Source organism: Haloarcula pelagica (genome assembly GCF_030127105.1).
Classification (GTDB): domain Archaea; phylum Halobacteriota; class Halobacteria; order Halobacteriales; family Haloarculaceae; genus Haloarcula; species Haloarcula pelagica.
This window is the reverse complement of sequence record NZ_CP126161.1, coordinates 2938504-3385510: the sequence shown is the minus strand read 5'-3', so window position 1 is coordinate 3385510 and position 447007 is coordinate 2938504. Positions and strand designations below refer to the sequence as shown.

Annotated in this window: 448 protein-coding genes, 5 tRNA genes, 3 rRNA genes, 1 other RNA gene and 4 pseudogenes (2 of these 461 running past the window's edge); 233 read left to right on the top strand and 228 right to left on the bottom strand. The window is 66.8% G+C overall.

The genetic code is table 11. From position 1 onward, the window contains the following. On the bottom strand, positions 1-212 hold the beginning of the coding sequence (locus tag P1L40_RS17885) for an eIF2B alpha/beta/delta subunit family protein (protein ID WP_284009032.1). 640 nt of this gene lie to the left of the window's left edge; 212 of the gene's 852 nt are visible here — the first part of the coding sequence; it begins with the start codon at positions 210-212; the stop codon falls past the left edge of the window. 89 nt (positions 213-301) lie between these two features. Between P1L40_RS17885 and P1L40_RS17880 the strand changes: the two genes are divergently transcribed. Next, a complete protein-coding gene (locus P1L40_RS17880) occupies positions 302-733 on the top strand; it encodes a type IV pilin domain-containing protein (protein WP_284009031.1) in 432 nt (143 codons plus the stop codon). Position 734: 1 nt separating this feature from the next. Here the strand turns inward: P1L40_RS17880 and P1L40_RS17875 are convergent, their stop codons facing one another. Continuing rightward, a complete protein-coding gene (locus tag P1L40_RS17875) occupies positions 735-1832 on the bottom strand; it encodes a DoxX family protein (protein WP_284009030.1) in 1098 nt (365 codons plus the stop codon). Positions 1833-1964: 132 nt separating this feature from the next. Here P1L40_RS17875 and P1L40_RS17870 point away from each other — a divergent pair, with 132 nt between their 5' ends. The 5 genes from P1L40_RS17870 to P1L40_RS17850 are packed head-to-tail and all read left to right on the top strand — an operon-like array spanning position 1965 to position 5958. Beyond that, the gene (locus P1L40_RS17870; protein WP_284009029.1) at positions 1965-2444 is read left to right on the top strand and encodes a GNAT family N-acetyltransferase; all 480 of its coding nucleotides are present in this window, start codon (positions 1965-1967) and stop codon (positions 2442-2444) included. Between the two features lie 39 nt (positions 2445-2483). Then, positions 2484-3662, top strand: coding sequence for a DNA primase small subunit PriS (gene priS / locus P1L40_RS17865; protein ID WP_284009028.1), 1179 nt, complete (start codon positions 2484-2486; stop codon positions 3660-3662). After that, positions 3659-4597, top strand: a complete 939-nt coding sequence (locus P1L40_RS17860; protein ID WP_284009026.1) for a DNA replication complex subunit Gins51 — start codon at positions 3659-3661, stop codon at positions 4595-4597. Before priS ends, P1L40_RS17860 begins: the two co-directional genes overlap by 4 nt. Positions 4598-4634: 37 nt before the next feature. Beyond that, positions 4635-5405 (top strand): SDR family NAD(P)-dependent oxidoreductase, encoded by a 771-nt coding sequence (locus P1L40_RS17855; RefSeq protein WP_284009025.1) that lies wholly within the window; start codon positions 4635-4637, stop codon positions 5403-5405. A gap of 40 nt (positions 5406-5445) precedes the next feature. Beyond that, the gene (locus tag P1L40_RS17850) at positions 5446-5958 is read left to right on the top strand and encodes a TspO/MBR family protein (RefSeq protein ID WP_284009024.1); all 513 of its coding nucleotides are present in this window, start codon (positions 5446-5448) and stop codon (positions 5956-5958) included. Positions 5959-6011: 53 nt separating this feature from the next. Here P1L40_RS17850 and P1L40_RS17845 read toward each other — a convergent pair whose 3' ends face one another. The 5 genes from P1L40_RS17845 to P1L40_RS17825 are packed head-to-tail and all read right to left on the bottom strand — an operon-like array spanning position 6012 to position 11255. Further along, positions 6012-7394, bottom strand: coding sequence for an aldehyde dehydrogenase family protein (locus P1L40_RS17845; RefSeq protein ID WP_284009023.1), 1383 nt, complete (start codon positions 7392-7394; stop codon positions 6012-6014). After that, positions 7394-8449 (bottom strand): hypothetical protein, encoded by a 1056-nt coding sequence (locus P1L40_RS17840; protein ID WP_284009022.1) that lies wholly within the window; start codon positions 8447-8449, stop codon positions 7394-7396. Before P1L40_RS17840 ends, P1L40_RS17845 begins: the two co-directional genes overlap by 1 nt. Further along, entirely contained in the window at positions 8446-9909 is a 1464-nt protein-coding gene (locus P1L40_RS17835) for a sodium:solute symporter family protein (RefSeq protein WP_284009021.1), read from the bottom strand. Before P1L40_RS17835 ends, P1L40_RS17840 begins: the two co-directional genes overlap by 4 nt. Next, positions 9906-10121, bottom strand: a complete 216-nt coding sequence (locus tag P1L40_RS17830; protein ID WP_284009020.1) for a hypothetical protein — start codon at positions 10119-10121, stop codon at positions 9906-9908. Before P1L40_RS17830 ends, P1L40_RS17835 begins: the two co-directional genes overlap by 4 nt. A gap of 48 nt (positions 10122-10169) precedes the next feature. Next, the gene (locus P1L40_RS17825) at positions 10170-11255 is read right to left on the bottom strand and encodes a S1C family serine protease (RefSeq protein ID WP_284009019.1); all 1086 of its coding nucleotides are present in this window, start codon (positions 11253-11255) and stop codon (positions 10170-10172) included. A gap of 104 nt (positions 11256-11359) precedes the next feature. Between P1L40_RS17825 and P1L40_RS17820 the strand changes: the two genes are divergently transcribed. From P1L40_RS17820 to P1L40_RS17800, 5 genes are all read left to right on the top strand, one after another. Continuing rightward, positions 11360-12079 carry a metal-dependent hydrolase gene (locus P1L40_RS17820; protein ID WP_284009018.1) on the top strand — a complete coding sequence of 240 codons (720 nt, stop codon included), beginning with the start codon at positions 11360-11362 and terminating at the stop codon, positions 12077-12079. Between the two features lie 42 nt (positions 12080-12121). Beyond that, positions 12122-13204, top strand: coding sequence for a M24 family metallopeptidase (locus tag P1L40_RS17815; protein WP_284009017.1), 1083 nt, complete (start codon positions 12122-12124; stop codon positions 13202-13204). A 196-nt stretch (positions 13205-13400) separates the two neighbouring features. Next, entirely contained in the window at positions 13401-15116 is a 1716-nt protein-coding gene (locus P1L40_RS17810; protein ID WP_284009016.1) for a glycoside hydrolase family 13 protein, read from the top strand. Positions 15117-15223: 107 nt separating this feature from the next. Continuing rightward, the gene (locus P1L40_RS17805) at positions 15224-15631 is read left to right on the top strand and encodes a DUF7999 family protein (protein WP_284009015.1); all 408 of its coding nucleotides are present in this window, start codon (positions 15224-15226) and stop codon (positions 15629-15631) included. Positions 15632-15821: 190 nt separating this feature from the next. Beyond that, complete coding sequence (locus P1L40_RS17800; protein WP_284009013.1) at positions 15822-17555, top strand: glycoside hydrolase family 13 protein; 1734 nt, start codon at positions 15822-15824, stop codon at positions 17553-17555. Here the strand turns inward: P1L40_RS17800 and gfcR are convergent, their stop codons facing one another. Together gfcR and P1L40_RS17790 are read right to left on the bottom strand one after the other, a co-directional pair. Beyond that, on the bottom strand, positions 17556-18197 hold the full coding sequence (gene gfcR, locus P1L40_RS17795) for a transcriptional regulator GfcR (RefSeq protein WP_284009012.1): 642 nt from the start codon (positions 18195-18197) through the stop codon (positions 17556-17558). 345 nt (positions 18198-18542) lie between these two features. Beyond that, positions 18543-19412 (bottom strand): DUF8054 domain-containing protein, encoded by an 870-nt coding sequence (locus P1L40_RS17790; protein ID WP_284009010.1) that lies wholly within the window; start codon positions 19410-19412, stop codon positions 18543-18545. A gap of 100 nt (positions 19413-19512) precedes the next feature. Between P1L40_RS17790 and P1L40_RS17785 the strand changes: the two genes are divergently transcribed. The 14 genes from P1L40_RS17785 to P1L40_RS17720 all read left to right on the top strand — a co-directional run bounded on the left by P1L40_RS17785 (position 19513) and on the right by P1L40_RS17720 (position 34961). Further along, positions 19513-20502: an aldo/keto reductase gene (locus P1L40_RS17785; RefSeq protein WP_284009008.1), complete on the top strand. Its 990-nt coding sequence runs from the start codon at positions 19513-19515 to the stop codon at positions 20500-20502. 42 nt (positions 20503-20544) lie between these two features. Beyond that, a complete protein-coding gene (locus P1L40_RS17780; RefSeq protein WP_284009006.1) occupies positions 20545-21621 on the top strand; it encodes a TrmB family transcriptional regulator in 1077 nt (358 codons plus the stop codon). Positions 21622-21838: 217 nt separating this feature from the next. Next, the gene (locus P1L40_RS17775) at positions 21839-23407 is read left to right on the top strand and encodes an extracellular solute-binding protein (protein ID WP_284009004.1); all 1569 of its coding nucleotides are present in this window, start codon (positions 21839-21841) and stop codon (positions 23405-23407) included. A gap of 73 nt (positions 23408-23480) precedes the next feature. After that, on the top strand, positions 23481-24470 hold the full coding sequence (locus P1L40_RS17770) for a carbohydrate ABC transporter permease (RefSeq protein ID WP_284009003.1): 990 nt from the start codon (positions 23481-23483) through the stop codon (positions 24468-24470). Position 24471: 1 nt separating this feature from the next. Further along, positions 24472-25458, top strand: coding sequence for a carbohydrate ABC transporter permease (locus tag P1L40_RS17765; RefSeq protein ID WP_284009002.1), 987 nt, complete (start codon positions 24472-24474; stop codon positions 25456-25458). 2 nt (positions 25459-25460) lie between these two features. Then, positions 25461-26657 carry an ABC transporter ATP-binding protein gene (locus tag P1L40_RS17760; RefSeq protein ID WP_284009001.1) on the top strand — a complete coding sequence of 399 codons (1197 nt, stop codon included), beginning with the start codon at positions 25461-25463 and terminating at the stop codon, positions 26655-26657. A 6-nt stretch (positions 26658-26663) separates the two neighbouring features. Next, positions 26664-26858: a DUF8005 family protein gene (locus P1L40_RS17755; protein ID WP_284009000.1), complete on the top strand. Its 195-nt coding sequence runs from the start codon at positions 26664-26666 to the stop codon at positions 26856-26858. A gap of 49 nt (positions 26859-26907) precedes the next feature. Continuing rightward, positions 26908-27978 (top strand): Gfo/Idh/MocA family protein, encoded by a 1071-nt coding sequence (locus tag P1L40_RS17750; protein WP_284008998.1) that lies wholly within the window; start codon positions 26908-26910, stop codon positions 27976-27978. A gap of 51 nt (positions 27979-28029) precedes the next feature. Further along, complete coding sequence (locus P1L40_RS17745) at positions 28030-29094, top strand: glucose 1-dehydrogenase (protein ID WP_284008996.1); 1065 nt, start codon at positions 28030-28032, stop codon at positions 29092-29094. Positions 29095-29336: 242 nt separating this feature from the next. Beyond that, positions 29337-30749: an ABC transporter substrate-binding protein gene (locus tag P1L40_RS17740; RefSeq protein ID WP_284008995.1), complete on the top strand. Its 1413-nt coding sequence runs from the start codon at positions 29337-29339 to the stop codon at positions 30747-30749. A gap of 151 nt (positions 30750-30900) precedes the next feature. Then, entirely contained in the window at positions 30901-32043 is a 1143-nt protein-coding gene (locus P1L40_RS17735) for an ABC transporter ATP-binding protein (protein ID WP_284008994.1), read from the top strand. A 42-nt stretch (positions 32044-32085) separates the two neighbouring features. After that, positions 32086-33138 carry an HTH-type sugar sensing transcriptional regulator TrmB gene (gene trmB, locus P1L40_RS17730; RefSeq protein ID WP_284008993.1) on the top strand — a complete coding sequence of 351 codons (1053 nt, stop codon included), beginning with the start codon at positions 32086-32088 and terminating at the stop codon, positions 33136-33138. 287 nt (positions 33139-33425) lie between these two features. Then, positions 33426-34199, top strand: coding sequence for a helix-turn-helix transcriptional regulator (locus P1L40_RS17725; RefSeq protein WP_284008991.1), 774 nt, complete (start codon positions 33426-33428; stop codon positions 34197-34199). A gap of 51 nt (positions 34200-34250) precedes the next feature. Beyond that, entirely contained in the window at positions 34251-34961 is a 711-nt protein-coding gene (locus P1L40_RS17720) for a dolichyl-phosphate hexose transferase (RefSeq protein ID WP_284008990.1), read from the top strand. A 51-nt stretch (positions 34962-35012) separates the two neighbouring features. On the opposite strand, the gene P1L40_RS17715 is transcribed toward P1L40_RS17720, so the two are convergent. From P1L40_RS17715 to P1L40_RS17685, 7 genes are all read right to left on the bottom strand, one after another. Next, positions 35013-37028 (bottom strand): ArnT family glycosyltransferase, encoded by a 2016-nt coding sequence (locus tag P1L40_RS17715; RefSeq protein ID WP_284008989.1) that lies wholly within the window; start codon positions 37026-37028, stop codon positions 35013-35015. After that, positions 37025-38155, bottom strand: coding sequence for an ABC transporter ATP-binding protein (locus P1L40_RS17710; protein WP_284008988.1), 1131 nt, complete (start codon positions 38153-38155; stop codon positions 37025-37027). Before P1L40_RS17710 ends, P1L40_RS17715 begins: the two co-directional genes overlap by 4 nt. A 129-nt stretch (positions 38156-38284) precedes the next feature. Continuing rightward, the gene (locus P1L40_RS17705; protein ID WP_284008986.1) at positions 38285-38857 is read right to left on the bottom strand and encodes a gluconate 2-dehydrogenase subunit 3 family protein; all 573 of its coding nucleotides are present in this window, start codon (positions 38855-38857) and stop codon (positions 38285-38287) included. 26 nt (positions 38858-38883) lie between these two features. After that, positions 38884-40905, bottom strand: a complete 2022-nt coding sequence (locus P1L40_RS17700) for an ArnT family glycosyltransferase (RefSeq protein ID WP_284008985.1) — start codon at positions 40903-40905, stop codon at positions 38884-38886. Positions 40906-40912: 7 nt separating this feature from the next. Next, positions 40913-42532, bottom strand: coding sequence for an ABC transporter permease (locus P1L40_RS17695; RefSeq protein WP_284008984.1), 1620 nt, complete (start codon positions 42530-42532; stop codon positions 40913-40915). Continuing rightward, positions 42529-43761: an extracellular solute-binding protein gene (locus P1L40_RS17690; RefSeq protein WP_284008983.1), complete on the bottom strand. Its 1233-nt coding sequence runs from the start codon at positions 43759-43761 to the stop codon at positions 42529-42531. The genes P1L40_RS17695 and P1L40_RS17690 overlap by 4 nt, the downstream gene beginning before the upstream one ends. A 42-nt stretch (positions 43762-43803) precedes the next feature. Beyond that, a complete protein-coding gene (locus tag P1L40_RS17685) occupies positions 43804-44967 on the bottom strand; it encodes an alpha-1 4-glucan-protein synthase (RefSeq protein WP_284008982.1) in 1164 nt (387 codons plus the stop codon). Between the two features lie 218 nt (positions 44968-45185). On the opposite strand from P1L40_RS17685, the gene P1L40_RS17680 reads away from it, so the two are divergent. After that, on the top strand, positions 45186-45929 hold the full coding sequence (locus P1L40_RS17680; RefSeq protein WP_284008980.1) for a beta-ketoacyl-ACP reductase: 744 nt from the start codon (positions 45186-45188) through the stop codon (positions 45927-45929). 1 nt (position 45930) lies between these two features. Continuing rightward, positions 45931-47508, top strand: a complete 1578-nt coding sequence (locus tag P1L40_RS17675; RefSeq protein WP_284008978.1) for an acyl-CoA carboxylase subunit beta — start codon at positions 45931-45933, stop codon at positions 47506-47508. Positions 47509-47608: 100 nt separating this feature from the next. Here the strand turns inward: P1L40_RS17675 and P1L40_RS17670 are convergent, their stop codons facing one another. Continuing rightward, complete coding sequence (locus tag P1L40_RS17670; protein ID WP_284008976.1) at positions 47609-47788, bottom strand: DUF7836 family putative zinc-binding protein; 180 nt, start codon at positions 47786-47788, stop codon at positions 47609-47611. A 129-nt stretch (positions 47789-47917) separates the two neighbouring features. On the opposite strand from P1L40_RS17670, the gene P1L40_RS17665 reads away from it, so the two are divergent. The 5 genes from P1L40_RS17665 to P1L40_RS17645 all read left to right on the top strand — a co-directional run bounded on the left by P1L40_RS17665 (position 47918) and on the right by P1L40_RS17645 (position 52702). Beyond that, entirely contained in the window at positions 47918-49108 is a 1191-nt protein-coding gene (locus P1L40_RS17665; RefSeq protein WP_284008974.1) for an ABC transporter substrate-binding protein, read from the top strand. Positions 49109-49114: 6 nt separating this feature from the next. Next, entirely contained in the window at positions 49115-50248 is a 1134-nt protein-coding gene (locus tag P1L40_RS17660; RefSeq protein ID WP_284008973.1) for a FecCD family ABC transporter permease, read from the top strand. Between the two features lie 46 nt (positions 50249-50294). Then, positions 50295-51107 (top strand): DUF7551 domain-containing protein, encoded by an 813-nt coding sequence (locus tag P1L40_RS17655; RefSeq protein ID WP_284008971.1) that lies wholly within the window; start codon positions 50295-50297, stop codon positions 51105-51107. Positions 51108-51170: 63 nt separating this feature from the next. Next, positions 51171-52322: a thiolase family protein gene (locus P1L40_RS17650; protein ID WP_284008970.1), complete on the top strand. Its 1152-nt coding sequence runs from the start codon at positions 51171-51173 to the stop codon at positions 52320-52322. Then, the gene (locus tag P1L40_RS17645) at positions 52319-52702 is read left to right on the top strand and encodes a Zn-ribbon domain-containing OB-fold protein (protein ID WP_284008968.1); all 384 of its coding nucleotides are present in this window, start codon (positions 52319-52321) and stop codon (positions 52700-52702) included. The genes P1L40_RS17650 and P1L40_RS17645 overlap by 4 nt, the downstream gene beginning before the upstream one ends. 61 nt (positions 52703-52763) lie before the next feature. On the opposite strand, the gene P1L40_RS17640 is transcribed toward P1L40_RS17645, so the two are convergent. From P1L40_RS17640 to P1L40_RS17630, 3 genes are all read right to left on the bottom strand, one after another. Further along, complete coding sequence (locus tag P1L40_RS17640; RefSeq protein WP_284008966.1) at positions 52764-53195, bottom strand: HTH domain-containing protein; 432 nt, start codon at positions 53193-53195, stop codon at positions 52764-52766. 75 nt (positions 53196-53270) lie between these two features. Next, positions 53271-53753, bottom strand: coding sequence for an HTH domain-containing protein (locus tag P1L40_RS17635; RefSeq protein ID WP_284008965.1), 483 nt, complete (start codon positions 53751-53753; stop codon positions 53271-53273). An 80-nt stretch (positions 53754-53833) separates the two neighbouring features. Beyond that, positions 53834-54445, bottom strand: coding sequence for a DUF7547 family protein (locus P1L40_RS17630; protein WP_284008964.1), 612 nt, complete (start codon positions 54443-54445; stop codon positions 53834-53836). 104 nt (positions 54446-54549) lie between these two features. On the opposite strand from P1L40_RS17630, the gene P1L40_RS17625 reads away from it, so the two are divergent. After that, positions 54550-54705 (top strand): hypothetical protein, encoded by a 156-nt coding sequence (locus tag P1L40_RS17625; protein ID WP_284008963.1) that lies wholly within the window; start codon positions 54550-54552, stop codon positions 54703-54705. Between the two features lie 51 nt (positions 54706-54756). Here P1L40_RS17625 and dpsA read toward each other — a convergent pair whose 3' ends face one another. The 3 genes from dpsA to P1L40_RS17610 all read right to left on the bottom strand — a co-directional run bounded on the left by dpsA (position 54757) and on the right by P1L40_RS17610 (position 56765). Then, on the bottom strand, positions 54757-55287 hold the full coding sequence (gene dpsA / locus P1L40_RS17620; protein WP_284008962.1) for a DNA starvation/stationary phase protection protein DpsA: 531 nt from the start codon (positions 55285-55287) through the stop codon (positions 54757-54759). Positions 55288-55434: 147 nt separating this feature from the next. Then, positions 55435-56187 (bottom strand): spondin domain-containing protein, encoded by a 753-nt coding sequence (locus tag P1L40_RS17615; RefSeq protein ID WP_284008961.1) that lies wholly within the window; start codon positions 56185-56187, stop codon positions 55435-55437. 200 nt (positions 56188-56387) lie between these two features. After that, positions 56388-56765 carry a DUF8048 family protein gene (locus P1L40_RS17610; protein ID WP_284008959.1) on the bottom strand — a complete coding sequence of 126 codons (378 nt, stop codon included), beginning with the start codon at positions 56763-56765 and terminating at the stop codon, positions 56388-56390. A 153-nt stretch (positions 56766-56918) separates the two neighbouring features. On the opposite strand from P1L40_RS17610, the gene acs reads away from it, so the two are divergent. Together acs and P1L40_RS17600 are read left to right on the top strand one after the other, a co-directional pair. Beyond that, on the top strand, positions 56919-59024 hold the full coding sequence (gene acs / locus P1L40_RS17605) for an acetate--CoA ligase alpha subunit (protein WP_284008958.1): 2106 nt from the start codon (positions 56919-56921) through the stop codon (positions 59022-59024). Further along, positions 59021-60094, top strand: coding sequence for a phosphotransacetylase family protein (locus P1L40_RS17600; RefSeq protein ID WP_284008957.1), 1074 nt, complete (start codon positions 59021-59023; stop codon positions 60092-60094). Before acs ends, P1L40_RS17600 begins: the two co-directional genes overlap by 4 nt. A gap of 187 nt (positions 60095-60281) precedes the next feature. On the opposite strand, the gene bioD is transcribed toward P1L40_RS17600, so the two are convergent. The 6 genes from bioD to panB all read right to left on the bottom strand — a co-directional run bounded on the left by bioD (position 60282) and on the right by panB (position 65936). Further along, complete coding sequence (gene bioD / locus P1L40_RS17595; RefSeq protein ID WP_284008955.1) at positions 60282-60962, bottom strand: dethiobiotin synthase; 681 nt, start codon at positions 60960-60962, stop codon at positions 60282-60284. Beyond that, positions 60959-62152, bottom strand: a complete 1194-nt coding sequence (locus P1L40_RS17590; protein WP_284008953.1) for an aminotransferase class I/II-fold pyridoxal phosphate-dependent enzyme — start codon at positions 62150-62152, stop codon at positions 60959-60961. The genes bioD and P1L40_RS17590 overlap by 4 nt, the downstream gene beginning before the upstream one ends. 42 nt (positions 62153-62194) lie before the next feature. Further along, positions 62195-62794, bottom strand: a complete 600-nt coding sequence (locus P1L40_RS17585; RefSeq protein ID WP_284008952.1) for a hypothetical protein — start codon at positions 62792-62794, stop codon at positions 62195-62197. A 56-nt stretch (positions 62795-62850) separates the two neighbouring features. Beyond that, on the bottom strand, positions 62851-63927 hold the full coding sequence (gene bioU, locus P1L40_RS17580) for a (S)-8-amino-7-oxononanoate synthase BioU (protein WP_284008951.1): 1077 nt from the start codon (positions 63925-63927) through the stop codon (positions 62851-62853). 2 nt (positions 63928-63929) lie between these two features. After that, a complete protein-coding gene (gene bioB, locus P1L40_RS17575; RefSeq protein WP_284008950.1) occupies positions 63930-65045 on the bottom strand; it encodes a biotin synthase BioB in 1116 nt (371 codons plus the stop codon). Positions 65046-65126: 81 nt separating this feature from the next. After that, on the bottom strand, positions 65127-65936 hold the full coding sequence (panB, locus tag P1L40_RS17570) for a 3-methyl-2-oxobutanoate hydroxymethyltransferase (RefSeq protein WP_284008949.1): 810 nt from the start codon (positions 65934-65936) through the stop codon (positions 65127-65129). A 93-nt stretch (positions 65937-66029) separates the two neighbouring features. On the opposite strand from panB, the gene P1L40_RS17565 reads away from it, so the two are divergent. Beyond that, positions 66030-66257: a DUF5822 domain-containing protein gene (locus P1L40_RS17565; protein ID WP_284008947.1), complete on the top strand. Its 228-nt coding sequence runs from the start codon at positions 66030-66032 to the stop codon at positions 66255-66257. Here P1L40_RS17565 and P1L40_RS17560 read toward each other — a convergent pair. Beyond that, positions 66236-66778, bottom strand: coding sequence for an HAD family hydrolase (locus P1L40_RS17560; RefSeq protein ID WP_284008946.1), 543 nt, complete (start codon positions 66776-66778; stop codon positions 66236-66238). The genes P1L40_RS17565 and P1L40_RS17560 overlap by 22 nt on opposite strands. 51 nt (positions 66779-66829) lie before the next feature. Beyond that, positions 66830-67333, bottom strand: coding sequence for a helix-turn-helix domain-containing protein (locus P1L40_RS17555; protein ID WP_284008945.1), 504 nt, complete (start codon positions 67331-67333; stop codon positions 66830-66832). A 131-nt stretch (positions 67334-67464) separates the two neighbouring features. On the opposite strand from P1L40_RS17555, the gene P1L40_RS17550 reads away from it, so the two are divergent. Continuing rightward, positions 67465-67549, top strand: a tRNA-Leu gene (locus tag P1L40_RS17550). Positions 67550-67880: 331 nt separating this feature from the next. Here the strand turns inward: P1L40_RS17550 and P1L40_RS17545 are convergent. The 7 genes from P1L40_RS17545 to P1L40_RS17515 all read right to left on the bottom strand — a co-directional run bounded on the left by P1L40_RS17545 (position 67881) and on the right by P1L40_RS17515 (position 73368). Continuing rightward, positions 67881-69176 carry a 5'-deoxyadenosine deaminase gene (locus P1L40_RS17545; RefSeq protein ID WP_284008944.1) on the bottom strand — a complete coding sequence of 432 codons (1296 nt, stop codon included), beginning with the start codon at positions 69174-69176 and terminating at the stop codon, positions 67881-67883. Positions 69177-69305: 129 nt separating this feature from the next. Then, positions 69306-71135 carry an FAD-binding protein gene (locus P1L40_RS17540; RefSeq protein WP_284008942.1) on the bottom strand — a complete coding sequence of 610 codons (1830 nt, stop codon included), beginning with the start codon at positions 71133-71135 and terminating at the stop codon, positions 69306-69308. 34 nt (positions 71136-71169) lie between these two features. Continuing rightward, on the bottom strand, positions 71170-72054 hold the full coding sequence (locus P1L40_RS17535) for a succinate dehydrogenase/fumarate reductase iron-sulfur subunit (RefSeq protein WP_284008940.1): 885 nt from the start codon (positions 72052-72054) through the stop codon (positions 71170-71172). A gap of 3 nt (positions 72055-72057) precedes the next feature. After that, positions 72058-72423, bottom strand: a complete 366-nt coding sequence (locus P1L40_RS17530) for a succinate dehydrogenase hydrophobic membrane anchor subunit (protein WP_284008938.1) — start codon at positions 72421-72423, stop codon at positions 72058-72060. Beyond that, positions 72423-72818 (bottom strand): succinate dehydrogenase, cytochrome b556 subunit, encoded by a 396-nt coding sequence (sdhC, locus tag P1L40_RS17525; RefSeq protein WP_284008937.1) that lies wholly within the window; start codon positions 72816-72818, stop codon positions 72423-72425. Before sdhC ends, P1L40_RS17530 begins: the two co-directional genes overlap by 1 nt. 116 nt (positions 72819-72934) lie before the next feature. Continuing rightward, on the bottom strand, positions 72935-73174 hold the full coding sequence (locus P1L40_RS17520; protein WP_284008931.1) for a HalOD1 output domain-containing protein: 240 nt from the start codon (positions 73172-73174) through the stop codon (positions 72935-72937). Between the two features lie 5 nt (positions 73175-73179). Next, positions 73180-73368 carry a hypothetical protein gene (locus P1L40_RS17515; RefSeq protein WP_284008930.1) on the bottom strand — a complete coding sequence of 63 codons (189 nt, stop codon included), beginning with the start codon at positions 73366-73368 and terminating at the stop codon, positions 73180-73182. A 208-nt stretch (positions 73369-73576) separates the two neighbouring features. On the opposite strand from P1L40_RS17515, the gene P1L40_RS17510 reads away from it, so the two are divergent. Beyond that, positions 73577-74257 carry a helix-turn-helix domain-containing protein gene (locus tag P1L40_RS17510; protein ID WP_284008929.1) on the top strand — a complete coding sequence of 227 codons (681 nt, stop codon included), beginning with the start codon at positions 73577-73579 and terminating at the stop codon, positions 74255-74257. A 16-nt stretch (positions 74258-74273) separates the two neighbouring features. Here P1L40_RS17510 and P1L40_RS17505 read toward each other — a convergent pair whose 3' ends face one another. Beyond that, on the bottom strand, positions 74274-75296 hold the full coding sequence (locus tag P1L40_RS17505; RefSeq protein WP_284008928.1) for a succinylglutamate desuccinylase/aspartoacylase family protein: 1023 nt from the start codon (positions 75294-75296) through the stop codon (positions 74274-74276). Between the two features lie 118 nt (positions 75297-75414). Between P1L40_RS17505 and P1L40_RS17500 the strand changes: the two genes are divergently transcribed. Then, the gene (locus P1L40_RS17500) at positions 75415-76770 is read left to right on the top strand and encodes a RimK family alpha-L-glutamate ligase (protein WP_284008926.1); all 1356 of its coding nucleotides are present in this window, start codon (positions 75415-75417) and stop codon (positions 76768-76770) included. On the opposite strand, the gene P1L40_RS17495 is transcribed toward P1L40_RS17500, so the two are convergent. After that, positions 76771-77382: a DNA-3-methyladenine glycosylase family protein gene (locus P1L40_RS17495; RefSeq protein ID WP_284011086.1), complete on the bottom strand. Its 612-nt coding sequence runs from the start codon at positions 77380-77382 to the stop codon at positions 76771-76773. Between the two features lie 81 nt (positions 77383-77463). Further along, positions 77464-77976 (bottom strand): annotated as a pseudogene (gene cysE / locus P1L40_RS17490) (serine O-acetyltransferase); the annotation flags it as partial. Between the two features lie 276 nt (positions 77977-78252). Here cysE and P1L40_RS17485 point away from each other — a divergent pair. From P1L40_RS17485 to glmU, 4 genes are all read left to right on the top strand, one after another. Then, a complete protein-coding gene (locus tag P1L40_RS17485; RefSeq protein WP_284008925.1) occupies positions 78253-80232 on the top strand; it encodes a 3-hydroxyacyl-CoA dehydrogenase/enoyl-CoA hydratase family protein in 1980 nt (659 codons plus the stop codon). Positions 80233-80308: 76 nt separating this feature from the next. Beyond that, positions 80309-81670 (top strand): sensor histidine kinase, encoded by a 1362-nt coding sequence (locus P1L40_RS17480; RefSeq protein ID WP_284008923.1) that lies wholly within the window; start codon positions 80309-80311, stop codon positions 81668-81670. 97 nt (positions 81671-81767) lie between these two features. After that, positions 81768-81872 (top strand) — tRNA-Glu (locus P1L40_RS17475). A 115-nt stretch (positions 81873-81987) separates the two neighbouring features. Then, the gene (glmU, locus tag P1L40_RS17470) at positions 81988-83169 is read left to right on the top strand and encodes a bifunctional sugar-1-phosphate nucleotidylyltransferase/acetyltransferase (protein WP_284008922.1); all 1182 of its coding nucleotides are present in this window, start codon (positions 81988-81990) and stop codon (positions 83167-83169) included. A 27-nt stretch (positions 83170-83196) separates the two neighbouring features. Here the strand turns inward: glmU and P1L40_RS17465 are convergent, their stop codons facing one another. Further along, a complete protein-coding gene (locus P1L40_RS17465) occupies positions 83197-84240 on the bottom strand; it encodes a type II CAAX endopeptidase family protein (RefSeq protein WP_284008921.1) in 1044 nt (347 codons plus the stop codon). A 135-nt stretch (positions 84241-84375) separates the two neighbouring features. Here P1L40_RS17465 and P1L40_RS17460 point away from each other — a divergent pair, with 135 nt between their 5' ends. Both P1L40_RS17460 and P1L40_RS17455 read left to right on the top strand, forming a co-directional pair. Continuing rightward, positions 84376-84561, top strand: a complete 186-nt coding sequence (locus tag P1L40_RS17460; RefSeq protein WP_284008919.1) for a DUF7576 family protein — start codon at positions 84376-84378, stop codon at positions 84559-84561. A 63-nt stretch (positions 84562-84624) separates the two neighbouring features. Next, a complete protein-coding gene (locus tag P1L40_RS17455; protein WP_284008918.1) occupies positions 84625-86181 on the top strand; it encodes an aryl-sulfate sulfotransferase in 1557 nt (518 codons plus the stop codon). Positions 86182-86184: 3 nt separating this feature from the next. Here P1L40_RS17455 and P1L40_RS17450 read toward each other — a convergent pair whose 3' ends face one another. Further along, entirely contained in the window at positions 86185-86697 is a 513-nt protein-coding gene (locus tag P1L40_RS17450) for a DUF21 domain-containing protein (protein ID WP_284008917.1), read from the bottom strand. Between the two features lie 71 nt (positions 86698-86768). Here P1L40_RS17450 and thyX point away from each other — a divergent pair, with 71 nt between their 5' ends. Both thyX and P1L40_RS17440 read left to right on the top strand, forming a co-directional pair. Next, the gene (gene thyX / locus P1L40_RS17445) at positions 86769-87512 is read left to right on the top strand and encodes an FAD-dependent thymidylate synthase (RefSeq protein WP_284008916.1); all 744 of its coding nucleotides are present in this window, start codon (positions 86769-86771) and stop codon (positions 87510-87512) included. A 98-nt stretch (positions 87513-87610) separates the two neighbouring features. After that, the gene (locus tag P1L40_RS17440) at positions 87611-89026 is read left to right on the top strand and encodes an ABC transporter substrate-binding protein (RefSeq protein WP_284008915.1); all 1416 of its coding nucleotides are present in this window, start codon (positions 87611-87613) and stop codon (positions 89024-89026) included. A 33-nt stretch (positions 89027-89059) separates the two neighbouring features. Here the strand turns inward: P1L40_RS17440 and P1L40_RS17435 are convergent, their stop codons facing one another. From P1L40_RS17435 to P1L40_RS17420, 4 genes are read right to left on the bottom strand one after another with little or no spacing between them, the layout of a single operon-like run. Beyond that, positions 89060-89815, bottom strand: a complete 756-nt coding sequence (locus tag P1L40_RS17435) for an ABC transporter ATP-binding protein (RefSeq protein ID WP_284008902.1) — start codon at positions 89813-89815, stop codon at positions 89060-89062. Next, the gene (locus P1L40_RS17430; protein ID WP_284008901.1) at positions 89812-90675 is read right to left on the bottom strand and encodes an ABC transporter ATP-binding protein; all 864 of its coding nucleotides are present in this window, start codon (positions 90673-90675) and stop codon (positions 89812-89814) included. Before P1L40_RS17430 ends, P1L40_RS17435 begins: the two co-directional genes overlap by 4 nt. Then, positions 90668-91939 (bottom strand): branched-chain amino acid ABC transporter permease, encoded by a 1272-nt coding sequence (locus tag P1L40_RS17425; RefSeq protein WP_284008899.1) that lies wholly within the window; start codon positions 91937-91939, stop codon positions 90668-90670. Before P1L40_RS17425 ends, P1L40_RS17430 begins: the two co-directional genes overlap by 8 nt. Continuing rightward, a complete protein-coding gene (locus P1L40_RS17420; protein WP_284008898.1) occupies positions 91936-93063 on the bottom strand; it encodes a branched-chain amino acid ABC transporter permease in 1128 nt (375 codons plus the stop codon). The genes P1L40_RS17425 and P1L40_RS17420 overlap by 4 nt, the downstream gene beginning before the upstream one ends. Positions 93064-93251: 188 nt before the next feature. Between P1L40_RS17420 and P1L40_RS17415 the strand changes: the two genes are divergently transcribed. The 4 genes from P1L40_RS17415 (at position 93252) to P1L40_RS17400 (ending at position 95762) form a co-directional block, all read left to right on the top strand. After that, positions 93252-94166, top strand: a complete 915-nt coding sequence (locus P1L40_RS17415; protein ID WP_284008896.1) for a metal-dependent hydrolase — start codon at positions 93252-93254, stop codon at positions 94164-94166. Between the two features lie 40 nt (positions 94167-94206). Next, the gene (locus P1L40_RS17410; RefSeq protein ID WP_284008895.1) at positions 94207-94827 is read left to right on the top strand and encodes a hypothetical protein; all 621 of its coding nucleotides are present in this window, start codon (positions 94207-94209) and stop codon (positions 94825-94827) included. Beyond that, positions 94824-95495: a DUF2238 domain-containing protein gene (locus tag P1L40_RS17405; protein WP_284008894.1), complete on the top strand. Its 672-nt coding sequence runs from the start codon at positions 94824-94826 to the stop codon at positions 95493-95495. The genes P1L40_RS17410 and P1L40_RS17405 overlap by 4 nt, the downstream gene beginning before the upstream one ends. Before the next feature lie 66 nt (positions 95496-95561). Further along, the gene (locus tag P1L40_RS17400) at positions 95562-95762 is read left to right on the top strand and encodes a dodecin (protein ID WP_284008893.1); all 201 of its coding nucleotides are present in this window, start codon (positions 95562-95564) and stop codon (positions 95760-95762) included. Positions 95763-95906: 144 nt separating this feature from the next. Here P1L40_RS17400 and P1L40_RS17395 read toward each other — a convergent pair whose 3' ends face one another. Genes P1L40_RS17395 through P1L40_RS17385 form a run of 3 tightly spaced genes read right to left on the bottom strand, consistent with a single transcriptional unit; the run spans position 95907 to position 98314 of the window. After that, positions 95907-96287 carry a HesB/IscA family protein gene (locus tag P1L40_RS17395; RefSeq protein ID WP_284008892.1) on the bottom strand — a complete coding sequence of 127 codons (381 nt, stop codon included), beginning with the start codon at positions 96285-96287 and terminating at the stop codon, positions 95907-95909. Between the two features lie 49 nt (positions 96288-96336). Next, the gene (gene hisD, locus P1L40_RS17390) at positions 96337-97608 is read right to left on the bottom strand and encodes a histidinol dehydrogenase (protein ID WP_284008891.1); all 1272 of its coding nucleotides are present in this window, start codon (positions 97606-97608) and stop codon (positions 96337-96339) included. A 49-nt stretch (positions 97609-97657) separates the two neighbouring features. Next, complete coding sequence (locus P1L40_RS17385) at positions 97658-98314, bottom strand: J domain-containing protein (protein WP_284008890.1); 657 nt, start codon at positions 98312-98314, stop codon at positions 97658-97660. A 182-nt stretch (positions 98315-98496) separates the two neighbouring features. On the opposite strand from P1L40_RS17385, the gene P1L40_RS17380 reads away from it, so the two are divergent. Next, positions 98497-99045 carry a DUF1684 domain-containing protein gene (locus P1L40_RS17380; RefSeq protein WP_284008889.1) on the top strand — a complete coding sequence of 183 codons (549 nt, stop codon included), beginning with the start codon at positions 98497-98499 and terminating at the stop codon, positions 99043-99045. A gap of 51 nt (positions 99046-99096) precedes the next feature. Further along, complete coding sequence (locus tag P1L40_RS17375) at positions 99097-99930, top strand: CPBP family intramembrane glutamic endopeptidase (RefSeq protein WP_284008887.1); 834 nt, start codon at positions 99097-99099, stop codon at positions 99928-99930. Between the two features lies 1 nt (position 99931). Here the strand turns inward: P1L40_RS17375 and P1L40_RS17370 are convergent, their stop codons facing one another. Beyond that, complete coding sequence (locus tag P1L40_RS17370) at positions 99932-101248, bottom strand: glycerate kinase type-2 family protein (RefSeq protein WP_284008886.1); 1317 nt, start codon at positions 101246-101248, stop codon at positions 99932-99934. A gap of 93 nt (positions 101249-101341) precedes the next feature. Then, the gene (locus tag P1L40_RS17365; RefSeq protein WP_284008884.1) at positions 101342-103984 is read right to left on the bottom strand and encodes a PKD domain-containing protein; all 2643 of its coding nucleotides are present in this window, start codon (positions 103982-103984) and stop codon (positions 101342-101344) included. Between the two features lie 130 nt (positions 103985-104114). Here P1L40_RS17365 and P1L40_RS17360 point away from each other — a divergent pair, with 130 nt between their 5' ends. From P1L40_RS17360 to P1L40_RS17345, 4 genes are all read left to right on the top strand, one after another. Further along, on the top strand, positions 104115-105380 hold the full coding sequence (locus P1L40_RS17360; RefSeq protein ID WP_284008883.1) for an MgtC/SapB family protein: 1266 nt from the start codon (positions 104115-104117) through the stop codon (positions 105378-105380). Between the two features lie 111 nt (positions 105381-105491). Further along, complete coding sequence (locus P1L40_RS17355; protein ID WP_284008882.1) at positions 105492-105770, top strand: DUF8106 domain-containing protein; 279 nt, start codon at positions 105492-105494, stop codon at positions 105768-105770. Between the two features lie 131 nt (positions 105771-105901). Then, positions 105902-106849, top strand: coding sequence for a VOC family protein (locus P1L40_RS17350; RefSeq protein WP_284008880.1), 948 nt, complete (start codon positions 105902-105904; stop codon positions 106847-106849). Then, on the top strand, positions 106846-107523 hold the full coding sequence (locus P1L40_RS17345) for an alpha/beta hydrolase (RefSeq protein ID WP_284008878.1): 678 nt from the start codon (positions 106846-106848) through the stop codon (positions 107521-107523). Before P1L40_RS17350 ends, P1L40_RS17345 begins: the two co-directional genes overlap by 4 nt. A 295-nt stretch (positions 107524-107818) precedes the next feature. On the opposite strand, the gene P1L40_RS17340 is transcribed toward P1L40_RS17345, so the two are convergent. Together P1L40_RS17340 and P1L40_RS17335 are read right to left on the bottom strand one after the other, a co-directional pair. Next, on the bottom strand, positions 107819-109177 hold the full coding sequence (locus P1L40_RS17340) for an NAD(P)/FAD-dependent oxidoreductase (RefSeq protein ID WP_284008877.1): 1359 nt from the start codon (positions 109175-109177) through the stop codon (positions 107819-107821). Positions 109178-109209: 32 nt separating this feature from the next. Next, positions 109210-109824 carry a response regulator gene (locus P1L40_RS17335; protein ID WP_284008875.1) on the bottom strand — a complete coding sequence of 205 codons (615 nt, stop codon included), beginning with the start codon at positions 109822-109824 and terminating at the stop codon, positions 109210-109212. Positions 109825-110015: 191 nt separating this feature from the next. Here P1L40_RS17335 and P1L40_RS17330 point away from each other — a divergent pair, with 191 nt between their 5' ends. After that, positions 110016-110972, top strand: coding sequence for a D-2-hydroxyacid dehydrogenase (locus P1L40_RS17330; protein ID WP_284008874.1), 957 nt, complete (start codon positions 110016-110018; stop codon positions 110970-110972). A gap of 1 nt (position 110973) precedes the next feature. Here P1L40_RS17330 and pyrI read toward each other — a convergent pair whose 3' ends face one another. Next, entirely contained in the window at positions 110974-111438 is a 465-nt protein-coding gene (gene pyrI / locus P1L40_RS17325) for an aspartate carbamoyltransferase regulatory subunit (RefSeq protein ID WP_284008873.1), read from the bottom strand. Next, positions 111435-112352, bottom strand: coding sequence for an aspartate carbamoyltransferase (gene pyrB, locus P1L40_RS17320; RefSeq protein WP_284008871.1), 918 nt, complete (start codon positions 112350-112352; stop codon positions 111435-111437). Before pyrB ends, pyrI begins: the two co-directional genes overlap by 4 nt. An 82-nt stretch (positions 112353-112434) precedes the next feature. On the opposite strand from pyrB, the gene P1L40_RS17315 reads away from it, so the two are divergent. Both P1L40_RS17315 and P1L40_RS17310 read left to right on the top strand, forming a co-directional pair. Then, positions 112435-113061, top strand: coding sequence for a MinD/ParA family ATP-binding protein (locus P1L40_RS17315; protein WP_284008869.1), 627 nt, complete (start codon positions 112435-112437; stop codon positions 113059-113061). Between the two features lie 28 nt (positions 113062-113089). Continuing rightward, on the top strand, positions 113090-113719 hold the full coding sequence (locus P1L40_RS17310; RefSeq protein WP_276221686.1) for an RAD55 family ATPase: 630 nt from the start codon (positions 113090-113092) through the stop codon (positions 113717-113719). A 239-nt stretch (positions 113720-113958) separates the two neighbouring features. Here the strand turns inward: P1L40_RS17310 and P1L40_RS17305 are convergent, their stop codons facing one another. Together P1L40_RS17305 and P1L40_RS17300 are read right to left on the bottom strand one after the other, a co-directional pair. Continuing rightward, the gene (locus P1L40_RS17305; protein WP_284008866.1) at positions 113959-114906 is read right to left on the bottom strand and encodes an FKBP-type peptidyl-prolyl cis-trans isomerase; all 948 of its coding nucleotides are present in this window, start codon (positions 114904-114906) and stop codon (positions 113959-113961) included. A gap of 48 nt (positions 114907-114954) precedes the next feature. Next, on the bottom strand, positions 114955-115989 hold the full coding sequence (locus P1L40_RS17300) for a threonine ammonia-lyase (RefSeq protein ID WP_284008864.1): 1035 nt from the start codon (positions 115987-115989) through the stop codon (positions 114955-114957). 81 nt (positions 115990-116070) lie between these two features. On the opposite strand from P1L40_RS17300, the gene cyaB reads away from it, so the two are divergent. The 5 genes from cyaB (at position 116071) to P1L40_RS17275 (ending at position 120402) form a co-directional block, all read left to right on the top strand. Next, positions 116071-116613, top strand: a complete 543-nt coding sequence (cyaB, locus tag P1L40_RS17295) for a class IV adenylate cyclase (RefSeq protein WP_284008863.1) — start codon at positions 116071-116073, stop codon at positions 116611-116613. A 66-nt stretch (positions 116614-116679) separates the two neighbouring features. Then, complete coding sequence (locus P1L40_RS17290) at positions 116680-117882, top strand: methionine adenosyltransferase (protein ID WP_284008862.1); 1203 nt, start codon at positions 116680-116682, stop codon at positions 117880-117882. Between the two features lie 54 nt (positions 117883-117936). After that, positions 117937-118875: a glycosyltransferase family 2 protein gene (locus tag P1L40_RS17285; protein ID WP_284008861.1), complete on the top strand. Its 939-nt coding sequence runs from the start codon at positions 117937-117939 to the stop codon at positions 118873-118875. A gap of 27 nt (positions 118876-118902) precedes the next feature. Further along, positions 118903-119400: a DUF5804 family protein gene (locus P1L40_RS17280; protein WP_284008860.1), complete on the top strand. Its 498-nt coding sequence runs from the start codon at positions 118903-118905 to the stop codon at positions 119398-119400. A 240-nt stretch (positions 119401-119640) separates the two neighbouring features. Then, positions 119641-120402 carry a helix-turn-helix transcriptional regulator gene (locus P1L40_RS17275; RefSeq protein ID WP_284008858.1) on the top strand — a complete coding sequence of 254 codons (762 nt, stop codon included), beginning with the start codon at positions 119641-119643 and terminating at the stop codon, positions 120400-120402. Here P1L40_RS17275 and P1L40_RS17270 read toward each other — a convergent pair. Next, positions 120399-121310 carry a PLP-dependent cysteine synthase family protein gene (locus tag P1L40_RS17270; RefSeq protein ID WP_284008857.1) on the bottom strand — a complete coding sequence of 304 codons (912 nt, stop codon included), beginning with the start codon at positions 121308-121310 and terminating at the stop codon, positions 120399-120401. The genes P1L40_RS17275 and P1L40_RS17270 overlap by 4 nt on opposite strands. A gap of 107 nt (positions 121311-121417) precedes the next feature. Between P1L40_RS17270 and P1L40_RS17265 the strand changes: the two genes are divergently transcribed. Both P1L40_RS17265 and P1L40_RS17260 read left to right on the top strand, forming a co-directional pair. Further along, a complete protein-coding gene (locus P1L40_RS17265) occupies positions 121418-121849 on the top strand; it encodes a DUF488 domain-containing protein (protein ID WP_284008856.1) in 432 nt (143 codons plus the stop codon). A gap of 39 nt (positions 121850-121888) precedes the next feature. After that, the gene (locus P1L40_RS17260; protein WP_284008855.1) at positions 121889-122284 is read left to right on the top strand and encodes a thioredoxin family protein; all 396 of its coding nucleotides are present in this window, start codon (positions 121889-121891) and stop codon (positions 122282-122284) included. 15 nt (positions 122285-122299) lie between these two features. Here the strand turns inward: P1L40_RS17260 and P1L40_RS17255 are convergent, their stop codons facing one another. Then, positions 122300-124489: a thioredoxin domain-containing protein gene (locus tag P1L40_RS17255; protein ID WP_284008854.1), complete on the bottom strand. Its 2190-nt coding sequence runs from the start codon at positions 124487-124489 to the stop codon at positions 122300-122302. A gap of 102 nt (positions 124490-124591) precedes the next feature. On the opposite strand from P1L40_RS17255, the gene purD reads away from it, so the two are divergent. The 3 genes from purD to P1L40_RS17240 all read left to right on the top strand — a co-directional run bounded on the left by purD (position 124592) and on the right by P1L40_RS17240 (position 128100). After that, positions 124592-125887, top strand: a complete 1296-nt coding sequence (purD, locus tag P1L40_RS17250) for a phosphoribosylamine--glycine ligase (protein WP_284008853.1) — start codon at positions 124592-124594, stop codon at positions 125885-125887. A gap of 112 nt (positions 125888-125999) precedes the next feature. Next, positions 126000-127496 (top strand): TrkH family potassium uptake protein, encoded by a 1497-nt coding sequence (locus tag P1L40_RS17245; RefSeq protein WP_284008852.1) that lies wholly within the window; start codon positions 126000-126002, stop codon positions 127494-127496. Positions 127497-127614: 118 nt separating this feature from the next. After that, positions 127615-128100 carry an acyltransferase gene (locus P1L40_RS17240; protein WP_284011085.1) on the top strand — a complete coding sequence of 162 codons (486 nt, stop codon included), beginning with the start codon at positions 127615-127617 and terminating at the stop codon, positions 128098-128100. On the opposite strand, the gene P1L40_RS17235 is transcribed toward P1L40_RS17240, so the two are convergent. From P1L40_RS17235 to P1L40_RS17220, 4 genes and pseudogenes are all read right to left on the bottom strand, one after another. Continuing rightward, positions 128097-128891, bottom strand: a complete 795-nt coding sequence (locus P1L40_RS17235) for a mechanosensitive ion channel domain-containing protein (RefSeq protein WP_284008851.1) — start codon at positions 128889-128891, stop codon at positions 128097-128099. The genes P1L40_RS17240 and P1L40_RS17235 overlap by 4 nt on opposite strands. Positions 128892-128893: 2 nt before the next feature. Continuing rightward, positions 128894-129706 carry a diadenylate cyclase DacZ gene (gene dacZ / locus P1L40_RS17230; RefSeq protein WP_284008849.1) on the bottom strand — a complete coding sequence of 271 codons (813 nt, stop codon included), beginning with the start codon at positions 129704-129706 and terminating at the stop codon, positions 128894-128896. Between the two features lie 63 nt (positions 129707-129769). Continuing rightward, a pseudogene (locus tag P1L40_RS17225) lies at positions 129770-131106 on the bottom strand (cobyrinic acid a,c-diamide synthase). Next, on the bottom strand, positions 131103-132101 hold the full coding sequence (locus P1L40_RS17220; protein ID WP_284008848.1) for a nicotinate-nucleotide--dimethylbenzimidazole phosphoribosyltransferase: 999 nt from the start codon (positions 132099-132101) through the stop codon (positions 131103-131105). Before P1L40_RS17220 ends, P1L40_RS17225 begins: the two are co-directional and overlap by 4 nt. An 82-nt stretch (positions 132102-132183) precedes the next feature. On the opposite strand from P1L40_RS17220, the gene P1L40_RS17215 reads away from it, so the two are divergent. Further along, on the top strand, positions 132184-132408 hold the full coding sequence (locus P1L40_RS17215; protein ID WP_284008847.1) for a DUF7385 family protein: 225 nt from the start codon (positions 132184-132186) through the stop codon (positions 132406-132408). A gap of 81 nt (positions 132409-132489) precedes the next feature. Continuing rightward, entirely contained in the window at positions 132490-133134 is a 645-nt protein-coding gene (locus P1L40_RS17210; protein ID WP_284008844.1) for a ribonuclease H family protein, read from the top strand. A gap of 185 nt (positions 133135-133319) precedes the next feature. On the opposite strand, the gene P1L40_RS17205 is transcribed toward P1L40_RS17210, so the two are convergent. Further along, a complete protein-coding gene (locus tag P1L40_RS17205) occupies positions 133320-135572 on the bottom strand; it encodes an NADP-dependent malic enzyme (protein ID WP_284008843.1) in 2253 nt (750 codons plus the stop codon). A gap of 105 nt (positions 135573-135677) precedes the next feature. Continuing rightward, positions 135678-137645 (bottom strand): methyl-accepting chemotaxis protein, encoded by a 1968-nt coding sequence (locus P1L40_RS17200; protein WP_284008842.1) that lies wholly within the window; start codon positions 137643-137645, stop codon positions 135678-135680. A gap of 148 nt (positions 137646-137793) precedes the next feature. Between P1L40_RS17200 and P1L40_RS17195 the strand changes: the two genes are divergently transcribed. From P1L40_RS17195 to P1L40_RS17175, 5 genes are all read left to right on the top strand, one after another. Then, a complete protein-coding gene (locus tag P1L40_RS17195) occupies positions 137794-138027 on the top strand; it encodes an Rdx family protein (protein ID WP_284008841.1) in 234 nt (77 codons plus the stop codon). Between the two features lie 40 nt (positions 138028-138067). Further along, positions 138068-139015, top strand: coding sequence for an ABC transporter ATP-binding protein (locus P1L40_RS17190; RefSeq protein WP_284008840.1), 948 nt, complete (start codon positions 138068-138070; stop codon positions 139013-139015). Then, positions 139012-139752 (top strand): ABC transporter permease, encoded by a 741-nt coding sequence (locus tag P1L40_RS17185; protein WP_284008838.1) that lies wholly within the window; start codon positions 139012-139014, stop codon positions 139750-139752. The genes P1L40_RS17190 and P1L40_RS17185 overlap by 4 nt, the downstream gene beginning before the upstream one ends. A 131-nt stretch (positions 139753-139883) precedes the next feature. Then, positions 139884-144776 carry a glycoside hydrolase family 97 N-terminal domain-containing protein gene (locus tag P1L40_RS17180; RefSeq protein WP_284008836.1) on the top strand — a complete coding sequence of 1631 codons (4893 nt, stop codon included), beginning with the start codon at positions 139884-139886 and terminating at the stop codon, positions 144774-144776. Next, positions 144776-147388, top strand: coding sequence for an outer membrane protein assembly factor BamB family protein (locus P1L40_RS17175; RefSeq protein ID WP_284008834.1), 2613 nt, complete (start codon positions 144776-144778; stop codon positions 147386-147388). Before P1L40_RS17180 ends, P1L40_RS17175 begins: the two co-directional genes overlap by 1 nt. A 65-nt stretch (positions 147389-147453) precedes the next feature. Here the strand turns inward: P1L40_RS17175 and P1L40_RS17170 are convergent, their stop codons facing one another. Further along, positions 147454-148086, bottom strand: a complete 633-nt coding sequence (locus P1L40_RS17170; RefSeq protein WP_284008832.1) for a DUF420 domain-containing protein — start codon at positions 148084-148086, stop codon at positions 147454-147456. Between the two features lie 75 nt (positions 148087-148161). Next, complete coding sequence (gene pan1 / locus P1L40_RS17165) at positions 148162-149376, bottom strand: proteasome-activating nucleotidase Pan1 (RefSeq protein ID WP_284008830.1); 1215 nt, start codon at positions 149374-149376, stop codon at positions 148162-148164. A 115-nt stretch (positions 149377-149491) separates the two neighbouring features. On the opposite strand from pan1, the gene P1L40_RS17160 reads away from it, so the two are divergent. After that, positions 149492-150229, top strand: a complete 738-nt coding sequence (locus tag P1L40_RS17160; protein WP_284008828.1) for an FAD-dependent oxidoreductase — start codon at positions 149492-149494, stop codon at positions 150227-150229. A gap of 1 nt (position 150230) precedes the next feature. Here P1L40_RS17160 and P1L40_RS17155 read toward each other — a convergent pair whose 3' ends face one another. Genes P1L40_RS17155 through P1L40_RS17145 form a run of 3 tightly spaced genes read right to left on the bottom strand, consistent with a single transcriptional unit; the run spans position 150231 to position 153146 of the window. After that, positions 150231-151946 (bottom strand): ABC1 kinase family protein, encoded by a 1716-nt coding sequence (locus P1L40_RS17155; protein ID WP_284008822.1) that lies wholly within the window; start codon positions 151944-151946, stop codon positions 150231-150233. An 18-nt stretch (positions 151947-151964) separates the two neighbouring features. Continuing rightward, positions 151965-152321, bottom strand: coding sequence for an Hsp20/alpha crystallin family protein (locus tag P1L40_RS17150; protein ID WP_284008821.1), 357 nt, complete (start codon positions 152319-152321; stop codon positions 151965-151967). 48 nt (positions 152322-152369) lie between these two features. Beyond that, positions 152370-153146 (bottom strand): GIDE domain-containing protein, encoded by a 777-nt coding sequence (locus P1L40_RS17145; protein WP_284008819.1) that lies wholly within the window; start codon positions 153144-153146, stop codon positions 152370-152372. 92 nt (positions 153147-153238) lie between these two features. Between P1L40_RS17145 and P1L40_RS17140 the strand changes: the two genes are divergently transcribed. Further along, on the top strand, positions 153239-154168 hold the full coding sequence (locus P1L40_RS17140; protein WP_284008818.1) for a molybdopterin-binding protein: 930 nt from the start codon (positions 153239-153241) through the stop codon (positions 154166-154168). Here P1L40_RS17140 and P1L40_RS17135 read toward each other — a convergent pair whose 3' ends face one another. The 7 genes from P1L40_RS17135 to ahbB form a co-directional block, all read right to left on the bottom strand. Continuing rightward, on the bottom strand, positions 154169-154834 hold the full coding sequence (locus P1L40_RS17135) for an HAD family hydrolase (protein ID WP_284008817.1): 666 nt from the start codon (positions 154832-154834) through the stop codon (positions 154169-154171). It abuts the gene before it with no gap. A gap of 120 nt (positions 154835-154954) precedes the next feature. After that, on the bottom strand, positions 154955-155344 hold the full coding sequence (lwrS, locus tag P1L40_RS17130; protein WP_284008815.1) for an LWR-salt protein: 390 nt from the start codon (positions 155342-155344) through the stop codon (positions 154955-154957). Positions 155345-155347: 3 nt separating this feature from the next. Next, the gene (locus P1L40_RS17125) at positions 155348-155626 is read right to left on the bottom strand and encodes a 4a-hydroxytetrahydrobiopterin dehydratase (RefSeq protein WP_284008813.1); all 279 of its coding nucleotides are present in this window, start codon (positions 155624-155626) and stop codon (positions 155348-155350) included. A gap of 41 nt (positions 155627-155667) precedes the next feature. Further along, positions 155668-155958: a hypothetical protein gene (locus P1L40_RS17120; protein ID WP_284008811.1), complete on the bottom strand. Its 291-nt coding sequence runs from the start codon at positions 155956-155958 to the stop codon at positions 155668-155670. 4 nt (positions 155959-155962) lie between these two features. After that, positions 155963-157309, bottom strand: a complete 1347-nt coding sequence (gene hemA, locus P1L40_RS17115) for a glutamyl-tRNA reductase (protein WP_284008810.1) — start codon at positions 157307-157309, stop codon at positions 155963-155965. Then, positions 157306-157953, bottom strand: a complete 648-nt coding sequence (locus P1L40_RS17110; protein ID WP_284008808.1) for a precorrin-2 dehydrogenase/sirohydrochlorin ferrochelatase family protein — start codon at positions 157951-157953, stop codon at positions 157306-157308. The genes hemA and P1L40_RS17110 overlap by 4 nt, the downstream gene beginning before the upstream one ends. Next, the gene (gene ahbB, locus P1L40_RS17105; protein ID WP_284008806.1) at positions 157950-159038 is read right to left on the bottom strand and encodes a siroheme decarboxylase subunit beta; all 1089 of its coding nucleotides are present in this window, start codon (positions 159036-159038) and stop codon (positions 157950-157952) included. The genes P1L40_RS17110 and ahbB overlap by 4 nt, the downstream gene beginning before the upstream one ends. A 97-nt stretch (positions 159039-159135) precedes the next feature. On the opposite strand from ahbB, the gene P1L40_RS17100 reads away from it, so the two are divergent. Beyond that, on the top strand, positions 159136-159417 hold the full coding sequence (locus P1L40_RS17100; RefSeq protein ID WP_284008805.1) for a DUF7577 domain-containing protein: 282 nt from the start codon (positions 159136-159138) through the stop codon (positions 159415-159417). A 6-nt stretch (positions 159418-159423) separates the two neighbouring features. On the opposite strand, the gene P1L40_RS17095 is transcribed toward P1L40_RS17100, so the two are convergent. Continuing rightward, positions 159424-159834 (bottom strand): DUF5778 family protein, encoded by a 411-nt coding sequence (locus P1L40_RS17095; RefSeq protein WP_284008804.1) that lies wholly within the window; start codon positions 159832-159834, stop codon positions 159424-159426. 136 nt (positions 159835-159970) lie between these two features. After that, positions 159971-160165: a cold-shock protein gene (locus P1L40_RS17090; protein WP_162319255.1), complete on the bottom strand. Its 195-nt coding sequence runs from the start codon at positions 160163-160165 to the stop codon at positions 159971-159973. 137 nt (positions 160166-160302) lie between these two features. Here P1L40_RS17090 and uppS point away from each other — a divergent pair, with 137 nt between their 5' ends. Further along, positions 160303-161217 carry a polyprenyl diphosphate synthase gene (gene uppS, locus P1L40_RS17085; RefSeq protein ID WP_284008801.1) on the top strand — a complete coding sequence of 305 codons (915 nt, stop codon included), beginning with the start codon at positions 160303-160305 and terminating at the stop codon, positions 161215-161217. Here the strand turns inward: uppS and P1L40_RS17080 are convergent. Then, a complete protein-coding gene (locus P1L40_RS17080) occupies positions 161214-162086 on the bottom strand; it encodes an Ig-like domain-containing protein (protein ID WP_284008799.1) in 873 nt (290 codons plus the stop codon). The two genes, uppS and P1L40_RS17080, sit on opposite strands and share 4 nt — an antisense overlap. Before the next feature lie 87 nt (positions 162087-162173). Beyond that, complete coding sequence (locus P1L40_RS17075) at positions 162174-162782, bottom strand: undecaprenyl diphosphate synthase family protein (RefSeq protein ID WP_284008797.1); 609 nt, start codon at positions 162780-162782, stop codon at positions 162174-162176. A 121-nt stretch (positions 162783-162903) separates the two neighbouring features. Between P1L40_RS17075 and P1L40_RS17070 the strand changes: the two genes are divergently transcribed. Both P1L40_RS17070 and P1L40_RS17065 read left to right on the top strand, forming a co-directional pair. Continuing rightward, entirely contained in the window at positions 162904-164247 is a 1344-nt protein-coding gene (locus tag P1L40_RS17070) for a DUF92 domain-containing protein (protein ID WP_284008796.1), read from the top strand. Further along, a complete protein-coding gene (locus P1L40_RS17065; protein WP_284008794.1) occupies positions 164244-164666 on the top strand; it encodes a GNAT family N-acetyltransferase in 423 nt (140 codons plus the stop codon). The genes P1L40_RS17070 and P1L40_RS17065 overlap by 4 nt, the downstream gene beginning before the upstream one ends. Here the strand turns inward: P1L40_RS17065 and dnaG are convergent. Both dnaG and P1L40_RS17055 read right to left on the bottom strand, forming a co-directional pair. Beyond that, positions 164657-165949: a DNA primase DnaG gene (gene dnaG / locus P1L40_RS17060; protein ID WP_284008793.1), complete on the bottom strand. Its 1293-nt coding sequence runs from the start codon at positions 165947-165949 to the stop codon at positions 164657-164659. The genes P1L40_RS17065 and dnaG overlap by 10 nt on opposite strands. A gap of 101 nt (positions 165950-166050) precedes the next feature. Beyond that, the gene (locus P1L40_RS17055; RefSeq protein ID WP_284008791.1) at positions 166051-166764 is read right to left on the bottom strand and encodes a sugar phosphate isomerase/epimerase family protein; all 714 of its coding nucleotides are present in this window, start codon (positions 166762-166764) and stop codon (positions 166051-166053) included. A 53-nt stretch (positions 166765-166817) separates the two neighbouring features. Between P1L40_RS17055 and P1L40_RS17050 the strand changes: the two genes are divergently transcribed. The 4 genes from P1L40_RS17050 to P1L40_RS17035 all read left to right on the top strand — a co-directional run bounded on the left by P1L40_RS17050 (position 166818) and on the right by P1L40_RS17035 (position 169439). Next, entirely contained in the window at positions 166818-167162 is a 345-nt protein-coding gene (locus P1L40_RS17050) for a tRNA-binding protein (RefSeq protein WP_284008789.1), read from the top strand. 79 nt (positions 167163-167241) lie between these two features. Continuing rightward, positions 167242-167460, top strand: a complete 219-nt coding sequence (locus P1L40_RS17045) for a DUF3311 domain-containing protein (protein WP_284008787.1) — start codon at positions 167242-167244, stop codon at positions 167458-167460. Continuing rightward, a complete protein-coding gene (locus P1L40_RS17040) occupies positions 167453-168961 on the top strand; it encodes a sodium:solute symporter family protein (protein WP_284008785.1) in 1509 nt (502 codons plus the stop codon). The genes P1L40_RS17045 and P1L40_RS17040 overlap by 8 nt, the downstream gene beginning before the upstream one ends. Before the next feature lie 70 nt (positions 168962-169031). Beyond that, positions 169032-169439 carry a DUF2892 domain-containing protein gene (locus P1L40_RS17035; RefSeq protein ID WP_284008783.1) on the top strand — a complete coding sequence of 136 codons (408 nt, stop codon included), beginning with the start codon at positions 169032-169034 and terminating at the stop codon, positions 169437-169439. A gap of 132 nt (positions 169440-169571) precedes the next feature. Here the strand turns inward: P1L40_RS17035 and P1L40_RS17030 are convergent, their stop codons facing one another. Together P1L40_RS17030 and P1L40_RS17025 are read right to left on the bottom strand one after the other, a co-directional pair. Next, positions 169572-169934 carry a HalOD1 output domain-containing protein gene (locus P1L40_RS17030; protein WP_284008782.1) on the bottom strand — a complete coding sequence of 121 codons (363 nt, stop codon included), beginning with the start codon at positions 169932-169934 and terminating at the stop codon, positions 169572-169574. Beyond that, a complete protein-coding gene (locus P1L40_RS17025; RefSeq protein ID WP_284008780.1) occupies positions 169918-170364 on the bottom strand; it encodes a DUF7344 domain-containing protein in 447 nt (148 codons plus the stop codon). Before P1L40_RS17025 ends, P1L40_RS17030 begins: the two co-directional genes overlap by 17 nt. 257 nt (positions 170365-170621) lie before the next feature. Here P1L40_RS17025 and P1L40_RS17020 point away from each other — a divergent pair, with 257 nt between their 5' ends. The 4 genes from P1L40_RS17020 (at position 170622) to P1L40_RS17005 (ending at position 177327) form a co-directional block, all read left to right on the top strand. Then, a complete protein-coding gene (locus P1L40_RS17020; RefSeq protein WP_284008778.1) occupies positions 170622-171530 on the top strand; it encodes an HFX_2341 family transcriptional regulator in 909 nt (302 codons plus the stop codon). A gap of 170 nt (positions 171531-171700) precedes the next feature. Next, a complete protein-coding gene (locus P1L40_RS17015) occupies positions 171701-174430 on the top strand; it encodes a valine--tRNA ligase (protein ID WP_284008776.1) in 2730 nt (909 codons plus the stop codon). 101 nt (positions 174431-174531) lie between these two features. After that, complete coding sequence (locus P1L40_RS17010) at positions 174532-175956, top strand: citrate/2-methylcitrate synthase (protein ID WP_284008775.1); 1425 nt, start codon at positions 174532-174534, stop codon at positions 175954-175956. 237 nt (positions 175957-176193) lie between these two features. After that, complete coding sequence (locus P1L40_RS17005) at positions 176194-177327, top strand: citrate synthase (RefSeq protein ID WP_284008773.1); 1134 nt, start codon at positions 176194-176196, stop codon at positions 177325-177327. A 1-nt stretch (position 177328) separates the two neighbouring features. On the opposite strand, the gene P1L40_RS17000 is transcribed toward P1L40_RS17005, so the two are convergent. Beyond that, the gene (locus P1L40_RS17000) at positions 177329-178084 is read right to left on the bottom strand and encodes a DUF1405 domain-containing protein (RefSeq protein ID WP_284008772.1); all 756 of its coding nucleotides are present in this window, start codon (positions 178082-178084) and stop codon (positions 177329-177331) included. Between the two features lie 37 nt (positions 178085-178121). After that, positions 178122-179612 carry a hybrid sensor histidine kinase/response regulator gene (locus P1L40_RS16995; protein ID WP_284008770.1) on the bottom strand — a complete coding sequence of 497 codons (1491 nt, stop codon included), beginning with the start codon at positions 179610-179612 and terminating at the stop codon, positions 178122-178124. A gap of 156 nt (positions 179613-179768) precedes the next feature. Between P1L40_RS16995 and pdxS the strand changes: the two genes are divergently transcribed. Further along, entirely contained in the window at positions 179769-180677 is a 909-nt protein-coding gene (gene pdxS / locus P1L40_RS16990; RefSeq protein WP_284008769.1) for a pyridoxal 5'-phosphate synthase lyase subunit PdxS, read from the top strand. A 44-nt stretch (positions 180678-180721) separates the two neighbouring features. Then, positions 180722-181906 carry a mechanosensitive ion channel family protein gene (locus tag P1L40_RS16985; protein WP_284008767.1) on the top strand — a complete coding sequence of 395 codons (1185 nt, stop codon included), beginning with the start codon at positions 180722-180724 and terminating at the stop codon, positions 181904-181906. On the opposite strand, the gene P1L40_RS16980 is transcribed toward P1L40_RS16985, so the two are convergent. Then, on the bottom strand, positions 181903-182193 hold the full coding sequence (locus P1L40_RS16980) for a hypothetical protein (RefSeq protein ID WP_284008765.1): 291 nt from the start codon (positions 182191-182193) through the stop codon (positions 181903-181905). The two genes, P1L40_RS16985 and P1L40_RS16980, sit on opposite strands and share 4 nt — an antisense overlap. 164 nt (positions 182194-182357) lie before the next feature. On the opposite strand from P1L40_RS16980, the gene P1L40_RS16975 reads away from it, so the two are divergent. From P1L40_RS16975 to P1L40_RS16955, 5 genes are all read left to right on the top strand, one after another. Further along, positions 182358-182945 carry a DUF2150 family protein gene (locus P1L40_RS16975; protein ID WP_284008763.1) on the top strand — a complete coding sequence of 196 codons (588 nt, stop codon included), beginning with the start codon at positions 182358-182360 and terminating at the stop codon, positions 182943-182945. A 45-nt stretch (positions 182946-182990) separates the two neighbouring features. Beyond that, positions 182991-186098, top strand: coding sequence for a PKD domain-containing protein (locus P1L40_RS16970; RefSeq protein WP_284008761.1), 3108 nt, complete (start codon positions 182991-182993; stop codon positions 186096-186098). 344 nt (positions 186099-186442) lie between these two features. Next, on the top strand, positions 186443-188842 hold the full coding sequence (locus P1L40_RS16965; protein ID WP_284008760.1) for a PKD domain-containing protein: 2400 nt from the start codon (positions 186443-186445) through the stop codon (positions 188840-188842). 68 nt (positions 188843-188910) lie between these two features. Further along, positions 188911-190260 carry a hydroxymethylglutaryl-CoA synthase gene (hmgB, locus tag P1L40_RS16960; protein WP_284008759.1) on the top strand — a complete coding sequence of 450 codons (1350 nt, stop codon included), beginning with the start codon at positions 188911-188913 and terminating at the stop codon, positions 190258-190260. A gap of 104 nt (positions 190261-190364) precedes the next feature. Continuing rightward, positions 190365-191507, top strand: a complete 1143-nt coding sequence (locus tag P1L40_RS16955; protein ID WP_284008757.1) for a hypothetical protein — start codon at positions 190365-190367, stop codon at positions 191505-191507. Here the strand turns inward: P1L40_RS16955 and P1L40_RS16950 are convergent. Continuing rightward, complete coding sequence (locus P1L40_RS16950; RefSeq protein WP_284008755.1) at positions 191504-192211, bottom strand: helix-turn-helix domain-containing protein; 708 nt, start codon at positions 192209-192211, stop codon at positions 191504-191506. The two genes, P1L40_RS16955 and P1L40_RS16950, sit on opposite strands and share 4 nt — an antisense overlap. 88 nt (positions 192212-192299) lie before the next feature. Here P1L40_RS16950 and P1L40_RS16945 point away from each other — a divergent pair, with 88 nt between their 5' ends. Next, positions 192300-193817 carry a replication factor C large subunit gene (locus P1L40_RS16945; protein ID WP_284008753.1) on the top strand — a complete coding sequence of 506 codons (1518 nt, stop codon included), beginning with the start codon at positions 192300-192302 and terminating at the stop codon, positions 193815-193817. Here P1L40_RS16945 and P1L40_RS16940 read toward each other — a convergent pair whose 3' ends face one another. From P1L40_RS16940 to P1L40_RS16910, 7 genes are all read right to left on the bottom strand, one after another. After that, complete coding sequence (locus P1L40_RS16940) at positions 193818-194789, bottom strand: amino acid ABC transporter permease (protein ID WP_284008751.1); 972 nt, start codon at positions 194787-194789, stop codon at positions 193818-193820. 2 nt (positions 194790-194791) lie between these two features. Next, on the bottom strand, positions 194792-195532 hold the full coding sequence (locus P1L40_RS16935) for an amino acid ABC transporter ATP-binding protein (protein WP_284008749.1): 741 nt from the start codon (positions 195530-195532) through the stop codon (positions 194792-194794). Beyond that, positions 195529-196203 (bottom strand): amino acid ABC transporter permease, encoded by a 675-nt coding sequence (locus tag P1L40_RS16930; RefSeq protein ID WP_284008748.1) that lies wholly within the window; start codon positions 196201-196203, stop codon positions 195529-195531. The genes P1L40_RS16935 and P1L40_RS16930 overlap by 4 nt, the downstream gene beginning before the upstream one ends. 4 nt (positions 196204-196207) lie before the next feature. Beyond that, on the bottom strand, positions 196208-196993 hold the full coding sequence (locus P1L40_RS16925) for a basic amino acid ABC transporter substrate-binding protein (RefSeq protein WP_284008747.1): 786 nt from the start codon (positions 196991-196993) through the stop codon (positions 196208-196210). A 104-nt stretch (positions 196994-197097) separates the two neighbouring features. Beyond that, complete coding sequence (locus P1L40_RS16920; protein WP_284008745.1) at positions 197098-197589, bottom strand: COX15/CtaA family protein; 492 nt, start codon at positions 197587-197589, stop codon at positions 197098-197100. A gap of 51 nt (positions 197590-197640) precedes the next feature. Next, positions 197641-198327, bottom strand: coding sequence for a DUF7546 family protein (locus P1L40_RS16915; protein WP_284008743.1), 687 nt, complete (start codon positions 198325-198327; stop codon positions 197641-197643). Beyond that, positions 198324-199718, bottom strand: coding sequence for a heme o synthase (locus P1L40_RS16910; RefSeq protein ID WP_284008741.1), 1395 nt, complete (start codon positions 199716-199718; stop codon positions 198324-198326). The genes P1L40_RS16915 and P1L40_RS16910 overlap by 4 nt, the downstream gene beginning before the upstream one ends. Positions 199719-199824: 106 nt before the next feature. On the opposite strand from P1L40_RS16910, the gene coxB reads away from it, so the two are divergent. Then, positions 199825-200568: a cytochrome c oxidase subunit II gene (gene coxB / locus P1L40_RS16905; protein WP_284008739.1), complete on the top strand. Its 744-nt coding sequence runs from the start codon at positions 199825-199827 to the stop codon at positions 200566-200568. Positions 200569-200610: 42 nt separating this feature from the next. Next, on the top strand, positions 200611-201045 hold the full coding sequence (locus P1L40_RS16900) for a MaoC/PaaZ C-terminal domain-containing protein (RefSeq protein ID WP_284008737.1): 435 nt from the start codon (positions 200611-200613) through the stop codon (positions 201043-201045). An 18-nt stretch (positions 201046-201063) separates the two neighbouring features. On the opposite strand, the gene P1L40_RS16895 is transcribed toward P1L40_RS16900, so the two are convergent. Continuing rightward, the gene (locus P1L40_RS16895; RefSeq protein WP_284008735.1) at positions 201064-201807 is read right to left on the bottom strand and encodes a CAP domain-containing protein; all 744 of its coding nucleotides are present in this window, start codon (positions 201805-201807) and stop codon (positions 201064-201066) included. A 124-nt stretch (positions 201808-201931) separates the two neighbouring features. On the opposite strand from P1L40_RS16895, the gene srp19 reads away from it, so the two are divergent. Genes srp19 through P1L40_RS16880 form a run of 3 tightly spaced genes read left to right on the top strand, consistent with a single transcriptional unit; the run spans position 201932 to position 203512 of the window. Further along, a complete protein-coding gene (gene srp19 / locus P1L40_RS16890) occupies positions 201932-202210 on the top strand; it encodes a signal recognition particle subunit SRP19 (RefSeq protein WP_284008733.1) in 279 nt (92 codons plus the stop codon). Next, complete coding sequence (locus P1L40_RS16885) at positions 202207-202434, top strand: H/ACA ribonucleoprotein complex subunit GAR1 (RefSeq protein WP_284008731.1); 228 nt, start codon at positions 202207-202209, stop codon at positions 202432-202434. The genes srp19 and P1L40_RS16885 overlap by 4 nt, the downstream gene beginning before the upstream one ends. Positions 202435-202480: 46 nt before the next feature. Next, positions 202481-203512: a presenilin family intramembrane aspartyl protease PSH gene (locus tag P1L40_RS16880; RefSeq protein WP_284008729.1), complete on the top strand. Its 1032-nt coding sequence runs from the start codon at positions 202481-202483 to the stop codon at positions 203510-203512. Here the strand turns inward: P1L40_RS16880 and P1L40_RS16875 are convergent, their stop codons facing one another. Both P1L40_RS16875 and P1L40_RS16870 read right to left on the bottom strand, forming a co-directional pair. After that, positions 203513-204517 carry an ornithine cyclodeaminase family protein gene (locus P1L40_RS16875; RefSeq protein WP_284008727.1) on the bottom strand — a complete coding sequence of 335 codons (1005 nt, stop codon included), beginning with the start codon at positions 204515-204517 and terminating at the stop codon, positions 203513-203515. It lies immediately after the preceding gene. 69 nt (positions 204518-204586) lie between these two features. Beyond that, positions 204587-204811: a DUF8015 family protein gene (locus tag P1L40_RS16870; protein WP_284008726.1), complete on the bottom strand. Its 225-nt coding sequence runs from the start codon at positions 204809-204811 to the stop codon at positions 204587-204589. A 404-nt stretch (positions 204812-205215) separates the two neighbouring features. Here P1L40_RS16870 and P1L40_RS16865 point away from each other — a divergent pair, with 404 nt between their 5' ends. After that, complete coding sequence (locus P1L40_RS16865; RefSeq protein WP_284008724.1) at positions 205216-205383, top strand: DUF7331 family protein; 168 nt, start codon at positions 205216-205218, stop codon at positions 205381-205383. Positions 205384-205458: 75 nt separating this feature from the next. On the opposite strand, the gene P1L40_RS16860 is transcribed toward P1L40_RS16865, so the two are convergent. After that, the gene (locus P1L40_RS16860; protein WP_284008722.1) at positions 205459-205878 is read right to left on the bottom strand and encodes a DUF3054 domain-containing protein; all 420 of its coding nucleotides are present in this window, start codon (positions 205876-205878) and stop codon (positions 205459-205461) included. A 77-nt stretch (positions 205879-205955) separates the two neighbouring features. Here P1L40_RS16860 and P1L40_RS16855 point away from each other — a divergent pair, with 77 nt between their 5' ends. Both P1L40_RS16855 and fen read left to right on the top strand, forming a co-directional pair. Beyond that, positions 205956-206471: a GNAT family N-acetyltransferase gene (locus P1L40_RS16855; protein WP_284008720.1), complete on the top strand. Its 516-nt coding sequence runs from the start codon at positions 205956-205958 to the stop codon at positions 206469-206471. Positions 206472-206533: 62 nt separating this feature from the next. After that, positions 206534-207514, top strand: coding sequence for a flap endonuclease-1 (gene fen / locus P1L40_RS16850; protein WP_284008718.1), 981 nt, complete (start codon positions 206534-206536; stop codon positions 207512-207514). 65 nt (positions 207515-207579) lie between these two features. On the opposite strand, the gene P1L40_RS16845 is transcribed toward fen, so the two are convergent. From P1L40_RS16845 to P1L40_RS16830, 4 genes are read right to left on the bottom strand one after another with little or no spacing between them, the layout of a single operon-like run. After that, the gene (locus P1L40_RS16845) at positions 207580-208722 is read right to left on the bottom strand and encodes an ABC transporter ATP-binding protein (RefSeq protein WP_284008716.1); all 1143 of its coding nucleotides are present in this window, start codon (positions 208720-208722) and stop codon (positions 207580-207582) included. Positions 208723-208735: 13 nt separating this feature from the next. Further along, positions 208736-209644: a carbohydrate ABC transporter permease gene (locus tag P1L40_RS16840; protein WP_284008714.1), complete on the bottom strand. Its 909-nt coding sequence runs from the start codon at positions 209642-209644 to the stop codon at positions 208736-208738. Then, complete coding sequence (locus P1L40_RS16835) at positions 209641-210708, bottom strand: carbohydrate ABC transporter permease (protein WP_284008713.1); 1068 nt, start codon at positions 210706-210708, stop codon at positions 209641-209643. Before P1L40_RS16835 ends, P1L40_RS16840 begins: the two co-directional genes overlap by 4 nt. A gap of 10 nt (positions 210709-210718) precedes the next feature. Continuing rightward, entirely contained in the window at positions 210719-211021 is a 303-nt protein-coding gene (locus P1L40_RS16830; RefSeq protein ID WP_284008712.1) for a hypothetical protein, read from the bottom strand. A 469-nt stretch (positions 211022-211490) separates the two neighbouring features. Here P1L40_RS16830 and P1L40_RS16825 point away from each other — a divergent pair, with 469 nt between their 5' ends. Beyond that, positions 211491-212897: a class II fumarate hydratase gene (locus P1L40_RS16825; protein ID WP_284008710.1), complete on the top strand. Its 1407-nt coding sequence runs from the start codon at positions 211491-211493 to the stop codon at positions 212895-212897. A gap of 103 nt (positions 212898-213000) precedes the next feature. Here the strand turns inward: P1L40_RS16825 and P1L40_RS16820 are convergent, their stop codons facing one another. Beyond that, a complete protein-coding gene (locus P1L40_RS16820; RefSeq protein ID WP_284008708.1) occupies positions 213001-213828 on the bottom strand; it encodes a DUF7537 family lipoprotein in 828 nt (275 codons plus the stop codon). A gap of 87 nt (positions 213829-213915) precedes the next feature. On the opposite strand from P1L40_RS16820, the gene gatE reads away from it, so the two are divergent. Together gatE and P1L40_RS16810 are read left to right on the top strand one after the other, a co-directional pair. After that, positions 213916-215787 carry a Glu-tRNA(Gln) amidotransferase subunit GatE gene (gene gatE / locus P1L40_RS16815; RefSeq protein ID WP_284008706.1) on the top strand — a complete coding sequence of 624 codons (1872 nt, stop codon included), beginning with the start codon at positions 213916-213918 and terminating at the stop codon, positions 215785-215787. 63 nt (positions 215788-215850) lie between these two features. Next, positions 215851-217326, top strand: a complete 1476-nt coding sequence (locus P1L40_RS16810; protein WP_284008704.1) for a DUF7504 family protein — start codon at positions 215851-215853, stop codon at positions 217324-217326. A gap of 1 nt (position 217327) precedes the next feature. On the opposite strand, the gene P1L40_RS16805 is transcribed toward P1L40_RS16810, so the two are convergent. Further along, positions 217328-218050 (bottom strand): RNA methyltransferase, encoded by a 723-nt coding sequence (locus tag P1L40_RS16805; RefSeq protein ID WP_284008702.1) that lies wholly within the window; start codon positions 218048-218050, stop codon positions 217328-217330. Next, the gene (locus P1L40_RS16800) at positions 218047-218565 is read right to left on the bottom strand and encodes a DUF8114 family protein (protein ID WP_284008701.1); all 519 of its coding nucleotides are present in this window, start codon (positions 218563-218565) and stop codon (positions 218047-218049) included. Before P1L40_RS16800 ends, P1L40_RS16805 begins: the two co-directional genes overlap by 4 nt. Before the next feature lie 305 nt (positions 218566-218870). On the opposite strand from P1L40_RS16800, the gene P1L40_RS16795 reads away from it, so the two are divergent. Continuing rightward, the gene (locus tag P1L40_RS16795) at positions 218871-219560 is read left to right on the top strand and encodes a 6-hydroxymethylpterin diphosphokinase MptE-like protein (RefSeq protein WP_284008700.1); all 690 of its coding nucleotides are present in this window, start codon (positions 218871-218873) and stop codon (positions 219558-219560) included. A gap of 13 nt (positions 219561-219573) precedes the next feature. Here P1L40_RS16795 and P1L40_RS16790 read toward each other — a convergent pair whose 3' ends face one another. Genes P1L40_RS16790 through P1L40_RS16780 form a run of 3 tightly spaced genes read right to left on the bottom strand, consistent with a single transcriptional unit; the run spans position 219574 to position 222417 of the window. After that, positions 219574-220683 (bottom strand): glycosyltransferase family protein, encoded by a 1110-nt coding sequence (locus P1L40_RS16790; protein WP_284008698.1) that lies wholly within the window; start codon positions 220681-220683, stop codon positions 219574-219576. A 1-nt stretch (position 220684) separates the two neighbouring features. Beyond that, the gene (gene folP, locus P1L40_RS16785) at positions 220685-221863 is read right to left on the bottom strand and encodes a dihydropteroate synthase (protein WP_284008697.1); all 1179 of its coding nucleotides are present in this window, start codon (positions 221861-221863) and stop codon (positions 220685-220687) included. 56 nt (positions 221864-221919) lie between these two features. Further along, complete coding sequence (locus P1L40_RS16780) at positions 221920-222417, bottom strand: dihydrofolate reductase (RefSeq protein ID WP_284008696.1); 498 nt, start codon at positions 222415-222417, stop codon at positions 221920-221922. A 111-nt stretch (positions 222418-222528) separates the two neighbouring features. On the opposite strand from P1L40_RS16780, the gene P1L40_RS16775 reads away from it, so the two are divergent. The 4 genes from P1L40_RS16775 to P1L40_RS16760 all read left to right on the top strand — a co-directional run bounded on the left by P1L40_RS16775 (position 222529) and on the right by P1L40_RS16760 (position 226981). Beyond that, positions 222529-223542: a phosphotransferase family protein gene (locus P1L40_RS16775; RefSeq protein WP_284008694.1), complete on the top strand. Its 1014-nt coding sequence runs from the start codon at positions 222529-222531 to the stop codon at positions 223540-223542. 130 nt (positions 223543-223672) lie between these two features. Beyond that, a complete protein-coding gene (locus P1L40_RS16770; protein WP_284008693.1) occupies positions 223673-225166 on the top strand; it encodes a COG1361 family protein in 1494 nt (497 codons plus the stop codon). After that, complete coding sequence (locus P1L40_RS16765) at positions 225163-225843, top strand: ABC transporter ATP-binding protein (RefSeq protein ID WP_284008692.1); 681 nt, start codon at positions 225163-225165, stop codon at positions 225841-225843. Before P1L40_RS16770 ends, P1L40_RS16765 begins: the two co-directional genes overlap by 4 nt. Further along, complete coding sequence (locus P1L40_RS16760) at positions 225836-226981, top strand: ABC transporter permease (protein WP_284008691.1); 1146 nt, start codon at positions 225836-225838, stop codon at positions 226979-226981. The genes P1L40_RS16765 and P1L40_RS16760 overlap by 8 nt, the downstream gene beginning before the upstream one ends. Here P1L40_RS16760 and P1L40_RS16755 read toward each other — a convergent pair. The 11 genes from P1L40_RS16755 to P1L40_RS16705 all read right to left on the bottom strand — a co-directional run bounded on the left by P1L40_RS16755 (position 226978) and on the right by P1L40_RS16705 (position 234626). Beyond that, positions 226978-227490 (bottom strand): HTH domain-containing protein, encoded by a 513-nt coding sequence (locus P1L40_RS16755; protein ID WP_284008689.1) that lies wholly within the window; start codon positions 227488-227490, stop codon positions 226978-226980. The genes P1L40_RS16760 and P1L40_RS16755 overlap by 4 nt on opposite strands. 638 nt (positions 227491-228128) lie before the next feature. Next, positions 228129-229202 carry a methionine synthase gene (locus P1L40_RS16750; protein WP_284008687.1) on the bottom strand — a complete coding sequence of 358 codons (1074 nt, stop codon included), beginning with the start codon at positions 229200-229202 and terminating at the stop codon, positions 228129-228131. Next, on the bottom strand, positions 229199-230197 hold the full coding sequence (locus P1L40_RS16745) for a 5-methyltetrahydropteroyltriglutamate--homocysteine methyltransferase (RefSeq protein ID WP_284008686.1): 999 nt from the start codon (positions 230195-230197) through the stop codon (positions 229199-229201). Before P1L40_RS16745 ends, P1L40_RS16750 begins: the two co-directional genes overlap by 4 nt. Before the next feature lie 62 nt (positions 230198-230259). After that, positions 230260-230853, bottom strand: a complete 594-nt coding sequence (locus P1L40_RS16740; RefSeq protein WP_284008685.1) for a HemK2/MTQ2 family protein methyltransferase — start codon at positions 230851-230853, stop codon at positions 230260-230262. 1 nt (position 230854) lies between these two features. Further along, positions 230855-231712 (bottom strand): 16S ribosomal RNA methyltransferase A, encoded by an 858-nt coding sequence (locus tag P1L40_RS16735; protein ID WP_284008684.1) that lies wholly within the window; start codon positions 231710-231712, stop codon positions 230855-230857. 320 nt (positions 231713-232032) lie between these two features. Further along, entirely contained in the window at positions 232033-232611 is a 579-nt protein-coding gene (locus P1L40_RS16730; protein ID WP_284008683.1) for a DUF655 domain-containing protein, read from the bottom strand. Positions 232612-232740: 129 nt separating this feature from the next. Continuing rightward, positions 232741-233097, bottom strand: coding sequence for an RNA polymerase Rpb4 family protein (locus P1L40_RS16725; RefSeq protein ID WP_284008681.1), 357 nt, complete (start codon positions 233095-233097; stop codon positions 232741-232743). Positions 233098-233101: 4 nt separating this feature from the next. After that, complete coding sequence (locus P1L40_RS16720) at positions 233102-233392, bottom strand: 50S ribosomal protein L21e (protein WP_284008680.1); 291 nt, start codon at positions 233390-233392, stop codon at positions 233102-233104. A 116-nt stretch (positions 233393-233508) separates the two neighbouring features. Next, positions 233509-233775 carry an elongation factor 1-beta gene (locus tag P1L40_RS16715; RefSeq protein ID WP_284008678.1) on the bottom strand — a complete coding sequence of 89 codons (267 nt, stop codon included), beginning with the start codon at positions 233773-233775 and terminating at the stop codon, positions 233509-233511. Between the two features lie 2 nt (positions 233776-233777). Next, positions 233778-233957, bottom strand: a complete 180-nt coding sequence (locus P1L40_RS16710) for an HVO_2753 family zinc finger protein (RefSeq protein ID WP_284008677.1) — start codon at positions 233955-233957, stop codon at positions 233778-233780. Positions 233958-234041: 84 nt separating this feature from the next. Beyond that, positions 234042-234626 (bottom strand): DUF2391 domain-containing protein, encoded by a 585-nt coding sequence (locus P1L40_RS16705; protein WP_284008676.1) that lies wholly within the window; start codon positions 234624-234626, stop codon positions 234042-234044. 192 nt (positions 234627-234818) lie between these two features. On the opposite strand from P1L40_RS16705, the gene P1L40_RS16700 reads away from it, so the two are divergent. Then, positions 234819-235778, top strand: a complete 960-nt coding sequence (locus P1L40_RS16700; protein WP_284008675.1) for a transcription initiation factor IIB — start codon at positions 234819-234821, stop codon at positions 235776-235778. Between the two features lie 62 nt (positions 235779-235840). Here P1L40_RS16700 and P1L40_RS16695 read toward each other — a convergent pair whose 3' ends face one another. Both P1L40_RS16695 and P1L40_RS16690 read right to left on the bottom strand, forming a co-directional pair. Continuing rightward, positions 235841-236548, bottom strand: a complete 708-nt coding sequence (locus tag P1L40_RS16695) for a bacteriorhodopsin (RefSeq protein WP_284008674.1) — start codon at positions 236546-236548, stop codon at positions 235841-235843. 2 nt (positions 236549-236550) lie between these two features. Beyond that, positions 236551-238872: a methyl-accepting chemotaxis protein gene (locus tag P1L40_RS16690; protein WP_284008673.1), complete on the bottom strand. Its 2322-nt coding sequence runs from the start codon at positions 238870-238872 to the stop codon at positions 236551-236553. 178 nt (positions 238873-239050) lie between these two features. Between P1L40_RS16690 and P1L40_RS16685 the strand changes: the two genes are divergently transcribed. The 6 genes from P1L40_RS16685 to P1L40_RS16660 all read left to right on the top strand — a co-directional run bounded on the left by P1L40_RS16685 (position 239051) and on the right by P1L40_RS16660 (position 245850). Further along, positions 239051-240448, top strand: a complete 1398-nt coding sequence (locus P1L40_RS16685) for a serine/threonine-protein kinase (RefSeq protein WP_284008672.1) — start codon at positions 239051-239053, stop codon at positions 240446-240448. A gap of 3 nt (positions 240449-240451) precedes the next feature. Continuing rightward, positions 240452-241183, top strand: a complete 732-nt coding sequence (locus P1L40_RS16680; protein ID WP_284008671.1) for a hypothetical protein — start codon at positions 240452-240454, stop codon at positions 241181-241183. Between the two features lie 40 nt (positions 241184-241223). Beyond that, on the top strand, positions 241224-242177 hold the full coding sequence (locus P1L40_RS16675) for an NADPH:quinone reductase (protein ID WP_284008669.1): 954 nt from the start codon (positions 241224-241226) through the stop codon (positions 242175-242177). A gap of 30 nt (positions 242178-242207) precedes the next feature. Then, positions 242208-242918 carry an SDR family oxidoreductase gene (locus tag P1L40_RS16670; RefSeq protein ID WP_284008667.1) on the top strand — a complete coding sequence of 237 codons (711 nt, stop codon included), beginning with the start codon at positions 242208-242210 and terminating at the stop codon, positions 242916-242918. Between the two features lie 144 nt (positions 242919-243062). Next, complete coding sequence (locus P1L40_RS16665) at positions 243063-244406, top strand: sodium-dependent transporter (protein WP_284008665.1); 1344 nt, start codon at positions 243063-243065, stop codon at positions 244404-244406. A 49-nt stretch (positions 244407-244455) separates the two neighbouring features. Further along, a complete protein-coding gene (locus tag P1L40_RS16660; RefSeq protein ID WP_284008664.1) occupies positions 244456-245850 on the top strand; it encodes a sodium-dependent transporter in 1395 nt (464 codons plus the stop codon). A gap of 3 nt (positions 245851-245853) precedes the next feature. Here P1L40_RS16660 and P1L40_RS16655 read toward each other — a convergent pair whose 3' ends face one another. Further along, positions 245854-246822 (bottom strand): DMT family transporter, encoded by a 969-nt coding sequence (locus P1L40_RS16655; RefSeq protein WP_284008663.1) that lies wholly within the window; start codon positions 246820-246822, stop codon positions 245854-245856. Between the two features lie 206 nt (positions 246823-247028). Between P1L40_RS16655 and P1L40_RS16650 the strand changes: the two genes are divergently transcribed. Beyond that, positions 247029-247823 (top strand): helix-turn-helix transcriptional regulator, encoded by a 795-nt coding sequence (locus tag P1L40_RS16650; protein WP_284008662.1) that lies wholly within the window; start codon positions 247029-247031, stop codon positions 247821-247823. Between the two features lie 24 nt (positions 247824-247847). Here the strand turns inward: P1L40_RS16650 and P1L40_RS16645 are convergent, their stop codons facing one another. Continuing rightward, complete coding sequence (locus P1L40_RS16645) at positions 247848-248471, bottom strand: uracil-DNA glycosylase family protein (RefSeq protein WP_284008661.1); 624 nt, start codon at positions 248469-248471, stop codon at positions 247848-247850. 209 nt (positions 248472-248680) lie between these two features. Here P1L40_RS16645 and P1L40_RS16640 point away from each other — a divergent pair, with 209 nt between their 5' ends. Together P1L40_RS16640 and P1L40_RS16635 are read left to right on the top strand one after the other, a co-directional pair. Next, on the top strand, positions 248681-250231 hold the full coding sequence (locus P1L40_RS16640; protein ID WP_284008660.1) for an acyl-CoA carboxylase subunit beta: 1551 nt from the start codon (positions 248681-248683) through the stop codon (positions 250229-250231). 2 nt (positions 250232-250233) lie between these two features. After that, positions 250234-250575, top strand: coding sequence for a DUF8022 family protein (locus P1L40_RS16635; protein WP_284008659.1), 342 nt, complete (start codon positions 250234-250236; stop codon positions 250573-250575). Here P1L40_RS16635 and P1L40_RS16630 read toward each other — a convergent pair whose 3' ends face one another. After that, complete coding sequence (locus P1L40_RS16630) at positions 250576-251337, bottom strand: sensor domain-containing protein (protein WP_284008658.1); 762 nt, start codon at positions 251335-251337, stop codon at positions 250576-250578. A 63-nt stretch (positions 251338-251400) separates the two neighbouring features. Further along, complete coding sequence (locus P1L40_RS16625; RefSeq protein ID WP_284008657.1) at positions 251401-252243, bottom strand: DUF4097 family beta strand repeat-containing protein; 843 nt, start codon at positions 252241-252243, stop codon at positions 251401-251403. A gap of 161 nt (positions 252244-252404) precedes the next feature. On the opposite strand from P1L40_RS16625, the gene P1L40_RS16620 reads away from it, so the two are divergent. Beyond that, positions 252405-254249: an acetyl-CoA carboxylase biotin carboxylase subunit gene (locus P1L40_RS16620; RefSeq protein WP_284008655.1), complete on the top strand. Its 1845-nt coding sequence runs from the start codon at positions 252405-252407 to the stop codon at positions 254247-254249. Between the two features lie 45 nt (positions 254250-254294). Beyond that, positions 254295-255224 (top strand): biotin--[acetyl-CoA-carboxylase] ligase, encoded by a 930-nt coding sequence (locus P1L40_RS16615; RefSeq protein WP_284008654.1) that lies wholly within the window; start codon positions 254295-254297, stop codon positions 255222-255224. 1 nt (position 255225) lies between these two features. On the opposite strand, the gene P1L40_RS16610 is transcribed toward P1L40_RS16615, so the two are convergent. From P1L40_RS16610 to P1L40_RS16565, 10 genes are all read right to left on the bottom strand, one after another. Then, a complete protein-coding gene (locus P1L40_RS16610; protein ID WP_284008653.1) occupies positions 255226-255699 on the bottom strand; it encodes a universal stress protein in 474 nt (157 codons plus the stop codon). Positions 255700-255758: 59 nt separating this feature from the next. Next, positions 255759-256154 (bottom strand): SHOCT domain-containing protein, encoded by a 396-nt coding sequence (locus P1L40_RS16605; RefSeq protein WP_284008651.1) that lies wholly within the window; start codon positions 256152-256154, stop codon positions 255759-255761. 38 nt (positions 256155-256192) lie between these two features. Beyond that, positions 256193-257215 carry an amidohydrolase family protein gene (locus tag P1L40_RS16600; protein ID WP_284008650.1) on the bottom strand — a complete coding sequence of 341 codons (1023 nt, stop codon included), beginning with the start codon at positions 257213-257215 and terminating at the stop codon, positions 256193-256195. A gap of 21 nt (positions 257216-257236) precedes the next feature. After that, on the bottom strand, positions 257237-258460 hold the full coding sequence (locus P1L40_RS16595) for an HD domain-containing protein (protein ID WP_284008648.1): 1224 nt from the start codon (positions 258458-258460) through the stop codon (positions 257237-257239). Between the two features lie 100 nt (positions 258461-258560). Next, the gene (locus P1L40_RS16590) at positions 258561-259346 is read right to left on the bottom strand and encodes an inositol monophosphatase family protein (protein ID WP_284008646.1); all 786 of its coding nucleotides are present in this window, start codon (positions 259344-259346) and stop codon (positions 258561-258563) included. A 23-nt stretch (positions 259347-259369) separates the two neighbouring features. Then, on the bottom strand, positions 259370-260506 hold the full coding sequence (locus P1L40_RS16585) for an ABC transporter ATP-binding protein (RefSeq protein ID WP_284008644.1): 1137 nt from the start codon (positions 260504-260506) through the stop codon (positions 259370-259372). A 3-nt stretch (positions 260507-260509) separates the two neighbouring features. Then, on the bottom strand, positions 260510-261376 hold the full coding sequence (locus P1L40_RS16580; RefSeq protein ID WP_284008643.1) for a carbohydrate ABC transporter permease: 867 nt from the start codon (positions 261374-261376) through the stop codon (positions 260510-260512). A gap of 5 nt (positions 261377-261381) precedes the next feature. Then, a complete protein-coding gene (locus tag P1L40_RS16575) occupies positions 261382-262275 on the bottom strand; it encodes a carbohydrate ABC transporter permease (RefSeq protein ID WP_284008641.1) in 894 nt (297 codons plus the stop codon). A 14-nt stretch (positions 262276-262289) separates the two neighbouring features. Further along, positions 262290-263714 carry an ABC transporter substrate-binding protein gene (locus P1L40_RS16570; protein ID WP_284008639.1) on the bottom strand — a complete coding sequence of 475 codons (1425 nt, stop codon included), beginning with the start codon at positions 263712-263714 and terminating at the stop codon, positions 262290-262292. A 158-nt stretch (positions 263715-263872) separates the two neighbouring features. Further along, positions 263873-264535 carry a glycerophosphodiester phosphodiesterase gene (locus P1L40_RS16565; protein ID WP_284008638.1) on the bottom strand — a complete coding sequence of 221 codons (663 nt, stop codon included), beginning with the start codon at positions 264533-264535 and terminating at the stop codon, positions 263873-263875. Positions 264536-264693: 158 nt separating this feature from the next. Between P1L40_RS16565 and P1L40_RS16560 the strand changes: the two genes are divergently transcribed. After that, complete coding sequence (locus P1L40_RS16560) at positions 264694-265470, top strand: inositol monophosphatase family protein (protein ID WP_419181202.1); 777 nt, start codon at positions 264694-264696, stop codon at positions 265468-265470. A gap of 447 nt (positions 265471-265917) precedes the next feature. Here the strand turns inward: P1L40_RS16560 and P1L40_RS16555 are convergent, their stop codons facing one another. Continuing rightward, positions 265918-266466, bottom strand: a complete 549-nt coding sequence (locus P1L40_RS16555; protein ID WP_284008636.1) for a protein-tyrosine phosphatase family protein — start codon at positions 266464-266466, stop codon at positions 265918-265920. 133 nt (positions 266467-266599) lie between these two features. Here P1L40_RS16555 and cofD point away from each other — a divergent pair, with 133 nt between their 5' ends. From cofD to P1L40_RS16530, 5 genes are all read left to right on the top strand, one after another. After that, entirely contained in the window at positions 266600-267589 is a 990-nt protein-coding gene (cofD, locus tag P1L40_RS16550) for a 2-phospho-L-lactate transferase (RefSeq protein WP_284008635.1), read from the top strand. Next, positions 267589-268332: a tRNA-dihydrouridine synthase gene (locus P1L40_RS16545; RefSeq protein ID WP_284008634.1), complete on the top strand. Its 744-nt coding sequence runs from the start codon at positions 267589-267591 to the stop codon at positions 268330-268332. Before cofD ends, P1L40_RS16545 begins: the two co-directional genes overlap by 1 nt. Continuing rightward, on the top strand, positions 268329-269168 hold the full coding sequence (locus P1L40_RS16540; RefSeq protein WP_284008633.1) for a triphosphoribosyl-dephospho-CoA synthase: 840 nt from the start codon (positions 268329-268331) through the stop codon (positions 269166-269168). The genes P1L40_RS16545 and P1L40_RS16540 overlap by 4 nt, the downstream gene beginning before the upstream one ends. After that, entirely contained in the window at positions 269165-269758 is a 594-nt protein-coding gene (locus P1L40_RS16535) for a DUF447 domain-containing protein (RefSeq protein ID WP_284008631.1), read from the top strand. Before P1L40_RS16540 ends, P1L40_RS16535 begins: the two co-directional genes overlap by 4 nt. Positions 269759-269926: 168 nt before the next feature. Further along, positions 269927-270118: a 30S ribosomal protein S17e gene (locus P1L40_RS16530; RefSeq protein ID WP_284008629.1), complete on the top strand. Its 192-nt coding sequence runs from the start codon at positions 269927-269929 to the stop codon at positions 270116-270118. A gap of 20 nt (positions 270119-270138) precedes the next feature. Here P1L40_RS16530 and P1L40_RS16525 read toward each other — a convergent pair whose 3' ends face one another. Further along, positions 270139-271200: an Mrp/NBP35 family ATP-binding protein gene (locus tag P1L40_RS16525; protein ID WP_284008628.1), complete on the bottom strand. Its 1062-nt coding sequence runs from the start codon at positions 271198-271200 to the stop codon at positions 270139-270141. 109 nt (positions 271201-271309) lie between these two features. On the opposite strand from P1L40_RS16525, the gene moaA reads away from it, so the two are divergent. Next, positions 271310-272320: a GTP 3',8-cyclase MoaA gene (moaA, locus tag P1L40_RS16520; protein WP_284011084.1), complete on the top strand. Its 1011-nt coding sequence runs from the start codon at positions 271310-271312 to the stop codon at positions 272318-272320. A 1-nt stretch (position 272321) separates the two neighbouring features. On the opposite strand, the gene P1L40_RS16515 is transcribed toward moaA, so the two are convergent. Then, positions 272322-272621 carry a hypothetical protein gene (locus P1L40_RS16515; protein WP_284008626.1) on the bottom strand — a complete coding sequence of 100 codons (300 nt, stop codon included), beginning with the start codon at positions 272619-272621 and terminating at the stop codon, positions 272322-272324. Between the two features lie 185 nt (positions 272622-272806). Here P1L40_RS16515 and P1L40_RS16510 point away from each other — a divergent pair. The 23 genes from P1L40_RS16510 (at position 272807) to P1L40_RS16400 (ending at position 289738) form a co-directional block, all read left to right on the top strand. Beyond that, positions 272807-272891 (top strand) — tRNA-Ser (locus P1L40_RS16510). A gap of 25 nt (positions 272892-272916) precedes the next feature. After that, positions 272917-273441: a 30S ribosomal protein S13 gene (locus tag P1L40_RS16505; RefSeq protein ID WP_284008625.1), complete on the top strand. Its 525-nt coding sequence runs from the start codon at positions 272917-272919 to the stop codon at positions 273439-273441. Continuing rightward, on the top strand, positions 273441-273956 hold the full coding sequence (locus P1L40_RS16500; protein WP_284008623.1) for a 30S ribosomal protein S4: 516 nt from the start codon (positions 273441-273443) through the stop codon (positions 273954-273956). The genes P1L40_RS16505 and P1L40_RS16500 overlap by 1 nt, the downstream gene beginning before the upstream one ends. Next, positions 273953-274342, top strand: a complete 390-nt coding sequence (locus tag P1L40_RS16495) for a 30S ribosomal protein S11 (protein ID WP_284008621.1) — start codon at positions 273953-273955, stop codon at positions 274340-274342. Before P1L40_RS16500 ends, P1L40_RS16495 begins: the two co-directional genes overlap by 4 nt. A 3-nt stretch (positions 274343-274345) precedes the next feature. Then, complete coding sequence (locus P1L40_RS16490) at positions 274346-275125, top strand: DNA-directed RNA polymerase subunit D (RefSeq protein WP_284008619.1); 780 nt, start codon at positions 274346-274348, stop codon at positions 275123-275125. 103 nt (positions 275126-275228) lie between these two features. Then, positions 275229-275313: transfer RNA gene (locus P1L40_RS16485), tRNA-Leu, on the top strand. A gap of 24 nt (positions 275314-275337) precedes the next feature. Further along, positions 275338-275688 (top strand): 50S ribosomal protein L18e, encoded by a 351-nt coding sequence (locus P1L40_RS16480; RefSeq protein WP_284008617.1) that lies wholly within the window; start codon positions 275338-275340, stop codon positions 275686-275688. Beyond that, positions 275685-276122 carry a 50S ribosomal protein L13 gene (locus tag P1L40_RS16475; RefSeq protein WP_284008615.1) on the top strand — a complete coding sequence of 146 codons (438 nt, stop codon included), beginning with the start codon at positions 275685-275687 and terminating at the stop codon, positions 276120-276122. The genes P1L40_RS16480 and P1L40_RS16475 overlap by 4 nt, the downstream gene beginning before the upstream one ends. After that, positions 276116-276514, top strand: a complete 399-nt coding sequence (locus P1L40_RS16470; RefSeq protein WP_284008613.1) for a 30S ribosomal protein S9 — start codon at positions 276116-276118, stop codon at positions 276512-276514. The genes P1L40_RS16475 and P1L40_RS16470 overlap by 7 nt, the downstream gene beginning before the upstream one ends. A gap of 12 nt (positions 276515-276526) precedes the next feature. Beyond that, positions 276527-276727 carry a DNA-directed RNA polymerase subunit N gene (locus P1L40_RS16465; RefSeq protein WP_159901306.1) on the top strand — a complete coding sequence of 67 codons (201 nt, stop codon included), beginning with the start codon at positions 276527-276529 and terminating at the stop codon, positions 276725-276727. Further along, the gene (locus P1L40_RS16460; RefSeq protein WP_276221962.1) at positions 276724-276903 is read left to right on the top strand and encodes a DNA-directed RNA polymerase subunit K; all 180 of its coding nucleotides are present in this window, start codon (positions 276724-276726) and stop codon (positions 276901-276903) included. The genes P1L40_RS16465 and P1L40_RS16460 overlap by 4 nt, the downstream gene beginning before the upstream one ends. Beyond that, a complete protein-coding gene (gene eno / locus P1L40_RS16455) occupies positions 276900-278105 on the top strand; it encodes a phosphopyruvate hydratase (protein ID WP_284008608.1) in 1206 nt (401 codons plus the stop codon). Before P1L40_RS16460 ends, eno begins: the two co-directional genes overlap by 4 nt. Then, entirely contained in the window at positions 278102-278893 is a 792-nt protein-coding gene (rpsB, locus tag P1L40_RS16450) for a 30S ribosomal protein S2 (RefSeq protein WP_284008606.1), read from the top strand. The genes eno and rpsB overlap by 4 nt, the downstream gene beginning before the upstream one ends. Before the next feature lie 81 nt (positions 278894-278974). After that, positions 278975-279349 (top strand): DUF5518 domain-containing protein, encoded by a 375-nt coding sequence (locus P1L40_RS16445; RefSeq protein ID WP_284008605.1) that lies wholly within the window; start codon positions 278975-278977, stop codon positions 279347-279349. 102 nt (positions 279350-279451) lie between these two features. Beyond that, positions 279452-279832: a DUF5518 domain-containing protein gene (locus tag P1L40_RS16440; protein ID WP_284008604.1), complete on the top strand. Its 381-nt coding sequence runs from the start codon at positions 279452-279454 to the stop codon at positions 279830-279832. A 46-nt stretch (positions 279833-279878) separates the two neighbouring features. After that, the gene (locus P1L40_RS16435; RefSeq protein ID WP_284008602.1) at positions 279879-281219 is read left to right on the top strand and encodes a cytochrome P450; all 1341 of its coding nucleotides are present in this window, start codon (positions 279879-279881) and stop codon (positions 281217-281219) included. 48 nt (positions 281220-281267) lie between these two features. After that, positions 281268-282251, top strand: coding sequence for a mevalonate kinase (gene mvk, locus P1L40_RS16430; protein ID WP_284008600.1), 984 nt, complete (start codon positions 281268-281270; stop codon positions 282249-282251). Then, the gene (locus P1L40_RS16425; protein WP_284008598.1) at positions 282248-282988 is read left to right on the top strand and encodes an isopentenyl phosphate kinase; all 741 of its coding nucleotides are present in this window, start codon (positions 282248-282250) and stop codon (positions 282986-282988) included. Before mvk ends, P1L40_RS16425 begins: the two co-directional genes overlap by 4 nt. 42 nt (positions 282989-283030) lie before the next feature. Beyond that, entirely contained in the window at positions 283031-284221 is a 1191-nt protein-coding gene (locus P1L40_RS16420) for a hypothetical protein (RefSeq protein WP_284008596.1), read from the top strand. Between the two features lie 259 nt (positions 284222-284480). Further along, positions 284481-285827: an RNase J family beta-CASP ribonuclease gene (locus P1L40_RS16415; RefSeq protein ID WP_284008594.1), complete on the top strand. Its 1347-nt coding sequence runs from the start codon at positions 284481-284483 to the stop codon at positions 285825-285827. 4 nt (positions 285828-285831) lie between these two features. Then, positions 285832-286872 carry a geranylfarnesyl diphosphate synthase gene (gene idsA3 / locus P1L40_RS16410; protein WP_284008592.1) on the top strand — a complete coding sequence of 347 codons (1041 nt, stop codon included), beginning with the start codon at positions 285832-285834 and terminating at the stop codon, positions 286870-286872. Positions 286873-286933: 61 nt separating this feature from the next. Further along, on the top strand, positions 286934-287872 hold the full coding sequence (locus P1L40_RS16405; protein WP_284008590.1) for an ArsA family ATPase: 939 nt from the start codon (positions 286934-286936) through the stop codon (positions 287870-287872). A gap of 126 nt (positions 287873-287998) precedes the next feature. Further along, on the top strand, positions 287999-289738 hold the full coding sequence (locus P1L40_RS16400) for a glutamate--tRNA ligase (RefSeq protein ID WP_284008588.1): 1740 nt from the start codon (positions 287999-288001) through the stop codon (positions 289736-289738). On the opposite strand, the gene P1L40_RS16395 is transcribed toward P1L40_RS16400, so the two are convergent. From P1L40_RS16395 to P1L40_RS16335, 13 genes and pseudogenes are all read right to left on the bottom strand, one after another. Further along, the gene (locus P1L40_RS16395) at positions 289739-292186 is read right to left on the bottom strand and encodes a PAS domain S-box protein (protein WP_284008586.1); all 2448 of its coding nucleotides are present in this window, start codon (positions 292184-292186) and stop codon (positions 289739-289741) included. 27 nt (positions 292187-292213) lie between these two features. Further along, positions 292214-292840, bottom strand: coding sequence for a molybdenum cofactor guanylyltransferase (gene mobA / locus P1L40_RS16390; protein ID WP_284008584.1), 627 nt, complete (start codon positions 292838-292840; stop codon positions 292214-292216). Continuing rightward, positions 292837-294090, bottom strand: a complete 1254-nt coding sequence (locus tag P1L40_RS16385) for a P-loop NTPase (protein ID WP_284008583.1) — start codon at positions 294088-294090, stop codon at positions 292837-292839. Before P1L40_RS16385 ends, mobA begins: the two co-directional genes overlap by 4 nt. Continuing rightward, complete coding sequence (locus P1L40_RS16380) at positions 294087-294935, bottom strand: HEAT repeat domain-containing protein (protein WP_284008581.1); 849 nt, start codon at positions 294933-294935, stop codon at positions 294087-294089. Before P1L40_RS16380 ends, P1L40_RS16385 begins: the two co-directional genes overlap by 4 nt. Beyond that, a pseudogene (locus P1L40_RS23735) lies at positions 294932-295761 on the bottom strand (DUF8068 family protein). Before P1L40_RS23735 ends, P1L40_RS16380 begins: the two are co-directional and overlap by 4 nt. Beyond that, entirely contained in the window at positions 295758-296438 is a 681-nt protein-coding gene (locus P1L40_RS16370; RefSeq protein WP_284008580.1) for a molecular chaperone TorD family protein, read from the bottom strand. The pseudogene P1L40_RS23735 and the gene P1L40_RS16370 overlap by 4 nt, the downstream one beginning before the upstream one ends. Beyond that, positions 296438-297256, bottom strand: a complete 819-nt coding sequence (locus tag P1L40_RS16365) for an ethylbenzene dehydrogenase-related protein (RefSeq protein ID WP_284008578.1) — start codon at positions 297254-297256, stop codon at positions 296438-296440. The genes P1L40_RS16370 and P1L40_RS16365 overlap by 1 nt, the downstream gene beginning before the upstream one ends. Beyond that, positions 297249-298313, bottom strand: a complete 1065-nt coding sequence (gene narH / locus P1L40_RS16360) for a nitrate reductase subunit beta (RefSeq protein ID WP_284008576.1) — start codon at positions 298311-298313, stop codon at positions 297249-297251. Before narH ends, P1L40_RS16365 begins: the two co-directional genes overlap by 8 nt. Further along, positions 298306-301224, bottom strand: a complete 2919-nt coding sequence (narG, locus tag P1L40_RS16355) for a nitrate reductase subunit alpha (protein WP_284008574.1) — start codon at positions 301222-301224, stop codon at positions 298306-298308. The genes narH and narG overlap by 8 nt, the downstream gene beginning before the upstream one ends. Then, the gene (locus tag P1L40_RS16350; protein WP_284008572.1) at positions 301217-301396 is read right to left on the bottom strand and encodes a DUF8120 family protein; all 180 of its coding nucleotides are present in this window, start codon (positions 301394-301396) and stop codon (positions 301217-301219) included. Before P1L40_RS16350 ends, narG begins: the two co-directional genes overlap by 8 nt. Then, positions 301389-302825, bottom strand: a complete 1437-nt coding sequence (locus tag P1L40_RS16345) for a cytochrome b (protein WP_284008570.1) — start codon at positions 302823-302825, stop codon at positions 301389-301391. The genes P1L40_RS16350 and P1L40_RS16345 overlap by 8 nt, the downstream gene beginning before the upstream one ends. Continuing rightward, entirely contained in the window at positions 302825-303469 is a 645-nt protein-coding gene (locus tag P1L40_RS16340; protein ID WP_284011083.1) for a QcrA and Rieske domain-containing protein, read from the bottom strand. Before P1L40_RS16340 ends, P1L40_RS16345 begins: the two co-directional genes overlap by 1 nt. Then, positions 303466-304044 carry a hypothetical protein gene (locus tag P1L40_RS16335; protein ID WP_284008568.1) on the bottom strand — a complete coding sequence of 193 codons (579 nt, stop codon included), beginning with the start codon at positions 304042-304044 and terminating at the stop codon, positions 303466-303468. The genes P1L40_RS16340 and P1L40_RS16335 overlap by 4 nt, the downstream gene beginning before the upstream one ends. A 182-nt stretch (positions 304045-304226) precedes the next feature. Here P1L40_RS16335 and P1L40_RS16330 point away from each other — a divergent pair, with 182 nt between their 5' ends. The 5 genes from P1L40_RS16330 to P1L40_RS16310 all read left to right on the top strand — a co-directional run bounded on the left by P1L40_RS16330 (position 304227) and on the right by P1L40_RS16310 (position 307876). Continuing rightward, on the top strand, positions 304227-304883 hold the full coding sequence (locus P1L40_RS16330; RefSeq protein WP_284008567.1) for a helix-turn-helix domain-containing protein: 657 nt from the start codon (positions 304227-304229) through the stop codon (positions 304881-304883). A gap of 39 nt (positions 304884-304922) precedes the next feature. Beyond that, on the top strand, positions 304923-305465 hold the full coding sequence (locus P1L40_RS16325) for a MogA/MoaB family molybdenum cofactor biosynthesis protein (protein ID WP_284008564.1): 543 nt from the start codon (positions 304923-304925) through the stop codon (positions 305463-305465). 45 nt (positions 305466-305510) lie between these two features. Next, positions 305511-305987 (top strand): cyclic pyranopterin monophosphate synthase MoaC, encoded by a 477-nt coding sequence (gene moaC, locus P1L40_RS16320; protein WP_284008562.1) that lies wholly within the window; start codon positions 305511-305513, stop codon positions 305985-305987. A gap of 45 nt (positions 305988-306032) precedes the next feature. Then, positions 306033-306860: a molybdopterin synthase gene (locus P1L40_RS16315; protein WP_284008561.1), complete on the top strand. Its 828-nt coding sequence runs from the start codon at positions 306033-306035 to the stop codon at positions 306858-306860. A gap of 191 nt (positions 306861-307051) precedes the next feature. Continuing rightward, positions 307052-307876: a hypothetical protein gene (locus P1L40_RS16310; protein ID WP_284008559.1), complete on the top strand. Its 825-nt coding sequence runs from the start codon at positions 307052-307054 to the stop codon at positions 307874-307876. Positions 307877-307912: 36 nt separating this feature from the next. Here P1L40_RS16310 and P1L40_RS16305 read toward each other — a convergent pair whose 3' ends face one another. Next, positions 307913-308473, bottom strand: a complete 561-nt coding sequence (locus P1L40_RS16305) for an NUDIX hydrolase (RefSeq protein ID WP_284011082.1) — start codon at positions 308471-308473, stop codon at positions 307913-307915. Between the two features lie 161 nt (positions 308474-308634). Between P1L40_RS16305 and P1L40_RS16300 the strand changes: the two genes are divergently transcribed. The 7 genes from P1L40_RS16300 to P1L40_RS16270 all read left to right on the top strand — a co-directional run bounded on the left by P1L40_RS16300 (position 308635) and on the right by P1L40_RS16270 (position 312230). Continuing rightward, on the top strand, positions 308635-308814 hold the full coding sequence (locus tag P1L40_RS16300) for a DUF1918 domain-containing protein (protein ID WP_284008558.1): 180 nt from the start codon (positions 308635-308637) through the stop codon (positions 308812-308814). 6 nt (positions 308815-308820) lie between these two features. Next, entirely contained in the window at positions 308821-309246 is a 426-nt protein-coding gene (locus P1L40_RS16295) for an RNA-binding protein (protein WP_284008557.1), read from the top strand. Continuing rightward, positions 309246-309938, top strand: coding sequence for an RNase P subunit p30 family protein (locus P1L40_RS16290; RefSeq protein WP_284008555.1), 693 nt, complete (start codon positions 309246-309248; stop codon positions 309936-309938). The genes P1L40_RS16295 and P1L40_RS16290 overlap by 1 nt, the downstream gene beginning before the upstream one ends. A gap of 172 nt (positions 309939-310110) precedes the next feature. Next, complete coding sequence (locus P1L40_RS16285) at positions 310111-310461, top strand: hypothetical protein (RefSeq protein WP_284008553.1); 351 nt, start codon at positions 310111-310113, stop codon at positions 310459-310461. A gap of 84 nt (positions 310462-310545) precedes the next feature. After that, positions 310546-311025 carry an Rpp14/Pop5 family protein gene (locus P1L40_RS16280; RefSeq protein WP_284008551.1) on the top strand — a complete coding sequence of 160 codons (480 nt, stop codon included), beginning with the start codon at positions 310546-310548 and terminating at the stop codon, positions 311023-311025. A gap of 2 nt (positions 311026-311027) precedes the next feature. Next, entirely contained in the window at positions 311028-311789 is a 762-nt protein-coding gene (gene psmA, locus P1L40_RS16275; RefSeq protein ID WP_284008550.1) for an archaeal proteasome endopeptidase complex subunit alpha, read from the top strand. A 60-nt stretch (positions 311790-311849) separates the two neighbouring features. Continuing rightward, positions 311850-312230, top strand: a complete 381-nt coding sequence (locus P1L40_RS16270) for a TFIIB-type zinc ribbon-containing protein (protein WP_284008548.1) — start codon at positions 311850-311852, stop codon at positions 312228-312230. 85 nt (positions 312231-312315) lie between these two features. Here the strand turns inward: P1L40_RS16270 and P1L40_RS16265 are convergent, their stop codons facing one another. The 4 genes from P1L40_RS16265 to P1L40_RS16250 all read right to left on the bottom strand — a co-directional run bounded on the left by P1L40_RS16265 (position 312316) and on the right by P1L40_RS16250 (position 315724). Beyond that, on the bottom strand, positions 312316-313359 hold the full coding sequence (locus P1L40_RS16265) for a disk-shape morphogenesis protein volactin (RefSeq protein ID WP_284008546.1): 1044 nt from the start codon (positions 313357-313359) through the stop codon (positions 312316-312318). 177 nt (positions 313360-313536) lie between these two features. Further along, positions 313537-314442, bottom strand: coding sequence for a cell division protein CdpA domain-containing protein (locus tag P1L40_RS16260; protein ID WP_284008544.1), 906 nt, complete (start codon positions 314440-314442; stop codon positions 313537-313539). A 77-nt stretch (positions 314443-314519) separates the two neighbouring features. Next, the gene (locus tag P1L40_RS16255; protein WP_284008542.1) at positions 314520-315278 is read right to left on the bottom strand and encodes a hypothetical protein; all 759 of its coding nucleotides are present in this window, start codon (positions 315276-315278) and stop codon (positions 314520-314522) included. Positions 315279-315370: 92 nt separating this feature from the next. Continuing rightward, positions 315371-315724 carry a TFIIB-type zinc ribbon-containing protein gene (locus P1L40_RS16250; protein ID WP_284008540.1) on the bottom strand — a complete coding sequence of 118 codons (354 nt, stop codon included), beginning with the start codon at positions 315722-315724 and terminating at the stop codon, positions 315371-315373. 85 nt (positions 315725-315809) lie between these two features. On the opposite strand from P1L40_RS16250, the gene P1L40_RS16245 reads away from it, so the two are divergent. Then, the gene (locus P1L40_RS16245; RefSeq protein ID WP_284008538.1) at positions 315810-316535 is read left to right on the top strand and encodes a ribosome assembly factor SBDS; all 726 of its coding nucleotides are present in this window, start codon (positions 315810-315812) and stop codon (positions 316533-316535) included. Between the two features lie 4 nt (positions 316536-316539). Here the strand turns inward: P1L40_RS16245 and P1L40_RS16240 are convergent, their stop codons facing one another. Continuing rightward, the gene (locus P1L40_RS16240) at positions 316540-316863 is read right to left on the bottom strand and encodes an FUN14 domain-containing protein (protein ID WP_284008536.1); all 324 of its coding nucleotides are present in this window, start codon (positions 316861-316863) and stop codon (positions 316540-316542) included. Positions 316864-316960: 97 nt separating this feature from the next. On the opposite strand from P1L40_RS16240, the gene hflX reads away from it, so the two are divergent. Further along, positions 316961-318271 (top strand): GTPase HflX, encoded by a 1311-nt coding sequence (gene hflX / locus P1L40_RS16235; protein WP_284008534.1) that lies wholly within the window; start codon positions 316961-316963, stop codon positions 318269-318271. A 12-nt stretch (positions 318272-318283) separates the two neighbouring features. Here the strand turns inward: hflX and P1L40_RS16230 are convergent, their stop codons facing one another. The 3 genes from P1L40_RS16230 to P1L40_RS16220 form a co-directional block, all read right to left on the bottom strand. Further along, the gene (locus tag P1L40_RS16230; protein ID WP_284008533.1) at positions 318284-319723 is read right to left on the bottom strand and encodes an NAD(P)H-hydrate dehydratase; all 1440 of its coding nucleotides are present in this window, start codon (positions 319721-319723) and stop codon (positions 318284-318286) included. Between the two features lie 39 nt (positions 319724-319762). After that, positions 319763-320038, bottom strand: coding sequence for an acylphosphatase (locus tag P1L40_RS16225; protein WP_284008532.1), 276 nt, complete (start codon positions 320036-320038; stop codon positions 319763-319765). 65 nt (positions 320039-320103) lie between these two features. Further along, positions 320104-321012, bottom strand: a complete 909-nt coding sequence (locus tag P1L40_RS16220) for a DNA-3-methyladenine glycosylase family protein (RefSeq protein WP_284008530.1) — start codon at positions 321010-321012, stop codon at positions 320104-320106. A 103-nt stretch (positions 321013-321115) separates the two neighbouring features. Here P1L40_RS16220 and P1L40_RS16215 point away from each other — a divergent pair, with 103 nt between their 5' ends. Then, entirely contained in the window at positions 321116-321595 is a 480-nt protein-coding gene (locus P1L40_RS16215) for a DUF555 domain-containing protein (RefSeq protein WP_284008529.1), read from the top strand. A gap of 43 nt (positions 321596-321638) precedes the next feature. Here P1L40_RS16215 and P1L40_RS16210 read toward each other — a convergent pair whose 3' ends face one another. Beyond that, positions 321639-321875 (bottom strand): UPF0058 family protein, encoded by a 237-nt coding sequence (locus P1L40_RS16210; protein WP_284008527.1) that lies wholly within the window; start codon positions 321873-321875, stop codon positions 321639-321641. Positions 321876-322172: 297 nt separating this feature from the next. On the opposite strand from P1L40_RS16210, the gene P1L40_RS16205 reads away from it, so the two are divergent. Continuing rightward, positions 322173-322577 carry a translation initiation factor IF-2 subunit beta gene (locus tag P1L40_RS16205; protein WP_284008524.1) on the top strand — a complete coding sequence of 135 codons (405 nt, stop codon included), beginning with the start codon at positions 322173-322175 and terminating at the stop codon, positions 322575-322577. Here P1L40_RS16205 and P1L40_RS16200 read toward each other — a convergent pair whose 3' ends face one another. From P1L40_RS16200 to P1L40_RS16180, 5 genes are all read right to left on the bottom strand, one after another. Then, positions 322578-322757, bottom strand: a complete 180-nt coding sequence (locus P1L40_RS16200) for a DUF7836 family putative zinc-binding protein (RefSeq protein ID WP_284008523.1) — start codon at positions 322755-322757, stop codon at positions 322578-322580. 54 nt (positions 322758-322811) lie between these two features. Continuing rightward, complete coding sequence (locus P1L40_RS16195) at positions 322812-323780, bottom strand: transcription initiation factor IIB (protein WP_284008522.1); 969 nt, start codon at positions 323778-323780, stop codon at positions 322812-322814. Positions 323781-324117: 337 nt separating this feature from the next. Further along, a complete protein-coding gene (locus P1L40_RS16190; protein WP_284008520.1) occupies positions 324118-324423 on the bottom strand; it encodes a DUF8036 family membrane protein in 306 nt (101 codons plus the stop codon). A gap of 54 nt (positions 324424-324477) precedes the next feature. Further along, a complete protein-coding gene (locus P1L40_RS16185) occupies positions 324478-324753 on the bottom strand; it encodes an ArsR/SmtB family transcription factor (protein WP_284008518.1) in 276 nt (91 codons plus the stop codon). A gap of 59 nt (positions 324754-324812) precedes the next feature. Continuing rightward, positions 324813-325097: a DUF357 domain-containing protein gene (locus tag P1L40_RS16180; RefSeq protein ID WP_284008516.1), complete on the bottom strand. Its 285-nt coding sequence runs from the start codon at positions 325095-325097 to the stop codon at positions 324813-324815. A gap of 171 nt (positions 325098-325268) precedes the next feature. Here P1L40_RS16180 and P1L40_RS16175 point away from each other — a divergent pair, with 171 nt between their 5' ends. Next, positions 325269-326306, top strand: a complete 1038-nt coding sequence (locus P1L40_RS16175) for an NAD(P)/FAD-dependent oxidoreductase (RefSeq protein ID WP_284008514.1) — start codon at positions 325269-325271, stop codon at positions 326304-326306. A 64-nt stretch (positions 326307-326370) separates the two neighbouring features. Next, on the top strand, positions 326371-326658 hold the full coding sequence (locus P1L40_RS16170) for a DUF7545 family protein (protein WP_284008512.1): 288 nt from the start codon (positions 326371-326373) through the stop codon (positions 326656-326658). Positions 326659-326692: 34 nt separating this feature from the next. Here P1L40_RS16170 and P1L40_RS16165 read toward each other — a convergent pair whose 3' ends face one another. Beyond that, entirely contained in the window at positions 326693-327352 is a 660-nt protein-coding gene (locus P1L40_RS16165) for a 2,5-diamino-6-(ribosylamino)-4(3H)-pyrimidinone 5'-phosphate reductase (RefSeq protein ID WP_284008511.1), read from the bottom strand. A gap of 38 nt (positions 327353-327390) precedes the next feature. Then, positions 327391-327843 carry a hypothetical protein gene (locus tag P1L40_RS16160; protein WP_284008510.1) on the bottom strand — a complete coding sequence of 151 codons (453 nt, stop codon included), beginning with the start codon at positions 327841-327843 and terminating at the stop codon, positions 327391-327393. A gap of 242 nt (positions 327844-328085) precedes the next feature. Between P1L40_RS16160 and P1L40_RS16155 the strand changes: the two genes are divergently transcribed. Genes P1L40_RS16155 through P1L40_RS16145 form a run of 3 tightly spaced genes read left to right on the top strand, consistent with a single transcriptional unit; the run spans position 328086 to position 331894 of the window. Beyond that, positions 328086-329363 (top strand): Single-stranded DNA binding protein, encoded by a 1278-nt coding sequence (locus P1L40_RS16155; RefSeq protein ID WP_284008508.1) that lies wholly within the window; start codon positions 328086-328088, stop codon positions 329361-329363. Beyond that, a complete protein-coding gene (locus tag P1L40_RS16150) occupies positions 329360-331090 on the top strand; it encodes a hypothetical protein (RefSeq protein ID WP_284008506.1) in 1731 nt (576 codons plus the stop codon). The genes P1L40_RS16155 and P1L40_RS16150 overlap by 4 nt, the downstream gene beginning before the upstream one ends. A gap of 54 nt (positions 331091-331144) precedes the next feature. After that, on the top strand, positions 331145-331894 hold the full coding sequence (locus tag P1L40_RS16145) for a metallophosphoesterase (protein ID WP_284008505.1): 750 nt from the start codon (positions 331145-331147) through the stop codon (positions 331892-331894). Here P1L40_RS16145 and P1L40_RS16140 read toward each other — a convergent pair. Continuing rightward, positions 331891-332157, bottom strand: a complete 267-nt coding sequence (locus tag P1L40_RS16140; RefSeq protein WP_284008503.1) for a hypothetical protein — start codon at positions 332155-332157, stop codon at positions 331891-331893. The genes P1L40_RS16145 and P1L40_RS16140 overlap by 4 nt on opposite strands. A 1-nt stretch (position 332158) precedes the next feature. Further along, positions 332159-332929, bottom strand: a complete 771-nt coding sequence (locus P1L40_RS16135; protein WP_284008501.1) for a creatininase family protein — start codon at positions 332927-332929, stop codon at positions 332159-332161. Between the two features lie 96 nt (positions 332930-333025). Between P1L40_RS16135 and P1L40_RS16130 the strand changes: the two genes are divergently transcribed. The 3 genes from P1L40_RS16130 (at position 333026) to P1L40_RS16120 (ending at position 337144) form a co-directional block, all read left to right on the top strand. Then, a complete protein-coding gene (locus P1L40_RS16130; RefSeq protein WP_284008500.1) occupies positions 333026-333511 on the top strand; it encodes a DUF7979 domain-containing protein in 486 nt (161 codons plus the stop codon). A gap of 50 nt (positions 333512-333561) precedes the next feature. Beyond that, a complete protein-coding gene (locus tag P1L40_RS16125) occupies positions 333562-336387 on the top strand; it encodes a DEAD/DEAH box helicase (RefSeq protein WP_284008498.1) in 2826 nt (941 codons plus the stop codon). A gap of 133 nt (positions 336388-336520) precedes the next feature. Beyond that, on the top strand, positions 336521-337144 hold the full coding sequence (locus tag P1L40_RS16120) for a zinc ribbon domain-containing protein (RefSeq protein WP_284008496.1): 624 nt from the start codon (positions 336521-336523) through the stop codon (positions 337142-337144). On the opposite strand, the gene P1L40_RS16115 is transcribed toward P1L40_RS16120, so the two are convergent. Next, positions 337145-337741: a zinc ribbon domain-containing protein gene (locus tag P1L40_RS16115; protein WP_284008494.1), complete on the bottom strand. Its 597-nt coding sequence runs from the start codon at positions 337739-337741 to the stop codon at positions 337145-337147. A 128-nt stretch (positions 337742-337869) separates the two neighbouring features. On the opposite strand from P1L40_RS16115, the gene P1L40_RS16110 reads away from it, so the two are divergent. Then, a complete protein-coding gene (locus P1L40_RS16110; protein WP_284008493.1) occupies positions 337870-339633 on the top strand; it encodes a MutS-related protein in 1764 nt (587 codons plus the stop codon). 9 nt (positions 339634-339642) lie between these two features. Here the strand turns inward: P1L40_RS16110 and P1L40_RS16105 are convergent, their stop codons facing one another. Next, a complete protein-coding gene (locus P1L40_RS16105) occupies positions 339643-340080 on the bottom strand; it encodes an SRPBCC family protein (protein ID WP_284008491.1) in 438 nt (145 codons plus the stop codon). Between the two features lie 100 nt (positions 340081-340180). Here P1L40_RS16105 and P1L40_RS16100 point away from each other — a divergent pair, with 100 nt between their 5' ends. Further along, positions 340181-340501 carry a DUF6199 family natural product biosynthesis protein gene (locus P1L40_RS16100; RefSeq protein ID WP_284008490.1) on the top strand — a complete coding sequence of 107 codons (321 nt, stop codon included), beginning with the start codon at positions 340181-340183 and terminating at the stop codon, positions 340499-340501. Here P1L40_RS16100 and P1L40_RS16095 read toward each other — a convergent pair. The 7 genes from P1L40_RS16095 to P1L40_RS16065 all read right to left on the bottom strand — a co-directional run bounded on the left by P1L40_RS16095 (position 340468) and on the right by P1L40_RS16065 (position 348749). Further along, the gene (locus tag P1L40_RS16095; protein WP_284008488.1) at positions 340468-341013 is read right to left on the bottom strand and encodes a hypothetical protein; all 546 of its coding nucleotides are present in this window, start codon (positions 341011-341013) and stop codon (positions 340468-340470) included. The two genes, P1L40_RS16100 and P1L40_RS16095, sit on opposite strands and share 34 nt — an antisense overlap. Continuing rightward, entirely contained in the window at positions 341010-341900 is an 891-nt protein-coding gene (locus P1L40_RS16090) for a HEAT repeat domain-containing protein (protein WP_284008487.1), read from the bottom strand. Before P1L40_RS16090 ends, P1L40_RS16095 begins: the two co-directional genes overlap by 4 nt. Next, complete coding sequence (locus P1L40_RS16085; RefSeq protein ID WP_284008486.1) at positions 341897-342964, bottom strand: ethylbenzene dehydrogenase-related protein; 1068 nt, start codon at positions 342962-342964, stop codon at positions 341897-341899. Before P1L40_RS16085 ends, P1L40_RS16090 begins: the two co-directional genes overlap by 4 nt. Further along, positions 342961-343668, bottom strand: coding sequence for a TorD/DmsD family molecular chaperone (locus P1L40_RS16080; RefSeq protein ID WP_284008485.1), 708 nt, complete (start codon positions 343666-343668; stop codon positions 342961-342963). Before P1L40_RS16080 ends, P1L40_RS16085 begins: the two co-directional genes overlap by 4 nt. A 14-nt stretch (positions 343669-343682) precedes the next feature. After that, positions 343683-344864 (bottom strand): 4Fe-4S dicluster domain-containing protein, encoded by a 1182-nt coding sequence (locus tag P1L40_RS16075; RefSeq protein WP_284008483.1) that lies wholly within the window; start codon positions 344862-344864, stop codon positions 343683-343685. Beyond that, on the bottom strand, positions 344864-348001 hold the full coding sequence (locus tag P1L40_RS16070) for a molybdopterin-containing oxidoreductase family protein (protein WP_284008482.1): 3138 nt from the start codon (positions 347999-348001) through the stop codon (positions 344864-344866). Before P1L40_RS16070 ends, P1L40_RS16075 begins: the two co-directional genes overlap by 1 nt. Positions 348002-348440: 439 nt before the next feature. Beyond that, positions 348441-348749, bottom strand: coding sequence for a hypothetical protein (locus P1L40_RS16065; RefSeq protein WP_284008481.1), 309 nt, complete (start codon positions 348747-348749; stop codon positions 348441-348443). Between the two features lie 737 nt (positions 348750-349486). Here P1L40_RS16065 and P1L40_RS16060 point away from each other — a divergent pair. Then, entirely contained in the window at positions 349487-350155 is a 669-nt protein-coding gene (locus P1L40_RS16060) for a halocyanin domain-containing protein (RefSeq protein ID WP_284008480.1), read from the top strand. 6 nt (positions 350156-350161) lie between these two features. Here the strand turns inward: P1L40_RS16060 and P1L40_RS16055 are convergent, their stop codons facing one another. Beyond that, positions 350162-351520, bottom strand: coding sequence for a hypothetical protein (locus tag P1L40_RS16055; protein WP_284008478.1), 1359 nt, complete (start codon positions 351518-351520; stop codon positions 350162-350164). 277 nt (positions 351521-351797) lie between these two features. On the opposite strand from P1L40_RS16055, the gene P1L40_RS16050 reads away from it, so the two are divergent. Next, complete coding sequence (locus tag P1L40_RS16050; RefSeq protein WP_284008476.1) at positions 351798-352226, top strand: CopG family ribbon-helix-helix protein; 429 nt, start codon at positions 351798-351800, stop codon at positions 352224-352226. Between the two features lie 10 nt (positions 352227-352236). On the opposite strand, the gene P1L40_RS16045 is transcribed toward P1L40_RS16050, so the two are convergent. The 4 genes from P1L40_RS16045 to P1L40_RS16030 form a co-directional block, all read right to left on the bottom strand. Next, positions 352237-352404, bottom strand: coding sequence for a hypothetical protein (locus P1L40_RS16045; RefSeq protein WP_284008474.1), 168 nt, complete (start codon positions 352402-352404; stop codon positions 352237-352239). 432 nt (positions 352405-352836) lie between these two features. Beyond that, positions 352837-353937: a DUF3179 domain-containing (seleno)protein gene (locus P1L40_RS16040; RefSeq protein WP_284008473.1), complete on the bottom strand. Its 1101-nt coding sequence runs from the start codon at positions 353935-353937 to the stop codon at positions 352837-352839. A 51-nt stretch (positions 353938-353988) separates the two neighbouring features. Further along, the gene (locus tag P1L40_RS16035) at positions 353989-354630 is read right to left on the bottom strand and encodes an alpha/beta hydrolase (RefSeq protein ID WP_284008472.1); all 642 of its coding nucleotides are present in this window, start codon (positions 354628-354630) and stop codon (positions 353989-353991) included. A gap of 104 nt (positions 354631-354734) precedes the next feature. Further along, on the bottom strand, positions 354735-355574 hold the full coding sequence (locus tag P1L40_RS16030; protein WP_284008471.1) for a VOC family protein: 840 nt from the start codon (positions 355572-355574) through the stop codon (positions 354735-354737). A 78-nt stretch (positions 355575-355652) separates the two neighbouring features. On the opposite strand from P1L40_RS16030, the gene P1L40_RS16025 reads away from it, so the two are divergent. Continuing rightward, positions 355653-357764 carry a beta-glucosidase family protein gene (locus tag P1L40_RS16025; RefSeq protein ID WP_284008470.1) on the top strand — a complete coding sequence of 704 codons (2112 nt, stop codon included), beginning with the start codon at positions 355653-355655 and terminating at the stop codon, positions 357762-357764. Positions 357765-357901: 137 nt separating this feature from the next. Here P1L40_RS16025 and rrf read toward each other — a convergent pair. From rrf to P1L40_RS16000, 5 genes are all read right to left on the bottom strand, one after another. Then, positions 357902-358024 (bottom strand): 5S ribosomal RNA (gene rrf / locus P1L40_RS16020). A 132-nt stretch (positions 358025-358156) separates the two neighbouring features. Beyond that, positions 358157-361075, bottom strand: a 23S ribosomal RNA gene (locus P1L40_RS16015). 365 nt (positions 361076-361440) lie between these two features. Continuing rightward, positions 361441-362912 (bottom strand): 16S ribosomal RNA (locus P1L40_RS16010). Together the 16S, 23S and 5S rRNA genes form the textbook arrangement of a ribosomal RNA operon. 603 nt (positions 362913-363515) lie before the next feature. Then, positions 363516-363812 carry a translation initiation factor eIF-1A gene (locus tag P1L40_RS16005; protein ID WP_379775303.1) on the bottom strand — a complete coding sequence of 99 codons (297 nt, stop codon included), beginning with the start codon at positions 363810-363812 and terminating at the stop codon, positions 363516-363518. Between the two features lie 116 nt (positions 363813-363928). Further along, positions 363929-364165 carry a UPF0058 family protein gene (locus P1L40_RS16000; protein ID WP_284008469.1) on the bottom strand — a complete coding sequence of 79 codons (237 nt, stop codon included), beginning with the start codon at positions 364163-364165 and terminating at the stop codon, positions 363929-363931. Positions 364166-364253: 88 nt separating this feature from the next. On the opposite strand from P1L40_RS16000, the gene P1L40_RS15995 reads away from it, so the two are divergent. From P1L40_RS15995 to P1L40_RS15965, 6 genes and pseudogenes are all read left to right on the top strand, one after another. After that, positions 364254-365216 (top strand): prenyltransferase, encoded by a 963-nt coding sequence (locus tag P1L40_RS15995; RefSeq protein WP_284008468.1) that lies wholly within the window; start codon positions 364254-364256, stop codon positions 365214-365216. A 118-nt stretch (positions 365217-365334) separates the two neighbouring features. After that, positions 365335-366552 (top strand): molybdopterin molybdotransferase MoeA, encoded by a 1218-nt coding sequence (locus P1L40_RS15990; RefSeq protein ID WP_284008467.1) that lies wholly within the window; start codon positions 365335-365337, stop codon positions 366550-366552. After that, positions 366549-368396 carry a molybdopterin biosynthesis protein gene (locus P1L40_RS15985; protein ID WP_284008466.1) on the top strand — a complete coding sequence of 616 codons (1848 nt, stop codon included), beginning with the start codon at positions 366549-366551 and terminating at the stop codon, positions 368394-368396. Before P1L40_RS15990 ends, P1L40_RS15985 begins: the two co-directional genes overlap by 4 nt. A 67-nt stretch (positions 368397-368463) precedes the next feature. After that, a complete protein-coding gene (locus P1L40_RS15980; protein ID WP_284008464.1) occupies positions 368464-369417 on the top strand; it encodes a ring-cleaving dioxygenase in 954 nt (317 codons plus the stop codon). Positions 369418-369423: 6 nt separating this feature from the next. Beyond that, positions 369424-370651 (top strand): annotated as a pseudogene (locus P1L40_RS15970) (iron-containing alcohol dehydrogenase family protein). Between the two features lie 57 nt (positions 370652-370708). Further along, positions 370709-372118, top strand: a complete 1410-nt coding sequence (locus P1L40_RS15965; protein ID WP_284008461.1) for a dihydrolipoyl dehydrogenase — start codon at positions 370709-370711, stop codon at positions 372116-372118. Positions 372119-372151: 33 nt separating this feature from the next. Here P1L40_RS15965 and P1L40_RS15960 read toward each other — a convergent pair whose 3' ends face one another. Beyond that, on the bottom strand, positions 372152-373570 hold the full coding sequence (locus tag P1L40_RS15960) for an FAD-dependent oxidoreductase (protein ID WP_284008460.1): 1419 nt from the start codon (positions 373568-373570) through the stop codon (positions 372152-372154). A gap of 206 nt (positions 373571-373776) precedes the next feature. On the opposite strand from P1L40_RS15960, the gene P1L40_RS15955 reads away from it, so the two are divergent. The 5 genes from P1L40_RS15955 (at position 373777) to P1L40_RS15935 (ending at position 377209) form a co-directional block, all read left to right on the top strand. After that, positions 373777-374151, top strand: a complete 375-nt coding sequence (locus P1L40_RS15955) for a winged helix-turn-helix transcriptional regulator (RefSeq protein ID WP_284008458.1) — start codon at positions 373777-373779, stop codon at positions 374149-374151. 141 nt (positions 374152-374292) lie between these two features. Next, the gene (locus tag P1L40_RS15950; protein ID WP_284008457.1) at positions 374293-374820 is read left to right on the top strand and encodes a hypothetical protein; all 528 of its coding nucleotides are present in this window, start codon (positions 374293-374295) and stop codon (positions 374818-374820) included. A gap of 73 nt (positions 374821-374893) precedes the next feature. Beyond that, positions 374894-375757 (top strand): SDR family oxidoreductase, encoded by an 864-nt coding sequence (locus P1L40_RS15945; protein WP_284008455.1) that lies wholly within the window; start codon positions 374894-374896, stop codon positions 375755-375757. Then, on the top strand, positions 375750-376751 hold the full coding sequence (locus P1L40_RS15940) for a patatin-like phospholipase family protein (RefSeq protein ID WP_284008454.1): 1002 nt from the start codon (positions 375750-375752) through the stop codon (positions 376749-376751). The genes P1L40_RS15945 and P1L40_RS15940 overlap by 8 nt, the downstream gene beginning before the upstream one ends. A 47-nt stretch (positions 376752-376798) precedes the next feature. Next, positions 376799-377209, top strand: a complete 411-nt coding sequence (locus tag P1L40_RS15935; protein WP_284008452.1) for a CoA-binding protein — start codon at positions 376799-376801, stop codon at positions 377207-377209. Here P1L40_RS15935 and P1L40_RS15930 read toward each other — a convergent pair. Further along, entirely contained in the window at positions 377206-378741 is a 1536-nt protein-coding gene (locus tag P1L40_RS15930; protein WP_284008451.1) for a hypothetical protein, read from the bottom strand. The genes P1L40_RS15935 and P1L40_RS15930 overlap by 4 nt on opposite strands. Before the next feature lie 97 nt (positions 378742-378838). Further along, positions 378839-381409: a beta-glucosidase gene (locus P1L40_RS15925; RefSeq protein WP_284008449.1), complete on the bottom strand. Its 2571-nt coding sequence runs from the start codon at positions 381407-381409 to the stop codon at positions 378839-378841. A 171-nt stretch (positions 381410-381580) separates the two neighbouring features. Between P1L40_RS15925 and P1L40_RS15920 the strand changes: the two genes are divergently transcribed. Continuing rightward, positions 381581-382639 (top strand): TrmB family transcriptional regulator sugar-binding domain-containing protein, encoded by a 1059-nt coding sequence (locus tag P1L40_RS15920; RefSeq protein ID WP_284008447.1) that lies wholly within the window; start codon positions 381581-381583, stop codon positions 382637-382639. A gap of 210 nt (positions 382640-382849) precedes the next feature. Here P1L40_RS15920 and P1L40_RS15915 read toward each other — a convergent pair whose 3' ends face one another. Beyond that, positions 382850-385423 carry a beta-glucosidase gene (locus P1L40_RS15915; protein WP_284008445.1) on the bottom strand — a complete coding sequence of 858 codons (2574 nt, stop codon included), beginning with the start codon at positions 385421-385423 and terminating at the stop codon, positions 382850-382852. Between the two features lie 165 nt (positions 385424-385588). Here P1L40_RS15915 and P1L40_RS15910 point away from each other — a divergent pair, with 165 nt between their 5' ends. The 3 genes from P1L40_RS15910 to P1L40_RS15900 are packed head-to-tail and all read left to right on the top strand — an operon-like array spanning position 385589 to position 387317. Next, on the top strand, positions 385589-386647 hold the full coding sequence (locus tag P1L40_RS15910; RefSeq protein ID WP_284008443.1) for a TrmB family transcriptional regulator: 1059 nt from the start codon (positions 385589-385591) through the stop codon (positions 386645-386647). 49 nt (positions 386648-386696) lie between these two features. Beyond that, on the top strand, positions 386697-386939 hold the full coding sequence (locus tag P1L40_RS15905) for a BolA/IbaG family iron-sulfur metabolism protein (protein WP_284008442.1): 243 nt from the start codon (positions 386697-386699) through the stop codon (positions 386937-386939). A gap of 39 nt (positions 386940-386978) precedes the next feature. Further along, complete coding sequence (locus P1L40_RS15900; RefSeq protein WP_284008441.1) at positions 386979-387317, top strand: glutaredoxin family protein; 339 nt, start codon at positions 386979-386981, stop codon at positions 387315-387317. Positions 387318-387398: 81 nt separating this feature from the next. On the opposite strand, the gene P1L40_RS15895 is transcribed toward P1L40_RS15900, so the two are convergent. Next, the gene (locus tag P1L40_RS15895; RefSeq protein WP_284008440.1) at positions 387399-387575 is read right to left on the bottom strand and encodes a DUF5786 family protein; all 177 of its coding nucleotides are present in this window, start codon (positions 387573-387575) and stop codon (positions 387399-387401) included. Between the two features lie 246 nt (positions 387576-387821). Here P1L40_RS15895 and P1L40_RS15890 point away from each other — a divergent pair, with 246 nt between their 5' ends. Beyond that, entirely contained in the window at positions 387822-389744 is a 1923-nt protein-coding gene (locus P1L40_RS15890; RefSeq protein ID WP_284008439.1) for a beta-CASP ribonuclease aCPSF1, read from the top strand. Between the two features lies 1 nt (position 389745). Here the strand turns inward: P1L40_RS15890 and P1L40_RS15885 are convergent, their stop codons facing one another. The 3 genes from P1L40_RS15885 to P1L40_RS15875 form a co-directional block, all read right to left on the bottom strand. Beyond that, entirely contained in the window at positions 389746-390768 is a 1023-nt protein-coding gene (locus P1L40_RS15885; protein ID WP_284008437.1) for a DHH family phosphoesterase, read from the bottom strand. Between the two features lie 217 nt (positions 390769-390985). Continuing rightward, complete coding sequence (locus P1L40_RS15880; RefSeq protein ID WP_284008435.1) at positions 390986-392095, bottom strand: agmatinase family protein; 1110 nt, start codon at positions 392093-392095, stop codon at positions 390986-390988. Between the two features lie 229 nt (positions 392096-392324). After that, positions 392325-393347, bottom strand: coding sequence for an AbrB/MazE/SpoVT family DNA-binding domain-containing protein (locus P1L40_RS15875; RefSeq protein WP_336402189.1), 1023 nt, complete (start codon positions 393345-393347; stop codon positions 392325-392327). Positions 393348-393768: 421 nt separating this feature from the next. On the opposite strand from P1L40_RS15875, the gene P1L40_RS15870 reads away from it, so the two are divergent. Then, on the top strand, positions 393769-395331 hold the full coding sequence (locus P1L40_RS15870) for a high affinity choline transporter 1 (RefSeq protein WP_284008433.1): 1563 nt from the start codon (positions 393769-393771) through the stop codon (positions 395329-395331). Positions 395332-395440: 109 nt separating this feature from the next. On the opposite strand, the gene P1L40_RS15865 is transcribed toward P1L40_RS15870, so the two are convergent. The 7 genes from P1L40_RS15865 to nikR form a co-directional block, all read right to left on the bottom strand. Beyond that, on the bottom strand, positions 395441-395893 hold the full coding sequence (locus P1L40_RS15865; protein ID WP_284008431.1) for a M67 family metallopeptidase: 453 nt from the start codon (positions 395891-395893) through the stop codon (positions 395441-395443). A 70-nt stretch (positions 395894-395963) separates the two neighbouring features. After that, positions 395964-396674 carry an ABC transporter ATP-binding protein gene (locus P1L40_RS15860; RefSeq protein WP_284008429.1) on the bottom strand — a complete coding sequence of 237 codons (711 nt, stop codon included), beginning with the start codon at positions 396672-396674 and terminating at the stop codon, positions 395964-395966. Further along, a complete protein-coding gene (locus P1L40_RS15855) occupies positions 396671-397465 on the bottom strand; it encodes an ABC transporter ATP-binding protein (protein ID WP_284008428.1) in 795 nt (264 codons plus the stop codon). The genes P1L40_RS15860 and P1L40_RS15855 overlap by 4 nt, the downstream gene beginning before the upstream one ends. Beyond that, a complete protein-coding gene (locus P1L40_RS15850; RefSeq protein WP_284008427.1) occupies positions 397462-398580 on the bottom strand; it encodes an ABC transporter permease subunit in 1119 nt (372 codons plus the stop codon). Before P1L40_RS15850 ends, P1L40_RS15855 begins: the two co-directional genes overlap by 4 nt. Continuing rightward, complete coding sequence (urtB, locus tag P1L40_RS15845; RefSeq protein ID WP_284008425.1) at positions 398581-399519, bottom strand: urea ABC transporter, permease protein UrtB; 939 nt, start codon at positions 399517-399519, stop codon at positions 398581-398583. A gap of 2 nt (positions 399520-399521) precedes the next feature. Next, positions 399522-400799, bottom strand: a complete 1278-nt coding sequence (locus tag P1L40_RS15840; RefSeq protein ID WP_284008423.1) for an urea ABC transporter substrate-binding protein — start codon at positions 400797-400799, stop codon at positions 399522-399524. Between the two features lie 394 nt (positions 400800-401193). Next, positions 401194-401604, bottom strand: a complete 411-nt coding sequence (nikR, locus tag P1L40_RS15835; RefSeq protein ID WP_284008422.1) for a nickel-responsive transcriptional regulator NikR — start codon at positions 401602-401604, stop codon at positions 401194-401196. Between the two features lie 102 nt (positions 401605-401706). Here nikR and P1L40_RS15830 point away from each other — a divergent pair, with 102 nt between their 5' ends. From P1L40_RS15830 to P1L40_RS15780, 11 genes are all read left to right on the top strand, one after another. Then, positions 401707-402351: an energy-coupling factor ABC transporter permease gene (locus tag P1L40_RS15830; RefSeq protein WP_284008420.1), complete on the top strand. Its 645-nt coding sequence runs from the start codon at positions 401707-401709 to the stop codon at positions 402349-402351. After that, positions 402344-402643: a PDGLE domain-containing protein gene (locus P1L40_RS15825; RefSeq protein ID WP_284008418.1), complete on the top strand. Its 300-nt coding sequence runs from the start codon at positions 402344-402346 to the stop codon at positions 402641-402643. Before P1L40_RS15830 ends, P1L40_RS15825 begins: the two co-directional genes overlap by 8 nt. Beyond that, positions 402633-403430: a cobalt ECF transporter T component CbiQ gene (gene cbiQ, locus P1L40_RS15820; protein ID WP_284008417.1), complete on the top strand. Its 798-nt coding sequence runs from the start codon at positions 402633-402635 to the stop codon at positions 403428-403430. The genes P1L40_RS15825 and cbiQ overlap by 11 nt, the downstream gene beginning before the upstream one ends. Continuing rightward, positions 403427-404224: an energy-coupling factor ABC transporter ATP-binding protein gene (locus P1L40_RS15815; RefSeq protein WP_284008415.1), complete on the top strand. Its 798-nt coding sequence runs from the start codon at positions 403427-403429 to the stop codon at positions 404222-404224. The genes cbiQ and P1L40_RS15815 overlap by 4 nt, the downstream gene beginning before the upstream one ends. Positions 404225-404396: 172 nt before the next feature. Further along, positions 404397-404816, top strand: coding sequence for an urease subunit beta (locus tag P1L40_RS15810; protein WP_284008414.1), 420 nt, complete (start codon positions 404397-404399; stop codon positions 404814-404816). Further along, on the top strand, positions 404813-406519 hold the full coding sequence (gene ureC / locus P1L40_RS15805; RefSeq protein WP_284008412.1) for an urease subunit alpha: 1707 nt from the start codon (positions 404813-404815) through the stop codon (positions 406517-406519). The genes P1L40_RS15810 and ureC overlap by 4 nt, the downstream gene beginning before the upstream one ends. Further along, positions 406516-406869, top strand: a complete 354-nt coding sequence (locus tag P1L40_RS15800; protein ID WP_284008411.1) for an urease subunit gamma — start codon at positions 406516-406518, stop codon at positions 406867-406869. The genes ureC and P1L40_RS15800 overlap by 4 nt, the downstream gene beginning before the upstream one ends. Further along, positions 406866-407489, top strand: a complete 624-nt coding sequence (gene ureG / locus P1L40_RS15795) for an urease accessory protein UreG (protein WP_284008410.1) — start codon at positions 406866-406868, stop codon at positions 407487-407489. The genes P1L40_RS15800 and ureG overlap by 4 nt, the downstream gene beginning before the upstream one ends. Then, positions 407489-408412, top strand: coding sequence for an urease accessory protein UreD (gene ureD, locus P1L40_RS15790; RefSeq protein ID WP_284008408.1), 924 nt, complete (start codon positions 407489-407491; stop codon positions 408410-408412). Before ureG ends, ureD begins: the two co-directional genes overlap by 1 nt. Then, a complete protein-coding gene (locus tag P1L40_RS15785) occupies positions 408412-409014 on the top strand; it encodes an urease accessory protein UreE (protein ID WP_284008407.1) in 603 nt (200 codons plus the stop codon). Before ureD ends, P1L40_RS15785 begins: the two co-directional genes overlap by 1 nt. Further along, the gene (locus P1L40_RS15780) at positions 409011-409706 is read left to right on the top strand and encodes an urease accessory protein UreF (RefSeq protein ID WP_284008405.1); all 696 of its coding nucleotides are present in this window, start codon (positions 409011-409013) and stop codon (positions 409704-409706) included. Before P1L40_RS15785 ends, P1L40_RS15780 begins: the two co-directional genes overlap by 4 nt. Positions 409707-409762: 56 nt before the next feature. Here the strand turns inward: P1L40_RS15780 and P1L40_RS15775 are convergent, their stop codons facing one another. Next, entirely contained in the window at positions 409763-410365 is a 603-nt protein-coding gene (locus P1L40_RS15775) for a class I SAM-dependent methyltransferase (protein WP_284008404.1), read from the bottom strand. Positions 410366-410607: 242 nt separating this feature from the next. Between P1L40_RS15775 and P1L40_RS15770 the strand changes: the two genes are divergently transcribed. Next, a complete protein-coding gene (locus P1L40_RS15770; protein WP_284008403.1) occupies positions 410608-410802 on the top strand; it encodes a cold-shock protein in 195 nt (64 codons plus the stop codon). Positions 410803-410895: 93 nt separating this feature from the next. Here P1L40_RS15770 and P1L40_RS15765 read toward each other — a convergent pair whose 3' ends face one another. From P1L40_RS15765 to P1L40_RS15750, 4 genes are all read right to left on the bottom strand, one after another. Next, positions 410896-411618 (bottom strand): profilin-fold protein, encoded by a 723-nt coding sequence (locus P1L40_RS15765; RefSeq protein WP_284008402.1) that lies wholly within the window; start codon positions 411616-411618, stop codon positions 410896-410898. A gap of 49 nt (positions 411619-411667) precedes the next feature. After that, on the bottom strand, positions 411668-412333 hold the full coding sequence (locus tag P1L40_RS15760) for a helix-turn-helix domain-containing protein (RefSeq protein ID WP_284008401.1): 666 nt from the start codon (positions 412331-412333) through the stop codon (positions 411668-411670). A gap of 58 nt (positions 412334-412391) precedes the next feature. Next, complete coding sequence (locus tag P1L40_RS15755; RefSeq protein WP_284008399.1) at positions 412392-412862, bottom strand: hypothetical protein; 471 nt, start codon at positions 412860-412862, stop codon at positions 412392-412394. Between the two features lie 153 nt (positions 412863-413015). Beyond that, the gene (locus tag P1L40_RS15750) at positions 413016-413915 is read right to left on the bottom strand and encodes an ROK family protein (protein ID WP_284008398.1); all 900 of its coding nucleotides are present in this window, start codon (positions 413913-413915) and stop codon (positions 413016-413018) included. 362 nt (positions 413916-414277) lie between these two features. Between P1L40_RS15750 and P1L40_RS15745 the strand changes: the two genes are divergently transcribed. Beyond that, positions 414278-414967 carry a DUF1028 domain-containing protein gene (locus tag P1L40_RS15745; protein ID WP_284008396.1) on the top strand — a complete coding sequence of 230 codons (690 nt, stop codon included), beginning with the start codon at positions 414278-414280 and terminating at the stop codon, positions 414965-414967. Positions 414968-415006: 39 nt separating this feature from the next. Here P1L40_RS15745 and P1L40_RS15740 read toward each other — a convergent pair whose 3' ends face one another. From P1L40_RS15740 to P1L40_RS15725, 4 genes are read right to left on the bottom strand one after another with little or no spacing between them, the layout of a single operon-like run. Beyond that, positions 415007-417124 carry an ABC transporter ATP-binding protein gene (locus tag P1L40_RS15740; protein WP_284008394.1) on the bottom strand — a complete coding sequence of 706 codons (2118 nt, stop codon included), beginning with the start codon at positions 417122-417124 and terminating at the stop codon, positions 415007-415009. Beyond that, positions 417121-418029, bottom strand: coding sequence for an ABC transporter permease (locus P1L40_RS15735; protein WP_284008392.1), 909 nt, complete (start codon positions 418027-418029; stop codon positions 417121-417123). The genes P1L40_RS15740 and P1L40_RS15735 overlap by 4 nt, the downstream gene beginning before the upstream one ends. Then, on the bottom strand, positions 418029-418982 hold the full coding sequence (locus tag P1L40_RS15730; protein ID WP_284008389.1) for an ABC transporter permease: 954 nt from the start codon (positions 418980-418982) through the stop codon (positions 418029-418031). Before P1L40_RS15730 ends, P1L40_RS15735 begins: the two co-directional genes overlap by 1 nt. A gap of 16 nt (positions 418983-418998) precedes the next feature. Continuing rightward, complete coding sequence (locus P1L40_RS15725) at positions 418999-420678, bottom strand: ABC transporter substrate-binding protein (RefSeq protein ID WP_284008388.1); 1680 nt, start codon at positions 420676-420678, stop codon at positions 418999-419001. Between the two features lie 125 nt (positions 420679-420803). On the opposite strand from P1L40_RS15725, the gene P1L40_RS15720 reads away from it, so the two are divergent. Both P1L40_RS15720 and P1L40_RS15715 read left to right on the top strand, forming a co-directional pair. Further along, positions 420804-422051, top strand: coding sequence for a Zn-dependent hydrolase (locus P1L40_RS15720; RefSeq protein ID WP_284011080.1), 1248 nt, complete (start codon positions 420804-420806; stop codon positions 422049-422051). Positions 422052-422246: 195 nt separating this feature from the next. Further along, the gene (locus P1L40_RS15715; protein ID WP_284008386.1) at positions 422247-423062 is read left to right on the top strand and encodes an IclR family transcriptional regulator; all 816 of its coding nucleotides are present in this window, start codon (positions 422247-422249) and stop codon (positions 423060-423062) included. A gap of 963 nt (positions 423063-424025) precedes the next feature. Here the strand turns inward: P1L40_RS15715 and P1L40_RS15710 are convergent. After that, the gene (locus P1L40_RS15710; RefSeq protein WP_284008384.1) at positions 424026-424877 is read right to left on the bottom strand and encodes a hypothetical protein; all 852 of its coding nucleotides are present in this window, start codon (positions 424875-424877) and stop codon (positions 424026-424028) included. A 99-nt stretch (positions 424878-424976) separates the two neighbouring features. On the opposite strand from P1L40_RS15710, the gene P1L40_RS15705 reads away from it, so the two are divergent. Further along, positions 424977-425105 carry a hypothetical protein gene (locus P1L40_RS15705; RefSeq protein ID WP_284008383.1) on the top strand — a complete coding sequence of 43 codons (129 nt, stop codon included), beginning with the start codon at positions 424977-424979 and terminating at the stop codon, positions 425103-425105. Positions 425106-425172: 67 nt separating this feature from the next. Here P1L40_RS15705 and P1L40_RS15700 read toward each other — a convergent pair whose 3' ends face one another. Beyond that, entirely contained in the window at positions 425173-427392 is a 2220-nt protein-coding gene (locus P1L40_RS15700; RefSeq protein WP_284008382.1) for a TrmB family transcriptional regulator, read from the bottom strand. Between the two features lie 122 nt (positions 427393-427514). On the opposite strand from P1L40_RS15700, the gene P1L40_RS15695 reads away from it, so the two are divergent. The 8 genes from P1L40_RS15695 (at position 427515) to P1L40_RS15660 (ending at position 435642) form a co-directional block, all read left to right on the top strand. Then, positions 427515-429626, top strand: coding sequence for a GH32 C-terminal domain-containing protein (locus P1L40_RS15695; protein ID WP_284008380.1), 2112 nt, complete (start codon positions 427515-427517; stop codon positions 429624-429626). 61 nt (positions 429627-429687) lie between these two features. Next, the gene (locus tag P1L40_RS15690; protein WP_284008378.1) at positions 429688-430827 is read left to right on the top strand and encodes an ABC transporter ATP-binding protein; all 1140 of its coding nucleotides are present in this window, start codon (positions 429688-429690) and stop codon (positions 430825-430827) included. A gap of 42 nt (positions 430828-430869) precedes the next feature. Then, complete coding sequence (locus tag P1L40_RS15685; RefSeq protein ID WP_284008376.1) at positions 430870-432243, top strand: extracellular solute-binding protein; 1374 nt, start codon at positions 430870-430872, stop codon at positions 432241-432243. A 2-nt stretch (positions 432244-432245) separates the two neighbouring features. Continuing rightward, positions 432246-433166, top strand: coding sequence for a carbohydrate ABC transporter permease (locus P1L40_RS15680; RefSeq protein ID WP_284008374.1), 921 nt, complete (start codon positions 432246-432248; stop codon positions 433164-433166). Beyond that, positions 433159-434028, top strand: a complete 870-nt coding sequence (locus tag P1L40_RS15675) for a carbohydrate ABC transporter permease (RefSeq protein ID WP_284008373.1) — start codon at positions 433159-433161, stop codon at positions 434026-434028. Before P1L40_RS15680 ends, P1L40_RS15675 begins: the two co-directional genes overlap by 8 nt. A 4-nt stretch (positions 434029-434032) precedes the next feature. After that, positions 434033-434683, top strand: a complete 651-nt coding sequence (locus P1L40_RS15670; protein WP_284008372.1) for a hypothetical protein — start codon at positions 434033-434035, stop codon at positions 434681-434683. Between the two features lie 359 nt (positions 434684-435042). After that, positions 435043-435315 carry a DUF433 domain-containing protein gene (locus tag P1L40_RS15665; RefSeq protein ID WP_284008370.1) on the top strand — a complete coding sequence of 91 codons (273 nt, stop codon included), beginning with the start codon at positions 435043-435045 and terminating at the stop codon, positions 435313-435315. Then, positions 435316-435642 (top strand): DUF5615 family PIN-like protein, encoded by a 327-nt coding sequence (locus tag P1L40_RS15660; RefSeq protein WP_284008369.1) that lies wholly within the window; start codon positions 435316-435318, stop codon positions 435640-435642. 340 nt (positions 435643-435982) lie between these two features. On the opposite strand, the gene P1L40_RS15655 is transcribed toward P1L40_RS15660, so the two are convergent. Continuing rightward, positions 435983-436057 (bottom strand) — tRNA-Arg (locus tag P1L40_RS15655). A 187-nt stretch (positions 436058-436244) separates the two neighbouring features. Here P1L40_RS15655 and P1L40_RS15650 point away from each other — a divergent pair. Continuing rightward, positions 436245-436859 (top strand): DUF7504 family protein, encoded by a 615-nt coding sequence (locus P1L40_RS15650; RefSeq protein ID WP_284008368.1) that lies wholly within the window; start codon positions 436245-436247, stop codon positions 436857-436859. On the opposite strand, the gene P1L40_RS15645 is transcribed toward P1L40_RS15650, so the two are convergent. Next, positions 436856-437140 (bottom strand): DUF5798 family protein, encoded by a 285-nt coding sequence (locus P1L40_RS15645; RefSeq protein WP_284008366.1) that lies wholly within the window; start codon positions 437138-437140, stop codon positions 436856-436858. The two genes, P1L40_RS15650 and P1L40_RS15645, sit on opposite strands and share 4 nt — an antisense overlap. A gap of 79 nt (positions 437141-437219) precedes the next feature. Here P1L40_RS15645 and P1L40_RS15640 point away from each other — a divergent pair, with 79 nt between their 5' ends. Both P1L40_RS15640 and ffs read left to right on the top strand, forming a co-directional pair. Next, positions 437220-437633: a DUF7548 family protein gene (locus P1L40_RS15640; RefSeq protein ID WP_284008364.1), complete on the top strand. Its 414-nt coding sequence runs from the start codon at positions 437220-437222 to the stop codon at positions 437631-437633. 60 nt (positions 437634-437693) lie between these two features. Then, positions 437694-438005: signal recognition particle sRNA (gene ffs, locus P1L40_RS15635), an RNA gene on the top strand. Between the two features lie 145 nt (positions 438006-438150). Here the strand turns inward: ffs and P1L40_RS15630 are convergent. The 4 genes from P1L40_RS15630 to P1L40_RS15615 form a co-directional block, all read right to left on the bottom strand. Continuing rightward, positions 438151-438465 (bottom strand): nucleoside triphosphate pyrophosphohydrolase, encoded by a 315-nt coding sequence (locus tag P1L40_RS15630; protein WP_284008363.1) that lies wholly within the window; start codon positions 438463-438465, stop codon positions 438151-438153. Positions 438466-438645: 180 nt separating this feature from the next. After that, positions 438646-439554, bottom strand: a complete 909-nt coding sequence (locus tag P1L40_RS15625) for a mechanosensitive ion channel family protein (protein WP_284008362.1) — start codon at positions 439552-439554, stop codon at positions 438646-438648. After that, positions 439551-439799 carry a YhbY family RNA-binding protein gene (locus tag P1L40_RS15620; RefSeq protein ID WP_284008361.1) on the bottom strand — a complete coding sequence of 83 codons (249 nt, stop codon included), beginning with the start codon at positions 439797-439799 and terminating at the stop codon, positions 439551-439553. The genes P1L40_RS15625 and P1L40_RS15620 overlap by 4 nt, the downstream gene beginning before the upstream one ends. A 52-nt stretch (positions 439800-439851) precedes the next feature. After that, positions 439852-440139 (bottom strand): ribonuclease P protein component 4, encoded by a 288-nt coding sequence (locus P1L40_RS15615; protein ID WP_284008360.1) that lies wholly within the window; start codon positions 440137-440139, stop codon positions 439852-439854. 80 nt (positions 440140-440219) lie between these two features. Between P1L40_RS15615 and P1L40_RS15610 the strand changes: the two genes are divergently transcribed. Both P1L40_RS15610 and P1L40_RS15605 read left to right on the top strand, forming a co-directional pair. Continuing rightward, positions 440220-441275, top strand: coding sequence for a glycosyltransferase family 4 protein (locus P1L40_RS15610; protein ID WP_284008358.1), 1056 nt, complete (start codon positions 440220-440222; stop codon positions 441273-441275). A gap of 68 nt (positions 441276-441343) precedes the next feature. Next, on the top strand, positions 441344-442297 hold the full coding sequence (locus P1L40_RS15605; RefSeq protein WP_284008356.1) for a hypothetical protein: 954 nt from the start codon (positions 441344-441346) through the stop codon (positions 442295-442297). A 1-nt stretch (position 442298) separates the two neighbouring features. Here the strand turns inward: P1L40_RS15605 and P1L40_RS15600 are convergent, their stop codons facing one another. Then, positions 442299-443621 carry an MFS transporter gene (locus tag P1L40_RS15600; RefSeq protein ID WP_284008355.1) on the bottom strand — a complete coding sequence of 441 codons (1323 nt, stop codon included), beginning with the start codon at positions 443619-443621 and terminating at the stop codon, positions 442299-442301. A gap of 91 nt (positions 443622-443712) precedes the next feature. Between P1L40_RS15600 and P1L40_RS15595 the strand changes: the two genes are divergently transcribed. Continuing rightward, a complete protein-coding gene (locus tag P1L40_RS15595) occupies positions 443713-444840 on the top strand; it encodes a glycosyltransferase family 4 protein (RefSeq protein ID WP_284008354.1) in 1128 nt (375 codons plus the stop codon). Here P1L40_RS15595 and P1L40_RS15590 read toward each other — a convergent pair. The 3 genes in view from P1L40_RS15590 to P1L40_RS15580 are tightly spaced (at most 60 nt apart) and all read right to left on the bottom strand, a layout consistent with a single transcriptional unit that may run on beyond the window. Beyond that, entirely contained in the window at positions 444827-446347 is a 1521-nt protein-coding gene (locus P1L40_RS15590) for an FAD-binding domain-containing protein (protein WP_284008353.1), read from the bottom strand. The two genes, P1L40_RS15595 and P1L40_RS15590, sit on opposite strands and share 14 nt — an antisense overlap. A gap of 60 nt (positions 446348-446407) precedes the next feature. Continuing rightward, positions 446408-446590 (bottom strand): hypothetical protein, encoded by a 183-nt coding sequence (locus tag P1L40_RS15585; RefSeq protein WP_284008352.1) that lies wholly within the window; start codon positions 446588-446590, stop codon positions 446408-446410. Between the two features lie 42 nt (positions 446591-446632). After that, positions 446633-447007 carry the final stretch of a M48 family metallopeptidase gene (locus tag P1L40_RS15580; RefSeq protein ID WP_284008350.1) on the bottom strand. 783 nt of this gene lie beyond the right edge of the window, so 375 of the gene's 1158 nt are visible here — the last part of the coding sequence; its start codon lies beyond the right edge, outside the window; its stop codon occupies positions 446633-446635.

Here is a 447007-nt window from a genome sequence, read left to right as displayed (position 1 = left end):
ACGATCCGTCGCTGGGTCGTGTACAGCGACGCGTGGGAGGGGTTGGCACGACGGAGTGCGCTACTGTTCCGTTCGAGCGCCCGGAGATACTCGTCGACGGTGGGATAGTCCCGCTCGGTGAGCGTCTGCAGCGCCTCGGCGGCCTTGACGGCGACGACCGATGAGCTGTGGGTCTGCATCTCCTCGATCTGCTCGACGGTCTCGTCTATCATGTTGAGGGCTGTGTCCCGGACCGATATGTGTCTTCCCCCTGGGCCGAAGGGTCTTTAGGCGGGCTCGCGTACGTGGCCGACAACCACCAATGGGAGGCCAGTTCTGGCGCGACTCGGTCGGGATGTCCGAATCGATCGGCGTCGCAGTGCTCGTCGGGATGACCATCGTGATGACGGCGACGGTCGGGCTGAGCGTGCTGGTGTTCGACACCCAGGCCGACGCCGGCCCGCAGGCGAACTTCACGTTCGACTACGTCGGCGACAGCAGCCTCCTGTTGATCACCCACAGCCAGGGCGACGAGTTCGAGGCCGGCACGCTCGAACTCGAAGGGCCACAGAACACGGTCACCTGGGCGGAAGTAGCGAACACGAACGAGTCGGCGCTGGTCGGTCCGGGTGACATCGCGCAGTTGAGTTCGGGCAACGCCTACGGCGCCGGCGTGGCCCAGCAGGACACAGTCACGATCTACTACAACACGAGCGGGAACCGGACGCAACTCGACGAGTGGTCGGGCGGCTGACTCAGTCGGCCGCGAGGCCCGCGCTCTCGTCGGGTTCCTCGGCGGGGCGTCCGATCGCGTAGTCCAGCGAGAGCGGTCCGGCCCCCATCGTGAAGATCGCCGAAGCGAGGCCGAACAACGCGACGTGTGCCAGTACCGGGTCGTCCGGAAGCCCGAACAGCGTGGTCGTAAAGAGGACGAACGACGCGGCGGCGGCCCCGCGCGTGAACAGCCCGACGATCAGCGCCACGCCGACCGCGATCTCGGTCAGTCCGGCACCGAGCACCCACAGCCCCGGGTCGACCGGGACGACCGCGGTCAGATCGTACTTCTCGACCACGAGCAGGCCGCTGCCCGGCTGGGCGAGCTTCTGGATCAACCCGAGATAGATGAACGACAGGCCCATGCCGACCCGGACGATCGTCGGGACGAACCGGCGGTACGGTTGGGTGCGCCGGTCGAGGAACCCCTTGAGGAGATGGACCGGGTCGACGCGCCCGTAGTAGGTTCCCTCGGTACTGGCGACGGCCTGGAGCATGTCGTCGGCACTGGGCCGTCCGCCCCCCAGGATCAGTAGCGCGACGAAGGCGGGCACGTACTCTAGCGCGAGGACGACCCCAGGATCGAGAAACAGCGCAGAGACGTACGTTCCGAGCCCGATAGCGGAGACGATGCGGGTCGCCAGCCCGAACAGGATGAAAAAGCCGAGCCCGATAAACAGGAGCCTGACCAGAGGGTTCGCGGCCGTGTCGAAAGTGATCGTGGGCGCGAACAGATACCCCTGAAAGCCCGCCCCGACGAGCGGAAGCCCGACGCTCAGGCGGATCATCCACGGGACGAGGTCGGTGTAGCCCGCGAGTTTCTCCCGGAGGATGACGATGTCGGTGATCGTCGGTCGCACCCAGAGGTACGCCGCCGCCCCGCCGGCCACAGCGAGGGCCGACACCGCGAGTACGGCTGCGTTGAACGGGTTCGAGAGTACTTCGAGGGCGAACTGGACGGCGTCGATCGCGGCCCCGGGACCGTCGGTGACGTAGTCGACGTGGGCCAGCGGTCGCCGGGCGAGCGCCGCCCACAGCCCCGGCAGGCCGAGACCACCGGTAGACAGCACAACGGACATACCCAACCCACGGGCCGAAGACACCTAACCCTGTCTGACCGCGAAAACTGCGTGACCGTGTACGCGACTGAGATCCCCGGTATTCGGCGCCGTCGGTGGAATTATATTCGCCCCACTGCTATAGACGTGGCAGTGAGCGTCAACGTCGAAACACAGGTCGTCGACAGAGGGGACGACGACTACGTCGGTGCAGCCTGGCGCCTCAAGGAGTCGATCCGCGAGTCCGAGGGGGTCCTCAGACAGCGGCGGGGCTTCTTCCAGAACGCCTACCGGCGGTCCCGGGTCTACCTCTACATCGACCGCTCTGAGGACCGACTGGTCGGGTTCGCGTCGGTCCGACGCGACGGTTACATCCTCTTTCTGGCCGTCGACAGCGACTACCGTGGCCACGGGTTCGGGAAGCGCCTGGTCGCCCGCGTGGCCGAGGACTACGGGAGTGTGACCTGTCACGCCCGAACGACCAACCGGGAGGCCATCGAGTTCTACACGCACATCGGCTTCGAGGTCCGACGCCGGATCGACGACTACTACGAGGACGGCGGCGACGCCTACTACCTGAAACTCGGCGAGGACTCCATTACGGAGAAACTGACGAACCTACTGCGCAGGTAAGGGAACCCTTTTGAGTCGACCACCCCAACCCGGTAGCCGATGGAAGGGCGGACCCGTACCTATCTCAGAGGCCGCTTTGGCGACCACTACCGACAGGCGTCGGTGACGCCGCCGCCGGCCGCGAACGAGCGCGAGTGGGGGTACATCCCGTGGACGGAGGGTCCGGGGGAGACGATGATCCGCCACGAGTCGCTGCTTGACCTGGGTGACATCGAGGGGTTCCTCGGACGCGACCGCCCCCGACACGTCTACTTCTCGGCCGGTCGGTACGACGACCCAAGCGCCTCCCAGATGAGCGCGAAAGGGTGGCGCTCGTCCGACCTCGTCTTCGACCTGGACGCCGACCACCTGCCGTCGGTCACGCTCGGCGAGGACAGCTACGCCGAGATGCTCGCGAAGTGTAAGGACGCCTTACTCAGGTTGCTCGACTTCCTCGAAGACGACTTCGGTTTCGAGGATCTGACAGTCGTCTTCTCGGGCGGGCGGGGCTACCACGTCCACGTCCGCGACGAGGGTGTCAAGCCACTGGAACGGAACGCTCGCCGCGAGATCGTCGACTACGTCCGCGGGATCGGACTGGAGTTCGACGAACTCGTCTCGGCCGAGGCCGTCGCGGGGACCGCCGGGCGGTCCAGTCCGGCACAGAAACGGCTGCTCGACACCAGCGGCGGGTGGAGCGCCCGCGCCCACCGACACCTCCTCTCGCTGTTCGACGAGGTGCTCGCGATGGAGGAAAGCGAGGCCGTCGCACGGCTCCGGGAGTACGACCGGATCGGCGAGGGGAAAGCCGAGGCCGCCCTCACCGCGGCCCGGAACAACTACGAGGAACTCGAAGCCGGCAACATCGATGTCCACCCGGCGGTGTTCCAACTGGCGAAACTCGTCGTCCACGAGGCCGTCGCGGCCGACAACGCGCCGATCGACGAACCGGTGACGACGGACACCAACCGGCTGATCAGACTCCCGGGATCGCTCCACGGCGGGAGCGGACTGGCGGTCAGACGGATCGACCGCGACGAGATCGACGCCTTCGATCCGCTGGTCGATGCGGTGCCCGAGACGTTCCGCGGCCACGAGATCACCGTCGAAGTGACAGACGGCGGCCGGGTCGAGCTCGACGGCGATACTTTTACACTGGAGGAAAGAGAGGTAACGGTACCAGAGGCCGTGGGCGTCTTCCTGATGGCCCGCGGCAGAGCCGAGAAAAGCCAGGAATGAACCTCGACGAACTCCAGTCGGTGCAGTCCCGGGAGCGCCAGACGGACCAGCTCCAGCAGCTGCGCCCCACGTTCTACGAGGAGGCTGGCCAGTTCGTCAACCAGCTCCGGGAGGAGCGCGAGCGCGCGGCCGAACGCGCCGAGGACCCATTCGACGCCCCGGAGGTCAACCGCCTCACCGACGACATCAAGACCGCCGAACAGACCGTCGAGGCGATCTACGAGCGCCGTGTCGGGAAGATCGTCAAGATGGCCTCGCTGGCGGCGGCGGACATGCCTACCGAGGACGGCGGACTGACACAGGAGGAACGGGGCCTGTTCGAGACGCTCGTGACGGCGATCGAGGACAACCGCCAGCACGTGCTGGATGTCATCGCCGGCGAGGCCCCCACCGGGGCCGTCGACGGGCAACAGTCCAGCCCGGACACCGGGAGCGCCGACGCGAGTGCGGAATCGACGGGCGGGACCGAACAGCGGTCGCCGACGGCGGATCGGGAGACGGGGACCGCGGAGCCGGACGAGCCCAGTTCCGAACAGACACCAGAGCCGAGCGTCGACGCGGCGGACCTGATGGGCGGTGATTCGGGCCGGTCCGACGACGGTCCCGACGCCGCCTCGGGGACCGACGACGGCACCGACCGGCCGGCACACGAGGCCGCAGTCGTCGCGGACGACGAGCCACCCGAGCAGTCCCCGCCGTCGGAGTCGGACCCGCGGGGCGAATCGGCCGCCCACTCCACGGCCGACCCGCGGCCGGAACCGGACGGCGGCGAGACGACCGTCGACCGCCGGACGGTCCGGATCACGGCCGACGTGGGCGAGATACTCGGCGTCGACCAGCGCGAGTACGACCTCTCGGCCGACGACGTGGTGACGCTGCCGGCCGACAACGCCGACCCCCTCGTCGAGCAGGACGCGGCCGAACCGCTGGAGTGAACGCAACCGCTTTGTCCGGCCGTTCCCGACGACCGCTATGGACCTGACAGACAGCGCCGCGGTCGTCTCCGGGGGGTCGGGACCGATCGGGCGGGCGGTCGTCGCGGCCCTCGCCCGCGCCGGCGCGGACGTGGCGGTCGGCTATCACACGGACGAGGAGAGCGCGACGACCGCCGTCGAGCGTGCCGAATCCCACGGCGTGATCGCTCGCGCCGTCGAGGCCGACGTGACCGACGAGTCCGCAGCCGCCGACCTCGTCGGTGCCGGGGCCGAACTCGGGCCGCTGGGCGCGGTCGTCACCTGTGCCGGCTACACCGACTCCAGTGCGGTCGACCAGCAGACGGCGACCGACCTGGACCGACACCTGGCGGTCAACGTCGCCGGCGCCGCGAACGTCCTCAGACCGGCCGTCGAGCGGCTGCAGACGGGGACCGACACCGGGGCCGGCGAGGGCGGGGCAGTCGTCGCCGTCTCCAGCGTCGCGGCGACCCTGGGAACGGTCGACACGGCCTACGCCGCGTCCAAGAGCGGGCTGGAGGGGTACGTCAGAGGGCTGGCTCGCGAACTCGGTCCCGAGGGCGTGCGGGCGAACGTCGTCGCGCCGGGACCGGTCGAGACACCGATGAACGACGCCATCGTCGAGTCCCTGGAGGAGCGGCGGTTCCGTGGCCACGAGACGGTCGACACGCTGTTGGACCGCTACGCCGCCCAGCCGGCGGAGGTGGCGAGCGCCGTCCGGTTCCTGCTCACCCACGAGTTCGTCACCGGCGAAGTGCTCCGCGTCGACGGCGGCATGGCGCTGGACTGACGAACGGGACATCTATCCGGACCCGTCACCTACCACGGGCATGAGCGACCACGACGAAACCGGTCGGCGGCGGCCGACACTCGACAGAGGCGACCTCCCGGGCGCCGTCGTGGCCGTCGTCCTCGTCAACGTCGTCGGCGCGCTGCCGGCAGTACTCGGCGGGCCGAACACGGCGTGGTTTCAGTCGCTCGCCAAGCCCGCGATCTACCCGCCGCCGTGGGTGTTCGGCGTGGTCTGGCCGCTGTTGTTCACGCTCATGGGAGTCGCGCTGTACGTCGTCTGGCGGGACGCCCGGACGACGACTCGGGGGGTCGTCGCGCTCCGGCTGTTCGTCGCCCAGATGGCCGTCAACGTCGCGTGGACGCCGACGTTCTTCTCGGCCCAGGACCTCACCGTCGCCCTCGCCGTCGTCGCGGGCCTGTGGCTCGTGCTGGTGCCGACACTCTGGACGTTCTGGCGGATCGATCGCCGGGCCGGCGGGCTGCTCGTCCCGTACTTCCTGTGGGTGAGCTTCGCGGTCCTGTTGAACTACCGGTTCGTCGTGCTGAACTGAGCGGTGTCGCTCGCTAGCCGACTGCATCGCCCCACCGACCACGGCCGGCAGCGTCAGGATGGGTCGTACGTGGTGGTCTCGTAGCAGAACTCGGCCAGGAACGTCTCGTGAGTCTCTCGGAGGTCGACAGTCGCCGGGTAGCCGCCCCCGTAGACCTTCCGGACGCGTGGCGAGCGGGCCATCGCCGCCTCGTAGTCGTCGCCGACGGCGACACCCAGATACGCACTGTCGAGCGCCCGGAGTAGTTCCGTCGGCGACGACTGCGACCGTTCCGTGACGCCGGCGAACTGGAAGGGGAGTTCCTCGACGAACTCGTCGCTCCGGACGACGGTCGGGCCGAGGCGCGTGTGGTCGCCGTGCTCACGGAGGCGGGGACCCGATCGAAGCACTGCGGTCACGTCCTGGCCCGCCCCCTCAGCTAGCTCGTCGATCCGTCGCGCCCGGTCGGGGTCGGGGAACGACGGGACATCGGTCGCGGGGTCGGTGGCCGGGCCGTCCGTCGCGGCGACGACACGCTCGGCGAGGGCAGCCGCGAGTGTGTCGGCGTCACAGTCCTCGACTGCGACGATCCGGGTGAGGTTGAAACAGGTCCGGCCACCGGCCCGCGTGATCCCGCGGGCGAGGGTGTCCAGTTCCCGGTCGGTGGGCTGGCGAGCGAGGACGGCGACCGACCGGCCCGGACCGTACGTCTCGACGGTCGGGTCGTCGCGGTACCGTGCCGTCACGTCGCTGCCGCCGAACACGAGCGCGTGGTCGGACCGCGCGGTGACCGTCTCGCCGACCGAGCGGTCGCCCGGCAGGACGTGGACGGCCGACTCGGGGACGCCTGCGGCCAGCAGCGCCCGGGCGAGGCGAACGGCGGTGAACGGGTCCCGCCGGGACGGCCGGAGGACGACCGGGAGCTTCATCGCCACGGCGAGGGCCGGCCAGGCGTACACCGCCGGGTCGTTGGCCGGCATGACGCCGCCAAGTACGCGAATCCGGGGCGCGAACGCCAGCCCCACGTCCCGCTCGCGGACGTATGCAGGATCGTCGTACACCCCGAGGTCCCCGGTCGGCGACTGCGCTCGGAGGCCCTCGGCGGCGTGGCGCAGGCCGCGAGCGAGCCAGTGGACGCTCGTCCGCACCCAGCCGACCGGGAGGCCGCTCGCCCGGGCGACCCGCTCCGCGTAGTCCGCGACCGGGGCCAGATCGTCGGGCGGCCCGTGGCCGGCGAACCGGCGACCGGCGTCGGCCAGCCGGTCGAGCAGTTCCCGGACCGGCGTCGTCCCGAGCGCGTCGAAGCCCGACTCCCGGGCGGTCTCGACCGCGTCGTGGACCCGGACTCGCGGGGCCTGTGCGACCGTCCTCAGGTCGCCGCCGATACCGGTCAGCGTCCGCGTCCGCCGCGTCTCGCGCTCGCCACCGGAGACGAGCGGGAGCGTCGGGTCGGTCATCAGTAGACGCCGTCGGTCGTCCGGTCGGTCGCCGCCTCGGCGGTCCCCGGGTCCCGGAGCCAGTCCCACTCCAGCGGGGCCTCGCCGCGGACGCGCACCGCACTGTCGCGCTCGGTGAGGCCCGGGACGAACAACTCCTCGCTGAGGACGGTCAGCCGGACACGGCCGCGCTCGCCGTAGGAGACGGTGTCCCCGTCGTCGACGACTTCCGGGACGAAGTACGGCTCGCAGGGGACGTAATCGAGGCTGTACGCCCGGGCCGCCGGCTCGCGGAGCTGCGGCGGGGCCTCCTGTGCGACGCCCATCAGCGTGTTACCGTACTCGCCGGCGACGGCCACGTCGGCGTACCACTCCTCGCGGAACACCCGGTGTGTGTCGGAGTCCAGTGCCGTCCCGCCGTGATACACCGCGTCGATGCCCGAATCGGCGACGAGCTCCCGCACGGCGGGTCGTTCGAGCAGCTGCGCGGTCGTGAACAGCACCGTCACGTCCTGTGTCGAGACGACGCGCTGTGCCTGCTCGACGAGGTGGGCGACGTACTCGTCGAACCGACGGGGCTCGTCCGCGAGCCGTTTCGCCCAGCGGGGGTCCATGTTGACGAAGAAGGGCAGCGCGTCCCAGCGGTCGGCCAGGTGTTCGACGAACGCGCCGGCGTTGTTCGCGCCGCCGGGCGGGCCGAGCATCAGGAGGTTCCCCCGCGGGAACGCGTCGGGCAGGACCCGGTCGGCCCACGCGGCCTGCTTTCGCCAGTAGTCGGCCATCACGACCCGTTTTGGCTCGCCGGTCGTCCCGCCGGTCTCGTAGACGCGACGGGGACCCGACAGCGACTGCGGGTGGAACCGCTCGACGGGGAGCGATCGGAGCACGTCCTCGTCGAACGAGCCGAAGACGCGCTCGATGTCGTCGAAGCCGTCGACGGCCGCCCGTACGTCGAGGCCCCGTTCGGCCGCCCACTCCAGCCAGTAGGGCGTCCCGGTGTCGGGGTCGAAGTGCGTCTCGACGACGCGGCGGGTCCACGCGTCTCGGTCTATCTCGATGGGAGCGTACGGGTTCATGCGTCCGGCTCCGAGCGGACAGTCGGCGTTCGGTCGGTCAGTAGCGATCCGACACCCAGCGCCAGCACCGTCACGGCCAGCGCGGGGACGAAGGGGAGGAAACGAAAGGTCGGCAGGCCGGCGAAGGTCGCCCCCAGGAAGTACCCCTGGCCGGCGACGACGGCGGCGACGGCGCCCGCTGCCGTCGCTCCCCGCCAGTACAGCGCCGCCAGGAACACCGGCAACAGCAGGGCGTTACCCTGGATGAAGTACACCGAGAGATCGACGATTGTCCCGACGGCGGCGACTCCGGGAACGCGCCCGGTCGCGGCGTGAGCCAGGCCGAACCCGCCGGCCAGCAACGCGACGGCGACGCCACGGCTCACCCACACCTCTGTCCGGTCGTCGGATGCGGGGCCGGCCACGTGGTCGTGATAGATGTCGCGGGTCACGAGCGAGGACAGCGTCAACACGAGCGAGTCGGCCGTGCTCATCATCGCCGCGAGCGCCCCGCCCATGACGACGCCGACGACGACCGACGGCGTGTACGCCTGCAGGAGCGCCGGGACGACCTGATCCGGCGTCTCCAGCCCGGGGAGGACTGTCCCGCCCCAGACGCCGAGCAGCGTCGGGACGACTGCCGCGAGCAACACCATCACGGGCCACCACGCCAGCAGCGCGCGGAAGGATCGCTCGTCGGTGGCCGCGAAGAAGCGCTGGAACAACTGCGGGTAGGCGACGACCGCCATCGTGTTCATCAGCAGGAAGGAGAGCCACACCCGCGGGGTGAAGAGACCGGCCTGTCCGACCTGTGTGAAGCGGTCGGTCTCGGCGGCGACCCGTCGAGTGAGCGCGAGGGGTTCGACTGCGGGGACGACGAAGACGAGCGCCGCCACGAGCAAGACGACGACGGTCAGGCCCTGGAGGGCGTCCGACCAGGCGACACTCCGGAGACCGCCCAGGCCGAGGTAGACGGCGGTGACGACGGTAACGACCGCCGCGCCGGCAGTAAAGGAGACGCTGCCGCCGGAGATCGTCCGGAAGATGATCCCCCCGCCCATCGCCTGGATCGCCACGTAGGGGATCGCCCAGGCGAACTGGACGGCGACGACGAGCAGTTTCACCGCGTCGCTGCCGAGGAGATCACCGAGCATCTCGGTCGGCGTGACGTACCCCTCCCGACGCGAGAGCCGGAACGCCCGCAGGCCGACCACCGCCAGCGGGACGACCGCCAGTGCCTCGACACCGAGCAGCGCCAGCCACCCCAGCCCGTGCCGGTAGCCGAAGCCAGCGCTGCCGAGGAACACGAAGGCGCTCATCAGGGTCGCGAACATCGTCAACGGGAAGACGAGCCGCCCGAGCGAGCCGCCGGCGAGGAAGTACTCGTGTGGCGAGGTGCCCGTCCGCCGGTAGCCGTAGACGCCGATACCCAGCGTCACGAGGAGGTAAGCGCCCATCAGCGCGAGCGCGACGGCACTCATCGGGGTGACTCACCCGGTCGTGCCGGCCACCCCGCCCGCGCGACGGCCGCCGCGACCGCTGCCATCGTCACGATCGCGCTTCCGATGACGACAGCCCACGCCGGCAGGACGCCCACGAGCGGGCGAACCGGGAGCGCCACTGCGCCGGCGAAGACGGCGAACAGACCGCAAAACGCGGCCCACAGAACGGTGTGTAGTCGGTTGTCTCGCATGTATTCACTAGTGATACAACCGAGTTGTAGTAAGCGTTGCGACCGCCGTCAGGGGTCGGGCCGGGTACCGAGCGGCAACTGGACCGTCCGCCGCTGGCCGTCCCGGTCGAGCGTGACATCGATCGTGTCGCCGGGACTCGTCTCCAGAGCCAGAAAGGTCGACAGCGCCTGCCGGGTCGGTGTTCGGGTCCCGTTCAGCCGCCTGATCACGTCGCCGCCGACGCCGACCTCGACGCCGGACTCCACGACACGCCGGTCGCTCCCCTGTAACACGCCGTCGGAGGGACCGCCCTGGACGACCCGGTCGATGTAGACCCCCGCCGCGGGGTCGATGGAACCGGCCGCGGCGAGCCTGGGTGTCACGTCCTGGAGGACGACGCCCATGTACGAATGGTCGTACTCGCCGCCGTCGACGAGCGCCGGGACGACCCGCTGTGTCAGCGCGGCCGAGACGGCGAAGGCGACGTTGTCGCCGCCGCCGGCGCTGATGACGCCGACCACGTCACCGTCGAGCGTGACCAGCGGCCCGCCGCTGTTGCCGGGGTTGACCGCGGCGTCGGTCTGGACTGTGTCGGCGATCGAGAAGTTGTTCGCGCTCTCTAAGGTCCGGTCGACGCCGCTGACGATCCCGGCCGAGACCGACCCGGCGAGCCCGAACGGGTTGCCGATGGCGACCACCTGGGTCCCGACCGGTGGGTCGCCGTCGACGAACGACAGCGGGGCGGTCCCGGCCGGTGGCTCGTCGATCCGGAGGACCGCGAGGTCGCTGTAGACATCTGCCCCGATCAGCGAGACTTCCCGCCAGCCGGTGTCCTGGAACCGGGCGTGGTAGGCTGTCCCGCCGGCGACGACGTGCTCGTTGGTGACCAGGTGCCGGTCGTCGATGAGGAACCCGCTGCCCTGTGATCCTCGGCCGTCGGCGGACACCCTGATCGAGGCGACCGCGTCGGCGGCCGCCCGGTAAGCCTCGGTGACGGCGTTCCCGCCGGCCGGGGTCGACTGAGCGTTCGTTCCCCCGGAACCGAGCTCCGGGTCGGGGTCCGTGCTTCCCGGGGACTGACAGCCGGCGACACCGGCCGCCACAGCCCCCAGCGCCCCGAGAAACTTCCTACGAGACGGCGAATCGAACTCCATGTCGGAACGTCTCTCGCCTGGGCGAAGAACCCACCGGTGCCGGCTGCTCCCCACGTGGTTGCGGTACATCCTTAAGTGCCAGCCAGGAGTACGGACGCCCGTCTATGGAACTGACCTGGTACGGCCACTCGACCTGGCACGTGACGGTAGACGAGACGGACCTGCTCATCGATCCGTTCTTCGACAACCCCAAGACGGACACGGACCCCGAGGAACTGGACCCCGACTACGTCCTGTTGACACACGGGCACGCCGACCACATCGGCGACGTGGACCGTTACGAGGGGACCACGCTCGTCGCCACCCCGGAGGTCGTCGGCTACTGTCAGGACACCTACGGCGAGTTCGACGCCGTCGGCGGCATGGGGATGAACCTCGGCGGAACCGTCGAGATCGGTGACGCCTTCGTGACGATGCACCGGGCCGACCACACCAACGGCCTCGAAACCGGCTACGGGGCCAGTGGCGGGATGCCAGCCGGCTTCGTCATCTCGGACACGAAGCCCACACAGGTCAGCGACGAGGAGTCGACGACGTTCTACCACGCCGGTGACACCGGGCTGATGACCGAGATGCGCGAGGTCATCGGGCCGTACCTCGAACCCGACGCCGCCGCGCTCCCGGTCGGCGACCACTTCACCATGGGGCCGATGCAGGCCGCCATCGCCGTCGACTGGCTGGACCTCGACTACGCGTTCCCGATGCACTACGACACGTTCCCGCCCATCGAGATCGAGACGGAGGACTTCGTCAAGGAGGTCAAGGCGGCCGGCAGCAACACCGAAGTCGTCGTCCTGGAGGGCGACGAGAGCTTCGAGCTGTAACCGACGCGGGTCTTTATTAGCGCCCTTTCTGATAGCGGTGGTATGTCACTCACCGACCGACTGGACGCGTATCTCGACGACGAGGGGCTGGAAGCGGTCTGGTTCGCGCGGCCGAACTCCTTCGCGTGGCTGACCGGGGGCGGGGACAACGTGGTCGACCGGGGCGGCGACGTTGGCGTCGCCGCGGCCGGCTACGACGGCGACGAGATCCAGGTCGTCACGGACAACATCGAGGCGCCCCGCCTGCGCGACGAGGAACTGGCCGACGGGACCCCCATCGAGACCTTCGACTGGCACGCCCGCGGGCTGGCGGAGGTCGTCGAATCGGTCAGCCCGACACCGGCGGCAGCCGACTTCGCGGTCGAGGGGTTCGACAGTGTCGACGCGGCGGCGCTCCGGCAGCCACTGACCGACGACCAGATCGACACCTACCGTGCGCTGGGCGCCGACGTGGCCGGCGCGGTCGAGTCCGTCGGCCGCAGTATCGAGCCCGACGACACCGAACTGGACGTGACCGCCGCCCTCCGGCGGGAACTCGAAGCGGGGGGGATCGCCACGCCGGTCGTCCTCGTCGGCGGCGGCGAGCGCGCCCAGTCGTACCGCCACTACACGCCGAAAGACGAACCGCTGGGCGGGTACGCCCTGCTGTCGGTGACCGCCTCGCGGGCGGGACTGCACACGAGCTGTACCCGGACGGTCGCGTTCGACGCGCCGGACTGGCTCGGCGAGCGAACCGAGGCCGCGATGCGCGTCGAGGCGACGGCGCTGGCCGCCACGCGCGAGGTGGGCCGCGAGGGCGGTACGGCGGCCGATGTCTTCGACGCGATCCGGGACGCCTACGACGCCGTCGGCTGGGACGGCGAGTGGCGCAACCACCACCAGGGCGGCGCCGCCGGCTTCGCTGGCCGGGAGTGGATCGCCACGCCGTCGAGCGACGCCCCGGTCGTCCTCCCGCAGGGGTACGCCTGGAACCCGACCGTCCAGGGGGCAAAGAGCGAGGACACGCACCTGGTCACCGACGACGGTGTGGAGACGCTGTCGACGACCGGCGAGTGGCCGACGCGGACCGTCGACGCGGTGGGGAACGGTCTCGAACTGCCGCGCCACGACGTGCTCGACCGCTGATAGATCCTGTGAGGGACCACCGCTGGCAGTTATTTTACATGAACAATTAGCAACGACTTACCCGTCGACAGATAGACCCGCTCCCCGTCGGCTAATCACCGGACAGCAGCGGCCCCGAATGAATCGTTTGTTCGAATAGTCCAAAACATATCATCTGCGATACCCTTTTACGTTTCACCGTTCAACGATCAGTACTATGAACACAAGCGCACAGCTCCTCGATCGAACGGGCGAAGACCGGACCTGGTGGAAGGAAGCGGTCGTCTACCAGATCTATCCCAAGAGTTTCAACGACAGCGACGGCGACGGCGTCGGTGACCTCCAGGGGATCATCGAGCGGGTCGACCATCTAGACGCGCTGGGCGTCGACGTGGTGTGGCTCTCGCCGGTCTACGAGTCGCCACACGCCGACAACGGCTACGACATCAGCGACTACCGGTCGATCGACGACCGCTTTGGCGACATGAGCGACTGGGAGGAACTGCGCGACGAACTCCACGATCGGGACATCAAACTCGTGATGGACCTGGTCGTCAACCACACCAGCGACGAACACGACTGGTTCGAGCAGTCCCGGCGCCGCGAGGACGGCTACGAGGACTACTACCACTGGCACGACCCCGCCGACGACGGCGGCCCGCCGAACAACTGGGAGTCCTTCTTCGGCGGCGACACGTGGTCCTGGGACGACGAGCGCGAGCAGTACTACCTGCACCTCTTCGACGAGAAACAGCCCGACCTCAACTGGGAGAACCCACAGGTCCGCGAGGATGTCTACGAGATGATGCGGTGGTGGCTCGACCGTGGCGTCGACGGCTTCCGCATGGACGTGGTCAACCTCATCTCGAAGACCCAGGGTCTCCCGAACGGCGAGGAGGGTGACTGGCAGACAGGGGTCGAACACTTCATGAACGGCCCGCGGGTCCACGAGTTCCTCCAGGAGATGGACGACGAGGTGCTGTCCGACTACGACGTGATGACCGTCGGCGAGATGCCCGGCGTCGATGTCGAACAGGCCAAACAGTACACCGGCGAGGACGGCGACGGCCTCGGGATGGTGTTCACCTTCGAGCACATGAACCTCGACTACGACGGCGGCCGGTGGGACCCACACGACGGCTACGAGGCGTGGGGGCTGCGCGACCTGAAAGCGTACGTCGAGCGGTGGCAGACCGGCCTCGCCGAAGACGGCTGGAACAGCAACTATCTGGGCAACCACGACCAGCCCCGCATCGTCTCCCGCTTCGGGAACGACGGCGAGTACCGCGAGGAGTCGGCGAAACTGCTCGCGACCTTCCTGCTGACGCTCCGTGGCACCCCCTACATCTACCAGGGCGACGAGATCGGGATGACAAACGTCGACTGGGAGAGCTTAGAGGAGGTCGTCGACGTGGACACGATCAACCACGTCGAACTGCTGCTTGCGGAACACGACTTCGAGGACTACCAGGAACTGCGCGGGTTCGTCAACGCCCGGTCACGGGACAACGCGCGGACGCCGGTCCAGTGGGACGACAGCGACCACGCCGGCTTCACCGACGGCGACCCCTGGCTCAAGGTCAACGACAACCACACCGAGATCAACGTCGCCGACGACCGGGCCGCCGAGGACTCCGTCTTCGAGCACTACCAGCGGCTCATCGACCTCCGCCACGAGCGGGACGTGTTCGTCTACGGGGAGTTCGAGATGTGCCTGCCGGACCACGAACACGTCTTCGCGTTCACGCAGTCGCTGGAGGGCGAGCGCGTCCTCGTCGTGCTGAACTTCAGTGACGAGGCCCGGACGGTCGAGTTGGGCGAGACGGACGGACGACTGCTCGTCTCGAACTACGACGACCCCGCCACGGCCCTGCCGTCGCTCACGCTGGCGCCGTTCGAGGCCAGCGTCTTCGACGTGTCGGCCGATCGATAGCGTTCCAGCGGTCACGCTTTTTCCATCGTTGCCGAGAGTAGGACGGTCCTACCACGGCTGCAGGGATTGTATAACGAAGTGGCTCCGGACGAGTCGGGTTACGAACGATGGCACGATCAGCCGGACCGACAGCACGGTCAGAGGGGAACCAGACACGCTCGGCAGAGGGCGACACCGAGGGCGATACCGGGCGGCTGGCGGGTGGGGCCGGCTCACAGTCGTCGGCAGAGTCGCGTTCCTCGCCGGACCGCGAGGTAGACGAGAGTGAACGACGCTCTGTGCGGGTCACGATCACCAACCAGCCCGACGGCAGCGACTCGACCGTCGCCGTCGCCGACGACACCGATTCGACGTGCCAGATCGTCGAGTATGCGTCCCCCGTCCTGCGGGAACTGATCAACTCGCTCCCGGAAGGGGCCGTCGTCACCGTCGAGGTGGAACGGGTCGTCGCCCGGGGGAACTGCTGGCGCGTACTGGGAGTCCACGCCGTCTCCGGAGAGCACCGGACCTCCTGAAGGGACCTGAACGAACACACGGGTTGGTGCGCCACAGAGCGTTCTACGAGCCGACCGATGCCGGTCCGGACCCACGGTCGGGTGACCGCAGGACGACGGCCATCCGCTACCGAACTGACACAATCTTTTTGAGAGTTATCCGGGATAGTTGTTCACAACACCTGTTGTAACTCATCAGGCGTGACGACGCATGACAACACAGACCGAGACCGACCGGACGTGGTGGAAAGAGGCAGTCGTCTACCAGATCTATCCCCGCAGCTTTCTGGATACGACAGGCGACGGCGTGGGCGACCTCCAGGGGGTCGCCGAACGCGTCGACTACCTGGACGAACTGGGCGTCGACGTGGTGTGGCTCTGTCCCGTCTACGAGTCGCCACAGGCGGACATGGGCTACGATGTCAGCGACTACCGGGCGATCGACAGCCTGTTCGGCACGATGGCCGACTGGGAGGACCTGCGTGACACACTCCACGACCGGGACATCAGACTCGTCATGGACCAGGTCGTCAACCACACCAGCGACGAACACGACTGGTTCCAGGCCTCGCGCTCCTCGGCCGACGATTCCAAGCGGGACTGGTATCACTGGCACCCCGGCCAGGCGGTGAGCGAAGCCGAGAGTCCCACCGACGGGACAGACAGTCCTGGGCCGCCCGACCGCGTCCCGCCGAACAACTGGGAGTCGTTCATGGGTGGCTCGGCCTGGGAGTGGGACGACCGGACCGAGGCGTACTACCTCCACACGTATCACACGAAACAGCCGGACCTGAACTGGGCGAACCCCGATGTCAGGGAGGCGATCTACGAGATGTTGCGCTGGTGGCTGGAGAAGGGGATCGACGGTTTCCGGCTGGACGTGGTCAACCATCTCTCGAAGCCCGAAGGGTACCCCGACGGCAGCACCGACTACGACTGGGTCGGCACCGATCAGTTCCTCAACGGGCCACGGATCCACGAGTACTGCCGGGAACTGTCCGCGGAAGTCCTCTCGGAGTACGACGCCATGACCATCGGGGAGATGCCGGGGATCGATCCCGACCAGGCGGCGAGCTACTCCGCGGACGGCCTGGACATGACCTTCCAGTTCGAACACATGTCACTGGACTACGGCGCCGACGGCCGCTGGGACCGCAGCGAGTGGGCGCTCACGGACCTGAAGGCCGTCGTCTCGAAGTGGCAGCGGGAGCTCCAGGGCGAGGCCTGGAACGCCCTGTACCTGGGGAATCACGATCAGGCGCGGATCGTCTCCCGCTTCGGGGACGACGGCGAGTACCGCGAGGAGTCGGCGAAACTGCTCGCCACCTTCCTGTTGACGCTCCGTGGTACCCCACACGTCTACCAGGGCGACGAGATCGGGATGACCAACGCGGACTTCGCGTCCCTGGCCGAGACCCGCGACCCGGACACGATCAATCACGTCTCGGCGCTGATGGCCGAACGGGACGAACCCTACGAGGCGTTTCGCGAGCTGGTCAACGCCCGGTCGCGGGACAACGCGCGGACACCGGTCCAGTGGGACGACAGCGATCACGCCGGCTTCACCGACGGCGACCCCTGGATCGGCGTCACCGACAACTACACCGAGATCAACGTCGACAGCGCCCGCCGGGACCCGGGATCGGTCTGGGCGCACTACCGGGAGCTGCTGGAACTCAGAGCCGACACCGACGCGCTCGTCTACGGCGAGTACGAACTGTTGCTTCCCGACGACCCGAACCTATACGTCTATCGGCGGACGCTCGGCGAGAAGCGGCTCCTCGTCGTCCTGAACTGGTCGAGCGAGCGCGTCCCCTTCACGGTGCCCGACGTGGTGTCGGTCGACGACGCGTCGCTGTTGATCTCGAACTACGGGGAGACGCCACCGACCCCTGCCGACCTGACACTCAGTCCCTACGAAGCCTGTGTGTACGACCTGGGCTGATTACTCGTCCCCGTCCTCGCTGCCGACGCGGATGACCTGCAACAGGGAGTAGACCGGGACACCCTGGATGTCCTCGACCCCACGCTTGTCGGCCAGGACGACACAGGCGACCGGGTTGCCGCCCTGCTGGCGGATGGCGTTGATCGTCTCGGACATCGTCTTCCCGCTCGTGATCGTGTCGTCGACGATGTAGCAGTCCCGGTTGCGGATCTCGGCGAAGTTCCGCGAGAACGAGCCGTCCGCCGTCTCGCTGTCGTCGTCGTCCCACTGGTGTTTGGTCGGCGCGTACGTTCCCAGGTCCGTGTCGAGTTCGTGGGCGACGGTTGTCGCGAGGGGTGCGCCGGCCTTCTCGATGCCGATGGTCAGGTCGACATCCTGGCCCTGTTTGGACGCGAGGTCCGCCATGGCGGCACCGGCGTGGTAGAGCCGCGAGGAGTCCCGTCCCAGCGCGGACCAGTCGACGTGGATGTCGTGTGGGCCGCCCGAGGGCGCTTCCGACGGCTGTGCCCCCGTTCCACTGCGCTCGACCAGCCAGCTCGCTGTCTCGCGCGAGACGTTGAGTTCGTCTGCGATCTCCCCCTTCGAGAGGCCCCGCTCCGCGAGGTCGGCCGCGCTCGCGATCAGGTCGTCCGTGTTCTTCATACGCCCACCTCCGTGTGGGAGGGTTTAATAGCATGTGCTATCGGCTAACCCATCGCCACAAACTATTTACAACACCCGTTGTTAGAATTGAGTGGCTGGGTCGTGTCCCGTCGCCCGTGACCCGGGCGGCACTGCTGACCCCGACGAGTCCGGCGACGTGCCATCGTCATCCCCACATGCCAGGACTCTCCCCCCACCAACTGTCGCACACCCGGCCAGCCATCGACCGACGTATCGTGACGGATCTGCCAGGCCGTCGCGCATGGTTGTCACCAATACGGCCGATTTCGGCCGGCGGGACCTCTCCCGCACTCCGTTCGGTTCGTTCCCGAGTGCCGACCGCGGTCACTCGGTCGGGAACCGGTACACCCGCTGTTTACAGGACGGACAGACGAGCGTCTCGTCGGGTGACTCGCGGGGGTTCGTGTAGCCGCCACAGCAGCCGACCTCCGTCGACTCTGCGAGCGCGGTCCCACATGCCGGACAGTCTTCGAGGAACATCCGGAACGTCTCGGCAGCGGCGGTCCGCACCTGTTGGTCGTCGACGCTGGCCGACAGCGCGCGGTAGGCGGCGAGTTCGGCGACGACGACCGGTTTCGCGACGAGACTTCCGTTCTCTTCGCCGACGACGACCCAGTCCCGACCGTCCGTGTGGAGCCCCTCGGCGTGCTCGACGTGGGGGAACGTCTCGCCGACTTCGGCTGCGAGTGAATCCAGCGGGAGCGTCGACAGATCGTCCATGCGTTCGTGCCACTCGCTCTCGATGTCGTCGGCGAGGAACAGCATCTCCCCGTCCGCGTCCAGCACGCCCGCTTCGGCGAGTTCCCGCATCACCGTCTCACCGTCGAGGTCGACGCCGTCCGCGAGCGAGGTGTCGTCCTCGGGATCGACGGACTGTTCGTCGGCCGAGTCGTCCGTCGTGTCCTCGGACTCCGCGTACTCCGGCGTCCCGTAGTCGTCGTGGAACCACTCGTCGGGAAGCGGCGAGGCAGCGACGAGTCGCGGGGCGAACGCGGGCGTGTACGGGACGAGATATCCCCGGAGATAGATCACACCCACGCCGAGCGTTGCCACGCCGGCCGCCACCAGCCGCCGTTTCCGAACCGCCAGAAAGAGTGTTAGCACTCCGAGGAGTGCGAGGTTGACGATCGTACAGGGCCAACATCTGTTCTCACCGGTGTGTGTCTCTGCGCGTAACGAATCGGGATCGGCCATCGTCCCTCCCTTACAACACGGGCCTTATCAATCTCCCCACGCAACCATCTAGTAGTACACTCACCAAACTTTTTAACAACAGGTGTTGTTACATACTGGCATGCCGGATTCGGAGATGCAGTACACGACGCTCGGCTCGACAGGGCTGGAGGTGTCGGAACTCTGTCTGGGGACGATGAACTTCGGCAGTAGCGAGCCCTGGATGATGGCCGACGCCGAGGAGAGCCGGGCCTTGCTCCGGCGGGCGCTGGATCTGGGTATCAACTTTATCGATACGGCCAACGCGTACTCGGCCGGCGAGAGCGAGGAGATCGTCGGCTCGGTGCTCGACTCGTACCGCCGTGACGAGATGGTCGTCGCGACGAAGGTCTTTTTCGACATGCACGACGGGCCGAACGGCGGTGGCCTGTCGAAGAAACACGTCATCGATCAGTGTCACGCCAGCCTGGACCGACTCGGCGTCGACTATATCGATCTCTATCAGATCCACCGCTGGGACGAGGACACCCCCATCGAAGAGACCCTGACGGCGCTCACACATCTCGTCGACGAGGGGTACGTCCGCTACATCGGCGCCAGTACGATGGCTAACTGGCAGTTCCAGAAGGCCCTGTACACCGCGGACATCGAGGACTACGAGCGGTTCGTCTGTATGCAGCCCGAGTACAACGCCGTCGACCGACACGAGGAGGCGAACCTGTTGCCGGTCTGTGAGAGCGAGGACATCGGCGTGATCCCCTGGTCGCCACTCGGCGGCGGGTTCCTGGCCGGCAAGTACGAACGCGGCGACGAGCCGACAGCGGGGCGTGCGACCGACGACGAGTACACCGCCGACCGGTTCACAGAGGAGAACTGGGCGGTGCTCGACGCGATACGGGCGATCGCGGCGGACCACGACGTGACGCCCGCACAGGTGAGTCTCGCCTGGCTGCTCGAACAGCCGGTCGTCGACGCGCCGATCATCGGACCGCGGACGGTCGAGCATTTAGAAGAGAACGTCGCTGCGGTCGACCTGTCGCTGAGCGAGGTGGAGTGTGCCCGGATCGAGGAACCGAAACACCCACAGTGGCCCGCGAAAGGTAAAGATTGAAACCGACCCACGGTTCGAACGCCCTATGCACATGAGACACCGATGAACGACGACGAACTAACCGACGTGTTGGAGGACGCCGGACTCTCCCCGTATCAGGCAGAAGCGTACGTCGCCTTACTGGAGTTGGGGACGGCGTCCGCGACAGATGTGGCGGAATCGTGTGATGTCCCGGACCCGCGGATCTACGACGTGCTCCGGGATCTGGAATCGAAAGGGTACATAGAGACGTTCCAGCAGGACAGCCTGACAGCCCGTGCCAGAGACCCGAAAGGCGTGCTCGAAGACCTGCGGTCGCGCTCGAACAAGTATCTCGACGCGGCCGAGACGATCGAGGAACGGTGGGACCAACCGGAGATCAGCGACCACGAGGTCAGCATCGTCAAACGGTTCGAGACCGTCATCAACCGGGCGCGTGAGCTCATCGAGGGGGCGGAGAACCAGATCCAGATGGGGGTCAACACCGAACAGTTCTACGAGCTGCAACCGACGCTCAGGGAGGCGAGAGCCCGCGGCATCGACATCAAGCTCAGCATCTGCACCAAACCGGACGCGGAGATCCCGACACACGACGAACTGGAGGGCGTCTGCACCGAGGCGCGCCACCGGTCGATCCCCGCGCCGTTTCTGGTGTTGGTCGATCGGACCTGGACGTGTTTCGCCCCGCACCGACACTCGATCAGCAACTACGGCGTCCTGGTCAACGATCGCACACACACGTACGTGTTCCACTGGTTTTTCCTGACCTGTCTCTGGGAGATCTGGGACACCCTGTACACGAGTCGGACACCCGAGACGCCGACGACGTACGTCGATCTCCGCCACGCGGTCCGGGATATCGAACCGCTGCTGGACGAGGGCGCCCGGATCGAAGTCGTCGTCTCGGGCTATCGGACCCAGACCAACGAATCCGTCGAGATCACCGGCGTCATGACCGAAGTCGACTACACCGGCAAGAACATGGGTCGGGTCGAACCGGTGCCCCTGGCGCAACTGGCCGGCCGTGTCGCCGCGACCGTCGTCGCGGGCGATCGAACGTACGAAGTCGGTGGCTGGGGCGCCGTGCTCGAAGAGATCGAGGCGACGAACATCACAGTCACCGACATCCAGTACGAGTAACGGCGCGAAAAAACAGTCCCACAGTTTACGCGTTTGAAGAATCGGCTATCACAAACGAGCGTTTTGCATATCCGAGTGCTTATATAGCGATAGTTTGGAACGAGCCGAATTTATCAGAAATATTCATGTTTGACGGCCAGCTCACAGTCTATTAACAACACCCGTGGTTAATTATGGATAACCTTTAAGTGCTAACCCAGTAAGAATCACGATAGACATGTCGGACAACGGCACGACAGGTGACAGTGGAAAGCACGGTGTTTCGCGGCGGCGGTTCGTCCAGGCGGCTGGGGCAACCGGTGTCGTCGCAGGATTGGCGGGCTGTGCGAGCGATGGCGGTTCCGGTGGTTCGGGCGGCGACGGCGGCTCTGGCGGTGACGGTGGCTCCGGTGGCGACGGCGGCAGTTCCGGAAGCGGCGGCGGAAACGGCGGCGGCTCGACGACGGTCGAGATCGGGTTCGATCCGGTCATCCTCCAGAACGCCGAAGAGGAAGTCCGGCAGGCCTTCCGCGACGCCGGCGTCCCGGACAACATCGAGATCAGTTTCGTCCCGCGGGACCAGGACACTGGCGCGGCACGCGCCAACTACAACCGACTGCTGAGCGCCGGTGAGACCTCCCCGGACCTGTTCCTGATGGACAACGGCTGGACGAACATCTTCATCCAGCGTGGCCTCATCAAGAACCTGAGCGCCGACTTCTTCAGCGACGACATGCTGTCGACGGTCGAGTCGGACTACTTCAGCGCGTTCACCGCGACGGCACGCGACCCGTCCAGCGGCGACCTGTTCGGCGTCCCGATGTTCCCGGACTTCCCGACGATGCTCTACCGCAAAGACCTCGTCGAGGAGGCCGGCTACAGCCCCGAGTCGAACAACTGGGCGACCGAGCCGATGACCTGGCAGGAGTGGTCCAACATCGCGGCCGACGTGCAGGAGAACTCCGGCGTCGACTACGGCTTCACGACCCAGTGGGACATCTACGTCGGGACCGCCTGCTGTACGTTCAACGAGGTCATGTCCTCGTGGGGCGGCGCCTACTTCGGCGGCCGGGACAACCTCTTTGGCCCCGTCGGCGACCGGCCGATCACGGTCAACGAGCCCGAGACGGTCCAGTCGCTCAACATGATGCGGAAGTTCGTCCACGACGAGGAGTTCGGCGGCGAGTTCTCCGACTACGGTGGCGGCTTCACGCCACAGGAGATCCTCGGCTGGACAGAGGAGACCTCGCGTGCACCGTTCGCGTCGGGGAACGCGGTCTTCCACCGCAACTGGCCGTACGCGATCTCGATCAGCGGCGCCGACCCTGCCGAGAGCGACTCCGATCCGGAGCCGTTCGGCGAGGACCTGGGCACGATGCCGATTCCCTACGCGGTCCCCGAGTCCGAGGCCGCACAGCCCGGCACCGGTGGGACGACCTCGGCGCTCGGTGGCTGGCACCTGACCGCAAACCCCAACAGCGACAAGGAGGAAGCCCAGCTGGCGATCTACGACGCGATCATGCAGGACTCGTTCAACCTGGACATGCTGGACATCTGGGGCTGGCTGCCGCCGAAGCCCGAGCTGTTCGCCTCCGACGCGGCTCGCGAGCAGGAGCCGGTCGGCCGCTACATGGACACGCTGCGCGTCGCCGGGAACAACACGATGGCTCGCCCGGTCACGGCCGTCTGGAGCAACCAGCAGAGCAACATCGCACAGCAGGCCAACCGCGCGGTCGGGCAGGAGACGGACTCGCAGTCGGCGATGGACACGCTACAGCAGAGCCTCGCCGAGACCGAGTCGAACTAACGACCCTCGCCTAGCTTTAAACCAATACTACCTTATTATTGATTATGGTGACCCATAGGAGGGATACACGGAGATGAGCACTGATACTGCCGACGCGGGGCGTGAGTCTCGACGGTCCGGTGCGCTAGTGCAGGTGATGCGCTGGATGGAGAACCTGAGCGACACGCAGTACGCGTACCTGTTGCTGCTTCCGGTGTTCGTCCTGTTGGGGGTCGTCGCGCTGTACCCACTGCTCAGGACGTTCGAACTGTCGCTGTTCCGTCTCTCGGCGGACTTCTCTACGACGAACTTCGTCGGAGTCGGGAACTACGTCGACCTGTTCGCCGGAGGACTGAACCGCTACCTCCCGGGCGGGACGACGTTCATCCCGACCGAGTTCACGCTGGCGGGCCTGCTCAATAGCGCACTCATCGTCACGGTGATCTTCGCAGTCGTGAGCGTCCTCTTCGAGACGCTCATCGGATTGGGGCAGGCACTCATCCTCGACCAGGACTTCTACGGACGCCGATGGGTCCGTGCGGCCATCATCATCCCGTGGGCCGTCCCGGTCGTCATCCAGGGGATGATCTTCTTCCTGATGTTCAACTCGAACATCGGGTTCGTGACACCGGTCCTCGCGGATCTCGGAATCCTGGCGGGGACGAACACGCTCAACGACACCGCGAGTTCGGTGTTCATCATCATCGTCGCCGACATCTGGAAGACATCGGCGTTCATGGCCCTGCTGATACTGGCGGGGCTCCAGAGCATCGACCGCGGCCTCTACGACGTGGCGAAGGTCTCGGGCGCGACGAAGTGGCAGCAGTTCAAGTACATCACGTTCCCGCTGATCCTGCCCACGATCGGGATCGCCGTGCTGTTCCGCTCGGTGCAGGCGATGCGGGTGTACGGGATCATCGACACAGTGTCGAGTTGTACGGTCGTCCCGTCGCTGTCGTGTATGGTCGTCGCGACCTTCACGACGCGCGAGGGGGTCTCGGCCGCGATCGCCTTCGTCACTGCGGCGATCATCGGCGCAGTGGTGATGGTTATCATCCTGTGGCAAGGGGAGGACGCGATCTAACATGGCAACGGCAACTGGCGACAGCGAGGAAGCGAAAGGCGGGATCAGTGGGTGGGCCCAGCGGACGATGGCCAACCCCGAAGGCCTCTACAAGGCCCTGTTCTACGTCGCGATGGTGTTTTTCCTCGTGACGACGCTGTTCCCCTTCTACTGGCTCGCCGTCCTGGCGGTCACGCCGGAGGGTCGCCTGCTCCAGGGGAGCTTCCTGCCACAGCTTGGCGGGTTCACAGTCCCGCTCCCTACGCCGAAAGGGTTCAACCCAGAAGCGTTCATCACGGTCTTCGAGCAGGTGCCGTTCCACCTGTACATGCTGAACAGTTTCGCGCTGGCAGTCACGACGACGATCATCGTGCTGGTCGTCGCGAGCCTCGCGGGGTACGTCTTCGGTCGACTCCGGTTCCCGGGTCGTGCGCTCCTGATGCTCGGCATCCTGGCGATCAGTTACTTCCCGCCGGCAGCGTTCGTCATCCCGCTGTTCAAGGCGTTCGCGGGTAACGAACCGCTGCTGGTGCCGTTTACCCAGATTCCGCTGTTCACACCCCCGAGGTTGCTGAACACGCCGGGATCGATGATCCTGCCCTTCAGCGCGCTGTTCATGCCGCTGTCGATCTTCATCCTCACGACCTTCTACGGGCAGATCCCCGACGGGTTGGAGGACGCGGCACGCGTGGAAGGGACGACGCGGCTGGGTGCGCTGTTCCGGGTCATCATGCCGCTGTCGGCGCCCGGTGTGGCGACGGCGTCCGTGCTGACCTTCATCGCCGTGTACAACGAGTACTTCTTCAGTTCGATCATGGCCACCTCTCCGGAGGCGGCGAAGTGGTCACCGATCGTCGGCGGGATCCTCAGCTACCAGACCCAGTACACCACGCAGTATAACCTCATGGCGGCCGCAAGTATCGTCGGGGTCCTCCCCGTCGTGATCCTCGTGGTCGTCGCACAGGAACGAATCGTCAGCGGACTGACCTCGGGAGCACTCAAGGAGTAACAATGGCACGAGTACAACTCGAACACGTGACGAAACGCTACGACGACCAGGGTGAAGTGGTCACCGCGGTCGACGACATGAATCTGGACATCGACCACGGCGAGTTCATCTGCTTCGTCGGTCCCTCCGGTTGTGGGAAGTCGACGACGATGGAGACCATCGCCGGGCTGACGATTCCCAGCGAGGGGAAGGTGTTCATCGGCGACCGTGAGGTGACGAACCTCCCGCCGAAGGATCGGGGCATCGCGATGGTGTTCCAGAACATCGCACTGTTCCCCCACATGGATGTCTACGACAACATCAGCTTCGGGCTGCGACTGCGGGACTACCCGCAGGAAGAGATCGACCGCCGCGTCGAGCGCGCGGCCGACATCGTCCAGCTAGAGGGGATGCTCGGGCGGATGCCCGAGGAGATGTCCGGCGGGCAGCGCCAGCGCGTCGCGATCGCACGCGCGATCGTCCGCGAACCGGACGTGTTCCTGATGGACGAGCCACTGGCGAACCTCGACGCGAAGCTGAAAGTCCACATGCGGACGGAACTCCAGCGCCTGCACAAGGAACTGGACACCACGATCATCTACGTCACCCACGACCAGGAGGAGGCGATGACCCTCTCGGACCGTATCGCGGTCCTCAACAGCGGGAGTCTCCAGCAGATCGACCCGCCGCTGACCTGTTACAACGAACCGGATAACCTGTTCGTGGCCGGGTTCATCGGCTCGCCGTCGATGAACTTCATCTCGGCGACGGTCTCGGAGAACGCACTGGAGACGCCGAACTTCTCGCTGGAGTTCGACCCCAAGACGGTCTCTGGCGTCGGTGTCGGCGACGAACTGACACTCGGGATTCGCCCGGAAGACATCTACCCGGCCCACGAGAAAAGCGAGGTCCCGGATCCCTCGGGGACGATCCGAACACAGACGGACATCCTGGAGCCGATGGGCGACGAGATATTCGCCTACCTCCTGCTCGGTGAGGGCGAGACCTCGATGGACCAGGAGCAGACCACCGACGACCAGTTGCTCATGAGCATCGAACCGGATTCGGACATCGAGGAGGACGAAGAAGTCCAGGTCGTCATCGACCGACGGAACATCCACCTGTTCGACTCCGCGTCGGGCGAAGCGATCGTCCACAAACTCGAACCGATCGGCGCCGGTGGACCGACCGCCGGCAGCGAAGCGGAATCCGACGACTGAGAAACCATGCCTGGAACGCTTTGGTGGAGCCTGATGGTGGTCCTGTTTTTCTTCTGGGCGTACGGCATCGTGTCGTTCGGCCTGGACCTGAAGAACACGATCATCCCGGGCATCATCAAGTACAGGCGTGGCCGTCGCCGGCAGAAAGCGAAACAGCAACGCGAAGAAGAGCGAGAGGAGCGGGAACAGCAGCTGTACTGACCCGAAGCCTTTCCTCGTCTCTCGGTCCACACAAACCACATTTAGACCTATGAGTGACCCGTCTTCAGTTCGACTTGGAATCGTCGGTCTCGGAAACATCGCGCGGATTCACTGTGAGGCGCTCGACGCGAGCGGTCTCGAAGAGACGCTCGTCGCCGGCGTCGATGTCGACCCGGACGCCCGGGCGGCATTCGCCGAGACGTACGACGTGACAGTCTACGAGGACCACGAGGAGATACTCGACGAGGTCGACGCGGTTCTCGTGACGACACCGAACCGGTTCCACGAGGAGTACGTCGTCGACGCCCTCGAAGCCGGGCTGGACGTACTCGTGGAGAAACCGCTGGCTCACACCCTAGAGAGCGCGACCCGAATCGCCGAGACCGCCCACGACGCCGAAGGGTTCTGTATGGTCGGATTCCACAACCGGTTCGCCAAGCCAGTGGAGGTGCTCGACGAGTACCGCGAGCAGGGCGAACTCGGCGCGGTGACACACGTCGAAGCAGACTACATCCGCCGGCGGGGGATCCCCGCTCGTGGCTCGTGGTTCACGCGAAAATCGGTGTCGGGCGGTGGTTCGCTCATCGACATCGGCGTCCACGCGCTCGACCTGGCGCTGTATCTGGCGGGCTACCCCGAAGTCGTCGAGGTCTCCGGGGTCACGCGGGCGAACTTCGGCACCGACGACGGCTACTCCTACGTCCAGATGTGGGGCGAGGACCAGGGTGCAAGCGACTTCGATGTCGACGACTCCGTCAGCGCGCTCATCCGCTGTGCGGACGGGACGACGATCTCCCTGGAGGTCGCCTGGGCGAGCAACCGACCCAGCAGTCAGCAGTACTACGTCCGCGGCGACGAGGCCGGCGCCGGCCTCGATCTGGCTTCGGGCGAGTTGACGCTGTACGAGACCAGCGACCGTGGGGGCAACCACCATCGAACGACCGATGTCGAGACACAGGCGTCAGAGGCCCACGTCGACGAGACGGTACGGTTCGTCGAGGCCGTCGCAGCGGGGGAGGCACCCGAGCGAAACACCGTCGACGAGGCCCTGGCCGTCCAGAAAGTCATCGACGGCATCTACCGCTCCAGCGAGGCTGGCGAAGCCGTCAGGATCGAGTAGACAGCGCTGAAGAAAGACTTAATCCCCCTTGCTGTCACAATTCGGTGTATTATGAAGGCAATCGGTGTGAGACGGGACGGGGACGGCCCCGAACTGCTCGAAAAGGATCGACCGACACCCGGGCCGGGCGAGGCACTCGTCCGGACGCTGCGGGTCGGTGTCGACGGTACGGATCACGAAGTCATCGGCGGCGCCCACGGCGGCTATCCGGAAGGCGAAGACCACATGGTACTGGGTCACGAAGCGGTCGGCGTCGTCGAAGAGCCAAACGGAACGGGACTTGACGAAGGACAGGTCGTCGTCCCGACCGTGCGGCGCAAGCCCGACGGCGAGACCAACGAGTACTTCCGGCGTGGGGAACCGGATATGGCACCCGAAGGCGAGTACTTCGAGCGCGGAATCGTCGGTGAACACGGCTTCATGGCCGAATACTTCACCTCACCGGCGGACTTTCTGGTCCCGGTTCCCGAGGAACTGGCCGAATACGGCCTGTTCATCGAACCGATCTCGATTACCGAGAAGGCCAACGAACACGCCTTCGCGACGCGGGAACCGTTCGAGTGGCGCCCCGAATCGGCCTGTGTGCTCGGAAACGGGTCGCTGGGGCTGCTCACACTGTGGATGCTCCAACAGAAGTTCGATCGGACCTACTGTGTCGGGCGACGCGACCGGCCGGACCCGACAGTCGACATCATCGACGAACTCGGCTCGACCTACATCGACTCCCGGGAGACGCCCGTCGACGAGATCCCGGCGGACCACGAGTCGGTCGACTACGTCTACGAAGCGACCGGGTTCGCCCCCCACTCCGTCCAGACCGTCCAGGCGCTCGCGCCCAACGGCGTCGGTGCGCTGCTTGGCATCCCCGAACCGTGGGACTTCGAGATCGACGGCGGGGCACTCCACAACGAGATCGTCCTGCACAACAAGTGTCTCATCGGAACGGTCAACTCCCACATCAAGCACTTCGAGTACGCGGTCGAGACGCTGTCCGAGGCCCCGAAGTGGCTCCTCGACGACCTCATCACGACGGTCGCGGACCCGACGGACGTGGCACCGGCCTTCGAGAACGGCGACGACCAGATCAAAGCGGTCGTCGAGTTCGATACGCTGTAAGCGCGCGCCAGCGTACCGACAGTTCGAGCGGATTCATTTCGGGTTTTTGAACTCGATATTAGCAATTCAGCCCCGATTCCCCGACGGGTAAAAAACGATTATTTCAACAACGAATAAGAGTTGTAACCGACAGACGGCGTCGGTTTTTGGCAGTGATTTCCGTAGGTAAAAGAGGTGCTGTTGTCATACAGAAGTATTAAGTGCGGTACCTCAATATGAAATCGTGAGGTATTGGTGCAACCATGACTGACGACAACTCTGACAAGCGGATTTCGAGACGGAACGCTCTTCGCATCGCGGGTGCTGCTGGCGCCGCATCACTGGCTGGCTGTGGCGGCGACGGTGGCTCCGGTGGCGACGGCGGTTCCGGGAGCGACGGTGGCTCTGGGGACGGTGGCTCCGGAAGCGACGGCGGTTCCGGGAGCGACGGTGGCTCCGGGGACGGTGGCTCCGGCGAGGACGAGCAAACACAGACGAACGCGCTGGAAGTCGCCCACTGGTGGGGCGAGGGTGACGGTCTGGAGGCCATCCAGTCGGTAATGGACGCCTTCACTGAGGAGTACCCGTACGTCGACTTCGACGACAACCTCATCGCCGGCGGTGCCGGGCAGAACCTCCAGTCGAACATCCGGACACGGATCCAGAACGGGAACCACCCGAGTACCTGGCAGAACTGGCCCGGTGCGGCGCTGACGCCGTTTACCGACGCCAACCTGCTCAAGGACATCGAGGAGTCCGTCTGGAACCAGAACAACATGAAAGACGGGTACCTCTCGGGTCCCCAGGCCGCGGCACAGCCGGCCGGGAACTACGTGACGGTGCCGCTCAACATCCACCGGATCAACAACCTGTTCTACAACGTCAGCGTCATCGAGGACGCGGGCGTCGACCCCTCCAGCCTGAGTTCGCCGTCGGATGTCACCGACGCGCTCCAGGCCGTCTCGGAGGCCGGCTACACGGGAATGGCTCACCAGACCAACGCGCCGTGGTCGACCATTCAGCTGTTCGCGACGGTGTACCTCGGTGTCACCGACGCCGACACCTACGCCCAGACCTTCGAAGAGGGCCAGATCGAGGCCAACCGCGACTCGCTCGCACAGGCGCTCGACATCGTCCGCGACTACAGTGAGTTCTACCCGAGCGATGCCGGATCCATCTCCTGGACCGAGGGTAACTCCGAGATCATCAACGGCAACGCCGGCTTCATCCACCAGGGTGACTGGGCAGCAGGGACCTACGTCGGCACTGACGGGTTCAACTACGGCGAGGACTGGGACTACATCCCGTACCCCGGTACGTCGGGCAACTACTCGCTGAACATGGACTCGTTCCCGTACCCGATCGACAACCCGTCGCCCCAGGCGACGACGCTGTGGTGCCGCTTCGTCGGGACGACCGAGGCACAAGAGATCTTCTGCCCCGGCAAGGGTGCCATCCCGCCGCGTGGTGACGCCTCGACCGAGCCGTTCAACGACTTCTCGGCGGACCAGATCGAGGACTTCCAGAACAGCGACGCCCAGCCGCGCTCGCTGGCACACGGCCTGGCCGCACCGCCCGAAGTCGCCTCGGGCGCCAGTTCGGCCATCTCCTCGTTCATCAGCGGGGCCTCGAACGAAGAGGTCATCAACCAGATGGTCAACGCCTGGAGCCAGTAACGGCTCTACGTTCACCGGATTTTTTATCGCTCGATCGGAGAGCGGTAGCATTATACGGTGTCCAGGGAGCCTTGTAGACGACTACGCTCGGGAGAGCCCGAGACACAGCAGAACTATCAAATACGCGGTACGATAAATGGGGAGGTAACCGATGGCACGTTTGACACTCGACAAGGTAACGAAGATATTCGACGACGACGGCGAGCAGATCATCGCTGTCGACGATGTCTCGATCGACATCGGCGACGGCGAGTTTCTGGTACTGGTCGGCCCCTCGGGCTGTGGGAAATCGACGACGCTCCGGATGATCGCCGGGCTGGAAGACATCACGGACGGGGAGATCCGCCTGGGCGATCTGGTACTGAACGACATCCCGGCGACGGACCGGGACATCGCGATGGTGTTCCAGTCCTACGCGCTGTATCCACACATGAGCGTCAAGCAAAACATGGCGTTCGGACTGGAGGAGTCGACCGACATGGCCGACGACGAGATCAGTCGGCGCGTCAAGGAGACCGCCGAACTGCTGGGGATCGACGATCTCATCAACCGGGCGCCCTCGGAGCTGTCCGGCGGGCAACAACAGCGTGTCGCCCTGGGCCGGGCGATCGTCCGTGAACCCGAAGTGTTCCTGATGGACGAGCCCCTGGCGAACTTAGACGCGAAGCTCCGTGCGGAGATGCGCACCGAACTCCAGCACATCCAGGACAACCTCGACACGACCACGGTGTACGTCACCCACGACCAGGTCGAGGCGATGACGATGTCGGATCGGATCGCGATACTCGACGAGGGTGTCCTCCAGCAGTGTGGGACTCCACTGGAGTGTTACCACCAGCCGAACAACCTGTTCGTCGCGGGGTTCATCGGCGAACCCTCGATGAACTTCTTCGATGTCGAGCGCCGCGGCTCGGTCCTGGTCGCCGACGACTTCGAGTATCCGCTCTCGGATTCGACGGCGGCGGAACTGGGGGACGCTACGGACCTGCAACTGGGTATCCGGCCCGAGGATGTCGTCGTCAAATCCGCTGTCGAAGCGGACACCGACTATCACGCGGAGGTCGACGTTGTCGAGCCGAAAGGCGACGAGAACGTCGTCCACCTCGTCTTCGACGGGAACGAGCCGGAAGACGGGACGTTCAAAGCGGTCATCGACGGGATGAAAAGCGTCGACGCCGGCCAGCGAGTCGCTGTCGGGTTCCCGGAAAACGCGATCCACGTCTTCGACCGGTCCAGCGGGGAGGCACTCCGGAACCGCACCCTCGACGAGGCAGAGTCTCCCCGGATTCAGTAGCAGGGGAGAACTTCTTTGTAGCCCTCCGGCGAACGCCCGAATATGCCCGACGATAGTCTCGAAGCCGCGCTCGAACGTGTTATCACACGGTTCGATCTGGGCGAGTACGAGATGGCTGCCTACGTCTGCGTGCTCGAACACGGCGAGCTGACGGCTTCGGAGATCGCCGAACACACCGATATTCCGCAGCCACGGGTGTACGACACCGCGCGGAGTCTGAGCGATGTCGGCCTCGTCGAGCTCGAGGAGTCCCGGCCGATGAAAGTCCGGGCGATCGATCCCCGGGAGGCCTTCGGTGATATTCAGGAGTCCCTCGACACGCTCGTCGCCGATCTGGCCGATCGGTACACCGCACCGGCACGGGAGCCGGAAGCCGTCTCGCTCGTGAAGTCCCGGCCGACGATCCTGCGATATCTAGAGGACATCATCGAGGCGGCCGAGTACGAGCTCCTCCTGTCGCTGACGCCGTCGCTGCTCGGTCGCTTCGAGGACCAGCTGGCAGCCAAACGCGAGGCGGGCGTCGCGACGGAGGTCCTCATCTCGCCGGCAGACCAGGCACCGGACCCCCAGGAGTTCGACTACGCGTCGGTCGCGACGACGGCCATGGGTCGGCGTGGGGTCACGACGCCGGTCGTCGCAGTCGCCGACGGGAACTACTCGATGTACGCGACTCGGGAGAGTATCAGCGGGAACACGGACCGCTACGGAGTGGTCTTCAACCGCTCGGAGCTGGGTTTTCTCGTCTCCGGGTTCCTCAACACGGTGTTGTGGACGACCGGCGAACTCATCGCGACCGACGACAGCGACATCCCGTTCCCGCGGCGGTACGGCACGATCCGGCGGGCGATCTCGGACCTGACATCGATGAAGGGGGAGTTCTACGCCACGATCGAGGGGCGGGATGTCGAGACGGGCGACAACTGGGTCATCAGTGGGCGCGTGGCCGAAGCGTCGTTCGGCCCGAACAGGGAGATCGCGACGCTCGTGGTCGAGACGGCCGACGGGCCGGTCGACGTGGGCGGACAGGTGGCGGCCTACGAGGACATCGAAGCCTACGAGATCCGGATCGGGCGCGACGAACCACCCGCAAAGTAGCGGAGTGGCTATCGGTCGTCGAAAGATATCGTGGGGGGTGGGGAGCCCACGACGGGGGCCTGGGAGAGCCCCAGTCAGCGGCGGCGTGTGGGATGTCACGCTGTCGGAGCCCACGCCGCAACTGCGCTAACAGCAGGGACCAGGGGTGGGTCCGGACAGCAACTGTCACTGTGTCCCGATGGGTAAAAAATCCCACACTATCTCAGCGAGGAACGATCGGCCGGTCGTGAACGATTCCGAACTGAGTGGAAAGTGATATGTAGCCAGAAAGTGACCTAAGAGACACTGTGACTGCGTCCGAGCGGCGGCCGGTACGGTACGTCTGTACGTCGTCGGTCCGCGAGGACCTCGTCCGCGCGCTCGACGGGACGCCGAAGACGACAGACGAGTTACTCGATTCGCTGGAGGCCAGTGAGTCCGCGGTGTACGACGCCCTGTCGAACCTGGAGACCCGGGGCCTCGTCGAAGCCCGTCAGGAGGGATGGAGCCTGACCGGTGGCGGGCAGCTCGTCGCGGACGCGGTCGGCCGGGTGCGCGATACGGAGCGGTTGCTGGCCGACGATGACACCTACTGGAACACTCACGACACGAGAGTCCTCCCGCACGCGTACCGCTGTCGGCTCCCGGAACTCGGTGACTACGAGATCCTGCGGGCCCGCGAGTCGGACCTCAACAGGCAGGTCAGACAGGTTGCCAGCCGGATCGACGCCGTCGAGGCCTGTGACATCGTCTCGCCGGTCTACCACGAGGCCTACGGCGAAGCCATGCCCGACCACGAGGACGCACGGCTCGTCGTGAGTAGCGATCTGGCCGAGGGGCCGAGCCCCGAACAACACCCGCGGTCCTCGTGGGAGGCGACCACCGTCCGGATCGCCGACGCGCCGTTCGCACTGGGCGTCTCGACCGACTGGACCATCCTGACGTTGCCCGAGCGGGACGGGCAGTGGGCGCGGGCGACGCTCGTCTCCGAAGCCGACACCGCGATCCGATGGGGACAGGGCCTCTTCGAGCGGGTGTGGGCCGACGCGACTCCCCCGAGTTCCAGTCGTTTCGTTGACTAGATTTTCGGCGAACCTAAACACTCAAGTCGACATAGCACCCACGCCGAGGTAATGAGTCAACAGCACTACCGAACGGAGTCGGGGGAGTACACGTTCGACGACCTGGCTGTCGTGATGGGGACGTACAACGAGGCAGAGGCGATCGGAACGGTCCTTTCGGATATCGAGGACGTGACCGACGGCGCCGCCGAGGTCGTCTGCGTCGACGGCTCCAGCGACCGGACGCCGGAGATCGCACGCGACCACGGCGCGACGGTCGTCGAACAGGAGCCACAGGGGTACGGCGTCGCCGTCCGGGAGGCGATCCTGACGCCCGACCGGCCGGTCGTGGTCACGACCGACTGTGACGACACGTACCCGATGGAACGGCTCCCGGACTTCCTCGACGAGATCAACGACGGAGCCGACGTGGTCAGTGGCGATCGGCTCTACTACGGCGCCGAGGAGATGCCGGGGATGAACAAGGTCGGGAACGAGCTGTTCGCCCTGCTGGCGAGTGTCCTGATGGGCGAGCGGGCACACGACACGACGACGGGGATGCGAGCCTACCGCCGCGAGGTCGTCCAGAAGATCCGCTGGACGGAGAACACGGGGCTCTCGGCCGAGCTGTTGATTCGGCCGCTGATGCGTGACTACGACGTGCGAGAACGGCCCATCGAGTACGACGAGCGGAAGGGCGAGACGAAGCTCGACCCCTTCTCCGGCGGCGCCGAGATCGCGAAATCCATCGTGAAGGTCGCCCTCGAAGAGCGGTTCCGGTAGGACCCCGAAAGCCGTTCCTCCCCGCGACGGTGTCGGCGTGGGGCCGAGCCGTCAGGCCCGGCTCTCTCCGGTCGCGTTCACCGTCACGTCCAGGTCGATGTCGTACTGGTAGCTGCCCGGAACGTGTGCGGCCGGCACCTCGCACTCTCCGTCAGTCCAGCAGACCTCCACCCGGGGCGTGAGGGTTCGTACCACCTCCCCGCGCTGGTCGACGGGAAGTTCTACCCGATAGTTGTACCCCGAGCCCGCGCCGTAATCCACGAACGCGACGAGCGTGACAGTGCCGGCGTCCGGCGTCGGTACCGAGAGAGTCTCGTTCGATTCGACTCCTCGGAGCCGCGTCGTCTCGGCGTCGGTCACCAACCGTAGCAAGAGCGGGTCCGTCCCGTTGACCGTGGCCGTGGCTTCCCGGTCCCCGTTGGTGAGTCGGACGGACGTGAGACGTGCCGGCGCCGGGGCCACGGCCTCGAGACCGGTGGTTACCGCTTTGCCCTCGGCGAGGCGGACCCGCTGTATCCGCGGGTCGACGGACTGGCCGCGGTAGGGGGCCCACTCGTCCCGGTAGTCGTAGCGGTAGTACCGCCGGTCGGGGTAGTTGTCGACCACCGCGAACTGCCTGTCGCCCATCGCGTACACCGTGTCACCGTCGAAGCCGGGGTCGTTGCGGAGGTACTGGAACGGGTGGTGCAGCCAATCGCCGTACGGCGTCGGGAGGAAGACGACAGCGTCCGAGAGATCCCGTTCCTCGAAGGGTTCGTACGCCCGGTCGTACTGCTCGGTGACGACGTAGTTGTCCCGAACCGGCTCGGCGGCGGCCGTCACGGCGACACCACCCCCGACCGTCGCACAGACGAGCGCGACTACGAGGAGGACGGGCCGGACCCGCCGGGGCCGAACCCGGTCCTCGACCGCCGTCCGGAGCCCACGGGCGACCCACAGGCTCCCGACGGCACCGAACGCGGCGGCGGGGACGAGCACGTCGACGTGGTAGAACGGGCCCAGGAAGCGCACGAGCCCGTCGGTCGGGTCCGAGATGGTGCCGAGCATGTTGACCGTCCCCCAGAAGTAGAGGTTCCCCAGCGGGACGGTCAGGAACACCCCCGCGAGCGCCGCCTGCCGACTGTCGAACCCACGGCGGCGCGTGACGGCCACCCCCACCGCCGCGGCGACGGTCCCGAGCGGCCCGGCGACCAGCCACTGCGTGGCGAGTTTCCGGAGGAGTTCCCCGTTGGCCCGCACGGAGAGTGCGGGGGTGAACTCCCGCGAGTACGCTAAGATCGACCGTCGCCCGAAGCCGAGCCCGTCGTTGGGGGCGAACGCCTGGTACGGAAAGACCAGCGGGTCGCCCGTGGTGAGGGTGTTGTACCCCAGCGCCAGCAGGACGCCGGCGGTGCCGAAGACGGCGGTGAGACCGACCCGTTCGAGGGGCGCCCGGCGGAGCCGCCGGCACGACCAGAGGGCGTGACAGATAAACGGCGTCGCGAACAGCACCGCGGTGTACGGTCGGGTGAAGAAGGCGATCCCGGCACAGGCACCCGCCAGCGCGGCGAGCGGGCGGCTCCCCGTCCGGTCGGCACGGAGGTAGCTCGCGGCGAACGCGAGGTTCCAGAACGTCGCCGGGACGTAGGAGAGAAACACCGCAGCGTTGACCAGGAACAGCGGCGACGCGAGCAACAGGACGCTCGCGACGACGCCGGTCCGCGCGTCGAACGCCTCACGAGTGGTGTGGTACAGCCCCGCGAGGGTACCCGTGGCCACGAGCCCGAGCGCCACGCGATACCCCCCGAGCAGTTTCCCGACGGCGAACATCGCGGCCGGGACCGGCGTGTACTTCGCGTACAGGCCCCGTGGGCTCTCGACGAAGAACCACGGGCGGAACACGTCTTCGACGGGCGGACGGAGGAACAGTCGCCCCTCCAGCAACATCGCGGCCTGCTGGAGGTAGACTCCCTCGTCGTGGTTGCTCGTGTGATACGGGAAAACGACGTGTGCGAGCGCGAAGACGACCAGCCCGCCCAGCAACGCGACGACGGCGGCCTGGACCCCCGGTCGTCGCAGTCGTCTCATTCGACCGGATACCACGCCAGTTCGTGGTCGGCGACGAGATCCACCTCGACCGGCTCCCCCGCCTCGAACGTCTCGACGTGGTTGTGCATACAGTGGACCACGTCGCCGCTGTGGAGTTCGACCCGGTAGACGAACGACGGACCGTTGTACTGGCGATGGACGACTGCGCCGTCGGCGGTGCCCTCGTTGGTCGGCGTCGCGCGGAGGTCGTCGGGCCGGACGAGCACGTCTACCGTCGCCCCCGTGTAGGCCCCGACGGAGCCGTTCAGTCGCTCGGTCGGGAACGTCCCCAGGCTCGTCTCGACGCCGCTGGTCGTGACCTGCGCCGAGAGGAAACTCGCCTGGCCGAGGAAACTCGCGACGAACCGGCTCTCGGGGTTCTCGAACACCGTCGTCGGGTCGCCGATCTGTTCGACGGTCCCGTCGTTCATGATCGCCACCCGGTCGCTGATCGACAGGGCCTCCTCCTGATCGTGGGTGACCGAGATGGCGGTGACTCCGGCCCGCTTGAGGATCTTGCGGACCTCCTCGCGCATCTCCACCCGCAGGCGAACGTCGAGGTTCGAGAACGGTTCGTCGAGCAAGAGCACATCCGGTTCGGGCGCCAGCGACCGGGCCAGCGCGACCCGCTGTTGTTGCCCCCCAGAGAGGTTGCTCGGCATCTTGTCGTGGTGGTCGGTGAGGTCGACCAGATCGAGCAGCGTGTCCACCCGCTGTTCGATCTCGGCCTCCTCCGTGAGCCCGAAGGCGACGTTCTCGGCCACCGTGAGGTGGGGAAACAGCGCGAAATCCTGGAAGACGATCCCCACGTCGCGCTGATCGGGCTGTCGGAACCCCCCGTCCTCGCCGCCGGTGACCGTCTCGCCGGCGATCGAGATCGACCCCTCGGTGGGCCGTTCCAGCCCCGCAAGCAGGCGGAGTGTCGTCGTCTTCCCACAGCCGGACGGCCCCAACAGCGTGAGCAGTTCACCGTCCTTGACCGACAGCGAGAGGTCGTCGACGGCCAGTTCCTGGCCGTAGTCTTTCGTGACGCCGTTCACGTCGAGGACGATCCGTTCGGGATCGTCGACGGCCGCTTCGACTGTGTCGAAATCCGAGGCGTACTGTTCCTGATATCTGTGAGACATATTATCGGCACTCCTGTGTTCCGTCGCCGGTCGGTGCCGGCAGACGGCGTCGCTCGTCTCTGCCTGGGGACACCAGTCGCATGTACGTGACGGAATCGCGGCAGTACCCGCCCGCGGGGCGACTGGGAGTCACGCGTCCGGCCCCCGCCGGTAGCTCTGTATCCCGCCGGGGTGGCCCTGCGGGTTCTCGATCCCGACGAGTTTCCCGCCGGTCGGGGAGGCGTACAGCGCGAACAGGAGTTCGTTGACGACGAAGTACCGGACCCGCTGGCCGTCCGACCCGTCGGGGTCCGGTTCGATCGTGTCGACGTTCATCCGTCTGAGCGCTTGGTCCCGGGTCTCCGGGGAGAGCGCCGCGAACTCGTCGTCGAACCACGCTCGGGCGTACTCGTCGAGGTACGCGGCCGCGTCGGCGATCCCGTCCGCGTGGTCCGGCTGGTCGCGTGCCCGCCCTCGGACGAACCGGCGGACGAACTCGTCGGCACCGGACACCTCCGTCGGGTAGAGCACTTCGGCCGCCGCCGTGAGCGTCCGGAATACGTCTTCTCCGAGCGGCTCCGACTGGGTCGTAGCGGTCCCGTCGTCGGTCCCCACAGTCGCGTCGCTCCTGTCGTCAGTCGCGAGGAGAACAGCGCCGCCGCCACCGACCGCGACGCCGGCCGCTGAGAGGGCCGCGATAGCGTCCCGACGACTCAGTTCCATACGACATCTGTTAGGCAAACCTAAACTTATGGATTGCGTTCGCCCGCGGTCAGGTTCGTCTCGACTGAGGTCCCGTTCGGACCCGTCCCGGGGACGTACGCGGCCGCGCCGCCGCAGGCGCGTGCGTTACGACACCGCTCGATCCGCGGGGTGAGCGCTCGGACCCGGTCGTCCGCGGCGTCGACCGGAAGATCGAACCGATAAGCGAAGCCACTCCCACCGCCGTAGTCGACGAAGACCGTCGTCCGAACCGTCTCCCTGCCGTCGACCGCCAGTGTCTTGTTCTGGAGGGGACGAGCGTCGCCGCGAAGCCTGGCACGCTCGTCCACGAGGACGGCCAGCGACAGTTCCTCGCCGGGGTCGGGCACCACGTAGTAGGCGCTCCGGCCGTCGACGCCGAGCCGTACCGTGACGCCAGTGGCGCCGTCCGGGATCCCCACGGTCGTCCCCAGGCGGACCTGCTCGCCGTCGACATCACGGACCGCCTGGAGGTACGCCGCGCTCGGCGACCCGGCGTAGGGAGCCCACGCGCCGCGGTAGACGTACCGGTAGAACCGGCGGTCGGGGAACGCGTCGTGGACCGCGAAGGGCTCGTCGTCGATGGCGTAGACGGTGTCGCCGTCGTACCCCGGATCGTTGCGGATGTACTGGAACGGATGGTTGAGCCAGTCGCCGTACGGGTCCGGCAGGAGGACCACGGCGTTTTCGGGCGAACCGCCCTCGAAGGGCTCGTAGGCGTCCTCGTAAGTTCGGGTCACCTCCAAGTTCTCCGAGAGCGGGGCGTCCATGTTCCCCGCGGTGATCCCGCCCAGCGACGCGGTGCTCACGAGGACGAGCGCTGCCACGGCGACACGCGCGGACCGTCCATCGGCGCGATCGGCGAGCGCGTCCTTGATCGCTCGGACGACACCGAGCGCCCCCCGGGCGGCGAAGGCCGCGGTCGGGACCAGCAGATCGAAGTGATAGTACGGGCCAAGCGCCGAGACCAGCCCGTCGCCTGCGACTTCGAGGTCCCCGAGGATGTTGTAGTTCCCCCAGAAGTAGACGTTGCCCGCCGCGACGCTGAGAGCGATCCCCCCGACGACCGCCTGGCGGGCGGTGAGTCCGGCCCGCACGGCGAGGGCGACGCCGACGGCCGCGAGGCCGGCCCCCGCCAGCCCGCCGGCGATCCACTCGGTGAAAAACAGATCGAGTACCACCCGGTTCGCCCGGACGGCGAGTTCGGGCGTGTAGACGATCTCGTGGCCGAGGATCTCGCGCTGACCGAAGCCGAGGCCGTCCGCCGGCGCGAACACCTGGTAGGGGAACCGGAAGGGCGCGCCGGTCACGACGGCGTTGTACCCGAGCGTGAGGACGACGCCCGCCGAGCCCAGCGTTGCGGTCGCCGCCTGCCGCGGGAGCGCCTCGCGGGGGTTCTGCCAGAGCGTCCAGCAGGCGTGGACGATGAACGGCGTCGCGAACAGCACCGCGGTGTAGGGCCGCGAGAAGAACGCCAGCCCGATCGCCGCCCCGGCCCCGGCCGCGACCCGCCGGTCACCGGTCCGGTCCGCGCGGAGGTACGCGTAGCCGAAGGCGAGGTTCAGCAGGGTCGTCGGCGCGTACGGGAGAAACACCGAGGAGTCGATCAGAAAGAGCGGCGAGGCCAGGACGAACGCGCCGGCGAGCAGCCCCGTCCGGTAGTCGAACGCTTCCCGAACGAGCCCGACGACGCCGAGGACGTTCCCCGCGGCGATGGCGACCAGCGCCACGCGATACCCTCCGAGCAGTTTCCCGACGGCGAACATCGCCCCCGGGACGGGCGCGTACTTCGGGTACATCCCGCGCTCGCTCTCGATGAAGAACCACGGCCGGACGGCCCCCTCGACCGGTGACTGGAGGAACAGTCGTCCCTCGAGCAACATCGCGGCCTGCTGGAGGTAGACCCCCTCGTCGTGGTTCAGCGAGTGGTACGGGAACACCTCCGTCGAGACGAACGCGACGGCGGCGGCGGCCAGGACCGCGAGAGCGGCCGTCGCCAGGCGGTTCCAGCGGAACTCTGATCGGGTCATCTTCTCGTCAGTCGCCTCGCCCTTCCTGTGCCAGGATGACCGCCATCGAGAGCCCGGAGACGACCACCAGTACCAGCGCCGGCACGGCGGCGGCGCCGTACAGCCCCGCCTCCTGGACCCGCCAGATGTAGGTCACGAGGGTGTCGAACCGAAGCGGTCGCAGGAGCAATGTCGCCGGCAACTCCTTCATCGTCGTCAGGAACACCAGCGCCGCACCGGTCGCGATCCCCGGTACCACGAGCGGGAGCGTCACCGACCGGAACGTCCCCATCCGGGACCGGCCCAGGACGCGGGCCGCCTCGACGAGCCCCTGATCGACCTGGAGCCGTGAGGTACGGATCGAGCCGATGGCTTGGGGCATGAACCGGACCACGTAGGCAAACACCAACAGCGGGATCGTCTTGTACAATGCCGGGAGGACATCGAGGCTGAAACTCACGAGCGCGATCGCGAGCACGATCCCCGGGGCAGCATACCCGACGTAGGGCGCACGGTCCGCGAGCGACGCGAGCCGGGACTCGGAAGTCGCCGACCGGAGCCCGATGGGGACCGCCACGAGGACCGCACCGCCGGCAGCCAGTAGCGCGACGTAGACGGAGTTGAGCCCGTAGGACCACGAGAAAGCCATCGAGCCGCTGGCGTAGCCCGGCCCGCTCCGGAGGAACCACATCCCGAAGATTGCGATGGGCAGCAAGATTGCCACCGCGCCGACGAGCGCGGGCAACAGCGTCGCCGGGAAGCGCCACAGCCCCAGATCGAGGTCGAAGGCGCCGCGGTTGCCGCTGCTGCCGTACGCGCCGGAGTCGTCGGCCCCCGTGCGGGATTCGAGCGCGAGGACGACGGCGGTCACGGCGAACAACTCCAGGGACAGGAGGGCAGCGTACTCGCGCATGAACGCGTTGTAGCGGGCGTAGATGAACTGCGTGAACACCTCGACGCGCATGATGTTTGGCGTCCCGAAGTCCGAGAGGGTGTACAGCGCGACCAGCAGCGCGCCGGCGGTGATTCCCGGCAGGATCTGTGGCAGCGTGACTCGGCGGAACGCCTCCCACCGGCTCGCGTTGAGTGTCCGTGCGGCCTCGACGAGTGAAGCGTCTAGCGACAGCAGCGACGCCCGCGTCGTCAGGAAGACGTACGGGTAGGTGTACAGCGTGAGGACGATAGCGGCGCCGGTAAAGCCGTAGATCGTCGGTACCTGGTCGATCCCCAGCGGCGCGAGCGTGTCGGCCAGTGCCCCGCGGGGGCCAAACGCCGAGACGGCCGCGAAGGCGCCGAGGTAGCTGGGGATCGCCAGCGGCAGGGCCGCGACGACGGTCCAGAACCTGCGGAACGGCAGTCCGCCCTGGACCGTCAGGACAGCCAGGGGGACGCCGACGACGACGCTCCCGGCGGTGACGGCGCCGACGAGGGCGACGCTCCGGACGAGTACCTGCAGCGTCTGTGGGGCGACGGTCAGCGAGAGCGCCCGCGAGCCGAGCCCGAACACGTCGACGATAAGCCAGCCTAACGGCGCGACGAGGGCCGCCGCGACGGCCGCCGACAGGAGTGTCAGCCCGCGGCCGACGGCGGAGTCCTCATCGTCGGTGGCACGCGTTCGAACAGCCGCGACGCGCTCCCGGACCTTCATCCGAGGACGTTCGCCTCGCGCATCAGCTGGAGGGTCGGTTCGAGGTCAGAGAGCTCCGATAGATCGATGTCCGGCGGGTTCAGCTGGTCGACGGTCGGGAGCCCACCCGCCGGCTCGACCCCGGAGATCATCGGGTACGCGAAACTGACGGTCGTGAAGAACTCCTGGGCCTCCGCCGAGAGCAGGTGCCTGACGAAGTTGTTGACGAGGTCGGCCTTCTGGGTCCCCTGGATACGGAGCGCGCCGGCGACGTTGACCAGCGCCCCCGCGTCACCCTCCGTGAACGCGAGGTCGATCGGGGCGTTGGGCCGCTGGTTCTGGACCCGCAGCGCGTAGTAGTGGTTGGCGAAGCCGGCGTTCAACGCGCCGTCCGCGACCTGATTGGAGACGACGAACTCGTTGGGGTACTGCTCGGTCCCGGCCTCCCGCATCGAGACCAGCCACTGCCTGGCGGCCTCGCGGCCCCGCAGCAGACGCATCGCCGTCACGAAAGACTTGAACGCGCCGTAGGTCGGCGCCCAGCCCATCGTGCCCCGGAGCGCGTCGGTGTCGGGGAAGTCGGCGACCTTGTCCGGGATGTCGCTCTCGCTGAGTTGGTTCGTGTTGTAGGGGACACTGCGGGCCCGGCCGGCCACGCCGACCCAGGCGTTGTCCGACCCACGGAAGCCCTCGGGGACCGGGCTGACCACGTCGTCGGGGAACGGCTCGTAAGCGTCGTTGTCGGCGACGAAGCCGAGCGAACTGGCGTCGATCGACCAGAACACGTCGGCCTGTGGCGATCCGGCGTTGACCTCCTCGACGACGGTCTGGGCCAGCGAGGAGGAGGCGGCGCTGCTTGCGAACACCTCGAAGTCGGGGTAGATCTCCTGGAGCATCTCGACGAACTGGAAGTAGATGCCTCCTTCGCCGCCCCCGATGTAGAGGTTCAGCGAACCCGAGAGGTCCGGTAGATCCTGGATAGAGGTGCCCCCCGGTGCCGGGCGCCCCTCGACGAGGGTCCCCGAGCCGCGGAACGCGGACAGGGACGGGATCTCGACGTTCGTCCCCTGCTGGCCGGTGGCACCGTCCCCACCGTCGCTGCCGGAGCCGCCGTCGCTGCCCGAGGCGTTGTCGCCGCCGAACAGCGAGCCACAACCGGCGAGTGCGGTCGCGGCTGTGGTCCCCCCGAGCGCGAGGAACCGGCGGCGCGACGATCCGGTACGAGCGGAACTGTCGTTGGTATCAGTCATCGTTTGTGATGTTGATTTAGGTTTACCTAAATGGTTTGTGTTTTAGTCGTCCGCGGCGGCAGGTACCCGCTCGCCATCCCCGGCTTCGACCGCATCGAGACAGTCCAGCCAGTCGAGCATGAACTCCCCGCAGTAGTTGAGGAAGGCACCGTTTTCCCAGTCGCCGAAGTCGCCGGTCGCCAGGGCTGTGCCCATCTCCTCGAAGACCTCCGCGTAGGAGTCGGCGTCCTCGCCGACCGCGTCGACGATCTCCCAGACGTGCTCGTTGAGTTCGAGCCCGTGGACCTCGTTGGTCAGGTCCGAGAACGTCGAGCGCGGGGCCTTGTTGTGCTCACAGAGCGGGTCGCCGTTGTAGATCTGCTTGCCGAGCACGTCACAGGCGCGCTTGAGGAAGAGGCCGGACCAGATGTCGTCGAACCGGCCCACGTCCCACTCGTTGTCGTCCATCGGGAGCTGGTAGAACGCCGGGACGACCTCCCGGCGGAAGGCGAGGTTCATCGAGCAGACGGTGAGGTAGTTCCCCTCCGCGGCGACGAAGTCTTCGCCGAAGTCGCTCGCCTCGGTGCGGGTCTGGGCCTGTCCCTGGAGGTCGCCGTCCATGAGGATGCGAACGGCGTCGAGGTCGGGAACGTTGGTCCACAGCCCCTGGGAGGCTACCACGTCGTCGACGTGAGTGGGTTCGGTCTCGACAGTCTCGTCCATCGCGGCGTAGGGGTACCCGCGGGGGTAGAGCCCGTGGTCGTCCTCGTTCTGGTAGAGGACGTTGACCCAGGACTCGTCGGAACTGACCGTCTCGATCTCGCCCGAGAAGGCCAGGTTCTCCATGTGGGTGCCGAAGAAGTCCACGTCCTCGTGGGGCGCGGTGTCGTCGTCGATGAACACGCCGTACTCGAAGTCGTTGGCCCACAGGTACAGCAGGCCGAAGGAGGTCTGTGCGTGGCTGGCCGCCGGGATCAGGTCGGCGTACTCCGCGGCGCCGTGATCGGCGAACCACGCCTCGCGTGCGGGGCCGTCGAAGACCTTCCCATCGACGCCTTCCTCGTCGAGCATCTGTTCCATCCCCTCGCTGTCACAGAACTCCTCCGTGACGAGGACGAAGTGGAGCCGATCAGTGTCGAACCCGTGATCCCGGGCGTTCTGTACGTACTCTCGCGTGCAGTCTGGGTTTCGTATCGTCGGGATGACGACACAGATGTCCGAATCCATCGCTACCGGGTACTCTTTAGGCCACCCTAAAATGTCTGTCGCAATCGGATCGGTTCCCACGTGTGTATAAATCAGTGCTTTCCGGCCGAGTAGGCACCGCGATCCGCTCTGACGTGTCAGGTTTTCAGGTTGTGCAAGGAGAACTATTATTTGGTTGTGCTCTGCCTGTAGAGGTAAGAGATGAGTACAGGAACCGAGCGAAGACGGACGAGTCAGCCATGAACCTGGACAACCAGACCTGTGTTGTCACGGGGTCCTCACGGGGGATCGGCCGGGGCATCGCGAAGGACCTCGGCGCCCACGGCGCGAACGTCGTGGTGAACTACCGCTCCTCCGAGCGGGAAGCACAGGCGGTCGTCGACGAGATCCGCGAGGACGGCGGCAACGCCGTCGCCGCCCAGGCCGACGTATCGAAGCTAGAGGAGGTCCAGGCGATGCAGGAGGCCGTCGAAGCGGAGTTCGACGGGGCCGATGTCCTCGTCAACAACGCGGGCATCACCATCGATAAGAAGTTCGAGAACATGACCCGCGAGGACTGGCAGACGGTCATCGATGTGAACCTCGGCGGCGTGTTCAACTGCACGAAGGCGTTCTACGACGACATCCAGGCCGCAGAGCACGGTCGGCTCATCAACATCTCCAGTGTCGTCGGCCAGCAGGGCAACATCGGCCAGGCGAACTACGCGACCACGAAGTCCGGGCTCTTTGGCTTCACCCGGACGCTCGCGCTGGAGTTGGCACACACGGGGTCGACCGCCAACTGCGTCGCACCGGGGTTCGTCAAGACCGACATGCTCGAAGAGGTTCCCCAGCGCGTCCAGGAGAAGATCCTCCGGGAGATCCCCCTCGACCGGTTCGCTCGCGTCGAAGACATCTGTGGGATCGTCCGGTTCGTCGCCAGCGAGGAGTCCAGCTACATGACGGGACAGGTACTCGGAGTCAACGGCGGGATGGAGTGGTAACATGAGTCAACAGGAAGAACCAGACGACGAGGAAACGGCCGATCCGGTCGAGGAACTACTAGAGAAACGCGAACAGGCCCGCCTGGGCGGCGGGGAGGCCCGCATCGAGTCCCAACACGAGAAAGGGAAGATGACCGCCCGCGAGCGGATCGACTTCCTCGTCGACGAGGGGACGTTCAACGAGGTCGACCCCTTCGTCGAACACCGCTCGACGAACTTCGGGATGGAGGACAAGCGCTACCCGGGCGACGCCGTCGTCACCGGCTACGGCGAGGTCGACGGCCGGAAGGTGTTCCTCTTCGCTCACGATTTCACCGTGCTCGGCGGCTCGGTCGGCGAAGTGGTCGCCGACAAGATCTGCAAGGTGATGGACAAGGCGATCCAGAACGGCGTCCCCGTCATCGGGCTCAACGACTCCGGCGGCGCTCGCATCCAGGAGGGCGTCGACTCCCTCGTGGGCTTTGCCAAGATCTTCGAGCGAAACACCAAAGCGAGCGGACTCATCCCGCAGATCTCGGCGATCATGGGGCCGTGTGCCGGCGGCGCGACCTACAGCCCCGCGCTGACCGACTTCACGTTCATGGTCCAGGACACCAGCCACATGTTCATCACGGGGCCGGACGTGATCGAGACCGTCACCGGTGAACAGGTCTCGAAGGAGGAACTGGGCGGAGCCAGCTCCCACTCGACGAAGTCCGGCGTGGCCCACTTCTCGTACCCCTCCGAGGAGGAGGCCTTAGAGAACATCCGCCGACTGCTCTCGTATCTCCCCCAGAACAACATGGAGGACCCGCCGTCGGTCTCCCCCTGGGACGACCCCGACCGAGAGGTGCCGGAGGTCACCGACATCGTCCCCTCGGCGCCCCGGAAGCCGTACGACATGACCCAGGTCGTCGACAGCATCGTCGACGAGGGCTCGTTCTTCGAGGTCCACGGCAACTGGGCGCGCAACGTCATCACCGGCTTCTCCCGGATGGACGGCAACTCCGTCGGCGTCGTCGCCAACCAGCCCCGCGTGAGCGCGGGCACGCTCGACATCGACGCCGCCGAGAAGGCCGCTCGCTTCGTCCGCTTCTGTGACTCGTTCAACATCCCGATCCTCACGTTCGTCGACGTGCCCGGGTTCATGCCCGGGACCGACCAGGAGCACAACGGGATCATCCGCCGGGGCGCGAAGCTCATCTACGCCTACGCCGAGGCGACGGTGCCGCTCCTCTCCGTGGTCGTCCGCAAAGCCTACGGCGGTGCTTACATCGTGATGTCCTCGAAGTTCCTGGGCAGCGATGTCAACTACGCCTGGCCCGGCTCGGAGATGGCGGTGCTCGGTCCGCGGGGCGCGGTCAACATCCTCTACCGGAAAGAGATCGCAAACGCCGACGACCCCGACGCCAAGCGCCAGGAGCTGATGGACGAGTTCCGCGAGGAGTTCGCCCACCCCTACGGCCCGGCCAAGCGGGGCTACCTCGACGACGTGATCGAGCCCAAAGACACCCGCAAACGGCTCATCGAGGACCTGGACCTGCTCCAGCGCAAGCGCGAGGAGACGCCGCCCAAGGACCACGGCAACATCCCGCTGTGACCGACTGAAACGGCAGCCACTCCGCTGGCTCGCAGCCGACACCACGCTGTGGACGGACGCTGGACGGCAAAACCGGATCGGTTACCCGTATCGCGGCCGGTCAGTGAAACTCCTGTAGGACTTCGAGGTCCCGGCTCGTCTGCATGAACTCCGCGAGCGGCGCCGTAGCCCCACAGCTGTGACAGTCGAAGTCGGTGTCGGGCGCCCGGAGGTCGCCGACCTGTGCTTCCCAGTGCTCCTCGCAATCGGGACACTGCAGCGTGACCCATGCTTCCTGCATGAGTGAGACTGACAGACAGTCAGTAAAGAATCTTGTGTGGGTTCCCGGACACCGACAGCACCCCCGGATCGTTTTCGGCCTGCCTAAAGTTAGGAAGGTTTAAGATAGTTAGGCCAGCCTAAATCGAATATGGATCGACGGGACTTCGTTCGAGCGAGCGGGATCGCACTCACAGGAGCTATCGCCGGCTGTTCCGAGGGCAGCGGGAGCGACGACGGGAGTACCACGACGAATGTGGCGACCGACTCCGGGACACCGACGGACGAACCGACGGAGACGGACACAGCGTCCGGTGCGGACTCGTACTCGGTTTCGATGGCGCCGGTCGGGGAGGTCACCTTCGACAGCGTCCCTGAGCGCTGGATCGCCTACGACGGCGGCTTCGCCGATATGGCCGTCGCGCTGGGCCAGGCGGACGGGATCACCGGCATCGGCTACGCCGACCGGTACTACACCTACGTCTACGACGAACTGGACGGCGTGGGCGTCGATCGGTCGACGCTCACCGAGAACGAACTACTGGGGGACACCATCCCCAAGGAGCCGTTCTACGCGCTGGAGAACGACGTTCATCTGATGGACCCCAAAATGCTCGTCAACTGGTTCGGCTGGACCCAGTCGGATGTCGACGAGATCACCGACAACGTCGCACCGTTCGTCGGGAACCTCATCTTCCGCCGGGAAGACAGTTGGCACGACTACCGCTACTACACGCTGTACGAGGCCTTCGAGAAGGTCGCCGCGGTGTTCGACGAGCGCGAGCGCTACGAGGCGCTGAAAGCCTACCACGACGAGTTCATCACCGGACTCCAGACCGACCTCCCCTCGGCCGGTGACCGACCGAACGTCCTGCTCACCTACGCCGGCAGCGACCAGCCCAAGCAGTTCTCGCCGTACCGGCTGAACGACAAGGGGACGAGCAAGAAACAGTGGCACGACCTCGGCGTCGCCGACGCGCTCGCCGGAACGGAGATCGACGGACTCAGCACCTCCGACCGCGGGAGGATCGACTACGAAGCGATGCTGACGATCGACCCCGATGTCCTACTGGTCCGGGGACACGAACGCAAATCGCCCGAGCAGTTCCGCGATAGCGTCCTCGCGTTCATGGAGGAGCACGACGTGGCCAGCGAACTCACCGCCGTCCAGAACGGGCGGGTGTACCGCGGCGGCTTCCTCCACCAGGGACCGATCCAGAACTTCTTCCAGACCGAGCGGGCGGCCCAACAGCTGTTCCCCGACACCTTCGGCGCCGTCACGAGCGACCGGCAGCTGTTCGACCGGGACCGCATCGCCGGCATCGTCACCGGAGACGACTGAGGTCCGATGAGCGACGACACACAGGTCGGGACGGGACAGCGAGGGCCGACGGGCAGTGGTCACACCGTCGGGCTGTGGGCGTCGCTCCGGGACAGGCAGCTCGGGCTGGTCGTCGTCGGGAGCCTCGTGGTCTTGGCCGTGAGCGCGTTCGTCCAGATCCGCTACGGCTCCTACGCGATGACCGACCGGATGGTGTTCGAGGCCGTCTTCGACCCCGCAGTCGTCGCGAACCCGTCTGTGCTCGCGAACCTCCTGTTGGGCGGTCCGTTCCCCGAGGTCGACAACACGACACTGATCGTCTGGAAGCTGCGGATCCCGCGGATCTTCGTGGGCGTGATGGTCGGTGCGAACCTCGCCGCCGCCGGCGCCATCTTCCAGGCAGTCACGCGCAACGAACTCGCCAGCCCGTACATCCTGGGGGTCAGCTCCGGTGCCGGACTGGCCGTCCTGGCGGTGTTGATCCTCCTGCCGGTCCTCTCGGGCTACCTCCCGTTCGTGGCCGCAGCCGGCGGGACAGCCGCCTTCCTGCTGGTGTACGCCATCGCCTGGCAGAACGGGACCAGTCCCGTCCGGCTCATCCTCGCCGGCGTCGTCGTCACGACGATCTGTCACTCGCTCCAGACCGGGCTGTTCTTCTTCGCCGGCAACACGGGCGTCGTCCAGACCGCCCTCTCCTGGCTGACGGGGTCGCTGACGAGCACCGACTGGGGCGATGTCCGGCTGGCGCTCCCCTGGACCCTACTAGTGCTTGGCCTCGCTGTCGCCGGTTCGCGGCAGTTGAACGTCCTCCTGCTCGGCGAGCGGACGGCGGGATCGCTCGGGATGCGCGTCGAACGGGTTCGCTTTGGCCTCTCGGCGGTCGCCATCCTCGCGACCGCGGTATCGGTCGCCGTCGCCGGCCTCGTCGGGTTCGTGGGGCTGGTGGTTCCACATCTCGTCCGGAACCTCGTGGGCAGCGACTACCGGCGGCTTCTGGTCGGCTGTCTGTTCGTCGGACCGGCGCTGGTGACGGCGGCCGATGTCGGTGCGCGGCTGGCCCTGTCGCCGATCCAGTTACCCGTCGGGATCGTCACGGGGCTCCTGGGTGGCCCGTACTTCCTCTACCTGTTGCGGAAGAACCAGCGACTGGGTGATATCTGATGCGGGTGACCGAACTGTTGGCCGGGGAACCGGTGGGGAGCTAACGATGGTCGGACACACACTGCTCGACATCCGTGCGAGACTTGCGGAGCTAAGCGTCGCCGTCGGCCCTTACCGCGTCGTGAGTGCGAAGACCGGGCACTCTCCCGTCCCGGTCAGCGGCTTACAGTTCCCGACGCGGGCGACGGCGGCGGAGGCCGCGAGCGTCGCGACCGCGTATCGGACCGCACTCAGGCGGTACGATCCCGCGGTCCGGGTGCAGGATCTGATCGCCTGTGACCGTGGACTGTCACCGACGGACAGCCGACTCCCGGCGGACGACCTCCCGGAATACTGTCACTCGATCACCGCGGCGTTGCTGGAGACGCTGTCTCGGCAGGACGGGCGCGTCCAGCGAACGGTCATGGACCGGTATCTGGAGGCCGCCGAGACCACGCCGGACAGGGACCGACTGTCGCTGTTGCTGATCGAGAGCCTCGCGGAAGCCATCGACAGCCACTATGCGACCAGGCGACAGTACGAACTGCTCCGGGCGACCGCGGACCGACTGCCCGGTCCCGCCGAGACCGAGACGCCGGTTCGGGAGACGCTCTCGGTGTTGCGTTCGACCGATCTCCTGCGGGACTTCGAGATCGGTCCGGCCCCCAGTGGCGGCCATCGCGTGGGGCTCCACGGCTACCGGGTGCGCGACCGCGACGGCGACTGTATCGTCCTGCCGATCGCCGTCGAGCTCCTCCGGCGGCAGTCGCCACCACCGCGGTTCGGCGACGCGACCCGGACGGTGGACGGCTGGACGGTCCGTCTCGTGTCGGCAGCAGAGACACCGGAGCCGTCGCTGGCGATCGTCCCGTCGGCGTGAGGGCACGGCGAGGCGACCGGAGTGACCGTAACGAATACACGGGACCCCCGAGTGGACGTAGCTATGGGAGTCGCAGTAATCGGCGCGTCGATGACGAAGTTCGGGCAACGCGACGCCTGGCTCCAGGAACTGCTCACGCAGGCGGGCGAGGAGTGTCTGGACGACGCCGGCGTCGCCTCCGACGAGGTAGAGCACCTGTACGTCTCGAACATGGCCAGCGGCGAGTTCGAGGGCAAGACGGGCGTGATGAACGCCCTGGCTCACGATCTCGGTGTGTTGCCGGCGTACAGTGAACGGGTGGATCAGACCTCCTCCTCCGGTGGGGCGGGCATCTACGAGGCCTGGCAGTCGATCGCCTCCGGCGCCAGCGACATGACGCTGCTCGTCGGCGGCGAGAAGATGACCCACAAGACGACGGGCGAGGCCACCGACATCATCGCCTCGATCACCCACCCCGACGAGTACAAACACGGGATCACGCTGCCCTCGTTCGCGGGACTGACCGCACGCCACTACCTCGAACGGTTCGACGCCCCGCGGGAGTCACTCGCCCGGGTCGCCGTCAAGAACCACAAGAACGGCGTCGACAACCCGAACGCGCAGTTCCAGAAGGAGATCTCCGTCGAGAAGGCCCTGGAGTCGCCCATCATCGCCGACCCGCTCCGCCTGTACGACTTCTGTCCGATCACGGACGGCAGCGCGGCGATGCTGTTCACCACGGAGGAGCGGGCCGCCGAGATCGCAGACGAGTACGCCGTCGTCTCCGGGATCGGCGGCGCGACCGACACCCACGTCGTCCACGAGCGCGACGATCCGACGATCATGGGCGGGGTCGTCAAGTCCAGCGAGCAGGCCTACGAGATGGCCGGCCTCGGTCCCGACGACCTCGACGTGGCCGAACTGCACGACATGTTCACGATCCTGGAGTTCCTCCAGCTGGAGGGGATCGGCGTCGCCGACCAGGGGACCGCCTGGGAGATGGCGATGGACGGCGCCACCGAGAAGGACGGCGAGTTGCCGATCAACACCTCCGGCGGGCTCAAGTCGAAGGGCCACCCGCTCGGGGCCAGCGGCGTCGCACAGGGCGTCGAGATCTACGAACAGCTCGTCGGCGAAGCCGGCCCGCGCCAGGTCGACGCCGAGACCGCGCTGGCCTGTAACGTCGGCGGCTTCGGGAACTGTGTCATCACCACCATCATGGAGGCCGCAGAATGACGCTGGAAGCAGGCATCTGTCCGAACGGTCACGTCTCGTATCCGACTCACCCGCGCTGTCCCGACTGCGGCCAGTCCCAGGACGACAGCGTCGACCTCGCGGACCGGACCGCCGAGGTCGTCACCTGGACCACATCGACGGCGACCCCGCCGGGGGTTCGCGAGCCGAACACGCTGGCGTTCGTCGAGTTCGACATCTCCGATCTGGACCTCACGGACGAGTTCGTCCGCGCGCTGGGGCAGGTGACCACCGACGAGGTCGAGACCGGCGACACCGTCGAACCGGTCTACGTCGAGGAACTCCGCGATCCCGAGGTCGGGCTGAAAAGCGCCAATCCCGAGAGCCAGCCGTGGGACGGCTACCGGTGGGACCCGGTCTGAGGGAGCGGCGCCGCTGAAGGCTGTCTCGATCGATCCGGCCACAGAATAGGTCGTCTGATCGCTACACTTCGACGCCCCACTGGGCTTCGAGTTGCTCCATCCCGTCGGCGACGCTGCGGGGACCACCGTCACAGACGTGGGGGTACACCGCCGTGAGTTCGTCGTCCTCGTAGACGGCCAGACAGATGACCGGGAGTCGCACGACCGCGTCGTCGATCCCGGTGTACCAGTTGTGCCGTTCGTGTCGACCGAACGCGGGGGCGAGCGAGACACTGTGGTCCGCAGCCCACGCCTCCAGTTCCGTCACCGCAGGCATCGACGGGTCACCGTCGCGGTCGAGCGCTTGCCGGAACCAGTAGGTCACCGAGAAGTCGTCGATAGCACCGCAGTCACGGAGCGACCGCAACCGGGCGAGAACCGTCTCCTGGCGCTGTTCAGTTGCCGCTGGGGCGGGCGAACGGACGTACACCGCTGCCCGTCTGGATTGTGTCATGGTATCGTACACCGGACTTTGAGTGTCCTACGTCGGTCGAAAGCATAGCCGTATCGGTGGACGATCCGAACATAGTCAGTCAGCCGTCGAGGCGGTCGTCGTTCCCCTTTGAGCCGTTTCGGCGTGGGCGGCGAGGTCGGTGAGACAGTCCTCGATGCTGGTCGGACCGTCGTCGCCCGTCGCGGGCGCGACCCGTGTGAGGTCGCCGTCCTCGTAGACCGCGACACACATCGCGGGCATGACCAGTTCCTCGCGTTTCTCCCCGGTCTGCATGCTGTAACACAGCCGGGTGTCGAAAAACGGGGCGAGGGTGGCCCCTGCCTGGCGCGCCCACGCCGCGAACTCGTTGTACCGGGCACGCTCGGTCCGAGCGCCGCAGTCCTCGATCGGGACCCGCTTCGCCCAGGTGGTCGTGGTCGTCTCGTCGACGGCGCCCCGCCGCGCTAGCTCTTCGAGGTCCGCCTCGACCGCCGCCTGGCGCTTTCGGGACGGTGTCGGCAGGGACCCTCTGACGAACAGTTCGACACGCCGTGTTCCGGGACACTCTGTTTCCGGCATCGCTACCTGTACATCGGTAGCCATCATAATAAAACATTATGTTTATTTCCTGTCAAAATACCGCGCCCTGTCGTCACCCCTCAGGCGTCGTCACCGTCGCTCTCGTCCCCGTTTTCGTCGTCTGAAGCGTCGTCAGGGGGGTCGATATCGTCGAGGTCGTCCTTGATCGATCGGAGTTCGGCCTCGACATCGACGGCAACGTCGTCGGGCTCGTCGTCCCCGGTCGGGACCTCGCCGTTGGTCTCTGGCGCCTCCTCGTCGAGTCGGTCTTCGAGGTCCGAGCGGAGTTTGCGGGCCTCCGCAAGCAGTTCGCGGGCCTCCTCGTCTTCGGGTCGGCCCTCGACGGCACTCTGGATGTCTGTGAGTGCCTCGTCGAGGCGGGAGAGCGTCGCCTTGCTCAGTTTGGTCGCCCGATCTTTTACTTCGGCGGACGCCGACCCCGTCGACGTGGGGCGTCCTTCGGCCATCCGAAGCGCGCGACGGAGCAGCTTGAGTGCCTGGATGTTCGTCTTCAGGATCAGGATGGCCGCCGGGATCGTCACGTCGCTCGTAAAGCGCAGCAGTTCCTCCGGTGTCGGCGGACGGGGGAGTCCGCTCTCGGTCGTCGGTTCGACCTCCGTCTCTAGCTCCCGCAGCGTCGAGACGAGGTCGGTCAACAGGGCGGTGATGTCCTCGTCGGAACGTCCACTCATGTGTCCTCGTAACAGGGTCGGATACAAAAGTTCGCCTGTCGGGTCGTTGTCCGTGATTAGGCGTACCAAAACCCTTTTGTCTTTAGGGTTGCCTAATCCCGGTAATGGCACCTCAGACGGACGATGTCGCGCCGGCGGACGATACGGACTCGCCACTGGTGACGGCGCTTGACTGTGGCCAAGAGCGAACCGTGTTCACCGAGGACGGGAACACCGACGGCTGGATCTCCACGGACCTCACCGTCGACCTCCGACGCTAGGCTGGTCTCTGCGTTCTCCGAAAAGACAGGTCAGCGGCTACCGGGACGACGTTACTGGACCAGCGTGTCGTCTTCGAGGTAGTGTTCGACGTGGTGGGCGTCTTCCTCCGTCTGGACGATGATCTCCCGGAGGATCTGGGCGGTCGCGTGGTCGCCGAGGTTCTCCGCGAGTTCGATGTGGTCTCGCAGCGACTCGATCACGTCGCCGAACATCGCCAGGTCGTTCTCCAGGGAAGTCCGGATGTCGTAGACATCCTGGCCCTCGGGTTCGACGGTCGCGTGTTCCTCCTGTGCCTTCCCGCCGGCGACCGGCGTACCGCCCAGCGCCTGTGCGCGTTCCGCGAGTTCGTCTGCGGCCTCCTCGGCGTTTCCGGCTGCTTCGCCGAGGAACAGATGCAGGTCACGGAACTCGGCCCCCTCGACGTTCCAGTGGTGTTTCTTCAACTGGTGGTACAGCGTGTACGTGTCCGCGAGGTCCTGGTTGAGCGCGGTGACGATCTGCTCGGACTTCTCCCGGTCGAGCCGGAGTTCGTTTTCCTCGACTGTGCCAAACTCCCGCCGGACGTGTTCTTGGGTCGCCATGTTCATCCCGTACTACTCGGCAGACTCACTTAAAGATTGTCTTAGTAGAAAACGATTTTTGGTTTCCAAAAGAAATCATTCTCATAGAGGAACCACTCGAGACGGTGGCTCGTAGCCCGACGCTTCGACCGCCCCGTCGGCCGGACGTTACCCGAGGCGCTCGACCTGGACCAGCGCGGCCGGTTCGCGCCAGTCGTACACCGAGACCGGGAGGTTTCCGACCCCCGTGATCCCCGGGTGCGGGCGGATGACGCCCTCTTCGGCCAGGTCGGGGTCGCTCTCGGCGACACCCTCCGGTTGCCCGCCCAGGATGAGCGTCTTCGCCGGCGGGACGAGGTCGGCGAACAGCTCCGTGTTCTGTTCCGTACCGACATCGTAGCCGTTTGCGAAGTAGGTCCGGGACGCGTTGGTCTGTGTGGGGAACGGGACGGTGTCGAGTCCGACGATCCCGTCGTTGGTCGCGACGAGCATGCTGAGAAACGTGAAGTACGCGGCACTGGAGTCCGCTTGGACGGTCAGTTCCGCGTAGTACGGCAGGCCGGTGTCACCGGGGTCCTCTTCCGGGACCAGCGGGTCGCTGGCGACGGCCGCGCCGCGAATCGCGTTCGTGTCGTCGATGAGGTTCTGCAGCGGCCCGAGGTCCCCGTTCTCCGCGACCTGTTGGGTCGCCTCGTTGGCCTCGTCACCGACCGCGAACACTTCGACGCTCGGCTGGTGTGCGGCGACCGCAGGCGGGGTGAACGGCTGTCCCCGCGTCAGGTTCGCGACGGTGACGCGGTATTCCCTGCTGCCGTCAGCCTGTCCCAGTACCGTCGAACTCCCGAGGGCGACGCTCCCCAGGGCTGCGCCGCCGAGGGCGAGCGCCTGGCGCCTGGTCATTCCGCCGTTCGAAGCAGTCATCGGACTCCACTCCACGGGTCGGTTGTGATGCTATCTCTCATCGTTCTTCTCCGAGCGCACCGACTCGCATTGTAATACTCCGAGTATCGCCGACACTCCCTCCCCTAGTTTCGGCTAACGGCCGCTTGCTCGGCGCTAACGTCGAACTATCGCTGGCCCACGGTCTCGCTTTCGGCGATGTCGCGCCGACGGGACCGCTACTATCGCGTGACGACGAGCGGAACGTGCCCGTCGGTCAGCCCGTCGAGCGTGACCCCGCTCGTCCGGACTGTCTGTTCCTGGTGGGTCGCGACGAGCGCGGCGAGGAGGTCCTCCTCCAGGTCGAGGTACGCCCCGAACTCCTCCCAGACCGTCGGTGGGACAGCGACGAAGAACGTCTCGGGCCGTCGTTCGAGTATCGGGTCGTCGTACTGTTTGCGCCACTCGTAGACGAGATCTTCGACGCCGGGCGAGTCCCGCATCGTCTGCTGGTGTGCCTCTAGCGCCTCCCGAAGCTCCGGTTCCGGGACGTTCGATTCGTTGGCGACGCTCCGGATAACCGCGAGGTGGAACGGTTCCAACAGGTCGTCGTCAGACATAGACGGTCGTACGCACAGCGTCCTCAAAAGGGCCTCGTCGCCGAGTCCACTCCCGCGAGCCCGTTAACGTACAGAATTTACCGATACAGTTCTCAGCGAGTGGGACACCTCGGCAGATATTTCCACCAGGCTGTGTTACGACCCGCTAGAGGAATGGGACGACTATCGACGCTGTTCGCGCCGGAGCGAGTCGCCGTGATCGGTGCCACAGACTCGGAGGGCTCTGTGGGCCGCGCCATCACGTCGAACCTGCTCGAATCGTTCGACGGCGAGGTCATCGCGGTCAACCCCTACAAGGAGTCGGCCCTGGGGTTGCACTGCTACGACGAGATCACCGCCGTCGAGTCACCGGAGACCGTCGATGTCGCCGTCGTCGTCGTACCGCCCGATGTCGCCGTCGATTCGATCGAGGCCGCCGGCGCCGCCGGGATCAAGAACGTCGTCGTCATCACCGCCGGGTTCGGGGAGACCGGCAGCGAAGGCGCCGCCCGCGAGCGGGAACTCCGGGCGGCCGCCCAGAAGTACGACCTCAACCTCGTCGGCCCCAACAGCCTCGGCGTGATGTCGACGCCGAAGGGGCTCAACGCAACCTTCGGCAACGAGATGGCGACCGAAGGGGACATCTCCTTCATGAGCCAGTCCGGGGCCTTCGTCACCGCCGTCCTCGACTGGGCCGCGGAACGGGACGTGGGATTCAAGGACATCGTCTCGCTGGGGAACAAGGCGATCCTGGACGAGGGCGACTTCATCGCCGAGTGGGGCGAGGACCCCGAGACGGACGTGATCCTGGGCTATCTGGAGGATATCAGCGACGGAACGGAGTTCATTCGGACGGCCCGTGAAGTGACCCAGGACACGCCGATCGTACTCGTCAAGTCCGGCCGGACCGACGCCGGGGCGACCGCCGCCGCCTCACACACCGGGGCGATGGCCGGCTCCGAGCGCGCCTACGAGGCCGGCCTGGAACAGGCCGGCACCGTCCGGGTCGAGTCCGTCCAGGAACTGTTCGACTACGCACAGATCCTGTCGGGCCAGCCACTCCCCGACGGCGAGGAGATCGCCATCGTCACCAACGCCGGCGGCCCGGGCGTCATGACGACCGACGCCGTCGGCGACTCGGACCTCTCGCTTGCGGAGTTCGAGGACGCCACCCTGGACCGGCTGGGCGAGATGATGCCCGACGAAGCCAACATCTACAACCCCGTCGACATCATCGGGGACGCCCCCGCAGAGCGGTTCGAGATCGCCCTGGAGACGGTCCTGGAAGACGACAACGTCTCGATGGCCGTCGTGGTCGCCTGCCCGACGGCGGTCCTCTCGTTCGAGGAACTGGCCGAGGTCGTCGTCGAGAAACAACGGGAAGCGGGCGTTCCCATCGCGACGACCCTGATGGGCGGGAAGTCCGTCGGCGCGGGCCAGGACGTGCTGAGCGAGGCGGGCATCCCGAACTACTTCGACCCGGCGCGGGCCGTCGACAGCCTGGACGTGCTCAACGAGTACCGGGGCATCCGGGACCGGGAGTTCGAGGACCCGGCGACCTTCGACGTTGACCGCGAGCGCGCCCGCGAGATTCTCGAATCCGCCAGTCGCCGGGACACCAACCGCCTGGGCGTCGAGGCGATGGAACTGCTGGACGCCTACGGCATCCCGACGCCCCGGGGCGACGTGGTCACCACGCCCGGTGACGCCGAGGCGATCGCCGAGGAGATCGGCGACGACGTGGTCATGAAGATCGTCAGCCCGGACATCCTCCACAAGTCCGACATCGGCGGCGTCGAGGTCGGCGTCTCCCCTGAAGACGTGCGGGACACCTTCGAGGACCTCGTGGTCCGTGCCCGCAACTACCAGCGGGACGCGACCGTGCTGGGCGTTCAGGTCCAGGAGATGGTCGATCTCGACTCGGGGACCGAGACCATCCTGGGAATGAATCGGGACCCGCAGTTCGGTCCCCTCCTGCTCTTTGGCCTCGGTGGTATTTTCGTGGAGGTGCTCGAAGACAACACTGTACGGGTCGCCCCGGTGAGCGAGCCCGAAGCACGCGAGATGCTCGACGACATCGACTCGGCGCCGCTGTTGCGCGGCGCCCGCGGGAGAGAGCCCGTCGACGAGGACGCCCTCGTCGAGACGGTCCAGCGGCTCTCACAGCTCGTCACGGACTTCCCGGCGATCGTCGAACTGGACATCAACCCACTCGTCGCGACCCCTGACGGGGTGCAGGCGGTCGACCTGCGACTCACCCTCGACCAGGACGAACTATGACCGACCAGAACACGCTGCTCGTCACGTCTACGGAGGAAGGTATCGGCAAGACCGCGATCACGCTCGCGCTCGCGAAACACGCACACGACGCCGGCCACGAGGTCGGCTACATGAAACCGAAGGGGACACGCCTCCAGAGCGCCGTCGGGAAGACCCGCGACGAGGACCCGATGCTCGCGCGCTCCCTGCTCGATCTGGACGCGGAGATGCACGAGATGGAGCCGATCGTCTACTCCCCGACGTTCATCCAGGAGGCGATCCGCGGCCGCGAGGACCCCGAGGAACTCCGCACGCGGGTACTGGACAACTTCGAGGCCCTCTCGGCCGAGACCGACCTGATGGTCGTCGAGGGGAGCGACCGCCTCGATACGGGCGGGATCGTGGATCTGACCGACATCGACATCGCCGAGGCGATGGACGCACGCGTCCTGCTGGTCTGTGGCTACGCGACGCCCGGTGACGCCGACGAGGTGCTGGCGGCCGCAGAGACCATCGGGGACCGCCTGGCCGGCGTGCTGTTCAACGGCGTCACCGACACCGCGATGGGCGAACTCGTCGACGACGTGCTCCCGTTCCTCGAAGGCAGAGGCGTCCCGGTGTACGGGTCGCTCCCGCGGGTCCAGGAACTGGCCGGTGTCACCGTCGAGGACCTCGCCCGGAGCGTCGGTGCGAACGTGCTGACGACGGACGCCTCGCTCGACGCACACGTCGAACGGTTCTCGGTCGGGGCGATGGGCGGCAACAGCGCGCTCGATCAGTTCCGCCGGACGCGCGACGCGGTGATGGTCACCGGCGGGGACCGATCGGAGGTCCAGACGGCAGCCCTGGAGGCGTCGGGGATCAAGGCCCTCCTGCTGACCGGCGGGTTCCGGCCGGCCAGTGCCGTCCTGGGCCGTGCCGAGGAGGAGAACGTGCCGGTGTTGCTCGTCCAGTCGGACACCCGGCGGACGATCGATCGGCTGGAGGACGTGCTCCGCTCGGGCCGGACCCGCGACGAGTCGACGGTCGAGCGGATGGAGGAACTCCTGGTCGACGGCGTGGACCTCGAAACCGTCCTCTCCCTGGAGTGATCCCCCGTTTCGGCTGCGCGTCCCTGACCACCTGATACGCAGTTTGGGACCGTCTCGTAGGTATCTCCAGTCGAAACGGACCGTATACTTATACGATTCCCAGCCGTATCTCCGTCCGGAGCCGAGAGGCTCCGTAGTGTCACACGCTGGGGGCTATCCACCCCCATTCGACCCTTTGTCCCGCGCTCTACTCGCCGTGCAGCGCCGCATCGGGGAGCGAGTCGCCGACGGCGTCGACCGCCGTGGTCGGGTCCGCGAGATCCAGCGGCGGAAGCGTCCACACCGGACAGTCGGTCATCCGTTCGAGAACGTCGGGGTTCGTGCGCGCTGCCGTCGTCGCCCCCTCGTACTCGTTGAGGACGACCCCGACGACCGGGACGCCGTGCTCCCGGAGCGCGTCGACGGTCAGCCCGGTGTGGTTCAAGGTCCCGAGCCCCGACCGGGCGACGACCAGCGTCGGGTAGCCAAGGTCGGCCACCAGATCGAGTACCTCCCGGCCGTCGGCGAGCGGGACCCGGAGCCCGCCGATCCCTTCGACGACCGCCGTCTCGCTGCCTGCGACGGCTTCGGCGACGCCGCTTTCGATCGCCTCGTAGGACAGCGACGCGTCGGCGATGTCGGCGGCCACCGCGGGCGCGAGGGCGGGTTCCAGCCGACGGAGACAGGTCGATGCCGCCTCGGTCCCGCAGGCCTCGGCGACGACGGCCGCGTCGTCGTCGGGCGGGTAGCCGGTCTGGCACGGCTTCACCGCGAGCGCGTCGTGGCCGTGCCGTCTGAGCCAGCCGGTCACACCGGCGGTGAGGACGGTCTTGCCGACACCGGTGTCGGTGCCGACGACGAACAGCGCCTCCCGCACACTGTCGGTCACAGCAGCCCCACCTCCTCGCCGGCCGCCCGGAACGCGTCGAGACACTGTCGGATGTCGGCGTCGGTGTGGGTCGCCATCGGTGCGACCCGGAGGCGGGCGGTCCCCTCGGGCACCGTCGGCGGCCGGATCGCCGGCACGACGATCCCGTACTCGCGGAGCCCCTGGTCCAGCGCCAGCGCGTCATCGCGGTCACCGACCAACACCGGGAGGATGTGCGTCTCACCGAGGACCTCGTAGCCCATCTCCTCGACCCCCGAGCGGAGCCGCTCGACCCGGTCCCAGAGCCGGTCCGCCCGGTCGGTTTCCCGGGCGATCCGGAGCGCTTCGCGGGCAGCGGCGGCGCTCGGCGGTGCCAGCCCGGTCGAGAAGACGAACGACCGGGCGGCGTTGAGCAGGTACTCGACAAGCGCCTCGTCGCCGGCGACGTAGCCGCCCTGACTGGCGAGTGTCTTCGAGAGCGTCCCCAGTTGGATCTCGACGCGGTCGCTCTCGCCGGCCCGCTGGACGATCCCGCCGCCGTCGGCGAACAGGCCGGTCGCGTGGGCCTCGTCGACCATGAGCCAGGCGCCGTACCTCTCGGTGAGATCACACAGCGCCGAGACCGGCGCAACGTCGCCGTCCATCGAGAACACCGAGTCGGTGACGACGAGCCACTGTTCGTCGGCGGCCGGCGACCGCCGGTCCATCGCTGCCCGCAGGTCGGCCACGTCACAGTGGTCGTAGACGACCGTCTCGGCGCCGCTGACCCGGCAGCCGTCGATGATCGAGGCGTGGTTCAGTTCGTCGGAGAAGACGACATCGGGATCGAGCGCGTCGATGGTGCCGACGTTCGCCGCGTAGCCCGAGGAGAACACCAGCGCCCGTTCGGTCCCCTTACAGTCCGCGAGGTCGCGTTCGAGCGCCCGGTGGAGGGAGGTGTCGCCAGTGACGAGGCGGGAGGCCCCGGCACCCGTTCCGACGGTCCGGGCGCCCAGTTCCGCCGCCCGCTGGACGCGGCTGTCGTCGGCCAGTCCGAGATAGTTGTTCGACGCGAAGATCACCGCCTCCTCGTCGAACTCCGCCGCCTGGGCCTTCGGATCGGCCGCGAGGCGCGTGCGGCCGGCGACCCGCTCGGCGACCTCCAGGTGGCGGCGGAGGTCCCGGTCCTCGCGGGTGCGCAGTCGCTCGGCGAGATCGAACCCGTGACTCATTCGCTCGGTACCGTGTCCCGTGGCCGCTTTGCTCTGTCGGTCTCACTCGCCGAGATACGAGCAAAAGACCAGTCCGTCGGTCTTGTGTTCGTACGCGACATCGGTCGACAGTTCGGTGTAGTTGAACGGCGCGGTGACGAGGTGGTAGCCGTTGGGCGTCCCCCGGACCATCCGGACGGTGGTGTGGGCCGCGAGGTCGGCCTGCAACTGTCCTGCGTCCGCGGCGCCCGCGTCGTCCAGATCGAAGACGAAGTTCGAGTCGTCGGCACAGCGGTCCGACTGGAGGACGGACTTGAACTCGCTGTCGACCCGCTTGAACTTCGCGCTGATGCCGTCGTCGCCGTGGATGCGGCCTTCCAGCCAGTCGTCCATCCGGCGCCGGAGCACGAACGTCGCCGCGAGCGCGTCGCGCGCGTTCGCCGTGAGATACAGTCGGAACCTGGCGTCGAACCGGCGGGTGGCGTGGTCGAGTTCGGCGACCGCCCGTTCGAGGCCGGCGGCGTCTTCGACGACGTTCCGGATGGTCGGAACGTCGTGACTCGCCCCCTCGTTTTCCTTCGCCCGAGCGATGGCCAGGAGGAGGTAGACGCGGTCCTCGCCGAACTCGCAGTACTCCGTCAGCGGCTCGATGTCGACGGTCACACCGGTTGTCGGCGCGGCGGCGTGATAGCGCTGTCCCCGGTGTGTGACCGCCTCACTCAGAAGCTCGGCAGCAGATCCGCCGGGCCGAAGACGCCGTAGTGGCCCGCGCGGTTGTTCCGGACGCCGGCCTTCAGGTAGCCAAGCGCCGGGCCGTTGACGTTCGCTTCCATGCTGGTCGCGTCGTCGAGTTCGAAGGTGTTCGTCCCGGTCTCGCCGTCGAACGTCGTCCCGGTGACCGAGACGGTTGTCGTCGTCGGCTTCTCGTCGGAGCGTACGTCCAGCACGCCGCCGACGTGGACATCCTCGGCGTCACAGATGCCGGCCCGTTCGAGCAACACGTCGTCGGCGTGTTCCATGTCGTGGAACTCAAGGACGCCGTCGTGCTCGTCGATCAGCGCCTCGATCTCTTCCTCGCTCATCTCGCGGGCCTCTTCGATGTCGTAGCCGTCGAGATGGGCGATGTCCTCCCGGACGGTCCCGCGGTTGTCCTCGTAACCGGACTTGAGGCCGACGCCCCACCAGATCTCGACTTCTTCGACTTCGACGAACGACTGCGCCGCGAGCGCGGCCGCGCCGGTGAGGAAGCCGGGTGTCGCGCCGGCGCCACAGACGAAGGTGATGCCGGACTCTTTCAGCAGGTCCTCGCGGTCGTCGAGCATCCCGATCACACGGGAGCGCTTGAGCACGTCGATGAGGACGCCCCCGTAGTCGGCCTCGGCGAACCGCTCGGCGACCCGCGGGATGAAGTCGTGTTCGAGGTTCGGGAGCGCCAGCAGGACGGCGTCGATGTCGTCGGACTCGGCGATCACGTCGTCGATCGGTGTCTCGGTCGGGGAACCCTGCTCGCTGGCGACGATGCCGGCCTGGTCGCCGTGCTGTTTGACGCCCTCGGTCGATCCGACCGGTTCGGCGGCCGCGCCGCCGTCGGTGGCGACATCTTCCTCAGGCCCGCTTGCGATGTTGCCCTCCGTCGCGTCGAGGAGTTCCTCGACATCGAGGCCGTCGTGGTCGAGTGCCACGCCGTTGCGGTCACAGGCCGCGACGGCGGTCAGACCGTCCTTGTGCTGAGAGACTTCGAGCGTTCGTCGGCCGATACCACCCGTGCCAAGAACTGCGAAGCGTACGTCGTCCATAGTCAGTCGTCGGATTGGAGTTCTGCGTTCGTCTGTGCGGTGCCCGCGGCCGTCTCGGGGTCGGTCTCCGCCGCGTCACGCCCTTTCACGTCCGCTGGATCGAAGTCGTTCGCCTCGGTGTTGGGTTCGAGGCCCGCCTGTTCGACGATCTCCAGGTCGTCGGCCGCGGACTGGCCCTCGGTCGTGAGGTAGTCGCCCGTGAGGATGCCGTCGGCGCCGGCCTCCAGGGCGGCCACCTGGCCGTCCGTGTCCAAGTTGACCTCGCGGCCGCCGGTCAGGCGGACGCGGGCCTCTGGATGGAGCAGTCGGTAGACAGCGATGGTCTTGACGACCTCCTCGGTCGTGATGTCGGGCAATCCGCGTTCTGCCAGCGGGGTTCCTTCCACCGGGTTGAGGATGTTGACCGGCAGCGACGAGACGCCGATGTCTTGTAGGGCGATGGCCGCCTCGACGCGGTCGGTCGGCGTCTCGCCCATGCCGAGGATGACGCCGGCACAGAGGTCCATGCCGGCCTCCTTCGCCACTTCCAGCGTGTGGACTCGGTCCTCGAAGGCGTGGGTGTCGACGATCTCCGGGAAGTACCGCGGCGAGGTCTCGATATTGTGATTGTAGTGGTTGAGCCCCTCCTCGGCCAGGATCGCGGCTTCCTCCTCGGTGAGGATCCCGAGGCTGGCGTCGACCTCCACGTCGGTCTCGTCCCGGACGAGGCGGATCGCTTCCAGCACTTCTTCCCACTCCTCGGGCCGCTGTTCCTTCGAGACGCCCTTCTCGGCGACGACGATGCCGAACCGCTGGGAGCCGTCGCGTTCGGCGCGTTTCGCGGCTTCGAGGATCTTCTCGGGCCCCAGGAAGCCGTAGTTGTCGATACCGGTGTCGAAGTGGACGGACTGCGCACAGAACCCACAGTCCTCCGCGCAGTTGCCCGCCTTCGCGTTCACGATCGAACACGCGTCGACGGTTCCGTCGCCCAACTGGGTACGGACGTAGTCCGCGCCCTCGGCGAGTGCCTCGACCGGTTGTGCGATGAGCGCCATCCCGTCCGTGCGGTCCAGTCGCTCGCCGTCGAGTACCCGAGCGACTGCGTCGTCGACCGTGCGGTTGCCCGTCTCGTAAACCACACCCAGTTTGTCAGTTGACGATCGGATAAAGATTCGGGTCGGTCCGATCGTCGTGCCCCGGGCGGCCCACAGGCCACCCACTCAGTACAGGTCGTCCAGTTCCGCGGAACTGCTCGCGTGTTCGTCGGCCGGGAACTCTCCCGATTCGACGGCGTCGACGTACGCGGAGACGGCGTCGGTCATCTCGCTTCGCACGTCGCCGAACTGCCGGGCGAAGGGCGGACTCCCGTCGGCCATCCCCACAACGTCGGTGAAGACGAGCACCTGGCCGTCACACTGCCCGCCGGCGCCGATACCGATGGTCGGGATGTCGAGCGCCTCGGTCACCTGCGCGGCGAGGTTCGCGGGGATGTGTTCCAGCACGAGCGCGAACGCGCCGGCGGCCTCGTGCTCGCGCGCGAGGTCGAGGATCGATTCGGCCTCCTCGCGGTCGTCGGCCTGCTGGGTGTAGCCCGTCTGGTTGACGCTCTGGGGCGTGAGCCCGAGGTGGGCCATCACCGGGATGCCGAGGTCGGCCAGCCGCTCGGTCAGTTCGACGGTGTGGGGACCGGATTCGAGCTTCACGGCGTTTGCGCCCTCCTCTTTGAGCATCCGTCCGCAGTTCTTGACGCTCTCGCCCTCGTCGGCGCCAAACGAGAGGAAGGGCATGTCGGCGACGACGAGCGCGTCGTCGGCCCCACGAGCGACGGCCCCGACCCGGGACGCCATCTCGTCGACCGTCACCGGGAGCGTGTTCTCGTGGCCCAGGACGGCGTTGCCCATGCTGTCGCCCACCAGCAACACGTCGACCCCGGTCTCGTCAGCGATCTCGGCGGTCGCGGCGTCGTAGGCCGTCAGCATCGTGATCGGTTCCTCGCCCGCCAGTTCCTGGAGGTCACGGACGGTGGTCATACCCGTGGGCGGGCGCGCCTGACGCTTACGTCTTCGGGTGTACTGCGCCGTCGAACCGGAAGGGGCTTGCCGGGGCCACACGAACGCCCGGTCGTGCCAGCAGTCGAACACACCGATCCGGACGGCGTCGACTTCGGGTGGGTGATGCAGGTGACGTTCGTCACGACCATCCTGATCGGCTCTCCGATCGTCGCCGTGGCGTCGATCCCGCTCACGCTGCCGACGTGGACAGCGCGGGCGCTGTTCGCCGTCAGAGTCGGTGCGGTAATCTGGTTCCTGACCGCGATCTGTGTCTACCTCTACGCGCGATATCGTCGCTGATCGAACGCCGCCGCCCACTCGAAGGCCGTGCCGGCCCGCCGGGCCGTCTCGGCGTCGCGTTCGGAGTCGCCGACGAAGACCGTCTCGGCCGGCGTCGCGTCCAGGTCGTCGATAACCCGGAGCAGGCCCTCGGGATCGGGCTTCGAGGACCCGACGGTGTCCCGGCCCACGACCGACTCGACGTGTGGGTCGATCTCGTGTACGTCCAGCGCGTCCCGGACGGCGCCCTCGGCGTTGAGCGAGCAGACGCCGACCGGAACGCCGTGTGGAAGCCCGTCCGCCAGCGGTAGCCTGTCGGACCGCTCGGCCCCGTCACGTTCGTACCGGGTGATCGTCTCCTCGACCGCGGCCCGGTGCCCGACCTCCGCGGACAGCTCGAGCATCGACCAGAGGTCCCCGGTCCCGGGGTCGACATCGCGTTCCCGGAGGACGGTCTCGACAGCCGTCGCGACGGCGTCCCAGTCGACAGCTAGCTGGACGAGTGTTCCGTCCAGATCGTAGACGACAGCGTCGTGTGTCACGCTACTCCGTTGCGCGCCGGCACGCAAAGAGACTTCGGGAACCGGTGTCGATCAGTTCGCTTCGACGAGTTCGACATCGAGAAACTGTTCGAGGGCGGCGATGACGGAGCCGCCGACGTTGGCCTGGGTCGCACGGCCCTGCTCGACGGCCAGCACGTCGGCCTCGTCGAGTCCGAGTTCCTCGGCGAGTTCTGCGGTCTGGAGCCCTTCGTCCTGGCGGGCGCTGACGACGAGTTCCCCGTACCCGCTGACGAGATACGGGAGTTGGTCGTCGTCGTAGTCAGCGCCGTCTTCCCAGTGGGAGGGGTCGGCTTGCTGTGCGTCGTGGGCGCGTGCGACGTTCTGTGCCGCGCGCTTGCGGCGGTCGCGGTCGTCGGGAGAGCTGTCGCCTGTCGAGGTCCGGTCGTTCTCGCCGTGGTCACGGGCGCAGTCGTCACAGACCTGCAACGTCGCGCCGGCGACACTCGCGGTCTGGAGGTCGCCGCCGTCTGCACCGCAGAGTTCGCAGCTCCCGCCGGCGTCGCTCCCAGTGTTGCCGGTCGAGTATTTGGCCATGAGGCTGGTAGCCGCTTCGTCGTATTTGAAACGTCCGATTCAAACGAATGGGACTCTCTCCCGCGGGCGACGACGAAACGAAAGTGCTTTTATTGGGCCGTCGGGTACGATTTAGTGCAGTAAGACAGCGAGCGTGGGTAGCCAAGCCAGGCCAACGGCGCAGCGTTGAGGGCGCTGTCCCGTAGGGGTCCGCCGGTTCGAATCCGGTCCCACGCATTTTTGTCACGAACGAACCCGTGAGTGACGAGATCGTCTGACCGGTTCGAACCCTGGAAGACGAGCGCAGCGAGTCTTCATCCGGTTCGAACCCGGTCCCGTGCAGGGTCTGTCGTGAGCCACGCAAGTCGACCGTCACCACGAGCGAGTGGTCAACAGCAGTGGCCGGCTGCTCACACGGCATCCAGTTCTCGGATGTGATAACAGCGCCAGTAGCTTTTTTACTGATGCTCTCTTTCTTTGTGATAGGCACCGTACTGGTGCCACCACCCCCCACCCACCCCCACCTTACTTTCGGAGTGTACTCCCGAAGAGCGGCCGCCTCGGCCGCTCACTCGACGAACTGTTCGGCGAGCGACGCCGCGGTATGCTTGATCCGTTCGGCGTCGACAGTCGTGTGTCCGTCGTCGTAGACGACACGGCCGTCGACCATCGTGAGCGTCACGTCGTCCCCGTGGGCGGCGTACACCAGATGCGAGAGCGTGTCGTGGACCGGCGTCGCTCGTGCGGCGTCCGTCGAGAGGCCGACCAGGTCGGCGCGCCAGCCCTCGCGGAGCGCGCCCAGTCGGTCGAACCCGGCCGCTCGGGCGCCGTTGACCGTCGCCATCTCGAAGGCCGTCCGGGCCGACAGCGCGGTCGCGTCGATGGTGTCGACCTTCTGGAGGAGGGCGGCCTGGCGGAGTTCTGTGAAGGGATCGAGCGTGTTGTTACACGGCGGGCCGTCGTTGCCCAGCGCGACAGTGATCCCGCGATCGAGGTAGTCGACCACCGGCGCGACGCCGCTGGCGAGTTTCATGTTCGAGGACGGGCAGTGCGTGACACAGGTCCCGGTCTCGGCCAGCAGTTCGCGCTCCTCGTCGTCGGTCCAGACGCAGTGAGCGAGCGTCACGTCCGGTCCCGTGAGCCCCACCTCGTCGAGCCAGGCGATGTTGCGCATCCCCCTCCGCTCCTCGACGGTGGCGATCTCGTCGCGGTTCTCGCTGGCGTGAGTGTGGATGCGGACGCCGTCGTAGCTGTCGGCTAACTCCCGGGCACCCCGAAGGCAGGCTTCTGAACAGGTGACGGCGAAGCGCGGCGTGACCGCGTAGCGGACCCGGTCGTCGAAGGCCCCGTGGTACTCGCGGATGAGCCGCTCCGATTCGGCGAGTCCCGTCTCCGTCGCTTCGACGAGTCCGTCCGGGCTGTCACGGTCCATGAGCACCTTGCCGAGCAGCCCGCGAATACCGATCTCGCCGGCGGCCTCGAATGCTTCCTCGGCGTGGTGGACCGAGAGGTGATCGACCACGGTCGTGACGCCGCTTTCGAGACACTCCAGGTAGCCAAGCAGCGCCGCGGTCCGGGTCGCTTCGGCGTCCATCGCGGCCTCCATCGGGAGGACGTGGTCGAACAGCCACTCCAGCAGTGGTTCGTCGTCGGCGATCCCGCGACCGAGGCTCTGGACGCTGTGGACGTGTGCGCCGACCAGCCCCGGGGCGACGATATCGACGGTCCGTCGTTCGTGGTCCGGGTACCGCTCCAGTGCCGCCTCGCGGTCCCCGACGAAGACGATCCGATCATCTTCCGTGACGACTGCGCCGTCGTCGACGACGGTGGTGCTGTCCGCGACGACTGTGCCAGCGACGAGCATTACTCACTCGGGTAGTCGCGCGCCGCCACCAAGAGTATCCGGGGGCTACGCAGTGGAGAAGGGATAAAAGAGCTGCCCGCGCGGCGAACCCGGTGAGTCAGTCTCGTGGGCCGGACGTTCGCGCCGCTCTCAGTACGACCGTTCTTTGGGCTCGTAGGTCTCCTCGTCGCCTTCGAGGACGACCGGTTTGTAGTACAGTTCCGGCTCGCCGTCGTTCCAGGCGAGCATGGTGTGTTTGATCCACTCGTCGTCTTTCCGCTCCTGGTGCTCGGCGCGCCAGTGGGCGCCACGGAACTCCTCGCGGGCCAGCGCGCCGATGGTGATGGCCTCGGCCACGTCGAGGATGTTGCGCGTCTCGATGGTGTGGATGAGGTCCGTGTTGTAGGTCCGGGAGGGGTCCGCGACGGCGACGTTCCCGTACTCCCGGCGCGCGTCCTTGATCTCTCGCAGGGCTTGCTTGAGACCGTCCTCCTCGCGGAAGACGTTGACGCGCTGGGTCATCGTCTCCTGTACGTCGGCGCGGACCTCGGCGTGGTTGATGCCGTCGGCTTCGAGTAGCTCCTCGACGCGCTGGCGCTCTTCCTCGACGGTGCCTTTGACGACGCCCTTGGGGGTCGCCGCCGCGCCACCGTCGGCGACAACGTCGTCGGACCCGGCGTCGACCGCGCCGGGGGCGACCGGCGGTTCGACCGCGCCGTCTTCGCTCTTCGCGGATGGACCGGTCTCGATCTCGGCGACTTTCATGTCCTTGCCGGCGGCGTGGTGGCCGGCGCGGGCGCCGAAGACGAGCAGTTCCGGCAGCGCGTTCCCGCCCAGACGGTTCGCTCCGTGGAGCGAGACACACGCCGTCTCACCCGCGGCGTACAGCCCTTCGATACAGGTCTCGCCGTTCTCGTCGGTCTCGACGCCGCCCATCGCGTAGTGCTGACCGGGCTTGACCGGCATCGGTTCGTCCAGCCCGTCGACGCCCTCGAAGTCCTCCGCGAGGTGGAGGATGTTCTCCAGGCGATCGAGGATGCGCTCCTCGCCCAGATGGCGCATGTCCAGATGGACGTACTCGTCTTCGATCCCGCGGCCCGCGTTGACCTCCGTGAGTTCCGCCCGCGAGACCACGTCACGCGAGGCGAGTTCGCCGTCGTTGTTCGCGTAGCCGTGTTCGAACATGAACCGCTCTTCGTCCTCGTTGTAGAGGATGCCGCCTTCGCCGCGGACACCCTCGGAGATGAGCACGCCCGTCGAGGGCAGCGTCGTCGGGTGGAACTGGATCATCTCCATGTCCTCCATCGGGACGCCGGCGCGGTAGGCCATCGCACAGCCGTCACCGGTGTTGGCGACGGCGTTGGTGGTGTGATCGAAGGCCTGGCCGAGCCCGCCGGTCGCCAGGATCACGCCGTTTTTCGCCCGGAAGCCGTGGATCTCGCCCGATTTGATGTCGTAGGCGACACAGCCGTGACAGGTCCGGTCCTCGGGGTCCTCGTGGTCGGTGACCGCGAGGTTCGTGACGTACCACTCGTCGTACACCTCGATGCCCCGCTTGACCGCCTGCTCGTACATCGTGTGCAGCAGGTGGTGGCCGGTCTCGGCACCGGCGTAGGTCGTCCGCGGGAACGACATCCCGCCGAAGGGGCGCTGGGAGACGCGGCCGTCGTCCTCGCGGGAGAAGGGCATCCCCCAGTGTTCGATCTGGATGACCTCTTCCGGGGCGTCCTTTGCGAAGGTGTCGATGGCCGGCGCGTCTCCGAGGTAGTCCGACCCCTTCATCGTGTCGTAGGCGTGCAGGTCCCAGGAGTCGCCCTCGCGGAGTGCCGCGTTGATGCCGCCCTCGGCCGCGCCGGTGTGGCTGCGGACCGGGTGGAGTTTCGTCACGAGGGCAACGTCGGCCCCCTCCTCGTGTGCTGCGATCGCCGCTCTGAGGCCGGCGCCGCCGGCGCCGACCACGATGACATCGTGTTCGTACATAGTATGGGAAATTGTGTCGTGGGCGTGCTTAGGACTACCAGAACTTGAGGTTGTTCTTCACTGCCTCGCGCTTGAGTTCCTGGATGTGCTCGGTCAGCGGGATGTCTTTCGGACACACCTCGGTACAGGAGAACTGGGTCTGGCACCGCCAGACGCCGTGTTCCTGCTCGATGATCCGCAGTCGTTCCTGTTTGCGGTCGGCGCCCTCGCGCTCGTCCATCGCGAACCGGTAGGCCTTGTTGATCGCCGCCGGGCCCAGATACTCGTTGTCCCCGGCCGCGATGTTACACGAGGACATGCAGGCGCCACACCAGATACACCGCGTGGACATCTTGACCTTCTCGCGGTTCTCGCGGCTCTGGCGCTGCTCTTCGAGTTCGTCGTCGGGCAACTCGTCGGCGTCGAAGTAGGGTTCGACGGCCTCCATCTGGTCGTAGAAGTGCTCCATGTCCACGACGAGGTCCTTGACGACCTCCTGGTGGGGAAGCGGCTCGATCCGGACCGGGGACTCCAGCTCGGCGATCTGGGTCTTACAGCCCAGGCGCTGGCGCCCGTTGACGAACAGTGCGTCCGAACCACAGACGGCCTGCCGACAGGAGTGTCGGAACGTCAGTGAGGAGTCGTACTGGTCGCGCGCGTAGATGAGCGCGTCCAGAATGGTCATCCCCTTGTGGAACGGGACGACGAAGTCGTCGAACCGGGGTTCCTGCTTGCCCTCCACTTCGGGGTCGTAGCGGAACACTTTCAGGGTGATCGTCTCCTCGTCGTCGAGGGTCGACTCCTCGCGTTCTGCCTGTTTCTGTTCGTCGAGGCGTTGCTGCTTCTGCGCTCGGCGCCGGTCACCGGGTGACTCGACGGCCGATTCGGCCTCTTGTTCGCTCTCTGACTCGGTCTCTTGTTGTTCGATCTGTGTGCTCATGGATTAGACGAGGTTTGTCATAGCGACTGCGACGCGGGTCCCCTGTGCGACGAGCAAGAGCCCCGAGACGACAAGCAGGTACTTGATCGCCGTCTTCTGGGTTCCCTGGATGCCCTGGTTGACGAGCGCGTTGTAGACGCCGTTGACGCCGTGGAACGTCGCGGTCACGAGGAACAGCCACATCGTCGCGAAGTAACCCACCTGACTCATCCGGACCTGCGTGCCGGCGAAGGTGATGTTCGCGGCGTGGTTGACGAAGTGCAACAGCATGAAGTGAAACGCCAGGACGCCGATCAGGAACACTGCGGTGAGTCGCTGGAGGAGCCAGCGACGGCCGCCGCGCTCGAACGAGGAGTAGTGTTCGGCCATTATGCGAGCGGCCCCCCGAGGAACGTCGGCACGCTGGCGACGACGATCGCGCCCGTCAGTACCAGCGAGAGATAGAAACTCTTGTCCTGTGCTTCGAGCCCGACGCCGAGGTCGACCATCAACAGGCGGATGCCGTTGAGGATGTGGAAGACGGCGACGGCGAGCAATCCGATCTCCAGGAAGCGGACGATCAGCAGGGCTTCGAGCCCCTGGAGTGTGCTCGTGTAGAGTTCGGCCCCTCCCAGGGAGGTGCTCAGCACGGCGATGTGGGTAAAGAGATACCCCACGAGCACCCAGCCGGTGAACTTGTGGAAGATCCAGGCCCACATGCCGGCCGTGAACTCCCGCCACCGTCCGAAGTCCTCGACGGTGCCGCGATTGTAAGACTGACTCATACACTGGGGGGTTAGTCCGGGGACAAATAGTAGTTACTACCCTGTACGCAGGTCGCCGGATGTCGCACCGAAGACGTTCGCCTACTGACGATATCGCCGAGAAACCCCGCGACCGTTCAGTCCAACAGGACCGTGACCGAGTCGTCGACCCGGAGCTCCGTGTCGGTCGCGACCACCTCGTGGCCGCCCACGGTAAACTCGACGACGATCGGCTCCCCGTCGTGGTCGAGCAGGGCGTCGAGAGCGTGTGGATCGATCGCCTCCGCGAGGACGAAATCGAGTTCGATCGGATCGACGCCCTCGATATCCGCGATCGTTTCGACGAGTCGGATCGACGGCGATGTCCCTTCGACCATCGTCGTCACTCGTCCTCGTCGGCGAGTTCCACGATCATCGCCTCCCAGTCCGAGGCGTCGTCGAGCGGGCGACACTCCCAGGCACCACAGACATCGACACCGTTTGCCGCTGCTGTCCGAAGCAACGCCGTCAGGGCGTCGTTGAACTCGCTGGCCGATGTCACCGCCGACCAATCTGGTTGGTCCTCAGACATGGATCGACAGCCGGGCTACGTACCCGACGATTCGATGGGGCGGGCATATCCATCTTGTGGCGGAGGTGTCAATTTCCACGGGTTACTGTGGAGCTACGGTTGAGGTGGTAATAGGCCTGCCGGTAACCATGGTCCACCATGCACGCGAGGTTGGTCTACCATGCATCCCTGTTATAACCGCGACGCGACGAGTATGTTGACACGCAGAATGACAGTTGTCGCCGACGTGAGTGTCCCCGTGGGTGCAGTGGCGCTGGGACGGGTGTTGGCTGCCGGGACCGGCCCACCGGTCGTTCTCGAACGGGTGGTTCCGATCGCCGAGACACAAGTGCCGCTCGTGTGGATCGAGCGTCGACACCGGTCCAGGGCGATCGAGACACTGGAAGCTCACTCGACGGTCGACGAGATCGTCGAGGTGTGTTCCGACGGCGACCGGTCACTGTACGCCATCGACTGGGAGCCGTCCGCGGACGGGCTGTTCGCCGCCGTCCGTGCCGCCGACGGGGAGTGTCTCGACGGCCGCCTCTCGGGGAGTGACTGGCTGTTCCACATCGCGTTTCCCGATCACGACGCCCTCACGGCGTTCGAGGACGCCAGCGAAGACGCATCCGTCGCCGTCGAGTTGCTGTGTGTCTACAACCCGACGAGGCCGGGGACGGGCGCACACTACGGACTCACGCCGCGCCAGCGTGAGACGCTCATCAAGGCCGTCACCGAGGGGTACTACGCGATCCCGCGGGAGTACTCGACGAAGGAACTGGGCGACTCGCTGGACATCTCCGACCAGGCAGTGACAGAACGGCTCCGGCGTGCGATCATCACGCTCGTCGAGAACACGCTGATCGCGTCCCGTGGGAGTGACACACAGCGGTTGTGGTCGTCGGAGTAACGGGTCGACGGGATCCTCAGGCCGTCTCGGCGTCCCGCTCGGACCGTTCGAGTGCCCGGCGGGTCCGCTCGTCCAGGCTCACGAGGTGACAGAGGGGGTTGCCGGGGTAGACGAGCGGATTCTCCAACACACCGACGAGCAATCCCGTAAACGGTGCCCTGACCTCGGTCGTCTCGGTCTTGAACGGATTGGTGATCGTACAGATCGTCTCCCCGTCGTGGACCAGCGCCCCCCGTTCGTGGTGCATATCCACGAGGCCACCGGCGTCGGCCCGGATCCAGGTCTTGTCGTCGGTGCCGTTCTCGATGACGGTCCGCCAGCCCGGCCACCGGACGACCTCGCTCTCTAGGAGGCCAAACTCCGCGAGCACCGACCGGACGCTGTCGAGCGCGCTGTCGATCAACGAACGCTGGAACCGGTGGGCCTCTCCCATCTCGATCGTGATCGAGGGGACGCCGGCGGCACTGGCCTCCCGGCGGAGCGATCCGGACGGCCCCTCCGAGGAGATGACGAGGTTGGACGCGAACGAATTGGCGACCCGCGCTACGTCCGGGTCGGTCATGTCGGCGCGCACGTGGAGCATGTTCGTCCGACCGCGCGTCGACGTGTGGAAGTCCAAGCCGAGATCACACGGCGCCAGGAAGTTCCGGAACACCTGATGGGCCATCCGCTTGGCGCTCGTCGAGTCGGGGTCGCCCGGGAACGATCGGTTGAGGTCCCGATCGTAGATCGGGAGGTATCGCTCCTGGGCGAGGAACGCGGGGACGTTCAACACCGGGAGACAGACCAGCGTCCCCGCCAGATCGGTGTGGTCCCACTCGTGGGCGACCTCCCGGACGACCTCGATCCCGTTGAGTTCGTCCCCGTGTGCCGCCGCCGAGAGGAAGACGGTCGGGCCGGGACGGTCGCCGTTGACGATCGTCACCGGGAGCCGAACCGGATCACCCATGTACGTCTCGCTGACGGTGTAGCGGACGTTCTGCGTCTCGCCGGGATCGACCCGGCCACCGTCGTACGTGAACGGGTCGGCTTCGTCCATGCCCATACGAGTGCGGGCGGCTGTATAAACGTGTCACGTCCGGACGTACCGTCATCGTCACGTCTTCGGGTCCACCCCCGACCGAACCATTTTTCGACGGGGGTGAGAAGGCTCCAGTATGAGCGAGGAAAATATCACACTGGGCGTACTGAGCCTCCATTCGAGCAAGGAGACGAAGGCGATTCTGAACGCGGCCGACGAGATGGGATACGGGACGGAGTGGCTGCGGGCGGAAAACACGACGATCGACGTGACCGACGGCGAGATGCGTCTCGATCCAGCCGTCGATGTCATCGCCAATCGACTGCTGCTCTCTAGTGACGAGGAACCGACCGAGGGGGTCGGCCTCGCGCTGACCCTCGCGAAGCAGGCACCGATGCTCAACGAACCCATCGCAGCGACGACGGCGCTTCACAAGTTCGCCAGCGCCGCGACGCTGGCCGAGGAGAACGTCCCGATCCCGGACGCCGTGATGGCGCTGTCGAACGACACGCTGAACAAGAAACGCCAGCAGTTCGGTCACCGAGCGGTGTACAAGACCGCCATCGGAACCCACGGCGGCGGGACCTGGATGGTCGAGTTGGACGACCCAGTGAACGCGAAGATCGGGAACCGCCACGCCTTCCTCCAGCAGTTCATCGATCACGACACCGACCGCCACCACGACCTCCGCGTGTACGTCGTCGGCGACGAGATCGTCGGCGCGATGAACCGCTACGCGCCGGACGGCGAGTGGCGAACGAACGTGGCGCTGGGCGGGGATGTCGAGGACATGACCGGCCAGCTCTCCGATGAAGTCCGCTCGATCGCCCGACGGTCCGCCGATGCCGTGGGACTCGACTACGCCGGGGTCGACATCGTCGAGGGCGACGACGGCTACTACGTCCTCGAAGTCAACCCGACCGCCGGTTTCCGGGGGCTGTTCAAAGCGACCGGGATCAGTCCGGCACCCTACATCGCGAAACTGGCGATCGAGCGTGCCGGCGGGAGCGTCCCGGACAGCGAGGTCGAGCGGCTCCAGGGGACGCTGGACGACTCCCGGCCGGCCTGTATGCCCCGCGAGACCACCGAGCGGAGTTCCGAGACCATCGTCGTCGGCTACATCGAAGAGGTCGTCGTCACCGGGACGAGAGGGGCAAAGACCATCCTGGCGAAGTCAGACACCGGCGCGACCCGGACCAGCATCGACACGCGGCTGGCGGCCGAGATCGGGACCGGCCCGATCCTCGACATCGTCAACATCAAATCCGGCAGCGTCAAGGGCGGGCGCTCGCGGCCGGTCGTCGACCTCGTGGTCGGGATCGGCGGGACACAACACACGGTCACCGCAAGCGTCGAGGACCGATCGCACATGGACTACCCGCTGTTGCTGGGCCGGGACATCCTCAAACACTACCAGGTCGACGTGACCCGCCGGGCCGACGACGAACCGGACCTCGACATCGAAGAGGAAGAGGAAGACGCCGAGGAGTGATCACTCGTCGGTGACCTCGGCGACGCTGTCGGCGATATCCTCCTCGACACGCCAGAGGTAGAGACTCGCGTAGCTCCGGTAGGGGGCCCACCGCTCGGCGAACGCTGTCATCTCAGACCGAGTGTAGCCGTCGCCGACGACGCGTTCGAACCCCTTTCTGATCCCGAGGTCACCGACCGGGAAGACATCGGGCCGGCCAAAGGAAAACAGGAGTTGCATCTCGGCAGTCCACTCGCCGACGCCGGTGATGGCCGTCAGCTCCTCGCGGATCGCCTCGTCGGACATGTCGGCGAAGTAATCCCGCGAGTAGCCCTCCTCGGCGAACGCGTCGGCGACGGCGTTGACGTACCGGGTCTTCTGGCGGGAGAGACCGGCGTCTTTCAGCGTCTGGTCGGCCGCGGCCTGGACGCCTGCGGGCGTCACCTCGATGGCCGCGAACAGCCGTTCCCTGGTCGCCGCCGCCGACGCCATCGACACCTGCTGGCGCAGGATCGAGGTCACCAGCCGCTCGAAGAGGTTCTCCGCCGGGTCGAGCGTGAGAGCCCCGTGTCGCTCGACCAGCGGCCCGAGGTACTCGTCCGACCGCAACTGCTCGTGAGGGTCGTCGCTCATCGAGCGCCTGTAGTTGCCCGGAACGGATGAACCTGACTGCCAGCAGTCGGCCGTTTGTGGCGACTCGCCGGTGGGCCGGTCGGCGTCGTCGACGGGTTTCGCCGGGTTCCCGGCGACGGTCGTCCCCGGTGGAACGTCCTCGACGACGACCGAACCGGCGCCGACCGTCGCGCCGTCGCCGACCGTGATCGGTCCCAGCAGCGTCGCGTCCGCGCCGACGGTTACGTCGTCGCCCAGCGTCGGGTGGCGCTTCTCGCGGCGCATCGACGCCCCACCGAGCGTGACACCGTGGTACAGCAACACGTCGTCGCCGATCTCGGCCGTCTCACCGACGACCGTCCCCATCCCGTGATCGATGAACAGTCGGTCGCCGATCTCTGCGGCGGGGTGGATCTCGACGCCGGTGAGCAGTCGGGTCACGTGCGAGAGCAGCCGTGCGGCGAGGTGAAACTCCCGCTCGGAGAGGGCGTGTGCGATCCGGAACAGCCAGACCGCGTGGAGGCCCGGATACGTGAGGACGACCTCGATGGCGTTCCTGGCGGCGGGGTCTTTGGCGAGTGCGGTGCGAACGTCGTCGCGGAGTGTGTCGAGCATAGTGTGGCGTGTGTCGGTTCGGGTGTCGACTCGATCGGGTGCCGGTCCGGGGAGAAGCAGCGAACGGCGGGCGCTACCGGCAACAGCGACACGCCACGTGACGGCGGGCGAGTGATGCGACGGGCGAACCCTCGGCCGACGGGAGCATGGCACCCATCATAGCCGCCACTAACAGCGACGCCCGGTTAAAAGGCGTGGTCGGAGCGGAATGAACTCCGCCGGAGTTCCAGGACGAGAGAAACGTTGAAACGTGGGCCGACAGTGTGAGTACACGTCATGGATTTCGAGGACATCGAGACGATCGCGGTACTGGGAGCCGGCAATATGGGCCACGGGATCACCGAAGTCGCGGCGCTGGCCGGCTACGACGTGCGGATGCGCGACATCAAAGACGAGTTCGTCCAGAACGGCTACGACAACATCGAGTGGTCGTTGAACAAACTCGCCGAGAAAGACCAGATCTCCGCGGACGAGGCCGACGCGACGCTCGATCGGATCACACCGCTGGTCGATGTCGAGGACGCGGTTGGTGACGCCGACGTGGTCATCGAGGCCGTCCCCGAGAAGATGGAGGTCAAGGAAGAGGTGTACGACGAGGTCGAGAAGTACGCTCCCGACGAGGCCATCTTCGCGACGAACACCTCCAGCCTCTCGATCACCAAGCTCTCGGAAGTGACCGACCGACCGGGACAGTTCTGCGGGATGCACTTTTTCAACCCGCCGATCCGGATGGACCTCGTCGAGGTCATCTCGGGCGAACACACAGCCCCGGAGACGCTCGACCTGATCGAGGAGCTCGCGGAAGACTTCGGGAAGACGCCCGTCCGGGTCCGCAAGGACGTGCCCGGGTTCATCGTGAACCGGATCCTCGTGCCGCTGATGAACGAGGCCGCGTGGCTCGTCGAGGACGGCGTCGCGACCATCGAGGAGGTCGACGCCACGACCAAGTTCGACATCGGCCTCCCGATGGGGAGCTTCGAACTCTCGGACTACGTCGGCATCGATGTCGGCTACCACGTCCTCGACTACATGCACGAGGTCGCGGGTGACCGCTACGAGCCGTGCCCGATGATGGTCGAGAAGGTCGAGAACGAGGAGTTCGGCAAGAAGTCCGGGAAGGGCTTCTACGACTACGAGGACGGCGAGGGCGCCGATGTCCCGATGGACGACGATCTGTTCAGCGAGGCCGTCAAAGAGCGTCTGCTGGCGGTGCTAGCAAACGAGGTCGCGTATCTCGTCGGTGACGACGTGGCCTCCCCCGAAGAGATCGATACCGCTGTCAAACTCGGCGGGCGCTGGCCGAAGGGGCCGGCGAAGTTCGCCGACGAGTACGGCGTCGCGAAGCTCGCCGACGCACTCGAATCCGCCTACGAGGAGTCCGGGCATCCGCGGTACGAACCGTTCGATCACCTCTCGACGGTCGTCGAGGAAGGCGGGTTCTACGACGGTGAGGGCGACGAAGGGACGCCCACGTTCGACACGATCGAGGTCACCTACCCCGGCGAGAAGGTCGCACAGATCGAGCTGTCTCGTCCCCAGCAGATGAACTCCATCAGCCTGGAGCTCATCGACGAACTCGACGCGGCGATCGACCTCCTGGAAGGCGACGACGACGTGCGTGCGGTCCTGCTCCGGGGTGCCGGATCGAAGGCCTTCTCCGCAGGCGCGGACTTCATGAGCATCGCCGGCGGCGGCGCCGACCCGTTCGGCGCGGTCGAACTCTCGAAACGCGGGCAGTCGACGTTCGGTCGCCTCGAAGAGATCGAGATGCCGGTCGTCGCCGCCATCGACGGCTACTGTCTCGGCGGCGGCATGGAACTGGCGACCTGTGCGGACATCCGCGTCGCGACGAGCCGCTCGGAGTTCGGACAGCCCGAGTTCGATCTTGGCCTCCTCCCGGGCTGGGGCGGCACCCAGCGCCTCCAGCGCATCGTCGGCATGGGCCGGGCGAAAGAGATCATCTTCACCGCCGACCACTTCGAAGCCGAGGAGATGGCGGACTACGGGTTCGTCAACGAAGTGTACGAGCCCGACGGGTTCGAGGCGGCCGCACTCGAGTACACCGAGAAGCTCGCACGCGGCCCGCCACTCGCACAGCGGTTCACGAAGCGCGCGATGCACAAAGGCTGGGACAACCACGAGGCCGGCCTCGAAGTCGAGTCGATGGGCTTTGGCCACGTCGTGAACTCGGAGGATGTCCACGAGGGGATCAACGCGTTCTTCGGCGACGAGGACCCCGAGTTCGAGGGCAAGTAGGCCGACTCGACTCCCGGAGCCGCTACCGGTTATTTATAACCGTTACTTCCTAATGTCCCCACATGTGGGTTGCCACGTGACCGACGCGTCGGTGTTGTACGTCGGGCGCGACCGCGAGCGGGCCGGGACACTGCCCGGAGAAGTGACGACTGCAGCGACGCTCGCCGACGCGGTGTCGGCTCTCGACGGTGTCGACTGTGTCGTCAGCGAGTACGACATCGGGGACGACGACGGGCTGGAGCTGTTCGAGGCCGTTCGAGAGCGCCGCCCGACGGTCGCGTTCGTTCTCACCCCGGAGACGGGTGACAGCGAACTCGCCAGTCGTGCCGTCGACGCCGGCGTCACGGCGTTTCTCCCGCGGGACCTGCCCGAGTACGACCGACGGCTCCGGGAGCGGGTCAGTGATCTGCTGTCCGACGAGGCGAGCGAGACCGGGCAACTCTTCGCGAAGATCGTCGACGGCGTCGGTGTCGGCGTCGCGCTGTACGCCGCCGACGGGCAGTTTCGCTACGTCAACCCGACCTACGCCGACTTGCTCGATCAGTCACCGCAGTCTCTCCTGGACACGCCCGTTTGGGAGGTCAATCCCACCGTCGACCCCGACCGATTCGAACGGTACTGGGCGTCGTTCGCGGTCGGCGAGACACGGCGTGCGGAGGCGACACATCGTCGATCGGACGGGACGGAGTTGCCGGTCGAGACACACACCACAGCGATCACTGTCGGCGACCGGCAGTACCACGTCGGGACGATCACGGACATCAGCGACCGGGTTGCCGACCGTGACGCGCTCGAACGGCAAAACGAACGGCTCGAACAGTTCGCCAGCGCGATCAGCCACGACCTGCGAAACCCGCTCGACGTGGCGATGGGGCGGACGACCGTCCTCACCGAGGAGTGTGACAGCGAGCATCTGGAAGCGATCGCGGGCGCGCTGGACCGGATGGACGAACTCATCACCGACGTGCTCACGCTCGCACGCGAAGGCAAACAGATCCAGAACGGAGAGCGTGTCTCGCTCGACCGGATCGCAGAGAGCGCCTGGGGGACCGTGGGAACGGCGGACGCGACGCTGTCGGTCGGGACGCTGGGCGATATCGAGGCCGACCCGAGCCGGCTCCAGCGGCTGTTCGAGAACCTGTTTCGCAACAGTCTCGAACACGGCCGCGTCGACGACGCCGAAATAACGATCACCGTCGATCGCTTCGACCCGGAGGGGTCGGCGGGCGGGTTCTTCGTCGCCGACGACGGCGTCGGGTTCGAGGACACCGACGCGAACGCGGTGTTCGACCAGGGATTTACGACGAGCGAGACGGGGACCGGCTTCGGGCTCGCGATCGTAGAGAGCGTCGCCGAAGCCCACGGGTGGACGGTTCGGGCACGTCCGAGCGAGACGGGTGGTGCCCGCATCGACGTGCTCGGTGTCGAGTGGTGCTGATCGCCGACGATCGGCGGCCCGTCCCGGAGTGAGACGGCGCCACAGGGAGCCGGCGTTTCGATGGGATTAAAACGGAGCACCCGATACAGTAGGATGCGCTCGGTTGGTGTAGTCCGGCCAATCATCTTGGCCTTTCGGCTCACGGAGTCACCCTCCGCGAGGAAGACAGCCGAGGACAGGGGTTCAAATCCCCTACCGAGCACATTCTCACGAGGCGTCGACCGCCGACCGACAGGTCCGGTCCAGGCCGCCGACTCACGCCAGACGGGTCGTCAGGGAGCGACAGCTATTTTCGATGACCGGGCGAGTCGCCCCGTATGCAAGCAGTGATTCTGGCAGCCGGCGAAGGGACCCGGATGCGGCCGCTGACGGCCAACACGCCGAAGCCGATGCTCCCGGTCGCCGACCGCCCGCTCGTGGCACACACGGCGGATACGGCGATCGCCGCCGGCGCCGACGAACTGATCTTCGTCGTCGGGTACGAGGCCGACGACGTGCGCTCGTACTTCGGGGACAGCTACGGCGGTGTGCCGGTGTCGTTCGCCGTCCAGACGGAGCAACTCGGGACGGCCGACGCGGTCGACGCGGCCAGCGAGTACATCGACGGCCCCTTCGCCGTCCTCAACGGCGACAACCTCTACGACGAGGCGAGCCTGACCGCGCTGTTCGACGCGGCGCCGTCCGTGGCGGCCTACCGGGTCGACGATCCGAGCAACTACGGCGTCCTCTCGACCGAGGGCGACACCGTCACCGACATCGTCGAAAAGCCCGCCGATCCGCCGACGGACCTGGCGAACGCCGGCGCGTACGTGTTCCCGGCCGAAGCGAGGGAGTGGCTAGAGGTACCACTCAGCGACCGTGACGAGCGCGAGATCACCGACGTGCTCGCGAGGGTCATCGCGGAACAGACCGTCACCGCCGTGGAGGTCGACCGCTGGCTCGACGTTGGCCGCCCCTGGGAACTGCTGGCGGCGAACGAGTGGAAACTGGCCGCGATGGACCGCCGGATCGACGGCGACGTTCGCGGTGACGCCGACCTCCGGGGGACCGTCGTCGTCGAGGAGGGCGCCGTCGTCGAACCCGGCGTCGTGATCGAGGGGCCGGCACTGCTCCGCTCGGGCGCGACGGTCGGTCCCAATGCCTACGTTCGCGGTGCGACGTTGCTCTCCGAGAACGCTCATATCGGCCACGGCGTCGAGATCAAGAACTCGGTCGTCGGTCGGGATTCGAACGTCCCGCACGTCTCCTACGTGGGTGACAGCGTCCTCGGCACCGATGTCAACTTCGGCGCCAGCACGCAGGTGGCGAACCTCCGCCACGACGGGGCCGACGTGCGGATGACGGTGAAAGGAGAACGAGTGTCGACCGGGCGACGGAAGTTCGGTGTCGTCGCCGGCGACGGAGTCAAGACGGCGATCAACACGAGCCTCAACGCCGGCGTCGTGCTCTCGACCGGGGCGACGACGACGCCGGGCGAGAGTGTTACCAGAGATCGCTGACCCGGCACCGGTGGAACTCCCGCGCGGTTATCGATTCGAATCCACGCCCGACTCGTAACTGACAGTCAGGTCTCCGTCGGTCGGCCTCTCTCCCCGGATGTTCTCGACGGGACTGCTCTCCTCACTCCCTCCGCGAAGTTCGGCAGTGAATAGATCGGGATGGATGCCGACCCGTCCCTCGACGAGTCTGGCGTAGGCGACGACTCCCACGAGTCCGACGGCCGCCGCGAGCACACCCAGCAGGCCGGCCTCGGGACCGAACGCGCCGCCGGTCCAGATCGCGGGGCCGATCGAATCTACGACAAAGACGCTAGCAGGCGCCTCGAAGCCGCTTACTGGGTATCCAAACAGGACACCCATCGCCGTGTTCCAGGCGGCGTGGAATCCGACAGCGAGTCCGAGCCGTCCGGTCAGCACGTAACTCACCCCGAGTGTGATGGCGATGACAGCGACCCCGGCCACCGCGACGGGAGACGCGTTCGCGTTCGCCAGGTGGATGGCGCCGAACAGGAGGCTCGAAGCCACGACAGCGACAGTGGCCGCAACTGCCGAACCGTATCCCACGAGACCCTCGGCGATGTTCGTGAGCACGAACCCGCGTACGACAAGTTCCTCGTAGAGTCCGACGATCGCGAACAGCGCGAGGGAGGCGAGCATCGCTAGCACGAACCCGCCCGACGCCGCAACGATTGTGTCCGTGACGATAGCCCACCCACTCACCAGTCCGATACCGACTCCGACAGCCACGGCTGTCGTTGCGAGGGCGATACCGACACCCAGATCTCGCCACCAGGCCCGACTCCCTCGGAGTCCGTAGCCTATCAGGGACCGTCTGTCGATATACCGAGCGACGACACCGACACCGACCAGTGCCCCCACCCCCAGACCGAGCGTCGTCCCGATGAGGTAGTACACGAAGGGGACCGATGGCCACAGGATACTCAGTGAGAGTTCGGCCGCGACAGTTCCGACCACAGCGACGAGTGCGATCACGGCGAATCCGACCACGAGGCGAACCGGGGTTCGAGCCCGGTTCTCCGCATCGCTCCAGACGTATCTTCCGAGAGTCATACTGGAGAGGACGCGCGTCGACGAGATAAATACATATGTGCCGACATGTACCACGGCCGCTCACTCCCGGTGACCGCCCAAGTGTTCGGGACGGATATGTGGGATTAAGTAGGGTGGCGCCGACGCTCAGATACGATGGTCGACCCGACATCGGATCACCACGAAGATATCGACGAGGACGAGGCACCCAACTGCGCGGTGTGTGGCGACGCCATCGCGAACGAAGTCACCCATCGCGTCACGACCTGGGTCGAAGACGGGAACGTCCAGACAGCGCACTTCTGTGACGAGCAGTGTCGCGCCGAGTGGGACGAGAACTGAGCGGTCGGTCACTGGTACAAGCGACACAAGACCCTTTACTCGGACCCGCATGCGACTACGTAGATGAGCCGTCGACGCCGCGTCGTCCGTGTACTCTTCGTCTCCGTTCTCCTGTTGGCCGTCTCCGCCGTCGGCTACAGCTACGGGACCACAGAGGGGCTCGGTGCTGGCTCGAACGCCCAGGCAGCCCCGACGGGAGACGACGGGACCGTCCGCACGACCGGCCGGCTGAACGTCGACCTCGAATCGCGGTTCGACCGGGCACGAGACGGCGGCGTCCGGGGAACGAACTGGTCGACCGCGAGAGTCTCCCGGGCCGTCGCCCGGACCGATCGGAACCTCTCTGTCGTCGCCACGCAGGGTTTCTACGTCACCGACGAGCGGGCCGAACTGGCCGCGTTTCTCCCGAACGGGACACTCGTGTACTACGACGACAGTTATCGCGTGTACTTCGACGTGGACCCGGTCCCGGGCACCCGCTACACCGTCGAGTACGTCGCCGCCAACCACTACGGCAACGAGATCTGCGAACCGGTCGGCGGCGAGCCCTGCACGCGCAACGTCGTCAACCGCGTCAACCTCACGACCGGCGCCCAGGAGACGGTCTACAGCGAACTCACCCCGCGGCTGTACTCGGCCCGCTGGCACGACGTGGACCGGATCAACGAGACACACATCGTGATCGCGGACATCGTCAACGACGGCGTCTACGCCGTCGACACCCGCGACGGAGAAGTCGCGTGGCGCTGGAGCGCGGCCGACCACTACGACCGCTCGGCCGGCGGTCAGGCCGGCGACTGGACTCACATCAACGACGTGGAACTGCTCGCTGACGGCCGGATCATGGTCAGCCCGCGGAACATGGACGAGGTGATCTTCCTCGAACGCACTGGGGGAGAGTGGGCCGTCGACGCGGACGCGACGCTGGGGACCGACGGCGACCACAGCGTCCTCTACGAACAGCACAATCCCGACTACGTCCCGCCGCGACTGGGCGGCCCCAGCGTCCTGGTCGCCGACTCCGAGAACGGCCGGATCGTCGAGTACCACCGCACCGGACAGGGGTGGGAACGCACCTGGACCTGGCGGGATGTCCGGCTCCAGTGGCCCCGCGACGCCGACCGGCTCCCCGACGGCAACACGTTCGTCGTCGACTCCCACGGCGACCGGGTCGCGGAGATCGGCCCGGAGAACACGGTCGTCTGGTCGGCCGACGTGGGGATGCCCTACGACGTGGAACGGCTGGGTACCGGCGACGAGAGCGCCGGCGGCCCGGCCGCGCCCTACCGGCGGGCGGTCAGCGACAGCGATGAGAACGCCACCACGGTCGTCGAACGGGTCGACGCAGGCGCGGCCGAGAGCGTCTCGGGCGCGGATCGGTCCGTCGACGAGCAGTTCTGGCTGGCGCTCAAGGGCGTCGTCCCGCCGCTTGTCGCCAACGGACTGCTGTACGTCGCGCCCTCCTGGGTCCGGTTCAGCGACCTCGCGTTCGCCGCGGTCGCGGTCGGGACCGGCCTGACCTGGGGGAGCGTCGAGTGCTACTGGTCGCGGTTCACTCTCCGGGGCGCGGGCCGGTGGGTTCGCGGCGTGATCGAGCGAGCGGGCGGACGCCTCCGCTGACCCCTAGCCGTCGTCCTCGTAGGGACGCTCGATGGCCTGCTGGCCGCCGAGCCGTTCGGTGATCTGCCTGGTCAGCAGGTCGAACGCGGCGACCGCCGGATACAGGAGGAGTTCGACGTACCGGAGCGGACGAACGACCCGTAGCGCGTAGGAGTCCGCGTGCCCGAGACCGTAGGACTTCGGGACGATCTCGCCGGCGATCAGGATGACGCTGCTGGCGACGACTGTCGTGACCACGACCGCGACGCTCGACTGGACCCGTTCGACCAACAGCGCCGTCAGGAGACTGGAGACGGCGATGTTGACGACGTTGTTCCCGACCAGGATCGTCACGAGCAGTCGGTGTGGGTCGGCGAGCACGTCCAGTGCTGCCGCGGCGCGGGGATCGGACTCGGCCACGGCGGTCAGCGACTCCCGTGAGACGGTAAACAGCGCGGTCTCGCTGCTCGAGAAGAACGCGCTCGCGGCCAGCAACACGACGATCGCACCCAGGCTCGACAGCGTCGATGGATCCATACAGGAGACAGACGCGCCACCCCGAAAGTCCACCCGGAAAGAATTATCCCGTTCGGGTGTTCCCGTCCGGTATGGAAGTCACGCTGCTGGAAGCGACGGCTGATCCGGAGGAACTCGTCTGCAAGGGGGCCCGCAACGACTACAGCGGGGAGTTCGTCGGCGGGCAATCCTTCGAGGCGACGATGGAGACTGTCGAGGGCGACGATATCGAGGCGAAAAAGGAGACGCTGATCGGCCACCTGCTTGACCACGGCCACTTCGGTCCGTTCGAACACCCACAGATCACCTTCGCCGTGAAGGGTGTCTCCCGCTCGTGTATGGCACAGATCACGCGCCACCGGCACGTCTCGTTCGACGTACAGTCGATGCGGTACGTCGCCTTCGACGATGTCGACCCCGAGGACGTGCGCGAAGGGGAACTCGTCGTCACGCCTCCGTCGGCGACCGACCCGGACTGGGTGGGGCGTAACCAGAAGACGGGCGATGTCGACGAGGAGACTGTCGAACGCCGCACCGAGGTGTTCAACGACACAATCGAACACGCCGTCGAGTCCTACCAGGAACTGCTGGACCTGGGGATGCCCCCCGAGGACGCCCGCTTCGTCCTCCCGATCGGCACGAAGGTGAACATCGTCATGTCGATGAACGCCCGGATGTTGATGCACGTGGCCGACATGCGCGCCGCCGCCGATGCACAGTGGGAGATTCGCACCCTGACGGAGGAACTGCTCGATCTCGCGGCCGACTGGTGCCCGATCACCTTCGCCCACTACGAGGAACACATGAAAAACCGGAAGAACCGTCTGGCACCGTAGCGACAGGACCCAACCGACCGATCCGGACCGTCTCGGGGCCGGACACCGTTGGTCGACAGACAACATATTTCTACGTTGGGGTACAACCACGGGTGAATATGTCTCGTGACAGCAGTCGACGAACGTTCCTGAAGCGAACCGGTGCGCTCGGCTCCCTCGGCATCGTGGGGCTGTCGGGCTGTACGACCGAACAGGCCGACGGCGGCAGTGGTGGCGACGGCGGCAGTGGTGACGGCGGTGACGGCGGTGACGGCGGCAGCGGTGATGGCGGCAGCGGCGACGGCGGTGACGGTGGCGGCGGCGACGGCGGTGACGGCGGGAGTTCCGTCGGCCCCGACGTGCTCATCGTCGTGGGGTATCCCCAGAGCGGTGTCCAGCTGTTCAAGGACTACTACTCCGATTACGACGACGACGATGTCGACATCCTGGTGACCGACGGCCTCCAGTCGGCGGATCTGCCGGGCAACGTCGGTAACGACATGTCCAACGTGATGGGGACGGCTCCGACCTCCTCCGGGCCCGGACAGGAGACCTTCGCCGACCTGTTCACCTCCGAGTTCGACTACGACCAGCCCGGCGTCTTCACCGCACAGGCCTACGACGCCAGCGCGGTCCAGATCCTCGCGAACGTCATGGCCGGCGAGAACGACGGGGAAGCCATCCGTGACCACATGCGCGTGGTCGCCAACCCCGGCGGGACGAGCTACGGCCCGTCGGAGCTTCCCGCGGCCATCGAGGCCGCCGCAGCGGGCGAGAACATCAATTACGAGGGGGCGTCCAGCAACGTCAACTTCGACGAGAACGGCGACATCACCTCCGCGCGCTACCAGGTCTTCGGGTTCACCATGGACGGGTACGAGACCCAACAGACCATCGACTTCGGTGGCTCGGGTGACATCCCACAGCCCGAACCGTCGGCGAGTGGCTCCGACAGCGGGCGGACCGTCCGACTGGGCGTCCTCCAGCCCGAGACCGGCGACCTCGGGCCGCTGGGCGTCGCGATCCGGGACGCCGCGCTCCTGCCGGCCCGCCAGCTAGAGGGCGAGGTCGACTTCACGTTCGACACGCAGGTGGGTGACACCCAGTCCCGCGCCCAGGCGGCCATCGAGGCCGCGAACTCCCTGGTGAGCGCCGGCTACCCGATGATCACCGGGGCCGCAAGCTCCGAGTCGACGATCCAGGTCGCCAACAACGTCCTGGTCAACAACAGCGTCGTCGCCTGCTCGCCGGCCTCGACCTCGCCGGCGATCACCTCGCTGGAGGACGACGACTACCTGTTCCGCACGCCCCCGAGCGACGCGCTCCAGGGCCAGGTACTCGCCCAGGTCGCTACCGAGGAACTCGGTGCGTCGACGGCCGCGACGCTGTATCTCAACAACAGCTACGGCCAGGCGCTCCAGGAGAGCTTCGCGACGGCCTTTCAGGAGGCCGGCGGCTCGGTGCTCAACCAGATCGGCTTCGAGTCCCAGCAGTCCTCCTACACGTCCCAGCTCAACAGCGCGCTGAGTCAGTAGAACGGTACGCAGCCGAATTTTTACGACCGCCGATCAGCCGCCCAGGAACTCCTGGCGGACCTGCTGATCGTTCAGCAGCGTCTCGCCGGTGTCCTGGTAGCGGTTCTGGCCCTGGACGAGGACGTACCCCCGGTCACACCGGCGCAGCGCTTCCTTCGCGTTCTGTTCGACCATCAGGACCGACGTTCCGTCGGCGTTGATCTCGTCGATGCGATCGAACATCTCCTCGACGAGGTCGGGCGCGAGGCCGGCCGAGGGCTCGTCCAGCAGGAGGAGGTCCGGATCGAGCATCAGTGCCCGGCCCATCGCGAGCATCTGGCGCTGGCCGCCCGAGAGTGTCCCGGCTTTCTTTTGGGACCGCTCACGAAGGATCGGAAACCGGTCGTAGACGGCCTCGATCCGATCTTCGGGGACCGAATCGAGGATGTACGCACCCATCTCTAAGTTCTCCCGGATCGAGAGCGTCTCGAAGACGTTGTCGCTCTGTGGGACGTAGCCGATCCCCTCGTGGATGATCTGGTCGGGCCGTAGTTGCTCGATGTTGAGGCCGTCGAAGACGACCTGTCCGCCCATGTACGTCGTGAGCCCGAAAACCGACTTCATCACGGTCGACTTGCCGGCGCCGTTGGGGCCGACGATGACGACGTACTCGCCGTCGCCGACATCCATGTCCACGTCCGAGAGCACCTGGAGGTCGCCGTAGCCGGCGTCCAGGTCCCGAACCGAGAGGAGGCTCTCGGCAGGGTCCGGTAGCTCGACCTCTGTCGACCGCTGGGCGCTGGGACTCATACGTCACCTCCCAGGTAGGCGTCGAGTACACGCTCGTCGGACCGGATCGTCTCGGCGTCGCCCTCGGCCAGGACGCTCCCCTGGTGCATGACGATGATATGTTCACAGTGGTTCATGATCACGTCCATGTCGTGCTCGACCAGGAGGAAGGTCAGGCCGTCCTCCCGGAGGTCGTGGATGCGTTCGAGCAGTTTCTCCTCCAGCGTGGGGTTGACGCCGGCCAGCGGTTCGTCCAGCAGGACCATCTCCGGGTCGGTCATCAGGACGCGAGCCATCTCCAGCAGTTTCCGCTGGCCGCCCGAGAGGTTGCCGGCGTTCTCGTGGGCGAGGTGGTCGATCTCGAAGAAGTCCAGCGTCTCCCAGGCCCGCTCGACGACCTCGCGCTCGTCGCGTTCGACACCGCCGCGGAGGCCCGGCACCACGGCCCGCAGCGCCGACTCGCCGACCTGGCCGGGCGGGGCGAGCATGACGTTCTCCAGGACCGTCATCTCGGAGAGTTCGCGGGCGATCTGGAACGTCCGGACCAGCCCGCGCTGTGCGATCTCGTAGGGCGGGAGGCCTGTGATGTCCTGTCCGTCGAACCGGACGGTGCCGTCGGTCGGCGTATGTGCGCCGGTGATGCAGTTGAACGTCGTCGACTTGCCGGCGCCGTTTGGCCCGATCAGGCCGGTCAGCGCACCGGGTTCGACGGCGAAGGAGGCGTCGTCGACCGCGGTCACGCCCCCGAACTCCTTGCGGAGGCCGTCGACTTCCAGCAGCGGCGCGTCGATGGCGGCGCTCTCGACGGCGGGTCCGTCCTCCGTCGCTGTCTCGGTTCCTGCCGTCGACTCCCTGTCGGCGTCGGGGACAGTTTCACTCATCGTCCTCACCTCCCTGTGGGCGGTCCAGCGGGACGCTGCTCGCCGGTTCCGCCCGATGGCCCAGCAGCCCGTCGGGCTGGCGCTGGATGATGAGGATCAGGACGACGCCGATGAGGACGAACCGCAGCGTCGAGACGTTGGCCGCCGTGTAAGCGAGCATCGGCAGGGGGTCCAGCGACGACAGCGCCGCGACCGCCTCGACGATGTTGCCCGGCGTCCCGCTGCCAGCGACGGGCGCGTACTCGCCCAGGCGCGCAGGGACGTAGAACAGCAGGGCGGCGAAAGTCGCCGCGCCGAGGATGCTGCCGGTGTTCGACCCCGAGCCGCCGATGATGAGCGCCGCGAAGACGTAGAACGTGATCGCCGGCCGGAACTGCTGGGGACTGATGTAGCCCGCCTGGCCCCTGAACAGGGCGCCGGCAAGCCCCATCAGCGCACAGCCGATCATGAACGCCTTGATCTTGAACAGCCGGGTGTCCTTGCCCAGCGACTGGGTGACTGTCTCGTCCTCCCGGATCGCTTTCAGCACGCGACCGAACGGCGAGTTCACCACGCGGGCCAGCACCCAGTAGCCGCCGGCGACGACGGCCAGCAGGACCAGTCCGTAGGCGATGTTGGCGACGTTCGGGCCGGAGATGCCGACGCTCTCGGCGAGCGCGACGATCGGCTGACCCGGACCGTTGACGAGCCCCGAGACGATACCGCTGGGAGAGGGGAACGAGATCCCGGTCCCGCCGCCGGTCCCGAAGCGGGCACCGAACAGGCGGACCTCGGCGACGCCGCTCCAGTTGACGAACAGGCGGATGATCTCCGAGAGCGCGACCGTGACGATGGCGAGGTAGTCGGCCTTCAGTCGGAGCGCCGGCAGGGCGGCGACGGCACCGACGACGGCGGCCATCACCATCCCACCGAGCAGGCCGACCCACAGCGGGAGTCCGAAACCGGGGACAGACCCGGCACCGGCGTCGGCCGGCGCGGTCAGGATCGCCGTGGTGTAGGCGCCGACGGCCATGAAGCCGGCGACGCCGATGTTGAACAGCCCGGTGTACCCCCACTGGAGGTTCAGCGCCAACACGAGCAGAGCGTAGGCCGCTACCAGGATGGTGACGCTGCCGACGAAGCCGGCCGCGAGGTTCGTCCACTGCTGGCCGCCCACGAGGAACGCGAAGCCGGTCAGCAACAGCCAGATCGCCGCCAGGAAGCCGACGACCAGCACCGGGTCCGGGAGATTGTCCACGCGGGCGCGCAGACCGGCGGTGCTCATGCGGTCGTCACCCCCGAGAAGATGCCCGACGGGCGCAACAGGAGCACGACGATGAGCACGAAGAACGCGGCGGCCTTCGTCAGCCCCGAGGGGAGCCAGATCAGCGCCATGCTGTCGACCAGACCGATGAGGACGCCGCCGGCCATCGCGCCGTAGATCGAACCGATGCCGCCGACGATGACCGCCGAGAAGATGAGGAGGAGGAGGATCCAGCCGAAGTTGAAGGAGATCGTCCCGCTCTCCAGGACGAGCAGGTAGCCGCTGATCCCCGCGAGCCCGCCGCCGAGGATCCAGGTCAGCCGGACGACCCGCTCTGTCGGGATGCCCGTCACACGGGCCAGATCTTCGTTGTCGGCCATCGCGCGCATCGCCTTCCCGAGCGTGGTCCGCTGGAGCAACACGTGGACGCCCAGCATCGCCACGAGCGAGACGACCAGCAGCGTCAGTTCGTTGTCGGTGATCGTGATGGTGCCGCTGGGCAGCGCCAGCAGTGTGATCTGGAGGCCGCTGGTGGCGACCCCGCTGGTCTGTGTCCCGAACACGAACGCGATGCCGTACCGGAGCGCGAGCGCGACGCCGATCGAGGCGATCAGCAGCGAGATGTTACCCGAGTCACGCATCGGCTGGTAGGTCAGCCGATCGAGCAACAGGACGAGCGCGACCGTCCCGACGGCGGCCACCACGAGGCCGACAAGCACCGGGACGAACGTCGAGACGGCGCTCAACTGGACGCCGGAGTCGAACAGGAACAGTTGATCGAGCGACGCACCGGTTCCGGCCCCGGCGAGGACGTAGGCGACGACCCAGCCGAAGAAGGCGCCGGCGGTGACGGTGTCACCGTGTGCGAAGTTCGCGAAGTCGAGGATGCTGTAGGTCATCGAGAGGCCGATCCCGGCCAACCCGACGGCCAACCCGACCAGAATCCCGTCCAGCACCATCGTCCCCAGCGAGGACGGGGTGAGCGATCCACCGATCAGTTTGATGCCCCCGAAGTAGAGGTTCGTCCCACTCAGTTTCACGAGGAGGTCGAGCAGGAGATACCCGGCGACGGCGGCGACGACGAGTCCCCCGGGTCGCTCGACGAACAGGCGTCCTCGGTCTCGAACCGACTCTGCGATAGCCATCTGTTGTAGGCCGTTCGGGAGTCCGCCCTAAATAACACATCGGAACACGCGGAGAGTTGCGGGTCGATTGACGCGTTCGTGACGGTTCCGGCCCCGCTGGCACCGAATCTCGCCCGGTAACGTCGGCTTTCCACCCCGAGAGCGTCTGACACGCGACAGTTAAGCTTCTGGACCGAGAACCACGTAGTATGTTCGTCGGCCACGGACTGTTCGCGTTCGCCGTCGTCGTCCTCCTCGCCCAGTGGCTCGGCGTGGCGCCGCGGCGAGCGGTGCAGTTCGGCGCGGTAGCCGGCCTGTTCGCCGCAGTTCCGGACGTTGACGTGGTCTACGCACCGGTCGGACTCCTCTTGCGGTCGACAGCGACCGTCGGGCCGGACGTGTTCTGGGAGACGGCAAACGTCATCCACCGCGGCCCGACACACTCGCTCGTGATGGGGGGAACGCTGGCCGTCGCGGCCGTCTGCTGGCGGCTGTCGACGGGCGCCGGGCGTGCCCTCGCAGTCGCACTCGTCGTCTCGCTGACCGTCGTCGCGGCGGTCGTCAGCGGCCCAGTCGGCGGTGTCGTCACACTCGTGTTCGCCGCCAGCGGGCTCGCCGTCGCGGCGGTCGCCGGGCGGCTGGACGTATCGCCGCGGACACTCCTTCCGCTGGCGCTCGTGGGCCTGCTCTCACACCCCTTCGGCGACCTCTTCACCGGATCGCCGCCGCCGTTGCTGTACCCGTTCGACGTGCAGGTGGTCACCGATCTGGTGGTGCTCCACCCGGACCCGACACTGCATCTCCTCGGCGCGTTCGCCATCGAACTGAGTACGGTCTGGCTGGCGGTGTACGCCTACGCCCACAGCCGGGGCCAGTCGCTCACCCGGCTCGTCCACCCACGTGCGTCCCTCGGAGTCGGCTACGCCGGTGCCGCGCTCGTCATCCCCGCACCGACGCTGGAACAGTCGGCGCACTTCGTGTTCAGCGTCCTCGCGCTGGGGGCCGTCGGGACGCCGATCAGGCCGTTCAGCCGCGAGGTCGACTGGCTCTCGACGCTCGTGACCGGGCTCGCGGCGGTGACGATCGCGGCGCTCGCCTACGCGCTCGCGCTGGGCGCGCTCTGAGCGGCGGTAGACCTTTGCTCGTCCGACTGCACCCCCAGATATGAACCGCGATGTCCGTCGGTTGCTCCGTGACGAGCGAGCCAACGCTCTCGTGGCCTGGGCCATCGTCGCCGTCGTCGCCGTCGTCGTCGTGGCGAGTCTCGTCGACGGTGACTTCCTGTGGGCCGCGTTCGCGGCGGGGCTCGTCGCCCTGGCCGTCTTGCCGCCAGTGTTGTTGCGCCACCGGAACGCGATGCTCCCGTGGGAAGTCCTGTTGCTCGCGGCGCTTCCAGTGGTGGGGCGAGTGTTCGCCACCGTCCAGGTGACGGGGAACCTCGCGAAGTACCTCTCCGTGGCGGCGGTCGCGTTGATCATCGCGGTCGAACTCCACGTGTTCAGCCCGGTCCGCATGACGCCGCGGTTCGCCGTCGCGTTCGTCGTCGTCACGACGATGGCTACGGCAGGCGTGTGGGCAGTCGCTCGCTGGGGAGCGGACTTGCTGCTGGGGACGAGCTTTCTGCTCGACCCCGCGCTCTCCGAGCACGCCATCGAGGAGGCGCTGATGTGGGAGTTCGTCGCGTCGACGGTCGCCGGCGTCGGCGCGGGCCTCGTCTTCGCCGTCTACGTCGGTCGGCAAGTCGGCGTGAGCCGGGTCCCCGACGAGGTGAGCATCGAGCAATGAGGCTCCGTGACCGCATCGGGATCAGCGACGAGTGGCAGACTCGGCTCTCCCGGCTGATGCTGTTCGCGATGGTCGGACTGTTCGCTATCGGGGTCGAACGCGGAAGCACCGGGATCATCGTCAATACGGGTGTCGGTCTGCTGGTCGCACAGCTGCCCGCGGTGCTCGAACGGGACTACAACATCGCGCTCGACCCCGGGCTGACGCTGTGGATCTCGTCGGCGGTGTTCCTCCACGCCGTCGGCGTGGTCGGTCTCCCCGGGGCCGAACAGAACTTCTACGCCACGATTCCGGGCTGGGATCACGTCACACACGCGCTCTCGTCGTCGGTGGTCGCCGCCGTCGGCTACACCACGGTCAGGGCACTCGAAGAGCACTCCCCGGACCTCGTGTTACCGCCCCGGTTCACGTTCGTGTTCGTCCTCCTGTTCGTGATGGCCTTCGGCGTGCTGTGGGAGGTCATCGAGTTCTCGCTGGGGCTGCTGGCGACGACGCTGGGAAGCGGTAACATCCTCACACAGTACGGGCTCGAAGACACGATGCTCGATCTGGTGTTCGACACCATCGGTGCCATCATCGTCGCGACGTGGGGGACGGCCCACCTCACCGATGTCGTCGGCCACGTCGAGGGGTGGCTCGACCGCAACGCCGGGGACAGCGACTCCTGAACCGCGGGCTCGCAGACCACCCCTTTCCGTAGTTTTATATCCGATCGTGTGGCATGATACCATGCCATGGTGTTCAAGAAGATCACCCTCATCGGGACGAGTTCCGAGAGTTTCGACGCCGCCGCGGACGACGCGATCGAGCGCGCCGAGAAGACGCTTGACAACCTCAAGTGGGTAGAAGTCGAGGAGCTAGGCGTCGAGATCGGGAGCGTCGAAGGCAGGGAGTATCAGGCGGAAGTCGTCGTCGCGTTCGAACTCGAAGAGTGACAGCCGCCACACCGTAGCCCAGGGTCGCGTTCGGCAGGCCACCGGCGGGACAGTTCCCACCCTCGGTCGTCTCGGACGGTGCTCTCCCGTCCGGATCAGTCCGCGATCGGCCTCGACACTCGCGAAAGAACAGTGACAGCGCCGCTACGTCCGGAACGACTCGCCACAGCCACACTCGCTGACGATGTTGGGGTTCTCGACGTGGAAACCGGCCCCCTGGAGGCCGCCCTCGTAGTCCAGTACCGACCCCGAGATGTAGTCCAGGCTGGCGCCGTCGACGAACACCCGGAGCCCGTTGCGCTCGTAGACCGTATCGTCGTCCTCCGGTTCGTGCTCGAACCGCATCCCGTAGGAGAGGCCCGCACACCCGCCCTGCTGGACGAACAAGCGGAGCCCGGCGACATCGGTGTCCATCCCTTCACTGGTCAGTAGCTCCAGTGCTTCCTCGGCCGCCTGTTCGCTGACGGCGACGGCCGTCCGGTCCGGGTTCGGTTCCGGTTCGCCGTCGTCGGCTGTGCTGCTCATACCAACAGGTGCGCGTTCGACCCTCAAAACACTGACGCCGGCCAGCAGGTCAGTCCTCGAACCGCTTGCGGACGCTCTCGGCGTGGGCTTCGAGCCCCTCGGCCTCGGCGAGCGTCGTGACCGTCTCCGAGAGATCCGCGAGCGCATCGTGTGAGAGCCGCTGGACGGTCGTCGACCGGACGAACGTGTCGACCGAGAGCCCGCCGGTCACGCGAGCGCCGCCGCCGGTCGGCAGCACGTGGTTCGTGCCGGTCGCGTAGTCGCCGGCGGCGACCGGACTGTCCGGACCGAGGAACACCGACCCCGCGGAGGGAATCCGTTCGAGCAGTTCCTCGTCGTCGTCGGCCTGGATCGAGAGGTGTTCGGCGGCGTACTCCTCGGCGAACAGCACGGCCTCGCTCATCGAGCGGGCGTGGAGCACGGCCGACGCGTCGTTGTCGAGCGCGCTCCGGATGACCGCTTCGCGTTCCCGACCGGCGGCCTGTTCGTCGACCGCTTCGACGACGGCCTCGGCCAGCGCTTCGTCGTCGGTCACCGCGACGACAGAGGCGTTCTCGTCGTGTTCGGCCTGTGCGACCAGGTCGGCCGCGACCAGTTCGGGGTCGGCGGTCCCGTCGGCGACGACGAGGACCTCGGAGGGGCCGGCCAGGAAGTCGATCGCGACATCGCCACGGACCTCGGCTTTCGCCGCTGTCACCCAGCGGTTGCCCGGGCCGACGACGATATCGGTCGCGCTGACCGTCTCGGTCCCGTATGCCAGTGCCGCGATGGCCTGTGCCCCGCCGACCTGGTAGACGGCGTCGGCGCCGGCGACGTGGATGGCGGCCAGCGTCACGGGATTGATCGTCTCTGCGGGCGGTGTGGCGACGGCGACGTGCTCGACACCGGCCACCTTGGCGGGGATGACACCCATCAAGGCGCTGGACGGGTAGGCAGCGGTCCCGCCGGGCGCGTAGACGCCGGCGCTGTCGAGCGGCCGGAACCGCCGGCCCAGTTCCCGTCCGTCGACGGTCTCGCGCCAGTCCTCGGGGACCTGGCGCTCGTGGAACGCCCTGATGTTGTCGGCGGCGTGTTCGATCGCGGTGACGAGTTCGTCGTTGAGGTCGTCGTAGGCGCGTTCGGCGGCGTCGGTGATGTCGACGTTGCCGACTTCGACACCGTCGAACTCGCTCGCGAACCGACGGAGGGCAACGTCGCCCTCCTGGCGGACCTGCGAGACGATATCCCTCACGTCGTCGCGGACGGCCTCGACGCCGGCGTCACGGTCGAACAGCGCCGCGCGCTCGTCCGGCCCGAGGTCTGCGACGGAACGTACGTTCATACCCAGGGTTCGTGACGGGACGAAAAACGGGTTTCCCTTCGCGGCGGCGCTACACGTTCGCGGCGACGAGGAGTGCGGAGACGAACACGGTGATCCCGACCATCGAGACGCCGAGGACGGCGCCGACGAACGTCGAGATCACACCGACGGCGCCGGCGACCAGGAACACCGACGCGACGACGATCGAACTGACGAGCAACAACGCGTGGAGCACCACGGCGGTGTCGAGTTTGCTGAGGCTCCCGAGGACGGCACCGACACCGGTCGACTGCGCCGTCCCGACCCGCTGTCCCGGCGTGTAGTAGCTCGCTGCGGTCCCGTAGGCCGTCGTCCCCCCGCGCGTCTGCTGATCCGGTGTCGCGGTCCGTGCGGCCGGTCCCCGCCTGTCGACCTGCTCATTGGCGGCCTCGCTTGCGGCCGCACTGACGGTGCCGGGTTCGGTCGTGGCTCCCGCGGTCGCGTTCCAGCCGGCGAGGTTCGAACTGCGCCGGAGGTACGTCTCGTGGCCCAGTCGGTCGTACCGCGCCCGCTCGTCGGCGTCTGTGAGGACTTCCTTGGCCGTCGTGAGCCGCGTGAACCGCTCGGACGCGTCAGCGGCGTCGCTCACGTCGGGGTGGTGTCGCTTGACCTGTTCCCGATACGCCTGGCGGATCCGCTCCGTGTCGTCGTCGGGGGTGACTCCGAGTGCGCTGTAGAATGTGTCCACCTGGCCCATTCTTTCCACATAAATAGCTTGTGGCCGATCACATAACTGTACGGGCTGTTTCACGACGAGAACACGACTCTCCAGTTGTTTCGAGTTTCTTCGACCACACGAGCCGGGACGAACGTCGGACCAGCACCGACCGGAGTCGCCGGACTCAAACGGTCGCCCGACCAACCACGGGTATGAGCGACAGTCCCGACGGCTGGGCCGAGCAACTCCGTGCGAACCGCGCCGAGAAGGACCGGTTTTTCGCCGAGCACCGCCAGTCACCGATCCCGCCAGCAGAGCGCGACGGGTTCGACGGTCTGGCGTACTTCGACCCGGACCCGGCGTACCGTGTCACCGCGACGGTGACCGTCCACGAGGCGCCGGAGACCCTCGATCTGGAGACGACCGACGGGCCGCCGGTTCGGTACGAGCGGGTCGCCACACTCTCGTTCGCCATCGACGGCACCGACTGCGAACTGGCCGGCTATCGACAGCCCGACGAGGAGGCAGCGACGCTTTTCGTCCCCTTCCGCGACAAGACCACCGGACAGCAGACCTACGGGAACGGTCGGTACATCGAACTCGAACTCGACGGCGCGCTGACCGACGGCCAGGAGATCCCGCTGGATTTCAACCTGGCGTACGCGCCGTTCTGTGCGTACAGCGAGACGTTCTCCTGCCCGCTCCCGCCGGAGGAGAACTGGCTGGAAGTCGCCGTCGAAGCCGGCGAGCGGTCCCGGTAGCAGTCCCGTAAACGAACTGTTATCAGTCCCACACCACTACACTCCGGTGTCATGGCACGTGCAGTCGATCAGCACCAACAGTCTCCCCTCCAGACGGTCGTCGCGGTCGTCTCGGCGCTGGGGATGGGCGCGGGCGGTCTCCTCTTCGGGACGGCCCTGACGCTCCTGGCGTTCGTCGTCCTCCAGTTCGGGGCGGGAATCGACCTGACGACGACCCACCTCCTCGTCCTCGGTCTCGTCTTCGTCCAGGGGGTCGGGTGTGCCGGTGTCGCACTGGCGTACGTCGAGTTCAGACCCCGAATCGCGCCGGCGATCCGCGAACTCCTGGGTATCGACGGCCCCTTCGTCGAGTTCGACATCCCCGCCTCGATCCCCTCGCTCAGAGACGCCGCCGTGGTCATCGTGGGCTATTTCCTCGCGCTCGGCGCCGCCATCGGCGGGTCGCTGCTGGCCTCGCAACTGGCGGTCGACACCGGGACCAACTCCGCAGCCCAGGTCGGCATGGAGAACCCGGAGATCATCCTCCTGTTGATCCCCGCCTCGCTGTTGCTCGTCGGCCCCGGCGAGGAACTGCTGTTCCGCGGCGTCGTCCAGGGCCGGATCCGAACGGTGTTCAACCCCGTCGTCGGAATCCTCGTCCCGAGCATCGCTTTCGCCGGCCTCCACTGGTTCGCGCTCTCGGGGGGCTCGACGACGGGGAACCTCTTCGTCGTGAGCCTGCTCGTCCTCCCCGCGCTTGTCTTCGGCGTCAGCTACGAGTACACCGACAACATCGTGGTCCCCTCGCTGATCCACGGCTTCTACAACGCGACGCTGTTTACCGGCCTCTACGTCTCGGTCGTCTACGCCGACCAGGCCGCCCAGAGCGCGCTGCTGGCGCTGTGAGTCAGCGGACGACCACCACTCGGAGGTCGTTGACGTTCGTCCCGGTCGGGCCGGTCTCGACGAGCGCGTCATGGTCGGCCAGCAGTCCGTAGGCGTCGCTACGGTCGAGCGCGTCGCGTACCGCCGCCTCTCCGGGCCGGTTTCCGCCGTCGACGACAGCCCCGGCAGCGTCCGTCGCCCCGTCGATCCCGTCGGTGTCGACCGCCGCGAGGACGCTGTCGGCGGGCAGGTCCGCCAGCCCGCCGAGGACGAACTCCTGGTTCGGCCCGCCCTGTCCGTCTCCGGAGACCGTGACCGTCGTCTCGCCGCCCGAGAGCACCACTGCCGGAGGTTCGACCGGCGTCCCGGTCGCGCGAATCTCCGCAGCGATCGCCGCGTGCGTGCCGGCGGCGGTTCGTGCCTCGCCCCGGACCCGCGAGGAGAGGATCAGCGGTTCGTAGCCGGCCTCGGCCGCCCGCTCGCTCGCCGCCCGGAGGGCCGTCATGTTGTTGGCGACGACGTGTGTCGTGACCTGATCGAACACGGGATCGCCGGCATCGGGCGTCTCGGGCACGGCCCCCTCGACACCGCGTGTGAGCCGCCGGCGAACACTGTCGGGAACCGCGCCGTCGACTCCGTCGACCACGTCCAGCGCGTCCCGGAACGTCGACGGATCGGGCGTCAGCGGCCCGCTGGCGATCACGGACAGATCGTCGCCGACGACATCGCTCAGGACCAGTCCACAGACGCGGGCGGGTGCGAGCCGACGCGCCAACTGTCCGCCCTTGACCGCCGAGAGATGCTTGCGGACGGCGTTGACCGACTCGATCGGGACACCACCGTCCAGCAGCGTCCTCGTCGTCGACCGAAGGTCGGCCAGGGAGACGCCGTCGGGCGCGGCCAGACAGGCGCTGCCGCCCCCGGTCACCACCGCGATGACGAGCGTCCGCTCGCCGCAGTCGTCGGCCGCCGCCAGCAGTTCCCGTGTCGACTCGACGCCGCGTTCGCTGGGCAGCGGGTGGTCCGCGGGCAGCACGCGAACCCGGTCGAGATCGACCGGCGAATCCGTCACGACGACACCGCCGTCAAGCGCCGCGCCGAGCTCCCGTTCGAGCGCTGCCGCGACGTGACCGGCGGCGTTGCCCCCGCCCAGGACGACGAGTTCGTCGTACGCCCGTCGGTCGAACTGCTCGCCGGCGACCGTGATCGTCTGCCCGTCGCGGGCGACGACGGCGGGGACGACGGTTTCGGGCCGAGCGCGCTCGATTCCGGCCTCGATACAGTCGAGCGCGACGGTGACCGCAGGGTCCTCCGTGGCGCGTTCCCGGTCGCGGATCATACCGCCAGTACACCGCGGGAGTACAAGAGCGTTGGACACCGTGGCCGCGGTCGTCGCCACAGTCGATCGTGTGTTCGAGTCAGGGCCGGGCCGTCAGGTGTTCAGTTCCACGATCGCCCGCATCACGTCGTCCCCGTCGACCGGGCTCCCGCCGACGGTCGATCCGGTGTTGTACGCGGCGATCACGTCCAGCACGTCGCCTCTGTCGACCGTCCCGTCGCTATCGATATCGAACCGGCTGCTCGCGGACTGTGACGGCTGGACCGTGACGGCCACCGTATCGGTGCTCGACGCCGAGGCGTCCCGAACCACGAGTTCGAAGTCGAGCGTCGTCGGACTGCTGACACTCGGGGCCGTGAACGTCGGCTGTGCGGTCGTCGGTCCCGTCAGCACCACCGCTGTCCCGCCGGTCTGACTCCAGGTGTAAGACAGCGCGTCCCCGTCCGGATCGGTCGACTGAGAGCCATCGAGCGTCACCGACGATCCGACAGTCACTGACATGTTCGACCCGGCGTCAGCAGTCGGCGCGGTGTTCGACGGCGAGACGGTCACGGCCACGGTATCCGTTCCCCAGCCACCGTTGGCGTCTGTGACGGTCAGTTCGAACGTCAGCGTGGTCTGGCTGTTGACACTCGGAGCTGTAAACGTCGGCGTCGCCGTGTTCGGACTGCCGAGTGAAACCGCTGTCCCGCCGGTCTGACTCCAGCTGTAGATGAGGCTCTCACCGTCGGGATCTGTCGAGCCCGTCGCGTCCAGCGTCACCGACGACCCGCCGGTCACCGAGATGTCCGACCCGGCGTCCGCCGTCGGCGCGTTGTTGGACGGCGAGACGGTCACGGCGACCGTATCGGTATCCGACGCCCCGCTCGGGTCGGTCACCGACACCTCGAACGTCAACGTCGTCTGACTGTTGACTCCGGGGGCGGTAAACGTCGGTGTCGCCGTGTTCGAACTGCCCAGCGAAACTGCTGTGCCGCCGGTCTGTGTCCAGAAGTACGACAGCACGTCCCCGTCCGGATCGGTCGAGCCCGTCGCGTCCAGCGTTACCGGTGCGCCGCCGTTTACCGACACATCCGACCCGGCGTCCGCGGTCGGCACGGAATTCGACGGCGATACCGTGACAGCCACCGTATCCGTCCCCCAGCCGCCGTTACCGTCCGTAACCGTCACTTCGAACGTCAGCGTGGTCTGGCTGTTGACACTCGGGGCCGTGAACGTCGGCGTCGCCGTGTTCGGACTGCCGAGTGAAACCGCTGTCCCGCCGGTCTGACTCCAGCTGTAGATGAGGCTCTCACCGTCGGGGTCGGTCGAGCCCGTCGCGTCCAGCGTCACCGACGACCCGCCGGTCACCGAGATGTCCGACCCGGCGTCCGCCGTCGGCGGGGAGTTACCGACCGACAGCGCTCGGTCGGCCTGCACGAGTCCGTAGCCGGCTTCGTTGTCCCGTCCCGACGCCTCGATATCGAGGGCCGTGTCCTGCAATCGCTGCCGGACGGCCGACTCCGAGAGGTCCCTCGAACCGTCTTCGAGATCCTGGGCGATGACCAGCGCCGCGGCGCCCGCCACGTGGGGCGCCGCTGCGGACGTTCCGCCGAAGTAAACGGTCCCACCGCCGATACCGGTGGTGTCCTGTCCCGATCCGGGCGCGGCGAGTTCGATCTCGCTCCCTTCGGCGCTGAACGTGGTGGTCTGGTCGTTGCGGTCCGTCGCCGCGACGGCGATCGCGCCGCTGTATTTCGCCGGATACCCCACTTCGTTGGTCGCGGGGTCCCCGTCGCCGCTGTTGCCGGCGGAGGCGACGATAACCGCCCGGTCGCTGGCGTCCGCGATCGCGTTCCGGAGGTTGCTGGCGTCGCTGGCGCCGCCGAGACTCATCGAGAGGACATCGGCGTCGTCGTCGGTCCCCATCGTCCCGTCGGGGCCTTTCAGCGCCGCGTCGATCCCGCTGACCCACCAACTGTAGTAGCCCACGCCGGTCGAGTTCAACACCTTGATCGCGTAGAGGTCGGCGGTGGGCGCGACGCCGACGACGCCCCGGTTGTTGTCCTCGGCGGCCACGATGCCGGCCGCGTGGGTCCCGTGACCGTCGTTGTCGTCCGCGCTCGCGAGCGTCCGGTCGCTCGCCCCCTCGGAGAAGTTCGCCCCCCAGACCACGTTGTCGTCGAGGTCGGGATGCTGGTAGTCGATTCCGGTGTCGAGGACGGCCACGTCGACCGCCGAGACGGCGCTGTCGTCGACTTGCTGCTGGGCGTCGGGCGCGCCGACGCGGTCGATCCCCCACGGCGTCGACTGGCTCCGAGTCCCTCCGGTGGGATCGCCGGCCGTACTCGCGGCGGTGACGGGCTCGGGGGTCGTGACCACGGTATCGACGACGACGGACTCGACATCCGGGCGCGCCCGCAGTTCGGGCAGCACCGAGCGGGGAACGTTCGCGTACAGGACCGGCATGAACTGGACCTCGGTCCCGCCCTGCACGTCGATCCGGGGATGTGTCTCACGAAGCGACGCCTCGGCCCGTGCGGCGTCGCTGGTGAACTCGACCACGACACGGACACGCTCTGTGGCCTGGGTCGTCGCTTCGGTCCCCGGTTCCGTGGCCGCTGCCACCGCAGCGCCGGGTTTCCGGTCGTTCGTATCCTGCGGGTCCGCCGCCTCTAAACCGGTTGCCTGTGCCGGTGTGACGGCCACGAGCACGGCCAGGCAAACGACTGCCACGACGGAGAAGCCTCTCGACATGAGACACGATATCACGGCCGGCGATATGAACTCCCTGGCCCCAGTACCAATGTTGAGACTGAGGCGGATACCACCGCAGACCGCCGAACTGCCACATGAACTATAGGGGCCTCCGAAAAACACTGAACGGATGACAGGAGCGGGCGGGGTGTTGGCCGCTGCGCCGTTCGACGACACGGTCGTCCAGTTGGCGGTGGCGACCGCGCTGGGGATGTTCCTGGGGCTAGAACGGGAGTGGTCGGAGAAACCGGCCGGAATCCGGACGTTCTCGCTCGCGAGCCTGCTCGGCGCGGTGTTCGTCTATCTGGAGAGCGATCTGCTGCTCGCCGTCGGTGGCGTGTTCGTCGTCGTGCAGGGAGTCCTCATCGCCACGAAAGGCCTCCTCACCGACCGGGGGCTCTCCCTGACGACTTCGGCCTCGCTGTTGGTCGCCTACGGCGTCGGCGGCCTGGTCGCCGGCGGGTTCCTCCTCGAAGGCGTCGCGGTGGCGGTCATCTCGACGCTGTTGCTGGTGCTCAAGCGAGAGCTCCACACCTTCGCCTGGGGGCTCTCCCGTGAGGAACTCCGGTCGGCGACCGAGTTCGCCATCCTCGCGTTCGTCGTCTACCCCCTCCTGCCGACCGAGGCGACGATCCGTCTGGCCGGGTTCAGCCTCGGCTTCGAGCCGCGGATCGTCTGGCTGATGGTCGTGTTCGTCGCCGGCATCGGGATGGTCAACTACACCATCGTCACCCTGTACGGCGGTCGCGGGATCGCGATCACCGGGTTCTTCGGCGGGCTGGCCTCCTCGACGGCCGTCGTCGGAACGGTCGTCGACCACGTCAAACAGCGCCCGTCGACCAGCAGCTACGGGATCGCCGCGATCCTGCTGGCCGACGCCGCGATGGCGGTTCGAAACCTGGCTATCGTCATCGCGTTCACGGTTCCGGACCTGCTCGTCGGCGTCGTCGTCCCAGTCCTGGTCGTCGTCCTCGCGTGTGTCGCCATCGCGGCGGCCACCGCCGACTGGAGCGAGGAGTTCGAAGTCGAGTTACAGACGCCGTTCTCGCTCCGGTACGCCCTCGGCTTCGGGGCCGCGTTTCTCGTCGTCGTCCTCGCCGGTGCTGTCGGGAACGCCGAGTTCGGCGCGGTCGGCTTCTACGTGACTGCGGCGCTCTCGGGACTGGTCTCCAGTGCCTCTGCGACGACATCTGCGGTCCTCCTCTACCGGGCCGGGACACTGGACCAGACGACGGCGACGGTCGGCGTCCTGTTGGCGACGGTCACGAGCATCGTCGTCAAAGCGGGGTTGACGCTGACGACACGGGACCGCCAGTTCGTCGGTCGGGTCGCGCTGTGGAGCGTGGCGGTTGTCGCCGCCGGTACGGCCGCGACCGCGGTCGTCCTACTATCGTAGCTCGTGTGTCAGTCACGGAAACATCAGGTGAATTAATCGATATTAATGGTCGAACAGTGACTAGTCGGACGAGCCAGAAGGGCTTTACACGGGTACCTGTTGGCACCGAGTATGAGCCAGCCAGACGCACCGCGACAGAAGTCGACGCTGTTCTGTCCCGACTGTGGATACGAGAGTCCCGCCCCGATGGGGTGGCTGGAGTATACGCTCTCGGACCAGCAGCACAAGCGGTGCCCCAGCTGTTTCGCGCTCGTCGCCCGGCGTGCGACGGAGACGCCCGCGGACACGTGGGACCGCGGCCGAGACCAGGTCCGCTCCGGGTTCGCGCTCTGGCGTGCCAGCGTCTCGCACCTCCAGCAGTCCGTCGAGCGGCTATCCGTTCGCGGATAGGGACACTTCCACCGGGAGTTTATGCCGATTGGGCCCCCATCGCAACACGAGCCCGAGCCGGGGGGAGTGCGTTCGTGCAACCGCTGTGCCCCCGGTTCTCGTCGTCACGATGGCGGACACGACCGACACACATGCTCTCGGACACACCAGGGATCCACCACGTCACGGGAATCGTCCGCGACGGGCAGGCGAACGTCGACTTCTACAGAGACGTTCTCGGGCTGTCCCTCGTCAGGCAGACCGTGAACTTCAACGACAAGTTCACACGGCACCTCTTCTACGGTGACCGGACGGGTACGCCCGGGACGGTGTTGACGTTCTTCCCGTATCCGGCCGAAGACGACGGCCGTCCCGGAAAACCGGAGATCAGTGCCACCGCCATGGTGATCCCGCCGGAGTCGGTGTCGTACTGGCGGGACCGACTCGCGGACCACGGCGTCACAGTCCAGGGACCGGTCGACCGCTTCGACGGACGGGCGCTCCGCTTTAGCGACCCCGACGGGACGCGACTCGAACTCGTCACCGGCGAATCAGACGTATCCCCGTGGGCGGACGGACCGGTCCCGACGCGACACGCGATCCGTGGCATCCACGGCGTGACGCTGCGCTCGACCGACGTGTACGTGACGGCGAGCGTCCTGGAGACGCTGGGGTTCGAACTGGTCACGCAGGCGGGCGACCGCGTCCGCTACGAGACCGATGGGACCCGTGCGACCGTCGTCGACCTGCTCGACCAGGACGCCGAGTTCGCCCGGGAAGGCGCCGGATCGTTCCACCACGTCGCGGTCCGCGTCCCCGACGAGGAACAACTGTACGAGTGGCACAGCCTCTTCCGGGAGCGGGGCTACGACGTGTCACGGGTGAAAGACCGCCACTTCTTTCACTCGCTGTACGTCCGTGATTCCGGCGGTATCCTGTTCGAACTCGCGACCGACACCTCGGAATCCGGGGCGAGCGACGACGCCGACGCCGGCGATCGATCGCTGTTTCTCCCGCCGTGGCTGCAGGAGGACCGCGAGATGATCGAGAGCCAGCTCCCGCCGCTCGAACTCGGGCCCCCTTCGGGGACGACTCGATGACACGGGAGCCGCGATCAGACAGTACCCCGGCGGACCCACACGGCGACCGACCGATATCGACGGCCGGCGCACCACCCCAAGCGGCCCAGGCGGCCGTGATACTGCTCCACGGCCGCGGGTCGAACGCACGGAGCATGCTCACGCTCATCGACGAGTTTCTCCACCACGGCGTGATGTATCTCGCCCCGGAGGCAGCCCACAGTTCGTGGTATCCTCGCTCGGCCACGGCACCGGTCGAGGAGAACGAGCCGTGGCTGTCCTCCGCAGTCGAGCACGTGTCGACCGCGATAGCGACGGCCGCGAGCGCCGGTGTCCCCGCCGACCGGACGCTCCTCCTGGGGTTCTCACAGGGCGGCTGTCTCGCGAGCGAGTTCGTCGTCCGAACCCCCCGTCGGTACGGCGGACTCGTCGTTTTGTCCGGGAGTCTGCCCGGAGAGGAGACGACACGTGGGTCGGAAGGCTCGATCGAGGGAACACCGGTGTTTCTCGGCTACGGCGCCGACGACCCGGCCGTCACACCGGAACAGGTTCGGCGGACCGTTCGCGTGTTCGAACGGCTGGGTGGTCGCGTCGACAGCAGCCGCTACGAGGGGCTGGGTCACGAGATCAACGACGACGAGATTCGGCGGATCGATACGCTCGTCGAACAACTCGTTCCGTCCGGTTCTGGGTAGTGTCCGTGAAATGTCGCCCGGAACACTAACGTCCAGCGTCATCCTGGGCCGTGTGCCAGGTCGGCTGGCAAACCCTCGTGCCGGGCGGGTCGTCGTTCAGACGACCGGGTGCGCGAGCGGCGGTAGCCGCGAGCGCGGGAGACGCTGTGAACGCCTCGGTGTGCCGACGGTGTCGGCGGACCGCAATGTCGCGCGCCCGGGTTCTCCGGACCTTCATCGTCCCGAAGACGGGCCTCCGACGGGGATTGAAGGCGCGCACTCTCCCTAGCGGGCAGGCGTACCTAAGCGTTCGCCCTCAGATCGCGTAGTCGTCCTCGCGTAACTGGACGTAGCGGTTGCCCCGGTAGCCGAACTTCCCCCACTTGTAGCGGGCGACCAGTTCGACGCCGTGGAGTCCCCCGCGGAGGGCGGCGTCGGCCTTGATCCCCCGAACGTCCTGCAGCGCGCTCGCCGTCCCGAACGCGCGGTCCCAGTCGCCTGGTCCCCAGTCACGCACGAGATCGGCGAAGGTGACGTTCCGGCGCACCTCCTCGCCCAGCGCGGCCTCCCACTCGTCGTTGTACCGTTCGAGGCTGTCCTGTGCGGCGAGTCGACCGGCGATCTTGCCGGTCCGGACGGCGACGTGGTCCCCGCCCTCGTGGAAGGCCGAGGTCCCGCCCATCGCGCCGCCGGTGACGGCGATCCCGGCGCCGACCGGCGACTCGATCGGCCGCGTCGATGAGATGGGATAGGTCTCGGTGCCGCCGGACTTGCCCCGATCCTCGACCAGCGGGAAGTCCTCGATATCGTAGCTGGGGAACTGCCGGCGGAGCAGTCGGCGGACGTACTCGTTGCCCCGGGGGATGCCCTCGTCGCTCTCGTCGAGGAGGTCCCACTCGGCCACGTCGTAGTCCGCGATGTCGAGCCCGATCGGCATGGTCAGTCCGATCCGAGCGACCGGCGGGTCGTTCGGGAAGATCCAGGGGTAGGCGGTGTGGCCGGGCATGATCCCCCACCAGAACTCGATGTGGTCGGGGTCGAACAGCTCCTCGGGCATCCGGCGGTGTTCCTGGTACGCGATGTGGTTCGCTTTCGTCGACGGGAGCACGTCGCTCAGCCGCTGGTCGGGCGGAAGGAACTGATCGAGCGTGCCGCCCGTGACCGTCCGCTGTGGGCCGTCCGCGAGGACGACGTAGTCGGCGGTCAGGTCGTCGCCGTCGGCCAGCCGGACGGTGTGTCGGGGACGCCCGCCGAGGTCGGTCTCGACCTCGCGGACGCTGACGCCGACGCGGTAGTCGGCGCCGGCCGCAGTGGCCCGCTCGCGGAGCCAGTCGTCGAACCGGGCACGGTGGAACGTGAGGCCGAAACCGTCGTAGCTCGCGTCGATCCCCGTCTCCGTCATCACGAGTTCGTTGTTCGGGCCGTAGAACTTCGCCCCGTCGAGTTCGCTGAGCACGACGTGGTCGGGGAGTTCGTCGGGGGCGAAGTCCATGAGGTCGATCCAGTAGTCCAACAGCCCCGCCGCGTCCGTCGAGTCCGGCCCCGTCCGGTCGCGGTCGGCCCTGGGAACCCCCTTCTCCAGGACCACCGCGTCCGCGCCGTGGTCGGCGGCGGCCGCTGCCGCCGAGGAGCCGGCAGGCCCACCCCCGACGATAGCGACATCTACGTGTTCCATACGGACTACGGTGCCACCCGGACGGCTAAAACCTACTGCCTCGCGCCGACGGAGGGCACGGCGACATCCACGTCCGATCGCTCCAGGGCAGCCTCCACGGCCGTCCGCCAGCCCTCGGTACTGGTCGTCCGATCGAGCGCGTCGTCGATGGCCGAGCGCTGTGCCCGTAGTCGGGAGAGGAGCCGCGCGTACTCCTCGCACTCGTCGAGCCGACCCTGCTCGACGGTGGCATCGAGCGTCCCAGCCCGCGAGGCCAGCGCGAACAGCTCCCGCACCTCCGACGGGGCCTGTGCGACGACGCCGACACGTTCGATCGACCGCAGTACCGCGTCGCGCCCGACGGGTTTCGTGAGGTACTCGTCGACCGGGATATCGAGCAGGTCGACCGTCGGCTCGACGCCGCTGATCATCAGGACCCCCGGGTCGTACGGCCCGGCCGCGAGCTCGGCGGCCACCGTCTTACCGCTCGTTTCCGGCATCTCCCGGTCCAGCAGGAGCACGTCTACCGTGTCGTCGAGCCGTTCCAGCACCGCGTCGCCGTCGGCCACGGCGACCACGTCGTACGACTCCCCGAGCCAGAGCCGGTAGCACTCACGGAGATCCGGATCGTCGTCGGCGACCATGACACGCCCCACTGTGTCGCTCATCTGTATTCGGTACATAGCTGGTACGTAAATATACTCCCCCCACTGTTGAGATCGTTCACGACCGTTTAATACCGCGAAATAGGCCGACAACAGGGCTGAAACAGCCGAATTGATCCCGTCGAGGATGGATGCCGATAGCGTTTTGACGGAGCCGTTTGCAGCCACGGTATGTCCCTTCAGGGTGAGCGCCGATGACGGAGATTCTGGTGTTGCGCCACAAGATCCACGGGATGGTCGCCGACCGGTACGCCCAGTCACTCCGGGAACGGCTCCCGGACGCGACGGTGAAGTTAGCGAGGACACCCGCTGAAGAACGGGACCTCGTGACGGACGCGACGGTCGTAACCGGGAGTTCCTTCACCCCGGACCTGTTCGAACACGCGGAGGCGGCCGAACTGTTCGCCAGCACCTACGCCGGCTACGACCATCTCCCGCTGTCGGAACTACGCGATCGCGGGATCGCACTCACGACCGCTTCCGGCGTCCACGGGCCGAACATCGCCGAGTACGTCCTCGGCGCGTGGCTCTCGATGGCCCGCGGGTTCCTGACCGCGCGGCGACAGCAACGCGAGCGAGTCTGGCAGTCGTTCCAGGCCGACGATTTCGCCGACAGCCGGGTCTGTGTCGTCGGTATGGGCGCGATCGGGACGGCGTTGCTCGACCGGCTTGACGGGTTCGGCGTCGAGACGGTCGGCGTCAGGCACAGCCCGGAGAACGGCGGGCCGGCCGACGAGGTGTACGGTTACGACGACCTCCACACCGCCCTCGCGGAGGCCCGCTACGTCGCACTTGCCTGTCCACTGACCGAGCGGACCCGCGGACTGATCGACGCCGACGTGTTGCGGACGCTCCACACCGACGTGGTCTTAGTCAACGTCGCCCGCGGTCCGGTGATCGATACCGACGCGCTGGTCGGTGCGCTCCGTCGGAACCACGTCGGCGGCGCCGTCCTAGACGTGACCGACCCGGAACCGCTCCCGGAGGACCATCCGCTGTGGACCTTCGAGAACGTCCTGATAACGCCACACAACGCCGGGCACACACCGTCGTACTACGACCGGTTGGCCGATATCGTCGCCGAGAACGTCGAACGGGCCGCCGAAACCGGGTCCTGGGACGGGCTCAGAAACCAGATCGACCTGGGCTAGCTCACTCGACGAGGATGTGCGCCGGCAGGTCGTCCCGGATGATCGTCTCGCAGTACTCACAGCGGACGCCGTCGTCGGTGACGGCGAACCGGGACTCGACGGGCTCGTCCTTCGTCGAGATGCAGTTGTGGTTCGGACACTCCAGGACGCCCTCGACGACCTCCGGTCGCTCGACGCGGTGTTTCTCGACCACGTCGTACTCCCGGACGATGTTGATGGATGCCGCCGGCGCGATCAGCGAGAGCACGTCGACCTCGGCCTGAGACAGCTCCCGACCCTCGATTTTCACGATGTCTTTCTTCCCCAGTCGGTCCGAGGGGACGTTCATCGCCACCGAGAGCGCGTCGCCGCTGCCCCCGTCGATGCCCAAGATCGCGAGGACGTTCAGCGCCTGGCCGCCCGCGATGTGATCGATGACGGTGCCGTTCTTGATCTTCGAGACACGGAGTTGCTGGTCGTCGGTCATCGTGGCTCACCTCCGAGTATCAGATCGAGCAGTGCCATCCGTACCGGGACACCGTTGTGGGCCTGCTCGAAGTACTTCGCGTGGTCGGTCCGATCGACTTCGTGGGCGATCTCGTCGACGCGTGGCAGCGGATGCATCACCGTGAGGTCGTCTTTGGCCGCGTCGAGCGTCCCGGTGTCGATCTGGTACTGGCCGGCGACCTCGCGATACTCGCTCTCGTCGGGGAACCGCTCGCGCTGGATGCGAGTCACGTAGAGGACATCCAGCGCCGGCAGGATCTCGTCGAGGTCAGTATGTTCCCGAACGTCTGCGCCCTGCTCGTGGAGGTCGTACCGGACCGACCGGGGCAGTTGCAGTGATTCGGGGCTGATGAAGTGCTGGTGGGCGTCGACCGTCGTCAGCGCGTGGGCCAGCGAGTGGACCGTGCGTCCGTACTTCAGATCGCCCATGATCCCGATGGTGAGGTCGTCGAACCCGGCGTTCTCCCGGATCGTGTACAGATCGAGGAGCGTCTGTGTCGGGTGCTGACCGGCGCCGTCGCCGGCGTTGACGAGTGGCACGTCGACGAACTCGCTGGCCATCTTCGCGGAGCCCTCCATCGGATGCCGGAGGACGAGCGCGTCGGCGTAGCCCTCGACGACCCGGACCGTATCAGCCAGCGACTCCCCTTTCTTCACGCTGGAGGATTCGACCGATCCCATGTCGACGATATCCCCGCCGAGGCGCTTCATCGCCGTCGCGAAGCTCATCTTCGTCCGCGTACTCGGCTCGAAAAAGAGGAGCCCGAGCAGCGTGTCGCTGTGCCGGTCGGCGAAGGCTGTCGGGTCCGCCGCGATCGTAGCGGCGTGATCGAGCACCTCCTCGATATCGGCCCGTGAGAGCTGTTTGGCGCTGATGATGTGATCGTGCCGCATCGTACTCGGAAGGGCGCCCCCGACGCTCTTGAATCTCCCGACACGGCGAAGGTTGAAATCGGATCCCGGCGGGAACCCCTGTATGCTCGCAATCGCAGGCGGGAAAGGCGGCTGTGGGAAGACGACGACGGCGCTGGGCATCGCCAGCGAACTGGGCGCCCGCGGGAGTCGGCCGCTCGTCGTCGACGCGGACAGGCAGATGCCCGATATCCACCACCGCGTCGGGATCGACCGCACGCCCGGCCTCGGCTGTCTCGGTCGGGCAGCGCTGTCGCGACTTGCCCGCCGACCGAGTCGGTTTCCACGGATCGACGCGGTGCCGTGTGGCACCGCCGACAGATCGACGCTTTCGAGCGCCCTGGCCCGCCTCCGCGGGCGCCGGCGCCCCGTCCTCGTCGACTGTCCCGCCGGCGCGGGCCCCGACGCTGCCGTCCCGCTCCGCCACGCCGACGCGAGTATCGTCGTCGCGACGCCGACCGAACAGAGTCTCCGGGACGCGGCGAAGACGGCGGCGATGGCCCGTGAACTCGACGCCCCGCCGTCCTTTGCCGTCCTCACGCGCAGCGACGGATCAACCCAGCCAGGCGCGCTGCTTGGCTGTCGCGACGTGGTCCACGTCCCCGAGGTATCAGAACCTCCACTCGAAGCCAGGGCTGTCGCCGTTCGGTACGCAGCGGTCGCGACACGCCTGGCTAAGCGGAATATTTAATCCTGTGGGTTCTGTAGCTTCCGCTGGTATGGTGAACCGGCTACGGACGGGCATCGACGTTCTCGACAGGAAACTCGACGGAGGGATTCCTGCCGGGAGTATCGTCACGCTGTCCGCCCATCCGGCGAGCCAAGCGGAGCTGTTCCTCTACGAACTCACCGCCACCCGAGGGACGCTGTGGCTCTCGCTCGATCGGACCGCCGAGTCGGTCGTCGCCAGCATCGAACAGACCCCCGCAAACACTGGCGACCCGACGGTCCGACACATCTCCGGCGAGGCCCCGCTGGACAACGCGGGCAAGCTCGTCTCCGCGCTGCCCGAGACCTCGAACCTGATCGTCGATCCGCTGGATGTCCTCGAATCCCAGGAACCACACTCCCGGTTTCGGGCGTTCATGAACGACCTGCAGAACCACATCGTCAACACGAACAGCCTGGGCATCTTGCACTGTCTCAACGGCCGGGACGTGCCGCCGCTGCGTGACACCACCGAACACTTCGCCGACGTGGTCTTCCAGCTCAACACCCAGATCGAGGGCGACGAGATCGCCAACCGGCTGGCGATCCCGAAGTTCCGGGGCGGCCGCGCCCCCAACGACGTGATCAAACTCGACCTCGTCGAGGAGGTCAGCATCGACACGAGCCGGGATATCGCCTAAACTTTTTCCGCTCGGGTTCGCTGACGCGAACCACTCGCGCAAAAACTTTAGAAGCCAAAAAACGCCGGACGCTCGGCGGAGCCTCGCGTCCGGAGAACCGGCGGCTCCGCCGCCGGATGCTCTCAGACAACCCTGCCCTTCCCCAGGTCGTCGCACGGAGGCGACTCCCGGCCACATGGTCTCTGGCGAGCACGACACGCGTCGCTCGTCGGTCCGAAAGCGGAGAAGCGCGGTCGGCGTTACTCCTCGGCGCCTTCGATCTCTTCGGCGATCTCTTCGGCGTCGACATCCGCGTCTTCGAGCGCTTCTTCGAGGTCCGCGCCGCCGGGGCCGCCGCCCATACCGCCCATCATGCCGGGCATCCCCATACCGCCGCCACCGATCTCCTCCTGGACGATGATGCGGTCGACGCCGAGCAGCTGCGTGAGCTGCTGGGCGATCTGCTGTTTGCCCATCATCCACTGCTGGTTCATCGTCAGCTGCGGTGTCGCCTCGATGTAGAGCGTGTCCTTCTCGACCTCGACGGTCTCGTACTCGGGTTCGCTCTCCTCGTCGTCCTCGTCGTCGCTCTCGACGAGCTGTTCTTCCTCGACGGTGTCGGTCTCGAACCAGAGGTCCAGCTCCATGTCGAGCATCATCTGGATGATGCCCTGGGCCTTCTCCTCACGGTCGGTGACCTCGGCGGCGATCTCGTAGTCGTACTCCACGTCCTCGCCGGCCAGCGGGTGGTTGAAGTCGACGCGAGCGCGCCCGCCGATGATCGTCTCGATGTGACCCTGCTGGTTCTCGATCTGGACGTGCGCGCCGGGGTAACGGTCGTCCTCCGGGATCTTGTCCTTCGAGATGGTGCGGACCTCGTCCTCGTCGTACTCGCCGAAGGCGTCGGCGGCGGCGATCGTGACGGTGCCCTCGTCGCCGACCTCCTTCCCGATGATGTCGTCCTCGACATCGGGGAAGATGTGGCCCTCGCCCAGGACGATCGTCCGGGGGCCGAACTCCTGCTGGTCTGTGTCGACGCCCTCGTCCTCGGCGACTTCCTCGTCGGTCGTGTCGACGAGCGATCCGTCCTCGACGGTGCGCGCGGTGTAGGCGAGTTTGATCACGTCGCCATCCTGCAGGCCTGCCTCGGTTGGTTCGTCCGCTCCTTCCTCCACGTCGTCGGCGTCGGCCTCGGACTCGTTGCTCATACCGTGTTCGACTGTCGTGGCACTCTTAAGAACAACGTTTCCCGTCGGTCAGTCGGCGTGGTCGCTCTCGGCGAGGATGCGTTCGAGCTTCGATTGCTCGATGTTCCGGCCCGAGACGGGGATCACGACCGTCTTCCCGGCGATTTCCTCGCGCATCTGGAACGCGGCCGCGACGGCGGTAGCGCAGGCGCCCTCCAGAACGATGCGGTCCTCACAGAACACGCGGGCGACACCGTTCCTGATCGCGTCCTCGGAGACGAGCCGGAAATCGTCGAGATCGTCGCGTAGCACGTCCATCGTCAGCGCGAACGGGACGCGCGTCGCGACGCCCTCGGCCATCGTCTCCATACGGTCGTGGGCGGCCAGCGTGTCCTCGCTCCAGGCCCGGTACATCGCGGGCGCGGCCTCCGACTGCGCGCCGACGATCTCCGCGTCGGTCTGTGTCCCGACCGTGAGACAGTAGCCGGCGGCGGAGGAACCGCCCCCGATCGGGCTGAACAGGTAGTCGATGTCGTCGAGGGCGTCGAGGATCTCCAGGCCAGCCGTCCCGACGCCGGCGAGCAGTTTCGGCTCGTTGCCGGAGTGGACGTAGCGGGCCTGGCGTTCGACCGCCAGCTCCTCGATGTACTCACGGGCGTCGTCGTAGTCGGTGCCGTGGCGGATCACCTCCGCGCCGAGGCGTCGCATCTCCCGGACCTTGTCGTCGTTCGCCGCCTCGGGGACGCCGATCGTGACGGGTACGTCGAACTCGCGGCCGGCCCAGGCGACCGACTGGCCGTGGTTGCCGGAACTCGCGGCGACGAGGCCACGCTCGCGGAACTCCTCGGGCAACGTCGCGACGAGGTTGACCCCGCCGCGGACTTTGAACGCCCCGGTCGGGAGCGTGTCCTCGCGTTTGAGATACACGTCCGCGTCGAGCGCCGCCGAGAGGGGTTCGCTCCGGACGAGCGGTGTCGTCGGGAGGTACTCGTCGACGACTTCCCTGGCGGCCTCGACATCGGCTGGTGTCGGCGGCGTGAGGTCGTGATACGGGAAGACGGTCGTCTCGTCGGGGGACTCTACGGGTTCGTACTGACCGTCCATACACCCTCACGTGGCCCGGGAGACAGTAAACCCCGCGGTCGAAACAGGCGCTTTTTCACCGTCTCCGCCGTCCCCGACCACATGTACGAAGTGGAAGTGAAGGTCCCGGCCCACCTGGCGACGGTCGCGGACCGACTCGCCGACCTCGGGGCGGAACTGACCGGCACGGTCGTCCAGGAAGACACCTACTACGACGCGCCCCACAGGGACTTCGCCGAGACCGACGAGGCGCTGCGCGTCCGCCGCGAGACCCGTGCGGACGAGACGACGGCACGGATGACCTACAAGGGGCCGCTGGTCGACGAGGAGTCAAAGACGAGAGCGGAAGTCGAGACGGGCGTCGACGACGGGGACGACGCCGACTCGGTGTTCCAGAACCTCGGGTTCGATCCGGTCGCCACCGTCCGGAAGGACCGTCGATTCTACAGCTACGACGGGTACACGATCACGCTCGACGCCGTCGAGGGCGTCGGCGAGCACGTGGAGGTCGAAACCGAGGTCGGGGCCGAAGCCGACATCGACGCCGCGCGCGAGGGCGCGTACGACGTGCTCCGGGACCTGGGACTCGATCCGGCGGACCAGCGTCGCACGTCGTATCTCGGCATGCTGCTCGAAGATTCTTGAGAGTTATTTTTCGACGGCAGTCACTTCCCGTAAGTTATAGAACCCACCCCGGCGAACTACGCGATAATGACCGACCGGAACATCCACGTCCAGCCCGAAAGCGGGCTGGCGGTCGAGGACCAGGAAGTCGAGATCGTCGAGCGGAAGGGGATCGGTCACCCGGACTCTATCTGTGACGGCGTCGCAGAGAGCGTCTCCCGACGGCTGGCGACCGCGTACATCGACCGCGTCGGCAAAGTCCTCCACTACAACACCGACGAGACGCAACTCGTCGCCGGCACCGCCGCGCCCGCCTACGGCGGCGGCGAAGTGCTCGAACCGATCTATCTGCTCATCGTCGGCCGCGCGACCAAGACCTACGAAGGGACCCGGATCCCCGCGGAGCGCCTCGCCCTGGAGGCCGCCCGTGAGTACCTCGACGAGCAGTTCCCCCACCTCGATATCGGCTCGGACATCATCGTCGACGTGCAACTGGGCGAGGGGTCGGGCGATCTCCAGACCGTCTTCGGCGAGGAGGCCGCCGTCCCGATGGCCAACGACACGAGTTACGGCGTCGGCCACGCGCCCCTCTCAGAGACCGAGCAGATCGTCTACAACACCGAACGCCGCCTCACCGGGGAGTACGCCGCCGAGAACCCCGTCGTCGGCGAGGACGTGAAGGTGATGGGCAAACGCGAGGGTGACCACATCGACGTGACCGTCGCGGTCGCCATGGTCGACGAACACGTCGCCGACCTCTCGGCGTACAAGGACGCGGTCGCGAACGTCCGCGCGTACGTCGCCGATCTCGCGACGGAGTACACCGACCGGGAGGTCTCGGTCCACGTCAACACGGCCGACGACTACGACGAGGAGTCCATCTACCTGACGACGACCGGGACCAGCGCCGAGCAGGGTGACGACGGCTCCGTCGGCCGCGGCAACCGCGCCAACGGCCTCATCACGCCGAACCGCCCGATGAGCATGGAGGCCACCTCGGGGAAGAACCCGGTCAACCACATCGGGAAGATCTACAACCTCCTCTCGACCTCGATCGCCGAGTCCGTCGTCGACGAGGTCGACGGCATCCGTCAGCTTCAGGTCCGACTGCTCTCCCAGATCGGGTCGCCCATCGACGACCCCCACGTCGCCGACGCGATGCTCGTCACCGAGGACGGCGTCGCGGTCGGCGACATCGAGGACGAGGTCCGCGCGGCCGTCGACGAGGAACTCGCGGACGTGACCGACATCACTCGGCAGGTCATCGAGGGCGAGACCGCGACGTTCTGACTCCCGGACGAAACGGGAGCGTTCAAGCGTGCCGATCGGCTAGGCTGGACAGAGATGGGAACCCCGCCCCGGACGAGCGTCCTGTTGCCGACCTGCCGCCGGACCGACGTGGTCTCCGAGATCGTCGGCCAGCTTCGCGCGGGCGACGAGTTGCTGGTGGTCTGTGACGACGACGACGATCCGGCAGCGACACAGGCGGCCGAGTACGGCGAGCAGGTCCGGGCTGTCCCGGCCGGCGACCCGGAAGGTTGTTCCGGGAAGGCAAACGCCATCGCCGTGGGGATGGACGCTGCGGCACACGACCGGCTCGTCTGGACGGACGACGACTTCTACCATCCCGAAGGCTGGCTCGGGACACTCCTGGCGGACTACGAGACCCACGGACCCACCACCGAACTCCCACAGTTCGTGGGCACCGACCCGCTCTCGTACCTTGCGGAACCGCTGTACGCGCTGGCCGGGACCGGCGGCGTCTACGGGGCAGATCTGGCGTGGGGCGGTTCGCTCGTCTTCGACCGGTCTGACATCGACGAGGCCGCCTTCCTGGCCGATCTCCGCCGGTCGGTCAGCGACGACGGACTGCTCTCGGAGTTCTGCTCGTTCCACGCGGTCAGGCGGGTACGGACGGTACGTATCGGCGGTTCGATCCGGGCCTCGCTGGAGCGTCACGTCCGCTTCATCCAGATCGCGTGGTACCACGGGCGCCGCGAGTTGGTCGTCGGGACCGCACTGGGGACCCTCGTCGCGGTCGGCTGCCTGCTCGCACCGCTTCTAGGGCTGATCGGGACGACGCTGTTCTGTGCGGCGGTGTACCTGGCCTTCGGAATCCGGCGGTGGACGGTCCTGCTGGCGTATCCGGCCGCGCTCGCACAGGCACCGCTGTTCGTCTACGCACTGGCCCGCCAGTCGTTCGTCTGGGGCGGACGCCGGTACCGATGGCGCTCGCTGTTCGATGTCGAAGTGATCGATGCCGGCCCCGCCACCGAAAGCTAAATCGGGGCAGGCGGTCTGTCTCCGACAATGACACAGGTCTGTCTCGTCGGCGACGACGAGGTGAACCTCCGGTACGAACTCCTCTCCCGCGAAACGGCCAGGAACGCGCTGGCGACGTACGACCTGCGCGAACCGTTCGAGAACACCGTCGCGGTCGAGACGGTGAGTCTGGGTGCCGCCGTCGCGCTGCTGAACGACCTGAACTGGTATCTCGTCCGGTTCGTCGACGCCGCGCTCGTCAAGGAACCGTCGATCAGCGAGAACGAGTGGCTCTCCCGCGATCTGGCGGCGGCGATCAGAGACGACGCCGTCACGTCCGACGAGACCGACCGCTTCCTGATGGTCTACGGCGTCGAGGATCAGTCGGACGCGACGGACCCGGACGACCCCGACACGCAGCGCCCGCCACGGCTCGTCGAACCCATGCTGGTCACGCGGACGGGCGAGGTCATCCCGGAGTACGACCTCCGGGCGGTCGAGGAGACGCTTGTCGTCCGTGTCACGGGCGAGGAGTTCGGTGCGTAGAATCGTTCGACGAGTGGTCGAGTGTCAGAGGCATGTCCGGACGGACGTGACCACTCGCGGGGGCCGCAGTTACCACGGACCCATCAGAAGCCCAGGCGTTCGAACCTACTTATATCGACTGTCCGGTAGTTCTCCCACCCCGCGAAAAACCGCGGGACGAACGGACGACGACCGGCGAGAGTGACACGGTCCTCGTATGAGACGATGGCTTCTTATTCAATCACTTAGAGTAAACTGCCGATGGGAGACCCACCTGCGTTCGTCGATACCGTCGCCAGGCGACGGGAGTTTCTCGACCTGCTGACGGAGCCACGGACGAAGCCGGAACTCGTCGACGCGACCGATGTCGCCCGGTCGACCGTCGACAGAGCCATCGAGTCACTCCGCGAGGAAGGGCTCGTCAGCCGCGACGGAAGCGCCTACCAAGCGACGTACGCCGGCCGGCACGTCGGCGAGGCATACGACCAGTTCGTGTCCCGGACGCGGACGCTCCAGACCGCCCAGCCGGTTCTGGAACCCTTGCCAGCAGACACCACGATTCCGCCGGCCGCCCTCGACGGTGCGACAGTGCTGGAAGCGACGCCCGAGGCACCGCAGGCACCGGTCGACCACAACACCGAACTGGTCGCCGGGGCGACCGAGTTCCGTGGGACGGGGCCGGCCGTCATCCCGCAGTACACCGAAACTGTGGCCGGACTCGTCGAGACCGGGACGACCGTCGAGTTGGTCCTGACCGAGGCCGTCGTCGACGCGCTCCGGCGGGAGTACGCCGAGGGGTTCGAGCGGCTCCGGACGGCGGACGACCTCGGGCTGTACGTCACCGACGAGTCGGTCCCCTACGCGGTCTGGACCGCGCGAACGCCCGACGGTCCAGTCAGTGGGCTGGTCGTCTACACCGAGTCGGGGATCAAGGGCGTCGTCACGAACGGGACGGCGGCGATGAACGAGTGGGCGCGGGCCGAATACGAGTCCTACAGGGCGACCGCCGAGCCGCTGGATTAGTCGAACATCCCGGTCGACATGTACCGCTCGCCGCTGTCCCAGTAGACCGTGACGACCAGCGGGTCCGCGACGCCGTCGTCGAGTAGCCGCTGTGCCCACTCGCGGGCGGCGAGGTTCGAGGCGCCGGAGGACTGCCCGACGAGGACTCCCTCCTCGCGAGCCAGGCGGCGGCACTCGGTTTCGGCCTCGTCGAGTTCGACGGTGAGCACCTCGTCGATGAGGTCGACATCGGTGTTGGGGCTGACAAAGCCCGGTCCCATGCCCTGGAAACTGTCCTCGCCGGTCCCCGGTTCCAGCCCCGAGAGGACGGCGTTGTCCGCGGGCTCGACGGCGACTACGTCCATGTTGGGAAAGGCCTCCCTGAGCCGCCGGCCGGTGCCGCTGATCGTCCCGCCCGTGCCGACACCCGCCACGAGAGCGTCGACGGTCCGGTCGCCGACCTGTTCGACGATCTCGGCGCCGGTCGTCTCGTAGTGGGACTGTGGGTTCGCGGGGTTGTCGAACTGGCGCAACTGGACGTAGCCGTCCCGGTCTGTCAGCTCGTCGGCCCTGTCCTTGGCCGCCGAGATGTCGCCATCGACGAGTTCGATCTCGGCGCCGTAGGCCGTCATGATCTGGCGGCGCTCGGGCGACTTCGAGGACGGCATCACGAGCACCACGTCGTACCCCTTGACCGCGCCGACCATCGCCATCCCGATGCCGGTGTTGCCGCTTGTCGGTTCGACGAGCGTGTCCCCGGTCGAGAGGTCGCCGTCGCGTTCGGCCCGCTCGATCATGAACTTCGCCGGCCGGTCCTTGGCGGAGCCACCGGGGTTGAACGATTCGACTTTGGCGGCGACCGTCGCCCCCGCCGGCGCGTCGACCGACACCAGGGGAGAACCGATGGTGTCGAGGATCGAGTCGTGCATGACTCCGGGTACGCCACGGGGGCCTAAACCCCTACTGGAGCCCCCAAACCGTGATGGGGGTCGCCGGTGGCGGCAGGCTTTTCCGCTGGCTGGGCGACACCCCGGGTATGACCGGGACCGTCGGCGACACCTACGTCGCCGCGCTCCAGCACGGACTCGCCGACCTGGACGGCGACGAGACGCTGGTCGGCGTCGTCCGGGAACCGACAGGCTGGTTCCACGCTACGGTCGACGAGAACGTCCCGGACCTGGGACCGCCCGCCGATCTGCTCGCGGAGACGAAACGGGTCACAGCGGAGTTCAAACGGGGCGGGATGTGCGACGAGGGCGCGCACAACGCCGCCTGGGAGGAGACGGAGTTCGCCGAGCGATACCGGACGTATCTGGACACCGAGGACGCACCACGGGCGGCGCTTACCGACCTCCGGGAGCGACTCGCCGCCGAGGAATCGCTCGTCCTGGTCTGTTTCGAAGGGCCGTCCAAACGCTGTCACCGGTCGATCCTGCGCGAGCGGCTGTCGGGCGAGGACGGCGAGTGAGCCGGGAACTTCAAGCCGGTGGGTCCGTTACCGGGTGCCATGAGCGACTCGGAGCGACTGGAGACGATGGAGCCGAACCCGGTGTGGGTCGAGGACGCCTACAGCGACTCGATCGACGTGCTGAAACGCCACCGTGACGACCTGATCTTCAAGATCTGGGGCGGGGACTGGTGTAAGGACTGTCGCGCTCAGCTCCCCGATTTCGGGGCGGCACTCGAAGCGGCCGGGATTCCGGACGCACAGATCTACCACTACCCCGTCGAGAAGGAAGAGGACGGCTCCAAGACCGGCGAAGCCGTCGATGCCTACGAGATCGAATACATCCCGACCGTCGTCGTCGAACGCGACGGCGAGGAGATCGCCCGCTTCGTCGAGGAGGAACCCGTCCCGATCCTGGTGTACCTGGCCGACGAGATCGAGGCCGCGCTGGAGTAGCCGGCTTCTTTGGGATCAGCCCTGGCCCCACTCTAGCGCCGCCGCCAGGTCGTGTCGTGGCGGCGAACACGCGAAGTTCCGGCAGGCGTAGACCGTCGGCTCGCCGTCTGCTCGGTCACGACCGGCCCAGATCGGCGGTGCCTCGGCCAGTTCCAGCGCGTCGAGCCACGCGTCGAACGCCCCCTCGTCGGCCGGGCGCCAGGCGACGAGTCGCCGCGGGACGTACGTCCCCGCGAGCGTCTCGACCCACTCGGTCGGCGGTTCGGTCGGGTCACAGACGAGCGTCAGTTCGAGCGACCCCTGCTCGTAGGTGTCTGTCGCCAGCGTGAGCGAGGCGTGCTGGAGCGGGTTCGCGGAGACCCGGTTCGCGTGGGTCCGGACGACCCCCTCTGCGACGCCTTCGAAGCGGTCGTCGGCCCGGAAGTGATCGAGCGCGAGCAGGAGGTCGACGGCGACGCCGGTGCTAGACGGCGTCGACTGGTCGGTGAGTTCCTGCGGTCGAGCGACCAGCGCCTCGCCGCCGGTCGGCGTGAAATACAGCGTCTCCTCGCCGTCGTCCCGGAACGCCTCGGTGATCGCCTCGGCCAGTTCCATCGCGAACGCGAGGTGGTCGACCTCGCCGGTCGCCTCGAACAGCGCCAGCGCGCCACGGCCCAGGAACGCGTAGTCTTCGAGATAGCCGTCGATCGCTACGTCGCCGTCCTTGTACCGCCGGGAGAGTCGCCCTTCGGCGGCGTCCCAGAGGTGTTCCCGGACGAACGACAGCGCGTCGGCCGCCACGTCGGCGTAGGCGTCGTCGAGGACCATCGCGCCCTCGGCCAGCGCGCGGATCATCAGCCCGTTCCACCCCGCGAGGATCTTCTCGTCGCGGGCCGGTCGGGGCCGGTCCTGCCGGGCGGCGAACGTCTCGTCGAGGGCCGTCTCCAGGCGCTCGGTGACCTCGCCCTCGGTCATCTCGAACTCCTCGGCCAGTACCGGGAGCGGTTTGCGAACGCCCAGCACGGTCGCCCCCTCGAAGTTGCCGCGGCCTGTGACGCCGTAGTACTCACAGAACAGCTCCGTGGTGGTCTCGTCGTCGACGGCGTCGTGGACCTGGTCGGGCGTCCAGACGTAGAACGCTCCCTCCTCGGTGGCGGCACCGGCATCGGTTCCCGGCGGCCGGCTCACCGCGTCCAGCGTGCTGAAGAAGCCACCGTCGTCGTGCTGGAGTTCCCGCTGGACGAACGCGAACGTCTCCCGGACGACGCTGGCGTACCGTTCGGAGCCGACGGCCTGGTAGCCCGCGAGGAAGGCCCGCGGGATCTCGGCGTTGTCGTACAGCATCTTCTCGAAGTGGGGGACTGCCCACTGCTGGTCCGTCGAGTAGCGGTGGAAGCCGCCACCGACGTGGTCGTACAGCCCCCGATCGGCCATCACGTCGAGCGTCTCCTCGACGACGGCGAGGTAGCTGTCGTCGTCTCCGTCGCTGTCGTCACGCTGTGACGGGGCGGTCCCCGAATCGCCGGGCGACCCGCCGTCGGCGTGAGCGCGAAGGAGCGCGTGGAGCCGTCCAGTCTGGGGGAACTTCGGCCCGCCCGAGCCCCAGCCGCCGTCCTGGCGGTCGGCACCGCGGTGGGCGATGGTCGCAGCAGTCTGGATCAGGTCCTCGGCGGGGTCCTCGGGGTCGGCCGGCGTCGCCTCCAGATCGCTCTCGATGGCGTCGGTCCACTGCTGGGCGCGGTTCTCCATCTCCGCGCGGTCCTCGGGGTCCGCCCACGACTCGGCCAGTCGCTCCAGCAGGTCGCCGAACCCGGGCTGGCCGCGCTTCTCCTCGGGCGGGAAGTAGGTCCCGACGTAGAAGGGCTTGCCCTCCGGTGTGAGCCAAGCCGACAGCGGCCACCCGCCCCCGCCGGTCACCTGCTGGCAGATGCTCATGTAGACGCTGTCGATGTCGGGCCGTTCCTCCCGATCGACTTTGATCGGGACGAACTTCTCGTTGAGGAGGGCAGCCGTCTCCTCGTCCTGGAAGCTCTCCTCCTCCATGACGTGACACCAGTGACAGGCGGCGTAGCCGATCGAGAGGAAGATCGGTTTCTCCTGCTCGCGGGCGGCGTCGAGTGCCTGCTGGTCCCATGGCTGCCAGTTGACGGGGTTGTCGGCGTGCTGACGGAGATACGGACTCTGTGCCTCGTCCAGACGGTTCCGTGACGTGGGCGTGTCGCTCATGGCTCCCCCTCGGAGTGCCGCGGGGAAAAGGGACGCGCCGGGCAGCCACCGGCGCGCACCGAGAGAGCAATACTTACGTCCGTTCCCGTCGCGGCTTCGGATATGACAGAGACTGTGCTGCTCGTGGGCGGCGGCGGCCGCGAACACGCCGTCGCGCGTGCGCTCGCGGTGTCCGACGCCGACCTCTACGCCTGTGCCGGCAACCGTAACCCCGGAATCGCCGCGCTGGCCGAGGGGTTCGAGACGCTCGATACGACCAACCCGACGGCCGTGACGACCTACGCTCGCGAGGTCGACGCGACGCTCGCCGTCGTCGGTCCGGAGGCACCGCTGGCCGCGGGCGTCGCCGACGCGCTTGACGACGCCGGCGTCTACGCCTTCGGCCCACAGGAGGCCGAGGCCCGCATCGAGACGGACAAAGCCTTCCAGCGGCGGTTCATGCGTGACAACGACATCCCGGGCTGTCCGGACTTCGCGACCTTCGACGACATGGAGGCCGCCTGCGAGTACGTCGACGACTACGAGGGCGACCTGGCGATCAAGCCCGCCGGCCTCACTGGCGGGAAGGGCGTCCGTGTCACGGGCGACCAGATCACCAAAGCGGAAGCCAAGGAGTACATCCGCGAGTCGGGCTACGACCGGATCGTCCTCGAAGAGCGTCTCGTCGGCGAGGAGTTCACCGTCCAGGCGTTCGTCGCCAACGGCGAGGTCCGCGTCACGCCGGCCGTCCAGGACCACAAACGGGCCTACGAGGGCGACGAGGGGCCAAACACCGGCGGGATGGGGAGTTACACCGACGCCGGCCTCGAACTACCGTTCATGGACGAGGGCGACTACATGGCCGCCGTCGACGTGATCGAGGCGACCGTCGAGGCCCTGGACGGATACAAGGGCGTCCTCTACGGCCAGTTCATGCTCACCAGCGAGGGGCCGAAAGTCGTGGAGTTCAACGCCCGCTTTGGCGACCCCGAGGCGATGAACACGCTCCCCGTGCTGAACACCCCGTTCCTCGACGTGTTGACCGCCGCCCGGGACGAGGAAGCGCTGCCACAGCTGTCCTTCCAGCCCAAGGCGACCGTGTGTAAGTACGCCGTTCCCGACGGCTACCCGACCGATCCGGAAGCAGGCGCACGGGTGACCATCGACGAGGACAACGCTGGCGACGCGCTGTTGTTCTACGCCAGCGTCGATCAGCGCGAGGACGGCATCTACACCACCACGTCGCGCTCGTATGCCGTCGTCGGCATCGCCGACAGCATCAGCGAGGCAGAGACGATCGCCGAGGACGCGCTCGAACGGGCCGGCACCGAGGGGCTTCGGGTCCGCCACGACATCGGGACGGCGGAGCTCGTCCAGCAGCGCATCGACCACATGGCCGAGATCCGCGGCGAGCACTGACCCGCAGCACGCGAGGTGGTTTCAAGAGTCCGGTCCGTGTATCCCCCGTCGTGTTCGGAGACATCGGTGTCGGTGACGGGGAGCGGGAAGGCAGTCCGAGGGGTGACTGCCCGTGTCGCTGACGACGGTCGACGTACGGTCGTCGCTGAACGTCCTCGGATCGATCCTGCAGTACCTCGCGGTCCCCCTTCTCGTCCCCCTGATCGCCGCTCTCGCCTACGGCGAGTCGCCGATGCCGTATCTCGCCACCATCGCGGTCTCGGTCGGTGTCGGGACGACCCTCGCGCAGTTTCCCCGACGACGGATCGACGACCGCGAGGCGTTCCTGACCGTGTCGCTGGCCTGGCTGTCGATCGCCGTCGTCGGCGCGATTCCGATGGTGATCGAGGGGACCGGCGTCTTTTCGAGCCCGATAAACGCCGCCTTCGAGGGCATGAGCGGGATCACGACGACCGGCGCGACGGTCATCCGGGATTTCGATGCCCACTCGCGGGCGTTGCTGCTGTGGCGGCAGGTCCTCCAGTGGCTCGGCGGACTGGGCGTCTTGCTGCTCGCGACCGCCGTGCTGTCCCGGCTCTCGGTCGCCGGCGCGCAGTTGATGGAGACCGAATCCCGCACGGAGGACGTGACGAAACTCACGCCGGGGATCGAGGACACGGCGAAGATCCTCGGGCGCCTCTATCTCGGGCTCACCGTCGGCGCGACCCTGGTACTGCTCGCGCTCGGTGCGGTGGGGGTGGCGCCGAACATGACCGTCTACGACGCCGTCGCCCACGCCCTGACCTCGATCGCCACCGCCGGGTTCTCGCCGCGGGCCGAGAGCCTCGGCGCGTTCTCGCCGGCCGTCCAGTGGGCGACAGTCCTGTTCATGGTCGTCGGCGCGACGAACTTCGTCCTCATCTACGCGGTCCTCCGTGGCAATGTCGGTCGGCTCCGGGAGAGCCCCGAGTTCCGGTTCTACGTCGGCGTCTTGCTCACCGTCAGCGTCCTCCTGACAGGGTTGTTGTTCGCCAACCGGACGATCCCGGGCGGGATCGAACCGACCGTCCGTCACGCGGTCTTCCAGACGGCCTCGATCGTGACGACGACCGGCTACGCCTCGACCGACTTCAACACCTGGTCCGCCGCGGCCAAACACATCCTGTTTAGCTGTATGTTCATCGGCGGGATGGCCGGCAGCACGACCTGCTCGCTGAAGGCGCTGCGGTGGCTGATCGTCTCGAAGTCGTTCTGGCGTGACCTCAACGTCGCCGCCCACCCGCGGAGCATCGTGCCGGTGCGACTCGGCGAGGAGGTCGTCGACGAGTCGACGGTCCGGGACGTGTACGCCTACACGCTCGTGGCGCTGGTGTTTTTTCTGGTGGGGACCGTGATCCTCGTCGCGGACGGCGAACGGGCGAACGTCCCGCTGACGGAGTTCGAAGCACTGTCGGCGGCCGCCTCGATGTTTTTCAACATCGGGCCGGCGTTCGGACAGGCGGGGCCGTACGGGACCTACGCGGGCTTTGCCTGGTCGAGCAAGGTCGTCATGTTCCTGCTGATGTGGGTCGGGCGCATCGAGATCGTCCCGGTGTTGGTGTTGCTGACGCCGACGTTCTGGCGACGGTAGCGAGGCGTTCAAGGGAGCGGCCGTCCTACGGGTCGACGTGAGCGATACGCAGGCGTCCGGGCCGGACGGTGACGACGGCGAGGCGGAGCCTCGGAGCAGTGAGAGCCGCCACGACCGCCTGACTCGGACGCCGACGCCGGGGCCGCGAAACTCCCTGCTGCACTGGCCGGAGGCGAAGTCTCCGCTCGGCCTCATGCTCAACGCGGTCCTGATCTGGACCGTCCGGTACTCGCCGAGCCTGCAGTTCAAGAACTGGCTGCTCCGACGGCTGGGTGCGACCGTCGGCGAGGGCGTCGCGCTGGGCCTGACGGCGACGCCGGACGTGTTCTTCCCGGAGCTCATCACGCTTGAAGCCGACGCTATCGTCGGCTACGACGCGACGATCCTCTGTCACGAGTTCCTCCAGGACGAGTACCGGACCGGCGAGGTCGTCGTCGGCGAGCGGGCGATGATCGGTGCCGGCGCGGTCGTCCTCCCGGGCGTCGAGATCGGCGCCGACGCACAGGTCGCGGCGAACTCCCTGGTCGCCGAAGACGTGCCGCCGGAAACGACCGTCGCGGGGGTGCCGGCGACGCCCGTCGGCGGTGAGCACTCCCCCGACTAGTTCCGAACCCGGACGATCCCCGACTGGAGGACCTGTTGGTTCGGGATGATGTACTCCCGGCCGTCGCTCTCGACGTGGGTGACGAACATGTCGACTTCCTGGACGATCCCCTCGTGGTCGTCGATGATGACCTCGTCGCCGATACTGTACGGTTCGGTCAACAGGAGGTAGATACCGGCTGCCCCCGCGGACAGCAGATCGCGGAACGCCAGCCCACAGAGGAACACGAGGCCGAAGGCGTAGGCGGCCAGCAGGATCAGCAGGGCCAGCGTGTCGACGCCGAGTTGCCCCAGCGCGATCAACAGCGCGAGATAGAAGATGCTGTACTTGACGAGTTCCGGGAGCACGGTCGCCTCCGGCATCTTGACACTCCGGAGGCGTTCGGAGACGACGAGTTTCGCCTTGTCGGCGGCGATCAGGCCGACGATGATGGCGAAGGCGGCGATGAACAGATCCGGCAGGAACTCGGTCAGGCGTGCCCAGTAGGCCGCGGGACTGACCAACTGCGCGATGTTGAGCGCGATCGTGATCGCGATGACGTAGATGAAAAGCGCCGCGAGGTTCGAGATGATCCCGACCGTCGAGGTCCCCAGGCTCCGGGCGGTTCGCTCGAAGGGAGTCCCCTCGACGGCCTCGGTGACGCCGAGTTCGGCCATGAACCGCCGCGAGGCGCGCCAGACGAGATAGCCGACGACGATCCCCAGAAAGAGGACGGCGACGGAGATGATGAACGTCCCTTTCGGCGAGAATATCGTCCGGATGGCGTCGGGCCAGTTGAATCCAGACTGCATCGTCAGTACTCCTCTGGATCGATCTCCAGGACGAGTTCACCGCCTTTGAACGCCCGGACCATCCCGTCGCTCTCCGAGAGGACGATGGCAGTCGCGTTCGTGTCCCGCGTGATCGCACCGCCGGCCATGTGCCGGGCACCGAGGCCCTTCGGGATGTCGACGCCCTCGGCCGAGGGTTCGAGGTACCGGTACGCCGAGACGATCTTCCCCGAGTCAGAGATGATGAAGGCACCGTCGAGCCGCGAGAACTCCTTGAGCATCACGTTGACGATCGGGTCGCCGACGTGGACGTGGGACTTCTCGAAGGGGTTGTACGACAGCGGGCGGGACTTGTTCATCACCTTCCCGGCGTCGCCGACGACGAACAGGGCGCCGACCGGTTTCCCCTTCTGGCCTTTCTTCCCGAGTTCGATGGCCACCTCCAGTACGTCACGGACGACGGCGGGTTCGGCCCGGGAGTTGGTGAACAGATCGTAGACACCCGACGGCGAGAACGTGTCCGTCTGGATCCGGACGATCGAGTTCTCGGTCCCACCGAAGAGGTCCGCGACGCAGACGATCTCGTCGCCCTCTTCGACGACCTCCCGTTCTAGGGCCCCTTCGATCCCGAAACGGACCCGGCCTTCGAGGTCGGTAAACTCGATCGGGAGTTCGACGAACTCTTCGGCCCCGACGGCGTTCTCGTCGGCGACGACCACGAGCGGGAGGTCGGTGCCGTCCTGGAACCGCTCGAAGAACGCGGCCGTCGGCGAGAAGAGGAACACCGCGTCGACACCGGCGACGACATCGTCTAACAACTCCTGCAACTCGGTCATTGTCCCTACCACGCATCCATATCGGAAAAAAGGTTGCGGGCGGCTGACGGCCCTGATCGGCGGTCAGCGTCGAGGCCCTGGCTCGACGCTCGCAGAGAGGAGTGTATCGAACGCACCGCTCTCGGCGTGGCAGTGCGCGTACGTCCCCAGCGTCCGGTACTCGGTCAGTCCGTCCCGCTCGCCGTCGATTCCCTCGCCCCGGATCACGTCGAACACGAGCGTCGCGTCGTCGGCGACCGACGCCTCGGAGTAGTGGAACTCGTGGCCGCGGCGCCGGTCGCCCGCGCCGGCGGTCACCGTCGCCCGCCGAGCGCGGAGTTCCACGTGATCGAGTGCCTGGTACCGGTCTCGCATTCGGACCTGTGCCGGGAGGACACCCGCCATCCCGTAGCTGTCGCCCTCGGTCGTCGTCAGCGACTCCGACAGCGCCATCAGGCCGCCACACTCCCCGTAGATCGGGACGCCGTCGGCCGCTCGGTCGGCCAGGTCGTCGAGCGTCACTGAGTCGGCCAGTTCGGGGCCGAACCGCTCGGGGTAGCCACCCGGGAGGTAGACGGCGTCGGCGTCGGGCAGCGGGTCCCCGGCGACCGGCGAGAACTGTTCGACGGTCGCGCCCTGTCGGAGCCGTTCGACCGTCGAGGGGTAGACGAAACAGAACGCCTCGTCCCGGGCGACGGCGACGGTCGGCGTCGCCGGGGCGTCGGCCGTCGGCGGGTCGTCTGTCCCGAGCCGGCTGGTCGCCGTGCCGGTTCCATCGCCGCCAGCAGTCGATCCGTCCGGACGCCCTCGGCAGCGGCCGCCAGCGCCTCGCGGTCGACCGGGGACTCCTCGCCCAGCACGAGCCCCAGGTGGCGGTCGGGTATCTCCAGGTCCGAACGCGGAGGAATCCGGCCGAAGTAGGTCAACTCCTCGGGAAGCGCCTCGCGGATCCCCTCGGCGTGGCGGCCGCCGTGGGCCTGCTGGGCGAGGACGCCGACGACATCGACGTCGGCGTCGACGCGGTCGGCGTACGCCCGGAACCCAAGCGCCGTCGCGGCGACGCTCTCCATCCCCGCGCTGGCGTCGACCACGAGGACTACCGGGAGGTCGAGACAGGCCGCGACCCGGGCCGTCGAGCAGACGCTCCCGTCGTACAGCCCCATCATTCCCTCGACGACACAGACATCGCCGTCGCCGCGCCAGTAGGTCCGGCGGGTACCCTCCGACCCGGACAGCCACGGGTCCAGACTGCGGGAGGGCGTGTCGGTCACCGTGCGGTGGTGACTCGGGTCGATGAAGTCCGGGCCGGCCTTGGCCGGTTGCACGTCCCGACCCGCCGATTCGAGGGCGACCAGCGTCGCCAGCGTCGCGACGGTCTTGCCGACGCCCGACTGGGTGCCCGCGAGGACGACTCCCTTCATCCGTCGAGCAGTTGCGCGTAGCTGTCGGCGAACGACTCGCGGACCGCGGCCATCGGGACGCCGGCCCGCTCGGCAAGCGCGAGCGCGCCGCCCATCCCGACGCCCTCCTTCGCTTCGCCGGCGACGAACCGGGTCATGCCGACGTGGTCTTCGCGGTCGAAACCGGGATCGGTGACCGTCAGATCGAGGTCGAACGCGTCGGCGCCGGCCCGGAGGTCCGCCGTCGGGTCCTCGGCCACGTAGCTGGTCGTCGCCAGCGACAGCGGTCCCTCGTAGCCGCCGTGGCGGACCAGCGCGGCGACGGCGAGTTGCTGGCTCCCGCCGGCGAGTGTCACCGCAGTGTCCGTCTCGACGGCCCCGGCGGTCAGGCCCGACAGCGTCGCGAGCACCGGGTCGCCCATCCGCCGGAGCGCCCGCTTTGGCTGTCCGGCAGCGTCGCCGGCGTCGAGCGAACTGGCGGCCAACCCCTCCGCGACGAGTTCGCGCTTCCGCTCGATCGGGTTCTCCGGCAGCGAGGAGGAGACCATCACGTCCTCACCGAGCGCCCGCAACACACCCAGCGCAGTCGTGGTCCCGCCCGGAATCGTCTCGGCGAGCCACAGTTCGGCGTTGGGCAGCGCCCGGCCGAACTGTCTGGCCGCCTCGAAGGCGCCGTAGGCCGTCGGCACCGTGTCCTGCTCGGCGATGTCGCGGCCGGGTTTCGCCCCGACCGACACCGTCGGTGCGGCGGTCGGTTCCGCCACCCCGGCGTCGACGACGGTCACGTCGAAGCCGACACGGTCCCGGACCGCTCGCGTGACCAGCGCCGGCGTGGGACAGCCCTCGGGACTGACAGGGACCGTCTCGGTCCTGACCGGCCGACCGTACGTGAGTAGCTCCGCGTCGGCCGACGGCGTCGTTCCCACCATCGCCGGATCGGCCCCCGCGGCGCTGATGCCGTCACGCTCGGCCGTCGCCGTCGTCCCCGCCGCCAGGACGAACCGCGTCTCGTGCATGGAGAGGCCACGCTCGCGGGCGGTGATTAACCCACCGGATCGCGGCGTGTGATTTATACCCACAGCAGCCGCCACCGCGTGTATGGAGGATTTCGACGAACTCGTCTCGTCGCTGACGCCCCGTGAGGACAACGAGGCGATCAAATCGTACCAGAACACGACTGCCGTCGCCTGTCCCTCGTGTGAACAGCCCTTCGACGACATGGTCGTCTGCAAACAGGAGTTCACGTCCCTGAACCTCGACTTCGAGATGGACCTCTGTACGACCGTCCACGACGGCAACGTCGTGTTGTTCACCCACAAGTAGAAGCCGAGCGGATTCGCACAGCCGCTTGCATCCGCCCGTTTCAGGCCGCATATTTAATATCAAGCACCGTCAAGCGGGTGTATGGCCGCATACGGCCGGCCGACCCTTCGAGACCTGTTCGATGAATCACCGACGCCGCACATCGCGCACCCACCCCGAAGCCACCATCGGGACTTCTACCTCGCCACAGACGGTTCCTTCAGACCTCACGCCGGCGAGACGACGGAGTACGGCGGCGGGCTGGGCGTCGTCATCGAGACCTTCGACGGCGAGCGCGTCACACGGCTGTCGGTGCCCGACACGGCCCCGGACAACAACGTCGCGGAGTATCGCGCACTCCACCTCGGACTCGACGTGCTGGCGGCGCGTGCGCCTCGGGACGCCCGGATCGGGTTGCTCATCGACCACGACCAGCTAGCGGGCAACGTCAACGCCGAGGTGCTCGCGACACACGGTTCCGTCTACGACCCGCCACACGCCGTCACCGTCCCCCGACGGACGGGGCTGCACTGGCGTGGTATCCAGGCTCGGCTGAACGGCTTCGCGGAGGTCAGGGCGGCCCGGATTTCGGGCGACCGGAACCCGGCTCACCCGCTGGCCAACGCACCAGACCAGTACGCACACGTCAACGGTGAACCCGACCGCTGCGTGCTCCCACGGACGACCACCACCGACGACCGGGTCCCACCGCCTTCCCGGTCCGAACGTGGTGAAGCGTCGGACTGAGGGCAGTTCGGGAGCCGGCCGCCGTCCCCACAGGGTCCCCCTCCCCATTCTGCGTGCGCTGTCGACTGTCTCCGGGCGACAGGCTCACTCGACTCGCTGCCGTCGGCGTCCCCGACGCGCTGTTCCTGAACCCGCCCACACGCGGGGACCGGTCGGATCGGTGTGCCTCCTTTGGCTCCGAACCGCTACTCCTGTTGCGCGTCGACGACCGCCACGCCCGCGAGGTTCACGATGTCTTTGACCTCGTCGCCGCGCTGGAGGACGTGGACGGGTTTGTCCATCCCGACCAGCATCGGGCCGATGGCTTCCGCGCCACCCAGCCGTTGCAGGAGCTTGTAGCCGATGTTGCCCGCTTCGAGGTTCGGGAAGACGAGGACGTTCGCCGGGCCGTCGAGGTCGGCAAAGTCGTAGGTGTCTTCGAGGATGTCCTCGACGACGGCGGTGTCGGCCTGCATCTCGCCGTCGACCTGGAAGTCGACCGTCGCGTCGCTCTGGAGGCGTTCGACCGCTTTCCGGGGCTTTCGCGTCCCCGGATTGTCGACGCTGCCGAAGTTCGAGTACGACAGCATCGCCGCGCGTGGCTCGACGTTGAACCGCCGGGCCAGATCCGCGGTGTGTTTGGTCACCTCGGCCAGGACGGCCGCGTCGGGGTCCTGATTGACGGTGGTGTCGGCACAGAAGACGACGCGGTTCTTGAACGTCAGCATGTAGACGCCGGCCGCGTAGTCGGCGTCCTCGGCGGTGCCGATGACCTGCAGCGGCGGCCGGAGCGCCGACGGGTAGTGGTGGGTCAGCCCGGTCAGCATCGCGTCGGCGTCGCCCATCTCGACCATCACGCTGCCCAGGTAGTTGCTGTCCCGGACCAGGTCCTCGGCCTCGCGCCGGGTGATCCCCTTGCGCTGTCGGAGTTCGTAGAGCCGGTCGGCGTAGGCGTCGACATCGGCGCTCTCGGGGTCGACCACGACGGGGTCGAACTCCAGCCCGAACCGTCGGCGGGTGGCCTCGATCTCGTCGGCGTCGCCCAGCAGGATCGGCTCGGCGATCCCCTGGTCGACGAGCTGGTAGGCCGCCCGGATCATCTTCTCGTCGTGGCCCTCCGCCAGCACGACCCGCTTCGGGTCGCTCTTGGCCTTGTTGAGGACCACCCGCATCATCTCTCTGGACTTGCCCAGCCGGGCCTCCAGGCGCTCGACGTAGGCGTCCAGATCGAGGTCTTTCCGCGCCGCACCGCTGTCCATCGCGGCGCGGGCGACGGCCGGCGTCACCTCGAACAGGACCCGCGGATCGAGCGGCTTCGGGATGATGTAGTCGGCGCCGAACTGCAACGGCTGGTCGCCGTAGGCCTTGACGACGGCGTCGGGCACGTCCTGTCGGGCCAGTTCGGCCAGCGCCTCGGCGGCGGCGACTTTCATCGCTTCGTTGATCTCGGTCGCCCGAACGTCCAGGGCGCCCCGGAAGATGAACGGGAACCCGAGGACGTTGTTGACCTGGTTCGGGTAGTCAGAGCGCCCCGTCGCCATGATGACCGTGTCGTCTCTGGCCTGTTTGGCCGTCTCGTAGTCGATCTCCGGGTCGGGGTTGGCCATGGCGAAGACGATCGGGTCCGACGCCATCGACTGGACCATCGTCTCGTCGACGATGCCGCCCACCGAGAGCCCGACGAACACGTCCGCGCCGGCCATCGCGTCAGCGAGGTCGCCCCCGGAAACGTCGCTGGCGAACTCCTGTTTGAACTCGTTGAGCCCCTCGGTCTCGGCCCGATCGGTCGTGATGATCCCCGAGGAGTCACACATGGTGATGTTCGATTTGTCGGCGCCCAGCGAGACGTAGAACCGGGCGGTCGCGATGGCGGACGCCCCGGCCCCCGAGAAGACGATGTCGAGGTCCGAGAGGTCCTTGTCGGCGATGTCGGCCGCGTTCAACAGCGCCGCCCCGGAGATGATCGCCGTCCCGTGCTGGTCGTCGTGGAACACCGGAATGTCCATCTGCTCGCGGAGTCGGCGCTCGATCTCGAAACACTCCGGCGCCTTGATGTCTTCGAGGTTGATGCCCCCGAAGGTCGGCCCCATCGTGCTGATCGTCTGGACCATCGTGTCGACATCGTGGGTGTCGAGTTCGATGTCGAACACGTCGATGTCGGCGAACCGTTTGAACAACACGCCCTTGCCCTCCATGACCGGTTTGGAGGCCTCGGGGCCGATGTCGCCCAGCCCCAGCACCGCCGAGCCGTTGGAGACGACGCCGACCAGGTTCCCCTTGGCCGTGTACGTGTAGGCCTGCTCCCGATCGGCGGCGATCTCCTCGCACGGGGCAGCGACGCCCGGGGAGTACGCGAGCGAGAGGTCCCGCTGCGTGTTGGTCGGCTTCGTCGTCGCGATCTCGATCTTCCCTGGTGGGTCCTGACTGTGGTAGTCAAGCGCGTCCTCGTCGAGTCCCATGCCGAGAGGTGTCCCCGGATCAAGAAAAAGGCGCGTTTCGCGACAAACATCGAAGGGAAAATCGACAATCGTCGTACCCCGCCGGCAGTGGATGCAGGCGGCCCGTCACACCGAGCGCGTGCCGTCGTCGGACAGTTCCTCGACGCGGGTGACGAGTTCCTCGACGGCGGCGGTCTGTTGATCCGTGGCGGCGACGATCTGGTCGGTCGCGTCCTCGGCAGCACGGGCGTGTTCGCGTGCGTCCTCGATCGTCGACGTGATGTTCTCGATGGCGCTGGCCTGGTCGTCGTTCGCGTCGGCGACCTCCTGGATTCCGGTCGCCGCCGACTCGACGGCGTCGCTGATCTCGTCCAGCGCCGCGAGCGCCTCGTCGATCTCGGACTCGGCGCGCTGGACCTGTTCGTGCGAGGTCTCGACCATCTCGGCCGTCTCGGTGGCCTGCGCCTGGATCGTGTCGATGCTGTCTGAGATCTCGGCGGCGTGGTCGCTGGTCTCGTTTGCCAGTGTCTTGACCTCGTCGGCGACGACCGCGAAGCCGCTCCCGCTCTCGCCGGCGCGTGCCGCCTCGATGTTGGCGTTCAACGCGAGCATGTTCGTCTGTTCGGCCACGTCGGCGATGACTTCGACGACCTCGCTCACCTCGTCCATCCGGGATTCGAGGTCGGTGACGCTGTCGACGAGTTCTTCGCTCGTCTCGGTCAGCGTGTCCGTCACGTCCTGGACGGTTTCGCTCGCTTCCGCGCCGTCTTCAGCCGCCGCGAGGGCGCGGTCGGCCGAGGCCGCGACCTCGTTCGAGGTCGCCGCGACCTGTTGCATCCCCGCGCTCACGTCGTGGACGTTGTCGGCCGCCGTCGACAGCGTCTCGGCCTGCTGTGTGACCTGTTGCTCGACGGTCCTGGCGGCCGAGGCGGTCTGATCGATCGCGCTCGCCAGCTCGGCGGTCTGTTCGTCGACCTGCTCGGTCATGGACTCGTGGCGCGCCGCCATGTTGTTGAGCGAGTCGACCACGTCGAGCAGTGCCTCGTCGATGTGGTCCGTCGACTCGACGGACGCGCGGGCGTCGAGGTCGCCCCGTTCCAGCGCCTGCATCGTCGTGCTCAGTTCCTCGACGAGCGACGTGATCTCGGTGTGTCGCTCGGCCTCGTCGGTCCGGTCCTGGACCATCTCGACGACCGCGACCACCTCGCCGCCGTCGTAGATGGGGGCCGCGCTGAACGAGATGTGCCGGTCCTCGCCGTACTGGTCCTGCATGACGCTCGTGTCTCGATACAGGGTGAAGTCAGCCGACTCGACCTTCGGAACGTCGTACTCCGTGTGGGTCTGTTCGGGGGCGTCAAGCACCTTGTCGGCGAGGGTCTTCGCCCGACGGCCGTCGGGGTAAAACGCCATGCTCGCCATCTCCATCGACTTCGCCTCGGCCTCCTCGACCCCGGTGAGTTCGGCGAGCGAACTGTTCCAGGTCACCACGCCGCCGTCCGTATCGAGGACGAAAAGCGGCGTGCCGATGTGGTGGAGCACGTCGTGGAAATCGATCGAGAGCGCGCTCTCGGCCCCCGGCTCTCTAGTCTCCTCGGCTTCTCCCGCCGGCTCACCGGTCCCTTCGGTCTCTCCCGCCGACGCGAAGGCGTCGAGTCCGGTCTGTGTGGTCTCGGTAACCGTGTCCAGTTCGGTCAGTAGGTCCGCTTCGACGGCGTCGAGGGTCCCCCGAGCGTCCTCGGCGAGGGCGTCCCGGAGGGTGTCGAAGGCAGCCTCGACGAGCGCGTCCCTGGCGACAGCCTGGGTCTCGACGAAGGCGTCCCGACAGACGCCGGCAGTACGGTACTCCTCGACGATTGCGGCGACATCGCCGTCCGCGTGTTCCAGTTGCTCGGAGAGCTGCCGTCGTGCGGCCGGGAGCGCGTCGGTCGCCTCGAGACGCGACGGGACTCGCTGCGGGTCCGGATCGTACGACGCCGCGACTGTGCTCCCGGCGTCTGCGCTGTGAACCGCTGTTCCCCCGTCGGTCTCGGCGACGGTCGGTTCGGTGCTGTCCGTGCTACTGTCGAGCCACTCCCGGAGCCGAGATCGAAACATGCCTACGAACACGAACAAATTTCACCAACGATTATATAAAACCCCGCACCCCGGAAGCGGTGGCACCGGCCGAAGCTGTCGCACTCTCAACCAGACACCACCGCGGAGACGGGACAGACATTTACCGCCGGCGGTCCAGCGCGAGGGTATGAGCGAGGTGGCTATCGAGTACTGTGTGCCGTGTGGGTTCCGCGACCGCGCCCTGAGCGTGCAGCAAGCGATTCTCAACGGGCTGGAGAGCGACATCGACGAGCTCCGCTTGGTCATGGGCGACCACGGCGTGTTCCGGGTGACCGTCGACGGCGAGACGGTCTACGACAAGGATGAGGACGGCGACTACGATGTCGACGGACTCGTCCGGACGGTTCGGGACGTGCTCTGAGAACGGAACGGCTTTCGGCGGGGCGGCCGGACCAGCCAGCATGGACGAGGTACTGGTCGCCGAAGATGTCAGACGGCAGTACGGCGACACCGTCGCAGTCGACGGCGTCTCGCTTTCGGTCCGTGGCGGCGAGGTGCTCGCGCTTGTCGGCCCCAACGGCGCCGGGAAGACGACGCTCGTTCGCGCGCTCACCGGAACGACCGACGCCACCGGTCGGGTAGAGCTGTTCGGACAGTCCCCGCGGACGGTCGACCGCGACCGGATCGGACTGCTCCCGCAGGCGTTTACCCCCCACGAACGGTTGAGTGCGCGCGAACTGGTCGACTACTACGCCGGGCTGTACGACGAGACCAGAGCCGTCGACGCGGTGCTGTCGGATGTCGGACTCACCGAGGACGCCGACACCGCCTACGAGAACCTCTCGGGCGGTCAACAGCGCCGGACCTGCGTGGCGATCACGCTCGTCAACGATCCGGACCTGCTGATCCTCGACGAGCCGACGACCGGCATCGACCCCGCGGGCCGACGGGACATGTGGGAGCTGCTCGACGGATTGGCCGACCGCGGGGTGACCATCGTCGTGACGACCCACTACATGGAAGAAGCCCAGCGGCTCGCGGACCGGGTCGGACTCATGGACGACGGCCGACTCGTCACTGTCGGCTCACCGGCAGACCTGATCGCCGACCACGGCGGCGACAGCCGACTGGTGGTCGACGGACCCATCGACGAGACGGCGGTCGAGTCGATCGACTATCCGGCCCGGATGCGGCGGCTGAACGGCCGCCTGATCGTCTACGGGGTCCGACCGGAGTCGATCGGCCGGGTCGTCGACGAACTCGACGCGGCCGGCGTCGGCTACGACAGCCTCACCTGGGAACAGCCCGACCTCGAAGACGTGTACCTGGAACTGACCGGGACCGCGGTCACCGACAGCGGCGACGCCCGCGGCACTGTCGAGTCCCCACAGGCGGGTGAGTCGGCATGAGCCGATTCGGGCGGCTCCGGTCCGAGACCCACGCTGCGACGCTGGCGTTCCTGCGGCGACGGACCGCGGTCTTTTTCACCTTCTTCTTCCCGGTGATCATCGTCGTCATCTTCGGCGTGCTCGTCCAGACGCGACCGGGTGGCGGCGGGCTGTTCACCGAGCCGCCGAGTTACTACGTCCCCGGCTATCTCGCCGTCGTCGTGCTGTTCACGCCGCTGTCCCGCGTCGGCAGCGAGGTCGCGCGCCACCGGGACGGCAACCGGTTCGAGAAACTGGCGACGACGCCGCTGACCCGCACCGAGTGGCTGCTGGCCCAGACGGCCGTCAATGTCGTCGTCATCGGACTGGCCGGCCTGCTCCTGTTGTTCCTGATGGTCGGCGTGACGGGCGCCTCGATCCGGCCGTCGCCGCTGTTGCTCCCCTTCGTCGCCCTCGGTGTCGCGCTGTTCTGTGGCGTCGGCGCCCTCATCGGCAGTCTCGCCAGCTCACAGGACGGTGTCATCTCGGCGAGCAACGGCATCGCGCTCCCGTTGTTGTTCCTCTCTGAGACGTTCGTCCCGCCGACGCTGTTGCCCGGGTGGCTCCCCACCTGGCTCTCGCCGCTGACGTACTTCTCTCGGGGTGTCCGAGCGGCGACGACCGGAACGGGCGACACGCTCGTTCCGTTTGCGATCCTGGCTGCCTGTGCCGCCCTCGCGTTCGTCGTCGCCGCCCGACTCCTCCCCCGGACGGACTGAGAGCGATCGGTCCTGGCTCCGGTCCCGTCACACTACCGCAACGACTCCGGTACCGTGCTGGTCGTCCATTATTAACTACAATCGTCAATAATCGTTGGACTTATACCCATGTACATGCCAGCTAGTGTGAAATGGTTGGGGAACAATTAGAACAAGCTTCTGACGGACTCTCCCGTCGTGGGTTTCTCGGTGGTGTCTCGTCGCTGCTGGCAGCGGCGGCGTACTCCCGGGACGTACCCGAAGACGTGGCCGCACAGGTCACGAATGGGAACAACAGCGACACACAGACGGTGTCCTCCCCGGACGGCTCGATCACGGTCACGGTCGATGTCACGTCCGGCATCCCGACGTACAGTATCGACTACAACAACACGACCTACATCACGGGGTCGCGACTCGGGTTCGACTTCCAGAACCAGGCGACGTTCGGTCTGTCCGCCGGGAGTTCGAACGGGGCCGCGGTCACGGTCACGGGGGCCGAGAACAACTCGGGTACCGAAGCCTGGGACCCGGTGTGGGGCCAGTACAACAGCGTCTCGGAGGACTACAACCTCCTGCGGGTGGGGCTCGAAGAGACGGCTTCGCCGAGTCGATCGTTGAACCTCGAAATCAAGGTGTTCAACGACGGACTGGGCTTCCGTGTCACCTTCGACGACGACTTCGTCGGTAACAGCGATCAGATCGTCATTAGCTCGGAGAACACGGAGTTCAACTTCGCCGGCGACTACACGAGCTGGTGGATCGAGAACACGTTCGTCAATCCACGCTTCGAACAGGAGTACTCCGAGACCAACCTGAGCGAACTCCCCTCGGGGACCACGCCGATCGAGGACAGCGACGGCATCAGTCCCGTGGGCGAGAACGACCGCAGAGCCGGTGCCCACACGCCGCTGACGGTCGAGGCGGACGACGGAACCTATCTCAGCCTCCACGAGGCAGACCTCGACGACTACGCGACGATGTCGCTCGCGCCGGATTCGGCCGGTTCGACCGATCTCTCGGCCGAACTCGCGCCGCTGCCCGACGGGACGAAAGTCTCCACGAGCGCACCACACGTGACGCCGTGGCGGACAGTCCAAATCGGTGCGACTCCGGGCGACCTGATCGAGTCCTCGCTGATCCCGCTGCTCAACGAACCGCTGGAGACACAGTACTTCCCGGGTGACGGTTCGGGCGGCGTCGACACGAGTTGGATGACACCCCGGATGTACATCGGCATCTGGTGGACGATGATCGCGGGCAACGCGAACTGGGAGTACAAGAGCGATACGCAGATATCCAACAACGGCAACGACCCGGCGGCGTACATCCACGGTGCTCGCACTCAGCGCATGAAACGATACATGCGGTTCGCCAGCGAGCACAACGTCGACAGCGTCCTCGTCGAAGGGTGGAACAAAGGCTGGGACTCCTACGGCGCCTCCGCCAACGGCAGCACCCTGGAGATGGGTGTCGCGGACTCCTATCCCGACTTCAGCGTTCCGGAAGTTACCGACTACGGTCTGAACCTCTCGTCGTCGGTCGAGATGACTATCCACAACGAGACCTCAGGGAACCTCTACAACTACGAGGACGAGATCAACAACAAGGGCATCTTCTCGGAGTACGAGAACGCGGGGATCCGCTCGATCAAGAACGGCTACGTCAACGACTTCGGCCTGTACGACGACTCGAACGCACCGGACACCGCGACGACGAACCAGCATTCGCAGGTCGCAGTCGATCACCACCGAACGGTCATCCAGAACGCTGCTCAGTACCGGCAGACACTGGAGATCCACGAGGGGATCAAACCGACGGGTGAACGCCGGACGTACCCGAACGTCGCCGCTCGCGAGGTCGTCCTCGCACAGGAGTACGACGGCTTCGGTGCGCTCGGATCGGGTGTCGGCCGGGACCACCACGTGACGCTTCCGTTCACGCGGATGCTCGCCGGCCCGACGAGCTACCAGCCCGGAATCTTCGACATCACGTTCAACGACAGCACGGGCGGCCAGATCCAGACCACCCGCGCCAAACAGCTTGCGATGTACCCGAGCTACAACGCGGGCATCCAGATGGCCGCGGACCGGGTAGAGGCCTACATCGACGACACCTTCGAAGTCGGCGAGTACCTGCAGGCCCAGTGTGGGACCCTGGACGGGATGATCACTGCCGACGATTGGCGCAACGCCTTCGGCGCACACTACGTCCCGATCGATCCCAACAGGGAAGCCTCCGGTTCCCGCGTCGAGTTTACCGTCAAGAACGTCTCTAGCGCCGGAACCTACGACCTTCACCTTCGATACGCCAGCGACGGAACCGTCAACGCACAGCGTGTCATCGACAACGGCGAAGGACAGGCGACGGTCTCGGTCAACGGAACGACACAGACGATCACACCGTCCTTCACCGGCGGCTGGGACCAGTGGGAAGTCATCACGACCCAGGTCTCGCTCCAGAGCGGGGACAACACCGTCGCCATCGAACTCGACTACGACGACTCCAGTGGCTTTACCGGCGACGTGGGCGGGTTCAACGTCAACACGGTCGGCGTGACGGCACAGGGTGCGGGCGCGCCGTTCCCGGCAGACTACACCAGCCTCACGGACAGCCAGATCGAGAACGAGAACTTCGACTACGATCCGGACTTCAAGTACATCGAGGACGTGCCCGCCGGCGGCTGGGACGAGACGAGAGTGCTCGACAGCCAGATCGGCGACTACACCGTCACCGCACGCCGCAAGGGCAACGAGTGGTACGTCGGTGCGATGAACGACGACAACGGTCGGTCGTTCGAGGTCACACTGGACTTCCTCACGAGCGAGACCTCCGGCTGGAAGATGGAGATGTACACGGACGATGTCGGGACGAACGTCGATACGGACCCGACTGGCGTCCGCCGGACGACATCGATCGTCGGCGTCGGCGACACGGTGACGCTGTCGGCGGCCCGCGGCGGTGGGACGGCCGTTCGACTCGTTCCGGCAACGTCCTCGGAGGCGTCGAACCTCCAGTCCTACCAGCAGCCGGCACAGAACCTCTCGTTCGAGATCGACAGTTCCGCCGTCGTCAGTGAATCGATCGCCCGCGCCACCGGTTCGAACGCGACGAACTTCATCAGCGGCGAGACGGTCGAAGTCGTCGTCGATGGATCTGTCCAGTCGCTGGAGAACATCAGGCTCGCACCGAACTCCGGGTCCCAGACCATCGAACTCGAACAGTCGTTCTCCAGCACCGGGAGCTACAGCGTCGAGATTCGCGCCCTCGATGGCACGACACTGGCATCGAAGACGGTGTCGATCACCAACCCGACGACGGTCGCGCAGTTCAGTGATCCCGACGACGCCTCGGACGCACTCGGGCCGGGCTCGTACGTCAACGCGACCAACTACGCCGACGGCTCGATGGACATCCAGCAGTTCACCGTCAAGGAGACGCCGTCTAACGCGATCTTCGAGTTCGAGATCGGTTCGCTGAACGACCCCTACAACGCCGAAACGAACGGCACGAACAATTTCTCCCCACAGTGGTTCTTCGTCTGGCTCCGAGACCCCGACAAGTCGACGGGAAGTATCACCGACGCCGGTAACCTCGGCGATCCCGGACTGAACGCCACCTTCGAGTCCGAGTGGCACTACCGCGTCGACGCCTACGGGTTCGGACAGAACGCCATCGACAACAACGGTCAGGGACTCACGGATGCGAACGGCAACCCCGTGTCGCCGACAGTCTCCTCGGACAAGAGCAACAACACGGTGTCGCTCCAGCTTCCGAAGAGTGCTCTCGGCGGCACAGACCTGTTCGACATGGAAGTCATCGCAGCTGTCCACTCCGATGACTTCGGTGCGCTACGGGCGATCAACGAGACCGCCGGTTCCGACCAGTTCGGTGGTCTCGACCCCGCAAAAGCCGGAAACGCGCCGCGTCTCATGGACATGATCACGCCGCCGGGTGTCGACAAATCGGACGCGCTCGGGTACACCGCGACCGAGAAGGCGACCCTGCCGTTCACACCGATCTACACCGATCGCCTCGGCGATGTCGACCGTGTGGTGACGCTTGATGACAGTACGGGCGATTCGTATGGACCCGCGGAAGACTCTAACGGGCAGAACGCTTTCTCCTATCCGTCGACAGACGATATCAAACCACAGGACCACGATATTGAACGGGTCGATATCTACGAGGACGACTCGAACTACACGTTCCTCGTCCGCGTACCGGAGCTTCGGAACCCGGCCACCTTCGAGCAGAACAGCGACTATGGCTATGGACTCCAACACATCCAAATCTACGTCTCAGACCCGAATGGACAGACAGGGAGTATAGGTTGTCGTGACGGTGTCCACGCCTTCGATGGTCGGGACGAAATATTCGGACAGCAATATCACCGCCGCATTGTTGCCCACGGTTTCGACCGCAATATCGATACAAACGTCTTCGAAGAAGGTGGTCGATATCCAGTTGTAGAGGACGGATTCTGGCAAGTAGTTGCGGATGCCGACAGTGGTGTCAGTACGCGTGGTATTCCTGAGGTCGATGCTATCGAGATTACTGTTCCTCGAAGTACAATTCCGTCGGATATTCGTGAGACAGACATCGTCCCGATGATGTTCAGTTACGCAGGTGGTGGGACTGGTGAAATCAGAAAGGTTGAAAACGCCAACGCCATCAATACCGACGGTAATCCGGATAACGATGTAGACCCGTTCACATTCACCGGTGCCCCATCGAGCTACCACCACAACAATATCTTGGACATAGTCTTTCCGGACGGTGTCTCTCAAGCTGATATTCTCGACCCAACTGCAAGCGATATCGACAGTGACGACGCCTTCGACGGCTACGATATCCCGTTCGTCGCGCTGAGCGACAAAGCCAACAGCATCCGAGAGGCTCTCGCCGGCAACGGGAAGGTGACCACCGCCCACTTCGAGGAAGTCAAACAGGCCTACGAGACCGAAAGTGCAGTCGAAGGGACCGGTGGGCTGGTACCGGACTACGATGACCTCCGTTCGATCGCTCGGGAGGTGCAGAACTGATGAGCGACACGCCAAGCCGGAAACTGCTGTCGCTGTGTATGGCGACGCTGGTCGTCGCCGCGCTTCCGGTCGCCGTCTTCGGTCCGATCGGCGTCGGTGCGGCCGACGCCGGCAACGCAGGCAACACGGCGGTCGACTGGCCCTCGTTCCAGTCCGGTCAGCAAAACACCGGAGACGCTTCGGACGCACCACCGTACGACGCGCTGTCGACAGGCTGGACCGCAAGCGGTAGTACCGACATCGCGTCCGGCCCCGCCGTCGTCGACGGGACGGCCTACGTCGCCGACGGCACCACGATCAAGGCCGTCGACGCCGGGACCGGGTCGGAAACCTGGAGTACCACCGTCGACGGGACGGTTTACGGAACGCCCGCCTACGCGAACGGACAGCTCTACGTCGCCACGGCGAGTGGGACGGTCACTGCCCTCAACGCCGCGGACGGCTCCGAAGCCTGGTCCGTCTCGACCGACGGGAACGGTAACGATCTGGGCGCGTTCTATGGCTCCGTGGCGACCGACGGCTCGGACGACCTCTACGTCGCCAGCAAGGATGGAGTGCTCCACAAACTCGCTGCCGACGGCTCTGGTGTCATTACCTCTACTGAGTTGTCGAGCCAGGCCGGGGCCATGACTCCCGCGGTCTACGACGGGAGCGTCTACGTCGGTGACCGTGGCGGGACCCTGCACGCGCTATCGACCGACCTGACGAGCGAGTTCACGAAGTCGGTCACCGGCTCCGGTTCACTCACCTCGCCAGCGGTCGACACGGCCACTGGAACCGTCGTCGTCACGACGACCGACGGGACCGTCGCCGCCTACGCCCCCGACGGGACCCAGGTCTGGCAGGACACTAGCTACTCGGGAAGCCTCGCAAGTGCTGCCGTCCACGACGGCCTCGCAGTCGTCGGGACGACCGACGGGACGGTCGCGGCCCACGACATCACGAGCGGGTCCGTCGAGTGGACGACGACAGTCCCCAGCGAAGGGACGTTCGGCCCGTCGGTGTCGACCGGGAGCGACACGGTCTTCGTCGGCACCGACACGGGCGTTCTGGCGTTACTCGACGACCAGAGCGGCCAGGTGAAGTACGACACGACGCTGTCGGGTTCGCCGATGCTGACCGCGCCGACGGTGTACGGTGACTGGCTGCTGGTGGGGACCGAAGACGGGACCCTCGCGCAGTTCACCGACACGCCGGTCTTCGAAGTCACCGATATCTCCGCGCCCGAGACCGTCACCGAGGGCGACACGGCGACCATCGACGCGACCGTTCGGAACAACGACGACAGTCAGCGGAGCTACAAAGCGAAGCTGGAAGTCGACGGAGCCGAAGTCGACAGCAAGACCGTCCAGATCGCGGCCGGGAGCACGCAGACTGTCTCCTTCGACCGGACGTTAACCTCGACCGGCATTCGAACGGTGACGATCGGGAGCCAGTCGACGAGCATAGCGGTTCAAGAGAAGTCGACGCCAACACCGACACCAACGGATACGCCGACCACGTCGACACCAACGGATACGCCGACCACGTCGACACCAACGGATACGCCGACCACGTCGACACCAACGGATACGCCGACCACGTCGACACCAACGGATACGCCGACCACGTCGACACCAACGGATACGCCGACCACGTCGACACCAACGGATACGCCGACCACGTCGACACCAACGGATACGCCGACCACGTCGACACCAACGGATACGCCGACCACGTCGACACCAACGGATACGCCGACCCCGACGGACACGCCAACGCCAACACCGACCCCGACGGCAGAGCCGTCGCCGGCACTCTCGGTGGCGGATATCTCGGCACCCGGAACGATCGACCGGGGGCAGACCGGGACGATCGAGGTGACGATCTCGAACGCGGGCTCGGCAGCGGGCATCTACACGGCCGAGTTGAAAGTCGATGGAGCCAGCGCCGGCATCGAGTCGGTCGGTGTCGAACCCGGAACCTCGGAGACGGTCACCTTCGACTACACCTTCGGGACCGCCGGTGACCGGACCCTGACTGTCGGAGCGGCCTCGACGACGGTGACTGTCGACGCGCCGACGCCGACCCCGACGGCCACGCCAACGCCGACCCCGACGGTGACTCCGACCCCCACGCCGACCCCGACGGCCACGCCGACGCCGACTCCCACACCGACGCCGGAGCCGGAACCCGAGTTCACCGTGACTGACATCGACGTGCCGGGGACGGTCACGACCGGTGAGCGTCAGCCTATCAGAGCGACCGTCGCCAACACCGGGACCGGTGTCGGGACCTACACGGCCGTGCTGCGGATCGACGGCCAACCGGTGGCGAGCGAGAACGTCAGGATGGGCGCCAACAGCACCCGAGAAGTCGTCTTCAGGCAGTCGTTCCAGAGCGCCGGAACGAAGACGATCTCGGTCGGCGACGCGTCCGTGAATTTGACAGTCCAGCCCGCGAACGGGAGTTCGCCCGCGGATGTCTACGAGAGTGACGACGGTCGCGTCTCGACCAGCGAAGTGCTGGACGCCGTCGTGAAGTTCAACTCCGGCCAGGATCTCCCTGGCCACGGCGAACTCACGGTCGGCGATCTGCTGGAGATCATCGTCGCGTTCAACAGCGACAACTGAGCTGACGCCCGTTTTTCGCCTGTCGGTGTGTTTTCAGTCGACCGATTCCGCAGCGGGGCGACCGCTTACTGGCGTCGAAGCGGGCCGGCGACCACGAGCAACAGCGCTGCTTCACCGCCGCGTGGCACCCAACCGTAGACGTGGTTCAACATGACGTACGTGACCAGCCCCAGGAAGAGGCTGAGGCTCCAGGCGGCCGCGGCGATACGGCCGACCCGTGCGTGGACGGTCTCGCGCAGTTCCGCGGGCGTGTGGGTGAGCCCGAGCACGACTGCGTGAACGACGACCGGGACGGAGATCGCCGACAGCAGGATGTGGATCGCCAGCATCACGATGTAGGCGGTCCAGACCGCGCCGCTCGCGAGGATCTCCTTCTCGAAGCCGCCGCCGACCTTCACCAGGTACATCACGAGGAACGCGAGGATGAGGGTGAACGCGGTCAGCATCGCCGTCCGGTGGCGCTGGATCTGGTCGTGCTTGATGAAGTAGACGCCGGCGACGATCGCGGAGAGGGCACCTGCGTTGACGACCGCGATCGCGTCGCTCAGGAGGACGACCGTGTCGTTGGAGATGTCCGGGAGGGGCAACACGCCGCCGAAGGCACCGAACACGAGGGCGTACCCGACGATCGAGACGACAGCGGTGATAACTGCGGGTCGCGAGCGGGCGCTGGTCCGGAGTTGGTCCGTGACTGCCATACCCGACCCTTGGCGCGAACGGGTTTCTGTGTTCTGGAACGTGAGGAAACGCCTCGACGAGAGAGCCCGGCCGCCTCAGGCGAACGTCCGCGAGATGTCTTCGTCTTCGGTCTCTTCCTGCTGGATCTTCTCCCAGGCGTCGTAGAAGTCCGACATCTGGACCTCGGTCCTGTCGTCGCGGATAGCGAACATCCCCGCTTCCGTACAGATCGCCTTCACGTCGGCACCGGAGGCCTCGTCGATCTCCGCGGCGAGTTCCTCGAACTCGACGCCGTCCGCGAGGTTCATGTCGCGGGTGTGGATCTGGAAGATCTGCCGGCGACCCTCCACGTCGGGTTTGGGAACTTCGATGAGGCGGTCGAACCGGCCGGGCCGGAGGATCGCCCGGTCGAGCATGTCGAAGCGGTTGGTCGCCGCGATGATCCGGATCTCGCCGCGGTCGTCGAACCCGTCCATCTCCGAGAGCAGTTGCATCATCGTCCGCTGGACCTCCGCGTCACCGGAGGTCTTCGACTCCGTACGTTTGGCCGCGATAGCGTCGATCTCGTCGATAAAGACGACGGCGGGCTCTTCCTGGCGAGCCAGGTCGAACAGGTCACGGACGAGCTTCGACCCCTCGCCGATGAACTTGTGGACCAGTTCCGAGCCGGCCATCTTGATGAACGTGGCGTCGGTCTCGTTGGCCACTGCCTTCGCGAGCATCGTCTTCCCGGTGCCGGGCGGGCCGTGCAGCAGGACGCCGCTTGGCGGGTCGATCCCAACGTCTTCGAACATCTCCGGGGACTTCAGCGGCATCTCGACGGTCTCGCGGACCTCGTCCATCTGCTCTTCGATCCCACCGATGTCCTGATAGGTGACCGACGGCGACTGGTCGACCTGCATCACCCGGGCGCGAACGTCGGTTTCGTCGTCGAGTTGCTTGACGATCGAGAGGGAGTTGTTGACGGCGACGCGGTCGTCGGGCGAGAGATCCTCGCGCATCTCGTCGGTGACCTCGGTCAGGGCCTCCTGATTGTTGCCGTGCTGTTTGATGATGACACCCTCGTCGGTCAGTTCCTGGACGGTCGCGACGAACAGTGGCGACTGTTTGAGCTTCTTGTTCTCGTGGGTGAGCCGTTCGAGCTTCTGCTGGTACTTGTTGTTCTCGGCGTTCGCGTCGAGCAGCTTGTCCCGCATCTCCTCGTTCTGTGATTCGAGGACTTCGAGCCGTTCCTGCAGCGCCTCGATCTTCTTCTGCTGTGAGGCGTTCTCGTCGTACGGTAAGTCGACATCGTCGACGGTGTCGGTCATTACGCCCGGTATAGTAGATGAACGGTTATGAGGCTTCGGGTCGTCTGAACTGACTGATAGCGCGGTGTCGAGCCGAATCGGCAGCTTTCTTCTGTCCGGACAAGTACGCCGGCATATGCCATCCGAACGCGAAGACGTGATCGTCGTCGGCGGCGGTGTCGCTGGCCTCTCCGCGGCGATCTACACCGCCAGAGCCGGCCTGTCGACCCGAATCGTCTCGACCGGCGAGTCGATCCTCGGACGGAACGCCCACCTGGAGAACTACCCCGGCTTCCCGGCGGGGATCAACCCCCGGCTCCTGCTGGAACTGATCCAGGCACAGGCCCGCCGGGCCGGCGTGTGGTTCATCGACGGGGAGGCGACCGACGTGGAGCGAACGGACGGCCGGTTCCACGTCACCCTGGCCGACGACGAGGAGTACGACGCACAGTACCTGATCGCCGCCTCCTGGGCTGACTCGTCCTACCTCGACGGGCTCGATATCGAGACGATCGATCGGGGCTCGAAGGAGTTCGTCGGCGTCGACGACTGCGGCCGGACGGGCGTCGACGGGCTCTACGCTGCCGGACGACTGGCCGAGCAACACCACCAGGCCATCGTCGCCGCCGGTCACGGCGCACAGGTCGGCTTGACCCTGATCGAGGACTCGGGCGTTGACTTCTACCACGACTGGACCGCCCCGGAGGGGTACTTCACCGATCGGGGGCGTGAGGTCCCGCCGGGCTGTGAGGAGATCGACGAGGCCGAACGGCAACAGCGAGAAGAGGAGTCCCTGGAGATCATGCGCCGGTACTTCGAACAGCCCATGCCCGGCGAGCCGACGCCCCATCCGAGTCTCGCCGACGACGAGTAGCTCAGCCCTCGGAGTCGTCGGTCTCGGTTGGGTACTCGAAGGCGGAGGCGCCACCATCGCCACCCTGCTCCCGTTCTCGCATGCTCTGTCGGGTGAACTGTGGCTTCGCCCGGACGCCTTTCTTCGAACGGAACGACCACCACAGCGCGCCGGTCAGTAACAGCGCGCCGCCACCGGCGACGCCCGCGCCGGTCAGCGAGGACTCGGCGTACAGCAGCGCAGTCGAGAACAGCGTGCTGGCGAGCACCATCCCGAGGATGAGCCGCTTGGTCATCGCCGCCAGCAGGCGGTCGGAGTCCTCCAGGTCAGCTCTGACGTGGAGGTCCTCGCGTTCGACCCGGTCGAGCACCGATTCGAGTTTCGGCGGGATACGGACGGCCGACCGGGTGGCGTCCTGGAGTTCCCGCTGACGGTCCTCGATGTAGTTCCGGACGCCCTCGGCGAGGTACCCCTCCTGGCGGAGGTAGTCCGTCGCCACGGAGATGAAGTCGAACTCGGGGTCGAGCGTGACACAGACACCCTCGACGACTGTCGCCACCCGGAGCACGAGCGCGAGGTTCGAGGGCAGTCGCAGGGGGAACTCGTAGATGGTGTCCTCGACTTGCTGGATGATCTGCTGGACGCGGTACTGTTCGATATCCTCCCCGCGCGCGTCCGCGATGGCAAGCTCCATCACGTCGCCCATCACCTGCCGGTCGGCCTCGGGGGAGAGCGTCCCCATCTCGATCAGCGCGTCGAGGATCGCGTCGATGTCCTGGTCCGCGACGGCGGCGTAGAAGTCGACGATCTTGTCCTGGACGAACGAGTCCACCCGGCCCGACATCCCGAAGTCGTAGAAGACGAGCGTCCCGTCGTCCTGAACGGCCAGGTTCCCCGGGTGGGGATCGGCGTGGAAGACCCCGTCGTCGATGATCATCTGGAGGTACGCCCGCTGGAGCGTCTCCGCGAGCCGGGTCCGGTCGAGGCCCCGCTCGTCGAGGTCGTCGATGTCGTTGATCTTCGTTCCCGGGACGTACTCCATCGTGAGGACCCGCTCGGTGGAGTGGCTCTCCGTGACCTCGGGGATGCGGACGCGGTCGTTGCCCGCGAAGTTCGCCCGGATCTCGGTGAGCATGCGCGCCTCCCGTTCGTAGTCCATCTCCTCGCGGATCGTCTTCGAGAACTCGTCGGCGAGCGTCTCCAGCGAGAACGAACGGGCCTCCCCGACGAAGTACATCAGCGCCGGGAGCGACCACTTGATGACACGGAGGTCGGCCTCGACGAGCGCCTCGATCCCGGGCCGTCTGACCTTCACCGCGACGGGGTCGCCGTCGATCCTGGCGCGGTAGACCTGGCCCAGCGAGGCGCCGCTGATCGCTTCCTCCTCGAACTCCGCGAAGGCGTCGTCGATCGGTCCGAGTTCGTCCTCCAGGACCTGCCGTGCGGCCTCCCACTCGGCCGGCGGCACGCGGTCCTGGAGCTTCGAGAACTCCTCGATGTACTCCGGCGGGAGGATGTCCGGCCGGGTCGAGAGGAGCTGTCCGAGTTTGATGAACGTCGGCCCGAGCGTCAACAGCGAGTCGAGCAGCGCCTGGGCCCGCTTGCGGCGCTGTTCGCTCGTCACGGGGCGGGACCGGCCCACCACGATGAACCGATGGCGGTCACGGGCGTACGCGAGCAACAGGGGCAGGAAGTGGCGTGCGACGACGAAGAATCGCCAGTACGCGCGGAAGTTCACCAGCAGGCCACCCCGAGATCAGTCCTCGTCGATGGGAACCGTAGTACTCGGCGCGGCCGTGGCCTTGGGGAGCCGGAGTTCCAGGACGCCCTTGCGGACGGTCCCCTCGGCACCCTGTCCGGTCGCGTTCGGCGGCAAGGGGAGTTCGGCGTCGAGAAACACCGAACGGTCCTCCTCGACGAACCGGAACTCGCGGGGCACGTCCTTGCTGCGCTGGCCTTCGATGACGAGTCGGCCGCCCTCGACACGGACATCGATCGTGTCGCTGGTGACGCCCGGGAGGTCCAGGACGAGCAGATATGCGTCGTCGGATTCGAGTACGTCCGCGAACACCGCGTCGGGGAGGTCACGTAACGCCTCACGCAGCGCTGACATACACGGCCGTAAGGGACGACCCTCGTTAAACCCGACGGTCCCGGCCGGTCAAGCGAAGAGCCCGACGGCGAAGAGTGCCGCAAACGCCACCACCGCGAACCCCAGGCCGGCCCTGAGGAGCCCCTTCCGGGCGATTCGCCAGGCGGTGCCCCGCTCGTCCGTATCCGAGATGACGAACACTGGTGTTCCCGCCCCCGTGCCGACGACGGCGTCGACGCGGTTGCTTCCCCACTCGGCGGCCGGCCCACGGCGCGCCAGGCCGTAGACGTAGACGTGTTCCCCGGGGTCGAGCCGTCGTTCGATAAAGCGCTGTTTGTTCCCGACGGCCAGTTCCGTCACGACGAGATCCAGCGTCCGGTCCTGTTCGTCGACCGCGTCGGAGGCCGCGACGTACCGGGCGAGACTCTCGGGCAGTTCGGTCCCCGGTGGGACGGTCACGGAGTGTGAATCCAGGCGGATGTCGGCGCCTTCGGGGTCGACGCGCACCCGGTCGGTGGTGTCGTCGACGAGGAAGTTCACGCCGCCCATCCCCTCGTCGAGTGTCTCCCAGTTGGAGTTCTTGCCCGAGGAGCGGAGCTCCTGGACCTCGTAGGTGTAGGCCAGGCAGTCCGTACCGGTCAGTGGCGACCTGACAGTGCCGTACTCGTCGTCGGTGACGGCGGTCCCCTCGATTTCGACGGGCCCCGTGTAGCCGTCGAGCGTCCTGATCGGGACGGGGTCGTTCCGGAGGATGTGAAAGACCGTGTACAGTTCCCGGCCGCCGACGAAGAAGAAGTACCCACCGACAGCGGCGATACCGAGGAGGATCAACTGCGGGACGACCATACACGCAGTGGCGACGTGCAGGCTGATAAGCGTACACGCTCCGTGTCACCCCGACGCGGGGTGCTTTTGCGGGTCGGGACGTAAGTGCCGACATGGCCCACCCCCCGGAGCCCGACGACGACGCGCTCGCGCTGGAGACGGCACGACGAGAGCTCGGCAGTTACGCGGTCCCGGTCGACCGGACCGACCGCATCCCGCTGTCGGTCGCCGTCGGGCGCGTGCTGGCGACGGACGCGACGGCCGTCGACGCGGTCTCCGACGCCGGGATCGACCCCGAGACGCCGGTGTTCGAACGCGGTCACCAGATCCGACCCGCCGACGTTGGGCTGTTGCGAGCGGCCGGCGTCACCGAACTGCTCGTGTATCAGCGCCCGCAGGTCGGGATCGTCCCGACCGGCGACGAACTCGTCCAGCACGGCGCCGGGGCCGACGAGCGCGTCGAGACGGCCGGCTTCACCCTCTCCCAGTACGTCGATCGCTGGGGCGGCAAAGTGACCTACCGCGACCCCGTGGCCGACGACAGGCCGGCACTGCGAATGGCCGTCCAGCGCGACCTCACACGGGACGTGCTCGTCGTCACGGGGACGACGCCCGGCGACACGCTCCGGGGGGTCGTCGCCGACCTCGGGACGGTGCTGACCGACGAACTCCGCCTCGATCCCGGTCGCCGGGCGGGTCTTGCGGTCGTCGAGGACCGGCCGGTGGTGTTGCTCCCCGAGGAGCCGGTTTCGGCACACGTCGTCGCGGTCCAGTTGGTGCGTCCGCTGCTCAAGAGCTTCGCCGGCGCACCACTCACCGACCACCCACACCGAACCGTCACCCTCGCCGAAGGGGTCTCCGTCGATCGCGACGCCCGAGCGTACGTCCCGCTCGCGGTCGAGGACGACGCCGCGACGCCGCTCTCCGGGAGGGGGCTGGGAACGGTCACCGGTGCGGACGGGTGGCTCACGGTCCCGGCCGGCGAGGCGCCGCCGGCCGCCGGATCGGACTGCGAGGTCGAGAACTGGGACTACCTACCCTGATCAGCGCAGGTCGAGCAGTGACGTGACCTGCCGGTCGCCCCAGACACAGCGGCCGTCGACCTCGGGTGGCCGGCGCTGGACGTGGATGCCGTCGAGTCCGGCGTTGCGCGCCGCACCGATGTCGTCGGGGTCGTCTCCCACGAGGGCACCCGCAGGCTCGGTCCCGCCGTCGGTCATCAGCCGTCCCGAACCGTCGAGCAGTCCCAGGTCCCGCATCGCCCGCTCGACGGGCGTCGGGTCCGGCTTCCAGCCGATCTCGTCGTCACAGCAGACCACCGTATCGAACCAGTCGGCGATGTCCAACGCCTCCAGGACCGGGCCGGTGAGGTAGTCCTGGCAGTGCGTGACGAGGCCCAGCGGGGCGTCACACGACGCGAGGAACTGTTCGGCGTCGTCGTAGAGATACGTCGCTTTCGCGCGGTCGGTGGGATTCTCGACTTCGTGGAACACGTCCCAGAACTGGTCGGGATCGATCCCCCGCCGGGCGAGGAAGTCGTCGCGAGCGCCGCCGAGACCGTACCACAGGACTCTGGCGTCCTCCTCGGAGAACCCGACCCCGAGGCGGTCGCCGACCTCGCCCATCACCGCTGTCGGATACGACGGCTCGATGTCGACGAGCGTCCCGTCGAGGTCGAACAGCCAGAAGTCGTAGTGGTCGGTTGTCATGGGGACTACTGTATAGGGGAGTATCTGATAAAGGTTTTCGGGCCCTTCTACCGAGGTAGTCGACAGATATCGGCCGTAGACGGTTCCTAATCGGAACGTACTACTGTGCGTGTCACTCTCTCACTCGACACGGATCGAGCTTCCGAGATACTTCGAGAGGACTTCGGTGACCGAGTCGGCGTTGAACAGGTCCAGATCGGCGGCGATCGCGGTTTTCAGTTCGTCGAGGTGCGCCTCGCTCGTCTGGAGTTCGCTGAACGCGACCGACTCGACGGGCACGCCCAGTTCGGACTCGACGATCGACCGGAACTGCGAGTCGTCGACCAGGTCGCCCCGCCAGCAGTTGTCCCGAAAGAACAGCCAGCCCGGCTCACCCGGTGGATCGGCCCGGCGATAGACGGTCGTCTCGAACCGATCGGGCTCGGCCGCGACACCACCGGGCGTGTCGAGCCGGAACCGTACTCGAAAGACGTAACGCGCCGCTGCCTCGCGGGGGTCCGCCGGTGGCACGGCTCAGTCGTAGATACCGTCGAGTCGCTCGGCGAGGTCGATGTCTTTCTGGGTGATCCCGCCGGCGTCGTGGGTCGTCAGCCGGACCTCGACCTCCCCCCAGGAGATCGTCATCTCGGGGTGGTGCCAGGCGTCTTCGGCCAGCCCCGCGGCGGCACCGAGAAAGCCCGACGCGTCCAGGTAGCCGTCGAACTCGAAAGCACGGACGATCTCGTCGCCCTCTCGGTTCCAGCCGTCGGGGAGACGCTGTGCGATCTCGTCGTCGGAAAGCAGGTCTGCCATAGCTGAACGCTGGACTGCCATCCCGAAAACGGTTGTGCCGGTCACTCGTCGGCGTCGATCGCCCGGCGGAGCTTCCACTGCGCCCAGAGGACGCCCACCGTCACGACCGCCAGCGCGACGACCGCCCAGACCGGCAAGACCCCGCTTGTGGCGCCGGTCCAGATAGCGAACCCACCGAGTCCGAGCATCACTATGCACCCGTACGTGAACACCTGTGCCAGCCGCCGGTGGGCGCGACGCTGCTCCTCGTCGTACCCGGTCACCTCCAGTAACCCGCCGATCGCGACGGCGACGAAACCGGCGCCGACGACCAGGGGCGTGATGCTGACCATCGGCTCAGTCGTCGGCCAGTTCGTCGAGGACGGCGTTGGGGATCTCGTCGCGCATCCCGTCGGGGATGTCCTCGGGGTGCATCTCCTCGACGAACTCCGGCGGTGAGGACTGGTCGTCCCCGCCGAAGTCGGGATCGAACAGTTCCAGCGCGGTGTGGATCGTCGACCAGTCGTCCTCCTCGGCGGCGTCTCTGAGACTCCGGGTCGGCGCGGCGAGCAACTGCGAGACGATAGCGTCGGCCATCGACTCGACGACCTCGCGCTGGTCCTCGTCGAACTCCGCCGCCGAGAGCGCGGTGTTGAGTTCGGCGGCCTTGACCTGCTCGGCGCTCTCGTACATCGTCGAGATGACCCGGTCGGCCCGCTTGCGCTTGTACTGGGTCAGCAGGTGCTCGAACTCCTCGTCGACGAGCCGTTCGACCGCCTCGGCCGCCTCGCGCCGCTGTGTGCGCGTCTCCTCGGTGACCGATTCGAGCGCGTCCAGGTCGTAGACCGTCACCGACTCGAAGTCGGCGGCCTCGGCCGGGACATCGCGGGGCTGGGCGATGTCGACGACGGCCGTCTCGCCGGCGTCCTCGAACGCCGCCGCCTCGAAGACCTTGTCGTTGCTTCCGGTCGCGGAGACTACGACCGTCGCCTCCTCGACGGCGGCGTCGAGCGCGTCCAGCGCGACCGCACTCGCCTCGGTGTCGATGGCGTCCGCCAGGTGTTCCGCGTGCGGGACCGTCCGGTTGGCGACGATCACCCGATCGACGCGTTCTGCGAGCGCGACCGCCGCGAGCCGTCCCATCTCGCCGGCACCGACCACGAGCGCGCTCTCGCCGTCGAGGTCCCGGTCGGACCCGACGAGCCGGACCGCAGCGGAGGCCAGCGAGACGACGCCCTCGTTGATCCGCGTCTCCGAGCGGGCGCGCTCGCCGACGTGGATCGCTTTGGTGATCCCGTCCTCCAGGACGGGGCCGATACCGCCGACACCGCGGGCCTGCTCGTAGGCGGTCCTGAGCTGACCCAGGATCTGGTCCTCGCCGAGGACGATCGACTCCAGTCCGGCGGCCACGCGGAGCAGGTGGCGGAGGCTCTCCTCGTGATCCATCACGACGGCCGCGTCGTCGTCGAGGTCCTGTGTGAACAGCTCCAGTGCCGACACGCCGACCTCGTGAGAGGCGGCGACGACGTAGCCCTCGGTCCGGTTACACGTCTGGAGGGCCAGCGCCTCCTCGACCCCCGGTCGGGACAGCAGCGTCTCGACGGCGAAACGCTGGCTGTCCGTGGCTGCGGCTTCCAACTGATCCACGGTCGCGTGCTCGTGGGACACGCTCACGCCGACGATGACTCCGTGTTGCTCTCTCACGCCGTCTCACCCGGTAGATCCTCGATCACGGCTGCTAGTACTTGTTCGGGTTTGGGTTCGCCCCTATCTAAAGCCTTCCAAAGCTCTCGGTTTCTGACAACGGCCCGGACGATGTCCCGCCGGCGGGCCGGGTCGACCTCCCGGTCCTGAAGGTCCTCGCGCAGGTCCCCCACCAGCGTCGCCATGTCGCCGGCCGAGCCGAACTGTGCCTCGAACTCCTCGCGGAGGTACTTCGACAGCGCGGGCGCGCGACCGCCGGTGGCGACGGCGAGCGTGACGGGGTCGTTCCGGACCGTCGCGGGCACCGCCACGTCGTCGACCGCGCGCTCGCCGTGGTCGTCCGCGCGATTGACGAGCGCGCCGGCCTCGCGTGCCGCTGCCGCCGCCGCGTCGTTGAGGTCCCCGTCGTCGGTCGCGGCGACGACGAGCGCCGGGTCGGTCCGCTCGATCCACGCCGCGATGCCGTCCGCGTCGGGTGCTGCCCGCACGCGCTGGGCGTCGCCGAACTCCCGGTCCGCGAACTCGGGACTGACGACGACGACGCGCGCCTCGGCCCCGAACCGCCGCGCCTTCCGCGCGCCGACCGGTCCGCCGCCGACGACCAGCACCGTCTCGTCGGTGAAGTCGTGCAGGAGGGGGATCACGGTTCGGTTTCCGCGGCGGTGCCGGTTCCTGTCCCCGCCTCTGCGTTGGCGCGCGCCCGCTCGTCCAGCCTGATGCCGGTCTTCTTGAGGATCCGCGTCGAGAACAGCGTGTCCCAGTCCTCGTCGCCGACAGCCCAGTACTGCGCCATCCGGTCGTGGACCTGCTGGATGCGCCGGTCGCTCTCTGCCTCGCTGCGGCCGTGGGTCATCGCGAAGAAGTTGTACGGCCAGGCCCCCTCGTGGCGGGGCCGCTCGTAGCAGTGGGTGACGAAGTCGAACTCCGCGATCGCGGGGCCAACCTCGTCGACCACGTCGTCGGGGACGTTCCAGACGGTCATCCCGTTCTCGCTGTAGCCCAGCGCGTAGTGGTTGGGGATGGCGCCGACCCGGCGCACCTTCCCCTCCTCGTTGAACCGCTTGATCGTCTCGACGACCCACTCCGTGTCCGCGCCGATCTCCGCCGCCACGTCGGCGTAGGGCGTCTCGGTGATCGGCAGGCCGTCCTGGATCGCCAACACGAGATCGAGTTCGTCGGCCGTCAGCGACCGGCGATCCGTCGGTGTCACGTCCGGGCCGGCCGCCGAACAGTCGACGGCCTGGGTCTGTGGTCCCTCGACGGGGAACTTCGCGCCGACGTGGAACTCCTGTTGTTTGGGGAGGTTGTAGGTCGCCTCGCCGGTCTCGGCCTCGATCTCGGCGAGTACGTCCTCGACGCGGTCCTCGTCGGCGACCGAGAGGACGAACCACATGTTGAGATGCGGGTGCTCCCGTTCGTAGTTGTGGGCGACCTCGGGGTGGTCGTTGATCAGGTCCGCGTGCTCGTCGTAGCTGTCCGGCGGCGCGTGTGTCGCCACGAGCGTCGCCGTCCCGCCGATGGCCTCGGCGTTGATGAGCGCGCCAAATCGGGTCAGTACCCCCTCGTCGTCGAGTCGCTGGACCCTGGCGAGAAGCGCCGCGGCGGTCACGTCGATGCCGTGGTCGGCCAGCGCGTCGGCGGCCGGTTCGAACGGGCGTTCGACGACCGGGAACCCTCCCTGGAAGGCGTTGAGAATCGCGCGGTCGACCGATTCGAGGTCCGCTGTCATACGACGGTCTCGGGTCTGGGTAGACATAAGCCACCCGGACGCCACAACGACCGGAGAGCGCCAGAGGGCTTTACTGGGTCCCGACCTAACAGCGTACGTGACGATCTCCACGCTCGAACTGGGATTCCGACTGTTCGTCTTCCTCTGCGTACTGGTCGCCGTCCCGGGCTCGTTCATTCTCATGTTCCGGGTGCTCGACTACGCCGCGAAGGACACGCTGATCGAACAGTTCTCGGGCGGGCAACGGCCCGACGCGGGGCAGCTGAACGCCTACTTCGAGCAGGCGGCCGTCGAGGCGGTCACCTGCCGGATCTGTGGCTCGGCGAACGGCGTCGACTACACCTACTGTCACAACTGCCAGGAACGCTTACAGCACTGAGTCGGTCTACTCGCCCTCGACGCCGGTGACCACGTAGCCCCGGTCTTCGAGGTCGGCCAGCAGCCCCGCGTGGTCGGCACTCGCCTCGTAGTAGAAGACCAGGTCGAACGACCCCTCACGGAGCAACTGCTGGCACTCCCAGACGAACGACTCGTCGTCCAGTGTCAATCCCTGGTGCTGGTTCGAGGCGAACTCCGGGTCGTCGCTGCCCGAGTAGACGAACGTGTCAGCGGGGTCGTGACCCGCCGCGGCGGCGATGCGCTCGCCGACATCGATGGTCGCCTGCATCATCTCGATCTCGTCGCTGCCGTCGTACTCCGTGTGGACGATAGCGCCGTTGAGTTCGATGTCGCCGGGTTCGAGGAGCTGTTTCGTCCGTCGGTAGAGATCCTCGTCGAGCGCGTCTGCGTCAGGCATGGCTGGACCTGCGTCCCGGTCACTCTAATGCACTTCGCATTGGCAGTCGCTCGAAGAATGCCGCACGGAGTCGGTCCGCCGACGGCCCGTTACCGTCGGGTATCAGTACCAGTGGACGCGGGTACAGAGACCCGTCTTACAGGCGCTTCAGATTGGTTGCCCGAGGGCCCTTATCTGCCTGCTCGATGTCGAACTCGACTTCCTGACCCTCTTCGAGGTCGGGACCGCCGACGTCTTCCATGTGGAAGAACACGTCTTCGTCAGCGTCGTCAGTTTCGATGAATCCGTAACCGCCAGTGTCGTTGAAGAAGTCAACCGTACCGGTCGCCATTGCACTAGTACACACGACGCCGGGGATATATAAAATGTGTGCCCGCACTGTTCGTTCGCTCGATCGCCGACCGTTCCAGGGTAGGCGGCCGGTCGCTTCCACAAAGTCCTTATCGGCGCGTTGATATCACTCCAGTAATGCTGAGCAGGGTGCGTGAGATCGGCTACGCGATGTACGAGCGGCTGCTGCGACTGGAGATCGGAGGCGCACCCGACCACGTCGCCGTCATCATGGACGGGAACCGCCGCTACGCACGCAAGCAGGGCGAGGACACGAACGAGGGCCATCGCGAGGGGGCTCAGACGACCGAACAGCTACTCGACTGGTGTGACGAACTGGGCGTCCGCGAGGTGACGCTGTACACCTTCTCGACGGAGAACTTCGACCGGCCGGCCGACCAGCGGGAGTTCATCTTCGATCTCGTCGAGGAGAAACTCCGGACCTTCGCCGACGCGGACCGAGTCCACGACGCCGGGGTGTGTATCCGCGCGATCGGCGAACGCGAGATGCTCCCCGAGCGGGTCGTCGACGCCATCGACTACGCCGAGTCCCGGACCGCACAGTACGACAGGCTCAACCTCAACATCGCACTCGCCTACGGCGGCCGGGCGGAACTGCTGGGCGCTGCCCGTGACGTTGCCCGTTCGGTCGCGACGGGGGACATCGACCCGGGCGACGTTGACGTTGACACGGTCGAGGAGTACCTCTACCGTGGCCCGACACGCGACGTGGACCTGATCGTCCGGACCGGCGGTGCCGAGCGAACATCGAACTTCCTCCCCTGGCACGCCAACGGCAACGAGGCGGCGACGTTCTTCTGTACGCCGTACTGGCCCGAGTTCCGGAAGATCGACTTCCTGCGGGCGATCCGGACCTACCAGAACCGCCAGGAGACCTGGCGGACGACTCGCGCCCGGCGGGCGCTCGCGCTCGTTCGCTCGCTGGGCGACCGGGAGGTCCCGCAGGCACAGGCTGCCCTCCGTCGGTTCCGGGACGCGCTGCCGAACAGCGAGCGCGAACAGGCCGACGAGGAGTACGAACTCGCCGATTAACGGACCGACCCGAACGGGACCCGGCGGATTCGGAGGTCACCGACGGGCGTCAGCAACACCGTCAGCGGTCGCTGGAACTCCGGCGACCCGTCGAGGCGCCAGTCGGCGGTGGCCGTGGCCCCGCTCGCCGTCTCCGCTCTGACGCGGTAGGTCCCGCGGCGGTAGGTGACACTCTCCTGTTGGACGCTGCCGGTCGGTTCGACGGTGTACTCCCGGTCGAGCACCGGCGACGACCCGCCGTCGGTCGTCAACGCGACCGAGACCGTGAGCTGGTGGGTCGCCGTATCGAAGTTGTGGACGCGGTAGGACGCCCACTGCCCCTCACAGGGTGTCGCGAAGTTCTCCGCGCTGTCCTCGCTGGCGAAGACTTCCGAACAGTCGAAGGACCGATCCCTGTAGTCGCCCGGTCTGACGACGAGTCCGGGGCTGACGAAGTAGAGGACCGGAAGCTGCCCCCAGTCGGCGTGCACGTCGTCGGCGTAGTTGGCGTAGCCCGTCGCGGTCGCGAGCACGTAGTGGCCGCCGTGTGCGGCCCGGTCGTGTCCGGCCGCGCCCTCGACGCTGATGTCTTCGACGTTCTCCGCGTGTAGTTTGTTGTACGCTCGCGTTCGCTCGAACGCCCTGGCGAACTCGACGGCGGCCTCGCGGTCCGGCTCTGTGGGCCGATTCGGGTACGGTTCGGGTCCCGACGGTGTCGGGGCGTACGTTCCCGTCTCGTCGGGCGTCGGAACCGGCGTCGGCGTGCTCTCGGATGTCGCCTCGCCGGCGTCGCCCCGTCCATCCGTGGCCGAGCGACAGCCGGCCAGAGAGAGGACCGCCCCGGCGGCTCCAGTCCGGAGGAACCGACGGCGGGTCAGCGGTGTGTCCATATCGGGGGTTCCGGTAGCCGTGGCAAGTGCTTTCGGTGCGATCAAACGGCGGTTTGAGCGTCCGGTCCCGGCGGCTGTGAGGCCCGATCAGCGGCCGAACCGCCGCTGGCGCTCCTGGTAGTCCCTGAGCGCGCGTAGATAGTCCCGCTGGCGGAAGTTCTGCCAGTTCACGTCGGTGAAGTACAGTTCGGAGTAGACCGACTGCCAGATCATGAAATCAGAGAGCCGCTCGGCGCCGGTCTTGATGATGAGGTCCGGGTCCGTCGGGAAGACCAGATGCTCCTCGACGGCGCCCTCGTCGATCTCGTCGGGGCGCAGTTCCCCGTCGGCGACATCCTCGGCGAGCTTCGCGACGGCCGTCGCGAACTCGGACTGGCCGCCCAGCCCGATGGAGATCTGGATCGGCGCGTCCGCTCTGCTCTCGTCGTCGGGCCCCCTGACGGCGACGGCACTCGGTGCCCGGATATCCGAGAGTTCCTGTCGGATGGTCGGGACGACTTCCTCGTCGAGGACGCTCACGTAGACGACGATCGTCTCGGCGCCGTACCGGACCGCCCAGTCGAGGAACTGCTCCAGGGTCCCGTAGGCGCCCTCGGTCAGGAGGTCCCGTTCGGTGATGACGAGGGCGACACGCTCGGGGAGGGCGGCGTCGCTCATCCGGAGACGGGTCGCGAGGTAGCGGTCGTACAGACCCACGCCGCGGGATACGCCCAGGGGTCGCCTAAAGCTCACGACTCGGTGTGGGGCTCGACGGCGCGGCGAACGCCCCTCCCGGAGTTCGGAAACGGTAAGTGGCTCTCCGGGGTACCGGAGAGACGTGACATCGACCGTACGGCGGGCGGCCGGGTTCGCCCTCGTCGGGACGCTCGCCCTCGTGGTCCCGCTCGCGACAGCCATCCGGTCGCCGGCGCTGTCGACCGTCGCCGCGACCGGGCCGTTCGTGCTCGTCGCCGCGCTCGCGCTGACGGTCGTCGATCCCGGCTCCCGGCTGTTCGACCTGTTCGCTCGCCCGGGCGACTACGAGGACGGGAAGCTCCACGGGCTCGCCGCGTTCTCGCTCGCCGCCGCGGGGCTGGCGCTGTTTGCCGTCCAGTTCGGGATGCCCGCATGGGTGTTCGTCGGGACGGTGTTCGTCCTCGCCTTCGGGAACCTCGGCCAGCGACTCGTCGCCACCGTCAGGAGCGATCAGTTCGTCGCGACGGCGGCGTTCGTCGTCGCCGGGTTCGCCGCCGGGCTGGTCGGCCACGTCGTCGGCGCACGGCTCCAGACGGTTGCCGTCGAACTCCCCCTCGTCGTGTTCCTGGCGGCGACCGGGTCGCTGGTGGCCGCGCTGTTGCGCTCCGTCCTGTTCGAGCGCGACGACCCGCTCGTTTTACTCACCGTCGGGCTCCTGTTGTGGCTGTTGTTCGTGCTTGACCCGTCGGTCGCGACACAGCGAATCGCCGTCGCGCTGGTCGTCACGGCGGTGCTTGGCTACGTCTCCTACGCGCTGGACACGGCGTCGCTGCCCGGCATGTTGACCGGCATCTTGCTCGCGCTGTTGACGATCGTCCTCGGTGGGTACGGCTGGTTCGCGATGCTCGTGACATTCTTCGGCCTCGGCGGGCTCTCCTCGAAGTACCGCTACGAGGAGAAGCTAGAGCGGGGGATCGCCGAGGAGAACGAAGGGGCCAGAGGCAGCGGGAACGTCCTCGCGAACTCGATCGTGGCGCTCGTCGCGGTTCTGGCGACCGCCGCGAGCCCCTCACACATCGCGGTCGACCCCGTCCTCTTCCTCTATGCCTTCGCCGGCGCGGTCGCGGCGGCGATGACCGACACCTTCTCCAGCGAGTTCGGCGGACTCTACGACAACCCGCGCCTCATCACGACCTTCCGCCGGGTCGAACCAGGCACGGACGGTGCGGTCACCTGGCAGGGGGTCGCCGCCGGCCTGGTCGGCGCGGGGATCATCGCCGGTATCGCGTCGGTCCTCCTGGCCCCGGTTGGGACCGTCGGCGCCGTCGCCGTGGTCGTCTGTGGCCTGGTCGGGATGACCGTCGACAGTCTTCTCGGTGCGACAGTCGAGGGGACCGTCGTCGGCAACCAGGGCGTCAACATGCTGGCGACGCTGACCGCGGCGATCACCGGCGCGGTGCTGGCACTCGGTGGCGGCCTCGTATGACGCCGATCCGCGAGGGTCGCCCGGCCGACCGCGCCCGGTTGCGGGCGATCCAGGCGGCCGCGCTGGATCACCCCTGGCCGGACCTGCTGTCGGTCGCCGTCGACGGGCCGCCGGAACTGCTCGTCTACGACGACGGCGGGCCGGTCGGGTACGCACTCGTGGTTCCGGACCACCCAATCGCGTACTTGGCGGAACTGGCCGTCGCGCCCGCCGAACAGGGCCGGGGGATCGGGACGCAGTTGCTCTCGACGCTGTTCGAACGGCTCCGAGCGGCGGGCTTCGAGACCGTCCGGCTCACCGCCCGCGCCGACGACGAGCGGGTCCGGGGGTTCTACGACAAACTCGGGTTCAGCGAGGAGGGACGGCTCCCGGAGCACTACGACGACGGCGACGGCGTCCTGTTGACGCGTCAGCTCTGATCGCCGTCTTCGATCCGGACGTGGACGCTCGTGGGCTGTTTGACGTACTCGCCGTGTTCGGTGGCGACGACCACGTCGACGCCCCGCTGTGCGGCCACGTCGAGTACTTTCTGTGAACACGGGCCGTCGAGGACGACCGTCTCGGGGACCGTCTCGCTCTCGGCGACCAGCGAGACGGTGTCGTCGGCGTCCCCGTCCGCGAGGACCGCACCGTCCGGGCCGAGGAGGCGAGCCTGTCCGGTCCCGGCCCCGATGACGGCGGCGACGTGGTCCGAGAGCGTCTCCGGGACCGCTGTCGACTCGGCGTCCGGTGTCGCTCCCGTCTCGTCGGCCGCTGGCGTCTCGACGGTCTCGGTGACGGCGACCGCGCCGCCCTCCTCGGAACGCTCGTCGCCCTCGGCGGGCGGTGTAGGGTCGACGGCGACCGGGCCGTCCGCTCTGGCCGTCCCGGACGAGTCCTGGCTCGACTCGCCGTCCGCTCCGTCCACGAACTCCTCGTACGGGATCTTGTCCCGCAGGGCCGTCATCGCGTCGGCCCGCGAGAGATCTTCGACCGACTGTCCGCGCGGTGCCAGCGCGACGTAGTCGATCTCGCCGACCTGCCCGAGTTCCTTCAGGATGAGGTCGCCGCCCCGGTCGCCGTCCAGAAACGCGGTGACAGTCCGGTCGGCGGTCAGGTCGGCGACGGTGTCGGGAACGTCGGTGCCTTCGACGGCGATCGCGTTCTTGACGCCGTATTTCAACAGCTGGACTACGTCGGCACGCCCCTCGACCACGACGATAGCGTCGGAGTCGGCCACCCGTGGCCCGGCGGGGAACCCGTCGTACTCCGTGACATCTTCGACCCGGACCCGCTGGCGGACGGTCTCGACGATGTCTTCGGTCGTCACCGAGTCGGCCTCGAACTGGGCGAGGAGTTCCGTCGCCCGGTCGACGACCTCCCGGCGCTTGGCGCTTCTGATGTCTTCGATGTTCGTGACGGTGATCTCCGCGCCACAGGGACCGACCTGCTCGATCGTCTCCAGCGCCGCCGCGAGGATCGCCGTCTCGACCTTGTCCAGGCCGCTCGCGACGGTCACTTCGCCGCGGGACTGGCCGCCCTCCGCGGCGATCTCGACATCGATCCGGCCGACCTTCTTCGAGTCCTGGAGGTCCCGTAGGTCCATGTCGTCGCCGAGCAACCCCTCGGTCTGTCCGAACACCGCGCCGACCACGTCGCTGCGCTCGACGACGCCGGCCGCGGTGATGTCAGCGTGTATCAGATATTTTGCGGTGTCTTGCATCGTTGTGCTCCGGGCGGCCGGCCCATTTTCGACAGGGCCGGCCCGCGAGTTCTATCGCTCCGTAGACGGGGCGGACTCAAATAAGCTGTCCACCCGACCGCTCACTCGACGGCGAGCGTCGAGAGCACGTCGGCGGCCGCCGCCATCGCTTCGATCGGTGCCGCCGGATCGTCGTGTTCGAAGACGAGCCACTCCGTCCCGGCCGCCCGCGCGGCGTCGACGACCGCCTGGAGATCGACGACCCCCTCGCCCAGCCCGGTGGGCTCCCCGTCGGCGGTCACGTCTTTCAGATGGACGACTGGGGCGCGGCCCGACAGTGTTTCTAGGAGGGCAACCGGGTCACGACCCGCCGCCTGTGCCCATCCGATGTCGAGTTCGATACCGACTGTCGTCTCCTCGATCAGCCGATCGAACGCTGTCTCGGTCCCGATCGGGACGAACTCGTGTGTGTGATTGTGATAGAGGAGCGGCTTCTCGACGGCGCCGGACAGGTCGTCGAGCATCGTCGCCGTCTCGGCGACCGCCGCCGCGTCCGCGAAATGGTCGTCGTCGAGGTACGGGACCACGACGTAGGGGACACCCAGCGTCGCGAGGTCGTCGGTGACGCCGGCGGGGTCGGCCCGGATCGCCTCGGCGTCGACGTGTGCGCCGGCGGCGAGCAGGCCCGCCGCCTCCAGCTTCCGAGCCGTCTCGACCGGGTCCGACAGGCCCGCGAACTCGACGCCGTCGTAGCCGGCCGCGGCGATACGCTCGAAGGTCTCGGCCTGTGGCCCCGAGTGATCGCGCAGCGTCCACAGCTGGATCGCGGTGTGCATGTCGCTTCCTGGGACCGCGACCGTGATATAACCGGCCCCACAAAATCCGGGCCATGGGACTCACAGAGGCGCAGATCGATCCCGAGCAGTTCCTCGAAGACGTTGAGATGCGCGTCGGCGAGGTGGTCGACGTGGCGGACTTCCCGGCCGCACGGAAGGACGTGTACAAGCTGACGGTCGACTTCGGCGACGAGGAGCGACAGTCGGCGGCGGGGCTGACCGACCTGTACGAGCACGAGGACCTGCTGGGCGCGCAGGTGATCGCCGTCGTGAACCTCGGACCGGTGACCATCGCCGGCTTCGAGAGCGAGTGTCTCGTCACCGGCGTCGACGGTGAGGACGGCGTCGTTCACCTGACCACGGAGCGGGACGTGGAGCCGGGCACCCGCGTGTATTGAAGACAAATTCTCTTCGGATTGGTCGACCGAAGGAACGAAATTGCTTTGTACCGGAACTAACTAGATCCGTCCAACAATCATGAGACACACGCGGACCGCCGGGTGGGCAGTCGTCGGGCTCGTGTTGATGGCGCTTGCCGTCCCGTGGTTCCTCTGGGACAGCGCACAGGTTGTCGCCGGCCTCCCGGTGTGGCTGTGGTGGCACATCGGCTGGATGGGGCTGGCGAGCCTGGTCTTCGCCGTCTTCGCACGCACTGCCTGGGGACTGGGCATCGAGGAGGTGCCGGCCGATGGCTGAGACCACGCTGCAACTGGGCATCGTCGGCGCCTACATGGTCGTGGCGCTGGCGGTCGGTGTCGTCGCCTACCGGCTGACCGACCGCAACGCCGAGGACTACTACCTCGCCAGCCGGACGCTTGGCACGGTCGTCCTCCTCTTTACGACCTTCGCGACGCTGCTGTCGGCGTTTACCTTCTTCGGCGGTCCGAACCTCGCGTTCTCGGCCGGCCCCGAGTGGATCCTCGTGATGGGGCTGATGGACGGCATCATCTTCGCGGTGCTGTGGTACGTGCTTGGCTACAAGCAGTGGCTCGTCGGGAAGCGCCACGGCTACGTCACCCTGGGGGAGATGCTGGGCGACCGCTTTGGCTCGACACCGCTGCGGATGGTCGTCGCCGGCGTGAGCCTCGTGTGGCTGTTCCCCTACGTGATGCTCCAGCAGAAAGGCGCCGGCCAGGCCATCGTCGGCCTGACCGAGGGCGCGGTCCCGTTCTGGGTCGGCGCGGGCGGGATCACCCTCTTCATGATCCTCTACGTCACCGTCTCGGGGATGCGCGGGGTCGCCTGGACCGACACGCTCCAGGGACTCTTTATGCTCTCCCTGGTCTGGGTCGCCGTGGCCTGGGTGCTCTCGTCGGTCGGCGGGGCCGGCGAGGCGACGGCGCTGCTCGCCGAGACCAACCCCGAGTTCCTGGCGCTGGGCGGCGGCCTCTACACCCAGCAGTACATCGTCTCGACGGCGGTCAGTATCGCCTTCGGCGTGACGATGTTCCCACAGATCAATCAGCGCTTCTTCGCCGCGGGCTCGAAGACCGTCCTCAAGCGGACGTTCGCGCTGTGGCCCGTCCTCGTCCTGTTGCTGTTCGTCCCGGCGTTCATGCTGGGTGCGTGGGCTGCGGGCCTGGGCGTGGAGGTCGCCCAGGGCGGCAACGTCATCCCGGCGCTGCTGGCCGAGTACACGCCGACGTGGTTCGCGGCGCTGGTCATCGCCGGCGCGATGGCCGCGATGATGTCCTCCAGCGACTCGATGCTGCTGTCGGGGTCGTCGTATCTCACGCGGGACCTCTACCGGCCGCTGACCGGTCGGTCTACGGGAGCGGACGACGGCCGCGAGACGCTGGTCGCTCGTGTGGGCGTGATCGGGTTCGCGACCCTGTCGTTCGTCGCGAGCCTCTACACGCCGGGCACGCTCGTCCAGATCGGCGACACCGCCTTCAGCGGGTTCGCACAGCTGACGATGCCCGTCGCGCTGGCGCTGTACTGGCGCGGGACGACCAGAAGCGGCGTGTACGCCGGTATCCTCGGGAGTCAGGTGTTCTACGTCCTGCACGTCCTACCGGTGCTCGAAACGGTCGCCGGGCTGGTCGGGCTCACGGTGGCGCTGCCGACCGCGTACCTCGGCTGGACGCCGGGAATCGTCGGGATTCTCCTGGGAACGGTCCTGACGGTCGGGGTCTCGGTCGTGACCGCGCCGGCCGCGGCGGAGAACCCGACCGCCTACCGCGTCGACGCCGACTGACGCTCCCGGGCGAAGTCGCTGTTCGACCCCGATGGGTGACACTAAAGAGCGTGGGGCTCCCGGTTCCGGTATGGACACTGAGACCGCTGGCGACCGAAGTCGCCTCGTCCGCGTACTGCTGGCCGTCGGCCTTGGCATCCTCGCCCTCCGCTCGTTGCGGGGTGGAAAACGACTCCGTGGCATCCTGACCGGCGTCGGCGCCGTTGCCCTCGGCGTCTCCGCGGCCGGCGACAGCGGCCCCGCCGTCGAACCGCTCCACGAGACGGACAAGACCGACTTCGACACGGACGCGGATACCGAGACGGACCTCGACACCGACAGTTCGGACGTGTCCGTGGTGGCAGACGACTCGGCCGACGACCACGCCGAGCCAGCCCCCGGCTCGCTCACCTGTGTCGCGTGTGGCGAACCGATCGTCGCGGGCCAGCGCCGCCGCCCCAACGCCGACGGCGAGACCGTCCACGACGACTGTCTGTGAACCGGCTGGACTGACGGCGGGGACCGCCCCACCCGATCGAAAAACCGTACTTCTGGGACCGGCTGCTTCCCTGCAGTACGGTGCCGCCGTTTCCCGGTGTACCCTGACCACCGACCCGACCGTCGTCGAACGCTACGACGGCTCCGGTTCGGCCGGTTCGGACACGAACACCCAGCCGTCGCTTCGGACTTCGATGCGGTACTCGGCGTACCGAAACGTGACGGCTCCGGTCCCGTCCCGGGACTCCCCGGAGCTGTCCGAGCCGAAAAAGGCGGCTTCGATCGCCGGCACGTCGACGGACTCGTACAGCGGCGGTGACTTCACCTCCTCCGGGGAAACATCGCTCGCCGCCGCGATCGCGAACACGATCGTCGTCGTGAGTTCTCGGTTTCCGCCGGGCCGGTAACAGCGCTGTGCGACCTGCGACCAGCGTGTCTCGGGCTCGGTCGCGGGGGTGTCAACAACCCCGTCTCCGTCCTCATTCCGTTCGTTCATCGATCTCCTCCCGGGCGTGTGTCTCCTGACTTGCGTCGAGACTGGCCCCCATTCCTTCGAGCGCGGCCAGGACCTGTTCGGCGTGTTCGGCGACCGTGATCGTCTCGGTGGTCTCGTCGAACGCGATCACACCCTCGTCGACCAACTTCGGGACGTGGGCGTGATACAGCGAGACGTACACCGCTTCCCGTCGGTCGTTCGTCACGGCGTGTTCGGGAACGTCGTTCTCCCAGGCGGCGATCTTCGTCGCCAGTTCGGTCAGCGTCCACTCGGTGTCTTCGAGCAGCGTGTAACACAGATAGCGGCGGCGGGGGTGGCCCAGCGCCTCGTACACGGTTTCGACCTCCAGCACGTCCGGTGATAGTTGCTCGTCGGGGGAGGGGGAGGCGTCCCCTCTTGCTTCGTCACGCGAGTCAGAGTCGTCGCTCATATGTACGAACTCACGCGGCAGGGTCAAAACAGTATCCCATGGTTGACAAAATTCGCGTGTTCGCTACCGATTATCAACGATTGGCGGGGATTTACGTACAGATCTGAACCAGTTACGGACACGTCCCGACGGTGACGGCTCGCGCTCCCGGGCCACAGCGACCGGCTCGGCATCCAGCGCGACAGAGCGGAACCGACCCCCGGCACACCCGTCCCGAGACTGGCACTTTATATCGCCGCCGCCACCACGTATCGGATATGCACACCCACATCGTCCCGGTCGGCTTCGATTACGACCGGCTCATCGCGCCGCTCGTGCGCGAGCAACTCGACGTGGACCGGGTCATCCTCCTGGAGGGCGCGGTCGGGAGCGAGGCCAACGTCGAGTACTCGCGCAACCTCGCGAGGAAGTTGGAGAAAGACTACGAGAACCTCCTGGGCGCCGAGACCGAGCGGTTCGTCATCGCCGATGTCTACGACTACGACGACGCCTTCGAGCAGGCGTTCGAACTCATCAACGCTGAACTTGACTCGGGTAGCGAGGTGTGGGTCAACGTCTCGGCGATGCCCCGCACCGTCTCCTTTGCCTTCGCGACGGCGGCCCACTCGATCATGGTCGAACGCGAGGGCGACCGGGACCGCATCCACACCTACTACACGGTCCCCGAGAAGTACCTGGAGACGGAACTGGCCGAGGAACTGCGCCGGCAGGTCGACCTCCTGAAAGACCTCCAGGCCGGCGAGGGTGTCGACGACCGCGTCGACGAGCGACTCCGGACCGCGGTCGACCTGCTCGACGAGTTCGACGAGCGCGGGACGACCATCGGCGCGAAGGAGATCGACGGCTCCCACATCGTCGAACTGCCCGTCGCCTCCTTCTCGAACGTCAAGCCCTTCGAGGAAGTCATCCTCTTTACGCTGGGCGAACACGGCGAGTTCGAGTCGGTTTCGGAACTCGCCCAGGAACTCGCCCGCGACCTTGGCGAGGAGTACACCGATTCCTTCCGCTCGAAGGTCATCTACAACGTCGACCGGCTCGGCCCGGGCGGGAAGGGGTACATCGAGCAGGAAGACCGAGGGAAGTCCTACCGGACACGGCTCTCACGCATCGGGGAGCTGTGGGTGCGGGCACACTCGGCGGAAGACCGCGACCGGGAACTGCCGTAGGCGACAGGAAACCGAAGTCGTTAATCCGTGGGTGGGCTACGGTACACCTAATGGCGCGTCGAGGCACCACCCAGCCCGTTCTCGTACCGGTAGTAGGGGCGCCCAGCCCCAACTAACCCCACCGCCCGACGCCCGTACCGTTTTCGACCGACCGCCGCCACAGCCAAGACATGAGTGACACACAGGACCCACCGACCGACGAATCGACAGCCGACCAGTCAGACAGCCTCGACGGGGAGTACGACCCACAGGCCGTCGAACCCACCTGGCAGGACCAGTGGGTCGCCGACGGCACCTACGCCTACGACGGCGACGCCGACACCCGATTCAGCATCGATACGCCGCCGCCGACGGTGTCGGGCAACCTCCACATGGGGCACCTCTATCAGTTCACGCTCCAGGACTTCGTCGCCCGCTATCACCGGATGGCCGACGACACCGTCTTCTTCCCCTTCGGCTACGACGACAACGGCATCGCCTCCGAACGGCTGACCGAGCGCGAACTCGACATCCGCCACCAGGACTTCGAGCGCCGGGAGTTCCAGGAGAAGTGCCGCGAGATCTGTAGCCGATACGAGGCCGAGTTCACCGAGGACGTGCAGTCGCTGGCGATCTCGGTCGACTGGGACAACACCTACAAGACCATCGCCCCCGAGGTCCAGCGCGTCTCACAGCTCTCTTTCCTCGACCTCTACGAGAAAGGGCGGGAGTACCGCCAGCGCGCGCCGACCATCTGGTGTCCCGACTGCGAGACGGCCATCTCACAGGTCGAACAGGAAGACGAGGACAAACACACGAAGTTCAACGACATCGCGTTCGATCTCGTCGAGGACGGGAACGGCGACGCCCCGGGCGAGGGCGGCGCCGAGGAGACGTTCACCATCTCCACCACGCGACCCGAACTGCTGCCGGCCTGTGTCTCGGTGTTCGTCCACCCCGACGACGACGAGAACCAGCACCTCGTCGGCGGGACCGCCCGGGTCCCGCTGTTCGAGCAGGAGGTCCCGATCATCGCCGACGAGCGCGTCGACATGGAGACCGGGAGCGGCCTGGTCATGTGTTGTACGTTCGGCGACCAGAACGACATCGAGTGGTACCAGGCCCACGACCTGGAGCTCCGGCTGGCCATCGACGAGTCCGCGACGATGACCGAGGTGGCCGGCGACTACGAGGGGATGAGCACCACGCAGGCCCGCGCCGCGATCATCGAAGATCTGGATGTCGAGGGGTACCTCCTCGAATCCCGTGACCACGAACACACCGTCCAGGTCCACGAGCGCTGTGGCGTCGAGGTCGAGTATCTCGTCACCGAACAGTGGTACATCGAGCTCCTGGACAAGAAAGGCGAGTACCTCCAGGCCGGCCGGGACATGGAGTGGTTCCCCGAGAAGATGTTCAGCCGCTACCAGCACTGGATCGAGGGGCTTGAGTGGGACTGGTGTATCTCCCGACAGCGCGACTCGGGCATCCCGATCCCGGTCTGGTACTGTGACGAGTGTGGCGAGCCGACCCTGGCCGAACCGGAGCAACTGCCCGCCGACCCGCTCTCGGACGACCCGCCGGTCGACGGCTGCCCGGCGTGTGGCCACGACACGTTCACCCCCGAAGAGGACGTGTTCGACACCTGGGCGACCTCCTCGCTCACGCCGCTGGTCAACGCCGGCTGGGACTGGTCCGCGGACGGGTCGGCTGCCGACGGCCCCCAGTCGATCACCGACGGGACCTTCGAGATGGCGATGGACGAACTGTACCCGTTCGACCTGCGCCCGCAGGGCCACGACATCATCTCCTTCTGGCTGTTCCACACCGTCGTCAAGTGTTACGAACACACCGGCGAGGTCCCCTTCGAGAACGTGATGATAAACGGGATGGTGTTAGACGAGAACCGCGAGGCGATGTCCAAATCGAAGGGCAACGTCATCCCGCCCAGCGAGGTCCTAGAGAACTTCCCGGTCGACGCTGCCCGCTACTGGGCCGCCGGGACCTCTATCGGCGACGACTTCCCGTACAAGGAGGGCGACCTCGAAGCGGGCGAACGCCTGCTCCAGAAGCTCTGGAACGCCTCCCGGCTGGTCGATCAGCTCACCCCCGCCGCGGACGCCGTCGACGCGGTCGAGGAGGACGACCTTGCGGCCGTCGACCGCTGGCTGCTGGCCGAGCTCGACGCGACCGTCGAGTCGGTCACCGAGAAGTTCGAGGACTACGCGTTCTCGAAGGCCCGCAACGAACTGCGGTCGTTCTTCTGGAACACCTTCTGTGACGACTACCTGGAGATCGCCAAACAGCGCCTCTCGGACGGCAGTGACCTCTCGACCGAGTACACGCTGGTCCGTGCCCACCGCACCTTCCTGAAGCTGTTCGCCCCGTTCCTCCCCCACATCACCGAGGAACTGTGGAGCCGCCTCTACGCCGACGACGAGGGCTCGATCCACACCACCGACTGGCCCGTCGCCGGTGGCTACGAGGCCGACCTGGCCGCGGGCGAGACGGCCATGGAGGTCGTCTCGGCGCTGCGCCGCTACAAGACCGAACACGGCCTGCCACTGAACGCCGACCTCGATAGCGTCGAGGTGTACGGCCACGTCGCCGGCTTCGAGGACGCCATCGCCGAGGCGATGCACGTCGAGCGCCTGGAGACCTACGACGAGGCCCCCGAGATCACGACCGAGATCAGCGGGATCGACCTCGATTACTCGCTGGTCGGACCGGAGTTCGGCAACAGCGTCGGCGACATCGACGCCGCAATCGAGGCCGGCGACTACGAGATCGACGGCGATCGGCTGATCGTCGCCGTGGAGTTCGAACTCGACGCCGAGATGTTCGAGATCGAGGAGTCCCGGACCTACTCCGGCGACGGGGAGATGACCGAGACGGAGTCGGCGGTCGTCGTGGTCCAGTAGGGCAGTCTTACGAGCGGACTCGTCCCGTCGGCCGAACGGGGGCTCGGGCCGGCGTCGCCGTGGAAAAGGCTAACCGGGGCGCCACAGGACCTAGCGTCACTGTGACACCGTCCGTCTTCGATCCCGGGCTGGAGTCGATCACCGTCGCGGAGACGGAACTGAGCGACGTGGACGGCGAGGCCGGCGAACTCGTCGTCCGCGGCTATCCGATCGCGGAACTGGCCGCCAACGCGACCTACGAGGAGAGCGTCGCACTGCTGTTAGACGGGGACCTCCCGCCGGCCGACCGGCGAGAGACGGTCCGGGCGGCACTGACCGATTCCCGCGGGCTCGACGACGCCGTCCGGACGCTGGTAGAGACGGCGGCAGCGGCCGGCGTGGACCCGATGGACGCCCTGCGGATGGGCGTCGCCGCGGCGACGCTCGGGACCGACGACGAGGGGCCGTCGGCGACCGCGCTGCGGGTGATCGCCGTCGTCCCGACGGTCGTGGGGACCTACTGGCGCGCCCGCCGGGGCGAGTCCGTCGTCGATCCCGACCCGTCGCTGTCCCACGCCGCGAACTACCGGTACATGGTGACGGGCGAGCGGCCCACGGCGGCCGAGACACGCGCTCTCGACGCGTTTCTGACGACGATCGTCGACCACGGACTCAATCCGTCGACGTTCACCGCGCGGACGGTCGTCTCCACGGAGTCGGACCTCGTGTCGGCGGCGACGGCCGCAGTCGGGACGCTGAAGGGGCCGCGCCACGGCGGGAACCTCCGGCGCGTCTTCGAACTGCTTCGGACGGCCCACGAGGCCGACGATGTCGGCGCGGCCGTCCGCGAGCGACTCGCAGACGGCGACGACCTGCCCGGGTTCGGCCACCGGGTGTACGAGGTCCGGGACCCGCGGGCGGCGGTCCTCTCGGCGGCGATGGAGCGGCTCCCCGTCGGCGGCGAGTTCCGGGCGACGGTCAGGGACCTCGAATCCGCGGGCGTGGCGGCTCTGGACGATCGCTTCCCCAGGCGACACGCGGCCGCCACCGTCGAGTTCTACGCCGCGGCGCTGTTGTACGCCGTCGACATCCCGCCGGCGCTGTTCACACCGACCTTCGCCGTCGCCCGGGTCGCCGGCTGGATGGCCCACTGTCTGGAACAGCGAGCCGACAACGTCCTCGTTCGCCCCGTCTCTCGGTACGTCGGGCCGACCGGGCGGACCTGGACGCCGGTCGAGGAGCGAGAGCCGACCGACGGGGTGACCGAGCGAGCGGCCGTCGAACCCGTCTCGGAGACGTTACAGACCCTCGCCGAACCGGCCCGACTGGAGGTCCTGTTCGCGCTGGCGGCCGCCGACGGGCCGGTCGCGTACTCGACGCTCCGGGAACGCACGTCGATCGAGGACAACGGTCGGTTCAACTACCACCTCCGACAGCTTCGCGGGGCGTTCGTCGCCGACGGGGACGCCGGCTACGCGCTGACCGCGGCCGGCGAGCGGTTCGTCGAGACGGTCCTCGCCGACGATGCCTTCCCCGCGGACCCGTGATCGCTCGGGAGAACGCGCTTTCCCCGTCACGCCCGGCGGAGTCCGTTCGATGGGCGGCTCGGACTGTCGACACAGACCTATCACCGGCCGAGAAGAAGCGCGCTTCTCCGAGCCCTTACGTCGCTCTCGGCGCTACTCACTGTCGATGCTCGGACCACGATCGGCCGCAGCTGCCCCGCCCGCGCGACAGCCCCTCCCGGCCACCGACTCGGTCGACCCAGCCACGGGGGTGATGGCGTGACCGACGACACCGTCCGCCCGGGGCTGGAGGGCGTGACCGTCGCCGAGACTCGCCTCAGCCGGGTCGACGGGGAGGCCGGCGAACTCCTCGTCGGGGGCTATCCCGTCGAAACGCTGGCGGGCAACGCCTCCTTCGAGGAGGCCGTCTACCTCCTGTTCGAGGACCGCCTCCCGACCGGCCGGGAACTCGATCGGTTCCGGTCGGAACTCGCGGCCCACCGCACGCTCGACGAGGAGGTCCACGGCGTCGTCCGCCGGGCCGCGGCCGACGGGGACCCCGCGATGGACGCACTGCGGATGGGCGTCGCCGCGGCCAGCCTCGGGATCGACGCCGAGGACCCGCGGACGGCCGCCACCCGCGTCGTCGCGGTCGCCCCGACGATCGTCGCGGCATACTGGCGCTACCGCCAGGACGAGGCCCCGATCGAGCCCGACCCGGACTTGTCCCACGCCGCGAACTACCTGTACATGCTGACCGGCGAACGGCCCAGCGACGCCGCCGTTCGGGGCCTGGAGACCTATCTGGCGACCGTGATCGACCACGGGCTCAACGCCTCGACGTTCACCGCGCGGACGGTCGTCTCCACGGAGTCGGACCTGGTCTCCGCGGGAACGGCCGCGATCGGGACACTGAAAGGACCGCTCCACGGCGGCGCGCCGGGGCCGGTGTTGGATATGCTCCAGTCGGTCCACGAGTCCGGCGATCCCGAGGGGTTCGTCCGCGACCGACTCGACGCCGGGGAACGGCTGATGGGGTTTGGCCACCGCGTCTACCGGGTCCGCGATCCGCGGGCGGCGGTCCTCTCCTCGGCGGCCGAACGGTTCTACGCCGGGACCGACGAGGACGGCTTCTACGAGACGGTCGAGCAGTTCGAGTCGGTCGCACTCGACGCGCTGGCCGAACACAAACCGGACCGCCGGCTGGCGACCAACGTCGAGTTCTACACCGCGGCGCTGCTCCACGGCGTCGGGATCCCCCGGGACCTGTTCACGGCGACGTTCGCCGTCGGCCGGGCGGGCGGCTGGATGGCCCACTGTCTGGAGCAACTCGACGACAACAGACTGATCCGGCCGGTCTCGGCGTACGTCGGCGCGACCGACCGCGAGTGGACGCCGGTCGCGGAGCGCTGACTCACCCGCCGCGTTTCACTTTCTCGACCCGGGTCGCAAGCGCCAGGAACGTCGCCGCGAGCGTCAGCACGACCGCCCAGCCGGCCGCCAGATCGTGTGCCGGCAGCGTGTGATCGATGCCGCCGGCGACGATCTCGGCCCGGAGGACGGTGTGGTGTGGCCCCTCTAGCACGGGGACGAAGTAGTCCACGACATCGTTGAAGCCGTACCAGCCGACCGCGACCGCGACCGCGGGAACCGAGAAGGACGCGTACCGGTGGATGAGAAACGCCTCGACGGCCATCGCCAGGTGCGAGAGGATCAGGAACCAGTAGAGCCAGGTGGCGATGCCCGCCGGGCCGTTGACGACCAGTTGGACGTAAGGCGTCCACAGTCCGAGCTTGATACAGCCGAAGAAGGCGAGCGCGTGGAGCCACTCCACGTCCCAGTCGAGTCGCCAGGCGGCAAACGAGAGGCCGATGAACATGGTCGCGACCGGCGAGTCGGGGATCAGCGGGTACGCGAGCAGTGGCGCGGCGCCGAGTTGTCCCTCGATCAGGGGCGGTGCCAGATCGAGCGGCCGACCGGCGTAGTACCAGAAGCCAAACAGGGTGCCGACGAGGTTGACCAGCGCGATCGGCCAGGCGAGTCGGAGGCCGACGTTCTCCAGCCACTCCGGGAGCGGTGCGACGTAGCGGGGAAGCCCCTCGGTGTCCGGGAGCGGTCCGTCGAACCCACGCGCGACGACTGCCTCGATGCGCCCGCCGAGTGTGGCCATGTCGGTCGGTGGGGAGGGGGCGGCAAAACGGTAGCGGTCAGAACCGGATCTCGAAGCGCGCGCCGCCGGCGTCGCTCTCGGTGGCGACGACCTCCCAGTCGTGCCGGTCCGCGATCGTCTCGACGATCGCCAGCCCGAGTCCGGTGCCGTCGGTCGCGGTCGTGTACCCCGCTTCGAACACCTGGCTCCGGTCGGCCGGGAGCCCCGGGCCGTCGTCCTCGACCACGAGTCCGTCGCAGTCGACAGCCGCCTCGCCCAGCGGCCGGACGGACACCTCGACCCCCGGTTCGGTGTGTTCGACGGCGTTGTCGATCAGGTTACTCAACAGCCGCCGGCAGTCGGTCCGGTCGACCTCGATCGTCGGGAGTGAGCCGAGACTGAGCGTCGCGTCGGCCTGCTCGTGTCGTTCCCAGATCTGTTCGACGAGCGTCACCAGATCGACCGGTTCGGGCTCCGGTTCCATCTCCCCGTGGCGTGCGAACCGGCTCAGGTCGTCGACCAGCGCGTCCATCTGCCCGTGTGCGCGCTCGATCGCGTCGAGCCGGTCGGCGTCGACCCCCTCCTGCCGGAGCAGCGCCAGGTTCGAGTCGGCGACCTGCAGCGGCGAGCGGAGGTCGTGGACGACCTGTGCGAGGAACTGCTCTAACCGCTCGGCGTGGCGTTCCAGTGACTGTTCGTAGTGTTTCCGGTCGCTGATGTCGAGGGTGATCCCGATGAGGCCCACGATGTCGCCGTCGTCGTTCCGCCAGGGGACCTTCGATGTCAGCGCCCACTCGTCGTACCGCTCCTTGTCGGTGACCGGCTCCTGTTCGTACTGCTCGTAGATCCGGTCGAAACTGTGCGTGTCCGCCTTGTTCTGGCTGGTGTGTTCCTCCTTGTGGATGATCGGCTCCCCTTCCCGGAGGACCTTCATGTCGTCCGTGTAGGTGCCCTCGGCGTGGGCGTCCGGATACAGCTCCTGGTCGGTCTTCCCGACCAACTGGTCGGGCTCGGTGATGTGGGCGTGACTCACCCGGAGGTGACGACCCTCGGTGTCTTTGACGTAGAGGTGGTGGGGAATCTGCTCGAACAGCGTATCGAGCAGGCTGCTCTCGTAGGCGAGGCGCTCCTCGGCCCGGGCGTGCTCGACGGCGTTCTCGATCCGGTTACACAGCATCTCGACGGTCTCGCTGTCGCCGGTCTTCTGGACGTAGTCGGTGACGCCGGCCGAGATCGCCTCGCTGGCGACTTCTTCGCTTCCTTTGCCGGTAAAGAGGATAAAGGGGAGATCGGGAAACTGTGCGCGGACGTTCCGCAGGAGTTCCAGCCCGTCCATCTCCGGCATGTCGTAGTCCGAGACCACACAGTCGACGGTCCCGGTTTCGAGGCGGGGGACGACCGCCGTCGGATCGTCGAGCGAGGTGACGGTGATCGGGTCGGCCCGCTCTTCGAGCCCCGTCGCGGTCGCTTCGAGGAAGTCACGGTTGTCGTCGACGTGAAGAACAGTTATCTCGCCCCGCCGATCCGAGGGCGGCCACTCCGGTCGCATTGCGTTCGGTTCGAGGGCTGGCGGTAAAACACCACTGGCGCTCGTGTCAGTCCGCCGCCAGCAGCTCGGGCGTGTGGCCGGACGATGACCGCGGAAGACCACCCGTGGAGGGCCAAGGGGCACGCGTTAAGTAAATCCAGACCTAAGCCGTCGTCAATGGCTGAAGCTACTGATCTGGAGGACCTTCGCCGCGGGACCGACCTCGTGAAGCGCGGCTTCGCGAAGATGCAGAAAGGCGGCGTCATCATGGATGTCGTCGACCGCAAGCAGGCCCGCATCGCCGAGGACGTGGGTGCTGTCGCGGTGATGAACCTCGAAGCGGTTCCGGCCGACATCCGCAAGCGCGGCGGCGTCGCCCGGATGGCCGACCCCGCCTCGCTCGAATCGATCATCGACGAGGTGTCGATCCCGGTGATGGGCAAGGCCCGGATCGGCCACACGAAGGAAGCCCAGATCCTCGAAGCCGCCGGCGCGGACATGGTCGACGAGAGCGAAGTGCTCACGCCCGCGGACGACCGCTACCACATCGACAAACGCGACTTTACCGCACCCTTCGTCTGTGGCGCCCGGAACCTGCAGGAGGCGCTGCGCCGGATCGACGAGGGCGCGGCGATGATCCGGACCAAAGGCGAGGCCGGTACCGGCGACGTGAACCAGGCGGTCCACCACCAGCGCAACATCAAGGGGTCGATCCGGAAGCTCGAAGGGATGAGCTACGAGGAACGCGAGAAGTGGGCCCGCGAACACGAAGCGCCCGCAGATCTCGTCCACGAGACCGCCGATATGGGGCGACTCCCGGTCGTCAACTTCGCCGCCGGCGGGATCGCTACCCCGGCCGACGCCGCGTTGATGATGCACCACGGCTGTGACGGCATCTTCGTCGGCTCTGGGATCTTCGGCGCGGAGGACCCCGAAGCGATGGGGACCGCGGTCGTCGAGGCCGTCAACAACTGGGACGACCCGGAGGCACTGAAGGAGATCGCGACCAACGTCGGCAAGGGGATGTCCGGCGACGCCAACGCGGACCTGCCCGAAGAGGAGAAACTCCAGGGCCGCGGCGTCTGATCGCAACGACAACACACAAGACCTCGGCTCCGTTCTACGGAGGTATGCAGCAGGCAGGGGTGGTCCAGCGCGCGCTGGAACTCCTGGAACAGCTCTCGGCGTTGTACGGACCGACAGCCGTCACGTTCGGCGTTCTCCTCGCCGCGTTCGTCCTCGTCGTCTTGGTGTTCCCCGCGATCGTACAGGCCGGCAGACACGTCGTCTTCTCGCGGTACTTCGCCGGCCAGTTCGACGGCGCCTACGGGATCGCCGAGCGGATCGCGCCGACCTCCTCCTCGGGAGTGCTGTTACGGACGGTCCAGTTCACCGTCATCGTGAGTGCGGTTGCGACGGTCCTCGTCCTCTGGGGTGTGGTCGATCCGAGCGGGAGTCTGAGCCAGATCGCCACCAGCGACCTGTTCAGAGTCGGGATCACGGTCGTACTCGCGGCCGTCGGCTTCGCGGCGTCCGATCAGTTGAAACGGCTCGTCGATCGGCTCGGCGACGGGTCCGATCGGATCACCGAACACCAGGAAGAGATCGTGCTCCGGGTCGGCCAGGTAGTGATCCTGTTGACCGTGCTGTCCGGTGGACTGACCCTCTGGGGTGAGAACCTCAGCGGGCTGCTCGTCGGGGCCGGATTCCTCGGCATCGTTGTCGGGCTCGCGGCCCGGCAGACGCTGGGTTCGTTGATCGCCGGCTTCGTCCTGATGTTCTCGCGCCCGTTCACGATCGGCGACTGGGTGGAACTGGGCGAGCAGGAGGGGATCGTCACCGACATCACTATCTTCAACACTCGCCTGGAGAACTTCGACGGGGAGTTCGTCGTCATCCCGAACGACCAGGTCGCCGACCAGGCGATCACCAATCGCAGCCAGAAAGGCCGACTCCGGCTGACTCTGGATGTCGGCGTCGACTACGACACCGACATCGACCACGCCAGCGAGGTCGCACACGAGGCCATCGCCGGCGTCGAAGGCGTCGTCGACTCTCCGTCCCCCCAGATCATCCCGAAGTCCTTCGGGGATTCGGCGATCGTCCTGGAACTGCGGTTCTGGATCGACCACCCGACCCCGCCACGGAAGTGGCGCGCGATCTCGCAGGTCGTCGGAGCGGTCAAGACCGCCTTCGACGAGGCCGGGATCGTCGTCCCGTTCCCCCAGCGACGGTTCTCCGTCCGCGAGGGCGCCGCCGACACCCCACCGGAGCAACTCGCCACGCTCGCCGAGCGATCGGACACCGACGACTAGGCCCACAGTTCCTCGACGACGAGTCCGAACCCGAGAATCCAGCTCCCGGCCAGCACCCCTAGCGCGCCGACTCTGAACAGCCACGCGAGACTGCTCGCGGCGGGCGGGTCCACCACCGCTGTCACCGCCGTCGACAGCGCCGCCGCCACCGTCGTCCCGGCGAGGAGTCCGAGAAACGAACCGGTCGCGAGCGGGAGCGCGACGACGAGCAGGGCCGTCCCGAGACGGGTGGCAACCGCGCCCACGGGGCGTCTGTGGCCGGCGGGCTCCGGATGCCACTGTGACATGTGTTGACGTAACACGCCGCGGATAGTAAAACCAGCGTCGGGTCCCGTCCACGGTCGGACACGCCGCTGTCACGTCTCGTCCGTCCGCTGGCCGGTGGTTTCGCTCCCGGTACGGCGAAATCCCCGGTCGAAACTACTATCCCGGGCCACGCGTAGGGAGTGATATGAGCACTCCGCCGGGGGAGTATTACACCGACGAACGTTGGCAGAACTGGATCGACCGAATCGACGACGAGGACGTGGATCCCGAGAACGAAGACTCGGCACGCCTCCTGTTGAACCTCCAAGACGACGCCGCGATCGCGGTCGTGAAGATCCTCAGTGACTACGACGACGACACACTCGACGAGGAGACCGCGCTCGACGAACTTCGGGGCGTCCGAGAGATCGTCCTCGAAGAGGTCACACTCGACGACGAGGAGACCGTAATGCTGATCGACGGGGTCCAGACCTCGCTGGTCTGTGTGTTCTACGCCGCCGAGGAGTACGTCGCCGAGGGCGTCGCCGACGAGGGAACCGTCGCCGACTACGTCGCCGCCGCGGCCGACGCCGAAGCCGAGGAGGACCTAGACGCCGCACTGGGCTACTGTGTCCAGGCCGGGACCCGCATCATCGACGGCGAGGAACTGGCGATGGAGATCGCGGAGGACCTCGACTACGGTCTGGTCTCCGAGTGGGTCAACGGACTCGACAGCCTTCAGACCGCGATGGAGGACCCGGAAGTCGTCGAGGAAGAGGACGACGAGAACTGATACTGGGGCGGACAAGTTTTTAACCACCTGTCCGGAAGGGCACCCATGGAGTTCGTGGGTGACGAACGCAGCCAGTCCATCCAAGTGGGGGCTGTGTTGTTGTTTGCCGTTCTCATCATCGCCTTCTCGACCTACCAGGCGTTCGTCGTCCCCGATCAGAACCGTCAGATCGAATTCAACCACAACCAGGAGGTCCAGCAACAACTGCAGGACCTCCGGAACGCCATCGTCTCGATGCCCGGGGAGGGGGGGTCCCAGGCGACGAGTGTGGCACTGGGAACCCGGTACCCGAGCCGCGCAGTCGCGATCAACCCCGGACCACCCTCCGGCTCGCTTCGGACGGTCGGGACCACCGACCGGAGTGTCAACATCACCATCGAGAACGCCACCGCGTCCGGTGAGACGGGCGACTATTGGAACCGAACGCAGGTGTACAACACCGGGGGACTCGCCTACCGACCGGCGTACAACGTCTATACGAACCCGCCCGACACCTACTACGAACACACCGTCCTGTACAACCAGTTCCGGTCGTCGAACGTCACCCTCGCGAACCAGACGTTCATCGACGGGACCGACATCTCCCTGATCGCGTTGAACGGGTCGCTGTCTCGCTCGTCCAGCGGTTCGACGTCCGTCGACGTCAGTTCCGTCAGCGCGTCGACACAGACGGTGACACTCTCGAACGGGAGTTCCGGTCCGATACGGTTGATCGTCGTCTCCCGCCGCCCGGCGTCGTACTGGGAGTTCCTGAACAGCACGCAGTCGACCGTCGACAACGTCTCGGACGCCACGACACCGGCACCGACTGGATTCCACACGATCGCTGTGACACTGAACGACACCGAGACCTACCAGCTCCGGATGACGAAAGTCGGCGTCGGGACTGCCGTGACCCGGGAGGACACCGCGTATCTGACGACGGTAACCGGGAAGGACACGACAGTGACACAGGGGCAAAAGACCGAACTCATTCTGGAGGTGCGCAACCGCTTCAACAACCCGCCGGCCAACACCTCCAGTACGCTCGTCCAGGCCGAAATCGCCGGCTCGGGCTCGCTTGATCGGTCGTCGAAGCGGCCGAACGACGACGGGCGGGTTCGATTTACCTACAACGCGACGACGGCCGGGAGCCAGCAGGTCAGGTTCAGTTACGTCGGGATCGATAGCTCCTTCGATCCGGATACCAGACAGAACGCCTCGATCACCGTCGACGTGACAGCACCGCCCAGTGGCGGCAGCGGTGGCGGCGGTAGTAGCGCCTACGCCGTCGAATGGAAGGACCCAGGGACGGACAACTCGGGTAGTTACCTCTCGGATTGTTCGGAAACCGACTGTACGTGGGACGTGGGCGCCGACAGCGACGACAACCTGACGCTCAGGGCGGGAACCGTCCCGGCGCTGGACGGGAGCACAGTCGACTTCGCGGTTAACAACACGACGGTCGGGAACCTCTCGGTCGGCGAGAACGCGACCGGCTCCAGCGGCGAGGTGACGACGAATCTCATCGCGAAGGCGAACGGAACCATCGGTGTCTACGCGGCCAGCGGCGGGTCCAGTGACCGGATCAACGTCACGCTCGAACGGGTCGGTGCTAGCGGTAGTGGCGGTGGTGGGAACTCGGACCCGACCGCGCAGTTCGACGCGCCGTCCAACGCCGACACTGGCGAGCAGATTACGTTCGACGCGACCGCTTCCAGCGACCCCGACGGCGACTCGCTCACGTACCAGTGGGACTTCGGCGACGGGACCACCGGGTCAGGGGAGACGACTACGCACAGTTACGCCAGCAGCGAGACGAATACGGTGACGCTGACCGTCACCGACGGCAACGGCGGTAGCGACATGGCGACACAGACGATCACCATCAGCAGCGGCGCGGGCGGCCCGCCGTCGGTGTCAACTGCGACCTTCTCCGACGGGGACAACACCATCACCAGCACTGAGGCCAACAACAACGTCCAGCGGACGGTGACACTGAACTTCAACCGGACGATGAACCAGGGGGTGAACCCGACCGTCCAGTACGAGAACGTCACCGGCGGTGACAGCGACTATAGCGTCGTAAGTCGGACCTGGGTCGATTCCGACACGTATCGAGAGACGCTGAAATTCAACGCAAACGGTGCCGATACGCCTGTGACGGCCGTCGTTAGCGGGGCAGAAGCGAGCGACGGGACCGTGATGGACACCGAGCGGCCACTCACGTTCACGTTCGACGCGAACCCGCCGGGCGACCCGAACAACGTCTTCATCGACACGGCCCGGATAAACGCGTCGACGGCCGACAGCGTGACAGCGACGCTCGTCAACCCCGACACACTCGACGGGGACGAGGTGGCCGTGCTCTCGCTCGTCAATCAGTCGACCGGCGACACTGTCACCGTCGAGAAGACGATCACGACCGCAGGCGGGGACGAGACCGTCTTTACCGGTATCGATGCCGCTCCGTTGCCCGAGGGGTCGGTGTACGCCGAGGGGTACGTTCGCGACGATGTCGGGAACACCGGTGGCACCGCCGGTCCGAACGACGAAACGACGAAAGACACCGTCGCGCCCGCCGTGAGCAACTACCAAGTCGTCCGCGAGGACGCCGACGAGTTGACCGTGACCTTTGACGTGACGGAGGCGACGACATCGGTGGCTAGCGTCGACATCGCCGCGACTGGACCAGGCACGATTCAAGCGATCACGAACACTAACAACGATACCAGCGCTGATCCTGAGAGCTACAGTATCACGTACCGCGTCAGTCAGACCGGCGAGTACGACGTGATTCTGGAGGGAGTCTTCGACGAGGTCGGGAACAACGACACGCGGTTGACCCAGACGGTCAACACGAACAACCCATCACAGAGTTCACCCACTATCGACTCTGCTTCGGCTTCAGCAGTTGGTAATTCTGGGAAGTACAAGGTAGATTATCAAGTCAGCGACCGTGACAGCGACCTACAAGAGATTACGTTCACCGCGTACGATTCTGACGGTTCACAATTGGATTCGGTTACAGAGGCACTAAACGGTGGATCCGGAAGTGGAACATCGCCCGAGATAGACGGCGGGAAGGAGAAAGGAACTCTACTTACCGATACGATTACTGTAGAAGTAAAAGATCAACAGGGCAACACAGATTCCGAAACAATCGACGTTTGAGCGGAGAGTTATGTTTTAGTTTTAATTCACCGTCAGCGGAAACGGTGAATCGGTCACGCTTGAATTCGTGAAATCCAAGCCAAAATCAGATGATAGTGGCGGGCCAGTCAAGATGTAGGGTCGAACAGTCTATGGGGTTTTTCTCCGAAAACAGTGGGAACAAGTCACCGAACTCAATGTTACATGAGCCGTGATTTACCGTCTGAAGACCCAGGACAGGAGTAATTCACAGTCTCCGGTCCAGAACAAATGCAGATCTTCCGGAAGGTCAAACCACACCCAAAGTTATCAGCTCCTGTAATCACCCGCAACGGTCTTACCCAGGGTCCACTCAATTACACCAAATGGAGCGGCGAGCACAGTCGGAAGCCGTCGGCGTGGCACTTCTGACTGTGGTCGTCATCGTCGCTGTCAGCGCGATCGGGATCGCCGTCCTCGACGACCAAGACTCCGGCGGCAGCGTCCTCGTGGATATCGGCGCGGAGTTCGACGGCAGCACCCTGACGCTCACACACCGTGGCGGGGACGCTGTCGACGCCGGGGCCGTGGATGTTGTCCTCGACAACGGGACTCGCGTCCGCTACGGACTGTCGTCGTTCACACCGCTGGACAGTAGCGACGCCGTCTTCGATCCAGGGGAGCGCTGGCGCCACCCCTACGACTCCCCGTCTGGGTCGACTGTCCGGTTGCTCGTCGTCCACCAGACGTCCAACACCGTCCTGCTCGACGAGCGTTCGACGATTCCGACGCCGACGGCCACGCCGGTCGCCACCGCGACCAAGACACCCACACCGACGGGGACAGCGACACCGACGCCAACCGCGACAGCCACGCCAACGCCGACAGCGACACCGACGGCCACGCCGACACCCACCCCGACACCGGTACCGAACTCGCCCCCGACGGCGGCGTTCACCTACACGCCGGGTTCCCCAGTGACGGGAGACACTGTGACGTTTACCGCCGGGCGGTCCTCGGACAGCGACGGACGGATCACCACCTACGAGTGGGACTTCGGCGACGACGGAAGCGTCGACGCGACCGGACGGCAGGTGACGAACAGCTACAGCCGGGCCGGGACCTACGACGTGAGCCTGACGGTCACGGACGACGACGGCGCGACCGACTGGCGGCGGCAGACCGTCACCGTCCGACCGGATGGCTCGGTGCTCGTGGTACCGACCAGCGGCGACGCGGGGCTGACAGTCAACGGTCTCGGCCTCGTCGACCGCGATCCGGCGGCGGCGTACGTGAACTTCACCGACGCATCGCTCTCCAGCTACGGCGGCAACCAGGACAACGAACCGAACGCGACGGTCCGGGACGGCGGCCGCACGCTGGTCCTGGCCAACAACACCTGGAAGAAGACCGGGTACAGCGACGGGATGACCGGGGACACGGTCGTGGCGTTTGGCTTCCGCTCGGGCGCGGAAGGGGAGATCCACGGCCTTGGCTTCGAAGCCGATAACGGCCAGTCCAACGACCGGATCTACGAGGTCTACGGGACCCAAAACTGGGGCATCTCCCCGTCGAGTCCCTACGACAGCGCCGCGCCGAACTGGAAGCGGTACCGGATTCCCGCTGGACAGGACTACCAGATCGACGCGCAGTACCTCGCGTTCGTCACCGACGACGACGCCGACGCGGACGCCGAGTCGCTCTACCGCGACGTGATGGTCTACGAGGACGACACGGCGACATACAGCTACGAGTGGGACTTCGACGGCGACGGAACGGTCGACGTGACCGGTAAACAGCCACAGTACACCTACGCTTCGGGCGGGACCTACACGGTAACGCTGACGATCACCGGCCCCGACGGAACCACCACGTCCCTGACCGAGACGGTGACCGTGAGTGAACCGAACCAGTCGCCCTCCGCGGCGTTCAGCTACGACCCGTCCTCGCCCGTTGCCGGCGAATCGGTCACCTTCGATGCGACCGGGTCCGGCGACGGCGACGGGACGGTCGACGAGTACGCATGGGACTGGGACGACGACGGCAACTACGAGGCGACGACGAGCGAGCCGACGACTTCACACACCTACAGCACAACGGGGACCAGGAGCGTGACGCTTCGGGTGACCGACGACGACGGGGCGACGGCGACGACGAGTCAGACAGTGACCGTTTCGGCGCCAAACGAGCCACCGTCGGCTGCATTCACCCAGTCTCCCTCCCCGGCAGCTACCGAGGAGTCGATCACCTTCGATGCCGGTAGCTCGATCGATGACGACGGTAGAGTCGACGAGTACGCCTGGGACTTCGACGGCGACGGTAGCTACGAGCGGACGACAAACGATGCCACTACCACCAACACCTATCCGACTGAAGGGACGCGGTCTGTCAGTCTCCGCGTCACCGATGACGATGGCGCGGTAGACACAACGTCGCGCTCGGTAGTCGTGAACAACCCGCCGACTATCGACACGTTCGCAGTGACTGACCAGAGCTTCAGCTTCTTTGGTTTCCCGATTACGAGGTACGAGATCGAGTGGATTGTCTCTGATACGAACATCCGATCGACAACGGTCTACGTCAACAGGACCGGAGCTATTGACAATCCCCAAGCCAGCTACACTGGCGGCTCTCCGCAGATCTATCTCGAAGGGGGTGCCTTCCGAGAGTACACCTTCACTATCATCGCTGTCGACGATGTTGGGAACAAACGCTGCCGACGGATTACCGATACTTCAGACGGGACTCCGGATACTCCGATTACGTCGAGTACGTCGTGTAACTGACGCTGTATTCGACAGTCGTCGACACAGCGGTCGACAGTATCTTACGTTCCGGTGCCGACCCTCCGGGTATGGCAGCAGTCGGTATCGACGGCATCGAAATCTGGACAGGGAAGCTCAAACTCGACCTCGCGGAGACGTTCGCGCCCGCGAAGGGGGACGACCCCGGGAAGTACACCAAGGGACTGGGACTGCACGCCTCGTCGTTCCCCGATGTCTACGAGGACATCGTGACGATGGGGGCCAACGCGGCCTATCGACTGATGGACCGCAAGGGGCTCGAACCCGACGATATCGGCCGGATCGACGTGGCGACCGAGAGCTCGTTCGACAACTCGAAACCCGTCTCGACGTACATCGCGGGCTGTCTCGAACAGGTGTTCGACGGCGACTTCCACCACGCCAACAAGGGCGAGCGGAAGTTCGCCTGTATCTCCGGGACACAGAGCCTCGACGACGCCTACAACTGGATTCAGGCGGGCCGGAACCGTGGCCGGGCGGCCATCGTCATCGCCACCGACACGGCGCTGTACGCTCGCGACGACCCGGGCGAGGCGACCCAGGGAGCCGGCGCCGTCGCGATGCTCGTCGACGAGGACCCGTCGATCGTCGAACTCTCGACCGAGCAGGGCTACGGGAGCGCCGACGAGACGGACTTCCTCAAGCCCAATCAGCAGTTCCCGTCGGTGGACGGCAAGCGCTCGGTGAAGGTCTACCTGGCCCGGATGCGCGAGGCGCTCGACGACTTCGCCGAAGTCTCTGGTCCGATCCACCCCGACGACTACTACATGATCCCGTTCCACACGCCGTTCCCGGGGATGGTCCGGAAGGCCGCCGCGCTCGGCTACCGACACATCGTCCGCGGGACCGACGTGGAGGACCTCCTGGCCGAGGAGATCGGCCACCAGCCCGTCCGTGAGGAGTTCGACTCCGAGGACGCGTTCAACGACGCGATCCGGGAGTACACCGACGCGCTCACCGAGACCGAACGCTACCGGGACTGGTACAACCAGGCCATCGAGCCGACACTGGAGATCGCCCGGCACGTCGGCAACTGGTACACCGGGTCCGTCCACCTGGCGCGTGCCTCCGGGCTGAAAGAGGCCATGGAGCACGACATCGACCTCGCCGGCGAGAAACTGCTGGTGGCCTCCTACGGGTCGGGTGCCCAGGCGGAAGTCCACGCGGAGACGATCGTCCCCGGGTGGGAGGACGAGATCGGTGCGCTGAACATCGACGAGCAGATCCAGCGCCGCTATAACCTCTCGTTCGAGGAGTACGAACACGTCCACGACGTGCACAACCACGACATGGACGCACACGTCGAGGAGGACGCAGAGGAGTTCACCCCGCCCGAAGCGGAGTTCGTCTTCGACGGCTGGGGCCGCATGGGCGAACGGAAGTACCGATACGTCGAGTGACGGGCGACTCGGCCGGGGCGACGTGATCGGACTCCCGTCTTCTTTGTGACAGAAATCGGTCAGTAATCGAAGCCGTTTTGTCCGCGACTGTGGCACAACTGTGCATGAAACGTTGGTCGTTCGGGCCACAGCCGACCGCGGCGCTGGTGGGCGCGGTCGTCGGGGTCTGTGGAGCACTCTTTCTCCTCGAACCGCGGCTTGTAGCGTCCCCGGACGGCGGGCCGTCGGTTCCCGGGCTTCCGAGTGGCTCCATCAGCGCCGGGGAGGTGCCCCTCGCTGCCGTCTACGTCGGCGCCGTCCTTGGGACCGTGCTGGCGGGGTTCCTGTTCCTGGTCGTCGTCACCAAGGGCATCGCGCTCTTTTTTACCCGCGGCGGCCCGCTCCTGGGGCTCTACCGGGCGGTCGTCCCGGACTCGCCGCTGGTCAAGATGGCGACCGGGATCATGCTGTTGATGGGCGTGATGTTGCTCGGCGTGGCGATGTTGCCCGGAGCGATCGGCGACCTCGGCGAGAGCGGAGCCGTCAGCGGTGCCGACGACATCGCGGGCGATACGAGCGCGGGCGTGTTCGCCGGCGACGTAGCCGCGACACAGGCAGTGGCGCCGGGTCCGAACGACACCGACGGCGACGGCCTACCCGACGCCTGGGAGCGGGCCGGCGAGACGCCCGCGGGGGCGCCCTTGCCCGGAGCGGACCCACAGCGAAAGGACCTCTACGTCGTCGTCGGCCACGGCGACGGGGCACAACCGCTCAGTGACTCGGAACGGCAGCAACTCCGCTCGATTTGGGCGGAGATGCCGGTCGGGAACCCCGACGGATCGACCGGAATCTCCCTCCACCTCACTGCCGAACAGGGGCCGATCTCGGGGGCGACGGCAAGCGCCAACGGGACGGAGTACCGGCGCCTGTACAGTCGTGACCGCCTCGGTCCCCGTCGATGTACGTCTCGCTACGTGGCGCTGGGAACGGTCTCCAGCGATCGAACTGTCGTTCGGGCCGACTCGCCGGGGTACGCGGCGGTCGTCGACGCCGACGCCCGCTCTGAGTACACCGGGTCCGTCTCGTTCCGGGCGGCCGCGATCACCCACGCGCTGTTGCACATGGTGGCCGGCGAACTCCCGAACGGGTACCACACGTCCGAGGGCTGGCTCACGACGGGATCACCGACGGAACGGCTCGCACCGGCCACGGCGGACCACCTGAACGCGACCGGCTTCCGCGGGTCGACAGCCTACCCCGGCTGTTAGGGCAGCGTCCGGAGACCGCCCAGCAGTTCCTCCAGGTCGGTGTCCGTGACCGCCAGCGAGAAGTCGTCGATCCGGGCCAGGTCGGCCGCGTGTTCCCAGACATCGTCCTCGTCGATACCGTGGAGGAGCACCGCGTTCGGGGTCGGAGAGACCACCCGGAGCGCGACCAGCGGCGACTCGCCCCGCGTGACGTTCGTGAACACGAGCACCCGGCTCGTCGACTGGCCGTACAGCTGATAGAACTCGTCCGAGGAGAGGCGCCTGATCGCCGCGATCGAGTTGATGACCGTGTGCCCCGAGACGGTGTCGGTGCTCCCGCGGGCCAACTCGGTCGCCTCCGTCGCGTCGTAGACGCTCTCGACCCCGACGTTTGCGGTGTACTCCCGGAGGTCGTGGACCACGTCGCTGTCGAACCCGGCGGAGATCACCCGGGCGTGCTGGCGGATGTGCTCGCCGCCGCGTGCCTCGTCGATGTCGAGCAGTGCTGTCACGAGCCGTCGGACGACCCCGATCCCCGGGTTGTCCCGCCGCCCGCTCTCGTAGTCCGAGACCACCGACGGGGAGACATCGAGGTGGTCTGCCAGCTCCGTCTGTGCGACGGCGAAGTCGGTCCGCCACTTGCGGAGGGTCGCGCCCGGCTCGCCGCTCAGTGCCACCTCGCCGGCGATCTTCTCCGCGAGGTCGGCTCGCGCTCCGCCTGTCATTGGTCCACAGGGTGGATAGACGCGAACAAAAGCGTACCGGAACACGGCTCCGCAACCCCTAAACGCCAGTCGGGCCAACCACGACCCAATGGACTGGACGGAGAAACACCGACCGAGCACGCTGTCGGAGGTCCGGGGCAACGACAAGGCCCGAGACGCCTTCGAGGAGTGGGCTCGGACCTGGGACGACCACCGGGAAGCGGTCATCCTCCACGGGTCACCCGGCGTGGGCAAGACCTCCGCCGCCCACGCGCTGGCGGCTGATCTCGACTGGCCGACGATCGAACTCAACGCCAGCGACTCCCGTACCAAGGATGTCATCGAGCGTGTCGCCGGCGAGGCCGCCAAGTCCGGGACGCTGACCGCTGGTGGCGGCGGACGCCGACTCGTCATCATGGACGAGGCCGACAACATCCACGGCAACGCCGACCGCGGGGGCGCCCGAGCGATCACCGGCCTGGTCAAGGAGGCCAGCCAGCCGATGGTGTTGATCGCAAACGAGTTCTACGAGATGTCAAACGGGCTGCGCAACAACTGCCGGGAGATCGAGTTCCGGGATGTCTCGCCGCGGTCGATCGTCCCCGTCCTCCGGGATATCTGTCGCAAGGAAGGCATCGAGTACGAGAGCGACGCCCTGGAGACCATCGCCGAGAAGAACAGCGGTGACCTCCGCGGCGCGGTCAAAGACCTCCAGGCCATCGCCGAGACGACAGACCGCCTGACGGCCGACGATGTCGTCACCGGCGACCGGGACACCACCGAGGGGATCTTCGACTACCTCGATGTCGTCATCAAGGAGGCAGACGCCGAGACGGCGCTGAAAGCCAGCTACGATGTCGACGAGACGCCGGACGACCTCATCAACTGGATCGAGGACAACATGCCCAAAGACTACGAGGGCGCGGAACTGGCCCGTGCCTACGGCGCGCTCTCGAACGCCGACCGCTGGCTCGGCCGGGTCCGGGCGACACAGAACTACTCCTTCTGGCGGTACGCGACCGACAACATGACCGCCGGCGTGGCCGCTGCCCGCGACGGCACGAAAGGAGGCTGGACCCGATACGGCCCGCCGAGTTACTGGTCGAAGCTGGGCCGCTCGAAAGGGACCAGACAGACTCGCGACGACATCGCCCAGCGGATCGCGACCATCGACGGCGTCTCGATGCGGACCGCTCGCCGGGAGATCATGCCCTTCCTCGCGTCGATGACCCACCACTGCAAGAACCGCGAGCTGACCGTCACGATGGCTGCGACCTACGAGATGGAGGCCGAACACGTCTCGTTCATCACCGGCTCAGGGAAAGACACGAACAAGGTCCAGTCGATCGTCGAGGACGCACAACAGCGCCAGGCCGAGGCCGCCGTCGAGCACTCCGGCGGCGCCTTCGAGGGCGGGAAAGCGAGCGGTCCCAGTGAGACGGACGCCGAACTGGCCGACGGATCGGCGGAGGGCGGGGACGACGGGACCGAGCCGACCGAACAGCAGGTGACACTCGGCGGTGGAGAGGGCGACAGCGAGTCGGCCGAGGACGACGACCCCACCGTCCCCGACAGCGACGACGCCGAAGACGACGAGCAACAGTCCGGCCTCTCTGATTTCATGTGATCAGCGGCCGCGGCCGCCGATGCCCGGCACCGCGGTCCGCTCCTCGACGCGGTTCATCAGCATCGACGCCGAGATGACCAGCGCCAGGTAGAACAGCGCGGCCAGCAGGAACAGCTCCGTGTACCTGAAGGTGGCGTTCGCGATCTCCTCGGTCCGGAAGAACAGCTCCCGGACGGTGATAAACGCCGCCAGCGAGGAGTACTTGATGAGATAGACGAGTTCGTTCGACCAGCCCGGGATCGCGTAGCGAAGCCCCTGCGGGAGAACGACGTAGCGGATACCGTCGACCTTCGAGAGGCCGATCGCCCGGGCCGCAGTCAACTGGCCGGTGTCGACCGATTCCAGCGCCGACCGGATGTACTCGGCCTGGTAGGCGGCGCTGTTGAGCGTGAACCCGAGGATGGCGACGATCACGGCCGAGCCGGGGACAAAGCCCTGGCCGACGCCGGGAATCACGCGGACGACGCCGGTCAGCTCCGTCCCGAAGTAGAGGACGAACAGCTGTGCCAGGAGCGGCGTCCCGCGGATGAGCTCGGTGTACGACAGCGAGAGCCAGCGCAGCCCTCGTCCACCGTAGACCCGGGCGACCGAGAGCGGGACCGCCAGCACGAAGCCGAATGCGATCCCGGCCACGGTCAGGACGATCGTGAGCCACGCGCCCCTGGCCAGCGACGGCAGCGACGGGATCGCCCCGGCCGCGAAACCGAAGGCACCGGCCAGGAGATCGAAGGGCAGTCCGAACAGCCCGAGATCGCTCGCCAGCCCGCGCAACTGCTCTGCAGTCGCGGCGAACGGCTCGGCGGGGACGAACGGCCGCTCCTGTGGGACCGCAAGCGAGTCCGGCAGCAGGTAGTCGTTCGTCCAGCGGAGGACGAGCCAGCCCCAGAAGACGGCGACGGCTGCCAGCGCCCACGGTCTGTCCACGTCGACGGTCGTGCGAACGTCCTCGACGGCCGACTGTTCGGCGCCCATCGTTACTCGTGGCCCGCCCGCAGCCCGGTCAGGAAGGTCTTCGTTCGTTCGTGCTCGGGCCGCTCGAACAGTTGCTCGGGGCTGCCCGACTCGACGATGCGCCCGTCGTCGAGGAAGATGATGTTGTCCGCCGCCGAGCGGGCAAAGCCCATCTCGTGGCTCACGACGAGCATCGTCGTCCCACGCTCGGCCAGGTCACGCATCACGTCGACCACTTCGCCGACGAGTTCCGGGTCGAGCGCGCTCGTGGGCTCGTCGAACAGCATCAGTTTCGGCTCCATCGCGAGCGCGCGAGCGATCCCCACTCGCTGTTGTTGCCCGCCGGAGAGTTCGGCGGGGTAGGAGTCGGCCTGTTCGGCCAGACCGACCTGTGCGAGGTGGTCTGCCGCGCGTTCGCTGGCCTCGCCGGCCGACATGCCACGGACCCGTTTGAGCCCGAGCGTGATGTTCTCCAGCGCGGTGAGATGGGCAAAGAGGTTGAACCCCTGGAACACCATCCCGACCTCCTGGCGGAGTTGGTTCACGTCGGTGTCCGGCCCGGTGACGAGCGTGTCGTCCAGCCAGATCTCGCCGTCGTCGATCTCCGTCAGCCGGTTGATACAGCGCAGCATCGTCGACTTCCCGCTGCCGCTTGGCCCCATGAGGACATCGACATCCCCGCGGGCCATCTCGAAGCTGACGCCCGTCAGTACCTCCTCGTCGCCATAGGACTTGTCCACGTCCTCGACTCGTAACAGACTCATGCGTTCTCACCCGTCGGAATCGCGTAGTACTCGCTCAGTCGGTCGAGCGCTCGGTTCGTCCCGAAAGTCAACACGAAGTAGATCGCGCTGATGACCAGGAACACCTCCAGAACGGCCGTCGACCGGCCGGACTGGGTGAACAGATCGTAGCCCCGGGTCAACAGCTCGGCAAGCCCGATCGCGAAGGCGATGGAGGTGTCTTTCAACACGATGGTGAACTCGTTCTGGAAGCCCGGCATGCTGCGCCGGAGCGCCTGTGGCACCACGACGTGACGGATCGCCTCCAGCCGGCTCATCCCGATCGAGCGCGCGGCCTCCATCTGGCCCTCGTCGACGCTCTGGAGCGCCCCCCGGAAGATCTGTGACTGGTAGGCCGCGCTCCGCAGTCCCAGGCCCACGGTCGCGGTGATGAACGCCGACTGGGAGATCGAGACGACGAAAAAGAGCACGAGCATGATGACGACGATCGGAGTCCCCCTGAGGATCACGCCGGCCGTCGCTACCGCCCGCTTGGGGAGGCGATTCCCGTACACCTCGATCGCCCCTGCCGGGAAGCCCACCAGGAATCCGAGCACCAGGCTCGTCAGCGTCAGGCCGACGGTGACTACGGCCCCGGCCAGCAGGTAGTCGAGGTTCCCGAAGACGAACGCCCAGTCGGTCGCCTGGAGCATCCGCTTACTCGCCGAACCAGGTCTGGGTCAGGTCCTGGTAGGTGCCGTTCTCCCGGACCGTCGATAGCCCGCTGTTGAGCGCCGACTGGCGGTCGCTGTCGCCCTGCCGGATGCCGAAGCCGTAGCGCTCGCCGGTCTCGTAGACGAACGCGACCGAGACGGGCCGGTTCGCGGCGAACGTCTCCGCGACGGGCTGGTCCAGCACCACGGCGTCGATGTTGCCGTTCTCCAGGTCCTGAACCGCCAGCACGTAGTTGTCGTAGGCGTTGTACTGCCCTTCGCTGATCCGCGAGCCGACGAGTTCGTCGTTGACGACGCTCTCGCCGGTCGTCCCCTTCTGTGCGCCGACCGGGCGGTCACTGAGGTCGTCAAGGCTGCCCGGCGAGAAGTCACCGTCCGCACGGACGATGATCGATTGGTCGGCGCTGTAGTACGGATCGCTGAAGTCGATCGTCTCGTCGCGGTCGTCCGTGATCGTCATCGCCGCGGCGATGACATCGATGTTGTTGTTGTTGAGCGCCGGGATCAGCGAGTCGAACTCGAACTCCTCCCAGCCCTCGAAGGAATACTCCGTCTCGGCGACGACCGCTTCGAGGAGGTCGACATCGAACCCGACGAGTTCGCCGCCCTCTTTCATCTCGAACGGCGGGAACCCGGGGGCCGTTCCGGCCGTGATCGTCTGGCCGCCGCCGCTGCCGCCGTTGCCCATACAGCCGGTGACACTGAGCGCGACCGCCGAGCCGCCGACCGTCGCGATGTACTGCCGTCGTGAGAGCCCGTCGTCTGACATACCTGGGTACACAGTACAGACGGGGATTAGTGTTACGAACGACCAATACTGGTGTTGTTAACGGCTCGGCCGAAGACGTACCCCTCGACTAGCCGCCGGATCGGTCAGTCGTCCGCGTGAGACGGTGCAGTCTCGGACTGGTGTTCGGCGGCGAGACCGCCTTCGGGTGGTTCGACGTAGGCCCAGGCGGTCGCGGCGACGAGTGCCACGAGGATCGCCAGCGCCGCGGCGTGGTGGAGGACCTGTGCGACCGCGCCGAAGTTGAAGATGGTGTTCGCCCCGAGCAACACCTGAACGGGCAACACGGCCAGTGCGACGCCGGTCGCGTACCTGATCCGTCGCGTGTAGTCGCCACGCCACGCGGCGACGGTCGACCCCAGGATGGCGAAGCCGGTTATCATCGCCACGAAGCGGTGGAACCACTCGATGAAGCTCATCCAGTTCGCCGGGAACAGCCCCAGCCAGCCGTCACAGAACGGCCAGCGGCCGGCACAGGTCAGCCCTGCGCCGACGGCGCCCGTGTACACGCCAAGCAGGATGAGCGCGAACGTGAGTCCGGTCGTCGCCGCCACCAGTCGCCGGAAACGGGTGGTCATACCCGTGTGTCTGGGCCGTAGGTATATATTCTCGGTCCTTTCGACCGGTAGTTACCCGCGGAGCCAGCCGACGACGGAGATGTCGAACCGGTGGACCGCGTACAGGAGGCCGACGGAGGTGACGAAAACCACCGTCGAGACGCCGTAGGACTGCAAGAGCGCGGCCTGGTAGAGCGTGGCGCCGACCCCGGCGACGCCGCCGACCACGGACGCGACGATCGGCAGGACACAGCTCACACAGGAGAACAGCCCGAGGACGCCACCGGCGACGCCGCCGCTGGCGTCGACGACTGTGACGTACACGAGATACGACAGCGCGAGGTAGCCCGCGACCTTCCAGGGGATCAGGACGACCCCCAGCGTCGCACCGCTGTAGATCAGCGTCGGTGAGAAGCCCGGCGGTGCCGCCAGCACGGTCCGGAGCCCCGTGCCCTGACCGCCCAGCCCGAAGACGCCGCCGACGTACGCGAGCAGGAGGGCGTAACCGACGGCGACGGCGGCTCCGGCCGCTCGACGACGGGAGGACGCCGGCGCGGGCCGGACCTTCAGGAAGACCAGGGCGGCGACGTTGAGCCAGACGAAGGGGAACCCGAGCAACAGCGGGTCGGTCGCCGGGCCGTCGATCAACACGAGATAGAGGAAGACCAGCAGCAACTCGGCGTTCAACACGATCGCCACCAGTGCGAGCGATCGGGGCTCCGGGATGTATCGGCCGAGATCGGAGGTCTGTGTGCTCATATCGCCATGGTGTCGACGACGATCGCGACCAGCACCGCCCCGAGATAGGCGTTCGAGGCGTGGAACGCCCTGAACGCGGCCGCTTCCGTCTGTTCACGGTGGAGTCTGACGACCGCCCAGAGGAAGACGCCACCGAGCACGACCGAGGTGACCGCATACAGCGGGCCGAGTGGCGTCAGCCCGCCGAGAACCCCCGACGCGACGAGCGTCGCCCCGAGGTAGTAGACGATGTGTTTCCGCGTCTCCGTCTCGCCGCGGACGACCGGCATCATCGGGAACCCGCCCTGCTCGTAGTCGTCCCGGTACGCTAGCGCGAGGTTGTAGAAGTGCGCGGGCGTCCAGAGGAAGATGACGCCGGCGAGGACGAGTCCGGGGACGCCGATCGACCCCTCGACCGCCGCCCAGCCGATCAGTGCCGGTAGCGCGCCGGCCGCGCCGCCAAGCACCGTGTTCTGGACGGTGTTTGGCTTCAACACGAGCGTGTAGATGACGCTGTAGAACAGGATCGCCGTCAGCCCAAGTGCCGCGACCAGGGCGTTGACCTGCCAGAACAGCGCCATCGCCGCCGCCGCGAGCGCGATGCCGAACGTGAGGGCGTTGCGAACGGGGATCTGGTGGGTCGCAACCGGTCGATCCGAGGTGCGGTCCATCCGCTTGTCGATGTCCCGTTCGAGGACGTGGTTGAACGTCCCCGAAGCGCCGATCGAGAGGACACCGCCCCCGAGTGTCAGGAGGACGATCCGGACGGTCAGGGACTCGCCCTCGCCCAGTGCCATCCCGGCCGCGGCCACGAGACACAACAGCCACATGAGTCGGGGTTTCATCAGCCGGAAGTACGCGAACGCCGTCCCGACGAGTCGCTCCCGCGTCGTCAGGTCCTGTGGTGCCGGCTGCTCGGCCGCGTCGGTCGGTTCCGGTGCGAGCTGTGGGTCCGAGACGGTCGTCTCGTCGTCGCTCCCGGTCTCGGCTTCGAGGTGCCAGGCCAGCGCCAGGACGAGTGCGACGAACAGCGCCATCCCCGCACCGAGGTGCGCCCCCGGAAGTTGCCCGGCGGCCCCGGAAGTCGCGACGAACGCGCCGAGGGCGACCTGGACGGGGTACAGTGCCAGCCCGAGGAGTACCATCGCCTTCACGCGGCCGCGGGTCGCGCTCCGGAGGCCGACGACGGCCGTCGCCAGGACGAGGACGCCGACGGCGGCTGCCGTGAGGCGGTGGCCCCAGGCCACGAGCAGCCCGGGATCGGTCAGGGAGAGCGACCCCTGACACAGCGGCCAGGTCGAACAGGCCGCGGCGGCGTCGGTGACCGCAGCCGTTCCCCCGGCGATGACCAGCAGGTAGACACCGACCGCACTGGCCGCCAACAGCCCGGAGAAGGTCCGGCTCTCTGCCATTACCACACGTTACGCCGGGGACCACTTAGACCATGCGCTTTCACCGAGGGCGGCGTCGCTGGCGTGAGTCAGCAGTTATTTACATGGACAATCCTAAGCCGGCGATATGACTCGGAAACGCGCAGGTCTGGCCGCCCTGTTCGGGGTCGCGTTGCTCGCCGTGATCGCCGAGCCGGCCGCCGCCCAGACCGCCGACTCGACGACGGAGAATCTCATCTGGGGACTCAACCAGAACCTCCTATACGTCGCTCTCCCGATCACCGTCCTGGTCGAGGGAATCCTGATCTACACCGTCTGGCGGTTCCGCAAGAAAGAGGAACCGCTCCCGACGATGGAGAACCGCCGCCTGGAGATCACCTGGACCGTCGCGACAGCGATCATCCTGTTGTTCGTCGGCGTGGCATCGTATCAGGTCATGGCGAGTCCGTACGTGACCGCGGAGGCGGGCAGTGGCGCCGACCTCCCCGAAGAGACCGAACACATCGAGGTGCAGGCCTATCGCTACGGCTGGTCGTTCTACTACAACGGATCGAGCTTCCAGAACGATGCGGCGACGACCTCGACCACGACACTGCGAATTCCGGCGAATCAAGACGTGGTGTTGCGTGTCACTTCGAGGGACTGGCTGCACGCGTTCCACGCACCCGGACTCGGACTGAAGTCCGACGCCTTCCCGGGACAGTACAACCGACTGCGAACCCACGTGAACAACCCCGGCACCTACCAGCTCTACTGTGCGGAGTACTGTGGGTCGGGCCACTCGCAGATGCTCGGCGAGATCGTCGTCATGCCACAGGACGAGTACGAGCAGTGGCTCGCCGACCAGCAGAACGACTCCAGCGCGAGCTGATCGGTCCCAAACCGTTACGCTTCTCTCGCTCGTTGCGCCGCTATGGAGTACTTCGAAGCGCTCGATGTCGGGCAGACAGCGTCGTTCGGTGCCTACGACGTGACCGCGGCGGAGATCACGTCGTTCGCCGGCCAGTACGATCCACAGCCGTTCCACACCGACGAGACGGCGGCAGCGGAATCGATGTTCGGCGGCCTCGTCGCCAGCGGCTGGCACACCGCCGCGATGACGATGCGTCTGCTCGTGGACAACTACCTCGCCGACTCCGGCGCGATGGGGGCACTCGGCGTCGACGACCTCCGGTGGCCCGCACCCGTCCGACCGGGCGACACGCTCTCGGTGACGACCGAGATCGTAGAGAAAGCCGACTTCGACGACAGCCGTGGCCGCGTCGCGACACGGGTGACGACGACCACCGACGAGGACGTGACCGTCCTCTCGATGGTGGGACAGATCCTCTGGCGACGGAGGGAGTGAGCCGGGTGTGGCGGGCGATCAGCTACAGACGTTGACCGTCGCGTAGACGTTCCCCGTGTTCGTGACCTCCACGCCGATCCCGACGCGGTTCGCGTTCTCCAGCGTCAGCCGATCGTGGTAGATGTCCGAGTCGTTCCAGTTCGTGACGAGTGCGCGGGCGACCTGGCTGTCGTTGCCGTGGAACCGGCGCTGGCCGTCGTCGGTGTAGGGTTGCCCGGCGACGGTGTGTCCGATCGCCTCGAACCGGTTGTTGTCGGCGGACTCGATGTACCCGCCGCCGGCCGACCGCATCTCACAGCGCCCGTAGAGGTTGTTGTCGCGGTACCGGTCGGCGCTGGACTGGCCGTCGATCGTGTGGATGACCCGCCCTTCGCGGGCCATGGCGTCGCTGTGGCGCTCGGCCATCCGATGGAGCCGGTCGGAGGTGGAGCCGCTGGCAGAGAGGGTGTCGAGCCCCGCTGCCTGTCGCCGTTCGTTGAGGTACTGGAGGATGTACTCCGAGACGTTCTGCTCGTTGAACGTGCGTGCGGGAACGTCGGTGTACTGTGCAGTCGCGGTCGGCGTCGGTGTCCCGGTCGCCGTGGGTGTCGTCGTGGCCGTGGGGATCGCCGTGCGCTCGCTCGTCGGTGTCGCCGTCTCCTCGCCGGGCGTCGCCAGACCGGTTCCGGACGCGCCGCCGATCTGCATCCCGATGAGGACGCCGATACCGACGGCAGCCAGGAGGACGATGACACCGACCCCGAACGCAGCTTTGTTCACCATACTCCTGCGGTTGTTTGACACCATCCATTGTAAGTATGCATCTTTTATTTCCGAGTGAAACTGTACGATCCAATCGTGCAGTGGCGTCGGAAAAACACATAAGGCCCCGGTGGTCACACCTGATATGGTCGAAAACGTCATCTGGCCGGCTGCGTTCGACGCCGGCTGCTCCCGCAGCGAGGGCCGTCGCGTCCCGCTCGATCTCGCCGTCGAGGAACCGACTGTCGACGAGATCGCGAAGGCGGTCCAGCAGGTCGGGTACGACGCCGTGATCGAACGGGAGAAGACGTATCCCCGCGAGTACGAACAGCGCGGCTGTGTCGTCGTCAAGGACGCGGACGACGCGACCAAGAGCGATCTGCTCGGCGCAGTCGCCGCCTACCTCCAGGTTCTCCGGGAATGAGACGCGTCGGCGAGGTCGTCCGCGTCGCACAGGGGTTGGCGGTCGTACGGTCGCCCGACGAGAGCTACGCCGACCTCGGGACCGAGGTCCTCGACGAGCAACTGGAAACCGTCGGAACGGTCGTCGACGTGTTCGGCCCGGTCGAACGGCCGTACGTCGCCGTCTCGCCGGCCGACGGGGTCCACCTTCCCGGCCTGGTCGGGACGGCAGTATACGCCCACTAACGCTCGGTTCGTAACGCTCAAAGCGGCCGCCGCCGGAACAACGGGCATGGATACGCGCTGGCGTGTCGCCGCTGGCTGTGGACTTATCGCCCTCATCTTCCTGTTCGTCCAACTCGGTTCGCTGGCACTGGTCGAACCGTTCAAGTCGGCCGGCTACCAGGCCGTCGAGGACCCGTCGGACCCGGCCAACAGCGTCCTCTACATCGTCGGAATCTTGGTCGCGACGGCAGTGATGTTACTGGCGTTTCGCTACGACGCCGAGCAGTTCATCCGCGGCCTGATCGTCCTCTCGGGCGCGTGGCTCTCGCTGTACGTCTTCCGCGTGCTCGTCCCGCCGGTCGTGACTGCCGGCGGGGTCAACGTCCTCGCAGTCGGCTGCTCGGTCCTCCTCGGTCTCGGGTTGCTCCTCTACCCCGAGTGGTACGTCGTCGACGCGGCGGGTGCCGTGATGGGCGCGGCGGCGGCCGGGCTGTTCGGGATCAGCTTCGGTATCTTCCCCGCCATCGTGTTGCTGACGGTGCTCGCGGTCTACGACGCCATCAGCGTCTACGGGACCGAACACATGCTGACACTCGCGTCCGGCGTGATGGACCTCAAGGTCCCGGTCGTCCTGGTGATCCCGCTCACGCTTTCGTACTCCTTCCTGGAGGCGTCGACACCTGATCCCACAGCGACGGCCGAGGAGAGCGAACCGAACGCCGAGGCGCCCGGAGCCGACGTGACAGACACGGACGAGTCCGCAACGTCGGCCGACGACGAAGGAGGATCGGGACCGCTCGACCGGGACGCGCTGTTTATCGGGCTCGGCGACGCAGTCATCCCGACCGTGCTGGTCGCCAGTGCGGCGTTTTTCGCGCCGGAGGGCGTTCGGACGGTGCTCGGCGTGCCCCTCCCGGCGATGACGGCGATGGTCGGGACGTTCGTCGGACTGACCGTCCTCCTCTGGATGGTACTGAAAGGTCGTGCGCACGCCGGCCTCCCGCTGTTGAACGGCGGGACGATCGCCGGCTACATCCTCGGGGCCGCGACCGTTGGGATCGGCCTCGTCGAGGCGCTCGGGCTCGGGCCGTACCTCTAACTACGTCTCGAACGCCGCGCTCGCGGGCGAGAACTCGATCTCCGTGCCCAGCCCTGCCTCGCGTGCGCGATCGTACAGCAGTTTTCCGGCAGCCACCGTCTCGATAGCCGTCCCACCCGAGTCGAAGACGGTGATGTCGTCCGGCGTGGACCGGCCGGCGGCCGAGCCCGCGACCACTTCGCCCAGTTCGGCGTGGACGTGGTCGTCGTCGATCGCGCCCTCTTCGCGGGCCGCGATGAACGCACCGGCGTCGCGGTGGATGCGCTCGCGGAGGTCGGGCACGTAGACCGCGCGTTCGATCGTCTTCGTGTCGAGTTCGCGGTGTTCGGGGTGGTACGACCCCATCGCCGTGACGTGGGTCCCGGGTTCGAGTAGATCGCCGTCGAAGACTGGTTCGGACGCGTCGGTCGCAGTGACGACGACATCGGCCCCCTCGACCGCAGCGGCGGAACTCGCGACGGCGGCGACGGTCGCGTCGAGTCGTTCGTTCATCTCGGCGGCGAACTGTTCGCGGTGTTGGGAGGTTGGCGAGTACACTTCCACTCGGTCGAACTCCCGGACCGTCGCCGTCGCCAGGATCTGCCCGCGGGCCTGTGGCCCGCTCCCGATGACGGCCAGGTCGGAGATGTCCCGCCGTGCGAGCGCGTCCACGCCGACGGCACCGGCGGCACCGGTCTTGAGCGGGTTCATCGCCGCGCCGTCGATCACTGCGAGCGGGGCGCCGCTGTCGGCGTCGAAGATCGGGAGCGCGAAGTGGGCGTCGCGCCCCCGGAACCCGGCCGCGTAGGTGTATCCACCCATCGCCCCGGTCTCCGGGAGGATCGCCAGATACCCCGTGAGCATGCCGCTCGGATCGTCGTTGAACAGCGTGGTTCTGGGTTCCGCCGGGGCGCCTTCGCCGCGCTGGCGGTAGCCGTCCCGGACGGCGTCGACGTACGCTGCCGGCGTGGCGAGCCCGCGGGTCTCCTCGCTCGTCAGTGAGAGGGCGCTGGAGTCAGCAGTCATACGGCGACGTTCGCCCGAGGGCGTCTTAATGCCACGGGACGACCCAGAAGAGAGAAAGAACTCGGCGTTTCAGTCGGCCGACTGAAGCGGTTCTGCGGGTGACGGCTCGGGCTCTGCCGGCGTCGGATCGACGGGGGCGCGGACGAACATCGCGTGCCCGATCAGCGCGACAGCCACGACGGATGCCATCGGAATCGCAGTGGTCAACGCGACGCCGGAAACCGTGAGGCCACCGGTGATTCCAGCCATCGCAAGCGGGATGAGTCCGAGGATAATGTCATAGTAACCCGTCATGATTGTAAACTATCGTACGGTACATAGGTATATAACTGTTTCCCGTAGGCACTGAATAACATCTCTTGTACCTACGAGATATTTCTTGTGGCAGCAACCGAGTGGTTTTTCGTAACTTATGAGCTGGTTATTGGAGGAAAACGGGCACAGGAAACCGTAACGACGGAGTTTTCCAGGTATCCGGTTCGGTTGTCAGAAACAGCACCGGTAATGTGACCCACGTTCGGGAGAACGGGTGTTTCGGGAGCCTTCGCCGCTGTTTTCAGGTTGTGAAAACGCCACACACGATTTATCCGGTCGGCCGTCGTATCGTTTTCCGTGATGATAACTGGGGGAAGATGCTTATTATGGACGGGGACTAACCGCAAAACGGAGGGGCATGAGTCAAGTCCCCCCGCAGACCTATGAGTACGAACGCCACGGACGACACGAGTGAGGCTGCTTCCGAGGAGGAGAGCCGTCGGTACGCGGAGCTACACATCGGCGACGAAGAGTTCGTCGTCTACGACCGAGAGAACCACCAGGCGTGGATTCAGTCCACACTCTCGCTCGACGTAGCCGAACTCCGATAGCCCGACCCCACAACGGGCGCCTGCGACGGGCTTCCGTGGCCATTCGGGTTGGTGTCACCCACTTTCGCTTTTCGACTACTGCTCGACGAGGAGCGTCGCGACACTGCGCCAGAGACAGAGCACGATCCCACCGACACCGATCGAGACGAGCGCGAACGTCACCGCGGCGTTCCCGTGAAACAGGTTCGTCGCTCGAAGCGCCTGTGCGATCACGACCGCGAGGACCCACGCGAGGAACGTCCGTCCGAGCGCACCACGGACCGAACGGATCGACGACCGGGTGTAGAGCCCGCTGACACCGGCGACCAGGACCCAGCCGAGCAGGAACGGTGCGAGTGTCCCGGCGACTCTCCCCACGTCGACCAGCGGATCGTAGCCGTGCGTGTACTCCCCGACGGCGACGAACAGCGTGATCGCTACGACATCGCCCAGTGCCAGCAGGCCCGTCGTCGACGAGAGTTCGATGCGACGCTCACCGACCGTCGAGACGCTCATACGCCGTGGTTCGTGGGCCACGTACTTCCCTCTCCCGTTTCCCAGGATACAAGCCCACGCGACGACGAGGCCCTGCTATGGAGTTCGAACTGCTCGGGTGGCCCGAGGAAGGGCCGACGCTCCGGTTGGACCACGAGCAGTTCGCCTACGCGGGGAAGTTCGTAATGAGTTCCACGGGGAAGGCCGTCTGCCGGGACGGCTCGTTGGTCGGCGCCGCCGCGTTCGATCCGGACCGGACCGACCCGGAGACGCTCTGTATTCGGTACGTCACCGTCCGGAAGGACAGACGCGGGGAGGGGATCGGCCCACAGTTGCTCGCGTTCGTCCGCGAGCGGGCGGCCGAGCGAGGCTTCGATCGAGTCACGATCGGAGTCAACAACCCCTTCTCGTACCAGGCGGCCTATCGTGCCGGCTTCTGTTTTACCGGGGCCGAACAGGGACTTGGTGAACTGGAACTGGAGTGGCCCGGCGACCGCAGCACAGCGCGGTACCAGGCGGGACTGGACCGGTTCCGCGCGCGGGACCTCTCTGACGCCGAGCGCGAGTTCCTCCGGGAGAAACGCGACACGGCGCCACCACGACTCGACGGGTGACCGGGTGCGTCCGACCGGGCCGGGACGGGGGATTCAAACCGCTGTCACCCCAACCGCCGGTAATGGGAAACGCTGATCTCCGGTCGCTGGCCGTCATCGCGGACATCTCGTTCGACGAACTGGGTGGAAGTGTCGTTGCCGTCGATGCCCACAACTGGCTCTACCGATATCTCACGACGACCGTCAAGTTCACGACCGAACACAAGTACACCACCGACGAGGGGACGGAAGTCGCGAACCTCATCGGCGTCGTCCAGGGACTCCCGAAGTTCTTCGAACACGACCTCACGCCGGTGTTCGTCTTCGACGGCGCTGTGACCGACCTGAAGGACGACGAAGTCCAGAAACGCCGCGAGCAGCGCGAACGCTACGAGGCGAAACTGGAAGACGCCCGCGAGGCCGGCGACGCGACGCGGGTCGCGAAACTCGAATCCCGGACCCAGCGGCTCACCCCGACGATCGTCGAGACGACCAGGGAACTGCTGGCCCTGCTCGACGTGCCGGTCGTCGACGCACCCGCGGAAGGGGAGGGACAGGCCGCCTACATGGCACGGAAAGGCGATGTCGACTACGCCGGAACCGAGGACTACGACGCGTTGCTGTTCGGGGCTCCGCTGACGCTGCGGCAACTCACTTCGAAGGGCGATCCGGAACTGATGGACTTCGAGGCGACGCTGGCGAAACACGACCTGACGTGGGAGCAACTGGTCGACGCGGCGATCCTGATGGGGACGGACTTCAACGAAGGGATCTCCGGAATCGGGCCGAAGACGGCCGTCTCCGCGCTTCAAGAGTACGGCGACCTCTACGCCGTCCTCGACGCTCGCGGCGAATACATCGACCACGCAGACCGGATCAGACAGCTGTTCCTCGATCCGGCGGTGAGCGACGACTACGACTTCGACACGGAGATCACGCCGGATATCGGCGCCGCCCGCCGGTACGTCACCGAGGAGTGGGAGGTCGATCCCGAGGAAGTAGGCCGAGGCTTCGAGCGCATCGAGGAGTCGGTCGTCCAGACCGGGCTGGACCGCTGGAACTGAGCGACCGTCGGCGCTCCCGCAACGACCGAGCGTAGGCCGCAAGAACGCGTAGATCGAACAGCGACTCAGACCGCGGATTCGACCTTCTCGACGGAGCTGAGATCGCGGTTCTTGATGGCCTCGCCAGTGTTGGCGTCGAACAGGTGGATCGCCTCTTCGGGGAACCGAACGGTGACGTGTTCTCCCCAGTTGACCGACTGCATCCCGTCGATCGTGGCGGTGAACGTGTCCGTCTCGCCCTCTTCGAAGGTGAGGTGGACGGTGTTCTCGTTCCCGCGTGGTTCGACGACATCGACGACGGCGTCGTAATCGTGCTCGTCCAGTTTCGTGTCGACCAGTTCGATGTCTTCGGGACGGATCCCGAGTGTCAGCGATGTCTCGTCGCCGATCGCCTCCAGAGTGTCGTCGCTCAGTTCGTATTCGAACCGGTCGGCGACCAGCGTCGATCCCTGGCGCTCGACATCGAAGAAGTTCATCGAGGGTTCGCCGATGAACCCGGCGACGAAGACGTTGCTCGGCTCGTGATAACACTCGAGCGGTGTCGCACACTGCTGGAGCCGCCCGTCGTTGAGAATGGCGATCCGATCCGACATCGTCATCGCCTCGGTCTGATCGTGGGTCACGTAGACGGTCGTGACATCGAGTTCTTCCTGGAGGTGCTGGAGTTCCGTCCGCATCTCCGCGCGGAGCTTCGCGTCCAGGTTCGCCAGGGGTTCGTCCATCAGGAACACGTCGGGGTCCCGGACGATGGCCCGCCCCAGCGCGACGCGCTGTTGCTGGCCGCCCGAGAGTTCGTTCGGTTTCCGGTCGATGAGGTCGTGGATGCCCAGGATGTCGGTCGCCTCGGTGACCCGGTCGTCGATCTCCTCGTCGGAGAGGTCGGTCGACTGTTCGAGCCCGAACGCCATGTTTTCCCGGACGGTCATGTGGGGATACAGCGCGTAGGACTGGAACACCATGGCGACGCCCCGCCGTGCCGGGGGGAGGTCGTTGATGATCTGGCCCTGCAGGCGGATCTCGCCGCTCGTGATGTCTTCCAGGCCGGCGATCATCCGGAGCGTCGTCGACTTCCCGCAGCCCGAGGGGCCGACGACACAGACGAACTCGCCGTCGTCGATGTCGATCGAGACATCGTCGACCGCGACGATCTCGCCTTCGTCGTCGTCGTGGAAGATCTTCGTTACCTCGTCGAGTGTGAGATGTGACATTAGTTGAACCTCCTTATGATGCGACACCTTTCGCGAACTGGTCACCGAAGAAGATGTACACGATCAGGGTCGGGAACGCCGCGACGATGGCACCGGCCATCGTGAGCGTGAAGTCCTGCTGGACACCGCCGGTCAGCCGAACCAGCCGCTGGGTCGCGACCTGGGTGTTCGGATCGTTCAGCAACACCAGTGCGAACAGCAGATCGTTGTAGACCTGGGTGAACTGGTAGATGAGCGTCACCGCGAACATCGGGTACGACAGCGGGAAGATGATGTTCTTGTAGATGCTGAAGGCGCTGGCGCCGTCGAGGCGTGCAGCCTCGATCATCTCGTCGGAGATGGCCTGGTAGTAGCCCCGGAACAGCAGCGTACAGATCGGGATCCCGTAGGCGACGTGGGTGATCGTCAGTTGGGCCAACTGGAGTCCACCGTTACCGACCGGGTACTCCCAGCCACTCAGGACGGGCCCGACGAAGAACTCCGCGAAGTCCGGGACGATCTGGTACCAGAACGTGCTGATCGGGACCAGCACGGCCTGGTACGGGATGAAGATTCCCGCGATGATCAGGACCACGACACCGACCTGACCCCGCCAGTCGATGGTCGTCAGCCCGTAGGCGGCGAGGCTGCCGAACAGCGCCGACAGCACCGTCGCCGGGACCGCCATCAGGATCGAGTTCCAGATCCCGGGCGCGATGGTGTCGATCGCGGTCATCGTCGAGTCCAGCGAGAACTGGCTCGGGGCCGGCGGGAGGTACGGCTGGGTGTTGACGAACGCGTCGGTCTTGAACATCGTCATCACCGCCGCCTCCACCGGGACCAGATAGAAGACGACACCGAACAGCAGGACCGCGTACAGGGCGACGCGGCTACTCAGGTACTCTCCGATCGAATCGAGGGGGCTTGCGTCCTGTGTGCTCATAGTTCACCTCGCTGGTACTCGCTGTACAGATACGGTGCGATCACCAGCAGTGCGAGAACGAACAGGACGATCGCGATCGCGGACCCGTAGGCCCACTCGTTGCCGCCCGTAAACGCCTCGCGGTACATCATCGTCGCCAGGATGTCGATGTTCGCCCCTGGCTGGTCACCGCGCAGTGCGAAGATGAAGTCGAACGCCTTCAGCGCGAACACCATCAGGACGACCGACGCCGAGACTGCGGGGGCGCGCAGCTGCGGGATGATGACCCGCATGTACATCCGAACCGTCGAGGCGCCGTCGACGCGGGCCGCCTCGTAGTGTTCGTCCGGGATCGCACGGAGTCCGGCGAGGAAGACGACCATCGCGTAGCCGCTGAACTGCCACAGCAACGCGAAGATGACCGCGCCGAGCGCCGTCGTCGACCAGGAGAGCCACTGGATCGTGGTCGCCTGGACCGCCGCGGGTTTCAACAGCGTGATGATCAGCCCTTCGAGGTTGAGCACCCTGAGGAAGTTGTTGAGCACACCGTTCGAGGCGTTGTACATCCACGCCCACAGCGTCGCCGTGACGACGAACGAGAGGCTCATCGGCAGGAGGTAGATGGTCCGGAACGTGTTCTCGAACCGGATCTTCTGGTCGATGAGTATCGCGATCAGCAACCCCATCGCCAGACAGAACAGGGTGAACACGACGAGCAAGACGAGCGTGTTCTGTGTCGCCTGCCAGAAGGTCGGGTCGCCCGCCATCCGCGTGTACATACTGAAATCGAGCTGGGAGTAGTCCGCGTCGCCCAGTCCGCCCCAGTCGGTCAGCGAGATGATGAAGTTCCAGAAGATCGCGCCGTAGACGAAGAGTCCGGCCAGAAAGAGCGGCGGGAGCCAGAACGGGGACGACTCGATGAGCTCCCACTGCACCGGGAGTCGGTTCCGCAGTGTCTCCTGTCGCCCCTCTTTGACGGCCGTGCCACCGTCCGTTGCCACCTGTTTACCGTCCGATTCGTCGCGTTCTACCGCCGACCGGAGACGGCCTCCGGCACTTGTGAGTCTGTTGAGTATCTCGCGCATGGTTTGTGTGTCAGTCGTGTGTCGCCGCAGGTCTCAACTCGCCCGATCCGACAGCCGACTCCCCGAGCGCCCGCGTCTCCGGCGGGGCGTGGAAGCGGGGAGCCGTTTCGCAGCGGGCCACAGTATCCCCATTGCCATCTGTGGCCGCGTCCGTGGGCTCGGCCGACTCGGACGACCCGCCGACCGTATCCAGGTCGCCGGCGGGACGTGAGTGAACTGCCCGATCGTTGCCAGCTCCGGGCGTGATCGCACCGTTGCCATCGTCGGTCCACCAAGGTGCGATCGTGAGTTCTGCCAAGTCCGTCGGTCCCATCACGCGCTCTCCCTGCGTGGGCCCTGACTGCCCCGACGGCCGGCCCAGCGGGGCGGAATACGGGCACGAAGACAGAGCGTCGATCATGGTCGTCACCGTGGAGTCGAACTCACCCTAACTGGATAGACGTGTCACTTAATGCTTCCGAATATTCATGCACGTCTATCGTGCCGTAGAACGCCTATTGGCGGCGATAACGGCAGTTTGTGTGGATAAATCGTGACTGAAATCGGCTGTCGGAAGTGAACGAATACCACGAGTCGAATATCCCGCCTGAGACGCCACGAGACGAGATTTCGACGATAAATCCCTGGTAGGAACTCCGTCGTGACAACTCGGAGATTCGATCGGCCGGAAAACCGATCGAGGCGTCGTTTCGTGTGGAGTGTTTGATACGACTGTCCACGCGAGGGTCGGATCGACGGCTACCGGAGGCTTTTACGACCGGGGGCGCGGACCGCCTAGACGTATGAGCGAGGACTTCAGGACCGAACAGGACAGTCTCGGTGAGATGGAGGTTCCGGCGGACGCGTACTGGGGAGCCCAGACACAGCGCGCGGTCGAGAACTTCCCGATCAGCCAGACGACGTTCGGCCGGCGGTTCGTCCGGGCGCTCGGTGTCGTGAAGAAGGCCGCCGCACAGGCGAACCGCGACCTGGAACTGATCCCCGAGGAGAAGGCCGACTGCATCGTCGAGGCGGCCGACGAAGTGATCGCCGGGGACCACGACGACCAGTTCCCGGTGGACGTGTTCCAGACCGGGTCGGGTACGTCCTCGAACATGAACGCGAACGAAGTCATCTCGAACCGCGCGACGGAGCTGTACGGCGGCGAGATCGGGAGCCGCGAGATCCACCCTAACGATCACGTCAACTTCGGCCAGTCGAGCAACGACGTGATCCCGACCGCGATGCACGTCGCCTCGCTGGAGGCCGTCGAGAAGGACGTACTGCCCGGACTGAAGACGCTCCGGGACGCGCTGGCGGCGAAAGAAGACGAGTTCGAGACCGTCGTCAAGACGGGGCGGACCCACCTCCAGGACGCGACCCCGATCACGCTTGGCCAGGAGTTCTCCGGCTACCGCACCCAGGTCGAGAAGGGGATCTCGCGCGTCCAAAGCACCCGCAGTCGGCTCTCGGAACTCGCGCTGGGTGGCACCGCGGTCGGGACCGGACTCAACACCCACCCCGAGTTCCCCGAACTGGCCGCCGAGTACATCAGCGAGGAGACCGACCTCCAGTTCCACGAGGCGGACAACCACTTCGAGGCCCAGGCCGCCCACGACGCGATGTCCGAGGCCCACGGGGCCCTCCGGACGGTCGCGGGCTCGCTGAACAAGATCGCGAACGATCTGCGCCTGCTGGCCTCCGGGCCCCGCAATGGCCTGGGCGAGATCGACCAGCCCGAGAACCAGCCCGGCTCGTCGATCATGCCCGGCAAGATCAACCCCGTCGTCGCGGAGGCCGTCAACCAGATCCACAAGCAGGTCGTCGGCAACGACGCCGCGGTCTCTGCCGGCGCCGCCGAGGGACAGATCGACCTCAACCTCTACAAGCCGATCCTGGCCTCGAACTTCCTGCAGTCCGCTCGACTGATCGCCAACGGGAGCGAGGTCTTCGCCGAGAAGTTCGTCGCCAAACTCGAAGCCGACGCCGAGCACTGCGCCGAACGGGTCGAGCAGTCGATGGCGCTGGCGACCGCGCTGAACCCCGCGATCGGCTACGACAAGGCCAGCAAGGTCGCCAAGAAGGCGCTCGCGGAGGACAAGACGATCCGGGAGGTCGTCCTCGAAGAGGGGTACCTCGACGAGGACGAGGTCGACGAGGTGCTGGACCCGGAGCAGATGACGAAGCGGGGGATTCTCGGCGACGAGTAGGCGGGGAGCGCGGCGGCGTGACCACTGCTCGGCGGCGAGCAGGCGACGAGTAGGCGGGGAGCGCGGCGGCGCCACGACGACTCGGCGGCGAGTAGGGGACGACTCAGCGATTGCTCCCGTCGGACCGGTTCCCGGTCCGCTGCCGGGCTTCGTCGAGCCAGTCGGGGGATGGAGCCGTCGTCGAGTCAACGTCCTCGTACCAGAAGCGGTAGCTGACCGTCTCCGTCTGTGAGCCGATCGTCGTCGTGTAGCGCACGCTCAGTTGCCGGACCAGCCCGTCGGGTGCGACCAGCAGGCGCACTCGGTACGACTCGGCCTGGCTGATCCCCGGTGGTGTCCCGCCGACGCCGACGAGCCGGTAGTACAGCGACCCGTTCCGTCGGACGCGCTGTGTCCAACTCCGGTTCGCGCTGACGTACTGATCGACGTAGAAGGCGGCTTCGCCGGCGAACTCGTCCTGATAGAACTGGAGGTCGCCCCGGTAGTAGTCCACGGTCCCGTCGTCACGCCGCTCGAACCAGACGCGCCCGTCGCCGTACATCGACTGTTCGTAGCGTTCGACGGTCCGATTCGGGAGAATTCGTGTCCGTTCGAGGTCGTGTCTGTAGTTGCGGCCGTCGACGACGGCGGTCGTCTCGTTTCGCGTGACACGCAGCCGTCCGGTGTCGCGGGTCGTCGTCATCGTGTACCGCTCGCGGAACGTGTACGAGCGGTTTTCGAGGGCGCGTTCGTGGCCGTTCGAGAGGTAGCCGACGCCGGCGAGACCGTCGGCGTCGAGTCCCGGAGGCGCACTCGGCGTGCTGGCTCGCTCTGTGACCGTCGGCACCGGGGCCGGTGTCGTCGCCGATCGGTCGCCCCCGTCGAGTCCGGAGAGGCCGCTACAGCCGGTCAGCAGGACGAGACAGAGGACCGCGACGAGCGGCCAGCGCACAGGGAACTGTTTGGCCGAGCGGACAAAAGCCCGTGGGCGACGGCCGAAGGGTGCGTTTTTTTGCCCCCGGTCACGGACTGCTCTCCAATGACCGAGGACTACGACTACGAGGCCCTTGGCCTGGTCGCGGGGCTGGAGATCCACCAGCAACTCGACACGGCCACGAAGCTGTTCTGTAACTGTCCGACCCGGATTCGCGAGCCCGAGGAGTCCGACCGGCAGTTCACCCGCTACCTCCACCCGACCAAGAGCGAGCTCGGAGAGCTCGACGAGGCGGCCCTGGAGGAGAGCATGGTCGACCGGAAGTTCGAGTATCTCGCCTACGACTCGACCTGCCTGGTCGAGGAGGACGACGAACCGCCCCATCGGGTCGACCGCGAAGCCATGGAGACGACCTTAGAGATCGCACAGCTGCTGGACATGAGCGTCGTCGACCAGGCCCACGTCATGCGAAAGATCGTCGTCGACGGCTCCAACACCACGGGGTTCCAGCGGTCGATGCTGGTCGCCAACGACGGCACGATCGAGACCAGCGAGGGCGAGGTCGGCGTCGAGGACATGCTGCTCGAAGAGGAGTCCTGCCAGCGCATCGAAGCGACCGACGACGGCGTGCGGTTCTCGCTGGATCGCCTGGGGATCCCGCTGGTCGAGATCGGCACGAAGCCGGACATCCGCTCGCCCGAGCAGGCCCGCGAGGCCGCCGAGCGGATCGGGATGCTCCTGCGTTCGACCGGCCAGGTCAAGCGCGGCCTCGGCACCATCCGCCAGGACGTGAACGTCTCGATCGCCGACGGCGCCCGGATCGAACTGAAGGGGGTCCAGAGCCTCGACGACATCGACGACATCGTCCGCAACGAGGTCCGCCGGCAGGTCGAACTACTGGACATCGTCGACGAACTCGCCGACCGGGACGCCAGCGTGGGCGAGCCACAGGACGTGACCGACGTGTTCGACGACACCGACTCCGGGGTCATCCGCGGGGCACTGGACGACGGCGGTGCGGTGCAGGCCGTCCTGCTCTCGGGCTTCGACGGCCTGGTCGGTCGTGAGATCCAGCCCGACCGGCGGCTCGGCACAGAATTCTCCGACCACGCCAAGCGCCACGGCGCCGGCGGCATCTTCCACACGGACGAACTGCCGGCCTACGGCGTCACCGAGGCCGAAGTCGCAGCGCTCCGGGACGCCGTCGGGGCAGACGAGGACGACGCCGTCGCCATCGTCGCCGACGACCCGGAGACCGCCGCCCTCGCCATCGACGCCGTCGCCGAGCGCGCCGAGACGGCCATGGCTGGCGTCCCGGAGGAGACCCGCGACGCGAACGACGACGCCACCTCCCGGTACCTCCGACCGCTCCCGGGTGCGGCGCGGATGTACCCCGAGACCGACGTGCCACCCGTCGAACCGGACGTGACCGAAGTCGAGACGCCCGAACTGCTGACCGAGAAAGTACAGCGGTACGAGGCGGATCACGGGCTGGACGCCGGCCTCGCCGAACAGGTCGCCTACGGTCAGCGCTGGCCGCTGTTCGAGGCCGTCGTCCACGAGGGTGTCGATCCGACCCTCGCCGCGGGCGTGCTGGAGTCGACGCTGACGGAACTGCGCCGCGACGGTGTGGCGGTCGAGCACCTCACCGACGAGCACCTGCGCGGGACGCTCCTGCTGGTCGACGGCGGCGAAGTCCCCCGTGAGGGCGTCGAGGATCTGCTGACCGCACTGGCCGAGGACCCGAGTCTGACCGCCCAAGCGGCCGTCGAACAGGAGGACCTCGGCGGCGTCAGCGAGGACGAGGTGCGCGAGGCCGTCGTCGAGGTCGTCGAGCGCAACGCCGACCAGATCGAAGCCGAGGGGATGGGCGCCTTCTCGGCACTGATGGGCGAGTGCATGGGCGCGCTCCGCGGGAAGGCCGACGGCGACACGGTGAGTGACGTGTTGCGCCAGGAGATCCAGCAGCGGGCCTGATTCTCCCGGTCTCGTTGTCAGGACGCCGGTACGCTTGTATACGCTTGTCCCGTAGCAGGATCAATGTACACTGCCGGCGACGCGTTGCCGATCGACGAAGTCGAGCCGGGGTCGACGCTGTTGCTCGTCGGCCCACCGATGATCGGCAAGCGCGCGCTCGCCGCCCGGTTGCTCGCGGCCGGGCTGGATGCCGGAGAGGCCGTCGCCGTCGTCGCCGCCGACGGGAGCGCCAGTGACATCCGAAGCGAACTGGCGGACGAGTTCGGCCGCTCCGTCGACGGGTATCCCGTCGGTGTCGTCGACTGTGCCGGCGAGTCACACGACAGGGAGCTGCCGAATCCACTCGACAGCCGGGTCGGGTCGCCGGCGGACCTGACTGGCATCGGGATGGAACTCATGGCGACGCTCGAACGACTCTACACCGACCACTCACAGCGAATCCGGGTCGGTATCGCCTCGCTGACGACTATGTCGATGTACGCCGACCCGCAGCAGGTGGTCCGGTTCCTCCACGTCTTCTCGAACCGGATCGCCGAGATCGGGGGGTTCGGCGTCGCAGTCGCTCACTCCGAGACAGTCGACGACGAGTTCCTGACCCAGTGTCGGTCGTTCGTCGACGGGGTCGTCGAGATCAGGGAACGCGGCGAGGCCGCCAGAGAACTCCGGGTCGTCGGCCTCGGAACCGACGGGACGGACTGGGTGCCGATCGACGGGGCAGTGGCGAGTCCCGAACCGAGCGCCCGGCGGTCGGAGACGCCGCGAACCGCCACGGACACGGAGGCCTCGCTGCGAGCCATCGCCGACGACGTTCGCGACGACGGACCGACGCTCACGGTGCTCGACCCGGACGACGAGCGGTCGCTGTCGACCATCGAGCGATACTTCGACCGCCACAGCGTGCCCGTCAGAGAGGGGTCGACGACAGTCGACGGTCCCCGGTCGATCGCGCTGCTCCACCGCGGGGACGACCTGCTGGCCAGCGAGAACGTCACCGCGTTGCGCAACGCCATCGACATCGACGAGGACGAGACGGACGTGTTCGACGCGCGACGGACCAGCGACCTGCTCTCGCGGCTGGACGGGTCCGTGTTCGGGACGGGAGCGACCGAAAAGGCACTGCTCGTCGACGTGAGCCACAACATCGAGTTACTCGCCGCCCGTACCGGGAGCGGACGACTCCACACCGGGTTCCAGGCGTTCTCGCGGCTGGTCGACGATCCCGAGAGCCTGCGGATCTATCGCCGGCTGGCGGATCACGACATCGACATCCACCTGTACGGCGCGCCGGACGCCGATGTCCCGATCGACGGGCTGACCCGCCACGGCGAGGACACCGCGGAACTGACCGACTCGTGGTTCGTCGTCTTCGACGGGGCCGGCGACCCCGAAACGACGGGCGCGCTCCTCTCGTTCGAACTCGACGAACCGAACACGTATCGGGGCTTCTGGACCTACGACGCCGAGATCGTCGACCGGATCGACCGGTATCTGACCGCGACGTACCTCGAACGGAGCGAGCGCCCCAGCGCCATGGACTGAGCTACTCCTCGCGCCGGTCGATCCCCTCTCTCGCCCGGCGGAACAGGCCCCGCATGGTCCGGACCTCACGCCCGGTCGGCCGGGCGCGGCCGAGCACCCGGCGGAACATCCGCCGTGTCTTGGGTCGTTTCTCCTCGGCGTGGCCGATAGCCTCCAGGAAGGTCCCGAACTCGTCGTGGAGTCCCTCGACGGCCACGGCCGCTGCGGTCGTGTGCAGCGACTCGGGGTGTTGATCGCGCTCGACAGTCAGATCCCGGAGTTCGTAGCAGACGATCGTCGCGGCCTGGCCGAGGTTCAACACCGGGTAGTCGGCGCTTGCGGGGATCGAACAGATCTCGTCACAGCGGGCGAGTTCGTCGTTGTGCAGGCCGACCCGTTCGCGGCCGAAGACGACACAGACATCGCCCTCGACATCGGCCAGCGAGTCCGCGAGGTCCCGCGGCGTCACGGCCGGGTAGCGGACGTGACTGCTCGCGTCCTCGTTGGGGACCGCCGTACAGGCGACCGTGTGGTAGTTCTCGACGATATGCTCGAACGGGACGGTCCTTGCCTCCGGGAGGATATCGTCCCGGGCCTGTCCGGCGAAGCCGTAGGCTTCTCCGTCGGGGTCCAGTTCGGGCGGGTCGACGAGCAGCAACTCCGAGAGGCCGAAGTTCTTCATCGACCGGGCGATCGTGCCGACGTTGCCCGGCGTCTCCGCGTCGACGACGGCGACCGCGATCATACGTCCAGATCGTCGAGGTCGATGTCGATCGAGGCGAGGTCGTCCTCGTCGACCGCGTCGAGTTCTTCCTCGATCCCCGGTATCGCTTCCGACCGGGAAGGGGCCTCCGGGACGGCCGTGGGGTCCTCGTCGACGTGTTCGAGCCCCTCGTAGTCCTCGGGGGCACGGCCGCCCTCGACGAACCACTCGTGGAACGCCCGCCGCATGTCGGTCTCGCCAGCGTACTCGTCGCCGCCGAGTTCCCGGAACCAGTAGATGAAGTCGGGTTCGTGGGCCGAACAGAGGACGACTTCCCCGTTTGGCTCGCCGTAGATGACCTCGGCGACGTTGCAGTCTTCGGTCGCTGCGCCTTCGACCATCCGGCAGGCGTCACACGGATCGACGACCCGCCGTGCGAGCACCAGCAACCGCTGTCTCGTCTCGGGGTCGAGGGTGCCCAGCGGACGCACACGACCGTCGTCGTCGAGGACATCGTCGTCGAACCGCCATCCTCGAAGCCCGATGTTGACCTTCATGGCGCGCTGTAGACGGCTCCGAGACTAAAAGAGCGCGATGTGTGACCGGAGCGCGCCCGCGTCAGACAAGTCGAGCGGGGCGCTCCGTTCGGCGCTGTCAGCGTGCCGATACCGGCCTGTGGCCCGCTCACACCGTCAGACGCCCGTCTGCTCACCCGGCAACAAAGGGGTGAGTAAGAGAAAACTTATACCGGATGCGTCAGAACGAGAGGGTGAAAGCCGAAAGGGCACCCGGGTAGGGGTACACGGACGTGCCATTTCGGCTAAATCCGCTTTATCTCGGCGCTCACTGGACAGCGACTGCTATGCACTTCGATACCTGGGAGCCGGTGTACGCCGCGCTCCTCGACGACTTCGGCTACGACCGGTCGGGCGACGAGCGAGCGCGGGACGTTCTCGCGGGACTGATCGGCGACGCCGACACGTACGATCCGACCGAGTTGGCGATCGACGACGCGACGGTCGCCATCGCCGGTGCCGGGCCGTCACTGGAGCGCGACGCCGACCGGGCCGCGGCGGCCGATCTGGTCCTGGCTGCCTCGACGGCGGCGGACCGCCTGGAGACAGTCGGCGTCGAGGTCGACTGTCAGGTGACCGACCTGGACAAGAACCCCGAGACGACACGGGCACTGAGCGAGGCCGGAACCCCCGTCGCCGTCCACGCCCACGGGGACAACGTGCCGGCCGTCGAGACACACGTCCCGACCTTCGACTTCGCCGCGGTCGTCCCGACCACACAGGCCGAACCGACACCCCCGGTCGTGAACTTCGGAGGATTCACCGACGGTGACCGGGCGGCGTTTCTCGCAGACCACTTCGGCGCGGCCGAACTGACCTTCGTCGGGTGGGACTTCGACGACCCCGCTGTCGACCCGGAGAAACGCCGGAAACTGTGGTGGGCCGAACGGCTCCTCGGCTGGCTCGAACGGCGCCGCGGCGAACCCTTCGCCGTCCTCGACGGGCGCCGGGACGACATCGAGCCGATCGGGGAGTGACCGGGGGCGGCTCTCAGTCGCTCCGGGACCCGTTGGGCAGCGAGTTCCCGAGCCGGCCGGCATCGAGCACCGCGGCCGGGGAGAGGTCGGTGTCGTCCCACGCCGGGAGCCGACTGTCCGGCCCCGGTGGCTGGACGCCGGAGACGTACGCGTCGACCTGCTCGCGCTCGGATTCGGTGTCGTACTCCAGCCCGTTGAACGCCGCGTCGGCGGCGTACTGTGACACCAACCGGGTCGCGGCGTCGCGGTACGCATCCGGCAGCGTTCCGTAGTCGGGGTCGACACCGCCTTCTTCGAGGGCCCGAAACAGCGCCTGGCCGACCTGGTCGGCCATCCCCGAGAGGCCGCCGCGTCCGCTGACGGGCTTGTGGTCGTGGCGGTGCACGCCCAGATCGGCCTGTGCGGAGCGGTCGGGGCCGACCACGTCGAAGGTCTCCCCGAGCATCCCGATCTCCAGCCCCCAGGCACGCTGTGCCCGGAGCTTTCGGGCAGCCTCGGCGGTGAAGGCGAACTCCCCGGCCAGCGGGTACCGAAACGCCGAGAGATAGCGGACGATGTCGGCGTCGTGTCGGTCTCCGAGTGCGCGCAACAGCGGCGCGACGAACAGCCGGACGAGCCGCCCGTAGAGGCGCCCATCCTCGACGCGGGCGTAGTACCCTTTGACGAAGTCGTGCTCCATCGCGAGCGGAGCGAGGAGGCGGGGGACGACCGCAGACGAGTAGGTCCGGGCGTCGGCGTCGTGGACCGCCACGTAGTCGGCCCGGGCGGCCGCGACGCCGACGCCGAGCCAGACATCCCGGCCCTTCCCTCGATTTCCCCCGATCCCGCGGGATTCGAGCAGCGTCTCGATCGCCGGCGCGTCACACCACAGCGTCGTCACGTCCAGATCGTAGTCGGCGACCCACTCCCGGAACCCCTCGGCCACGCCGGCCGGCGTCCTGAGGGGAACGACGACTTCACCGGGGTCGACCGTCTCCAGCGGGCCGAAGACGTACTCGGGAGTGACATCGGCGAGTGACTCCCCGGCGATGGGGACGACGACGGCGCTCTCTGTCACCGGCGCGTCGGGGACCGGGTCGGTCAGGTCGTGCAGCGTCGTGACCCGCTCTTGGCGGTAGTCCATCTTACTTCCCGAGGGCACGCGAGAGCGCGTCCGCCGTGGCTTCGTCGTCGAGCGCGTCCGCGAGCCCGGTGAGTTCGGCCAGCGACCCGCCGACGAGGACGCCGTTGGTGCCGCCACGGACCACCACGCCGGTGTCGGCGACGGCGGCGTCGAGCGCCTCGACCGCCGCCGGTCCGAGCCCCGAGAGCTCGAAGACGCGACCGACGAACGGCTCGCCCGCCGCTCGATCCGCGCCGATCCGTTCGAGGTGTCGCGCCACGTCGCCGGCGGTTCGCACGTCGAGTTCGCTGACGGTCACCTCACCGTCGACCGTCCGCCCCCGTTCGGCGAACGCGCCGCCGATCGTGGCGGCGTCCAGCGTCTCGGCGACATCGTGTGTCCGGACGACGTGTGCGCCCCGTTCGACCGCCATCGAGGTCGCGGCGAGGCTCACCGGCAGGGCCGCCTCGGTCGAGCGGTCGGCCAGCGACCGGAGGAAGTTCTTCCGGTTGATCGAGACGAGGATCGGCTGTCCGAACCCGCGGAACTCACGCAGGCGGCGGAACGTCGCTCGGTCGTCTTCGAGCGTCTTGCGCTCGCTCCACCCGCCGAAGGCGGGGTCGACGATCGTCTTCTCGGTCAGTCCGTGCTGTTTCAGCGCCTCGTAGACCCGGTCGACGTAGTCGGCTCGCTCGGCCCACTCCGGCGAGCGGGCGGTCGCCCAGTCCACGTCGTCGACGGCGCCGGGCCGCTCCAGATCCGGCGGGCTCGCCATCTTCCCGACGGCGACATCGTACTCCCGGCAGATCTCGGGCATCGCCGGGTCGGCGAAACCACAGATGTCGTTGACCATGTCGAAGCCGGCGTCGAGTGCCGCCTCGGCGACCTCGGCGTAGCGGGTCTCGATCGAGAAGACCGCGTCGCCGCCGACCGATTCGATCGTCTCGACGGCCGTCTCCAGCCGGTCGAGCTCCTGTTCGGCCGAGAGCACGTCGAGGCGCTTGTTCGCCGACTCCAGCCCCACGTCGACGATGTGGGCGCCTTCGCCGATCAGCTCCTCGTCGACGTAGGCCGCCGCCTCGTCGGGCTCGTCGTAGACGGAGGGGTCGTAGGGGGACTCCTTGCTGACGTTCAGCACACCCATGATGCGTGGTGGCTGGTCGTCGCCGATCGCGAGTCCCGCCGCGTCGACCGTGTGCATAGTCGATCGGTAGGACTGCGCAGGGTAAGCGTTGGCGGTTGCGGTGGCTCGCGTCGCTATCTCTCGGCGGCCGCGGGCGGCAGTGGGTCCTCGTTGGTGTACTCGACGACATCGAACTCGTCGTAGCGCTCGGTGCCGGTGACGGTCCAGTCGGTCCCGAGATACGGGAACACCGCCGCCCCGTTGGCGACCGCCGGGAGCTCCGAGACGAATGCGCGGTCGGCGTACGGGAGGAACATCGAGTAGATGGACTGGCCGCCGATGACGTAGCCCGTCTCGCCGTGGGCGGCGACCGCCTCGGCCGCTGCGGGAACCGACGAGACGAACGTGGCGTTCTCGGCCTCGTACTCGTCGGGCGTGCTCGTGACCACGACGGGATGTGTGCCCGCCACGTCGGTCATGCTCGCCCAGGTTCGGCGACCCACGATCACGGGGTGTCCCGAGACACGGGACTTGTACTGCTGTTCGTCCTGCTCGTAGTGCCACGGGATCGTCTCGCCGTCGCCGATGACGCCGGTCCGGGCGACCCCGGCGACCAACACGAGTGCTGGCATACGTCTCTTTCCGGCCCGGTCCGTCAAGTCACTGTCTCTCCCGGTCGCCGGGACAGCCCCCGGACGGCGTGACTACCAGTTTTATCTGTCCCTCTCGCATAGCGGGTCGTAGTGTCGACGCCGGAATCGGATATCGCAGCGGTCCTCCGGGAGTCCGGACCCGACCACGACGGGTTCACCTTCCAGACGCCAGGCGGGGGGCACCAGAGTGATGTCTACATCGTGACGATGGCTCACGGGGGCGAGGAGTACGAGGTGGTCGTGAAGTTCAAGCCCGAGGGCAACATCCCGTTCGAGGTCGAACCGCGGCTCCACGAGTACGTCGCCGACCGGACCGACGTTCCGGTGCCGCGGATCCTCGTCTTCAAACAGGAGCCCGAGGCGGATGTCCCGCCGTACTTCGTCACCGAACGGGTCCACGGGCGCAACCTCGCCGAGGAGTTCGCGACGCTCACCGAGGACGAACGACAGCGCGTGATGACCCAGGCCGGGCGGGTCCTGGGGGATATGCACTCGGAGATCGGGTTCGAGGCCTTCGGCCGCCTGGACCTGCACAACGACCGGATCATCGTCCGGGACTGGATGGGGAGCTGGCGGGACTACTTCGAGCAGCTCACCCGCGCTCACCTGACGCGGCTCGACGGGACGCCGTTCGAGAACCTCACGACCCGCGCCAGAGACCGGATCGAACCGGCGCTGGATATCGTCCCCGACGACGGCATCCCGCGGCTGGTCCACGACGACTTCCGGCCGGCGAACCTCCTCTTCGAGCCCGACGACCAGCGGCCGATCACGGCCGTGCTCGACTGGCAGGACGTGCTGGCCGCACTGCCGGAGTACAACCTCGCACAGACCGAGTTTCTCTTCATAGACTCCTCGTTCGACGATCCACACGTCAAGGAGACGCTCCGCCAGCGGTTCCACACCGGATACAGGGAGTTTCGTCCGATGGACTTCGCACAGGGCTACGAGGAGCGACGGCCGCTGTATCAGCTCTCGACGTTGCTCTGGCGGATGGCCGGCTTCGACGCCGTCTTCGCCGACGAGTCGGGGCTGGCGACGGCGCGTGCGGAGGCGCAGTACCGCGAACAGTTCGAGCGGCTGATCGACGCGCTCCCGACCTGACACGCTGTCTCCTCGCAGCCGAAAGAGCCAAGCTTATACGATTTGTGGCCGCAGGGCCGGTCATGACAGTGGTCCCTGTCGGCGATGTCGAACTGCACCTCCAACGAGTAGCGGTGGCGGGGGGTGTCGAATGCGTCGCCTGACCGCCCTGTTGGTCGGGTTGATGGTACTGGTCGGAACTGTCCCGATCGCCGTGACGGCAAACGGCGTCAACGCCTCCGTCGCGGACGTGACACTCTCACCGAGTTCGCCCGCGCCGGGCGAGACGGTCACGATCACGCCGACGATCAGGAACCTAGAGAGCAGCAACGGCTCCCTGGAGATCCGCTCGGTCGCGCTCCGGGGGAGCGGCTTCGGCGTCGACGAACTCAAGCGGATCGAAAGCGTCGGGACGATCTCACCGGGATCGGAACTCGACGTGCCACTGACCTACACCTTCGACACCGAGGGGAAACGGGACATCCGCGTGTTCGTCTACGGTGTCAACACCGCCACGGGGAACGCGGTGCAGCTCCGGTACCCGGTGACGGTAAACGTTCGTGAACGGCACCCACAGCTGGACATCAAGACCAACGAGTCCGTCGTCGGCGTCGAGTCGAGCGGGACGGTCACCATCGCGAACGGGCTCGACACACCGATCTCGAACGTCGAACTGGTGGTCGACGGCCGGACGGTCGAGATGATCGAGGACAGAACCGTCTTCGCCTCGATCGACAGCAACCAGGTCCAGACGGCGTCGTTCAGGTTCCGACCCGAGCGGTCCGGGACCCAGCCCGTGAGTGCGACACTCCACTACACCATCAACGGTGACACCCAGCGGACGGTGACCCGGACGAAGACGATCCGGCCGGACGGACTGCGTGAGGGCGTCTCGCTCGACGCCTCGCCGGTCGGGAGCGGCGAAGACCGCGCGCTGTCGGTCGACGTTATCAACCAGGGGAACACCCCGGTCGAGAGCGTCGTCGTCACCGCCACCTCGGACAACGCGACGTTCCGGCGGTCGATCGTCGAGGAGATCCCCGCGGGCACCTCGGAGTCGGTCCGACTCAACGCCACGCTCACCGAGCCGATGGCAAACGTCGACGTGGCCGCGGAGTACGAGGTCGGGACGCGCCAGCGGACGACGACGACGACGACCGAACTCCGGTCGGCGCCGGGGGCGATCACCTTGACCGGCCTCGATGTCGTTCGCCAGGGCGGACAGCTCCAGATCTCTGGCAGCGCGAGCAACGTCGGCATGACCGAGGCGAACAGCGTCCTCGTCTCGGTGGTCGACACGGAGCAGGTCACGCCCGCGTTCCCGAACAAGGAGTACTTCGTCGGGACGGTCCCCTCCAGTGACTTCGTCTCCTTCGATGTCTACGCCCGGACCGACGGGAACGTCACGTCGGTCCCGGTCGAAGTCAGCTACCTCGTCGACGGCGAGCGCGAACGCCAGACCTTCCGGGTCGACGTAACGGCAGCAGAGCCGGCCGTCCCCGTCCGACCGAACCAGAACGCCAACGGCGGTGGGGGCGGCCTCTTCGGCGGTCTGTTGCCCGTCGTCGGTGTCGGCGCAATCGCCGCGCTGGTCATCGTCGTCGTCCTCGTCAGGTGGTATCGCCGCGGTGACGAGGAGATATGAGCGTCATCGACGCGCAACACCTCGTCAAGCGGTACCGGACCGGCGGCCAGGTGCTCGAGGCGCTCGGCGGGATCGACTTCACGCTTGACGCCGGCGAGTTCGTCTCGATCATGGGTCCCAGCGGGAGTGGCAAGACGACGCTCCTGAACATCCTGGGGTTGCTCTCGACCCCGACCGAGGGGACGGTCCTGCTGGACGGGCGGGACGTGACGAACCTCGGCGACCGGAAGCGGACCGCGCTCCGGAAACGGAAGATCGGGTTCGTCTTCCAGCACTTCTACCTGCTGCCGACGCTGAACGCCGTCGAGAACGTCGAAGTCCCGCAACTGTTCGACCGGAACCCCGACACCCGTCCGCGGGCCGTCGACCTCCTCGAACGGATGGGGCTGGGCGACCGACTCGACCACCGGCCGGACGAACTTTCCGGCGGGCAGAAACAGCGCGTCGCCATCGCCCGGGCGCTGATCAACGACCCGCGGATCGTCCTCGCGGACGAGCCGACGGGGAACCTCGATCGGAAGACCGGGCGGAAGATCCTCGACGAGTTCCAACGGATCGCCGACGAGGAGAACGTCGCGATCGTCGCGGTCACCCACGACGAACTCGTCAACCAGTACGTCGACCGGACGGTCCATCTCGTCGACGGGACGATCGGTCGGGAGGAGATCGATGCTTGAACCGATCTACCGCCGGTTCCCGGCGGCACTGATGGCACGGCGGAACCTCACGCGGACCAAGATGCGCTCGCTGCTCGCGGCACTGGGCATCGTCATCGGCGTCATCGCCATCGCGTCGCTGGGGATGTTCGGCGTCTCGCTGCGGTACTCGATCACGCAGAACCTCGGAGACATCGGGAACCAGGTGACGGTGTCACCGAACACCAACGAGGGCGTCGAGTACCTGAACGACCGGGACATCCGGGACATCCAGCGGGTCGTCGGACCAGGGACGACGGTCACACCCGTACGAACCGATATCGTCGAAGTCCAGTACGCACGGGACAGATCGTCACAGGAGTTCATATACGGAATCGACAATCCAGCGGAGGTGTACACAGCGAGTGACGGGCGGGTCCCCGAACCGTTCCGTTCAGGTGCCCTCGTGGGAAGTTCGATCGCAGAGGAGTACGACATCGACAGCGGGAGCACGATCACGGTCAACGGGACCTCGGTCCGGGTGCGAGCGGTGCTCGAAGACGGGGAGACGTTCTCCCAGCTCAACCCCGCGAACCGCGTGATCGTCCCGTCGAACCAGATCGACGACCCCGGCTACTCGCAGGTGTACATCACCGCGCCTTCGGGCTCGGAGGCGAACGCGACCGCGATGCGGATTCGTCAGGAACTCAACGACCGGGAGGAGCGTGTCCAGGTCAGCGAACTCGGTTCGCTCGTCGATCAGATCCGCCAGACCTTCCAGATCGTCAACACCATCCTGGTCGGGATCGCCTCGATCTCGCTGCTGGTCGCCGGCATCTCGATCCTGAACGTGATGCTGATGTCGACCGTCGAGCGCCGCGAGGAGATCGGCGTTCTCCGGGCGGTCGGCTACCAGAAACGCGACGTACTGAAGGTGATGTTGATGGAGGCCGCGTTGCTGGGAGTCGTCGGCGGCCTGATCGGCGTCGTGTTGAGCATCGGCGCGGGGCTGGCGATCAATCACTACACCGTCGGCGACGCGACGGCGGTGTTCAGGCTCGCCAACGCGTGGTACGTCGGGTCGGCCTTTGCCTTCGGCGTGGTCACGAGCATCCTCAGTGGGCTCTATCCCGCCTGGAAAGCGGCCAGCGAGGAACCGGTCGAAGCGCTGCGCGGTTAGGGCGTCACGTCGACGCCCGGTTCGAGCCACGGCTGGGTCCGGCCCACCGTGACCGAGTCGAACTGCGCCAGCCAGTCGGCGTCACCGCGCTCGAACGCTTCGAGGGCGTCGCCGACGGTGTAGGTCCTGTCCTCGTCCGTACACGGGAACACGCCCTTCAGCTGGCTCCCGTCGTACATCGCCAGCGAGACCACGGGGAAGACGACCACGTCGTCGACCCGATCCAGCCCGACGAAGCTCCGGGTCCGGCGCTCGAAGGCCGGCTCCAGGGAGTAGCTGTTCCGGTCGGCCCAGTCGCGGAACTCCTCGTAGGTCGCCAGCGCTCCGGAACGTTTGTCCTCGGCCATCGTCCGGATACGCTGCCACTCCCCGGCGAGCATCGACTCGCTGAAGACACCGTTTGCTTCGAGTCGCTTGACCCGATTGAGGACCTGCTGTTGTGCGTCGAAGGTCCCGTAGGTGTCTCCCCGGAGATACAGTTCCGCTCGGAGGTGTGTGTCGCCTGTCATAGCTCTCTCGCTCTGAGATTTACCTGACGACAACTAAACTCTTTCCCAAGATTATGTAGCGGCACTTACACATTAATGCCTTCGTAAGAAAATACGCTACAGAAGGCCTATCAAGTGCTAATTCCGTACACTTACGTTTTTATCTCTGCATCCAATATCGACAATCTGGTACGTAGTCTGTATCGATTCTGCTGGCGATTGTGGTGCGTTCGAAGTATCTAACGACGTAACGTAGTTCGACTATCGTCGAACAGTACTTCGTCTAGAGAGGTGCCGATCCGGCGATCCAAACGGCTGCGTGTCGAGTGTGAAACCTTCACCAGAGTCGGCCGGTGGGTTCCCTCGCTTAGTCGTCCGCACTCGCTTGCGCACCGCTCGCGACCACGTCGATCTCACCGGCGTCGAGTTCCTGCTCGATCTCGCGTGCCGCCTGCACCATGTCGCTCCCACTTTTTACCTCGTCGGGTAGCCTCGTGGTGCTCGGCTACCACTCCGGGTAAAAACGTGGGGAAAAAGGCCGGACCCTCGCTCACTACGTTCGCTCGGGTGTCCGGTGAAGCGGTTCACCGTGTCGTCGAACGGCGATGCCGCCCGACTACCTCGGTGACCTGCGATCCCTCTCCGTTCGCGTCCCTCGCTTAGTCGTCCGCACTCGCTTGCGCACCGCTCGCGACCACGTCGATCTCACCGGCGTCGAGTTCCTGCTCGATCTCGCGTGCCGCCTGCACCATGTTCTCCATCTTGCCGCGTGCGATCTCGCGGGGCAGGAGCTTCACGCCGCAGTCCGGGGAGACGGTGAGCCGTTCGGGCGGCACGACTTCCAGTCCCTTCTTGATGTTGTCCTTGATCTCCTCGACCGACTCGACTTCGGCCGTGTGAGCGTCCAGGACCCCCATCGCGAAGTCCTTCGTGAACTCGTGGTCCTTGAACACGTCCAGTTGCTCGTAGTCGCCGTTGGCGAGTTCGAGGTCGTACTCGTGGACGGGGTAGTCGAGGATCTCCGGGTAGATCCGGGAGTAGTCGCCGTAACAGACGTGAAGCCCGAGGCGCACGTCCTCGGGGATGTCGTCGACGATGCGTTCGAGACACTCGCCGACGATGGCGTGGTCGTCCGGCGTCGTGGCGAGGGCGGGCTCGTCGATCTGGATGTAGCGGGCGCCGGCCTCGACCAGCGCCTCGATCTCCTCGTTGACGAGGTCCGCGAGTTCGTAGGCCAGTTGCTCCTCGCTGTCGTACACTTCGTTGAACGACCAGTTCGCCAGGGTGTACGGGCCCGTGATCGGGACCTTGACCGGACGCTCGGCCACCTCGTCGGTGAACTCGAACTCCTCGACGAGCCACTGCTCGCCGTACTCGACCTCGTCGGCGACGCTCGGCTTGTCGAAGTAGTTGTGTCCCCACACCTTCACGCGGCCGTTGAACTCGTAGCCGTCGATCCGGTGGGCGAAGTACTCGACCATCTCGTTGCGCCGCATCTCGCCGTCACACACCACGTCGATCCCACAGCGCTCGTGTTCGTGGGTGATGAGCCGCGAGGCGTCGTCTTTCGACTCCTCCCACTCCTCCTCACCGAAGTCGGCGTCCTCGTCCTCGAACTGTTCGCGGGCGCGGTCGTGCCACTTGGGTTTGGGGTAAGAGCCGACGACGGTCGTCAGCAGGAAGTTGTCGTTGGGGTGATTCGCCGGTCGGAACTGCTCTCGTGGGCCTGTCATGCTTCGACCTCCTCCAGATCGGCTGCGTTTGCGAGCGCTTCCAGTTTGTCCGCGAACTTGTTGACCGGGAGGTAAAACAGCTCTGTGTTCGCGGTCGCGTAGACGGTGTCGTACGTGGTGTTTGTCTGCTGTTCGAACCAGTCGATCCGGTCACGGATCGTCTCGGGGGCCTCGACGAGCGTGTTCTGCCCGTCGACGACGCCCAGGGCGACATCGTCCTTGGTTCCGTACTCCTGAACGTTGTAGACGTTCTTGTCGTGGTCGGCGATCAGATCGAAGCCGATGGCGTCGATGTCGGCGTCCATCAGATGCGCGTAGACCTTCTCTTCGAGCGCACCCCAGTAGGTGTGGGTGACGACCTCGGCGTCGGCGGCGCTCGCGACGGCGTCGACGGCCTCGCTCGCGCGCTCGTCGGCGCCGTCCTCGGGCGCGTTCTCGACCAGCGACGGTTCCAGCAGGAACAGCGTCTCGACTTCGGGGAACGAGCGAACCTCCTCGGCGAGGAAGTCGGCGACCGCGGAGAGGAACTCCGCCTCGTCACCGTAGTGCTCGTCGGTCGCCAGGTCGGCCAGCGAGTACGGTCCGGGGAGGACCGCCTGGAGGCCCTCGTCGACGTGGTCGGCCGCGGCGCCGAGGTCCGCAGCCACGTCGCCACCGTCGGCGGAGAGGTCGCCCTGGACGACCGGCTCTCGGTAGAAGTTGTTGTTGTCGTAGTAGCGGACGATCCCGCGGGTCTCGACCTCGCTGTGGACCGCAAGCGGGTGTGCGAGCATGTCGTCCCAGCGGCCCTGTCCCTCGACGATCCGGTCGAGGCCGGCGTCGTGCTGTGTCTCGATCAGTTCGGCGCGGACGCGGTCGTAGGCGTCCTCGATCTCGGCGCCCTCGTCGCCGGAGACGAGGTCTGTCTTCTGGTGGCCCTTCAGGTCGGCCAGTTCGTCTTTGGCCCAGTCCGGGAGCGGGAACAGACCGGGGGTCGTGGCAACTACCTGTGTCATTACACCGGGATACGAAATGACGGGCTTTAATATTTCCTATTCGAAAAAATGCTCTGAAGTAATTATTTGGGCGAGAACCGCAGGACGACGAGTTCCTCGTACGGATGGCTCTCGCTGGCGACGCGCTCGCCGGTGAGGCCGTGATCGGCCCCGTATTCGAGGACTGCGTCGGGATCGGTGAGACTGCTGACTAGGAGCAACGCCACGCCGTCCGGCGCGAGCACTCTGCCGACCGACGCCAGAAACGGATCGACGAGCCGACGCCCGTCCTCGCCGCCCGAGAGGGCGTGTTCCATCCAGTCGTCCCACTCGGCCTCGGACGGCGTCGGGAGGTACGGCGGGTTGAACGCCACCAAGTCGAGACTCCCGGACTGAAAGGGGTCGACGAGGTTCCCCCGGACGACCGGAACACCGTGTTCGTAGGCCTGGCGGCACGCCAGCGGGCTGAGATCGACCCCCACCGCGTCGGCGCCCGCGTCGGCCATCTCCGCGGCGACGTAGCCCGAGCCGGTGCCTACGTCCAGTGCTCGCGTCCCCGGTACGACGTGCTCGCGGGCAGTCCGAGCCAGGAGTGCCGAGTCCTCCGCGGGCTGGTAGACGGATTCGACCCCGCGCTGGTCGGCCAGCGACGGCCGGCCGCTGTCTCCGTCGCCCATCCTACGCCTCCGGCTCGCCGACCTCGTGGGCCAGCGTCGCCAGCGCGGCGAACTCCGCCGGGGTCAGGTTGCCCGCACGGGCGCTCATGCGGTCCTCGTCGGCCGCCTCGACGACGGCGTCCGCGTCGCCCAGGCCCGAGATGTGGACCGTGTTCCGGACGGCGTTGCGCATCGTCTTCCGGCGCTGTGTGAACACCGCCCGCAGGAAGTCCATGAAGAAGTCGTCGTCAGGCACCGAGTAGTCGGGCTCACGTGGCGTCGTCCGTACGAGCGCGCTCGTCACGCGAGGTTGCGGGTCGAACGCCTCCTTCGGCACCGTCTCGACGACCTCGACTTCGGCGTAGTGGCCGGCGGTGACCGAGAGCCGGCCGTAGTCGTCGGTCCCGGGCTCGGCGGCCATCCGCTCGGCGAACTCCTGTTGGAACATCAGTACTGTCGGCCGCTGTCGGGGGAGGAGCCGGAAGGCGATCTCCGAGGACGCGCCGTACGGGAGGTTCGAGATACTCGCGGTGTAGTCGGGAAGGTCGACCTCCAGGGCGTCCCCCTCGACGACGGTCAGTCGATCGGTGCCGATCTCGTCGGCGAACTCCTGACGGAGGTGGGCCGCGAAGTCGGGGTCGCGCTCGATGGCGGTCACGCGGTCGGCCGCGGTCAGCAACCGATCGGTCAGGGCGCCGGGGCCCGCACCGACTTCGAGGACGTGCGAGCAGTCCATCCCTGTCTCGGTCGCGTAGTCGGGAATCCGGTCGAGCACGCGGTCGTCGACCAGGAAGTGCTGGTCCTGGCGGGTGTCGGCGCGTTTGCCGGCCCGGCGGACGAGCGCGTCGGGATCACGCCCACCGGTCGCTGTGTCGGTCATTACCCCCCGTAGACGGGCCGCGATTGAAAAAGTCGCCTACTCGCGCTGTCGGCCGACCCGTCTCGCTTCGAGGCCTCGCTTCACTCGCCCTCGCCTTGCTCCACGGCTCCGCTCTCTCCGTTCCGCTTCGAGGCCTCGCTTCACTCGCCCTCGCCTTGCTCCACGGCTCCGCTCTCTCCGTTCCGCTTCGAGGCCTCGCTTCACTCGCCCTCGCCTTGCTCCACGGCTCCGCTCTCTCCGTTCCGCTTCGAGGCCTCGCTTCACTCGCCCTCGCCTTGCTCCACGGCTCCGCTCTCTCCGTTCCGCTTCGAGGCCTCGCTTCACTCGCCCTCGCCTTGCTCCGACCGGCGCACGAACGTCCGATACTTCAGGTCGTCCTCACGCAGTTCCTCCAGGATCCGCTCGACGAGGACTTCCTCGGGATTGTGGAGGCCGCTGACACGCTCCTGGAGGTCCTCGAAGCTCTCGAAGGGCTTGCGTTTGCGCTCGTCGAGGATCGAGTTGCGCAGTTTCTTCCCGATTCCCGGCAGGAGGTTCAACTGGTGGAGGCGGAGGGTGATCGGCTGGGCGTCGTTGTAGAAGTCGACGAACCGCCGCTCGTTGTCCTCGACGACCTCCTCGACCACGTACTCCAGTTCCGAGCGGGCCCCGCTCGGGAGGTCCTCGAAGTCGACCTCGTTGATACGGCCGAAGGCAGTCAGATCGACCCGGTCACCGATCGAGACATCCGAGTCACCGTCCAAGACGAGTTCGTAGATGTAGAACTCCTCGATCCCGAGGACGAACGCGAGCGGATCTTTCTGGTGCTGGGGACGGTCGTCCGAGGCCCGCCCGTGGGGGAGGACATCGATGACGACACCCGTCATAGTTGCACCGTCGTCGCTCTCCGTGTCACTCATAGACTGCGGTACGACCAGAGCACACTTAATGGCGAGGGATACGGACTATCCCGACCGCGCCGGGCGTCGGCGCCGTCGCCGACAGGCCGCAGCGACGAGCGGACGGAAAAACGGGGCTGTCGACCGCGCTCAGGCGTACTGGCTGACGATGCCGAGAATCTCGTCGAGTTCGTCGCCCGACAGCGAGTACCGTTCCTGTGCGAACACGGCACGGAGTTCGTCCCGGTCGAGCGGGCGGAGGTTGGCGATCTTGTACGCGGTGGCCTCGTCGACTTTCTCCAGTTCCTGAAGCTGGTCGACGAACTCGCGGGACTCCGCCGGATCGAGCAGCGTGAACCGGTTGACGTGCTCGATTGCGCGCTTGAGTTCGTAGCGCATCTCGCGGTCCTCGTCGGCGGCCCGCTCCATCTCCAGCCCTTCGAGGATCTCTTTCGTCTCGGCGGTCGTCAGGTACTCCTCGCTGACCTTTTCTTTGAAGATGGTCATGCAGTTATTCCTGGCTGCGGAGGTGCGCGGGCTTGGTGATGACCGTCTTCGATTTGCCGCCGTCGACGATCTCGACCTTGTAGGCGGTGCCCTGCTCGCCGACGACGGTGCCGGTCTGGCCGCCAAAGCGCGGGTTGAATCGGCCGTCCGGAACGGACGGGTCGATCTTGAGGTGGACCTTCTGACCGGTCTCGAACTGCTCGACCGAGCGCTGGGGCGGTGACATGCCGCGGTCGCGTGGCTTGTTCTTGAGCTTGTTACGCGTCCCTTCGAGGGGTCCGTTGGAACTAGGCATTCTTGCCCTCCGCTTGTCCGGTCGCCCTAATAAAACGTGCGTTCCGCGGCCGCGACACGGACGCCTGGAGATGCGACTACGCGGACGAGCGGAAACGAGAAAACCGCGGTGCAGCGTTACAGGCGGCCGACGCTGTCGACATCGACGGATTCGACATCGTCGACATCGGCGAAGGCCTCCTCGACGGCGTCGGTCCCACCGGACTCGTCCGGGATGATGACCGTCGGGAACAGCGCGACGAGCCCGAAGGCCACGTCGTCACGCTCGAAGCCCTTGATCTTGGCACCCTCCGGAAGCGCACCTTCCAGGCGTTCCTGGAGGTCGTCGAGGTCGACTTCCGGGCTCTGTGGCATGACCTTGATCTTGGCAGCGACTTTCCCCATCGTTATGGCCCCGTGAAGCCGCAGTCAGGACACTTGTACAGGTTGCTCTGCTTCCGGCAGGTCGCACACCGGTAGATCTGCTGCCCGCAGTCGGGACACTTGAACGCAGCGGCGTTCGTGCCGGCAATGTTGATGCCACACGAGACGCATTTCTGCGTCCGCTTCTGTTGGCTCTCGCTCATACCACCCCGTATCCGACCGCGGCTTTTAACGATTGCCAAACGCCCCGGACACCGTGAGTCGGTGACACACTGTCGGTTCGGTGGTCAGCTCCCCGGGAGGATATCCCCCAGTGCGGCGCCGATCGACATGGGAACGAACGCGACGGTACAGATCGAGAGCGATTCGAGGAGGGCCGCCGACTCCGTCGACCACTCGACCATCCCCCAGGACGTAAGCAGTGTGACCGAGACGAAGAAGGCGGTCCCGGTCACCCCGACCAGCCGGCGTGGGACGAACCCGAAGATGGCGTTCGCGACGCGCACGTCCTGGATATCGGCGACGTAGAGGATACCGATGACCATCGCGATGGCGGCCACGAGCGTCCCGAGGAGAAACAGCGGGTGCCGAGCGATGTGCCGGCCGGCGTCGATGGTCCCACCCTCGACCGCCATCGGGATACCGAACAACAGCGAGCCAAGCGTCGCCTCCGCGAGGTCGCTGCGGTCGAACCCCCAGACGACACGCCCGAAGACGACCGGATCGCTGTCCTGAACTTCTGTGGCGGCCCGCATCGCGTCCCTGACCTGTTCACGTTCGGCTGGACTGTCGACAAGCGCTTCGAGTTCCTCCAGTTCATCGAACAGCGTTCCGATCTCGTCCTCGTCCTCGGTGGGCGGTCCCTGACTCATGACCTGACGGGAGTTCTGTTTTCACGTCTGACTATTGGCCGTTCTGGTCCGTGGGGCACGGCCGCCGGCGATAATTTGTCCGGAAAGAATATCGAGTAAATGCCTTGTGGCCGGCTGTCACCTGCTGTCAGGGAGGTTTTTGCTTTCAGCACAACATTTATATAGGTCAGAACGTTCTCCTTAAAAGAACACATGGAACGGCCGACGCGCCAGCGGGACACGGACCAGGTGGAGCGCGAGCAGGAGTCCGAGGACACGGGCCAGCAGACGTGTCCGGAATGTGAGTCGGAGTCCATTTCGAGCGACGGGGGCGGTGAACTCGTCTGTGAGGACTGTGGCCTCGTCATCGAGGACGAGAACATCGACCGGGGCCCCGAGTGGCGGGCGTTCAACCACTCGGAGCGACAGTCCAAGTCCCGGGTCGGGGCGCCGACGACCCAGACGATGCACGACAAGGGACTGACGACCCAGATCGACTGGAAGGACAAGGACGCCTACGGGCGCTCGCTCTCCTCGGAGAAGCGCAGCCAGATGCACCGACTACGAAAGTGGCAGGAACGCATCCGAACGAAAGACGCCGGCGAGCGCAACCTCCAGTTCGCGCTCTCCGAGATCGACCGCATGGCCTCCGCACTGGGTGTCCCGCGCTCGGTGCGGGAGGTCGCGTCGGTCATCTACCGCCGCGCGCTGGACGAGGACCTCATCCGCGGGCGCTCCATCGAGGGCGTCGCGACGGCCTGCCTCTACGCGGCCTGTCGACAGGAGGGCATCCCTCGGAGCCTGGAAGAAGTCTCCGATGTCTCCCGGGTCGAACAGAAGGAGATCGGCCGGACCTATCGGTACGTCGCCCAGGAACTGGAACTGAAGATGGAGCCGGTCGACCCCAAACAGTACGTCCCTCGCTTCGCCTCGGAACTGGAACTCTCCGAGGAGGTCCAGTCCAAGGCAAACGAGATCATCGACAAGACCGCCGAGCAGGGCCTGCTCTCGGGCAAGTCCCCGACGGGCTACGCCGCCGCGGCCATCTACGCCGCCTCGCTGCTATGTAACGAGAAGAAGACACAGCGGGAGGTCGCCGACGTGGCACAGGTGACCGAGGTGACGATCCGGAACCGGTACCAGGAACAGATCGAAGCGATGGGCATCCACTGACGGCGCCGTCGGCCGTGCGTGGAGTGGGTGGATTTTCTGACCGGAACGTCGTCAACAGCGGCTCAGTCGTCGGCGATCGCACTCCCGGCGTCCGTCTCGCCGACCGAGACGAGCGTCGTCCGCCCGTAGAGCGCGATCAGGCCGAAGCCGACCTTCGTCACTACGTCGAGATACGTGATCACGAGCGCGGTCGTCTCCACGTCCATGATACCGATACCCGCCCGACTCAACAGCCAAACGACGGGATAGACCAGCCACAGGACGACCACGAAGTTCCGTAGCGTCCGGTAGAGCCCGGCTTCGAGATCGGAGAGCGAGGCCGTCGCGGCGGCCGCGACATCGCGATACAGCAGATAGACGACGCCGGCAAAGGCCGCTCCGCCGAGCGCGAACAGCCCGTAGCTCAGGGGGGAAGCAGTCACGGCCCCCGCGAACCCGAAGACGATCGTCAGCGCCTGGAGTCCGACGAGCGTGCCGATGTCCTGCCGGGAGGCGTGGGCCAGCAGCCCCAGGTAGAGGACGTTGATCGGCGTCGTCAACAGCCAGTCGACGTACCGGACCACGTAGACCGTGTGGCCGTCGCTCTGGATCGTCCCGATCCCCAGGAACAGAAGTACGTACGCCACTACGGCGATCCCGGGGATCGCGACCAACAGGAGGTACCGCCGTCTGTCGCTCTCGGGGACGAGCGTGTAACCGTAGGCCAGTACGGCCGTCCCCAGCAGTTCGCCAAGCAGTCCCAGCGTGAACCAGGTCGTGATCGTATCCATCGTTAGTCGTCGGTCGCAGCGGTCGCCTGCCCGCCCTCGCCGTCCGGGGCAGCGTCGACCTCGAAGCGTTCGAGCAGCGATTCCAGTTCCGCCGCGCGTGCTTGGAGTTCACCGGCGGAGTCGGAGACCTGTGCGATCGAGGCCGCCTGGTCCTCGGCCGCGCCGGCGACGGTGTCGGCCTCGGTGGCGGTCTGTCGGCTGATACCGGTCAGGTCGTCGATCGTCCCCATCACCTCCTGAGCCGTGCGGGCCTGTTCCTCGGTTGCACGGTCGATCTCCTGGATGCCGGTGTCGACCTCCTCGGTGTACTCGACGATCGTCTCCAAGGCGTCGACGGTCTCCTCGACGGTCCCGACGCCCTCGGTGATCCGCTCGCTGGTCGACTCCATCGTCGCGACGGTCTCGCCGGCCTGAGACTGGATGCGCTCGATCCGGGCCTCGATGTCGCCGGCGGCCTCCTTGGTCTCCTCGGCGAGGGACTTGATCTCGTCGGCGACGACGGCGAACCCCTCGCCCTGGCCGTCGGCGTGGGCCGCCTCGATGGAGGCGTTCAGCGCGAGCATGTTCGTCTGTTCGACGATCGAGGTGATGACGCCGACGATCTCCCCGATCTCGTCGAGTTCGTCGTCGAGCGCGGTGATCTCCTCGACGGTCGCCTCGGTCTGGTCCTCGATGGCGTTCATCTCGGTGATCGCCTCCTGGGCGGCTTCCCGGCCGTCCTCGCCGACTTCGGCGGCCGACTGGGACATGTCCGCGACCTGCTGAGCCGAGGACGCGACCTGCTGGGCCGTCGCCGAGAGGTTCTCCATCTCGCCGGCGGCGGATTCGAGCCCCTCGTTCTGTTCGGTCGTCCCCTCGAATATCTCCTCGATGGAGTTCGAGACCTGCTGGCTCGCCCGGTCGACCCGCTGGGCGTTGGACTCGACGCGCTTGCTGGAGTCCATCACGTTCCCGGTAAAGGCGTGTACGTCCGCGATGAGGGCTTCCAGGGCGTCGAGCGTGCTGTTGATCTCCGTGCCGACTTCCGCCATCGCGTCGCTCATGCTGTCGGTGTCGACGCGAGCGGTCAGGTCGCCGTCGGCCGCCGCTTCGAGGGCCTCGCTGTACTCCTGGGCTTTGAGTTCGAGGTGGCCCGAGAGCGCTTCCATCTCGTTGCGCTCCTGTTCGACTTCCGTCCGGGCCTGTTGGGCCTCCTGTTTGGCCTCCTCGGCCGCCTCGCGTGCGCGCTCGGCGGCGGAGATCTGTTCGTCGAGGTTGGTCCGCATGTTGTCGAACGCCGAGTACAGCGTCCCGAACTCGTCTGTCCGGGAGGTTCCGAGGTCGACATCGAGATCGCCGTCCGCCATCGCTTCGGCTTTCGTCGAGAGCCGCCGCAACGAGACGATCGTGTTGCCGCCGATCGTGACCCCGACCAGCCCGAGGTTGATGATCGCCAGGAGGATCAGACCGACGAGATCGGAGTTGATCTGGCTGCTGAGCGCGTAAGCCTGAGCTGGGTTCGAGTGGACCATCACGACCCAGTCGTGTGACGAGAGCCGAGTGAGCCCCATCAGCATCGACTCCGTCTCGACGAAGTCGCTCTCGCTGGCGTCGAGCGACCGGAGTGGACTGCCATCCGCCTCGGCGACCGGGGCCGTCGCACCGATCATCGAGACGTTCGGATGGGAGACGAACTGTCCGTCGGTGCTGACGACCGTCGTGAACGACCCCTCGCGCTGGTTCGAGATCTCGTCGGCTTTCGCCCCGAGATCGGTCATGTAGACGAGCGCCCGGTTCTCCGCGCCGGGGACCGGCGAGACGACGGCGATGATCGGGTGATCGACGATCGAAACGGTGAACGGGCGTGTGACGTGGGTATCGTCCGGACCCTCGAACGCCGGTGGGTCGGTCGCGAACGGCGCCCCCTGTTCGGCGGCGTCGACGCCGACGAACTGCTGGTTCGAACTCGCCTCGATCCGTCCCGTCTCCGTGTTGACGTAGTGAACCGCGACCACGTCCGGCGGGACGGCATCGGCTTCGATCAACTGTTCGAGTCTGGCCTGTCGTTCCGTGGCGGACCCCTCGGTGAAGACGGGCAGTCGAGATGTCGTCCGCACGTCCCGGCGCGTCGTGGTCAGCCAGGCGTCTAACTGCCCGGCCTGAGTCTCCGACAGCGCCGTCATGTCGCCGGCCACGTCCTCTTCCAGCGTGGCCGAGGCCTGAACGCTGATGACGGCACCGAACGCGACGACGACGACGATCGCGAACGCGAGTGCGACGCCGAGCCGCGCGGCGTAGCTGTCCCCCACGACGCTCGGGAGCGGCGTGTCCCTCTTTTCGGTCATCTGTCCCCTCTATGGAGAAATCGTTCTAAAGCGTTGATCCCCTATTCTCACCAGTGATAAACAGGGGGCGGTCGTGCCGTTCGGTGGGCGGCGTGTCGTGACTGCGACCGTCTCTGTGGCACCGTGACCCCCGGTAGCATAATGCGGGACGAGCGTCCTAGTCCGAGTGGGAGCCGAGATGTCAGCCGACGCGCCGGGGGCGCGGGACCCGCGACAGCTCATCGCCGAGATCATCACGGGCGAGGACACCAGCCGCGAGCGGATCCCCGCACTGTTGGGACTGCTCGATGTCGGCGACCGGCAGGTCCGCCTGGGAGCGGCGACCGCACTCTGTCTCGTGGCCGACGCTCACCCGGACGCGGTGTCGGTCGTCGTTCGTCGCCTCGCCGACCGCGTCGACGCGGACAGCCCGGCGACGGAGCTGGCGCTGTCGTATCTGGCCGTCAGCTATCCCGACGCCGTCTCGACGGTGCTCGACAGCCTCGACAGCGAGGCGGGCGAGCGCGTCCGACGGCGGACCGAGCGCGGGCGCGGGAACGCCCTGCTGGACCGCTCGCCGCTGTCGAACCGCGATATCGGCCGGACGACACTGCCCGGCCAGGGCGATGGCTACGGCCCACGACAGGTGTACACCGACGACGAGGAGACCGACGGCGACCGTGCCGAGGACGCCGGAGGCGAGGGCGACGACCGGCTCGGTGGCACGCCACTGGTCGCCGACGCCGACTGGCTCCCGATCGTCGAGCACGAGAGCCCGTTCGACGGGCTGTCGATCCTGGCGCCGCGGGACAGCCGCCGCTACGGCGACAGCTACCGCACGCTCGGGACGCGCGACGACGAGGAGTACGCGCTCGGGCTGAGGCTGTTGCATGGCCCCGGTAGCGAAGAAGAGTTCCTCGCCGACCTGCGCCCCCGGCTCGACGACTGGGCGAGCGCGAGCGACATCGAGCACGTCCTGACGCTGTACGGCTGGCACACGGAACCGGGACCGTGGATCGCGACGGAGTACACCGCGGAGACGCTCGCGGATCGGGACGCCTTCGATCCGGCCGACGCGGTCTGGCACGCCACCCGGCTGGCGAGGACGGTCACGGCACTCCACGAGCAGGGGATCGTCCACGGCGGGATCGATCCGGAGAACGTCGCGTACTACGGGAACGTGCTCACCGAGGACGAGCGACAGGCGCCGCTGCTTGACAACGTCGGACTGTTGCACATCTACCGGTACCACTTCGACCCTGCGAGCTACCTCGACCCGCGCTACGCCGCCCCGGAGTACTACGACCGCCGGTTCGGTCGCATCGACCACGCGACCGACATCTATCAGCTCGGCGCCGTCTGTTTCCGGCTGTTCACCGGCCGCGCACCCGTCACCGGCTCGTTCGACACCGTCCGTGAGCGGGTCGTGGCCGGCGAGGGTCCCGCACCGAGCGACGTGGCGGCCGTCCCACCGGCAGTCGACGACGTGGTCGGGAAGGCGATGGCCCGCCAGAAGCTCGCGCGCTACGAAACCGTAAGCCAGCTTACACAAGAGCTACGTGCCCTGGGCGACCCAGTGACCGATAGTGGTGAGTAGCCGGTGCAAGTAGGGGGAGTCAGGGTCGAGTTACAGTTCGTCGCGGACAATCCCAACCTCACGTTCATCTTCTTCATCGCGCTGGTGTTGCTCGCCGTGCTCGGGGCGCGGTTTAGTCTCTACGCGTATCTGAACCGACAGGCGAGCGACCTGGCGACGGAGGGACGGCTGTGGGACGCGCTCGTCGCCGTCGGCGCCCTCGCGGTCGGGTTCGCCCTGCTTGGCGTCCTCGAAATCGTGACGACGCTGCGGTTGCCGATCAAGAGCAGCCTCGTCCTCGCTCACGTTCTGGTCCTGGCGGCGACGATGCGACTCCTGTATCGCAGCATCGTCCCGCCCGCCGAGACGGGACTGGCGGCCTACGAAGCCACGCTGACCCGGGCCGCTGTCCTGGCGGTCGCGGTCGTCGGCGTCGGGCTAGCACTCGTGGGCCGACACCCGTTCGTCATCGCCGTGATGGGCGTCAGCAGCGTCGCCTTCGCCGCCGCGGGCATCTCTTTCGGTCACCGCGGTGCCGCCGAGAGCCGCGTCCAGGGGACGGTCATCGACACGCTGTTGCGCCACCTGCTGCCCGTCTTGCTGTTCGGGGCGTTGATCCCGGGCGTCGACCTGGCGACGCTCGCCGGCCTGGACCGGGCCGTCGTCCTCCACGTCCAGGTCGTGTTCGTCATCATGACCGCGACGACCCTGATGACGGCCACCATCAAACTCCGACAGACGCTGGCGACGCTGTAGCGGCGCAAGCGTTTTGCCCGTACCGCCGGACGGTTTCCCAATGCGCGCTGTGCAATTCACCGAGTACGGTGGTCCGGAGGTGCTGGAACTCGTCGAGACCGAGCGGCCGGTGTCCGCGGTCGACGGGGTACTGATCGCCGTCGAAGCGGCCGCGGTCAACCCGGTCGACACCTACTTCCGGGAAGGGGCGTACGAGCCCGCCGAGTTGCCGTGGATCCCCGGCAGTGACGTGGCCGGGACGGTCGTCGAGGCCGGCGACGAAACCGATTTCGCGGTCGGCGACCGGGTGTTCGCGACCGGGCTGGGGAACTCGCGGCAGGGGACCTGTGCCGAGTACGTCGCCGCGCCGGCGTCGGCGGTCGCCGAGCTCCCCGAGTCGCTGTCGTTCGCCGAGGGCGCGGCCATGGCGCTGGTCGGCGTGACCGCCTGGCAGTCACTCGTCGCGGCCTGTTCGCTCGAACCCGGCGAGCGGGTGCTCGTCCACGGCGGGAGCGGCGGCGTCGGCCACCTCGCGATCCAACTGGCCGCCGCGACCGGTGCCCGGGTGACGACGACGGCCTCGCCGACCTACCACGACAGGCTGATCGACCTGGGCGCCGACGACGCCCTCGACTACCGCCGGGACGACCTCGACGACGCGGTCGTCGCGGCCGGGCGGCCGGACGTACTGTTGGACCACCGGCTCGACGACTACCTCTCGTTCGACGCCCGGGTCGCCGCCCAGGGCGGCCGGATCGCGGCCATCGGGAACACCGACTCCTCGGCGACGTTCGCCGACGTGCCGGCCTGTCGGGCGAAGGCCCTCTCCGTCCACCACGTCTCGATGTTCAACACACCGGAGTTCGGCGCGGTGCTGGCTCGGCTGGCGACGCTTGCCGCCGACGGCGCGATCGAACCCGTGGTCGTACGCGAGTACGACCTCGCCGAGGTCGCCGACGCCCAGCGGGCCGTCCTCGACGAGAGTTTCCTGGGGAAACTGGTCGTCACCCCCTGATTTATCCGCTCGCCGCCCCTCCCTCCGTGTATGTCAGTCGAGTTTGACTTCGACGGCGAGGTAGCGCTCGTGACCGGTGTCGGCGGCGCGCTCGGCAGTGCGGTCGCGAACGCCTTCCTGGACGCCGGCGCGACGGTCTGTGGCGCCGACGTGATCGAACCGGACAGCGAGGACTTCCAGCTGTCCGACCCCGACCAGATCGACTTCCACCAGGGCGATTTCACCGACGAGGACGACGTGTCCGCGGTCGTCGAGCGTGTCGTCGACGAACACGGCCGGCTGGACTACCTCCTGAACATCGCCGGCACCTGGCGCGGCGGCGACCCGCTCCACGAGACCGACGCCGACACCTTCGACTTCCTGTTCGACGTGAACCTCAAGACGATGTTCCTGGCGTCGAAACACGCCGTCCCGCACCTCCAGGAGACCGAGGGCGCAATCGTCTCCGTCTCGGCCCGCTCCTCGCTGGAGGGTGGGAGCGGTGACGGCCTCTACCGGGCGACGAAAGCCGGTGTACGGCTCCTGACCGAGACGATCGCCGAGGAGAACCTCGGCACCGTTCGGGCCAACTCCGTGATGCCGAGCGTCATCGACACGCCGATGAACCGCGAGATGATGCCAGACGCCGACTTCGAGGAGTGGGTCGACCCCGAACAGATCGGCGCCGTGATGTTGTTCCTCTGTTCGGATGCAGCCAGCGTGACCAGCGGGGCCGCCGTGCCCGTCTACGGCGAGGCCTGAAGCGGGCTGGGCGCGGAGCCCTCAGGCGCGGTCGAGTTCGGGGTCGAGGTCCGGTTCCCCAGCCGTGCCGCGCCGTTCGACGAGTCCCGGACCGGAGACGGAATCACAGGCGTTAACACCGACAACGCGGTAGCGCCGGCGACCATGAGCGACAGAGAGACGTGGACGACGCGGCTCGGCTTCATCCTCGCGGCCGTCGGCAGCGCAGTCGGACTGGGCAACCTCTGGCAGTTCCCGTTCAAGACGGGGGCCAACGGCGGCGCGGCGTTCGTCGCCTTCTACCTGATCGCCGTCCTCTTCATCGGCTTCCCGGCGATGCTCGCGGAGTTCGTGCTCGGACGGCGCACCAACGTCAACGCCGTCGACGCCTTCGGGGAACTGGGCCACCGCGGCTGGCGAATCGTCGGCGGGATCGGTATCGTCACCGGGTTCTGGATCCTCTCGTACTACAACGTCGTCGGCGGGTGGGTCCTCCGGTACATCCTGGGCAGTGCGACCGGGGCGTACTTCGGTGACCCCGGCGGCTACTTCGGCGCCGTCTCGGCGGGTCCCGAGGCGGTGCTGGCACAGGCGCTGTTCCTGGCGCTGGTCGTCGGGATCGTCGCGCTGGGCATCGAAGACGGGATCGAGAAGGCCACGACGCTGATGGTCCCGAGCATCGTCGTGTTGATGCTCGCGCTCGCGGCCTGGGTGGCGACGCTGCCGGGCGCCGGCGCCGGCTACGCCTTCTTCCTCTCGCCGGATCTGGGGACGATGATCGACAACGCGGCGAGCATCATCCCCTTCGCCGTCGGCCAGGCGTTTTTCACCCTCTCGCTGGGGATGGCGATCATGATCACCTACTCCTCGTACGTCGGCGAGGACGACAACCTCGTCTTCGACGGCGGCGTCATCGTCGTGATGAACACGCTCGTCGGTGTGCTGGCCGGCCTGGTCGTGTTCCCGATCCTGCTGACGATCGACTACCAGATCACGGCGACGACCGGCGGACCGGGTGCGCTGTTCGTCGCCACCGCGTCGGGCTTTAGCTCCGTCCCGTTCGGGCGGTTGTTCGGCGTCGCCTTCTTCGGGGTCGTCCTCATCGCGGCGCTGTCCTCGGCGATCAGCCTCCTGGAGGTCAGCGTCGCCTGGGCCAACGACAACTTCGGTGTCTCCCGGCCCGTGCTGGCGACCGGGATCGGCGTCGGCCTGTTCGTGCTGGGCCTGCCATCGGCGTGGGACACCGTCTGGCTGACCTGGTTCGACAACTTCGCGTACCAGCTGTTCCTCCCGCTGTCGGCGCTGCTCGTCGTCGTCTTCGTCGGCTGGGTACTGGGCGAGGAGGCCCTCGAAGAACTCCGGCAGGGGACCGGCGGCCTCGGCTGGTTCGGGCCGGTGTGGCTGTGGGCGCTCCGGTTGGTCGTCGTCGCCGGCATCCTCGCGACGCTCGGCCTGGGCGTCGAGACGATGTTCCTGGGTGAAGACCCCGCCGTCGTCCAGCCGTTCTGACGAACGGCATCCCGTCAGCCTTTTCGCTCTCGGTACGGACCAGCGGACAATGACCAGAGCGACCTGGCGGACCAGAGTCGGGTTCGTCCTCGCGGCCGTCGGCAGCGCCGTCGGCCTGGGGAACATCTGGCGGTTCCCCTGGCTGACCGCACAGAACGGCGGCGGCGCGTTCCTGTTGTTGTATCTGCTCGTCGTCGTCCTCGTCGGCGTCCCGGGACTGCTCGGCGAGATGGTGATCGGCCGACGGAGCGGCCGCAACCCGGTCGGTGCCTTCGGCGCACTCGGCGGGGACCGCTGGCGCCCGCTCGGCGGGATCGCCCTGCTCGCGTCGGTCGTCGTCCTCTCGTTCTACTCGGTCGTCGGCGGGTGGGTCCTCCGGTACACGCTCGCCAGCGCGACCGGCGCGTACTTCCAGGCTCCACAGCAGTACTTCGCGGCGATCGACTACGGCGTCGGCGCCGCGGGCTTTCACGCCCTCTTCCTGCTGGCGACGGCGGCCGTCGTCTACGTCGGCGTCGACCGCGGGATCGAAGTCGCGACGACGGTGATGGTGCCCGGGATCGTCCTCATGCTCGGCGGCCTGGCCGTGTGGGCGGGGACGCTGGACGGGGCCGCGGGCGGCTACGGCTTCTATCTCTCGCTGGACCTTGCCTACCTGCGGGCGAACTTCTTCGACGTGCTCGGCGCGGCAGCGGGCCAGGCGCTGTTTACGCTCTCTGTCGGTGCGGGCGCGATGCTGACCTACGCCTCCTATCTCGGTGAAGATCGCTCGCTGGCCGCCGACGGGACCATCATCGCCGGGCTCAACACCGGGATCGGCGTGCTCGCCGGGCTGGTGATCTTCCCGCTGTTGTTCTCGCTCGGGGTCGAGCCAGGGGCCGGCGGGCCGGGCGCGCTGTTTATCAGTCTCGCCGGCGCGTTCGCCGACCTGCCCTACAGCCGCGTCGTCGGCGTCGTGTTCTTCGGCGTCGTCCTGCTGGCCGCGCTCTCCTCGTCGATCAGCATCTACGAGGTGCTGGTCTCGTATCTGGTCGACGAGCGCGGGGCGTCCAGGCCCACGGCGACGACCGGCGTGGGCGCCCTGTTTCTCGTCACCGGCACCGGGGCGGCGCTGTCGCCGTCGCTGTTTGCCCTGCTGGCCGATACGATCGCCAACCTCGCGCTCACCGCGGGGCTGCTCGGATTCTTGCTGTTCGACGGCTGGGTGCTCGGACGCCTCGCGCTCGACGAGTACGAACTGGGAGCGGGCCGTCTCGCGAGGCTGGCCGGGCGACCGTGGCTCGCCGCCGTCGCGGTCGTGTTGCCCCTCTTTCTCGCGTTCACGCTCGTGACGGGGATCGGCGGTGTACTCGGCGTCGCGCTGACCGCAGTCCAAGCCGGTGCGGTCGCCGTGGCGGTCGTCGCGGGCTGTATCGCGCTGTTCGGTCGCGCGGCCCCGGCGTAGCGTTCAGTCGGCCTCGAACGCGCGGATCTCGCCGTCGATCTCGAAGTGGTTCACGTCGGGTTCGTACCCCGGACGGAGCCGTCCGAGGTCGACGGACTCGCTCCCGATGACGGCGAAGCCGGCGAAGATGGCGAGGAACCCGGCGACGGCCGTCGGGGGAATCGCCTCGTCGAGCAGCGCCCACCCGCCCAGCGTCGAGACGGCCGGGACGGCGTAGAACACCAGGTTCGCCCGGATCGGGCCGGTCGCATCGAGCAGGCCGAAGTAGGCGATGTAGGCGACCGCACCCGCCAGGATGCCGACGTACGCCAGCGCCAGCAGGCCCGGGACCGTCCAGACGACCGTCGCGGCCGACTCGCCGGCGGCGGCACTGAACCCGTGCGTCAAAGCTGCCGCAAGCGGGAGCCCCCAGGCCACGCGGACGGTGCTGGAGAGGTCGCTGTCGGCCCAGCGGATGAGGACGCTCCCGAACGCGGCGGTGACCGCCCCGGCGAACAGGATCAGTTTCCCGAGTCCGCCGTCGGCGAGCATCGCCGGGTCCGGGTCGACGACCAGCGCGACGCCCAGCAGGCCGACGGCCATCCCGACCGCGCCGCGGCGCGAGAGCCGCTCGGTCGAGAGCAGGAGGGCGGCGAACACCGGCGTCAGGATCGGGTTCAGGCTGAACACGATAGCGGCGACGGCGCTGGTCGCCGACTGCTGGCCGACGAACAGCAGGGCGTTGGTCAGCCCGATGGCGAGCAGCCCCGTCGCGGCGATGCCGACGAGGTCACCGCGAGTTCGCGGGAGCAGGTCGGCGCGGGACCGCGTCGCGAGGACGTAGCCGACCAGAGCCACCGCGGCGATGTCGAACCGTAGGGCGACGAACAGCAGCGGCGGGAAGTAGTCTAGCCCCGCTTTGACGGCGACGAAGGTCCCGCCAAAGAGGACGCTGGCGGCGACCGCGAGCCCGAGGACACGGCGGGAACTCATCGCGGTACCTCCACTGGGGAGGCGTCGGGAGCGACGACAGCAGAGCGGATACAAATCACGTTTGTGCAGACGGCCCAGGTGGCCATAAGGGCGTTCAGAAAGCCTTACACGCCGAGAAACGACTGCTCACCCACACGCGCTCGACACAGGGTGAAATCCTTGCACGGCACGAAAGCCATTTGCCTGGCGGGGCGAAACGGGCGGATATGGAATCCGCGCTGGCGGAGATCGAGTTCCTCGCGCTGTCGCCCAACCGGGTGACCGTCCTGTCGGCGCTGGCCGCGGGCCACCACACGCGCAGCGAACTCGCGGATCGCACGGGAGCGTCCCAGGCCACGCTCGGGCGGATCCTCGCCGACTTCGAGGACAGGGCCTGGGTCCGCCGCGAGAGCGGCGGGTACGTCGCGACTGCCACCGGTCGGCTGGTCGCCGAGGGGTTCGACGACCTACTGGGGATCGTCGAGACCGAACGGGACCTGCGGGGGATCGTGGACTACCTGCCGACCGACGCCATCGACTTCGATCTGCGCGAACTGGCGGCCGCGACGATCACGACGCCGACACAGACCCGGCCCAACGCGCCCCTCCAGCGGCTGGTCGACATGCTCTCGGACGCCGACACGGTGTCAGCGTTCTCGCATACCTTCAACGACCAGAGCCTCGGCGCCGTCCAGGAGCAGGTCCGCGAACACGGCCAGACGTTTCGCGGCGTCTTCTCGCGGACGGCGATCGAGACCCTCGCCGACGATCCCGGACTGCGCGATCGCCTGGTCGCGCTGCTGTCGGCCGACGGTGCCGAGATCAGACTGCGCGAGGAGCGGATCCCGCTGGCGGCGATGGTGACCGACGACGTGGTGTTCCTGCTGTTGCGCGACGAGGACGGCATCCTCCGGGCCGGGATCGACACCGACGCCGGGGCCGTCCGGGCGTGGGCCGACGAGACGTTCGACCACTACTGGTCGACGGCGACGCCGCTGGCGGCGAGCGACTTGGAGCACTGAGCCGACCGAGAACGGCGCGTCGGCCTACCGGACCCGCCAGACATCGTCCCCGGGGAGGAACCGGCCGAGTTCGGCTTCCTGCCGGTAGTCGGTCGCGAGCAGCGCGGTCAGCGCGGCGACCAGAGCGTCCTCGTCGGCGTCGGTCCAGTCGTGTGGGTCCTTGATCGGGTAGACGAGCCAGCCGCTGCCACGGACCTCCGTCGCGTGCAGTGCGTCCATGTCGACGGCGTCGGCCGGTTCGGCGGTCATGTTCGCGAAGACGTGTCTGGTCGCCCGCTCGCCGACCGGGAGGAGAACGTGGGAGGTGATCGCCCGAACCTCGGTGTCGAACATCGGTTCGTGGTCGGCGTAGTCGTCCTCCGTCGGGTCGCGGTCGCCACAGAGGAACAGGTAGGAGAGGTACGTCTTGTCGACGGTCGGCGGCGTCCCCGTCTCTTTCAGGAGTCCGCCGGCCAGCAGCGCCCGCTGGAGTCGCTCGGCGGCGGGGGTCCCCGTGAAGGGGATGCCCGACTCGTTGCCGCCGTGGATTCGAGGGTTGTCCCCGATGACGTGGAAATCGGCGTTGGCGTCGCCGTAGCCCGGAACGAACGGCTCACACGGCGCGTCGAAACCGAACGGGTTGTGCTGCGTTGCCGTGATGTTCTTCACACGCAATCGAAGGTCTCACCCCCTCAAAACTCCGGCGGTTCGGACGCTCACGGTCGTTCAGGTGAGATTCGGCACCGGTTCGCTGCCCGGCAGTCGGTGACGCCCTTCCGTGCTCGCTTCTCGACACCGAGCAGTCCCGCGCGGGTAACGCTTTTCTCGTCGGCCCCCGACAGCGCGGATATGTTCGGGTCCACGAGCCGTGATGTCGAATGAGTCACGACGACCGCGTGGAGGACCTCCGCGAGCGCAAGTCGGCCGCCGAGCGGGGCGGCGGCGAGGAGCGCATCGAGGCACAGCACGACCGGGGGAAACTGACCGCCCGCGAGCGGATCGACTACTTCCTCGACGACGACACATTCGTCGAGATCGACGCGCTGCGCGAACACCGCTCGACGAACTTCGACATGGACGACAACCACGTCCCGGGCGACGGCGTCGTCGTCGGTTACGGCCAGGTCGAGGGCCGCCGGGTGTACGTCTTCGCTCACGACTTCACCGTCTTCGGCGGGTCGCTGGGCGAGGCGTTCGCCCAGAAGGTCTGTAAGGTGATGGACCAGGCCATCGAGAACGGCGCTCCCATCGTTGGCCTGAACGACTCTGCCGGCGCCCGCATCCAGGAGGGGATCGACTCGCTCGCTGGCTACGCCGACATCTTCCACCGGAACCAGCAGGCAAGCGGCGTCGTCCCGCAGATCTCGGCGATCATGGGCCCGTGTGCCGGCGGCGCGGTGTACTCGCCGGCGATCACCGACTTCGTCTACATGGTCGAGGAGACCAGCCACATGTTCATCACCGGCCCGGATGTGATCGAGACGGTCACTGGCGAAGAGGTCGGCTTCGACGAACTCGGCGGCGCGAAGACCCACGCCAGCGAGTCCGGGGTCGCCCACTTCACCGCCGCCGACGAGAAGGCCGCGATGGACGACATCCGGTATCTGCTCTCCTTTCTCCCCCAGAACAACGTCGAGGACCCGCCAAGTGTCGACTCGTGGGACGACCCCGACCGCCGGGACGACTCGCTGGTCGAGACGGTGCCCGACGCCCCACAGAAGCCCTACGACATGCACGACGTGATCGGCGGCGTCCTCGATCAGGACTCCTTCTTCGAGGTCGCCGAGGCCTTCGCCCGCAACATCCTCACCGGCTTCGCCCGCCTGGACGGCCACGCGGTCGGCGTCGTCGCCAACCAGCCCCGGGTCAACGCCGGCACGCTGGACATCGACGCCTCCCGGAAGGGCGCCCGCTTCGTCCGGTTCTGTGACGCGTTCAATATCCCGATCCTCACGTTCGTCGACGTGCCCGGGTTCATGCCCGGCAAAGACCAGGAGCGAAACGCCATCATCAACCACGGCGCGAAACTGCTGTACGCCTACTCGGAGGCGACGGTGCCGCTGTTGACTGTCATCACGCGCAAGGCCTACGGCGGCGCCTACGACGTGATGGCGTCGAAACACATCGGCGCGGACGTGAACTACGCCTGGCCGACCGCCGAGATCGCGGTGATGGGGCCACAGGGTGCGGTCAACGTCCTCTACGACGACGAACTCGAATCGGCCGAGGATGTCGAGGCCCGGCGACAGGAACTCATCGACGAGTACCGCGACGCGTTCGCGACGCCCTACATCGCCGCCAAGCGCGGCTTCGTCGACGACGTGCTCGAACCCCAGGAGACACGGCCACGGTTGATCGCCGACCTGGAACTGCTCCGGGGGAAGCGAGCGGACCAACCCGAGCGGAAACACGGCAACATCCCACTGTAACCATGGCAACAGACACAGAGACGGAGCCCGAGGCACCGGCCGAGACGAACAGCGAGTCGGCAGTCGAGGACGAACTGGTCGAGTCCGTCGCGAACCAGGTCCCGGACGCGTCGGCCGAGGAGGCCGCCGCCATCGCGGTCGCGATCGGCGCCCACCTCGCGGACCGCGAGCGGGCCGCAACGGCCGCGGCCGCCGCCGCAGCCGCACGGTCCGAGGAGAGCTGGGGCGGAAAGGAGTGGAGTTTCTCCGAACGCGTCCGGGCGACCCAGCAGCGACACGTCCGCGTCCCCGAGGAGACACCGACCGACCCCTGGACGGCGGCCGGGCGAACCGACCGGATGTAGTCACTCCTCGCCGGACCCCAGGATCGCACCCACGGGGTCGTACGCCCCGCCCAGGAGTCGTTCGGTGAGCCACCCGGTCGCGTGTGCAAGCGCGTTGAGGGCGTTCAGCGTCGCCAGCGAGACCGCGAGGCCGCCGCCGGCTACCACGAGCGCCTGCGGGAGTGTCCGAACCCGCCAGTAGCCGACGCTGACGACCGCGTTGACACCGACTAGCAGGTTGTTCCACACCACGTAAAACGCCGGGTGGAACTCCACGGGGCGATCGGTCGGGAGGCCGACGTACACCGCTGGATCGCCGTAGTACAGCGGCATGAACAGCATGCTGAGCCCGGTCGACAGCGCCGCGGTCAGGAGCAGCACGGCCAGCAGGCCGACGCCGAACTTCACCACCAGGTACGCGAGCGGCGTCCACGTCCGGAGATCGGTGAACAGCGACACCACACGGTCGCGGGTGGTCGTCCCCGAAAGCGCCGTCCGGGCGGCGATGTCACGGCCCAGCAGGACGATCGTGAGACGGCGTTCGAGTCCGGCGAGAGCGAGACAGACGACCGCGGTCACTGCCAGGACGGCCACCCCGACGAGCACGACCGCCAGCCCGAGGCCGAGGGACACGCCGAAACTGACGACGAAGACGTAGACGAACCCGGCCGGGAACGCCAACAGCAGGTACAGCAGGTTTCGGTAGGTCTGTAGCCGGACCGGTGCACCGACGAACCGCCGCGTGCCGCGGGAGAGGGCGTTCATGTCGACAGCGGGACCCATTCTGTCATTCCGTGCTCGCCGGACGCGTATAAACATCCACGGTCGTGTGGCTGTGCCATCCCGCTACAGGGACTGGACGGTCACGTCGCCCGTCTCGGACGCGACGCGCAGTGTCGGCCCACCATCACCCAGCTCACCACGGACCACCTCGTCGGTGACATCGCCCGTGGTCTCGCCGTTCGACAGCGAGACACCGGTCAGTTCCACGTTGCCGTTCGAGGACTGTGCGACGAGCGTCGCGTCGAGGTCGGGGCCCACGCGGGCGACCACGTCGCCGGTGTCGGTCTGGACAGTGGTCTCGCCGTCGATCGCGGGGATGTCGACAGAAACGTCGCCGGTGTCGGCGGTCGCCCCGTCCAGCGCGGCCGGCGTTCGAACGTCGACATCGCCGGTGTCTGACTCCGCACTGACGGTGCCCTCGACGCGGCGGATGCGGACATCCCCGGTGTCGGTCCGGGCCTGGAGGTCGCCGGCGAGATCAGTCACCTCGATGTCGCCGACATCGGTCTGTACCGTCTCGACAGCCAGCGAGGCGGGGACTTCCGCGTCGAGATTCATCGACGGGCGACTGGCGAAGGGACCTGTGTCCCCGTTCCAGCGGGAGGACAGCCGGATCCGACCGTCCTCACGGACCGTCTCCAGCGCCAGGTCCGCGACGTTCGTCCTGACGGAACTGGCCTGTTTGACCGCATGGACCCGGATGTCCTCGCGGTCGGCGCCGCGGACCACCACGTCGCCGGTCTGGTTCTGGACGGTCAGCGCGGTCGCGCCGCGGACCGGGACTGTCTCGGTCGATTCCGTCCGCTTCCCGACGAACGGGGTCGTCCCGCTACAGCCGGCCACGGCGGTCAGGGCAGCGGCGACAGTGCCGGCGAGGAACCGCCGGCGCGGTACGTCTCTGGGCATACGTAGCCGTTGTCGGTACCGCCCCTTCAACACCGGCCGCCGCTTGCTGCCCCGCCAGCCGGACGATGGCTTTATATAGTCGATTCGCCGCCCTGTCGTGTCGGGCGAGCGGGTTCGGGAGTCCGCATAGTTTTATGGGCCGACTCTCAGTATGACGGGGTATGTTCGACAAGGTGCTCGTCGCCAACCGCGGAGAGATCGCGGTGCGCGTCATGCGTGCTTGCGAGGAGTTGGGCATCGGGACGGTGGCGGTGTACTCCGAGGCAGACAAGGATTCCGGGCACGTCCGCTACGCCGACGAGGCGTACAACGTCGGGCCGGCCCGTGCGGCCGACTCGTATCTCGATCAGGAGGCGATCGTCGACGCCGCGAAACAGTCCGGCGCCGACGCCATCCACCCCGGCTACGGCTTCCTCGCGGAGAACGCGTCGTTCGCGCGACGGGTCGAGGACACGGAGGGCGTGAAGTGGATCGGCCCGACGGGCGACGCCATGGAGGCCCTGGGTGAGAAGACGAAAGCCCGGAAGATCATGCAGTCGGCGGACGTGCCGATCGTCCCGGGGACGACCGACCCGGTCGAAGACCCCGAGGAGGTCGTCGAGTTCGGCGAGGAGTACGGTTTCCCGGTCGCGATCAAGGCCGAAGGGGGCGGCGGCGGCCGCGGGATGAAGATCGTCCACGACCCCGACGAGGCCGAGGAGCAACTCGAATCGGCCAAACGCGAGGGCGAGGCGTACTTCTCGAACGACTCTGTCTATCTCGAACGGTTCCTGGAGAACCCGCGACACATCGAGATCCAGATCCTCGCGGACCACCACGACAACGTCAGGCACCTCGGCGAGCGTGACTGCTCGCTCCAGCGACGACACCAGAAAGTCATCGAGGAAGGCCCCTCCGCGGCGCTCTCGGACGAACTCCGCGAGAAGATCGGCGAATCGGCCCGGCGCGGTGTCCGGGAGGCCGACTACTACAACGCCGGGACCGTCGAGTTCCTCGTCGAAGAGGACCCCGACCGCGAGGCCGGCGAAGTGCTGGGCCCGGAGACGAACTTCTACTTCCTGGAGGTCAACACCCGCATCCAGGTCGAGCACTGCGTCACCGAGGAGATCACGGGTATCGACATCGTGAAGTGGCAGATCAGGGTCGCCCAGGACGAGACGATCCCCTTCGCGCAGGACGATGTCGAAGTCGACGGCCACGCGATGGAGTTCCGCATCAACGCCGAGAACGCGGCGAACGACTTCGCGCCGGCAAACAGCGGCTCCCTGGAGACCTACGACCCGCCGGGCGGGATCGGCGTCCGGATGGACGACGCGCTCCGGCAGGGAGACGACCTGGTGACCGACTACGACTCGATGATCGCGAAGCTCATCGTCCACGGTTCGGACCGCCAGGAAGTCATCGAGCGCGGGAAGCGCGCACTGGCGGAGTTCGACGTGGAAGGGTTCCCGACGGTGATCCCGTTCCACCGCCTGATGCTCACGGACGAGGAGTTCGTCGCCTCGACACACACGACGAAGTATCTGGACAACCACCTCGACCGCTCGCGCATCGAGGAGGCCCAGGAGAAGTGGGGCTCCGAGACCGAGAGCGACGCCGACGACGACGAGGAAGTCGTCGAACGGGAGTTCACGCTCGAGGTCAACGGGAAGCGCTTCGAGGTCGAACTCGAAGAGCGGGGCGCCCAGCCGATTCAGGTCGGCGACGTGGATCTGGAGGACGGCGGGAACCAGCCCCAGCGCCCACAGAGTGGCGGCGACTCCGACAGTGGCGGCGGTGGCTCCAGCGCCGAGGGCCAGGAGGTCACGGCGGAGATGCAGGGGACGATCCTCTCGGTGGAGGTCGACGAGGGCGAGGAGGTCGAGTCCGGCGACGTGCTCTGTGTGCTCGAAGCCATGAAGATGGAAAACGACATCGTCGCCGAGCGGGCCGGGACGGTCAACGAGGTCGCGATCGGCGAGGGCGACTCCGTCGACATGGGCGATCTGCTGTTCGTCATCGGCTGACTGCGCTCCGTCTGCTTTTTACTGTCGACTGTCGTACTCGCGTCCATGCAGGAGACGCGCCACCGAGTGCTCGACGCGCTCGCCGCCGGCCCGGTATCGGGCCCGGCGCTGGCCGAGGAGCTGGGTATCTCACGCGCCGCCGTCTGGAAACACGTCGAGGCGCTCCGCGAGGACGGGTTCGAAGTCGAGAGCGCCGACAGCGGCTACGAACTCACGGGCGTGCCGGAGTTCGGCGGCGCGGCCGTCGAGTACGGGCTCGACGCGCCCTTCGAAGTCGAGTACCACGAGAGCATCCCGAGCACGAACGCTCGGGCGCGGGACCTGGCGGCCGACGGGGCCGACGACGTGGTAGTACTGGCCGACGAGCAGACCGGCGGCCGGGGTCGGCTCGACCGCGAGTGGGCCTCTCCCAGCGGGGGCATCTGGCTCTCCGTGCTCGTCCGGCCGGACGTGCCGATGGCCCACGCGCCGGTGTTCACTCTCGCTGCGGCGGTCGCGGTCACCCGCGCGGCCCGCGAGGCGGGCGTCGACGCGGGGATCAAGTGGCCCAACGACGTGCTCGTCGACGACCGGAAACTGGTCGGGATCCTCACCGAGATGGAGGGGGAGGCCGACCGTGTCTCCTGGGTGGTCGTCGGCATGGGGATCAACGCGAACGTCGACCCCGCAACGCTGCCCACGGACGCCGAACCGACGAGCCTCCAGCACGTTCGCGGCGACCCGATCGACAGGCGGGTGTTCACACAGCGAGTGCTCGAAACGTTCGACGAACTGCGGGGTGACATCGACAGTATCCTGCCGGCCTGGCGCGAGTACGCGACGACACTGGGCCGGCGGGTCCGGGTCGAGACGCCCGGCGGGACGGTCGAGGGCGAGGCCGTCGACGTACAGTTTCCCGGGTCGCTCGTCGTCGACACCGACGACGGCGAGGTGACCGTCACCGCCGGGGACTGTGACCACTTGCGACCGGTCTGAGCTACTCGGCCGCGACCTCGCGACGATCTGTCGGCGGGTCTCGATCGGCCGCCTCGACGGGCACGGTCACGACGGGGATCCGGGCGGCGCGGATCACGTTCTCGGCGACCGACCCCAGCAGCAGTCTGTCGATCCCGCCGCGTCCGTGGGTTCCCATGACGATCACGTCACAGTCGTTGGTCCGTGCGTACTCGCCGATCTCGGTGCTCGGTCGCCCCTCCACGATGGCCCGTTGGACCGGAACGTCGCCGGCTTGCCGTTCGACGGCGTCCATCGCTCGCTCCCCCTCCGTCTGGAACATGTCGGTGAGCCCCTCCCAGGTCATCCCGGCCGGGAGCGTGGAGAACCGGGCGGTGTCGACGACGTACAGCGCGTGGATCTCGGCGCCGTGTGTCGCTGCCAGCGCCGCCGCGTGGCGGACGACCCCGTCCATCCCGGCGGTCCCGTCGGTTGGGAGGAGAATCCTGTCGTACATATCAGACAGTCGAACACGCGGGAGCTTAGGAGTTTGGTACTCGGTATCGAATACCACACTCACTCCAGTTCGGCTTCGAGGTCGGCGATCTCCTGGTCGACATCGGTCATCTCGGCTTCGAGACGGCGCTCGAACTCCTCATCGGTGAGTTCGCCGCGCTTGTACTGTTCGGTGAGGCGGTCGACCGGATCGACCGGTGCCGCAGTCGTCGCGGTGGCGCCGTCGGTGGCATCGGCGGACTCGCTCTCGCCGCCGGTGATCGACGAGACGAGCCAGTACACGAGGTAGGCTGCGCCGCCGATCAGGAGGCCGGTGACGAGCAGCCCAAGCAGTGCAGCCAGGAGGTTCTGGAGGACGGCCAGGATCGCCGTCGCGACGACGAGCGCGGTGACCACGACGACGGTCCCGAGGACCAGTTTGCCGAGTGTCCCGAGTCCGCGGTCGGTAGGGGGCATATCGTCCGAGCGTACGGGCCGGAATCGGATAAAGGGCGCTACGTGTCCGGGAGGACGACGCGGTCGACATCGTCGACGCCGGCGCGCCGGACCAGCGCGCGGACGGGGTTCTGTGCGCCGGCGAGGTTGTCGGTATCGCCGTCGAGGGAAAACAGGCGAGCGGGCCGCCCAGGCTCGATCACGCCACAGTCGAGGCCGGCGATTTCGGCGCCGTTGACCGTCGCCATCCGGAGCACTTCGCGGGCCGAGAGGTCGGATATCATCTCCGTAACGGCCATCTCGCGGAACATCGACGGGCTGTTGAGCATCACGTTGTCCGTCCCCAGCGCGACCGTCGTCCGCTCGGCGAGCGCCTCGATCGGCGGCCGGCCGACACCGGTCGAGAGGTTCGAGCGGGGACAGACGACGACCGGAACGTCGCTGTCGGCGACCCGATCGAGGTGGATGTCCGCGGCGTGGACCATGTGGACGAGGAAGTCCGGATCGAGGTCCAACGCGGGGTTGATGTCGGAGGCGTCGACCTCCCCGGCGTGGATGCCGAACAGCTTCCCGGCCTGCCGGGTTGCGCGCCGCTCGGCGCCGAACTCGTCGTCGTTGGCACCGCTGGCCCCGAACCCGTCGGCCTGCTCCATCGCCGCGACGGTCTCGCGACCGAGGACGACGCTTCGGACGGGCGAATCCGCCAGCGCCGTGTCGATCGCGCGGACGCCGTCGACGCCGCCCTCCCGGAACTCGACGAACGCGCCAGTGCCGGCCCCTTCCATGAACGAGATCGTCCGGCGCATCCCGGCGACGAGTTCCTCCGTGCTGGCCGCCCGGAGCAGCCGGTGTTTCAGTCCGTCGGGCGGGGCGACCAGTTCCTCCAGTGTCAGTCCCTCGCCGGCCTCCTTCGCGATTGAGTCGCCGATGTGCGTGTGGGCGTTGACAAAGGCCGGGCAGACGATCGCGTCGCTATCGACGGCGGTCTCCTCGATGCCCGTGATCTCCCCGTCCTCGGCGACGACACGGCCCTCCACGGGGTCGAAGTCGCGCCCGCGGAGGATCGTTCCTTCCAGAATCACAGCTACCGATCCGTCCGACGGTCAGTTAAACTCATCGAGGGTCGCGTGGATCCCCGTTCGAACGTCGCTGATCCGGGCGCCGTCGATGTCCAGCCCGAGTTCGCGGATCGCCGCCTCGCCGACGCGCTCGTTCGCCGACGGCGGCGCGTACACGCCGAGTCGCCACTGGTCGCGCTGTGCGGCCCGGAGCGCGCTGACCAGCGTGGACTGCTCGCCCAACTGCCGGACCTCGCCGTTGACGAGGACACGGCTCGTGGACTCAGTCATCGAGGGGTCGGCCGCGACATCGATCAGCACCGCGTCGGTGTCGACGGCCGCCGTCGCGGCGATCTTGTCCTCCAGCGCGCGGATGTCCCGGTGGTCGGCGTCGAACAGGTCGTCCGGGACCGCCGAGTACTCCGCCCAGACCGCCCGTTTGTAGAGGTTTCGGTCGCTCAGTCGGTCGGCGTAGGTCGCGGTCTCCTCGCACTGGCGGAGCCTGACCAGCAGGTCGTTGTCGTCCCACCGGCGCAGGTCGTGGGCCGTCCAGTTGGTCGCGGTCAGGAGGCGCTCGGTCCCGCGGCGCAGCATCGTCTTGGCGATGCGGGCGACGTGGTGCTGGTAGACGGTCGGGTTCATCAGCGCCCGGGCGAGCAGCAGCGACTCGGCGGCCTGGACGTTGCCCTCGTCGAGGACGAGTTCGCCGTCGACCAGGCGGAGCTCGCGGATCAGCCGTTCGTGGTCGATCGTGCCGTAAGGGACGCCGGTGTGGTGGGCGTCCCGGACCAGGTAGTCCATCCGGTCGACATCGAGTTCCCCCGAGACCAGTTGCCCGAGGTCACCCTCGCCGGCGACAAGGTCGGCGACCCGGTCGGGGTCGAGGTCGTGTTCGTCGAGCACGCGAGCGACCGGGCCGCTGTCGATGAGTTCGTGCACGTCGTCGTGGTACTTGCCCGTGTGTCGGTGGACGACGTGCTCGACGTTGTGGCTGTACGGGGAGTGGCCGATATCGTGGAGCAGCGCCGCGGCCCGGACCCGTTCGGCCTGCCGACCCCCGATGCCGAGATGACCGAGCGCCTGGTCCGCGAGGTGGTACACCCCAAGCGAGTGCTCGAACCGGGTGTGGTTCGCCGAGGGATAGACCAGCGTGACGGTTCCCAGTTGGGAGATGTGACGGAGGCGCTGGACGGGGGGCGTCTCCAGCAACGCTTCGGCAACGCCCTCGACCGCGATGTGGTCGTGGACGCTGTCCTTGATCGTTGTCATCGGTCCGCTATTTGCCGGCTCCGGTGAAAACGGTTCGGCTGCGGTGTCCGGACGCGGTCCGGTTCACAGCGGCGTGTGCTGGGGGCGAACGCCCGCGCGGCTACCGGACGCGGTTCCGGAGCGCGTCGTGCACCAGGCCGTTCGACGCGACGATGTCGCCCGATTCGAGGCCAGCCAGTCCGCCGGTGCCGCCGTAGTCGGTGATTCGCCCGCCCGCCTCGCGGACGATGACGGCGCCGGCCGCCACATCCCAGGGACTGAGCCCGCCCTGGTAGAACCCCTCGGTCCGGCCCGTCGCCACATGGATCAGGTCGAGGGCCGCCGAGCCCGTCCGCCGGACACCCTGTGTCGTCTCGACGATCGCGGCGAGTGTCTCGACCGATGGGGTCGTGTCGACATCGAAGCCGGTCCCGACGAGCGACCGTTCCAGGGCCGACTCCTCGGAGACGGTGATCGGCGTCCGCTCACGGAAGGCTCCGCTTCCGCGGATACCCGTGTACACGTCGTCTCCGGGGACATCGTAGACGATCCCCAGTTCGAGGGTCCCGTCGACTTCCAGGGCGACAGAGATCGAGAACGTCGGAAAGCCGTGGTAGTAGTTGGTCGTCCCGTCGAGCGGATCGACGATCCACCGACACCGGCGCCGGTCGTCCGCCGTCGCCCCTTCCTCGGCCAGGACGCCGTGGGTCGGGAACTCGCGGCGGAGGTGCGCGACGATCCGCTCCTGCGAGCGGCTATCGACCTCCGTGACCAGTTCGCCACGGGACTTGTACTCGACGACAACGTCCTCGTCGAGGGACTCGCGCTGGAGCGCGCCCGTTTCGAGGACCACATCGAGCGCGCCGAGGAGGCGTTCGTCGTCGAGGAGCGTTCTGTCGTGGCTCATGTGGCTGGCGGTCGCGTGGTCCGTCACTCGCCCGGGACCCGTTCGGCGGCCCGGGCCTGTGCGTCGGCGGAGTGATACAGCGCCTCGCCGCTGGCTCGCTCGAACAGGTGGAGTCGCTGCTCGTCGACACAGAGCTCGACGGTGTCGCCCGGCCGGATCTCGGTCCGGGGTTCGACCTTGATCTGGACCTCCGTCTCGCCGACGGTGCAGTGCAGGAGGAGCTGTTCGCCCAGCGGTTCCGTCACCGTCACCGTCGCGGTACACACCGGGTCGGCGTCGGGGCGGTTCGCGGCGAGGGCGGCGTCCTCGGGTCGGAGCCCGAGCACCACGTCCGTCTCCCGCGCGGCGTCGAGCCCGCTCGCCGACGGCAGCGGGAGCGTGAACGCGTCGTGTGTTGCGACCGCAGGATGCTCTCCACGGACCTCGACCGGCAGGAAGTTCATCGCCGGCTCACCGATGAACCCCGCGACGAACCGGTTGACCGGATAGTCGTACAGCTCCTGTGGCGCCGCGACCTGCTGGAGCCGCCCGTCGTCGAGCACCGCGACCCTGTCCCCGAGCGTCATCGCTTCGGTCTGGTCGTGTGTCACGTACACCGTCGTGGTGTCGAGCTGTCGGTGGAGCTTCAACAGCTCCGCGCGCATCTGGACACGGAGTTTCGCGTCCAGATTACTGAGCGGCTCGTCGAGCAGGAACACGTCCGGTTCACGGACCAGAGCGCGCCCGATGGCGACCCGCTGGCGTTCCCCGCCCGAGAGCGCCTCGGGTTTCCGGTCCAGTAGCTCCGGGATATCGAGCGTCTCGGCCGCCTCCTCGACCCGGGCGTCGATCTCCTCACCGGAGAAGTCACTGACCGACTTCATCCCGAACTTCATGTTCTGGGCCGCGGTCATGTGGGGGTACAGCGCGTAGTTCTGGAACACCATCGCGATGCTCCGGTCTTTGGGCGCCACGTCGTTGACGACGCGGTCGCCGAGTTCGATCGTGCCGTCGGTCACGTCTTCGAGCCCGGCGATCAGCCGCAGCGTCGTCGACTTCCCACACCCCGACGGGCCGACGACGACGAGGAACTCGCCGTCCCGTACCGTCAGGTCGATCCCTTTCACCGCCCGTACGCCGTCGTACTCTTTCTGTAGCTCTGTGAGTTCGATATCTGTCATCTGTTACTTCTGCTGGATCGCGAAGGTGTTCAACAGCGGTCGGTGCAGGGCGATCAACACGAGAAGCGGCGGCAACAGCGCCAGGACCGCCCCAGCCATGATGAGCCCCCACCGGGTCAGCCCGGCCTGGGCCGACCCCTGGAGATAGCGGATACCGACCTGGACCACCTGGCTGTCCTTGTCGGTCACGGCCACGAGCGGCCAGAGGAACTGGTTCCAGGCGTAGATGAACGTGATGACGCTGACGCCGGCGATCATCCCCCGGGACATCGGGATCAACACCTTGACCAGGAACTTCAGTGGGCCGACGCCGTCGAGCCGGGCGGCCTCGACCAGCGACGACGAGATCGACATGAAGTGCTGGCGGAACAGGAACACCGCGGTCGCGCTGGCGATGTAGGGGCCGGTCAGTGCGATCATCGTGTTCGTCCAGCCCAGATCCGCCATGAGCTGAAACAGCGGGACGATCCGGACCGGGACGGGCAACAACAGCGTCAGCAGGATGAACACGAAGACGCCCCGCTCGTAGGGAAAGTCGTAGTAGACGAGCGCGAGCGCCGCGAACAGCGACAGCGTGACTTTCCCCACGACGATCAGGACACTCATGACGAAGGAGTTCAGCATGTAGGTGCTGAAGTTGTACTCGGTCAGTGCCGCCCGGTAGTTCTCCAGGCCCTGACTTCCGAGCCCGAGGTTCGTGACTTCGTACACCTCCGTCGTGGTCTGTGTGCTCATGATGATCGCGAGGACCAGCGGCGCGGACATCGCCACGATGGCGAAGACGAGTCCGCCGTGCAGGAGTAGCTGGTCCGGGAGCCCGCGGTCCAGTGACAGTGCGTCGGCCGTCGGCGTGTCGGTATCTGTTGCCATCGGTATCAGGCCCCGTACTGTGCGTATTCGTCAGAGATCCGAAGCTGGACGTACATCAGGATCGCGACCAGCGCGAACAGGATAACGGACTGTGCGGACGCCAGGCCGAGGTTACTGAACTCGAAGGCGTCCCGATACAGCTTGAAGATCAGGAGGTTCGTCGCGTTGCCCGGACCGCCGCTGGTCAGGAGATCGACGAGTGGGAACGTCGAGAAAAACGAGTAGATCGTGTTCATGACGATCAGGAACACCAGCGTCGGTGAGATGAGGGGGACGTACACCTTGTACAGCATCTTCAGCCGCCCGACGCCGTCGATCTCGGCGCTCTCGGTCAGGATGTCCGGGATGTTGTTCAACGCGGCGACCATGAAGATGATGTTGTACCCCAGTTGCTTCCAGATCGCGACCACGGCCAGCACGAGAAACGCCTGGGTACCGTTGCTGAACCAATCCAGCGTGAACGGCGTCAGCAGCTCCAGGTAGTGCGTGAAGATGCCGAGGTTCGGATGCAGGATGAAGTTCAACAGGATCGCCGCGACCGCGGGCGGCAGGGCGTAGGGCCAGATCGCGGCCACGAGATACGTCGAGGACCACACCTCGATCTCGTAGAGCAGGTAGCTGATCCCCAGCGAGAGCAGCATGGTCCCGCCGACGACGAGCGCCGCGAAGAGGACTGAGATCCCGAAGCTGTGCCGGTAGGTCGAGGACGTAGCCAGGTCCACGAAGTTCCCGAGGCCGACCCAGGCCCGCTGTTGTCCCAGGAACAGCGTCTCGTAGAGGCTCAGCCGGAACGTCTCCAGGCCGGGGTAGTACAGAAACGCGACAAGCACCGCGATGGTCGGCACCAGGAGTACCGCGGCCTGCGGGGTCGAATCGAACGGTTTCGGAGTGTCGCTCATGCGAACAGTGGGGCTTACTCGCTGCCGTCGTAGTTCCCGCTGTACCCGTCCAGCGCGTTCTGGACCTGTGTGTCCATCTGTGAGAGCCCCTCTTCGACGCCGACCTCGCCGTTGATGATGCTCACCGAGACCTCCTCGTTGACCGTCCGGGCCTTCGGGAACACGCCCATGACTGCCCCGCGCGTGGCCGGCGTGTCGGTGGTGTCCTGGAGCTGGTCGAAGGCGGTCCGGAAGTTCGGGTTCTCGTCGAACCAGCCCTCGTCGGTCAGCGTGTCGATCGCGCTCTGGCGAACCGGGAAGTAGCCGCTGTTGCGGTGCCAGCGGGCCTGCTGTTCGGTCGCGGTCAGATAGGCGATGAACTGGCCGGCGGCCTCCTTCTTCGCGTCCGAGAGCGCGTCGGGGACCCACAGCGACCCCCCGCCGATGACGACGCCGGTGTTGTCGCCGCCGGGCGTCGGGAGGTACGCCGATCCCAGTTCGAAGCCGTTCTCGTCGGCGCCGCTTTTCATCGAGACCATGTTCGACGTGGAGTCCCAGACCATCGGGACCTTCTGGGTGAGAAACGCCTGTCGGGCCTCGCCCCAGGCCTCGATCCCGGGGTTGAGATACAGCCCCTCGTCGGCCATCGTCTTCCACCACGAGTAGACGTTGCGGCCGGCCTCAGAGTTGAAGAAGGTCCCGTCGGGACGGCCGGAGCGACCGTTCTCGTTGTTGACGAGCACCTGATCCTGCTTGGCGAACTGCTGTTCGACCTGCATCCAGGTGTGGTTCGGCCAGGTGATCCCGCTCTCCATGTCGGTCTGATCGACGATCGTCTGTGCGGCTTCCCGGACCTCGGCGAGGCTCCGGGGCGGACTCTCGGGATCGAGCCCTGCCTCCTCGAACGCCGTCTTGTTGTACAGCATGATCGTGTTCGAGGAGTTGAACGGCATGGAGTTGAGGCTGCCATCGATCCGGTAGTAGTTCAGGACCGACGGCAGGAAGTCGTCGAGGTTCATCTCGTCTTCCGGCAGGATCTCCGAGACGGGGGTGAACGCCCCGCTGTCCAGCGCCAGCCGGGTCCCGATCTCGAAGATCTGTGCGATCCCCGGCGGGTCGCCGGCCCGGGAGGCCTGGAGCGACTGGTTCAGGTTCTGTCGGTAGCCGCCGTTGTTGACGGCGTTGACCGTCACACCGTCGGTCTGTTCGGAGAACTCCGCCGCCATCTCTTCGAGCGTCGTCCCCAGCTCGCCGCCGAAGATGTGCCAGAAGTCGATCGTGACGGCCGCGGACGAACTGCCGCCGGACGCGCCGCCGTCACTCTCCGAGCCGCTGCCCCCGCTACAGCCTGCCAGGCCGAGCGCACCGACGGCCCCCGCCGTCGTCAGAAAGCCTCGACGGCTGACCCCGTCCGCGGTTGTCTCGTGCCGGTTCCCACATGCCGAGCCGATATTTACCATACACGAGGCACCAACCGCAGTATAAATTTAAATCTTTTCTATTTACGCCAGATAATTATACATATATTGTTTATTGTCCGGACGAGTCGCGGTTGTAGTGCTATTGTTCGGGGTACTTAACTGCGCCCTCGCCGGTGCGCCCGAGACGGACGGCGCTCTCACCCGACGATGTCCCACCGATCGACGGTGACGGCGTCTACTCCTCGTGAGCGGAGTGTCTCGACGGGCTGGGAAGTCGCGAGCGTCCAGGCGTCCACCTGACACCCCTGTCGGTGCGCCCGTTCGATGACACTCGACTGGAGACAGAGCCGGTGGTCGACGTGGACGAATTCGACGCCCAACTCGCGGGCACGAGCCAGTTCCGCCTCGGGGTCGGAATCGAACGAATACCCCGTCGTCACGGCTGTCGGGTGTGTCTGTGCCGCGCGGATAGCCCCGACAGCTGTCGAGGAGAGGACGATCCGTTCGCCGAGTCCGTCCACGATATCGAGCGCACGGTCCACGATCGTTGGATCGTGGAGGTCGAGGTTCATGCCGACACCCGAGGGCCAGGCGTCGACGACGGTCTCGAACCGCGGGATCGTCGCCGTCGACCCGTCGACGCGGAGGTCCGTCAGCGTCTCGACCGGTGTCTCGTCGACACGACCACTGGTAACCGTGAGGCGGTCGAGTGTCTCGTCGTGGAAGACGACGAGGTCACCGGAGCCGCTGGGGACCACGTCGACTTCGACGAGATCGACGTGTGGGGCGGCCCCTCTGACCGCGGGAATCGTGTTCTCCGGGTACTGTCCGGCACACCCCCGGTGCCCGATGACGAGCATGTCCGGACTGTCCTGTCGTGTCGTTATGAACTAGACTATGAACGCTCTGTTGTCTGTATAGACGGACATAGCGGTCCCCACTGCGTGTGAGCTAGTTATAGCTGTATGTATGCCACATAGCAACCACCATTTGGCTGCTATCGGTACTTCTCGAACAGATCATGGCCGACGAACACCTGTGGCCGGCCCTCCGAGCGGCCAGGGCCGCCGGGGAGCACCTCCGCGATCGGTTCGATCCAGTGCCCGCGTCCGCCGGGTCGTGTGACGGCAGCGGGACATCGGCCGATATCTCGGCAGAGGCGATCATCCTCGATATCCTCGAAGGAAGCTTTCCAGACCACAACGTCGTGTCCGAGGAGCGTTCGCCCGAGTTCGTCCCGCGGCCCAGGTGGGTGATCGACCCGCTCGACGGGACGACGAACTTCCACAGTGGCGTTCCCCACTTCTCCGTGTCGATCGCCTACGAAGGAACCGGTTGCCCGGACCTGGGCATCGTGTACTACGTCCCCGACGACCGCCTGTTCGTGGCCATCGAGGGGGACGGTGCGTACGTCGACGGGCGCCCGCTCGAGTTGTCCGGACCGGTCGACCTGTCCGACGCCGTCGTCGTGACCGGGTTCGACTCGCTTCGTCGGGACGACGGCGGCCGGGAGTACTTCCGGGCGCTCGTCGAGTCGACACGGGGCGTCCGACGGATGGGATCGGCCGCCGCGGAACTCGCGTTCGTCGCCGCCGGCAGCTTCGACGTGTACTTCGAGCGAAAACTCGACATGTGGGACACGAAGGCGGGGACGCTGATCGTCACCGAGGCGGGGGGTGAGGTGACACACATCGAGGCAGTCGACGACGTTACGGGCGAGATTGTCGTCGCGTCGACACCGGCACTGCATAGCGAACTCATCTCGTTTATGTCCCGCAACCACGTCCTCGGGTGAGCAGTCCGGCGCGGTGGCTCGGCACTGAGGACACACGGAACGCGTAGACGGGCGCCGGGACGATGGTCGCTGGGGCCACGTACGTCGATTCCGATGGCAGCCGGCGCCCACGCGAGGGGGATAGCGGCGTCGACATAACCGCTGCTATGAGGGGGGCGTACGGCTCGTGAGAACTCCCGAGAGCGGGGCCCCGTGGCAATTGATGGGTCGACGCTCGGGAGAGCGCGGGGTCAGACGGGGCCCCGGAGAAGGCATGGGCGACGAGTCACATAAACCGTGGTTCGATATCGAGTACTGTACCGCGGGTCGGATCGCCGACCGGGGGCAACATGCGGGACTGTCGGGGTGATAGTACGGGAGTCACGCCCGCTTGGCAGCGACGCGTCCGAGGCGGCCGGGAGCCGCGTCGAGACGGGCGTCCAACCGCCCCATCAGTGATAACCCCGATCAACCGTGGTTCGAGGAGCCCTCACGAGCGACAGCAGCCAACAGGTCGACGAGGTCCGCGTCGTCGGCGTTGCCTGCCCGAACGGCGTCACGGGGTTCCCGTCCCATCGATTCGACGGTCTCGATCGCCCGGTGTGGCCCGTAGTCCCGACTGTGAACGAGCCAGGCGGCCAGGACCTGACCGGTCCGGCCGATCCCGGCGAGACAGTGGACGACGACACGTTCCTCGTGCTCCCGAGCGTCGGCCAGAAACGGCAGTAATTCGCCGCGAAGCCGGTCCTCCGGGACGAGGTGATGGTCCGGGACCGGGCTGTGACAGACCTTCTCCGGCCCGAACGCCGTCCGGTAGCGGTCGAGGTTCGAGCCGCTGGCGTCCAGTTGGCGGCCGGGGAGCAGACAGCAGACCCGCTCGACTTCCCGGTCGCGGAGCTGTGTGATCCAGTCGTCGAGCGCATCGGTGTGGGAGGCCGCGGAGTGCCAGCCGGGGGCACAGGCACCGAAGACGAACTCCTCGTCGGGCGCCGCCGGTGCGAAGCGATGTGCGTTCATCGGTGGGTGTCGCGAGTACGCGGAACATGTGAGAGAATTCACTTGAAACTGCGCACCCGGTTCTCAGGGATGATTCTGCACTCGCCGGAGCACAGGGCCACGTTTATACCGACACTGCCCCCTACGTCGGCGTATGGTGACGTTCCTCGCCGGCGGGACAGGCACGCCGAAACTGCTTGCCGGCGCCGACGATGTCTTCTCGCCCGAGGAGACGACCGTCGTCGCCAACACGGGCGACGACGTTGAACTCAGCGGTCACGTGATCTGTCCCGACCTCGACACCGTGTTGTTCCTCGGGGGCGGCGACCTCGACCGTGAGACCTGGTGGGGTCGTGACGGCGACACGGCGGAGACACACGACGAACTCCACCGACTCGCCGACGCTGCCGGCCTGGAGGACGGCCCGCGATATCTCGCGGGCGAGAAGCAGACAGCGGGCCGCGAGATCGCACGCTGGCGGCGGTTCTCCGGCGTCGCCGAGTTCATGCGCATCGGCGACCGAGACCGTGCGGTTCATCTGACACGGACCTCGCTGCTGGACGAGGGGCAGTCGTTGACCGCGGTCACGCGGGTCCTGGCCGATGCGTTCGGGCTCGACCGGACGTTGCTCCCGATGAGCGACGACCCCGTGGCGACACTCATCGATACGCCTTCGGGGACGATGCACTTTCAGGAGTGGTGGGTCGGCCGGAACGGCGAGCCACCCGTCGGGGCTGTCGAGTTCCGCGGTGCCGCGGCCGCCGAAGCGACCGCTTCCGTCCTGACGGCACTGGACGAACCGGTCGTGATCGGCCCGTCGAACCCGGTCACCTCGATCGGGCCGATGGCGGCGATCGACGGGATCGAACGAGCGCTCCACGAGACGACCGTAGTGGCCGTCTCGCCGTTCGTCGGCGACGAGGTGTTCTCGGGACCAGCAGCGGAACTGATGGCCGGGACGGGCGTCGAACCGAGTACTGCTGGCGTCGCCGCGTCCTACCCGTTCGCCGACGCCTTTGTCCTCGACGAGTCCGATCCGACCGATCTCGACCGACCGATCGTACGGACCGACACGACGCTGGCCGACGCGGCGGACTCCGACCGTGTCGCACGCGCTGTCGACCGTGCGCTGGAGGCCGCCTGATGTTCGAACCACGCGTCGCGCTGGCGAGTCTGAGCGGGGAATCGGACGCGGCCTGGGCCCGGGCCGTCGCCGAGCACGTCGGCTGTGCGTTCCTCGGTGGGATCGCGCTCGACGACGCGACGCGGGACGCTGCCCGCCGGCTGGTCGAACGCGACCGGTGCGAGTTCCTCCCCGCCGATCCAGTCGGGTTCGTCGACGAACAGCTCGGAGCGCTCGAAACCGCACCGCTCCAACCGGGGATCAACGTCCGAAGCGCGACGACGGAGCCGATCCGTCGTATCGGGACCGTCTGTCACGACCACGGCACGATCCTCGAACTGAACGCCCACTGTCGGCAGACCGAGATGTGTCGGGCCGGGGCGGGAGAGTCGTTGCTGCGGGACAGCGACCGGCTCGCCGAGCATGTCTCGGCGGCCCACGGGACCGGGGCAAACGTCTCTGTGAAGGTCCGTGCCGAGGTCGAGGGAGTCGATCTCGTCTCGGTGGCCGAGACGGTCGAACAGGCTGGTGGTGATATCCTCCACGTCGACGCGATGGATTCGGAGCGAGTTGTCGAGCGGCTCTCGAACACAACGGACCTGTTCGTGATCGCCAACAATGGCGTGCGCGGACGGGAGAGCGTCCGGGAGTACCTCGACTACGGCGCCGACGCCGTCAGCGTCGGCCGGGCCAGCGACGACCGCGACGTGTTGCGTGCCGTCCGCGAAGCCGTCGAGACGGAGCGTCGAGAGGTGGCAAGATGACCGGTCGCTCGATCGCACAGGACGCAGAACTCGCGCTCTTGCTGGAGGTGACTGGGACGCCGAAGCCGGGCAACGTCGACCGCACACACGATCACGACGACCTCCGGTTCGAGCACTTCATGGCCGGTGCCGTCGGAGCGCGTCCGGGCCTGGAACGCGCTGCCGACGGCGAGCGAGTCGGCCGTGTCTTCGAGCGAGCCGTCGCCGGGATGGCACAGCAGTCCGCCGGCAACACGCAGTTCGGGGCACTGTTGCTCCTCGCGCCGCTGGTCGCGGCCGCTCACGACGACGCCCTGACGCCTGCCGGTGTGGACGAGGTCGTGAAAAGGACGACCGTCGCGGACGCGGCGGACTTCTACCGAGCGTTCGAACACGTCGACGTGGCTGTCGATGACCCGCCTTCGGGCCTGGAGCCGCTAGATGTCAGACGCGGTGCCGACGCGGTACCCGCCATCGAGGAGCGCGCACTGACGCTGTGCGACGTGATGGACCGGAGCGCCGAAGTCGACGGCGTCGCGGCCGAGTGGGTCGGCGGCTTCGAGCGAGTGTTCGGTGCAGCCGAACGGATCGTCGACGGCGACGGACCTGTCCCGGACAGGGGCGCCGCGGTGTTTCTCGAACTGCTGGCCGGGGAGCCGGACACCTTCGTCGTGAAGCGGTCGGACCGCGAGACGGCGGAGATGGTCCAGCGACGTGCACAGGCCGTGCTCGACGGCGAAGCGGACGCGGCCGAACTGGCCGACGAACTCGTCGACCGCGGGATCAACCCCGGGACGACGGCCGACCTGGTCGCCGGCGCGCTGTTCGTGGCACTCCGTCGGGGGGTCGAGGTGTGAGCGGAGAGCGAACCGACGGCTGGCCGGTCGCGCTCGCCGGTGTCACCGAGACTGTCGTGACGACCGAGGGGCCGAACGACCTGTGGAACCTCGCGGCGCTGGGCGTCCACGCGCCCGACGGGGACGGTCCCGCGACGGCGACGACCTGGGGCCGGACCCGAACCTGGCGGAACTTCCGCGAGCGTGGCACGGGCTACGTCCAGTTCACGCGCGACCCGGTCGACTTCGCGGAGGCGGCGCTGTCGATCCGCGAGCAGGCGGAGCCGATCGTCGACAGCACCGACGCGTGGGTCCGTGTGACTGTCGAACGGCTCGACGGCGGCAACGAGGGGGACACACGGTGGGTCGACTGGGCGCTCCACCCCGTCGAGTCGGCTGTCGAGCGACGCGTGGTGCCGACGACGAACCGGGGCCACGCCGCCGTCGTCGAGGCGACCGTGGCGGCCTCGCGGTTGGATGTCAGCAGTTACGATCGGGAGCAACTGCTGGATCGGCTGGCGTACTTCGAATCCGTCGTCGAAACCGCCGGGAGCGAACGCGAGCGAGCGGCCTTCGAGCGGATCGGGGAGCTTGTCGACGCCGAGTGGTAGCGAGCAGGTGAGACGTGCTGTGGCCGACGTGGTGTCTCACGCTCCCGCGGGACACGCCGGCTTCGCTCGTCAGGACACGGCGGCCCTGGTCCCGACCTGGGTGATAAAGCTTCGCGCGTGGGGCCGTGATTCGAACCCTTTTTGAGTCCCACCTGGCAATCAACGCTCATGGCAATCAAACCCGCCTACGTCAAGAAGACAGGGCGACTCCTGATGGAGCGATACCCCGACGCGTTCGGCGCCGACTTCGAACACAACAAGGATGTCGTCGAGGAACTGACCAACATCGAATCGAAAGGCGTCCGCAACCGCATCGCAGGCTACGTCACCCGCAAGCAGAACACCGCCGTCGAAGCGTAACCGTCTCTCTGTTCTCCGTGCTACTGCTCCGGTTCGGTCAGCTGTGCGTCGGCCTGGCGCTTTCGGTGGATGATCCCCTGCATGTCCGCCGTTCGCGCCGTGATCTGCCGGAACGCGTCGCCGGTGTCGCTGTCTTCGTCCAGAACGAGCGGCTGGCCGCTGTCACCGCCCTCGCGGACACTCGGGTCCAGCGGAATCTCGCCCAGGAACGGCATGTCGGTCTCCTCGGCGAACTCGCGGCCGCCGCCGCTCCCGAAGATGTCGTGGTCGCCGCCACAGTCGGGACAGCGGAACGTCGACATGTTCTCGACGATCCCCAGCACGGGCGTCTCGTGACGGCCGAACATCCGCAGTCCCTTGCGGGCGTCGTCGAGCGCGACCTCCTGTGGCGTCGTCACGATGACCGCGCCGGAGACGGGGACCTGCTGGAGCATCGTCAGTTGCGTGTCGCCAGTGCCGGGCGGGAGATCCACGACCATGTAATCGAGGCCACCCCAGACCACGTCTTCCCAGAGCTGGGTGAGGACGTTGTCGACCATCGGCCCGCGGAAGATCACCGGGTCGTCCTTGCCGACGAGGAAGTCCATGCTCATCAGTTTCATCCCGTGTTTCTCGACGGGGATGATCTGTTCGTCGTCGGTGGCTCGCGGCGACTCGTCGGCGTCTAGCATCCGCGGGACGTTCGGACCGTACACGTCGGCGTCGAACAGGCCCACGCGGGCGCCGAGCCGCGAGAGGCCGGCCGCGAGGTTCACCGCGACAGTCGATTTACCGACACCGCCTTTCCCGGAGGCCACGGCGATGACGTTCTTGACGTTCGGGAGCGGGTCCTCGTCGGCCGGGACGCCACGGTCGACGCTCGCCGAGAGGTCGATGTCGTAGTCGGTGTCGGCGAGCGCTTCACGGACCTCGTTCGCCATCGCCGTCTCGGCCGGCGAATAGGGCGCACCCAGCGCGAGATCGATCCGTATCTCGCCGTCTGTCACCTCGATGCTGTTGACGAGGCCAAGCGAGACGATATCGTCCCCGAGGTCGGCGTCTTCGACCGAGCGGAGACGGTCGCGTACGTCGGAGTCGTCCATGCTTCGAGTAGGCCCCGCAGCGCCGATAAGGATTGTGTCACCCGACGAGCGGTCCCAAATACTGGCACTGGACCGCTGATTTATACTGGTGGCTCCACAAGTGCGAGACGTGCTGGAGGACGACCACGGTCGCGAGGTCTCGCAGGTCCGGGTGTCACTGACCGACCGGTGTAACTTCGACTGTGTCTACTGTCACAACGAGGGACTGGGCGACACCCGCGGCCCGATGGAGCCACAGGACGACGAGATGGACACCGACGACGTGGTCCGCTTTCTGGAGGTCGCCCGGGAGTTCGACATCGAGGCGGTGAAGTTCACCGGCGGCGAGCCGATGCTCCGGGACGACCTCGAAGAGATCATTCGCCGGACGCCCGACGGAATGGAGGTGTCGCTGACTACCAACGGGACCTTCCTCCCGGGGCGCGCACGCGGGCTGGTCGAGGCCGGCCTGGAACGGGTCAACGTCTCACAGGACGCGATCGACCCGGAAGCGTTCGCGGAGATCACACAGAGTGGTGCCTACGACCGGGTGATCGAGGGCGTCGAGGCGGCGCTGGCTGCCGGGCTCGACCCGGTGAAGCTGAACATGGTCGTCTTCGAACCCACGGCCGGCTACGTCCCCGAGATGGTCGATCACGTGGCCGAACACGACGGCCTCCGACTGCAGTTGATCGAGTACATGCCGGAACTGGTCGGCCGCCCGGAGTGGGCCATCGACATCCAGCGGGTCCACGACTGGCTCGCCGACCAGGCCCACCGGGTCGAGGTTCGAGAGATGCACGACCGAAAGCGCTACTGGGTCAGCGGCGACGGGAACGGCGAGGGGATGGTCGAGATCGTCGACCCCGTAGAGAACTCGACCTTCTGTGACAACTGCCATCGCGTGCGCGTGACACACGACGGGAAGCTGAAGGGCTGTCTCAACCGCACCGACGACCTGCGGCCGATGGGCGAGATGACGCGGTCGGAGATCCGCGAGACGTTCCGCCAGACCGTCGCCAACCGGGTCCCGTACTACGGCGAGTACATGATCGAGGAGGACGGCGAGTGGGTCCTCAACGAGGAGTACCTCGATCGCGGCCCTGCCGTCGACCCGGCCCCGGCGTCCGACGACGACTGAGTCAGGGCCGGCGAAAAGTGTAACTGACGCCGTCGGCCGCGACGTGGAGTTCACCGGCGTCGTGGTCGAACACCAACCGTTCTGCCGTCCCGTCGAACCCGTGGAGAGGCATCCCCGTGGTCACGGTTCCATCGGGCGCGACGGCGACGAACGTCGAGCGGCCAAAGCGTACACGGAGCGTCCCGTCGCCAGCTTCGTCCACCTCCCCGTCGCCAGCGAACCGCCGGAGGTGTTCGGAGAGCGCATCACGGTCCCTCGGGTCGACAGCGGTTCCACCGTCGGACAGTGCTCGCCGCTCCATAGTCAGGGGGCGTGCTCCGGACGGGTGAGTGTTGTGACACAGCCACACGGCGCTGTGCCCCGCTCTCACGCGGGAACTCCCTTCCGTTGCGTTTAAATACAACCCCGGAATAGTCTGGGATACACTCGTGTAGGGGGACCGGCTCCCGAGTCCGCGTGCTGCGGGCGCGAGTCTCAGACAAGCGTGTCGTGGTAGCCAAGCCTGGCCCAAGGCGCAGGGTTGCTAACTCTGTGGCGTACAGCCTCCTGGGTTCGAATCCCAGCCACGACGCTCACCCCTAACCGACTACCCACATATGAGTGCAGAAGACCCCAACCCGGACGAGGCGGATGAGGAAGAAGAGGACATCCGCTACTTCGTCCGTATCGGACAGACCGACCTCGACGGCACCAAGTCCGTCGAACGAGCACTGACAGAACTGAACGGCATCGGGACGCGTGCCGCTCGCCTCATCGCCCAACGGGCAGAGGTCGACCGGCGGGCGGTCTTCGGCAAGCTCGACGACGACGTTATCGACACTGTTGTCGAACACGTCGAGAGCTTCGCCGACGAGGTCCCCGAGTGGATGACCAACCACCAGAAGGACTACTTCACCGGTGAGACGACCCACGAGACCGGGAACGACCTCAACCTCACCCGCCGTCAGGACATCAACCGCATGAAGATGATCGACTCCTACCGTGGCATCCGCCACCAGCGCGGCCAGAAGGTTCGCGGCCAGCGGACCAAGTCCACGGGGCGTACCGAGGGCACCATCGGTGTCAACGTCGAGGCGATCAAGGAAGAACAGGCCGAAGCCGGCGAGGAGGGTGACGAATAATGGCGCTCGGATCGAACACGAAGTTCTACGAGACGCCCAACCACCCGTTCCAGGGCGAGCGTATCGCCGACGAGGCGAACCTCCTCAGCCGCTACGGGCTGAAGAACAAAGAGGAGCTCTGGCGCGCACAGTCCGAGCTCCGTGGGTACCGCCGCGAGGCCCGGAAACTGCTGGGCAGCGCCGGCGAGCACGACACCGAGGCCGAGGAGTTCCTCGCCCGGCTCAAGCGCTACGGGACGCTCAACGAACAGGACACGCTCGACGATGTCCTGTCGCTGGATGTCACGGACGTGCTCGAACGACGACTCCAGACGGTCGTCTACCGCAAGGGCTACGCGAACACGCCCGAGCAGGCACGGCAGTTCATCGTCCACGGCCACATCACGCTGGACGGCCAGCGCGTGACCCGTCCGTCGATGAAGGTCGAGGCCGGCGTCGAGAGCACGCTCGGTTTCGACGAGAACAGCTCGCTCGCGGACGAACTGCACCCTGAGCGCGCGGAGGCACAAGAATGAGCGAAGAGAAAGACGGCATCACGGGTATCGCCCACGTCCACGCATCGTTCAACAACACGATCATCACGATCACCGACCAGACCGGCGCGGAGACGCTCGCGAAGAGTTCCGGCGGGACGGTCGTCAAGCAGAACCGCGACGAGGCTTCGCCCTACGCCGCGATGCAGATGGCGGAAGTCGTCGCAGAGAAGGCCCTCGACCGCGGTGTCGAGGAGGTCCACGTCCGCGTCCGTGGCCCCGGTGGGAACCAGCAGACCTCCCCCGGGCCGGGCGCACAGGCGACGATCCGTGCCCTGGCTCGCGCCGGGCTGGAGATCGGCCGCATCGAGGATGTCACGCCGACGCCACACGACGGCACGCGCGCGCCCAAGAACTCCGGGTTCTAACCAATGACACAGGATTACGAGGTTGAGTTCGTCGACCGCGGTGAACGGGAATCACGATTCCTGGTCCGCGGTATCACGCCGGCCTTTGCCAACGGCATCCGCCGTGCGATGGTCGCCGACGTTCCCACGTTCAGCATCGACACCGTCCGGGTGATCGAGAACACGAGCGTGATGTTCAACGAGCAGATCGGGCTCCGGCTCGGGCTGATCCCGTTGACCACGGACATCGACGACTTCGAACGCGGCGAGGAGGTCACGCTATCGGTCGCCGTCGATGGACCCGGGACCGCCTACTCGGGCGACCTCGTGTCCAGCGACCCGCTGGTCGAACCCGCCGACGACAACATCCCGATCATCGATCTGAAGGACGGCCAGCGCCTCGAAGTCGAGGCCGACGCCGTCCTCGACACCGGGAAAGAGCACGCCAAACACCAGGGCGGCGTCGCCGTCGGCTACCGACACCTCCAGCAGGTCGAGGTCGTCGGGGACAAAAGCGAGTTCGAGGACGACGAACCGAACATCCTGCGTGGCGTCATCGAGGAACAGGCGGCCGAACACGCCGTCGGCGACGCCACGAACGGCGAACTGGTCGCGACCGAGACGTTCGACAACGACCTCTCGAAGCGGTACCCCGGCAAGGAAGTCGAGGTGACCGATGTCGAGAACGCGTTCGTGTTCCACGTCGAGACGGACGGCTCGCTCACGGCGGACGACCTGGTCGTCCGCGGTGTCGAGACGATCCGCGACCGCGCGACCGAACTGAAAGACGCAGTCCAACTGTAACGAACGATGCCCCGAACTACCCCTTCGACACCGATGACCGCACGCCCCCGAAGCGCGAGGACCGAAAGGGGTTTTACGGGGCACGCAAAACGAACTGATGCGAGCAGGGATAGCCAAGTCAGGCCAACGGCGCAGCGTTCAGGGCGCTGTCCCGTAGGGGTCCGCAGGTTCAAATCCTGCTCCCTGCACTTTTCCTACAACGGAGGAATCATATGAGCAAGACGAACCCGAGACTCAGTAGTCTCATCGCCGACCTGAAGTCCGCCGCCCGCAGCTCGGGCGGCGCTGTCTGGGGCGACGTTGCCGAGCGCCTACAGAAGCCACGGCGCACACACGCGGAAGTCAACCTGGGCCGCATCGAGCGGTACGCCCAGGAGGACGAGACCGTGGTCGTGCCCGGTAAGGTACTCGGCTCCGGTGTCCTGCAGAAGGATGTCACCGTCGCCGCCGTCGACTTCTCCGGAACGGCCGAGAAGAAGATCGACCAGGTTGGAGAGGCTGTATCACTCGAACAGGCAATCGAAAACAATCCCGACGGTTCCCAGGTCCGGGTGATCCGATGAGCGTCGCAGAGTTCGATGCCGACCTCGTCGTCGACGCCCGTGACTGTATCATGGGCCGTGTGGCCTCGCAGGTCGCCGAGAAGGGCCTGGACGGCGAGACCATCGCTGTGGTCAACGCCGAGCAGGCCGTCATCACCGGCCGCGAGAACCAGATCGTCGAGAAGTACAAGAAACGCGTCGACATCGGGAACGACAACGGGTACTTCTACCCCAAGCGACCCGACGGCATCCTCAAGCGGTCGATCCGCGGGATGCTGCCACACAAGACCCAGCGCGGCCAGGAGGCCTTCGAGAACGTCCGTGTCTACGTCGGGAACCCGTACGACGACGACGGCGAGATTCTCGACGGCACCTCGCTGGACCGACTGTCGAACATCAGGTTCGTCTCGCTGGCCGAAGTCAGCGAGCAACTCGGAGCGAACAAGACATGGTAACGAACACGTCCGGAAAGAAGAAGACCGCCGTCGCCCGCGCGACGATCCGCGAGGGCGAGGGGCGCGTGCGTATCGACTCCCAGCCGGTCGAGCTGGTCGAGCCGGAGCTGGCACAGCTGAAGATGCTGGAGCCGTTCCGTATCGCCGAGGAGAACCTCCGCGACGACATCGATGTCGAGGTCTCCGTCGAAGGCGGCGGTGTGATGGGACAGGCGGACGCCGCCCGCACCGCGATCGCCCGCGGCCTGGTCGATTTCACCAACGACGCCGAACTCCGCGACGCGTTCATGGAGTTCGACCGGTCGCTGCTGGTCAACGACGTGCGCCAGTCCGAACCGAAGAAGTGGGGCGGCCCCGGCGCACGGGCCCGCTACCAGAAGTCCTACCGCTGAGGTGACCAAGATATGATGGTACCGGTCCGGTGTTTCACCTGCGGTAACGTCGTCGGCGAGCACTGGGAGGAGTTCAAGGCCCGCACCCGCGAAGCCGAGGAGCCCGAGGACCCGGAGAAGGTCCTCGACGAACTCGGCGTCGAGCGGCACTGCTGTCGCCGGATGCTCGTCTCCCACAAGGACCTCGTCGACATCGTCGCACCCTACCAATGAACGCACAGGAAAGCCGCTACGAGAAGGCCCGCAAACTCGGCGCACGAGCGCTGCAGTTGGCCCACGGTGCACCCGTGCTCATCGAGACGGAGCAGACCCAGCCTATCCTCATCGCGGCCGAGGAATACGACGCCGGGGTGCTCCCGTTCACAGTCAGACGAGGTGACCACAAATGACGCTCATCACAGACGTACGACTCCGCCGCGTCCTCGACTCGCGTGGGAACGCGACCGTCGAGGCCGATGTCCTCACCGAGAGTGGGGGCTTCGGCCGCGGCAAGGCACCGAGCGGTGCAAGCACCGGCGAGTACGAAGCGATCGAACTCCCGGCCCAGGAGGCCATCGCGAACGCTCGCGAGGAGGCGCTCCCCCGCCTCATCGGCGAGGTCCACGCCGGCAACCAGCGTGATGTCGACGCGGCGCTGCACGCTGCCGACGGCACGGACGACTTCTCCGGGATCGGCGCCAACGCCGCCGTCGCCATCTCGATGGCAGCGGCCAAGGCCGGCGCCGACGTGCTTGGCGCACCGCTGTTCCAGCACCTCGGTGGCACCTTCCGGGGCAACGAGTACCCGACGCCGCTTGGTAACATCATCGGCGGCGGCGAACACGCCGCGGACGCCACCAACATCCAGGAGTTCCTCGCGGCCCCCGTGGGCGCACCGAGCGTCGAGGAGGCCGTCTTCGCCAACGCCGCGGTCCACCAGGAGGTCCACGACATCCTGGCCGACCGCGACCTGCCCGCGGGCAAGGGCGACGAGGGCGCCTGGGCGCCGTCGGTCTCGGACGACGAGGCCTTCGAGATCATGGACGAGGCCGTCGAGACCGTCGCCGACGACTTCGGCTTCGCGATCACCTTCGGTCTCGACGTGGCCGGTGCCGAACTGTACGACGCCGAGGAGGACGGCTACGTCTACGACGACGGCGTCAAGTCGACCGAGGAGCAGATCGACTACATCGCCCAGAAGGTCGACGAGTACGACCTCGTCTACGTCGAGGACCCCCTCGACGAGAACGACTACGAGGCCTTCGCGGAGCTGACCGACCGGGTCGGCGACCAGACGCTCGTCTGTGGCGACGACCTGTTCGTCACCAACGTCGAGCGCCTGCAGGCGGGCATCAACGCCGGTGCCGCCAACAGCATCCTCATCAAGCCAAACCAGATCGGGACGCTGACCGACGCCGTCGACGCCATCGAACTCGGCGTCGAGAACGGCTACGAGTCGGTCGTCTCCCACCGCAGCGGTGAGACCGAGGACACTACCATCGCACACCTCGCCGTCGCGACCGCGGCCCCGTTCATCAAGACGGGCGCGGTCGGCGGCGAGCGCACAGCCAAGCTGAACGAACTCATCCGTATCGAGGACAACGCAGTATGAGCGGCAACGAAAAAGAAGGTCTCGACGCGTCAGAGTCCGACTTCGACCCGTCCGAGGAGGACGAAGAAGTCGACGCCGATGCAGAGACCGAGACGGAAGCCGAACAGCCCGCCGACGCCGCCGACGAGGCGGCCGAGGCCGAAACGACACCCGAGGACGACGACGAGCCACAGCTCGACGAGGATGTCATGCCCGACGAGCAGGCCGAAGCGGATCTCCTGATCCCCGTCGACGACTACCTCGGCGCCGGTGTCCACATCGGGACCCAGCAAAAGACCAAGGACATGGACCGGTTCATCCACCGCGTCCGGACCGACGGCCTGTATGTGCTGGACGTTTCGATGACCGACCAGCGTATCCGCACCGCCGCGGACTTCCTGGCCAACTACGAGCCCGAGCAGATCCTCGTGGCCTCCTCGCGCCAGTACGGCCGGTTCCCGGCCGAGAAGTTCGCCGAGGCCGTCGGGGCACGCGCCCGGACGGGGCGGTTCATCCCCGGCACGCTGACCAACCCCGACTACGACGGCTACATCGAACCCGATGTCGTGGTCGTCACCGACCCGATCGGTGACGCCCAGGCCGTCAAGGAAGCGATCACGGTCGGTATCCCGGTCATCGCGATGTGTGACTCCAACAACACCACGTCCAACGTGGACCTGGTCGTCCCGACGAACAACAAGGGTCGCAAGGCCCTGTCGGTCGTCTACTGGCTGCTTGCCAACGAGACGCTCGACCGCCGCGGCGCCGAGCCCGCCTACGGGCTCGACGACTTCGAGTCCGGTATCTGAGGCTCGTTTTCCGCAGTTTCTGCGTCCCTGTCTGTAGACGCAACACAAGAGTTACCAGCGGATCGGGAGAACCGGGAGGTGATGGCAGAACAAGACACCCTCCTCAACGCGATCGCCGGCGCTGTCGCGACGGCCGTCCTGAACTTTTTCGTCCCCTTCGCGCCCCTGTTCGGCGGCGCACTCGCCGGCTACCTCGAAGGTGGCGACCGGAACGACGGGTTGCGCGTCGGGTTGCTCGCCGGGGTGTTCAGCCTCGCCGTCCTGGTCGTCCTCTTCGTGTTCGTCTTCGTCGGGTTCGGGCTGCTGGCGCTGGAGGCGCCCATGGCTTTCGGGGCGTTCGGCCTCCTCGCCTTCCTGGTGATCTTCGTTGGCGGCCTGGTCTACGTCGTCGGACTCAGCGCTGCAGGCGGCTGGCTCGGCAACTACCTCAAGTACGAGACCGACATCGGGAACTGAGACGCCGTGTCCCGACATCGACGGTCGTCGTGACACGCCGACGTACAGTCCGATCCCGGCGCGGAAAGTACATTGTCCCCGGGCGAAAACACGGCGGGTAGGATGCGAGAGACACTGACCGATGCAGGGGTGGGTGCGCTCGTGACGGTCGTGCTCTCCGTCATCCCGTTCTCGTCGATCGCCGGCGGCGCCGTGGCGGCCCACCGGAACGGCGGTGGCTACGGTCGGGGACTCTGGCTCGGGACGCTGGCCGGGATCGCAGCGATGGTGCCGCTGCTCGCGCTGTTCGTGCCGGCGCTGTACGTCGCGGGGCTGCTCGGTTTCGGTATCCCGCCGTCGTCGTCCGCCTACGAGCTCTTTCTCGGCATCGTGTTCGCGTTCTTCCTGGCGTACACGGTCGGTGTCAGCGCGGTCGGCGGCGTCTGTGGCGTCTGGGCGCGGCGCCACACCGACTGGGACCTCGATCCCGGCCGGTGGCGCTAACGACGTTGGCACACGATTCAAACGTGTCCAGCCCTAACTCGATCTAATGTCAGGGACGCCGCCGGGCCCGAAAGGGGAACCGCTGTTCGGGAGCAGTCGGACGTACGCACGGAACCCGTTCCGGTTTATCTCGGCGCTGGAACGGGCCTACGGCGACGTTGCACGGTTCGACATGGGGCCGATGGACACGTTCATGATCTGTGATCCCACGGCGCTGGAACGGGTTCTCGTTTCGGAGGCCGAGAACTTCCGGAAGCCGGATTTCCAGGGCGACGCGCTGGGAGACCTGCTGGGCGACGGACTCCTGTTGAGTGAAGGTGAGACCTGGGAACGACAGCGCCAACTGGCGAACCCGGCGTTCTCGATGAGCCGATTGGCCGGGATGGCCGACCGCATCACCGGCCACGCGGAGGACCGAATCGCCGGCTGGGCCGAGGGCGACGTGATCGACGCCGAGCAGTCGATGACCCGGGTCACGCTCGATGTCATCCTCGACCTGATGATGGGCGTCGAACTGGACGAACAGACGGTCCGGACGATCGAGGAGCAACTGATGCCGCTCGGCGAGCGGTTCGAGCCCGACCCGATCCGGTTCGCAGCACCGCAGTGGATGCCGATGCCCGACGACGCGAAGTTCGACCGGGCCGTCGAGACCCTCGACGGTGTCCTCAACGACATCATCGCGACCCGCGAGGGGTCGCTGGGCAGCGACGAGGACGGGCCGATGGACTTCCTGTCCGTGTTGCTCCGGGCGCGCGACGACGGCGAGCAGTCGCCGGAACAGCTCCGTGACGAGATGATGACGATGCTGCTTGCCGGTCACGACACGACGGCCCTGACGCTGACCTACACCTGGTTCCTGCTCTCGGAACACCCCGACGTGGAGCACCGCGTCCACGAGGAACTGGACGAGGTGGTCGGCGACGACCGGCCGGGGATGGAACACGTCCGCGAACTGGACTACCTGGAGTGGGTGATCCAGGAGGCGATGCGGCTCTACCCGCCGGTGTACACCATCTTCCGGGAGCCGACCGTCGACGTTGAACTGGCGGGCTACTCGGTGCCGGCCGGGACGACGCTGATGCTCCCGCAGTGGGGCGTCCACCGCTCGGAGCGGTTCTACGAGGAGCCCGAGACGTTCGACCCCGAACGCTGGAAGCCCGAGCGGGCGAACGAGCGGCCGCGCTTCGCGTACTTCCCGTTCGGCGGCGGGCCACGGCACTGTATCGGCAAGCACCTGGCGATGCTCGAAGCACAGCTCATCACCGCGACGACCGCAAGCGAGTACCGACTGGAGTTCCTGGGCGAGACGCCACTGGAACTGCTGCCCTCGCTGACTGCCCACCCGCGACAGGAGATGTCGATGCGGGTCCGCGAACGCGAGTGACCGGCCGGCTCCGAAAACACCTAACCCCCTCGGTGACCACGGGCGGGTATGGTCACGTCGAGCGCTCCCGGCAAAGTGTACCTGTTCGGGGAGCACGCAGTCGTCTACGGCGAGCCGGCGGTCCCGTGTGCCATCGAGAAGCGGGCGCGGGTGACCGCCAGAGAGATCGACGAGGGGTTACGGGTCCACGTCGACGATCTGACCCTCGACGGCTACACCGTCGAGTACACCGGTGAGGACGACGGTCACCCCGATCTGGAGGCCGACGAGTCACTCGTTCGCGCCGGTGTCGGCTACATCAACGAGGCCGTCGCGCAGGCCCGCGCTGTCGCGGACAGGCCCGACGCCGGCTTCGAGATCGTCGTCGAGAGTGACATCCCGCTGGGGGCCGGACTGGGCTCGTCGGCCGCCGTCGTCGTCGCGGCCATCGACGCCGCCTCGCGCGAATTGGGGGTCGAACTCACCCCCGAAGAGATCGCCGACCGCGCCTATCAGGTCGAGTACGCGGTCCAGGACGGCCAGGCCTCGCGCGCGGACACGTTCTGCTCGGCGATGGGTGGGGCGGTCCGGGTCGAGGGCGACGACTGCCGGCGGATCGGGGGGGTCGGCAATCTCCCCTTCGTCATCGGCTACGACGGCGGCGCGGGCGACACGGGTGAACTCGTCGCCGGGGTCCGGCAACTCCGGGAGGAGTACGACTTCGCGGCCGATACGGTCGGTGCGATCGGCGATATCGTCCGGGAAGGCGAATCCGTGCTGGGCACGGACGACTACGACTCGATGGGCGAGTTGCTGAACTTCAACCACGGCCTGCTGGCGGCTCTGGGCGTCTCCTCGCGATCGCTGGACGCGATGGTGTGGGCTGCCCGCGAGGGCGGCGCCGCGGGCGCGAAACTGACCGGTGCCGGCGGCGGCGGCTGTATCGTCGCACTGGACGAGACCGACGGGGCGCTCACCGCGTTGCGGTACACGCCAGGCTGTGAGGACGCCTTCCGCGCCGAACTGGACACCGATGGGGTCCGCCGGGAATGACGACCGTCCTGAAACTCGGCGGGAGCGTCGTCACAGTCAAAGACCGGCCCGAGACGGTCGACGACGACAGGCTCGCGGCGGCGGCCGACGCGGTCGCCACCGCCGACGACGACCTGGTCGTGATCCACGGAGGCGGGAGTTTCGGCCACCACCACGCGGCCGAACACGGCGTCAGCACGACCGACGGGACACACGACGCGCGGGCGGTCCAGGCCATCCACGGCGCGATGGCCCGCCTCAACGCGCGTGTCGTCGCCGAACTGACCGAGCGTGGCGTGCCGGCGGTCCCGGTCCATCCGTTCTCCGCCGGTGCCCGCGACGCCGCGGGGGCACTGACCATGCCGGCCGAGCAAGTCAGAACTGCACTCGACGAAGGCTTCGTCCCGGTACTACACGGCGACCTGGTGGTCCAGGCCGGAAAGGGCGCGACGGTGCTCTCGGGAGACGAACTGGTCGCCGAACTCGCGACCGCCCTCACCGCCGACCGTGTGGGGGTCTGTTCGACCGTCCCCGGCGTCCTCGACGAGCACGGCGACGTGATCGAACGGATCGAACGCTTCGAGGACGTGGCCGACGCGCTGGGTGCGAGCGAAGCCACGGATGTCTCCGGCGGGATGGCCGGGAAGGTCCGGACGCTCCTGGCGCTTTCCGCCCCCGTCCAGATCTTCGGCCCCGACGCGCTCCCCGAGTTCGTCGCGGGCGACCGCCCCGGGACAACAGTCGGAGACGGCGGCTGACTCGGCGTAACCTATTTGCCCGCCGTTGTCGATGGTCGAACCATGTCTGCTGTTGGGTTGCCGGATGTCTACCGGTACGGAACGAAGTTCCTCGGGTATCTCCTCGTGGTCGCCCTGATCGGTGGCGGTCTGATCGCCGTCGGAAACGTCCTCGTCGATGTCGGGTCGTTCGGCGCCAGCGGTGACGCCGGTGCGCAGGCGATACTGGGGATCGTCGTGACCGTCGTCGGCCTCCTCCTGAGTGCGTCGGGCCTGTTCGGACTGCTACACAAACTCATCGCCGACGCGGCGATGGTCGGAGCGGTCGCCGCGAGCGCGGAGCCGGACGCGCCGGAACAGGAACCGGCGCCGGACGCCGCTCACGCGGAACAGACCGATCCCCAGGCGGCCGCGGCCAGTCGGGAGCAGTCCCCCCCGAAACCGGCAGCGACGCCAGAAGAGGCCGTGACCGACACCCAACCGGCGAATGAGCCCCCCCAGTCCGGGGCGGCAGCCCCCGATCCCACGCAGTCCGAGAGCGGGAGCGACCCAGTTGAGGCTGGGGAGTCCGCCGAACGGTCCCCGAACGAGGCGCCGGCCGCCGTGTCCCAGTCGGACCCGCTCGCCGAGACCGACACGGCACCCGAGTCCGAGCCGACCGAAACGAGTGCCGAGGCGGGCACGGCCGACGGCGCCGACAGTTCGACCGAGGACGACAGCCCGGAGCGTGACGACCGAACCGGACAGTCGGAACCGCCGGCAGCGGAGCCCGATCCGTCCGCGCCGCCCCGGGAGTGGTCGCCGCCGGACCCGACGGAGTTCGACGACAGCGGGACAGCACCCGACGGGGAGACACAGCAAGCGACCGAACGAGCGACGGCGGACGACGTAGACGAGAGCACGGCGTCGTTCGGGGCTGTCGACGCCGGCACCGGGAGCGACGGATCGACCGACGACGCGTTCCAGACGGCTCCGACCGAGGAGTCGACAGCGGGCGCGGACGAGTCGGAGACGTTCGAGACAGCGGTCGACGACGGTGGCTCGCCACACCCGGACCCGCCGGACGAGGCGGGCACGGATACACTGGAACCGGAACCGATCAACGATTCGGAGTCGTTCGACGCCGACGAAACGGACCCGTTCGTCTCCGACCCGGGAGAACCGACGGGCGAGTCACGGCCGGGCTCGTCGGACGGGACAGAGAGCGAGGACGGCGATCCGCTGTCTGACCGGCTCGACGACGAGCGGTCGTAGCGAACCCACACCGTTTTAAGACGGCACGTTGTAGGGCCGGGTAACCGAGCGTACGGCCGCCCGCAGGGCGCGGATCGGCGGCCGGCAGACGACGGGTGTATGTCGTCCGGACGAGAGTCCACCCCTCCGACTCCGGGGCTACGGGTCCACCGACTGGCCTCGGGGTCGCCGCGGAATCGAGACGCCGTTTCACAGCCGTTACCGTCGTCGCCACTGCCGACCGCGTGCACGCGGACGGCTTCCACTCGGAGCTACAACCATGGAAGTCGAAATCGCAACAATCGGCGGATACGAAGAGGTCGGCCGTCAGATGACGGCAGTCCGTGCAGGTGACGACGTCGTCATCTTCGACATGGGCCTGAACCTCTCGAAGGTACTGATTCACGACAACGTCGAGACCGAGCGGATGCACTCGCTCGATCTGATCGACATGGGCGCGATCCCGGACGACCGGGTCATGTCCGATCTGGAGGGCGACGTGAAGGCGATCGTGCCGACACACGGCCACCTCGACCACATCGGCGCCATCTCGAAGCTCGCCCACCGCTACGACGCACCGGTCGTCGCCACGCCCTTTACGATCGAACTGGTCAAACAGCAGATCAAAGGCGAGGAGAAGTTCGGGGTCCAGAACGACCTCATCAAGATGGAGGCCGGCGAGACGATGGATATCGGCGACCGCAACGAACTGGAGTTCGTCAACGTCACCCACTCCATCATCGACGCCATCAACCCGGTGCTGCACACGCCCGAGGGATCGGTCGTCTACGGCCTGGACAAACGCATGGACCACACGCCGGTCATCGGTGACCCGATCGACATGGAGCGGTTCCGCGAGATCGGCCGCGAGGGCAACGGCGTCCTGGCGTACATCGAGGACTGTACGAACGCCGGCAAGAAGGGCCGAACGCCCTCGGAGTCGGTCGCCCGACGCCACCTCAAGGACGTGATGTACTCCGTCGAGGACTACGACGGCGGTATCGTCGCGACGACCTTCTCCAGTCACATCGCCCGCGTGAAGTCGCTGGTCGAGTTCGCCGACGACATCGGCCGTCAGCCGGTCCTGCTGGGCCGCTCGATGGAGAAGTACTCCGGGACCGCGGAACGACTCGACTTCGTCGACTTCCCCGAGGACCTGGGGATGTACGGCCACCGCAAGTCGGTCGACCGGACGTTCAAGCGGATTATGAACGAAGGGAAGGAGAACTTCCTGCCGATCGTCACCGGTCACCAGGGCGAGCCGCGCGCGATGCTCACCCGCATGGGCCGTGGCGAGACGCCCTACGAACTGGACAACGGCGACAAGGTCATCTTCTCGGCCCGGGTCATCCCCGAGCCGACCAACGAGGGCCAGCGCTACCAGTCCGAGAAGCTCCTGGGCATGCAGGGCGCGCGCATCTACGACGACATCCACGTCTCCGGCCACCTCAACCGCGAGGGTCACTACGAGATGCTCGACGCGCTCCAGCCCCAGAACGTCATCCCCGCCCACCAGAATCTCAAAGGCTTCGCGCCCTACGTCGACCTCTGTGAGGACCAGGGCTACAAGCTGGGCCGGGACCTCCACGTGACCCGTAACGGCAACATGATTCAGCTCACCGAGTGAGAGTATGTCCGAACGCCATCAGCAGGTCGAAGACGCCATCGTCGCCCGGCGCGAGCGGGTCAACAGCGCGCTCCCGGAGGACTTGCCGGTCAAACGACCGGACCACCTCTACGAGGCGTCGCGATACCTGCTGGACGCTGGTGGCAAGCGGCTCCGGCCGACCGTCCTCCTGTTGGTCGCCGAGTCGCTGCTCGATGTCGACCCGTCGGCCACGGAGTACCGGGCGTTCCCGACGCTCGACGGCGGCGAAGCGGACGTGCTCGCCGCGGCCATCGCAATCGAGGTCATCCAGACGTTCACGCTCATCCACGACGACATCATGGACGACGACCCCCTTCGTCGTGGTGTCCCGGCCGTCCACGAGGAATACGACCTCTCGACGGCCATCCTGGCCGGGGACACGCTGTACTCGAAGGCGTTCGAGTTCCTGCTCTCGACCGGTGCCGCACCGGAGCGGTCCGTCGACGCCACGAGACGGCTCGCGACCACCTGCACCCGAATCTGTGAAGGGCAGTCGCTCGACATCGAGTTCGAGCAGCGCGAGGCAGTCACGCCCGAGGAGTACCTGGAGATGGTCGAACTCAAGACCGCCGTCCTCTACGGGGCGGCGGCGGCCATCCCGGCGACCTTGCTGGGGGCCGACGACGGGACTGTCGACGCGCTGTACAACTACGGACTCGACGTTGGGCGGGCGTTCCAGATCCAGGACGACCTGCTGGACCTGACCACCCCCTCCGAGAAGCTGGGGAAACAGCGCGGCTCGGACCTCGTCGAGAACAAACAGACGCTGGTGACGCTGCACGCGCGCCAGCAGGGTGTCGATCTCGAGTCGCTCGTCACGACCGAGTCCGTCGACGCGGTCTCGGAGGCGGAGATCGACGCGGCCGTCGACCGCCTCCACGAGGTCGGTTCGATCGAGTACGCCCGCGAGACGGCCCACGACCTGATCGCAAGCGGGAAGGAGAACCTCGAAGTCCTCCCGGACAACGAGGCGCGCTTCCTGCTGGCGGGGATCGCGGACTACCTCGTCGAGCGGGAGTACTGACGCCCCGCCCGGGAACCGGGTCGGGCGACCAGTTATACACCAGCATCGCCTAGCAGTAGCCGTGACGGAGTTCGTCCTCTACGGTGGCAAGGGTGGCGTCGGCAAGACGACCATCGCCTCGGCGACTGGGCTGGCCCTGGCGCGCCAGGGATACGAGACGCTCGTCGTCTCGACCGATCCGGCCCACTCGCTCGCCGACGCCGTCGAGACAACCCTCGGTGGCGAGCCGACGGCGATACGCGATCGGCTGTGGGGCGTCGAGGTCGACCCGCAGGCAGGCATCGACCGCTACCGGTCGCTGTTCGAGGCACTGGCCGCGGAGTTCAGCCAGGCCGGCATCGACCTCGACGAGGAGGCGGTCTCGGCGCTGTTCACGAGCGGTGTCATGCCCGGGAGCGACGAGCTCGCTGCCCTCGACGGATTCGCGACGTACATCGAGAGCGACCGCTGGGATCGGATCGTCTTCGACACGGCACCGACCGGTCACACGCTCCGGCTCCTCGACCTGCCAGACGTGCTGGATCGCGGGATGGCGACCGCCCTGGATCTGCGCGGACAGATCCGCCGGAAGGTCGACACCGCCCGGACGATGATGTTCGGTCCGATGGCGGGCCGGCGGGACGACGACGAACGGGACGATTTCACCGAGATGCGCGACCGGATGGAACGGGTCGGGACCGTGCTCCGGGACCCCTCCCGGACCGAGTTCCGCGCGGTCACGATAGCCGAGACGATGGCCGTCCGCGAGACCGAGCGGTTGGTCGAGCAGTTGCGGACCTTCGAGGTCCCCGTGCGGACGCTGGTCGTCAACAAGGTCATCGAGGACCCTAGCGACTGCGAGCGCTGTCGCGGGAAACAGACCGTCCAGAGGGAGGCGATCGAGACCCTGCGGGAATCGCTCCCGGAACTCGAACTCCGGACCGTCCCCGACGAACCCGGCGAAGTGACGGGCGTAGAAGCCCTCGAACGAATTAGTACCCACATAGGAAACGGTACGTAGGTGGTCGTCCCAGGAGCGGACAGGGTCGACCAGGACCAACGAAGTGAGAGCGGAGTCGTATGACAGACCCAGCCAGCGCCGACAAAACCCGACGCCGTTTTGACCGGGGCGGTGCCAGAGTCGTGCATGGACGACGAACTTCGTGCCCGCATCGAGGAGGCCGCCGAGGTCAACGCCCTCCTCAACGCGGTCAAACACGAAAGCGAGGCGCAGGTCGGGGCCATCATGGGGCCGCTCATGGGCGAGAACCCCGAGTTCCGCGAGCACGGCGACGAGATCCCGGGGATCATCACCCCGGTCGTCGATCGCGTCAACGGGATGGACGGCCAGGAACGGCGTGACCGGATCGCCGAGTTGGCGCCCGACCGGCTCGAAGAGATCGAGAGCGAGGACGAGGGCGAGGGCGAGGACCACCCGCTGCCCGACCTCCCGAACGTCGACGAGAGCGAGGGCGTCCGGATGCGCGTCGCACCGAACCCGAACGGCCCGTGGCACATCGGCCACGCGCGGATGGCAGCCGTCGTAGGCACCTACAAGGAACGGTACGACGGCGCGTTCGTCTGCCGGTTCGACGACACCGACCCGGAGACCAAACGGCCGGATCTGGACGCCTACGACCAAATCCTCGACGCCATCGACTACCTGGGCTTCGAACCGGACTCGGTCGTCAAAGCGAGCGACCGCGTCGGGACCTACTACGACCACGCGCGGGACCTCATCGACGCCGGCGGGGCCTACACCTGCTCGTGCCCGCAGGGCGAGTTCTCCGACCTGAAAAACAACGGCGAAGCCTGCCCGCACCGCGAGAAAGACGCCGGGACGGTCCACGAGGAGTTCGAGGAGATGGTGAACGGCGAGTACGAGAGCGGCGAGATGGTCCTGCGGGTCCGGACCGACATCACCCACAAGAACCCCGCGCTGCGGGACTTCGTCGCCTTCCGGATCATCGACACGCCACACCCCCGCGAGGCGGCAGAGGAGTACCGCTGCTGGCCGATGCTGGACTTCCAGAGCGGCGTCGACGACCACCTGCTCGATATCACTCACATCATCCGCGGGATCGACCTCCAGGACTCGGCGAAACGCCAGCAGTTCGTCTACGACTACTTCGGCTGGGAGTACCCCGAGGTCGTCCACTGGGGTCACGTCCAGGTCGACGAGTACGACGTGTCGCTGTCGACTTCGACCATCTCGGAACTGATCGCCGAGGGCGACCTCGACGGCTGGGACGACCCCCGTGCGCCGACGGTCGCCAGCCTCGAACGCCGCGGAATCCGCGGACAGGCCCTCGTCGACGCGATGATCGAGTTGGGGACTTCGACCTCAAACGTCGACCTGGCGATGTCCTCGGTGTACGCCAACAACCGCGAGTTGATCGACGACGACACCGACCGGGCGTTCTTCGTCCGCGAGGGCGAGGAGTACGGCGGACTCGTCGAGCGCCAGATCATCGGTGGGCCCGACGCGGGAGAGCCGCCGCTACATCCCGACCACGAGGACCGCGGGCGGCGTGAGATCCCTGTCACGAGCGGTGTCGTGATCGAGGGCGACGACCTGCCGCCACACGGTGAACGGGTCTGGCTGAAAGGCTACGGCTGCGTGCGCCACACCAGAGACGCCTTCGAGTACGTCGGCGACGACATCAGCGCAGTCCGTGAGGAGGGCGTCGACGTAGTCCACTGGGCGCCCGCCGACGGGCCGGCGCTCAGACTCCGGACGATGGACGGCGACGTGACCGGAGTCGCGGAGCCCGGCGTCCTGGAGTACGACACCGACGACCTCTTGCAGTTCGAACGGATCGGGTTCGCCAGGCTCGACGCCCTCGACGCGGACGGCGAGTCGGTCGCGTACTTCGCTCACCCCTGATCACTCGGAGTACTCGACGACTCCCCGGAACTCGAACCGCGCACCGCCGTCCTCGCTCTCCGTGACGGAGACAGACCAGTCGTGTGCGTGGGCGATGCGCTGGACGATCGCCAGCCCGAACCCCGTGTTGTCCTGCTCGGAGGAGTACCCCGAATCGAAGACGGACCCCCGTTCCGTCTCGGGGATCCCGGCGCCGTCGTCGGCGACGTAGAACCCGTCGTCGAGTCCACCGACGGTGATGTCGACGCTGTCGTCGGCTTCTGGCCGACTGCCCGTGGGGCCGTGCTCCACACTGTCATCGGACTCCGTCTGATTGCCTGTCGAACCGTGTTCGACGGCGTTCCGAAAGAGGTTCTCGAGCAGTGTCGCGAGTCGGGTCGGGTCACCCTGTACGGTCTCCGGGACATCGTCGACGGTGAGCGTCCCGTCGTCGGTCGCGACCGACGCCCAGGCCCGCTCGACGATAGCCGCGAACGCGACCGGTTCGGGTGTCTCGATGTCCCGTCCTTCCCTCGCGAGCGTGAGTGTGCTCTCGATGATCGTCTCCATCCGTTCGAGGGCCTGCAAGGCCCCGTCGAGGTGGTCGCGGTTCTCCGCGGGAACCGAGTCGCCCAGGAGGTCGAGGTGTCCGGACGCGACCTGGATCGGGTTGCGCAGGTCGTGGCTGACGATGTCCGCGAACTCGTCGAGTCGCTCGTTCTGTCGTTCGAGTTTCCGTTCACGCGCCTTCCGCTCGGTGATGTCCGTGATGATCGAGACGCTGCCGGTCACCGTCCCGTCGGCGTCGTGGATCGGGGCGATCGAGACGCTCACCTCGACGCGAGTGCCGTCTTTCCGCTGGAGGACGTTTTCGAGGTTCGTGAGGCGCTCGCCGGCCAGAACCTGGTCGTACTGATCGGCGAGACGGTCGGCCTGGTCGTCGGGGATGACGGGGATTCGCTCCGCGATGACCTCCTCGGCGCGCCAGCCGAACAGGTCCGCCGCGGCCGGGTTCCACACCTCGACGACGCCGTCACGGTCGACCGCGACGATCGCCAGGGGCGACGCCTCGACGAGGGTTTCCAGGCGCTCGCTGGTCTCGACGAGTTCCGACTCGATACGCTTGCGCTGGGAGACATCTCGGAGGACCCCGACAGAGCCCGAGTCGGCGGTCTCGAAAGAGATGGGGGCGAGGTCGGCCTCGCACGGTCGCGGTTCGCCGGCCCTGGTCTGGAGGGCCAGTTCGACCGTTCGGCGTTCGCCGTCGGCGGTCGGGGTCGTCTCGCCGTCGGCCAGCAATCGGTCGAACGGTTCGCCGACGAGCGCGTCCCCGTCGGCGCCGACGAACGCTTCGAAGGGGCCGTTGTACAGCACAAACCGACCCGATCCGTCGAGGACGTAGACGGGTTCGTTCACCGAATCGAAGATCGTCTTGTACCGTTCGAACTGCTGTTCGCGGCGCTTTCGCTCGGTCACGTCCCGGATGAGCAGCAGGCGGCCGGCCGATCGGTCGAACCGGTCGGTGAACTCCGACAGTTCGACTTCGAGGAACCGCCGGTCCCCGTCGACCGTCACCGAGCGTTCGACGAAGCCGTCGGTCGCCGCCTCGCCGACGGCGAGGTCCCCGAGTCGCTCCACGATCGACGCCAGCGGCTGACCGACGAGGTCGTCACCGAGCGCGAGGATGTCGCGGGCAGCGCGGTTCGTATCGGTGACGATGCCGTCGTTGTCGACGACGACGACACCGTCGCCCATCTCCTCGACGATGGTCTTTCTGGCCGTCGGGACGGGGTCGAGTTGCTTGAACGTCGACAGGCCCAGGGTGAGTGCGGCCCCGGAGACGGCCCAGGCGAAGATGCTGGTGTCGACATCGATGTCGAAAAAGAGCGCCTGGCCGACGATCGCCGCCCAGGGGGCAAGCGCCGAGACCAGCACCGCACCAGCCTGGACCCGGTAGAGGTGTCGCGACCGGAGGTACAGTCTGACGAGGACGGTCGTACCGGCCAGGGCGACCACGAGGAGGAAGATCGAGTGCAGCAGGAACCCCACGGCGAGGTCGGTCCCGGCGGTCTGGAGCAGCGACCCCGACACGCCCCGCTCCGGCGGGACGTACACAAGCCGGCGCTCGCCGGCCAGCAACAGCGAGAGGAGCACCGGTTCGACGGCGAGCAGTCCGGCGACTCGCCGGGTCGTGAACCGCGTCGAGCCCGCGTACTGGAGCGCGGCGTAGAGCCACGACACGGCGACGACGGTCTGTGCCGGCAGCCAGAGCCGGACCCAGAACGCCTGTGTCGCCACCGTCACCGCCGCGAGTTCCCGGGCGTACGCGACGGCCCCCACCGCGAGCGCGACGTGGAACACCACCATCGGCGTCCCGCCGGGGGCGTCGCGTCTCACCCAGGCGAGTGTCGCGACTCCCAGCGACACCACGGCGACGGCGTACAGCAATCCCTCGAACCCCGCTTGCATCTACACCAACCGTAGGGTGACCGGTAATTAGTGGTTTCCCCGGGACGCCCCGCGGAGGCGAGCGAGCGTCTCGACGGTATCGACGCTGGTCAGCGACCGCTCGTCGAGGCCGACCGCCGAAATGTCTACGACGGTCGGCGATAGCCGCTGCAACAGCGCGTGGAGGCTCCGCTCGCCGTCGGTGTAGGCCGTCTCGGCAGCGGAACGGCCCCGGCCGACCCGATACACCGCACAGGTCGGTTCGAGGCCGCCGGTCGTCCGTGGGACGACAGCCGTCCCCGCGTCGGCCGCACGCTCTAGCAGTGCCGTGAGCGACGACGCCGGGACCAGCGGCATGTCACAGGCGAGGACGACGGCGTACTCGGTGTCGATCACACCGAACGCCCGAACGAGGCCGGCCAGCGGTCCCTCGTCGGGCCGGTCGTCGACGGCGAACGAGACCGGCCCGTCGAGATCGGCGGCAGCGAGGGCGGCCTCGAACGACGGTCGCTGGTCCGCTCGGCAGTTCACGACGACCCCGTCGGCCACCGCGGCCAGCGCCCGGACGACGTGGACGAGCAGCGGGTCGCCGTCCAGTGTCGCCAGGGCCTTGTCGCCGCCCGCGAACCGACGCGAGCGGCCGCCCGCGAGGACGACACCGGTCGCCTTGGTCACGGTTTCTCGGTCCGGAGGACCCAGGCGTCGGGCGTCGCCCGGCGAGTCTCGAAGGGATCGAACGCCTCCCGGGGCGCCTCGGCCAGTCGGCCCAGGAACGGACCGACCGGCGCCGGGTCCCGGTCGCTGACGAGGACGAACGCCTCGCCCGCGTCGAGCTCGCCGAACCGTTCGCGCACGCGGTCCTTTCGTTCCTGGGGTTCGAGCCCGCGGATGTCGACCGCGCCCTCGGGAACGTCGACCTCGCCGGCCGTCTCGGCGGCCTCGGCGACCCCGTCCGCGAGGTCCGTGATCGGGTCGGGAACGTCGCCGGGTTCGGGCGTCGCCTGGAGGTCGTGCGTGAACGGTAGCCGAGCGAGGACGGACGTGTCGAGGTCGCCGATCCCGGACGGTCCCGCGGCCTCGGCGAAGAGGTCGTTCGCCTCGCCACAGCAGTCACAGACGTACTCGGCCATGTTGACGACGGTTCCCAGCACCGGCACGTCGTTGTCACGGAACAGTTCCACCGTCCGACTCGTGTCGCTGACGCTCGCGTGGAACGGGGTGGTGACGACGACGACGCCGTCGACGGGGACCTCCTGGAGCGTCGTCAACACCACGTCACCGGTCCCCGGCGGGAGATCGATGACGAGCACGTCGTCGTTGCGCCAGGCGGTGTTCGTAAAGAGGTCATCCAGCGCGTCGTGAGCCATCGCGCCGCGCCAGGCCAGCGGCGCGCCGTCCTCCATCAGACCGACGCTCATCACGTCCAGGCCCCCGGTCCGGACCGGGAGCGGGTCGCCCTCGTCGCTGGAGTGGATCGGCCCGGAGACCGCCAGCAGATCGGGGACGTTCGGACCGTGGATGTCGGCGTCGAACAGCGCCACGTCGCTGTCGGCAGCCAGCCCGCAGGCCAGGTGGGCTGCGGTCGTTGACTTCCCGACGCCGCCTTTCGCGCTGGCGACGGCGATCACGTGGTCGAAGGCCGCGACGGCGGAGCGCCCCTCGCTGGAAGGGGTGGTGCTCTCGACGTGGACGCTGTCGACGCCGTCAACGTCGTCGACGGCCCGCAACATCGCCTCGACGACGGAATCGGCGGTGTCGCCGTCGACGGCAGTCAGGTCGGTCTCGATCGTCACCTCGCCGTCGTCGACTGCGATATCCTGGACGAAGCCGGCCTCGAACACCGAGAGGTCGGCCTGTGGGTCACGCACTTCGCGGAGCTGTGCTTCGACGCGGTCGGTCAGCGTCTGGTGGGCGTTCTCGCTCATAGATCGGGCATCCTGTTGAGTCGGTCCTCGCCGGGGAGCAGGCGAGCGTCGTTCTCCAGGGCGCCGCCGAACTGCCGGCGGAACTGCCCCGGCTCTTCCTCCAGGGAGCGCTCTGCCGTCTGGCGGACGACGGTCGCCGGGTCGTCGGTCAGGGCGTCGAGGCGCTCCCGGGCGCGGTCCTCGTCGACGCCGGCGAGCATGTGTGCGGCCCACTCCCGGAGCCGTTCGCTGTCGGCGTGGCTCAGTTCCAGCAGTTCGTCTGCCATCGCCTCGCCGCGGAGTTTGAACAGCGAGATGGCAGCGTTTCGACGGACTGCGTGGTGGTCGTCCTCGGCGAGCGCGGCCGCGATGTCGTCCTCGTGGGCCTCGCGGTCGAGGTTGTCCAGCGCGACGACGGCCTCGGCCCGGACCCACGGGTCAGCGTCGTCGAGCAGTTCGACCGCGACCGCGGCCGTCCGCTCGTCGCCGTGTTCGGTCAGCGCCTCGACGGCGAACTGCCGGACATCGCTGTCGTCGTCTGTCGTCGCGGCACGGGCGAGTGCGGTCACGACCGCCTCGTCGGTCGGCTCGTCCTTCAACGCCAGGGCCGCCCGGCGCCGGTCGGTGTCGCTGCCCTCCCGGAGATCGGCGAGCAGGGCCGCGAGGTCGGCGTCCTCGACCGGTTCCGTATCCGCTGCGGCCAGTTCCTCGGGCGTCGCCTCGCCGATAGTCACGTCCGCGCGGCTCACCTCGATGTCTTCGAGCGCTTCGATGTCGGTGTGCATCCCCGGGCTGCGCTCGGGGTCCAGTTGCGGGTCCGGCTCTGCCTCCAGTTGTTTCTCGTACTCGCTGCGGTCGTCGGTCATCGCGACCCCTCCAGGGCGACCAGCGTGGCGATCCCCAGCGCGAACGGGACGGCACGACCCAGCGTCGCCGGGACACCGGCGAGCGCCAGGAGCGCGACACCGGCAAGCAGCGGCCAGTTTCGCGTCCGGCCGGCGGCACTGCAGTCGAGACGGTCCCGGCGGCCGCGAGGGCGACGACCGGGAGCGAAGCCCCGACGACGCCGCCGCCGACGAGGGTCACGGCGCCGGTGACGAACGGGACCGAGAGGCCGACGAAGACGACCGCGCCGAACGCCAGGCCGCCACCGACCAGCGCACGTCCGTCGGTCGCCGCGAACACCGGAAGTAGTCCCAGGCCGGCCAGCGCGACCGTGGAGGCCACCGAACGCAGCGCCGCGAGGCCGCCCACACCGCTTGCTAGCCCGAGCACGAGCGCCGACACGAGGACGGTCCCGACGGCGAGTTCACCGATCGAGGCCCGGTCGCGTGTGGCGACGACGACCGTAGCCGTGCCGGCGACGACCGCGACGGCGGCCGGCAGTGCGGCGGCTCCCGAGCCGAGCGAGAGCAGCCCGAACACGCCGACGAACAGCAGGCCGAACCCGGCTGCCGGTCGGTCGGCGAGCGCGCCGACGACGACGGCCGCGAGCGCGGCGGTCGCGGTCGCAGTCGCGTCGACCGACGGCAGGCCCATCGAGGGGCCACCGGGCGCGTTGACCGAAAGCGCGGCGGCGAACCGGACTGCGACGGCGGCGGCCGCGACCCCGACGACTGCGACCGGGATCGATCGGCGACGCTGCGCTGTGAGTGCGGGCAGCCGGCCGACGACTGCCTCTCGGGTGCTCATCGCTCCCCCTCCAGCCGGTCGGCGAGGTCGTTCCGGTCGGCGCGGACGAACGCCTCCAGAAAGTCGCCCAGCGCGCCGTAGATGTCGGTCCCCGGTTCGTCGGCCAGTCGGTCGGCGACGCCGGCGGCCGCGTGGCCGAGGTGGCGGTCCTGGAAGTCCAGGCGGGCCAGCGCCGCGTCGGCCTCGGCGACCGCTTCCCGGCGGGCGAGGTAGCCGGCGAACTCCAGTTCGTACCGGAGCGCGTCGTGGTTGTCCCGGCGGTCCTGATCGATCTCCAGGCCGTAGTGGTCGTAGGCCCGCGCCAAGTCGAGATTCACGTCGTTCCAGGACTGGTCGGGCCGGTATTTGGACTCGTACAGCGGCACCGGCGGGCCGGAACTGTCCAGCGAGCCGTCGGTCCGGTCGGTGTACTCGCTGTAGCCCAGTTCGAACAGGTCGTTGTACCGGGCGGCGAGCGTCTCGTAGTCGTCCCCGGTCGCCAGGTCGGGGGCCTCGACCGCGAGTGCGGTCCGGGCGAGACACTGCCGCAGGTCCCGCGTCAGGCTACCGGACGCGGCCGCGGCGTGGAACGCCTCGTCGGGGTACCGGAACGCCGCCGAGAGCGTCCGGTAGACGGTCCCGCGGGCGGCCGCGTCACTGTCGAGGTCCTCGGGCGCGTCGGCGGGCGTCGTCGCCATCACTTCATCCCCCCTCTCGCGCGCTGGACGCCGAAGGCGGTCACGCCGACGACCGCGACGATGGCGACGCCGGCGACGGACCACAGCAGGGCCTCGTAGGGCGGGCCGCTCGGCCCGTCACCGAACGGGAAGTAGTGCCACTCCGAAACCGATTTCTGGCCGGCCCGCTCGCCGTTCGAACCGTTCCAGACCGCGAAGGCCACGTCGAGGTCGCCGTCGTCGGTGATGGTCGTCCGGTTGGTCCCGCTGGCGTTGACCGAACGGGCGTAGACGACCGACCAGGTGCCGTTGTCGTATCGGGCGTCGGCGTCGACCGCGGGCTGGCCGAACGCGGTGGTCGACCCGGCGCCACCGGCCAGCAGTTCCTGCGTGCCGGCGTCGGCGCTCCAGTACCAGACGTTGACCATGTTCCCCGGGCCGCCCATCGCGATCGGTGGCCGGGCGCTTTCGTTGACCGGGAACTGGACCGCGACCTGGTCGGCGAACGCCTCGGGGCTGGCGGCGCTCTGGTCGCGGGTGGCGTCGTCCCACTGCAACCGCAGGTAGAGGGTCCCATCGCCGCGCGCAGCCTGGACGTGGACCCGCTCGACGGTCGTGTCGTCGGCGTTGGGGACGCTACTCGGTGCGCTGGTCATCGGAACCTCAGCGGCCGGGACCGACGCCCAGCCGTCGGCGGCCGGCGTCGAGAGGTTCCCGGTCGCCGGCGAGACCGGTATCTCGTGGGCCGGGCGGGCGCTCGCGAGCGGCGCCGCGACCGTCGCGGTCACCACGACCAGGCCCAGCAGCAGTGCCGTCCCGATGTGGTGGGCGTCAGTCATCGAAGACCTCCAGTCGGTACTGTTTGGCGGGGTTCTTGTCCTGGAGCAGTTCCATCAGTTCGCTGTCGGCCCCCTGTCGGGCGCGCTGTCGCTCGCGCTCGATGGTGTCCAAGGCATCGTCGACGCGGTCACCGAACAGCTCACGGAGGTACTGGCGCGGGATGCGGTCAACGTCGACCGTCTCGCCGTCCTCGGTGTGCTGGCCGGGGGCATAGGGCGGGATGTAGTAGACGTTGGGCTGGGTCTGGAACTCCGGATGCAGCGGCAGTGCGACCTCGTACTCTTCGACGAGCTTGTAGATGGGGCCGTCCTCGTCGTCGAGGAAGCCGACCAGTCGGAGCTGTGGGGGGCACTCCTCGGCACAGGCGGGCGCGTACGTCTCGCCGTCCGGTCCCTCGCCCTCCAGGCGGGGGTAACAGAAGATGCACTTCTCGGACTTCTTCGAGACGGTGTTGTAGTACACCTTCTTGTACGGACACCCCTCGACGCAGTACCGATACCCCCGACAGCGGTCCTGATCGACCAGGACGATGCCGTCCTCCTCGCGTTTGTATATTGCCGAGCGCGGGCAAGCCTCGACACAGGAGGGGTGGGTGCAGTGGTTGCAGATCCGCGGGAGGTAGAAGTAGTAGCTGTTGGGGTACTCGCCGGCGCCCTGGTCCTCGTCCCAGTTGGGCCCCCACTCGGCGCCTTCCCGGGGGCGAAGCGGCTCGTCGCTGCCCTCGTACATGATCTCCTCGTGGTTGAACTCCCAGGCGCGGCCGTACTCCTCGCGGGACGGGATGTCGCCGGTCTCGCGGTCCTTGTGCTCGCTGGACTGCCAGCCGCCACCGGAGTCCTCCCAGCCCTTCGGGTAGCCCTCGCCGGGCTTGGTCTCGACGTTGTTCCAGTACATGTAGTCGGTGCCGCCGCCCTCCGTCCAGAGGGACTTGCAGGCGATGGTGCAGGTCTGACAGCCGATGCACTTGTTCAGGTCCATCACCATCGCGACCTGGTGGTCGACGCCGTCGGCGACGTTGACGTGGGTGTCCTCGCCGTCCTGATTCTGGCTACTCATCGGACTCACCTCCCGCGGGGCCCACACCGGCAGACCCGCGCTGCTCGTCTCCCGAGCCCGACTGCCCGTCGGTCAGTCGAACGTCCACGTTCACGTCGCTGTTGACGCCGGTCGGCCCCCAGTAGTTCGGGAAGAAGTACAGATGCTCGCCGGTGTCCTCCGGGTACTGGACGAGCTGGGTCGGCTTCATGTACATCGGGACGAGCGTGTTGAAGTTGTCCCGGTCGGGGTACTGGAACTTCTCCCAGGCGAAGTACTGGCGGGCGGTCCCGGGTTCCCCGGACGGGTAGATCTTCGCCTGGACCTCGACGCTACCCATGTCGTTGAACACCTCGACGGTGTCCCCGTCCTCGATACCGCGGTCGGCGGCGTCGTCGGGGTTGAGGTAGACGACCGGTTCGCCACGCTGGAGCCGGAGCATCTTCTCGCTGTCGCGCCAGGTCGAGTGGATCGACCACCGGCCGTGGGGCGTGTTGTAGGTCAGCGGGTAGTCCCCGCCGGTGTCCTGTGGCCCGCGCTTGTGCGTGGGCAGTTCCTCGCCGAGTTCGAGGAACCAGTCGTGGTCGACGTAGTACTGCTGGCGGCCGGTGAAGGTCGGCCAGGGCTCCTTGTCGTGAACGTAGTCCTGCCAGGGGACGTAGGCCTCGTCCGCTTTGATGTCCGAGGACCAGTGAGGACCCGCTTTCAGGAGCCGCTGTGGTTGTTCCTCGGTGTCGGCGAAGGTGATCTGCTCGTCGCTATCGCTGGGGTTGGACTCCTCGGAGTGTTCGAGGATGAACTCCGCGGCGGCGCGGTCCTCCTCCAGTGCGCCCGCCTCACCGGTCTCCCAGTCGCGGACAAAGTCGTCGTAGATCGTCGTCAGGTCGATCGTGCGGTCGAACTTCCTGTCCTCGACGGGGTCGACGCCCCGTTCCCGGGCGCGTTCCTGGATCTTCTCGGCGAGCAGGCGGAAGATCTCCCAGTCGGTCTTTGCCTCCCCCAGCGGTTCGACCGCCGGCGTGAACGGGTGGACGTAGGTGTGCATGTCCGTCTCGGAGAGGTCGTACTTCTCGTAGTGGCTCGCCGCGGGGAGGACGATGTCGGAGTACATCGCCGTCGAGTCCATCCGGAAGTTGATGTCGACCACGAGGTCGAGTTTCGGCCACAGTTGCTCCTCGACGGCGACGTTACCCTTGGCCTGGTTGAAGTAGTTGCCCCGCCAGACGAACATCGTCGAGGGGTCGGGCCGGAAGCCGTCCTCGCGTTCCGTCGGGTAGAGGGGCATCCACCCCTTGTCGATCGACTCGCGGATCTTCTCGGCGGTGTCGGGATCCGTGTTGTCGAGGATGCCACCGTGGAAGTACGTCCACAGCGTCGTCGGCACCCCCCGCACACTCCCGGTCGGGAACGAGAGGACCTTCCAGCCGTGGAACGTCCAGATCTTCTCCTGGCCGACGTAGTGGTCCAGCCCGGTGCCCGGATCGCCGAGGTTCCCGGTCAGGGTGACGAGCAACTGGATGGCACGGTTGCCCAGGTCGTTGTGGTACCAGTCGTTGACGCCCTTGCCGTGGATGATCTTGGCGGCGTCGGCCTCGGCGAACTCACGGGCGACCCGCTGGTAGGTGTTCTCGCCGACGCCGGTCTCCTCGTGGACGAACTCCGGGGTGTACTGGGCGAGTTCGTCCCGGAGGTTCTCCCAGACCGACCGCACCGGCACCTCGCCGTCGTCGGTCCCGACGGTCCGTTCGACGCCCAACTGCGGGTCGAAGTCCAGTTCGATGCTCGCCTCGGGATCGTGTTGGCCGTCGCGTTCGCCAAGAGAGCCCGGCGCGCGTCGCAGGTTTCCGTCGGCGTCGACCATCACGAACACCTTCTCGGGGTCGTCGGCGTCCCCCGCCAGACCGACCTCGCCGGCCCGGAGGAACTTCCCGGTGTCCTCCCGGACGAGCAGGGGCATGTCGGTCTGCTCTTTCAGGTGGGCCTCGTCGTACAGGCCTTCGTCGACGATGGTCTGGGCCATCCCCAGCGCCAGGGCGGTGTCACTGCCGCCCTCCGGGGAGAGCCACTCGTCGGTGTGGATCGCCGTCTGGGAGTAGTCGGTGAAGATGCCGACCCGTTTGGCCCCCTCGTAGCCCGCGTCGAGGAAGTACTTCGCGTCGGGGATGCGCGTGACGTTGATGTTCGACCCCCAGGCGACGATGTAGTCGGCGTTGTGCCAGTCGGCGCTCTCGGCGTTGTCCGTCTGGGTGCCCCAGGTGATGGGCTGGCCCGGCGGCAGGTCCGAGTACCAGTCGTAGAACGAGTGGGAGACGCCCCCGAGGAGGTTGATGAGCCGGGAGCCGCTGGCGAAGCTCACCGGCGACATCGCCGGGATCGGCGTGAACCCGGAGATAGCGTCGTATCTCCCCTCGACGACCTCGTCGATGACGTGGTCGGCGATCTCGGTCAGCGCCTCGTCCCAACTGATCCGTTCCCACTGGCCCTCGCCGCGCTCGCCGGTACGGCGAAGGGGGTGGAGCACGCGCTGGTCGGCGTTGACGTAGTCGGTGTAACAGGCCCCTTTCTGGCAGCCTCGCGGGTTCGGGTCCGGGAGGCTCTCGTCGAACGTGGGGTAGTCCCCGGCCTGCTCCTCGCGCCAGACCTGGCCGTCCTTGACGAAGACGTTCCAGGAACAGGAGCCGGTGCAGTTGACGCTGTGGGTCGAGCGGGCGATGTCGTCCCAGTCCCACTCCTCGCGGTAGAGGTCCTCCCAGTCCCGGTAGGGGTAGTTACCGATCGGGTCGTCGACTGCCTCCAGGCCCTCCATGCCGTCGTCGGCGAACGAGAGGCCGGTCGCGCCCAGCAGCGATGCCGCGCCGAGCCCGCGCACGAAGTCGCGGCGGCTCAGCGAACTATCCGTCCAGCGGTCGTCGTCGGGAGTCTGTCTACTCATGGCTCAGAAACACCGTCGCAGTCGCACAGGCGGTACCGACGAGCGCGAGGGCCAGGCCGGTCGGCGTCGAGCCGCCGGCCTCCAGTCCGGCGGCCACGAGGCCGAGTCCGACCAGTTTGCTCGCCGTGTCTAGCAGGCGATACTGTCTGCGGGAGATGGCGATCTCAGTCATCGCTCCCACCTCCGTCGCTGTCGTCGATGGCAGGGGTGCCGACTGCGCCCGCGTCGGCGCTCTCACTGCCGGTCGTCCCGCCGTCTGCGGCGACCCCCTCGTCGTCGGGCGGGGTCGACTGCTCACCGTCGCGCAACAGGAGATAGGTGAGCCCGCCAAGCACCGGCGGGACCACGAGCAACGCCCCAGTCAGGACGGGGTTGACGACGCCGGTGGTCGTCCCCAGCACCTGGTCGGCGAGGATGTTGTTCATCCCCGCGATCGAGGCGATCATGACGAACGCGACGGCGGCGACGCCGACGCCGGTCTGCCAGGGCCGCTCCAGCGGGTCGGCCGTGAAGTGGGTCGGCTCGGGCGTCCGGTCGATGAACGGCCAGGCGGCGATCGCCAGGAAGACCAGCCCCGGCATGAGGACGCCGCCGACGAACTCGCCGTTGATGTGGGCCGGCCCGATGGAGAGACTGATCTGGGGGAGCAGTTTCAGGAAGCCGTACACCCACATCAGGAACCAGTCGGGCATGATGAGTGCCGGCGTGCTGGCGGGGTCGTTGGGGCCGTACTCGGCGACGTTGTGGACCGGGAGCAGCCCCGCGAGCGCCGAGAGGGTCGCGGCCGTCAGGAAGAACACGACCGCCGAGACGGCCGCCTGGTTGGGGACGGCCGGCAGGCCGATGATGACGCTGTCGTCGTCCTGGTCGACCGTCTCGTCGCCGACGGTCAGGTCGCCCTCGCGGGGGGCCTCGGTGTGTTTCTGGCGTATCAGGATCGCCATGTGCAGCGCTAGGCCCCCTGCAATCGCCATGGGGATGACCAGTACGTGCAGGAAGTACAGCCGCGGGATGGTCGCGCTGGAGGGGAACTCCCCACCGAAGACCACCTGTCCGAGGAAGTCACCCAGCAGCGGCACCGAGATGGTGAGGTTGTAGCCGATGCTGGTCGCGGTGGCAGCGAACTCGTCGAACGGGAGGGCGTAGCCGGTGTAAGCCGCGCCCATCGACAGCGCCGCCAGTCCGGTGCCGACGATCCAGTTTGGCTCACGTGGGTTGCGGTAGGCCCCGGTGAAAAACACCCTGAGCATGTGCAACCCGATCGAGGCGACAAAGAGGTGGGCCGCCCAGTGGTGGAGCCGCCGGATGAACATGCCGAAGGGCACGTCGTAGGTAATGTGCAACACGGAGACGAACGCCTCGGGCATCTCCTGGCCCTGGAACTTCTCGACGCTGCCGTCGTACTCGACCGCGGAGGTCGAGGGCTCGAAGAAAAAGCCCAGGAAGATCCCCGAGAGGACGAGCAGGAGGAAACAGAACAGCGCGACCTCCCCGAGCAGGAACGAGTCCTCGGCGGGGAACGCCTTCCCGAGGAACTGCTGGCCCCGCTCGACATCGAGCCTGGTGTCGAACCAGTCGTAGAGTCGGTCGGCGCGGGACATCACTCACCCCCCGGGCCGACTGGCCCTTCGAAGTCGCCGGTCGCGATCAGCGCCCCGTCGCTGGACAGCGTGATCGGGAGTTGGGGGAGCGCCCGCCCCGGCGGGCCGCCCTGGACGCTCCCGCCGGAGAGTGGGTCGAACTTCCCGTAGTGACACGGGCAGACCATGAGGTCCCCGTCGCGGTTGCCGACCATACAGCCGGCGTGGGTACACACCTTCGAGAACGCCGCGTAGCCGCTGACGGTAAAGCCCTCTTTGACGTTGCTGTAGGCGTCTTCGGCGTAGCGCACCAACAGCGTCGGCGCGTCCTCGATGCCGGGCCGGGGCTCGGGGAAGACCGTCATGTGCTCGCCCTCAGCGAGGCGGCCCTCCTCGATCGGTTCGCCCGCGTCGTCGACGAGCGCGACGCCGTCGGAGTAGATCGGCCCCTCGTAGCTGCGCTCGAACACCTGGGTGGTGCTGGCCAGGGGCGCCGTCAGGCTGGCGACGGCGGTGAGACCGCCGACTGTCGCGAGGAACTTCGCGAAGTCCCGCCGCCGGAGTTCGGCCCGCGCGTCGCTGTAGAGGCTCTGGCGGGCCGCCGGGGTGTCGCTGCATCCACAGTCGTCCGTGTCGTCCTCGTCGGGTTTCGGGTAGTCCATCAGTCGTGCCTCCTGTATTCCGCGACCTCGACGTGTGGCATGAACCAGGCGTAGTACGCGACCGTCGACAGCGCCAGCGAGACGAACATCCCGGTGGCGTACAGCCCGAAGTACTGGGTCCGCGCGAGCGTCAGGTACTCGCCGGTAAACAGCGCCGCGAAGACGATCGAGAGGACGGTCAGCCCGCCCATCGCGACCAGTCCCTCGATGGCGTCGGAGGCGTCGTGGTACTCGACGACCCAGCGGTTGTCCGATTCGAGCCACGGCAGGCTGGGCGTGAGCTGGCCGCCGTCGGCGACCGGCGCTTCGTCCGGCGGTCGAACGGCCCGGTTCATGAACTGGTGGGCGCCGGCCAGGACGCCGACGAGGCCGAAGAGGGCGACCCAGACGACGACGCCGACCTGGCTCGGCGAGAGCTTGTTCGGGGTGTCGATCGGCCCCTCCAGCGGTCGGAGATCGGTGACGCTCTCGTCGATCGCGATCTCCTCGGAGGGCGGTTCGCCGTGTAACGCCACGTACCACATCGGGAGCAACACCGCGGTCACCAGCAGGACGATGAGTATCGTGTTCCGTCTCATAGCTTGGGCGAGGCCGGGTATGATAGTCTTCTGACTGTTCGAGCCGGTCCCTCGTGTCCGAGCCTTACGCGACGACGACGGTGAACGTCGGACCAAACATCTCGGGTGCTTTTTACGTGAAAATCGGTGCCGAACATGTTCGCGCTGAACTATTTGCCGGAAACAGCTCGACATCTCGACACATGTCCAGTCGGGTACTCGCGGAGGTCGAAGTCGTCGACCCACAGGCCTGTCAGGTCCAGCCCCACGCCGGTGAGGACTGGCGGGTCGCCTCGGTCTCCAGGAGCGCGCTGGGCGGCGACGACGAGGAGGTCGTCGAGGAGTTCACGCTCGTCGGCGACGGTGAGGCGCCGCCGGCCCCCGACGACGAGGCTGTCGAAGCGGTGTTCGACTACGAGCACGGGCGGGTCTACCGCCTCCGTCGCCAGGCGGGCCAGGGGTGTGTCTGCGAGCGGATCGAGCGGGCGGACTGTGTCGTTCAGGAACTGAGCGCCACGGCGCGGTCGCTGACGGTGACGTTCCTCGTCGAAGACGTGGCCACGCTCAGGGAGGTGATCGCGGATCTCCAGTCGACGAGCGACCACGTGAATCTCCGGCGGCTGGTCGAGACCGACGACGCCGCAGACCGGGGTCGACCGGTGGTCCTCGACCGCGAGAAACTCACGGCGCGCCAGCGCGAGGTGCTGGAACGCGCCCACGAACTGGGGTACTTCGAACACCCGCGAGGTGCCAACGCCGGCGAGGTCGCCGACGAGCTGGGAATCACGACCGCGACGTTCACCGAACACCTCGCGGCCGCCCAGCGGAAGGTGTTCGGCGACCTCCTCGACGAACCGTGACCGCCGACAGTTATCCGTGTCTCGTCCCCACACCGGGGTATGGGTCACGATCACGGCGACAGCACAGACGGCCACGATCACGATAGCCACGACGATCACCACGCACACGACCGCGAGACGGTCGACATCGCCGTCTTGACCGTCTCCTCGTCCCGGACACTGGCGGACGACCCCGGCGGCGACGCCGTCGAGGCGGCCTGCGAAGCGGCAGGGCACGCGGTCACAGACCGTCGGCTCGTCGCCGACGACGCCGACGCGATCGCCGGGGCTGTCGCGGGACTGTTCGAGGGCGGCGCCGACGTTGTCGTCACGACCGGCGGCACCGGCCTGACGGCGGACGACGTGACCGTCGAGGCAGTCGGCGACCTGTTCGACCGGCCGATCCCCGGGTTCGGGGAGCTGTTCCGCTGGCTGTCCTACGAGGAGGTCGGACCGATGGCGATGGCCTCGCGGGCGACCGCGGGCGTGGTCGAGGATCGACTCGTCTTCTGTCTGCCCGGCAGCGAGAACGCCGCCCGGACGGGCACCGAAGAACTGATCGCTCCCGCAGTCGGTCACCTCCTCGGCCTCGTCCGACGGTGAGGCCAGACCCGCACGGTTTTGGGGCCGGTGGCGCTACCAGCGGGCATGAGTGAGGAGTTCACACACGTCGACGAGGACGGTGACGCCCAGATGGTCGATGTCGGGGAGAAAGCAGACAGCAAGCGCCGAGCCGTCGCCCGGGGCGAGATCCGGTTGACCGACGACACGCTCGCGGCGATCGAGGCCGACGACGTGGAGAAAGGCGACGTGTTGACGACGGCCCGGATCGGCGCGATCCAGGCGGTCAAACACACCTGGGAGACGATCCCGATGTGCCACCAGATCCCGATCACGAACGTCGAAACAGCGTTCGAGGTCGCGGACGGCCGGGTGGAACTCACCGTCGCCGTCGAGACGGTCGGGAAGACCGGCTGCGAGATGGAGGCGCTGGAGGGTGTGACGACCGGCCTCAACGTCGTCTGGGACATGGTGAAAGCGAGCGAGAAAGACGCCGACGGGCAGTACCCCGGAACCGGAATCGAGGGGGTCGAAGTCGTCGAGAAGTCCGTCGAACGCCCCTGACCGCGTTCGGAAACACATACCCGTGCCCGACCGGTAGACGGTCGCATGCAAGTCCTGGGAATCGTTGGTCACTCCGACGCCGGGAAGACCACCCTCGTCGAGCGGTTGACCGAGCACCTCTCGGAACGGGGATCAGTGGCGACTGTCAAACACTGCACCCATCCGCCCGACGTGGACACCGAGGGGAAAGACACCGCCCGCCACCGAGCCGCCGGGGCGAGCGAGACGGTGGCGCTGACCGACGACGGGGAGTGGTTCGCCACCGGCGAGGACCGGTCGCTGCCGGCGACACTCGACGCGCTCGCTCCGGAGTACGACTACGCGCTCGTCGAGGGGTACAGCGACGCCGCGATCCCGAAGGTCGTCCTGGGCGATCGAGACGCGGCCGATCCGGTCGTTCACCGGGCCGACAGCGGCAGCGAGGCCGACCTCGACGCCGTCGTCGACGCGATGCGCGGGCGGGACCCGTACGTCACCCTGGAGACGCTGGTCCAGCGGGTGAAGGCCTCGGCCGACGAGGACCGCGCCGGTGCCATCGCGACCTTCACCGGCCGGGTCCGAGCGCGAGACGGCCCCGACGACCCGCCGACGGAGTTCCTGGAGTTCGAGCGCTACGACGAGGTCGCCGCCGACCGGATGGCACAGCTGCGACAGTCCCTCGAATCGCGTGACGGCGTCTACGCCGTCGCCCTCCACCACAAGACCGGCGTCGTCGAGGCCGGTGAGGACATCGTCTTCGTCGTCGTGCTGGCGGGCCACCGCGGCGAAGCGTTCCGGGCCGTCGAGGACGGTATCAACCGTCTCAAGGAGGAAGTCCCGCTGTTCAAGAAGGAAGTCACCGTCGAGGACGAGTTCTGGGCCCACGAGCGGTAACAGTACACTCTCCCGACAGTTCTTTATATCTGGCTGTAGACGTAGAAATGATGTCGAAGAAAACACTCGCAGTCGTCGCCCTCGTCGGAGCCATCGCCCTCGCGTACGTCTACCGTCGCTGAGGGCACAGCGGGACAGCCAGCGAACCACGTTTCCGAACCCTTACCGGGACGAGTGTCCTACTCGACGGCATGTACGGCGTCGTCACGCGCAACGAAGACGAGACCGAGTGGTCGGAGTTCGACCGCGCCTTCTACGAGGTCAAAGATGTCACCGGTCGGGCCGCAGAGCCCATCGCCGGCGCTGTCAACATGGTATCGTGTTTCGGGGACAACGCTGTCGAGGGCGAGGAGGAACTGCTCGCGTTCGACGACGAGGGGACCGCGGCGACCCGGAACGAACCGTACTTCGACTGGACCTACGTCTGTCCGACCCACGAGCGCTACCGGGACGGCCTACTCGACATCGTCGCCGACGCCGCCGAGGTAAACGGCGACGTTCGCCTCGACGACGTTGGCTTCCCGCGGGAGGAGTACTGCCACTGCGAGCGTTGCGAGCGGACGTTCGCCGAGAGCGAGTTCGAGGACTGGTCGGCCTGGCGGACGAACGTCATCACCGAGTTCGTCGCCGACGCCCGCGAGCGGGTCCCCGGTGACCTCTATCTCACGCTGTATCCCGACCCGTACCCGGGCCACCTCGAAGCCCGCAGCGGCGTCGATACGGACGCCGTCGACGAGTTCGTCGACGAGTTCGTCGTCCCGATCTACGATATGGCCTACTCGACGACCTACTGGCTGGAGATCCTCGCGAAGGGCTTTCGCGACGAACTCGACACGCCGTTCAGTGTCGAGTTGTACGCGGTCGACGTGGACATCGACGACCTGAGCAAGGCGGCGGAGGTCGCCGGCGAGTACGCCGAGACGGTGCTGTTCGGCTACGACGCCAGCAACGCCAGAGCGACGGTCCGGCGACTGGACGCCGATGCCCGCGAGGGGCAGTCGTTCGGGCCGGAGTAGAGCGAGCAGCGACAGCGGCGGTCCCGAGACGCCGGGTCAGCGGAACCGCCGGTCACGCCACCGCTGGATCTCGTCACGGTCGCGGGTGTCCTGCGGGAGGTCGCTGAACCACTGTGCGTCGCTGATCTCCTCGTCGGGGTCGTCGACGTGTGGCGTGGTCGTCTCCGCGCGGGTCTCGAAGACGGGGAGGACGCCCCAGGCCATGTTCCCGTCGTGGTAGAACTCGACCCGACCGAGGAGTCCGAGCCCCTCGATCGTGCCCTCGATACCGCCTTCCTCGGACAGTTCCCGCAACGCAGCCTCGCGGAACGACTCGCTGCCGTCGAGTTCCCCGCCCGGGAGGACCCACTTGTCGACGCCCTCGTGACGGACCAACAGCAGGTCGCCGTCGGGCCGGTAGGCGAGGGTGTGTGCCCCGTAGGGTGCGCCGTGGTCGCGGGCCGCCTCCGCGACTGTCCGGAACCGCGGTCTGGGCACGCGGCGGTGTCGGCTGAACTCGACGGCCGGGTCGTACTCCTCGAGGAGGCGATGATAGGTCTGTTCGGCCTCCTGGCTGGCCACGTCGGCGAGATACCAGAGGTTGTCGACGGTCATCAGTGGCCGTCACGTAGAGGCTGGCGTGGCGGTCCCAACGACTGTCCGAGAGGGAGCGAAGAGCGGGTCATGCGAGCCAGTACGGCGGAGGTCCCTATAAGTCTTCGACACCCCGGTCGGCGCGAATCAGTCCCTTTTTGAGCAGTCACCGAGTACCGCCGCGCATGGCATTCGAAGAAGACGATACCGTGATTCTGCACGACGAGCACAGTGAGTACGACGGCCAGGAAGGGACCGTCACGCAGGTCGTCGAGACCATGTTCGGTGACGCGAACTACACCGTCTCGTTCGAGGACGGCCAGGAGCAGGGTGTCCCCGAAGACAACCTCGAAGCGGCGGAGTAAGGCCCGATGTCGTCGGTTCCGTTCCACTACGTCGACCTCCGCACCTTCTGTTACGCGACCGAGGACGACCGGCGGGTCGAGCAGGCGCTCCGGACCTTCCTCCCGGGGGAGTACCCGATCGAACGGGCCGACAGCGAGGGCCACTACGGCGACCGGATCGTCGTCCTCTCGGCGCGCGTCGAGAACGCCGACGAGATCCGACACGTCCTCTCACAGGTCGCCACGCTTTCGGACATCGAGACGGTGAAAGCGGAACTGGACGACCGTGTCGACGACAACTGTTCGTTCTTCCTCACGTTCGACAAGCAGGCGGCGTTCCGTGGCGATGTCGCCCGCGGTGACGGGATCACGCTCCGGGCGAAAGTGGAAGCCTACCCGGCAAAGCGGGAACACGCCGTCGCCAACGCCCGTGAACTGCTAGAGGAGTTGTGATGTACGAGGCCGTCCACGCCCGCCCGGACGGCGAGAGCACGGTCGCCCGGCAGGCGCTGACAGCAGGCGAATACGGCTACGACGGCATCGTCGTCCGCAACCACGGCGACAGTCAGGCCGCCTACGACCGCGATCGGATCGCCGAGGAGTACGGCGTCGACGTGGCGACCGGGATCGAGATTCGCGCCGACGACCCCTCGCGGGCCAGCGGATTTCTCGGGAACTACCGGCCGGACCGAACGATCGTCGCCGTCCACGGCGGGAGCACCGCGATGAACCGCTTTGCCGTCGAACAGGCCGCCGTCGACGTGTTGGCCCACCCGATGTGTGGGAGCGGTGATTTCAACCACGTCCTGGCGAAGGCCGCCGCCGACAACGGCGTCAGAGTCGAGTTCTCGCTGGGGGCGATCGTCCAGCAGTCCGGCGGGAGCCGTGTCCGCGCCATCCAAGGACTGCGGAAGCTCCGTGATCTCGTCGTCGACGCGGGCACCCCCTACGTCGTCTCGGTCGACCCCGCGACACACCTCGAACTACGGGCGCCGCGTGATCTCGCCGCGCTCGGCGAACGGATCGGTTTCGAGGCGGAGGAAGTACGGACGGGGCTCGCCGAGTGGGGGCACCTCGTCGAACGGAACCGCGAGCGCCGCTCCGAGGGGTTCGTCGAACCGGGCGTCAGTATCGACGAGGAGTGAGCGCCGGACGGGAAACGGGCGATCCGACCCTCGCTGCGATAAATTCCGGACGATAGGCGAAAATATTTTATCGCTGTGTTGAAAAGACGTGTCTATGGTGCAAAGGGTGAGCCGACCGTTCGGGGTGACGGTCGCAGGGGGATTCATGACACTAGAGGGGAGCCGACACCTGGTGCACGGAACCATGGGGTATCACGGGTTCCTCACCGGGAACAGCGATCCGCTGCTGTTGACGCTCGTCTTCGCCGGCCTCAGCATCGCGCTGGGGGGTGTCCTCGCGGTCGCGACGTACGGACTGTTCGTCAACGGGAACTGGGGGCGAGGGCTCGGCGGGGGCGGTCTCGTCCTGCTGGGGATCCTGTCGATCGGGTGGACGTTACTGACGAACGATCTGCTGTTCGTCGTCGAGGCGGTCCTGAACCTCCTGATCGCCGGCTACCTGTTCTCCAGCCGCTCGGCGATCGAGGACGCACGGCCCGATATCGACGACACGGAGAACTCCCAGACCGTCGGCCTCCCGTAACGGCGACACCGACGTGTTCTTGTGGGCGCTGCCCTCAGTGTCGCGTATGCGTGACGGACACGGCCGTTCGGCGGGTGACAGCCGATGAAACACCTCCCGAAGCACCTGCGCCCGCGCTGGCGCTATCTGGCCGTCGGCATCGAGAGCTGGCCGGACGCCGAGATCGACCGCCGATCCTTCCAGCGCTCGGTGTGGTACGCCGCACAGAACCTCCTGGGAGATGTCGGCAGCGCGGCGGCCGACATGAACGTCGTCGAGTTCGCGTTCGGTGACGGGGCGGGCCACGCGATCGTCCGCGTCCGTCGAGCCCAGGTCGACGAGGCACGGGCCGCACTGGCCGCGCTCGGCGACATCGACGGGGCACAGGTCGGCATCCGGGTCCGCGGAACCAGCGGCACGATGCGTGCTTGTGAAGAAAAGTATATACGCGGGCCGGCGGAACCATCCGGCCAGAGACAGGTCGTGTTCGAGGACGTGACACGGGACGCAGTCGTGCGGGGTCGTCGCGTCGATGTCCGGACGAACCACGCGTTCGCGGGGGCGACCGAACTCGATCTCCAATAACTATGCAGGGACAAAACCAACAGCAGGCGTACGACCGCGGAATCACCATCTTCTCCCCTGACGGCCGCCTCTATCAGGTCGAGTACGCACGCGAAGCCGTCAAGCGCGGGACCGCGAGCATCGGCGTCCGAACGGCCGGTGGCGTCGTCCTCGCCGTCGACAAACGGATCCGCTCGCCGCTGATGGAGCGCTCCTCCGTCGAGAAGATCCACAAGGCCGACGACCACATCGGGATCGCCTCTGCCGGCCACGTGGCCGACGCCCGACAGCTGATCGACTTCGCCCGCCGACAGGCCCAGGTCAACCAGCTCCGGTACGGCGAGCCGGTCGGTGTCGAGACGCTCACGAAAGAGATCACCGACTACATCCAGCAGTACACGCAGGTCGGCGGCGCCCGACCGTTCGGCGTCGCGCTCATCATCGGCGGGATCGTCGACGGCGAACCGCGCCTCTACGAGACCGATCCGTCGGGCACACCCTACGAGTGGAAGGCCCTCGCAGTCGGGGCCGATCGGGGCGACATCCGGGACTACCTGGAAGAACACTACGACGAAGGGATGACACTGGACGCCGGCGTCGATCTCGCGCTCGAAGCACTGGCCTCGGTCGCCGAGGACGGCATCTCGCCGGAAGGGATCGGGGTCGCGACGATCGACACTGAGACCGAGACCTTCCACGAACTGACCGACGACGAGAAGGCGACACACATCGAAGCAGCGGATCTGGCCGCTTCGGAGCCCGAAGACGAAGAGCAGTCTGAGTAACCGATCGTTCAGCCGCCGGCGGCGCTAGAATTAAGCCGGCGGGCCGCAAACCCGTCGCGTATGGACTGTCCACGGTGCGGGGACCCGCTCGAATCCTATCGACTCGGCGATTCGGAGACAGCGGCGTGTGGGAGCTGTGCCTACCTGGGAGTTCCCGTCGACCACAAGAGCGAAGATCGGAAGCGCGAGTCCTGGGACGACGCGCTGGACCGGTTCAACGGGCAGCAACAGACGGTCAAACGGGTCACGGAGATCACCGATACTGACGTGTTTTCGACGGTGACCGACGACGAATCCGAAAGCGGACCGGACACCGAAGCCGACGAGCGTGCTGACTCGGACGACGATCCGTCACCCGAGCGGGCGGCGACCGACGACGACTCACCCGACGACGAGACCGACAGGAACAGAGAGCCGGCGTCTGCCGACGCGGGTGACTGACTACGGTCTCCGACAGCGAGAGGCCGGTAAAACGGGAGTGCTACGCGGCGACGGCCACCTGGATGCGAGCGGGCCTCGAACCCCGTCAGTCGTCGGACTGCGCTTCGACTTCCTCTTCGTCGTGACCGCTGTTGCCCGAATCACGCTGCTCCTCCTCGTCCGAGCGGGCCGCGACCAGCGCACCGCGGGAGACGCTGTACATCGGTTCGTCGGCGTGGCGGACCTCGCTGATCGAGAACGGGATGTCGGCGTCGTCGAGGTGCTGGCGGAACAGTTTCGTGAAGCCGTTCGGCGAGGAGGTCCCGCCGGTGACGACGACCGGAACGTCCAGGCCTTCCTCGATGTCTTCCTCGTCGACTTCCTCCTGGATACGGTCGATGACGTAATCGAGCAGGTTCTCGTAGTAGATCGAGAGGGCGCCTTCGACACCGCCGACATCGGTCTCGAAGTCGAGTTCGAAGTCGTCTTCCTTGATCGAGGTGACCTTGTCGACCTGCGTGCCGGTGGCCTGTGCGGCCTGCTCGTCGACCCAGTCCCCGCCGCGGGCGACAGAGAACTTCATGACGGGCACGGCGTAGTACGAGAGACAGACGTTGGTCATCCCGGCACCGAAGCTGATACCCAGTCCGGTGAAGTCGTTGTCGGCGAGATCGGAGTAGATGACCGACATCCCCTCGTTGATCGGTTCGGCGTCGTACCCCATGTCGTTGAGGAACGACTCGATGGTCTTCTGGTGGTAGAGCGTCGACAGGTCCGAGTCCATCGGGTCGGCCGGCGAGGAGAAGAACAGTTTCTCGTTGGGATACTCCGGCGAGCCAACGACCTGTTCGATGATGAGTTTCATCATCGGGATCGCGGACTTCTCGTCGGAGGAGAGAATCCCCTGTGACATCGGGCGGCGTGTCTCCTGGTTGAAGATGTTCGCGAAGTTCAGGGCGTCGTCACCCAGGACGTAGACATCGTCGTCCTTGCGGATGTGGAGTACGTCCGAGCGGGAGAGCATCTGCTCTGCCATGTCGCTGTACTCGATCTCGACGAACGAGTTTCGCTGCTGGACGAAGACCGTCTCGTTTCCTTCTTGCTGTGCGGAGATAAGGTTCATCGTACCGACATCGAGGCCTTTTGCCATAAGTAGCTCACAAATACCTGCGTCACATCGTGTAATAAAAGTACGTATCTGCCAGGATAATGATGCGAAAGGGTTCGAATTTGAACACGTTTCCGTGAAACTGTCGTGGCCGAACTCGTGGCGTGGTACCCGGGCGAACGGGTACCGGAACCGACACGTGACTGAAACTGACGTGTATCAGGAGCGACCGAACAGACGGGCCGCCCGATCGAGGACGCCCTCCAGAACGGTTTTGTCGTCCTCGCTTTCGGCCTCCTGCTGTTTGCGCTCCCGGAGTTTCTTCAACTGGTCGGTCTGTTCGTCGACGGTCGAGGTCGATCGGTCCGTCGCCTTCTCGCCGCCTTTGACCGTCTTCAGGCCGGCGACTTGCTCGTCGACGCTGCTTCGGTGGACGCGGTCGACGCTCGCGTTCATTCCGGAGACATCCATCTCCGTCTCGCTCTCGCTGGCGGTGAGTTTCAGATCGCTGCCCTCGTGGCGTTCGACGCCGCCCCAGGTGAGATCGACGTTCTCCATCGCGGACTCGATGTCCTGTTCGATCTCTTCGTCGCTGTACGACTCCTCTTCGTTATCCTCCGGGGCCTGGAAATCACCGGGACGTGGCTTGGCGCGGTCGATGTGGTACGCCACCAGCGCCCCGCCGGTCGCCGCCAGCAGCGACGCCAGTCCGAGCCCGTAGACGAACAGGACCTGGATGCTGTACCGCGGCCCCGATCCCGTCGCCCAGCTGTAGGGGTACGCCCAGACGAACAGGCCCAGGCCGACGAGACTGACGGCCGACCCGACGACGGCACCGTAGACAGCGCGCCTACCGACCGGGAGCAAGACGACCACGCTCGAGAGCGTCGCCGGCAGCGCGAGCATTCCGACGGCGATCGCGGCTTCCCGGAAGACGAAGTTCGACGACGGACCGCCGGCACCGGTCACCTGCCCGGCGGCACCGATGACGAACGCCGCGATTCCGAGACCGATCCCACCGAAAAACAGTGCGAACCCGAGATACACGTCGATTTCCCGATCGGGCTCGCCGATGTACGTTCGATACCACTCGAAGAGTCGTCCGTCGTCGGTCTCGTCTGTCATAGTCGATCGGTTATTTCAGTCACGGGAGTTGCTAAACGATTCCAAGGGATCCGTAATCAGTCTTTCCCGGCGGCCGTTCATACGTAGGAGATCCGCGTAACACGGCCCGGTGTCGTCCGGAACCGCCAGATTCGACTGCCCTCGCGGGCCGGGTCGACACGGTCGACCTGTCTGAGCCCCCGTTTGATACAGGACCACCAGCTCTGTTCGCTGGCGTAGCCGGCGGGATACTCCTCGTACAGTTCGTCGACGAAGTCGCTCCGGGTCGCCTCTTCGACATCCTTGAGGTAGGCGAGCGCCGCTCCGACAGCACGCCGCCGGCTGGCCTGGCGGTCCTCGTCCCAGCCGGGAACTTCGAGTTCGTCGAGGTCGGTGATGTCCTCACCGAGCCGCCTGTCGTCCGAGAGCGTCTCCCGGGAGCTGTAGTCGATCCCGCTCCCGACGCCGTCCCCGAGCCGTTCGCGGGTCTGGGTCACCGCCCGCTGGACGAACTCGTCGAACCGCTGGCCCTCGACCGACGAGAGGGCGTCGGCCGCGGCTTCGAGCTCCCGGTCTTCGATGCGTGCGACGCTGTCTTCCTCGCCGGCGATGCTCAGACCGTCCTCCCCGGCGGCGGCGCTGGCGACGGCCGCGACATCGCCGTCGGCGTCGACATCGTTCCGTCGGCGCGCGTAGGCACCGAGGCGGCGCCCCCGCTGGCTGTCGTCCTCGATCGCGAACCGGTTGGCGACGAGCCAGCCGAGGTACCGCTCGACATCGTCGAAGTCGAGGAGTTCGGCTTCGACAGCGAGCGACCTGGCGGTCTCGTCGTCGACGGTGAGTTCCAGCGACCGCATTCGTGACAGCCTTTGCCCGACTCGCTCATAAAGGTAGCCTCGACGCGGACGGTGGTCACCAGCGGGCGACAGCCACCGGTTCCCCGACCGACTCAGAACTCTTCTTCGCCGCCGAACTCCTCTTCGAACCCTTCCTCCTCGAAGCCCTCCTCTTCGAACTCGCCTTCGGCCTCTTCGCCACCGAGTGCGCCGGCGATCGTTCCGAGGATGCCCGCCTCCTCTTCCTCCGCTTCCTCGAACTCGTCTTCCTCCTCGGCCTCGATGTCGATGTCGATGTCCCTGTCCTTGTGATGATGGCTGCTGTGGCCGGTCAACTGTTCGAGTTCCCCGGGGTCGAGCCAGACTCCGCCACAGTCCGGACAGTAATCGACGGTGACACCGTGTTCGCGGCGCTGGTCGAGCGTGGTACCACACGACAGACAGTTCAGGCTGGTTCCTGTTGTCATACGACACGTGTGTGTCGAGGTGCCCAAAAACGTTCCCCCGCGGATCGCAGTAAGGTCTTTACATGGGCCACCGCTACCGCCGAGTATGATATCACTCGAAGAGGCGGTGACGGCGCGCCTCGAATCCCACGGCCAGCGGTTCGAGGTACTCGTCGATCCGGACGCGGCGCTGGCCATCAAACGTGGCGAGTTCGAGGGGGACCTAGAAGATGTCATCGCGGCCGAGGACATCTTCGAGAACGCGTCCCGGGGCGACCGACCACCGGAGAACAGTCTGAAAGAGGTGTTCGACACGACCGATCCCCTGGAGATTATCCCGGCGGTCATCGAGCGCGGAGAGATCCAGATCACCGCCGAACAGCGCCGCGAGATGCAAGAACAGAAGCACAAACAGCTGATCCAGCGGATCACCCGCAACGCCGTCAACCCCCAGATGGACGACGCCCCCCACCCGCCGGAACGGATCGAATCCGCCCTGGAGGAGACGGACTTCCGGGTCGATCCGATGGAACCGGTCGAGAGCCAGGTCGACGACGCCCTTGACGCGCTCCGACCGGTGATCCCGATCCGGTTCGACGAGGTGACCGTCGCCGTGCAGGTACCGGCCGACTACGCCGGCAGCGCACAGGCACAGATCCGCCAGTTCGGCGACCTCGAACGCGAGGAGTGGCAGTCCGACGGCTCCTGGGTCGGTGTGCTCACGTTCCCGGCCGGACTACAGAACGACTTCTACGATCTGGTCAACGAACATACGAGCGGGGAGGCCGAGACGCAGATCATCAAGGACGAGGACGACCTCAACACCCGCTAGCGACTCATCCCTTCTTGAACCCGACGAAGAAGCCGGTCGCGAAACCCGCACTGACCGGTAGTGCAGAGAGCAGCGAGACGATCCAGGACGGGGGCTGCCCGGCCGCCGCGCCGCCACCCTGCGTCGCGTTCTGTGCGGCTCCACCGATGGCCGTCCAGTTGACTTCGAGAATCCCGCGGGTTTCGAGGAACTTGAACAGCGCCAGCTCCAAGCCGACGATGATCGCGACGAGCTTCGCGACCTTCTTGGCGGCGAACCCGATGATCCCACCGATGAGGGCGCCACCGCCTGCTTCGAGCCCCAACTGCTGGAGGTTGAACTCGACCATAGCCGGGAGCAGACGGGCACGCGTTAAGACCTTTGTGTCCCCTGGGAGCCGACAGCCGAATTGAATTTAAATACTCCCGGGCCATAGTTCCCGGTAAGTGACAGCGAGACAGTCAACCGAACGCGCCGTGGTGGCAAAGCGGGTCGACAGCGGAACCGCCGAAACCACGGAGATCAACGATCTCGCACGGGCTGCCGGCTACGAGATCGCCGGAGAGATCACACAGACACGGACCGAGGACCCCGCCTACCACATGGGCGAGGGGAAGGTCGTCCGGCTGAGCAACGTCGTCGCACGCGAGGAAGCGACGGTCGTCATCTTCGACAACCAACTCGGTCCCTACCAGACGTACAACATCGGGAACAAGCTCCCGACCGGCGTCAGAGTGATCGACCGATTCCGGCTCATCATCGAGATCTTCGGCCAGCGGGCACAGACCCGGAAGGCACAGCTTCAGGTCGAACTGGCGGAGTTGCGCTACGAACTCCCGCGGGCCGAGGCGAAGGCGAGCCTGGCCAAACGCGACGAGCGCCCCGGGTTCATGGGGCTGGGCGAGTACGACGAGAGCCGCGAGGAGGACATCAAAAAGCAGATCGCCCGGATCAACGACGAACTCGAATCCATCGAGGAGACCGAGCAACACCGGCGCGAGCAGCGCCGGGAGTCGGGCTTCGATCTGGTCGCCCTGGCTGGTTACACCAACGCCGGGAAGTCCACACTGTTGCGACGGCTCGCGGCCGACTTAGAGATCGACGAGAACGAGGACCTCCACCCCGATCTGGACACGACCGCCGAGAGCGAGGATCGCCTGTTCACGACGCTTGGAACCACCACCAGGCGCGCCGAGGTCGGGAAACGGGAGGTACTGGTCACCGACACCGTCGGGTTCATCCAGAACCTGCCCCACTGGCTCGTCGAGTCGTTCAAGTCGACGCTCGACTCCGTGTACCGGGCCGACCTCGTCCTGCTCGTCGTCGACATCTCCGAGTCCGTCGAGGAGATCCGCGAGAAACTCGTGACGAGCCACGACACCCTGTACGAGCGCAACGAGGCACCGATCGTCACCGTCCTGAACAAGACCGACGCGGTCGACGACGAGGAGGTCGAGCGCAAGAAGGCCGCGCTCTCCGCGCTGGCGCCGAACCCCGTGGCAGTCAGCGCCCGCGAGGGGACCAACGTCGAGGAACTCGCCGTACGCATCGACGACGAACTCCCCGACTACGAGTCGGAACGACTCGTCCTCCCGATGACCGACGACACCATGAGTCTCGTCTCTTGGATCCACGACCACGCCCACGTCGAGTCGGTCGACTACGGCGACCAGGTCGTCATCGAGTTCGAGGCCAGGCCCGCCGTCGTCGAGCAGTCCCGGTCGCGGGCCGGCGACCTCGTCGGGGCGTCCGCGTAGCCAGACGCGAGATCAGTCGTCGGCGCCTCCCCACAGCACCGTCGGAATCGCGTCCAGCAGATCCGTCGCGACCAGCCCGTTCCCGCGGTCGTCGACGACGCGATCACCGGCCGCGCCGTTGGCGTAGGCCCCGAGCGCCGCCGCGTCGAGCGGGGCCTGGACGCAGGCGAGCGCCCCGGTCAGTCCCGCCAGCACGTCGCCGGTCCCGCCGACGGTCATCCCGGGGTTGCCGGTCCGCCCCACGCGGGTCCGGTCGCCGTCCGAGACGATGTCGTACGGTCCCTTGACCAGCAGCGTCACGCCCAGTTCGGCGGCGAACGACTCGACGAGATCGGTCCGTTCACGCCAGTCGTCGCTCGTCTCGCCGCCCATCCCCAGGAGTTCGCCCTGATGGGGCGTACAGAGCAGGTCGGCGTCGGTGTCGACTTCTGGGACTACCTGTAGCGCGTCGGCGTCGACGACGGCGGTCCCGTCGAACCGCCCCAGCAGCTCGGCGACCGCGTCCAGCGTCTCGTCGGCGTCACCGAGCCCGGGACCGAGGACGAGCGTGTCGTGGGCGTCGGCACGGTCGGCCAGCCAGTCGACGTGCTCGGGCGCGAGCCTGTCACCGTCGTACGGCAGGACGATGAGGTTCTCGCTGTATCCCTGGATCTCCCGTGCGATCCGTTCCGGGCAGGCCACGCGAACGAGGTCCGCGCCGCCCCGGAGCGCCGACTGTGCAGCCAGCGCCGGCGCACCGGTGTAAGGGCCGCCGCCGACGATCAGTACCTCGCCGTTGTCGCCCTTGTGGCTGGCCGGGTCCCGATCGAGACGGAGGAGGTCACCGCGCTCGACGAACAGTTCGGCCGCGTCGGGGATGCCGATGTCGGCGACCGTCACAGTCGCGTCCAGGTCGTCCAGGCCCGGCTTGGTGTCGTGAAAGGTGACGACATGGTCGGCGTCGACCGCGGTCTCGGCGAGGGTCCCCGTCTCGGCGTCGAGGCCGGAGGGAACGTCGACCGACAGCACCGTCGCGTCGCTGTCGTTCATCGCGCGGGCGGCCGTCGCCGCCGGTTCCCGGAGGTCGCCGGCGATACCCGTGCCGAGCATCGCGTCGACGACCAGATCCGGGTCGGCCAGCCCGAACGACGTGGAGTCCCGGACCTGCTCGGTCGGATACTCGGCCCGCCCGAGCGCGTCCCAGTTCTCCCGGGCGATGTCGGTCGTGATCGTCTCGGGCCGGCCCAGCAGACAGGTCCGCAGGTCGTACGCGTCGAGAAATCGGGCAGCTACGAGCGCATCCCCGCCGTTGTTTCCGCGGCCGGCGACGACCGTGACCGTCGCGCCGGGGTCGACGTGCTCGCGGATCTCGCGTGCGAGCGCGTGCCCCGAGGACTCCATCAACTGTTTGCGCGGGACCCCCAGCGCCGCGGCGTTTGCGTCGACGACGGCCATCTCGGAACCGGTGAGCATAGCCGGGCGTTGGCCGGCCACGCTCGTAACTGTGGGGGACTACCAGCGGACCTCGAAGCCGTCCAGGCCCTCGGGATCCTCGTAGGTGACCTCGACATCGGTGACGTTCGCCCGCTTGCTCCCCTCGTGACAGAAGTCGAGCATCGCCTCGATGTCGTCTTCGCTCCCTTCGAAGACCGCCTCGACCCGGCCGTCGTCGAGGTTCGTCACCCAGCCGTCGACGCCCTGCTCCCGTGCGGTCTCTCTGGTCGTCGCGCGGTAGTAGACACCCTGGACACGACCGGAGACGTACACGTGTGCGCGAGTGCGAGCCATACCCGATGTACCGACGGCAGCCAGTTAGCTTCGGTGGTCCCGGTCGCCTGCTCGGCGGGGCAACGTCAGTGGTCTCGCCCGCCCGACCGGAGGTAGTGGAAGAGGTACGTCTGCGTGTAGCCGGCGTACTCGCCGCCGAGTGCCGCCCGGATGGCACGGGAGGTCTCCGTGTAGTTGCCCCGCTCGCAGTCAGGGTAGTACTCCTCGATAGTCGTCCGGATCCAGGTGTCGAGTGGGACGGCCTCCAGGTAGTCCAGCGAGAACAACAGCACGCAGTCGGCGACCTTCTCGCCGACGCCGACGAACTGGGTCAGGAACTCGCGGGCCGCCTCGTACTCCCGACCGCGGGCGTCGTCGGGGTCGACCTCGCCGGTGGCGACCAGTTCGGCCGTCCGCTGGACGTACGGCGCGCGGTAGCCGAGACTCAACTCTCTGAGTTCGGCCTCGGTCGCTCCTGCGAGCGCCTCGGGCGTCGGGAACGCGTGGTACGTCTCGCCGTCGAACGCGACCGGTTCGCCGAACTCCCGACGCAGCGCTTGCTGCATCCCGTGGATCCGACCGACCCGCATCTGAGCCGAGCAGATAAACGAGATCAGCGTCGGAAACACCGGGTCGCGGACGATCCGCATACCCCAGTAGGCGTCGTATGCCTCCTCGACGACGGCGTCGGCGGGCGCCGTCTCACGGATCGCTCCGAGGTCGTCGTCCAGCCCGAGCAGTTCTCGCAACACCGGTTCCGCGTCGACCGTCGACTCCCACGCCAGCCGACCGTCCGCCTGGCGAACGCGGACGACGACCGGCTCGCCCTCGGGACGTATCGTCGTCCAGTACCAGGCGTCACCGCCGCTTGCGGCGTCACGTTCGTACATCCGGTCGTCCTCGCGGTCCCACAGATACGACTGGCCGCTCTCGACGGTCGCCTGGAGGTCCAGGCCACCAGGCAGCGACGCCACGTCGATGTATCCCTGCTCCATCAGGGAAACCGACGGGCCGGGCGCTCTTCGGGGTTTCGAGTCGGGCGATCCCGAGCGTGTCACCAGGCTAACCTTCATTATATCCGCTAGCTAATACCACGCTATGGACTGTAGAGTCGTCGTCGAGGCCGCGGTCCCCGTCTACGACGTGGCGACCAGTGACGAGGCCGTCCGGATCGCCATCTCCAAGACAGGGGAGATGCTGAACCCGGATCTCAACTACGTGGAGATCAACATGGGCGAACGCCAGTGTCCCCACTGTGGCGAAACGATCGAACCCGCCTTCATCGCGGCCGACGAGAGCCTCGTCGCACTCGAACTGGAGATGACCGTCTTCAACGTCGAGCGTGACGAACACGCCGCACGGATCGCCCGGAAGGAGATCGGGCAACGGCTCGAAAACATCCCGCTTGAAGTGCTCGACATCACGGAGATCGAACCCGACGACGACGAATCGAGTGAGGACGACGCCAGCGACGACGAGGCGAGTGAGGACGACGCCAGCGACGACGAGGCGAGTGAGGACGACGCCAGCGACGACGAGGACGTGTTACCGGAGTTCGAGGAGCTCATCGACGAATAGCACGGCTGGGCGAAAGTGATGTCGGTGAGAACGCAGTGACCAGTTAGTCCGCAGCGGCGGAAACAGGCTCTTTCTCGTCTGCAGTCATCTCCGAGGTGATCCCCTTCGCGATGGCGAAGACGGCCGCCTTGTGGTCCGTCTTCGACTTGTGGATAGAAGTAGGCTTGACGCCCAGTGTCGCGTATTCGTCGTGTTCGACCTCGTCTCCGGACTCGTGTTCGTAGTGGTTCTGTACCTGTGCAAGCAGGCCGTGGAGATGAATGAGCTCCTGCTTCTTCATGGTCACCGCATGCTTGCAACTGGAAGGATATAGTATTACTTTGACGAGGGTTAGCACACGTCTCAGTGTAAAACCATGAGAATCGCGCCACTAGCGCCGCTTACGGTCGTTCACGACGACAGTCGCGCTCCCCGAATCGCGCTCTGTCGCTCGGCGCCGACGACACGTCCCGACAGTTCCCACGGCGACCGGTGGTCCGGTTCGGGCGCTCTGACACCCAGTCGCGGCGTTTAGCACACGGACCACTGGACGCGTCGTCCCTGAAGGTTTTTATCGGGGGAGTAACCACACCCGTGCATGGAGTACGACGACATGCTCGACCGGGCGATCGAGGAATCACCGGAGATCGACGGGACTTCGGAACGGTTCGAGGTGCCCGACCCGGAGGTCAGGCAGGAGGGGAACGTCACCGTCTTCGAGAACTTCCAGCAGGTCTGTCGTCGACTCGACAGAGACCCCGACCACGTGATGCAGTTCCTCCAGAACGATGTCGGGACGAGCGGCCACATCGACGAGAGCGGCCGGGCGCGGTTGACCGGCGAGTTCGACGCCGGCCGCGTCGCGAACGCCGTCGGCGAGTACGTCGACGAGTACGTCCTCTGTCCCGAGTGTGGACTGCCGGACACGCGGCTCGAACGTGAACAGGGTGCGATAATCCGCCGGTGTGAGGCGTGCGGCGCACGCTCTCCGGTCGAGAACTAGCTACTGGAGCCGTTTCAGCGTCCCGAGGTCGCGATCTGTCCGGGTGAACTCGGCGAGCCGCCGGCTCGCGTGACAGTTCGGACAGTGAAACACGGTGTCGTGACGTGGCAGTTCGCTTGGCGTCGACTCCCAGTCTTTCTTACATTCCGGACAGAGCAACCGGACATACGCTTCCTCCATGTGTGTTAGTCACACACAGTTGGAGGGGTGAAAAAGGTTGCTGTGGGACACGTCTCAGGCCGACAGATCCTCGGCTTCCAGCAGTTCCTTGTAGCGGTTTCGGATGGTGACTTCGGAGATGTTCGCCACCTCGCTGACCTCGCTCTGGGTCACCTTCTCGTTGGTCAGCAGTGCCGCCGCGTACACCGCGGCAGCCGCTAGGCCGACCGGCGATTTCCCTGAGAGCAACCCGCCTTTACGGGCGTTCTCGACGAGTTGCCGGGCACGGCGTTCGGTCTCGTCGCTGAGGTCTAAGTCCGAGACGAACCGCGGCAGGTAGTGCTCGGGGTCGGCGGGCTGGACCTCCAGGTTCAGTTCACGGACGATGTATCGGTACGTCCGCGTGAGCTCCATCTTGTCGACGCGGGAGACCCTCGCCATCTCGTCGAGCGAGCGCGGACTGCCGGCCATCCGTGCGGCGGCGTACAGCGCGGAGGTCGCGACGCCCTCGATCGAGCGGCCGGGGAGCAGGTCCTCGCTGAGCGCCCGTCGGTAGATGACGCTTGCGGTCTCACGCACGTTCTGGGGCAGCCCCAGCGCCGAGGCCATGCGGTCGATCTCGCCCAGGGCCTGTTTGAGGTTGCGCTCTTTCGAGTCACGCGTGCGGAACCGTTCGTTCCAGGTGCGCAGGCGCTGCATCTTCTGGCGCTGCTCGGCCGAGAGGGACCGCCCGTAGGCGTCCTTGTTCTGCCAGCCGATGTTGGTCGAGAGTCCCTTGTCGTGCATCATGTTCGTCGTCGGGGCACCGACGCGGGACTTCCTGTCTTTCTCCGAGGAGTCGAAGGCACGCCACTCGGGGCCGCGGTCGATCTCGTCTTCCTCGACGACCAGGCCACAGTCTCCACAGACTGTCTCGCCGTGTTCGGTATCGGTGACGAGGTCGCCGCCACACTCCGGACAGGTGTCTTCCTGTTCGTGCTCTCGCTGCTCGGGCTCTACGCGTTCTCGGGATCGGGTGTTGGTAGTCGTCTTTGTCTCACTCATGGTACTGATTCGTCCTGGTGGGTGCAGAACGGTGGATATCCCTTTCGGGGTTCTCGTTACCTTTAGTTAGGTAGAAAACTATATAAAGCTTTCGCTGTTGTGCACTGTACAGCCAATACACCAACCACGACATAGCGATAACTCGGCAGGATCTTGACCGGGCTCACGACACTCGATCGAGGGTATTCTGCACGATTTTCGCAGTTTCCATGCGTACTGGTATCATAGAACTGGTCCGGAAGATCCGACGAACGAACACGCCAGCACCGATCTCTCGGTGCAGTCGAACGAGGCAGTTTTGTGCGCTTTTTGCCCGACCGCTGTCCGGCGTGTGCGGTCAGTCCCAGGTCACCAGAGCGAGGACGGCCAGTGCCACGCTCTCCAGGACGTGCAGGGCGATCATCCCCTGCCAGGCCGGGGCGGGGACCTGCGAACTAAACCACACCGACAGCAGCGGGTCGAGGAGATAGAAGTACAGCGCCAGGGCGTTCTCGCCGAACAACAACACGGCAAACAGGAGCGGGCCGAGCGTGTGTTTCGACCGGAGCCTGTAGTAGTTACGGCCCCACACGAAGATCAGCGACGCCAACAACGCCATGTTGACGACAACCGCGACTCGTGCGAGGTCAACCCAGACGACCATTACTCCACCTTTGCCGGTTTCCGCGGATATACTCTTTCCCAAATTCAGCCATAGTCACTCCACTGTCTCCATGATCTCCTCGACCGTGTCCCAGTAGTTCCGGACACGGTCGGAGGGCAGATAGACGGCCCCGTAGTCGTCACCGCTGTCGGCGACGATGTCGTTTTCCGCCAGTACGTCGAGGTGGTGTCGGACCGTCTTGTAGTCCAGATCCAATTTCTCGGCCAGTTTGTTGGCGTTGCGTGGCCGCTCGTCGATGGTACGAAGGATACGGATGCGGTTCTCGCCGCCCCGCGTACTCGTCAGCACGTACCATAGGACGGCCTCCATCGTTCAGTTGCTCTCGCGGTAGCTACGTAAGACCACCGCATGGAAGCCGCTCGGGGCTGTCACTGCGTGAACAGGTGACCCTCTTCCGGAACGTCGAACAGCCCGATCCGGGCCCCGGCATCGAGCCACGCGTGCCCGTAGGAGAACGCCGCCAGGGCGTTGACCGGATCGTCGTTCTCCCGGAAGTGGCGCCCGTCTTCGAGGTAGGACCGTGCCATCTCTTCACACTCCTGTGCGCCGTCGTGCATCGGTGTCCCCTCCGGCGGCGCGATCTCCGCCGCGTCGACGGCCTCGGCGAGCAGTCCCTCGTAGCGGTCGGTCTTCTCGTCCAGGTCGGCGGCCATACCCGCCGTTCGCGGCCCACTGCCCTGGGCGTTGCGACTCCGTCCGGCGTGCTGAAACAGTCCCCTCGACATCCACCTAGCGCGTGACTCGTGACCACTCACCACGGGGTCGCTGGACGAGTCGGGCACGACAGCGCAAAATAAATACGCCGGCCGGCAGTAATCCGTCCAATGACAGATTCGCCAGAACACCGGCGCCTCATCGTCGCCGGATCGGGTATCGCCGGACTGACAGCCGCCATCTACGCCGCGCGCTCGAACAACGACCCGCTCGTCCTGGAGGGTGACGAACCGGGCGGACAGCTCACCCTGACCAGCGAAGTCGAGAACTACCCCGGCTTCCCCGAGGGATTGTCGGGGCCGGACCTCATCAACCGGATGAAAGAGCAGGCCGAGCGGTTCGGCACCGAGATCGAGCACGGGATCGTCACGGCAATCGACGACAGCGACCGCCCCTTCCGGGTGGAACTGCGTGACGGAACCGTCTACACCTGCGACGCGTTCATCGCGGCCTCCGGTGCGAGCGCCCGGACGCTGGGCGTCCCCGGCGAGGACGACCTGATGGGCTACGGCGTCTCGACGTGTGCGACCTGTGACGGCGCGTTCTTCCGCGGCGAGGACATGCTCGTCGTCGGCGGCGGCGACGCCGCCTTCGAGGAGGCCCACTTCCTGACGAAGTTCGCCGACACCGTCTACCTGGCCCACCGCCGCGAGGAGTTCCGCGCGGAGGACTACTGGATCGACAAGGTACAGAAGAAAGTCGACTCGGGCGACATCGAGATCATGCGCAACACCGAGTTGCTGGAGATCCACGGCTCGGCCGAGGACGGCGTCGACCACGTCACCCTCGCGCGAAACGAGACGGGCTACCCCTCCGAGAACTTAGACGACCCCGACACGGAGACGTTCGACTTCGACGTGGGTGCAGTGTTCATGGCGATCGGGCACACGCCCAACACCGACTACCTCGCAGATACCGGCGTCCAACTGGACGACACCGGCTACATCGTCGCCAAGGGCGGCAAGGGCGGCGGACAGACGGCGACGGACGTTCCGGGGCTGTTCGGCGCGGGCGATGTCGTCGACTACCACTACCAGCAGGCCGTCACGGCTGCGGGGATGGGGTCGAAGGCGGCGCTGGACGCCGACGACTACCTCGAAGACGAGGTCGACGCGGCGGCCGAGGCCGCCGCGGAAGCCGACGACTGACGGCGCGGTCACCGCCGAACACGAACCCGATAGACCCTTCCGTCCGGTCCGCCAACAGAATTCCATGGCATCCGACACTGTCACACTCACTATCGAGACAGCCGACGCGACCGACGAACTGACCGTCCCCAGCGGCCTGCTGGAGATCCTCCGCGAACAACCCGACGAGACCGACCCGCAGGTCGTGGGCGACATCGCGATGTTCGGCCTGGCCCAGCGGATCCACGGGGCCGTCCACCACGGGCAGGGCGAAGTCGACGACGAGATCGCCGCCCTGGAGGAGAGTACGCTGGAGCTCTTCGAGGAGCGGTTCGGTGCCTCCTTCGGCGAACTGACCGGGCACGACCACTGAAAAGCGGATTCTACTGTCTATCCGCGGACACCGATCAGACGGTCCAGCGGAGCAAGACACCGTCGTCGACGCGCTCGACCGACTGGAGTGTCAGCGCCGGGAACTCCTCGACGAACCCGTCGCCGTCCGCCAGTGTCGGCGCGTCCCGCCCGCCGATGATCGTGGGGCCGACGAACACCGACAGTTCGTCGACCAGCCCCTCCGCGAAGAGGCCGGCGATGAGTTCGCCGCCGCCTTCGACCATGAGCTGATCGACCCCTTCGCCTTCGAGCTTCGCCAGCGCCGTGGTCAGGTCGACCCGGTCCTCGCCGGTCGCGATGACGTAGGCGCCGGCCTCCTCCATCTCCTCGATGAAGTCCGTCGGCGCGGCCTCGCTGACCAGCAGGTAGGTCGCCGCCTGGTCGTCGAGCAGCCGTGCGTCCGGCGGCGTCCGGACTCGCGAGTCGGCGACGACGCGGGCGGGGTTGGCGGGCTTGCCCTCGCTCGTTCGGGCCGCCTGCCGATCGGGATCGTCGACAGTCAGCGACGGGTCGTCGGCCAGTACCGTCCCGACGCCGACCATGACGGCGTCGCTGTCCGCGCGGAGTCGATCGACACGGTCGAAGTCGTCCGCTCCGGAGATGGCGATCTGTTCGCGACGCCGGGAGGAGAGCTTGCCGTCCGCGCTCATGGCGGCGTTGACGACGACGTGCATACCCGCTGGGAGACGCTTCGAGGGAAAACGGGTTTCGGTTACGTCCGCGACGGTTCCGTCGTGAGTTTGCTCACGTCAAGCGCCTTCCGTGTGCCGTCGGCGGTCCTGAGCCGGCAGGTCGTCCCGTCGAGCACGAGTTCGTCGATATCGAGGACGGCTTCACTGGCCCACCCTTTGAACCGTCCCATCCCCGCTTCGTCGATCTCGATGAACGTCCGGGGCTTCTCCTGGGACCCCATGCTCCAGTCGGCCCCACCGAGAGAGAACTCCTGTCCGCCGGTCTCCGCCCAGTGGAACACACAGGCGTGCTGGGTCCGTGGCTCGTCGGCGCGTTCGTGGTCCACCCGCTCCCACTGCTCGTAGTCGACGCCGAAGTGCGCCGCCCACAGCCGGAGGTACTCGAAGTCGAACTGTTTCACGCCGTCGTCGTCGCGTCCGCTCCGCCAGACCACGTGTGCGTCCGACGGTTTCGAGCCGAAGACGCCGCCCACGTCACCACACCCGGATTGCCAGATCGATAGCAGCGCGAACTGTCGGCCGACAAGCCGGCCCGGCGGCCGTCTCCCTGCCGACGGTGCTCCGGATACCGTGGTTGACGCGACCGATACCCATGGTATGCCATGCGTCGGTCCGCCGAATAAAAATACCGGCCGGAGGTAGACTGAGTGACACGTCGCCGCCGCTGGAAGCCTCCCACAAACCCTTTTCACCGGCGCCGTCGAACCCTCGGGCGATGTCTCTCGAAGCTCATGCCGAGGAACTCGCCTCCGACCTCGGCGTCGACAAAGAGGAGGTCAAACGCGACCTGGAGAACCTGGTGAACTACTCGGTCCCGATGGACGAGGCCAAACAGAGCCTCAGGCGGAAGTACGGCGACGGCGACACCGACGGGGGTGCCCCGTCGAGCAAGGCGATCGGCGAGGTCACGACCGACGACTCCAACGTCACTGTGACCGCTGTCGTCCTCACCACCGGGCGCCGGTCGATCCAGTACAACGGCGAACAACACGTCATCCGCGAGGGCGAACTGGCCGACGAGACCGGCCGGATCTCCTATACCGCCTGGGACGGGTTCGACGGCGACCTCGAACCCGGCCAGACCGTCCAGTTCGGCAACGCCGGCGTCCGGGAGTGGGACGGCCACCCGGAACTGAACCTCGGAGAGAGCACCAACGCCAGCGTCGTCGACGAGAGGCTCGATATCGACGCCGAGGTCGGCGGCGAGGCGACGCTTTCGGCCCTGGAGCCGGGCGACCGCGGTGTCACCGTCGAGGTCCTGGTACTGGAGTGCGAGCAGAAAGTCATCGACGGCCGGGACGGGGAGACGACGATCCTCAGCGGCGTCCTCGGCGACGGGAGCGGCCGGCTCCCGTTTACCGACTGGGACCCACACGACGCCATCGAGGCGGGCGCGTCGGTCCGGATCGAGGAGACGTTCGTCCGGGAGTTCCGGGGCGCGCCGTCGGTGAACGTCTCGGAGTTCTCGACGGTGACGCCCCTGTCGACACCAGTCGAGGTGGCAGACGACGCGCCGCGACTGCCGATCCGCGAGGCAGTCGAGAGCGGCGGCCTCTTCGACGTGGAACTGACCGGCAACGTCATCGAGATTCGTGACGGCTCGGGCCTGATCGAGCGCTGTCCCGAGTGTGGCCGGGTCATCCAGAACGGCCAGTGTCGCTCCCACGGCGCCGTCGAGGGCGAGGACGACCTGCGGACGAAAGCCATCCTCGACGACGGCACCGGGACGGTGACCGTCATCCTGGGCGACGACCTCACCGCTCAGATCTACGGCGGTGACCTCGACGACGCCCGCGACCACGCCCGGGACGCCATGGACAAAGAGGTCGTCGCAGACCGGATCGCCCAGCGTGTCGTCGGCCGTGAGTACGTCGTCCGGGGCTCGCTGTCGGTCGACGAGTACGGCGCCAACCTCAACGCCGACACGTTCGCCGAGGCCGACGACGATCCGGCCGAGCGTGCGAGCGCGCTGCTCCGGGAGGCCCAGCCATGAGCGAGTCCGAGGACGACAGCGGCGCGGGGACCCGCGAGGTCGCCCACCGCCTGTTCGCCGCGGAGTTCGACGACGCCGACTTCTCGTACTCCGAGTCCGACGAGGAGCGGGCGCCCAACTACGTCGTCACTCCCACGGGCGCACGCGTGAATCGCCTGTTCGTCGTCGGCGTCCTCACCGAGATCGAACAGGTCAACGAGGAGGTCCTGCGAGCCCGTGTCGTCGATCCGACCGGCGCCTTCGTCGTCTACGCCGGCCAGTACCAGCCCGACGAACTGGCCTTCCTGGAGGCGGCGACGCCGCCGCTGTTCGTCGCTGTCACCGGGAAGGCGCGGACTTTCGAACCCGAGGACGGCGACCGCGTGTTCACGTCGGTCCGCCCGGAGAGTATCAGCGAGGTCGACGCCGACACGCGGGACCGCTGGGTCGTCCAAGCCACGGAACAGACGCTGGATCGGACCGGCCGGATGGCCGGCGCGAAAGAGACCGGGCTGGCCGGCGACGCCCTCCGGCAAGCGCTGCTCGACCAGGGCGTCTCCGAGGCCGACGCCGCCGGCGTCACGCTCGCGCTGGACCACTACGGGACGACCGGGGACTACCTCCAGGCGCTCCGGGACCTCTCGCTTGACGCCGCCCGCGTCGTCGCGGGCGAACAGGACGAGGCCGGGACGCTGACGCTGTCGCCGGGCGAGGGCGGTGACGACCCCGTCCCGGTCCTCGCGGCGACGGAGTTCGACGCGGCCGAACCGTCCGTGAGTGCCGACGCCGACGCGTCCGACGCGAGCGGGGCCGAGCAGGCCCCGGCCGAACCCACCGACGGCGACGAAGCGGAGGCGACGCTCACCGAACTCGAATCGGAGTCCGACGACGCGACGAGCGCCGAACCGGCGAGCCAGCAGCGCGAGGCCGACACCGCGGCGTCGGCAACCGACGAACCCGACCTCGGTACTGACACCGGGACCGCCGAGTCGGCCGACGAACCGGCGGCCGAGTCCGCGTCGGCGGCGTCCACAGAACCGGCGGACCCGGAGCCGACGGCCGACGAGCCCTCGGCGGGCGACCCCGGTGAGACGCCGGCCGGTGCCGACGACATCGGCGAGACGACGACCGTCGAGGCGGACTCGGACGACGATCTCGGCGAGTTCGACTCGGAGTTCGAACTCGACGACGAGGAGCGCGAGGAGATCAAAGACGAGTTCGGCACGGACTTCCAGAGCGGGTCCGAAGTCGAAGAGCCCGGCGCGGCCGACATCGAGACGCCCGACCCCGAGGAACTGGCCGACGCCGAGGCCGCCCAGCAGGGGGCACCCGCCGGTGCTGCCGACGCCGACTCCGCACCCGACTCGACGGGTGCGCCGGCCGGTAGCGAGTCCGTCCAGCCCGACACCGACGCCGCGACGAGCGATGCGCCGGCCGAGACCCCCGAGACGGCGACCGACGCCGGTGCCGACGAGACGGCCCGGACGGTCGAGGAGGTGCCGGAGGAAGAGCCTGTCGGCGGCGACGAGAGCGGCGGCGAACCAGCCGAAGACGTGGACCTGGAAGACGCGGTCATGGAGGTCATGGAGGAGCTCAACGACGGCGGCGGTGCCGACCGCGAGGCGGTGCTGTCGACCGTCGTCGAGCGGTACGGCGCCGACACAGAGGCCGTCGAGGAGGCCATCCAGGACGCCCTGATGGGCGGCCGCTGTTACGAACCCGAAGACGGGAAGCTGACGCCGATCTGAGTCGGGTCGGCCGAGCCGCGCCGCTTTTTGCCGCCGACGCCGTACGGCGTCCCGATGCACCTCGAACCGGTCCCGGGAGCGCCGGCCGCGACCGCCGAGACCGACGGCCAGCGGCTACTGGTCGTCGCCGACTACCACGCCGGCATCGAGGCGGGGCTTCGATACGAGGGCGTGGAGCTCCAGTCGGCGGCCGCCGACCGACGGGAGCGGCTGTTGGCCCTGCTGGACCGGACCGGTGCCGACCGGCTCGTCGTCGTCGGCGACCTCGGCCACGCGATCGGGGACCCGTTCGAGGACGAACGGGCCGAACTCGGCGCGCTGTTCGAGGCGCTCCCGGTCCCGGTCACTCTCGTGAAGGGCAACCACGACGGCGACCTGGAACCAGTCCTCTCCGATCTGGACGCCGACGTGACGGTGACGCCGGCCCACGGGATCCGGATCGGGTCGGTCGGGTTCGCACACGGGCACACCTGGCCCGCTCCCGACGTGCTGGCGGCCGACCTCGTCTGTGTCGGCCACGAGCACCCGGTCGTCAGACTCGAAGACGCCGTCGGCGGGGCACGCAAGGAGCGTGCCTGGCTCCGTGGCCCGCTCGACCCGTCGCCGTTCGCCGAGCAGTTCGACGAGCGGGTCGAGACCGACGCCGACATCGTCGTCTGTCCGGCGTTCAACGACCGCTCGGGGGGAACCTGGGTCAACGTCGAGGGCCAGTCGTTCCTCTCGCCGTTCCTGCCGGCGGCGCTGACCGACGCCGAGGCGTTCCTGCTGGACGGGACGCGACTGGGTGAGTACCGCCGGGTCTAAAGCAGCGAGAGGACCGTTCCGGCGGCGAACGAGACGACACCGAACGCCAGCGCGGCGGCCGTCCCGGTCCGTGTGCGGCGGGCGAGGACGGCCGGCCGCACTGCGACGGCCAGCGCCGTGAGGAAGGTCACGGCGCCGCCACCCGCGGTCAGCGCCACGGCGGGCGTCGACCACGTTCCGTCCTGGACGCCCAGCGCGGCGTTCGTGACCGCCAGGAAGCCGAAACAGGCGAACAGAGTCCCGTAGACGCGTCGGCGCTGCATCTCAGACGTGGGGTTTCGGCATCAGGTCCTCGAAGGGCTGTGCGGCGAGCCACTCACAGAGCTTACAGAGGTGCTCCAGGGCTGCCTCGAACAGTTCCTCGCCGACAGCCGCGGAGGCGTCGGTCTGGTCGCCCAGGACACCGTTTTCGGTGTTGTCGATCGCGTCGTAGAACGTTCGGGCGCCGTGGACCCGGCCCGAGGACTCGTCGAACTCGACGAGGCCGCCGTCGCGGGCGTCCTCGATGCGGTCCTCGTGGACCAACTCGCCGGCGAGGTGCTGGATGAGCGAGGTCTCTTTCGGCCCGCCGTGTGGCCCGGGCCTCTCGAAGACCTCCTGGATGCGCTCGGTGATCGACTCGTCCCACATCCACTCGATGGCGTACATGGTTTCGGTGTCGCGCAGGCGACGCCCGACCTCCCGGAGGTGGTCGACGTTACCGCCGTGGGCGTTGACGTAGAGCACCCGGTCGATGCCGTGCTCGGTGAGACTGCGGGTCAGGCTCTCGACGTAGTCGCGAAAGGCCGGCGCGTCGACGGACATCGTCCCATGGAACTGCCGGTGGTGGGGGCTGACGCCCACGTTTATCGTCGGGGTGCAGAGATAGCCCGTCTCCTCGGCGGCCCGCCGGGCGAACGCCTCGGCGATGATGTGGTCCGTTCCCTCGGGGAGGTGCGGACCGTGCTGTTCCGTCGATCCGAGCGGGACCAGCGCCAGCGACTCGGCTTCGAAGTACGATTCGAGGTCCGGCCAGGCCTCGTCGGCGAGGTACATACGGTCAGGTGGGCGACCAACCCCTTCAACGTTGAGACTGCGCGGGCGGGGACAACACAAGACCGATATATTCGGACGGAGCCCCTCCGAACGAAGATGGATGTCGACTACCGGACGCTTTCGGTCCGTGTCTTTTTTCTCGGACTGCTCTGTCTCCCCGCACCGCTGTATCTCGGCTACGGCGCGGGCGCGATCGACGGGCTAACACAGACCCGAGTCGAGCACGGCTACTACGCCGAAGACGGGCGCTCCGACGTGGTGGACGGTCGGACGGCGATCGAGTACGGGTCGCTGTCGGCGGCCGAACGGCGGGCGGTCGACCGCATCGTCGCAAACAGCAGCGGCGACGACTACGGAACCTACGAGCCCCGCCTGGAGAACCCGATCGTCGACCGGGAGCCGCCCTTCCTCGTCGAACGGAACGGGACGCTGTACACGATCAGACAGGACGGCGGGACGACGATCGGACCCGGCTTCTTCGGGTTCGTCCTCGGGATGGGTGTCGCCGCCGTCGGCCTCGTGATCTGCGTCGCCAGCGGTATCGGGTACGTCGTCCTCGGCCGCCGCGGGACCGACGGCTGACCACACACCGACACGACGCGCTTAACCTCGCCCAGCCGTAATGGAAGCCGATGAGCGAGACGGGTGTCGCTGCGTTCTCCGCCCTCGGCGACGCTGTCCGGAGCGCCCTCTCCGAACGCGGGTTCTCGACACCGACCGAGCCACAGCGAAAGGCCATCCCACCGCTTGCCGATGGCCGTGACGGCCTCGTGGTCGCACCGACCGGAACCGGCAAGACCGAAACCGCGATGTTACCGGTGCTCGACTCGCTGGTCGAGTCCGGCGACCGCTTCGGGATCGGCGCGCTGTATATCACCCCGCTGCGGGCGCTGAACCGGGACATGCGCGAGCGTCTGGAGTGGTGGGGCGAAACGCTGGACCTGGCTGTCGACGTGCGACACGGCGACACCACGGACTATCAGCGACAGAAGCAGGCCAACGATCCGCCGGACGTGCTGGTGACCACGCCCGAGACGTTACAGGCGATGCTCACGGGGTCGAAACTCCGGACCGCGCTCGAAGACATCGACCACGTCGTCGTCGACGAAGTCCACGAACTCGCGGCCGCCAAGCGGGGCGCGCAGTTGACCGTCGGTTTGGAACGGCTACGGGAGCTCTCGGGGCCGTTCCAGCGGATCGGGCTCTCGGCGACCGTCGGTGACCCACAGGAGGTCGGTCGGTTCCTGACCGCGGGTCGGGGCTGTCGCGTGATCGAGGTTGACATCGGGAGCCGGCTGTCGATCGACGTGGTCCACCCCGCGGTGACCGACCGCGACGAACGCCTCTCCAGCGAACTGGTCACCGACGCCGAGACGGCCAGCCACGTCCGGTTCATCGACGACCTGATCACCGACCACGAGTCCGTGCTGGTGTTCGTGAACACGCGACAGACGGCCGAGGCGCTGGGTTCGCGGTTCAAGGAACTCGGGACGAACCTCGGCGTCCACCACGGCTCCCTCTCGAAGGAGGCCCGCATCGAGGTCGAGGACGCGTTCAAACGGGGCGAACTCGACGCGTTGCTGTGTACCTCCTCGATGGAACTGGGGATCGACGTGGGTCACGTCGACCACGTCGTCCAGTACGGGAGCCCCCGACAGGTGTCGCGGCTGGTCCAGCGGGTCGGCCGCGCCGGCCACCGCCGCGACCAGGTCTCTGCGGGGACCGTGGTGACAACCCACGCCGACGACACGCTCGAAGCCCTGGCTATCGCCAGACAGGCCCGCAACGGGGACGTGGAACCCGCCGAGATCCACGACGGCAGCCTCGACACCGTCGCCAACCAGATCGCCGGCCTCGTGATGGACACCGGCGAGATCCGCGCGATGGAGGCCTACCGCGTGCTGACGCGGGCGTACCCGTTCCGTGATCTGGCCGAACAGCAGTTCAAGGCGGTCGTCCGGGAACTGGCCGAGAACAACGTCGTCTGGCTGGACGAGGAGCGTGACACCCTAGAGAAGCGCCGCGGGACCTGGCAGTACTTCTATCAGAACCTCTCGATGATCCCCGACGAGGCGACCTACGACGTGGAGGACGTGGCCTCGGGCCAGCAGGTCGGGACCCTGGACGAGCGGTTCGTCGTCAACTTCGCGACCCCCGGGGAGGTGTTCGTCCAGCGCGGCGAGATGTGGCGGATCACGAACATCGACGAGGAGAAGGAGACGGTGACCGTCTCGCCGATCGAGGACCCCGCCGGCGAAGTCCCCTCCTGGACCGGCTCGGAGATCCCCGTCCCGAAAGCCGTCGCCCAGGAGGTCGGCGAACTCCGTCGCGTCGCGGGGAGACAGTTACAGGACGGCGCCCCCGTCGACAGCGTCGCCGACCACGTCGCTACCCGCTACGACGCCGACGCCGAGACCGTCGCGAGCGGGCTCGAACAACTGGACGGCCACGAGGCTCCGATCCCCGACGACGGGACCGTCCTCGTCGAGTTCCAGGGCCGGGAAGTCGTCGTCAACGCCTGTTTCGGCCACAAGATCAACGAGACGCTGGGCCGGGTGCTGTCGGCGCTACTGGGTCAGCGGGCCGGTTCGTCGGTCGCGATGGAGGTAGACCCCTACCGGATCGAACTGGAGGTGCCACGACAGATCACCGCCGGCGACGTGGTCGAGGTGTTCGAGGAGACCGACCCCGACCACCTCACCGCGCTCGTCGAGTTGAGCCTGAAGAACGCCGACGCGCTGAAGTTCAAACTCGCCCAGGTCGCCACGAAGTTCGGCTCGCTCAAGCGCTGGCGTGGTCGAGGCTCGACGGAGTTCGGCCGCGACCGCTTGCTCGCGGCCCTGGAGGACACACCGATGTACGAGGAAGCCCTGCGGGAAGTCCGCCACGAAGACCTGGCCCTTTCGGAGACGGCGGACCTGCTGGCGGCGCTCCAGTCGGGCGAACTGGCCCTGGAGACGGTCGGCGAGCGGACACCAATCGGCCTGGGCGGCCGCTCGGCCGGCCGGGAACTGCTCTCACCGGAGAACGCCGACGCCAGCGTCATCCAGACGGTCAGAGAGCGCATCCAGGAGGACCGAGTGATCCTCGCCTGTCTCCACTGCAAGGAGTGGGACCGCAGACAGCAGGTCAAGCGGGTCCGCGAGCAACCGGAGTGTCCACAGTGCGGTTCGACCCGGATCGCGGCGCTGAACCCCTGGGCCGACGAAGTGCTGACGGCAGTCAGAGCGAGCGAGAAGGACGACGAGCAGGAGACGATGACCGAACGCGCCTACCGGTCGGCATCACTCGTCCAGAGTCACGGGAAGCGGGCCGTCGTCGCGCTCGCGGCCCGCGGGGTCGGCCCGCACAACGCCGCGCGTATCATCAACCGTCTGCGGGAAGACGAGGACGAGTTCTACCGGGACATCCTGCGCCAGGAACGGGAGTACGCCCGCACCCAGTCGTTCTGGGACTGAGCGAGCGCGTTCGAGCGTCCCGCCCCCACCGTGTGAACTGACCCCATAGAGTAAACATCCTCCACGAGAGTCGTGTGAACGGACGTACCAATGCCGCAAAGCGAGCCCGGACCCCGGCGGCGGTGGAACTGAGATGAGCACGCCCGAGGACCCCCGCTGTCCCGAGTGTGGCGAGCCCATCGGTCTGACCGCGACCTACTGTATGCACTGCTCGGCGGACCTGACCGACGAGTGGGAGGCTGCCGACGAGAACGACGACGGGGTATGGGACCAGGTCCAGGCCGGATCGGCCGACGACGCCGAGACGGCGACAGCGTCGACCGTCGCCGGCGAGGAAGCCGGCGACCAGGTCCTCGATCCGGACGGCCTCGTCGACAACACGCTCACTGCCGTCGTCGGCATCGCCGGCGGCATCGTCGTCGGACTCGTCGGAACGATCGTGCTCGGGGTCGCGACCCAGAGCGGGTGGGCCATCGCCTTCGGTCTCCTCGCGTGGCTCGGATCGACCGCCTATCTCGTCCGTCGCCGGACCGTCCAGGGCGCAGTCGAGAACAGCGGCTACGCGGTCGCTGTGGTCCTGTTGTTGGTCCCGGTGGTCGCGCTCAGCCCGCTGGTGGCCGTCGACGGCGGTCTCGCCGAGCGCGGGAGCCTCTTCCTCGTCCTGCTGTTGATGGCCGGCGTGCCGGCAGTGATCGCCGCCGTCGTCGGCTGGATCGCCGGCCGGTTCGTCCCCGAGGGCGCCGGGACGGAGGGGTAGTCACTCCTCGTCGTCGAGGCCGGCCCGCTCGTGGAGTCGGCCGGGCTCGCCGCGGAGCTGGCGAGCCGCGCGGTTCGAGGCCCGTCTGGCCAGCAACGCAGCGACCACTGCGGGAACGGCGAGGAGTGCCAGGAGCAGCGCCGTCCCCCCCGAGACGGTCGAGGTACCGGCCGAAAACGTGTCGTAGCCGACGGCGACGACGACAGCGCCGATCCCGGCGACGACCAGATAGAGGCCCCGGGAGAGCACTTCGCTGGGGTTCCGGAACCGGGCGAGATACAGTCCGGGGAGCAGCCAGCCGGCGAGCAAGAGCGTGGCGACGACCCCGAGCGATCGGGCGCCGGTCGCGATGACGCCGGCGTAGGTCACCAGCGGTGCGATGGCGATCCCCAGCGCCAGCCCGGTCAGGAGGACGGCCCACCGGGGTGCCCCACGGGGCTCCGCGTCGAGTGCCTCGGCCAGGTGCTCGGCGAGCGCCTCGGCCTCCTCCTCGGAGAGGAACTGCTCGTCGCAGTGTGGACACTCCATGGCTGTCGGCGCCAGGGGCTCGCCACAGGCCGGACAGGCCGGGTCGTCGGCCGTGCGCCAGGAATCCATAGCCGCTGGTTGCGCCCCTGGGGGCTTGAGTCGTGCGGCTGTGCCCGCTGGGGTGGCGTGCGGTGCGGTGATCCTCCCGCCCGCGTCCAAGAACAACGACTAAGCGGCCACCGCTCGACGGTCCCGCCATGCGACTGGAGGAGTACTGGGGGATCGGCCCGAAGACAGCCGAGCTGCTGTCCGGGGAGCTGGGCGTCGAACGGGCCGTCGAGGCGATCGAGTCGGCCGACACCCGAACACTCACGACGGCTGGACTCTCACGTGGCCGGGCGACGCGAATCCTCCGGCGAGCCAGCGGCGCCGAGTCGATGGAACTGCTTGCCACCCGGGACACTCGTGAGGTCTACAAGGAACTGCTCGACCTGGCCGAGGAGTACGCCGTCACGCCGGACGCCGCCGACCGGGTCCGCGTGCTGACGCCGCTGCCTTCGAAAGAATCGATGGACGAACGCCTCGACGACGTGCTCTCTGCGCGGGACACCTGGGCAGCGCTCTCCGAGGAGAAGCGGGACGCCGTCGTCGATTCCTTCGAGGGATACGATTCTGGCGGTGACCGCGCCGCTGTCGAGACGGCGATCGCTCTCCAGGCGGTCGGTGTCTCGGACGGCGTGTTCGGGCCGGTTGCAGCGCTGGACAGCGACCACCTGACGTCGGCCCGGGCGGCGCTCGCCGGTCTCGCAGGCGAGGGCGACGGCGTCGGTCGCGGCGCCGACGAGGAACTGGATCGGCTCCGTGAGCAGTTGGGCCACGTCGAAGACCTCGCGGCCGGCTCGGCCGAGGTCGTCGAGGCGGTCCAGGACGGCGCCGGACGCCCGTCGGAGTTCCAGGACGCACTGGCGCGGTACGTGACCGACGAGACCGGGTTGGCGCGGGCGCGGGTCCGCGAGGCGATGCCCGGCGAGGCGACGGACGCCCGGGACTTCGTCGAGACTGCGCTACGGGAACTCCGGAGCGGGCTCCGAGCCGACCGGGAACAGCGGGAGTCGGCCGTCGCCGATCGGCTGGAAGACGACCTCGAAGCCGCGCGCGAGACGGTCGACGCAGCGGTCGAGGCCGTCGGCGACCTCGCGCTGTCGGTCTCGCTCGCCCGCTTCGCTATCGCGTTCGATCTCGTCAGGCCGACACTCGTCGAAGATCGGGAGACCGTCGCAGTCCGCGATGCCCGGAACCTCACGCTCGCCGATGTCGACGACCCGCAACCGATCACCTACGCCGTCGGCGATCACACGCTGGATGTCCAGAGCCCGAACGCCCCGCCAAGCGGCGACCGCGTCGCGGTCCTCACCGGCGCCAACTCCGGCGGGAAGACGACGCTGCTGGAGACGCTCTGTCAGGTCCAGTTGCTCGCACAGATGGGGCTGCCGGTCCCGGCCGAGGCCGCCGAGGTCGGTGTGGTCGACACCGTCGTCTTCCACCGTCGTCACGCCTCGTTCAACGCCGGCGTCCTCGAATCCACGCTCCGGTCGGTCGTCCCGCCGCTGACCGGCGGCGACCGGGCGCTGATGCTCGTCGACGAGTTCGAGGCGATCACCGAACCGGGCTCGGCCGCCGACCTGTTGCACGGCCTGGTGACGCTGACCGTCGACCGGGGCGCGCTGGGCGTGTTCGTCACCCACCTGGCCGCCGATCTGGAGCCGCTGCCCGAGACGGCCCGGACCGACGGCATCTTCGCCGAGGGACTCGATCCGGACCTGGACCTCCAGGTCGACTATCAGCCACGTTTCGGCACCGTCGGCAGGTCCACCCCGGAGTTCATCGTCTCGCGGCTGGTCGCGAACGCCAGCGACCCGGTCGAACGGTCGGGCTTCGAGACGCTGGCCCACGCCGTCGGCGAGGAGGCGGTCCAGCGGACGCTCTCGGACGCGCGCTGGACCGACGGCGACGGCGGCTGAGGAGGCGAGCTATGAGGCTTCGAGCCGTTCCCGGACCGCCACCAACAACTGCCGGACCTCGCGTGCGTTGTACCACCGAATCACCGGCGCCAACAGCCACTCCGGGAGCGGGCCCGGTACGTCGTAGCTGGCCGCGTACGTGAGCCGCGTCCCGCCGTCCTCTGGCTCGAACGTCCAGGTGATCGTACCGGTGAGATCGCCGACGAGATCGTAGTCGATCCGCTCGGGTGGCTCGTACCGGCGCGCCCGGACTTCCCCCTCGAAGGTCAGTCCGACCATCCGGTAGACGTACCGGGCGCGGTTGCCGCCGTTGTCCAGCCGCTCGATGCGTTCGGCGACGGCGAGGCTGGGCGTCACCGCCGCCTGGTTCGTCGGCTCGTCCATGAACGCGAACACCCGTTCGACGGGTGCGTCGATCCGGACCTCGTCGATCGTCTCGACTGCCATGTGGGAGGGGACGGCCTGCGCGGATTAATGTGACCGGCTCCGTCGTGGCCCGCTGTTCCGAGGCGAGCGTTGACGGTGGTGGAGTCCCTACGTCCGAACGATGATACGACGACTCCTCCCAGTCGGGTACGCGTACATGGTCGTCCAGGGACTGCTTGCCGTTTTCCTGCCCCGGCAAGCGATCAAACTGAACGCGAGGCTCCTCCTGAGCGGCTACGAGAACCCCGGCGACCTCGAACCCAAACAGTGGTACGTCCGATCGACCCGGATCGCCGGCGTCGGGATGCTCGTCACCGGACTGACCGGCCTCCTGGCCGGCGACCTCGTCGAAGCGCCGGACGAGGAACTGTCCGACGTGCTCGGGGACGACGAACCCGGTGGCGACGATCACCAGGTCGCCGAGTCCGACGAGTCGGTCTGAAACCGCTCGCCGTCGAGTAAGGTCCCGCCGTAGGGCCGGAACTCGAACTCGTGTTTCTCCGCGATCAGTTCCAGTAGCTCCTCGCGACGAGCGATGGTGTCGGTCCCAAAGTCCGTCCGTTCGACCGCCGCGACCAGCCCGTCGTCGTCGATTCGTCCCCTGGCGTAGGCGTCGGCGACGGCGTTTCGGAAGCCGTCTGCGTTGTGCCGGCACCGGATCGCCTCGTCGAACTTCTCGCGGGCCGCCGGTCGCTCGGCGTCGGCGTCGATCCGCTCCAGGGCGTCGACGGCCGACTGATCGTAGGCGCCCGCCCGGTCTAACACCTGACAGACCTGTGCCGTCGCGTCCAGTTCTCCCCACTCCTCGCGTCGGGCGGGCGGGACGAAGGCGTCGACGACGCCCGGCCAGTCGGTCGACCGCTCGGCGTCCTCGAACACTTCGGCGACGAACTCGCCGGCGTACTCCTCGGGGATCGACAGCCCCACGGACTGCTCGGCGGGGGACTCGCTCACCGGTGGTCACCCCCGTCGTACTCCCGACTCGGCGCCGGCCCGGGACCGCTTGGCTGTGGCTGATCGGGGCCACGCGGGTCGGTGGGGCTGGGCGCGTCGGCGCCACCCGGCGGCCGGGTCATCGGGGGCGAGCCGTCGGTCTCCCCGCTGTCCGGCAGGTCGATCTCCTCGGGGTCGGTCCCCCGGGCGCTCGCCAGTGCGACCCTGGCGGTCCGGCGCACGTCCTCGCTACGGTCGTGTAACCCCTGGGACTCCAGGGCCTCCTCGGCGCGGTCGGTCCCGAGTTCGCCCAGGCTGTCGGCGGCTTTCGCCCGGACGTAGGCGTTGGGTTCCCGGGCCAGCACCGCCGCGAGGATGCGGACGACTGCCTCGGTGTCCTCGGTGACTTCGCCGAGGAACTGCGCCGCGTACTCCCGGACGGCGGGATGGCCGTCGGACTTGATCCGGTCGACGAGTAGCGGCTGATCGACGGCCCCCAGTTTCCCGAGGGCCACGATGGCGTTGCGCCGGACCCAGCCGCTGTCGTCCTCGATGGCGCTCTCGAGCCGGTCGGTGTCACTCGGGTCCGTCCGCGAGAGCGCGACCACGGCCTCCGCACGCACCCACTCGTGGTCGTCGTCGAGCGCTCGCCGGACGCTTTCGGTGCCGACACCGGCGGTCCCCAGGGCTTCGACGGCGTACTGTCGGGCCTCGGGATCGGTCGCCTCGCGGACCACACCGTCGAGTGCGTCGACGGTTCGGTCGTCGAGTCCCTGTCTGTCGGCGACATCGATCAGCGCGAGGGCCGCGTCCCGTCGCTGCTCGGAGCTGTCGAGGCACTCCCTGAGAGCCGGTTCGTCGGTGGCCGGTGCGCCGTTACGGGCGCTGTGATAGTCGTCGAGTGTCATCGTGTGAGCCTCCAGTACGCGACCGTCCAGGACGCCGCGATGGCCGCGAGCGCGGTGCCCATCAGTCCGCCGAAGCCGTCGAGGAAACCGACGGGGCCGCCGCCTGCGCTCCCGCCAGCCCCGCCAGCAGCGGTCCCGTCGTCGCCCGACCCGCTGCCGCCGTCACCACCGCTGGACTGTGCCGGCGGCGAGAACGTCCCCGACGAGAGGTCGAGCGTCGAGTACCGCAGCGTGATCGACTTCTTCCCGTTCACTTCGTCGGCGCTGCCGTTCCAGACGGCGAAGGCCAGATACACCGTCTCGGAGCCGTCGAAGGCGGCGTCGAACTGCCCGTCGGTCGACCGCTCGCGGACGAACGACACTGCCCACTCGCCGTCGGTCCGGGCTCCGCGGGCCCTGACTGGCTGGGTCGGGGCGTCGCTCAGCGAGCCGTACCCCTTCGCGTAGTAGTTCTGGGCGTACTGCTCGTAGGTCGCCTTCGAGAGGGGGTTCCCGGCCGCCTGGCCGGGCTTGGTCTCGGCGTCCGGGTGCGGGTAGGCGTACATGTCGTTGCTCCAGGGAGCGCTCGTGTTGCGGAACTGCCAGCTGGCCCGCCAGTACCAGATGTTGACCGGTTTGCCGGTCGCGCCCATCGTGATCGGCGGCTGGCTCCCCGTACGGGCCATCACCGCCACGGCGTCGCTGAAGTTCCGTGGCGACTGGATGGCGGCGTCGCGGGTCGGGTCGGCCCAGGAGAGGCGGAAGGCGACGTGGGAGTCGTTCGTGGCGACCTGTACGTCCATCTCGCCGACGGAGCCGCCGCCGTAGGGGACCGCCATCTGCTGTTTCTGGAGGGAGACGGTCTGGCTGGGCACGTCGCTCCACGTCGTCGCCGTCGGCGACAGGGGCGCACGCTGGACCTGTGCTGTCGGCTGGCCCGGGCCGGTGACCGCCGCCGCGACCGCGCCCTGGACCAGGAGGAGTCCGAGGACGACGGCCAGGGAGACGGCCGTCGCGCGGACCGCGGCGTCCCCGTCGAGCAGGTCCACCGAACCGAGAGTGTCGCGGAGCTCACCGACGCTCATCGGCCGACCACCCCCCTCTCCGAGATGTCGTCCGGGTCCGCCGGCGCCGGCGGGTGCAGCGACTCGTCGGACTCGACGAGCGACTGCGCGAGGTCCGCAGCGGCCAGGTACACGTCACAGTCGGTCGCCTCGCGGACATCGTGGGCGAAGGCCGGGACGAAGTCGATCAAGTGGTTCGAGAGTACCGCCGACTCGACGCCGACGATCTCGTCGAGCACCTCGTTTTCCTCGGGGTCGCTGGCGCGCTCGTGGACGACCGCGCGCTGCCCGGCGGCGACCTGCATGAGTTCCAGTTCCGTCGCGACGTGGTCCTGGCGTTCGCGGAACTCGTCGCTCGGTTCGAGCCCGACCGTCTCTAACAGGCCGACGACCGCCGCGATCCGGCGCTGCTCGTCGTCGATCTCGGAGCCGACCGTGTAGTTTCCTTCGTAGGGAACGACGGCGTACGTCCCGTCCTCGTCGGGGACGCCGAACAGGTCGTTGTACTCCGCCTGGAGGGCGACCGGCGAGCAGTCGGCGAGTGCGTCGGTGAACGCCGCTGCCTCCGCTTCGACTCCAGTCCGCCGACCCGCTCGTTCGATTCCTTCGAGCGCATCGCGGTCGGTCAGCTCCTCGACTGTCGCTGCTTCCGGATAGACGAACGCGCCCGCGACGGCAGCGTACAGCCCCGCACGGGCGGCGTGGAACGCTGGCGTCTCTGTCATCGTGTCACCTCCAGTCATGGTTGGTTCGTCCACTGTTCGCCCTCGCGGACCTCGATGTCCTCGTAGATGGGCACGTCGACGACCTTCTCGCCGTCCTGGTCCCACCCCTTCACTTTGTTCTCCTTGACCGTGTAGGTCTCGATGAGCCGTGTCGTCGCCCCGAACAACTGGAGGATCCCGAGCGTGTGGTGACTCGGGTCTCTGGCCCGTTCCTGAACGATCCGGACGGACTCCTCGTAGGTCGACCCCGGCCAGTCGTTGTGCTTTTGCTCGGTGTTGGGGGTGAACATCTGGGTCAGGAACTCCGGCGGGACGTGATAGGGGGGCATGTAGAACACCTGCGGCTGGGTCCCGAACTGGGGGTACAGCGGCAGGGCCACCTTCTCGTCGGAGTGGACCAGGTGGTTGATCGGCGAGCGGCCGTCGGCCGCCGACTTCTTGCCGCCGGCGTGGCCCGCGTCGGGGCCACGGTTGATGTTGCCGTGCAGTCTGGTCTTGCCGATACACGAGGAGACACACCGGGGGACGTTGCCCTCCTCGATCCGGGGGTAACAGCCGACCGGCTTCTCGGTGATCCCCGTCTCGGGGTTGTACATCGGCTTGTGGTACGGACAGGCTTTCACACACCGGCGGTAGCCCCGACAGCGCTCCTGGTCCAGCAGGACGATACCGTCCTCCTCGCGCTTGTAGATGGCCTGGCGCGGACAGCCCGCGAGACAGGCCGGGTTCTTGCAGTGGTTACAGAGCCGCGGGAGGTAGAACTGCCAGATGTCGTGGTACTCGTCGTTCTCCAGGTCCGACTCGACGGTCTCGCCGGTGGGGTACTCGCCGTGGACCTGGTCGTCGCCCAGCGCGGGGTACTCCCACTCCTGTTTGGCGGCGATGTACCCCGTCGCCTGTTCGCCGCTGTCGGCGGCCTCGAAGATGGTCTGGCCCTCCTCCAGTTCAGAGAGCAGTTTCATGTCCCAGCCCATCGGGTAGCCGCCGTAGGGCTCGGTCTCGACGTTCATCCACCACATGTACTCCTCGCCCTCACCGGAGGTCCAGGTGGATTTACAGGCAAAGGAGCAGGTGTTGCAGTTGATACACCGGTTCGTGTTGATGACCATGCCCCAGTGGTAGTCCCGGTCCTCGGCCCGGTGTTCGTAGGGATACGGTTGTTCGCGGCCCAGTTGGGGGTTGTACACGTCGGGCATCAGCTGTCACCCCCCTGGAGACTGCCACCGATGTAGTCCTGGACCAGGTCGTCCCGGCGGGCGTCGCCGGGCCACCAGTCGGCCTCGGCGTACTTCTCCACGTCGACGAGGTCGTCGCGGTTGGTCCCCGTCGGCGCCCACACCGTCTCCTCGTAGCCGTGTTCCAGTTCGGCGCCGTGCCAGACGATCTCCTCGTCGATCTCTTCGGCGACGTTCGGGTCACCGAAGACCGCTTTGTGGACCAGTTCGTCGGTCTCCTGGAGCGGGTCGAGCCAGATGTTCGTCATCGTGTTGTACCCCTTGATGCTGTCGTCGTCGGCCTCGTCGTCCGGGAACTGCTGGGGCCACCAGCCGTGCCAGAGGGTCAACTGCCCCATGTCGCCGGCCGAGCGGGGCCGCTGGCGCTCGCTGACCATCGCCCGGACCACGAGGTCGCCCCGCTTCCCGGAGATGCGGACGTAGTCGCCGTTCTCGACATCGATGTCGGCCGCGTCCTCCGGGTGGATCTCGACGAACGGTTCGCCGAGCGGCGGCGCGTCGGCCGTCTCGCCGTCGCCCTGCGGGAACGAGAAGTCGTCGACCAGGCGATCGGTTCCCTCCGGATCGGCGCTGACGCTCCCGAAGTCACGGGCCGACCAGATGAGGTTCCAGTCGGTCATCCCCCACGAGGAGTGGGTCCGGTACTTCGGATGGGGAGTGTTGTAGTAGAACTGGTTGCCCTCCTCGTGGTAGAGCGGGTTCTCCTCGTCTTTGGCCTCGTCCCACCGCTGGTTCACGCCGTAGGGTGTTCCCTCGACGCTCTCGATGTGGTCTAAGTCGTCCCGGCCGAGTTCGAGGAAGCGGTCTTCCTCCTTGTGGAACTCCATCCGGCCGGTCTTGGTGTAGAACGGGCGGTCCTCGTGGATCTGCGAGTAGAACGGGATGCGCGGATACGTCTTCAGGTCCAACCGTTCCGGGCCGTCCCGGAGATCCTCGACATCGATACTCCGTGTGGTCATCCCCTTGTCGAAGGTCTCGCGGATGTACTCGACGGGGTCTTTGTCGTCGTCGAGGAACTTATCGAAGTACGAGCGATAGGAGTCGACGTTGCGGTCCTCCGGTGGAATCTTCTCGTCGAGTGTCTCGGCCAGCAAGGCGATGGCCTCCCCGTCCTGTTTGGTGTCGTAGATCGGGTCCATGATGCCGTGGTCCATGTGGACGAAGGGGTTCTCCGGGCCGACCGTGATGTCGGGGTAGTCACATTCGAGCCAGGAGGGGACGGGAAGCACGATGTCGGCGTGACGGGCCGAGTAGGTCATGTGCATGTCCGAGACGACGAACAGGTCGTTGCCAGTCTCGGGGTGTTTGACGAAGTTCTCGATGACGTGCTCCTGGTGTTTGGTCTGGTTCAGGAGGTTGCAGTTCATCGTCCACAGGACCGTCGGCTTCGACATCGTGTACGAGTCGGCGCCTTTCGGCATCACGGGCTCGTCGGCGTCGCCCTGTGGCACGAGATCGAGGTCCTCGTCGAAGTCCCCGCGGATCGCGTGGGGGTCCAGTTGCTCGCCGCCGAAGAAAGCGAAGGCGTAGCCGGGGTACATCCCGTGGGCGGCGTGGCCGTCGGGGTTGACGTAGTGGGGGTAGCCGTCCAGCAGTTCGATCTTGTACTGGCCCGAGTAGTTGTAGTAACCCTTCCCCGGGCTGCCGATGTTGCCGAGCATCGACTGGACGAAGAAGATCGAGCGCTGGAGCGAGTCGTTGGCGTGGAACCAGTGGTTGGTCCCCTCGCCGGTGAACCACTGGGCACGCTCGGCGTCGGCGAACTCCCGGGCGGTCTTCCTCAGCGCGTCGGCCGGGATCGTCGTGATCTCCGCGACCGTCTCGGGATCGTAGTTCGCCATCACGTTGTCCCGCTGGCGGGCGAAGTCGCTGCGGACGGAGACGCTCTCACCCGCTGCCAACGATACGTCGGTGTCGACATCGAGTCGTGGCGTCGCTGGCATCTCCTCGCCGACCGACTCCCGATCCATCGGGACCGGCGATCCCGACTGATCGAGGACGACGAACTCGCCCCAGTCGTGTTCGTCCGCCTCCGCCGGCGGTTCGTGGTCGGAGAACACCTCGTGGGCACGGAGGTACTTCCCGTCGTCTTCCCGGACCAGGAGCGGGAGGCTCGTGAACTTGCGCATGAACTCGGCGTCGTACAGCCCTTCGTCGATGATGACGTGGGCCATCCCCAGCGGGACCGCGGGATCGCTGCCCGGCCGAACCGGAAGCCAGCGGTCGCACTTCTGGACGGTCGGGGAGTAGTCCGGGTAGATGCCGACCATCTCCCCGCCGCGCTCGCGGGTCTCCTGCAGGAAGTGGTTGTCCGCCAGTTTGTTGTGGATGAGGTTCTTGCCCTGGATGATCGTGTAGTCGGCCTGCCGCCACGCCGAGGCGTCGGCGTCGCTGGTCTGGTAGCCCGTCGTGATGACGTGGCCCGGCGGCAGGTCGGCGTACCAGTCGTACTCGGTCCACTCACAGCCGCCGAAGATCGACGCGAGCCGTCGGCCGGCGCCGTGACGGGTAAACAGCCCGTCGGCCTTGATCGCGTTGAAGATGTGGAACTGCTTGTTGTCCTCCAACCGGGCCATCTTCTCGGCCAGCAGGTCCAGCGCCTCGTCCCAGGAGACCCGTTCGAACTCGTCTTCGCCCCGGCCCTCGGGGTTGGGGTCGTCGGGTGACCACCCCTTGCGGACCATCGGATACTTGATCCGTGAGGGCTCGTACGTGCGGCGGTGCAGCGTCAGTCCCTTCATACACCCCCGGGGGTTCCAGGCCTGGCTGACGCCGGCGTCCTCGTACCCCGAGGGGCCGACCGAGGGCTCCTCGTTGTGGTAGACCTGCTCGGCGCGGATCGGGACGCCGTTTTTCATGTAGAAGTTCAGCGCACACGACTGCGTACAGTTGGGGTGACAGACCGTCCAGTCGACATCGTCGTAGGCGTAGATGTCGCGGTACACCTGTTCCCACTCGCGGTTGGGGTAGGCCTTGAGCGGGTTGTCCACGTCCGTGACCGGGTCGGTGGCCTGTGAGGCCCCCCACCCGCTGCCGACGAGGGCACCGACGGCGCCAGCACCGGCGGCGCTCAGGAAGTCACGTCTGGAGAGTGTCACGCCCGCTCACCCCTGTCCGTGGGCTGCCAGCAGTGTCGGTTCATGCACCCCCATCTGTGAAACGCGTGGGTTTGTATCGGGGCTCCCGTTCCAGACGGTCGGGAACGGGGCCGAACGTCTCCGGGAGAAGGGATTTGGGTGTCCGGAGACTGTGATTCGAACGAGCCGTAATTGTACGGCCCTTCATGTGTGGAAGCGAGCGCCAGCGGGTACGGACTAGCGGTGTCGCAACGGCGGGAGTGGGCGGGGCGTGGTGACCGCGCCCGGCCACCACACGATTACCGACGCCGGCGGCGTCGGCGGTCGTTCGAGCGATCCTGCTGTCGGCGCTGCCGGTCGAGCGCGGCAGCGAGATGCATACGATGCATAAGGCCTCCGGGCGGGAATCGAACCCGCACGAGCGGTGTCCACCAGGGCGGCGGAGGCAGCGGCGTGCCGCTCACGCGTCGTCGACGACGACGGCGTCCACGCCGGTGATACCGAAGCCGTCTTCGAGGCGAGTCACGCAGGCGTCGACGGGGTCGTCGGTCTGAGGGACGGCGACGGTCAGTGCCACGTCGGCGTCGACCCGGATGTCGGTCCAGGTCGGTCGGACGCGTGTCACGCGCTCGATGGAGACATCGCGGACAACGTCGATGCCATCGAGGACGCTGGCGACGCCGGCTTCGAGGTCCTCGGACCCGCCGCGCGGGACACGTAGTGAGACAGCAGCCGATGCGTCGACCGGAACAGTCGCAGAGAGCGACATAATGCCGACGGCCGGAGTCGAACCGGGACGGGCGCTCGCCAACCGAGCACGTCGGGGTGTCGCCACGCGGCGGAGCGTGCTTCGAGTCGGGCGACTCGGGATTCCCCTCGACGGAGGAACCCGCTGGATGGCGCTGGTGCTGGGGAGTGCTGTGCGGTCGGCGCTCCGACCCGGTCGGGGCCGGGAAACGTCGTCACCGACCAGAGTCAGTGACGGAATACCGTTCTCGACCCGACGGACGACACCGTCGGTGGTGGATCGGAGGCTGGTATCGAACGAATCGATCCGACACCGCAGTGGGAGGCCGGCGCGACCCGGCCTCCGTCCCACGGCGACGGCGTGTGCCTATAGAGCCCCACGTGGAGTGGGCACCGTTCGGGTGTCCACCAGTCCACTCCGACCCTCGCCAAGAGGCACGGCCCCGAGCACGGGTGCGGGCCCGTACTCGGTGGCCGCCACTCCGCTGGACTGCCAGCGGAGCGGGGCGGTCGACGGCGGCGTCGGAATACACTGGATCATTGGATCACCACGCCGGTGCGAACGACGTGTTTCCATCGTGAATGGGTGACATATTAAATCTGTTTCACGGTAGTCAACGAGTGACACGGACGGACACGTTCGGCCGCGTTCCTGCGAGCTGAGAACGCGAGCGGTGCTTTAGACGGATCGATACCCTACCCGAAAACGGACGACCCGCACGCCGCGTCGTGTGGTCTCCAGCCAACAGGACAGGTACCATGCACTCGATAACACGACGGCAGTTCGCCCAGACGGCGGCCGGGACGGCCGCGCTGGGCGCCACGGCGACGGTATCGGCCCAGGAATCGCCCGACTACGGCGGCTGGTTCGACGACGTGTCGAACTTCGACGGCACAGTCGACAGGCGCGGCCAGGACACCGTCGAGATCACGGTCGGCGCACAGGGGAACAACGGCGCGTTCGCCTTCGGCCCCGCGGCCGTGCTGGTCAACCCCGGAACCGAGGTCGTCTGGACGTGGTCCGGCAAGGGAGGGGGCCACAACGTCAAATCGGCCGATGGCGGCCCGCTAGACTCTGGCTCGCTCGCCTCGTCGGCAGACACCACCTACAGCCACACCTTCGAGACCGAGGGGACCTACAGGTACGTCTGTACGCCACACGAAGGGCTCGGGATGAAAGGCGCGGTCGTCGTCAGACCCGGCGCACCGAGCGGTGACGGCACCGCCGGGGCGAGTCAGTCGAGCACCGAGTCGACGGCGAGCCAGCAGACGGCGGGCGGGACCGAAACGGCTGCTGGAGAGCGCAACGGGGCCGACGGCGGCGGGTCCGCGACCGGCCCGCTCGGCGCGCTCGCGACGGTGATCGTGATGGCGTTTCTCTCGCCGCTGGCGTTCGCCGCGCTCATGCGGCGACAGACCGGTGAGTAGGTCGCTTCAGCGGTCTGTGCCGGTATCGAGCGCCGTGCCACAGTCCGGGCAGTACCAGACATCCGTCCCGATGCTGACCCGCCGGCCGCAACTCTGACAGTCGATCTCCTTCTGCGTCTCCACCTCGGTCGTGTCGTCGTTCCCGGTGTCCACGGCCTCCTCACTCGTGTCGGCGATGACTGTCTCGGCGTCGGCCCAGGCCGACGACCGACCGTTGTCGGTGGTGCCGTCGCCATTGGCCGCTTCGAACGTCGGGACGACCGGGTGACCGGAGCTGGCGTCGCGATCGGTGGCTCCCGTGGCCGTCTCCGACCGGCTGTGGGCAGCGACAGGTGGCTCGTCCGGCTGCCCGGTAGTCTCTGCCGACTCGTCGCTGCCGGCCGGCGGCACGGGGTCGGTCTGGGTGAACACTCCGGTTCCAGTGTGGTCGTCTCCCCCGCTATCGGGCGTCTCGGCGGTTCCGGTCGTCGTCGGATCGGTGTCGGCTACCGGGTCGGCGTCCGCTGTGGTCGGCTCGCTCGGATCGGCGTCCGGGGCGACGCGCGTGGCCGAGGGCGCCGCCGACGGCTGGGCCGATTCCGGCACGCGCTGTCCCGGTCGCCGGTCGGGCGCTGTCGGAAGCCCGCGGCGCTTCGCGACCGCGGCAACGGTCGTCTGTGCGAGGAGATAGCACGCCGATAGCACGATCGGGACGAACAGCGTTCCCCGGAGGAGCAGTGTCGGCTCGACGCCGACCAGCGTCGTCCACGCCCCGACGGCGTCCGCGACACCGACCGCCGCGACACGGCTCGCGAGGCGTGGGTCGCGACCGGCGACGGCCGGGACCCGGACCAACAGCCCGACGACGACCGACAGCGCGGAGACGGTGGTCATCGCCAGGAGCGTCCGACCGAGCGAGAGCGTGTAGACGCGGTGCCCGAACGCCACCGTCCGGACGAGAAAGTGGACGGTAACCGCGAGCAGCGCGAACACGAGCAGGGGCGACCAACCCGAGGTGACGAGCGCCGCCAGGCAGCCGACGAGTGCGAGAGCCGGGACGACCAGTAACACGCCGGGCTCGGCCATCCGATAGGCGTTCGCGAGGTTGTCGTGACGGTTGAACAGTTGGCGCTGGACGACGGCGACCGCGACGAGCGTGGGCAGAACGACCCACGCGAGCAGTGCGAACAGCTCCAGCCCGCGGATCGGTGTCCCGGCGACCGTCGTCGCCACCGCGCGCTTCAGCGCCGGCGCCCCGACCTCCAGCACGAGCCCACTGGCGACCACCCAGGTCCCGTAGACGAACGGCCCGGCGAGGCCGAGCGCCAGCAGTCGCCACTCCTCGACGAGCAGGGTGACGGATTCACGTAACTCCCCAGCGAGCATCGTCACGGTGTACTCGAACGGGAGGCTTAATCTGTGGGGTTCTCCGGGTGGTGGACGGTCACGGTGACGACCGGCGCAATACGAGGTCGTCGCCCGGCGTCACCGAAGACCGTCCCGATGTCGCCGGGTCGCTCCAGATATGGTTCGTGGAGGAGTTGTCGGATTCACTCCCGTCGTAAACGACTGGATTCCCCCTCGATCAGAGATAGCATTTTCCCCCAGGCGCCGGGCCACTCGTTTAGTAATGGTTAATATCATCTGGCAAGTGAGTTAATACATGACCGTCGTCAGTGTCTCGATGCCGGAGTCGTTACTGGAGCGGATCGACGAGTTCGCCGACGAACACGGCTACACCGGGCGTAGCGAGATCGTCAGAGAAGCGAGCCGGAACCTGCTGGGCGAGTTCGAGGACAAGCGACTCGAAGGCCGCAAACTCATGGGGATCGTCACCGTCCTCTTCGACTACGAGACGACAAACGTCGAAGAGAAGATGATGCACCTCCGTCACGAACACGAGGGGCTCGTCGCCTCGAACTTCCACAGCCACGTCGGCGAACACCGCTGTATGGAGCTGTTCGTCCTGGAGGGCGACCTCGAAGAGATCTCGACGTTCGTCGGCAAGATCCGCGCGACGAAAGACACCCTGAACATCGACTACTCGGTCGTCCCCGTCGACGAGTTCGGCACGCTGGCCGACATGGAGTAACACGCCGGGCTCAGGCAGCCGCCGGGTCCACCTTCGTTCCCACCCACAGCAAGGTGCCCAGGAGCGACAGCACGGCCACGGGCAAGAGCCACTGGAACACCGCCAGGACGCCGGCACTGGCCTGGACACCGACGACTAGCAGTATCGTCGGGCCACAGCAGGCGACTCCCGAGAGCAACCCCGGGAGCCCCGCGGCCGCGCCCGCTCCGGGGGGCGATCCGGCACGCCGCCGGTCCCCGCCAGGCGACGACCGACACCGCGAGGTTCAGCCCGACGAGGGTCGCCAGTCCGATACCGAGCAGGACGTTCAGCGGTGCGACCAGCAGTTCGATCGGCCCGACGACCACGAGCGCGATCGGCTCCCACTGGAAGGGACCGACCGGCTCGAACGCGCGGGCCAGGGGGGTCCGAGACGACGGACAGCTCGTATCCCCACGAGCCGAACCCGAGGTTTCGCAACCCTGCCGTGTACAGCAGCAGATACGCGACCGCCGACGCGGCGAAGACGGCCTTCCCGTCCGGCCGGGTGAGCGCACCGCGGGCCGCGACGGCGGACTGTCGGAACAGGCTCACGAACCGAGCCCCGACGGTGCGTCCGCCGGTGTCGGTGTCAGTCGACATACTCACTCTCCGGATAGAACCCCGCCCAGGCGAACCACATCGCGTCGAACGCGAGCGACCGCGCCAGTGGGAGCGAGTCGGCGTCCGCCGTCTCGCCGGCGACGCGGTAGCCGTCGGGCCGCTGCTCGACCGTGACACCGTCGGGATTCGCGTAGACGTACCCCGTCGACAGCCGGTCGTCGGCCACGGCGACGTACTGCTTCCCGTCGATCGTTCCGGTCAGGACCCCGGCCGAGAGCAGCGTCTCCTTGTCGAACGCGAGCGCCCCTTCGGCCGTCCGCGTCCCGACGACCACGGACTTGGGGTGTGCCCGGCCGTCCCGAGCCAGCGGCTCGAACAGCGTCCGATCGCTCGTGTAGTACCCACCCGGCGGGTCGTACCGACCGTACGGATCGCTCCCGTACCGTCTCGTGTACCCAGTGTCCTCGGTCAGGACCCTCGTCTCGGGGTAGGCCCCGCGCCACTTCCCCCAGGTCGTCCAGACGACCCGGAACTCCCGGAGTGTCTCGCCCGCGAGCGGTCCGTCGATCGCCGTCGCCAGCATCTGAGGCCACCGGCTGTCGGTCCCGCGATCGTACATCACGAGGTTCGAGTTGACGAGGTTCCCGGAGACGCCGAACTCGACCGGCCCGCGCTCGAACCCCTGAGCAGTCCCCGTGAGCGGACAGTACGTGACCGCGACCGGCTCGCCGTCGACGGTGTCGTTGACGATCTCGTGGTGGACCAGAATCCGCTGTGGGTACGCTCGAACGTCGCCCCCGCGGACGAGGCCGAAGACGGGGGCACCGTCGTCGAGCGACGCCGACCCCGCTGCCGTGAACGTCGGTTCGTCGATCGCCGGGATACCGTCTTTCGGCACGCCGCCGCTGACGACCGCTTCGTCGAGAGTCCCGATGTCGTAGCCCAGATATCGCGATTCCTCTGCGAGGGGCGGCCGTTCGATCTCGTCGTCGGTCCCCGTCGGGTCGTCACCGTCGGCCCGCTGGCCCGACTGTCCGGCGGTCGGCGAGTCGGGACCACCGAGACAGCCCGCGATCACGGACGCGCCGACCACACCGACGCCGCGGAGGACCGATCGTCGCGTCGCCATACCCTCGAAAGGGCCGGTGGACACAAAATCCCGCGGTGAGGTCGTGGTAACCTACGTCTCCAACAGCCCGGCGACGAGATCGGCGACGGCGTCGAGTTCGTCCTGGTTGACGCCGTGACCCATCCCCCCGTAGATCCGCTCGTCGACATCGCCACCGAGTCGCTCGAACGTCTCCGTCGTCGCGTGGACCCGTTCGATCGGGATGTGCGGGTCGACATCGCTACAGCCGATAAACACCGGCGTCCCCTCGATGTCCCCCTCGTAGGACTCGGGATCGACCGTCTCCCCGATCAGTCCGCCGCTCAGTGCAGCCAGCCCGCCGTACCGTCGCGGGTTCCGAGCGACGTACTCGCTTGCCAGACACGCACCCTGGGAGAAACCGCCGACGAGCACCGCTTCTCGTGGGATTCCCGCATCGATCGCCGTCTCGACGGCGTCGTCGACCGCCTGGAGGCCGGAACTGCGACCCGGTTCGTTGTCCTCGACGGGTGCCAGAAAGGAGTTCGGATACCACGTGTTCCGCGCGGCCTGTGGCGCCAGCAGCGCAACGCCGTCCGCGTGTACGTCCGTCCCCATCTGGACGATACTCTGTGCGGTCGCCCCCCGACCGTGGACCAGAACCACGGCCGCCCGGGCGTCGGACAGCGGTGTCCCCGCAGTGACCAGGTCCTGTCCCTGGTGTGGGCCGCTCATCGTCGCCCCGCTCGGCGAGCGCTGTCTTCGATTCGGCCGTGCCACCGACGTAGACTGTGTCGTTCCATACCCCCGCTACTGCCGCGACGTACTTGAGTAACGCCCTACGAGGGTCGAACGCGGACCGTCACGCCCGCGGGATCGACCGTCTCGATCCCGTCCGGCGTCGTCTCGACCGCGCGGTCGCTATCGGTCAGTCGGCGGCGGACCGCCGTGACCGCCGCCTCGTTCGGAACGACGAGTTCGTACCACGCCAGTCCGCGTCCCTCGCCCGGCCCGACCCGTGAGTGCCACACGTTCGCGCCGACGTGGTGATGGTACGATCCCGCCGCCAGAAAGAGCGCGCCCGTGTACGTCGCCCGGACTCGCATTCCCAGCGTGTCGACGTAGAACGACCGCGTGGCGTCCAGGTCGGCGACCTCCAGGTGGACGTGGCCGATGTCGGTCCCGACGGGAACCGAGCGGGTAGCGTCGCTCGCGGCCTCGACACCGGCCCGATCCAGCCGTTCGGTCGCCATCCGAACGGTCCCGTCCTCGCGTTCGTCCCACCGTTCGCGGGGTCGGTCCCGGTATATCTCGACGCCGTTCCCCTCGGGATCTGTCAGATACAGCGCCTCGCTGACGTGATGGTCCGAGGCGCCGTCGAGTTGCCCCGTCCGTTCGACACGCTCTAGCGCCGCCCCGAGCGCGGCCCGCGAGGGCACGCGAACCGCGAGGTGGTACAGCCCCGTCTCGTCGGCCATCCGTTCGGGCACCGTCGGGTGCTCGTGGAGCACCAGCAGTTGCGTCTCGCCGTCCCCGAGGACAGTCCGCTCACCGGTGTCGTCGTGGATCGACAGCCCGACCGTTTCCTCGTAGAACGCGGCGACGCGGTCGCTGTCGGCGACAGTGAGCGCGACGCGGCCGACCTCCGTCCCGGCCGGCAGTGGGGAGTCGGGAACCATACTCGTCGGTTCACACCCCATGTCAGTTATTCTATCGGCCGGCCAACCGTTATTCGGCTGGGGTCCGAACCCCGATCAATGGACGCTGCCGACGACATCGACACGCTCGTGTCGGAGCTCACCCGGAAAGAGAAACTCGCGCTCGTTCACGGCGCGGTCGACCCGGAGGGGACGGCGACCGGGTATCTCCCCGGGGTCGATCGCCTCGACGTTCCGCCGTTCCGCCTCGTCGACGGGCCGCTGGGTGTCCGTGCGGAGGGCGAGCGCGCGACGGCCTTCCCGGCGTCGTTGGCGACCGCTGCCTCGTTCGACCCCAGCCTCGCGCGCGAACAGGGCCGAGCGATGGCCCGCGAGGCGACCGCGCTCGATCAGGATGTCCTGCTGGCACCCGGCGTGAACATCGTCCGCATTCCCCACTGTGGTCGCAACTTCGAGTACCTCTCGGAAGATCCAGTTCTGGCCGGCGACGTGGGTGCCGGTCTCGTCTCGGGCATCGAATCTACCGGTGTCCTCGCGACAGTCAAACACTTCGTCGCCAACAACCAGGAGTCCGCGCGCACGAGCGTCAGCGCCGAGGTCGACGAGCGGACGCTGCGCGAACTGTATCTCCCGCCCTTCCGGGCGGCCGTCGAGGCCGGCGTCGGGTCGGTGATGACCGCCTACAACAGGGTCAACGGGACGTACATGAGCGACCACGCGACGCTTGTCGGCGGCGTACTGAAAGACGAGTGGGGCTTCGACGGCTACGTCGTTTCGGACTGGTACGGGCTGGCGACGACGGTCGGCGCCGCGACCGCCGGCCTCGACCTGGAGATGCCCGGCGTCGCACTCGATACAGAGACCGGGAACGAGGAGGGATCGCTCGACGAGTTCGAGTGGCCCGACGGCATCCCCGACGCGACCCATGCCGGCCTGTTCGCGGGGCCCCTCGGTGAGGCGATCGACGACGGGACCGTCCCGGCGGAGCGTCTCGACGACATGGTCCGCCGCGTCCTCGGCGGGATGGACCGGACGGGCCTGCTCGGTCGTTCCGACGTTCGTGCCGACGGTGCGCTGGACACGCCCGCTCACCGGGCGCTCGCCGAACGGGTCGCCACTCGCGGGACCGTGCTGCTGGACAACGACGGCGTCCTGCCCCTCACCGACGAGACAGCCGTCGCCGTCATCGGGCCTCACGTCGACGAACCCAAACTCGGCGGCGGTGGCTCCTCCGAGACGACTCCGTTCGCCGCGACGACCCCTGCCGATGGAATCGAAGGACGCGCGGAGGGGACTGTCACGGTCGCACGCGGCATCCCAGAGATCGAAAGCGTCTCGCTGTTCGACCTACTTCCGTTCGTCGAAGGCGGCCACGACGAGCGCGAGTGGACCGACGACGACCGTCCAGACCCCTCGCTGGACGACGCGGTCGAAGCGGCCGAAACTGCTGACGTAGCCGTAGTGTTCGTCCGTGACACGACGACCGAGGGGCAGGACCGCGACTCGCTGGCACTTCCCGGCCGACAGGACGACCTGATCGAGGCCGTCGCCGCCGCGAACGAGCGCACCGTCGTCGTCGTCCGCTCCGGCGGCCCCGTCGAGATGCCCTGGCGCGGCGACGTTGCCGCGGTTCTCGAAGCCTGGTACCCGGGCCAAGCGGACGGCGACGCCGCCGCGGCGGTTCTCTACGGGGACGCCGACCCCGGGGGACGGCTCCCCGTCACGTTCGCGCCCGCCGAGGACTACCCCGCGACCGAGGAGCGACAGTTCCCCGGCGTCGATGGGAAAGCCCACTACGACGAGGGAGTCTTCGTCGGCTACCGCCACTTCGATCGGGCAGACACCGACCCCACCTACCCGTTCGGCCACGGTCACTCCTACGCCACGTTCGAGTATCTGGACGCGACAGTTCGCGACGGCGCCGTCGAGGTCACTGTCGAGAACACCGCGTCCAGACCCGGGCACGAGGTCGTGCAAGCGTACGTACGTCCCCCGGAATCACCCGTCGAGCGACCGCGCCAGGAACTGGCCGGGTTTGAGCCGGTCGAACTCGATGCCGGCGAGTCGCGGTCCGTCTCGGTGTCGCTGGACGAACTCGCGCTGTCGTACTTCGATCCCGACGACGGGTGGACCGACGACGACGGCCCCCACACGGTCGAGATCGGGCGGTCGGCACGCGATCTCCGACTGGCCGTCGAGTACAGCGGCTGACCGGCGGGCGAGTGTCGCTGTGCGTCAGCGATGTCGCTTCGAACAGCATCCGGGAGCGACAGTGTTGCCACTCCTGAACGACGAAAAGCCCCTCGAAGAGCGGTGACGCTCTTCGAAAGGCTGAATGAAGGTATGAATGGTGGCGGCGAACCGCGTTTCCCAGAGGCTCGCGCACTCCAGTACTCCCCGGAACGCTGGCGGGCTTATCTTCCGTGTTCGGGATGGGTACGGGAGGCAACCCCGCCGCTATGGCCGCCTAACGCCGAGTCACGGAGTCGAACCGTGAAATTACCTGTCTCGGTCGGTCTGATTTTCGTACGTGCGATCCAGTTTGCGCCTGGACTCGTTCAGTCTACCAACGATTGTTGGTGACTTCTGAGTCACAGTGCGTATGATTATGGCTTCGAGTGGTTAGTGCTCGCGGGCTCAACGTCTCGTTACCTCGACGCGCACACCCCGAGTCTATTTACCTCGTCTTCTACGAGGACTCTCGGCGGTGTCTCTTTTCCAGGTGGGTTTCGAGCTTAGATGCGTTCAGCTCTTACCCCGTGTGGCGTGGCTGCCCGGCAGTGCTCTCTCGAACAACCGGTACACCAGTGGCCACCAATCGTAGTTCCTCTCGTACTATACGATCGTTCCTGTCAGACACCATAACACACCCAGTAGATAGCAGCCGACCTGTCTCACGACGGTCTAAACCCAGCTCACGACCTCCTTTAATAGGCGAACAACCTCACCCTTGCCCGCTTCTGCACGGGCAGGATGGAGGGAACCGACATCGAGGTAGCAAGCCACTCGGTCGATATGTGCTCTTGCGAGTGACGACTCTGTTATCCCTAGGGTAGCTTTTCTGTCATCAATTGCCCGCATCAAGCAGGCTAATTGGTTCGCTGACCACGCTTTCGCGTCAGCGTTCCTCGTTGGGAAGAACACTGTCAAATCATCTTTTGCTCTTGCACTCTTCGCCGGGTCTCTGTCCCGGCTGAGATGATCTTAGGGCGCGCTCGATATCTTTTCGAGCGCGTACCGCCCCAGTCAAACTGCCCGGCTACCGGTGTCCTCCTCCCGGAGTGAGGGTCGCAGTCACCGACGGGTAGTATTTCACTGTTGACTCGGTGGCTTGCTAGCGCAAGTACCTGTGTAGTGTCTCCTACCTATGCTGCACATCGGCGACCACGTCCCAGCGACAGCCTGCAGTAAAGCTCCATAGGGTCTTCGCTTCCCCCTGGGTGTCTCCAGACTCCGCACTGGAATGTACAGTTCACCGGGCCCAACGTTGGGACAGTGAAGCTCTGGTTAATCCATTCATGCAAGCCGCTACTGATGCGGCAAGGTACTACGCTACCTTAAGAGGGTCATAGTTACCCCCGCCGTTGACGGGTCCTTCGTCCTCTTGTACGAGGTGTTCAGATACCCGCACTGGGCAGGATTCAGTGACCGTACGAGTGCTTGCGCATTTGCGGTCACCTATGTTGTTACTAGACAGTCCGAGCTTCCGAGTCACTGCGACCTGCTCGTTTCCCGAGCAGGTATCCCTTATCGCGAACTTACGGGACTAACTTGCCGAATTCCCTAACGTCGGTTGATCCCGACAGGCCTTGGCTTTCGCCGCCATGGACACCTGTGTCGGTTCTCGGTACGGACACCACACTCCCTTTTCACGGGCCCCAGGTTGAACCACGTTGCCCTATCCCGCCGTTCGTCCGCTTCGTGCCGTTACGGCTTCCACGGAGTTGGACGGTTCGACCGGGCGAAAGCCCGGCGTGGTCGACCCCAGGGCGTCGGTTTCACTGTGTGGTGGCACGGGAATATTAACCCGTTTCCCATTTTGTCATCGTCGAGTTACGGGATGACTTAGGACCGGCTAACCCTCAGCTGATCAGCAGTGCTGAGGAACCCTTATCCATTAGGCCGTCGGGGTTCACACCCGACTATCGCTGCTACTATGGCCAGGATTTTCGTCACTCATCGGTCCACAGGAGTTCTCACCCCTGCTTCCATCCAATGAGAGCGCCAATCTACTCGATTGCCTCGTAAGAGGCACGGACAGGTCTCGGTGGTGGATTTGAGTCCCGATCATTTTGGGCGCCTCAAACCTCGGCCGGTAAGCTGTTACGCTTTTCTTAGAGGGTAGCTGCTTCTAAGCTCACCTCCCGGCTGTCTAGGGCTCGAGACCACCTTCAGAGGATTACACTTAATCCACACTTGGGGACCTTAACCTATCTCTGGGTTGTTCCCCTCCTGGTACACAGGCTTACCCCGCGCACCGGAATCCTCACGTCGACGGCGTCGGTGGGTTTGGAGTTTGACAGGCGCGTCCACTCCTCTCGGAGTGGAGCACGCCAATCGGTCGCTCTACCCCACCGACTACCTCGGTGAAGGTCATGCTTCGACATGTTTCGATTGGAACCAGCTGTTGCCGGACTCGATGGGCCTTTCACCCCTACACATAGATCACGAGAGGGTATTGTAGGACACCAACTCTAACAGGCTTCCACGTGCCTTTCGGCACGCTTCACCTTGTCCATGCGTAGATCGTCCGGATTCGGGTCGTGTCCGTGTGGCTCCCCGCCCTTGAAGACGGCGGCCCTCGCGTAAGCTGCGGCCATGTCGGTTTCCCTGTGCCTCCCCGGATACTCCGGTTAGACTCGCCATACAGACACACTCCCTGGCTCGTTTTTCAAAACGTACGATGGAACATCGGCTTCCTGTCCGTCTTACTGGTGGGTCGCCCCACGGTCATTCTGGACAGGACCTTGTATGCCCCATCGCTCGATCGCCAACTGGGTTCAAGCTCTATTTCACCTCCCTTCGGAGGATACTTTGCAGCGTTCGTTCACACTACTTGTCCGCTATCGGTCTCGAGGAGTGTTTAGCCTTCGCAGTCGATGCCTGCGAGATTCGCGAGGGATTTCCAACCCCCGCTACTCTGGAACCAACGCACATCGTACTGGTCTCACGTACGGGGTTGTCACCCTGTATCACGCCCTGTTCCAAGGGACTTCTGTGAGATGGTCGGATGCTGAGAGTTGGCCCACACACCACATTGCCCGTGAGGGCTTCGGTTTGGGCTGTATCGCGTTCACTCGCGGTTACTGACGACATCACGTTGCGTTTTTTGTTCCTCCCGATACTGAGATGTTTCAGTTCTCGGGGTTCCTCATTGCGCGTGGCAATTGCGAGGAGATTCTCATTCGGAGATCCTGAGTTCTTCGCCTCCGTGCGGCTCCCTCAGGCTTATCGCAGCTTGGCACGTCCTTCTTCAGCTCTCGAGCCGAGCTATCCATCAGCTGGCATAGTAGCCAACGTCGTTGTGACTCGTTAGTTAGAACTGAACGAGTCCAGTGGACGCCTGGATCGCACGTACACACGGTTTCATACTCGCCCCCAAGGTGGAGATGGTAGGCGAATCGACCCTTCCCAATCGCGGTTTGACCCGGATTGGTGCATCAGTCGTCGTACCAGTTTCGAGCGCCGTCCCACACTTAAGGGGCACGGTTCGAACCCGGTACGTCGTACGGACCTGTCGGGAGTTGCACCCGACTACCCCACACGGGGGTATCCGCCTCGGAGAGGTCTCGTGAGCCCAGCGGGCCCATACAGTCGGCGCTTGCCGACAACGGTGGCAAAGCCACCAATGCAGGTGGGCTGGGGCAAAGCCCCAGTCCCGTTCTGTAGGAGGTGATCCAGCCGCAGATTCCTCTACGGCTACCTTGTTACGACTTAAGCCCCCTTGCGGAGCCCAGATTCAACCAGCGCATGCTGGCTTCATCCGGACCCCACTCGGGTGCTTTGACGGGCGGTGTGTGCAAGGAGCAGGGACGTATTCACCGCGCGCTTATGACACGCGATTACTACCGAATCCAGCTTCATGCGGGCGAGTTTCAGCCCGCAATCCGAACTACGACCAGGTTTGGAGATTAGCGTCGCCTCTCGGCGTAGCATCCCACTGTCCTGACCATTGTAGCCCGCGTGTTGCCCGGTCCATTCGGGGCATACTGACCTACCGTTGCCCGTTCCTTCCTCCGCTTTAGCAGCGGCAGTCTCCGTAGTGTACCCGACTACCTCAGGGGTATCGCTGGCAACTACGGATGCGGGTCTCGCTCGTTGCCTGACTTAACAGGACGCCTCACGGTACGAGCTGACGGCGGCCATGCACCTCCTCTCAGTAGCGTCGGGTAAAGTCGTCAACCTGACCGTCATTACTACTGTCGGGACCGGTGAGATGTCCGGCGTTGAGTCCAATTAAACCGCAGGCTCCTCCGGTTGTGGTGCTCCCCCGCCAATTCCTTTAAGTTTCATCCTTGCGGACGTACTTCCCAGGCGGCTTGCTTATCGTCTTCACTACGGCACATCACGTGCTCATGGCGCGTGACATACCTAGCAAGCATCGTTTACAGCTAGGACTACCCGGGTATCTAATCCGGTTCGAGACCCTAGCTTTCGTCCCTCACCGTCGGGTCCGGTCTCTTGACGTGCTTTCGCCATTGGTGGTCCGTCCAGGATTACAGGATTTCACTCCTACCCCGGACGTACCCGTCAAGTCTCTCGGCCCCAAGCCGTGTAGTTTCCGCTGGACGCCGACGCGTTGAGCGCGTCGATTTCCCAACGGACTTACACAGCAGGCTACGGACGCTTTAGGCCCAATAATATCGGCCATCACTCGGACTGCCGGTATTACCGCGGCGGCTGGCACCGGTCTTGCCCAGTCCTTGTTCCTGAATCTCCCTACGATTCAGAAAAGCGAGGGCTATATGCCCTCGCACTCGGAGTCCCCTTATCGCACTGTCGTGCAGTGTAAAGGTTTCGCGCCTGCTGCGCCCCGTAGGGCCCGGTATCTTGTCTCAGATACCGTCTCCAGGCTCTTGCTGTCACAACCTGTACCGATTATGGGCATGGTGGGCCGTTACCCCACCATCTACCTAATCGGCCGCAGCCACATCCTACAGCGCCGGAACGTTTCCAGCTCTCTGCAACTCCAGCGTGAGAGCTGTATCCGCTATTAGCCTCAGTTTCCCGAGGTTATGGCGGTCTGTAGGGTAGTTTGGCCACGTGTTACTGAGCTATATGCCGCGGGTCTAACCCGCGCGACTAGCATGGCTAAGTCGGACTCCGATAGCAATGGCCTCCGGCAGGATCAACCGGAATGTGCTGACTGAGTCAGCGGCGGGCGTTGCTCGATGCAACGTATGAGTGTGGTATCACTCCGTCGGAAGCGTAACACACTGGAATACTCCAGTGTTGACTGTATGGGTCCGTGGGCTCACATCAGATCCCATCTTGACGGCGGACCGCAGGGGTGGGATCCTCATACTTTCGAGAGCGGTCGCGGTCGCCGAAGCGAACGCGATGTGCTCTCTGCGAGCGGTCCGGGAACGTCGCCACGGACCGTGTCGCCCCGGGCGCCCCGGTGCGACCTTCGCATTCCATCCGATGGGAGGGGTACATATAAATGACTCGTCTCAGAGCCGCCCTGAGTCGACCCCACACGCCACATGCGTGACGTGACGCCGTCACATACCCAATCGCAAGACAGCGGCGTTTTGTCCGGCTATAATGTAATAATACGTATAGCTGTTGTCAGTCTGGCAACCTGACCGTGACCGCTGCAGGAGCTATTGAGCGGTCAATAGCAGTTAGGAGTGCGCCCGAGCGCACGGGCCGCGGGACGGTGCGGTGCCGACAGCAACGGAATCGGCAGTGGGTAGTGCTGTCGCTCGCCGGTGTGACGAAGTCGAAAACGAAGAGCGATTACGCAGTCAGCGAGTCGATGTGGCCTTCGGCACGGAGCTGGTCGGCGTCCTGTCCGTCGTAGCGCCACTCGATGTTGGCTTTCTCGTCCTGCCAGTCCCAGGGCTCGGCGATCACGATGTCGCCCTCGTTGATCCAGGTCCGGAACTTCATTCGGCCCGGGATGCGGCCCATCCGGTTCTCACCGTCTTCGCACTGGATGCGGACGTGGTTGCCGCCGTTGTGTTCAGTTACGACCGCGAACATCTCGTCTGTCGAGGGCATCCGGAGGTTCCGTCGCCCAGAAGGTTCGCTCATACCTGTGATAGGGGCGCCAATCGTATAAGTAGACTGAGAGTCCCGATAACGCGTCCCACGGTGTACGAGCCTGTAGTGACTGTCGGTCGATCGGGTATCCGAACCGCAGAAAGCGCTCAGTCGGCGGCGAGCGTGCGGATCTCGTCGCTTTCGGCTGCCATATCGTCGATAATCCCGTTGGCGAGCGCGAACACGGCGTCCTTGTGGTCGGTCTTCGACTTGTGGATCGATGTCGGCTTGACACCGAGCGTCGCGTACTCGTCGTGTTGCACGTCCGTTCCGCAGTCCTCTTCGTAGTGAACTTGTACCTGTGCGAGAAGGCTGTGCAGGTGGATGAGCTCCTGTTTACGCATGGATGCGAAGAGATAAAACACGAGGGTTTATAGTAGTGTCTCGCCACGTGTTACCACACCAATATCCGTTCGTGTACCGAATTACCACGTGGACGACGGCACAGCGGTCACATTGCCGGTGACGGGAGTCACACGGACTGCGATCGATCGGGCACCACGGCTGTGGACACTGTGGAAAGCCGCGCGCCCGAGCCAACTGGCGCTGATCGGCGCTGTCTACGCACTCGGTATCGGCATGGCGCTGGGGCGGCGGGGTGACTGGTCCCTCGCCGCCCACGGACCCGCTGTCGGGATCGGCGGGCTCGCAGTATTCGCGGTCGCCGCGAGTATCCACTACGCCAACGAGTACGTCGATGTCGAGACGGACCGGCGGACGGAGCGGACCCCGTTTTCCGGCGGGAGCGGTGCACTGGCCCAAACTGGGGTCGATCGGGTCGTCCTCGCGCGCGCCTCGCTGACGGCGGTGATCGTCGGCATCGCGATAGCCGCCGGTGGATACGTCACGGGGCAGTTGTCGGCGACAGCGGTCGTGTTCCTCGGCGTGATCGCGCTCGCGGGACTGGGATACTCGCTCCCGCCGACGGCGTTTATCAGACGCGGCGTCGGCGAACTCGTGAACGCACTGCTCGGCGGGCTGTTGCTTCCGCTGTACGGTACCACGACGGTTGGGACGCCGACTGTGGCCGACGGCGTCGCGCTGGTCCCGTTTTGCTGTCTGATCGGCTGTAACCTCCTGGCGACACACTGGCCGGACAGGGACGCCGACGCCTCGGTCGGGAAGCGGACGCTCGCGGTTCGCTTGCCCCCGGACCGACTCAGGCGGCTGTACTGGCTCCTCGCGGGCAGCGCGGTCGTCGTGACGGGGCTGTCGTACGAGACGGTACTCCCGCCCCTCGTCGTCGCCGGACAGGCGGGTTCGCTCCCGCTGGTGCTCTGGGGCGGGATCGTCCTCACGAGACAGCGGTCGCCCTTCCCCGCGGTCGCCGCGATGGTCTGGTACGCTCTCGCGACGGCGGCCGCGTGGTGGTCACTCGCCGTCCCCTTCGTGTGAGCCGGACATACCGTGTTTCGGGTGCACTGCCGGGACACGACTCGGCGTCGCCCACCCGATGCCGGTACAGCGCCACCGGTCCCGAGAGCGTTTGTATCTGGGACCCGCAGACGCGAGTATGCACGACGAGGAGCGCCGGACTGCGGGGTTCAAGCGGAAGACCCGCGTCGAGGCAGCGCGATCGGAGGTTCACCGGGTGGTCTCGCCGCTGTCGCGGACCGAGCGCGTGCCCGTGAGACGGGCGGACGAGCGCGTGCTGGCGACGGGAGTCGACGCGGACCGACCCGTTCCCCACTACCGCCGGGCAGCGATGGACGGGTACGCGGTCAGAGCGACCGACACACACGGGGCCAGCGAGCGGTCCCCCGTTCGGCTTGCGATCGGGGAACGAGCCGGACCACAGCGGGCCGTCAGCGTCCACACCGGCAGCCTCCTCCCGGAGCAGGCGGACGCGGTCGTCAGAGTCGAGGGGACAGAGCGGAACGGCGACGAGGTCGCGGTGTTCACCGCGGTTGCCAGCGGAACCAACGTCGGCCCGGTTGGCGAAGACGTTGCGGCGGACCAACACCTGTACGACGCGGGGACACGGCTCCGCCCCTCGGATCTGGGTCTACTGAAAGGGACTGGGTACGACGACGTACTCGTGTACGAGCGCCCGCGCGTGAGCGTGATCCCGACCGGCGAGGAACTCGTCCAGGACGATCCCGACCCCGGAGAGATCGTCGAGACGAACGGACAGACCGTCGCACAGTACGTCGAGCGCTGGGGCGGCGTCGCGACCGACCGGGAGATCGTCACCGACGACACCGACGCGCTCCGGGCGGCGATCGACCGCGACACCGACCACGATGTCGTCGTGACGACCGGGGGGTCCTCCGTCGGCGACCGCGACCTGCTCCCGGAGGTCGTCGACGACCTCGGCGAGGTACTGGTCCACGGCGTCGCGCTGCAACCGGGCCACCCGGTCGCACTCGGCGTCGTCGACGACACGCCGGTCCTGAATCTGCCGGGCTACCCCGTCGCCTGCATCGTCACGGCCGTCCAGTTCCTCCGGCCGGTGCTCAAACGAGTCGGTCACCTTCCGGTCCGTGACCCGCCGACGACGACGGCGCGTCTGGCGCGGAAACTCACGAGCGAACCCGGGACACGCAGCTACGTCCGGGTGGAACTCGACGAGGGCGAGACGGAACCGACCGCGACGCCGATCCGGAGCGGTGGCGCGGGCGTCCTCTCAAGCGTCGCCCTCGCGGACGGGTGGGTCGTCGTCCCGGAGTCGACGGAGGGGTACGCAGCGGGCGAGACGGTCGAAGTCGAGTACTGGGAGTGGTCACAGTGAGCGACCGGCGGGAGTTTCGCGACCTGGCGCCGCCCGAGCGCGCACGCGAGGTCGTCGAGGACCTGGCGATCGACCCCGACCCGGAACGGGTGCCGCTGTCGGACGCGCGGGGACGGGTCCTGGCCGAGCGCGTGGACGCGACGCTCGATGTCCCCGGCTTCGACCGGGCGAGCATGGACGGCTACGCGGTCAGAGCGGCAGACACCGTCGGCGCGAGCGAGGTCGACCCGGTCGAACTCTCCGTCGCCGGGGCCGTCCACGCCGGCGAGGAACCGGACGTGACTGTCCGGGAGGGTGTCGCGGCCGAGATCTCGACCGGCGCCGTCATGCCGCCGGGTGCCGACGCGGTCGTCATCGTCGAACGGACCGACGAGACAGAGGCCGGCGTCGCAGTGCGGACGGCGGTCACGCCGGGCGAGAATGTACTGGTCGCCGGCGCCGACATCGCCGCCGGCGCGCGTGCGCTCGGCCCCGGCACGGAACTCACCGCGCGCGAGATCGGTCTGCTGTCGGCCCTGGGCGTCGATTCGGTCCCGGTCCGTGGCCGCCCGCGCGTCGGGATCATCTCGACGGGGGACGAACTCGTCCGGCCGGGCGAACCGGTCGACAGCGACGCCGGCGAGATCTACGATGTCAACAGCTACACCGTCGCGGCCGGCGTCGAGGCGGCGGGCGGCGAGCCGGTGGTCTACCCCCACGCCGGCGACGACTTCGAGGAGATGGAGCGGGTGCTCCACGAGGCCGCCGACGACTGTGACCTCGTGCTCTCCTCCGGGTCGACGAGCGCCAGCGCCGTCGACGTGATCTATCGCGTCATCGAGGAACGCGGTGACCTCCGTCTGCACGGCGTCGCGATCAAGCCGGGGAAACCGATGCTCGTCGGGACCATCGGGGAGTCGGCCTACGTCGGCTTGCCCGGCTACCCGGTGTCGGCACTGACCATCTTCCGGACGTTCGTCGCACCGCGGTTGCGGTCGGCAGCCGGGCTCGCGGAGCCGCGGACGGCGACGGTCACCGGCGAGATGGCGGTCCGGGAGCGCAGCCAGGACGGGCGCCACCGGCTCGTCCCCGTCGGACTGGTCGAGACGGCCACCGGCGAGACGCTCGTCTACCCGGTCGACAAGGGTAGCGGCGCGACGACGAGCCTGGTCGAAGCCGACGGAACCGTCACTGTCGACGCCGACACGGACTACCTCGCGGTCGGGGAGCACGTCGAGGTGCGGCTGTTCTCGCCGTCGGTCCGGCCGCCGACACTGCTCGGCGTCGGCGAGGCCGATCCGCGGCTTTCGGAGCTGCTCGACCGCCTAGAGCGACCGCGCTATCTCCCCGTCGGGACCCGTGAGGCGACCCGTCGCCTGGAAGCGGGCATCCCGGACGTAGCTGTCGTCAGCGGTCCCGACGCCGTGCCCGAAGCGGCGACGGTCCTGGGCTCGTGGGAGCGCGAGTGGGGCCTGATCGTCGACCCGCAGGCGGCCGTCTCCGGACTGGACGACCTCGTGGACAGCGATGTCGGCTTCGTGAACAGAGAGCAGGGTTCGGGCCTGCGTGCGAGTTTCGACGCGGCGCTCGACGCGCTGGCAGCCGACCGAGGGGAGGAGCCAGCCACGATCAGGCACGCCGTCGACGGCTACGAACTGACGACCAAGGGCCACGAGAGCCCCGCCCGCCGGGTCCGCTCGGGTGCCGCCGACGCCGGACTCGGGCTCGCATCGACGGCGGTGGACCTCGATCTCGGGTTCGTCCCGCTGGGGACCGAGACCGTGACGGTCCTCGCCCACCCCGACCGAACGGAGAAGCCGAGTGTCGAGCGACTCCGGGAGCTCCTGGAGACCGATACTGAGTGAGCGTCCCCGCTGGCGATCGGTCGGTTGTGAGCGAAGATACACGTGTCCGGGCGCGCTACGTCAACGTATGCCAGTAACGACGGGCCTCCACCACGTGACCGCCATCGCCGGCGACCCGCAGGCGAACGCCGACTTCTACGTCGGCCTGCTAGGTCTGCGGTTCGTCAAGCGGACGGTCAACCACGACGACACGGGGACGTACCACTTCTACTTCGGCGACTACGAGGGGACGCCGGGGACGAACGTCACGTTCTTCCCCTGGACCGAACGGGGGCGACGGGGCGAGTTCGGGGCGGGCCAGACACGGGCGATCGCCTACCGGATTCCGGTAGCCGCCGTCGACTACTGGGTCGACCGGCTAGAGACGAACGGCGTCGCGGTCGAGCGGGCCGAGCGGTTCGGCGAGCCAGTCCTCCGGTTCGAGGACCCGGACGGGATCGGGCTCGAACTCGTCGCGGCCGGTGGCGAGTCACCGGCGGTCCCGTGGCCCGACGGCCCGGTCCCCGCCGACCGGCAACTGCAGGGGTTCCACAGCGTCACACTCGCCGTCGAGTCCCTCGGCCCGACGGCCGACGTGCTCACCGACGTGCTCGGGTTCGAAGAGGACGGCACCGAAGACGGGCGACACCGCTACCGGAGCGGGCCGGGCGGGTTCGCCGCCGTCGTCGACCTCGTCGAGACCGACGCCGACCGTGGGCGGATGGGCGTCGGAACGGTCCACCACGTCGCGTTCCGGGCCGAGAGCGTCGCGGAGTTACGCGAGTTCCGGACAGCCTACCACGAGCGTGACATCCGGACGAGCGACATCGTCGACCGGTCGTACTTCCACGCGCTGTACGCCCGCGAGCCCGGGGGCGTCCTGTTCGAACTCTCGACGCCGGAGCCGGGCTTTACCGCCGACGAGGCCCTAGCCGACCTCGGCTCCTCGCTGGTGTTGCCCGAGTGGCTCGAAGCCGACCGGGAGGCCATCGAAGCGCAGCTACCGGCGTTCGACGGCCCGACGGTCCCGGGAGATGGGTGAGGACCGATGGTCGCCGAGTCAGAGCGACTCGCGGAGCCGTTCCGGTTCGAGTACGAGCCTGCCGTGCTGCGGTACAGCCCTGGCGCTGCCGGCGACTTGGGCGAGGAACTCGCCGCCCACGGCTGCGAGCGTGCGCTGGTCGTCTGTGGCGAAACCGTGGGATCGACACCGGCCGTCATGGACCCGGTGAGAGCCGGCCTCGGCGACCGGCTGGCGGGGGTGTTCGCCGAGACGACGCCCCAGAAGCGACTCGGGACCGCCCTGGCGACGCGCCGGGCGTTCGCGGACCGGGACGCGGACGCCATCGTCGCCGTCGGGGTGGCAGCAGCCTCGACGTGGCGAAGGTCACCGCCGTGCTCGTCGCCGCGGGGACGACGCCGGAAGCGGCCGGTGCCGAACTCGCCGACAGCGGGGGATCAGTGTGCCCGACTCCGGGCTCCCGCCGGTCGTGGCGGTGCCGACGACCCTGGCCGGGGCGGACCTCACACAGGTCGCCGGCGTCACCGCCGATCCGGCCACGTGTCCCGTCGAGCGGCCCATCAGCGGCGGACTCTCCGGTCGGGCACTGATGCCCGCTGCGGTCTGTTACGACCCGGAACTGATCGCGACGACGCCCGAGAGCGTCCTGGCTGGATCGGCGATGAACGGCTTCGACAAGGGGATCGAGACGCTGTACGCGAACACGGCGACGCCGGTGACCGACGCGACGGCGAGCCGCGGGCTGGAACTGCTCCAGCGCGGGCTGCTGGCGTTTGGTTCGGTGGCCGAGACGGCGGAACCCGACCCCTGGGTGTACCGGGCGCTAACGCAGGGTATCGTGCTCGTCCAGTACGGGATCTCCCGGCCCGACACGACGACGCTCTCGCTGATCCACGCGTTCGGCCACGGACTCACGCGCACGTACCCGGTCCAGCAGGGCGCCGCGCACGCGATCGTCGCGCCCCACGTCCTCCGGCACCTCTTCGACGCCGTCGACGGCCGGCGGGACCTGCTGGCCGACGCGCTGGGGGTGGCCGACACGGCCGACCCCGCCGCGGGAGTCGTCGGCGCCGTCGAGGACGTGGCCGGTGCGCTGGCGCTACCGACCCGACTCCGCGAGGTCGACGGCCCCGACCGGGACGAGTTCCCCGCCGTCGCCGCGGCGATCCTCGACGACGCGTTCGTGGCGAACGCGCCGCCCAGCCTCGATCTGACGCAAGCGGCCATCGAGGCGATCCTCGACGCGGCGTGGTAGCCACCACCGACTCGACTCCTGCAGTAGTTATAGGTGCGTTGACACTCATCAGACCGTATGGAGGAGTTCGACCTCATCGTCATCGGCTCCGGGGCGGGCCTGAGCGTCGCGTCGGCGGCCGTCGACCGTGGCCAGACCGTCGCCGTCGTCGAGGACGGGCCGCTGGGCGGGACCTGTCTGAACCGCGGCTGTATCCCCTCGAAGATGCTCGTCCACCGCGCGGACGTGATGGAGACCATCAGGACGGCCGACCGGTTCGGCATCGACGCCACCGTCGAGCACGTCGATTTCGCCGGGAGCGTCCACGAGGTGAACGAAGCCGTGAGCGAGGACGCGGGCGGGATCGAGCACGGCCTCGAACAGTCCAGCCACCACACGCTGTACCACACTGAGGGCCGGTTCGTCGACGACCGGACGCTCGCCGTCGACGACGAGGAGATAACCGCGGACACGGTCGTCATCGCCGCCGGCTGTCGCCCGGAGGTCCCGGCCATCGACGGCATCGACGCGGTCGAATACTTGACGAGTACGGAGGCGCTCCGGCTGGACCGCCGTCCCGGAAGCCTGATCGTCGTCGGCGGCGGCTACATCGCGGCGGAACTGGGCCACTACTTCGGCGCCTTCGGGACCGACGTGACGGTCGTCGGCCGCCGGGAACGGCTGTTGCCCGACGAGGACGAACAGGTCCAGGAGACGTTCACAGAGGTGTTCGGCCGGCGCCACGAGGTGCTGACCGGTCACGAAGCGACGGCCGTCGAGAGACGCGGCGACCGGGTGGCGGTGACCGCGACCGGCCCGGACGGGGGCGAAACTGAGCGGGTCGCCGACGAACTGCTGGTCGCCACCGGGATCACACCCAACACCGACCGCCTGGCGGTCGAGAACACGGGCGTCGAGACCGACGACGACGGCTACGTCCTCGTCGACGACACGCTGGCGACGACCGCCGACGGCGTCTGGGCGCTGGGGGATGTCCTCGGCCGCTACCAGTTCCGTCACGCCGCGAACCACGAGGCCCGCACGGTCGCCCGGAACCTGTTGCTCGACGGCCCCGACGAGGCGGTCGACTACACGGCGATGCCCCACGCGGTGTTCGCCTCGCCGCAGGTGGCCGGCGCCGGCGAGACCGAGCAGGCTCTCCGGGACGCCGACCGGGACTACGCCGTCCGGACGTACGACTACGCCGATACCGCGATGGGCGACGCGCTCAAGGAGACCGACGGCTTCGTGAAGGTCCTGGTCGACCCCGACGACCGGACGATCCTGGGCTGTCACGTCCTGGGTCCCGAGGCGTCGACGCTACTCCACGAGGTCCTGCCGGTGATGCGCGCGGGCGGAACCGTCGCCGATATCACCGACACCGTCCACGTCCACCCCGCCCTCTCGGAGGTCGTCCACCGCGCGTTCGCCGGCCAGTTCCACCGACCCGGTGGCGGCCACGCTCACCACCACGAGCACGGCGACTGAACGGTTCGGCGGGTCGCCGAGGCCGTCGCCCGTTCACTCCAGGTGCCCGTTCAGCACCTTCGCGGCGACCAGCACCGGGTCCCACACCGGACTGAACGGCGGCGCGTAGGCCAGATCAAGCCGTTCGAGCTGTGGGACCGTCGTGTCGCGCTCGATGGCCGTCGCCAGCGTGTCGATGCGGATGGCCGCTCGGTCGCGGCCGGTGATAGCACCACCGAGCAGGCGCCCGCTCTCGCGGTCGGCGGTCAGGGTCACCGTCGTCTCGTCGCCGCCGGGGTAGTAGCCCGACCGCGATCCGGCGGTGATCGTCTCGGAGACGGGATCGAACCCGTCCGCTTCGGCCCGCTCGTGGTCGATGATCCCGACCCGGCCACACTCCATGTCGAAGGCCTTGACCACGGCCGTCCCGGCGATGTCGCCGACCGGACTCGGGTCGCCGGCGACGGTCTGCCCGATGGCGCGACCGGCGCGGTTCGCCGTCAACCCCAGCGGGACCCAGGCCGGTTCGCCGGTCACGGCGTGACGGTCCTCCGCGCAGTCGCCGGCCGCGTAGACACCATCGACGCTCGTCCGGCCGTGCTCGTCGGTCGCGACCGCGCCGGAGTCGCCGATTTCGACCGGCGTTCCCGACAGCAGTTCGGTGTTGGGCCGGATCCCGATGCCGACCAACACGAGGTCGACGGCCAGTCGGCCGTCCTCGTGGACGACGGTCTCGACCCGTTCGCCGCCGGCCAGTTCTTCGACGGCGCAGTCCAGGTGGAGCGTCACCCCCTGTTCGCGCATGTGGTCGGCGACCCGCTCGCCGGCCGCGTCGCCGAACGGCGGAAGCAGGTGGCCGGAGCGCTGGAAGACGTGCGTCTCCACGCCGTGTGCCCGGAACGCTTCGGCCATCTCGACGCCGACGTAGCCGCCGCCGACGACCGCGACCGTCTCCGGCGGGTCCCAGGCGGTGTATCGTTCGACCGTCTCGCGGTCGACTGCGTCGACATCGGTGTCCACCGGTTCGGTCCCCGGGTCGGCGAGCGCCGCCCGGATGGCACACGCCGAGTCGATGCCGTGGAGCGTGAACACGCCGTCCAGGGAGTGTCCGTCGACCGGGTCGCTGACCGCGCGTGCGCCGGTCGCGACGAGGAGGTCGCTGTAGGGCTGGACGGACTGCTCGCCGTTGTGGACGACGGTGACGGTCCGCTCGTCGGTATCGACCGCGACGACCTCCCGTTCCCGCCGGAGGTCGATGCCGCGGTCGGCGACATCGGCGGGGGTGAGCGACAGGAGGTCGGTGACGTGTTCGACCTCGCCTTTCACGTAGTAGGGCGTCCCGCAGTGGGCGTAGGAGATCCACCGACCCTTCTCGTAGACGATCACGTCCCCGTCGGGACGCTCGCGGGCGAACTTGCTTGCGGCGCTCAGGCCGGCGGCGTCACCACCGACGACGACGAACGGGTCTGCCATACCGGAACTGTCGGCATCCCTGTACGTAACTGTTGAGTTGCCTCGGAGTGCACACCCGAGCGGACGGTCGATCGTCGATCACCCTGTCGTCTCCGGGCTCCGTCACACGTCCGGTCACGCCGGGGTTCCGACCGACAGATCGGGTTACAGAGTAATACCAGCTTACTAGACGTAACTATATGCCGCTGGCGGTCGGAGCCGGCGGTATGAGCGACACACCGGAACGGCTCGAAGTGTGGTGTGCCGGCGAGGAGTGGTGTCCGATCACGACGACCGCGACGCTGATCGGTAAGAAGTGGCACCCGGTCATCGTCCACCGACTGCTGGAGTCGGGGCCGTCGGGGTTCAACGAACTGAAGACGAACGTCGACGGCATCTCCTCGAAGGTGCTGTCCGACAGCCTCGACGACCTCCAGGAGAAGGGGATCGTCGAACGGACGGTCGTCAACGAACAGCCCTTCCGGGTGCGGTACTCGCTGACTTCCCGGGGCACGTCACTGGAGCCCGTCATCCTGTCGATGGCGGAGTGGGGCGAGCAACACCTGAAAGCGCCCGAAGATCCCGACAGCGGCGTCCGGTAGTTCACACCACCACACTCTTGTCGCGGTTGGCCGTAGAGCGGTGTCCGGCGCTCGTGACGCCGTCCGACGCAGACACGTCCCCGAACTCGTTCACTCCGGCCTGGTACCGACAGCTCGACCGACGCCAGACAAACCACACAGATGACAACACACGATATCGACGACCGTCCGATCGATTCGATCACCGACCCCGACACGCTCCTGGACAGTGGCGACGTGTCCGTCACCGAGGACACAGCCGTCGTCGACGAGGAGACCGTCGAGTTCGTCGCCGACGCGCCGGACATGGCGCCGGTCGGCGTCACCACCGGCGGCGAGACTCTCGTGATGCGCGTCACCGAGGACTGTTCCTGGAAACTTCCGTCGAGCAACGTCGCACCCGAGGCGTCGTTCGCCGAATCGGCGCGCGAGTGGGTGCGGACGAACACCGGCTTGGACATCAGTATCGAGAGCGTCGCCGGTTGCTGGCGCCACCGGCTCAGTTCGAGGGAGACCGACCGGACCGCGACGCGCCACTTCGTCGTCCTCGCGGCGTCACCGTCGGTCGACGGCCAGGCACCCGCGGTGCCGGTCGACGACGGTCCCGACCGGGCTGCAGAAGCCGGCTGGTTCGAACGGCTTCCCGACGACGGAGCACGAGTCCCGGGAACCGGCCTGTTTCTGGACTGATCGGGGCCAGCTCACGCCGGCGTGAGGGGTAGTTAATGTGGAGGCGTGTGTCATCCGAGACGAGTGACACCAGATGGCAGACTCCACCTTCGACCTCAGCGCGCCGGCGCTGACACACGACGACCTGCTCGTCCTGGACGACCCGCACTTCTCGCCCGACACGGTCGCCATCGTGACGGGGGCCGCCTCCGGCATCGGTCGCGCGACGGCGGTCGCGCTCGCGGCCAACGGCCTCACAGTGGTCGGTGCGGACATCGACACCGACGGGCTGGCCGAGACTGACGACATCGCGGCCGACTGTGGCGTCGACGGCGTCTTCCACGGCGTCGAGACGGACCTGACCGACGACGGCGACATCGAGGCCGTCGTCGAGGCTGCGGCCGAGGAGGGCGACGTTCGGTACGCCGCCAACATCGCCGGGCTCCAGCACATCGCCGGTATCGACCAGTTCCCCATGTCGAAGTACGACCTCCTGCTCGACATCATGCTGCGCGCGCCGTTCAAACTGGCCCAGGAGGTCATGCCTCGCATCCGTGCGACCGACGACGGCGTCGGCGCCATCGGCAACATGTCCTCGGTCCACGGCCACTACGCGACGAAGGACAAGCCGGCCTACATCACTGCCAAACACGGCCTCACCGGGTTGACGCGGTCGATCGCCGCCGAAGGAGAGGGGACGTTACGCGGCTTCTCGGTCAGTGTTGGCTACGTCCTCACCCCGCTGATGGTCGACCAGATCGAGGACACCGCCCGGGAGCGGGGCATCTCCGAGCAGGAAGTCGTCGAGGACGTGATGCTGGGCCAGGCCCGGACCAAGGAGATGATGACCCCCGCGGAAGTCGCCAACCTCTTCGTCTTCGGCTTCTCGGATCACGCGAGACACCTCAACGGCGGCGATCTGCTGTTCGACGGCGGCTACACCCACACGTATGAGTGACACGGCCGACGGCCCCGTGTCGGCGGACGACGACCCGACCCGTGTCGCCATCGCCTGCCAGGGCGGCGGGAGTCACACCGCCTTCACCGCAGGCGTCCTCTGTGCCCTGTTCGACGACTGGGACGACGGCGACGAACTGGTCGGCATCAGCGGGACCTCCGGCGGGGCGTTCAACGCTCTGGCAGCGTGGTACGGACTGCTCACCGACGGCCGGGCCCGGGCCAGCGAACTCGTCACCGCACTCTGGGACGACATCGCGGCGACGACGCCCGCGGACCGGGCCACGAACGACTGGCTGACCGGCGTCAATCGCCTGGAAAGCGCCGGCTACCCGCTGCCACACGTCACCCCGTATCAGCTCCCCTGGCCCGATGTCGGCAAGGCCCGTCTCCGGTCGATCCTGGAGCGACACATCGGCTTCGAGGCGATCCCGGGGCTGTGTACGGCCGCGGCGCCGGAACTGGTCGTCGGGACGGTCAACGTCAACGAGGGGTACTTCGAGACGTTCACGAACGAGGGCGTCACGGTCCCGGCCGTCCTCGCCTCCGCGGCGGTCCCGACGCTGTTCGAGGCCGTCGAGATCCACGGCCACCTCCACTGGGACGGCCTGTTCTCACAGAACCCGCCGATCAACGACCTCATGCACGTCCCGCCGGCGGACAAGCCCGAGGAACTGTGGATCGTCCAGATCAACCCACAGCGCTTCGAGGGCGAGCCACGGACCGCAGACGCCATCGCCGACCGTCGGAACCAACTGTCGGGCAACCTCTCGCTGAACCAGGAGTTGCGGTTCATCGAACGCGTCAACGAGTGGGTCGAAGACGGGACCCTCCCGGCCGCGGAGTTCACGCACACCGAGATCCGCCGGATCGAACTGGGCGAGCAGCTCGGCTATGCGACCAAGGTCGACCGGAACCCGCAGTTCATCGAGGCGTTACAGGACCTCGGCCGGGAGCGTGGCCGGGCGTTCCTCGCCGAACGCGCCGGTGAGTGAGCCACCTCGTCGCATCTGTTTTACCCTCGCCGGCCCTACCGTCAGGTATGCCAGTCACTGACGATGCAGGCCTCCGAGAGATACTCGAACTGGACCGCGTCGCGGTCGTCGGCTGCTCGACGACACCGGGGAAAGACGCCCACGAGATCCCGAAGTACCTCATCGAACAGGGGTACGACGTGGTCCCGATCAACCCCTTCGCCGACGAGATATTCGGTCGCGAGGCCTACGACTCGCTGGCGGACGTACCCGGCGACATCGACATCGTCGACGTGTTCCGCCCCAGCGAGGAGGTCAGCGGCATCGTCGACGAGGTACTGGAACGCGACGACGTACAGGTCGTCTGGCTCCAGTTGGGAATCCACGACGACGAGGCAGTCGAACGCGCCGAGGCCACCGGCCTCCGCGTCGTCCAGGACCGCTGTATGAAACCGACCCACCAGCAGTTGATGAGTTAGCTACCCGCACACTCCTCGCCGCCGCGCCGCGTCTCCTCGGCGAGTGTCGTCTTGAACTTCGCGAGTTCGACCCCGAGGATCTTCATGTCGTAGCCGCCGTTGACGACGAGCTGGATGTACGCGCTCTTACAGACCGGCCCCCAGGTGAGTTCGGTGTTGACTGCCATCCCGACCTCGATGTAGGGGATGAGGATCTGCTCGAAGATGCTGACCGAGACCCGGGGGAACGCGACACCGAAGCCGGCGCTGACCGGCTGGCCGAACAGGGCGCCGGAGTCGGCGCTCTCCGGGTTGATGTTCAACGTCCCGATCTTCGCTTTCGGCGTCACGCTCGTCCCGTCGTAGGCGAAGCCGGTGTCGCCGCCGAAGGTGAACCGCGAACGCGCGGTCGCAGAGGCCTCCGAGACCACGTTGATGTTCGCTTTCAGTCGGATGGAGGTCTCGACGGTGATCGGGACCGGGCCGGCCATGAAGATGTGTTTGAACGCGAACCCGCCGGGCAGCGGGATCTCCGTCGGCCCCTCGACGCCGGTCCCGGTCGCGGCGATGTCGATGACGATCTCACCTTCGAGGCCGTTGGCGTCGATGTCCGCTTGCTGGAGTTCGCCGCCGGCGTAGTCGACGCGACCGCCGGCCTGGACCGCTTTCGCCTCCCCGACACCGGTAAACCGCATCGTCGCGGGCGCACCCGACGGGGCGGTCATCTCGGCTTTCAGTCGGACGGAGTTGCCCATCGGCGTCAGCCCGAACACGTAGTCGGTGTTCCCCTGCGTGAACTTCAGTTCCAGCACTTCGCGATTGGCCTGCTGAACCACTTCGGGCCGACCGAGGGCGTTTCCCGCCTGGTCCAGTGCGGTCACGTCGACGAGTGCCGCGTTGGTCACCGGCCGCGCCGGCGGTTCCGACACGGCCGCGTTCTCCGTCGTCGTTTCGAACCGCTCGTTCGTCTGGCCGGCGTCGAACCCCAACTGTGCGTCCCAGCCGACTTCGCCGTCCTGGATCGCCTCGTTCAGCGCCGCGAACTCGGTGTCGACGACGACGCGGTCGCCCTCGCGGGCCACGTCGGTCACCCGACGCAGGGAGAGCCCGGAGATCCAGAGCACGCGCCCTGGCTCGGGGTCGATCCCGGCCTCGCCGAGCAGCGTCGCGTCGAACGTGTACCGGTGGGCCTCCAGGTCGAACTCCGAGAGCGCACCGAGCGCCTCACCTTCCAGAAGATCCGTCTCGGGCGTCGTCTCGGCGTCGAAGGTCGTCTGGACGGTTCCGCTGTCCAGAAAGAACGGCGCCGACTCGTCGGCGACGAACTGACCGCCCTCGCCGTCGACGGCACCGCCTGGGGGAGTGGGGAACGGCCCACCGCCTCCGTCGCCGCTTCCGCCGGAACCGCTACCGCTGCCCCCGCCACCGTCTCCGCCGTCGCCGCCACCGAGACAGCCCGCCACGCCCGCCGCACCGGCCGCCGCGAGCGCCTGCAGAAAGCGTCGCCGATGTCGGTCAGGCACCGTGACACCCTCTCGATCGTCGGAATTCATAGGTCCCGGACGACCGGTGAGAAGATAAGCAATTCGGGGGTATCCCGTCACAAAACGACGAGGGACCGGAGACGTGCCTCCGAGTGTCTACTGGCCGCTATTCGCGCACCTGTACGGTCATCTCGCCACGTATGTCACGCGAGGACGCACCGACTCGGATGTCGTACTGACCGGGATCGAGGGTCCACCGTTCGGTCTCGGGGTCCCAGTACCGGAAGGCGTCGGCGTCGACCGTGATGTCCGCAGTCTCGCTCTCGCCCGCCGCGACCGAGACCTTCTGGATGCCGGCCAGTTCCTTCGGCGGGCGCTCGATGGCCGGGTTCTGCGGTGCCGCGTACACCTGGACGGCTTCCTTGCCGTCGCGACTCCCGGTGTTGCGGACCTCGACGCTGACGGTGACGCTGTCGCCCGCTTCGACCGACGATGGCGAGGACGGGGTGTCGTACTCGAAGGAGGTGTACGATTCCCCGTGGCCGAACGGGAACAGCGGGTCGATCCCCGCCTCGTCGAAGTGTCGGTAGCCGACGAACACCCCTTCGTCGTAGTGGACAGTGCCCTCGACGCCCGGATAGGCCCGACCGGGATCAGGCAGCGTCGCGATCTCGCCGGCGAGGTAGTCCGACAGCGACTCTGCGAACGTAACCGGGCTCTTCCCCGACGGGTTCACCTCGCCGAACAGCAAGTTCGCGACCGCGAGCCCACCTTCCTGTCCAGGGAACCACACCGCCATGATCGCGTCGACGTCGTCGACCCACGGCATCGCCACCGGCGATTCCGTGTTGAGCAGGACGACAGTATCATCCGCCTCCGCGGTGACGGCGTCGACCACCGCGTTCTGGTTCCCGGGCAGCGCGAACGTCTGGCGGTCGCCGCCGATGGACGTGTCGGTCTGTGCGAGGACGATCGTGGTGTCCGCGTCACTCGCGGCGGCTGCGGCGTCCTCGACAGCCGACGGCGTCGTCCACTCCAGGGAGACCGGTGGCGACCCGGCGGCCTCGACCTGGATGTCGTACTCGGTGCCGGCCTGGAGAGTTATCGAGCCATCCTCGGTCTGGGGGCCCAGGAACGACGGCCCGCCGCCCTCGTTCCGGATGACCGGCTCACCGTCGATGGAGACGGTGCCAGTACTTTGACTGGTGAGTTCCAGCGCGTAGGTGCCCGACTCCGGGGCGACGAGCGTCCCGCTCCATCGGACCGAGACGGTGTCGGCGCCGATCGCGTCGACGTCGGACTGCGTGAGATCGACCGTCTCCTCGGTCTGTGTCTGGACCGCGTTGCCCGACCAGTCGCCGTTGTCGAAGTACTCCGCGGTGAACCCGTTGCCGGCGTCCTCGGTCGGCTGGACGGCATCCGGACCGACTGGTTCGGGACGCCGCGTCGAGACCGTGGTCACGGTCGTGTCCTCACCGATCGCCTCGATACCCTGTGCAGGCGCGATCCGGCGGATCGCGGTGATGGTGTCGCTCCCACCGATGCCCTGTTTGAACGTTGTCGGATCGGGACCGACGAGCGCGAGTTCGTCGACCCCGTCGTCGAGTGGGAGCGTCTCCCCGTCGTTTTTCAGCAGGACCGACGCCTCCTCGGCCATCTGCTGTGCGATGCTGAAGTGGTCGTCGATGCCGCGTGCGGGCTCGCTGCCGATCCGGTCGCCCGACAGCGCGCCGATCTCGTGTTGGGCCTGGAGCCCGCGTTCGACCATCTCGTCGACGACGGTCTCCTCGTCGACTCGGTCGTTCTCGACCGCGTCAGCCAGCGTACTCCCGAAGTAGTTCTCCCGGGGCATTTCAACGTCCAGGCCGTTGACCGACGCGTAGACGGTGCTGTGTGTGGCCCCGAAGTCCGACATGACCATCCCGTCGAACTCCCACTCGTCTTTGAGGATGTCGTCGAGCAGGTCGTCGTTCTCCGTGCAGTAGATGCCGTTGACCCGGTTGTACGCCGCCATCACCGCGCCCGCGTTAGCCTCGGTGATCGCCTCACGGAACGGTGGGAGATAGACCTCCCGAAGTGTCCGTTCGTCGATAATTCCATTGTGTTCGGAGAGCGAGGCGTAGTCGGTTACCGAGCCTGTGGTACTCGTCTGGTTGTACGCAGCGAAGTGTTTCAGCGTCGCGACGACACCTTCAGACTGGACCCCCGTCGTGTACTCGCGTGCCAGTTCGCTTGCGAGGTGTGGGTCCTCGCCGAACGACTCGCCCGCACGAGCGTCCAGCGGGACACGAAACATGTCCATCGACGGCGCGAGGAGGATGTCGACATCCCCGGATTTAGCCTCCTTGGCGATCGCCTGTCCCTGCTGTGTCGCCAGGTCAGGGTCGAACGTCGCGGCAGCGCCGATCGGGTGCGGGAAGTCCGTCGCCGGTGATCCGACCGCCGCGCCCGTTGGCCCGTTGGCCATGGCCATTCCTGGAACGTTGAGCCGCGGAACCCCCGGGAGATACCCCGCGACGCCGCTCGGCCCGCCGAACCCACCGCGGGTCCGTTTGACCTTCTCGTCGAGGGTCATGTCGTCGACGAGCGCGGCGATGTCCGGTTCCCCGCCGTGTTCGGCGCTGGCCGTCGTCCCCAACAGCGCCGCGGTCGCGAGGGCACCTGTCCCCTGCATGAACCCCCGCCGTGTCGTTCGTCGTGTGCCATCGTCAGTGAGGTCGCCAGTATTTTCCACCATCGATAGCAGACAAAACGGCCCGAGATTTAAACGTTTACCCATTTATACGCTAAAAAATTGGAATATATTTTTTTAACGTTCCCGAATCTTTTCGTTCCGTTTCAGAACTGAGAAACTAACACCCGCCACGTGGCCGGTAACGCTTATCAGAGTCGCTGATAAAATCGAGCCATGTCCAGCGATTCCGAACTCGTCGAGCGACTCCAGCAGTTCGGGCTCTCGGAGACGGAGGCGAGCGTCTATCTCGCTGTCGTCGAATGCGGACAGGCCACGCTGTCGACGGTCGCGACGGTGGCCGACGTATCCCCGAGTTACATCTACGACATCGCCGATGCCCTCGAACAGTATGGGGTCGTCAAGGTGAACCGCCACCAGTCGCCGACGACGATCCGTGCGCATCGACCCATCGCGGTGCTGGGCGATCGCGTCGAAACGATGCGTGAAACCGTCTCGAAGGTCGACCAGCGGTACGAACAGCCCTCCGGAGCCTTCGACGCGCTCTCGATCGTCCGCTCTCGACAGACGCTGTACGATCGGTTCCGGCAGTTCATCGACAACGCAGAGTCGGAGATATTCATGACGCTCCCAGCGGACGCACTCCCGGAGATCGAGGACGAACTCGCGGACGCCGTCGACCGCGGTGTGCTCGTGTTGCTCGCTATCAGCGAGTCGACAGCCGAGCCTCCGGCGTCGATGCTCGAACGCGTCGCGACGGTCGTCAGGTCCATGGGACGGGAGATAACGGCCTATCTCACGGTCGATCAGTCGACCGGAATCATCTCCCCGCCCTCGCTGCTGGACTGGAAGCACGACGACGCGGAGGCGGTCAGTTTCCACAATCAGTCGGTCGCCGCCGCTGTCGAGGGGATGTTCCTCGGAACGATCTGGTCGGCCTCCGAGGAACTCGCGCTCCGACGGCCGTCGCCACTCCCCCGAACCTACCAGGGACTACGGGCATCGTTGTACGACGCGGTTATCTATACCCGAACGGGGAGGCCAGTGCAGGCCGAAATATCGGCTCGGCCGACTGGGACCAGCGAGGAACCGTCGTCACTCACCGGAGAAGTAGTCGACGTGACACAGGGTTTCGTCAAACCGAGAAGCGCGGAGTTCGGACTGGAGAGTTCGCTGACGCTCGACACCGGCGAGGAAACGGTGACCGTGGGTGCGGTCGGAGCCTTCTTCGAGGACTACGAAGCCACCGAGGTGACGCTGCGGTCCTTCGAGTGAAACAGGACGACGCGTTTAGCTACGGAATTTTGCTACCTCAACAAACCACCGTTGACGACAGAGTGTCGGAACCGTGTTTCGGCTGTCTCCGGTTCCACGTGGTGTCGAGCGCATTTTTCGGGAGTTGAAGCGCCGAAGGGGACGAAACGGACGACTACCTGGCCGCCGTCGGATGGGCTATCGAGAGCCCTCCGAACGTTCTACTGACCGCTACTCCCGCACCTGCACGGTCGTCTCGCCACGGATGTCGCGCGAGGACGCACCGACCAGAAGGTCGTACTGGCCGGGATCGACGGTCCACCGTTCCGTCTCTGGGTCCCAGTACCGGAAGGCGTCGGCGTCGACCGTGATCTCCGCAGTCTCGGTCTCCCCGGCCGCGATCGAGAGCTTCTGGATGCCGGCGAGTTCCTTCGGCGGCCGCTCGATGGCCGGGTTCTGCGGGGCCGCGTACACCTGGACTGCCTCTTTCCCGTCGTGGTCGCCCGTGTTTTCGACTTCGACGCTGACGGTGACACTGTCGCCGGCGGCGACCGACGACGGCGTCGCCCTGACCGGGCCGTACTCGAAGGAAGTGTAGGACTCGCCGTGGCCGAAGGGGAACAGCGGGTCGATGCCGGCCTCGTCGAAGTGTCGGTAGCCGACGAACACACCCTCGTCGTAGTGGACGGTCCCCTCGACGCCCGGGTAAGCACGGCCCGGATCGGGCAGCGTCGCGACTTCGCCGGGCAGGTAGTCCGACAGCGACTCCGCGAACGTGACCGGGCTCTTGCCCGAGGGATTTACCTCACCGAACAGCAGGTTCGCGACCGCGAGCCCGCCTTCCTGGCCGGGGAACCACACCGCCATGATCGCGTCGACATCGTCGACCCACGGCATCGCCACCGGTGACTCCGTGTTGAGCACCACCGCGGTGTCGTCGGACTCGGCGGCGACGGCGTCGACCACCGCGTTCTGGTTCCCGGGCAGCGCGAACTCGTGGCGGTCGTCACCGTAGAACGTGTCGGTCTGTGCGAGGACGATAGCGGCGTCAGCGTCGCCCGCGGCGGCCGCGGCGTCCTCGACAGCCGACGGCGTCGTCCACTCCAGCGTGACCGGCGGCGAGCCGGCGGCCTCGACCCGAACGTCGTACTCGGTGCCCGACTGGAGTTCCAGGGTCGCTTCCTCGGTCTTCGGGCCGAAGAAGCCGCCGCCCTCGTTCCGGATGACCGGCTCGCCGTCGACGGCGACGGTGCCGGTGGCCTGGCTGGTGAGTTCGAGCGCGTAGGTGCCCGACTCCGGCGCGACGAGGGTCCCGCTCCACCGGACCGAGACGGTGTCGCTGTCGACCGCGTCGACATCGGACTGCGTGAGATCGACCGTCTCCTCGGTCCGTGTCTTGACGGCGTTGCCCGACCAGTCGCCGTTGTCGAAGTACTCCGCGGTGAAACCGCTACCCACGTCCTGGGTCGGTTGGACTGCGTCCGGGCCGACGGACTCGGGGCGCCGCGTCGAGACGGTGGTGACGGTCGTGTCCTCGGTGACCGACTCGATGCCCTGGTGGAGCGCGATCCGGCGGATCGCCGTGACGGAGTCGCTCCCGCCGACGCTCTGTTTGAACGCCGTGGGGTCGGGACCGACGATGGCGAGTTCGTCGATCTCGTCGTCGAGTGGGAGCGTGTCGCCCTCGTTTTTCAGCAGCACCGAGGCCTCCTCGGCCATCTCCTGTGCGAGGCCGAAGTGTTCCTCGGTCCCGCGTGCGGGCTCGCTACCGAGTCGGTTCCCGGAGAGGGCCCCGATCTCGTGTTGGGCCTGGAGGCCGCGTTCGACCATCCCGTCGACGACCGTCTCCTCGTCGATCCGGTCGCTCTCGACGGCGTCCGCGAGCGTGCTGCCGAAGTAGTTCGCCGACGGCATCTCCACGTCCAGCCCGTTGACCGAGGCGTGGACGGTGCTGTGTGTCCCGCCCCAGTCCGAGATGACCATCCCGTCGAACTCCCACTCGTCTTTGAGGATGTCGTCGAGCAGGTCGTCGTTCTCCGAGCAGAAGATACCGTTGATCCGGTTGTACGCCGGCATCACCGCGCCCGCGTCCCCCTCGGTGATGGCCTCGTGGAACGGCCGGAGATAGATCTCCCGGAGGGTCCGCTCGTCGACGACGACGTTGTGTTCGGAGGTCGAGAAGTAGTCGTACACCGAGCCGGTGGTGCTCGTCTGGTTGTACGCGACGAAGTGTTTCAGCGTCGCGACGACCCCCTCCGACTGGACCGCAGTCGTGTACTCCCGTGCCAGTTCGCTGGCGAGATGCGGGTCCTCGCCGTAGGTCTCGCCGGCCCGTGCGTGCAGCGGGACCCGGAACAGATCCATCGACGGCGCGAGCAGGATGTCGACATCGCCGGACTTGGCCTCCCGCGCGATGGCCCGGCCCTGCTGGGTCGCCAGTTCGGGGTTGAACGTCGCGGCGGCGCTGATCGGGTGCGGGAAGTCCGTCGTCGGCGAGCCGAGCGATGCCCCCGGCGGCCCGTCGGCCATCGCCATCCCCGGGACGTTGAGCCGCGGGACACCCGGGAGATACCCCGCGATGCCGCTCGGGCCGCCCGAGCCACCGTGTGTCCGCGAGACCTTCTCGTCGAGCGTCATGTCGTCGACGAGCGCAGCGATGTCCGGTGTCCCGCCGTGTTCGGCGCTGGCCGTGCCACCAGCGCCCAGTAGTGCCGCCGTGGCGAGAGCGCCGCTCCCCCGCAGGAACCCCCGCCGTGTCGTTCGTCGTGTGCCATCGTCAGTTCGATTGCCAGTATCGTCCACCATCGATAGCAGACAATTCGGCCCGTTACTTAAACATTTGCCCACTTTTCCGGCGCAAAAATGGAATATATTTTTTAATATTTCCGAATCTTTTCGTTCTGCGTTTTAGATGTCGGAAACAACACGGCGGCAGACAACGCTTATCAGCGGGGGTGCGTAAGGCGCGCCATGCCCAGCGATTCCGAACTCGTCGAGCGGCTCCAGCGGTTCGGGTTCTCGGAGACGGAGGCGGATGTCTATCTCGCCGTCGTCGAGCGGGGGCAGGCCACGCCGTCGACGGTCGCGTCCGCGGCCGACGTGTCGACGAGCTACGTCTACGACATCGCCGACACCTTGGAACAGCACGGCGTCGTCAGCGTGGACCGCCACCAGTCCCCGACGACGATCCGCGCACGGCCGCCCGAAGAAGTACTCGGCGACCGCGTCGAGACGATGCGCGAGACCATCTCGGCGGTCACGGACCGCTACGAGCAACCCGCGGAAGGATTCGACTCGCTGTCGGTCGTTCGCTCTCGCCAGACGCTGTACGACCGGTTCCGGCAGTTCATCGGAACCGCCGAGTCGGAGCTGTTCATCACCGTACCCGCGGACGTGTTACCCGAGCTCGCGGACGAACTCGCGGCCGCCGTCGACCGCGGTGTGCTCGTGTTGCTCGCCGTCGGCGGGTCGACGGCCGACCTGCCGGCGTCGGTGCTCGAACGCGTCGCGACGGTCAGCAAGTCCTGGGAGCGCGGGATGACGGTCTATCTCACGATCGACCAGTCGACCGGGATCATCTCCCCGTCCTCCCTGCTGGACTGGAAACATGGAGACGCCGAGGCGATCAGTTTCCACAACCAGTCGGTCGCCGTCGCCGTCGAGAGTGCGTTCCTCGGGACGATCTGGTCGGCCTCGGAAGAACTCGTGCTCCGTCGGCCCTCGTCGCTCCCACGGACGTACGACGGGTTCCGGTCGTCGGTGTACGACGCGGCGCTGTACACGCGCCAGGGGCGGCCGGTCCAGGCGGAGATGTCGGCCCGACCGACCGGGACGCGGGACCGACCGTCGCCGCTCACGGGCGAGGTCGTCGGCGTGACACAGAACTTCGTGGAGCCGACGGGCGCACAGTTCGGGATGCAGAACTCGCTGACGCTCGACACCGGTGACGAGACGGTGACCGTCGGCGGGATCGGTGCCTTCCTCGAAGACTACGAGGCGACCGAAGTGACGCTCCGTCCGCTGGAGTGAAACCGGGACACCAGCAACCGTTTTCCCCGACCGTGCCCTGGACAACGGCATGGACGAAACCGAGGTCAAGAATCTCATCGAGGCCGAACTTCCGGACGCGACAGCGACCGTGACCACGCCCCGCGACCCCGACGACGACAAACACTACGCGGTCGAGGTCGTCTCGCCGGCCTTCGAGGGGAAGTCCCTCGTCGAGCAACACCAGCTCGTCCACGACGCCCTGGGCGAGCACCTGACCAGAGAGATCCACGCCATCGAGCTGACGACCGAAACCCCCGCGGAAGCGAACTGACGGCGGTAGCCATTTCACTCCAGACCGGTAAGACGGGGTATGTCGTTCGAACCCGAGGAGCTCTCACCCGAAGAAGTCGAGACGACCGTCCAGGAGACGATAGAGGACAACGAGGTAGCGCTGTTCATGAAGGGGACCGAACTGATGCCCCAGTGTGGCTACTCCCGGAAGGCACTGGGGCTCATCCAGCGACACCGCGAGGACGTTGCGACGGTGAACGTCCTCCAGGCCACGGAGGCGTTTCGTGAATCGCTCGCCGAGTACAGCGGCCGCGAGACGATCCCCCAGACGTTCGTCGACGGGGAGTTCGTCGGCGGCAGCGACATCCTCGAACAGCTCGACGAGAACGGCGACCTGGCCGAGACGCTGAACGCCTGAGACGGACCGCCGACTCCGGGTCGGTAGGTGCGCCAGCAAAACACGGCGATCGCTCCGAACGCTGTGGTCGAGTCGGCCGGGTCAGGCGTCTTCGTCTTTCATCTCGCCGAGCTTGTCGACGAGGTCGGAGGTCGAGGCCTCCGTCTCGAAGGAGACATCGCCGTCGTGGTCGTTCTCGTGGACAGCGACGCCCTCGCTGTCGTCGGCGTCGACATCCTGGTCTTTCTGTTCGGATTCGTCGTAGCTACCAAAGCCCATGTCTCACGGAAGCGGAGAGCGACACTAAAATCGGTCGGTAGGATCGCCCGGAGACGCGTGGTACCGCATCACAGCGCTGCTCCGGTCGGCGCCGGCGGTGAATCTCTCGGCCACCAGCGGGCGAAACAATCGACCCGGGAAGCAAAGGTTCTTATTCGTGGTCCGTTTTTCGGTAAACAACGGATACCCGAGAGCCGTGGTTCTTGCGACGGCGATCGACCGCTTCAACGGTAGATTTCCCGACATATGAGTTCAGCAGACGAGACCTTAGAGAAGATCAAGGCACAGGTCGAGGACGAAACACCGAACGACATCGCCATCGAGGCGGTGACGTTCGAAGGGCCCGAACTGGTCATCTACACGCCAGACGCCCAGGCCGTCGCGAACCGTGACGGCATCGTTCGAAACCTCGCACAGACACTCCGCAAACGCATCAACGTCCGCCCGACACAGGACGCGCTGGTCCCGCCCAAGCAGGCCCGCGAGCGCATCACCGAGTTGATCCCCGAAGACGCCGGCGTCCAGAACCTCGATTTCGACTCCGAGACCGGCGAGGTGTTCATCGAGGCCGAGAAACCCGGCCGCGTCATCGGCCGTCACGGCGAGACGCTGGATCAGATCTCCGCGAGCGTCGGGTGGACGCCCGAGGTCGTTCGGACCCCACCCATGGAGTCCTCGACGGTCTCGAACGTCCGGAACTTCCTCAAACAGGAGCGTGACGAGCGCCGCGAGATCCTCGAACGGGTCGGCCGGAAGATCAACCGCCCGACCACCTCGGACGACGACTGGGTCCGGCTGACGACGCTTGGCTGCTGTCGCGAGGTCGGGCGCGCGTCGTTCATCCTCTCGACGCCCGAGTCGCGCATCCTCATCGACTGCGGGGACAAGCCCGGGGCCGAGGGCGAGGTCCCTTACCTCCAGGTGCCCGAAGCGCTCGCGGCGGGACCAAACTCAATCGACGCCGTCGTGTTGACACACGCCCACCTGGACCACTCGGCGCTCATCCCGATCCTGTTCAAGTACGGCTACGACGGACCGATCTACACCACCGCGCCCACGCGGGACCTGATGGGCCTGCTCCAGCTGGACTACCTCGACGTGGCCGCGAAGGAGGGGCGGACCCCGCCTTACGAGAGCCAGCAGGTCCGTGACGCGCTGAAACACACCATCCCGCTTGAGTTCGGCAACGTCACCGACATCGCGCCCGACATCAAACTCACCATGCACAACGCCGGCCACATCCTCGGGTCGGCGGTGTGTCACTTCCACATCGGCGAGGGTCGCTACAACGTCGCCTTCTCCGGCGACATTCACTACAAGGACACCCGCCTGTTGGACGGCGCGGTCAACGACTTCCCGCGGGTCGAGACGCTCGTGCTGGAATCGACCTACGGCGGGAAAAACGACTACCAGACCGACCAGGAAGACTCCGAGCGGGTCCTCAAGCGGGTCATCAACCAGGCAAACGAGAAAGACGGGAAGATCCTCATCCCCGCGTTCGCCGTCGGTCGCTCCCAGGAGCTGATGCTCGTCCTGGAGGAAGCCATGCGGGAGGGTGAAATCCCGACGATGCCGGTGTACCTCGACGGGATGATCCGCGAGGCGACGGCGATCCACACCGCGTATCCCGAGTACCTTCGTGGGGATCTCCGCCAGCGTATCCTCTACGACGACGAGAACCCCTTCCTGGCCGAGCAGTTCCAGCAGGTCGACGGCGGCGAGGAGATGCGCCAGGACATCGCCGACGACGAGCCCTGTATCGTACTCACCACCTCGGGGATGGTCACCGGCGGCCCCGTGATGTCCTGGCTCCGCCTGCTGGGCGGGGACCCGGACAACACGATGGTGTTCGTCGGCTACCAGGCCGAGGGGACGCTCGGCCGGCAGATCCAGCGCGGTCAGGACGAGATCACGATGTCAGACCGGAGCGGTCCGCGCGCCGAGCGCGTGAGCCTGGAGATGGATGTCGAGACGGTCGACGGCTTCTCGGGCCACGCCGACCGCCAGGGGCTGGAGACGTTCGTCGAGACGATGCACCCCCGCCCCGAGAAGGTCCTCTGTGTCCACGGCGACGAGACCTCCACCAACCAGCTCTCCTCGGCGCTGTACCAGAAGTTCAACATGCGGACGTTCAACCCCAAGAACCTGGAGACGTTCCGGTTCGTCTGAGTCACTCCCCGCCGTCTTCCTCGCTCAGTTTCAGTTCCGCCAGCAGTCGCGCACGGACCACCTGTTCGACGATCGCGACGAGCTGGTCGTCGTCGCTCGTGTAGTCCGCGAAGATGCCGAGCGGAATCTCACCGCCGGCCATCTCCCGATGGCCGCCGGCGCTGCCGACATCGCCGAAGGCCTCGTTCAGGACCGTCCCCACGTTGATCCGCGCGTCCGTCGACCGACCGCTCAGCTGGATCGTATCCTCGATGATCCCGAAGACGATGGCCGTCTGGACCCCTTCGAGCGTCACGAGATAGTCCGCGGCCTGTGGCAGTGCGTCGCGTTCGCTGGTCCGTCCGACGTGAGTCAACAGGACCGAGCCGGTGACCGACCGGTTGTCGATCGCGTCGGCGATCGCGTCGACGGTCGCCCCGCTGACCGACGGCGTCGACAGTTTCGCCAGGAGGTCGTCGTTGGCGTGTCCATGGAGGAAGCCGCCGGCCTCGTACTCGGCGGCCGTGACTCCCCGGAGAAACCCCAGCGTCTCCCGTCGGATCGCAAACAGCAGCGCCGTCGCCAGCGTCGCGTCGACATCGAGCCCGGCGTCGCGGACGTACTCCGCGAGGATCGTCGCCGTCGCACCGGCCCCCTCTCGGTGGTCGACGTAGCGGGCCTGGACATCTTCTGCCGGGTGGTGGTCGATGACGATGTCGACTGCCGTCCCTTCGGGAACCGCGTTGTTCGCGCCCGGGACGGAGTGGTCGACGAACGCCAGCAGGGATCTCTCGGATCGGTCGACGACGAGTTCCGGGTCGAACGGCTTCAGTTCCACGTCGAGCAAGTTGACGAAGGCCCTGTTCTGCTGGTGGGTGATCTCCCCGCTGTAGAGGATACGGCGCTCGTCGATCCCCGCCGCCGCCGCGAGTCGACCCAGCGCGAGCGCGCTGGCCAGACAGTCCGGATCCGGGTTGTTGTGACAGACGATAGTCAGCTCCTCGCCCGACCCGAGCAGCGACTGTAACTCGTGGACATCAGCCATATCTCGGTCTGGGAGTGCGATCCGGAAATAGTGTGGCCCCCGTCGAGCAGTTCGATATAGCGACTGCGGGTGTATCGAGTCGGACCGGCGATGACGGGCCGGTCGACGGCTGAAACAGGTGGGACGGCCGGCGAAGCCGTCCCGAAGGCCGACGCGGCGGGGCAAGAGAGCAGTCCGCGTTCGGCCCGTACAGAAATCCTCGGCGGTCGGTCGTCGCTCAGTCGTCCGCGGGCGTCTCGGCTTCGCCGGTGGGTCCGAGCGGTTCCTTCGGTTTGATCGGCGAGCCCTCCTCCAGCCCCTTGCTGGCGAGCGCCATGCTGCCCATCACCTCGATGATGAGACGGTTTGCGAGCCCGCTGGTGATGCCACCGTTGTAGGAACTGGAGTCGGACACGTCGTAGGCCGGCGAGACCTCGACCACGTCGAAGCCGAAGTCCTCGGGGTCGAGAGCCTTGACGACCTCCCGGACCATGTAGATGGCCTCACGCGGGATGAGTCCGCCGGGCTCGGGTTCGCCGGTCCCCGGCGCGTAGGCCGGCTCCATCACGTCCACGTCGAAGGAGACCCAGACCGCGTCGGTCCCGTCGGTCGCGCGTTCGACGGCATCCTGGACGATCGCATCGAGGTCCATGTTTCCGACTTCCATGGCGGTGTACCACTTCATGTCGGCCTCGCGCATGTCCTCGTAGGTGTCGGGGCCGGGCCAGAAGCCACGCGGGCCGATCAGCGTGTAGTTCTCGCCGTCCATGATCCCCTCGTCGTAGACGCGCTTGACCCAGGCACCGTGGTCGTACTCGAAGCCGGTCAGCCCGTCCTCGCCGGTGTCGGCGTGGCAGTCGAAGTGGATCAGCCCGATGTCCTCGTAGCCGTTGGCCTCCGCCCAGCCTTTGATGTCCGGGTACGAGATGGAGTGGTCGCCGCCGATGACGATGGGGGTAGCCTGCTCGCTGATCTCGTAGACGGCGTCCTCGATGTTGAGCTGGCTCTGGCGCGTGTCACCGGGCGAGACCTGTGCGTCACCAGTGTCGGCGACGCTGAAGTTGTCGAACGGGTCGATCCCCGTCTCGATGTTGAAGTGCTCGTACGGCGGCGACGGGACCGTCGAGGCCGCACGGACGGCGCGGGGTCCGTAGCGGGTCCCAGGCCGGATGGTGGTCGCGGTGTCCAGTGGCGCGCCGAGGATGCCGATGTCGACATCCTCGTCGTCGAGTTCGTCCCGCTCGACCTCGGGGAGCTTGAGGAAGGTCGGGACGCCGCTGAAGATGGGTTCGTTCGCGTGCTTGTGCTTCTCGCCGTAGATGTCTTCGCCGGAGCGTTCGTCTGACATGGTGATCGTAGTGTTTTTGACTGCATTTCGAGCGGGATCGCCCGATTTTATCGACAGTAATGGATGGACAGACACTACTGAAAAGCGTTCCTTCGAATGTGTAATACCCGCCCCGATGAACTGGTGCAGGCATGTACCGTTCGGGTATCCTTAAGGTGTGAAAGGAGACGACCGGCACGGACGAGAGGGCTGTCGGCACCGAGAGAGAACGGACGGGAGCACGGCCCCCCTACTGGCTGGTGACCAGGTCGGGGTCCGCACGGAACGCCAGGTGGGTCGCGACCGCGAGGCTGTCCCGCGCGTGCCTGGCGCTCCGTTCGAGGAGGACGACGGCCCGCTGGAGCGCTAACAACGGTTCGGGCCGCTCGGCCATCAGGTGGTCGTTCAGCGCGTCGATGCGCTCGTCGACGGTGTCGAACCGCTCGCGGGCCTCCGCCGTGGCGTCGTAGTCGGCGGAGGTGACGGCAGCGATCGTCGTCGAGGTGGCGTCGTCGAGCGCGCTGCCCAGTTCACGCAGCTGTTCGGCGGTCGTCGGATCGGTCGCCGTGCCCTCGCCGTCGGCGACCAGCGTCCCGATCTCGCGGGCGATGTCGGCCATCAGCATCACGTCCTGTGCGACCGAGCGGTACCCGATGAGCGGGAACCCGGTTTCGAGCCCGACGGCCCGGTTGAGACGGGGGTTCCGGTAGGTCGCGAACACGAGCCTGAGAAACAGGTAGAACAGTTTCTCGGCCTGTTCGTACCGGGCGTCGTTGCTCCGCGCGCGCTCGGCGTCGCCGTCGGCGATAGCCGTCATCGCCTCCGTCCGCATCATCGCCTCGGTGCGGCTGAGCCGACCCAGAAGCGTCGGGAGGTCGAAATCGCCCGGGGCGACCGAACACCTGACGGTGACGTGCCCGTCGCCCTGTTCGACGATTCCCAGCCCCATGAGGCGCCGCTCGGCGCGTCTGATCGCGTCGTGGTGGTCGATCGACAGCGGCGTCGTCGACTCGACTCGGATCAACTGCCGGCCCAGGACGTACTGGGTCACGACCGCCCGCTCTAAGGCCTCGTCAGTCAGCGTGTCTGCGTCGATGGTCGCCTCGGTGTCCTCGATGGTCGGCTGCTCGGGGACCAGCAGGAGCGAACCGCCGTTCTCGTCGCGCTGGACGATGATCTCGTCGCCCTTCTCGATACTGTGATACCGCGCCCACTCGGCCGGGACCGTCACGGCCAGCGTCGACGACCCCAGTTGCTGGACTTTCCGTTTCATCCGGACCGGATCGGGAGTCACTGTTCGCTTCCTCCACACTGTTCCTGTCTGTGCATTAATCGCTCTATTTATCGTCTTATCAGACAGTAGTTTGCGCTTTTGGTTGGAACAAATTCTACGTATTCGTATATAAGTGGACATACGATAATCAGCCTCAGTGTGGAAAGTCTTAAAATACTGTTAGGGAACTTGGGTAGACATCTACTGTACGTGTGTCTACCAGCAGACGTTTACAGTGGATGCTCGTTACGAGATAACAACACTCTGTAAACAATACCTTGAAAATGCCTTTGTGTAGTGGCTAATTCGGAAGTGTTGTGACCGAATCATACGCGACCCTGACGCAGTCTCGGGGGAAAACTGTCGGATCGCTCGATACGACCGATAATTCCCGTTCGATCGTCAATCGAGGTGGCGTGGCGTGAGCGTCATCATCTACGGACTCGCCGCCACGATCGTGACGATGATGGGGATCGGGTTCTACGTCGCCCGGAAGGTCAAGGGCGACAGCATCAACTACATCGTCGCCGGACGGGGACTCATCCTCCCGCTGGCCGCGGCGACGTTGATGGCACAGTCGCTTGACTCGAACGCGACGCTTGGCAACACCGACCTCGCGGCCGACTTCGGGTTCTGGGCCGGCGCGGCGCTGCCCGTCGGCCTGGCGCTGTGTCTGTTCATCACGGGCCTGTTCTTCGCGAAACCGATGAACCGGCTGAACCTCACGACGCTGCCCGACTTCTTCCGTCGGAAGTACGGCCGCACCGTCGAGATCGTCGCCAGTTTCATCATGTCGATCGCCTACGCGTTCCTGCTGGCGGGGAACCTGGTCGCCGGGGGCTTTCTCTTCCAGATCTTCGTCGGGACGAGCTTCCAGGTCGGCGTGTTCATCATCGCCGGGCTCGTGCTGGCCTACACCGTCGCCGGCGGCCTGTTCTCGGTCGCCTACACCGACGTGATACAGGCCGGGATCGCATTCGTCGGCTCCATGGCGCTGATCGTCTACATCGCGACGAACTACGGGTTCACGATCCCCGCCGGGATGGGTCCGACGAACCTCGGACAGCTTACCGACCCGAGTCAGGGGGCGTACATCAACCTCGCGACGATCGTCGCGCTGGGGCTCGGTGACATCGTCGCCATCGACTTCATGGAACGGGTGTTCGCGGCCGACGACCCCGAGACCGCACAGAAGGCCTGCTTCATCGGGTCGGCCGGCACGCTCATCATCGGTATCCCGTTCTCGATCGTCGCGCTCTCGGCGAACTCGATCCTCTCGTCGATCGGCGTCGAGGCCGGGAGCCAGGCCGTGCTGTACACGCTGTTGCAAAACGCCGTGCCGCCGTGGCTCGCCGCGCTCGTCCTGGCCGGCATCGTCGCCGCCTCGTTCTCGACGAGCGACGGCGCGATCCTGGGGACCTCGGCGGTCATGGCCCGGAACGTCGTCGGGATCCGCGTCGACGAGGACAGCGCAGGCGAGACGCCGACGGCCACCGACGGCGGGTCCGACGAGGGCTTTTTCGGCACCGAGAGCGACAAACTGCTCAGCGTCACGCGCCTGATGTCCGTCCCGATCACCCTGCTGGGCGTGTTCCTCGCGATTCGTGTGTCCGCGACCGGGATGTTGCTCGTGCTGGCGTTCGACATCATGCTCGCCGGCGCGCTCGTCCCGATGGTGATGGGGCTGTACTGGTCTGACATCTCGACCACGCCGGCAGCACTGAGTTCGATGCTCGCTGGCTCCGCGACCCGCCTCGTCCTGTTCGTGCTGGTGCCGACGACCTACGCCTACCAGAACACGCTGCTGTACATCCCGAACGACATCTTCACCGCGTCGTTCGACGGCCTGCCGACGTTCATCGCCGCCGCTGTGAGTCTCGTGACCTTCCTCGTGGTCGCGTACCTCACCAAGGACGACTACCCGATCCACAGTCTCGAACGCCAGGAGAGCCCCAACATCGTCGCCGGCGGCGAGGAGGACTGACTCCTCGACTGGGTCGGCTTTGACGACTGCGGTTTTCGGTGCGTTCGCAGTGCTTTTTCGTAGTCCGACGAACCCCGGTAGCGCGTGGTCGAAAGCGTCCCGTGAGAGGTTACACGAGGCGGGGTAGCCTAGCTGGCTCGGCCGGGTCCCCGTCGGCTGTCGTGACCGGCATCTCCCGCCAGCCGAGCAGCCCCAGGCGGAACAGGCGGTAGCTGTAGGGCTCCCCGTGGGGGGCGAACACGACCATCGCGAGCGGGTCGTGGATGTTCCGCCGGTCGACACCCGTCAGTCCAGAGGGCGTCGAGGCCGACGTGTGGGAGTGATAGAACACCCGTGGTTCCGGCGGGACGCGGTCGGTGGCCGTGGCGACGAACCGCCGTCGCGGCTCCGTGGCGACGTTCTCCAGCGGGACGTGTTCGGTCGCGTACAGCCGGTCGTCCCGTCTCACACAGGCGAGATACCCGCCCGCCTCGTGAGGATGGTTCGCCGCGATGTTGGCCGCGATCGAGTCCCGTAGCTCGTCGGGAATCGTCAGCGAGCGGGTCCGACGGGCGAACAGCACAGTACCCGAGATAGGCGATACGGGCTTAGAATTGTTTCGACCGGGCAGCGAAACGCGAAACCGACCGGACTTAGACGGCCAGGTACTCGGCGATGGCGTCCTCGTCGGCGAGCGTCGCGGGACCGACCTCGTCGACGATCTCGCCCCGTTCCATCGCGTAACAGCGATCGGCCATCTCGCGGATGACCCCGAGGTTCTGTTCGACGAAGAGGATCGTCGTCCCGAGTTCGTCGTTGATCGTCTGCATGTCCTGGCTGATCTGGTCGACGATCGAGGGCTGGATGCCCTCGCTGGGTTCGTCGAGCAAGAGCAGGTCGGGGTTCGAGACGAGCGCCCGCGCGATGGCGAGCATCTGCTGTTGGCCCCCCGAGAGGGTGCCGGCCTGCTGGCCGGCCCGCTCGTCGAGGATCGGGAAGTAGTCGTATATCTCGTCGTACAGCGTCTCCGAGCTGTCGGCGTTGACCGTCTCGCCCATCTTGATGTTCTGCTCGACGGTGAGTTTCGGGAACACGTCCCGGCCCTGCGGGATGTAGCCGATACCGGCACGGGCTCGTTCGTCTGCGTCGTCGGTCGTCACGTCGGTACCGTCGTAGGTAATCGTCCCGTAGACAGGTTCGAGCAGGCCGATGACCGTCTTCATAAGCGTCGTCTTGCCGACCCCGTTTTTCCCCATCACGCCGACGATCTCGCCGGACTGGACCGAGAGGTCGACCTCCCGGAGGATGGGCGTCGAGTCGTAGGCGGCGGTCACGCCGTCGAGTTCGAGGACCAGGTCCGTCATTGGTCGCTCTCCCCCAGGTAGATTCGCTGGACCGCCGGATCGGACTCGATCTCCTCGATCGGCCCCTCGCGGAACACCGCGCCGTTGTGCAGGACGGTCACCTCGTCGGCGATCTCGGCGACGAAGTCCGTGTCGTGTTCGATGACGACGAAGGCGATCCCCTCCTCCTCGTTGAGTCGGGTGATCCGCTCGGCGATCGCCTCGCGTTCGGCCACGTCGAGGCCGGCGACCGGTTCGTCAAGCAAGAGTAGATCGGGCTCAAGCGAGGCGGCCATCCCGATCTCTAGCTGCTGTTGTTGCCCGTGTGAGAGGGTGCTCGCGTCGACATCCTCGGAGCCGGCCAGCCCGGCCGCCTCGATGGCCTCGTCGACGCGCCGCCGGCGCTCGTCGCCGTCGGCGAACCGCTGGATCGGGAGCCGCGCGTTCTCGCGGACGGTCAGTTCACCGTACACCGACGGGACCTGGAACTTCATACTGATCCCGCGTTTCACGCGGTCCTGTGGCTCCTCGTCGGTGATCTCGTGGCCGTCGTAGTAGAGGCCCCCATCGGTCGGCGCGTACGTGCCGGTGATCAGTTTCAGCAGCGTCGACTTGCCGGCGCCGTTCGGGCCGATGAGACAGCGGAGTTCGCCGGCCTCGACGCTGAAGTCGACCTCGTCGATGGCGGTGAAGCCGCCGAACTGCTTTTCGAGGCCGTCGGTCGCCAACAGCGTGTCCGTTCGGTCGCCCGTTGCGAGTTCCGCAGCCGTCTGGCGGACGTTCGGGTTGCCCGCCGCGTCGTTCGTACTCATGGATCGACTACCTCCGTCGACGCCTCGGTCGGCTCCGAGGTCGCCGTCGAACCGCGTCGTTGCGTGTAGCTCTCGTGGATGTACGGGACGATCCCGCCCGGCAGCGCGAGGATGGAGAGCAACAGCAGCGCGCCGACGATGACGAACGCGAGTTCGCCACCCAGCGAGTTCCGGAAGAACTCGATGCCGACGGTGGCGACGACCGCGCCCAGCAGCGTCTTCCGGCCGCCGACGCTCACCCAGATGACCGGCAGCGAGGCGAAGGTCAGCTCGAAGACCCCGGGACTCATGTAGTTGCCCCAGGCGGCGTACAGCACGCCCGAGAGCCCCGCAAGCGCCCCGCCGAGGGTGAACACGGCGAGTTTCACGCGCTTGACATCGTAGCCGAACATCCTGGTCCGGTCCTCGTCCTCTCGCACCGCGACCATCACGCGGCCGTAATCGGAGTTGACCAGCGCCCGCAGCCCCAGATACGTCGCGAGCAGCAGCGCCAGCACGAAGTAGTAAAACGTCATGCTGTCGAAGGTGATCGCCGCGCCGCCGACACCGAGCGCGAGGTTCGGGATGGTCGGCATCCCGTTGAACCCGCCAAGCGCGGCCTCGCCGATGGTCCAGGCGTCGCCGGCGGTCTGGGCCATGAACGTGTGGAGCACGAGCGTCGACACCAGCGTGATGATGGTGACGTAGACGTTCCTGACCCCACCGTAGAACATGAAGTAGCCCAGCGTCGCCGCGACGAGGGCACCGCCGATGACGGCGACGACGAACGCCGCCGTGATCCCCGCGGGCGTCGCGAAGTTGACCGAGACGACCCCGAAGGTGTAGCCGGCGAAGCCGAAGAAGACGACCTGGCCGAACGAGAGGATGCCGGCGTAGCCCCAGACGACCGACAGCGAGAGCCCGAGGAAGGCGTACACCAGGAACAGCGAGAACCGCGATGCCTGGTAGGAGCCGACCGCGAGCGGGTACGCCGCGAGCGCCAGGACGGCGACGGCGAACCCGGCCCAGAACCGCCGGGAGTTCCCGACGGTGTTCGGTCCCTCGAAGCGCCCGACGAGGCGATCGAGCAGGCCCTCGGCGTTGGCGTCAGCGCCGCCGGAGTGGCCGGTCGCCATCTACGCGCCCTCCTGGCGCCGTTCGCGGAGGCGCTCGACGAAGCCCGTGATCCCCTCCGGGAGGAACCGGATCATCACGATGGCGGTCAACAGCAGCATGATGCGCCCGAAGAACGTCCCGACGAGGTTCGAGAACACGGCGTTGATCGACCCCAGCAGGCCGCCCGCGAGGGTCGTCCCCAGCACGACGCTGGGGCCGCCGACGACGACGGCGACGAAGGCCTCGACGAGGAACGAACTCCCCAGGCCGGGCACCATCGTGATCGTCGGCGCGTACAGCGCGCCGGTCAGGCCCGCAAGCGCCGACCCGAAGGCGAACGTCGTCATGTAAGTCCGCTCCGTGTCGACACCCATCGCTCGGGCCGTGTCCTCGTCCTGGATGGTCGCCCGGGCGCGCATCCCGTACTCGGTCCGGGTGAACACGTAGTAGGTGATCCCCAGGACCGCCAGCGCGACGCCGGCCAGCAAGACTCGATAGGTGGAGTACGAGAAGCCGCTGTAGGCGATGTTGCCCAGCGGCGTCCCGATCTGATCCAGCGAGTTGCCAAGCGTCAGGCGCACGCCCTGGACCATGATCAGCGAGAGGCCCCAGGTCGCGACCATCGAGTCGGCGAGGCGGTCGTACAGCGGTTCGATCACGTCGCGTCCGACGGCGCGCTGGCTGACGAGGTTCGGGAGCCAGCCGGAGATGACGACCCGCTCGACGAGCAGCCCGAACACCGCCGAGACGAGGACGCCGACGAGCATCGCCGCCGGCAGCGGGAGTCCCAACCGGATGTTCGCCAGGGTCGTCGCGTAGGCCCCGACCATGATGAACTCGCCGTGTGCGAGGTTGATGACGCCCATGATCCCGAAGATGATGGCCAACCCCGCGGCTGCCAGCACGATAAAGGCGAAGCTATCGAGGAACTGGAACAGGAGGTTCAGGCCGTTGACCATCCCTACCCGGCCTCCTCGTAGAAGTCCTGGGGGGTGTACTGGGTCTCCTCGTCTTCCTGCGTGAGATCACAGCCGACCGTCTCCGAGAGGAACGTCTCGGGGATGACGCGGTCGTCGACGGCCTCGACGTTGTGCTCCTCGTCGGCCCGCATGACCCACATGTGGTGGTCGACGTGGTGGGTCGCGCCGTCGAGGGCGATCTCCTCGTCGCCGGGTGCTTCGGGCGCGCCGAACGTGATGCCCGACTCCAAGGCGGCCTTGACTTCCTCCTGCTCGGTCGTGCCGGCCTGTTCGACGGCCTGCTTGTACATGTAGATCGAGAAGTAGTTGTTCTCGGCCTCCTCGTTGAGGTAGGGGGCGTCGGGGAACTTCTCGTAGTAGCGGTCGACGAAGCCGCCCTCCTCGGTGTTGCGCTGGGTCGGGATCTCCTCCATGTAGTTGACGCCGGCGTAGATGTTGGCCATCGCGGGCGGGTCCAGTCGGCGGTGTTCGTACCCCTGGGCCATCGCCGTCGAGGTGCCGATCGGCACCTCCAGCCCGGCCGAGGCCTTCTGCTCGTAGAAGGAGGTGTGGTTCGCGCCGACCAGCATCGACATCACGAAGTCCGGGTCGGCCTCCTGGATGCGGTTGATCGTCGACCCGAACTGGGAGTTCGACAGGGGGATGAACTCCTCGCCGATGACGTTCGCGTTGTTCTCGTCCGCCAGGACCTTCACCCAGTCCGCCGAGAGCTGGCCGAAGTTGTAGTCGGCGGCGATGGTGTAGATGTCCGAGCCGTACTCCTCGACGGGGTAGGGGAGGACGCTCCCGAGTTGCTGGCGAGCGGTCGGTCCGACGGCGAAGACGTTCTTGTCACAGACACCGCCCTCGTACTGGGTGGTGTAGAAGTACAGCTGGTCCTCACGGTCGATGATCGGGCGGATGGCCTCGCGGGTGGCCGAGGAGTAGCCGGCCCACAGGGCGTCGACGTTGTTCTGGTTGATCATCCGCCGAGTGAGCTCCTGGTAGCGCTGATTGTCCGACTGCGGGTCCGGGTCGAACACCTCGATCTGCTGGCCGTCGATCCCGCCGTTCTCGTTGATCTCCTCGATCGCCAGCAGCGACGCCTTGTGTTTCGGGTCCCCGACGAGCGCGAAGTTACCCGAACGGTCTTCGAGGACGCCGAGTTTGATCGTGTCGTCACCGGAGGCCGACCCACCGGAACAGCCGGCGAGTGCAGTCCCGGCCAGGACGGCCGAGGAACCGAGGAACCCACGGCGACTGACCAGCCGATCGCTCATGCGTCCACCTCCGTGAATCCGTCATCATCTTCGACCTTATACACGCTACTACTGAACGTATTGAGCGCCTTTCCGCCCAAATAAGCACGTCCGTCCATCATTTGGTTCACATCGTTGGACATCCACAGGAAGTAAATAAGGGTTACTGATCGAATCTTATACTCTCCTTGAGAACGCGGGTTGTGTATAAGGATATGAAAACACTGTTCGATATTCTCGGATGTTTGCACAATATCTACGCAGAATACGAAAAGTACACAGGAAGATCGGCTGCCGAAAAGAGCGCCGGCAGTATCTGCTGGAAACCGGCGCGACGACCCGTCGGCGGCCGCGGTTACTCGTCGGCGGCCGCGGCTACTCGTCGACGACCGCAGCTACTCGTCGGCGGCCGCGGCTACTCGTCGACGACGACGACCTTGACTTGCTGGACGCCGGTGACCGAGCGGAGACGGTTGGCCAGCGCAGTGATATCGCTCCCCCCGCCCTCGACGACGAGGGTCTCCATACAGGTGTCGTGTGAGAGGTGGATATGCTGGACCGACGTGATCGCGTCGGCCATCTCGTGTTGGATCGTCTGGAGTTCGTCCGCGATGCCGGCCGCGTGGTGGTCGTGGACGACGACGATCGTCCCGTGGTGGTGCTGGTCACCGTCGGACTCCCACTCGTAGGTCCCGAAGAAGTCACGGAGCGAGTCACGGACGGCGGCCGACCGACTGGGGTACTCCCAGTCGTCGACGATCCCGTCGAGCCGGTCGACCATCGACGACGGCAGCGTGAGACTGATCCGGTCGAACTCGTCGCTCATGTCCGCCCGTACGTGGATGGCCGATATATGGCTACCCACTCGGTACCGATAATACTGCGCGATGGCGAAGTATTATTGCCGGGCTCGACGGAAGCGGAGAGTATGCACATTCCCGACGGCTACATCGATCTGCCGCTCGCGTTGCTGTTCGGTGTGCTCAGCGCCGGGGTGCTGAGTCTCGCCGCCAGGCGGGTCGGTGGTGACATCTCCCAACAGCGTGCGCCGCTGCTGGGTGTCGTCGCCGCCGGCGTGTTCGCCGCACAGATGCTCAACTGGCCGATCCCCGGCGGCACGAGCGCCCACTTCGTCGGCGGGGCGTTCGCCGCAATCTTGCTCGGCCCGCACCTGGGCGCGCTCTGTGTCGCGACGGTCGTGGCTATCCAGGCCCTCGTCTTCGGGGACGGCGGACTGGTAGTGTTGGGTGCGAACGTCTTCAACATGGCCATCGTCGAGGTGTACGTCGGCTACGCCGTCTATCGACTGGTCGCCCCCTACGGGGAGTTCCGGGCGGCCTTCGCGGCCGGATGGCTCGGGATCACTGCCGGTGCGCTCACGGCCGCCCTCCAACTCGGGCTCTCCTCGGCGTTCCAGTACCAGCTCCTGACGACGCTGGCGATCATGGGTGTGGGCCACCTCCTGTTAGGGCTGGTCGAAGGAGCGATCACCGCCGTCGTCTACCGTTATCTCGCCCGCGCCCGGCCCGACCTCCGTCCTGCCGGCGTCACCGAGGTGACCCCGGATGCCTGAGTGGCTCCCGAAAGCGTTCGCGGTCCTGCTCGCGCTGACGCTGTTGGCCCCGGTGTTCGGCTGGGCGGCCGGCGCCGTCGGGTACGCCGAACCGCTGGAGAACGCCGCCGAGGTGACGGGCGCGACCGACGACGCCGAGCCGGTGGCGACCGCGCCGTTGCCGGACTACGCGGTTCCGGGGCTGGGCGGTGCCGCCGGGACCTTCGTCTCGGCCGTCGTCGGCACCGGACTGACGCTCGTGGTCGCGCTGGCGATCGGCCGGCTGCTCGGGGCCGAGACAGATGCGGGCTGACCTGCTCGACCGGACCCTCGCCGCCGTCGCCGCCCACGCACGATGGGTCCTGCTCGCCGAGGACGCCCCGAACCGTCGGGGGTTCCTCCAGGCCGTCGCGCCGTCGGTGAAGCTGCTGGGCGTCCTGGCGTTGCTCGTCACGACCGTCGTCCAGCGGGAGCTTTCGACGGTCCTGGCACTGGCGGGGCTGGCGGCCGCGCTGGCGGCCCTCTCGCGGGTCCCCGCTCGGGCGTTCCTGGGTCGGGTGACGGGACCCCCTGCCGTCGCGTTCGTCGTCGTCGGCCCGCAGATGCTCCTGATGGGCGGCCCGTCCCTCCCGTGGACGCCGCTTCCGTTGTCGGCAGCGGGCGTCGAGTACGTCGTCACGTTCACCGTCCGGGTCGCCGCCTGTGTGGGCTTTCTGACCGTGTTGCTGTTGACGACGCGGTTCTCGGCGCTGTTGTCGGCGCTGCGCCGGCTTCGCGCGCCGACGATCGCCGTGACGCTCCTGGCGATCACCTATCGGTATCTCCTGTTGTTCTTCGCGGAACTGGGACGGATGGTGCGGGCGCGGCGCGGCCGGACAGTCGCGGACCCGGAGATCCAGCGGAGCTGGCGCGACTCCGGGAACTTCCTCGGGACCTTCCTGCTTCGCAGCCTCGAACGCGGCGAGCGCGTCGAGCGAGCGGCACGCGCACGGGGCGGGACCGGTGTGACCCCCGCCCGGCCGCGGGCACCGCTGGGGCTCGCCGACGCCGCGTTCGGCGCTGTGGTCGCGGCGACCGTCACCGGGGTGGTCCTCGCGTGACCGTCCTCTCGGCCAGCGGGCTCCGGTACGCCTACCCGGACGGGACGCTGGCCGTCGACGGCGTGGACGTGACCGTCGAGCGCGGCGAACGGGTCGCGGTGCTCGGCCCCAACGGCGCCGGCAAGTCGACGCTGTTGAGCCTGCTGGGTGGCCTCGTCGAGCCCGACGCGGGGACGGTCCGGTACTTCGAGGAGACGACCGACGCAGACGCGGTGCGTGACCGGCTGAGCGTCCTCACGCAGAACCCCGCCGAGTACCTGTTCAACCCGACGGTCCGCGAGGATCTGGCCTACGGCCCGGCCCAGCAGGACCGCAGCGCGGCCGAAGTCGACCGTCGTGTCGAACGAGTCGCCGAGAGACTGGAACTGGACGGACTGCTGTCGAAGCCGCCCTTTCGCCTGAGCGGAGGCCAGCAGCGACGCGCGGCCCTCGCCAGTGCACTCACCGTCGAACCGGAGGTGCTGTTGCTCGACGAGCCACTGAGCAACGTCGACGCCGCGAACCGGGCGACGATCCTGGACCTCTTCGACGAACTCGTCGCCGACGGGGCGACCCTCGTCGTCTCGACGCCCGACACCGAACTCGTCCCCCACGTCGCCGACCGCGTGATCCTCGTCGACGCCGCCGGGGAGGTCGCGGCCACCGGCCCCACGCGCGAAATCCTGACCGACACGGCGTTGCTATCGGCCTGTTCGCTCCGCCCCCCACAGGTCGTCAGACTGTTCGAGGGGCGGGCAGGCGAGCCCCCGTTGACCGTCGCAGAAGCAGCCGACCGTCTCGACGGGACAGACTGAGCCGCCCCGAAATTGAACAACAGCAGTTATTCCGCTCATAATCGTCGTATTTCGAGATTTATCCGACAGAGAGGCGCTAATTGCGCCGACAGGAACCGGTTTATCCGGTGTGTCGAAAGACGTGCGTATATGTCTGGCACCCAATCGAACGGGGTCACAGGTGTGATCGACCGTGTCTGAGGAGTTCGTCCCCGGGGAGGTCGTCCCCGGCGAGGGCACCGTGACACTGAACGAGGGACGGGAGACCGCCGAGGTGACCGTGGGCAACACGGGCGACCGGCCGGTCCAGGTGGGTTCGCACTTCCACTTCTTCGAGGCCAACGCGGCCCTGGCGTTCGACCGCGAGGCGGCCTTCGGGATGCGGCTGAACATCCCCGCCGGCACCGCCGTCCGGTTCGAGCCGGGCGACGAGCAGACCGTCGAACTCGTCGCCATCGGCGGGAAACGCGCCGCTCGCGGCATGAACGGGATGGTCGACGGGAGCGTCGACGCCGACCCGGGCGAAGCGCTGGAGCGGCTGCGGGCCGCCGGGTTCGGTGATACCGGCGCCGAAGACGACACGGCCGGGGACGGCGTGGAGGACCAGGAATGACACGCGACATCGAGCGGGACAACTACGCCGAGTTGTACGGCCCGACCGAGGGCGACAAGGTCCGTCTGGGCGACACCGAACTGTTTGCGGAGGTCGAAGAGGACCTCCGAACTCACGGCGACGAGGCGGTGTTCGGCGGCGGGAAGACCCTGCGGGACGGCCTCGGACAGGCTCCCGGCGTCACCCAGGAGGAGGGCGCGCTGGACTGGGTCATCACGAACGCGACGATCATCGATCCGAAACTGGGGATCGTCGCGGGCGACATCGGCATCCGGAACGGCGAGATCGCCGGCATCGGCAAGGCCGGCAACCCGGACACGATGGACGGCGTCGACATGGTCGTCGGCCCGTCGACGGACGCCTACCCCGCGGAGGGGAAGATCGCCACCACCGGCGGCCTGGACATCCACATCCACTGGAACTCCGCGCAGTTGCACGAACACGCGCTGTCGTCGGGTATCACGACGATGCTGGGCGGGGGCTACGGCGGCGGTGCGACGACCTGTACGACCGGCCCGGAGAACATCAAACGGTTCCTCCAGGCCGCCGAGGCCTGGCCGGTCAACGTCGGCTTCTACGGGAAGGGAAATGCCTCCGATCCCGGGCCGCTCCGTGAACAGGTCGAGGCCGGCGCCTGTGCGCTGAAACTCCACGAGGACTGGGGGTCGATGCCCCGGGCCATCGACACCGCGCTCGATGTCGCCGAGGAGGAAGACGTGCAGGTCTGTATGCACACGGACACGCTCAACGAGGCCGGTTTCGTCGAGAACACGTTCAGCGCCGTCGACGGCCGGACGATGCACCTGTTCCACATCGAGGGCGCAGGCGGGGGCCACGCGCCGGACATCATGGAGATGGTCGGCCAGCCCAACATGCTCCCCTCGTCGACGAACCCCTCGATGCCCTACACCGACAACACGTTCGACGAGCACCTGGACATGGTGATGGTCTGTCACCACCTCAACCCGGACGTGCCCGAGGACGTGGCTTTCGCCGAGTCCCGCGTGCGGGCCGAGACCATCGCCGCCGAGGACGTGCTCCACGACATGGGCGCCATCTCGATGATGACCTCCGACTCCCAGGCGATGGGCCGGATGGCCGAGGTCGTCTCGCGGACCTGGCAGACCGCCTCGAAGATGAAGTCCCAGCGCGGTCCCCTCCCCGAGGACGAGGGCACCGGGGCGGACAACTTCCGGATCAAACGCTACATCTCGAAGTACACGATCAACCCGGCCATCTCGGCCGGGATCGACCAGTACGTCGGGACGCTCGAACCCGGGAAGATCGCCGACATCTGCCTGTGGGACCCCGCCTTCTTCGGGGTGAAGCCGGCGATGACGTTCAAGGGCGGCTTCCCGGTCCACTCCGAGATGGGCGAGGCCAACGGCTCCTTGATGACCTGTGAGCCGATCCTCCAGCGCGAACGGGCCGGCGCCGTCGGCAAGGCCAAACACGCCCTCTCGCTGTCCTTCGTCTCGCCGGCCGCTGCCGAACGCGGCGTCGGCGAGGAGTACGGCCTGGACTCGGAGGTCGTCCCCATCGAGGGCGCTCGCACGCCCGGGAAAGGCGACATGGTGTACAACGACTACTGTCCGGACGACATCGAGGTCGACCCCGAGACATTCGAGGTCGAGGTCGACGGCGAGAACGTCACCTGTGAACCGTCCTCCGAACTGCCACTCGCACAGCGGTACCTGCTATGAAACTCACAGCCAAAGAGCAAGAACGACTCACCGTCTTCACCGCCGCAGAGGTCGCGCGACGCCGCAAGGAACGGGGCGTCCCGCTGAACCACCCCGAGGCCGTCGCCTACATCAGCGACTGGTGTATCGAACGGGGTCGCGACGGGCAGTCCGTCGCGGAGATCCGCGCCGGTGCGTCCCAGCTACTGGGTCGCGAGGACGTGATGGACGGCGTCCCCGAGATGATCCCGATGATCCAGGTCGAACCCGTCTTCCCCGACGGAACCAAGCTCGTGACCGTCCACGACCCCATCCGGTCGGACAGCGTCGGGACCGCGGACCAGGACGGCGACGAGAGCGAGGACACATGAGCAAGACACACCGCGACGTGGCGACCGTCGGCGTCGGCGGCCCCGTCGGGTCGGGCAAGACCGCGCTGCTGTCGGAACTGGTCCCGATGCTCCGCGAGGCGGGCCTGGATGTCGGCGTCATCGCCAACGACATCCTCACGCAGGAGGACGCCGACCGACTGCGCGAGCGGTTCGCCGACGTGGTCCCGGAAGACCTCGTCGCCGGCGTCGAGACCGGCGCCTGCCCGCACACGGGCATCCGCGAGGACCCGTCGATGAACCTCCAGCAAATCGACGCCTTCCTCGCCGACCACCCCGAGTTGGACATCGTGGTCGTCGAGAGCGGCGGCGACAACCTCGCGGCGACGTTCAACCCCGAACTCGCGGACTTCTCGCTGTACGTCATCTCCGTGGCCGAGGGCGAGGACATCCCCCGCAAGCGCGGCCCCGGCGTCGTCGACTGTGACCTGCTCGTGATCAACAAGACCGACCTCGCACCCCACGTCGGCGTCGACGTGGACGTGCTCGAACGGGACGCCCACGAGGTCAGGGAGGGGCCGACAGTGTTCACGAACTGTAAGGCCGGCGAGGGCGTCGACGAGGTGATGGCCCACATCGACGAAGGGGTGCTGTTCGCCTGATGGCCGCCGACGGTGAGACGACCCAGGAGACCGACGCTCCCCACCCCTCGTTCGCCGAGTACGCCGCCGAACCGGTTCCCCAGGCCGCCGTCGGCGCGCCGGGAAAGGACGGCGTCCTCGAACTGACCTTCGCCGACACAGCGGGCGGGACCGCACTGGTCGAAGACTACGCGACGGTCCCGTTCCACATCTCCGGGACGCTGGGACACGACCCCCACCCAGACGCCGAGACGGTGTTCGTCCAGTCGCCGACCGGCGGGGTCGCACAGGGCGACCGCCACGACATCACGGTGACCGTCCGCGAGGACGCCGTCGCCAACGTCTCCACGCAGAGTTCGACGAAAGTCCAGTCCATGGAGTGTAACTACGCGGCCGCCGACACGGACCTCTCCGTCGAGGCTGGCGGCCACCTGGATTACGTCCCGGAGCCGACCATCCTCCACGAGAACGCGCGGTACTGCCAGGACCTCCGTCTGGACCTCGCAGCGGACGCGACGGCCGTTCTCAGCGACGTGGTGGTGCCGGGCCGACTCGCCCGTGGCGAGCGGTTCGCCTTCGAGCGGTACCGCTCGACCGTCGAGGCACACGGCCCCGACGGTCTGCTGTTTGCCGACACCACGCATCTGGCGCCCGAGGAGGACGATCCGACGGCGCCCGGGCTGCTCGGGGAGTTCGCCGTCTACGGGACCGCCTTCGTCGTCGCACCCGACCGTGACACCGACGGGCTGAGCGACGCCGTCCACGAGGTCGTCACGGACTGCGATGCCCGGGCCGGCGCGAGCGCGCTCCCGAACGACGCCGGCGTGTCGGTGCGTGCGCTGGGCCACCGCGCGGAGACGGTGACGGCGACGCTCCGAGCGGCCTGGGACCACGCGCGTCGGGAACTGCTCGGCGCGCCGGCCCCCATCGGGAGGAAGTACTGATGCGTCTCGCCGACAGCTACGTCGGCCACCGAGCGGACCCGGCCGTCGAGAAACGGCTGACAGCGCCGGCTACCGACCCCGTGACCGTCGTCCTCTCGGACACCGACCGACGGCGCTCGCGGGTCCGGACCGAGACCGACGACGGCCGCGACCTGGGGGTCGTCGTCCCACAAGACCTGGGCGACGGCGACGTGCTCGAAGCCGACGACGGGACCCTCGTCGTCGTGGAACTGGCCCGGATCGACGCGCTGGTGCTCGACCTCGACGGGAGCGGGCTCACGCCGACGGCCGCCCTGGAACTGGGTCACGCGCTGGGTAACCGCCACTGGGATCTGGCTCTCCGGGACGGCGAGGCGCTCTTCCCGGTCCCGGACAGTCGCGAGCGGATGGACGCCGTCGTCGAGAGCGAACTCCCGGCGGCTGTCGACCACCGCTACGAGGCCGTTCCGCCGACGCTGTTCGACGACGCCGGTTCGCCGGCGGATCACGAACACGGGGGTGCCCACGACCACGCGGACCACGACCACGGACACGAGGACCACGATCACCGACACAGCCACGGCGTCCACACCATCGACGACCCCGGAGGGGGAGAGCCGTGAGCGACGACGCCACCCTCAGCGCGTTCCGCCTCGCCGACTCGTTCCTGCCGGTCGGGACCTACACCGTCTCCTACGGCCTCGAACAGTTCGCCCAGGACGACCGGATCGACGGCGCCGATGACCTCCGGGCGCTGCTTTCGACCTACCTCCGTCGGCAGGTCGGGCCAGCCGAACTGGTCGCGCTGCGGGCCGCACACGCCGCCACGCTGGCGGGCGACCTCGACGCGGCCTGCGAGGCCGACCGCCGGCTGCGCGCGGTGACGCTGTCCGCGGAGTTCCGAGAAAGCGCCCAGCAGTCGGGCGACCGGCTGCTCTCGCTCCAGCGTGACCTCCGGACTGACGAGGACGGCCTGCTGGAGCGGTACGCGGCCCGCGCCGACGCCGACGAGACGCCCGGGAACTACGCGGTCGTACTGGGCGTGACGACCGCGCTGGCTGGCGTCGACGAGCGGACGGCCTGTCTGCTGTGCTGTCACGGCTTCGTCACTGGCCTGCTGGGAGCGGCCCAGCGGTTGCTCTCGCTGGGCCACACCGACGCCCAGCGGGTCCTCGACGACCTCCGGTCGGAGATGGTCGCGGTCGTCGAGGACAGCGCCGATACCGACATCGAGGAGATGGCCCCGTTCGCACCGCTGGTCGACGTGCTCGCCGCCGAACACGAACGCGCGGAGCGGCGGCTGTTCGCGAGCTAAACTGCCCCGCGGTATGACCGCTCTATACCGAGAATCGGCTGCTCCGGTAAGCCCGCTCACTCCGACGGGCGAAATACCCGCACGGTATCGCGCTTCCCGGCCGTCGACTCGATTTCGGTCAGCCCCCGATCGGTGAACACTTCGTTCCAGTCCCGGTAGTACAGCGGCAGGTCGTCGTCGACGTAGTTGACCGTCCCGGCCTCGCCGCTCTCGTTCTCGACGGTCACGAGCAGGTCGCCGGTGATCCGCGCCAGGTCGTCGAACACCCACGCCGAGTCGGGGTGGAGGTGCTGGAGCGTCTCGACCGAGAAGACCACGTCGAAGGCGTCGTCGTCGATGTCGGTGACGAACTCCTCGATCGAGACAGCGTGGAAGGTCCCGTCGGCCGCCAGGTCGGGGTAGGTCTCGGCCAGCAGATCCAGCGCGTCGGCGTTGAGGTCGATGCCGGTGAGGTCGGCGAAGCCGGCGTCGGCCAGTTCCGCCAGGTGTCGGCCGGCGTTACAGCCGACTTCGAGGACGCTCGCGTCGCGCTCGACGTGGCGCTCCAGCAACGAACGGACCAGTTCACTCGTCGCGTCCGACCCGTAGTGGGCGTAGTACGTCGGCGAGTACTCGCCCGAGCGGTCTGCCCACTGTCGCCGGACCTCGTGAGAATCCACGTTCGGTGGGGGACCCGGCGACGGATAACCCTGGTCATCCGCGGACGGGGGGAGAAGTTCCGGAACCGTCACCGATCGGCCGAGTCGTGCCTGTTCCCGAACCGAGATGCCCGAGACGCGGCCGAACTGCCCCCCCGTTTTGATCCTTCCTGACCCGGAATGGATATTCGTCCATCCAGAACCGGGTTTGGTAGACGAACATCGAACCGCTTATCAATAGGTGTCGTGAAGTATCGTTCGTAATGGTAAACGGTACTGTGGATTTCTTCCACAACGACGGCGGTTACGGTTTCATCGATACTGAGGACGCGGACGATGATGTCTTCTTCCACATGGAGGATGTCGGCGGCTCGGACCTCGAAGAGGGGACGGACATCGAATTCGACATCGAGGACGCCCCGAAGGGCCCGCGCGCGACGAACGTCGTCCGCGCGTAAGCAGGTTCCAGTCGTCGCAATCGCGACGCTTCTCACCTGACTTCTCACGATCAGACTCGTTCCGGAGCGACGGCGTTCCCGCCCGGGAGCAGGTCACAGTTCGACGGTACCCAGCTCCGCCTCCAGGTCGTCGACGTGGTCGTTGTAGGCGTCGACGAACCCCCGAAACCGGGGCGCGTACTCGCGGATATCGGCCGCCGAGGGCTGTTCGTACTGTGAGAGGAGATAGAGCCCGCCGGTGCCGCCGACACGGAGGTACGACGCCCGTGACTCCTCCCACTTGAGTTCCCAGCGCGTGCCCTCGACCCGGGTCGTGAACGTCCCGTAGTCGCCGCCCTCGTAGCGGTGGAGTTCCCCGGCGATACGGTCACACACCTCACGAACCCGGTCGAGGACGCGGTCCCGCTGGGCGACGACGCCGTCGGTCGTCTCGACGGCCGGAAAGTCGGTCGATACGTCGTCGAGCACGCCGTCCAGCGACGCGACGTAGTCGTTGAACCCGGCGACGAAGGCGTCGTAGTCGGTCATCGCGTCGGCCAGCGCCTCGGGGTCTGGGGGGTGTTTCGTCGAGACGACGTACACCTCCTGGCCCCGGCCGGGGTCGAACCGGAGGTACTCCAGATCGCCGCCCTCGTACTTGACCGTCCACTCGCCGCGGTCGGTCTCGACCGTCGCCTGGCCGTAGTCGCCGCCCTCCAGTCGCGCCAGTTGGTAGGCGACGCGCCCGGCGTGGTCCCGGACCGCCGCGAGCAGTTCGTCACGTCTGTCGGCGACCGCCGTCGCGTCGGCGGGGTCGACCGGTGGCCACTCTGTCACACCGGGTTCTGGACCGCGGCGGGCATAACCGGCACGGTCCAGGGCAGGATCACTCGGAGTCCAGGAGAAACCGACCGACGACGCGGTCGACCGCCCGCCGGATCGTCTCGCTCGCCGTCGACGTGTCGACGCCCAGTGTGTCGGCGACTTCCGCCAGTGTGCACGCCCGGGGCACGTCGAAGTAGCCCTGGCGGTGGGCGACGGTCAGACACTCCCGTTGCCGGTCGGTCAGCAGCGTCTCCCGGTCGGTAGTGTGGACGAGCGACAGCAGGTCGTACGGACGGCCCCGCTCGTCGAGGGTGGCACCGAAGGCCTCGAACTGCTCGCGGGTCGCGGTCAGGTCGAACTCCATCTCCCCGTCTTCGACGAGGATGGGGAACTCGGGCGGGAGCGAGGAGTCCCAGAGGAATTCGTAGAGCCCCTTCTCGTCGGCCTCGTACCGGCCGATCACCCGCCGAGTGTCGGCGTACACCGTCTCGTAGGCGGACACGTCCCGGTGTGTCCGGATCGCCTCGGCGACCGCCGTGGCATCGGCCGCGCGGACCTCCCCGAGTTCGAGCGCGCGGTCGTCGACCGGGACGCCGGTGAGCAACCGGAGCGTCGCGTCGGGAAACGCCGTCGACACCTCGTGGATCCAGAGGTCGGGTGACAACGCCATCCGGAACCGAGCGCGGATCACGTCGCTCGCCCCCGGTGCGAACGAGTCGGTCTCCACAGGGTCATCGTACCCCGAATCGCATCGAGCGAGCAAAAGCGTGCCCCCACTGGTGTAGCTACCGGCCGTCCGGAGCGGCGCCGCGACGCCACAGGACGAATCCGTAGAGCGAGCCGACGACGACCGACCCGATGAGCGCGAGCACGATCCCGAACGCGAGGTAGCCGATCAGCGGGTTCGCGTAGGGGACCATCACGTCCTGTGGCGGTTCGACGGCCCACGGACTGACGTGGAAGTACGCCAGCATGCCCGCACTGAACGCGAAGAAACCGGCCCAGTACCGCGCGTCGACACGGCGGGTCACGGTCAGGAAGAGGCTGATCGCGAGCAGCGGATAGATCGCCAGGCTGTAGGTGAACGGGTTCACCTCGGGCGTGATCGGCCACCCGACGTGGTTGCCACGGATCACGTGGTCGACGTGGTGTGTGACTCCCAGGACTGTCGGCAGGAGGACGAACAGATAGAACCCGCGCGTCAGGGCGGTGTCGTCTGTCGGTCGCTCGATCGGAACGGCGTCTCGGCGTTTCATACCTGACCGTTGGCCGCTGTGGCAGTCAGCATTTGCCCAACACGTTGGGCGTCATCCCGGACATCGAGGTGCTCGATCGACTGCATGGAACGACACGGCCCCAGGTTCGGTGGCCGGTCGCTGGCTGTGGAGACGCGTGTCGGCAAGGCGACTCTACGACTGGAGGCGTTCGATCGCCGCGGCGGCGGCGCCGTAGAGTTCGAGGTCGACGCCAAACGAGGTCAGTTCGATCGTCGGCGGCGACAGCATGCAGTAGTCGCCGAGATCGACCGGTTCGAGCGCGTTGGGGTCGTCGTCGTAGTCGACCAGGTCCGGGTTGTTACGGGCCACGCCACCGCCGACCTTGACGAGATCCGTCGAGAACAGGTTCGCGATCGTGCCGATCCCAGCGGCGTTGATCCGTTTGATCCGGGTGTAGTAGTCACGAGCGACGTGGTCGCCAGCGTACACAGCCTGAAAGAACTCCTTCGCGTCCTCGGTACCGGTGAGGGCCGTCTCCCGGTCGTCGTCGGCGAGCCACTCCCGGACGCGCTTCGGGAGCTGTTTCCCGGCCGCGTACGCCTCCCACGGGTCGTTGACATCCGAGTACCGGAGGTCACCGTCCCAGTTGATGTTCACGAAGCCGGCCTCGGCGCCGGGAACGAGGTCCCCGTTCCGGAGGATACCGACGCCGATCCCGGTGCTTATCGTCAGGTACGCGAGGTCGACGGACGGCCCCACGTCGCCGTACCGCTTCAGCCCGAGTGCGCTCGCGTCGGCGTCGTTCTCGACGGCGAGTGGCACGGAGAACGTGTCCGCGAGCGGCGTCAGGTCCCACCCGGACCAGTTCGTGACATCCAGTAGTTCGTTTGTCTGTCGATCGACGACCGCGGCGGCGGCGACACCGATCGCGTCGATGTCGTCGTACGCCTCGTCGAGTCGGTCGACGAGCGTCTCCGCGGAATCGATCGTGTCGGTGGTGAACGCCCACGGTTCCTCTTCGAGGCCGGACTCGGTCGCTCTGGCACCCCTAATCGTCGACCCGCCGATATCGATCGCGAGGACAGACACCATAGACGGCATTGCGTGGCACCCATCATAAACGTCGGCGTCGCTGGGGACTCCAAGAGACGACCGGACCACGCAGCCGTGCACGGTACCCGAGACGGCGGAGAGAGTGCTGGCCAGAAGGTTCTACATACACCACATCTACCAGCGTATTTCGGTTTTATGCTTTTATATAAACGATATGTAGTAGTGTCTCCGGGAACGAGCAACAGTAGCGGATTTTTCGAACGAGCTTTTTGGTATATGAGTTTAAGACGTGTTTTCTAGTACTGTTTTTGGCACATCCGCGAGTCTCCCGTCACCTCGCCGAGGCGTCGGAATCCGGCGGGACGGGAAGATATACACCGACAGCCGGGCAAAGAGACAGTATGCGACACACGCCCGGAACGTTCTCGATAGCCGCCCGTGATCCCGAGACCGACACCTTCGGCGCTGCGGTGACGACGGGGACCGTCGCGGTCGGCGCGACGTGTCCGTACGTGAGCAGCCACGGAGCGGCGGTAACACAGGCGTTCACGAAGACGGAACACGGCCGCGACGCCGTCGCGCGTGCCGACACCGGCGAGCGGATCGACGACGCGTTCGAGGCGCTGCTGGCGGCCGACGACCACGCCGACTATCGGCAGGTCCACGGCGTCGGCGCCGAGAGCGAGTTCGCCTTCACCGGCGAGAACTGCAGCGGGTGGGCCGGCCACCGGACCGGCGAACGGTACACCGTCACCGGGAACCTCCTCACGGGCCCCGGCGTCGTCGACGCCGTCGCCGACGCGTACCTCGACACGGACGGCGACGTGCCCGAACGGCTCGTCTCGGCGCTGGAAGCCGGTGTGGCCGCCGGCGGCGACGACCGCGGCGAGATGAGCGCGGCGATCCTCGTCCACGCGCCCGAGCCCGCGTTCTACCACAACCTCCGGGTCGACCTCTCGGAGACGCCCGTCGCGGATCTCCGGACCCTTCTCGTGGAGGCCCGCGAGGCGAAAGCACGGATCGAAGCCGAGACCGACGACCTGTTCGAGGACTACCCCGAGGAACTGCTTGATTTCGGCATCAAGTACTGAGAGCGACGGATCAAGAGCGAAAGCCCGACGCGGTCGGCCTCAGTCCGACTCCGTCGGGTTCGGCTCCCGGTTCACGCCGATGAACGAGTCGCGTTCGCTCATCTCCTCGGTCGAGAGGTGACAGGAGATCCGGTGGTCCGAGCCGTCGACGGCCTCCAGTGCCGGAACATCCTGTTCACAGACATCGCCGATCTTCTTCGGGCAGCGGGTCTGGAACGGACAGCCCGACGGCGGGTCGATCGGGCTGGGGACGCTCCCTTCCAGCAGGATCCGGTCGGTCTTCCGGTTCGGGTTGGCGTGTGGGACCGCCGAGAGGAGGCTCTCGGTGTAGGGGTGGAACGGCGCCGAGAACACGTCCCCGATACGGCCGAACTCGGCGATCTTGCCGAGGTACATCACGGCCACGCGGTCACAGATGTGCCGGACGACGCCGATGTTGTGGGAGATGAACAGGTACGAGATGTTCTCCTCGGCCTGGATCTCGTTGAGGAGGTTGAGGATCTGGGCCTGCACGCTCACGTCCAGCGCCGACACCGGCTCGTCACAGACGATGAGCTTCGGTTCGACGGCGAGCGCGTGGGCGATGGCCACACGCTGTTGCTGACCGCCCGAGAACTCGTGGGGGTACTTCTCCGCCGCGTCACCGGAGAGGCCGACCCGTTCGAGCAGGTCCCTGACCCGCTCGTGTTTCTCCTCGCCGGTCGCGATGTCGTGGCGCTCCATCGCGCGGCCGATGATCCGCCCGACGGGTTTTCTCGGGTTCAGCGAGCTGTGTGGGTCCTGGAAGATGATCTGCATCTCCCGGCGCAGACTGCGGATCTCGCCGGACCCCAGGTCGGTGATCGACTCGCCCTCGAAGTACACCTCGCCCTCGGTCGGTTCGAGCAGGCGCAACACGGTCCGGGCGACGGTCGACTTCCCGCAGCCGGACTCGCCGACGAGACCGACGGTCTCCCCGGGGTAGATCTCGAAGCTGACGCCGTCGACGGCCTTGACGTACCGGCGTTCGATCGTCGGGAGGCCACCGCCGTCCCGGACGAGTCGGACGTTGCCGAGGAACCCCTCGCCGGCGCTGAAGTGCTTTTTCAGGTTCCGGACCTCGAACAGCGGCTCGCCGGACCGGTCGATCTCACTCCGGCCGTGGCCGGTCGGCGCCGCCGCACTCTCCGAGAGGTCGAGGTCGGCGGCGTGGAGACACGCGGCCCGCGAGGAGCCCTCGCCGACCGCCTCCAGCGACGGGTCGCTGCCGGTCCGACACGCCTCGGTCGCGTGTGGACACCGGGGCGCGAAGTTACAGCCGGTCGGCAGGTCCGCGAGGTCCGGCATGGACCCGGCGAGCGTCGGCAGGTCGTCGTACTCGCTCTCGACTTCCGGGATGGAGTCGATGAGTGCCCGCGTGTAGGGGTGTCTCGGCCGCTCGAACAGGTCGTCGAGCGCCGCCGTCTCGACGAGGTTGCCAGCGTACATGACGCCGACATCGTCACAGGTCTGTGCGACGACCCCGAGGTTGTGCGTGATCATCAACACCGCCGTGTTCTCCCGCGCCTGGAGGTCGTTGAGCAGGTCGAGGATCTTCGCCTGTGTCGTCACGTCGAGCGCGGTCGTCGGTTCGTCCGCGATGATGAGGTCCGGTTCGCAGGAGAACCCGATGGCCACGAGGACGCGCTGGCGCATCCCGCCGGAGAACTCGTGTGGGTAGTCGTCGATGCGCTCGTCCGCGTCCGGGATTCCAACGTCCTCCATCGACTCGAAGGCGATGCGACGGGCCTCGGACTTCGAGACGTTCTGGTGGCGCCGGACCGTCTCGACGATCTGCTCGCCGACGGTCATCACGGGGTTCAGCGCGGACATCGGGTCCTGGGGGATCATCGCGATCCGGTTCCCGCGCACGTCCCGCATCTCCCCCTCGGTCTTTTCGAGCAGGTCCTCGCCGTCGAAGACGACTTGACCGCCGGTGATCTCCCCGGGGGAGTCGATCAGGCGCATGATCGACCGCGCCGTGACGGACTTGCCCGCGCCGGACTCGCCGACGATACCGAGCGTCTCGCCGCGGTCCAGCGAGAACGACACGTCGTTGCTTGCGACGATCGACCCCGACTCCGTCCGGAACTCGGTGCGGAGGTCCCGCACGTCGAGCAGCGGTTCGTCGGCGGTCATTCGATCGCCTCCACCTTTGGGTCGAGGACATCACGCAGGCCGTCACCGAGCATGTTGAACCCGACGACGGCGATGCCGATGGCCAGCGCGGGGAAGAGCAACATCCACGGCGCGGTCTGCATGAAGCCGCGGCCGGTGTCGATCATCAGGCCCCACGACGGGCGGGGCGGTTGCGCGCCCAGCCCGAGGAACGAGAGGCTCGCCTCCGCGAGGATCGCAAAGGAGACGTTCAGCGAGCCCTGCACCAGGATCGGCGCCATACAGTTGGGGAACACCTCGCTGAAGACGATCCGACTGCTGCTCTCGCCGCGGGCGACCGCCGATTCGACGTACGCCTCGTTGCGTTCCGAGAGCGCCGCGCTCCGCGAGACGCGGGCGATGTACGGCGTGTAGACGAACGCCAGCGCGATGATGACGTTGCGGAGCTCCGGGCCGAGCACGACCAGCAGCGTCAGTGCCAGCAACACCGGGGGAAACGCCATCGCGGCGTCCATCACCCGCATCAGTATCTCGTCGAGGAGGCCACCGGCGTAGCCAGCGACGACGCCGGTGATCGCACCGACCGCGAGCGCCGCCGTGATCGACCCGAGGCCGACGTACAGCGAGATCCGACTCCCCAGCACGACGCGGCTGAAGATGTCACGGCCCAGATCGTCGGTCCCGAAGGGGTGTTCGAGCGACGGTCCCTGCGTCCGGTCCTGGATGTTCGTCTCGTTCATGCCGTAGGGGGCGATAAACGGTGCGAACGCCGCCACGAGGAACAGCGACAGGACGATCGTGAGGCCGATCATCGCCTTGGTGTTCCGCCGGAACTGTCTGGCGAACGAACGGATGCGTTCGCGCTGTGAGTCCGAGAGCGTGAAACGGCCGTCGACCGCCCCCTCGGTGGGTTGTTCGGCGGCCATCAGCTGTCACCTCCGTACCGGATCCGCGGATCGAAGTAGGCGTACAGCAGGTCCGCCGCGAAGTTCGACAGCATGTAGATCACGGCGACGACGATGATACACCCCTGGATGAGCGGGATGTCACGGCTCTGGATCGCGGTGAGGGTCAGCCGGCCGATCCCCGGCCAGAGGAACACCTCCTCCAGTACGATGACCCCGCCGAAGGCGTAGCTGAACTGGAACGCGATGACGGTGATGACCGGGATGACCGCGTTCCGGAGCGCGTGTCTGAGCACGACGACCCGCTGGCTCATCCCCTTGGCCCGCGCGAGGTTGATGTACTCCTCGCTGAGGACTTCGAGCATCGACGAGCGCGTCATCCGCATGATGTAGGCGGTGAGCGCAAAACCCATCGCACCGGCGGGGAGGACGAGCCGTTGGAGCGCCCCCACCGGGTCCTCGGTCGGCGCGACGTAGCCGCTCGTCGGGAACAGGTTCAACCACACCGCAAAGATCAGGATGAACACGAGCCCCCAGAGGAAGATGGGGAGCGAGATACCGACGAAGGCGAACATCGACGCGGTCACGTCCGGGGCCTCGTTCTGGTTGACCGCGGCGTAGACGCCCAGAGGAATCGAGAGCGCGACCGCGACCAGCGTCGCGCTGACCGCGAGCAGGAGCGAACGGGGGAGCCGTTCGGCGATGAGGCCCACGACGGGGTCACCGAACCGGAGCGACTCGCCCATGTCCCCCTGTAAGAGCCCGACAACCCAGTCGAAGTACTGGACGTACAGCGGTCGGTTGAGCCCGAGCTGTGCTTCGAGCGCCTGGATCGACTCCGCGTTCGCGTTCGGCCCCAGGATGACCAGTGCGACGTTGCCCGGGAGGATGTTGGTGACCGCGAACGCGATGAGCGTCACGAGGAACAGCGTCACCGTCATAAACCCGATGCGTCGGAGTACGTAGTTGTACATCGATAGCGGAGAGCGATCAGCGGTCGAGGTAGTTGTCGGCGAACTGGAGCGTCGAGCCGTCCGGCGCGCCGATGTCGCCCTTGTACTGGGAGGCTGCTCCGTAGAGGCTGGGCTGCCACCACAGCATGAGGTGGCCGGCGCGTTCCTCGTGGAGGATCTCGGTGGCCTGGTGGTACAGATCGGCGCGTTCGTCCTCGTCGTAGATCGTCCGGGCCTCCTCGACCAGCGAGTTGTAGTCCTCGTTCACCCAGTTGGTGAAGAAGAAGGCGCCCTCGGGGTGGAGGAACTTGTAGAACGACACGTCGGGGTACCACAGCGCGAGGTAGGAACTGGTCGTCGCCTGGAAGTTCTGGTCGGTGTAGACATCCGAGAGCCACGTGTTCCACGTGATCTGCTGGATGTCGAGGTCGATACCGGCCTCCGAGGCGTTGTTCGCGATGACCTCGGCCGCCTGCACCTGGGTCGGGTACGACTGTGGAATCTTGAACGTCGCCGAGAAGCCGTCGGACATCCCCGCGGCGTCTAAGTGCTCCTGGACGCGGTCGAGGTCCCGCTCCCGGGGTTCGATGTCCGGGTTCACCCAGGGACTACCGGGTGCGGCCGGGGACGCGGTCGTCTGGCCCGTGCCGTACAGCGCGGCCTCGGTGACTTCCTCCTTGTCGATGGCGAAGTCCAGGGCGAGTCGGGCGTCCTTGTTGTCGAACGGCTCCCGGTCGCAGTTCATCCCCAGGTAGACCAGCGACTTGGGGAACTGCGTTTCGAGGCGGACGCCGGAGGCCTGTTCGACCCGCGAAACGTCCCGCGGCGCGATGCCGTTGATGAAGTCGTACTCGTTCGAGAGGAACGACTGCAGACGGACGCTCGGGTCCGGGACCTCCTGCTTGACGATCGTGTCGATGAAGGGGCCGTCCTCCTCCGAGGCCCCCCAGTAGTCCTCGTTGCGGACCATCGTGAACGAGGTCTCGATCTCCCGGCTCTCGAACTTGTAGGGGCCGGTCCCGATCGGCTCCTCGACCATGTCCTGCTGGGCCTTCTCGGCCGGCATCACCGACAGCTCCGCCGTCGCCATCTTCGCGAGGAAGGGCGCGAACGGCTGGGTGAGCTGGATCTCGAAGGTGTAGTCGTCGGGGGCGCGAAGCTCCTCGACGAAGTCGAAAAAGCCCGTCGCCAGGAAGTCCCCGTTCTGGACGCGTTCGTAGCTGGCGAGTACGTCCGCGGAAGTCATCTCCTGGCCGTCGTGGAAGGTGACATCCTCGCGTAGCTCGAAGGTCAGGAGCGTGTTGTCCTCGGACTGTTCGAACGAGGTCGCGAGGTGTGGCTCGATGGAGTAGTCGTCCTGCAGCGCGACGACCTCCTCGTAGATGTTCTCGAGGACCCGTTTCGACGCCGCCGAGGTGTCGATGTGCGGGTCCAGCCCCTGTACGGGGACCGCACCGCCCCACTGGAGCGTCCCGCCGTGCCGGGAGCCGCTGCTGGCGCCGCTCCCGCCGTCGCCGTCACTTCCGCCGCCGTCTCCGTCGCCTCCGCTGCCGCCGCCACCGTCCCCGCCGTCGCCACCGCCGCCGGAACACCCAGCGAGTGCCGCAGTCCCCGTCGCAACCGCCGCGCCGAGGAACGTCCGCCGGCCGACCCGGTCCTGGAGTGGTCGGGTGTCGCTACTGGAAGTCTGTTCTGGCTCCTTGCCATTCTTTCCCATGTATCTGACTCATGAGAACAATCAGTGATAAATATTTTGGTCAGGGCAGTTTCGAGAGGGACCGAAAACCCGGCTGCCGCCCAAACAATAATATAGTGGAAGCATCGAACCGAGAGGCAAGCGCCATGGAAATTAATCAGCAACGGCTCCGCAGTGACATCGAATCGAACGCGGAATTCGGGGCCGTCCCGACGGACGAGGGCCGCGGGCGGACGGTCCTGACCGGGAGCGAGGCGGACCGGCGAGCGCGGGAATTTTTCTGCGAACGGCTCCGCGACGCCGGTTTGACGGTCAGGATCGACGATGTCGGGAACGTCGTCGGCCGGTGGGCTCCCGAGAGCGCTGCCCCGGACGCGGCCGCCGTCGCGACGGGGAGCCACCTGGATTCAGTTCCGGAGGGCGGGATCTTCGACGGACCGCTGGGGGTCTACGCCGGCCTGGAGAGTGTCCGCGCGATGCAAGACGCCGGTGTCGAACCCGTCCGTCCGATCGAAGTCGTCTGTTTCACCGAAGAGGAGGGACAGCGCTTCGGCGGCGGACTCGTCGGCTCCGCGGTCGCCGCGGGCGAGATGGGTCTCGAGGAGGCGCTGGCGATCGAAGACGCCGACGGGATTCCGCTCGGCGACGCCCTCGCCGACATCGGCTACCGGGGCGAGGGACGAGTCGACGCCGCCGCGTGGGAGGCCTGGATAGAACTCCACATCGAGCAGTCCGAACGGCTCGAACGTGCCGACGCCGCCGCGGGCGTCGTCACGAGCATCGTCGGACTCGTGCGGTGTCACGTCGAGTTCGTCGGGGAGACCGACCACGCCGGGTCGACGCTCATGACCGACCGCGCCGACGCCTTGACGGCCGCCAGCGAGTTCGTCCTCGACGTGGAGGCCGTGGCGAACGAGCGCCAGTCGGTCTCGGAGACCGCCGTCGCGACCGTCGGGAAGCTCGATGTCTCTCCGAACGCACCGAACGTGATCCCCGGGACGGTCACACTCACCATCGATGTCCGCGATGTCGACTCGGACTCGATCGAGTACGTCATCGACGGCGCCAGAGAGAACCTCCGAACCATCGAGACGGACCGCCCCGTCCGGGCGACGATGGAACGCCCCTGGAACCGCTCGCCGGTCGGGATGAGCGACCGCTGTCGGGACGCGCTCCACGCTGCCGGCCGAACGGCGGGCATCGACACGCTGGATCTGCACTCGGGCGCCGGTCACGACACGATGCACGTCGCGGACGTGACCGACGCCGCGTTGCTGTTTGCCCCCTCCCGGGACGGGATCTCGCACAACCCGCTGGAGTGGACCGACTGGGACGACTGCGCCGACGCGACACGGGTGCTCGCCGGTGCGCTCGCGGACCTGGCACAGTCGTAGACGCTGTTCTGGAAATGAGAACGCAATCTTGCTCCCTGTTCGTGAGTGACCACTGTCTCCGGGACGGCGTCCCGGCGCCGAGGGGCTGTCCGAACCGGACACTGCCGGTCGTCGCCGCCTGCATCTCCCACTCACGCAGACGGCCAGTGTTTGTGAAATACAAACAGCTATCTCCGTCCGGCCCCGACAGTGGCTATGACGGACGAACGAACAAACGGGTCGCCGCGGACACTGAAGACAGTGTCACGCGCGTTCGACATCGTTCGCGCGCTCGAAGAACTGGACGGTGCGGGCGTCACCGAACTGTCCGAGCACCTCGATCTCTCGAAGAGCGTCGTCTACAACTACCTCAGTACGCTCCGCGAGGAGAAGTTCGTGGTCAAGAAAGGCGCCACCTACGAGCTCTCCCTGCAGTTCTTGCTCATCGGCGAGTACGTCCGCTATCAGAACGTCCTCTACCAGGTCGGCAAGCCCGCGCTCGACGACCTCGCCGAGAAGACCGGGGAGTTCGCGCACCTGGCGGCCGAAGAACACGGCCTCGGCGTCAACCTCTACAAGGTCGGGGGAGAGAAAGCCGTCGGAAGCGCGTACCAGGTGAACAAGCTCCAGCGCGCCGATTACCTGCACTTCTCGGCGACCGGGAAGGCGATACTCGCGTACCTGCCCCAGGAGCGCGTCGAGTGGATCATCGACCGATACGGACTGCCCGCGAAGACCGAGTCGACGATCACCGACAACGCGGCACTGTTCGACGAACTGGAGACGATACGTGAACGCGGGTACTCCCTCAACGACGAGGAGGAGATCACGGGGCTGCAGGCCATCGGTGCCCCGGTTCGTGACCGCCACGGCCGGATTCTCGGGTCGATTAGCGTCTCGGGTCCGGTCCGGCGGATCCAGCAGTCCGGCTACCACGACCAGCTCATCAGAGACGTGGTCAACACCGCAAACATCGTCGAGGTCAACATCAACATGGACGCGACCGACGACGAGTTCCCGACGTTCAGTTGAGTTCCGATCCCGACGTGCGGGAAAAACAATCGTACATCCATTATTTTCGAGCCGGCCCGGAATCGTCGACACGTCCCTCTCGGCTTCGTCGGCCGCTCCCGACGGCGTTCCACGCGCGTCCCGAACGGATCGACCAGGACATCGAGCCCCTGCTGGACGGACAGTTCGGAGTTCCCGGTCGGGGGTAGGGACACAGCGGTGGTAGCACATGCGGTGCCTTCGGGTTCGGGAAACCTGCCTTCCAATCTGGAGTTTCTCATATCTCGTGGCGTCCTCTCGAAAACGGGTATCTATCCAATATAGTGCCCGCACCGATAACCGAAATACAAACATATCCCACCATTCTGTGAAGAGTTATCCGCCAAAGGGATCTACCACCGCGGCCCACGGTGTCTCATAAGATAGAATATCAAACCTCGCTCGCATGTAGAAATATATTTCCCATTTTGGAGCCATAAGTTGGTATTTTTTCGCTATTTCTTATCGAACAACACTCTCTAGCCGTTTTTACTGAGACAGCCGTGTAAATTTGTTTTGATTTGGTCGTATCGACGCTAACTTCGGACTTGTTTGTAGTAGGAAACCGAAAGCCGCTACTGACACGGATCACGGGACTCGTTTGCATACGGTACAGTGGGCCAGGCGCGGGAGACGATATCTCACGGTAGACCGCACGGCGTCGGCAGTGTAGTTCGCCCCGCAACGTCGTGTGGCAGCAGGTGCTCGCCGGTTTCGTCGACAAATCGGCGGCTGGATCGTATCTGCCCCAGGCGTGACTGCCTGACTTCGCCGCAGTCGATAAGAGAACAGGGCTTCGCTCGAAGACCGGCCCTCGGCAGTATTCCATCGGGCCCCCACGTTCGGGGCGGAACACTCCAACCGTCAGGCTAGCGGCCAGCGTGTCGTGTCGGACAGCGAGGTGAGCGACCCGTGGTCGCGGAACTTCGGGAGCGCGTCCGACTTTCACGGGGACCGCTGAGTGTCGGTGTCTGTCGGCCGCTGTGGCTCGGGCCGCATCGAGCGGAGGTACTGCACCGCCAACACCGCGGACACGGCGATCGGCAGGAAGCTGAACGACGCCGCCACCGGGCTGACGGTAACCGTGTCGCCGGCCATGAGAACGAGAGTCATGACGCCGATCGGTGACGCGAGTGTCGCCCCCAAGACCAGTACCACACCGGCGAAGACGTACCCCCACGCGCGCTCCCGAAACAGCCACGCCGCAGCGAGGAAGATGGCAGGGACGACGACACCGAGATCGAGGACGTGGCTCGCCATCGCCTGTGGTCCCGCCTCGGTAGCGAGCAGCGGCGGCGTCCCGGTGAGCAGCGCCGGCACGACATCCGAGAGCCAGAGCACCGCGAGTCCGAGCCCGACGACGACCAGCGCGCTCCCGTACAGCGTGGTGTTGAGACGCCCGCGGAGTGTCCCGCGGATACGCTCGGCGTCAGTCTCCACCATGCCGCCGACGAACGTGAACAGGGAGATCGAAAACAGGCCGACGTAGACGAGAAAGAGTTCGTTGAACGGGATCTGGATCGCGATCGAGGCCCAGATGTACGTATTATACGCCAACCCGCCCAGCCAGATGATACGACCGCGCGGAGAATCGCGCCCCGCGTACCAGAGCCCGACGGCCAACACGGGAATCCCGACGGACAGGATCGTCAGATCTTGCAGTCGGTATGACTCGACGAGTCCGGGTGCTGCCCGGTAGTGGCCCTGCCGAGCGAGGCCCACGAGTGACGACCCGGTCGCGAGAGCCAAGACAGCGACCGTCGCGATCACGTGCCATCGGCGAACGCGTGATGCCATGACTAGCCGCGACTACGAACGTAGTCGAGATAACACTTTCACGGGCGGCCGTTTCGAGGGCAAAGAGCGATACTGTCGCCGGTGGTGTCGTCCAGTAGTATGCGCGGAGTGCCACTCCGCCGGCGGCGGGTCGGGATTTCCAGCCGCACAGTCGGCCCCTTCGTCTTTCTCCTGGACCTCTTCGTCGGACTGGTGATCGTCGTACTCATCTATCAGAGCCAAACGTAGGCCGATAGATGGAGTCGAGACCTGCACTGTAGGTAACAGGCTATCTTCTGTTGGCTGTCCCAACTGCCTACGACTCCGCGAAGAACGAGTCGTACTCCGCGACGAACGACCGGAGTTCCTGCGGTGTCGGCGCCTTGTCGTGGCGCATGAAGTATCCGGCGACCGAGTTGGCCAGCACCAGCGCCGCTCCGTCAGATAGCCCTTCTGCAAGTCCGAGCGCCAGTCCACTGATGAAGTGAGCGGTGACGTTCCGAATCTGACGCGGATTGACGACCTGTGGTGCCTTGACTGAGATGACCTCGTCCGGCGAGGCAAGCGTGGCCCCTCGCTGGGAGTGGAGCACGAACCGCGTGATTCCGATCTCATCACGGACCTGTTCCACCGTCGGCGACGAGGAATCGCTATCGTCCATCACCAGTGCATCCCTGAACCGCCGGGTTTCACTCCGGTTCGCGGTCACAGTCACGGGGACGATGTCGTCGAGAGCGGCGATCGATTCACACCCCGCTCTGATCTCCGCATCCGACAACTGGCTGATCTCGCCAGGGTGGATGTGGACATGCGGCGGCGGCGAGTTCAGGATCGGCCAGAGCTCCGTCCGGAGGCCGTCGAGGATGTCGGGTAGCTCCGGAGTTGCGAACCACGTGCCCATCGTTAGGATCGCCGCATCGTTGACGTGCTCGGCCAGTGTGGTGACGTCGATGCGGTCGGTAACTCGGTCCCAGTCGAGGATCTCCGGGTTGGGCTCTGTGAGGAGGAACTTCCGGTCTTCGAACCAGACGTAGTCCGTACTCGTCGTCTGCCCGAGGCTGATGAGTTGCTGGTCTCTGAACTCGCGTGTGAACTCGGAACGGATCGGGTTGCCGAGCTGCCCGAGGAGCGTCACGTCGTATCGCAACTCGTCGAATACCCCACCGACGTGAGCGACGTGTCCGCCCGGTTCCGTGTCGGTCTCGCGCCATTCGATACGTGGCGCCATCTCGCTCGCTTCGAAGCGGACGAGTGCTTCCCGGAAGTCATCGAACTTTCGAATCCGCTCGTAGTCCGTACCCGGTTTCCTGGTCACGAACTCTCGGATGCGGTCGATAAACGCATCGAAACAGGTGACGACGGACTCGTTGCCGAACTCCGTCGGGAGTTCGGATCGACACGTCTCCAGGTGACGTGCCGTCTCGCTGTCCAGTTCGTCCGCGTGAGTGACGCCATTCTCTCTGAGCTCGATATTGTGCGCCGCATAGTCGACGTTCCGGGTTCCGACCCCACCGACGGTCACCAGTGACGATTCGACGTCGTTAGCGGCCGACTCCGTGCTGAGCGTGAACGAGGCCCGGATATCGTACTCGGTGTAGTAGTAGCTGGTCAGCGTCCCCTCCAAGCTGACAGTTTCGCCCGTCTGCGTATCGTACCCGTCGATGGAGACGGTGAACGAATCGACCGGTCGGCTCTCGGTCAACACCGAAATATCAGCGAGGCAATCGCGGATACGGATGTACTCTTTCGGAAGTGACGGCCGACGAGAGCCGTGTTCGACAGTACGCGCCAGCGGCCAGATCGACTCCGAGACGAACCGATCCAGCACCATCGTCAGGCTGGGGTTCGTGACGTAATACCCCTGCCCCTCGCTCTCGTGATATTCGTGACCCTCCTGTACCCAATACATCCCGCGACGGCGGTCGACCGTGAGGACGAAGTCTTCACTCGTCGAGACGACGCGGAGTTCGTCGACGGTATCGGGAACGGCCGCGTCGAGTTCGGACACGTCGTTCGACTCCGGAGAGACGTTCGAGAGGATGAGACGGAGTTGCTGCTCCTCACATTGGCTCAGAATATCGGCGACCGACTGGAGCCGGTCGATCGGCAGTAGCAGGAAGATATCGCGTTCGGCGGTCTGGAGCAGTTCCCGGACGTACTTCTGGATCGTACTCTCGCTCTTGAACAGTGCGATGCCGCTTTCGACCGTGTCGATCGTATCGTACAGCTCTTCGAGATATTCTTCGGCCTGCGAGAGTCGATCGCGGATCGAAGAGATCGCCTCGGATGGATCAACAGCGTAGGCTTTCTTCGGATAATCGTCGATGACCTCGACGAAGCCCCGGTTCTGGAGATCGTCGACAATGTCGTAGACCCGCTGTTTGGGGACGTCGCTCGTTTCAGCTACCTCGGTGAAGGTCTGTGCCCCCCCACGTACGAGCGCGAGATATACCTCTGTCTCGTAGGTCGTGAAGTCGGCGTTGGCCTCCATCGTCTCACGCAAGAGGGCCATCTTGGCTTCGTCTTCAGCGGTCATTGTTCGAATATCAGGGTTCGGGAATAAGCCGTTTTCTGAACGGCTATCTGGACACGAACCATGCCACTCGATACCACATTCAGACGGATAAGGCTTAAGGAACCACCACGATAGTTGTGATTATGGAATATAGGGAATCGGCCTGTTCTGCTGACTTCTCTTCACAGACTGCCCGTCTCACTGTCGGCCCCTCTGATGGCGCCGGAAGGGAGTCTGATAGCGTATCGCTCCGCGAGATCGATACAGAGAATCTGACCGACTACGATATGTTATGGTGGCATCGGCGTTCGGCACTAGACGAGGCCGCGCACGATGCGCTCGCCGTTACAGGCCCAGAACTACTCGCATTCGTCGAGTCCGGGGGCGGACTGCTCCTCACTCACGGGGCGATCGAAGTAGCCGCAGAGATAGGGATCGAGTCACATGGGCCAGATACGATCGAGCGAATTCGGGGTGACTCCGCTGGGTTTCTCGTCAGTCGTGCGTTCTCCGGTCACGCACTCTTCGACGGAATCGAAGGATTACGGACGGAGGGTACTCCGACAGGTGACGCTGTCGCAGTCCATTACGAGTCGAACTACCCGAGGGACGGTGACGTGTTCGCTGCGAGTCGTATCGACGGAGAGGACGTGCCTGTCCGGAAGTCAATACTTCACTGGAGCGTCGGCGACGGACGTGTGGTTGGTGTCGGGCACGGCCTGGCCGGTATCGATAGTGACCACCAATCGATGCTCCTAGCTAACGTCAAGCGGTACCTGTGTGGCGACCACGACGACCCTGAAACGGTCGGACGACCGAAAGGGAGGCGCGAGCTGCAGGCACTACGTGACGAGGTTCCGGACCCTAACCACAGGCCTGCGTACCATTTCACCCCGCCGGCGAACTGGATCAACGACCCGAACGGGCTCGTCCAGTGGAACGGGCGTTATCATCTCTTCTACCAGTACAACCCCGCCGGCCCGTATCACGGGACGATCCACTGGGGACATGCCGTCTCAGACGACCTCGTAACGTGGGAGGACGAACCGATCGCGTTGTCCCCCGAACCGGATGGACCGGACGCGGACGGCTGCTTCTCGGGGTGCTTCGTCGACGACGACGGTGGCCCTACCGTCTTGTATACCGGTAGCGCTGGGCAATCCCAGCTCCCCTGTTTAGCTCGAGCAGACAACCCTGCGCTAACAGAGTGGACAAAGGCCGACGAGAATCCACTGTTAGACGGTGCACCCGAGAGTGTGGACGTCTTCGAGACGATCAACTGGACAGCTGAGTTCCGGGATCACAGTGTCTGGCGAACTGGTGGAACTTGGTATCAGCTGATCGGATCCGGGATCGACGAAGAGGGCGGGGCTGCCTTCCTCTACCGGTCAGATGATCTCGTCGACTGGGAGTACTGTAACCCGATTCTTACCGGGGACTGGCGCAAGACCGGGCCGATCTGGGAGTGTCCAGAACTCTTGCAGTTCGAGAACGGATCGATTCTCCACGTCTCCGACTATACGAACGTCTGGTACTTCTCCGGGGAGTACGACGAAGAAGCGAACCGCTTCGACCCGGACGACAGGGGCCTTCTCGATCACGGTGTCTTCTACGCACCACAGTCGTTCGAAGACGAATCGGGACGAACACTGATGTTCGGATGGCTGAAAGAGGATCGTGATGAGACATCTCAGTGGGATGCTGGGTGGTCCGGTGCGATTTCGCTTCCACGAGAGATATCGCTCACACCCGATGGACAGCCCCGGATTACGCCTGCAGACGAACTCACGCAGCTTCGCGGGACCCATCACTCCGTTTCGGATCTGACTGTCGAACCAGGCGATTCCGGAGTACTCGATGGCATCGAGGGGGATATGCTCGAACTGAAAGTCACGTTCGATGCAGCGACTGCCGGTGAGTTCGGTCTCGTGCTTCGCGCGACGCCCGACAGTGAAGAGCAGACTGTGGTGCGCTGCAAGAGCTGGAAACGGGAATTGGAGATCGATCGATCCCGCTCGTCGAGTAGTGACGCTGCTAGTGATACCCCAGAAGTAATGCCGATAAACCTCGACGATGGATCTCTCACGCTCCACCTGTTCGTCGATCGGTCCGTCGTCGAAGTGTTTGCCAACGATGCACAGTGTCTCTCGACCAGAATCTATCCAACCCGTGATGATAGCGAGGGCCTCGATCTGTACGCGAGTGACCGGAGAGTGACCGTAGAGTCGCTCGACGTGTGGGAAATCGAACCGTAGAAATATTCTCCACTTTCATTGGGAAAAGTTGAAGTGGTAGGGAGAGAGAGGGATTGGCAGGATGAGTCGTATCACGATAGACAATGTACGTAAGGAGTATGACTCCGACGCCGGCACGATCACAGCCGTCGAAAACGTAAGCCTCGGCATCCGAGACGGGGAATTTCTCACCATCGTTGGGCCATCGGGCTCCGGGAAGTCCACGCTGCTGCGGATGATCGCAGGGCTCGAAGACATCTCGGGCGGCGAGATCAGGATCGGGGAGACGGTCGTCAACAACATCGCTCCACAGAACCGTGGTGTGGCGATGGTCTTCCAGAACTACGCGCTGTATCCGCACATGAGCGTCCGGCAGAACATGTCCTACGGGCTGAAACTGACCACGGACCTCGACAGTGAGGAGATCCAACGCCGCGTCGAGGAGACGGCCGAGATGATGGGTATCGGCGACTTGCTCGACAAGAAGCCGAACAACCTTTCCGGAGGGCAGCAGCAGCGCGTGGCGACGGGGCGTGCGATCGTACGCAAGCCCGAAGTGTTCCTGTTCGACGAACCACTGAGCAACCTCGACGCAAAGCTCCGCCTCCACATGCGGACTGAACTCCAGCGGATCCAGGAGGAACTCGAGACCACGTCGGTGTACGTCACGCACGACCAGACCGAAGCGATGACGATGTCGGATCGGATCGTGATCCTCTCCGATGGGACGATCCAGCAACTCGGAACACCGGCAGAGGTCTACGCAGAACCTGCCAACAAGTTCGTTGCGGACTTCATCGGGTCGCCGTCGATGAATTTCTTCGAGACTCGCCTCGAAAACGGTGTCCTCTACGGAGATGAGTTCGAGTACGAGCTCGAGCCACAACTCGCAGAGGCAGTTCGGAGCGGCAGTACCACCGACGACCTCGTCCTCGGCATCCGACCGGAACACATCCAGGTCGATCCGGCGAGTGACGATCCAATCAGCGCAAGGCTGGACGTACTCGAACACGAGGGGAGCGACAACTATCTCTACCTCTCGAAAGGAGACGCCGAGTGGACAGTCCGGGTCGACGGGAACACGCGGTTCGAAGAGGGTGAGCGGATCGAGTTCACCTTCCCACCCGAACACGTGCACGTCTTCGATGGATCGACCGGCGAGAACCTGGTCGTAGAGACGCCAGTCCCGACTGATTCGAGCGATTCGTCGGCAACAGCGTAGATACAGTAAGATTAATAACTATAGTGGTTAATCTAGATAATCATGTCACGGCATGACAGCACGGACGGCGGGCGGCACAGTTCGACAATCGATCGGCGGCAGGTTCTGAGCGCAGCCGGTGCAGCACTCACAGCGGGCGTCGCTGGGTGTGGCGGTCTGACCGGGAGCACCTCCAGTGGCAGTTCGGGTGGGAGTTCGAACAGCGGCGACGTCGAAATCACCTTCTGGTACTACTTCGGCGCGAAAGAGCGCGAGGTTATGACCTCGCTCATCGACGAGTTCAATCAGCAGGATAACGGGATCCAGGTCAACGCACAGGGAGTTCCGTTCGGCGAGTTCCTGAACAAGGTGTTCACGGGCGTCAACGCGAACAGTTCTCCCCACGTCATGACCTTCTTCGGGTCCTACGGACGCCACTTGGAACCAGTGACCTACCCCATCGACGACTACCTCTCTGACGGTGCGAAAAACGAGTACTTCGACGTCGCCTGGAACAGTCTCCAGGTCGACGACTCCACCTACGCGATGCCGATCGACATCCACGGGAAGGCAGTCTACACCAACAACGACGTGCTCGACTCGGCCGGTGTCGACCCGGACTTTACCGACTGGGACTCGTTCTCCAACGCCTGCGATACGATCGTCAGTGAGACAGATGCGAACGCGTTCTCCTTCCTCAACTGGAAATCCGGACAGGAAGCGTTCCGTGCGTATACCAGCGCACTCAGTCAGGCTGGTGGAACGGTCCTGTCTGGTGAGCCGGGTAATTTGGAGGTCTCGTACAACGACGAGACAGGGATGCAGACTGCCGAGTTGATGGCGGACATCACCGGAGACTTCGGATGGGACTCGTCGACGTTCCAGAGTGATTCTGCGCGTGTAGAGAACTTCATCGGCGATAAGCTCGGAATGTTCATCGCTGGAACGTGGTCAGTTAACAACTTCAAGAACGAGGAGGGCGAACTCATGGAGGACCTCTCGTTCAGCTTCGAAAAACCGTTCATGTTCCCCGGCGACGGTGAAGACGTCGCGTGGTGTGAGTCCAACTCGCTGTTTTTCCCGAAGAACGACAACCACACCGAGGCCGAAAAGCAGGCGGCTGTGGAGTTCGCCGAGTACGTCACGCAGAACAACCCCGAATGGGCGTCTGCCGGTGGCCACCTCCCCTCGGCCAAGTCTGTCGCGACTTCCAGCGCAGTACAGAGTTCCACCCTGTGGGACGAGGTCGGCACGATCTCTACGATGCACGACATGGTCTCGGACGGGCAGGTCCAGTACCAGCCACAGACGCCTGTCGACATCAACAGCTCCCGGTTCTGGGGCCCCTTCCTCGACATGTACCTGCAAAACACCGACGTCGCCGCTGGCGTGGAAGCCAGTGCGAGTGAACTACAGAACGCCCTCGACAGTGCATAATTATGGACACAAACACGTTGACGAGTAGTCAGACATCCACGCGCTGGGAGCGCATGTTCGAGCGGTCGACGCGCGAGACGATCATGGGGCTGGTCTTCGCCATCCCCTATCTCGTGCTGTTCGCCGCGTTCCTGCTGTTCCCGCTGTTGAAGGGGCTCTACATGAGCCTCTTCGAGTGGAACTTCCTCAACCCCTCAGAGTCGACGTTCATCGGGCTGGACAACTACGCTCGGCTCGTGAACGATCCGGCGTTCTGGAACGCCCTGTGGAACACGCTCGAGTTCGTGGCGCTGACGGTTCCGCTCATCGTCGTCGTCAGCCTCGTGCTCGCACTCGGTCTGAACAAGGAACTCAAAGGAAGCCGGCTCCTCCAGTTCGTCTACTTCAGCCCGTACGTCCTGACCGTGTCCGTTGTGGCGATCGTCTGGTCACAGATGTTCGCCCAGAGCGGTATCGGAACGCACTTCCTCGGCTGGTTGTTCGAGGGCTCGCCCCTGAACTCGAAGTTCTGGGCCATGCCGGCCATCGTCATCACGACGGTGTGGTGGCAGGCAGGGTTCTACTTCGCGGTACTGCTGGCCGCTCGACAGAACGTGCCAGAGCGGCTGTACGAGGCAGCACGCCTCGACGGTGCCGGCCCATGGCGGATGTTCCGAGACATCACGTTGCCACACATGAAGAACGCGCTCCTGTTCGTCGTCATCGCCTCGACGATCTTCCAGTTCCAAGTGTTCGGGCAACCGTTCCTGATGACCGACGGTGGTCCGGTCGGCGAGACCGAGACACTCGTCGTCTACCTCTACGAACTCGGCTTCAGAGCGCGGGAGCTCGGGTTCGGAGCGGCCGTGGGGTACACACTCCTCGCAATCCTGGTCGGCGTATCGATACTGAACTACGTACTCGTGGGGACGAACAATGAGTAACGCGGACCGCTCCGAATCGCTGGTCAGCCGTCTCACAGACCGCGATACGCTGTACCGTCTCGGGCTCTACCTCGTGATGTACGGCCTCGCAGCGGTGTTTTTCATCCCCTACGTCCGGATGTTCGAGCTCTCGGTGACGCCACTGAGTGTCATGTCCGACGGGGGGTTCTTCTGGATTCCACCGGAGACGACATTCGCGGTCTGGGAGCGGTTCCTGTTCAGAGAGCCGATCATCTACCGCTGGGCGTGGAATACACTGCTGATCGCTAGCATCACAACGTTCATCGTGTTGGTCGTCGACTCGATGATCGCCTTCTCGATCACCCGCCTAGAGTGGCCCGGCCAGAGTCTCGTCCTCGGGATTATCATGGCGAGTTTCATGATTCCCGGGTACGTGAACATCATCCCGCTGTACACCGTAATCAACGACCTCGGGCTCCTGAACTCCTACTGGGCGATCATCTTGCCGTTCGCGGCCGGCCCGCTCGGCGTGTTCCTGCTCGTGCAGTTCTTCCGCGACATTCCGGAGGAACTGGAAGAAGCTGCACGTCTCGACGGGTTCTCTCAATTCCGCATCTACGCACAGATCATCCTCCCGCTGTCGACCCCGATCCTGACCGCACTCGGCCTGTTCGTGTTCATCTGGAGCTGGAACCAGTTCCTCTGGCCGCTGATCGTGCTGAACAACGACCAGCTATACACGCTTCCCATCGGTGTCGTCATCCTCAGAGACGTCAACGCACTCGCACCGAATCTCATCATGACCTCACTGGCGATCGCGTCGCTCCCCCTGTTCATCGTCTTCTTGCTGTTCCAGGACAAACTCATCTCCAGTGTCCAGATGCAGGCTGGAACGGGATGATACTATGACGGCTGTGACCGACCAGGCCGCGTTCCGCACGGCATTCGCTGGGGTACCCGGTTTCGTGTACCGGAACTGGCTCACGTTGACGCTCCTTAGTGTACTCTGGTTCGTCGCATCCGTCCCACTCGTAACGATCGGCCCGGCTACCCTCGGAATGTACGCCGCGATTCAGGACCTCCGAAGCGACCAGAACCGAATCGACCGAGCTCGTGTCTTTACAGTACTCAGGGAACGCGGAATTGCGAGTTTGCTGTTCAGCGGTCTCCCGGTCGTGTTCGCGGTCGTCGCCGGAACGTATGGTCTGACAGCTATCCAGCAGCAATCACTGCTCGGGGAGGCGATTGCATTGCTTGCGGCCTACATCGCCCTGTATCTTGCGCTCGCGCTGATTCCGACGTACGTCGCACTCGCACGCGGCGCCGACCCTGTCGACGCGTTCCGGTACGGGATCGGATGGCTTGTTTCCCATCCGACACCCGCACTCTCGATGGGGCTACTGAGTGTTCTCTTGCTCCTACTTACTGCGCTCTTGACGGTCGGATTCGTCCTCCTGTTCGCCGGCTTCGCGTTCTCTCTACAGGTCGCTGTCGTCGAAACAGTGGACTCGAAGACTGCCGACTCGCCAGTTCAGGAACGCTTCGCCGCCCTGTAGTCGTCGTCCAGAACGGCCAAGACATCTATGTGTGTCGCCCAAGTGTTATTTTCGGTTCCACAGTCACCTCTCACTCTATCACTCTGAGGAGACTATCGAATTCGAACGAAAGCAATGGCATCGCGTTCATCATCAGAATCAACCCGTTGCTGTCTGGCGGTTTGAACCGCGAAAATTGCTACGGGCGCTGAGGGCGCTCGTTCGGCTGGTGAACGGATCCTCCTTTGAGGCGTGAGGCGGCCGAATTCGGAGGTTTGAAAATAGTAGAATATCTGTTATTTTAGCCAATCATTGCCGGGACTCAGCGGACTGGAGGGCTACCCCAACCTCTTAGTACGCTACGCGGCGTAATCTTATCTGTGAGTTCGACGGTCCAAATCGTTAAGACGCCCGACGTGCTCCACGGAAAACCTCGGCTGGAGGGAACCCGGATCGGCGTCCTGCAGGTCGGTGAGTTGGTGCGAGAAGTCGGCTGGTCTATCGACGAGACTGCCGACCAGATGGACCTCGATATCGCACAGGTCGAAGCCGCTACGGAGTACTACGACGACCATCCCGAACTGATGGAGACACTCCGTGCACAGAAAGAGGCGCGGAAACAGTCCATCGCTGACCAGAGTCGCGCCGAATAGATGCGGATACTAGTCGATCAAAATTCGGCCCAGAAGTACGTCGACGCGTTCGAGCAGGCAGACAATATAACGGTCGCTACCGTTGATGATGGACTCGAACACGATACCCCGGATGCAGATATCGACGCATATGCCGAAACACACGATTGGGTCGTCTTCACCAATGACGACGATTTCTTCGTCGCCGGCGGTGATCACGGACTGCTACTGTACGACCAGATAGATGACCCGGCACCGGGTGACGTAGTCGCCGCTGTGCGGAGAATTGAGCAGGCGTATACGGACTCGTCTGAGATTACCGAGAGTGTCCCCGGTGGGTGGGTTTAGGCCGCTGTACAAAGTTGCTCTCGTCATTTGATGACCTGTGGGTCAATTGATGATTGGCTATGTCAGAATATTTTGTATAAGTGCGCTCGTGTAGATGGACGCGAATCGCCGGACTGGTCCGCCCCGGCTCGGAATCGTTCGGTTCTCGAACGAAAGGAATTGACGTCGTAACCAGATTTGGTGATCAAAAGCGCTCTAAGCGGAAAAATTGGCCGTATTAACTGATACGGGCGCTGAGGGATTTGAACCCGATGCAAACGCTCACTGCCGTTCGCGTTTGCGTGATTCAAATCCCACAATTACCGTGGCAGCCGCTCGCGAATTTGCTCGCGGCAGAACACGGGCGCTGAGGGATTTGAACCCCCGACGGTTTGGTCCGAAGCCAAGCACTCTGTCCAGGCTGAGCTAAGCGCCCTGTACCAGTATGTATTCTCGGACCCACTGTTAAACCAACCGGTTCGGTACAGTCGGCCAGCGACGAACTGACCGACACACAAACGATAAATGTCGCCTTCGAGAACAGATGGGCACACAGTCGGTAGCGTCCGGAACGCCGGTATCGTTGCCGACCCACGCGTCATATGTACGATCTCGGAGATCAGTTGTCAGAAGTCACAGTGCCGCCCGGGACGAATCTACTCGTCGCTGGTCCACCGTTGACGGGCAAGCGCCGGCTCGCGCTTGAGACGCTCGCCAGCGGTGCCAGAGACGGTGACGGTAGTATTCTGGTCACAGCTCGGGACAGCGCCGATCGGATGCTCACCGAGTACGGGCAGCTCGTCGATCCCGAGACGGCACCGATGAGCGTTATCGATGCGGTGACGAGGCATCTGGGCAGCCCCGTCGAGGAAAGCGAGCGCATCAGCTACGTCACGTCGCCGACCGAGATGACCGAGATCGGGGTCGAGTTCTCCGAGATGCTCAAGTCCTACGACCGGCAGGCGGGGATCGACCGGACCCGCGTGGTCGTGGACTCGCTGACGACGCTGTTGCTCTACTCGAACCTCCAGACTGTGTTCCGATTCATGCACGTGTTCACCTCGCGCGTCGAGAACGCGAACGCGATCGGGCTCTACACGATCGAAGCGACCGCTCACGGGTGCGAGACGATGAGCACGCTCAGACAGTTGTTCGACGGCACCGTTCGGGTCGACAGCGACGGGACGATGACGGTCGAGATCGACACCGCGCCGACTCGGGCCGAACCGTCGGACTAGGCGGTGTCGTCGGCGTCCGTGTCGGTCGCCGCCTCGGCGTCGTCGATGAGCGCGTCCGTCTGGACGGTCGCAACGTCGATGCCTTGCTCTTCGGCGACCGCCTCCAAGAGCGCCCGTTGTTCGGCCAACTCACGATCCAGTTCGTCGACCCGATCGTTGGTCTCCTCGACGGTCCCGCGCAGCTCCTGAAGCTGTGACTTCAGCTCGTTGACCTTCGAGTAGAGTTCTTCGGCGATATCCGCGACCTTCTGGATCTTCTTGGCGGTCGAACCCAGTCCCATACACCGCCATACTGGGAGCGGTCATTTGCCGGTTTCGTTCGAGCGTCGGTGTTAAGACGCCGCCAGCCCCAGCGCCGGTATGAACGACCTCCGTGTCGCGCCCGCCGTGGGCATCGTCGGGTGTCTGCTGTACCTCGTCGCGCTCGCTATCCCCTACGCGCTCGTCGAGACGACGAGTGCCGTCGGCGCGTACTACGGATCGGGCGCCCTGACACCGCTGGTGCCGGCCACCTTCGCGATCGTCGGCGTGATCGTCTTCGCCGCCGGCCGGGAGGGGCGTTCCGACCCCAGCGTCGCCGCCGGCGCGGGCATCGTCCTCGGACTTTTCATGGTCGGCCTCTCGCTGGTCTGGGCGGTGACCGTCCCCGAGAGCCTGGTGCTGGGGCTGACCGAGTCCACCCTCATGGAGTACCACCGGTGGGCCGTCGTCGCCGCCGCGCTCCCGGTCCCGGTCGGTGCCGCGTGGTTCGCGAACGCGCTCGGGCTGGTGTAACTGGTCGCCCTCTCGCGGTCTGGCATCCGAAAGGCCCTTATGCGACGCCGGCGGATTCCGTGATGGACTAGGTCGGGGGGTTTGGCCCCCCTCACAACCCGCACTATGGTCATCAGCGGGGACCGAAGCCCGGGGGCGTCCGGTCTGACGGACGTGGACCCCGTGAGCCAACGTGGAAGCCTCGTCCCGCGGGGACGGCGGTCCACGCGGTCGCATCTGCAGGGATGCGCTCGCGTGGTTGATCGATGGCACTCCGCCAGGCACGGAAGTGAGCAGCGGACCATCGGACACCCGTCGCTCGTGGGGTCGCGGGGTGGAGGAGGCAAACGGGATTACCCACGGCCGAACGCCGGGCAATTCCGGGGTCCATTCCATTCATACAGTACCATTTTTTACTTCGTCGGGTGCGCTCGCTCCGCTCGCCGGATGCTCGTGACGGCCCTGCCCGTCCCCGGGTCGCTCGGCTGCGACTGTCGTCGCAGCACTCGCTCCCGGCCACCGCATCGTAACTGTTCGGTTACCGTTCGACCCGCTCCAGCACGATGCCGTTCTCGAAGCGTCCGCGCTGCTCGGCCTTCTGTTCCCGTTTTTCGGTCAGTTCGTCCTCCGAGACCCCGTGGTAGCGTCGGAGAGCGTCGACGACTTCGAGAACGTCGGCCAGTTCCGCGACGCTGCCGTCCTCGCGATACTCGGTCGCTTCTTCGAGCAACTTCTCGGCGAGTCGGTCGCCGTGCTCATGGCCCTCGACGACGTGGGTCACCGGCGTCTCACCGTCGGCCTCGATGATCTCGGGGATGTCGTCACGGACGAGTTTGTCGTACTCGCGAGCCATATCCGAGGGACAGGTTCACGGACAAAGTGGCTGGTGGTCGAAACTGCCGAGTAGTGGCTGACAGGGAAACGACCACGCTGGCCGGTCGCGGCCTCCGTGCCGTGAAGACGGGGAAAGGCAGGGCTGTCACGAGCATCCGGCGAGCGCGCTCGCCGAACCCCCCGACGGAAAAAGTGGTCGTTAGTCGTCGTCCGCGGCTTCCGCGACCGCCTGGTAGCCGGCGATGTCGAGGCTGCCGCCGAGCGTGCGGTTCGGGTAGGGGATATCGATGCCCTCCTGGTCGAAGCGCTCTTTGACCGCCTGGACGTACTGACTGCGGGTCTTGACGAAGTCGCCGCGACTCGGGTCGGCGATCCAGATGCGGGACTTCAGACCGACCGAGGAGTCACCGAGTTCCGTCAGTCGCACCGAGGGGGCCGGTTCGTCGAGGATGTCCGGGTGGTCCTTTGCCTCCTCGACGATGATCTCGGTCGCCTTGTCGATATCGTCGTCGTAGCCGATCCCGAAGAGGAACTGCAGGCGCAGTTGCTCCTTGGCGACAGGGTTCTTGATGACGCCGTCGGTCAGGTTGGAGTTTGGCACCGTCAACAGTTCGTTGTCGAAGGTCCGGACCCGCGAGACGCGCAGGCTGATGTCCTCGACGACACCGGAGTTGCCGTCCCACTCGATCCAGTCGCCGATCCGGAACGGCTTGTCCGTGTAGATGAACACGCCGGCGACGAAGTTCTTGAGCACGTCCTGCATGGCAAAGCCGATGGCGAGCGTCGCGGCGGCCGCGACTGTCGCGAGCGACTGCAGGAAGTTGCCGTACCCGGCAAAGCCGAAGGCCACGGCGATCGCGACGAAGACGATCAGGATGCTCGTGACCTTCTTCAGCGGTTTTCTCGCGTGTTCGTCGAGGTCACGGGACTTGAGCGTCCGGTCGACGACCGGGAGAACCAGGGCCCGGCCCAGGACGTAGATGACAGCGAACGCGACTACGAAAGTGATCGCGGCGCCGACCGCGTCGGCGTAGGGGACACCGGCCGAGTCCAGCAGGCCCGAGATCGCACCGTTGCCGGTGGCACCCGTCGGCGTGGCCTGTATCATCGTTCGAACACCGCCGTGTGCCCGCGGGTCCGCACGACATCGGCGCCGACCAGATCGGCGAGATCGGCCGCCAGCGCCTCCGTGGTCGTCCCTCCGCGGGCGGCACGGAGGAACTTCACCTTCACGAACGAGCGATCGGATAGCTGCTCGTCGAGTTCGTCGGCGACCGACTCGATCCCGTGTTTCCCCACACGAAGTGTCGCGTCAAGCTCATGTATCTCCTGTTGTCGACTCGCGTCTGACATGTGACACAGGTAGCGGGGACAAACGTATAAAACCAGTCGTCGTAAAGAAACCTCAATCGTACGGATAGCGCGACTGTGCGCCACACTCACAGGTGACGACCACGTGGCCGGACTGTGTTCGGGACCGCGCGTTCACGCCGTGGACCAGGAAGACATCACAATTGCCACACGTCGATCGCTCGAACTGTCTGGGGAGCCGGAGCCGATGGCGTTCGGCGACCCGCCGTGCACGCCTGACGTACGCTCTCGCCCGATCCGGGTGGCCATCGCGGACGGCGTCGCGGGCCAGGCCGGCGAGCCGATCGATCCGCTCGCGGGCGATGGCCGTCTCGTCTGTCATCGTCAGTGGTTGACCGGCGCCGGGAAAATGCCTTCCGGAGAGTCGGTAGGAATTTGGTGACGGCCGGAAAGGTCCGAAGCGTGCGTGTCCTGAACTACCTCGAACTCGAAGGCCGACTCGACCGGTCGGGGATCGGTACCGCCGTCGACCAACAGCGGGCGGCGCTGGCACAGGCCGACGCCGACATCGACGTGGTGACCGAGCCGTGGCACGACGGCCACCCCGGCTGGGCCATCGGCGGAAAGCTGGCGTTCGACGACCCGGTCTTCCGTGAGTACGAGCTGGCCCACTGCAACATGATCGGCCCCGGATCGGTGGCGGTCGCCCGACACGCCAGTCGCAACGACGTGCCGCTGCTCCTGCACGCCCACGTGACTCGCGAGGACTTTCGGGACAGTTTCAGGGGCGCGAACCTCGTCGCACCGGCGCTGGGGGAGTACCTCAAGTGGTTCTACTCGAAGGCCGATCTGGTGCTCTGTCCCTCCGAGTACACGCGGGGCGTGCTGGAGTCGTACCCCGTCGACGCGCCGATCCGCCCGATCACGAACGGCGTCGACATCGACGCGTTGGCGGGCTTCGAGGAGACGCGAGCGCCGTACCGCGAACGCTACGACCTCGACGGGATGGTCGTCTTCGCCGTCGGCAACGTCTTCGAACGCAAGGGGCTGACGACGTTCTGTGAACTCGCCCAGCGAACCGACTACGACTTCGCGTGGTTCGGCCCCTACGACGCCGGCCCACAGGCCTCGAAGACGGTCAAACGGTGGGTCAACGATCCGCCCGAGAACGTCACGTTCACGGGGTGGATCGACGACATCCGCGGGGCGTTCGGTGCCGGCGACGTGTACCTGTTCCCGACGAAAGCCGAGAACCAGGGCATCGCCGTTCTGGAAGCGATGGCCTGCGGGAAGGCGGTCGTCCTCTCGGACATCCCCGTCTTCCGGGAGTACTACGAGGACGGCCACGACTGTCTCATCTGCGAGGACGAGTCCCAGTTCCGGGCGGCGCTGGACCGGCTGGCAGAGAACCCCGACCTGCGCGAGCGGTTGGGCGAGAACGCGAAGGAGACGGCCCGCGAACACGGGTTAGACCGGGTCGCCGACCGATTGGTCGAGACCTACGAGGAACTGGTGTGACCGGCCACGCTCAAACCCCGGTTTGACTCACCCGCCGATTCTTACTTTCGGGGCCGGACCCTGTCAGTATGGACCGCCGTTCGTTTCTCCGGGGAGTGCTCACCGCTTCCGCGACAGTAGCAGTCGCTGGCTGTACGGGACCCGTCACGCCGTTCGGCCGCGGCGACCTCGCCGCAGAAGTGCCGACCGCCCACCTCGACATGCGCCCGCTCCCGGACGGCGACCTCCCCGATAGAGTGCTCTACTCTGTCCCGGCGGAGGAGACCGACCGGAAAGCGAAGCTCGTGGAACGGATCCTCGACGACGGTGCGACCGTCGAGCGGACCCGCCCACCGCTGCCGACCGACCGTCGGATCAGTTACGGCGACGGGGTCTACGAACTGGACCATACCGTCGTCGAGGAGACGCCGGCGACGACCTACTCCGTGAAGGTGGACATCCTCCAGTCGTCCCCGTCCGCGTCGGAAACCGTCGCCTTCGCGGACCTGCCAGCGGTCGACCGCAAGCAGTTCGCCGACCACGGCCTCGAAGACGGCGACCCCGTGGGCATCGGAACGACGTTCCTGTACACCGACACAGAGCGCGAACGGTCGGTACTCGTCCCCGGCTCGCAGTACAGCGCCATCACGTGGGCGAACGGCGCCGAGGCCGAGTGGGTCGTCGACGGGTCCTACGAGTCGGTCCTGAAGACCTTCGCGTACAGCGGTGAGCGGGTCATGTCCGCGTCGGCCTACGGCCGCCGGCTCCGCGAGCGGTTCGCCTTCGCGTTCGAGGGGCTCTCGGCTGCCGAGCGGGAGATCGTCGAGACCGCGATCGGTGAGGACCGTTTCGTCGTCCCGCCGGACGAGGAGCCACCGGACGCCGTCCGGTCACTTGCCGAACGGTTCCGGCGGCAGGACCCGGTTCAGCCGCTGGCGGCGGCCGCGGAAGACGAGGGAAACGGCCCCTACCTCGTCCGGCATCGGGACGACATCTACTGGACCACGTTCTCGCTCCGCGAACCGACGACGCCGACTGCGTGAGTCAGCCCGCAAGCGGCGACTGCTCGGGACTGTCCTGGGGGGCGCGCCGCCAGACGACGGTGACCAGCACCGCCCCGAGGAAGACGAAGGCGCCGGCGACGCCGAACGCGAGCAGGAACCCCTGTCCGCCGAGCCACCCACCGAGGACGGAGCCAGCACCGTTAGCCAGCCCGGAGACGGCGGTGTAGAGCCCGAGCGCGACACCCCGGATCGACGGCGGCGCCAGGCGCGTGACGATGCTGGCCGCGGTGACCGCGATGACGGCCCAGGCGACGCCGATGAACACGAACACGACGCCGTTGGTCACGAGCGACAGCGTCGCCGCCGACACCGAGAAGCCGACGACTGCGACGGCCGGATGCAACACCGCCCGGGAGAGGAGGCCAGCCGCCTGGAGCACGCTGGCGTCGTACCGTTCGGCGAGTCGGCCGGCACCGCCGTAACACACCGCCGATCCGACACTGGAGACCAGATACAGCGCGAAGACCGTCCCCGAGTCGTACGAGAGGGTCCGCGAGAGATACAGCGGGAGCGGCCCCCAGAAGATCCCGAACCCGACGAAAATTGCGACGACCGCGACGAAGTACAGCGACAGCGCGGGCGTCAGCCGCGAACGGAGGTCACGGGGGCGTGTCCGACGGGTGAGCCAGTAGAGCCGCCCCGGCCCGACCGGGAACGTCGCGGACCTGACCGGAAGCCGGCGGGCGCGTGCGACGGCACGGGCGACCCTGCTCGGCCGCGGTCGCTCGGCGTCTCCGGGGTCGGCCGGGAGCCAGCCACCGGCCAGCAGGGCGGCGAGGCCGGCCGTCCCCGCACAGACCCACAGGAGCGTCCGCTGGGCGGTCTGTGCCCCGAGCGGTCCCGACAGCGCCGTCGTCCAGACCAGCCCGAGGACGAGTCCGCCGGCCCAACCCCAGCCCTGGTAGCGGTTCAGCGCGGCGAACCGACCGGGCCACTCGCGTTCGAGGTGGCCGACCGTGACAAGCAGTGTCAACACGGGGGCGACGGCCCCCGCTGCGAACCACAGCAGTCCGTTACCCGCGACGACGAGCCACTCGGACTCGGTCAGCGAGACGCCGGCGATGCCGACGACGGCCATCCCGAGCGCGGCCAACACGAGCGCGCGGCGTTTCCCGGTCCGGTCGGCGACGCGACCGAAGACGAGTGCGCCGGGCGCGCCCGCGGCGGCCGCGACACCGGCCAGGACGCCGAGCATCAGCGTCCCGCCGCCGATACTCACGAAGTACAGCGGGACGAGCAACGAGGCCGCGCCCAGCGCCACCGAGGCCAGCGCCCACGCGTACAGCCAGCGATCCGAAGCCATTGCTGTCCTATCCGCCACCGGCCCCAAAACGGTTTGGCTCGACGGTCGCGGATGGCAACGATTTAACCGCTGGTCGTGTTACGCCGCTGCGATGGCACTGCCACACGTCGCGACGTTCACGGACACCTACCTCCCGACGGTCAACGGAGTCACCTACACCGTCAAGACCTGGCGGGACTACTGGCAGGCCCGTGACGGTCGCATGGACGTGGTCTACCCGCGCAGTGCACACGACCCCGCGGCGAGCGAACACCCCGTTCGGAGCCTCCCGTTCCCGTTCTACGAGGGGTATCGCCTGGGGATGCCACAGATCCCCGGCGCAGTCCGGAGCGCCGATCTCGTCCACGCCCACACCCCGTTTAGCCTGGGGATGGCCGGCCAGCGCCTCGCCCGGAAACTCGACGTGCCCCTCGTGGCTTCCTATCACACGCCGACCGCCGAGTACGCCGAGTACGTCTCGTTCAACCGGGCCGTCGAGTCCGCGGTCCGCTCGTCGGCCGAGAGCTACGAGCGGTGGTATCTGGACCGCGCCGACGTGGTGGTCGCGCCCAGCGACCGGACCGCCGACTACATCCGCGACCTGGGCGTCGATGTCGAGGTCGCTGTTATCTCCAACGGCGTCGACACCGACTTCTTCGCGCCGAAAGACCGCGCCGCGTTCCGCGAGCGCTACGACCTGCCCGACGGGCCGCTCGTTGGATATACGGGCCGGCACGGCTACGAGAAGTGTCTCGACGACATCGTCGCCGCCTGCGAGGGGCTGGACGTGACCGTCGTCTTCGGCGGCGACGGCCCTGCCCGCGAGGACCTAGAGGCGACAGCCACCGACAGCGGCGCCGACGTGCGCTTTCTGGGCTTTCTGGACCGTGAGGAACTGCCGGCGCTGTACAGCGCGCTCGACGTGTTCGCGTTCCCCAGCCCGGTCGAGACACAGGGTCTGGTCGCCCTGGAGGCCAACTGCTGTGGGACGCCCGTCGCCGGCGTCGACGCGGGCGCACTCAGTGACACCATCGAGGACGGCGAGACGGGCTACACTTACGAGGAGGGCGACATCGCTGGCCTCCGGCAGGCCATCGAGCGGACCCTCCGGGAGTCCGAGCGGCTCCGCGAGACCTGTCTGGCCCGTCGGGAGCAGGTCGGCGTCGACCACGCGATCGACCGGCTCGCGTCGGTGTACGACCGAGTGCTCGCGCCGAAACGCAACGTCAGAAGTCACTGAGCGTGGCCTGACCCTGCGTGTCGTCGCCACCGCCGTCGTCGGTCCGGCCCCGCCCGCGGTTCGAGAACGAACAGCGCCGCTCGACCCGCGGGTCCGAGAGCGCCTCCCGTGCCCGATCTGCCAGGTCGGCGTAGATCTCACGGGCACGCTCGGCTTCGTGAGCGTAGTCGACGACGGGGTACGGGTAGTCCGCGCCGATGTCGACGCCACACTCGCGCTGGACGTGGACCGGTGTCTCCGCCGGCTCGGCGAGGTGCTGGTCGGGCAGCGGGGCCAGTTCCGGGACGTACTCCCGGACGAACGCGCCGTCGGGGTCGTACTCTCGTTGTTGCTTCGCGGGGTCGTACACCCGCACCGGGTGGACGCCGGTGAGGTTACACTGGGACTGCCACTGCGTGTAGTTGATCGCCGCGTCGGCGTCGAGCAGGTGGGCGTACATGAAGTCGGCGCCGCGTTTCCACCACTGCTTGAGCACGTAGACGTACACCGTCGCCACCATCGCCCGCATCCGGAAGTTGATGTAGCCCGTCTCGGTCAGCGCCCGCATCGCCGCGTCGACCATCGGGAACCCGGTCTGTCCGGTCTGCCAGGCCTGGTCGAGTTCGGGGTCGTGCTCGTCGCGGAACAGGCCCCAGAAGACCGGGTTCACCGCCCGCTCCGTCCAGCCCGGCCAGTCGGCGAGCTTCTGGTGGTAATGCCGGTTCCAGTAGAGCCGCGAGACGTACATCGACCGGCCGCGGCCGTCCGGACACTGTCGAACCCGCTGGTAGACCTGTCGCGGCGAGAGCGTCCCGAATGCCAGATCCGCCGACAGCCGCGAGGAGCGATGCTGTGCGGCCGCCGGCGGGGAGACCACGGACGGGTACTCCGCGAGCCGGTCACAGAACGCCTCCAGACGTGCGTTGGCCGCGACGGTCCCGCCGCGCGGTCGGTCCCGCTTTTCGGGGTTCCCGAAGCGATCGGCCATGTCGTCGAGCGACAGGTCGCTGTCGACGGGGTTGACCCCCAGCGTGTCGGGCCGGGGTGCGGGGTCGCCCTCGAAGTAACTCTCGCAGTGATCGTCCCAGCCGTCGCGCGTCTCCACCGCGACGGTCCCGTCGTCGTGACGGCGGTCGGCGTACCGCAGGCCGTCGGCGGCGACAGCGGTCGTCTCCGGCCAGGACCGCACCGCGTCGGCGACCCGCTTCCCGTGGCGTGCCGTCGGGTGGCGGTTGTAGTAGACCGCGTCGACGGTCCCCGAGTCCAGCAGGTCTCGGAGCCGCCGGCGCGGATCCCCGTCTAGCACCGCCAGATCGCTCCCTAAGTCCCGGTACTGCTCGCGGAGGTTCGCCAGGCAGTCCTGGAGGAACTGGAGCCGGGCGTCACAGGCCAGCCCGTCGGCGCCGTAGTAGCGCGGATCGACGACGAACGCCGGCGCGACGCGGTCCCCCTCCTCGCGTGCGTCCGCCAGCGCCGGGTTGTCGGCCGTCCGGAGGTCGCTGCGGTGCCAGACGAGGATGGTCGTCACGAGGTGTCGTTAGCGCGCCAGGGACAAAACCGGTCGGGCACTCGCTCGGGACCCAGCGTCTCAGTCCGCATCTCGCGTCCGCGAGAGCCCGACGCCGAAGGCGATGCCGTTGACCAGCCCGAGCAGGAGGCCGAAGTAGAGATCACCGATCGCGACGGCGACGACGAGTCCGGCGCCGACACCGAGTGCGAGCGCCTTCGTCATCGTCGGCCAGTGGACCCACGAGCCAGCGTCGTCTGTCATACCCCTCGTTGTCGTGCCAGCGGCTAAACGCTGCCGTCGAGATCAGAACGCCGACTCGTCGGGATCGTCGACGGCGCGCTGGCGGTCCCGCAGGGTGTCGATGCGGTCGTCGATGTCCGGATGCGAACCCGGCAGGAGCCAGACGCGGAGCCGCGCCCAGCCACCGCCGATCCGGCCGGCGACGCTGGTGGCGTCGGCCTCGTCGGCTTCGTCGACAGCCTCGATAGCGTCCGGGAGGACACACAGTTCTCGGACCCCAGTTCGGGCGGTCCGGAGGTCCTGCTCGGGCCGGTGGTCCGTCGTCAGCGTCTCCAGCGCGCTGGCCATCGCTCCCGGCGAACCACAGATCGCCACCGCGCCGGCGTCGGCCGCGTACTCCCTGATCCGAGAGAGCAGGCGGTAACAGGCCGTACTGGC

What these genes read in the sequence shown, in the direction of transcription:
- P1L40_RS17880 (WP_284009031.1), top strand. Translation starts at nt 302, where the DNA reads ATGGGAGGCCAGTTCTGGCGCGACTCGGTCGGGATGTCCGAATCGATC.
- P1L40_RS17875 (WP_284009030.1), bottom strand. Translation starts at nt 1,832, where the DNA reads ATGTCCGTTGTGCTGTCTACCGGTGGTCTCGGCCTGCCGGGGCTGTGG.
- priS (WP_284009028.1), top strand. Translation starts at nt 2,484, where the DNA reads ATGGAAGGGCGGACCCGTACCTATCTCAGAGGCCGCTTTGGCGACCAC.
- P1L40_RS17860 (WP_284009026.1), top strand. Translation starts at nt 3,659, where the DNA reads ATGAACCTCGACGAACTCCAGTCGGTGCAGTCCCGGGAGCGCCAGACG.
- P1L40_RS17855 (WP_284009025.1), top strand. Translation starts at nt 4,635, where the DNA reads ATGGACCTGACAGACAGCGCCGCGGTCGTCTCCGGGGGGTCGGGACCG.
- P1L40_RS17850 (WP_284009024.1), top strand. Translation starts at nt 5,446, where the DNA reads ATGAGCGACCACGACGAAACCGGTCGGCGGCGGCCGACACTCGACAGA.
- P1L40_RS17845 (WP_284009023.1), bottom strand. Translation starts at nt 7,394, where the DNA reads ATGACCGACCCGACGCTCCCGCTCGTCTCCGGTGGCGAGCGCGAGACG.
- P1L40_RS17840 (WP_284009022.1), bottom strand. Translation starts at nt 8,449, where the DNA reads ATGAACCCGTACGCTCCCATCGAGATAGACCGAGACGCGTGGACCCGC.
- P1L40_RS17835 (WP_284009021.1), bottom strand. Translation starts at nt 9,909, where the DNA reads ATGAGTGCCGTCGCGCTCGCGCTGATGGGCGCTTACCTCCTCGTGACG.
- P1L40_RS17830 (WP_284009020.1), bottom strand. Translation starts at nt 10,121, where the DNA reads ATGCGAGACAACCGACTACACACCGTTCTGTGGGCCGCGTTTTGCGGT.
- P1L40_RS17825 (WP_284009019.1), bottom strand. Translation starts at nt 11,255, where the DNA reads ATGGAGTTCGATTCGCCGTCTCGTAGGAAGTTTCTCGGGGCGCTGGGG.
- P1L40_RS17820 (WP_284009018.1), top strand. Translation starts at nt 11,360, where the DNA reads ATGGAACTGACCTGGTACGGCCACTCGACCTGGCACGTGACGGTAGAC.
- P1L40_RS17815 (WP_284009017.1), top strand. Translation starts at nt 12,122, where the DNA reads ATGTCACTCACCGACCGACTGGACGCGTATCTCGACGACGAGGGGCTG.
- P1L40_RS17810 (WP_284009016.1), top strand. Translation starts at nt 13,401, where the DNA reads ATGAACACAAGCGCACAGCTCCTCGATCGAACGGGCGAAGACCGGACC.
- P1L40_RS17805 (WP_284009015.1), top strand. Translation starts at nt 15,224, where the DNA reads ATGGCACGATCAGCCGGACCGACAGCACGGTCAGAGGGGAACCAGACA.
- P1L40_RS17800 (WP_284009013.1), top strand. Translation starts at nt 15,822, where the DNA reads ATGACAACACAGACCGAGACCGACCGGACGTGGTGGAAAGAGGCAGTC.
- gfcR (WP_284009012.1), bottom strand. Translation starts at nt 18,197, where the DNA reads ATGAAGAACACGGACGACCTGATCGCGAGCGCGGCCGACCTCGCGGAG.
- P1L40_RS17790 (WP_284009010.1), bottom strand. Translation starts at nt 19,412, where the DNA reads ATGGCCGATCCCGATTCGTTACGCGCAGAGACACACACCGGTGAGAAC.
- P1L40_RS17785 (WP_284009008.1), top strand. Translation starts at nt 19,513, where the DNA reads ATGCCGGATTCGGAGATGCAGTACACGACGCTCGGCTCGACAGGGCTG.
- P1L40_RS17780 (WP_284009006.1), top strand. Translation starts at nt 20,545, where the DNA reads ATGAACGACGACGAACTAACCGACGTGTTGGAGGACGCCGGACTCTCC.
- P1L40_RS17775 (WP_284009004.1), top strand. Translation starts at nt 21,839, where the DNA reads ATGTCGGACAACGGCACGACAGGTGACAGTGGAAAGCACGGTGTTTCG.
- P1L40_RS17770 (WP_284009003.1), top strand. Translation starts at nt 23,481, where the DNA reads ATGAGCACTGATACTGCCGACGCGGGGCGTGAGTCTCGACGGTCCGGT.
- P1L40_RS17765 (WP_284009002.1), top strand. Translation starts at nt 24,472, where the DNA reads ATGGCAACGGCAACTGGCGACAGCGAGGAAGCGAAAGGCGGGATCAGT.
- P1L40_RS17760 (WP_284009001.1), top strand. Translation starts at nt 25,461, where the DNA reads ATGGCACGAGTACAACTCGAACACGTGACGAAACGCTACGACGACCAG.
- P1L40_RS17755 (WP_284009000.1), top strand. Translation starts at nt 26,664, where the DNA reads ATGCCTGGAACGCTTTGGTGGAGCCTGATGGTGGTCCTGTTTTTCTTC.
- P1L40_RS17750 (WP_284008998.1), top strand. Translation starts at nt 26,908, where the DNA reads ATGAGTGACCCGTCTTCAGTTCGACTTGGAATCGTCGGTCTCGGAAAC.
- P1L40_RS17745 (WP_284008996.1), top strand. Translation starts at nt 28,030, where the DNA reads ATGAAGGCAATCGGTGTGAGACGGGACGGGGACGGCCCCGAACTGCTC.
- P1L40_RS17740 (WP_284008995.1), top strand. Translation starts at nt 29,337, where the DNA reads ATGACTGACGACAACTCTGACAAGCGGATTTCGAGACGGAACGCTCTT.
- P1L40_RS17735 (WP_284008994.1), top strand. Translation starts at nt 30,901, where the DNA reads ATGGCACGTTTGACACTCGACAAGGTAACGAAGATATTCGACGACGAC.
- trmB (WP_284008993.1), top strand. Translation starts at nt 32,086, where the DNA reads ATGCCCGACGATAGTCTCGAAGCCGCGCTCGAACGTGTTATCACACGG.
- P1L40_RS17720 (WP_284008990.1), top strand. Translation starts at nt 34,251, where the DNA reads ATGAGTCAACAGCACTACCGAACGGAGTCGGGGGAGTACACGTTCGAC.
- P1L40_RS17715 (WP_284008989.1), bottom strand. Translation starts at nt 37,028, where the DNA reads ATGAGACGACTGCGACGACCGGGGGTCCAGGCCGCCGTCGTCGCGTTG.
- P1L40_RS17710 (WP_284008988.1), bottom strand. Translation starts at nt 38,155, where the DNA reads ATGTCTCACAGATATCAGGAACAGTACGCCTCGGATTTCGACACAGTC.
- P1L40_RS17705 (WP_284008986.1), bottom strand. Translation starts at nt 38,857, where the DNA reads ATGGAACTGAGTCGTCGGGACGCTATCGCGGCCCTCTCAGCGGCCGGC.
- P1L40_RS17700 (WP_284008985.1), bottom strand. Translation starts at nt 40,905, where the DNA reads ATGACCCGATCAGAGTTCCGCTGGAACCGCCTGGCGACGGCCGCTCTC.
- P1L40_RS17695 (WP_284008984.1), bottom strand. Translation starts at nt 42,532, where the DNA reads ATGAAGGTCCGGGAGCGCGTCGCGGCTGTTCGAACGCGTGCCACCGAC.
- P1L40_RS17690 (WP_284008983.1), bottom strand. Translation starts at nt 43,761, where the DNA reads ATGACTGATACCAACGACAGTTCCGCTCGTACCGGATCGTCGCGCCGC.
- P1L40_RS17685 (WP_284008982.1), bottom strand. Translation starts at nt 44,967, where the DNA reads ATGGATTCGGACATCTGTGTCGTCATCCCGACGATACGAAACCCAGAC.
- P1L40_RS17680 (WP_284008980.1), top strand. Translation starts at nt 45,186, where the DNA reads ATGAACCTGGACAACCAGACCTGTGTTGTCACGGGGTCCTCACGGGGG.
- P1L40_RS17675 (WP_284008978.1), top strand. Translation starts at nt 45,931, where the DNA reads ATGAGTCAACAGGAAGAACCAGACGACGAGGAAACGGCCGATCCGGTC.
- P1L40_RS17670 (WP_284008976.1), bottom strand. Translation starts at nt 47,788, where the DNA reads ATGCAGGAAGCATGGGTCACGCTGCAGTGTCCCGATTGCGAGGAGCAC.
- P1L40_RS17665 (WP_284008974.1), top strand. Translation starts at nt 47,918, where the DNA reads ATGGATCGACGGGACTTCGTTCGAGCGAGCGGGATCGCACTCACAGGA.
- P1L40_RS17660 (WP_284008973.1), top strand. Translation starts at nt 49,115, where the DNA reads ATGAGCGACGACACACAGGTCGGGACGGGACAGCGAGGGCCGACGGGC.
- P1L40_RS17655 (WP_284008971.1), top strand. Translation starts at nt 50,295, where the DNA reads ATGGTCGGACACACACTGCTCGACATCCGTGCGAGACTTGCGGAGCTA.
- P1L40_RS17650 (WP_284008970.1), top strand. Translation starts at nt 51,171, where the DNA reads ATGGGAGTCGCAGTAATCGGCGCGTCGATGACGAAGTTCGGGCAACGC.
- P1L40_RS17645 (WP_284008968.1), top strand. Translation starts at nt 52,319, where the DNA reads ATGACGCTGGAAGCAGGCATCTGTCCGAACGGTCACGTCTCGTATCCG.
- P1L40_RS17640 (WP_284008966.1), bottom strand. Translation starts at nt 53,195, where the DNA reads ATGACACAATCCAGACGGGCAGCGGTGTACGTCCGTTCGCCCGCCCCA.
- P1L40_RS17635 (WP_284008965.1), bottom strand. Translation starts at nt 53,753, where the DNA reads ATGCCGGAAACAGAGTGTCCCGGAACACGGCGTGTCGAACTGTTCGTC.
- P1L40_RS17630 (WP_284008964.1), bottom strand. Translation starts at nt 54,445, where the DNA reads ATGAGTGGACGTTCCGACGAGGACATCACCGCCCTGTTGACCGACCTC.
- P1L40_RS17625 (WP_284008963.1), top strand. Translation starts at nt 54,550, where the DNA reads ATGGCACCTCAGACGGACGATGTCGCGCCGGCGGACGATACGGACTCG.
- dpsA (WP_284008962.1), bottom strand. Translation starts at nt 55,287, where the DNA reads ATGGCGACCCAAGAACACGTCCGGCGGGAGTTTGGCACAGTCGAGGAA.
- P1L40_RS17615 (WP_284008961.1), bottom strand. Translation starts at nt 56,187, where the DNA reads ATGACTGCTTCGAACGGCGGAATGACCAGGCGCCAGGCGCTCGCCCTC.
- P1L40_RS17610 (WP_284008959.1), bottom strand. Translation starts at nt 56,765, where the DNA reads ATGTCTGACGACGACCTGTTGGAACCGTTCCACCTCGCGGTTATCCGG.
- acs (WP_284008958.1), top strand. Translation starts at nt 56,919, where the DNA reads ATGGGACGACTATCGACGCTGTTCGCGCCGGAGCGAGTCGCCGTGATC.
- P1L40_RS17600 (WP_284008957.1), top strand. Translation starts at nt 59,021, where the DNA reads ATGACCGACCAGAACACGCTGCTCGTCACGTCTACGGAGGAAGGTATC.
- P1L40_RS17590 (WP_284008953.1), bottom strand. Translation starts at nt 62,152, where the DNA reads ATGAGTCACGGGTTCGATCTCGCCGAGCGACTGCGCACCCGCGAGGAC.
- bioU (WP_284008951.1), bottom strand. Translation starts at nt 63,927, where the DNA reads ATGGACGACGTACGCTTCGCAGTTCTTGGCACGGGTGGTATCGGCCGA.
- panB (WP_284008949.1), bottom strand. Translation starts at nt 65,936, where the DNA reads ATGACCACCGTCCGTGACCTCCAGGAACTGGCGGGCGAGGAACCGATC.
- P1L40_RS17555 (WP_284008945.1), bottom strand. Translation starts at nt 67,333, where the DNA reads ATGGCCAAATACTCGACCGGCAACACTGGGAGCGACGCCGGCGGGAGC.
- P1L40_RS17545 (WP_284008944.1), bottom strand. Translation starts at nt 69,176, where the DNA reads ATGCTCGTCGCTGGCACAGTCGTCGCGGACAGCACCACCGTCGTCGAC.
- P1L40_RS17540 (WP_284008942.1), bottom strand. Translation starts at nt 71,135, where the DNA reads ATGTACGAACACGATGTCATCGTGGTCGGCGCCGGCGGCGCCGGCCTC.
- P1L40_RS17535 (WP_284008940.1), bottom strand. Translation starts at nt 72,054, where the DNA reads ATGAGCACACAGATCGAACAACAAGAGACCGAGTCAGAGAGCGAACAA.
- P1L40_RS17530 (WP_284008938.1), bottom strand. Translation starts at nt 72,423, where the DNA reads ATGGCCGAACACTACTCCTCGTTCGAGCGCGGCGGCCGTCGCTGGCTC.
- sdhC (WP_284008937.1), bottom strand. Translation starts at nt 72,818, where the DNA reads ATGAGTCAGTCTTACAATCGCGGCACCGTCGAGGACTTCGGACGGTGG.
- P1L40_RS17520 (WP_284008931.1), bottom strand. Translation starts at nt 73,174, where the DNA reads ATGGTCGAAGGGACATCGCCGTCGATCCGACTCGTCGAAACGATCGCG.
- P1L40_RS17515 (WP_284008930.1), bottom strand. Translation starts at nt 73,368, where the DNA reads ATGTCTGAGGACCAACCAGATTGGTCGGCGGTGACATCGGCCAGCGAG.
- P1L40_RS17510 (WP_284008929.1), top strand. Translation starts at nt 73,577, where the DNA reads ATGACAGTTGTCGCCGACGTGAGTGTCCCCGTGGGTGCAGTGGCGCTG.
- P1L40_RS17505 (WP_284008928.1), bottom strand. Translation starts at nt 75,296, where the DNA reads ATGGACGAAGCCGACCCGTTCACGTACGACGGTGGCCGGGTCGATCCC.
- P1L40_RS17500 (WP_284008926.1), top strand. Translation starts at nt 75,415, where the DNA reads ATGAGCGAGGAAAATATCACACTGGGCGTACTGAGCCTCCATTCGAGC.
- P1L40_RS17495 (WP_284011086.1), bottom strand. Translation starts at nt 77,382, where the DNA reads ATGAGCGACGACCCTCACGAGCAGTTGCGGTCGGACGAGTACCTCGGG.
- P1L40_RS17485 (WP_284008925.1), top strand. Translation starts at nt 78,253, where the DNA reads ATGGATTTCGAGGACATCGAGACGATCGCGGTACTGGGAGCCGGCAAT.
- glmU (WP_284008922.1), top strand. Translation starts at nt 81,988, where the DNA reads ATGCAAGCAGTGATTCTGGCAGCCGGCGAAGGGACCCGGATGCGGCCG.
- P1L40_RS17465 (WP_284008921.1), bottom strand. Translation starts at nt 84,240, where the DNA reads ATGACTCTCGGAAGATACGTCTGGAGCGATGCGGAGAACCGGGCTCGA.
- P1L40_RS17460 (WP_284008919.1), top strand. Translation starts at nt 84,376, where the DNA reads ATGGTCGACCCGACATCGGATCACCACGAAGATATCGACGAGGACGAG.
- P1L40_RS17455 (WP_284008918.1), top strand. Translation starts at nt 84,625, where the DNA reads ATGAGCCGTCGACGCCGCGTCGTCCGTGTACTCTTCGTCTCCGTTCTC.
- P1L40_RS17450 (WP_284008917.1), bottom strand. Translation starts at nt 86,697, where the DNA reads ATGGATCCATCGACGCTGTCGAGCCTGGGTGCGATCGTCGTGTTGCTG.
- thyX (WP_284008916.1), top strand. Translation starts at nt 86,769, where the DNA reads ATGGAAGTCACGCTGCTGGAAGCGACGGCTGATCCGGAGGAACTCGTC.
- P1L40_RS17440 (WP_284008915.1), top strand. Translation starts at nt 87,611, where the DNA reads ATGTCTCGTGACAGCAGTCGACGAACGTTCCTGAAGCGAACCGGTGCG.
- P1L40_RS17435 (WP_284008902.1), bottom strand. Translation starts at nt 89,815, where the DNA reads ATGAGTCCCAGCGCCCAGCGGTCGACAGAGGTCGAGCTACCGGACCCT.
- P1L40_RS17430 (WP_284008901.1), bottom strand. Translation starts at nt 90,675, where the DNA reads ATGAGTGAAACTGTCCCCGACGCCGACAGGGAGTCGACGGCAGGAACC.
- P1L40_RS17425 (WP_284008899.1), bottom strand. Translation starts at nt 91,939, where the DNA reads ATGAGCACCGCCGGTCTGCGCGCCCGCGTGGACAATCTCCCGGACCCG.
- P1L40_RS17420 (WP_284008898.1), bottom strand. Translation starts at nt 93,063, where the DNA reads ATGGCTATCGCAGAGTCGGTTCGAGACCGAGGACGCCTGTTCGTCGAG.
- P1L40_RS17415 (WP_284008896.1), top strand. Translation starts at nt 93,252, where the DNA reads ATGTTCGTCGGCCACGGACTGTTCGCGTTCGCCGTCGTCGTCCTCCTC.
- P1L40_RS17410 (WP_284008895.1), top strand. Translation starts at nt 94,207, where the DNA reads ATGAACCGCGATGTCCGTCGGTTGCTCCGTGACGAGCGAGCCAACGCT.
- P1L40_RS17405 (WP_284008894.1), top strand. Translation starts at nt 94,824, where the DNA reads ATGAGGCTCCGTGACCGCATCGGGATCAGCGACGAGTGGCAGACTCGG.
- P1L40_RS17400 (WP_284008893.1), top strand. Translation starts at nt 95,562, where the DNA reads ATGGTGTTCAAGAAGATCACCCTCATCGGGACGAGTTCCGAGAGTTTC.
- P1L40_RS17395 (WP_284008892.1), bottom strand. Translation starts at nt 96,287, where the DNA reads ATGAGCAGCACAGCCGACGACGGCGAACCGGAACCGAACCCGGACCGG.
- hisD (WP_284008891.1), bottom strand. Translation starts at nt 97,608, where the DNA reads ATGAACGTACGTTCCGTCGCAGACCTCGGGCCGGACGAGCGCGCGGCG.
- P1L40_RS17380 (WP_284008889.1), top strand. Translation starts at nt 98,497, where the DNA reads ATGAGCGACAGTCCCGACGGCTGGGCCGAGCAACTCCGTGCGAACCGC.
- P1L40_RS17375 (WP_284008887.1), top strand. Translation starts at nt 99,097, where the DNA reads ATGGCACGTGCAGTCGATCAGCACCAACAGTCTCCCCTCCAGACGGTC.
- P1L40_RS17370 (WP_284008886.1), bottom strand. Translation starts at nt 101,248, where the DNA reads ATGATCCGCGACCGGGAACGCGCCACGGAGGACCCTGCGGTCACCGTC.
- P1L40_RS17365 (WP_284008884.1), bottom strand. Translation starts at nt 103,984, where the DNA reads ATGTCGAGAGGCTTCTCCGTCGTGGCAGTCGTTTGCCTGGCCGTGCTC.
- P1L40_RS17360 (WP_284008883.1), top strand. Translation starts at nt 104,115, where the DNA reads ATGACAGGAGCGGGCGGGGTGTTGGCCGCTGCGCCGTTCGACGACACG.
- P1L40_RS17355 (WP_284008882.1), top strand. Translation starts at nt 105,492, where the DNA reads ATGAGCCAGCCAGACGCACCGCGACAGAAGTCGACGCTGTTCTGTCCC.
- P1L40_RS17350 (WP_284008880.1), top strand. Translation starts at nt 105,902, where the DNA reads ATGCTCTCGGACACACCAGGGATCCACCACGTCACGGGAATCGTCCGC.
- P1L40_RS17345 (WP_284008878.1), top strand. Translation starts at nt 106,846, where the DNA reads ATGACACGGGAGCCGCGATCAGACAGTACCCCGGCGGACCCACACGGC.
- P1L40_RS17340 (WP_284008877.1), bottom strand. Translation starts at nt 109,177, where the DNA reads ATGGAACACGTAGATGTCGCTATCGTCGGGGGTGGGCCTGCCGGCTCC.
- P1L40_RS17335 (WP_284008875.1), bottom strand. Translation starts at nt 109,824, where the DNA reads ATGAGCGACACAGTGGGGCGTGTCATGGTCGCCGACGACGATCCGGAT.
- P1L40_RS17330 (WP_284008874.1), top strand. Translation starts at nt 110,016, where the DNA reads ATGACGGAGATTCTGGTGTTGCGCCACAAGATCCACGGGATGGTCGCC.
- pyrI (WP_284008873.1), bottom strand. Translation starts at nt 111,438, where the DNA reads ATGACCGACGACCAGCAACTCCGTGTCTCGAAGATCAAGAACGGCACC.
- pyrB (WP_284008871.1), bottom strand. Translation starts at nt 112,352, where the DNA reads ATGCGGCACGATCACATCATCAGCGCCAAACAGCTCTCACGGGCCGAT.
- P1L40_RS17315 (WP_284008869.1), top strand. Translation starts at nt 112,435, where the DNA reads ATGCTCGCAATCGCAGGCGGGAAAGGCGGCTGTGGGAAGACGACGACG.
- P1L40_RS17310 (WP_276221686.1), top strand. Translation starts at nt 113,090, where the DNA reads ATGGTGAACCGGCTACGGACGGGCATCGACGTTCTCGACAGGAAACTC.
- P1L40_RS17305 (WP_284008866.1), bottom strand. Translation starts at nt 114,906, where the DNA reads ATGAGCAACGAGTCCGAGGCCGACGCCGACGACGTGGAGGAAGGAGCG.
- P1L40_RS17300 (WP_284008864.1), bottom strand. Translation starts at nt 115,989, where the DNA reads ATGGACGGTCAGTACGAACCCGTAGAGTCCCCCGACGAGACGACCGTC.
- cyaB (WP_284008863.1), top strand. Translation starts at nt 116,071, where the DNA reads ATGTACGAAGTGGAAGTGAAGGTCCCGGCCCACCTGGCGACGGTCGCG.
- P1L40_RS17290 (WP_284008862.1), top strand. Translation starts at nt 116,680, where the DNA reads ATGACCGACCGGAACATCCACGTCCAGCCCGAAAGCGGGCTGGCGGTC.
- P1L40_RS17285 (WP_284008861.1), top strand. Translation starts at nt 117,937, where the DNA reads ATGGGAACCCCGCCCCGGACGAGCGTCCTGTTGCCGACCTGCCGCCGG.
- P1L40_RS17280 (WP_284008860.1), top strand. Translation starts at nt 118,903, where the DNA reads ATGACACAGGTCTGTCTCGTCGGCGACGACGAGGTGAACCTCCGGTAC.
- P1L40_RS17275 (WP_284008858.1), top strand. Translation starts at nt 119,641, where the DNA reads ATGGGAGACCCACCTGCGTTCGTCGATACCGTCGCCAGGCGACGGGAG.
- P1L40_RS17270 (WP_284008857.1), bottom strand. Translation starts at nt 121,310, where the DNA reads ATGCACGACTCGATCCTCGACACCATCGGTTCTCCCCTGGTGTCGGTC.
- P1L40_RS17265 (WP_284008856.1), top strand. Translation starts at nt 121,418, where the DNA reads ATGACCGGGACCGTCGGCGACACCTACGTCGCCGCGCTCCAGCACGGA.
- P1L40_RS17260 (WP_284008855.1), top strand. Translation starts at nt 121,889, where the DNA reads ATGAGCGACTCGGAGCGACTGGAGACGATGGAGCCGAACCCGGTGTGG.
- P1L40_RS17255 (WP_284008854.1), bottom strand. Translation starts at nt 124,489, where the DNA reads ATGAGCGACACGCCCACGTCACGGAACCGTCTGGACGAGGCACAGAGT.
- purD (WP_284008853.1), top strand. Translation starts at nt 124,592, where the DNA reads ATGACAGAGACTGTGCTGCTCGTGGGCGGCGGCGGCCGCGAACACGCC.
- P1L40_RS17235 (WP_284008851.1), bottom strand. Translation starts at nt 128,891, where the DNA reads ATGCAGTCTGGATTCAACTGGCCCGACGCCATCCGGACGATATTCTCG.
- dacZ (WP_284008849.1), bottom strand. Translation starts at nt 129,706, where the DNA reads ATGACCGAGTTGCAGGAGTTGTTAGACGATGTCGTCGCCGGTGTCGAC.
- P1L40_RS17220 (WP_284008848.1), bottom strand. Translation starts at nt 132,101, where the DNA reads ATGCACGAGACGCGGTTCGTCCTGGCGGCGGGGACGACGGCGACGGCC.
- P1L40_RS17215 (WP_284008847.1), top strand. Translation starts at nt 132,184, where the DNA reads ATGGAGGATTTCGACGAACTCGTCTCGTCGCTGACGCCCCGTGAGGAC.
- P1L40_RS17210 (WP_284008844.1), top strand. Translation starts at nt 132,490, where the DNA reads ATGGCCGCATACGGCCGGCCGACCCTTCGAGACCTGTTCGATGAATCA.
- P1L40_RS17205 (WP_284008843.1), bottom strand. Translation starts at nt 135,572, where the DNA reads ATGGGACTCGACGAGGACGCGCTTGACTACCACAGTCAGGACCCACCA.
- P1L40_RS17200 (WP_284008842.1), bottom strand. Translation starts at nt 137,645, where the DNA reads ATGTTTCGATCTCGGCTCCGGGAGTGGCTCGACAGTAGCACGGACAGC.
- P1L40_RS17195 (WP_284008841.1), top strand. Translation starts at nt 137,794, where the DNA reads ATGAGCGAGGTGGCTATCGAGTACTGTGTGCCGTGTGGGTTCCGCGAC.
- P1L40_RS17190 (WP_284008840.1), top strand. Translation starts at nt 138,068, where the DNA reads ATGGACGAGGTACTGGTCGCCGAAGATGTCAGACGGCAGTACGGCGAC.
- P1L40_RS17185 (WP_284008838.1), top strand. Translation starts at nt 139,012, where the DNA reads ATGAGCCGATTCGGGCGGCTCCGGTCCGAGACCCACGCTGCGACGCTG.
- P1L40_RS17180 (WP_284008836.1), top strand. Translation starts at nt 139,884, where the DNA reads ATGGTTGGGGAACAATTAGAACAAGCTTCTGACGGACTCTCCCGTCGT.
- P1L40_RS17175 (WP_284008834.1), top strand. Translation starts at nt 144,776, where the DNA reads ATGAGCGACACGCCAAGCCGGAAACTGCTGTCGCTGTGTATGGCGACG.
- P1L40_RS17170 (WP_284008832.1), bottom strand. Translation starts at nt 148,086, where the DNA reads ATGGCAGTCACGGACCAACTCCGGACCAGCGCCCGCTCGCGACCCGCA.
- pan1 (WP_284008830.1), bottom strand. Translation starts at nt 149,376, where the DNA reads ATGACCGACACCGTCGACGATGTCGACTTACCGTACGACGAGAACGCC.
- P1L40_RS17160 (WP_284008828.1), top strand. Translation starts at nt 149,492, where the DNA reads ATGCCATCCGAACGCGAAGACGTGATCGTCGTCGGCGGCGGTGTCGCT.
- P1L40_RS17150 (WP_284008821.1), bottom strand. Translation starts at nt 152,321, where the DNA reads ATGTCAGCGCTGCGTGAGGCGTTACGTGACCTCCCCGACGCGGTGTTC.
- P1L40_RS17145 (WP_284008819.1), bottom strand. Translation starts at nt 153,146, where the DNA reads ATGGTCGTCCCGCAGTTGATCCTCCTCGGTATCGCCGCTGTCGGTGGG.
- P1L40_RS17140 (WP_284008818.1), top strand. Translation starts at nt 153,239, where the DNA reads ATGGCCCACCCCCCGGAGCCCGACGACGACGCGCTCGCGCTGGAGACG.
- P1L40_RS17135 (WP_284008817.1), bottom strand. Translation starts at nt 154,834, where the DNA reads ATGACAACCGACCACTACGACTTCTGGCTGTTCGACCTCGACGGGACG.
- P1L40_RS17125 (WP_284008813.1), bottom strand. Translation starts at nt 155,626, where the DNA reads ATGGCAGACCTGCTTTCCGACGACGAGATCGCACAGCGTCTCCCCGAC.
- P1L40_RS17120 (WP_284008811.1), bottom strand. Translation starts at nt 155,958, where the DNA reads ATGGTCAGCATCACGCCCCTGGTCGTCGGCGCCGGTTTCGTCGCCGTC.
- ahbB (WP_284008806.1), bottom strand. Translation starts at nt 159,038, where the DNA reads ATGACAGCGGACCTCGAATCGGTCGACCGCGCGATTCTCAACGCCTTC.
- P1L40_RS17095 (WP_284008804.1), bottom strand. Translation starts at nt 159,834, where the DNA reads ATGCCTGACGCAGACGCGCTCGACGAGGATCTCTACCGACGGACGAAA.
- P1L40_RS17090 (WP_162319255.1), bottom strand. Translation starts at nt 160,165, where the DNA reads ATGGCGACCGGTACGGTTGACTTCTTCAACGACACTGGCGGTTACGGA.
- uppS (WP_284008801.1), top strand. Translation starts at nt 160,303, where the DNA reads ATGCTGAGCAGGGTGCGTGAGATCGGCTACGCGATGTACGAGCGGCTG.
- P1L40_RS17080 (WP_284008799.1), bottom strand. Translation starts at nt 162,086, where the DNA reads ATGGACACACCGCTGACCCGCCGTCGGTTCCTCCGGACTGGAGCCGCC.
- P1L40_RS17065 (WP_284008794.1), top strand. Translation starts at nt 164,244, where the DNA reads ATGACGCCGATCCGCGAGGGTCGCCCGGCCGACCGCGCCCGGTTGCGG.
- dnaG (WP_284008793.1), bottom strand. Translation starts at nt 165,949, where the DNA reads ATGCAAGACACCGCAAAATATCTGATACACGCTGACATCACCGCGGCC.
- P1L40_RS17055 (WP_284008791.1), bottom strand. Translation starts at nt 166,764, where the DNA reads ATGCACACCGCGATCCAGCTGTGGACGCTGCGCGATCACTCGGGGCCA.
- P1L40_RS17050 (WP_284008789.1), top strand. Translation starts at nt 166,818, where the DNA reads ATGGGACTCACAGAGGCGCAGATCGATCCCGAGCAGTTCCTCGAAGAC.
- P1L40_RS17045 (WP_284008787.1), top strand. Translation starts at nt 167,242, where the DNA reads ATGAGACACACGCGGACCGCCGGGTGGGCAGTCGTCGGGCTCGTGTTG.
- P1L40_RS17040 (WP_284008785.1), top strand. Translation starts at nt 167,453, where the DNA reads ATGGCTGAGACCACGCTGCAACTGGGCATCGTCGGCGCCTACATGGTC.
- P1L40_RS17035 (WP_284008783.1), top strand. Translation starts at nt 169,032, where the DNA reads ATGGACACTGAGACCGCTGGCGACCGAAGTCGCCTCGTCCGCGTACTG.
- P1L40_RS17030 (WP_284008782.1), bottom strand. Translation starts at nt 169,934, where the DNA reads ATGAACGAACGGAATGAGGACGGAGACGGGGTTGTTGACACCCCCGCG.
- P1L40_RS17025 (WP_284008780.1), bottom strand. Translation starts at nt 170,364, where the DNA reads ATGAGCGACGACTCTGACTCGCGTGACGAAGCAAGAGGGGACGCCTCC.
- P1L40_RS17020 (WP_284008778.1), top strand. Translation starts at nt 170,622, where the DNA reads ATGCACACCCACATCGTCCCGGTCGGCTTCGATTACGACCGGCTCATC.
- P1L40_RS17015 (WP_284008776.1), top strand. Translation starts at nt 171,701, where the DNA reads ATGAGTGACACACAGGACCCACCGACCGACGAATCGACAGCCGACCAG.
- P1L40_RS17000 (WP_284008772.1), bottom strand. Translation starts at nt 178,084, where the DNA reads ATGGCCACACTCGGCGGGCGCATCGAGGCAGTCGTCGCGCGTGGGTTC.
- P1L40_RS16995 (WP_284008770.1), bottom strand. Translation starts at nt 179,612, where the DNA reads ATGCGACCGGAGTGGCCGCCCTCGGATCGGCGGGGCGAGATAACTGTT.
- pdxS (WP_284008769.1), top strand. Translation starts at nt 179,769, where the DNA reads ATGGCTGAAGCTACTGATCTGGAGGACCTTCGCCGCGGGACCGACCTC.
- P1L40_RS16985 (WP_284008767.1), top strand. Translation starts at nt 180,722, where the DNA reads ATGCAGCAGGCAGGGGTGGTCCAGCGCGCGCTGGAACTCCTGGAACAG.
- P1L40_RS16980 (WP_284008765.1), bottom strand. Translation starts at nt 182,193, where the DNA reads ATGTCACAGTGGCATCCGGAGCCCGCCGGCCACAGACGCCCCGTGGGC.
- P1L40_RS16975 (WP_284008763.1), top strand. Translation starts at nt 182,358, where the DNA reads ATGAGCACTCCGCCGGGGGAGTATTACACCGACGAACGTTGGCAGAAC.
- P1L40_RS16970 (WP_284008761.1), top strand. Translation starts at nt 182,991, where the DNA reads ATGGAGTTCGTGGGTGACGAACGCAGCCAGTCCATCCAAGTGGGGGCT.
- P1L40_RS16965 (WP_284008760.1), top strand. Translation starts at nt 186,443, where the DNA reads ATGGAGCGGCGAGCACAGTCGGAAGCCGTCGGCGTGGCACTTCTGACT.
- hmgB (WP_284008759.1), top strand. Translation starts at nt 188,911, where the DNA reads ATGGCAGCAGTCGGTATCGACGGCATCGAAATCTGGACAGGGAAGCTC.
- P1L40_RS16955 (WP_284008757.1), top strand. Translation starts at nt 190,365, where the DNA reads ATGAAACGTTGGTCGTTCGGGCCACAGCCGACCGCGGCGCTGGTGGGC.
- P1L40_RS16950 (WP_284008755.1), bottom strand. Translation starts at nt 192,211, where the DNA reads ATGACAGGCGGAGCGCGAGCCGACCTCGCGGAGAAGATCGCCGGCGAG.
- P1L40_RS16945 (WP_284008753.1), top strand. Translation starts at nt 192,300, where the DNA reads ATGGACTGGACGGAGAAACACCGACCGAGCACGCTGTCGGAGGTCCGG.
- P1L40_RS16940 (WP_284008751.1), bottom strand. Translation starts at nt 194,789, where the DNA reads ATGGGCGCCGAACAGTCGGCCGTCGAGGACGTTCGCACGACCGTCGAC.
- P1L40_RS16935 (WP_284008749.1), bottom strand. Translation starts at nt 195,532, where the DNA reads ATGAGTCTGTTACGAGTCGAGGACGTGGACAAGTCCTATGGCGACGAG.
- P1L40_RS16930 (WP_284008748.1), bottom strand. Translation starts at nt 196,203, where the DNA reads ATGCTCCAGGCGACCGACTGGGCGTTCGTCTTCGGGAACCTCGACTAC.
- P1L40_RS16925 (WP_284008747.1), bottom strand. Translation starts at nt 196,993, where the DNA reads ATGTCAGACGACGGGCTCTCACGACGGCAGTACATCGCGACGGTCGGC.
- P1L40_RS16920 (WP_284008745.1), bottom strand. Translation starts at nt 197,589, where the DNA reads ATGACCACCCGTTTCCGGCGACTGGTGGCGGCGACGACCGGACTCACG.
- P1L40_RS16915 (WP_284008743.1), bottom strand. Translation starts at nt 198,327, where the DNA reads ATGAGCACACAGACCTCCGATCTCGGCCGATACATCCCGGAGCCCCGA.
- P1L40_RS16910 (WP_284008741.1), bottom strand. Translation starts at nt 199,718, where the DNA reads ATGGCAGAGAGCCGGACCTTCTCCGGGCTGTTGGCGGCCAGTGCGGTC.
- coxB (WP_284008739.1), top strand. Translation starts at nt 199,825, where the DNA reads ATGACTCGGAAACGCGCAGGTCTGGCCGCCCTGTTCGGGGTCGCGTTG.
- P1L40_RS16900 (WP_284008737.1), top strand. Translation starts at nt 200,611, where the DNA reads ATGGAGTACTTCGAAGCGCTCGATGTCGGGCAGACAGCGTCGTTCGGT.
- P1L40_RS16895 (WP_284008735.1), bottom strand. Translation starts at nt 201,807, where the DNA reads ATGGTGAACAAAGCTGCGTTCGGGGTCGGTGTCATCGTCCTCCTGGCT.
- srp19 (WP_284008733.1), top strand. Translation starts at nt 201,932, where the DNA reads ATGGTCGAAAACGTCATCTGGCCGGCTGCGTTCGACGCCGGCTGCTCC.
- P1L40_RS16885 (WP_284008731.1), top strand. Translation starts at nt 202,207, where the DNA reads ATGAGACGCGTCGGCGAGGTCGTCCGCGTCGCACAGGGGTTGGCGGTC.
- P1L40_RS16880 (WP_284008729.1), top strand. Translation starts at nt 202,481, where the DNA reads ATGGATACGCGCTGGCGTGTCGCCGCTGGCTGTGGACTTATCGCCCTC.
- P1L40_RS16875 (WP_284008727.1), bottom strand. Translation starts at nt 204,517, where the DNA reads ATGACTGCTGACTCCAGCGCCCTCTCACTGACGAGCGAGGAGACCCGC.
- P1L40_RS16870 (WP_284008726.1), bottom strand. Translation starts at nt 204,811, where the DNA reads ATGACGGGTTACTATGACATTATCCTCGGACTCATCCCGCTTGCGATG.
- P1L40_RS16865 (WP_284008724.1), top strand. Translation starts at nt 205,216, where the DNA reads ATGAGTACGAACGCCACGGACGACACGAGTGAGGCTGCTTCCGAGGAG.
- P1L40_RS16860 (WP_284008722.1), bottom strand. Translation starts at nt 205,878, where the DNA reads ATGAGCGTCTCGACGGTCGGTGAGCGTCGCATCGAACTCTCGTCGACG.
- P1L40_RS16855 (WP_284008720.1), top strand. Translation starts at nt 205,956, where the DNA reads ATGGAGTTCGAACTGCTCGGGTGGCCCGAGGAAGGGCCGACGCTCCGG.
- fen (WP_284008718.1), top strand. Translation starts at nt 206,534, where the DNA reads ATGGGAAACGCTGATCTCCGGTCGCTGGCCGTCATCGCGGACATCTCG.
- P1L40_RS16845 (WP_284008716.1), bottom strand. Translation starts at nt 208,722, where the DNA reads ATGTCACATCTCACACTCGACGAGGTAACGAAGATCTTCCACGACGAC.
- P1L40_RS16840 (WP_284008714.1), bottom strand. Translation starts at nt 209,644, where the DNA reads ATGAGCACACAGGACGCAAGCCCCCTCGATTCGATCGGAGAGTACCTG.
- P1L40_RS16835 (WP_284008713.1), bottom strand. Translation starts at nt 210,708, where the DNA reads ATGCGCGAGATACTCAACAGACTCACAAGTGCCGGAGGCCGTCTCCGG.
- P1L40_RS16830 (WP_284008712.1), bottom strand. Translation starts at nt 211,021, where the DNA reads ATGGGACCGACGGACTTGGCAGAACTCACGATCGCACCTTGGTGGACC.
- P1L40_RS16825 (WP_284008710.1), top strand. Translation starts at nt 211,491, where the DNA reads ATGAGCGAGGACTTCAGGACCGAACAGGACAGTCTCGGTGAGATGGAG.
- gatE (WP_284008706.1), top strand. Translation starts at nt 213,916, where the DNA reads ATGACCGAGGACTACGACTACGAGGCCCTTGGCCTGGTCGCGGGGCTG.
- P1L40_RS16810 (WP_284008704.1), top strand. Translation starts at nt 215,851, where the DNA reads ATGTACACTGCCGGCGACGCGTTGCCGATCGACGAAGTCGAGCCGGGG.
- P1L40_RS16805 (WP_284008702.1), bottom strand. Translation starts at nt 218,050, where the DNA reads ATGATCGCGGTCGCCGTCGTCGACGCGGAGACGCCGGGCAACGTCGGC.
- P1L40_RS16800 (WP_284008701.1), bottom strand. Translation starts at nt 218,565, where the DNA reads ATGAAGGTCAACATCGGGCTTCGAGGATGGCGGTTCGACGACGATGTC.
- P1L40_RS16795 (WP_284008700.1), top strand. Translation starts at nt 218,871, where the DNA reads ATGCACTTCGATACCTGGGAGCCGGTGTACGCCGCGCTCCTCGACGAC.
- P1L40_RS16790 (WP_284008698.1), bottom strand. Translation starts at nt 220,683, where the DNA reads ATGGACTACCGCCAAGAGCGGGTCACGACGCTGCACGACCTGACCGAC.
- folP (WP_284008697.1), bottom strand. Translation starts at nt 221,863, where the DNA reads ATGCACACGGTCGACGCGGCGGGACTCGCGATCGGCGACGACCAGCCA.
- P1L40_RS16780 (WP_284008696.1), bottom strand. Translation starts at nt 222,417, where the DNA reads ATGCCAGCACTCGTGTTGGTCGCCGGGGTCGCCCGGACCGGCGTCATC.
- P1L40_RS16770 (WP_284008693.1), top strand. Translation starts at nt 223,673, where the DNA reads ATGCGTCGCCTGACCGCCCTGTTGGTCGGGTTGATGGTACTGGTCGGA.
- P1L40_RS16765 (WP_284008692.1), top strand. Translation starts at nt 225,163, where the DNA reads ATGAGCGTCATCGACGCGCAACACCTCGTCAAGCGGTACCGGACCGGC.
- P1L40_RS16760 (WP_284008691.1), top strand. Translation starts at nt 225,836, where the DNA reads ATGCTTGAACCGATCTACCGCCGGTTCCCGGCGGCACTGATGGCACGG.
- P1L40_RS16755 (WP_284008689.1), bottom strand. Translation starts at nt 227,490, where the DNA reads ATGACAGGCGACACACACCTCCGAGCGGAACTGTATCTCCGGGGAGAC.
- P1L40_RS16750 (WP_284008687.1), bottom strand. Translation starts at nt 229,202, where the DNA reads ATGACAGGCCCACGAGAGCAGTTCCGACCGGCGAATCACCCCAACGAC.
- P1L40_RS16745 (WP_284008686.1), bottom strand. Translation starts at nt 230,197, where the DNA reads ATGACACAGGTAGTTGCCACGACCCCCGGTCTGTTCCCGCTCCCGGAC.
- P1L40_RS16740 (WP_284008685.1), bottom strand. Translation starts at nt 230,853, where the DNA reads ATGGGCGACGGAGACAGCGGCCGGCCGTCGCTGGCCGACCAGCGCGGG.
- P1L40_RS16735 (WP_284008684.1), bottom strand. Translation starts at nt 231,712, where the DNA reads ATGACCGACACAGCGACCGGTGGGCGTGATCCCGACGCGCTCGTCCGC.
- P1L40_RS16730 (WP_284008683.1), bottom strand. Translation starts at nt 232,611, where the DNA reads ATGAGTGACACGGAGAGCGACGACGGTGCAACTATGACGGGTGTCGTC.
- P1L40_RS16725 (WP_284008681.1), bottom strand. Translation starts at nt 233,097, where the DNA reads ATGACCATCTTCAAAGAAAAGGTCAGCGAGGAGTACCTGACGACCGCC.
- P1L40_RS16720 (WP_284008680.1), bottom strand. Translation starts at nt 233,392, where the DNA reads ATGCCTAGTTCCAACGGACCCCTCGAAGGGACGCGTAACAAGCTCAAG.
- P1L40_RS16715 (WP_284008678.1), bottom strand. Translation starts at nt 233,775, where the DNA reads ATGGGGAAAGTCGCTGCCAAGATCAAGGTCATGCCACAGAGCCCGGAA.
- P1L40_RS16710 (WP_284008677.1), bottom strand. Translation starts at nt 233,957, where the DNA reads ATGAGCGAGAGCCAACAGAAGCGGACGCAGAAATGCGTCTCGTGTGGC.
- P1L40_RS16705 (WP_284008676.1), bottom strand. Translation starts at nt 234,626, where the DNA reads ATGAGTCAGGGACCGCCCACCGAGGACGAGGACGAGATCGGAACGCTG.
- P1L40_RS16700 (WP_284008675.1), top strand. Translation starts at nt 234,819, where the DNA reads ATGGAACGGCCGACGCGCCAGCGGGACACGGACCAGGTGGAGCGCGAG.
- P1L40_RS16695 (WP_284008674.1), bottom strand. Translation starts at nt 236,548, where the DNA reads ATGGATACGATCACGACCTGGTTCACGCTGGGACTGCTTGGCGAACTG.
- P1L40_RS16690 (WP_284008673.1), bottom strand. Translation starts at nt 238,872, where the DNA reads ATGACCGAAAAGAGGGACACGCCGCTCCCGAGCGTCGTGGGGGACAGC.
- P1L40_RS16685 (WP_284008672.1), top strand. Translation starts at nt 239,051, where the DNA reads ATGTCAGCCGACGCGCCGGGGGCGCGGGACCCGCGACAGCTCATCGCC.
- P1L40_RS16675 (WP_284008669.1), top strand. Translation starts at nt 241,224, where the DNA reads ATGCGCGCTGTGCAATTCACCGAGTACGGTGGTCCGGAGGTGCTGGAA.
- P1L40_RS16670 (WP_284008667.1), top strand. Translation starts at nt 242,208, where the DNA reads ATGTCAGTCGAGTTTGACTTCGACGGCGAGGTAGCGCTCGTGACCGGT.
- P1L40_RS16665 (WP_284008665.1), top strand. Translation starts at nt 243,063, where the DNA reads ATGAGCGACAGAGAGACGTGGACGACGCGGCTCGGCTTCATCCTCGCG.
- P1L40_RS16660 (WP_284008664.1), top strand. Translation starts at nt 244,456, where the DNA reads ATGACCAGAGCGACCTGGCGGACCAGAGTCGGGTTCGTCCTCGCGGCC.
- P1L40_RS16655 (WP_284008663.1), bottom strand. Translation starts at nt 246,822, where the DNA reads ATGAGTTCCCGCCGTGTCCTCGGGCTCGCGGTCGCCGCCAGCGTCCTC.
- P1L40_RS16650 (WP_284008662.1), top strand. Translation starts at nt 247,029, where the DNA reads ATGGAATCCGCGCTGGCGGAGATCGAGTTCCTCGCGCTGTCGCCCAAC.
- P1L40_RS16640 (WP_284008660.1), top strand. Translation starts at nt 248,681, where the DNA reads ATGAGTCACGACGACCGCGTGGAGGACCTCCGCGAGCGCAAGTCGGCC.
- P1L40_RS16635 (WP_284008659.1), top strand. Translation starts at nt 250,234, where the DNA reads ATGGCAACAGACACAGAGACGGAGCCCGAGGCACCGGCCGAGACGAAC.
- P1L40_RS16630 (WP_284008658.1), bottom strand. Translation starts at nt 251,337, where the DNA reads ATGGGTCCCGCTGTCGACATGAACGCCCTCTCCCGCGGCACGCGGCGG.
- P1L40_RS16625 (WP_284008657.1), bottom strand. Translation starts at nt 252,243, where the DNA reads ATGCCCAGAGACGTACCGCGCCGGCGGTTCCTCGCCGGCACTGTCGCC.
- P1L40_RS16620 (WP_284008655.1), top strand. Translation starts at nt 252,405, where the DNA reads ATGTTCGACAAGGTGCTCGTCGCCAACCGCGGAGAGATCGCGGTGCGC.
- P1L40_RS16615 (WP_284008654.1), top strand. Translation starts at nt 254,295, where the DNA reads ATGCAGGAGACGCGCCACCGAGTGCTCGACGCGCTCGCCGCCGGCCCG.
- P1L40_RS16610 (WP_284008653.1), bottom strand. Translation starts at nt 255,699, where the DNA reads ATGTACGACAGGATTCTCCTCCCAACCGACGGGACCGCCGGGATGGAC.
- P1L40_RS16605 (WP_284008651.1), bottom strand. Translation starts at nt 256,154, where the DNA reads ATGCCCCCTACCGACCGCGGACTCGGGACACTCGGCAAACTGGTCCTC.
- P1L40_RS16595 (WP_284008648.1), bottom strand. Translation starts at nt 258,460, where the DNA reads ATGACAACGATCAAGGACAGCGTCCACGACCACATCGCGGTCGAGGGC.
- P1L40_RS16590 (WP_284008646.1), bottom strand. Translation starts at nt 259,346, where the DNA reads ATGAGCCACGACAGAACGCTCCTCGACGACGAACGCCTCCTCGGCGCG.
- P1L40_RS16585 (WP_284008644.1), bottom strand. Translation starts at nt 260,506, where the DNA reads ATGACAGATATCGAACTCACAGAGCTACAGAAAGAGTACGACGGCGTA.
- P1L40_RS16580 (WP_284008643.1), bottom strand. Translation starts at nt 261,376, where the DNA reads ATGGCAACAGATACCGACACGCCGACGGCCGACGCACTGTCACTGGAC.
- P1L40_RS16575 (WP_284008641.1), bottom strand. Translation starts at nt 262,275, where the DNA reads ATGAGCGACACTCCGAAACCGTTCGATTCGACCCCGCAGGCCGCGGTA.
- P1L40_RS16570 (WP_284008639.1), bottom strand. Translation starts at nt 263,714, where the DNA reads ATGGTAAATATCGGCTCGGCATGTGGGAACCGGCACGAGACAACCGCG.
- P1L40_RS16565 (WP_284008638.1), bottom strand. Translation starts at nt 264,535, where the DNA reads ATGCTCGTCATCGGGCACCGGGGGTGTGCCGGACAGTACCCGGAGAAC.
- P1L40_RS16555 (WP_284008636.1), bottom strand. Translation starts at nt 266,466, where the DNA reads ATGAACGCACATCGCTTCGCACCGGCGGCGCCCGACGAGGAGTTCGTC.
- cofD (WP_284008635.1), top strand. Translation starts at nt 266,600, where the DNA reads ATGGTGACGTTCCTCGCCGGCGGGACAGGCACGCCGAAACTGCTTGCC.
- P1L40_RS16545 (WP_284008634.1), top strand. Translation starts at nt 267,589, where the DNA reads ATGTTCGAACCACGCGTCGCGCTGGCGAGTCTGAGCGGGGAATCGGAC.
- P1L40_RS16540 (WP_284008633.1), top strand. Translation starts at nt 268,329, where the DNA reads ATGACCGGTCGCTCGATCGCACAGGACGCAGAACTCGCGCTCTTGCTG.
- P1L40_RS16530 (WP_284008629.1), top strand. Translation starts at nt 269,927, where the DNA reads ATGGCAATCAAACCCGCCTACGTCAAGAAGACAGGGCGACTCCTGATG.
- P1L40_RS16525 (WP_284008628.1), bottom strand. Translation starts at nt 271,200, where the DNA reads ATGGACGACTCCGACGTACGCGACCGTCTCCGCTCGGTCGAAGACGCC.
- P1L40_RS16515 (WP_284008626.1), bottom strand. Translation starts at nt 272,621, where the DNA reads ATGGAGCGGCGAGCACTGTCCGACGGTGGAACCGCTGTCGACCCGAGG.
- P1L40_RS16505 (WP_284008625.1), top strand. Translation starts at nt 272,917, where the DNA reads ATGAGTGCAGAAGACCCCAACCCGGACGAGGCGGATGAGGAAGAAGAG.
- P1L40_RS16500 (WP_284008623.1), top strand. Translation starts at nt 273,441, where the DNA reads ATGGCGCTCGGATCGAACACGAAGTTCTACGAGACGCCCAACCACCCG.
- P1L40_RS16495 (WP_284008621.1), top strand. Translation starts at nt 273,953, where the DNA reads ATGAGCGAAGAGAAAGACGGCATCACGGGTATCGCCCACGTCCACGCA.
- P1L40_RS16490 (WP_284008619.1), top strand. Translation starts at nt 274,346, where the DNA reads ATGACACAGGATTACGAGGTTGAGTTCGTCGACCGCGGTGAACGGGAA.
- P1L40_RS16480 (WP_284008617.1), top strand. Translation starts at nt 275,338, where the DNA reads ATGAGCAAGACGAACCCGAGACTCAGTAGTCTCATCGCCGACCTGAAG.
- P1L40_RS16475 (WP_284008615.1), top strand. Translation starts at nt 275,685, where the DNA reads ATGAGCGTCGCAGAGTTCGATGCCGACCTCGTCGTCGACGCCCGTGAC.
- P1L40_RS16470 (WP_284008613.1), top strand. Translation starts at nt 276,116, where the DNA reads ATGGTAACGAACACGTCCGGAAAGAAGAAGACCGCCGTCGCCCGCGCG.
- P1L40_RS16465 (WP_159901306.1), top strand. Translation starts at nt 276,527, where the DNA reads ATGATGGTACCGGTCCGGTGTTTCACCTGCGGTAACGTCGTCGGCGAG.
- P1L40_RS16460 (WP_276221962.1), top strand. Translation starts at nt 276,724, where the DNA reads ATGAACGCACAGGAAAGCCGCTACGAGAAGGCCCGCAAACTCGGCGCA.
- eno (WP_284008608.1), top strand. Translation starts at nt 276,900, where the DNA reads ATGACGCTCATCACAGACGTACGACTCCGCCGCGTCCTCGACTCGCGT.
- rpsB (WP_284008606.1), top strand. Translation starts at nt 278,102, where the DNA reads ATGAGCGGCAACGAAAAAGAAGGTCTCGACGCGTCAGAGTCCGACTTC.
- P1L40_RS16445 (WP_284008605.1), top strand. Translation starts at nt 278,975, where the DNA reads ATGGCAGAACAAGACACCCTCCTCAACGCGATCGCCGGCGCTGTCGCG.
- P1L40_RS16440 (WP_284008604.1), top strand. Translation starts at nt 279,452, where the DNA reads ATGCGAGAGACACTGACCGATGCAGGGGTGGGTGCGCTCGTGACGGTC.
- P1L40_RS16435 (WP_284008602.1), top strand. Translation starts at nt 279,879, where the DNA reads ATGTCAGGGACGCCGCCGGGCCCGAAAGGGGAACCGCTGTTCGGGAGC.
- mvk (WP_284008600.1), top strand. Translation starts at nt 281,268, where the DNA reads ATGGTCACGTCGAGCGCTCCCGGCAAAGTGTACCTGTTCGGGGAGCAC.
- P1L40_RS16425 (WP_284008598.1), top strand. Translation starts at nt 282,248, where the DNA reads ATGACGACCGTCCTGAAACTCGGCGGGAGCGTCGTCACAGTCAAAGAC.
- P1L40_RS16420 (WP_284008596.1), top strand. Translation starts at nt 283,031, where the DNA reads ATGTCTGCTGTTGGGTTGCCGGATGTCTACCGGTACGGAACGAAGTTC.
- P1L40_RS16415 (WP_284008594.1), top strand. Translation starts at nt 284,481, where the DNA reads ATGGAAGTCGAAATCGCAACAATCGGCGGATACGAAGAGGTCGGCCGT.
- idsA3 (WP_284008592.1), top strand. Translation starts at nt 285,832, where the DNA reads ATGTCCGAACGCCATCAGCAGGTCGAAGACGCCATCGTCGCCCGGCGC.
- P1L40_RS16400 (WP_284008588.1), top strand. Translation starts at nt 287,999, where the DNA reads ATGGACGACGAACTTCGTGCCCGCATCGAGGAGGCCGCCGAGGTCAAC.
- P1L40_RS16395 (WP_284008586.1), bottom strand. Translation starts at nt 292,186, where the DNA reads ATGCAAGCGGGGTTCGAGGGATTGCTGTACGCCGTCGCCGTGGTGTCG.
- P1L40_RS16385 (WP_284008583.1), bottom strand. Translation starts at nt 294,090, where the DNA reads ATGAGCGAGAACGCCCACCAGACGCTGACCGACCGCGTCGAAGCACAG.
- P1L40_RS16380 (WP_284008581.1), bottom strand. Translation starts at nt 294,935, where the DNA reads ATGACCGACGACCGCAGCGAGTACGAGAAACAACTGGAGGCAGAGCCG.
- P1L40_RS16370 (WP_284008580.1), bottom strand. Translation starts at nt 296,438, where the DNA reads ATGGCGACGACGCCCGCCGACGCGCCCGAGGACCTCGACAGTGACGCG.
- P1L40_RS16365 (WP_284008578.1), bottom strand. Translation starts at nt 297,256, where the DNA reads ATGACTGACGCCCACCACATCGGGACGGCACTGCTGCTGGGCCTGGTC.
- narH (WP_284008576.1), bottom strand. Translation starts at nt 298,313, where the DNA reads ATGAGTAGCCAGAATCAGGACGGCGAGGACACCCACGTCAACGTCGCC.
- narG (WP_284008574.1), bottom strand. Translation starts at nt 301,224, where the DNA reads ATGAGTAGACAGACTCCCGACGACGACCGCTGGACGGATAGTTCGCTG.
- P1L40_RS16350 (WP_284008572.1), bottom strand. Translation starts at nt 301,396, where the DNA reads ATGACTGAGATCGCCATCTCCCGCAGACAGTATCGCCTGCTAGACACG.
- P1L40_RS16345 (WP_284008570.1), bottom strand. Translation starts at nt 302,825, where the DNA reads ATGTCCCGCGCCGACCGACTCTACGACTGGTTCGACACCAGGCTCGAT.
- P1L40_RS16335 (WP_284008568.1), bottom strand. Translation starts at nt 304,044, where the DNA reads ATGAGACGGAACACGATACTCATCGTCCTGCTGGTGACCGCGGTGTTG.
- P1L40_RS16330 (WP_284008567.1), top strand. Translation starts at nt 304,227, where the DNA reads ATGTCCAGTCGGGTACTCGCGGAGGTCGAAGTCGTCGACCCACAGGCC.
- P1L40_RS16325 (WP_284008564.1), top strand. Translation starts at nt 304,923, where the DNA reads ATGGGTCACGATCACGGCGACAGCACAGACGGCCACGATCACGATAGC.
- moaC (WP_284008562.1), top strand. Translation starts at nt 305,511, where the DNA reads ATGAGTGAGGAGTTCACACACGTCGACGAGGACGGTGACGCCCAGATG.
- P1L40_RS16315 (WP_284008561.1), top strand. Translation starts at nt 306,033, where the DNA reads ATGCAAGTCCTGGGAATCGTTGGTCACTCCGACGCCGGGAAGACCACC.
- P1L40_RS16310 (WP_284008559.1), top strand. Translation starts at nt 307,052, where the DNA reads ATGTACGGCGTCGTCACGCGCAACGAAGACGAGACCGAGTGGTCGGAG.
- P1L40_RS16300 (WP_284008558.1), top strand. Translation starts at nt 308,635, where the DNA reads ATGGCATTCGAAGAAGACGATACCGTGATTCTGCACGACGAGCACAGT.
- P1L40_RS16295 (WP_284008557.1), top strand. Translation starts at nt 308,821, where the DNA reads ATGTCGTCGGTTCCGTTCCACTACGTCGACCTCCGCACCTTCTGTTAC.
- P1L40_RS16290 (WP_284008555.1), top strand. Translation starts at nt 309,246, where the DNA reads ATGTACGAGGCCGTCCACGCCCGCCCGGACGGCGAGAGCACGGTCGCC.
- P1L40_RS16280 (WP_284008551.1), top strand. Translation starts at nt 310,546, where the DNA reads ATGAAACACCTCCCGAAGCACCTGCGCCCGCGCTGGCGCTATCTGGCC.
- psmA (WP_284008550.1), top strand. Translation starts at nt 311,028, where the DNA reads ATGCAGGGACAAAACCAACAGCAGGCGTACGACCGCGGAATCACCATC.
- P1L40_RS16270 (WP_284008548.1), top strand. Translation starts at nt 311,850, where the DNA reads ATGGACTGTCCACGGTGCGGGGACCCGCTCGAATCCTATCGACTCGGC.
- P1L40_RS16265 (WP_284008546.1), bottom strand. Translation starts at nt 313,359, where the DNA reads ATGGCAAAAGGCCTCGATGTCGGTACGATGAACCTTATCTCCGCACAG.
- P1L40_RS16260 (WP_284008544.1), bottom strand. Translation starts at nt 314,442, where the DNA reads ATGACAGACGAGACCGACGACGGACGACTCTTCGAGTGGTATCGAACG.
- P1L40_RS16255 (WP_284008542.1), bottom strand. Translation starts at nt 315,278, where the DNA reads ATGCGGTCGCTGGAACTCACCGTCGACGACGAGACCGCCAGGTCGCTC.
- P1L40_RS16250 (WP_284008540.1), bottom strand. Translation starts at nt 315,724, where the DNA reads ATGACAACAGGAACCAGCCTGAACTGTCTGTCGTGTGGTACCACGCTC.
- P1L40_RS16245 (WP_284008538.1), top strand. Translation starts at nt 315,810, where the DNA reads ATGATATCACTCGAAGAGGCGGTGACGGCGCGCCTCGAATCCCACGGC.
- P1L40_RS16240 (WP_284008536.1), bottom strand. Translation starts at nt 316,863, where the DNA reads ATGGTCGAGTTCAACCTCCAGCAGTTGGGGCTCGAAGCAGGCGGTGGC.
- P1L40_RS16230 (WP_284008533.1), bottom strand. Translation starts at nt 319,723, where the DNA reads ATGCTCACCGGTTCCGAGATGGCCGTCGTCGACGCAAACGCCGCGGCG.
- P1L40_RS16225 (WP_284008532.1), bottom strand. Translation starts at nt 320,038, where the DNA reads ATGGCTCGCACTCGCGCACACGTGTACGTCTCCGGTCGTGTCCAGGGT.
- P1L40_RS16220 (WP_284008530.1), bottom strand. Translation starts at nt 321,012, where the DNA reads ATGGAGCAGGGATACATCGACGTGGCGTCGCTGCCTGGTGGCCTGGAC.
- P1L40_RS16215 (WP_284008529.1), top strand. Translation starts at nt 321,116, where the DNA reads ATGGACTGTAGAGTCGTCGTCGAGGCCGCGGTCCCCGTCTACGACGTG.
- P1L40_RS16210 (WP_284008527.1), bottom strand. Translation starts at nt 321,875, where the DNA reads ATGAAGAAGCAGGAGCTCATTCATCTCCACGGCCTGCTTGCACAGGTA.
- P1L40_RS16205 (WP_284008524.1), top strand. Translation starts at nt 322,173, where the DNA reads ATGGAGTACGACGACATGCTCGACCGGGCGATCGAGGAATCACCGGAG.
- P1L40_RS16200 (WP_284008523.1), bottom strand. Translation starts at nt 322,757, where the DNA reads ATGGAGGAAGCGTATGTCCGGTTGCTCTGTCCGGAATGTAAGAAAGAC.
- P1L40_RS16195 (WP_284008522.1), bottom strand. Translation starts at nt 323,780, where the DNA reads ATGAGTGAGACAAAGACGACTACCAACACCCGATCCCGAGAACGCGTA.
- P1L40_RS16190 (WP_284008520.1), bottom strand. Translation starts at nt 324,423, where the DNA reads ATGGTCGTCTGGGTTGACCTCGCACGAGTCGCGGTTGTCGTCAACATG.
- P1L40_RS16185 (WP_284008518.1), bottom strand. Translation starts at nt 324,753, where the DNA reads ATGGAGGCCGTCCTATGGTACGTGCTGACGAGTACGCGGGGCGGCGAG.
- P1L40_RS16180 (WP_284008516.1), bottom strand. Translation starts at nt 325,097, where the DNA reads ATGGCCGCCGACCTGGACGAGAAGACCGACCGCTACGAGGGACTGCTC.
- P1L40_RS16175 (WP_284008514.1), top strand. Translation starts at nt 325,269, where the DNA reads ATGACAGATTCGCCAGAACACCGGCGCCTCATCGTCGCCGGATCGGGT.
- P1L40_RS16170 (WP_284008512.1), top strand. Translation starts at nt 326,371, where the DNA reads ATGGCATCCGACACTGTCACACTCACTATCGAGACAGCCGACGCGACC.
- P1L40_RS16165 (WP_284008511.1), bottom strand. Translation starts at nt 327,352, where the DNA reads ATGCACGTCGTCGTCAACGCCGCCATGAGCGCGGACGGCAAGCTCTCC.
- P1L40_RS16155 (WP_284008508.1), top strand. Translation starts at nt 328,086, where the DNA reads ATGTCTCTCGAAGCTCATGCCGAGGAACTCGCCTCCGACCTCGGCGTC.
- P1L40_RS16150 (WP_284008506.1), top strand. Translation starts at nt 329,360, where the DNA reads ATGAGCGAGTCCGAGGACGACAGCGGCGCGGGGACCCGCGAGGTCGCC.
- P1L40_RS16145 (WP_284008505.1), top strand. Translation starts at nt 331,145, where the DNA reads ATGCACCTCGAACCGGTCCCGGGAGCGCCGGCCGCGACCGCCGAGACC.
- P1L40_RS16140 (WP_284008503.1), bottom strand. Translation starts at nt 332,157, where the DNA reads ATGCAGCGCCGACGCGTCTACGGGACTCTGTTCGCCTGTTTCGGCTTC.
- P1L40_RS16135 (WP_284008501.1), bottom strand. Translation starts at nt 332,929, where the DNA reads ATGTACCTCGCCGACGAGGCCTGGCCGGACCTCGAATCGTACTTCGAA.
- P1L40_RS16130 (WP_284008500.1), top strand. Translation starts at nt 333,026, where the DNA reads ATGGATGTCGACTACCGGACGCTTTCGGTCCGTGTCTTTTTTCTCGGA.
- P1L40_RS16125 (WP_284008498.1), top strand. Translation starts at nt 333,562, where the DNA reads ATGAGCGAGACGGGTGTCGCTGCGTTCTCCGCCCTCGGCGACGCTGTC.
- P1L40_RS16120 (WP_284008496.1), top strand. Translation starts at nt 336,521, where the DNA reads ATGAGCACGCCCGAGGACCCCCGCTGTCCCGAGTGTGGCGAGCCCATC.
- P1L40_RS16115 (WP_284008494.1), bottom strand. Translation starts at nt 337,741, where the DNA reads ATGGATTCCTGGCGCACGGCCGACGACCCGGCCTGTCCGGCCTGTGGC.
- P1L40_RS16110 (WP_284008493.1), top strand. Translation starts at nt 337,870, where the DNA reads ATGCGACTGGAGGAGTACTGGGGGATCGGCCCGAAGACAGCCGAGCTG.
- P1L40_RS16105 (WP_284008491.1), bottom strand. Translation starts at nt 340,080, where the DNA reads ATGGCAGTCGAGACGATCGACGAGGTCCGGATCGACGCACCCGTCGAA.
- P1L40_RS16100 (WP_284008490.1), top strand. Translation starts at nt 340,181, where the DNA reads ATGATACGACGACTCCTCCCAGTCGGGTACGCGTACATGGTCGTCCAG.
- P1L40_RS16090 (WP_284008487.1), bottom strand. Translation starts at nt 341,900, where the DNA reads ATGACACTCGACGACTATCACAGCGCCCGTAACGGCGCACCGGCCACC.
- P1L40_RS16085 (WP_284008486.1), bottom strand. Translation starts at nt 342,964, where the DNA reads ATGAGCGTCGGTGAGCTCCGCGACACTCTCGGTTCGGTGGACCTGCTC.
- P1L40_RS16080 (WP_284008485.1), bottom strand. Translation starts at nt 343,668, where the DNA reads ATGACAGAGACGCCAGCGTTCCACGCCGCCCGTGCGGGGCTGTACGCT.
- P1L40_RS16075 (WP_284008483.1), bottom strand. Translation starts at nt 344,864, where the DNA reads ATGCCCGACGTGTACAACCCCCAACTGGGCCGCGAACAACCGTATCCC.
- P1L40_RS16065 (WP_284008481.1), bottom strand. Translation starts at nt 348,749, where the DNA reads ATGTCGCTCTCTGCGACTGTTCCGGTCGACGCATCGGCTGCTGTCTCA.
- P1L40_RS16060 (WP_284008480.1), top strand. Translation starts at nt 349,487, where the DNA reads ATGCACTCGATAACACGACGGCAGTTCGCCCAGACGGCGGCCGGGACG.
- P1L40_RS16055 (WP_284008478.1), bottom strand. Translation starts at nt 351,520, where the DNA reads ATGCTCGCTGGGGAGTTACGTGAATCCGTCACCCTGCTCGTCGAGGAG.
- P1L40_RS16050 (WP_284008476.1), top strand. Translation starts at nt 351,798, where the DNA reads ATGACCGTCGTCAGTGTCTCGATGCCGGAGTCGTTACTGGAGCGGATC.
- P1L40_RS16040 (WP_284008473.1), bottom strand. Translation starts at nt 353,937, where the DNA reads ATGGCGACGCGACGATCGGTCCTCCGCGGCGTCGGTGTGGTCGGCGCG.
- P1L40_RS16035 (WP_284008472.1), bottom strand. Translation starts at nt 354,630, where the DNA reads ATGAGCGGCCCACACCAGGGACAGGACCTGGTCACTGCGGGGACACCG.
- P1L40_RS16030 (WP_284008471.1), bottom strand. Translation starts at nt 355,574, where the DNA reads ATGGTTCCCGACTCCCCACTGCCGGCCGGGACGGAGGTCGGCCGCGTC.
- P1L40_RS16025 (WP_284008470.1), top strand. Translation starts at nt 355,653, where the DNA reads ATGGACGCTGCCGACGACATCGACACGCTCGTGTCGGAGCTCACCCGG.
- P1L40_RS16005 (WP_379775303.1), bottom strand. Translation starts at nt 363,812, where the DNA reads ATGAGCGAACCTTCTGGGCGACGGAACCTCCGGATGCCCTCGACAGAC.
- P1L40_RS16000 (WP_284008469.1), bottom strand. Translation starts at nt 364,165, where the DNA reads ATGCGTAAACAGGAGCTCATCCACCTGCACAGCCTTCTCGCACAGGTA.
- P1L40_RS15990 (WP_284008467.1), top strand. Translation starts at nt 365,335, where the DNA reads ATGCACGACGAGGAGCGCCGGACTGCGGGGTTCAAGCGGAAGACCCGC.
- P1L40_RS15980 (WP_284008464.1), top strand. Translation starts at nt 368,464, where the DNA reads ATGCCAGTAACGACGGGCCTCCACCACGTGACCGCCATCGCCGGCGAC.
- P1L40_RS15965 (WP_284008461.1), top strand. Translation starts at nt 370,709, where the DNA reads ATGGAGGAGTTCGACCTCATCGTCATCGGCTCCGGGGCGGGCCTGAGC.
- P1L40_RS15960 (WP_284008460.1), bottom strand. Translation starts at nt 373,570, where the DNA reads ATGGCAGACCCGTTCGTCGTCGTCGGTGGTGACGCCGCCGGCCTGAGC.
- P1L40_RS15955 (WP_284008458.1), top strand. Translation starts at nt 373,777, where the DNA reads ATGAGCGACACACCGGAACGGCTCGAAGTGTGGTGTGCCGGCGAGGAG.
- P1L40_RS15950 (WP_284008457.1), top strand. Translation starts at nt 374,293, where the DNA reads ATGACAACACACGATATCGACGACCGTCCGATCGATTCGATCACCGAC.
- P1L40_RS15945 (WP_284008455.1), top strand. Translation starts at nt 374,894, where the DNA reads ATGGCAGACTCCACCTTCGACCTCAGCGCGCCGGCGCTGACACACGAC.
- P1L40_RS15940 (WP_284008454.1), top strand. Translation starts at nt 375,750, where the DNA reads ATGAGTGACACGGCCGACGGCCCCGTGTCGGCGGACGACGACCCGACC.
- P1L40_RS15935 (WP_284008452.1), top strand. Translation starts at nt 376,799, where the DNA reads ATGCCAGTCACTGACGATGCAGGCCTCCGAGAGATACTCGAACTGGAC.
- P1L40_RS15930 (WP_284008451.1), bottom strand. Translation starts at nt 378,741, where the DNA reads ATGAATTCCGACGATCGAGAGGGTGTCACGGTGCCTGACCGACATCGG.
- P1L40_RS15925 (WP_284008449.1), bottom strand. Translation starts at nt 381,409, where the DNA reads ATGGTGGAAAATACTGGCGACCTCACTGACGATGGCACACGACGAACG.
- P1L40_RS15920 (WP_284008447.1), top strand. Translation starts at nt 381,581, where the DNA reads ATGTCCAGCGATTCCGAACTCGTCGAGCGACTCCAGCAGTTCGGGCTC.
- P1L40_RS15915 (WP_284008445.1), bottom strand. Translation starts at nt 385,423, where the DNA reads ATGGTGGACGATACTGGCAATCGAACTGACGATGGCACACGACGAACG.
- P1L40_RS15910 (WP_284008443.1), top strand. Translation starts at nt 385,589, where the DNA reads ATGCCCAGCGATTCCGAACTCGTCGAGCGGCTCCAGCGGTTCGGGTTC.
- P1L40_RS15905 (WP_284008442.1), top strand. Translation starts at nt 386,697, where the DNA reads ATGGACGAAACCGAGGTCAAGAATCTCATCGAGGCCGAACTTCCGGAC.
- P1L40_RS15900 (WP_284008441.1), top strand. Translation starts at nt 386,979, where the DNA reads ATGTCGTTCGAACCCGAGGAGCTCTCACCCGAAGAAGTCGAGACGACC.
- P1L40_RS15895 (WP_284008440.1), bottom strand. Translation starts at nt 387,575, where the DNA reads ATGGGCTTTGGTAGCTACGACGAATCCGAACAGAAAGACCAGGATGTC.
- P1L40_RS15890 (WP_284008439.1), top strand. Translation starts at nt 387,822, where the DNA reads ATGAGTTCAGCAGACGAGACCTTAGAGAAGATCAAGGCACAGGTCGAG.
- P1L40_RS15885 (WP_284008437.1), bottom strand. Translation starts at nt 390,768, where the DNA reads ATGGCTGATGTCCACGAGTTACAGTCGCTGCTCGGGTCGGGCGAGGAG.
- P1L40_RS15880 (WP_284008435.1), bottom strand. Translation starts at nt 392,095, where the DNA reads ATGTCAGACGAACGCTCCGGCGAAGACATCTACGGCGAGAAGCACAAG.
- P1L40_RS15875 (WP_336402189.1), bottom strand. Translation starts at nt 393,347, where the DNA reads ATGAAACGGAAAGTCCAGCAACTGGGGTCGTCGACGCTGGCCGTGACG.
- P1L40_RS15860 (WP_284008429.1), bottom strand. Translation starts at nt 396,674, where the DNA reads ATGACGGACCTGGTCCTCGAACTCGACGGCGTGACCGCCGCCTACGAC.
- P1L40_RS15855 (WP_284008428.1), bottom strand. Translation starts at nt 397,465, where the DNA reads ATGAGTACGAACGACGCGGCGGGCAACCCGAACGTCCGCCAGACGGCT.
- P1L40_RS15850 (WP_284008427.1), bottom strand. Translation starts at nt 398,580, where the DNA reads ATGGCGACCGGCCACTCCGGCGGCGCTGACGCCAACGCCGAGGGCCTG.
- urtB (WP_284008425.1), bottom strand. Translation starts at nt 399,519, where the DNA reads ATGGTCAACGGCCTGAACCTCCTGTTCCAGTTCCTCGATAGCTTCGCC.
- P1L40_RS15840 (WP_284008423.1), bottom strand. Translation starts at nt 400,799, where the DNA reads ATGAGCGATCGGCTGGTCAGTCGCCGTGGGTTCCTCGGTTCCTCGGCC.
- nikR (WP_284008422.1), bottom strand. Translation starts at nt 401,604, where the DNA reads ATGAGCGACGAGTTCGACCGGATCAGTCTCACGCTGCCGTCGTCGATG.
- P1L40_RS15830 (WP_284008420.1), top strand. Translation starts at nt 401,707, where the DNA reads ATGCACATTCCCGACGGCTACATCGATCTGCCGCTCGCGTTGCTGTTC.
- P1L40_RS15825 (WP_284008418.1), top strand. Translation starts at nt 402,344, where the DNA reads ATGCCTGAGTGGCTCCCGAAAGCGTTCGCGGTCCTGCTCGCGCTGACG.
- cbiQ (WP_284008417.1), top strand. Translation starts at nt 402,633, where the DNA reads ATGCGGGCTGACCTGCTCGACCGGACCCTCGCCGCCGTCGCCGCCCAC.
- ureC (WP_284008412.1), top strand. Translation starts at nt 404,813, where the DNA reads ATGACACGCGACATCGAGCGGGACAACTACGCCGAGTTGTACGGCCCG.
- P1L40_RS15800 (WP_284008411.1), top strand. Translation starts at nt 406,516, where the DNA reads ATGAAACTCACAGCCAAAGAGCAAGAACGACTCACCGTCTTCACCGCC.
- ureG (WP_284008410.1), top strand. Translation starts at nt 406,866, where the DNA reads ATGAGCAAGACACACCGCGACGTGGCGACCGTCGGCGTCGGCGGCCCC.
- ureD (WP_284008408.1), top strand. Translation starts at nt 407,489, where the DNA reads ATGGCCGCCGACGGTGAGACGACCCAGGAGACCGACGCTCCCCACCCC.
- P1L40_RS15785 (WP_284008407.1), top strand. Translation starts at nt 408,412, where the DNA reads ATGCGTCTCGCCGACAGCTACGTCGGCCACCGAGCGGACCCGGCCGTC.
- P1L40_RS15770 (WP_284008403.1), top strand. Translation starts at nt 410,608, where the DNA reads ATGGTAAACGGTACTGTGGATTTCTTCCACAACGACGGCGGTTACGGT.
- P1L40_RS15755 (WP_284008399.1), bottom strand. Translation starts at nt 412,862, where the DNA reads ATGAAACGCCGAGACGCCGTTCCGATCGAGCGACCGACAGACGACACC.
- P1L40_RS15750 (WP_284008398.1), bottom strand. Translation starts at nt 413,915, where the DNA reads ATGGTGTCTGTCCTCGCGATCGATATCGGCGGGTCGACGATTAGGGGT.
- P1L40_RS15745 (WP_284008396.1), top strand. Translation starts at nt 414,278, where the DNA reads ATGCGACACACGCCCGGAACGTTCTCGATAGCCGCCCGTGATCCCGAG.
- P1L40_RS15740 (WP_284008394.1), bottom strand. Translation starts at nt 417,124, where the DNA reads ATGACCGCCGACGAACCGCTGCTCGACGTGCGGGACCTCCGCACCGAG.
- P1L40_RS15735 (WP_284008392.1), bottom strand. Translation starts at nt 418,029, where the DNA reads ATGGCCGCCGAACAACCCACCGAGGGGGCGGTCGACGGCCGTTTCACG.
- P1L40_RS15730 (WP_284008389.1), bottom strand. Translation starts at nt 418,982, where the DNA reads ATGTACAACTACGTACTCCGACGCATCGGGTTTATGACGGTGACGCTG.
- P1L40_RS15725 (WP_284008388.1), bottom strand. Translation starts at nt 420,678, where the DNA reads ATGGGAAAGAATGGCAAGGAGCCAGAACAGACTTCCAGTAGCGACACC.
- P1L40_RS15720 (WP_284011080.1), top strand. Translation starts at nt 420,804, where the DNA reads ATGGAAATTAATCAGCAACGGCTCCGCAGTGACATCGAATCGAACGCG.
- P1L40_RS15715 (WP_284008386.1), top strand. Translation starts at nt 422,247, where the DNA reads ATGACGGACGAACGAACAAACGGGTCGCCGCGGACACTGAAGACAGTG.
- P1L40_RS15710 (WP_284008384.1), bottom strand. Translation starts at nt 424,877, where the DNA reads ATGGCATCACGCGTTCGCCGATGGCACGTGATCGCGACGGTCGCTGTC.
- P1L40_RS15705 (WP_284008383.1), top strand. Translation starts at nt 424,977, where the DNA reads ATGCGCGGAGTGCCACTCCGCCGGCGGCGGGTCGGGATTTCCAGCCGC.
- P1L40_RS15700 (WP_284008382.1), bottom strand. Translation starts at nt 427,392, where the DNA reads ATGACCGCTGAAGACGAAGCCAAGATGGCCCTCTTGCGTGAGACGATG.
- P1L40_RS15695 (WP_284008380.1), top strand. Translation starts at nt 427,515, where the DNA reads ATGGAATATAGGGAATCGGCCTGTTCTGCTGACTTCTCTTCACAGACT.
- P1L40_RS15690 (WP_284008378.1), top strand. Translation starts at nt 429,688, where the DNA reads ATGAGTCGTATCACGATAGACAATGTACGTAAGGAGTATGACTCCGAC.
- P1L40_RS15685 (WP_284008376.1), top strand. Translation starts at nt 430,870, where the DNA reads ATGTCACGGCATGACAGCACGGACGGCGGGCGGCACAGTTCGACAATC.
- P1L40_RS15680 (WP_284008374.1), top strand. Translation starts at nt 432,246, where the DNA reads ATGGACACAAACACGTTGACGAGTAGTCAGACATCCACGCGCTGGGAG.
- P1L40_RS15675 (WP_284008373.1), top strand. Translation starts at nt 433,159, where the DNA reads ATGAGTAACGCGGACCGCTCCGAATCGCTGGTCAGCCGTCTCACAGAC.
- P1L40_RS15670 (WP_284008372.1), top strand. Translation starts at nt 434,033, where the DNA reads ATGACGGCTGTGACCGACCAGGCCGCGTTCCGCACGGCATTCGCTGGG.
- P1L40_RS15660 (WP_284008369.1), top strand. Translation starts at nt 435,316, where the DNA reads ATGCGGATACTAGTCGATCAAAATTCGGCCCAGAAGTACGTCGACGCG.
- P1L40_RS15645 (WP_284008366.1), bottom strand. Translation starts at nt 437,140, where the DNA reads ATGGGACTGGGTTCGACCGCCAAGAAGATCCAGAAGGTCGCGGATATC.
- P1L40_RS15640 (WP_284008364.1), top strand. Translation starts at nt 437,220, where the DNA reads ATGAACGACCTCCGTGTCGCGCCCGCCGTGGGCATCGTCGGGTGTCTG.
- P1L40_RS15630 (WP_284008363.1), bottom strand. Translation starts at nt 438,465, where the DNA reads ATGGCTCGCGAGTACGACAAACTCGTCCGTGACGACATCCCCGAGATC.
- P1L40_RS15625 (WP_284008362.1), bottom strand. Translation starts at nt 439,554, where the DNA reads ATGATACAGGCCACGCCGACGGGTGCCACCGGCAACGGTGCGATCTCG.
- P1L40_RS15620 (WP_284008361.1), bottom strand. Translation starts at nt 439,799, where the DNA reads ATGTCAGACGCGAGTCGACAACAGGAGATACATGAGCTTGACGCGACA.
- P1L40_RS15615 (WP_284008360.1), bottom strand. Translation starts at nt 440,139, where the DNA reads ATGACAGACGAGACGGCCATCGCCCGCGAGCGGATCGATCGGCTCGCC.
- P1L40_RS15605 (WP_284008356.1), top strand. Translation starts at nt 441,344, where the DNA reads ATGGACCGCCGTTCGTTTCTCCGGGGAGTGCTCACCGCTTCCGCGACA.
- P1L40_RS15600 (WP_284008355.1), bottom strand. Translation starts at nt 443,621, where the DNA reads ATGGCTTCGGATCGCTGGCTGTACGCGTGGGCGCTGGCCTCGGTGGCG.
- P1L40_RS15595 (WP_284008354.1), top strand. Translation starts at nt 443,713, where the DNA reads ATGGCACTGCCACACGTCGCGACGTTCACGGACACCTACCTCCCGACG.
- P1L40_RS15585 (WP_284008352.1), bottom strand. Translation starts at nt 446,590, where the DNA reads ATGACAGACGACGCTGGCTCGTGGGTCCACTGGCCGACGATGACGAAG.